Origin of the sequence: Rhodanobacter denitrificans (genome assembly GCF_000230695.2) — a bacterium.
Lineage (GTDB): Bacteria > Pseudomonadota > Gammaproteobacteria > Xanthomonadales > Rhodanobacteraceae > Rhodanobacter > Rhodanobacter denitrificans.
On record NC_020541.1, the window covers coordinates 3,196,491 to 3,655,725 of the forward strand.

At 67.7% G+C, this 459,235-nt stretch carries 386 protein-coding genes, 2 tRNA genes, 2 other RNA genes, 2 pseudogenes and 3 riboswitches (2 of these 395 only partly in view); of the genes and pseudogenes, 170 read left to right on the forward strand and 222 right to left on the reverse strand.

Annotation, left to right across the window (positions count from 1 at the left end):
- On the reverse strand, positions 1 to 429 hold the start of the coding sequence (locus R2APBS1_RS14880; RefSeq protein WP_015448560.1) for a class I SAM-dependent methyltransferase. It extends 435 nt beyond the left edge of the window; 429 of the gene's 864 nt are visible here — the first part of the coding sequence; it begins with the start codon at positions 427 to 429; the stop codon falls past the left edge of the window.
- A 613-nt stretch (positions 430 to 1,042) separates the two neighbouring features.
- Here R2APBS1_RS14880 and R2APBS1_RS14885 point away from each other — a divergent pair.
- Complete coding sequence (locus R2APBS1_RS14885) at positions 1,043 to 1,945, forward strand: polysaccharide pyruvyl transferase family protein (protein ID WP_015448561.1); 903 nt, start codon at positions 1,043 to 1,045, stop codon at positions 1,943 to 1,945.
- A gap of 114 nt (positions 1,946 to 2,059) precedes the next feature.
- Here R2APBS1_RS14885 and R2APBS1_RS14890 read toward each other — a convergent pair whose 3' ends face one another.
- From R2APBS1_RS14890 to R2APBS1_RS14995, 22 genes are all read right to left on the reverse strand, one after another.
- A complete protein-coding gene (locus R2APBS1_RS14890) occupies positions 2,060 to 3,019 on the reverse strand; it encodes a glycosyltransferase family 2 protein (RefSeq protein ID WP_027484495.1) in 960 nt (319 codons plus the stop codon).
- Positions 3,020 to 3,174: 155 nt separating this feature from the next.
- Positions 3,175 to 4,146, reverse strand: a complete 972-nt coding sequence (locus R2APBS1_RS14895) for a phosphotransferase family protein (protein ID WP_015448563.1) — start codon at positions 4,144 to 4,146, stop codon at positions 3,175 to 3,177.
- 3 nt (positions 4,147 to 4,149) lie between these two features.
- The gene (locus R2APBS1_RS14900; RefSeq protein ID WP_015448564.1) at positions 4,150 to 5,631 is read right to left on the reverse strand and encodes a lipopolysaccharide biosynthesis protein; all 1,482 of its coding nucleotides are present in this window, start codon (positions 5,629 to 5,631) and stop codon (positions 4,150 to 4,152) included.
- A 347-nt stretch (positions 5,632 to 5,978) separates the two neighbouring features.
- Positions 5,979 to 6,623 (reverse strand): class I SAM-dependent methyltransferase, encoded by a 645-nt coding sequence (locus R2APBS1_RS14905; protein ID WP_007511457.1) that lies wholly within the window; start codon positions 6,621 to 6,623, stop codon positions 5,979 to 5,981.
- Between the two features lie 109 nt (positions 6,624 to 6,732).
- A complete protein-coding gene (locus R2APBS1_RS14910) occupies positions 6,733 to 7,953 on the reverse strand; it encodes a glycosyltransferase (protein WP_236100461.1) in 1,221 nt (406 codons plus the stop codon).
- A 32-nt stretch (positions 7,954 to 7,985) separates the two neighbouring features.
- Complete coding sequence (locus tag R2APBS1_RS14915; protein WP_007511461.1) at positions 7,986 to 9,311, reverse strand: putative O-glycosylation ligase, exosortase A system-associated; 1,326 nt, start codon at positions 9,309 to 9,311, stop codon at positions 7,986 to 7,988.
- A 2-nt stretch (positions 9,312 to 9,313) separates the two neighbouring features.
- A complete protein-coding gene (locus R2APBS1_RS14920) occupies positions 9,314 to 10,429 on the reverse strand; it encodes a glycoside hydrolase family protein (RefSeq protein WP_015448565.1) in 1,116 nt (371 codons plus the stop codon).
- Positions 10,426 to 11,631 carry a carboxylate--amine ligase gene (locus R2APBS1_RS14925; protein ID WP_015448566.1) on the reverse strand — a complete coding sequence of 402 codons (1,206 nt, stop codon included), beginning with the start codon at positions 11,629 to 11,631 and terminating at the stop codon, positions 10,426 to 10,428. The genes R2APBS1_RS14920 and R2APBS1_RS14925 overlap by 4 nt, the downstream gene beginning before the upstream one ends.
- Positions 11,628 to 12,926 (reverse strand): TIGR04063 family PEP-CTERM/XrtA system glycosyltransferase, encoded by a 1,299-nt coding sequence (locus R2APBS1_RS14930; RefSeq protein ID WP_015448567.1) that lies wholly within the window; start codon positions 12,924 to 12,926, stop codon positions 11,628 to 11,630. Before R2APBS1_RS14930 ends, R2APBS1_RS14925 begins: the two co-directional genes overlap by 4 nt.
- Positions 12,923 to 14,242, reverse strand: coding sequence for a glycosyltransferase family 4 protein (locus R2APBS1_RS14935; RefSeq protein ID WP_007511469.1), 1,320 nt, complete (start codon positions 14,240 to 14,242; stop codon positions 12,923 to 12,925). The genes R2APBS1_RS14930 and R2APBS1_RS14935 overlap by 4 nt, the downstream gene beginning before the upstream one ends.
- Entirely contained in the window at positions 14,239 to 16,191 is a 1,953-nt protein-coding gene (locus R2APBS1_RS14940) for an XrtA/PEP-CTERM system amidotransferase (RefSeq protein ID WP_015448568.1), read from the reverse strand. Before R2APBS1_RS14940 ends, R2APBS1_RS14935 begins: the two co-directional genes overlap by 4 nt.
- 1 nt (position 16,192) lies before the next feature.
- Positions 16,193 to 17,389, reverse strand: coding sequence for a TIGR03088 family PEP-CTERM/XrtA system glycosyltransferase (locus R2APBS1_RS14945; protein ID WP_015448569.1), 1,197 nt, complete (start codon positions 17,387 to 17,389; stop codon positions 16,193 to 16,195).
- On the reverse strand, positions 17,386 to 19,020 hold the full coding sequence (xrtA, locus tag R2APBS1_RS14950) for an exosortase A (protein ID WP_235644263.1): 1,635 nt from the start codon (positions 19,018 to 19,020) through the stop codon (positions 17,386 to 17,388). Before xrtA ends, R2APBS1_RS14945 begins: the two co-directional genes overlap by 4 nt.
- Entirely contained in the window at positions 18,951 to 20,204 is a 1,254-nt protein-coding gene (locus R2APBS1_RS14955; RefSeq protein ID WP_015448571.1) for a TIGR03087 family PEP-CTERM/XrtA system glycosyltransferase, read from the reverse strand. The genes xrtA and R2APBS1_RS14955 overlap by 70 nt, the downstream gene beginning before the upstream one ends.
- Positions 20,205 to 20,207: 3 nt before the next feature.
- A complete protein-coding gene (locus R2APBS1_RS14960; protein ID WP_007511479.1) occupies positions 20,208 to 21,269 on the reverse strand; it encodes a FemAB family XrtA/PEP-CTERM system-associated protein in 1,062 nt (353 codons plus the stop codon).
- Between the two features lie 13 nt (positions 21,270 to 21,282).
- A complete protein-coding gene (locus tag R2APBS1_RS14965) occupies positions 21,283 to 22,194 on the reverse strand; it encodes an XrtA system polysaccharide deacetylase (RefSeq protein ID WP_007511481.1) in 912 nt (303 codons plus the stop codon).
- Entirely contained in the window at positions 22,191 to 23,255 is a 1,065-nt protein-coding gene (locus R2APBS1_RS14970) for an XrtA/PEP-CTERM system-associated ATPase (protein WP_015448572.1), read from the reverse strand. Before R2APBS1_RS14970 ends, R2APBS1_RS14965 begins: the two co-directional genes overlap by 4 nt.
- Positions 23,256 to 23,262: 7 nt before the next feature.
- On the reverse strand, positions 23,263 to 24,804 hold the full coding sequence (locus tag R2APBS1_RS14975) for a TIGR03016 family PEP-CTERM system-associated outer membrane protein (RefSeq protein WP_015448573.1): 1,542 nt from the start codon (positions 24,802 to 24,804) through the stop codon (positions 23,263 to 23,265).
- A complete protein-coding gene (locus R2APBS1_RS14980) occupies positions 24,805 to 25,719 on the reverse strand; it encodes an AAA family ATPase (RefSeq protein WP_015448574.1) in 915 nt (304 codons plus the stop codon).
- Positions 25,716 to 27,305, reverse strand: a complete 1,590-nt coding sequence (locus R2APBS1_RS14985) for an XrtA system polysaccharide chain length determinant (RefSeq protein WP_007511489.1) — start codon at positions 27,303 to 27,305, stop codon at positions 25,716 to 25,718. Before R2APBS1_RS14985 ends, R2APBS1_RS14980 begins: the two co-directional genes overlap by 4 nt.
- Before the next feature lie 55 nt (positions 27,306 to 27,360).
- Entirely contained in the window at positions 27,361 to 27,984 is a 624-nt protein-coding gene (locus R2APBS1_RS14990; protein WP_015448575.1) for an XrtA/PEP-CTERM system exopolysaccharide export protein, read from the reverse strand.
- 28 nt (positions 27,985 to 28,012) lie between these two features.
- Entirely contained in the window at positions 28,013 to 29,374 is a 1,362-nt protein-coding gene (locus tag R2APBS1_RS14995) for a TIGR03013 family XrtA/PEP-CTERM system glycosyltransferase (protein ID WP_236126963.1), read from the reverse strand.
- Positions 29,375 to 29,729: 355 nt separating this feature from the next.
- Here R2APBS1_RS14995 and R2APBS1_RS15000 point away from each other — a divergent pair, with 355 nt between their 5' ends.
- Both R2APBS1_RS15000 and R2APBS1_RS15005 read left to right on the forward strand, forming a co-directional pair.
- Complete coding sequence (locus R2APBS1_RS15000) at positions 29,730 to 30,005, forward strand: hypothetical protein (RefSeq protein ID WP_015448576.1); 276 nt, start codon at positions 29,730 to 29,732, stop codon at positions 30,003 to 30,005.
- Complete coding sequence (locus R2APBS1_RS15005) at positions 30,006 to 30,944, forward strand: LysM peptidoglycan-binding domain-containing protein (protein ID WP_015448577.1); 939 nt, start codon at positions 30,006 to 30,008, stop codon at positions 30,942 to 30,944. It begins immediately after the preceding gene.
- A 9-nt stretch (positions 30,945 to 30,953) separates the two neighbouring features.
- Here R2APBS1_RS15005 and R2APBS1_RS15010 read toward each other — a convergent pair whose 3' ends face one another.
- The gene (locus R2APBS1_RS15010; protein ID WP_015448578.1) at positions 30,954 to 32,657 is read right to left on the reverse strand and encodes a protein kinase domain-containing protein; all 1,704 of its coding nucleotides are present in this window, start codon (positions 32,655 to 32,657) and stop codon (positions 30,954 to 30,956) included.
- Complete coding sequence (locus tag R2APBS1_RS15015; RefSeq protein ID WP_015448579.1) at positions 32,654 to 33,160, reverse strand: FHA domain-containing protein; 507 nt, start codon at positions 33,158 to 33,160, stop codon at positions 32,654 to 32,656. The genes R2APBS1_RS15010 and R2APBS1_RS15015 overlap by 4 nt, the downstream gene beginning before the upstream one ends.
- Before the next feature lie 204 nt (positions 33,161 to 33,364).
- Here R2APBS1_RS15015 and R2APBS1_RS15020 point away from each other — a divergent pair, with 204 nt between their 5' ends.
- Both R2APBS1_RS15020 and R2APBS1_RS15025 read left to right on the forward strand, forming a co-directional pair.
- Positions 33,365 to 33,799, forward strand: coding sequence for a PepSY domain-containing protein (locus R2APBS1_RS15020; protein WP_007511504.1), 435 nt, complete (start codon positions 33,365 to 33,367; stop codon positions 33,797 to 33,799).
- A gap of 83 nt (positions 33,800 to 33,882) precedes the next feature.
- On the forward strand, positions 33,883 to 35,535 hold the full coding sequence (locus R2APBS1_RS15025; protein WP_015448580.1) for a M28 family metallopeptidase: 1,653 nt from the start codon (positions 33,883 to 33,885) through the stop codon (positions 35,533 to 35,535).
- A gap of 94 nt (positions 35,536 to 35,629) precedes the next feature.
- Here the strand turns inward: R2APBS1_RS15025 and R2APBS1_RS15030 are convergent, their stop codons facing one another.
- Both R2APBS1_RS15030 and R2APBS1_RS15035 read right to left on the reverse strand, forming a co-directional pair.
- Positions 35,630 to 36,631, reverse strand: coding sequence for an alpha/beta hydrolase (locus R2APBS1_RS15030; RefSeq protein ID WP_015448581.1), 1,002 nt, complete (start codon positions 36,629 to 36,631; stop codon positions 35,630 to 35,632).
- Positions 36,631 to 38,253, reverse strand: a complete 1,623-nt coding sequence (locus R2APBS1_RS15035) for an alpha-glucosidase family protein (protein WP_015448582.1) — start codon at positions 38,251 to 38,253, stop codon at positions 36,631 to 36,633. The genes R2APBS1_RS15030 and R2APBS1_RS15035 overlap by 1 nt, the downstream gene beginning before the upstream one ends.
- Before the next feature lie 432 nt (positions 38,254 to 38,685).
- Here R2APBS1_RS15035 and R2APBS1_RS15040 point away from each other — a divergent pair, with 432 nt between their 5' ends.
- The 13 genes from R2APBS1_RS15040 to R2APBS1_RS15100 all read left to right on the forward strand — a co-directional run bounded on the left by R2APBS1_RS15040 (position 38,686) and on the right by R2APBS1_RS15100 (position 58,851).
- Positions 38,686 to 41,598 (forward strand): TonB-dependent receptor, encoded by a 2,913-nt coding sequence (locus tag R2APBS1_RS15040; protein WP_015448583.1) that lies wholly within the window; start codon positions 38,686 to 38,688, stop codon positions 41,596 to 41,598.
- Between the two features lie 115 nt (positions 41,599 to 41,713).
- On the forward strand, positions 41,714 to 43,261 hold the full coding sequence (locus R2APBS1_RS15045; RefSeq protein WP_015448584.1) for a tryptophan halogenase family protein: 1,548 nt from the start codon (positions 41,714 to 41,716) through the stop codon (positions 43,259 to 43,261).
- Positions 43,258 to 44,811, forward strand: coding sequence for an alpha-amylase family glycosyl hydrolase (locus R2APBS1_RS15050; RefSeq protein ID WP_015448585.1), 1,554 nt, complete (start codon positions 43,258 to 43,260; stop codon positions 44,809 to 44,811). Before R2APBS1_RS15045 ends, R2APBS1_RS15050 begins: the two co-directional genes overlap by 4 nt.
- Positions 44,812 to 44,957: 146 nt before the next feature.
- Positions 44,958 to 47,207: a glycoside hydrolase family 31 protein gene (locus R2APBS1_RS15055; protein ID WP_041676802.1), complete on the forward strand. Its 2,250-nt coding sequence runs from the start codon at positions 44,958 to 44,960 to the stop codon at positions 47,205 to 47,207.
- An 88-nt stretch (positions 47,208 to 47,295) separates the two neighbouring features.
- Entirely contained in the window at positions 47,296 to 49,323 is a 2,028-nt protein-coding gene (locus R2APBS1_RS15060) for a glycoside hydrolase family 13 protein (RefSeq protein WP_015448587.1), read from the forward strand.
- Positions 49,324 to 49,486: 163 nt separating this feature from the next.
- Positions 49,487 to 51,043, forward strand: coding sequence for a GH39 family glycosyl hydrolase (locus tag R2APBS1_RS15065; RefSeq protein WP_015448588.1), 1,557 nt, complete (start codon positions 49,487 to 49,489; stop codon positions 51,041 to 51,043).
- Between the two features lie 246 nt (positions 51,044 to 51,289).
- Entirely contained in the window at positions 51,290 to 53,509 is a 2,220-nt protein-coding gene (locus tag R2APBS1_RS15070; protein WP_015448589.1) for an alpha-L-rhamnosidase-related protein, read from the forward strand.
- Positions 53,506 to 54,999: an MFS transporter gene (locus R2APBS1_RS15075; protein WP_015448590.1), complete on the forward strand. Its 1,494-nt coding sequence runs from the start codon at positions 53,506 to 53,508 to the stop codon at positions 54,997 to 54,999. The genes R2APBS1_RS15070 and R2APBS1_RS15075 overlap by 4 nt, the downstream gene beginning before the upstream one ends.
- 124 nt (positions 55,000 to 55,123) lie before the next feature.
- Positions 55,124 to 56,800 (forward strand): alpha-amylase family glycosyl hydrolase, encoded by a 1,677-nt coding sequence (locus R2APBS1_RS15080; protein WP_015448591.1) that lies wholly within the window; start codon positions 55,124 to 55,126, stop codon positions 56,798 to 56,800.
- Positions 56,801 to 57,218: 418 nt separating this feature from the next.
- Positions 57,219 to 57,785, forward strand: a complete 567-nt coding sequence (locus R2APBS1_RS15085; RefSeq protein WP_015448592.1) for a GNAT family N-acetyltransferase — start codon at positions 57,219 to 57,221, stop codon at positions 57,783 to 57,785.
- A complete protein-coding gene (locus R2APBS1_RS15090) occupies positions 57,782 to 58,129 on the forward strand; it encodes a GFA family protein (protein ID WP_007511530.1) in 348 nt (115 codons plus the stop codon). The genes R2APBS1_RS15085 and R2APBS1_RS15090 overlap by 4 nt, the downstream gene beginning before the upstream one ends.
- Positions 58,130 to 58,209: 80 nt before the next feature.
- On the forward strand, positions 58,210 to 58,383 hold the full coding sequence (locus tag R2APBS1_RS15095) for a hypothetical protein (protein ID WP_015448593.1): 174 nt from the start codon (positions 58,210 to 58,212) through the stop codon (positions 58,381 to 58,383).
- A 57-nt stretch (positions 58,384 to 58,440) separates the two neighbouring features.
- Complete coding sequence (locus R2APBS1_RS15100; protein WP_007511531.1) at positions 58,441 to 58,851, forward strand: ACT domain-containing protein; 411 nt, start codon at positions 58,441 to 58,443, stop codon at positions 58,849 to 58,851.
- A gap of 18 nt (positions 58,852 to 58,869) precedes the next feature.
- Here R2APBS1_RS15100 and R2APBS1_RS15105 read toward each other — a convergent pair whose 3' ends face one another.
- The 5 genes from R2APBS1_RS15105 to R2APBS1_RS15125 form a co-directional block, all read right to left on the reverse strand.
- Positions 58,870 to 61,368 carry a sensor domain-containing protein gene (locus R2APBS1_RS15105; RefSeq protein WP_015448594.1) on the reverse strand — a complete coding sequence of 833 codons (2,499 nt, stop codon included), beginning with the start codon at positions 61,366 to 61,368 and terminating at the stop codon, positions 58,870 to 58,872.
- A 95-nt stretch (positions 61,369 to 61,463) separates the two neighbouring features.
- The gene (locus R2APBS1_RS15110; RefSeq protein ID WP_015448595.1) at positions 61,464 to 62,486 is read right to left on the reverse strand and encodes a LacI family DNA-binding transcriptional regulator; all 1,023 of its coding nucleotides are present in this window, start codon (positions 62,484 to 62,486) and stop codon (positions 61,464 to 61,466) included.
- 144 nt (positions 62,487 to 62,630) lie between these two features.
- On the reverse strand, positions 62,631 to 64,055 hold the full coding sequence (locus tag R2APBS1_RS15115; protein WP_015448596.1) for a sugar porter family MFS transporter: 1,425 nt from the start codon (positions 64,053 to 64,055) through the stop codon (positions 62,631 to 62,633).
- Between the two features lie 114 nt (positions 64,056 to 64,169).
- On the reverse strand, positions 64,170 to 65,999 hold the full coding sequence (gene recQ / locus R2APBS1_RS15120; protein ID WP_027485004.1) for a DNA helicase RecQ: 1,830 nt from the start codon (positions 65,997 to 65,999) through the stop codon (positions 64,170 to 64,172).
- 74 nt (positions 66,000 to 66,073) lie between these two features.
- Positions 66,074 to 66,415, reverse strand: coding sequence for an MGMT family protein (locus R2APBS1_RS15125; RefSeq protein WP_015448598.1), 342 nt, complete (start codon positions 66,413 to 66,415; stop codon positions 66,074 to 66,076).
- Between the two features lie 68 nt (positions 66,416 to 66,483).
- Between R2APBS1_RS15125 and R2APBS1_RS15130 the strand changes: the two genes are divergently transcribed.
- Complete coding sequence (locus R2APBS1_RS15130) at positions 66,484 to 66,888, forward strand: hypothetical protein (RefSeq protein ID WP_007511542.1); 405 nt, start codon at positions 66,484 to 66,486, stop codon at positions 66,886 to 66,888.
- A gap of 8 nt (positions 66,889 to 66,896) precedes the next feature.
- Here the strand turns inward: R2APBS1_RS15130 and R2APBS1_RS15135 are convergent, their stop codons facing one another.
- Together R2APBS1_RS15135 and R2APBS1_RS15140 are read right to left on the reverse strand one after the other, a co-directional pair.
- Positions 66,897 to 68,009 carry an inorganic phosphate transporter gene (locus R2APBS1_RS15135; RefSeq protein WP_007511544.1) on the reverse strand — a complete coding sequence of 371 codons (1,113 nt, stop codon included), beginning with the start codon at positions 68,007 to 68,009 and terminating at the stop codon, positions 66,897 to 66,899.
- Between the two features lie 84 nt (positions 68,010 to 68,093).
- The gene (locus R2APBS1_RS15140; protein WP_007511546.1) at positions 68,094 to 68,723 is read right to left on the reverse strand and encodes a DUF47 domain-containing protein; all 630 of its coding nucleotides are present in this window, start codon (positions 68,721 to 68,723) and stop codon (positions 68,094 to 68,096) included.
- A gap of 145 nt (positions 68,724 to 68,868) precedes the next feature.
- Between R2APBS1_RS15140 and R2APBS1_RS15145 the strand changes: the two genes are divergently transcribed.
- Positions 68,869 to 70,191, forward strand: coding sequence for a hemolysin family protein (locus R2APBS1_RS15145; protein WP_015448599.1), 1,323 nt, complete (start codon positions 68,869 to 68,871; stop codon positions 70,189 to 70,191).
- A 179-nt stretch (positions 70,192 to 70,370) separates the two neighbouring features.
- Here R2APBS1_RS15145 and R2APBS1_RS15150 read toward each other — a convergent pair whose 3' ends face one another.
- A complete protein-coding gene (locus R2APBS1_RS15150; RefSeq protein WP_015448600.1) occupies positions 70,371 to 71,129 on the reverse strand; it encodes an RNA methyltransferase in 759 nt (252 codons plus the stop codon).
- 113 nt (positions 71,130 to 71,242) lie between these two features.
- Between R2APBS1_RS15150 and R2APBS1_RS15155 the strand changes: the two genes are divergently transcribed.
- A complete protein-coding gene (locus tag R2APBS1_RS15155) occupies positions 71,243 to 72,046 on the forward strand; it encodes an inositol monophosphatase family protein (protein ID WP_007511552.1) in 804 nt (267 codons plus the stop codon).
- A gap of 52 nt (positions 72,047 to 72,098) precedes the next feature.
- Here R2APBS1_RS15155 and hda read toward each other — a convergent pair whose 3' ends face one another.
- From hda to R2APBS1_RS15170, 3 genes are all read right to left on the reverse strand, one after another.
- Positions 72,099 to 72,797 (reverse strand): DnaA regulatory inactivator Hda, encoded by a 699-nt coding sequence (gene hda, locus R2APBS1_RS15160; RefSeq protein WP_015448601.1) that lies wholly within the window; start codon positions 72,795 to 72,797, stop codon positions 72,099 to 72,101.
- A complete protein-coding gene (locus tag R2APBS1_RS15165) occupies positions 72,794 to 73,963 on the reverse strand; it encodes an AI-2E family transporter (protein WP_015448602.1) in 1,170 nt (389 codons plus the stop codon). Before R2APBS1_RS15165 ends, hda begins: the two co-directional genes overlap by 4 nt.
- A gap of 87 nt (positions 73,964 to 74,050) precedes the next feature.
- Positions 74,051 to 75,031: a DUF2066 domain-containing protein gene (locus R2APBS1_RS15170; protein WP_007511557.1), complete on the reverse strand. Its 981-nt coding sequence runs from the start codon at positions 75,029 to 75,031 to the stop codon at positions 74,051 to 74,053.
- Positions 75,032 to 75,198: 167 nt separating this feature from the next.
- Here R2APBS1_RS15170 and purM point away from each other — a divergent pair, with 167 nt between their 5' ends.
- From purM to R2APBS1_RS15185, 3 genes are read left to right on the forward strand one after another with little or no spacing between them, the layout of a single operon-like run.
- Entirely contained in the window at positions 75,199 to 76,227 is a 1,029-nt protein-coding gene (gene purM / locus R2APBS1_RS15175) for a phosphoribosylformylglycinamidine cyclo-ligase (protein ID WP_015448603.1), read from the forward strand.
- An 8-nt stretch (positions 76,228 to 76,235) separates the two neighbouring features.
- Complete coding sequence (purN, locus tag R2APBS1_RS15180) at positions 76,236 to 76,901, forward strand: phosphoribosylglycinamide formyltransferase (protein ID WP_015448604.1); 666 nt, start codon at positions 76,236 to 76,238, stop codon at positions 76,899 to 76,901.
- A gap of 34 nt (positions 76,902 to 76,935) precedes the next feature.
- On the forward strand, positions 76,936 to 77,643 hold the full coding sequence (locus tag R2APBS1_RS15185) for a DUF3108 domain-containing protein (protein WP_007511563.1): 708 nt from the start codon (positions 76,936 to 76,938) through the stop codon (positions 77,641 to 77,643).
- Positions 77,644 to 77,689: 46 nt separating this feature from the next.
- Here the strand turns inward: R2APBS1_RS15185 and R2APBS1_RS15190 are convergent, their stop codons facing one another.
- Both R2APBS1_RS15190 and R2APBS1_RS15195 read right to left on the reverse strand, forming a co-directional pair.
- On the reverse strand, positions 77,690 to 78,526 hold the full coding sequence (locus R2APBS1_RS15190; protein ID WP_015448605.1) for a DUF2182 domain-containing protein: 837 nt from the start codon (positions 78,524 to 78,526) through the stop codon (positions 77,690 to 77,692).
- Complete coding sequence (locus R2APBS1_RS15195) at positions 78,523 to 79,308, reverse strand: DUF899 domain-containing protein (RefSeq protein WP_015448606.1); 786 nt, start codon at positions 79,306 to 79,308, stop codon at positions 78,523 to 78,525. Before R2APBS1_RS15195 ends, R2APBS1_RS15190 begins: the two co-directional genes overlap by 4 nt.
- A 225-nt stretch (positions 79,309 to 79,533) precedes the next feature.
- Here R2APBS1_RS15195 and R2APBS1_RS15200 point away from each other — a divergent pair, with 225 nt between their 5' ends.
- Together R2APBS1_RS15200 and R2APBS1_RS15205 are read left to right on the forward strand one after the other, a co-directional pair.
- Positions 79,534 to 80,754, forward strand: coding sequence for a hypothetical protein (locus R2APBS1_RS15200; protein ID WP_015448607.1), 1,221 nt, complete (start codon positions 79,534 to 79,536; stop codon positions 80,752 to 80,754).
- A gap of 31 nt (positions 80,755 to 80,785) precedes the next feature.
- Complete coding sequence (locus R2APBS1_RS15205; RefSeq protein WP_007511571.1) at positions 80,786 to 81,469, forward strand: Vgb family protein; 684 nt, start codon at positions 80,786 to 80,788, stop codon at positions 81,467 to 81,469.
- Positions 81,470 to 81,586: 117 nt separating this feature from the next.
- Here the strand turns inward: R2APBS1_RS15205 and murA are convergent, their stop codons facing one another.
- Positions 81,587 to 82,846: a UDP-N-acetylglucosamine 1-carboxyvinyltransferase gene (gene murA, locus R2APBS1_RS15210; RefSeq protein WP_015448608.1), complete on the reverse strand. Its 1,260-nt coding sequence runs from the start codon at positions 82,844 to 82,846 to the stop codon at positions 81,587 to 81,589.
- A 91-nt stretch (positions 82,847 to 82,937) separates the two neighbouring features.
- Positions 82,938 to 83,177, reverse strand: a complete 240-nt coding sequence (locus R2APBS1_RS15215) for a BolA family protein (RefSeq protein WP_007511575.1) — start codon at positions 83,175 to 83,177, stop codon at positions 82,938 to 82,940.
- Between the two features lie 204 nt (positions 83,178 to 83,381).
- Between R2APBS1_RS15215 and R2APBS1_RS15220 the strand changes: the two genes are divergently transcribed.
- The 13 genes from R2APBS1_RS15220 (at position 83,382) to R2APBS1_RS15280 (ending at position 94,501) form a co-directional block, all read left to right on the forward strand.
- Positions 83,382 to 84,392 (forward strand): KpsF/GutQ family sugar-phosphate isomerase, encoded by a 1,011-nt coding sequence (locus tag R2APBS1_RS15220; protein ID WP_015448609.1) that lies wholly within the window; start codon positions 83,382 to 83,384, stop codon positions 84,390 to 84,392.
- A 66-nt stretch (positions 84,393 to 84,458) separates the two neighbouring features.
- Complete coding sequence (locus R2APBS1_RS15225) at positions 84,459 to 85,007, forward strand: KdsC family phosphatase (protein WP_007511579.1); 549 nt, start codon at positions 84,459 to 84,461, stop codon at positions 85,005 to 85,007.
- Complete coding sequence (lptC, locus tag R2APBS1_RS15230; RefSeq protein ID WP_015448610.1) at positions 85,004 to 85,600, forward strand: LPS export ABC transporter periplasmic protein LptC; 597 nt, start codon at positions 85,004 to 85,006, stop codon at positions 85,598 to 85,600. The genes R2APBS1_RS15225 and lptC overlap by 4 nt, the downstream gene beginning before the upstream one ends.
- Positions 85,563 to 86,141, forward strand: coding sequence for a lipopolysaccharide transport periplasmic protein LptA (lptA, locus tag R2APBS1_RS15235; RefSeq protein WP_015448611.1), 579 nt, complete (start codon positions 85,563 to 85,565; stop codon positions 86,139 to 86,141). The genes lptC and lptA overlap by 38 nt, the downstream gene beginning before the upstream one ends.
- A 3-nt stretch (positions 86,142 to 86,144) precedes the next feature.
- Entirely contained in the window at positions 86,145 to 86,864 is a 720-nt protein-coding gene (gene lptB / locus R2APBS1_RS15240) for an LPS export ABC transporter ATP-binding protein (RefSeq protein ID WP_007511585.1), read from the forward strand.
- Positions 86,865 to 86,960: 96 nt separating this feature from the next.
- Complete coding sequence (locus R2APBS1_RS15245; protein ID WP_007511587.1) at positions 86,961 to 88,424, forward strand: RNA polymerase factor sigma-54; 1,464 nt, start codon at positions 86,961 to 86,963, stop codon at positions 88,422 to 88,424.
- Positions 88,425 to 88,574: 150 nt separating this feature from the next.
- Positions 88,575 to 88,898, forward strand: coding sequence for a ribosome hibernation-promoting factor, HPF/YfiA family (hpf, locus tag R2APBS1_RS15250; RefSeq protein WP_007511589.1), 324 nt, complete (start codon positions 88,575 to 88,577; stop codon positions 88,896 to 88,898).
- 197 nt (positions 88,899 to 89,095) lie between these two features.
- Positions 89,096 to 90,013: an HPr(Ser) kinase/phosphatase gene (gene hprK, locus R2APBS1_RS15255; protein ID WP_231378421.1), complete on the forward strand. Its 918-nt coding sequence runs from the start codon at positions 89,096 to 89,098 to the stop codon at positions 90,011 to 90,013.
- Positions 90,014 to 90,017: 4 nt separating this feature from the next.
- Positions 90,018 to 90,923 carry an RNase adapter RapZ gene (gene rapZ, locus R2APBS1_RS15260; RefSeq protein WP_007511593.1) on the forward strand — a complete coding sequence of 302 codons (906 nt, stop codon included), beginning with the start codon at positions 90,018 to 90,020 and terminating at the stop codon, positions 90,921 to 90,923.
- Positions 90,924 to 90,960: 37 nt separating this feature from the next.
- Positions 90,961 to 91,353 (forward strand): PTS sugar transporter subunit IIA, encoded by a 393-nt coding sequence (locus R2APBS1_RS15265; protein ID WP_007511595.1) that lies wholly within the window; start codon positions 90,961 to 90,963, stop codon positions 91,351 to 91,353.
- Between the two features lie 8 nt (positions 91,354 to 91,361).
- Entirely contained in the window at positions 91,362 to 91,631 is a 270-nt protein-coding gene (locus R2APBS1_RS15270; protein ID WP_015448613.1) for an HPr family phosphocarrier protein, read from the forward strand.
- 150 nt (positions 91,632 to 91,781) lie between these two features.
- Positions 91,782 to 93,527, forward strand: coding sequence for a phosphoenolpyruvate--protein phosphotransferase (gene ptsP, locus R2APBS1_RS15275; protein WP_015448614.1), 1,746 nt, complete (start codon positions 91,782 to 91,784; stop codon positions 93,525 to 93,527).
- Between the two features lie 170 nt (positions 93,528 to 93,697).
- Positions 93,698 to 94,501 (forward strand): hypothetical protein, encoded by an 804-nt coding sequence (locus R2APBS1_RS15280; protein ID WP_236126964.1) that lies wholly within the window; start codon positions 93,698 to 93,700, stop codon positions 94,499 to 94,501.
- A 39-nt stretch (positions 94,502 to 94,540) separates the two neighbouring features.
- Here R2APBS1_RS15280 and R2APBS1_RS15285 read toward each other — a convergent pair whose 3' ends face one another.
- Entirely contained in the window at positions 94,541 to 95,434 is an 894-nt protein-coding gene (locus R2APBS1_RS15285) for a LysR family transcriptional regulator (protein ID WP_015448616.1), read from the reverse strand.
- Positions 95,435 to 95,534: 100 nt separating this feature from the next.
- Between R2APBS1_RS15285 and R2APBS1_RS15290 the strand changes: the two genes are divergently transcribed.
- Positions 95,535 to 96,557 carry a YeiH family protein gene (locus R2APBS1_RS15290; protein WP_007511603.1) on the forward strand — a complete coding sequence of 341 codons (1,023 nt, stop codon included), beginning with the start codon at positions 95,535 to 95,537 and terminating at the stop codon, positions 96,555 to 96,557.
- Positions 96,558 to 96,657: 100 nt separating this feature from the next.
- Here R2APBS1_RS15290 and R2APBS1_RS20260 read toward each other — a convergent pair whose 3' ends face one another.
- The 7 genes from R2APBS1_RS20260 to R2APBS1_RS15325 form a co-directional block, all read right to left on the reverse strand.
- Positions 96,658 to 96,975 carry a hypothetical protein gene (locus tag R2APBS1_RS20260; protein ID WP_157769759.1) on the reverse strand — a complete coding sequence of 106 codons (318 nt, stop codon included), beginning with the start codon at positions 96,973 to 96,975 and terminating at the stop codon, positions 96,658 to 96,660.
- Positions 96,976 to 97,246: 271 nt separating this feature from the next.
- Positions 97,247 to 97,939: a tRNA (adenosine(37)-N6)-threonylcarbamoyltransferase complex dimerization subunit type 1 TsaB gene (tsaB, locus tag R2APBS1_RS15300; protein ID WP_015448618.1), complete on the reverse strand. Its 693-nt coding sequence runs from the start codon at positions 97,937 to 97,939 to the stop codon at positions 97,247 to 97,249.
- Positions 97,936 to 99,291: a cell envelope integrity protein CreD gene (gene creD, locus R2APBS1_RS15305; RefSeq protein ID WP_015448619.1), complete on the reverse strand. Its 1,356-nt coding sequence runs from the start codon at positions 99,289 to 99,291 to the stop codon at positions 97,936 to 97,938. The genes tsaB and creD overlap by 4 nt, the downstream gene beginning before the upstream one ends.
- 160 nt (positions 99,292 to 99,451) lie before the next feature.
- Positions 99,452 to 100,156 (reverse strand): alpha/beta hydrolase, encoded by a 705-nt coding sequence (locus tag R2APBS1_RS15310; RefSeq protein WP_015448620.1) that lies wholly within the window; start codon positions 100,154 to 100,156, stop codon positions 99,452 to 99,454.
- On the reverse strand, positions 100,153 to 100,962 hold the full coding sequence (locus R2APBS1_RS15315) for a DODA-type extradiol aromatic ring-opening family dioxygenase (RefSeq protein WP_015448621.1): 810 nt from the start codon (positions 100,960 to 100,962) through the stop codon (positions 100,153 to 100,155). Before R2APBS1_RS15315 ends, R2APBS1_RS15310 begins: the two co-directional genes overlap by 4 nt.
- A 63-nt stretch (positions 100,963 to 101,025) precedes the next feature.
- Entirely contained in the window at positions 101,026 to 101,415 is a 390-nt protein-coding gene (locus R2APBS1_RS15320) for a DoxX family protein (RefSeq protein ID WP_015448622.1), read from the reverse strand.
- 45 nt (positions 101,416 to 101,460) lie between these two features.
- Positions 101,461 to 102,093, reverse strand: coding sequence for an NADPH-dependent F420 reductase (locus R2APBS1_RS15325; protein WP_015448623.1), 633 nt, complete (start codon positions 102,091 to 102,093; stop codon positions 101,461 to 101,463).
- 124 nt (positions 102,094 to 102,217) lie between these two features.
- Here R2APBS1_RS15325 and R2APBS1_RS15330 point away from each other — a divergent pair, with 124 nt between their 5' ends.
- On the forward strand, positions 102,218 to 103,135 hold the full coding sequence (locus tag R2APBS1_RS15330) for a LysR family transcriptional regulator (protein WP_015448624.1): 918 nt from the start codon (positions 102,218 to 102,220) through the stop codon (positions 103,133 to 103,135).
- A 26-nt stretch (positions 103,136 to 103,161) separates the two neighbouring features.
- On the opposite strand, the gene R2APBS1_RS15335 is transcribed toward R2APBS1_RS15330, so the two are convergent.
- Both R2APBS1_RS15335 and R2APBS1_RS15340 read right to left on the reverse strand, forming a co-directional pair.
- Positions 103,162 to 103,923, reverse strand: a complete 762-nt coding sequence (locus R2APBS1_RS15335) for a class I SAM-dependent methyltransferase (RefSeq protein WP_015448625.1) — start codon at positions 103,921 to 103,923, stop codon at positions 103,162 to 103,164.
- 147 nt (positions 103,924 to 104,070) lie between these two features.
- The gene (locus tag R2APBS1_RS15340; protein ID WP_155950943.1) at positions 104,071 to 104,856 is read right to left on the reverse strand and encodes a hypothetical protein; all 786 of its coding nucleotides are present in this window, start codon (positions 104,854 to 104,856) and stop codon (positions 104,071 to 104,073) included.
- Here R2APBS1_RS15340 and R2APBS1_RS15345 point away from each other — a divergent pair.
- Positions 104,855 to 105,205: a hypothetical protein gene (locus R2APBS1_RS15345; protein ID WP_015448627.1), complete on the forward strand. Its 351-nt coding sequence runs from the start codon at positions 104,855 to 104,857 to the stop codon at positions 105,203 to 105,205. The genes R2APBS1_RS15340 and R2APBS1_RS15345 overlap by 2 nt on opposite strands.
- Positions 105,206 to 105,213: 8 nt before the next feature.
- Here R2APBS1_RS15345 and R2APBS1_RS15350 read toward each other — a convergent pair whose 3' ends face one another.
- The gene (locus R2APBS1_RS15350) at positions 105,214 to 105,483 is read right to left on the reverse strand and encodes a metal/formaldehyde-sensitive transcriptional repressor (protein ID WP_007511623.1); all 270 of its coding nucleotides are present in this window, start codon (positions 105,481 to 105,483) and stop codon (positions 105,214 to 105,216) included.
- A gap of 55 nt (positions 105,484 to 105,538) precedes the next feature.
- Here R2APBS1_RS15350 and dmeF point away from each other — a divergent pair, with 55 nt between their 5' ends.
- Positions 105,539 to 106,492, forward strand: coding sequence for a CDF family Co(II)/Ni(II) efflux transporter DmeF (gene dmeF / locus R2APBS1_RS15355; RefSeq protein WP_015448628.1), 954 nt, complete (start codon positions 105,539 to 105,541; stop codon positions 106,490 to 106,492).
- Positions 106,493 to 106,522: 30 nt separating this feature from the next.
- Here dmeF and R2APBS1_RS15360 read toward each other — a convergent pair whose 3' ends face one another.
- Positions 106,523 to 106,891, reverse strand: a complete 369-nt coding sequence (locus R2APBS1_RS15360) for a VOC family protein (RefSeq protein WP_015448629.1) — start codon at positions 106,889 to 106,891, stop codon at positions 106,523 to 106,525.
- Positions 106,892 to 106,996: 105 nt separating this feature from the next.
- A complete protein-coding gene (gene yoaA, locus R2APBS1_RS15365) occupies positions 106,997 to 108,931 on the reverse strand; it encodes a DNA repair helicase YoaA (protein ID WP_015448630.1) in 1,935 nt (644 codons plus the stop codon).
- Positions 108,932 to 109,043: 112 nt separating this feature from the next.
- Between yoaA and R2APBS1_RS15370 the strand changes: the two genes are divergently transcribed.
- Together R2APBS1_RS15370 and R2APBS1_RS15375 are read left to right on the forward strand one after the other, a co-directional pair.
- Positions 109,044 to 109,592 (forward strand): redoxin domain-containing protein, encoded by a 549-nt coding sequence (locus R2APBS1_RS15370; protein WP_015448631.1) that lies wholly within the window; start codon positions 109,044 to 109,046, stop codon positions 109,590 to 109,592.
- A gap of 72 nt (positions 109,593 to 109,664) precedes the next feature.
- Positions 109,665 to 110,054: an MAPEG family protein gene (locus R2APBS1_RS15375; RefSeq protein ID WP_015448632.1), complete on the forward strand. Its 390-nt coding sequence runs from the start codon at positions 109,665 to 109,667 to the stop codon at positions 110,052 to 110,054.
- A 37-nt stretch (positions 110,055 to 110,091) separates the two neighbouring features.
- Here the strand turns inward: R2APBS1_RS15375 and R2APBS1_RS15380 are convergent, their stop codons facing one another.
- The 5 genes from R2APBS1_RS15380 to R2APBS1_RS15400 form a co-directional block, all read right to left on the reverse strand.
- A complete protein-coding gene (locus tag R2APBS1_RS15380) occupies positions 110,092 to 110,625 on the reverse strand; it encodes a tetratricopeptide repeat protein (protein ID WP_015448633.1) in 534 nt (177 codons plus the stop codon).
- 2 nt (positions 110,626 to 110,627) lie between these two features.
- Positions 110,628 to 112,961 (reverse strand): penicillin-binding protein 1B, encoded by a 2,334-nt coding sequence (gene mrcB / locus R2APBS1_RS15385; protein ID WP_007511637.1) that lies wholly within the window; start codon positions 112,959 to 112,961, stop codon positions 110,628 to 110,630.
- A 211-nt stretch (positions 112,962 to 113,172) separates the two neighbouring features.
- Positions 113,173 to 114,012 carry an NAD-dependent epimerase/dehydratase family protein gene (locus R2APBS1_RS15390; RefSeq protein ID WP_015448634.1) on the reverse strand — a complete coding sequence of 280 codons (840 nt, stop codon included), beginning with the start codon at positions 114,010 to 114,012 and terminating at the stop codon, positions 113,173 to 113,175.
- Positions 114,013 to 114,019: 7 nt separating this feature from the next.
- Positions 114,020 to 115,708, reverse strand: a complete 1,689-nt coding sequence (locus tag R2APBS1_RS15395) for a hypothetical protein (RefSeq protein ID WP_015448635.1) — start codon at positions 115,706 to 115,708, stop codon at positions 114,020 to 114,022.
- A gap of 86 nt (positions 115,709 to 115,794) precedes the next feature.
- Entirely contained in the window at positions 115,795 to 117,927 is a 2,133-nt protein-coding gene (locus R2APBS1_RS15400) for a RelA/SpoT family protein (RefSeq protein WP_015448636.1), read from the reverse strand.
- A 150-nt stretch (positions 117,928 to 118,077) separates the two neighbouring features.
- Between R2APBS1_RS15400 and R2APBS1_RS15405 the strand changes: the two genes are divergently transcribed.
- Positions 118,078 to 118,557 carry a hypothetical protein gene (locus R2APBS1_RS15405; RefSeq protein WP_007512752.1) on the forward strand — a complete coding sequence of 160 codons (480 nt, stop codon included), beginning with the start codon at positions 118,078 to 118,080 and terminating at the stop codon, positions 118,555 to 118,557.
- Between the two features lie 20 nt (positions 118,558 to 118,577).
- Here R2APBS1_RS15405 and hrpA read toward each other — a convergent pair whose 3' ends face one another.
- Positions 118,578 to 122,648, reverse strand: a complete 4,071-nt coding sequence (gene hrpA / locus R2APBS1_RS15410; protein WP_015448637.1) for an ATP-dependent RNA helicase HrpA — start codon at positions 122,646 to 122,648, stop codon at positions 118,578 to 118,580.
- Positions 122,649 to 122,784: 136 nt separating this feature from the next.
- On the opposite strand from hrpA, the gene R2APBS1_RS15415 reads away from it, so the two are divergent.
- The gene (locus tag R2APBS1_RS15415) at positions 122,785 to 123,252 is read left to right on the forward strand and encodes a Dps family protein (RefSeq protein WP_015448638.1); all 468 of its coding nucleotides are present in this window, start codon (positions 122,785 to 122,787) and stop codon (positions 123,250 to 123,252) included.
- Between the two features lie 93 nt (positions 123,253 to 123,345).
- Here the strand turns inward: R2APBS1_RS15415 and R2APBS1_RS15420 are convergent, their stop codons facing one another.
- From R2APBS1_RS15420 to R2APBS1_RS15460, 9 genes are all read right to left on the reverse strand, one after another.
- On the reverse strand, positions 123,346 to 126,012 hold the full coding sequence (locus R2APBS1_RS15420; protein WP_015448639.1) for a M16 family metallopeptidase: 2,667 nt from the start codon (positions 126,010 to 126,012) through the stop codon (positions 123,346 to 123,348).
- Between the two features lie 342 nt (positions 126,013 to 126,354).
- Entirely contained in the window at positions 126,355 to 128,088 is a 1,734-nt protein-coding gene (locus R2APBS1_RS15425; protein ID WP_015448640.1) for a hypothetical protein, read from the reverse strand.
- Positions 128,076 to 129,122: a toxin-activating lysine-acyltransferase gene (locus R2APBS1_RS15430; RefSeq protein WP_007512742.1), complete on the reverse strand. Its 1,047-nt coding sequence runs from the start codon at positions 129,120 to 129,122 to the stop codon at positions 128,076 to 128,078. The genes R2APBS1_RS15425 and R2APBS1_RS15430 overlap by 13 nt, the downstream gene beginning before the upstream one ends.
- Before the next feature lie 35 nt (positions 129,123 to 129,157).
- Complete coding sequence (locus R2APBS1_RS19790; RefSeq protein ID WP_007512739.1) at positions 129,158 to 130,342, reverse strand: glycosyltransferase family 4 protein; 1,185 nt, start codon at positions 130,340 to 130,342, stop codon at positions 129,158 to 129,160.
- On the reverse strand, positions 130,339 to 131,889 hold the full coding sequence (locus R2APBS1_RS19795) for an alpha-amylase family glycosyl hydrolase (RefSeq protein WP_157769760.1): 1,551 nt from the start codon (positions 131,887 to 131,889) through the stop codon (positions 130,339 to 130,341). Before R2APBS1_RS19795 ends, R2APBS1_RS19790 begins: the two co-directional genes overlap by 4 nt.
- 238 nt (positions 131,890 to 132,127) lie before the next feature.
- Entirely contained in the window at positions 132,128 to 132,517 is a 390-nt protein-coding gene (locus R2APBS1_RS15445) for a hypothetical protein (RefSeq protein WP_157769761.1), read from the reverse strand.
- A gap of 61 nt (positions 132,518 to 132,578) precedes the next feature.
- A complete protein-coding gene (locus R2APBS1_RS15450) occupies positions 132,579 to 132,842 on the reverse strand; it encodes a hypothetical protein (protein WP_015448643.1) in 264 nt (87 codons plus the stop codon).
- Positions 132,843 to 132,863: 21 nt separating this feature from the next.
- Positions 132,864 to 135,056: a peptidase domain-containing ABC transporter gene (locus R2APBS1_RS15455; protein WP_015448644.1), complete on the reverse strand. Its 2,193-nt coding sequence runs from the start codon at positions 135,054 to 135,056 to the stop codon at positions 132,864 to 132,866.
- Entirely contained in the window at positions 135,049 to 136,311 is a 1,263-nt protein-coding gene (locus tag R2APBS1_RS15460; protein ID WP_236100450.1) for a beta-barrel domain-containing protein, read from the reverse strand. Before R2APBS1_RS15460 ends, R2APBS1_RS15455 begins: the two co-directional genes overlap by 8 nt.
- Positions 136,312 to 136,427: 116 nt before the next feature.
- Here R2APBS1_RS15460 and R2APBS1_RS15465 point away from each other — a divergent pair, with 116 nt between their 5' ends.
- From R2APBS1_RS15465 to R2APBS1_RS15485, 5 genes are all read left to right on the forward strand, one after another.
- On the forward strand, positions 136,428 to 136,841 hold the full coding sequence (locus tag R2APBS1_RS15465) for a hypothetical protein (protein ID WP_007512727.1): 414 nt from the start codon (positions 136,428 to 136,430) through the stop codon (positions 136,839 to 136,841).
- Between the two features lie 186 nt (positions 136,842 to 137,027).
- A complete protein-coding gene (locus tag R2APBS1_RS15470) occupies positions 137,028 to 139,649 on the forward strand; it encodes a glycosyltransferase family 2 protein (RefSeq protein WP_015448646.1) in 2,622 nt (873 codons plus the stop codon).
- Between the two features lie 158 nt (positions 139,650 to 139,807).
- Positions 139,808 to 141,580: an autotransporter assembly complex protein TamA gene (locus R2APBS1_RS15475; protein ID WP_015448647.1), complete on the forward strand. Its 1,773-nt coding sequence runs from the start codon at positions 139,808 to 139,810 to the stop codon at positions 141,578 to 141,580.
- Between the two features lie 212 nt (positions 141,581 to 141,792).
- A complete protein-coding gene (locus R2APBS1_RS15480; RefSeq protein WP_015448649.1) occupies positions 141,793 to 145,551 on the forward strand; it encodes a translocation/assembly module TamB domain-containing protein in 3,759 nt (1,252 codons plus the stop codon).
- A 104-nt stretch (positions 145,552 to 145,655) separates the two neighbouring features.
- Positions 145,656 to 147,707 carry a M13 family metallopeptidase gene (locus R2APBS1_RS15485; RefSeq protein WP_015448650.1) on the forward strand — a complete coding sequence of 684 codons (2,052 nt, stop codon included), beginning with the start codon at positions 145,656 to 145,658 and terminating at the stop codon, positions 147,705 to 147,707.
- A gap of 102 nt (positions 147,708 to 147,809) precedes the next feature.
- Here R2APBS1_RS15485 and R2APBS1_RS15490 read toward each other — a convergent pair whose 3' ends face one another.
- Positions 147,810 to 148,220, reverse strand: a complete 411-nt coding sequence (locus R2APBS1_RS15490; protein WP_015448651.1) for a DUF1801 domain-containing protein — start codon at positions 148,218 to 148,220, stop codon at positions 147,810 to 147,812.
- A gap of 132 nt (positions 148,221 to 148,352) precedes the next feature.
- On the opposite strand from R2APBS1_RS15490, the pseudogene R2APBS1_RS20715 reads away from it, so the two are divergent.
- Positions 148,353 to 148,542, forward strand: a pseudogene (locus R2APBS1_RS20715) (AbrB/MazE/SpoVT family DNA-binding domain-containing protein).
- 136 nt (positions 148,543 to 148,678) lie between these two features.
- Here R2APBS1_RS20715 and murD read toward each other — a convergent pair.
- From murD to R2APBS1_RS15525, 6 genes are all read right to left on the reverse strand, one after another.
- Positions 148,679 to 150,052 (reverse strand): UDP-N-acetylmuramoyl-L-alanine--D-glutamate ligase, encoded by a 1,374-nt coding sequence (gene murD, locus R2APBS1_RS15500; RefSeq protein ID WP_015448652.1) that lies wholly within the window; start codon positions 150,050 to 150,052, stop codon positions 148,679 to 148,681.
- Entirely contained in the window at positions 150,052 to 151,425 is a 1,374-nt protein-coding gene (gene murL / locus R2APBS1_RS15505; protein WP_015448653.1) for a UDP-N-acetyl-alpha-D-muramoyl-L-alanyl-L-glutamate epimerase, read from the reverse strand. Before murL ends, murD begins: the two co-directional genes overlap by 1 nt.
- Complete coding sequence (locus R2APBS1_RS15510) at positions 151,422 to 151,826, reverse strand: endonuclease domain-containing protein (protein ID WP_015448654.1); 405 nt, start codon at positions 151,824 to 151,826, stop codon at positions 151,422 to 151,424. The genes murL and R2APBS1_RS15510 overlap by 4 nt, the downstream gene beginning before the upstream one ends.
- Before the next feature lie 85 nt (positions 151,827 to 151,911).
- Entirely contained in the window at positions 151,912 to 154,473 is a 2,562-nt protein-coding gene (locus R2APBS1_RS15515; RefSeq protein WP_041676806.1) for a bifunctional aspartate kinase/diaminopimelate decarboxylase, read from the reverse strand.
- A 325-nt stretch (positions 154,474 to 154,798) separates the two neighbouring features.
- Entirely contained in the window at positions 154,799 to 156,316 is a 1,518-nt protein-coding gene (locus tag R2APBS1_RS15520; protein ID WP_015448656.1) for a fumarate hydratase, read from the reverse strand.
- Positions 156,317 to 156,531: 215 nt separating this feature from the next.
- On the reverse strand, positions 156,532 to 157,203 hold the full coding sequence (locus R2APBS1_RS15525; protein ID WP_015448657.1) for an outer membrane beta-barrel protein: 672 nt from the start codon (positions 157,201 to 157,203) through the stop codon (positions 156,532 to 156,534).
- Between the two features lie 113 nt (positions 157,204 to 157,316).
- On the opposite strand from R2APBS1_RS15525, the gene R2APBS1_RS15530 reads away from it, so the two are divergent.
- Entirely contained in the window at positions 157,317 to 158,195 is an 879-nt protein-coding gene (locus R2APBS1_RS15530) for a PhzF family phenazine biosynthesis protein (protein ID WP_015448658.1), read from the forward strand.
- 64 nt (positions 158,196 to 158,259) lie between these two features.
- Here the strand turns inward: R2APBS1_RS15530 and R2APBS1_RS15535 are convergent, their stop codons facing one another.
- Complete coding sequence (locus R2APBS1_RS15535; RefSeq protein WP_007512697.1) at positions 158,260 to 158,841, reverse strand: outer membrane protein; 582 nt, start codon at positions 158,839 to 158,841, stop codon at positions 158,260 to 158,262.
- Positions 158,842 to 159,051: 210 nt separating this feature from the next.
- Between R2APBS1_RS15535 and R2APBS1_RS15540 the strand changes: the two genes are divergently transcribed.
- From R2APBS1_RS15540 to R2APBS1_RS20575, 4 genes and pseudogenes are all read left to right on the forward strand, one after another.
- Positions 159,052 to 160,419 carry an APC family permease gene (locus R2APBS1_RS15540; RefSeq protein WP_015448659.1) on the forward strand — a complete coding sequence of 456 codons (1,368 nt, stop codon included), beginning with the start codon at positions 159,052 to 159,054 and terminating at the stop codon, positions 160,417 to 160,419.
- Positions 160,420 to 160,470: 51 nt separating this feature from the next.
- Positions 160,471 to 161,007: a (2Fe-2S)-binding protein gene (locus R2APBS1_RS15545; RefSeq protein ID WP_007512693.1), complete on the forward strand. Its 537-nt coding sequence runs from the start codon at positions 160,471 to 160,473 to the stop codon at positions 161,005 to 161,007.
- Positions 161,004 to 163,259, forward strand: coding sequence for a xanthine dehydrogenase family protein molybdopterin-binding subunit (locus R2APBS1_RS15550; protein ID WP_015448660.1), 2,256 nt, complete (start codon positions 161,004 to 161,006; stop codon positions 163,257 to 163,259). The genes R2APBS1_RS15545 and R2APBS1_RS15550 overlap by 4 nt, the downstream gene beginning before the upstream one ends.
- Positions 163,260 to 163,403: 144 nt before the next feature.
- Positions 163,404 to 164,091 (forward strand): annotated as a pseudogene (locus R2APBS1_RS20575) (IS110 family RNA-guided transposase); the annotation flags it as partial.
- 11 nt (positions 164,092 to 164,102) lie between these two features.
- Here the strand turns inward: R2APBS1_RS20575 and R2APBS1_RS15560 are convergent.
- From R2APBS1_RS15560 to R2APBS1_RS20265, 3 genes are all read right to left on the reverse strand, one after another.
- Positions 164,103 to 164,747, reverse strand: coding sequence for a DUF998 domain-containing protein (locus R2APBS1_RS15560; RefSeq protein ID WP_015448661.1), 645 nt, complete (start codon positions 164,745 to 164,747; stop codon positions 164,103 to 164,105).
- A 71-nt stretch (positions 164,748 to 164,818) separates the two neighbouring features.
- On the reverse strand, positions 164,819 to 165,148 hold the full coding sequence (locus R2APBS1_RS19810) for a DHCW motif cupin fold protein (RefSeq protein WP_015448662.1): 330 nt from the start codon (positions 165,146 to 165,148) through the stop codon (positions 164,819 to 164,821).
- A gap of 87 nt (positions 165,149 to 165,235) precedes the next feature.
- Positions 165,236 to 165,529, reverse strand: coding sequence for a hypothetical protein (locus R2APBS1_RS20265; protein ID WP_015448663.1), 294 nt, complete (start codon positions 165,527 to 165,529; stop codon positions 165,236 to 165,238).
- A 97-nt stretch (positions 165,530 to 165,626) separates the two neighbouring features.
- Between R2APBS1_RS20265 and R2APBS1_RS15565 the strand changes: the two genes are divergently transcribed.
- Positions 165,627 to 167,141, forward strand: a complete 1,515-nt coding sequence (locus R2APBS1_RS15565) for an IS1182 family transposase (protein ID WP_015448664.1) — start codon at positions 165,627 to 165,629, stop codon at positions 167,139 to 167,141.
- A gap of 179 nt (positions 167,142 to 167,320) precedes the next feature.
- Here the strand turns inward: R2APBS1_RS15565 and R2APBS1_RS20270 are convergent, their stop codons facing one another.
- The 3 genes from R2APBS1_RS20270 to R2APBS1_RS15570 form a co-directional block, all read right to left on the reverse strand.
- Entirely contained in the window at positions 167,321 to 167,737 is a 417-nt protein-coding gene (locus R2APBS1_RS20270) for a hypothetical protein (RefSeq protein ID WP_157769762.1), read from the reverse strand.
- A gap of 135 nt (positions 167,738 to 167,872) precedes the next feature.
- Positions 167,873 to 168,166: a hypothetical protein gene (locus tag R2APBS1_RS20275; protein ID WP_157769763.1), complete on the reverse strand. Its 294-nt coding sequence runs from the start codon at positions 168,164 to 168,166 to the stop codon at positions 167,873 to 167,875.
- Between the two features lie 123 nt (positions 168,167 to 168,289).
- Positions 168,290 to 168,637, reverse strand: coding sequence for a hypothetical protein (locus R2APBS1_RS15570; RefSeq protein ID WP_157769764.1), 348 nt, complete (start codon positions 168,635 to 168,637; stop codon positions 168,290 to 168,292).
- A 132-nt stretch (positions 168,638 to 168,769) separates the two neighbouring features.
- Here R2APBS1_RS15570 and R2APBS1_RS15575 point away from each other — a divergent pair, with 132 nt between their 5' ends.
- A complete protein-coding gene (locus tag R2APBS1_RS15575) occupies positions 168,770 to 169,861 on the forward strand; it encodes an IS110 family RNA-guided transposase (protein WP_015448665.1) in 1,092 nt (363 codons plus the stop codon).
- Positions 169,862 to 170,211: 350 nt separating this feature from the next.
- Here the strand turns inward: R2APBS1_RS15575 and R2APBS1_RS15580 are convergent, their stop codons facing one another.
- The 6 genes from R2APBS1_RS15580 to R2APBS1_RS15595 form a co-directional block, all read right to left on the reverse strand.
- On the reverse strand, positions 170,212 to 171,615 hold the full coding sequence (locus R2APBS1_RS15580) for an IS701 family transposase (protein ID WP_015447162.1): 1,404 nt from the start codon (positions 171,613 to 171,615) through the stop codon (positions 170,212 to 170,214).
- 78 nt (positions 171,616 to 171,693) lie between these two features.
- Positions 171,694 to 172,014: a hypothetical protein gene (locus R2APBS1_RS15585; RefSeq protein WP_015448666.1), complete on the reverse strand. Its 321-nt coding sequence runs from the start codon at positions 172,012 to 172,014 to the stop codon at positions 171,694 to 171,696.
- A gap of 435 nt (positions 172,015 to 172,449) precedes the next feature.
- On the reverse strand, positions 172,450 to 172,905 hold the full coding sequence (locus R2APBS1_RS19815; RefSeq protein ID WP_015448668.1) for a hypothetical protein: 456 nt from the start codon (positions 172,903 to 172,905) through the stop codon (positions 172,450 to 172,452).
- Between the two features lie 6 nt (positions 172,906 to 172,911).
- A complete protein-coding gene (locus tag R2APBS1_RS20285) occupies positions 172,912 to 173,337 on the reverse strand; it encodes a hypothetical protein (protein ID WP_157769765.1) in 426 nt (141 codons plus the stop codon).
- Positions 173,338 to 173,679: 342 nt separating this feature from the next.
- A complete protein-coding gene (locus R2APBS1_RS15590) occupies positions 173,680 to 175,644 on the reverse strand; it encodes a hypothetical protein (RefSeq protein WP_236126965.1) in 1,965 nt (654 codons plus the stop codon).
- 41 nt (positions 175,645 to 175,685) lie between these two features.
- Complete coding sequence (locus tag R2APBS1_RS15595; protein WP_236126966.1) at positions 175,686 to 176,810, reverse strand: hypothetical protein; 1,125 nt, start codon at positions 176,808 to 176,810, stop codon at positions 175,686 to 175,688.
- A gap of 205 nt (positions 176,811 to 177,015) precedes the next feature.
- On the opposite strand from R2APBS1_RS15595, the gene fusA reads away from it, so the two are divergent.
- Positions 177,016 to 179,055: an elongation factor G gene (gene fusA / locus R2APBS1_RS15600; RefSeq protein WP_007513789.1), complete on the forward strand. Its 2,040-nt coding sequence runs from the start codon at positions 177,016 to 177,018 to the stop codon at positions 179,053 to 179,055.
- A gap of 198 nt (positions 179,056 to 179,253) precedes the next feature.
- Here fusA and R2APBS1_RS20290 read toward each other — a convergent pair whose 3' ends face one another.
- The 10 genes from R2APBS1_RS20290 to R2APBS1_RS15640 all read right to left on the reverse strand — a co-directional run bounded on the left by R2APBS1_RS20290 (position 179,254) and on the right by R2APBS1_RS15640 (position 188,498).
- Positions 179,254 to 179,685: a hypothetical protein gene (locus tag R2APBS1_RS20290; RefSeq protein WP_015448671.1), complete on the reverse strand. Its 432-nt coding sequence runs from the start codon at positions 179,683 to 179,685 to the stop codon at positions 179,254 to 179,256.
- A gap of 22 nt (positions 179,686 to 179,707) precedes the next feature.
- Positions 179,708 to 180,220: a hypothetical protein gene (locus R2APBS1_RS20295; protein WP_157769766.1), complete on the reverse strand. Its 513-nt coding sequence runs from the start codon at positions 180,218 to 180,220 to the stop codon at positions 179,708 to 179,710.
- Positions 180,221 to 180,796: 576 nt separating this feature from the next.
- Entirely contained in the window at positions 180,797 to 182,104 is a 1,308-nt protein-coding gene (locus R2APBS1_RS15605) for a DUF58 domain-containing protein (protein WP_007513792.1), read from the reverse strand.
- A gap of 49 nt (positions 182,105 to 182,153) precedes the next feature.
- Complete coding sequence (locus R2APBS1_RS15610) at positions 182,154 to 183,158, reverse strand: AAA family ATPase (RefSeq protein WP_007513795.1); 1,005 nt, start codon at positions 183,156 to 183,158, stop codon at positions 182,154 to 182,156.
- Positions 183,155 to 184,264 carry a DUF4350 domain-containing protein gene (locus tag R2APBS1_RS15615; protein ID WP_015448673.1) on the reverse strand — a complete coding sequence of 370 codons (1,110 nt, stop codon included), beginning with the start codon at positions 184,262 to 184,264 and terminating at the stop codon, positions 183,155 to 183,157. Before R2APBS1_RS15615 ends, R2APBS1_RS15610 begins: the two co-directional genes overlap by 4 nt.
- Positions 184,261 to 185,781 (reverse strand): hypothetical protein, encoded by a 1,521-nt coding sequence (locus R2APBS1_RS15620; protein ID WP_015448674.1) that lies wholly within the window; start codon positions 185,779 to 185,781, stop codon positions 184,261 to 184,263. Before R2APBS1_RS15620 ends, R2APBS1_RS15615 begins: the two co-directional genes overlap by 4 nt.
- Positions 185,771 to 186,748 (reverse strand): stage II sporulation protein M, encoded by a 978-nt coding sequence (locus R2APBS1_RS15625; protein WP_007513470.1) that lies wholly within the window; start codon positions 186,746 to 186,748, stop codon positions 185,771 to 185,773. The genes R2APBS1_RS15620 and R2APBS1_RS15625 overlap by 11 nt, the downstream gene beginning before the upstream one ends.
- Complete coding sequence (locus tag R2APBS1_RS15630) at positions 186,745 to 187,425, reverse strand: RDD family protein (RefSeq protein ID WP_007513469.1); 681 nt, start codon at positions 187,423 to 187,425, stop codon at positions 186,745 to 186,747. The genes R2APBS1_RS15625 and R2APBS1_RS15630 overlap by 4 nt, the downstream gene beginning before the upstream one ends.
- Positions 187,425 to 187,943 (reverse strand): RDD family protein, encoded by a 519-nt coding sequence (locus R2APBS1_RS15635; protein WP_007513468.1) that lies wholly within the window; start codon positions 187,941 to 187,943, stop codon positions 187,425 to 187,427. Before R2APBS1_RS15635 ends, R2APBS1_RS15630 begins: the two co-directional genes overlap by 1 nt.
- 87 nt (positions 187,944 to 188,030) lie before the next feature.
- Complete coding sequence (locus tag R2APBS1_RS15640; RefSeq protein WP_007513467.1) at positions 188,031 to 188,498, reverse strand: SET domain-containing protein; 468 nt, start codon at positions 188,496 to 188,498, stop codon at positions 188,031 to 188,033.
- Positions 188,499 to 188,740: 242 nt separating this feature from the next.
- Here R2APBS1_RS15640 and R2APBS1_RS15645 point away from each other — a divergent pair, with 242 nt between their 5' ends.
- Together R2APBS1_RS15645 and R2APBS1_RS15650 are read left to right on the forward strand one after the other, a co-directional pair.
- The gene (locus R2APBS1_RS15645) at positions 188,741 to 189,217 is read left to right on the forward strand and encodes a hypothetical protein (protein WP_015448675.1); all 477 of its coding nucleotides are present in this window, start codon (positions 188,741 to 188,743) and stop codon (positions 189,215 to 189,217) included.
- A 30-nt stretch (positions 189,218 to 189,247) separates the two neighbouring features.
- On the forward strand, positions 189,248 to 191,038 hold the full coding sequence (locus R2APBS1_RS15650; RefSeq protein WP_015448676.1) for an acyl-CoA dehydrogenase C-terminal domain-containing protein: 1,791 nt from the start codon (positions 189,248 to 189,250) through the stop codon (positions 191,036 to 191,038).
- 118 nt (positions 191,039 to 191,156) lie between these two features.
- On the opposite strand, the gene R2APBS1_RS15655 is transcribed toward R2APBS1_RS15650, so the two are convergent.
- The 3 genes from R2APBS1_RS15655 to R2APBS1_RS15665 form a co-directional block, all read right to left on the reverse strand.
- A complete protein-coding gene (locus R2APBS1_RS15655) occupies positions 191,157 to 191,381 on the reverse strand; it encodes a hypothetical protein (protein WP_015448677.1) in 225 nt (74 codons plus the stop codon).
- A 139-nt stretch (positions 191,382 to 191,520) separates the two neighbouring features.
- Entirely contained in the window at positions 191,521 to 193,416 is a 1,896-nt protein-coding gene (locus tag R2APBS1_RS15660) for an alpha/beta fold hydrolase (RefSeq protein WP_015448678.1), read from the reverse strand.
- A 35-nt stretch (positions 193,417 to 193,451) separates the two neighbouring features.
- On the reverse strand, positions 193,452 to 194,891 hold the full coding sequence (locus R2APBS1_RS15665) for an RNB domain-containing ribonuclease (protein WP_015448679.1): 1,440 nt from the start codon (positions 194,889 to 194,891) through the stop codon (positions 193,452 to 193,454).
- A 161-nt stretch (positions 194,892 to 195,052) separates the two neighbouring features.
- On the opposite strand from R2APBS1_RS15665, the gene R2APBS1_RS15670 reads away from it, so the two are divergent.
- Positions 195,053 to 195,529: a GNAT family N-acetyltransferase gene (locus tag R2APBS1_RS15670; RefSeq protein WP_007513453.1), complete on the forward strand. Its 477-nt coding sequence runs from the start codon at positions 195,053 to 195,055 to the stop codon at positions 195,527 to 195,529.
- Between the two features lie 42 nt (positions 195,530 to 195,571).
- On the opposite strand, the gene R2APBS1_RS15675 is transcribed toward R2APBS1_RS15670, so the two are convergent.
- A complete protein-coding gene (locus R2APBS1_RS15675; protein WP_015447470.1) occupies positions 195,572 to 196,912 on the reverse strand; it encodes an IS4 family transposase in 1,341 nt (446 codons plus the stop codon).
- 89 nt (positions 196,913 to 197,001) lie between these two features.
- Positions 197,002 to 197,793: a SapC family protein gene (locus R2APBS1_RS15680; RefSeq protein ID WP_081602830.1), complete on the reverse strand. Its 792-nt coding sequence runs from the start codon at positions 197,791 to 197,793 to the stop codon at positions 197,002 to 197,004.
- A 232-nt stretch (positions 197,794 to 198,025) separates the two neighbouring features.
- On the opposite strand from R2APBS1_RS15680, the gene R2APBS1_RS15685 reads away from it, so the two are divergent.
- The 4 genes from R2APBS1_RS15685 (at position 198,026) to R2APBS1_RS15700 (ending at position 201,587) form a co-directional block, all read left to right on the forward strand.
- Entirely contained in the window at positions 198,026 to 198,637 is a 612-nt protein-coding gene (locus R2APBS1_RS15685; protein WP_015448681.1) for an HNH endonuclease, read from the forward strand.
- A gap of 103 nt (positions 198,638 to 198,740) precedes the next feature.
- Positions 198,741 to 200,630: a 1-deoxy-D-xylulose-5-phosphate synthase gene (gene dxs, locus R2APBS1_RS15690; protein ID WP_015448682.1), complete on the forward strand. Its 1,890-nt coding sequence runs from the start codon at positions 198,741 to 198,743 to the stop codon at positions 200,628 to 200,630.
- 102 nt (positions 200,631 to 200,732) lie between these two features.
- A complete protein-coding gene (locus R2APBS1_RS15695) occupies positions 200,733 to 201,314 on the forward strand; it encodes a DUF6861 domain-containing protein (RefSeq protein ID WP_007513445.1) in 582 nt (193 codons plus the stop codon).
- 117 nt (positions 201,315 to 201,431) lie between these two features.
- Complete coding sequence (locus R2APBS1_RS15700) at positions 201,432 to 201,587, forward strand: hypothetical protein (protein WP_157769767.1); 156 nt, start codon at positions 201,432 to 201,434, stop codon at positions 201,585 to 201,587.
- Positions 201,588 to 201,623: 36 nt separating this feature from the next.
- Here the strand turns inward: R2APBS1_RS15700 and prmC are convergent, their stop codons facing one another.
- Positions 201,624 to 202,445, reverse strand: a complete 822-nt coding sequence (prmC, locus tag R2APBS1_RS15705) for a peptide chain release factor N(5)-glutamine methyltransferase (RefSeq protein WP_007513443.1) — start codon at positions 202,443 to 202,445, stop codon at positions 201,624 to 201,626.
- On the reverse strand, positions 202,438 to 206,595 hold the full coding sequence (locus tag R2APBS1_RS15710) for a hypothetical protein (protein ID WP_015448684.1): 4,158 nt from the start codon (positions 206,593 to 206,595) through the stop codon (positions 202,438 to 202,440). The genes prmC and R2APBS1_RS15710 overlap by 8 nt, the downstream gene beginning before the upstream one ends.
- Before the next feature lie 199 nt (positions 206,596 to 206,794).
- Here R2APBS1_RS15710 and R2APBS1_RS15715 point away from each other — a divergent pair, with 199 nt between their 5' ends.
- Complete coding sequence (locus R2APBS1_RS15715; protein ID WP_174315857.1) at positions 206,795 to 207,850, forward strand: NADP-dependent oxidoreductase; 1,056 nt, start codon at positions 206,795 to 206,797, stop codon at positions 207,848 to 207,850.
- Here the strand turns inward: R2APBS1_RS15715 and R2APBS1_RS20640 are convergent.
- From R2APBS1_RS20640 to lptF, 5 genes are all read right to left on the reverse strand, one after another.
- The gene (locus R2APBS1_RS20640; protein ID WP_051061186.1) at positions 207,847 to 208,080 is read right to left on the reverse strand and encodes a dihydrofolate reductase family protein; all 234 of its coding nucleotides are present in this window, start codon (positions 208,078 to 208,080) and stop codon (positions 207,847 to 207,849) included. The two genes, R2APBS1_RS15715 and R2APBS1_RS20640, sit on opposite strands and share 4 nt — an antisense overlap.
- The gene (locus tag R2APBS1_RS20720) at positions 207,987 to 208,388 is read right to left on the reverse strand and encodes a dihydrofolate reductase family protein (protein WP_081602832.1); all 402 of its coding nucleotides are present in this window, start codon (positions 208,386 to 208,388) and stop codon (positions 207,987 to 207,989) included. The genes R2APBS1_RS20640 and R2APBS1_RS20720 overlap by 94 nt, the downstream gene beginning before the upstream one ends.
- A gap of 225 nt (positions 208,389 to 208,613) precedes the next feature.
- Positions 208,614 to 209,633 carry a low-specificity L-threonine aldolase gene (gene ltaE, locus R2APBS1_RS15725; RefSeq protein WP_015448686.1) on the reverse strand — a complete coding sequence of 340 codons (1,020 nt, stop codon included), beginning with the start codon at positions 209,631 to 209,633 and terminating at the stop codon, positions 208,614 to 208,616.
- Between the two features lie 83 nt (positions 209,634 to 209,716).
- Positions 209,717 to 210,817 (reverse strand): LPS export ABC transporter permease LptG, encoded by a 1,101-nt coding sequence (gene lptG, locus R2APBS1_RS15730; protein ID WP_015448687.1) that lies wholly within the window; start codon positions 210,815 to 210,817, stop codon positions 209,717 to 209,719.
- Positions 210,814 to 211,935 (reverse strand): LPS export ABC transporter permease LptF, encoded by a 1,122-nt coding sequence (gene lptF / locus R2APBS1_RS15735; protein WP_015448688.1) that lies wholly within the window; start codon positions 211,933 to 211,935, stop codon positions 210,814 to 210,816. The genes lptG and lptF overlap by 4 nt, the downstream gene beginning before the upstream one ends.
- A 102-nt stretch (positions 211,936 to 212,037) precedes the next feature.
- Here lptF and R2APBS1_RS15740 point away from each other — a divergent pair, with 102 nt between their 5' ends.
- Entirely contained in the window at positions 212,038 to 213,528 is a 1,491-nt protein-coding gene (locus R2APBS1_RS15740) for a leucyl aminopeptidase (RefSeq protein WP_015448689.1), read from the forward strand.
- Positions 213,529 to 213,623: 95 nt separating this feature from the next.
- A complete protein-coding gene (locus R2APBS1_RS15745; RefSeq protein WP_015448690.1) occupies positions 213,624 to 214,043 on the forward strand; it encodes a DNA polymerase III subunit chi in 420 nt (139 codons plus the stop codon).
- Position 214,044: 1 nt separating this feature from the next.
- Here R2APBS1_RS15745 and R2APBS1_RS15750 read toward each other — a convergent pair whose 3' ends face one another.
- Together R2APBS1_RS15750 and R2APBS1_RS15755 are read right to left on the reverse strand one after the other, a co-directional pair.
- Positions 214,045 to 217,587 (reverse strand): hybrid sensor histidine kinase/response regulator, encoded by a 3,543-nt coding sequence (locus R2APBS1_RS15750; protein ID WP_015448691.1) that lies wholly within the window; start codon positions 217,585 to 217,587, stop codon positions 214,045 to 214,047.
- A 143-nt stretch (positions 217,588 to 217,730) separates the two neighbouring features.
- Complete coding sequence (locus R2APBS1_RS15755) at positions 217,731 to 221,288, reverse strand: hybrid sensor histidine kinase/response regulator (RefSeq protein ID WP_015448692.1); 3,558 nt, start codon at positions 221,286 to 221,288, stop codon at positions 217,731 to 217,733.
- Positions 221,289 to 221,869: 581 nt separating this feature from the next.
- Between R2APBS1_RS15755 and R2APBS1_RS15760 the strand changes: the two genes are divergently transcribed.
- Complete coding sequence (locus R2APBS1_RS15760) at positions 221,870 to 223,330, forward strand: GTPase (protein ID WP_015448693.1); 1,461 nt, start codon at positions 221,870 to 221,872, stop codon at positions 223,328 to 223,330.
- 251 nt (positions 223,331 to 223,581) lie between these two features.
- Here R2APBS1_RS15760 and R2APBS1_RS15765 read toward each other — a convergent pair whose 3' ends face one another.
- The 3 genes from R2APBS1_RS15765 to ubiH all read right to left on the reverse strand — a co-directional run bounded on the left by R2APBS1_RS15765 (position 223,582) and on the right by ubiH (position 226,888).
- Complete coding sequence (locus tag R2APBS1_RS15765) at positions 223,582 to 224,376, reverse strand: dienelactone hydrolase family protein (protein WP_007514819.1); 795 nt, start codon at positions 224,374 to 224,376, stop codon at positions 223,582 to 223,584.
- An 80-nt stretch (positions 224,377 to 224,456) separates the two neighbouring features.
- Positions 224,457 to 225,668: a UbiH/UbiF/VisC/COQ6 family ubiquinone biosynthesis hydroxylase gene (locus R2APBS1_RS15770; protein ID WP_015448694.1), complete on the reverse strand. Its 1,212-nt coding sequence runs from the start codon at positions 225,666 to 225,668 to the stop codon at positions 224,457 to 224,459.
- Positions 225,665 to 226,888 carry a 2-octaprenyl-6-methoxyphenyl hydroxylase gene (gene ubiH / locus R2APBS1_RS15775; protein ID WP_015448695.1) on the reverse strand — a complete coding sequence of 408 codons (1,224 nt, stop codon included), beginning with the start codon at positions 226,886 to 226,888 and terminating at the stop codon, positions 225,665 to 225,667. Before ubiH ends, R2APBS1_RS15770 begins: the two co-directional genes overlap by 4 nt.
- Before the next feature lie 100 nt (positions 226,889 to 226,988).
- Between ubiH and R2APBS1_RS15780 the strand changes: the two genes are divergently transcribed.
- From R2APBS1_RS15780 to R2APBS1_RS15825, 10 genes are all read left to right on the forward strand, one after another.
- The gene (locus tag R2APBS1_RS15780; protein WP_015448696.1) at positions 226,989 to 227,588 is read left to right on the forward strand and encodes a hypothetical protein; all 600 of its coding nucleotides are present in this window, start codon (positions 226,989 to 226,991) and stop codon (positions 227,586 to 227,588) included.
- Position 227,589: 1 nt separating this feature from the next.
- The gene (locus R2APBS1_RS15785; RefSeq protein WP_015448697.1) at positions 227,590 to 228,159 is read left to right on the forward strand and encodes a cob(I)yrinic acid a,c-diamide adenosyltransferase; all 570 of its coding nucleotides are present in this window, start codon (positions 227,590 to 227,592) and stop codon (positions 228,157 to 228,159) included.
- Between the two features lie 10 nt (positions 228,160 to 228,169).
- Positions 228,170 to 229,090 (forward strand): histone deacetylase family protein, encoded by a 921-nt coding sequence (locus R2APBS1_RS15790; RefSeq protein WP_015448698.1) that lies wholly within the window; start codon positions 228,170 to 228,172, stop codon positions 229,088 to 229,090.
- Positions 229,091 to 229,240: 150 nt separating this feature from the next.
- Positions 229,241 to 231,622, forward strand: a complete 2,382-nt coding sequence (locus R2APBS1_RS15795) for an LPS-assembly protein LptD (protein ID WP_015448699.1) — start codon at positions 229,241 to 229,243, stop codon at positions 231,620 to 231,622.
- Between the two features lie 35 nt (positions 231,623 to 231,657).
- The gene (locus R2APBS1_RS15800) at positions 231,658 to 232,998 is read left to right on the forward strand and encodes a peptidylprolyl isomerase (RefSeq protein WP_007509302.1); all 1,341 of its coding nucleotides are present in this window, start codon (positions 231,658 to 231,660) and stop codon (positions 232,996 to 232,998) included.
- Between the two features lie 15 nt (positions 232,999 to 233,013).
- Positions 233,014 to 234,063, forward strand: coding sequence for a 4-hydroxythreonine-4-phosphate dehydrogenase PdxA (pdxA, locus tag R2APBS1_RS15805; protein WP_007509305.1), 1,050 nt, complete (start codon positions 233,014 to 233,016; stop codon positions 234,061 to 234,063).
- A complete protein-coding gene (gene rsmA, locus R2APBS1_RS15810; protein WP_007509308.1) occupies positions 234,060 to 234,848 on the forward strand; it encodes a 16S rRNA (adenine(1518)-N(6)/adenine(1519)-N(6))-dimethyltransferase RsmA in 789 nt (262 codons plus the stop codon). Before pdxA ends, rsmA begins: the two co-directional genes overlap by 4 nt.
- A gap of 69 nt (positions 234,849 to 234,917) precedes the next feature.
- Positions 234,918 to 235,301 (forward strand): Co2+/Mg2+ efflux protein ApaG, encoded by a 384-nt coding sequence (gene apaG / locus R2APBS1_RS15815; protein ID WP_007509311.1) that lies wholly within the window; start codon positions 234,918 to 234,920, stop codon positions 235,299 to 235,301.
- Positions 235,302 to 235,316: 15 nt separating this feature from the next.
- On the forward strand, positions 235,317 to 236,168 hold the full coding sequence (locus R2APBS1_RS15820; protein ID WP_007509313.1) for a symmetrical bis(5'-nucleosyl)-tetraphosphatase: 852 nt from the start codon (positions 235,317 to 235,319) through the stop codon (positions 236,166 to 236,168).
- A 91-nt stretch (positions 236,169 to 236,259) separates the two neighbouring features.
- A complete protein-coding gene (locus R2APBS1_RS15825; RefSeq protein WP_015448700.1) occupies positions 236,260 to 236,745 on the forward strand; it encodes a hypothetical protein in 486 nt (161 codons plus the stop codon).
- A 63-nt stretch (positions 236,746 to 236,808) separates the two neighbouring features.
- Here the strand turns inward: R2APBS1_RS15825 and secA are convergent, their stop codons facing one another.
- Together secA and R2APBS1_RS15835 are read right to left on the reverse strand one after the other, a co-directional pair.
- Entirely contained in the window at positions 236,809 to 239,550 is a 2,742-nt protein-coding gene (gene secA / locus R2APBS1_RS15830; protein ID WP_015448701.1) for a preprotein translocase subunit SecA, read from the reverse strand.
- Positions 239,551 to 239,741: 191 nt separating this feature from the next.
- Positions 239,742 to 240,671, reverse strand: a complete 930-nt coding sequence (locus R2APBS1_RS15835; protein ID WP_007509321.1) for a M23 family metallopeptidase — start codon at positions 240,669 to 240,671, stop codon at positions 239,742 to 239,744.
- A 27-nt stretch (positions 240,672 to 240,698) separates the two neighbouring features.
- Here R2APBS1_RS15835 and R2APBS1_RS15840 point away from each other — a divergent pair, with 27 nt between their 5' ends.
- Positions 240,699 to 241,181 carry a DciA family protein gene (locus tag R2APBS1_RS15840; RefSeq protein WP_015448702.1) on the forward strand — a complete coding sequence of 161 codons (483 nt, stop codon included), beginning with the start codon at positions 240,699 to 240,701 and terminating at the stop codon, positions 241,179 to 241,181.
- 185 nt (positions 241,182 to 241,366) lie between these two features.
- Here R2APBS1_RS15840 and lpxC read toward each other — a convergent pair whose 3' ends face one another.
- The 17 genes from lpxC to rsmI form a co-directional block, all read right to left on the reverse strand.
- A complete protein-coding gene (gene lpxC / locus R2APBS1_RS15845; protein ID WP_015448703.1) occupies positions 241,367 to 242,281 on the reverse strand; it encodes a UDP-3-O-acyl-N-acetylglucosamine deacetylase in 915 nt (304 codons plus the stop codon).
- A gap of 453 nt (positions 242,282 to 242,734) precedes the next feature.
- On the reverse strand, positions 242,735 to 243,922 hold the full coding sequence (ftsZ, locus tag R2APBS1_RS15850; RefSeq protein WP_007509327.1) for a cell division protein FtsZ: 1,188 nt from the start codon (positions 243,920 to 243,922) through the stop codon (positions 242,735 to 242,737).
- 123 nt (positions 243,923 to 244,045) lie between these two features.
- Complete coding sequence (ftsA, locus tag R2APBS1_RS15855) at positions 244,046 to 245,278, reverse strand: cell division protein FtsA (protein ID WP_007509329.1); 1,233 nt, start codon at positions 245,276 to 245,278, stop codon at positions 244,046 to 244,048.
- A gap of 10 nt (positions 245,279 to 245,288) precedes the next feature.
- Positions 245,289 to 246,023 (reverse strand): cell division protein FtsQ/DivIB, encoded by a 735-nt coding sequence (locus R2APBS1_RS15860; RefSeq protein ID WP_007509331.1) that lies wholly within the window; start codon positions 246,021 to 246,023, stop codon positions 245,289 to 245,291.
- The gene (locus tag R2APBS1_RS15865) at positions 246,020 to 246,955 is read right to left on the reverse strand and encodes a D-alanine--D-alanine ligase (RefSeq protein ID WP_174315858.1); all 936 of its coding nucleotides are present in this window, start codon (positions 246,953 to 246,955) and stop codon (positions 246,020 to 246,022) included. Before R2APBS1_RS15865 ends, R2APBS1_RS15860 begins: the two co-directional genes overlap by 4 nt.
- Before the next feature lie 2 nt (positions 246,956 to 246,957).
- Positions 246,958 to 248,397 carry a UDP-N-acetylmuramate--L-alanine ligase gene (gene murC / locus R2APBS1_RS15870; protein WP_015448704.1) on the reverse strand — a complete coding sequence of 480 codons (1,440 nt, stop codon included), beginning with the start codon at positions 248,395 to 248,397 and terminating at the stop codon, positions 246,958 to 246,960.
- Positions 248,394 to 249,467 carry an undecaprenyldiphospho-muramoylpentapeptide beta-N-acetylglucosaminyltransferase gene (gene murG / locus R2APBS1_RS15875; protein ID WP_007509339.1) on the reverse strand — a complete coding sequence of 358 codons (1,074 nt, stop codon included), beginning with the start codon at positions 249,465 to 249,467 and terminating at the stop codon, positions 248,394 to 248,396. Before murG ends, murC begins: the two co-directional genes overlap by 4 nt.
- Positions 249,464 to 250,705 carry a putative lipid II flippase FtsW gene (ftsW, locus tag R2APBS1_RS15880; protein ID WP_015448705.1) on the reverse strand — a complete coding sequence of 414 codons (1,242 nt, stop codon included), beginning with the start codon at positions 250,703 to 250,705 and terminating at the stop codon, positions 249,464 to 249,466. The genes murG and ftsW overlap by 4 nt, the downstream gene beginning before the upstream one ends.
- Entirely contained in the window at positions 250,705 to 251,787 is a 1,083-nt protein-coding gene (gene mraY, locus R2APBS1_RS15885; protein WP_015448706.1) for a phospho-N-acetylmuramoyl-pentapeptide-transferase, read from the reverse strand. The genes ftsW and mraY overlap by 1 nt, the downstream gene beginning before the upstream one ends.
- Entirely contained in the window at positions 251,777 to 253,159 is a 1,383-nt protein-coding gene (locus tag R2APBS1_RS15890) for a UDP-N-acetylmuramoyl-tripeptide--D-alanyl-D-alanine ligase (protein ID WP_015448707.1), read from the reverse strand. The genes mraY and R2APBS1_RS15890 overlap by 11 nt, the downstream gene beginning before the upstream one ends.
- Positions 253,156 to 254,664, reverse strand: coding sequence for a UDP-N-acetylmuramoyl-L-alanyl-D-glutamate--2,6-diaminopimelate ligase (locus tag R2APBS1_RS15895; RefSeq protein WP_015448708.1), 1,509 nt, complete (start codon positions 254,662 to 254,664; stop codon positions 253,156 to 253,158). Before R2APBS1_RS15895 ends, R2APBS1_RS15890 begins: the two co-directional genes overlap by 4 nt.
- Positions 254,661 to 256,475: a peptidoglycan D,D-transpeptidase FtsI family protein gene (locus tag R2APBS1_RS15900; RefSeq protein ID WP_015448709.1), complete on the reverse strand. Its 1,815-nt coding sequence runs from the start codon at positions 256,473 to 256,475 to the stop codon at positions 254,661 to 254,663. The genes R2APBS1_RS15895 and R2APBS1_RS15900 overlap by 4 nt, the downstream gene beginning before the upstream one ends.
- Positions 256,475 to 256,744: a cell division protein FtsL gene (ftsL, locus tag R2APBS1_RS15905; protein WP_007509352.1), complete on the reverse strand. Its 270-nt coding sequence runs from the start codon at positions 256,742 to 256,744 to the stop codon at positions 256,475 to 256,477. Before ftsL ends, R2APBS1_RS15900 begins: the two co-directional genes overlap by 1 nt.
- Positions 256,741 to 257,682, reverse strand: a complete 942-nt coding sequence (rsmH, locus tag R2APBS1_RS15910; protein WP_015448710.1) for a 16S rRNA (cytosine(1402)-N(4))-methyltransferase RsmH — start codon at positions 257,680 to 257,682, stop codon at positions 256,741 to 256,743. Before rsmH ends, ftsL begins: the two co-directional genes overlap by 4 nt.
- Positions 257,683 to 257,724: 42 nt before the next feature.
- Positions 257,725 to 258,171, reverse strand: a complete 447-nt coding sequence (gene mraZ, locus R2APBS1_RS15915; RefSeq protein WP_007509356.1) for a division/cell wall cluster transcriptional repressor MraZ — start codon at positions 258,169 to 258,171, stop codon at positions 257,725 to 257,727.
- Between the two features lie 326 nt (positions 258,172 to 258,497).
- Positions 258,498 to 258,860: RNase P RNA component class A (rnpB, locus tag R2APBS1_RS19435), an RNA gene on the reverse strand.
- A 70-nt stretch (positions 258,861 to 258,930) separates the two neighbouring features.
- Entirely contained in the window at positions 258,931 to 259,755 is an 825-nt protein-coding gene (rsmI, locus tag R2APBS1_RS15920; RefSeq protein ID WP_015448711.1) for a 16S rRNA (cytidine(1402)-2'-O)-methyltransferase, read from the reverse strand.
- A gap of 81 nt (positions 259,756 to 259,836) precedes the next feature.
- On the opposite strand from rsmI, the gene R2APBS1_RS15925 reads away from it, so the two are divergent.
- From R2APBS1_RS15925 to R2APBS1_RS15985, 13 genes are all read left to right on the forward strand, one after another.
- The gene (locus R2APBS1_RS15925; RefSeq protein WP_015448712.1) at positions 259,837 to 261,771 is read left to right on the forward strand and encodes a penicillin-binding protein activator; all 1,935 of its coding nucleotides are present in this window, start codon (positions 259,837 to 259,839) and stop codon (positions 261,769 to 261,771) included.
- Positions 261,771 to 262,127 carry a YraN family protein gene (locus tag R2APBS1_RS15930; protein WP_015448713.1) on the forward strand — a complete coding sequence of 119 codons (357 nt, stop codon included), beginning with the start codon at positions 261,771 to 261,773 and terminating at the stop codon, positions 262,125 to 262,127. The genes R2APBS1_RS15925 and R2APBS1_RS15930 overlap by 1 nt, the downstream gene beginning before the upstream one ends.
- A gap of 73 nt (positions 262,128 to 262,200) precedes the next feature.
- The gene (locus R2APBS1_RS15935) at positions 262,201 to 263,574 is read left to right on the forward strand and encodes an FAD-binding oxidoreductase (RefSeq protein WP_015448714.1); all 1,374 of its coding nucleotides are present in this window, start codon (positions 262,201 to 262,203) and stop codon (positions 263,572 to 263,574) included.
- A gap of 62 nt (positions 263,575 to 263,636) precedes the next feature.
- Positions 263,637 to 264,221, forward strand: a complete 585-nt coding sequence (locus tag R2APBS1_RS15940) for a uracil-DNA glycosylase family protein (RefSeq protein WP_007509368.1) — start codon at positions 263,637 to 263,639, stop codon at positions 264,219 to 264,221.
- 107 nt (positions 264,222 to 264,328) lie between these two features.
- Positions 264,329 to 265,609: a nucleoside permease gene (locus R2APBS1_RS15945; RefSeq protein WP_015448715.1), complete on the forward strand. Its 1,281-nt coding sequence runs from the start codon at positions 264,329 to 264,331 to the stop codon at positions 265,607 to 265,609.
- Between the two features lie 80 nt (positions 265,610 to 265,689).
- Positions 265,690 to 267,804: a TonB-dependent receptor gene (locus tag R2APBS1_RS15950; protein ID WP_015448716.1), complete on the forward strand. Its 2,115-nt coding sequence runs from the start codon at positions 265,690 to 265,692 to the stop codon at positions 267,802 to 267,804.
- A gap of 1 nt (position 267,805) precedes the next feature.
- Positions 267,806 to 268,915 carry a PepSY-associated TM helix domain-containing protein gene (locus tag R2APBS1_RS15955; RefSeq protein ID WP_015448717.1) on the forward strand — a complete coding sequence of 370 codons (1,110 nt, stop codon included), beginning with the start codon at positions 267,806 to 267,808 and terminating at the stop codon, positions 268,913 to 268,915.
- A gap of 55 nt (positions 268,916 to 268,970) precedes the next feature.
- Positions 268,971 to 269,957 (forward strand): tRNA dihydrouridine synthase DusB, encoded by a 987-nt coding sequence (dusB, locus tag R2APBS1_RS15960; RefSeq protein ID WP_015448718.1) that lies wholly within the window; start codon positions 268,971 to 268,973, stop codon positions 269,955 to 269,957.
- Positions 269,958 to 270,094: 137 nt separating this feature from the next.
- A riboswitch (cobalamin riboswitch) is annotated at positions 270,095 to 270,305 on the forward strand.
- A 193-nt stretch (positions 270,306 to 270,498) separates the two neighbouring features.
- Complete coding sequence (gene metE, locus R2APBS1_RS15965; RefSeq protein ID WP_015448719.1) at positions 270,499 to 272,793, forward strand: 5-methyltetrahydropteroyltriglutamate--homocysteine S-methyltransferase; 2,295 nt, start codon at positions 270,499 to 270,501, stop codon at positions 272,791 to 272,793.
- 180 nt (positions 272,794 to 272,973) lie between these two features.
- Positions 272,974 to 274,173, forward strand: a complete 1,200-nt coding sequence (metK, locus tag R2APBS1_RS15970; protein WP_015448720.1) for a methionine adenosyltransferase — start codon at positions 272,974 to 272,976, stop codon at positions 274,171 to 274,173.
- A 101-nt stretch (positions 274,174 to 274,274) separates the two neighbouring features.
- Positions 274,275 to 276,137, forward strand: coding sequence for an ATP-binding cassette domain-containing protein (locus tag R2APBS1_RS15975; protein ID WP_015448721.1), 1,863 nt, complete (start codon positions 274,275 to 274,277; stop codon positions 276,135 to 276,137).
- Positions 276,138 to 276,284: 147 nt separating this feature from the next.
- Entirely contained in the window at positions 276,285 to 276,914 is a 630-nt protein-coding gene (locus R2APBS1_RS15980; protein ID WP_007509383.1) for a glutathione S-transferase family protein, read from the forward strand.
- Between the two features lie 4 nt (positions 276,915 to 276,918).
- Complete coding sequence (locus R2APBS1_RS15985; RefSeq protein WP_007509386.1) at positions 276,919 to 277,188, forward strand: GIY-YIG nuclease family protein; 270 nt, start codon at positions 276,919 to 276,921, stop codon at positions 277,186 to 277,188.
- 109 nt (positions 277,189 to 277,297) lie between these two features.
- On the opposite strand, the gene ppc is transcribed toward R2APBS1_RS15985, so the two are convergent.
- Entirely contained in the window at positions 277,298 to 280,000 is a 2,703-nt protein-coding gene (gene ppc / locus R2APBS1_RS15990; RefSeq protein ID WP_007509388.1) for a phosphoenolpyruvate carboxylase, read from the reverse strand.
- Between the two features lie 111 nt (positions 280,001 to 280,111).
- Positions 280,112 to 280,205, forward strand: a riboswitch (S-adenosyl-L-homocysteine riboswitch).
- Positions 280,206 to 280,278: 73 nt separating this feature from the next.
- Between ppc and ahcY the strand changes: the two genes are divergently transcribed.
- Together ahcY and R2APBS1_RS16000 are read left to right on the forward strand one after the other, a co-directional pair.
- Positions 280,279 to 281,718, forward strand: a complete 1,440-nt coding sequence (gene ahcY / locus R2APBS1_RS15995; protein ID WP_015448722.1) for an adenosylhomocysteinase — start codon at positions 280,279 to 280,281, stop codon at positions 281,716 to 281,718.
- 23 nt (positions 281,719 to 281,741) lie between these two features.
- Positions 281,742 to 282,803 carry a MurR/RpiR family transcriptional regulator gene (locus tag R2APBS1_RS16000; protein WP_157769768.1) on the forward strand — a complete coding sequence of 354 codons (1,062 nt, stop codon included), beginning with the start codon at positions 281,742 to 281,744 and terminating at the stop codon, positions 282,801 to 282,803.
- A 63-nt stretch (positions 282,804 to 282,866) separates the two neighbouring features.
- On the opposite strand, the gene R2APBS1_RS16005 is transcribed toward R2APBS1_RS16000, so the two are convergent.
- Entirely contained in the window at positions 282,867 to 284,306 is a 1,440-nt protein-coding gene (locus R2APBS1_RS16005; RefSeq protein ID WP_174315859.1) for an APC family permease, read from the reverse strand.
- A gap of 71 nt (positions 284,307 to 284,377) precedes the next feature.
- On the opposite strand from R2APBS1_RS16005, the gene dgcA reads away from it, so the two are divergent.
- The 8 genes from dgcA (at position 284,378) to R2APBS1_RS16045 (ending at position 295,244) form a co-directional block, all read left to right on the forward strand.
- On the forward strand, positions 284,378 to 285,367 hold the full coding sequence (dgcA, locus tag R2APBS1_RS16010; RefSeq protein WP_015448725.1) for an N-acetyl-D-Glu racemase DgcA: 990 nt from the start codon (positions 284,378 to 284,380) through the stop codon (positions 285,365 to 285,367).
- Between the two features lie 29 nt (positions 285,368 to 285,396).
- Positions 285,397 to 286,911 (forward strand): N-acyl-D-amino-acid deacylase family protein, encoded by a 1,515-nt coding sequence (locus R2APBS1_RS16015; protein WP_015448726.1) that lies wholly within the window; start codon positions 285,397 to 285,399, stop codon positions 286,909 to 286,911.
- A gap of 1 nt (position 286,912) precedes the next feature.
- Positions 286,913 to 287,965 (forward strand): N-acetyltransferase DgcN family protein, encoded by a 1,053-nt coding sequence (locus R2APBS1_RS16020; protein WP_007509401.1) that lies wholly within the window; start codon positions 286,913 to 286,915, stop codon positions 287,963 to 287,965.
- 306 nt (positions 287,966 to 288,271) lie between these two features.
- Positions 288,272 to 290,812, forward strand: a complete 2,541-nt coding sequence (locus R2APBS1_RS16025; protein ID WP_015448727.1) for a TonB-dependent receptor — start codon at positions 288,272 to 288,274, stop codon at positions 290,810 to 290,812.
- Between the two features lie 116 nt (positions 290,813 to 290,928).
- Positions 290,929 to 292,629 carry an N-acyl-D-amino-acid deacylase family protein gene (locus R2APBS1_RS16030; protein ID WP_015448728.1) on the forward strand — a complete coding sequence of 567 codons (1,701 nt, stop codon included), beginning with the start codon at positions 290,929 to 290,931 and terminating at the stop codon, positions 292,627 to 292,629.
- A gap of 203 nt (positions 292,630 to 292,832) precedes the next feature.
- Positions 292,833 to 293,657 carry a methylenetetrahydrofolate reductase [NAD(P)H] gene (gene metF / locus R2APBS1_RS16035; RefSeq protein WP_015448729.1) on the forward strand — a complete coding sequence of 275 codons (825 nt, stop codon included), beginning with the start codon at positions 292,833 to 292,835 and terminating at the stop codon, positions 293,655 to 293,657.
- A gap of 25 nt (positions 293,658 to 293,682) precedes the next feature.
- Positions 293,683 to 294,261, forward strand: coding sequence for a DUF4124 domain-containing protein (locus tag R2APBS1_RS16040; RefSeq protein WP_015448730.1), 579 nt, complete (start codon positions 293,683 to 293,685; stop codon positions 294,259 to 294,261).
- 65 nt (positions 294,262 to 294,326) lie between these two features.
- On the forward strand, positions 294,327 to 295,244 hold the full coding sequence (locus R2APBS1_RS16045) for a branched-chain amino acid transaminase (RefSeq protein ID WP_007509412.1): 918 nt from the start codon (positions 294,327 to 294,329) through the stop codon (positions 295,242 to 295,244).
- Between the two features lie 110 nt (positions 295,245 to 295,354).
- On the opposite strand, the gene R2APBS1_RS16050 is transcribed toward R2APBS1_RS16045, so the two are convergent.
- The 6 genes from R2APBS1_RS16050 to R2APBS1_RS16075 form a co-directional block, all read right to left on the reverse strand.
- Positions 295,355 to 296,638, reverse strand: coding sequence for a sensor histidine kinase (locus R2APBS1_RS16050; protein WP_007509414.1), 1,284 nt, complete (start codon positions 296,636 to 296,638; stop codon positions 295,355 to 295,357).
- Positions 296,622 to 297,308 carry a response regulator transcription factor gene (locus tag R2APBS1_RS16055; protein ID WP_007509416.1) on the reverse strand — a complete coding sequence of 229 codons (687 nt, stop codon included), beginning with the start codon at positions 297,306 to 297,308 and terminating at the stop codon, positions 296,622 to 296,624. The genes R2APBS1_RS16050 and R2APBS1_RS16055 overlap by 17 nt, the downstream gene beginning before the upstream one ends.
- A gap of 329 nt (positions 297,309 to 297,637) precedes the next feature.
- Complete coding sequence (gene rimK, locus R2APBS1_RS16060) at positions 297,638 to 298,558, reverse strand: 30S ribosomal protein S6--L-glutamate ligase (protein ID WP_015448731.1); 921 nt, start codon at positions 298,556 to 298,558, stop codon at positions 297,638 to 297,640.
- 10 nt (positions 298,559 to 298,568) lie between these two features.
- The gene (locus R2APBS1_RS16065) at positions 298,569 to 299,021 is read right to left on the reverse strand and encodes an ATP-dependent zinc protease family protein (RefSeq protein WP_007509420.1); all 453 of its coding nucleotides are present in this window, start codon (positions 299,019 to 299,021) and stop codon (positions 298,569 to 298,571) included.
- A gap of 184 nt (positions 299,022 to 299,205) precedes the next feature.
- Entirely contained in the window at positions 299,206 to 300,831 is a 1,626-nt protein-coding gene (ltrA, locus tag R2APBS1_RS16070; protein WP_015448732.1) for a group II intron reverse transcriptase/maturase, read from the reverse strand.
- Between the two features lie 16 nt (positions 300,832 to 300,847).
- Positions 300,848 to 300,921: transfer RNA gene (locus R2APBS1_RS16075), tRNA-Gly, on the reverse strand.
- Between the two features lie 1,101 nt (positions 300,922 to 302,022).
- Here R2APBS1_RS16075 and R2APBS1_RS16080 point away from each other — a divergent pair.
- On the forward strand, positions 302,023 to 304,269 hold the full coding sequence (locus R2APBS1_RS16080; protein WP_015448733.1) for a DUF6600 domain-containing protein: 2,247 nt from the start codon (positions 302,023 to 302,025) through the stop codon (positions 304,267 to 304,269).
- Positions 304,270 to 304,376: 107 nt separating this feature from the next.
- The gene (trmB, locus tag R2APBS1_RS16085) at positions 304,377 to 305,078 is read left to right on the forward strand and encodes a tRNA (guanosine(46)-N7)-methyltransferase TrmB (protein WP_015448734.1); all 702 of its coding nucleotides are present in this window, start codon (positions 304,377 to 304,379) and stop codon (positions 305,076 to 305,078) included.
- A 140-nt stretch (positions 305,079 to 305,218) separates the two neighbouring features.
- Here trmB and R2APBS1_RS16090 read toward each other — a convergent pair whose 3' ends face one another.
- Positions 305,219 to 305,566: an endonuclease domain-containing protein gene (locus tag R2APBS1_RS16090; protein ID WP_015448735.1), complete on the reverse strand. Its 348-nt coding sequence runs from the start codon at positions 305,564 to 305,566 to the stop codon at positions 305,219 to 305,221.
- A gap of 331 nt (positions 305,567 to 305,897) precedes the next feature.
- Here R2APBS1_RS16090 and R2APBS1_RS16095 point away from each other — a divergent pair, with 331 nt between their 5' ends.
- Positions 305,898 to 307,739 carry an SLC13 family permease gene (locus R2APBS1_RS16095; protein ID WP_007509440.1) on the forward strand — a complete coding sequence of 614 codons (1,842 nt, stop codon included), beginning with the start codon at positions 305,898 to 305,900 and terminating at the stop codon, positions 307,737 to 307,739.
- Between the two features lie 97 nt (positions 307,740 to 307,836).
- Positions 307,837 to 309,105 carry a nucleotide sugar dehydrogenase gene (locus tag R2APBS1_RS16100; RefSeq protein WP_015448736.1) on the forward strand — a complete coding sequence of 423 codons (1,269 nt, stop codon included), beginning with the start codon at positions 307,837 to 307,839 and terminating at the stop codon, positions 309,103 to 309,105.
- Positions 309,106 to 309,125: 20 nt separating this feature from the next.
- Here R2APBS1_RS16100 and R2APBS1_RS16105 read toward each other — a convergent pair whose 3' ends face one another.
- Positions 309,126 to 309,494 carry a Rieske (2Fe-2S) protein gene (locus R2APBS1_RS16105; protein ID WP_015448737.1) on the reverse strand — a complete coding sequence of 123 codons (369 nt, stop codon included), beginning with the start codon at positions 309,492 to 309,494 and terminating at the stop codon, positions 309,126 to 309,128.
- Between the two features lie 78 nt (positions 309,495 to 309,572).
- On the opposite strand from R2APBS1_RS16105, the gene R2APBS1_RS16110 reads away from it, so the two are divergent.
- From R2APBS1_RS16110 to R2APBS1_RS16120, 3 genes are all read left to right on the forward strand, one after another.
- A complete protein-coding gene (locus tag R2APBS1_RS16110) occupies positions 309,573 to 309,842 on the forward strand; it encodes a hypothetical protein (protein ID WP_015448738.1) in 270 nt (89 codons plus the stop codon).
- Between the two features lie 42 nt (positions 309,843 to 309,884).
- Complete coding sequence (gene yedA / locus R2APBS1_RS16115) at positions 309,885 to 310,811, forward strand: drug/metabolite exporter YedA (RefSeq protein ID WP_007509449.1); 927 nt, start codon at positions 309,885 to 309,887, stop codon at positions 310,809 to 310,811.
- Between the two features lie 179 nt (positions 310,812 to 310,990).
- The gene (locus tag R2APBS1_RS16120; RefSeq protein WP_027484561.1) at positions 310,991 to 312,379 is read left to right on the forward strand and encodes a short-chain fatty acid transporter; all 1,389 of its coding nucleotides are present in this window, start codon (positions 310,991 to 310,993) and stop codon (positions 312,377 to 312,379) included.
- Positions 312,380 to 312,467: 88 nt separating this feature from the next.
- Here the strand turns inward: R2APBS1_RS16120 and R2APBS1_RS16125 are convergent, their stop codons facing one another.
- The 4 genes from R2APBS1_RS16125 to R2APBS1_RS16140 form a co-directional block, all read right to left on the reverse strand.
- Complete coding sequence (locus R2APBS1_RS16125) at positions 312,468 to 313,787, reverse strand: ABC transporter permease (RefSeq protein ID WP_015448740.1); 1,320 nt, start codon at positions 313,785 to 313,787, stop codon at positions 312,468 to 312,470.
- Between the two features lie 10 nt (positions 313,788 to 313,797).
- Positions 313,798 to 314,964: an ABC transporter permease gene (locus R2APBS1_RS16130; protein WP_015448741.1), complete on the reverse strand. Its 1,167-nt coding sequence runs from the start codon at positions 314,962 to 314,964 to the stop codon at positions 313,798 to 313,800.
- 10 nt (positions 314,965 to 314,974) lie between these two features.
- On the reverse strand, positions 314,975 to 315,661 hold the full coding sequence (locus R2APBS1_RS16135; RefSeq protein WP_007509457.1) for an ABC transporter ATP-binding protein: 687 nt from the start codon (positions 315,659 to 315,661) through the stop codon (positions 314,975 to 314,977).
- Between the two features lie 145 nt (positions 315,662 to 315,806).
- Positions 315,807 to 317,066 carry an efflux RND transporter periplasmic adaptor subunit gene (locus tag R2APBS1_RS16140; RefSeq protein ID WP_015448742.1) on the reverse strand — a complete coding sequence of 420 codons (1,260 nt, stop codon included), beginning with the start codon at positions 317,064 to 317,066 and terminating at the stop codon, positions 315,807 to 315,809.
- Between the two features lie 193 nt (positions 317,067 to 317,259).
- Between R2APBS1_RS16140 and R2APBS1_RS16145 the strand changes: the two genes are divergently transcribed.
- The 3 genes from R2APBS1_RS16145 to R2APBS1_RS16155 all read left to right on the forward strand — a co-directional run bounded on the left by R2APBS1_RS16145 (position 317,260) and on the right by R2APBS1_RS16155 (position 319,999).
- Positions 317,260 to 317,946 carry a fumarylacetoacetate hydrolase family protein gene (locus R2APBS1_RS16145; RefSeq protein ID WP_015448743.1) on the forward strand — a complete coding sequence of 229 codons (687 nt, stop codon included), beginning with the start codon at positions 317,260 to 317,262 and terminating at the stop codon, positions 317,944 to 317,946.
- An 89-nt stretch (positions 317,947 to 318,035) separates the two neighbouring features.
- A complete protein-coding gene (gene mscL, locus R2APBS1_RS16150; RefSeq protein ID WP_007509463.1) occupies positions 318,036 to 318,446 on the forward strand; it encodes a large-conductance mechanosensitive channel protein MscL in 411 nt (136 codons plus the stop codon).
- Positions 318,447 to 318,565: 119 nt separating this feature from the next.
- Positions 318,566 to 319,999: a M20/M25/M40 family metallo-hydrolase gene (locus R2APBS1_RS16155; protein WP_015448744.1), complete on the forward strand. Its 1,434-nt coding sequence runs from the start codon at positions 318,566 to 318,568 to the stop codon at positions 319,997 to 319,999.
- A gap of 127 nt (positions 320,000 to 320,126) precedes the next feature.
- Here R2APBS1_RS16155 and R2APBS1_RS16160 read toward each other — a convergent pair whose 3' ends face one another.
- From R2APBS1_RS16160 to R2APBS1_RS16175, 4 genes are all read right to left on the reverse strand, one after another.
- Positions 320,127 to 320,519 carry a hypothetical protein gene (locus tag R2APBS1_RS16160; protein WP_015448745.1) on the reverse strand — a complete coding sequence of 131 codons (393 nt, stop codon included), beginning with the start codon at positions 320,517 to 320,519 and terminating at the stop codon, positions 320,127 to 320,129.
- A 58-nt stretch (positions 320,520 to 320,577) separates the two neighbouring features.
- The gene (locus tag R2APBS1_RS16165) at positions 320,578 to 323,685 is read right to left on the reverse strand and encodes an efflux RND transporter permease subunit (RefSeq protein WP_015448746.1); all 3,108 of its coding nucleotides are present in this window, start codon (positions 323,683 to 323,685) and stop codon (positions 320,578 to 320,580) included.
- 4 nt (positions 323,686 to 323,689) lie between these two features.
- Complete coding sequence (locus tag R2APBS1_RS16170; protein ID WP_015448747.1) at positions 323,690 to 324,802, reverse strand: efflux RND transporter periplasmic adaptor subunit; 1,113 nt, start codon at positions 324,800 to 324,802, stop codon at positions 323,690 to 323,692.
- A gap of 218 nt (positions 324,803 to 325,020) precedes the next feature.
- On the reverse strand, positions 325,021 to 325,473 hold the full coding sequence (locus tag R2APBS1_RS16175; protein ID WP_007509473.1) for a MarR family winged helix-turn-helix transcriptional regulator: 453 nt from the start codon (positions 325,471 to 325,473) through the stop codon (positions 325,021 to 325,023).
- A 60-nt stretch (positions 325,474 to 325,533) separates the two neighbouring features.
- On the opposite strand from R2APBS1_RS16175, the gene R2APBS1_RS16180 reads away from it, so the two are divergent.
- Positions 325,534 to 326,055 carry an O-acetyl-ADP-ribose deacetylase gene (locus tag R2APBS1_RS16180; RefSeq protein ID WP_015448748.1) on the forward strand — a complete coding sequence of 174 codons (522 nt, stop codon included), beginning with the start codon at positions 325,534 to 325,536 and terminating at the stop codon, positions 326,053 to 326,055.
- A gap of 50 nt (positions 326,056 to 326,105) precedes the next feature.
- On the opposite strand, the gene R2APBS1_RS16185 is transcribed toward R2APBS1_RS16180, so the two are convergent.
- The 11 genes from R2APBS1_RS16185 to R2APBS1_RS16235 form a co-directional block, all read right to left on the reverse strand.
- Positions 326,106 to 327,797 (reverse strand): BatD family protein, encoded by a 1,692-nt coding sequence (locus R2APBS1_RS16185; protein ID WP_015448749.1) that lies wholly within the window; start codon positions 327,795 to 327,797, stop codon positions 326,106 to 326,108.
- Complete coding sequence (locus R2APBS1_RS16190) at positions 327,794 to 329,680, reverse strand: VWA domain-containing protein (protein ID WP_015448750.1); 1,887 nt, start codon at positions 329,678 to 329,680, stop codon at positions 327,794 to 327,796. Before R2APBS1_RS16190 ends, R2APBS1_RS16185 begins: the two co-directional genes overlap by 4 nt.
- Positions 329,677 to 330,663, reverse strand: a complete 987-nt coding sequence (locus R2APBS1_RS16195; protein ID WP_015448751.1) for a VWA domain-containing protein — start codon at positions 330,661 to 330,663, stop codon at positions 329,677 to 329,679. Before R2APBS1_RS16195 ends, R2APBS1_RS16190 begins: the two co-directional genes overlap by 4 nt.
- Positions 330,656 to 331,183, reverse strand: coding sequence for a DUF4381 domain-containing protein (locus R2APBS1_RS16200; RefSeq protein WP_015448752.1), 528 nt, complete (start codon positions 331,181 to 331,183; stop codon positions 330,656 to 330,658). Before R2APBS1_RS16200 ends, R2APBS1_RS16195 begins: the two co-directional genes overlap by 8 nt.
- Entirely contained in the window at positions 331,180 to 332,115 is a 936-nt protein-coding gene (locus tag R2APBS1_RS16205) for a DUF58 domain-containing protein (RefSeq protein ID WP_015448753.1), read from the reverse strand. The genes R2APBS1_RS16200 and R2APBS1_RS16205 overlap by 4 nt, the downstream gene beginning before the upstream one ends.
- Positions 332,112 to 333,107: an AAA family ATPase gene (locus tag R2APBS1_RS16210; RefSeq protein WP_015448754.1), complete on the reverse strand. Its 996-nt coding sequence runs from the start codon at positions 333,105 to 333,107 to the stop codon at positions 332,112 to 332,114. Before R2APBS1_RS16210 ends, R2APBS1_RS16205 begins: the two co-directional genes overlap by 4 nt.
- Before the next feature lie 184 nt (positions 333,108 to 333,291).
- Positions 333,292 to 335,436 (reverse strand): type IV pilus secretin PilQ, encoded by a 2,145-nt coding sequence (locus tag R2APBS1_RS16215; protein ID WP_041676810.1) that lies wholly within the window; start codon positions 335,434 to 335,436, stop codon positions 333,292 to 333,294.
- 55 nt (positions 335,437 to 335,491) lie between these two features.
- The gene (locus R2APBS1_RS16220) at positions 335,492 to 336,034 is read right to left on the reverse strand and encodes a pilus assembly protein PilP (protein WP_015448756.1); all 543 of its coding nucleotides are present in this window, start codon (positions 336,032 to 336,034) and stop codon (positions 335,492 to 335,494) included.
- Positions 336,034 to 336,687 (reverse strand): type IV pilus inner membrane component PilO, encoded by a 654-nt coding sequence (locus tag R2APBS1_RS16225; protein WP_007509498.1) that lies wholly within the window; start codon positions 336,685 to 336,687, stop codon positions 336,034 to 336,036. Before R2APBS1_RS16225 ends, R2APBS1_RS16220 begins: the two co-directional genes overlap by 1 nt.
- Positions 336,684 to 337,409 carry a PilN domain-containing protein gene (locus tag R2APBS1_RS16230; protein WP_015448757.1) on the reverse strand — a complete coding sequence of 242 codons (726 nt, stop codon included), beginning with the start codon at positions 337,407 to 337,409 and terminating at the stop codon, positions 336,684 to 336,686. The genes R2APBS1_RS16225 and R2APBS1_RS16230 overlap by 4 nt, the downstream gene beginning before the upstream one ends.
- Complete coding sequence (locus R2APBS1_RS16235; protein WP_007509502.1) at positions 337,409 to 338,467, reverse strand: pilus assembly protein PilM; 1,059 nt, start codon at positions 338,465 to 338,467, stop codon at positions 337,409 to 337,411. The genes R2APBS1_RS16230 and R2APBS1_RS16235 overlap by 1 nt, the downstream gene beginning before the upstream one ends.
- Before the next feature lie 272 nt (positions 338,468 to 338,739).
- On the opposite strand from R2APBS1_RS16235, the gene R2APBS1_RS16240 reads away from it, so the two are divergent.
- Together R2APBS1_RS16240 and R2APBS1_RS16245 are read left to right on the forward strand one after the other, a co-directional pair.
- Positions 338,740 to 341,268: a penicillin-binding protein 1A gene (locus R2APBS1_RS16240; RefSeq protein ID WP_015448758.1), complete on the forward strand. Its 2,529-nt coding sequence runs from the start codon at positions 338,740 to 338,742 to the stop codon at positions 341,266 to 341,268.
- Between the two features lie 61 nt (positions 341,269 to 341,329).
- Positions 341,330 to 342,001: a hypothetical protein gene (locus R2APBS1_RS16245; protein WP_015448759.1), complete on the forward strand. Its 672-nt coding sequence runs from the start codon at positions 341,330 to 341,332 to the stop codon at positions 341,999 to 342,001.
- Between the two features lie 70 nt (positions 342,002 to 342,071).
- On the opposite strand, the gene R2APBS1_RS16250 is transcribed toward R2APBS1_RS16245, so the two are convergent.
- The 7 genes from R2APBS1_RS16250 to rpoZ form a co-directional block, all read right to left on the reverse strand.
- Positions 342,072 to 343,367, reverse strand: a complete 1,296-nt coding sequence (locus R2APBS1_RS16250) for a citrate synthase (RefSeq protein WP_015448760.1) — start codon at positions 343,365 to 343,367, stop codon at positions 342,072 to 342,074.
- 275 nt (positions 343,368 to 343,642) lie between these two features.
- Positions 343,643 to 343,897, reverse strand: a complete 255-nt coding sequence (locus tag R2APBS1_RS16255; RefSeq protein ID WP_007509511.1) for a type B 50S ribosomal protein L31 — start codon at positions 343,895 to 343,897, stop codon at positions 343,643 to 343,645.
- Between the two features lie 70 nt (positions 343,898 to 343,967).
- Positions 343,968 to 344,903, reverse strand: a complete 936-nt coding sequence (locus R2APBS1_RS16260; RefSeq protein WP_015448761.1) for a nucleoside hydrolase — start codon at positions 344,901 to 344,903, stop codon at positions 343,968 to 343,970.
- Positions 344,904 to 345,125: 222 nt separating this feature from the next.
- A complete protein-coding gene (gene recG / locus R2APBS1_RS16265; RefSeq protein WP_015448762.1) occupies positions 345,126 to 347,240 on the reverse strand; it encodes an ATP-dependent DNA helicase RecG in 2,115 nt (704 codons plus the stop codon).
- Between the two features lie 82 nt (positions 347,241 to 347,322).
- Positions 347,323 to 347,706 carry a RidA family protein gene (locus R2APBS1_RS16270; protein ID WP_007509521.1) on the reverse strand — a complete coding sequence of 128 codons (384 nt, stop codon included), beginning with the start codon at positions 347,704 to 347,706 and terminating at the stop codon, positions 347,323 to 347,325.
- Between the two features lie 102 nt (positions 347,707 to 347,808).
- Complete coding sequence (locus R2APBS1_RS16275) at positions 347,809 to 349,974, reverse strand: RelA/SpoT family protein (protein ID WP_015448763.1); 2,166 nt, start codon at positions 349,972 to 349,974, stop codon at positions 347,809 to 347,811.
- A gap of 126 nt (positions 349,975 to 350,100) precedes the next feature.
- The gene (gene rpoZ / locus R2APBS1_RS16280) at positions 350,101 to 350,391 is read right to left on the reverse strand and encodes a DNA-directed RNA polymerase subunit omega (protein WP_007509529.1); all 291 of its coding nucleotides are present in this window, start codon (positions 350,389 to 350,391) and stop codon (positions 350,101 to 350,103) included.
- Between the two features lie 199 nt (positions 350,392 to 350,590).
- Here rpoZ and R2APBS1_RS16285 point away from each other — a divergent pair, with 199 nt between their 5' ends.
- A complete protein-coding gene (locus R2APBS1_RS16285) occupies positions 350,591 to 351,421 on the forward strand; it encodes an MlaA family lipoprotein (protein WP_041676811.1) in 831 nt (276 codons plus the stop codon).
- Between the two features lie 75 nt (positions 351,422 to 351,496).
- On the opposite strand, the gene R2APBS1_RS16290 is transcribed toward R2APBS1_RS16285, so the two are convergent.
- The 7 genes from R2APBS1_RS16290 to R2APBS1_RS16320 all read right to left on the reverse strand — a co-directional run bounded on the left by R2APBS1_RS16290 (position 351,497) and on the right by R2APBS1_RS16320 (position 356,591).
- Positions 351,497 to 351,802 carry an STAS domain-containing protein gene (locus R2APBS1_RS16290; RefSeq protein ID WP_015448765.1) on the reverse strand — a complete coding sequence of 102 codons (306 nt, stop codon included), beginning with the start codon at positions 351,800 to 351,802 and terminating at the stop codon, positions 351,497 to 351,499.
- Positions 351,799 to 352,473 carry an MlaC/ttg2D family ABC transporter substrate-binding protein gene (locus tag R2APBS1_RS16295; RefSeq protein ID WP_007509536.1) on the reverse strand — a complete coding sequence of 225 codons (675 nt, stop codon included), beginning with the start codon at positions 352,471 to 352,473 and terminating at the stop codon, positions 351,799 to 351,801. The genes R2APBS1_RS16290 and R2APBS1_RS16295 overlap by 4 nt, the downstream gene beginning before the upstream one ends.
- A 51-nt stretch (positions 352,474 to 352,524) precedes the next feature.
- Positions 352,525 to 353,376: an outer membrane lipid asymmetry maintenance protein MlaD gene (gene mlaD / locus R2APBS1_RS16300; protein ID WP_007509539.1), complete on the reverse strand. Its 852-nt coding sequence runs from the start codon at positions 353,374 to 353,376 to the stop codon at positions 352,525 to 352,527.
- A gap of 34 nt (positions 353,377 to 353,410) precedes the next feature.
- Positions 353,411 to 354,187: a lipid asymmetry maintenance ABC transporter permease subunit MlaE gene (gene mlaE / locus R2APBS1_RS16305; RefSeq protein ID WP_007509541.1), complete on the reverse strand. Its 777-nt coding sequence runs from the start codon at positions 354,185 to 354,187 to the stop codon at positions 353,411 to 353,413.
- Positions 354,184 to 355,020, reverse strand: coding sequence for an ABC transporter ATP-binding protein (locus tag R2APBS1_RS16310; protein WP_007509543.1), 837 nt, complete (start codon positions 355,018 to 355,020; stop codon positions 354,184 to 354,186). The genes mlaE and R2APBS1_RS16310 overlap by 4 nt, the downstream gene beginning before the upstream one ends.
- 75 nt (positions 355,021 to 355,095) lie before the next feature.
- The gene (gene gmk / locus R2APBS1_RS16315) at positions 355,096 to 355,731 is read right to left on the reverse strand and encodes a guanylate kinase (protein ID WP_007509545.1); all 636 of its coding nucleotides are present in this window, start codon (positions 355,729 to 355,731) and stop codon (positions 355,096 to 355,098) included.
- Positions 355,728 to 356,591 carry a YicC/YloC family endoribonuclease gene (locus tag R2APBS1_RS16320; protein ID WP_015448766.1) on the reverse strand — a complete coding sequence of 288 codons (864 nt, stop codon included), beginning with the start codon at positions 356,589 to 356,591 and terminating at the stop codon, positions 355,728 to 355,730. The genes gmk and R2APBS1_RS16320 overlap by 4 nt, the downstream gene beginning before the upstream one ends.
- 76 nt (positions 356,592 to 356,667) lie before the next feature.
- Here R2APBS1_RS16320 and rph point away from each other — a divergent pair, with 76 nt between their 5' ends.
- From rph to cydX, 10 genes are all read left to right on the forward strand, one after another.
- Positions 356,668 to 357,399 (forward strand): ribonuclease PH, encoded by a 732-nt coding sequence (gene rph / locus R2APBS1_RS16325; protein WP_015448767.1) that lies wholly within the window; start codon positions 356,668 to 356,670, stop codon positions 357,397 to 357,399.
- Between the two features lie 5 nt (positions 357,400 to 357,404).
- Positions 357,405 to 358,004 carry an RdgB/HAM1 family non-canonical purine NTP pyrophosphatase gene (gene rdgB, locus R2APBS1_RS16330; protein WP_015448768.1) on the forward strand — a complete coding sequence of 200 codons (600 nt, stop codon included), beginning with the start codon at positions 357,405 to 357,407 and terminating at the stop codon, positions 358,002 to 358,004.
- A complete protein-coding gene (gene hemW / locus R2APBS1_RS16335) occupies positions 358,001 to 359,167 on the forward strand; it encodes a radical SAM family heme chaperone HemW (RefSeq protein WP_015448769.1) in 1,167 nt (388 codons plus the stop codon). Before rdgB ends, hemW begins: the two co-directional genes overlap by 4 nt.
- Before the next feature lie 88 nt (positions 359,168 to 359,255).
- A complete protein-coding gene (locus tag R2APBS1_RS16340) occupies positions 359,256 to 361,550 on the forward strand; it encodes a DUF1631 family protein (protein WP_015448770.1) in 2,295 nt (764 codons plus the stop codon).
- Positions 361,547 to 361,894 (forward strand): PilZ domain-containing protein, encoded by a 348-nt coding sequence (locus R2APBS1_RS16345; protein WP_007509557.1) that lies wholly within the window; start codon positions 361,547 to 361,549, stop codon positions 361,892 to 361,894. Before R2APBS1_RS16340 ends, R2APBS1_RS16345 begins: the two co-directional genes overlap by 4 nt.
- A gap of 160 nt (positions 361,895 to 362,054) precedes the next feature.
- Positions 362,055 to 363,371: a Xaa-Pro dipeptidase gene (gene pepQ / locus R2APBS1_RS16350; protein ID WP_015448771.1), complete on the forward strand. Its 1,317-nt coding sequence runs from the start codon at positions 362,055 to 362,057 to the stop codon at positions 363,369 to 363,371.
- Positions 363,372 to 363,566: 195 nt separating this feature from the next.
- Entirely contained in the window at positions 363,567 to 363,797 is a 231-nt protein-coding gene (gene cydP, locus R2APBS1_RS16355) for a cytochrome oxidase putative small subunit CydP (RefSeq protein WP_015448772.1), read from the forward strand.
- On the forward strand, positions 363,794 to 365,365 hold the full coding sequence (locus tag R2APBS1_RS16360; RefSeq protein ID WP_015448773.1) for a cytochrome ubiquinol oxidase subunit I: 1,572 nt from the start codon (positions 363,794 to 363,796) through the stop codon (positions 365,363 to 365,365). The genes cydP and R2APBS1_RS16360 overlap by 4 nt, the downstream gene beginning before the upstream one ends.
- A gap of 9 nt (positions 365,366 to 365,374) precedes the next feature.
- A complete protein-coding gene (gene cydB / locus R2APBS1_RS16365) occupies positions 365,375 to 366,505 on the forward strand; it encodes a cytochrome d ubiquinol oxidase subunit II (protein WP_015448774.1) in 1,131 nt (376 codons plus the stop codon).
- A gap of 104 nt (positions 366,506 to 366,609) precedes the next feature.
- Positions 366,610 to 366,750, forward strand: coding sequence for a cytochrome bd-I oxidase subunit CydX (gene cydX, locus R2APBS1_RS16370; protein ID WP_007509567.1), 141 nt, complete (start codon positions 366,610 to 366,612; stop codon positions 366,748 to 366,750).
- Between the two features lie 27 nt (positions 366,751 to 366,777).
- Here cydX and R2APBS1_RS16375 read toward each other — a convergent pair whose 3' ends face one another.
- Together R2APBS1_RS16375 and R2APBS1_RS16380 are read right to left on the reverse strand one after the other, a co-directional pair.
- Positions 366,778 to 368,118 carry an aminopeptidase P N-terminal domain-containing protein gene (locus tag R2APBS1_RS16375; protein ID WP_007509569.1) on the reverse strand — a complete coding sequence of 447 codons (1,341 nt, stop codon included), beginning with the start codon at positions 368,116 to 368,118 and terminating at the stop codon, positions 366,778 to 366,780.
- The gene (locus tag R2APBS1_RS16380) at positions 368,115 to 368,678 is read right to left on the reverse strand and encodes a UPF0149 family protein (RefSeq protein ID WP_015448775.1); all 564 of its coding nucleotides are present in this window, start codon (positions 368,676 to 368,678) and stop codon (positions 368,115 to 368,117) included. The genes R2APBS1_RS16375 and R2APBS1_RS16380 overlap by 4 nt, the downstream gene beginning before the upstream one ends.
- Positions 368,679 to 368,788: 110 nt before the next feature.
- Between R2APBS1_RS16380 and R2APBS1_RS16385 the strand changes: the two genes are divergently transcribed.
- The 6 genes from R2APBS1_RS16385 (at position 368,789) to rpiA (ending at position 371,407) form a co-directional block, all read left to right on the forward strand.
- Complete coding sequence (locus tag R2APBS1_RS16385; RefSeq protein WP_007509574.1) at positions 368,789 to 369,028, forward strand: TIGR02449 family protein; 240 nt, start codon at positions 368,789 to 368,791, stop codon at positions 369,026 to 369,028.
- Positions 369,029 to 369,036: 8 nt separating this feature from the next.
- Positions 369,037 to 369,345: a cell division protein ZapA gene (locus tag R2APBS1_RS16390; protein ID WP_007509576.1), complete on the forward strand. Its 309-nt coding sequence runs from the start codon at positions 369,037 to 369,039 to the stop codon at positions 369,343 to 369,345.
- A 77-nt stretch (positions 369,346 to 369,422) separates the two neighbouring features.
- A non-coding RNA gene (ssrS, locus tag R2APBS1_RS19825) (6S RNA) lies at positions 369,423 to 369,609 on the forward strand.
- Positions 369,610 to 369,673: 64 nt separating this feature from the next.
- Entirely contained in the window at positions 369,674 to 370,279 is a 606-nt protein-coding gene (locus R2APBS1_RS16395; RefSeq protein ID WP_041676812.1) for a 5-formyltetrahydrofolate cyclo-ligase, read from the forward strand.
- Positions 370,276 to 370,728, forward strand: a complete 453-nt coding sequence (locus tag R2APBS1_RS16400; protein WP_015448777.1) for an EVE domain-containing protein — start codon at positions 370,276 to 370,278, stop codon at positions 370,726 to 370,728. Before R2APBS1_RS16395 ends, R2APBS1_RS16400 begins: the two co-directional genes overlap by 4 nt.
- Before the next feature lie 34 nt (positions 370,729 to 370,762).
- Complete coding sequence (gene rpiA / locus R2APBS1_RS16405; protein ID WP_015448778.1) at positions 370,763 to 371,407, forward strand: ribose-5-phosphate isomerase RpiA; 645 nt, start codon at positions 370,763 to 370,765, stop codon at positions 371,405 to 371,407.
- Between the two features lie 86 nt (positions 371,408 to 371,493).
- Here the strand turns inward: rpiA and R2APBS1_RS16410 are convergent, their stop codons facing one another.
- From R2APBS1_RS16410 to rplM, 4 genes are all read right to left on the reverse strand, one after another.
- A complete protein-coding gene (locus R2APBS1_RS16410) occupies positions 371,494 to 373,416 on the reverse strand; it encodes a chloride channel protein (RefSeq protein ID WP_015448779.1) in 1,923 nt (640 codons plus the stop codon).
- A 231-nt stretch (positions 373,417 to 373,647) separates the two neighbouring features.
- A tRNA-Gln gene (locus R2APBS1_RS16415) sits at positions 373,648 to 373,722 on the reverse strand.
- Between the two features lie 12 nt (positions 373,723 to 373,734).
- Positions 373,735 to 374,127, reverse strand: coding sequence for a 30S ribosomal protein S9 (gene rpsI / locus R2APBS1_RS16420; RefSeq protein WP_041677086.1), 393 nt, complete (start codon positions 374,125 to 374,127; stop codon positions 373,735 to 373,737).
- Positions 374,128 to 374,137: 10 nt separating this feature from the next.
- Positions 374,138 to 374,566: a 50S ribosomal protein L13 gene (gene rplM / locus R2APBS1_RS16425; protein WP_007509589.1), complete on the reverse strand. Its 429-nt coding sequence runs from the start codon at positions 374,564 to 374,566 to the stop codon at positions 374,138 to 374,140.
- A 327-nt stretch (positions 374,567 to 374,893) separates the two neighbouring features.
- Between rplM and coq7 the strand changes: the two genes are divergently transcribed.
- Positions 374,894 to 375,535: a 2-polyprenyl-3-methyl-6-methoxy-1,4-benzoquinone monooxygenase gene (gene coq7, locus R2APBS1_RS16430; protein ID WP_015448781.1), complete on the forward strand. Its 642-nt coding sequence runs from the start codon at positions 374,894 to 374,896 to the stop codon at positions 375,533 to 375,535.
- Positions 375,536 to 375,736: 201 nt separating this feature from the next.
- Here the strand turns inward: coq7 and R2APBS1_RS16435 are convergent, their stop codons facing one another.
- Positions 375,737 to 378,298 carry a S8 family peptidase gene (locus R2APBS1_RS16435; RefSeq protein ID WP_015448782.1) on the reverse strand — a complete coding sequence of 854 codons (2,562 nt, stop codon included), beginning with the start codon at positions 378,296 to 378,298 and terminating at the stop codon, positions 375,737 to 375,739.
- A gap of 297 nt (positions 378,299 to 378,595) precedes the next feature.
- On the opposite strand from R2APBS1_RS16435, the gene R2APBS1_RS16440 reads away from it, so the two are divergent.
- The 6 genes from R2APBS1_RS16440 to R2APBS1_RS16465 all read left to right on the forward strand — a co-directional run bounded on the left by R2APBS1_RS16440 (position 378,596) and on the right by R2APBS1_RS16465 (position 386,055).
- Positions 378,596 to 379,438, forward strand: a complete 843-nt coding sequence (locus tag R2APBS1_RS16440) for a DUF6689 family protein (protein WP_015448783.1) — start codon at positions 378,596 to 378,598, stop codon at positions 379,436 to 379,438.
- Positions 379,439 to 379,553: 115 nt separating this feature from the next.
- Positions 379,554 to 380,468, forward strand: a complete 915-nt coding sequence (locus tag R2APBS1_RS16445) for an FHA domain-containing protein (protein ID WP_015448784.1) — start codon at positions 379,554 to 379,556, stop codon at positions 380,466 to 380,468.
- Positions 380,465 to 383,764, forward strand: coding sequence for a serine/threonine-protein kinase (locus tag R2APBS1_RS16450; RefSeq protein WP_015448785.1), 3,300 nt, complete (start codon positions 380,465 to 380,467; stop codon positions 383,762 to 383,764). Before R2APBS1_RS16445 ends, R2APBS1_RS16450 begins: the two co-directional genes overlap by 4 nt.
- Positions 383,761 to 384,492, forward strand: coding sequence for a sensor histidine kinase (locus R2APBS1_RS16455; RefSeq protein ID WP_015448786.1), 732 nt, complete (start codon positions 383,761 to 383,763; stop codon positions 384,490 to 384,492). Before R2APBS1_RS16450 ends, R2APBS1_RS16455 begins: the two co-directional genes overlap by 4 nt.
- A gap of 57 nt (positions 384,493 to 384,549) precedes the next feature.
- Positions 384,550 to 385,200, forward strand: coding sequence for a response regulator (locus R2APBS1_RS16460; RefSeq protein ID WP_007509606.1), 651 nt, complete (start codon positions 384,550 to 384,552; stop codon positions 385,198 to 385,200).
- Positions 385,201 to 385,329: 129 nt separating this feature from the next.
- The gene (locus R2APBS1_RS16465; protein ID WP_007509608.1) at positions 385,330 to 386,055 is read left to right on the forward strand and encodes a 2OG-Fe(II) oxygenase; all 726 of its coding nucleotides are present in this window, start codon (positions 385,330 to 385,332) and stop codon (positions 386,053 to 386,055) included.
- An 82-nt stretch (positions 386,056 to 386,137) separates the two neighbouring features.
- Here R2APBS1_RS16465 and speD read toward each other — a convergent pair whose 3' ends face one another.
- Positions 386,138 to 386,923: an adenosylmethionine decarboxylase gene (speD, locus tag R2APBS1_RS16470; RefSeq protein ID WP_007509610.1), complete on the reverse strand. Its 786-nt coding sequence runs from the start codon at positions 386,921 to 386,923 to the stop codon at positions 386,138 to 386,140.
- 288 nt (positions 386,924 to 387,211) lie between these two features.
- Here speD and crp point away from each other — a divergent pair, with 288 nt between their 5' ends.
- Both crp and R2APBS1_RS16480 read left to right on the forward strand, forming a co-directional pair.
- The gene (gene crp, locus R2APBS1_RS16475; protein ID WP_007509612.1) at positions 387,212 to 387,913 is read left to right on the forward strand and encodes a cAMP-activated global transcriptional regulator CRP; all 702 of its coding nucleotides are present in this window, start codon (positions 387,212 to 387,214) and stop codon (positions 387,911 to 387,913) included.
- Between the two features lie 93 nt (positions 387,914 to 388,006).
- Positions 388,007 to 388,750 carry a sulfite exporter TauE/SafE family protein gene (locus R2APBS1_RS16480; protein ID WP_007509614.1) on the forward strand — a complete coding sequence of 248 codons (744 nt, stop codon included), beginning with the start codon at positions 388,007 to 388,009 and terminating at the stop codon, positions 388,748 to 388,750.
- 3 nt (positions 388,751 to 388,753) lie between these two features.
- Here the strand turns inward: R2APBS1_RS16480 and R2APBS1_RS16485 are convergent, their stop codons facing one another.
- The 16 genes from R2APBS1_RS16485 to R2APBS1_RS16560 all read right to left on the reverse strand — a co-directional run bounded on the left by R2APBS1_RS16485 (position 388,754) and on the right by R2APBS1_RS16560 (position 406,710).
- Positions 388,754 to 389,446 (reverse strand): haloacid dehalogenase-like hydrolase, encoded by a 693-nt coding sequence (locus R2APBS1_RS16485; protein ID WP_007509616.1) that lies wholly within the window; start codon positions 389,444 to 389,446, stop codon positions 388,754 to 388,756.
- 5 nt (positions 389,447 to 389,451) lie between these two features.
- Complete coding sequence (trpC, locus tag R2APBS1_RS16490) at positions 389,452 to 390,246, reverse strand: indole-3-glycerol phosphate synthase TrpC (RefSeq protein ID WP_007509618.1); 795 nt, start codon at positions 390,244 to 390,246, stop codon at positions 389,452 to 389,454.
- A 90-nt stretch (positions 390,247 to 390,336) separates the two neighbouring features.
- Positions 390,337 to 391,389, reverse strand: coding sequence for an anthranilate phosphoribosyltransferase (gene trpD / locus R2APBS1_RS16495; protein ID WP_007509620.1), 1,053 nt, complete (start codon positions 391,387 to 391,389; stop codon positions 390,337 to 390,339).
- On the reverse strand, positions 391,386 to 391,985 hold the full coding sequence (locus R2APBS1_RS16500) for an anthranilate synthase component II (protein WP_007509622.1): 600 nt from the start codon (positions 391,983 to 391,985) through the stop codon (positions 391,386 to 391,388). Before R2APBS1_RS16500 ends, trpD begins: the two co-directional genes overlap by 4 nt.
- Positions 391,986 to 392,129: 144 nt before the next feature.
- Positions 392,130 to 393,332, reverse strand: a complete 1,203-nt coding sequence (locus tag R2APBS1_RS16505) for a DUF3322 domain-containing protein (RefSeq protein WP_007509624.1) — start codon at positions 393,330 to 393,332, stop codon at positions 392,130 to 392,132.
- The gene (locus R2APBS1_RS16510) at positions 393,329 to 396,739 is read right to left on the reverse strand and encodes an ATP-binding protein (protein WP_007509626.1); all 3,411 of its coding nucleotides are present in this window, start codon (positions 396,737 to 396,739) and stop codon (positions 393,329 to 393,331) included. Before R2APBS1_RS16510 ends, R2APBS1_RS16505 begins: the two co-directional genes overlap by 4 nt.
- Entirely contained in the window at positions 396,736 to 397,392 is a 657-nt protein-coding gene (locus R2APBS1_RS16515) for a DUF4194 domain-containing protein (protein WP_007509628.1), read from the reverse strand. Before R2APBS1_RS16515 ends, R2APBS1_RS16510 begins: the two co-directional genes overlap by 4 nt.
- A gap of 19 nt (positions 397,393 to 397,411) precedes the next feature.
- A complete protein-coding gene (locus R2APBS1_RS16520) occupies positions 397,412 to 398,866 on the reverse strand; it encodes a DUF3375 domain-containing protein (protein ID WP_007509629.1) in 1,455 nt (484 codons plus the stop codon).
- Between the two features lie 58 nt (positions 398,867 to 398,924).
- Entirely contained in the window at positions 398,925 to 399,344 is a 420-nt protein-coding gene (locus R2APBS1_RS16525) for a type II toxin-antitoxin system VapC family toxin (protein WP_007509632.1), read from the reverse strand.
- The gene (locus R2APBS1_RS16530) at positions 399,341 to 399,580 is read right to left on the reverse strand and encodes a FitA-like ribbon-helix-helix domain-containing protein (protein ID WP_007509634.1); all 240 of its coding nucleotides are present in this window, start codon (positions 399,578 to 399,580) and stop codon (positions 399,341 to 399,343) included. The genes R2APBS1_RS16525 and R2APBS1_RS16530 overlap by 4 nt, the downstream gene beginning before the upstream one ends.
- A 380-nt stretch (positions 399,581 to 399,960) precedes the next feature.
- On the reverse strand, positions 399,961 to 401,196 hold the full coding sequence (locus tag R2APBS1_RS16535; protein WP_015448788.1) for a dicarboxylate/amino acid:cation symporter: 1,236 nt from the start codon (positions 401,194 to 401,196) through the stop codon (positions 399,961 to 399,963).
- Complete coding sequence (locus tag R2APBS1_RS16540) at positions 401,193 to 401,972, reverse strand: L,D-transpeptidase family protein (protein WP_041677088.1); 780 nt, start codon at positions 401,970 to 401,972, stop codon at positions 401,193 to 401,195. Before R2APBS1_RS16540 ends, R2APBS1_RS16535 begins: the two co-directional genes overlap by 4 nt.
- A gap of 144 nt (positions 401,973 to 402,116) precedes the next feature.
- Entirely contained in the window at positions 402,117 to 402,974 is an 858-nt protein-coding gene (locus R2APBS1_RS16545; RefSeq protein WP_015448790.1) for a MurR/RpiR family transcriptional regulator, read from the reverse strand.
- The gene (locus tag R2APBS1_RS16550) at positions 402,974 to 404,071 is read right to left on the reverse strand and encodes a dipeptide epimerase (protein WP_015448791.1); all 1,098 of its coding nucleotides are present in this window, start codon (positions 404,069 to 404,071) and stop codon (positions 402,974 to 402,976) included. Before R2APBS1_RS16550 ends, R2APBS1_RS16545 begins: the two co-directional genes overlap by 1 nt.
- 51 nt (positions 404,072 to 404,122) lie before the next feature.
- Positions 404,123 to 405,526, reverse strand: a complete 1,404-nt coding sequence (locus tag R2APBS1_RS16555; protein ID WP_015448792.1) for a C40 family peptidase — start codon at positions 405,524 to 405,526, stop codon at positions 404,123 to 404,125.
- Between the two features lie 26 nt (positions 405,527 to 405,552).
- Positions 405,553 to 406,710 carry a DUF819 family protein gene (locus R2APBS1_RS16560; RefSeq protein ID WP_041676814.1) on the reverse strand — a complete coding sequence of 386 codons (1,158 nt, stop codon included), beginning with the start codon at positions 406,708 to 406,710 and terminating at the stop codon, positions 405,553 to 405,555.
- Between the two features lie 160 nt (positions 406,711 to 406,870).
- On the opposite strand from R2APBS1_RS16560, the gene R2APBS1_RS16565 reads away from it, so the two are divergent.
- The 8 genes from R2APBS1_RS16565 (at position 406,871) to R2APBS1_RS16600 (ending at position 418,315) form a co-directional block, all read left to right on the forward strand.
- Positions 406,871 to 408,397, forward strand: a complete 1,527-nt coding sequence (locus R2APBS1_RS16565; protein WP_015448794.1) for a transglutaminase-like domain-containing protein — start codon at positions 406,871 to 406,873, stop codon at positions 408,395 to 408,397.
- A 54-nt stretch (positions 408,398 to 408,451) separates the two neighbouring features.
- A complete protein-coding gene (locus R2APBS1_RS16570; RefSeq protein WP_015448795.1) occupies positions 408,452 to 411,448 on the forward strand; it encodes a TonB-dependent receptor in 2,997 nt (998 codons plus the stop codon).
- An 83-nt stretch (positions 411,449 to 411,531) separates the two neighbouring features.
- Positions 411,532 to 412,836, forward strand: a complete 1,305-nt coding sequence (gene lysA, locus R2APBS1_RS16575; RefSeq protein ID WP_015448796.1) for a diaminopimelate decarboxylase — start codon at positions 411,532 to 411,534, stop codon at positions 412,834 to 412,836.
- Entirely contained in the window at positions 412,833 to 414,044 is a 1,212-nt protein-coding gene (locus R2APBS1_RS16580) for a dipeptidase (protein ID WP_015448797.1), read from the forward strand. Before lysA ends, R2APBS1_RS16580 begins: the two co-directional genes overlap by 4 nt.
- Positions 414,031 to 415,710, forward strand: a complete 1,680-nt coding sequence (locus tag R2APBS1_RS16585) for a serine hydrolase (protein WP_015448798.1) — start codon at positions 414,031 to 414,033, stop codon at positions 415,708 to 415,710. Before R2APBS1_RS16580 ends, R2APBS1_RS16585 begins: the two co-directional genes overlap by 14 nt.
- Positions 415,707 to 416,441 carry a M15 family metallopeptidase gene (locus R2APBS1_RS16590; RefSeq protein WP_015448799.1) on the forward strand — a complete coding sequence of 245 codons (735 nt, stop codon included), beginning with the start codon at positions 415,707 to 415,709 and terminating at the stop codon, positions 416,439 to 416,441. The genes R2APBS1_RS16585 and R2APBS1_RS16590 overlap by 4 nt, the downstream gene beginning before the upstream one ends.
- A gap of 29 nt (positions 416,442 to 416,470) precedes the next feature.
- Positions 416,471 to 417,520, forward strand: a complete 1,050-nt coding sequence (locus tag R2APBS1_RS16595) for a serine hydrolase domain-containing protein (RefSeq protein WP_015448800.1) — start codon at positions 416,471 to 416,473, stop codon at positions 417,518 to 417,520.
- Positions 417,521 to 417,541: 21 nt separating this feature from the next.
- Positions 417,542 to 418,315, forward strand: a complete 774-nt coding sequence (locus R2APBS1_RS16600) for an N-acetylmuramoyl-L-alanine amidase (RefSeq protein ID WP_015448801.1) — start codon at positions 417,542 to 417,544, stop codon at positions 418,313 to 418,315.
- Positions 418,316 to 418,324: 9 nt separating this feature from the next.
- Here the strand turns inward: R2APBS1_RS16600 and R2APBS1_RS16605 are convergent, their stop codons facing one another.
- The 4 genes from R2APBS1_RS16605 to R2APBS1_RS16620 form a co-directional block, all read right to left on the reverse strand.
- On the reverse strand, positions 418,325 to 421,444 hold the full coding sequence (locus tag R2APBS1_RS16605; RefSeq protein ID WP_015448802.1) for an efflux RND transporter permease subunit: 3,120 nt from the start codon (positions 421,442 to 421,444) through the stop codon (positions 418,325 to 418,327).
- The gene (locus R2APBS1_RS16610; protein ID WP_236126969.1) at positions 421,441 to 422,556 is read right to left on the reverse strand and encodes an efflux RND transporter periplasmic adaptor subunit; all 1,116 of its coding nucleotides are present in this window, start codon (positions 422,554 to 422,556) and stop codon (positions 421,441 to 421,443) included. The genes R2APBS1_RS16605 and R2APBS1_RS16610 overlap by 4 nt, the downstream gene beginning before the upstream one ends.
- Before the next feature lie 46 nt (positions 422,557 to 422,602).
- Entirely contained in the window at positions 422,603 to 424,177 is a 1,575-nt protein-coding gene (locus tag R2APBS1_RS16615; protein ID WP_051061187.1) for an efflux transporter outer membrane subunit, read from the reverse strand.
- Between the two features lie 204 nt (positions 424,178 to 424,381).
- Entirely contained in the window at positions 424,382 to 427,075 is a 2,694-nt protein-coding gene (locus tag R2APBS1_RS16620) for a TonB-dependent receptor (RefSeq protein WP_231381739.1), read from the reverse strand.
- A 333-nt stretch (positions 427,076 to 427,408) separates the two neighbouring features.
- On the opposite strand from R2APBS1_RS16620, the gene agaR reads away from it, so the two are divergent.
- Positions 427,409 to 428,188: a transcriptional repressor AgaR gene (gene agaR, locus R2APBS1_RS16625; RefSeq protein ID WP_007509667.1), complete on the forward strand. Its 780-nt coding sequence runs from the start codon at positions 427,409 to 427,411 to the stop codon at positions 428,186 to 428,188.
- Positions 428,189 to 428,193: 5 nt separating this feature from the next.
- On the opposite strand, the gene R2APBS1_RS16630 is transcribed toward agaR, so the two are convergent.
- Positions 428,194 to 429,324, reverse strand: coding sequence for an amidohydrolase family protein (locus R2APBS1_RS16630; RefSeq protein WP_015448806.1), 1,131 nt, complete (start codon positions 429,322 to 429,324; stop codon positions 428,194 to 428,196).
- Positions 429,325 to 429,435: 111 nt separating this feature from the next.
- Between R2APBS1_RS16630 and R2APBS1_RS16635 the strand changes: the two genes are divergently transcribed.
- Genes R2APBS1_RS16635 through R2APBS1_RS16655 form a run of 5 tightly spaced genes read left to right on the forward strand, consistent with a single transcriptional unit; the run spans position 429,436 to position 435,901 of the window.
- Entirely contained in the window at positions 429,436 to 431,553 is a 2,118-nt protein-coding gene (locus R2APBS1_RS16635) for a glycoside hydrolase family 36 protein (protein WP_015448807.1), read from the forward strand.
- Positions 431,550 to 432,482, forward strand: coding sequence for a DMT family transporter (locus R2APBS1_RS16640; protein WP_015448808.1), 933 nt, complete (start codon positions 431,550 to 431,552; stop codon positions 432,480 to 432,482). Before R2APBS1_RS16635 ends, R2APBS1_RS16640 begins: the two co-directional genes overlap by 4 nt.
- Positions 432,483 to 432,496: 14 nt before the next feature.
- On the forward strand, positions 432,497 to 433,786 hold the full coding sequence (locus R2APBS1_RS16645; protein ID WP_015448809.1) for a D-tagatose-bisphosphate aldolase, class II, non-catalytic subunit: 1,290 nt from the start codon (positions 432,497 to 432,499) through the stop codon (positions 433,784 to 433,786).
- Positions 433,773 to 434,933 (forward strand): SIS domain-containing protein, encoded by a 1,161-nt coding sequence (locus R2APBS1_RS16650; RefSeq protein ID WP_041676815.1) that lies wholly within the window; start codon positions 433,773 to 433,775, stop codon positions 434,931 to 434,933. The genes R2APBS1_RS16645 and R2APBS1_RS16650 overlap by 14 nt, the downstream gene beginning before the upstream one ends.
- Positions 434,930 to 435,901: an N-acetylglucosamine kinase gene (locus tag R2APBS1_RS16655; protein WP_015448811.1), complete on the forward strand. Its 972-nt coding sequence runs from the start codon at positions 434,930 to 434,932 to the stop codon at positions 435,899 to 435,901. Before R2APBS1_RS16650 ends, R2APBS1_RS16655 begins: the two co-directional genes overlap by 4 nt.
- Positions 435,902 to 435,921: 20 nt before the next feature.
- On the opposite strand, the gene trpE is transcribed toward R2APBS1_RS16655, so the two are convergent.
- Positions 435,922 to 437,397, reverse strand: coding sequence for an anthranilate synthase component I (trpE, locus tag R2APBS1_RS16660; RefSeq protein ID WP_015448812.1), 1,476 nt, complete (start codon positions 437,395 to 437,397; stop codon positions 435,922 to 435,924).
- Between the two features lie 232 nt (positions 437,398 to 437,629).
- Between trpE and R2APBS1_RS20300 the strand changes: the two genes are divergently transcribed.
- Both R2APBS1_RS20300 and R2APBS1_RS20305 read left to right on the forward strand, forming a co-directional pair.
- Complete coding sequence (locus tag R2APBS1_RS20300) at positions 437,630 to 438,559, forward strand: hypothetical protein (protein ID WP_015448813.1); 930 nt, start codon at positions 437,630 to 437,632, stop codon at positions 438,557 to 438,559.
- A 92-nt stretch (positions 438,560 to 438,651) separates the two neighbouring features.
- Positions 438,652 to 438,939 carry a hypothetical protein gene (locus tag R2APBS1_RS20305; protein ID WP_157769769.1) on the forward strand — a complete coding sequence of 96 codons (288 nt, stop codon included), beginning with the start codon at positions 438,652 to 438,654 and terminating at the stop codon, positions 438,937 to 438,939.
- Positions 438,940 to 439,013: 74 nt separating this feature from the next.
- Here R2APBS1_RS20305 and R2APBS1_RS16665 read toward each other — a convergent pair whose 3' ends face one another.
- The 6 genes from R2APBS1_RS16665 to R2APBS1_RS16690 all read right to left on the reverse strand — a co-directional run bounded on the left by R2APBS1_RS16665 (position 439,014) and on the right by R2APBS1_RS16690 (position 445,090).
- Positions 439,014 to 441,029, reverse strand: coding sequence for an ATP-binding protein (locus R2APBS1_RS16665; protein WP_015448814.1), 2,016 nt, complete (start codon positions 441,027 to 441,029; stop codon positions 439,014 to 439,016).
- 12 nt (positions 441,030 to 441,041) lie between these two features.
- The gene (locus R2APBS1_RS16670) at positions 441,042 to 441,623 is read right to left on the reverse strand and encodes a hypothetical protein (RefSeq protein ID WP_015448815.1); all 582 of its coding nucleotides are present in this window, start codon (positions 441,621 to 441,623) and stop codon (positions 441,042 to 441,044) included.
- Positions 441,620 to 442,309, reverse strand: a complete 690-nt coding sequence (gene pdsR, locus R2APBS1_RS16675) for a proteobacterial dedicated sortase system response regulator (RefSeq protein ID WP_007509678.1) — start codon at positions 442,307 to 442,309, stop codon at positions 441,620 to 441,622. Before pdsR ends, R2APBS1_RS16670 begins: the two co-directional genes overlap by 4 nt.
- A gap of 885 nt (positions 442,310 to 443,194) precedes the next feature.
- Entirely contained in the window at positions 443,195 to 443,863 is a 669-nt protein-coding gene (rpe, locus tag R2APBS1_RS16680; protein WP_015448818.1) for a ribulose-phosphate 3-epimerase, read from the reverse strand.
- A gap of 115 nt (positions 443,864 to 443,978) precedes the next feature.
- Positions 443,979 to 444,785 carry a co-chaperone DjlA gene (djlA, locus tag R2APBS1_RS16685; RefSeq protein ID WP_007509680.1) on the reverse strand — a complete coding sequence of 269 codons (807 nt, stop codon included), beginning with the start codon at positions 444,783 to 444,785 and terminating at the stop codon, positions 443,979 to 443,981.
- The gene (locus tag R2APBS1_RS16690; protein ID WP_015448819.1) at positions 444,782 to 445,090 is read right to left on the reverse strand and encodes a c-type cytochrome; all 309 of its coding nucleotides are present in this window, start codon (positions 445,088 to 445,090) and stop codon (positions 444,782 to 444,784) included. The genes djlA and R2APBS1_RS16690 overlap by 4 nt, the downstream gene beginning before the upstream one ends.
- A 126-nt stretch (positions 445,091 to 445,216) precedes the next feature.
- Here R2APBS1_RS16690 and R2APBS1_RS16695 point away from each other — a divergent pair, with 126 nt between their 5' ends.
- The 3 genes from R2APBS1_RS16695 to R2APBS1_RS16705 are packed head-to-tail and all read left to right on the forward strand — an operon-like array spanning position 445,217 to position 447,009.
- Entirely contained in the window at positions 445,217 to 446,113 is an 897-nt protein-coding gene (locus R2APBS1_RS16695) for a phosphoribosylaminoimidazolesuccinocarboxamide synthase (protein ID WP_007509682.1), read from the forward strand.
- Between the two features lie 21 nt (positions 446,114 to 446,134).
- The gene (locus R2APBS1_RS16700) at positions 446,135 to 446,605 is read left to right on the forward strand and encodes an Mpo1 family 2-hydroxy fatty acid dioxygenase (RefSeq protein ID WP_015448820.1); all 471 of its coding nucleotides are present in this window, start codon (positions 446,135 to 446,137) and stop codon (positions 446,603 to 446,605) included.
- Entirely contained in the window at positions 446,602 to 447,009 is a 408-nt protein-coding gene (locus R2APBS1_RS16705; protein ID WP_007509684.1) for a hypothetical protein, read from the forward strand. Before R2APBS1_RS16700 ends, R2APBS1_RS16705 begins: the two co-directional genes overlap by 4 nt.
- A gap of 49 nt (positions 447,010 to 447,058) precedes the next feature.
- On the opposite strand, the gene R2APBS1_RS16710 is transcribed toward R2APBS1_RS16705, so the two are convergent.
- From R2APBS1_RS16710 to R2APBS1_RS16720, 3 genes are all read right to left on the reverse strand, one after another.
- On the reverse strand, positions 447,059 to 447,487 hold the full coding sequence (locus R2APBS1_RS16710) for a hypothetical protein (RefSeq protein WP_015448821.1): 429 nt from the start codon (positions 447,485 to 447,487) through the stop codon (positions 447,059 to 447,061).
- 119 nt (positions 447,488 to 447,606) lie between these two features.
- Entirely contained in the window at positions 447,607 to 449,739 is a 2,133-nt protein-coding gene (locus tag R2APBS1_RS16715; RefSeq protein WP_015448822.1) for a beta-agarase, read from the reverse strand.
- Between the two features lie 65 nt (positions 449,740 to 449,804).
- Positions 449,805 to 451,139 carry an APC family permease gene (locus tag R2APBS1_RS16720; RefSeq protein ID WP_007509689.1) on the reverse strand — a complete coding sequence of 445 codons (1,335 nt, stop codon included), beginning with the start codon at positions 451,137 to 451,139 and terminating at the stop codon, positions 449,805 to 449,807.
- Positions 451,140 to 451,289: 150 nt separating this feature from the next.
- Positions 451,290 to 451,365: riboswitch (S-adenosyl-L-homocysteine riboswitch) on the forward strand.
- A 16-nt stretch (positions 451,366 to 451,381) separates the two neighbouring features.
- Here R2APBS1_RS16720 and R2APBS1_RS16725 point away from each other — a divergent pair.
- The 4 genes from R2APBS1_RS16725 to R2APBS1_RS16740 all read left to right on the forward strand — a co-directional run bounded on the left by R2APBS1_RS16725 (position 451,382) and on the right by R2APBS1_RS16740 (position 454,799).
- Positions 451,382 to 452,287, forward strand: coding sequence for an ATP-grasp domain-containing protein (locus tag R2APBS1_RS16725; RefSeq protein WP_015448823.1), 906 nt, complete (start codon positions 451,382 to 451,384; stop codon positions 452,285 to 452,287).
- 2 nt (positions 452,288 to 452,289) lie between these two features.
- On the forward strand, positions 452,290 to 453,237 hold the full coding sequence (locus tag R2APBS1_RS16730; RefSeq protein ID WP_007509692.1) for a putative bifunctional lysylphosphatidylglycerol flippase/synthetase: 948 nt from the start codon (positions 452,290 to 452,292) through the stop codon (positions 453,235 to 453,237).
- A 31-nt stretch (positions 453,238 to 453,268) separates the two neighbouring features.
- A complete protein-coding gene (dinB, locus tag R2APBS1_RS16735) occupies positions 453,269 to 454,372 on the forward strand; it encodes a DNA polymerase IV (RefSeq protein ID WP_015448824.1) in 1,104 nt (367 codons plus the stop codon).
- Positions 454,373 to 454,517: 145 nt separating this feature from the next.
- Positions 454,518 to 454,799 (forward strand): hypothetical protein, encoded by a 282-nt coding sequence (locus R2APBS1_RS16740; protein ID WP_015448825.1) that lies wholly within the window; start codon positions 454,518 to 454,520, stop codon positions 454,797 to 454,799.
- A gap of 112 nt (positions 454,800 to 454,911) precedes the next feature.
- Here R2APBS1_RS16740 and R2APBS1_RS16745 read toward each other — a convergent pair whose 3' ends face one another.
- Positions 454,912 to 455,538, reverse strand: a complete 627-nt coding sequence (locus tag R2APBS1_RS16745) for a trimeric intracellular cation channel family protein (RefSeq protein ID WP_015448826.1) — start codon at positions 455,536 to 455,538, stop codon at positions 454,912 to 454,914.
- Positions 455,539 to 455,595: 57 nt separating this feature from the next.
- A complete protein-coding gene (locus tag R2APBS1_RS16750) occupies positions 455,596 to 455,922 on the reverse strand; it encodes a DUF6249 domain-containing protein (RefSeq protein WP_015448827.1) in 327 nt (108 codons plus the stop codon).
- A gap of 113 nt (positions 455,923 to 456,035) precedes the next feature.
- Here R2APBS1_RS16750 and R2APBS1_RS16755 point away from each other — a divergent pair, with 113 nt between their 5' ends.
- Together R2APBS1_RS16755 and R2APBS1_RS20580 are read left to right on the forward strand one after the other, a co-directional pair.
- Positions 456,036 to 456,614, forward strand: a complete 579-nt coding sequence (locus tag R2APBS1_RS16755; protein WP_015448828.1) for an RNA polymerase sigma factor — start codon at positions 456,036 to 456,038, stop codon at positions 456,612 to 456,614.
- Positions 456,611 to 457,867 carry a hypothetical protein gene (locus tag R2APBS1_RS20580; RefSeq protein WP_015448829.1) on the forward strand — a complete coding sequence of 419 codons (1,257 nt, stop codon included), beginning with the start codon at positions 456,611 to 456,613 and terminating at the stop codon, positions 457,865 to 457,867. Before R2APBS1_RS16755 ends, R2APBS1_RS20580 begins: the two co-directional genes overlap by 4 nt.
- Positions 457,868 to 457,882: 15 nt before the next feature.
- Here R2APBS1_RS20580 and dapB read toward each other — a convergent pair whose 3' ends face one another.
- Positions 457,883 to 458,683, reverse strand: coding sequence for a 4-hydroxy-tetrahydrodipicolinate reductase (dapB, locus tag R2APBS1_RS16770; RefSeq protein ID WP_007509705.1), 801 nt, complete (start codon positions 458,681 to 458,683; stop codon positions 457,883 to 457,885).
- A gap of 49 nt (positions 458,684 to 458,732) precedes the next feature.
- Positions 458,733 to 459,235, reverse strand: partial view of a dihydrolipoyl dehydrogenase gene (lpdA, locus tag R2APBS1_RS16775; RefSeq protein ID WP_015448830.1) — the end only. 1,348 nt of this gene lie beyond the right edge of the window; 503 of the gene's 1,851 nt are visible here — the last part of the coding sequence; its start codon lies off the right edge, out of view — the gene reads right to left on this strand; it ends in the stop codon at positions 458,733 to 458,735.

The following is a 459,235-nucleotide window of genomic DNA, read 5'->3' on the forward strand; positions in this document are numbered from 1 at the left end:
GATGAAAAGCCCGTTGTAATAATCGCGGCGCGTCACCCAGGGCTTCATGGTGACAAAGGGAAAATCGAACCGAAGCGGAAATCCGCCGGGATCGACCAACGCGTAGCACCGTGGAAACACCTTCACCAAGAAGGCGTCGATCAGAATGTCGGTACCGACAACCTCGACTTCGCGCCCGCCCCGGCTCAGATCATCGTATAGCTCGACTGTGCTTATGCCGGAAGAAATCCCGACGTCCAGAACCCTGAGCGTCGGTGGCGCATGGTGCAGGAGATACTCCTGGAGATACGGATTGATGTCGGAGAAGCGATCGTGAAATGTAGTCTTGTAGGTCCTGTTTCTCGTCATCAGCGAGGTGAAAAAGTCCTCCTCCATGCGTGGAGTAAGACGCTCCGACGGGGTTTCGAAAAAAGTCTTGGCTGCTAGCATGGAGTTCGTATATCGCGATGACATTTTATTGTGGCGGACTACCCCGATGACGTTTCGATTCTACTCGCCCGTGGTTCGGAGCGCTCATCACGAACTCTGCCAGGAAGTCATCTGTTCGCCCATGGATGAAGCCAAAGCATGGCGCTGAGCTCGCAGGAAGGCGAGTGATCGGTCGAAACATCCTTCAGCTGTCAACTGGCGACGCTGCTCTATCAAGACCCGCTTGGTCATTCAATTTTCTGACGAAAAAATCAGGGCGTCCCGGACTCCATGGCGCCATTTCCTGCCGGAGCGCTCGGTGTCCGAGAGAGCGTTGCGGCGGATAGTCGTTGTGGAACTTCGCATAGCGTTCCGCGGCCGGCTCAGCAGCGCACAGCTCGGCGCGAATGCGCGGCGTGGTGCGGGCCAGCGGAGGCAAGGTCAGGAGCATGGATCGGTCCCAAGTTGCTGGTACAGTTGCTTCATCGCCTCACGCGTCCAGGCGCCACGCCATCGCGACCGTGCGCAGACTTCGCCATGCGATCACCAAAATTGACGTCATCCGATCAGGCCTTGCGAGCCATTTGCGCTCGAGCTTGAAATGCGTTGCCGATCACTAGGAGTGCATGCCGCCATGAAGCTCTACTACTACATTGACAAGCATGGAAATTTTGGCGACGACCTGAACCCTTGGTTATGGTCAAAGTTGATGCCCGACATAATAGATGACGACGACTCCGAGATCTTTGTTGGAATAGGGACATTGCTAAACAACAACATTCCAGCAGGTCCCAACAAAATCGTATTCGGGTCCGGCGTAGGTTATGGCTCCGCCTTGCCGACAGTGGACGAAAAGTGGAAGTTTTACTGTGTTCGTGGCCCCCTAACCGCCGCAAGGCTCAGACTCCCTAACGAATATGCGATAACGGATCCAGCGGCGCTAGCTCCCACCGTGTTCCGCCCAAACGGTCCGAAACGAGCCGGCATCGCGTTCATCCCTCATCACGTGAGCGCATGGAACCTGGACTGGGAACGCGTCTGTCGAGAGGTCGGCATACGCTATATCGACCCAAGAAAGGATGTCGACACCGTACTCGAGGAGATCTCCAGGTCGTCGGCAATCATTGCAGAGGCCATGCACGGCGCCATTTTGGCGGACTCTTTCAGAATACCTTGGATGCCGGTCGTGCTGTATGACCATATCCTCCAGCCAAAGTGGCACGACTGGGCTGGATCACTTGCTCTGAAATACTCCCCTGCCCAACTGAAGGGCGCGTGGGATCCCGATTACAATTACTCCAAATCGGACAGGCTCAAGATCGTTGCCAAAAGATCCCTTTGCAAGGTCGGTCTTGGTTCCACGACTTGGACACCACCGCCTGCCAAGAGCACAAACAAAGAAATCGAAAGTTTCATCATACAGTTCGAACGATTGACCAAAAACCCTTCGCTGACGCTGAGCAAGGACAGTATTTTCGACGAAGCCTCAAACCGCCTCATGGAGAAGCTGGAGCAGCTCAAAGCGGACTTCTCCTGATTCTGCGCATGACGGGACTCCGCTCTCGATGCACCTGCGAGGTCGGACTCTTTCCCAAGGCAGCGATCACGGAGGCGATCGCTGCCTTGGACACGGCCCACTCAATGTCTTCAGCTAACCTTTTGGCGGGGAAATCATATAGCGTCCCATTGCTTTCAAAAAGCATCCCACAGTTATACGACGTTCCGTCAAGAGGCGATGACCGAGAGCGATGGTGGACCGTGACCGCGTGCTGGATGCCGCGTACATCCACTGGGAAGCCAATCTTCGCCGCGCGGTCTGCACGTCGCTAATTTCAGTTGGTGAGAGATTAAGACCATTCTCGCCAGCAACCAGTTTTTGCAATATCAGGTCCGAATACTTTATGGCATTGATCGCGTTGGAAGTACTGGTCTTGTTCTCCGCATGCCGCTGCCATACACCCAATGATTTTTCAAAAAACCCAAGTTTTCCCTTCCTCTTGATAAGTTGAAGGAAGAACAGACGATCTTCATTGAAAAGCAACGTCTCATCGAAGCCGCCAACAGCATCAATGCACGATTTGCGGCATGTGATGGTCATCGGAATGACGCTACCCGCAATCATGTTGGAAAACAGGCCATCGCTCTCCAATTCGACAAAGCCCCCTCCCATGGTCTTTTTCGCCATTTTCCGAAACACGGGATGATCCAGGTCGTGGGAGATGAACTTGCCATCCACGTCCACAATATCCCGATCACTGAAGCACGCCGCCCAATCGGGAAATCGAGCCAAACCCGAAACTGTGCGTTCCAGAAACGTCGGGTAGATCAGATCATCTGCGTCCAGGAAAGTAATCAATTCACCAGATGCTTTGCGGATCCCGTTGTTGCGCGCAGCCGAAGACCCTCGGTTCGGCTGGCGCTCCAACATGAGCGCCAACTTCGAATGGCGTGCGAATTCCTCTACCTGAAGCGCCGTGCGATCCGTGGAACCGTCATCGACGACAATTATTTCGTCCGGTTTGAGCGTCTGGCTCTCGATACTGGCCAGTGCACGGATTATGAACTTGTCCGCGTTGTAGGCAGGAATGACGACAGAGATACTCAGGCTCAAGGGCTTCTCTGGGCGACGTTGGCTTCGGCCAATGGCAGTATACGCATTCATTCTGGCATGGGATCCCTGGCCCGCTCCGCGATGCGTATTTTCGTCGGTAGGCTGTGAAGGAATCACATACGGCACCATGCATGCAGCCAAGTCACTTCGTCAGCTCAGGAGACTTCCTCGAGCCGCCTCGCAAGCTCCCGCACCAACGGTCCAATCCGCCATCTCGCATAGTTCGCCGCCAGGCGTCCCTTCTGGCGATAGGCCCCCAGGTAGCACAGCGCGAAATACAACTGAGCCCAGTACACGGCCTGCGGGTCATTCCCATACCCATACCCGGCAAGGAACATTGACTCTCGCTGCAGGTAATGACGATTTGTCAGCAAGCTCCCAAACGTGCGGCAGACAAGCCAGAGATGGTTCAGGAACGGTGCAAGGTCATAGACTGCCGGTCCGATACTCTGCCAATGTATGTCGAGTCCAATGTATCGGGTGCCGTCGCACAACATGTTTTGGGGCTTGAAATCGCCATGCTGGCGCACGCCGGCGAACTCCCTTGCGTCCATACGCAAGCCTGTTTGTTCCAGACATCGGTACGCGGTCCATGTTTCGCGATCACGGCGCAAGACCGCACCATAGGTGACCGCAAGGTAGTCGAGCTTGTCCGCCACACCCAGCATCTGCATCTGTACGTCCGGGTCGCCGCTCTGGTGCAGCTTGCGCAACCAGACCCCCGCAGCACGGCATGCCTCCCGCGCGTCAGGCTCCCCCAACGACCGCAGGTGTTGGGCCAAATTGTCGCCGCAGAAATGGCGCGTGACCATGATCCCGCGTCCCGCGGACTCCAGGTAACCCAGCGACAACAACGTCCCAAAGTGTTCGTCCTGAGGGAACACGCGCTGGAGTGTGCACAGGGTTTCGTACTCACGGCGTGACTCGGCACGGGCATCGCTGCGCAAGTCATCCCTTCGACTCACCTTGGCTACGATCTGCTCCTGGCAGCGCACGCATCGCAGCCGCTGGATACTGGAGTTTTGCCTCGGCAGGGGCCTCGTCACCGCGATCCAACTTCCCGACGCGCGACAACTGGTGCAGATGAACTGCGCGTTGAGTAACCCAGCGACGCCCAGCCCGGTCACGGCCTAGCCTCGCAACAGACGGTAACGCGAGGAAATATGCGAGACGACACGCTTGAGCTCATCCAGCAAGGGGTGGCGTGCGACCACGAGGCCGAGCAACCACCCTGCACCACCTCCGACGACAGCCAGTTCAAACGCCAAAAGCACGTGTCGAGCCGCAAGGCCAGGCCAAAGAACCACCGCTGCCGGTACGGCACAGGCACCCAGCGTGACCACGACGCTCGGAACCAGTGCCTTGGCACATTTGCGAACGGCCAGCGCTTCATAAATTCGCATTTTTCGGTAATAGAGCACCGTAGCAATGATATAGACGAGAACCTGTGAAGCCGCGACCGCAGCGACGCCATAGAAGGCCGCGCCGATGGTAATGCCGACCCTGACGGTTTGATATTGGAGCTCCACGCAGGTCACGGCCCTTACCCGTCCCAGCGCAACCAGGAACCGGTTGCACTGGAACATCAATGTTCCGATCAACGCAGCGAAACACAGCCACCGCATCAGCGGAATGGCCGCATCCCATTGCTCGCCGAACAAGATGTTGATGACTGGATAAGCAAGAATGACGCTACACGAAAAAAACGGCCAACTGATCCCGGTTGTGTAAACCAGCGCCTTCAGGAACAGGTCCGGCGCGGTGGCGTGCTCCCGGTGCTCGCGTGCGAACGCGGGAAAGGCGACCGCTCCGATCGCACCAAGGACGTTGGTGCGGTACATGTTGACCACGCCATATCCGCGCGAAAACAACCCCGCGTCCGTCATGCCCAGCATCTTGCCGATCACGAGGCTGGCGGATTGTTCTCCCAGTTGGCTGGCGACGTCGGAAATGGTGCGATTGGAGCCAAAGTGAAGGACACGTTTCCAATGCATGAAACTCAGTCCCTTCACGCGGTACTGCCAGCCCCAGAGCGTGCAACCGATGATCAGCGCCGAGATGCCAGCCACCGATGCCCACGCGATGCTCATGTACGTGAATCCCGCATACGCAAGCGCAACTGCGGTGCAACTACGGATGATGGATTCGCAGATGCGAATCTTGGCCAGCTTCCCGTACTCCAGTTCGCGGTTCAGCAATGCCATTGCCGTGGTGCCGAACGGGAGCAGAAAAAAAACGAAACCGAGTACCTTCAGCACCCGCGTCACGCCAGGATCCCCATAGAACGTCCCGATCACGCCGCTGGCCGCGACGATGATGCCGCCAAGGACCCATGCGATCATGAGGTTGATCGTGAACACCGTGCGCACCAGCGCCTCATCGAGGGCTGGTTCCTGGACCACGAATTCGCTGACCCCGAAGTCGCGCAGCATGTTGATCAGGGCCACGAGTCCCGCCGCGACCGAAAACACGCCGACTTCCGCCGGGGTCAACAATCGGCTTATGATCACGACTGAACCAAAACTAAAAACGAGTCCGACGAGCCTCTGCACGAAAGACAGCGACAAGGCCTGTCGTACACTGGTCCTCTGTTTTTGCTCGTTATCAGGCACAGCGCATCGGCCTTACTGACCAGCAACGAAACCCTGCTGTGAAAACGTCCTGACCTTCCGGGCCGGCGGGACGACCGCGCAAGACTGCGGCCGGAGGTTGCCTGGCGGGAACAAGCCTGGGAGTTCTCATCATGATAAGTCCTGATTATCCCTTGGCTTCGGCCGCCGCGACTCAATTGTTCGCCAGTCCTGGATCACCCGCGCGGGTGATCCAGCGTTTTTCAGTCAGGAAAATCAGGCGTTCCTGGCCGTCGTGCGAACCAAAATCGGTCTTCCTGGGGTTCCCAAATTCGATTAATGATTCGTGTTACTCATGCCGCCCGTCGATCACCCAAAGTTCAAAGGCATCAGACTTTTTCTGCAACGATATACACGGCCTCGCTGATCAGCGGAAGTAGACGATGGCGCTCCACCTCACGCAGGCCGGACTTTTCCAACAGTAGCCTGATATCCCCGTTGCTTATCGGATAATTTGCGGGTGGCTGATGTCCCATTAGCCGTTTCAAGCGCCGCCGAAACCTTTGATAGCCCGAATCGAGGCTCTGGTTGATGACTACGATTGAACGACTCAACCTGGCGACCGCAGTCAGGAACTCGATCTGTCCGTCGAGGGGAAAGTGCATCAATACGCGTGCGCACAAAGCACCGTCGCAGATTGGGCTGTTCGGCGGGTCTTTCTTCATATCCGCCACCTCGCAGGTGAAGGTCTCCGCATACGAAACCAGGCGTTGTCGCGCCACACTCAGCATGGCTTCGGAAATGTCGAAGCCGTGGACCCTGTATCCAGCCTCCAGCAGCGCCCCGGCAAGACGCCCGGTCCCGCATGGCGCGTCGGCGATCGTGCTGCCTTTGGATAGCCGGGAAAAACACTTGGCGACGGTCCGTTTTTCGAGGGAGTTGAATACCCGCCCTGGAATACTCGAGAACCGGCTTGCGTCGTAGTCGACGGCAACCGTTTGGCTCTTGTAATGCTCGTCAGGGTTCCAGTTCATTCCCTGCTCCTTGATGCGGCTGTGGAATGGTAACGGATCCGACGCCCGCGAGGGGTCTGCAATATGTTCGCGAGCGGGCCCGCAAACACCATCCGGATCCGGGAAACGTTCAAGTGCAAACCTGATCGAGCAAGGAGGCCAGTTGTGCCGCCCCGGCGCGCCTTGAATACTGGGCGACCACGGCAGGCCGCTGGGACGGAGCGGTGCCCTTGGTCAATGCGTATAGGAATCGGCGCAGGCCCGTCGCAATAGCGTCGACGTCATCGGCCGCCACGAACTCCGCCCCACCGGACTCTCGCAACAGGGCGGCGGTGTCGCCGTTTGGTCCGACCAGCGCGAAGATCGGCCGCCCGATCCGCAGGTACTCGTACACCTTGGCCGGTATCTGCAGGTCGAACCTGCTGCCCTGGAACAACAGCAATCCATCGGCCGCGACCTGCTCGAACAGTGCTTCGCGGTTGCCGACAGGTGGCGCCAAAGTCACCATCTCTCCCAGTCCCAAACGCTGTATCTCCCGAGTGTAGGTTGCCTCCGAGCCACTCGCCCGCAGGACGACCTTGATCATCCCTGCAGTTACGCCGCCCGAGTCCCTGAGACGCGCGAGTGCAGCAAAGAACGGCAGAGGACTGCGGCCTTCTGGATACAACAGGCCGCTGTGCAGCAGTACCAACGGTCGCCCGGCTTGTGGAGGCGGGCGTCTGAGGTCGGCGAATGCCTCGTCGTCGTATCCATTGGCGATGACCGTCAAACGGCCGGCACGCCATGCCTCGGGGTAGCGCTCGGCACACCACTGCATCGCTCCGGGCGTCGTGAACACCGAACGCGCCGCGCACGACAGGACGCGACGCTCCCAGCGGGCCTGCGACCTGACCGCCATCGGGTTCTTGCCCGCCGTTGAACTCGCAACCGGGTCGCGAAAATCCGCGATCCACGGGATGCCCGTCAAACGATGCAGGGTGTAGGCAACACAGTGGGAGGTCATGATGGGAAACGTCGACCAGATCGCCTGCGCATGATGGCGCCTGATCAGGCGCAGTCCGTTCCAGACAGCGGCGGGCCACCAACTCGACCACCTGTCGGGTAACGCGAAGATGGACGGATACCTGCCCATGACTGCCATATGGCGCTTGGCGTCCAGCGCAAAGGCACGGTACACATTGCACTCTTTGGGTATGGATCGAACACTGGCGGGATCGGTCAATTCGTACGCGCCCGGGGTTGCGGAAAGGACCACCGGGTCCCAGCCGCGCTCGGGCAGGTATTTCGTAAACGCCAAGAGCCGCAGGTGACCGCTGCTCAGTGCAGACGGCGGGAAATGGAAGCCGGTCATCAGTACACACTTGCCCACCACACGCCCCTCCATCACGGCTTCCCGAACGAATGCTCGGCCTGCCCGCGTCCCAGCAGGTGCGGTTGCGTTGCAGCGGCCCCTGCTGACCCCGCATATGCGACGACTCCTTCCGGTAATAGACCCTTCAGCAACGCACACATCGCCATCAGCTGATAACTGAGGTCAAAGTAGCTCGATGTGGTGGCCAGACCTGCAGTCATGAACGCAAGCAGGCTTACCTGGAGCATTGAAGCAAGGTCGAACGCCCATTTTTCATTTGGTAAATGCCGGCTTTTGTGGCGAACGTATGCACAGCTTCGCCAACTGGCGACCAGCAACCCAACGAAGATGGCAAGTCCAGGAAAGCCCTGTTCGCCAAGCACTCGAAAATAAATACTGTGCACCGCCCGTTGGACAGCCTCCTCGGGTGCGTAGCGGTTCCACAGGGCCTCGCTTTCATAGACTTTGAAGCCACCCCCGGTCAACGGGCGGTGCAACGCAACATTGGTTGCAAACTCCCAAGACTGGACGCGTGACTGCACCGTATTCACATCCTCCACGTGATGGATCGTATCCATGCGCGCAGTCCACTGGGGAGGCATGAAGTGATAAGCGGTGAGCCCAATCGCCATGAGTGCGATCGCGAGCGTCAACCGTTTGCGGCTTTTCAGGAACAGGGCCGCGCTTACCACCATGAGCGCAATGAGCCCGCCACGCGAGTAGGTACCAAGTATCGCGGCGCCGGTAAGGAACATCGCCAGTCCCAATCCGATCCTCACCATTTTTCTTGAAGTCTGGAGCTGTAGGTAGCGCATCAGTGGCAGAACCATGCACAGCGCCTGGGCCAGGTCGTTGTTGTCCCCGATGAAGCTTCCGGCTGGGCCGAACACGCGATTGCCGCCGCCGCTGATGATCGTGAACAAGCCTCCTTTGAGGCCGTAATACCCCAGCGATATCACAATCACCCATATCAACCAATGCATGCGCTCACGGCTATTGATCAGCATCAGGGTCACAAACACCATCACCATGATCTTGGCGAAGGTCTGCCAACTGACCCAGGCCGCATCCGGCAGGACCGCAAAGAAGGTGGTCAATCCAGTCCATAGCAGAAACATCATCAGCAACACACTGACCGTCGACCTGGGGATTCGCTTGTTCTCCTTGCCAACCCCCAAGCTCAGAAGCGTGACGACGGCAATTAACATCACCCAAGGAAAGCCGTAGGCAAAGCCGAAGGTCAGCCGGTGCGGGTTCATGTAGCCGAGCCACGACCACACCAGCAAGCCGATGTACGGGCGCATCGCGGCCAGGGGGATCAGCCCGAGCATGATCAACGCGAAGGCGATATCGCGCATGGCTAGCCCACTTCCAGTTGCAGCATCAGCGCATCCATGCAGAACTTGGCCGCCCAGTTCGGATACCGATTCCTCATGTAGCCGCCTGAGCGCGGATGCGAGCCGGGTAGCGCGCCGCGCACGCCACCGTCAGCTGCGGCCAGGTTCTGGATCGACAGATTGAACCGGTTGGCGTCCTCGGCCGCCGGCAGCCAGGATCGCTCGCCGGTTTCCCTGGCCAGACGCTGCCAGATGATCGCCATCTGCGCATTGCCGGTCACACAGGTCCAGCGGCTCGCCGCCCGCCAGGCGGAATCCAGACGCCCGGGCAAGGCCCCATCGCGGCGCTGGGTGCGCGCAACGGCTTGCGCAACGCGCGCCGCCGCATCCACAAAGGTATGGTTGGCGGCGATCAAGCCGACCTCCAGCATGCCGCGTGTGGCATACGCGATGGTGTGCGTGAGCGGCCGCTCGTTGTCTTCCAGATCGTTGTTTTCCAGCCATCCGTTGGGATGCATCTGGGCAAGTGCCCACTGCACATTGCGCACGGCCGCATCGAGATAGCGCGGCTCCTGCAAGACCTGGCTGGCCCTGGCCAGCGCAAACGCCACGCGCGTGTTGTAGGTATTCACGCCGTGGGCGGCAAACGGCGAAGCGTGGCGACGCCATGCGCCATCAGGGTCCTGGGCGGCCACCAGCCAGTCGGCCGCACGCATCGCCGAGTCATGCAAGCGCGCATCTTGCGTCTGCTGCCACGCGGACAGCCAGCCGAACAACACCTGTCCCGTATTGAAGATGGTTGGCACAACCTGCGTTGCGTCCATCGTGCCCGCACGCACGCCCCCTTCAGGAAGCTGGATCGCGGTTTCCCACTCGGCCATGCGAATGGCGCGCTCCCGATACTCAGGTTGACCGGAAAACTGCGCGTAGCGCAGGAAGGTTGGAATGATGTAACCGGTGGTTTCCGGATAGGCGCCAGCCCACTGCCGCTTCGTCGCATCGTAATAGGCGCTGACGCCGCCGCTGCCGGTGGCATCCTGGGCGCGCGCCAGCCATTCGGCGGCAGCCTGCAAGCCAGCCTGCGCATCGACGACAGGGCGCGTCCATGGTCTGGGCAAGAGTCTCGCGACCACGTTCATGACTCGCTCCCGGCCACCGGTGATCCCGGCACCCTCTTCGCAGTTCGGCTGAGCAGCGCGCGACGGACATGCCGCAGGCCTTGCACCAGGCACGGCATGGGATCACGCCACCGGCATACCGCATCGGCCACCTGGCCATCGGGCGGATAGCCCTGGGTGATGCGCTGGCCCTGGGCGACTGCGGACTGTACGTCCTCGGAGCGCACCCGCCAGACGACCGGTCGCCTGCTGGCGGCCGGCGGCGGAAGCGGCAGGCCCAGCGCCGAACACCAGGCCACGTACGGCAGATTGACGCCGTTCAAGGTGGCCACCTCTTCCTGGTAATCGGTACGGCCGATCGTCGGCTCCACCATGCGGAACTCGCCGCTGCGCGTGTCGCGCTTGTACTCCATGCTGGCCATGCCGACCACGCCCGCCGCCTGGAAAAACCGGGTGGTCATGGCGGAAAGCTGCGCATGCACTTCGGGGGCGGCGGTACAGCTGGCCGTGCCGCCCACCTGCGGCGGCCAGGAGCGGATCTTGCGTCCGGCAAAAGACCCGGCCGCCTGCCCGTCCCGATCGACGTATTGCAGACAGAAATGGATACTCGAATCGGGGCCATCGATCCATTCCTGCACCACGACATCCGCCATCACCGGCAGGATGCGGCGAATCAGCGCTGCCGCTTCTTCCGCACTGCCGGCACGGTAGGCCTTCCTGAATTGACGTGCATATGCCGCATCGCGCCCGCCAGGCTTGACCACGACCGGATAGCGCAGCTCGCCGAGTGCGGGCAGGTCCGCCAGCGCGCGGATGTGCACCAGCGGCGGGATGGGACTGCCGAGTTGTTCGGCCCGGCGCTGGAACCCCTCCTTGTGCTGCAGCGTGTCCACGACTTCCATGGGCGGCAGGTTGAACCGATACAGCGCCGACAGGCGATCGCGATGATGCGAAACGGTCCTGACACTTTCCTCCTGGGTCAGGAACAGCACCGGGCGCACGCCGGAAAATTGCGTCGTACCCAGGCGCACCAGGTCTTCGACCAGCGTTTCACCGTGCGTCGCACGGATCCGCAACGGCGTCGCCGCGCGGGTACGCATTTCCGCGCGCCGCGTGTCGGTATCCAGCAGGCAGACCGAAACCCGCGCGCGCGCCAGGCTGCGCGCCACGCCCAGGCCATTGGCTCCGGCGCCCAGTACCACGGCAGGCGTATCGACAGTCATGCGCCCCTCCCGCGCTCTCGCCGGTGCCGGTCGAGCACGTCGGTATAGACGGCGCGATAACGTGCCACGCTCGCCGACCAGGTGCGTTCGCGCTCGACGAACTCCCGCCCATGGGCTATCACCCTGCCCCAGCTCGCGGGGGTCTCCAGCAGCTTGATCAAACACTGCGCGAGCGCCTCGGCCGATCCCGCGGAAAAAAGATGGCCATTGTGGCCGTCGCGAATCAGCTCGCGGTGGCCGCCGACATCCGAAGCGGCCACCAGCTTGCCCATGGCCATCGCCTCAAGCGGTTTCAATGGCGTCACCAGTTCCGTCAACCGTCGCGAGATGCGCGGATAGACCATGACGTCCATGGCGCTGTAGTACCGGGTGACCTCGCTGTGCGGCACGCGACCGACGAAATGCACGACGCGATCGAGGCCGAGGCGGGCGGCCAGCGCCTGCAGCTCGGCATCCTGCGGTCCGCCGCCCAGCAGCAGCAGGCGTGCCTGCGGCACGGCGCGCAGTACCAGCGGCATGGCCCGGAGCAAGCCATCCAGCCCCTCATAGGCGTAGAACGAGCCGGCGAATCCCAGCGTGGTCCCGCGGGTGAGCCCATATTTCTCCCGCAGCTCCGCGTCCTCGGCGCTGGCCGTGGATCGAAATTGGGTGGTATCCACGGCGTTGGGAATGACGGTGATCTTGTCGGCGGGAATGCCACGCTTCAGCATGTCGCCGCGCAAGCCCTCGCAGATCGTGGTCACGGCGTCTGCCCGTTGCAGGGCCCGGGTCTCCAGCGCGCGCGTCAACCGATACCGCGCCCCTCCCTCGCGCGCCGTACCGAGGTCGACGGCGGCGTCTTCCCAGAACGCGCGGACTTCGTACACCACCGGAATGCCGACGGCCCGGCCCACCGCAAGCGCGGGGAACGCGTCCAGCACCGGCGAGTGCGCATGAAGAATGTCCGGATGCACGTTGTCCACCACTTCGGCCAGCCGGGTCTGCAATGCGCGCATCAGGCAGCGATGCCGGACCAGCGGCAGCCTCGCCAGCAGGCCGGATGCCGGCGGGGTGCGGTAGAACATCCAGTCGCCGACGTGTTCCTCGCGCTGCCGGTCGCTGCCCTGCTTGGGACCGGTCAAGTGCATCGTTTCCCAGCCCAGTGCACGCTGCGCCTCGAGGATGGCGAGCGTCCGGAAGGTATAGCCGCTGTGCAGGGGCAGCGAGTGGTCGAGCACGTGCAGGATACGCAACGGCCGCTCGGTCGATGCCTCCGGCCGGGCTTGGCGCGGCGCGACGCTCAGGACGTCGTTCATGGCTCGGCTCCAGCCGTCGCGCCACCGGCAGCGGCCAACAGTACTCGCGCATAGAGTGCGTGCTGCGCTTCCACGATCGGCTGCCACCCCAGCCGTTCCGCCACGCGGCGGGTGGCCGCGCGCGTCGGCGCCCGCTCGCGCAACCGCAGCCAGGCGGCGGCAAGCGCTTCGGCACTGCGTTCGACGGCGATCTCGCCTGCCTCGGGCGCATCCAGCAATTCGCTGACGCCGGCAAACGGTGCGGCCACCACCGGCGTACCGCAGGCCAGGGATTCCAGCACGGCGTTGGGCATGCCCTCACGGCTCGATGCATGCACCAGCACGTCTGCTGCGTTGTAGTACTCGCACAGCTGTGCGTGGGAGATGGCGCCAAGCATGCGCACGCGCGCGTGGAGACCCAGCTGGCCCACCAGGTCGCGCAGCCTGCGCTGTTCCGGTCCCTCGCCGGCGATCAGCAGCGTCGTATCCGGCACCCGCGCCAGCGCCTCGATGGCAAGGTGCACGCCCTTGAGTGCGACCAGGTGGCCCACCGTCAACCACACCGGACCCGCAAGGCCCAATTTGGCACGAATCAGCGTGCGGTCCCGTGGCCCGAAATGATCAAGATCAACCCCATTGCGCAACACCGCAATCTTCCCGGGATCCACGCCCAAGGCGATGACCTTGTCCTTCAGCGCCCGCGACACGGTCACGATGGCGGCGGCGCACCCTGCGGCCCATTGGATCTGATGTTTGGGTCGCCGATAGCGCGGGATCACGTTCACGTCGGTGCCGCGCGCGGTGATCACCACCGGCCTGCCCAGCGCCGTACCAAGCCGTGCCGCCGCCACGCCGTCCGGGTAAAAGTAATGTGCATCGATCAGATCGAAGTCAGTGCCGCTGGCCTGCAGTTTTCGCAGGACTGGCAGAAGGGCGTGATACATCAGAAATGGTGCGATGCTCATGCCCAGTTTCGGAATCGTCGGATAGCGGGGATGGCTGACCTGGATACCGTAGCGCTGCTCATGCGCGGGCACCCGGGCAAATGCCGAGTGGGCCCCGAAGCGCCGATGCCGAAACGGAAACCAAGGCACCGGCGCTACAACCGTCGCGGTCACCCGGCCAGAATCCACGAGGTGGCGCAATCGCTCCTCGACAAACACGCCGTGGCGCGGCTGGACGGCATTCGGATACAGGCTGGTGAAGACCAGCAGTCGAATCTTGCGCTCGCCACCCGCCTCGACGCCGGTTCCGGCACTTCGCCGCGCCGCGTCGAGCGCTTCTTCTGTCGACGGCATGACATCACCGGCAACGCCGTTGACCGATGCTGTCTTCATGGCTGCGCTCCGGCGGCCACGACCCTGCGCGCCGGCCCGGCGGAAATCGCGGCAGCGGCGGGCTGCTGCATGCGGCGCAGAAAGGCGTCCAGCATCAGCAGGCTCCACAGCGTCGCGCTGTGATCGCGCCGGCCAGCCGCATGTTGCTGCAGCAGCCGATCGAGCACGGCCGGCTCGAAGTAGCCGCATTCGGCAACGGCACCGGCGAGCAAAGCGTCCCGGGCGCGCCGCGCGAGCGGGCCGCGCAACCACGCTGCCACAGGCACGCGGAAACCCATCTTGCTCCGGTACAGCACGTCATTCGGCAAGTCCGGTTCCAGCGTTTTCTTGAGGATGTACTTCGCGGTACCTCCTCTCAGCTTCAACCCGGGCGGCAACGAGGACGCCCACTCGACCAGACGGTGATCGAGCAGCGGCACGCGCACCTCCAGGCTGTGCGCCATGCTGGCACGGTCCACCTTGGTCAGGATGTCGCCGGGAAGCCAGGTCTTGAAATCCAGGTACTGGGCCAGCAGCAGCGGATGATCGGTGGGCGCACGTCTGGCGTGGGCGCGGAACACGGCGAGCGCGTTGTAACCTTGCAGTTCGCGCTTGAAGCCCGCGCTGTACAGTTGCTGGCGCAGCGCCGCCGAGGTGGTGCTGACGGTGTGGAAATAGGCTTCCACGTCATCGCGGCCGAGGGCCTGCAACGTGGTCTTGGCGCGCAGCGGGCGCGGCGCCCAGTCAGCCTTGGGATAGAGACTGCCCAACACACCAAACAGCGGCTTGCGCAACGCCAGCGGCAAGCGCGCGCGCAGCCCGCTTTCCCACGCATGCAGGCGGTAGCGCCGGTAGCCGGCGAAATTCTCGTCGCCGCCGTCGCCGGACAACGCCACGGTCACCTGGGTGCGCGCCAGGCCGCACACGCGATACGTCGGCAGCGCCGAGCTGTCGGAAAACGGTTCGTCGTAAACCGCCGCCAGCGTGTCGAGCAGATCGTAATCATCGGCGCTGACCCGCTGCTCGAAATGTTGCGTATGCAGATGCTCGGCCACGCGCCGCGCATAGGCGCTCTCGTCGAAACCGCCGTGGTCGAAACCGATGGAGCAGGTGCGCACCGGTTGCTGCGACGCCCGGCTCATGCTGGCCACCACGGCGCTGGAATCCACGCCGCCGGAAAGGAACGCGCCGAGCGGCACGTCCGCAATCATCTGCCCCGCCACGGCTCTGTCCAGCAAGCCGTGGAGCTGCGCTGCAGCCTCATCCGCCGTCATGTCGGCGGCCACCTTGAACGGCACGTCCCAGTATTGCCGGGGCACCGGCTCCGGTTCGCCGGCGTGCCAGCTCAACCAATGGCCGGGTGGCAGTTTGAAAATGCCGCGATAGATGCTGCGCGGATCCGGCACGTAGCCGAGCGCGAGATAATCTTCCAGTGCCTGCGGATCGAGCCTGCGTTCCACACCGGGATGCACCAGCAGTCCCTTGAGTTCGGAAGCGAACACCAGCTCGCCTGAACGGGTGAAGCCGTAGTACAGCGGTTTGATGCCAAGCTGATCGCGGGCCAAGTAGATGCGCTGCGTACGCATGTCCCACACCGCGAAGGCAAACATGCCCACCAGACGCGTCAGGCAGGCTTCGCCCCACTGCTGCCAGGCGCGCAGCAGCACTTCGGTATCGCAGCGGCTGCGGAACACCACGCCGCGTGCCTCCAGTTCGGCCTTGAGCGAAGGGAAGTTGTACAGCTCGCCGTTGTAGATCAGTGCCAGACCGGCCGCTTCATCCACCATCGGCTGCTGCCCATGGCCCAGGTCGATGATGGACAGACGGCGATGCCCCAGACCCACGCCCTTGCCGAGATACAGCCCGGCCTCGTCCGGTCCGCGGTGAAGCTGCGCATCCCGCATGGCCAGCAGAGCCCTTTCATCGACATCGACATGCCGCGACGAGACGATACCGGCCAGACCGCACACGTCAGTGCTCCTTGTGCCCGGTCAGGCCGGACATCATGCGTGGCTGCACGGCGTTCGTCGGCCGACCCAATAGTTCGTCGTACAGCGCGACATACGCGGACACCATGCTGCGCAAACCGAAACGCGCAGCGACGCGCTCGCATCCAGCTTCGCCATGTCGGCGTCGCAGTTTCTCGTCGGCGACATAGGCGCGCAGAGCCGCCGCCAGGGCGTGCGGATCGCCGGCCGGCACCAGCGTTCCGGTCACGCCGGCCACCACCACTTCGCTTACTCCGCCGACATCGGTGGCCACCACGGGCAAGCCAGACGCCATGGCCTCCAGCAGGACGCCGGGCATGCCTTCGGCGATGGAGGAAAGCGCAAAGACGTCGAACTCCGCGAGGAGCGCCGCCACATCGCTGCGATTGCCCAGCAGCCGGACTTGCGTCGAAAGCCCGCCACGCTCGATCTGCGATTCGAGCGCAGCACGCTGCGGCCCTTCACCCAGCAGGACCAGGCGCAACTGCTCGCGCTGGTGCGGCCATGCTTCGCACAGGATGCGGAAGGCGGCTATCAGTCCGGCATGGTCCTTGACGGCATCCAGTCGCCCGACCGTGCCGATCAGCACGGTTCCGGGAGGCGCGAAAGCTCCCAGCAAGCGCCGCGTGCTTTTTTCATGTGCCGTGCCGGCAAACGCTGTTACGTCAATGCCGTTGGGAATACACGCAACGCGCGAAGAAGGTATGCCCACCTTTTCCATGAGCCAGTCCTGCAGGTCCCTCGAAACCGCCAGATAACGGTCGATGAACGGCAGGAGTCCACGCCGCAACAGCCGATACTTCCGGCTTTCGCCGCGCGGGTCGGCGGCATCCCGGCCTCGTTCCGCATGCACGACGCGACGGACCCCTGCAAGCCGGGCGACCGGCGCCACGTCCACGGCACCGATGTTGTACGTGTGGACCAGGTCCGGCCCCAGATCCCGCAAGGCCCGCCACAACCTGAAATAGCAGCGCCAATCCTTGCCGGACCTTTTGCCCAAAGCCACGCATACGACGTCGCCGGACTCGATTTGATCCCGAAGCGCACCGTAGCCTTCCAGACAGATCACCGCGTGGCGGTAGCGCTGGCAGGTCTGGTTGATCAGGGTCACGAGCATGTGCTCCATGCCGCCGGTATCCAGCCGGTACAGTACGTGCACGATCAGCGGCCGCTCGTTCATGGCTGGCTCCCGGCAAGAACAGCCGGCTGCTGCGCCTGCACCCCGGACGCACCGGGCACGGGCAGCACCTGCGCAAAGGCGTGCAGCTTCGTCCGCACCCGATCGGCATCGTCGCCGGCAACCGACGACGACAACGCCCATACCGAAGATCGCGGTACCTGTCCCTGCAGCACGCTCCACGCCTGCAGCAACTTGGTCAACGCCGGCGAGCGGGTGCAGCGGCGATCCACGCAGTACCAGTACCACACCAACCGCGACCCGGTTGCACCGGCCAGTCGCAACTCTCCGACCGTCGTGCTCCGCCCGTCGGCCAGCTCGACCCGTCGGCTGGCGCTGCTCAGGATTTGCGCGTGCGCCGAATCGTAGAGGTCGTTGCCGTAGGTGATCAGGGTATGCCCGCGGCGCGGCTTGCCGGTATAGACGGCATGAAACAACTCGACCACGTCGCCGCCGGTGACCGATTGATAGGACACGCGCACCTGCCCCGCCGCTCCCCTGAAGATCGGCCGCCAGCCGTCTGCGGCAGCCTGTGGCCCGCTCCAGCCCGCGATCGCTGGTGCGGTCAGGCGCATGGTCTGCGGCGGTGCCGGTGGCGCCAGTCCCGAGGCAAGAGACGGCCCTGCAATCAACAGCGCGAACGCCACCAGCCAAACCACGGTGCGCGCACTGGCAGGCATGCCGCCATGCGCGGGGGGCTGCTCCGGCACCACCAGCGGGTCGCGGAAGAACCAGCCGGCCAGCAGCAACAGCAGCAGCACCGTGCCGAAGAACTGCCAGCCAAAAATCATGTGGTCCGTGCCGGTCGCGTATTTCAAGCCCCAGGTCTCGCCAATCAGCACGGTGAAACATACCCGCAAGCCATTCGCGACGACCGGCGTCACTGCCGCCAGTACCACGAAAACCGCCCGCTTCCACCAGCGTCGGTACATCAGGTAGGCATACAGGCAGCCGAGTGCGGTGCAGGCGATGAAAAACTTCACGCCGCTGCATGCTTCGGCCACCAGCCATACCGCCGAGGGCGTGAGGATCTCCCGGCCGTTGAGAAGCACCGGGACGCCGATCAACTCCAGCGCGCGTACCGAGAAATGCGCCGTGATGTCCTGCAGCGGACCGACCAGCGCGTCGCCCCAGGGAACCGCGAACACCACCAGATAGCCGAGTGGGAACGCCAGCACCCACAAGGCGCGCCACCCCCAGCAGGCCAGCACCAGCGCCGGAAACAGCGCCACGAACGCGAAATGCTGCGCCAGATTGACGTCGAGCAGGCGGCCGGCATACCAGACGAACACCAGCGCCGCCATCGCTGCCAGACCCCAGACACTCGGCACCGGCGGGTTCGCCTGAAGCTGATGGCGCAGACCGAAGGCCGTCCACAGGCTCAACGGAAAAATCAGGAAGGCGTACTGGTAAGTGCCATCGTGTGCCCAGGCCCACGCCAGCGATTGCACGGTCCGCCAATAGCAGGCCAGCAGCACGGCGACGGCGACGGCGAATGCCGCCACAGCCGATACCCAGCCCGTAATGCGCATGGAATAGACGGGCACGGCGGCAAGCGGCCTGCTCATGAGCACGCCTCCAACCCGGCAGTGCCTACGGCATCCACGCAGGCTGCACCGCGCTGCGCATTGCACAGCACGCTTTCGTACGCATCGAGATGGCGCGCCCAGTCATGGCGCGACAACACCTCGACGCGGGCCGCCGGCACCCGCACCGCCTGCGGCGCATCCAGCCAGCGCAAGGCTTCCGTCGCCATGGCCTCGGGCGATGCATCGATGCAGCCCTGGCGACCCGCGAAATCCCTGATGCCCTCCCAGGCCTCGGGCGTTGCCAGCAACACCTTCTCCATGGCCAGTGCCTCCAGCACCTTGTTCTGGATGCCGCGCGCAATGCGCAACGGTGCCGTCACGGCATGGGCGTATGCTAGGTACGGGCGCGCATCCTCCACCCGCCCAGTCACGGTAATGCCCGCGAGCTGACCCAGCGCGCGGACCGCCGCGGTGGGCCGGCTGCCGACAATGTAAAAGCGGGCGTCCCGCTGCCGGGCGGCGATCCGCGGCCACACTTCGTGCGCGAACCAGCACACCGCATCCACGTTGGCGCGGTAATCCATGGCGCCGACAAACACCACCACCCGCTCTCCCAGCCGGTAGGGACTGGAACAGGCCCGCCGTGGATCCCAATACCCGGCATCCACCCCGTTGGGGATACCGTGCACCCGGCCAGCCGACTCCGGCACCAGCTGTCGAAAGAACGCCGCCTCGGCTTCCGAGACAAACACGCTGGCGTCGAATTGCGCGGCAATCGTGCGCTCGAACTCGGCCAGTCGCCGCGCTTCGCGCTGGTACAGCATGCGCTTCACGCCGCCACCGGCCTGCTGCGCGTACTGCTGCCATTTGTCGGAATCCACGTCCACGAAATCCATGACCCGGCGCAGCTGGGCGTGCCGCATGACCAACGGCGCCACGCCGGACGAATAGCACAGGGCCAGCTCCAGCTTGTGGTCGGCCAGCAGCCGTTCGACCCAGCGCCGCATCACGCGGTCGCGATAGGCCCCGACGGTAAGCGCATCACCCCGCGTCAGCGCGGCAAGCGCACGCCAGCGGGCACGCCAGGGCGGCAACGGCCGGACACACGCCTCGGCGCACAAGGCCTCGACCTGCGCGAGGTAGCGCCAGTCGGCCGGGTCGTCCACGAACGTGCCGAGATACACGCGGTAGCGTTCGGCGAGTCGCCGCAGCACATGGTACGAGCGGATCTTGTCGCCCTTGCTGGGCGGCCAGGGCAGCCGGTGACAGAGGAACAATACCGATTGCATGGGCTAACCCAGATCCCGCGCAAGCCACGGCCCCAGCGCACGGCTCACCGGCAGCGGCAGCCGCTTCCACGCTTCGATGAACAGGCCGTACTTGCTGTTCGCGGGGCTGATATTGGGAACGGTCCCGGCACGCACCAGGTAATAGGCATAGGGCAGCGGTTGCGGCTCGAAGCCCCAGTGCTTCTTGAAGTGGTAGGAACCGCTGTCCCGTTTGCTGCGGCCGTAGTCGAACAACCGGGCGCCGCGCTCCACCGCACGTTGCATCACCGCCCAGTACATGAAATCGTTGGCCGCCAGATCGCGGCCACGCGCCACGCTGCCGCCGTAGTACGGATGCACCTCGTCGCGAAAGTAGAAGCTCATGACCGCGGCCACCGGCTGCCCCTGGTGGGTGACCACGGTAACCTCGCAATCCTGGCCAAACGCCTGCTGCAGGCTCGCGTAATAGTTGCGCGACAACACCGGCGTACCCAGATTGCGCACGCTCTCGGCGTACACCCGGTAGAACTCGGCGATGCTGCCGTCGTGGCGCGCCTGCAAGCCGGCGCCAACGCCCTTGCGCACCATGGCGCGCTGCTTGCGCGGGATCGCCTTGAGATTCGTGTCGTGGTCCGCACAGATTGCCTTGCGGAAGCTGACGTACAGATCCTTGACCGGCCACGCGGGGTGGCGCAGTTCGCGGTCGCGCAGTTCGAGATAATCGACACGCAATTCGTCGGCGAGCGCGCCAGCGGCCTCGGTGAGCTGTGCCTCGCTGTCCGGGTCGTCCGCCACCACCCCGCCGTACACGCAGAATGGCGTCGAGATCAGCGCGTGACCGAACAGCCGGCTGCGCATCTCGGTGAGCGGCAGCACGCCCGTGATCGCCCCGTCCCGTTCCGCGTACAAATAGTGGCAACGATGGCCAAGCACCTGTTCGAGGATTCCGCGCCAGGCCACCCGGTGGAAAAACGTGGCCCGCGAAGCGCCGCCGACAAACGCGTCCCAGCGCTGCTCGTCGCCTCTTTCCAGGCGCTTGACGACGCAAGGATTGGCGGAATGGCTGTCGTCCGCGCGGTCGAGCATGTCGCATCCCCCGTCAATGCGCATAGAGTTCGACGGCCTGCAGCGCCACCACCGGGTAGTCGGCGTGGCTGCGGGCGAGAAATACCCGATCCATGCGGTCGAAACGGAAATCGCGCACGAGCCGCTCGAGTCGGGGCGTCGTGCGGCTCAGGTTCAAATAGTGGCGCACCCGATTCCTGAGCGTCGCGCCGGGCACCCGTGGCTGCTGCGGATCCACTTCCCATGGATGGAAATAGAACACTCCGGCGCGCCGCTCGCGCCGGTTGACGCGTCGCAGGCCGCGCCTGAACAGCGCATACGGCAGCAGGCGAAAATAGCCGCCGCCGCCGCACGGCCAGTTGCGCCCGCACAGGCGCACCGTCGTCACCGGGATCTCGAGCAGGCCGGAACGCTCCGCGAAAAACGGAAATCTCGGCGCCGCCGGCATGCCGTACAAATCGTGATGAATCGGCACGATGCTGGAACTGTAGCGGTAACCGGCTTCGTGCAATTCGTCGTGGGCCCACATCGTGGTGGGTCCGATCGAATAACTGGGTGCCCGATAGCCATGCACTGCAGTGCCGGTAACGTCTTCCAGCAGACGTTTTGTACGCGTGATGCTGTCGCGAAACTCCGCCCGGCTCAGATGCGTCAAACGCTCGTGGCCGAAACCGTGGCTCGCTATCTCATGGCCGGCGGCGCTGATGTCGCGCACCAGCGCAGGGAAGCGCTCCGCCACCCAGCCCAGCACGAAGAAGGTGGCATGCACACCGTTCCGCTCGAAAAGCTCCAGCACGCGCCGGGTATTGCCTTCGACGCGGACGGGCCAGTGCGGCCAGTCCTCGCGCCGTATGCACTCCTCGAAGGCTGCCACCTGGAAATAATCCTCCACATCCACCGTCATGGCGTTGGTGACCGGATCGCGCGGTGGCGGCAAGGCGCTCATTTGCCTTCCTGGCTCGAACGCGGATAGCGCATGTCGGTGATCACGGCCTCGTCCACGGCCGGTGCCATCGACGACGCAGCCAGCAGCACTTCCCTGCGCCGGACCTCTTCGCGCAGCAGCTGCAACATGAATTTGCTGCGTTCGAGATCCATCGAGGCGAGCCCGCCATCCCGTTGCGATGACGCGGCGTCACGCGTCAGGTCCAGGTCCTGGAGCGCGGCGGATACTTCCAGTGTCGGCGGCACGCCCGGCATCTCGTCGCGGATCTCGTCGAGCACGACGGTGAGCGCCGCCTGGTCCAGGTCGTGCAGTTCTTCCAGGTAACCGTGCAGCAGCAGCCGGTCCATGATGAGGTTGATCTTGCGCGGGATCCCGCGGCTGGCCCGGTAAACCCCGGTAAAAATTTCGGGTGCCAAGTCCGGATCGTTGCTCCAGCCGACGGTATGCAGGCGGTGCAGGATGTACGCGCGGCTTTCCTCCTCGCTCATCGGCTCAAGCCGATGGGAGGCGATGATGCGCTGACGCAACTGTTCCATGTGGTTGCTGACCATGACGCGCCGCAGTTCGGTCTGGCCGACCAGGAATATCTGCAGGAGCGCACGGCCCTTGAACTCGAGATTCGACAGAATGCGCAGCATCTCCAGTGCCGCCGCGGTAAGCGTCTGCGCCTCGTCCACCACCAGCAGGGCATGCGCCTGACGGGCGTGCAGCGAAATAAGGTGCCGCTTCACATCCTGCAGCAGGGCCTCCTTGCTGCGTCCGTCATAGGGCAGGTCCAGCGCCGAAGCCACGGCCGGCAGGATGTCGTCGCCATCGAGATTGGCCGAGGCGATGCTGGCTACGGCAAGGTTGCGATGCGAGAGTTCCTCGAACAGCTTCTGGATGAGCAGCGTCTTGCCGGTGCCGACTGCACCGGTGATCACCACGAAGCCTTCGCCCTGCTCGAAACCGTAGAGCAGGTACGCCATGGCGCGCTTGTGGCCCTTGCTGGGAAACAGCATTCCCGGATCCGGGGTCAGCTGGAAAGGCTTGCCGCGCAGCTTGTAGAACGCCTGATACATGCCGCCCTCAGAACAGGTGGGTGAACTGCAGGAAAATCACGTTGGCGCGGTACCCGCGCACATCCGACGCCGCCGCACGCACACGGCGGGAGTCGCGGCGCAGCCGCAGGCTGGCGAAGTCTTTCGGGTCGAGTTGATGCACGAGCTCGAGTTGCGCGTACTGGCTGTAGTTGGTTTGCCCGTCCTGGTAGCGGTAACGCTGCCAGCCATAAGTGGGAGTCAGGGTGGTCAACGCGCCGATATCGAACAGCCAGCTGACATGCGCATTCGCCACTCTTTCCTTGGCGCTGTTCAGCAGAAAATAGATGCGCCGCTCGTCGTACAGCATCACCCTCAACATGCCGATGGGCATCTCGTAGGCGGCCGATGCGGTGGCGCGCTTCATGAGGTAAACCCGCTGCTCCCTGAGTGCGGGAATCCCGGGCAGTCCGATCGACGGGATCGCGTCCAACCCCTGCCCCAGCAACTGCTGGTTGATGTCGGTGGGTCGTTCCACGTAACTTGCGGACGTCGTCAGCAAGGCGGCGGTACGCGTCCAGGACAACTGGTAGCTGCGGCCATAGAACCGGTGGCCGACCAGTACCTTGAAATCATTCAGCGTACTGGACCAGTCGACGCCGGCGTCCCAGAAGCTTGCGCCCAGCCGGTCCACCGTGCCATCCGCGAGGTACTTGTTTTCCTTGCCGACGTCGGCGATCAAGCTGACGTTGCCATGGACCGGCACAGCGGCTCCCAGCCTGGCCATCGAAAAACGCGAGCTGCGCCCGGCATCGGATTCCAGACGCTGGTCGAAATAGCCGAAGTTCCAGCTCCATGTTTCGTACTGCGGGCTCACCAGGCTGAGCTGCAGGGCGTTGCTGGTGATGTCGGACACGCCGGTCAACGAATCGTTGTTTTGCGCGGCAATGCCCCTGGTGTTGTACAGCACGCGCCCATAGCTGTAACGCAGCATCGCGGTGCCCACGCTGCCGAGATCCTGGACCCAGTACGGACTGAGCGTGGCGCGCGCAATATTGGCGCGGTTGTTGTCCAGGAAAAACGTGCCCGACCCGGCCGGCAATTCGCTGTTGATGACCGCGCGCCCGTACAGCGCACTGCCGTCGAGGAACAAATGCCGCGGAAGCAGGGTGAGCGTGCCGTGGGCGTCGAGGTTCTGCGCCACCTGGTTATGGCGCGATTGCCCCGAATACAGATATCCGGTGAGCGCGTAGTTCAACACTCCGGAAAACCGCGGCCCGCTGTAGGCCGACTTGATGAACGGCTGGACCTCGGTGATCCAGCTGCTCTGTTTCGGTTTGCCGCTGGGCGCCAGCATGAGGTTGTCGGTGTACAGCTCACCGAGCGTGACGCCCATGACCACTCCCGGAGAGTCGATGCTCGGCTGCGGGATGACGCCCGGCGGCAGATTCTCGGAACTGTCGGCGAATCCGCCGGCAGCCGAATCCAGCACGGGCGGCGCCTGCGGATCCGCGCTCTGGGCCGCCGCCCCGGTCAGCCAGCCTCCGAGGGCGATCGACGACAAGACGACCGACGCCGACAGCGCACGCATCTAGGCTTCCCCGGCAAGGCGGCCCCGGGGATACAGGCCATAGTAGCTGTAGTAGTAGTTCTCGCTTGCCGGCAGGCAGCTCATGTTGAGAATCAGGCCGACATATGGCGAGCCGTTCAAACTTTGCAGCGCCGAATGGACCGCATGCTGGCCCGTCTGACTCGCGGCGACCACCATGACAACCTGGCCCATGTGGGAAGCCAGCACCTGCGATTCCGAGGTCGCCAGCAAGGGCGAAGAGTCGAACACCACCAGGCGGCGCAGATGGCGGCCGCCAAGTTCTTCGAGGACCTGCTCCATGCGCAGGCTGCTGAACAACTCGGCCGTCAGCGGATGGCGTTTCCCTACCGGCACCACCAGCAGATTCGGCACATCGGTCCGCACGATGACCTCGGCGGGCTGGCGCCGTTCGTCCACCAGCACGTCCATCAGGCCAGGCTGCCCGTCGAGTCCCAAGGCGCGGGTGATATGGCATTTCGGTATGTCGCCGTCCACCAGCAACACCTCGAAATCCAGCTCGCGCGCCAGACTCAAGGCCAGGTTCACTGCGGTAAAGGTCTTGCCTTCTCCAGGCAACGCGCTGGTTACCACAATGCGCTCTGCGTGCGCCAATACCTTGGCGCCTTTTCCGATGGCATTGTCCATCAATGGCCGTTTGACGCGGCGAAGCTCATCGGCAAGCCGATCGTTCGCCTCATCACCCGTCGGGAGCAGACCGGCGCGCTCGAGCGCGCCTTGATCCACGTGCCAGAGCGGCGTGGTTTCCGCGGACTGATCCACCGTCCGCGCCCTGCCGGACAAACGCTCGATCGTCGACGCCGGATGCGCTGGCTCCTCCACGTCGACCAGTGGCGAAACCGGCGGCTCAGGCTGCAGGGTCTTGAGCTTCTCGACCGCCTTCTCAACGATGCTCATGCGACCCCCACCACGAAGAAGTGCTGCACCAGCTGGGTAAGCTGTCCGTCAAAGGCGAACCCCAGCGCCAACACCACGGCCAGCAGGCCAGCCCCGGTGCAAAACCCGACCACTTCGCGGCGTTGATCCTGGCGCCGCGACGGCGACTCGATCAAGCTGAGCGCACCGAGCACGGGATAATCGCCGGACTCCCGCAAAGTCTTGAGGCTCACGAACACCGGATTCACCTTATGCAGGAGATATGCAAACGCGCCGCCGATAGCCAGCGCCAGCGTGAGCACCAGCAATAGCAGCAGTCCGCGCTTCGGGCTCACCGGCAGCAGCGGAACGACCGGCGGATTGATGACACGGAATTTCAGATTGTTGCCGCTCTGCGTTGCGTCCTGGGACAGCTCGGCCGTGTTCAGACGCTCCACCAGCTGGTCGTACTGCTTCTTGGTGACGTCGTAATTGCGCATCAACCGCTGCAAGGTGGCCTGCACGTCGGAAATCTTGTCCACATTGCCCTTGAGGTCGGCAATCTGCCGTTTCTGCAAGGCGACTTGCGTGGCCAGCGTCTGGATGCTGACCTGGGTGGAATACATGGACTTCTGCATTTCCTGGTACACCGGATTATCCGAGACCACGCCCATCACCGAGGTCCCGGGGGCATTCTTCTGCATGGCTTTGCGCCGCTCCTGCAGCTGCGCGATCATGCGCCGGGCGGAAATCACATCCGGGTATTCGTCCGTATAACTCAGCAACAGCTGGTTGAGCCGTTGCTGGTAAGACGCAATCTGCGTGTCGATCTCCTGGGTGCGTGGATCGATTCCCGACGAAGTCGGGCCGCTGCTCGCCAGGGAGCGCATCTGCTGCTGGATGGTCGCGCGGCTGGCGACGGCCGTGTCGTACTGGTCCTGCAGGTTCTGCAGCTGGGTCTCGGCCGCCTGCAGCCGCGTGGAATAGCTGCTGCCGCCCTGGTTCGGGATGTAGCCGACATTGGCCTTCTGGAAATCCGCGAGTTTCTGCTCCGCCTCGTTCAGACGGTTGCTGTAAACCTTGACCTGCTGCTGCAGGAAATTCTGCGCCGTGTCGGTGGACACGGTATTCGCGCCCAGCGTGTCGTTCATGAGTATCTGCAGGAACGCCTGGACCACCTTCTGCGCCATCTTGGGGTTGGGGTCGGCATAGCTGAGGTTGTAGAGGTCCTTGGGGCCAGCACCCTTCACCGTGACGGCAGCGCCGAGGTTCTCCAGCAACTCGTCCTTGTCCGCCGGGGTGGTGGCGCGCAGGGACAACCCGGTCTTGTCCGCCACGGCCTCGAGATTGGGGCGTGAAAGCAGGGTCTGGGTAATGATCTGGAGCCGCCCACCCACATCCGGCTGCACCGCCACCCCGCGCAGCAGCGGATTCGTCAACGCCTCGGTGTCGGCATACACCTGGGCACTGGCCGCATACTTGTTCGGCAGGCTGAACACCAGCATCGCGCCCACGATCGTCACGCACCACGCAACGATCAGCGCATGCCAGCGATAGCGCCAGGTGGTGCGCGCCTCCAGCAGCACATGCTGAAACAACTCACGCAAATCGATCGATTGCTTCTGCATCACTTGCCTTCCCCGATGTCGTCGACGGTTGCCATGTATTCGTGCGCGTCGCGCGTCAAAGCAATGACTGCGGAATGATCAGGATGTCGCCGGGGTGCATGACCATGTTGTACTTGATGGCACCGTTCATCAGGTCGCCGAGCCGCACCGGGATGGTCTGCTCGCTGCCGTCGGGCAGACGACGCGCCACCTTCGCGTCGTTGCCAGCGGCGAATTTGGCCAGGCCACCGACTTCGATCATCACGTCGAGCAGGGTCATGCCGCTGCGGTACGGGACCGCCTTGGGCATCGCTGCCTGCCCGACGACGCGCACCTGCTGGCTATAGGCGCCGACGAAACTCTTGACGATCACGGTCACCAGCGGCGAACGGACGTAGCGGCTCAACGCGCTTTCCAGGTCGCCAGCCAATTTTTCCGGGGTTTCGCCGGCGGCCACGATGGATTGCACCAGCGGGATGGAGATACGTCCGTCGGGGCGCACCGGCACCGTGGTGCTCAGGCTGGGATTGTCGCGCACGAAGATTTCCAGCGAGTCGCCCGGACCGATGATGTAGTGCTCCGTCGTCGTCGGCGGCGCCGCGGCCGACCCATCGATGACCGGTGCACTTCTGCAGCCGCCAAGCAGCAAGGCAGCCGCCATCATCAGCCAGAAGACGCAGTTTCCCGGGAGCGGTCTCATCGCTTGTTCTCCTCTGTTCCCTTCGATGTCAGCGTGCACCACGCCCGAACAACACCACTTCCACGGTCTGGACCAGGATGGCCAGATCAAACACGAGGTTGTGGTTTTTCACGTAAAACAGGTCGAAATTCAGCTTCTGCTCGGCGTCCTCCAGGGACGAACCGTACGGGTAGCGCAGCTGGGCCCAGCCGGTCAGCCCCGGCTTCACGCAATGGCGCAAGCGGTAATAGCGGATGCGCGTGTTGAAGTCGGTCACGAACTGCGGCCGCTCCGGGCGCGGGCCAATGATGCTCATGTCCCCGCGCAGCACGTTCCAGAGCTGCGGCAGCTCGTCCAGCCGGGCGTTGCGGATGAAATGCCCGACCCGGGTCACCCGGCCGTCGTTCTTGCTGGCCCAGCGGGCCACCCCGTCGCGCTCGGCGTCGATGCACATGCTGCGGAACTTGATCAGCGAAAACAGCTCGCCGTTTTCGCCCACTCGTTCCTGGTGGTACAGGATCGGCACGCCGCGACCCGACTCGAGCCGGATGGCCAGGGCCGTCAACAGCATCAATGGCCACGCCACCAGCAAGACCAGCGCGGCGACGACCACGTCGAAAGCCCGCTTGATCGTGCGCCGCACCGGCGAGCTGTTGAAGCCATCCGAAAAGACCAGCCACGAGGGGTTGGTGAGATCCATCTTGATCCTGCCGGCCTCGCGCTCGAAAAACTCGGTGAGCTCGGTCACTGCCACGCCGCGCTGCTTGCATTCCAACAACGCGTCCACCGGCAAGGTGCCGCGGCGATCGTCCGGCCCCACCACGATTTCGTCCACGCCAAAGCGGGCCGCCCATTCGTACAGGGCCCCGTCGGGATGCAGCAGCAAAGGCGCGGAAATGGACACCGGATCGGTACCGACCGGCACGTAACCCAGGACCTTGAACCCGCGCTGATCGGTCCTGCGACGCATCTTGTGGCTCACCTCGACGGCGCACTCGCCGGCACCGAACATCACCACCCGGCGCTTGAACAGGTCGGCGTCCACGAACTCCAGGAATGCCGCCCGCCACAACGCCACAACGACGTAGCCCACTACCAGCGTGATGCCCAGAACCCCGCGACCCAGATAGGCCGGAGGAGCCATGTAGTACACCACGGTAAGCGCAATACCGCCCAGCAAGAAGGCAACGCCTTGCCGACTGAGCCGCCCGAGCCAGCCCGCCCGCAGATGGATCTGGTACAGCCCCAGCGCCGTCATCGAGACAATCAGCATCGCCGCCACCAGCAGCCCCCGCCAGTGCAACGCTTGCCTGAATGCATCCTGGGCGCCGGCATCGCCCAGGTAACGCAGCACCACCGCGGCATAGACACTCGCCAGCAACAGTACAAACTCGACCGAGACCAGCAACAATTGCCAGTGCAGTGCACGAAATCGGAATAATCCGTACATGCTTGAGCCTCCCCTGCATCCCCGCAGCGGCCAGTCCTTCCGTCGACAAAACTGCGACGTGAGTCACAATCTTAGGCTTTGCACAAGTGACCTTCCCGTGAAAACGCTGAAGGCTGGTTTGCGCACTGCAAGCCGGGGCGTCGGCATGACGAGTGGCGGGCTGCGGGCGCCACAATCATTCCAATCAGCGCTCGGGTCCGTCATGCCCACACGCCGATCGGCGAAAGGCCGGCCCGGAGCAAGGCGAAGGACGGCACGACTGCGCGGCATGGCCTGACGTGCGAAAATCGGACCAACCACCGATACCCTCTACTTCATGACCACCCAGAAATACGATTTCCGCCAGTTCCAGGAAGAACTGACCAGGCTCGAACGCCAGGCCGAACCGCCGCCGGCCAAGCCGCTCGGCAAGAAGGCCGTGGCGGCGCAGCGGTTGGCGCGGGCGCGCGAGGAATTCCTCGCGTTGCGCCGACGGCATGAATTGAGCGTGGCCGACGTGGTGGCGTTCTTCCCGGAAGAGGAAGGCATCACCTACCTGCAGCAACTGATCGCGGCGGCGCAGGCGAAGCCCCGGCGCACACGGAAGGCCTAGATGAATGCCGCCAGAGCGAAGCTCCACACGATGAACACACCGATCGACGCCCACGCCCTGCCGTCTGACACCACCGGCCGATGGCGAAAGCTGGCGCTGATGGTGACGATGCTGGCCACGCTGGGCGCGGGCGGCTGCAGCTCGCTGCGCGGCGCGCATTCCTCGGTGGTGACCACGCCATCGTCCCCGCCGACGGCGACGGCGGCGTCAACGGCGGCCAGTGCGTCCGGCGGGCGGTCACTGGCCACGATCGGCAACCAGCTTCAGTCCGGACACTACGCCGAAGGCGAAAAGGCCCTGCGACACTACCTGGAACAGCATCCGGGCGACCGCGCGGCGCGCGCCATGCTGCGCCAGCTCACCGCCGATCCGCGGCAGCTGCTGGGCGAGCGCTGGCGCGCGCACGTGGTGCAGCCGGGCGACTCCTACAGCACCCTGGCCGAGCGTTATCTCGGCGACGCGAACCAGTTCCTGATCCTGGCCCGCTACAACGGCTCGACCGACCCTTCGCGGCTGCGCGTCGGCGAGACGCTGCACATGCCGCTGTCTGCCGATGCCGCGGCCGCGGTGCCGGCGGACGCCGTGCTGCCGACGGCGATCGTGCGGGCCAGCGAATCGCCGGCAACGGCGGCGCGCCGGCTGCAGGAGGAGAGCGTGTCCCTGCTCGGCCAGGGCCATCGGCAGCAGGCGCTGGCCCGCCTCGACCAGGCGTTGACCCTCGACCCCGGCCTGAAGCCGGCCGGGACCGGCGCGGCGGCGCTGCGCAAGCAACTGCTGGACTCGTACCACGAGCGCGCGATCGTGCTGTACCGCGATCAGCAGCTGGACCAGGCCATCGCGCTGTGGGACCGGATCCTGGCGATCGCGCCGGACTACGAGCCGGCGATCGTCTACCGCACCCGCGCGCGCGAACTCAAGCAGCGGCTCAAGCAATACTGAGCCGCAGCTTCAGGACTCGCCGGCGCCCTCTTCGCTGGCCGCCGACATGATCCGCGTCGGTCGCGTGACGTCCTCGACGGCAGCCGGCGCGGCCATTCCGGACCGGTGCTGGCGGGCCTGCAGCGCGCCGTTCATCAGGTTGAAGGCGGCGAACAGGCGGCCCAGCTCGTCGCGGCGGGCCAGCCGGATGCGATGGCGAAAGTCGCCGCGCGCCACCTTCAGCAACGCGTCGCCCAGCAGGTCCAGCGTGTTGAGCGGGCGACGGAACAGCCAGTAGGCCGCGCCGACCACGGCCGCCAGGGTCAGCACCAGCACCACGGCGATCACCCACAACGTGGTGCGCTGTGCCGCACGCAGCGCCGCATTGCTGATGCCCAGGCGCAGGTCGCCCACCGTCTTGGCCTGGTAATGGATCGGCACGTCGAACAACAGCATGCCGCCCTGCTCGCGCCCGCCCGCGGTGCGGCTGAGGTAGCTCTGGATGTCGCCCGATCGCGGCAGGTACTTTTCCCCATCCGGCGCGGACAGCCGCTGGCCGACCTCCTGCGGCTGCGTGCTGGCGATGACGCCGCCGTCGCGGTCGGCGATCGCCAGGTAGCGGATCTGCCGGTTGCGCGAAACGTCGGTGACCAGCGCGCGGGTGGCGGCCTGGTCGCCGAGCAGCAGGTTCTCGGCCGACTCGCTGGCGATCATGCGCCCCATCGAGCTGCCGAAATCCAGCGCCACGCCGGTCACTGCGGCGCTCTGCTTGGCGTAGATCGCGGCCAGTCCCAGCACCAGCACCAGGCTCAGGATCGCGCCCAGGCTGCTGGCCCAGCGCAGGCGCAGGGAAATGATGCGGGTCGCCAGCGGGTCTTCCCGCTCGCGCTCGTACTCGCGCGCGGCCAGGCGCAGGTCCTCGATGACCTCGGCGCCGCGCTGGTAGCGCGACTCCGCCGCGGGCGCCAGCAGGGTGCGCACGATGCTGACCAGGATCGACGGCGTGGCCGGGTCGCGCGGGCGGATCGGCGGGCGCGGCGAACGCAGGCGCTTCCTGACCAGTTGCTGCGGGTTGCCGATGTCCGGCCACGGCAGCTTGCCGGTGAGCAGCCAGTACAGCACCACGCCCAGCGAGAACAGGTCGCTGCGCGCGTCGGTGCGCTCGCCGCGCAGGCGCTCCAGCGCCATGTAGGCCGGGGTGCCGCCGACTTCCGCGGATACCCCGCCGGCATCGCGCAGCACGCCGCGGCGCTCGGCGATGCCGAAGTCGCTGATCTTGGCGTAGCTCCAGCCGTCGGCCAGCATGATGTTCTCGGGCTTGACGTCGTGGTGCAGCACGCCGCGCGCATGCGCATAGTCGAGCGCCGCGGCGAGCTGACCCACCAGGTCGATGATCACCGGCAGCGACGGAAAGCCTTCGCGGGTGACCGCGCTGGCGAGCGTCTCGCCCGAAAGCCGCTCCATCGCGATGTACGAACGGCCGTCGTCGGTCTCGCCGACGTCGAAGATGGTGACGATGTGCGGGTGGGTCAGGTGGCCGGCGGCGCGCGCCTCGACCAGGAAGCGGCGCCGGTAGACGGGATCGGCGGCAATCTCGCGGTGCAGGCACTTGATCGCCACCTTGCGCTCGATGTCCGGGTCGAAGCCGGCATAGACGACCGCCATCGCGCCTTCGCCGAGGACACCCTCGATGCGGTAGCGGCCGACCTGCTGCGGGATGGCGACCTCGCTCACGGCGACCCGAAGAACCACCACGCCAGCGCGGCCAGCGCGCCCACGGCGGCGAGCAGCACGGCAACGACGATCCGGCGCCGCGATGCCGGTTCCGGTTGGCCGTGCTCGCGGGTCAGGAACACGAACTCCGCCTGCCCCAGCCGGATGTGGTCGCCGTGGCGCAAGGCCGCCTCGTGGATGCGCCGGTCGTTCACGAAGGTGCCGTTGGTGGACAACGTGTTCACGATGACGCAGCGGCCGCGCTGATTGGTGATCCAGGCGTGGTTGCCGGATACGCTGAGGTCGTCGATCACGATCTCGTTGTCGGCGCGGCGACCGATCGCCTGCCGGCCCGGCCCCAAGGCGAAGCGATGGCCTTCGATGCCGAGGCTGCTGCCTTCCAGCACCGGCTCGCGCACACTGATCGGGCGCTCCGTCGCGCTTTCGGCGTCGCTGGCGTACCGCCGCAACGCCTCGGTGGAAAAAAACCGGGTGCCCTGCGGTCCTGAAGATCGCTCGCTCATCGAAACCTCGTCCCCCTGTCCAGCCGGCACTATAGCCAACTGGTGGCTGCCGGGCACGAGCACAAGATATCGGCGTGCCCGGGAAAAGCTTGACGCCAGCATCACCTGCCTGAACGCGCGCTGCCGCCGGCAGGCCGCATTCACTGCCGGTTGAACGGGTCGACCCGAGACTCGGGTTTCCCGCAAGCAACGAGGTGCCCCGCCATGACCCACAAGCTCGCCCCACTGACCCTCGCCCTGGCGCTGGCAACGCCGGTACTGGTACTCCCCACCGCTGCGGCGGCGCAGCAGGCGATGACCGAACCGCAGGTGCAAAGCCAGCTCACCGCGCAGGGCTACACCAAGGTGCACGACCTGAAGTTCAGGGACGGCATGTGGTACGCCGAGGCCAGGAGCGCAAACGGCAGCCGGGTGGACCTGCGCATCGACGCCGGCACCGGCCAGGTGTATCCGGATGAACAGGTGTCGCGGCTGAGCAAGCAGGACGTGCGCGCGGCGCTGGAAACCCAGGGCTACACGCACGTGCACGACGTGGACTTCGAGGACGGCATGTGGACGGCCAAGGCCAGAAACCCCGCCGGCAACCACGTCAAGCTGAAGATCGACCCCACCAGCGGCAAGGTGATCGGTACGTACTAGGAACATGTCGCCCGGCACCGGATAGACCTGTCGGCGGATGCTCACTACCATCGGGGAACCTCTTCCCCGACCGGTGACTGCCCGTGAAGCGATTGCTCCTCTCCGCCCTGATCATCGCCGCGTGCTCTGCTGCGCAGGCCGCCGACGTCCCGGCCTTCAGCACCGAACGCCTCTCCGCCGAAGTGAAGACGCTGTCCTCGGACGCGTTCGAGGGCCGCGGCCCGGCCACGCCGGCCGAGACGAAGACGATCGACTACGTGGTGGCGCAGATGAAGGCCGCCGGGCTGCAGCCCGGCGGCGACCTCAAGGACGGCAAGCGCGGCTGGACCCAGGCGGTGCCGCTGCGACGCAGCCAGATCATCGGCACGCCGAAGCTCACGCTCGCCCTCGGCGACAAACACGAAGCCCTGAGCCAGGGCGGGCAGATCGCCGTGCGCGCACCGATGGACGGCTCGACCGCGGTGGCGATCGAGAACGCCCCGCTGGTGTTCGTCGGCTACGGCGTCAAGGCGCCGGAGCGCCATTGGGACGACTTCAAGGGCGTCGACCTGCACGGCAAGATCGCCGTGGTGCTGGTCAACGACCCCGACTTCGAGACCGGGCACGGCGACTTCGGCGGCAAGGCGATGACCTACTACGGCCGCTGGACCTACAAGTACGAGGAAGCCGCGCGGCAGGGTGCGCTGGGCCTGCTGATCGTGCACGAAACCGCGCCGGCCTCGTATGGCTGGGCCACGGTGAAGAACTCCAACACCAACACGATGTTCGATATCGTGCGCGACCAGCCCTCGGCCGTGCATCCGCAACTGGAGGCGTGGATCCAGCGCGACCTCGCGGTTGCGATGTTCAAGCACGCCGGGCTGGACTTCGACGCGCTGAAGAAGCAGGCGCAGACGCGGGCGTTCAAGCCGGTGACGCTGAAGGGCGAGAGCCTGTCGGCCAGCTTCAAGGTCGACAAGAGCGTGATCACCTCGCACAACATCGTCGGCCGCATCGAGGGCAGCAAGCACCCGGAGCAGACGGTGATCTACAGCGCGCACTGGGATCACCTCGGCGTCGGCCAGCCCGACGCGAAGGGCGACCGCATCTACAACGGCGCGGTCGACAACGCCACCGGCACCGCGGCGCTGATCGAGCTGGCCCGCGCATTTGCACACGCACCGCGGCCCGAGCGCTCGGTGGTGTTCCTCAACGTCACCGCCGAGGAGAAGGGCCTGCTCGGCTCCGAGTACTACGCCGCCAACCCGCTGTACCCGCTGGCCACCACCGCCGGCGTGCTCAACATGGACGCGCTCGACCCGCACGGCCCCGCGCGCAACTTCACCATTTCCGGCAGCGCCAAGCTGGGCCTGCTGGACGACCTGATCGCCGACGCGAAGCAGTACGGCATGAGCTACACCGCCGACCCGAAGCCGGAGGCCGGCCACTTCTTCCGCTCCGATCATTTCTCGTTCGCCAAGCGCGGCGTGCCGGCGATCTCGTTCGGCTCCGGCAACGACTGGGTCAACGGCGGCCTGAAGGCCGGCAAGGCGGCCGAGGACGAATACGTCGCCAAGCACTACCACCAGCCGTCCGACGAATGGCAGGCCAGCTGGTCGTTCACCGGCATGGCGCGCGACCTGCAGCTGCTCTACGCCGTGGGCAGCCAGCTGGCGAATTCCGGCCAGTGGCCGGACTGGAGCAAGGACTCCGAGTTCCGCGGCATCCGCGACGCCAGCGCCGCCGAGCGGAAATAGGTTCGCGGTCTGTCATCTGCATGTAGGAGCCCGCTAGCGGGCGATGCTTCTGCTCCGGAGATTCAGAGCAAGAGCATCGCCCGCCAGCGGGCTCCTACAACGGTTTTTGCCGGGGCCGGGCGTAGGCCCAGCGCAGGAACGGCGGCAGCATCCGCTTCCATGACGCCTGGTCGTGCTGGCCGCCAGGCAACAGGAACAGCGAGGCATCCGCCCTGCGCGACGGATGTCCCGCGTAGTCCAGGTTGATCGAATAGCCGAGCTGCTTCAGGCCACGTGCGCGAAAGCCGTCGGCGCCGCGATAGCCTTCGAGCAGGTCCTGCACGTCGTCGACCGTATCGTTGATGCCGTCGCCGTCGCGGTCCGCGGTTTCCTCCGTCGTACCCGCCGCGAACCAGAATTTCAGGCCCGCGCGCCCGGGCCCATGATCGACCATCGCCTGTGCCAGCCGCGTGTGCTGGATCGCAGTGGCGCTGCTGCGGTCCGCAGCCAGCCAGAACGAGGGCGAAAACGCGCCGACCTGACCGAATACCTCCGGGTACTGCCAGCCGAGGTTGAACGCGTTCAACGCGCCGAGCGACCAGCCCAGCATCGTGCGCCCGCGCGCGGACCGGCGCGTGCGGTAGTGCGTGTCCACATACGGCACCAGCGCGGTGGCGACCCATGCGGAATAGTCCTGCGCGCGCATACCGATCGGGCCGATCCGCGAACCGCCGACCAGGCTGCGCGCCGCGGCACGGTCGGACAGGCCGTAGCCGCTGGCGCGGTCGTCGAGCATGCGGATCGCCACCACGATCAGCGGCTCGATCGCCTGGTCCCGATACAGCTGCGCCAGGGTCGGCTGCAGGCCGACCGCCGTCATGTCCTGGCCGTCGTTCGCGTACAGCACCGGGTAGCGGCGGCCGGATGCCCGTGCGTAGCCGGGTGGCAGATAGACGGCCACCTTGATTCGCTGCGGCGCGAACGCGGGTGCATCGAACTGCAGTTGCACCGGCTCGTCGCCGGCAACGGCATCCGCCGCGAGGGCGGGCGCGCAGCCGGCAAGCAGCAGCACGCCAAGCAGCCACCACGACACGAGCGGGCGGCGGCGCGGCGCCATTACGCCACGCGGGCGAACCACGCGCCGTGGCCGGGCAATCGCAACCGGCCGCCGTCGAGACAGCCGCTCGCCAGGCCATGGCCATCCAGCGGTTGCAGCTCGCCGGATGCGGCGGGCAAGTCGACGTCGACGGCGGAGCCATCCAGGTTGAACACCACCAGCACGGCCTGCCCGTCCAGGCGGCGGGTGAACGCCAGCACCGGCTCGGCGGTGTCGATGAAGGCGATGTCGCCCCAGCGCAGCGCCGGCTGCGACTTGCGCCAGTGCATGAAGGTGCGGAAGCCGTGCAGTACCGAATGCGCGTCGGCTTCCTGCCGGTTCACCGCCAGCGCGCGGTGCTCCGGCGGCACCGGCAGCCACGGCGTGCCGCGGCTGAAGCCGGCCTGCGCATCGGCGTCGTGCCACGGCATCGGCGTGCGGCAACCGTCGCGGCCCTTGAACTGCGGCCAGAACGCGATGCCGTAGGGGTCCTGCAGCGCCTCGTACGGCAGCTCCGCTTCGGTCAGCCCCAGTTCCTCGCCCTGATAGACACACACCGAGCCGCGCAGGGAACACAGCATCGCGGTGAGCAGGTTGGCCAGTTGCCTGGATGGCTGGCCGCCGCCCCAGCGGGTCAGCACGCGCTCGACGTCGTGATTGGAGATCGCCCAGCACGGCCAGCCGTCGGTCATCTGCGCTTCCAGCGCCTGCACCGTGCCGCGGATGTGCGCGGCGCTGAAGTCGTCGGTGAGCAGCTCGAAGCTGTAGCCCATGTGCAGCCGCCCGGGGCGGGTGTACTCGGCCATCGTCGCCAGCGAATCCTCAGAGGAGATCTCGCCCAGCGTGGCTGCGCCCGGGTAGCGGTCCATCAGCGCGCGCAGCTCGCCGAGGAAGGCCAGGTTCTCCGGCCGCGTGTTGTTGTAGTAGTGGTACTGGAACGCGTACGGGTTGTCCGGGCTGAAGCCGCGGCCGGTGCGCTTCTCCTTCGGCTTGGGCGGGTTGTCGCGCAGTTGGGCGTCGTGGAAACAGAAGTTGATCGCGTCCAGGCGGAAGCCGTCCACGCCCTTGTCGAGCCAGAAGCGCACGCTGTCGAGAATGGCCGCGCGCACGTCGGGATGGTGGAAATTCAGGTCCGGCTGCGAAGTCAGGAAGTTGTGCAGGTAGTACTGGCCGCGGCGCGGCTCCCACTGCCAGGCGCTGCCGCCGAACAGCGACAGCCAGTTGTTCGGCGCGCTGCCGTCGTCCTTCGCCTCGGCCCACACGTACCAGTCGGCGCGCGGGTTGTCGCGGCTCTGCCGGCTTTCGCGGAACCACGCGTGCTCGGCCGAGGTGTGGCTGAGTACCTGGTCGATCATCACCTTCAGCCCCAGCGCGTGCGCCTTCGCCAGCAGCGCGTCGAAATCCGCCAGCGTGCCGAACAACGGATCGACGTCGCGGTAGTCGGCGATGTCGTAGCCGAAGTCGGCCATCGGCGACTTGAAAAACGGCGCGATCCAGATCGCGTCCACGCCAAGGCCGGTCACGTAGTCGAGCCGCTCGATGATGCCCGGCAGATCGCCCACGCCGTCGCCGTCCGTGTCGAGAAAACTGCGCGGATAGATCTGGTAGGTGACGGCTCCGCGCCACCAGGGTGCATCACTCATTAGGACGTGTCCCCGCGATGAGGCGGGCACATTTGCGCACCCGTCATGGAATGGCGATCAGCTTAGCCTCAGCCCTGTTGCGATCAGCACCGGTGTGCATACGTATTCATTCGTGCTGCAGCTGCCGCATGCCGCGCCTGCGGGGCGATCGGCCGCGGCGCATACGCTGCGGGCGAAGGTCGAGTCGCATCGCGGCTCGCGCCACCGGGAGCCGCTGTCGGGACGCGCGGTGCTGCAACGCAATAACCGCTATACGGCGCCCGCCATGAATACGTATGCAGGAAATGCTTCGCTGCGGAACTGCCGGCCTACCATGCAAACACGCCGCCGAAAACCTCGGCAGCGCACCTGCCGACGGTCGTCGCCGACGGAAGCGCGGGGGAATCCAATAACTGAGATCGACGGCGACACACCTTTGTGGGAGGGGATTTCATGGTTCTGAAACACAACATGCTGGCGATGGCGATTGCATCGGTATGCTTTGGCATGTGCGGCGCGGCCTATGCCGCCACCGCGCCCGCGGCTGGCCCGCAGCAGAGCACGCAGGATCAGGCGCCGACCACCTCGGCCGAGCAGTCCAAGAAGGACGAAAAGGACAAGCACAAGACACAGATGCAGGCAGTCGAAGTCAACGGCTTCATCAGCAGCATCGAGAACTCCACCGCGCTGAAGCGCAACGCCAGCACCATCGTCGAGGCGGTGTCGGCCGAGCAGGTCGGCAAGCTCCCCGGCGTGAGCATCGCCGACACCCTCGGCCGCCTGCCCGGCCTCGCCGTGCAGACCTTGAATGGCCGCCCGCAGGTGCTGACCATCCACGGCCTGGGCCCCGACTTCTCTACCGCGCTGGTCAACGGCGGCCAGCAGGTCTCCACCTCGAACAACCGCGACGTGCAGTTCGATCAGTACCCGTCGAGCTGGTTCGACAACGTGGTGGTGCACCTGTCGCCCTCCGCCAACCTGATCGGCCAGGGTCTGTCCGGCACGGTCGACATGCACACCATCCGCCCGCTGGAGAAGAGCGGCCCCGAGGCGGCGGTGAACGCCAAGTACATCTGGAACAGCATGTCCGAGCTGGCACCGGGCAAGGGCGTGAGCAACAAGGGCTACAACTTGAACGGCGTGTGGGTGAACCAGTTCGCCGACCACACTGTGGGCGTGACCCTGGGCGTGGACCTGGAGAACAACCCCACGCAGATCCAGCACCAAGGGCCGTGGGGCTATCCGAGCGATAGCAACGGCGACGCGGTGATCGGCGGCTCGAAGAACTTCGGCATCACCGATTCGATGAAGCGCAACGGCGCACTGGCCACCGTGCAGTGGCAGCCGAACGAGCACTACACCGGCACCATCGACCTGACCTACGACAACTTCAAGGAAGTGCAGCAGGCCAAGGGCATGGAGTTTCCGCTGTGGTGGAGCTCGGCGCAGCTGCAGCCCGGCGGCGTGGTGATACCGGATCCCCACGTCAGTGGCGGCGGCTTCGTGCAGAGCGGCACCTACGCCAACGTGACGCCGGTGATCCGCAACGACTACAACAGCACCAGCGCCGGGGTCACCAACTTCAACTGGGAAAACAAGTTCACCATCAACGAGAACTGGACGATCAACGCCAACGCGAACTACTCGCGCGCGACTCGTCGTGACGTCAATCTCGAAAGCTATTCCGGCACCGGCTACAACAAGACCGGAGCCACCGACACCGTGGGCTTCAACGAGCTCGGCAACGGCATGCTCTTCCTCAACCCATCGCTGGACTACACCAATGGCGTGGTGCTGACCGACCCGCAGGGCTGGGGCGCGGGCAGCGACGTGGTGCAGGCCGGCTTCATCAATGCGCCGCGCACCGTCGATTCGCTCGCCAACGTGCGCATCGCGGTGGAACGCAGCTTTGCCAGCGGTCCGTTCTCCAGCATGGAGTTCGGCGTGAGCAACAGCCGTCGCAACAAGTCCTACCACATCGACCAGAGCTTCCTGACCCTGGGCGGCGGCACCATCAGCGGCGGTAGTGCCGTCACCACCGCAGCGATCCAGGGTGGCAGCAGTTGCGATCCGCTGTCGTGGATGGGCGTCGGCTCGCAGCTTTGCTACAACCCGTTCGCCCTGATCGGCAACGGCAGCTTGGCCAACGTGCCGACATTCGGCTCCAACACCGGCACGCCGCCGGATTGGAAGACGCATGAGAACGTCTTCACGCCGTACGTGCAATTCAACATCGACACCCAGTTGGGTGGCGTCAGCCTGCGCGGCAACTTCGGCATCCAGGCGCAGCGCACCTCGCAGCGTGCGAGCGGCGAGCGCGTGGCGCCGGACAGCGCCACCACCGGCAACAACATCGTGCTGATCCCGGTAACCGGCAGTACCAGCTACACCCGTTACCTGCCCAGCGCGAACCTGATCTTCGGATTCACCGACAACGATGACCTGCGCGTCAGCGCCGCCCGCACCCTGGCCCGCCCGCGCATGGACCAGATGAACGCCGGTCTTGGGGTTAGCGGCGACAACTCGCACCTGCAAAGCACCGACCCGAACCAGGCCTACTTCAGCGCCAAGGGCGGCAACCCGAAGCTGCGGCCAACCATGGCCGACAACTTCAATGTCAGCTACGAGCACTACTTCAGTGGCGGCAACAGCTACCAGTGCAACTCCGCCGACCAGAAGAATTCCGACCTGTGCCGCAGCGGCGGCGGTGGCTACTTCTCGGTGTCGGGCTACTTCATCGGCCTGCACGACTACATCAACCCGAACGCGTCCTTCCTGTACGACTTCAGCCCCTTCCTGCCGTTCAAGCTGTCCGCGCAGCAGTTGCCCCTGCTGGGTACCCCCTACGGCATCGTCACCGGGCCGACCAACGATGGCCGCGGCTACGTGAAGGGTCTTCAGGGCACCCTGAACCTGCCGTTCAACCTGATCGCGCAACCGCTGGACGGCTTCGGCGTGATCCTCACCGGCAACCGCACCAAGAGCTCGCTGGTCTACCCCGGCAATCCGACGCCGATCACCGTGCCGGGCCTGTCGAAGTGGGTCGCCAACGCCACGCTGTACTACCAGCACAACGGATTCGAGGCGCGTATCAGCGACAACTACCGCTCCAACTTCCTGGGCGAGGTGTCGGGCATCAGCGCCACGCGTGTCGAGCAGACCTTGAGGGGCGGCAGCAGCTACGACGCGCAGGTGAGCTACACGTTCGACAGCGGCAGCCTGAAGGGCCTGACCTTGATCGCGCAGGGCTCCAACCTGTCGAACAAGATCTTCACCACGTTCCAGAACAACGACCCGCGCCAAGTGCAGACCTGGGAACGCTACGGCCGCACCTATTCGCTGGGCGCCTCGTACAAGTTCCAGTAAGTCGTATCGACCTTACCTCCCCAAGGTGCCCCGCTGTGTGTTGTCCGGCGGGGCTTTTTTTTCATGACCCGCGACGGCGTCGCGCCGCGCACACCGGATGCCGAGGAGCCATGACATGAACGATCCCCGCATCCGCCGCATCGTGATCGTCGGCGGCGGCACCACCGGCTGGCTGGCGGCGGCGCTGCTGACGCAGGCGCTCGGCTCGCAGGTGCAGATCCGGCTGGTCGAATCGGCCGAGATCGGCACCGTCGGCGTGGGCGAGGCCACCATTCCGCAGATCCGCCACATCAACCGCTTCCTCGGCATCGACGAGGACGAGATGCTGCGCTTCGCCCACGGCACCTACAAACTGGGCGTGCAGCTCAACGGCTTCACCCGCCCCGGCGATTCCTACCTGCACGCCTTCGGCGACCTCGGCCTGCCACTGGGGCTGACCCCGTTCCACCATTACTGGTTGCGCGCCGTGCAAGCGCGCGGCGGCGCCGCGGACGCGCCGGACCTGTGGGCGTATTCGCTCAACGCCGCAGCCGCCGCGGAAAACCGCTTCGCGCCGCTGGAGAAGATTCCCGACAGCCCGCTCGGCGGTCTGCGCTACGCCTACCACTTCGACGCCTCGCGCTACGCGCAATACCTGCGCGAGCGCATCGCGCCGGGCGCGGTGCAGCGCATCGAGGGCAAGGTGGTGGAGGTGCGCCTGCGCGAAGGCGACGGCTTCATCGAATCGCTGCAACTGGAGCACGGCGAACGCGTCGACGGCGACTTCTTCATCGACTGCTCCGGCTTCCGCGGCCTCTTGATCGAGGGTGCGCTGCACACCGGCTACGAGAACTGGCAGCACTGGCTGCCCTGCGACCGTGCGCTGGCGGTGGGCAGCGCGCCGGGCGGCCCGATGCGCCCGTACACCCAGGCCAGCGCGCGCACCGCCGGCTGGCAGTGGCGCATCCCGCTGCGCCATCGCACCGGCAACGGCCACGTGTACTGCAGCCGCTTCATCAGCGACGACGAGGCCGCCGCGCAACTCGTGGCGAACCTGGAGACCGAGCCCTTGGGGGATCCGCGCCCGCTGCGTTTCGTCACCGGCATGCGCCGGCTCGCGTGGAACCGCAACTGCCTCGCGCTGGGCCTGGCCGCCGGTTTCATGGAGCCGCTGGAATCGACCAGCATCCACCTGGTGCAGTCCGGCGTCAGCCGCCTGCTGGCGATGTTCCCCGACCGCCGCTGCGACAGCGCGCTGGCGGACGAATACAACCGCCAGACGCGCTTCGAGTACGAACACGTGCGTGACTTCCTGATCCTGCACTACAAGGCCACCGAGCGCACCGACACGCCGTTCTGGCAGCAGTGCGGTGCGATGGAGATTCCGCCCTCGCTGGCGCGCCGGATCGAGCTGTTCCGCCGCACCGGCATGGTCTTCCGCGAAGGCGAGGAGCTGTTCGCCGAGACCGGCTGGGTGCAGGTGCTGCTGGGCCAGCGCATCGTGCCGGAGCGCCACCACCCGCTGGCCGACGCACTGACCGACACGCAACTGGACGGTTTCCTCGCCGACATCCGCACCCTGATCGGCCGCGCGAAGAACACGCTGCCGCTGCACCACGAGTTCGTGGCGCGCGCCGGCGGCGCCTTGGACGTTGCGCAGCGCACCGCGGCGGCAGCGCCATGATCCGTCGACTCCTGACATCCATGCTGCTGGCCCTGTCCGCACTCGCGTCGGGCGGGTTCGCCCCGGCGCTGGCCGCGCCCGCCGCGCCGGCTGCGTCGGCGCCCTCCGGCGTGTGGTACGAGATCTTCGTGCGCAGCTGGGTCGACACCAACGGCGACGGCATCGGCGACCTGAACGGCGTCACCGCCAAGCTCGACTACCTGAAGTCGCTTGGCGTCAGCGGCATCTGGCTGATGCCGATCAACCCCTCGCCGACCTATCACGGCTACGACATCACCGACTACTACGCGATCAACCCGCAGTACGGCAGCATGGCCGACTTCGAGCGCCTGCTGCGCGAGGCGCACAAGCGTAGCATCAAGGTGATCATCGACCTGGTGATCAACCACACCAGCAACCAGCACCCGTGGTTCAAGGCAGCGCGCGATCCCGCCGACCCTCATCACGACTGGTACAGCTGGGCCGGCCCGCACACCGACCTGCACGCCGAGGACGCCGCCGGCGCACAGGCCTGGCATGCGCTCGGCAAGGCGCATTACCTGGGCGACTTCTCCCGCGAAATGCCCGACCTCGACTACGACACGCCGGCAGTGCGCCGGGAGATGGTCAAGCTCGGCCAGTACTGGCTGAAGAAAGGCGTGGACGGCTTCCGTCTCGATGCCGCGCAGCACATCTACTACGACTTCAAGGCGGACATCCACAACCCGCTCACGCTGCAGAAGAACCTCGCCTGGTGGTCCGAGTTCCGCCGTGGCCTGGACCAGGTCAACCCGGCGGCCTACGTCGTCGGCGAGGTGACCCGCGACTCCGCCGACGAGCTGGCGCCGTACTTCAAGCCGCTCAGCGCGGTGTTCGATTTCCCGCTGGCGGTGCAGTTGATCGACAGCGCGCGCAGCGAGCGCGCCGGCGACCTCGGCGCATTGCTCGCGCACACCGACGCCGCCTACCGCCAGGTCGCCGGCAAGTCCGGCGTGGACGCACCGTTCCTGTCCAACCACGACCAGGAACGCGTGATGAGCCAGCTGGGCGGCAACCCGCAGCACATGCGCATGGCCGCCGCGATGCTGCTCACCCTGCCCGGCCAGCCGTTCGTCTACTACGGCGAGGAGCTGGGCATGCGCGGCAGGAAACCGGACCCGGATCTGCGCGAACCGATGCGCTGGAACCGCGTGCCGGACGCGCCGGGCGAAACCACCTGGAAAAGCTTCACCGCGCACGACGGCCCGCAGGTCTCGGTCGAGGCGCAGCAGGCCGATGCGGATTCGCTGCTGCACTACTACAGCATGCTGATCCACTGGCGCAGCGAGCTGCCGGCCCTGCGCGACGGCGCGATCCGGCCATGGACCAGCGACAACCCGCACATCGCCGCCTGGCAACTCGACGACGCACATGGCCGCATGCTGGTAGTGCACAACCTGTCCGGCCAGCCGCAGTCACTGGCGCTGGATGGCCAGCCGTTCCACCGCGTGCAGCTGCGCAGCGGGCCCGGCGCCACGGTGCAGCACGAGCGCCTGCAGCTGCCGGCGTACACCACCGCGATCCTGCAGTGACCACGGAGTTCGATGCGATGAGCAAACCCGCTTCCCCACGCCGACGCCACCTCGCCGGGCTGTGCCTCGGCCTTGCCCTGGCTCCGCTCGGCGCCGGCATCGCCCAGGCGCCTGCGTCCCCCGCAACGACTTCACCGGCACCGCTCATGGATACGACTGTCAGGCACGGCATCAGCATCGACACCCAGGGCGGCCAGCTCATCGTGCGCTTCGTCGCGCCCGGCATCGTGCACGTGCAGCACCCGCACGCCGCCGCGGCGCCCGCGCTGGTGCTCGACCCCGCCGCCCGCCCGGGCACCTTCGATGCCCGGCGCAGCGACGACGGCGCGAACGGGCCGGTGCTCGCCAGCGAGCGCGGCTCGGTGCGCAGGGACCGGCAGCAGCGCCAGCTGCGGATCGACGACGCGCAGCAGCGGCCACTGCTGCAGATTGACCTCGACGCCGCACCATCCGGCGCACTGAACCTGCGCCACGACCCGCGCGACGCGCTGTACGGCATCGGCGGCTACAACGCCACCGAAGATGCCTCGGCCGGCATGCTGCGCAACGGCAAGCAAGTGGCCATGTCTGGCGAGCAGGGCCACGCCGGCGCGCCGTTCGTGTGGAGCAGCGCCGGCTACGGCGTGCTGCTGGACAGCGACGGCGCCAGCTTCACCCTGGCGCCGGGCACCATCAGCGCCGTCGACGCCGCGCGCCGGCAGGCCGACTACTACATCCTGCTCGGCACGCCCGCGCAGATCTTCGCCGAGCTGGCCCAACTCAGCGGCCGCAGCCCGCTGTTCCCGAAGTGGGCGATGGGCTTCACCAACAGCCAGTGGGGCATCGACCAGCAGGAACTGCTGCAGATCGTCGACACCTACCGCGCCAAACACATTCCGCTCGACAACATCACGCTGGACTTCGACTGGAAGGCGTGGGGCGAGGACGACTACGGCGAGTTCCGCTGGAACCCGGCCAAGTTCCCCGACGGCCCCAGCGGCGCCCTGAAGAAGCAGATGGACGCCCGCGGCATCCGCCTGACCGGCATCATGAAGCCGCGCATCCACCTCGACACGGTGGAGGGACGCTACGCCAGCGCGCACGGTTTCTGGGTGCCGGACGAGAAGGTCAGCGACGACTACTTCTCGCACAAACCGGTGCAGGACATCGACTTCGACCTCCCCGCCGCGCGCCGCTGGTTCGGCGAACTGGCGATCAAGTACGGCTACGACCACGGCATCGCCGGCTGGTGGAACGACGAGGCGGACACCGTCGGCAGCGATACCGAGTTCATGAACATGCAGCGCGCGCTGTACGACAGCCAGCGCGCCGTCTCGAACCTGCGCGTGTGGTCGATCAACCGCAACTTCTGGCTGGGCTCGCAGCGCTACGCCTACGGCCTGTGGTCCGGCGACATCCCCACCGGCTTCGCCAGCATGGCCGGCCAGCGCGCGCGCATGCTCAGCGCGATCAACGTGGGCGCGATGCAATGGGGCATGGACGGCGGCGGTTTCAAGGACGGCACGCCGACGCCGGAAAACTACGCGCGCTGGATCCAGTTCGGCGCGTTCACGCCGATCTTCCGCGTGCACGGCGAGCTGGGCCAGAAGCGCCAGCCGTGGGTATACGGCCCGGTTGCTGAAAAAGCCGCAACCGATGCGATCCGCCTGCGCTACGCGCTGGTCCCGTACATCTACAGCTACGAGCACGCACGCCGCGCCACCGGCGTCGGCCTGGTGCGCCCGCTGCTGTTCGACTGGCCGCACGACCCGAAGCTGCGCAACGACGTCGACAGCTGGCTGTTCGGCGACTGGCTGCTGGCCTCGCCGGTGGTGGTCGAGGGCCAGACCGCCAAGGACATCTATCTTCCCGCCGGGCGCTGGACCGACTGGTTCAGCGGCAAGACGTACGACGGCGGCCAGACCATCCGTCTGGCCATCGACAGCAAGACGTGGAGCGATATCCCGCTGTTCGTCCGCGAGGGCGCGATCATCCCCACCCGCCCCGATCCGGTGGACTACGTGGGCGAACGGCCGCTGACCCGGCTCGACGTCGACGTGTTCCCCGCCGCGCAGCGCAGCACCTTCGACTACTACGACGACGACGGCGCCAGCTACGACTACGAGCGCGGCGCGTACTTCCTGCAGCCGCTGTCGGTGCAGCGCCAGGGCGCCACGGTGCAGTTGAACATCGGCAAGGCGAGCGGCAGCTTCAAGCCGGCGCTGCGCTTCTACCTGTTGAAGATCCACGGCGGCGCGGTCGCCCGCGTCAGCGGCAAGCTGAAGTCGTTCCCGGACCTGGAGGCGCTGCAGCAGTCCGGCGGCGAAGGCTGGGCGAGCGGCCGCGACCGCTACGGCGAGGTCACCTGGGTGCGGGTGACGGCAGGGCGCGCCACGCGGGTCACGCTCGCCATGTAGGCGGCGAAGCGCCCTGGTTTCCTGAAAGCGCAAGAACCCCGGCTTGCCTGCGGCAGGCCGGTTCCATCCACCTGCGGAGGGGCGTTCGATGGGCAATCAAGGCAAGGCAACACACGGCTCGGTATCCACCCTGGCATGCGCGCTCGCTGCGGCGCTGACGCTCTATGCACTGCCGGCCATCCATGACCAGGCACGCGCCGCCAGCAACGACAACAACGTGGAATGGAATGGCCTGTTCCACGACCAGGGCCCGCTCTACGACAACCACGTCGAGCCGACCGCCGCGCAGGCGGTCACGCTGACCCTGCGCACCTTCAAGGGCGACATCAGCAGCGCCAACATCAAGTACTACGACAGCGCCGACGGCGCGTTCCACTGGGTGGCGATGAGTTGGTCGGCGAACGACGCCACCGGCAATTTCGATTTCTGGAAAGGCACCATCCCGGCCAGCGCCTCGAAGAAGTACTACCGCTTCCAGATCAACGACGGCAGCGCGACGGCCTGGCTCAACGCCGCGGGTACGACCTCCGCCGAGCCGTCCTCCGGCGACTTCTTCATCCTCCCGGGCTTCACCACCCCGGCATGGATGAAGAACGGCGTGATGTACCAGATCTTCCCGGACCGCTTCTACAACGGCGACGCCGGCAACGACGTGGGCAACGGCCAGTACACCTACGCCGGCTGCGCCACCGAGAAGCATGCCTGGGGGTCGAGCGTGGTGGCCAACGTCAGCGGCTGCAACACCGCCGTGTTCTTCGGCGGCGACCTGGCCGGCATCGACCAGAAGCTGGGCTACATCAAGAACACGGTCGGCGCCGACATCGTCTACCTCAACCCGGTGTTCCTCTCGCCGAGCAACCACAAGTACGACACCGAGGATTACATGACGGTGGACCCGGCGTTCGGCAGCAACGCCACGCTGCAGACGCTGAGCGCGGACCTCCACTCGACCGCCAACGGGCCGAAGGGCTACCTGGTGCTCGACGGCGTGTTCAACCACACCGGCGACACCCACAAGTGGTTCGACCGCTACAACTGGTGGACCGGCCTCACCGGCGCCTACGAGTCGCAGTCCAGCCCGACCTACGGCTACTACACCTTCCAGAGCTGGCCGAACACGTATTCCGCGTTCTTCGGCTTCTCGTCCATGCCCAAACTGGACTACGGTGCCAGCGGCTCGGCGGTGCGCAACGCAATCTACGGCGGTACCGGCTCGGTAGTGCAGACCTGGCTGAAGTCGCCTTATTCGATCGACGGCTGGCGCCTCGATGCGGCGCAGTACCTCGACGCCGGCGGCGGCAACGGCAGCGATACCGCCAACCACCAGATCATGGCCGAGCTGCGCAGCGCGGTGAAGTCGGTCAACGCCAACGCCGACATCCTCGGCGAGTTCTGGGGCAACGCCGGCCCGTGGACCGCCGGCGGCGACCAGTGGGACGGCGCAATGAACTACGACGGCTTCACCCAGCCGGTGTCGGAGTGGATCACCGGCCGGGACTACGGCGGCAATGCGGCGAGCATCCCGGTCTCGCAGTTCGACAGCTGGCTGCACGGCACCCGCGCGAATTACCCGACCAACGTGCAGCAGGCGATGAGCAACTTCCTCTCCAGCCACGACATCAGCCGCTTCGGCAACCGCGCCGGCGGCGACATCTGGAAGACCTACCTGGCGCTGTTCTTCCAGATGACCTACGTCGGCACGCCGACCATCTACTACGGCGACGAGTACGGCATGCAAGGCGGCGCCGACCCGGACAACCGCCGCACGTTCGACTGGAGCGTGGGCACCGCGACCAACAGCGCGGTGGCGCTGACCAAGAAACTGGTCGCGATCCGCAACGCCTACCCGGCGCTGCGCACCGGCTCGTTCATGACCCTGCTCACCAACGACACCAGCAAGCTGTACGCCTACGGCCGCTTCGACGCGAGCAACCGCATCGCGGTGGCGCTCAACAACGACTCGGTGACGCACACGGTAACGGTACCGGTGTGGCAGCTGAGCATGACCAACGGCAGCACGGTCACCGAGCTGATCTCGGGCACCCACTACACCGTGCAGAACGGCCAGATCAGCGTGGCGGTGAACGGCCACTACGGGGCGATTCTGGCGCAGTGAAGGCGGCCCACGGCGGCGCCGCGCGTTTGCCGCGCCGCCGCTGGACGCCGCCGCTCGCGTGTAGGACACTGCCGCACGATGTAAACGTTTACATCCTGACGGTTGCGGGCTTGGCCCGCTTCCCCGCCCCGCGCCATCCAGGCGTCGAACAGGACCCCCCGCCATGACTCTTTCCGCCTCGCTTCGCCAGCTGGCCCTGGGCCTTTGCGCAGCCGCCCTGCTGCTCGCCGGCACGGCGGTCGCGGCGCCGCCCGCCACGACCGCCGTCAGCCTGCACGTCGACGCCCGCGCGCAAGGCACGCCGTTCCCGCATTTCTGGGAACAGATGCTGGGCTCCGGCCGCGCCGCGCTGGCGCTGCGCGACGACTACCGCAAGGACCTGGACGCCGTGCACCAGGCCACCGGCGTCGGCTACATCCGCTTCCACGGCATCCTCGACCACGACGTGGGCCTGGTGCAGCGCGACGCGCAAGGCAGGATCTCCTACAACTTCTCCTACGTCGACCAGATCTACGACGGCCTGCTCGAGCACGGCTTCAAGCCGTTCGTCGAACTCGGCTTCATGCCGCCGGAGTTGACTTCCGACCCCGCCGCGCTGCACCCGTTCTGGTACCACCCGAACGTCGCGCCGCCGAAGGACTATACCGAGTGGGACGCGATGATCGGCGCATTGGCCAAACACCTGGTCGAGCGCTACGGCATCGACGAGGTGGCCAGCTGGTACTTCGAGGTGTGGAACGAGCCGAACATCGGTTTCTGGACCGGCCAGCCGGCGCAGGCGAGCTACTTCACCCTGTACGACCACACCGCGCGCGCGCTGAAGGCGGTCAGCCCGCGCCTGCGTGTGGGCGGCCCGGCCACCGCGCAGGCGGCGTGGGCCGGCGACTTCCTCGCCCACGCGCACAAGAGCAAGGTGCCGGTCGATTTCGTCAGCAGCCACGTCTACGGCGACGACACCGCCGACAACGTGTTCCACAGCGACGAGAAGATCCCGCGCGCCGACATGGTCTGCCGCGCGGTGGACAAGGTGCACCGGGAAATCGCCGCCTCGCCCTACCCGCACCTGCCGCTGATCTTCAGCGAGTACAACGCCAGCTACGCCAACCTGCCGAACGTCACCGACACCGTGTTCATGGGGCCGTGGCTGGCCAACACCATCCGCCAGTGCGCGGGCAAGGTCGAGGCGATGAGCTACTGGTCGTTCTCCGACGTGTTCGAGGAACAGGGCATCGTGCGCAACCCGTTCTACGGCGGTTTCGGCCTGATCGCCGCCAACCGCATCACCAAACCCGCGTTCAACGCGTTCGCGCTCCTGCACAAGCTGGGCGAGCGGCAGCTGGCGACCAAGTCCGATTCCGCCCTGGTCACCCGCCGCGGCGACGGCACGCTGGTGATCGCACTGTGGAACTACGCCCCGCCCGTCGGCGACACCGCCAGCTACACCCCGGGCAAACCCGCCGGCACGCCGAAGCGCTTCGACGTCGCCGTGAAGCACCTGCCCGCCGCCGCCCGCGCCACGGTCTGGCGCGTGGACGAAACCCACGGCAACGCCGTCGCCGCGTTCGACCGCATGGGCCGCCCCGACTCCCCCAGCCGCGCGCAGATCGCCCAACTGCGCGCAGCCGGCGCGCTGGCCGCGCCGGAGACGATGGATGTGCACAGCGGCAAGCTCGCGATCGACGTGCCGGTGCAAGGACTGGTGGTGATCGAGTTGCGCTGAGGCCCGCGGGACGCCCGGGGGCGCGGCCCGGCCGCCGCGCGCCCGCACGCACCGCCCTTCCGCGCGGCGCATGAATACGTATGCATGGGCTGGTTGCTGCAGTGCGACGCTATCTACCATGCGTTGGCAACCCGCACGAACCGCCCGACCGCAGCCGCGGGCGGCGTGCCGGCGCGACACCACAGCTGCAGGAGGGGACATGCCGATCGAGCACATCACCCAGCACGGGCCACGTACGGCACGCGCATGTTGAGCATCGCCCTGGCCGCCGCGCTGGCAGCGGGCGCAGTGGCGCCGGACTGGCACGACGGACTGGACTGGCACGGCGTGCACGTCGCCATCAGCCGCGACGCGCAGCAGGGTTACACGCTGGCGTGGCCCTACGGCCAGCGCACGATCGCGGCGCAGCCGCTCGCCACGCAAACCGCCAGCCCGCTGTTCGACGGCCTGTTCGCGATGGCGCAGGACGACCTGAAGCAGGATTCGGTCAGCGCGATCCGCGACGGCGCGTTCGACCACGGCCAGCCGATCCCCTGCCAGTGTTTCGAGACCGGCCTGAAGTGGCCGTACGTGTGGACGCGCGACCTGTCCTACGCGATCGACCTGGGCCTGTGGCGCTTCGACCCCGCGCGCTCGCGCAACGGGCTGAAGTTCAAGCTGTCCGGCGTGCGCGTTGCGTCCGCGCCGCAGGGCCCGGCTCCCAAACGGCTTTACCCGATGCAGGACACCGGCTCCGGCGGCAGCTGGCCGATCAGCACCGACCGCGTGGTGTGGTTCCTCGGCGCGCGCCACCTGCTCGACGACCAGGCCTTTGCCGACGACGTCTACCGCGCGCTCGACGCCACCCTGGCGCAGGATCGCCAGTACGCGTTCGACGCCGGCTTCGGCCTGTACCGCGGCGAGACCTCGTTCCTCGACTGGCGCGAACAGAGCTACCCCGCGTGGACGGCGGACGAGGTGACCTTCATCGCGCAGTCCTACGCGCTGTCCACCAACGTGCTGCATTACCAGGCGCTGCAGCTGGCCGCGAACCTGGCCGACACCCACCATGACGCGAAAGCCGCCGCCGGCTACCGCGCCGACGCGGCGGCGCTGAAGGCAGCGATCAACGCGCACTTCTGGCGCGCCGAGCGCGGCATGTACATGAGCTACCTCAGCGGCGACGGCACACCGTACGACAGCTACGACCTGCTCGGCATCGCGCTGGCGATCGACAGCGGCGTGGCCGGCGGCGAACGCGCGAAGCAGGCGCTGGCGAACTACCCAACGTGGCCCGCGGGCAGCCCGGTGATCTGGCCCGAGCGTGCCGACCAGCCGATCTATCACAACCGCGCGATCTGGCCGTTCGTCAGCGCCTACGCGCTGCGCGCCGCGCGCCTTACCGAACAACCCGCGCGCATCGCGCACGAGATCGAGTCGGTGCTGCGCGGCGCCGCGCTGTATGGCTCCAACATGGAGAACTACGAGCTGCTGACCCAGGGCCAGCACGTGGACGAAGGCAAACTCAGCGGCCCGGTGGTGAATTCACCCCGCCAGCTGTGGTCGGTGGCGGCGGCGCTGGCGGTGGTCACCGAAGGCGTGTTCGGCCTGAACGAGGACGGCAGCGTTGAGCCGAAGCTGCCGACCGCGCTGGTGCCGATGCTGTTCGGCCAGCGCCGCACGATCACGCTCGACCTGCACGAGCGGCAGATCACCTTGCAGTTGCCGGAGAAAATCAGCGGCAACCTGCTGGTCGCCGACCGCACCCGCACGCAAGGTACGGCGACCACGGTGACGCTGAAGGCGGTACAGGTGCCCGATGCACCGCTCCGCACCGACGCGCCGCTGTACGCGCCGCTCGCCCCCGCCGCGCCGGTCGTCCAAGCCGCCGGCAATGGCTGGCGGGTCAGCGCAGAGGGCAAGGTGCGGCTCTATCTCAACGGCCGCGCGCATGGCGATATCGACGGCACTGCGACGCTGCCGCGGCAACCGGGCCTGACCTGCTTCAGCGCCACGCGGGTGGACGCGCACGGACTGGAATCGCTGCACAGTCCCGACACCTGCGTGGGCGAAACGGCGAAGGTCAACGGCAGCTGGCCGCGCAGGTGGACCGCGCCCGCTACCGGCCGCTACCGCGTCGCGCTGGACTACGCCAACGATCACGGCCCGATCAACACCGGCATCACCGCCGCGGTGAAGATGCTGGAGGTCAGCTGCGCCGGCAGCGACCCGCAGCGCCTGCCGATCGTGATGCCACACAGCGTGCGTGCGCAGCGCTCCACCTGGGGCACGTTCACCGCGCAAGCCGGCAGCGCCTGCCGCTTCGCCCTCGACGACGGATTCAACATGAGCTACCTCGCCCACTTCGCCCATTACACCGCCAACAATGGCAGCGGCGGCAATGGCGGCAGCAGCGGCCCGTTGAACCAGGCCGAGGTGCACGCGCTGCTGATCGCTCCGCTCGCCGCCGACCGGGGCACGCCATGAAGGACGGCAGGGTCTCGCGCGCCAAACCCGAGCTGTCGTTCTGGCAGATCTGGCACATGTGCTTCGGCTTCCTCGGCATCCAGTTCGGCTTCGCGCTGCAGAACGCGAACGTCAGCCGCATCTTCCAGACGCTGGGCGCGAACGTGGACCAGATCCCGGTGCTGTGGATCGCCGCGCCGCTCACCGGGCTGATCGTGCAGCCGGTGATCGGCTACTTCTCCGACCGCACCTGGAACCGCTTCGGTCGCCGCCGGCCGTACTTCTTCGCCGGGGCGGTGCTGGCCACGCTGGCGCTGCTGGCGATGCCTAACTCGCCCACGCTGTGGATCGCCGCCGGCCTGCTGTGGATCATGGACGCCTCGTTCAACGTGTCGATGGAGCCGTTCCGCGCCTTCGTCGGCGACCAGCTGCCGCCACGCCAGCGCCCGCTGGGCTACGCGATGCAGAGCGTCTTCATCGGCGTGGGCGCGGTGGTCGCCTCGTTCCTGCCCTACCTGCTCACCCACTTCGGCGTGGCCAACACGGCGCCGCCAGGCGAGGTGCCGCACTCGGTGAAGTACGCCTTCTACGCCGGCGCGTTCGTGCTGCTGGGCGCCATGCTGTGGACCATCCTCGGCACCCGCGAATACCCGCCGGAGCAGCTGGTAGCGTTTTCCGACAACCGCATCGAGGAGGCGCCCGGCAGCGTCGCCGGCGCGTGGAAGATCGGCGCGCTGTTCCTGCTGTTGGGGCTGGTATTGCTGGGCCTGATCGGGAAGTTCGCGCTGGAGAAGGAGCTGTACCTGCTGGCCGGCGGCCTGGCGGTGTTCGGCGCGCTGTTCGTGTGGCTCAGCCAGACCCGCAGCGACGGTGCGCTGCGCCACATCATGGGCGACCTGCACGGCATGCCGCTGCCGATGCGCCGGCTGAACTGGGTGCAGTTCTTCTCGTGGTTCGCGATGTTCGCCATGTGGATCAACACCACGCCGGCGGTGGCCGGGCACTTCTACGGCAGCACCGATACCACCTCGGTGGCCTACAACGAAGGTGCCAACTGGGCCGGCGTGCTGATGGGCACCTACAACGGCGTGGGCGTGCTGGCGGCCATCGCCATTCCGCTGCTGGCGCGCGCCTGCGGGCTGCGCTGGAGCCACCTCATCAACCTGTGGCTGGGCGGGCTGGGCCTGCTCTCGTTCCTGGTCATCCGCGACCCGCACTGGCTGATCGTGTCCATGGTGGGCGTGGGCTTTGCCTGGGCCTCGATCCTCTCGCTGCCCTACGCGATGCTGTCGGACAACCTGCCGGCGGCGAAGATGGGCGTGTACATGGGCATCTTCAATTTCTTCATCGTGATCCCGCAGCTGCTGGCCGCCAGCGTGCTGGGCGTGCTGCTGAAACTGTTCTTCCACAACCAGCCGATCTGGGCGCTGGGCCTGGGCGGCGCCAGCCTGCTCGTCGCCGGTCTGTGCACGCTGCGCGTAGCCGAACCTACCGCCCCCTCGTCACCGTAGGAGCCCGCTCGCGGGCGATGCTCTTGCTCCGGCGAAGCCAATCCCGTCTCCGCAGCATCGCCCGCGAGCGGGCTCCCACCTTCAAATGTGCGTGTCGCAGACAAGCACTGACCGGAAAAACACGATGACAAAGAACCTCATTACAGGTCTGGCATTGGCCCTGGTCGCGGGCCTGGCCCAGGCTGCCACGCCGCCCGAGTTCGTCGGCACCGACGCGCCGTTCGCGTCCAACGCGATCTACTTCGTGATGACCGACCGCTTCGTCAACGGCGACCCGTCGAACGACCACCGCGACCAGGGCGGCACGCACCGCACCTTCGACATCCCGGTACCCGGCGCGCCGAAGGGCGAGAGCGCGAACATCGGTTATCTCGGTGGCGACTTCAAGGGCGTGCTGGACAACGCCGGCTACATCCGCGGCATGGGCTTCGGCGCGGTGTGGATCACCCCGATCGTGGACAACCCCGACCAGGCGTTCACCGGCGGCGACCCGGTCAGCTGGGGCTCGAAGTTCACCGACCGCGGCAAGACCGGCTTCCACGGCTACTGGGGCGTCAACTTCTACAAGCTCGACGAACACCTGCCCAGCAAGAATCTCGACTTCCGCCAGTTCACCGCGGCGATGCACCAGGCGGGACTGAAGGTGGTGCAGGATATCGTGGCCAACCACGGCTCGCCCGCGTTCAGCATGCCGGTGCGCCAGCCGCAGTACGGCCAGATCTTCGACAAGGACGGCAAGCTGGTCGCCGACCAGCAGAACCTGCCGCCGTACCGGCTCGACCCCGCACGCAACCCGCTGCACCGCTTCTACCACGCCTACGACGATCTGGTGCAGCTGTCCAACAACGACGACCAGAACCCGGCCGTGCTCGACTACTTCGTGGGCGCCTACGACCAGTGGATCGGCGAGGGCGCCGATGCCTTCCGCATCGACACCATCAGCCACATGTCCACCACGTTCTGGCAGCAGTTCAGCGCGCGCATCCGCGCGAAGCACCCCGGCTTCTTCATGTTCGGCGAGGCGTTCGACTACAGCCCGGACAACATCGGCCAGTACACCTGGCCCGAGAACGGCGCCATCAGCCTGCTCGACTTCCCGCTGCGCGGGCGCGTCGCCGAGGTGTTCGAGCATCCCGGCAGCGACTACGCGCAGCTGCTCGACCGCCTCTACCTCACCAACGGGCCGTACCAGAATCCGTACGAGCTGGTCACCTTCTACGACAACCACGACATGGCGCGCCTGAACGCCAGCGACGCCGGCTTCATCGACGCCAACAATTTCCTGTTCACCGCGCGCGGCATTCCCGCCATCTACTACGGCTCCGAGACCGGCTTCGAACGCGGCAAGGCCGAACACCAGGGCAACCGCAACTACTACGGCCAGCAGCGCATCGTCGCCGCGCCGAAAAGCCCGATCTACCAGCACCTCAAGCGCATCGCCCAGCTGCGCGAGAAGACCCCGGCGCTGCAGCGCGGCCTGATGCTGCCGCTGCGCTTCGCCGGCAACCAGGCCGCGTTCTACCGCGTGTACCAGCAGGGCGGCACGCACCAGATCGCGCTGGTGCTTTTGAACAAGGGCGATGCGACCGCATCATTCGACGTCAGTGACTACCTGCAGCCAGGCCGCTGGACACCGGCGCTTGGCGGCACCGCGATCGACGTGGCCGAAGGGGGCCGCCTGCACGCCAGCGTTCCCGCGCACGACGTGCAGGTCTATCTGCTCGATGCAGCGGCGAAGCGTGCGGACTTGGTGGCGGAGTTGACGCGGTTGATGCAGGAGCGTGGGCATCCGGAGCATTGAGACCGGCGCCTGTCCTGCGAAACGCGGCGATAAAGATAGCGCCTCGTTCTGTGCGATATGCAACGCAGCCGCGCCCCCTGCTCGTGCCGGCGACCAGACAAAGTGTTGACTACACTCGTCCCTCTTCTTGACGGTCAACTGCTCTACGACAGATCAGCTGTGCATATGTCCAGATGCGCTGGCACCTTTTCTAGTTGCCGGAATGATCGCGGCAATGACTTGGCTTTTGGTGTCACTCGTGGTGAGAATGTCGCCTGGATAGTTTCCACGGTTTGGCGGACACCCTGACCCGACGTTTCAGACGTGCCCCATGCCCAAGCCAGGCCCGCGAGCGACCACCCACTCCAAGGCTACCGTCATACGCCTGAGCCACTTGCTGGCTACGTCTACCAAGCATCCAGCGCCCCCGGAGGCCCCATTGCCCGTCATCCGAACCGCCGACCGCAGCGACGCAGGGCCGCTCTCGCGGCTTGCAGAGGCGACCTTCAGAAGTACCTTCGGCGCCGTGAACTCGCCGCAGGACATGGCACTCCACTGCCAGGTCAGCTACAGCGAGGCGATCCAGGCAGGCGAGATTGCCAACCCGGACATGCTTACCTTGCTGTGCGATGGCGACGAAGGGTTGGTCGGGTTTGCCCAACTGCGCTGGGATGGCACCCCGGATTGCGTTGCGGCCCAATCCCCGGGCGAGATCCAGCGGCTCTACGTCGCCGATGCGTGGCATGGCAAAGGCATCGCGCAGGGCCTCATGCACGCCTGCATCGAAGCATTGCAGGCACGCAACTCGGACGTGGCCTGGCTGGGCGTATGGGAACGCAACCCGCGGGCGATCGCGTTCTACCGGAAGTGCGGCTTCGTCGGGGTCGGCGACCACGTCTTTCCTTTGGGCAGCGATCCGCAGCGGGATATCGTCATGGCACGATCCATCGCAGGCCCATCGTCCAACATCGCACCACAACGCGGAACATCGGGAGAACGGCCATGAACTACAAAGGCAGCTGCCACTGCGGCAGGGTGGCGTTCGAGGTGGAAGGCGAGATCGGGGAGGCGCTGGCATGCAACTGCTCGATCTGCCAGCGCAAGGGTTCGCTGCTCTGGTTCGTCCCGCGCGAGAAGTTCCACCTGCTCACGCCCGAGGACGCGGCGAGCAGCTACATGTTCAACAAGCACGCCATCAAGCACCGGTTCTGCCCGGTCTGCGGCATGCATCCGTACGGCGAAGGCACCGATCCGAAGGGCAACGCGATGGCTGCGATCAACATCCGCTGCATCGAGGGCATCGAGCTTTCGGCCATCCCGGTCCGGCACTACGATGGCCGCGCGCTGTGAAACGCGGGCCGGCCGTTGCTGCCACGAAGCGGCCGGCGGCCCATCCATGAACGCCACGCACCACGCAACGAGGTGAAGCCATGCGCCACCTGATCACGTTCGCCATCTTCCTCGCGGCCGTCGCCGCCTATGCCCTTGGCCTCGGCCCGCTGTTCTTCGGCGCCACGCTGGTCGGCAGCGTGCTGGTACTCGCCGGTGTGCTGTTCGAGCTGGCGTTCTGGCTGCGGCTGTTCCGCCGGGCGCCGTCGAAATAGGTCGACGGCGGCGGTTGGCACGCCGATCGATCACGCCTGTTCCAGGGATTCGCTGCCATGAGCCACGCCGTCTCGAACCTCGCCGAACTGCTGCACTCGATGCACCCCGTGCTGAACCGCGGCGTGTATGCGTTCGTCGCGCTGCCCGGCGGCAGCGTGCCGGATCGGCTCGCACCGATCGCCACGTTCCGCGAGCGCGAGGGACTCACCCTGATCGTCGAGGAGCAGCAGGCGAAGGATGCCGGGCTGGCGCTGCTGTTCCGCGCCGCGTGGATCACCCTGAGCGTGCACTCCGACCTGCAGGCCGTCGGCCTGACCGCCGCCGTGGCAACGGCGCTGGCCGAGGCGGGCATCAGCTGCAACGTGGTCGCCGCCGCGCACCACGACCACCTGTTCGTGCCCGTCGAGTCGGCCAGCCACGCGCTCGCCACACTGCGGGCGTTGCAGGAACGTGCCGGCAACGCCTGAGCGAACGCCGCCGATGCGCTACGCGTGCCCGTCGTCGAAGCGCTCCCCGGCCTGCAGCACGGGCAGGGCCGGGCCGAGGTGGTTGCCCTGCAGTTCGTCGCAGCCGGCGGCGGCGAGGAAATCCACCTGTGCCGCGGTCTCCACGCCTTCGGCGGCGACATGCATGTGCAGTTCGTGCGCCACCGCGATGATGGTGCGCACGATCGACGCGTCGGCGGTATTCACCGGCAGGGCACGCACGAAGGCCTGGTCGATCTTCAGCTTGTCGATCGGGAACTGCTTCAGGTACGCCAGGCTGGAATAGCCGGTGCCGAAGTCGTCCAGCGACAGCCTGATGCCCAGCGCCTTCAGCTCGGCCAGCGTGCGCTGCACGCGCCACACGTTTTCCATGAACGAGCTTTCGGTGATCTCGATGTCCAGCATTGCCGGCGGCACGTCGTGCCGTTGCAGCGCCGCGCCAACCTGCGCGACCAGGCCGTGACGCTGCAGTTGCTGCGCCGACACGTTCACCGCGACGGTGAAGCCGCGGTGGCCGCGGTCCAGCCACGCGCGCAATTGCCGGCAGGCCGCATCGAGCACCCACTCGCCGATCTCGGGCATCAGGCCGAGCGCCTCGGCGATCGGGATGAAGCGGGCCGGCGGCACCCGGCCGAGCTGCCGGCTGTTCCAGCGCAGCAGCGCCTCGAAACCGGTCAGCCGGCGGTCGGCGGCACGGTATTGCGGCTGGTAGTGCAGCTCCAGTTCGTCGTGCCGGATCGCATTGCGCAGCTGGTTGCCCATCACCAGGCGGTCTTCCAGGTCGCGCATCTGCTCGACCGAGAACATGGACACGCGGTCGCGCCCCTCCCGCTTGGCCTGGTTCATCGCGGCCTCGGCCCGGCGCAGCAGGTCGTTCGGGTCGGTGCCATGGTCGGGCGAATGACTGATGCCGATGCTGGCGGTCAGCAGCAGGCGGTAATCGCCGCCCTCGAGCGGTTCGGCCACGGCGGCGCGCAGGCGCTCGGCCAGCGCCAGTGCGCCATCGGCCGACAGGCCGGTTGCCGTCACCACGAACTCGTCGCCGGCAAAGCGTGCGACCCGGCCCTGCCCGGCCAGCGCCGCCTGCAGGCGGCCGGCCAGCTGCCGCAGCACATCGTCGCCGGTCAGGTGGCCCACCGATTCGTTGACGCCCTGGAAGCGGTCCAGTCCGATCACCAGCACCCAGACCGGCTCCGTCGAGTCCTTCAACACGTCCCCCACCTCGCGCCCGAGCAGCAAGTGCTGCGGCAGGCCGCTGACCGGATCATGGCTGGAGGCATGCGCCAGCTCGGCCTCGACCCGGCGCCGCTCGGTGATGTCGCGCGCCACCGCATAGAGCAGCCCGTCGGGCGCGGCGAACGAGACCCACTCCAGCAGCCGTTCGCTCCCGTCGCGACAGCGGCAGCGGTTGACGAATTCGTGGACCTGCTCGCCGGAGCGGCCCAGCACCACCATCGGGTCGGAGCCATCGCGGGGTTCTTCCGGCTGCAGGAATTCGCGGTAACTGCGCGAGGTCAGTTCGCTGGCGCCGTAGCCGGTCAGGCGCGGCAACGACGGGTTGAACTGCACCAGCCGCTCAGTATGCGGGTCGAGGATGCAGAAGATTTCCTGCGACATTTCGAAGAAGCGGTGGCGCTCGTGCAGGCGCTCGACCAGGCGCGCGCTTTCGATCGCGATGCCGGTGATCGGCAACATGCGGTCGATGCTGCGCAATTCTTCTTCTCGCGGTTCGCGCGGCTCGCGGAAATACACCGCAAAGGTGCCCAGCACTTCGTGATGGCTGCCGAACACCGGCGTCGACCAGCACGCCTTGAGGCCATGCGCCAGCGCCGGCCCGCGGTAGTTCTCCCAGTACGGGTGGCCGGCGATGTCGGCCACCACCACGCGCTCGCCGCGCCACGCGGCGGTACCGCACGAACCGTGTGCCTCGCCGATCTCCAGCCCATGCAGGGTCCGGCTGTACGCTTCCGGCAAACTCGGCGCGGCGCCGTGCAGCACATGCCGGCCGTCTTCGTCGAGCAGCAGCAGCGAGCACAGCGCGCCGGGGTTCATCGTTTCGTGCAGGCGCGCGATCCGTTCGAGGCTTTCCACCAGCGGCCGCTGCGCCGCGATCCCTTCGAGGATTTCGTGCTGGCCGGCCGCCAGCTGTTCGGCACGCTTGCGCTCGGTGATGTCACGGAAATAGATCGTCAGCCCGTCCGCCGACGGGTAGATGCGGTTCTCGAACCAGCGGTTGTACGGCGGATAGAACGCCTCGATCTGCTGCGGGCATTGCTCCGCCATGGCCTTTTCGTAGGCGCGGTGGAACGGCTGCCCGACGCCCTCCGGAAACTCGGTCCAGATGTGCCGGCCGATCAGCTCCTCCGCGCGGCGCCCGAACAGCTCGCAGGCCGTCGCATTCAGGTAGGTGTAGCGCCAGTCCCGATCCAGCGCCACGCAGGCGTCGGTGACCCGCTCGAATACCTGATGAAAGTCCAGCTCCAGCCGTGGTTGGTCCATGGTGCGAACACCCCTTCACGCAAGTGGCTCTGAACAGGCTCCGAGCAGATTAGGCGATCGTGCGTGAAGGCGGTAGTGGCGCCGCGCTAAAGACCTCAGCGCAGGCTGGAACGCCGCACCACCAGCTTCACCGGCAGCACCTCGCTGTCCACCGGTCCGCCGCGGATCAGCCCGAGCAGGCTGTCCACCAGCACCTCGCCGGCCTGCTTGGTGTCCTGCAGCACGGTGGTCAGCGGCGGGTTGACGAAGCTGGCCATGGGGATGTCGTCGAAGCCGGCCAGCGCCACGTCCTGCGGCACGCGCAGGCCGTGGTCGCTGAGCGCGCGCATGGCGCCGATCGCGATCAGGTCGCTGGCGGCGAATACCGCGTCGAAGCCGGCCTCGCGCAGGATCAGGCTGCGCATCGCCTCGTAGCCGGAGCGCTCGGTGCTCTCGGCGTTTTCCTGCAGCGCCGGGTCCACCGCCACGCCGGCCTGCTGCAAGGCGTCGACGTAGCCGCGGTAGCGGCCGAAGAACTCCGGATAGTGGCTGGACGCGTCGCCGAGGAAGGCGATGCGGCGGCAGCCGCGTTCCAGCAGGTGCCCGGCCACCGCCTGGCCGCCGCGGAAGTTGTCGCAGCCGATCGACACGCCGGGCTGGTCCGCCAGCACCGCGCCCCAGCGCACGAAGCGGGTGCCTTGGGCGACCAGTTTTTCCAGCTTGTCGGTATAGGCCAGGTAGTCGCCGTAGCCGAGCAGGATCAGGCCGTCGGCCTTCTTGCTGTCGGCGAAGTCGGCGTGCCAGTCGTGCGAGAACTGCTGGAACGAGATCAGCAGGTCGTAGCCCTGCAGCGCGCAGGCACGGGTGATCGAGCCCAGCATCGACAGGAAGAACGGGTTGATGTGCGACTCGTCGGCGGTGGGGTCCTCGAAGAACAGCAGCGCCAGCGTGCCGGAATGCATCCGGCGCAGGTTGGAGGCGTTCTTGTCGACCTTGTAGTTGAGCTGTTCGGCGGCGGCCTGGATGCGCCGCCGGGTTTCCTCATTGACCAGCGGGCTGCCGCGCAGCGCGCGCGACACCGTGGCCTGGGATACCCCGGCCAGGTGGGCAATGTCGATCGATGTGGCTTTTGCCTTCATCCGCAGCGCGACCCGCAAGCTTTTGCGACGACGCCATGCCGTCCGTGCCAAATCCTAGCCGGTTTGCACGCCGCTTGTCGTAAACCGCCTGCCGCTGATCGAGGCAGGTGCATGTCGCCACCGACGCTGGCCGAGAGACGATCCTCATGCGCGCATGTCCTCCAGCTCGATGCCCTTGGTCTCGCGCACGCCGGCCAGCACGAACAGCAGCGACAGCAGCGCGAAGCCGGCGTACAGGCCGTAGGCGAAGCTGAGGCCCAGCTCGGCCAGCGCGGGGAACGTGCTGGTGATCGCGAAGTTCGCCAGCCACTGCGCGGCCGCGGCCACCGCCAATGCGGTGGCGCGGATCCGGTTCGGAAACATCTCGCCCAGCAGCACCCATACCACCGGGCCCCAGCTCACCCCGAAGAACACCACGTAGGCGTTCGCCGCGACCAGCGCCACCATGCCGGTGGCGCCGGGCAGGCTCAGCGTGGCGCCGCTGCCGGTAGCCTGCGAGAAGCACCACGCCATCAGCCCCAGGGTGATCGCCATGCCGGCCGAGCCGACCACCAGCAGCGGCTTGCGCCCGATCTTGTCGACCAGCGCGATCGCCACCAGGGTCACCAGCACGTTGACGATCGAGGTGACCACGGTGATGGTGAACGAGTCGGCCTCGCTGAAACCCACCGAATGCCACAGCGTGGACGAGTAGTAGAAGATCACGTTGATGCCCACGAACTGCTGGAACACCGACAGCAGGATGCCGATCCACACCACCGGCAGCAGCCCGGCGGTCTTGCCGCACAGGTCGCGCAGGCGCGGCCGGTGTTCCGAGCGCAGGCTGTCCTCGATGTCGCGCAGCTTGTTGTCCAGCGCTGTCTCGCTGTGCATGTTCAACACCTTGCGCAGCACCACGCGGGCCTCGTCGAGGCGGCCCTTGGCGACCAGGTGCCGCGGCGACTCCGGCACGCCCAGCACCAGGGTGCCGTAGACCAGCGCCGGCAGCGTCGCCACCAGGAACATCCAGCGCCACGCCGCCAGCCCGAACCACAACGGCTGCGCCGCGCCGCCGGCCACGCCGGCCAGCCACGCATCGCTGAGCAGCGCGGCGAAGATGCCCAGCACGATCGCCAGTTGCTGCATCGAGCCGAGCCGGCCGCGAATGTGCGCGGGCGAGACTTCGGCAATGTAGGTGGGCGCGATCACCGAGGCCACGCCCACGCCGATGCCGCCGACCAGCCGCCACAGGATCAGGTCCCACACCGCGGTCACCAGCCCCGAACCCAGCGCACTGGCGACCAGCAGCACCGCGGCCACCTGCATCGTGCGCACGCGGCCGAAGCGGTTCGCCAGCATGCCGGCGTACCAGGCGCCCAGCGCCGAGCCGAGCAGCGCGCAGGACACCGCGAAGCCGATCTGCGCCGCGTCCAGCGCGAAGCCGCCGCGGACCGCGTCGACCGCGCCGTTGATCACCGCCGTATCGAAACCGAACAGGAATCCGCCCAGCGCCGCCGCCGCCGAGATCAGCACCACCCGCGCGGTGGCTCGCTGGCCCAGCCCGTCGCCCGTCATGTCCATCGTGCTCATCGCGTCTCCCCAACGTCATGGCATCAAGATGCGCCCGAGTCTGCACTGCGGATCCCGACCGTGTCCGATTGAATACGTATGCAGTCGCCCGCGGGCAAGCCGATGGCGCCGAGCCTATGCCGGCGCGTTGATCACGGCCAGGAAATCGCTGCCATAGCGCTTGAGCTTGGCCTCGCCGACACCGCTGATGGTGGCCAGCTCGTCTTCGTTGGCCGGCATGGCGCGCAGCATCGCCAGCAAGGTGGCGTCGTGGAACACCACGTACGGCGGCACGCCCTGCTGCTTCGCCAGTTGCGTGCGCAGCGCGCGCAGCGCATCCCACAGCTCCTGCTCGTAGGCCTCGATGCCAAGGCTGCCGCCGCTGCCTTTATCCGACGTGACCAGCTTGCTGTCGCGCCGGCGCCGGCTGGCGCGTTCGGGGCGGGCATCCTCGCGCAGCTTCAGCTGGCGGCCGCCGCTGAGCACGCTGCGGCTGGCGGCGGTCAGGCGCAAGGTGCCGTAGCCTTCGGCGTCCGCTTCCAGCAGGCCGGCGGCGAGCAGCTGGCGGAACACCGAGCGCCACTGCTTCTCGTCGAGATCGGCGCCGACGCCGAAGGTGCTGAGCCGGTGGTGGTCGAGGGCGAGCACGCGCTCGGTTTCCTCGCCGCGCAGCACGTCGATCACGTGGCCGGAGCCGTAGCGCTGGCCGGTGCGGTACACCGCCGACAACGCCTTCTGTGCCGGCACCGTAGCGTCCCAGGTCTTCGGCGGCGCGAGGCAGTTGTCGCAATGACCGCAGGGGCCGGGATAGACCTCGCCGAACGCGCCCAGCAGCAGCTGGCGGCGACAACCGGTGGCCTCGGCGTAGGCCAGCAGCGACTCCAGCTTCTGCCGCTCCACCCGCTTGCGCTCGTCGGCCGATTCGGACTGCGCGATCATCTGGCTCATCGTCACCACGTCGGACAGGCCGTAGATCATCCACGCCTCGGCCGGCAGCCCGTCGCGGCCGGCGCGACCGGTCTCCTGGTAATAGCCCTCGATGCTGCGCGGCAGGTCCAGGTGCGCCACGAAGCGCACGTCCGGCTTGTCGATGCCCATGCCGAAGGCGACGGTGGCGACCATCACCACGCCGTCCTCGCGCAGGAAGCGCTGCTGGTTCTTCGCGCGCGTCGCCGCGTCCAGCCCGGCGTGGTACGGCAGCGCCTCGACGCCCGATTCGGCCAGCCATGCGGCGGTGTCGTCCACCTTGCGCCGGCTGAGACAGTAGACGATGCCGGATTCGCCCTGATGGCCCTGCAGGAATTCGGTGAGCTGGCGCTTCGCGTTGTGGCGCAGGCCGACCCGGTAGCCGATGTTCGGACGGTCGAAACTGGACACGAACTGCCGGGCGTGCTGCAGCGACAGCCGCTCGACGATCTCCTCGCGCGTGCGCGGGTCGGCAGTGGCGGTGAGCGCGATGCGCGGCGCGTGCGGGAAACGCTGGTGCAGGATCGCCAGCTCGCGGTATTCCGGGCGGAAATCGTGGCCCCACTGCGATACGCAGTGCGCCTCGTCGATCGCGAACAGCGCCACCTCGATGCTTTCCAGCAGGCCCAGGAAACGCGGCGTGAGCAGCCGCTCCGGCGCGACATAGAGCAGGTTCAGTTCGCCGGCCAGCAGCTGGCGCTCGACCTCGCGCTGCGCTTCCGCGCTCAGGCTGGAGTTGAGATAGGCCGCGGCCACGCCCGCCTCGCGCAGCGCGTCGACCTGGTCCTGCATCAGCGCGATCAGCGGCGACACCACGATGCCGGTGCCCTGGCGCAGCAACGCGGGGATCTGGTAGCACAGCGACTTGCCGCCACCGGTCGGCATCAGCACCAGCGCGTCACCGCCTTCGCCGAGGTGCTCGACCACGGCCTGTTGCTGGCCGCGGAAACTGGGGTAACCGAAAACGCTTTGCAGCAGGTCGAGGGCGGAGGCTTTCATCGACTGCATGGTAACAAACCGGCCCGGCCCGGCCGCCGGAAATGGCGGCGGCGGCACGTCGGCGCCGCCACCGCTCAGGCGTCCGGCATGCCCCACAAGGCGTGATCGAGATTGCCGTCCAGGCCGAAGCGCGACAGCGGCACGCGGCCGTTCTTCACCTCCACGCCTTCGGCGCGCAGCCGGCGCGACTGCTCGCGGAAACCGCGGCTGCCCGGCGGCATCGCGATGTGCCCGCTGGAACGCAGCACGCGATACCACGGCAGTTCCATGCCGTCGGGTACCTCGCCGAGCAGCCGACCGACCAGCCGCGCGCGCCCCGGCAGCCCCGCGCGGGCGGCGATCGCACCGTAACTGGCGACGCGGCCACGCGGAATCGCGGCGATGGCGGCGTAGATACGGGCGGCGGCCTCATTCATGGTTCACGCGACGCTAGCGGGGATCCGTGGCAGAGTAGCTTCCGACCCTCGCCGACGGAAGCCGCCGCATGCGCCATTTCGAAGCCGTGCGTTCCCATCTCGGCAGCCTGCACGAGCTGCGCCAGAACGATCCCTACCTGATCAGCTTCGACCTGAAACTGGCGCCGGATCGCTACCAGGGCATCTACCTGGCCGAACTGGAGGACGAGGCGGGGCTGCGTTACCTGCGCGTATCCACCCCGATCGGCCCGCTCGCCGGCACCGATCCCATCCGCTGCCTGCGCTTCAACTGGCAGCAGCGCACCGGCTTCCTCGCGGTGGCCGACCTGGACGGCTCGCCCTACCTGCACCTGTGCGAAAACCGTCCCTACGAATTCCTCGACCGTGCCGAGTTGCAGCGCGTGGTACGCGAACTGGGCGTGCTCGGCGATCAGCTGGAGCGACTCATCAGCGTTGGCGACGACGCGCTGTAAGAACCCGATCAGGCCACCAGGCGGAACACCAGCACCAGCCCATAGGCCAGCAGCGCGGTGACCGGCAGGGTCAGGATCCACGCCCACACCATGCGCTCGACCACCGACCAGCGGATCGAGTTGAAGCGTTTGGCCGCGCCCACGCCCATGATCGAGGCGGACACGTTGTGGGTGGTCGACACCGGGATGCCGAACGCCGAGGCGGCGAGGATGACCGCCGCCGAGCTGGTCTCGGCGGCGAAGCCGTTGATCGGGTGCAGCTTGACCATCTTGTGGCCGAGCGTCTTGATGATGCGCCAGCCGCCGCCGGCGGTGCCGGCGGCCATGGTCAGCGCAGAAACCACCTTCACCCATACCGGGATCTCGAAGCCACCGGCCGGGTTGCCATCGATGCGCAGGAAACCCAGCCACGCCGGCAGGTGATCGAACTGGTGCGCGGTGGTGGCGCCGGCCAGCGCCAGCGCGATGATGCCCATGCTCTTTTGCGCGTCGTTCATGCCGTGCGCCACGCCCATCGCGCTGGCCGAGACGATCTGCGCCTTGCCGAAGAAGAAATTGACGAACGGGGTGCGCCCGAACCGGCGCGACCAGCCATGCCGGTTCGCGAACCAGGCCAGCAGTGCATACAGCGAGCCCATCAGGATGAAACTGATGATGAAGCCGGCCAGCGGCGACAGCACCATCGGGATGACCACTTTCGGGATCACGCCGTGGCCTTTCAGCCAGCTGCCCTCCACCCAGATCACCGAGGCGAAGTTGTTGTCCGAGGCGGCCAGCGCCGCGCCCACCAGCGAACCGACCAGTGCGTGGCTGGAACTGGACGGCAGGCCCAGCCACCAGGTGATCAGGTTCCACACGATCGCCCCCAGCAGCGCGCAGATCAGCAGCTGCGAGCTCATCTCGACCACCCCGGCGTTGATCAGCCCGGAGGCGATCGTGGCCGCCACCGCGGTGCCCAGGAACGCGCCGACCAGGTTGGTGCCCGCCGCCATCAGCACCGCCTGGCCCGGGGTGAGCACCTTGGTCGCCACCACCGTGGCGATCGAATTGGCGGTGTCGTGGAAACCGTTGATGTAGGTGAAGACCAGCGCGATCACCACTACCGCGATGACGATGCTCATGCGCGGCCCCCGGCCATGGACGGGCGGCGGACGCGCGGCGCCGGGGCCGGGCAGTGCGGAATGCGCAGGGTCACGGGCCCGGCCTCAGGAGTTCTTCAGCACGATCGAATAGACGATGTTGCCGACGTCGCGGCACTTGTCGATGGCCTTCTCGATCAGCTCGAACAGGTCCTTGGCCAGCATTGCCCGCATCACGTCGCCGCCCTCGACGTACAGCGTGCGGTACGGCGCCAACAGCATGCGGTCGCCTTCCGATTCCAGTGCCTGCAGGCGGTCTTGCAGCTTCTTCACCGGGTCGATGCGCAGGCCGCGGCGCAGCTCGCCGATCATCTCGACCACCACCTCGCTGGAACGCTGCAGCACCAGCGTGCGCTGGGTGAAATCCACTCCGGCCAGGCGGTCGGCCACGATCTCGTAGCGCTCGGCGAACTTCTCGATGGTCTTGGGAATCTTGTACAGCGCCGAATTCAGCGCCTCGATGTCCTCGCGGTCCAGCGCGGTGACGAAGGTGTTCACCAGCTCCTCGCTGATCTGCGCGGCCAGCGTCTTCTCGCGCGCGCGGGTGGCGGTGAAGGCCGCCATCACGGGGCCGCGGTCGGGCTGGGTCAGCAGTTCGTGCAGGGCCTTGGCGCTTTCGCTGACGGTGGCGGCGCTCTGTTCGAGCAGGCCATAGAACTTGTCGCCTTTGCCGAAAATCGTCTGCAATGAAAACATGCGGGCCATGCCTGAGGGAACGGGATGACGGGAATGTTACAGGACCGTCGTGCTGCCCTGCATCAATGCCCGGCCCTGCCGGGGTGATGCGAAAGCCCCGCAACCCTTACACTGCGCCCATGCACCCTCCTCCATCATCACCGCGATGCTGACCGAAATCGCGCTCGTCCTCGTGCTGACTCTGTTCAACGGCTTCTTCGCCCTGTCGGAGATGGCGCTGGTGGCCTCGCGCAAGAGCCGCCTCAAGCAGATGGCCCGGAACAGCCGCAAGGCCGCCTCGGCCTTGCGGCACGCCGAGGCGCCGGAGCACTTCCTGTCCACCGTGCAGGTCGGCATCACCCTGGTGACGCTGATCACCGGTGCGGTCGCCGGCGACGCGCTGGGCGAGCACATCGCTGCCACCTTGCGGGGCGAACAGCTGGCGTGGCTGTTGCCGTACTCGCGGATCATTGGCATCGTGCTGGGCTTCGTGCTGATCTCCTTCATCCAGATCGTGATCGGTGAACTGGTGCCCAAGCGGCTGGCGCTGGCGGCACCGGAAAAGGTGTCGTCGTACGTGGCGATCCCGATGCTGCTGCTGTCGCGGCTGACCGCGCCGTTCGTGTGGCTGTTGAACGCGTCGAGCAACCTGCTGCTGCGCCTGCTGCGGGTCACCCGGCAAGGCAGCGCCGTGGTCACCGAGGAGGAGATCCGGCTGCTGGTCGCCGAGAGCGCCGAACAGGGCGTGCTCGACCCGGACGAACACAACATGGTCAACCGCGTGCTGCGCCTGGGCGACCGCACGGTCGACAGCGTGATGACCCCGCGCATGCGCATCGCCTGGCTGGACATCGCCGCGACCCGCGAGGAGAACATCGAGGTGCTGCGCGCAACCCCGTACTCGTGCTACCCGGTGTATCGCGGCGACGAGAGCGAGGTGGTCGGTGTGGTCGAGGTGAAGCGCCTGCTGCACAGCTTCGCCGAAGGCACGCCGGAACTGTTCGGCCACCTGGCCAAGCCGCTGTTCGTGCCGGCCACTGCGCGCGCGCTGGATCTGCTGGAGGAGTTCCGCGATGCCGAGACGCCGCTGGCGCTGGTGGTCGACGAGTACGGCGACATCGAGGGCGTGGTCACCGTCAACGACCTGCTGGCGGCCGTGGTCGGTGCCAGCCAGATCGGCCATGCCGGCAGCAACGAGGCCAGCCCGATCATGCGGCGCGCCGACGGCAGCTGGCTGATCGACGGCAGCCTGTCCACCGACGACCTGCGCGAATTGCTGCAGATCGGCGAGCTTCCGGGCGAGGAGGAACACGGCTACCGCACCGCCGCCGGCATGGTGATGACCGCCCTCGGCCACGTGCCGCAGACCGGCGAGATGTTCGCCTGGCACGGCATCCGCTTCGAGGTGGTCGACCTCGACGGCGCCCGCATCGACAAGCTGCTGGTCACCCCGGCGCCGTCGCTGGAACCGTCCGACGACGAGCAGTAGCTGGACATTGCCCGCTGCTGCGCAGGGAAGGGGCAAGGTAGCGCGTGCCCTGCGGGTTCGGTCCCTCCCCCTGCTTGCAGGGGGAGGTCAGGAGGGGGTCAAGCTCCTCGCTCTGCCTTGGCGAAGAGCACCCCACCCCAACCCTCCCCTGCTACGCAGGGGGAGGGAGCAAAAGCCGGCTACTTGTGCTTCGCCAGCCCCGCCATCCGCTGCGCATCGGCGAGGATGCCGTGCAGCACGCGCAGCTCGCGCGCGTCCGGCTGCGCGCGCTGGAACAGCTTGCGCAGGCGCAACATGATCGTGGTCGGCTCGCGCCCCTTGTGGAAGTCGATGTCGTCCAGCGTCTGCGCCAGGTGGCGGTAGAACTGTTCCATCTGCACCGCGTCGGCAGGCGGCTCGTCATGCTCCGGCGGTGGCGCCGGCGATTCGTCGCCGAGCATCGCCACGCGCAGCTCATAGGCCATCACCTGCACCGCCTGCGACAGGTTGAGCGAGCTGAAGTCGTCCACGCTGGGAATCCGCACCATCGCGTGGCAGCGCGCCAGCTCCTCGTTCTCCAGCCCGGTGCGCTCGTTGCCGAACACCAGCGCCACCTGCTCGCCGCGGGCCGCCGCAGCCAGCACCTGCTGCACCGCCTCGCGCGGGGAGATCTCCGGCAGGTTCACGCCGCGCCGGCGCGCCGACAGGCCCAGCGCCAGGCTGCTGCCAGCCAGGCCGTCCACCAGGTCGGCGTGGATGCCGGCGTTGGCCAGCACGTCGTCCGCGCCGGCGGCCAGCGCATTCGCCTCCGGATCGGGAAAACGATACGGGCTGACCAGCTCCAGCCGGGTGAAACCCATCGTGCGGATCGCCCGCGCCGCGCTGCCGATATTGCCCGGATGCGAGGTGCGCACCAGCACGTAGCAGATGCGGTCGGCGAGCTGCGGAAGATCGGTCATGCGAAGGACGGCCTGGCGACAGGGATCGACAAGGATAGTGGACGCGGGGCGGTCCGCACCCGCCTCTGCTAGAATCGCCGGCCGCAACCCCGCTCTCTTCCAAAGTCGAAACCATGGCCAGACCACACGTCACGATCGCGGCGCGCGCCGCGCGTTCTGCAGGCAATGTGATCCTGCGCTACATGAACCGCATCGACGGCCTCAATATCGTCGAGAAGCAGCAGATGGACTTCGTCTCCGAAGTCGACAAGCTGGCCGAGGCGGAAATCATCAAGGAACTGCGCCGCGCCTACCCCGACCACGCGATCCTCGCCGAGGAAAGCGGCGCGACCGGCAAGGGACCGCTGACCTGGGTGATCGACCCGCTGGATGGCACCCACAACTACCTGCGCGGCATCCCGCACTTCAGCGTGTCGATCGCGCTGCTGGAAAAGGGCGTGCCGATCCACGCCGTGGTGTTCGACCCGCTGCGCGACGAGCTGTACACCGCCAGCAAGGGCGATGGCGCCTACCTCAACGACCGCCGCATGCGCGTCAGCAAGCGCGAGAACCTGGGCGGCGCAATGATCGCCACCGGCTTCCCGTTCCGCCAGCGAGGGCACCTTGCCGCGCAGCTGGACATGACCCGCGCCATCCTCGGCCAGGCCGAGGACATCCGCCGCTCCGGCTCCGCCGCGCTGGACCTGGCCTACGTCGCCGCCGGCCGCTACGACGGCTACTTCGAGATCGGGCTGAAGCCGTGGGACATGGCTGCCGGCGTGCTGCTGGTGCATGAAGCCGGCGGCCGCTACTGCGACTTCGCCGGCCGCGACGGCATCCCCGAAAGCGGCAACCTCGTCGCCGGCAATCTCAACGTGGCGAAGGCGATGGTCGACGCGATCGGGCAGCAGGCGACGCCGGGGCTGCTCAAGGCCTGAACGGTGCGCCCGCTCGAAACGCAAGAAGGCGCCTGCGGGCGCCTTCGTCCTTTCAGGATGCCGCCTCGCGCAGGAACCCGCGCAGGAACGGAATGGTGATCCGCCGTTGCGCCGCCAGCGAGGCCACGTCCAGCTTGTCGAGCAGGTCGAGCAGCGCGCCGAGATCACGCGCGTAGCGGGCGAACAGCCAGTCCAGCACGCCGTCGTCCAGTTCGATGCCGCGCGCGACGGCCTGCGCCTTCAGCACGGCGCGGCGCTCGGCGTCGTCCAGCGGTTTCAGCGCGAACTGGGTGCAGGCGCCGAGTCGCGAGCGCAGGTCAGGCAATTCGATGCCGAGCTGGGCCGGTGCGGTATCGGCGGCGAACAGCAGCGCGCTGCCTTCGGCTTTCGCGCGGTTGTAGAGGTCGAACAGCGCGTGCTCGGCTTCGCGCTTGCCGGCGATCGCGCCGAGGTCGTCCAACGCCAGCAGTTCGCTGCCGGCGACGCCGCGCAGGGCAGCGGCATGATCGGACAGGGTAGCCAGCGGCAGATACTGCACGCACCGTCCCGCCGCGCTGGCCGCCTGGCAGGCGGCCATCAGCAGGTGGCTGCGGCCACTGCCGCCGGCACCGTGCAGGTAGATCCATGGTGCACTGGGCTCGAGTGCCAGTGCCTGCACCGCGACCAGTGCGGCGGCATTGGCGCCGGCGTGGAAATATTCGAAACGCTGGCGGCGCGGCCAGCGCAAGGCCAGCGGCAGCTGCGGAATCATGGTTCGGCCCGGTCGTCCTGCGGCGGCTCGACCGTGGCCTCGACCCCGCCATCGCGACGCGCGGCAACCTCCACCTCGGCGACCACCGGGTCTTCCGGCCCTGCCTCGTTGTACAGCTCGCTCATGCGGTAGCGTTCGATCAGGTAGCGCAGCAGCACCATGATCACCGACGCGGCCGGCAGCGCCAGCAGCACGCCGAGGAAGCCGAACAGGTAGCCCCCGGCCAGCACCGCGAAGATCACCGCGACCGGGTGCAGGCCGATCTTGTCGCCGACCAGCTTGGGTACCAGCACGTAGCCTTCCAGCAGCTGGCCGACCGCAAACACGCCGCAAACCAGCAGCACGTGGGTCCAGTCGCCGTACTGCACCAGCGCGGCGATGATCGCCGCGACGAAGCCGATGATGAAGCCCAGGTACGGCACGAAGCTGAGCAGGCCGGCGACCATGCCGATCAGCAGCCCCACCGACAGGCCGACCAGGCCCAGCCCGGCGCCATAGAACACGCCCAGTGCCAGCATCACCAGCAGCTGGCCGCGCACGAACGCGCCCAGGATCTTGTCCGATTCGCTGGCCAGATGCGCGATGGTGGGCTGGATCGAGCGCGGCAGCATGCCGTCGACCTTCGCCACCAGCCGGTCCCAGTCGCGCAGCAGGTAGAACGCCACCACCGGGATCAGCACCAGGTTGGTCAGCCACATCGCGATGCCCAGGCCGCCGCGCGACACCTTGCCCAGCACCGCGGTGGCGACGCCGCCGATCGAGCCAATGTGCGCCTTGATCGCGGTCAGCAGGCGGTCGCTGTCGAAGGTGTGCGGGTCCAGGTGCAGGCGCGCCTGCAGCCATGGCCACACGGTGTTCTGCGCCCAGTCGCCGTAGCGCGGCAGGTTGCTGACCAGATTCTCGACCTGGCGCGCGATCAGCGGGATCAGCAGCAGCAGCACACCAACCACCGCGACCATGATCACCACGAACACGATGGTGGCCGCCCACATCCGGTTCAGCCCGAGCCGCTCCAGCCGGTCGGCCAGCGGATCGCCCAGGTAGGCCAGCATGGCGGCCACCGCGAACGGCATCAGCACCGGCGCCAGCAGCCAGACCAGGTAAACGATGACCGCGGTGATGGCGAACAGCTGCCAGCGACGCGAGATGTCCTTGTCGTGATTCACGCGGCACGCCCCAGCCAGGATTGGTTATGCGTTACTTGAATAGTCCGCACAGGGATGTACGGGGTTTTGCGAGGGACTCGCATCCAGTCACCTCAGCCAGCGCAGGTTCGCATCCGCGCCCGGATGCGGCTCGCCCTGCAGCAGCAGGTGGCCGCTGGCGGCAAGGTTCGCGGCCAGCGCGCTGATCGGCGCGGACGCCTTGACGTACAGCAGCACGCCGTCGTTCTGCGCGCCCAGGGTCTGCACCAGCTTCACCGACGGATCGTCCTCAAGGGTCGCCACCAGGTTCGCGTAATCCATCGCCGAGTCCAGCCCGCTGACCCACAGCTTGCCCTCGCTGGGGCCCGCGCCGATCACATTGAGTTGCCTGCCGAGGCGATCGACCAGGCCGTTGCCGGCGTCGCCGAGCAGCGCCGCGTCGCTCGCGCCCTGGCCGCTCCAGCGTTGCGCCTGGCCGCCCGAAATCAGCGTCCAGTCGGCGCCACCCTCGCGCAGCTTGCCGAGCAGCACCAGGCCGGTGTGGTATTGCCGGTTGACCGCCATCAGCGCAGCCGGGTCGGCGGCGGCCACCTTGGCCGGATCGGGCACGTTGCCGTCAGGGTAGACCACGTTGGTGCCGCGCGCGCCGGCGGTCGCGGCCAGGCTGGCCAGCGCCGACTGGTCGAGCAGGCGGCCGTCGCTGCCCCGCACCAGCAGCAGCACCGGCGGCTTGATGCCGGCGCTCTGCACGCCCAGCTTCGACACCAACCGGCGCACCGAGCCCGGCTCGAACTCCACCTCCAGCACCAGCCCGGTCGCGGCACGCTGGTACTGGAATTTCTGCACCATCGAGGCCGCCTTGCCCAGCGCGTCGCCGTAGCCGGCGTTGCCGCGCAGGTCCTGGCCGCCGGCGACCCGCGTCAGCACCTGGCCCAGCGCGGTGGCGAACGCCTGGTCGCGCTGCGCGTCGCTGGTGTCGGCGACCGGCACGACCACCGCATACGGCGAGCTGGCAACCTGCGCGTGCGCGGCGGGCAACGTGGCAAAGACCAGCAGCAGGGTGACGATCAACAGACGGAACAGGCGCATGGCGTGGGTATCTTCTGGGGAAAGCTCGCCGGCAGTCTGCCCAATCGCGCCCCCTCCCGTCCATCGCGGTCGCCGCCGGGGCCACCGTGCCCGGCCGGCAGCGGCGCCACAAGCTGGTAAACTTGCGCGTTTCACCCACGCCGCAGATCCTGATCAAGGTCCTCGCCATGTCTGACGCCCTCACCTACCGCGCCGCCGGCGTCGATATCGACGCCGGCAATGCGCTGGTCGAACGCATCAAGCCGCTGGTCAAGCGCACTTTCCGCCCGGAGGTGATGGGCGGGCTGGGCGGTTTCGGCGGCCTCTTCGACCTGAGCGGCCGCTACCAGGAACCGGTGCTGGTCTCCGGCACCGACGGCGTGGGTACCAAGCTCAAGCTGGCGCAGACGCTGAACCGCCACGACACGATCGGCATCGACCTGGTCGGCATGTGCGTCAACGACGTGCTGGTGCAAGGCGCCGAGCCGCTGTTCTTCCTCGACTACTTCGCCACCGGCAAGCTGGACGTGGATACCGCAGTCGCCGTGGTCGGCGGCATCGCGAAAGGTTGCGAACTGGCGGGCTGTGCACTGATCGGCGGCGAGACTGCCGAGATGCCCGACATGTATCCTCCGGGCGAATACGACCTGGCCGGCTTCACCGTCGGGGCGGTGGAGAAGTCGCAGATGCTCAGCGGTGAAGGGATCGTCGCCGGTGACGTGATCCTCGGCGTGGCCTCATCCGGCCCGCACTCGAACGGTTATTCGCTGGTCCGCAAGATTCTCGAACGCGCCGGCAACCCGTTGGATCTCGATCTCGGTGGCATCAAGCTGGCCGACGCGCTGATGGCACCGACCACGATCTACGTGAAGTCGATGCTTGAACTCCTGAAGTCGGCCCCGGTGCACGGCATGGCCCATATCACCGGCGGCGGCCTGAAGGAGAACATCATCCGCGTGGTGCCGGACGGCCTCGGCATCGCACTGGATGCCGGCAGCATCGTGCTGCCGCCGGTGTTCGACTGGCTGATGCGCGAGGGCAACGTGGCGCGCGAGGAAATGTGGCGCACGTTCAACTGCGGCGTCGGCTTCACCGTGATCCTGCCGCGCGACGCGGTGGCCGGTGCCTCCGCGCTGCTGGCCAAGCACGGCCTGGCCAGCTCGGTGATCGGCGACATCGTGTCCGCATCGGGCGACCAACGCGTGCATATCGGCTGATCCGTTCCGTGTCGACCACGCCAGCCAAAGTCGCCGTGCTCGCCTCCGGCCGCGGCAGCAACCTCGCCGCGCTGCTGGAGGCGCAGGCGCGCGGCGAACTGCCGGTCGAGTTCGTGCTGGTCGGCAGCGACAAGGCCGGCGCCGGCGCGCTGCGGCTGGCCGAGGCAGCGAACATCCCGACCCTGGCACTGGACCCGCGCAGCCACGCGGACCGTCGCGCGTTCGACCAGGAACTGCTCCGGCGCGTCGCCGCCAGCGGCGCCGACTGGCTGGTGCTGGCCGGCTTCATGCGCGTCCTCGACGGCGCGGCGCTGAAGCCGTGGATCGGGCGCATCATCAACATCCATCCCTCGCTGCTGCCGAAATACCGCGGCCTGCACACCCATCGGCGCGCGCTGGAGGCGGGCGACGCCGAGCACGGCGCCAGCGTGCATTTCGTCACCGCCGAGCTGGATGGTGGTCCGGTCATCGCGCAGGCGTACCTGCCGATCGAAGCCGGCGATGACGAAGACCGACTGGCGCAGCGCCTGCTGCCGCTGGAACACCGGCTGCTGCCGGCCGTGCTCGGCCTGCTGGCCAGCGGGCGCCTGCAATGGGACGGTCGGGCGGCGCGCTTCGACGGCCGGCCACTGGCCGCACCGCTGCGCCTGGGCGACGACGGACTGCGGCCTTAGAGCCGGTTCAGCCCGCTCTGGGCAGACTCGGCGCATGACCATCCGACCCCTGCTCGCTCCCCTGCTCGGCCTCGGCCTGCTGCTCGGCGCCCGCGCCGCCACCGCCGCCGTGCCTGCCGCGTTCACCGCCACCTACGACGTCTCGCAAGGCGGCCAGCCGATGGGCCAGGCCACGATCAGCCTGCGCGCCGCCGGCCACGGCGAGTGGATCTACCGCAAGGACGTCAAAAGCACCGGCGGGCTGGCCGCGCTGCTCGGCGCCAGCGTCACGGAAAGCTCGCGCTTCCGCTGGAAGGGCGACGTGCCCGAGGCGATCAGCTACGACTACCAGCTGCAGACGGCGGTCAAGCAGAAGCAGCGCCACCTGGTGGTCGACTGGGCGAAACAGCAAGTCACCGTCGATGAGGGCAAGGGTGCGCAGACCTATCCGGGCAGCCCGGGCATGGTCGAGCGCAACACCCTGGCGCTGGCGCTGGGCCTGGCCTTGCGCGACGGCAAGCAGCAGCTCGCGCTGCCGGTCGCGGTGCGCCAGCAGGTGCAGGTACAGAACTTCAGGGTGACCGGCAGGGAAACCGTCAAGGTGCCCGCCGGCCGCTTCGACGCCAGGCGGGTCGACCGCACCGACGCCGACCGCGGCTTCAGCGCATGGTACGCACCCGATCGCTATCCGCTGCCGGTGAAGCTGTCGCAGCATGATGGCGGCGACATGGTGATGGAGCTGGTGAGTTACCGGCAGCCCTGAGCGACGGCGGCGGGCCACCCGCCTTGCCGCCGACCGCGGCACGCTGTCACACGCGCCCGATCGCCTGCGCGAGCAGGACCGCCCCGGCGCCGACGAGAACCACCCCGACGACTCGCGCCATCCGCTCGCCGGCCGGGGCCAGGCGCTCGAGGGTGATCCCCGCAAACACGGCACCCATCGCACGCAGATCCATCACGCCGATGACCAGCAGACTCGCGGTCAGGCCGACGCCGCAAAGGTTGCAATGCAGACCGAACCGAAGACCGCGGCGCCAGGCCCGGCCCGCCGATCGCGGCACCGCCTGCGCGAACCCCGGCGCCCCGCGACAGCAGGCGAGATGGCGCGCCTTCCACCGGCTGAACTGCAGAGCGCCGGCGGCCAGGACGACCATGCCGGCGAGAACGGGGACGGCGCGAGCCAGCAACGGCAGGCGCATGGCCAGCGTGGCCAGCATGCCGCCCAGCGGAAACACGGCGACGCCGCACACCAGCCACGCCGTGAAGTAGCCGGTGGCCACCGCTGCCGTCAGTCGCCCCGGCCTCGCCACCCCGTTGTCGCCGAATGCCTGATGGCAGCGCCACAGCACCGGCATCAGCGAGGGCAACATCATGGCCACCATCATCGCCATCCACATGCCGAGGAACGAAACGGCCGCAGCCGGCCAGCTGCGGCCGTCCAGTTGCAGCCATACCATCGACATCGTCCAGCCGCCGGGCATCGGCATCCCGTCCATCGTCGACATCATTGCGCCACCGGCGATCGTCGCGGCCACGCTGGCGAGGAACAGCAGCGTAACCACGGCGAGAAAGCCCTGCCCGCGGCGGATGCGCCGCGGAACCGCCCTCGCCGCGACGTCCGCCGGACCGCTCGCGAGCGGCCTCATCGCGGCTCGTACTCGTCGTGCCGGCGCCACCACATGCCTGTCTCGTTGCGCCCCGCCGGCGCGCGGTCCAGCCACTGATACATGCCCCAGAGGCCGTCCAGTCCGCGCGCGTAAGTGGAATAGGTGTGATGGACGACGCCGTCTTCCAGCGAGAACGCGCTCAGGCCCGGCCGCTCGCGCAGGTAGGTGTTCACGTCGGTCCCGGTCATCATGGCGTTGTGCACCGGCGGTGCCGCGTCGCCGGCATCCTTGCCCATCTGGAAAGCTATCTGCGACGCCGGCGGTTCGCGCAGGTAGTTGTAATCGATGCCTCCTTCGCGCTGCTGCTGTTCGGTGAACGAGACGTTGAAATCCGCGTTGAAATCGCCGCCGGACGAGGACGCCCACGGGAACGTCCATCCCATCCGCCGCTTGTACGCCTGCAGCTTGGCGAGCGGCGCGCGCGAGACCGCGCACAGCATCACGTCATGGTTCGCCAGATGAATCGCAAACCCGTTGAAGCCGTCCGCGATCGAGGAACAGGTCGGGCAGCCCGCCGTGTAGTCCGGTCCGAACATGAAGTGGTAGACGAGCAGCTGCGAGCGCCCCCGGAAGAGCTCCGCCAGCGAGGCCTCGCCCTCGTCGGTGGCAAATCGGTAGGCCTTGTCGATGCGAACCCATGGCAGTTCCCGCCGCCGCCGCGCCAGCTCGTCGCTGCGCCGGGTCAGCTCCTTCTCCGCCTTCAGCAGTTCAAGCCGTTGTTCGAGCCACTGCTCGCGGGTTCCGATGGCATGTGTCGTCATGTCGTTCTCCTGTGCCTGGTCGCGCCGGATCGGGCTGCGCGATGGGTCATGGGTTCTGTCCGCGTCGCCTGGCGCGTCGCGGTGTCGGGTGGGTGTCGGCACGCTTCGCTCGAAGTCGGCCACCGGCTCGTCCCGCGTTGACGAGAGGGCCGGGCGATAGACTACGCAGCAACCCTCGAACGGCGGGAGTGACAAGCGTGGCGCGATTGAGATGAGGGAGCGGCGATGGACTCGCTGATCACGGCCGCGGCGCAGGCACTGGCGACGGGCGATCCGCTGGGCGCGTTGAAGCGCGTCGCCCTGCGCGACGATGCGCCGGCGCTGGCGCTGCGCGGCATCGCCATGGCGCAGCTCGGCGATTTCGAGCGGGCGAAGCTGTTGCTGAAGCGCGCGGCACGCGCCTTCGGCGCGCGGGAGGCGGTGGCGCGCGCCAGGTGCGTGGTCGCCGAGGCCGAAGTCGCACTGGCCTCGCGCGAGCTGGGCTGGCCGGCCAAGGCACTGGACGCTGCGCGCGCGACGCTGGAAGCACACGGCGACCGCGTGAACGCGGCACATGCGCGATACCTCGAGGTACGTCGCCAGCTGCTGCTCGGCCATCTCGACGACGCCGAACGCCACCTCACCGAACTCGATGACGCCACCTTGCCGCCCGCGTTGCAGGCTGTCCACGCCTTGGCCAGCGCGGGGATCGCCCTGCGCCGCCTGCGCACCACACCGGCGCGCATGGCACTGGCGCACGCCGACCGTGCGGCGCGCCGCGCACGCATTCCCGCGCTGCTGGCGGAAGTGGAAAGCACCCGCCTCATGCTGGACGCGCCCGCGGCACGCCTGCTCGCCGAGGGCCGCGAGCGACCGGTCCGGCTGCACGAGATCGAGGCACTGCTGGCCTCGAAGACCCTCGTGGTGGATGCCTGCCGGCATGGGCTGCACGGGCCCGATGCGACCGTGGCGCTGGCGAGTCGTCCGGTGCTGTTCGCGCTCGCGCGCGCACTGGGCGAAGCGTGGCCGGCCGAGGTGCCGCGGGACGTGCTGATCGCACGCGCGTTCCGCACGCGGTTTGCGGATGAGACGCACCGGACCCGGCTGCGGGTCGAGATCGGGCGGCTTCGCGGCGCAGTGCGCCAGCTGGCCGACGTGCGCGCGACGAAGCACGGTTTCGTGCTGGCGCCGCGGCGCGTCGACAAGGTCGCGGTGCTGCTGCGCGCCGTCGAGGAACCGCATGCCGCGGTGCTCGCCCTGCTCGCCGATGGCGAATCATGGTCCAGCTCGGCCCTGGCGCTGGCCCTGGGCAGCAGCCAGCGCACCGTGCAGCGGGCGCTCGACGCGCTGGCCGCCGCCGGCAAGGCGCACGCACTGGGTCGCGGGCGCTCGCGCCGCTGGGTCGCGCCACCCGCCCCGGGTTCCGCGACGAGCTTGTTACTCCTCGCCCCGCTGCCGGGCGATTAGGATGTCGGCATCGACTGACGGGAGTACGGGCATGAAGCGTTCAGCAGCACACGTTGTCCGCGAATACGGCCCCTTCACGGGTGTCCGCAGCGTGGGCGGGGTCAGCCATGACGGCAGCCGGGTGTGGATCGCCGCCGGATCGACGCTGCAGGCCATCGATCCGGCGAGCGGCCAGACGGTGCGCACGCTGGAGGTCGCCGCGCACGCCGGCACCACGTTCGACGGCGAGCACCTGTACCAGATCGCCGAGGACCGCATCCAGAAGATCGACCCGCAGACCGGCCGCGTGCTCGCCACCATCCCGGCGCCCGGTGGCGGCGGCGATTCGGGGCTGGCCTGGGCCGAAGGCACGCTGTGGGTGGGCCAGTACCGGGATCGCAAGATCCACCAGGTCGACCCCGACACCGGAACCGTCCTGCGCAGCATCGAATCCAACCGTTTCGTCACCGGCGTCAGCTGGGCCGACGGCGAGCTCTGGCACGGCACCTGGGAAGGTGACGAGAGCGAGTTGCGGCATATCGATCCGCAAACGGGCGAGGTGCTGGAAACACTCGACATGCCCACCGGCATGGGCGTGTCCGGGCTGGCATCCGATGGCGGCGACCAGTTGTTCTGCGGCGGCGGGGACAGCGGCAAGCTGCGCTGCATCCGCAAGCCTGCACGCGGTTCCGCGACGGCCGGCCCTGCGGAGGTTCACGCCGTTGCGGGCGAGTAGTGGCGACGACGGCGGACGATAGCCGACGACCGCGATCGACCGGCCTGCGGCTCGCCCGGCGACGCACCAGGGTTGATCCGCAGGGCGTTGCGGCGCCCCGGCAACGCCGTGGTTGCCTCAGTTCGGCAGGCGCCTGATCTTCGCGCCCAGCACGCCGAGCTTCTCTTCGATGTTCTCGTAGCCGCGATCGATGTGGTAGACGCGGTCGACCACGGTATCGCCCTTGGCCACCAGCCCGGCCAGCACCAGGCAGGCCGAGGCGCGCAGGTCGGTGGCCATGATCGGTGCGCCGCTCATCTGCGCCACGCCATGCACCACCGCGGTGTTGCCTTCGAGGCGGATGTCGGCACCGAGCCGCTGCAGCTCGTGCGCGTGCATGAAGCGGTTCTCGAACACCGTCTCGGTGACCACGCCGGTGCCTTCGGCGACGCAGTTGAGCGCGGTGAACTGCGCCTGCATGTCGGTGGGGAACGCCGGGTACGGCGCGGTGCTGACGTTGACCGCCTTCGGCCGGCGCCCGCCCATGTCCAGCTCGATCCAGTCGTCGCCGGTGGAGATGTGCGCGCCGGCATCTTCCAGCTTGGCCAGCACCGCATCGAGCGTATTGGCCCGCGCGTGCCGCGCGCGCACCTTGCCGCCGGTCATTGCCGCGCCGACCAGATAGGTGCCGGTCTCGATGCGATCGGGCAGTACGTCATGCTCGGCCCCGTGCAGGCGCTCGACGCCATGGATCACCATGGTCGAGGTGCCGGCGCCTTCGATCTGCGCACCCATCGCGATCAGGCAGCGGGCCAGGTCGACCACCTCCGGTTCCTGCGCGGCGTTCTCGATCACCGTGGTTCCCTGGGCCAGGGTGGCCGCCATCATGATGTTCTCGGTACCGGTGACGGTGACCATGTCCATCACGATGCGCGTGCCCTTCAGCCGCGATGCCTTCGCCTTGATATAGCCGTTCTCGACCGTGATCTCGGCGCCCAGCGCCTGCAGGCCGCGGATGTGCTGGTCGACCGGACGCGAGCCGATCGCGCAGCCGCCCGGCAGCGACACTTCGGCCTGGCCGAAGCGCGCCACCAGCGGGCCGAGCACCAGGATCGAGGCGCGCATCGTGCGCACCAGGTCGTACGGCGCCACGCAGGTGCTGGTGGTGCGCGGGTCGACGTGCATCTTCATGCGGTCGTCCAGCACCAGCTGCACGCCCATCTGGCCGAGCAGTTCGATGAAGGTGGTGACGTCATGCAGGTGCGGCACGTTGCCGATGCTGACCGGCTCGTCGGCCAGCAGGCAGCCGGCAAGAATCGGCAGCACGGCGTTCTTGGCGCCGGAAATGGCAACCTCGCCATGGAGCGGCGTGCCGCCGCTGATCAGAATTTTGGCCATAAGTCAGGGAATCGGGAGCCGGGAATAGGGAGTCGGGAATCGGGAATCGGGAGAAGCGGTGAGGGCGCGGGTGGAAGGCTTTCGCCATTCTCTACTCCCTATTCCCTGCCTCCTCGGGTGTCAGGGTCTTCAGCGCCAGCGCGTGGATCGCGCCGCCCATCTGCTCGCCCAGCGTGGCGTACACCAGCCGGTGCCGCGCCAGCGGCAGCTTGCCGGCGAACTGGCTGGCGACCACGGTGGCCTCGAAATGCACGCCGTCGGCGCCGCTCACCTCCACCCGGGCGCCGGGCAGGCCGTTTTCGATCATCGCCTGGATGCGGGCTGGGTCCATCGGGAAAGGTTCCATGCGGGAGTCTGGGCAGGCGGCGGCTTCCGCGGCGAGCGGAACCCATTGCGCGGGCTTATGACGTTAAAATGCGAACATGCCATGGTAATGGAAATCCGCTGGCGCAGAAATGACAGCGGTCCCAGGCCGGCCCGGACACGCGGCACGCCGTGGCCACCCGGGCACCTTCCGCCCCTTCATCGAGCCTCCATGAACGCACGCATCGCCCCCACCACTCCGATCAACCTGCACCCGGATGTGATCATCCGCAGCGCACGCACGGTGATCGCCACCGAAGCGGCCGCCGCGCTGGCGCTGGAGCCGCGGATCGGGCCGGCATTCGTCGAGGCCTGCCGGCTGATCCTGGGCTGCCGGGGCCGCGTGGTGGTCAGCGGCATGGGCAAGTCCGGCCACATCGGGCGCAAGATCGCCGCCACGCTGGCCTCCACCGGCACGCCGGCGTTCTTCGTGCACCCGGGCGAGGCCAGCCACGGCGACCTCGGCATGATCCTGCCGCAGGACGTGGTGCTGGCGATCTCCTACTCCGGCGAGACCGACGAGCTGCTGTTCATCCTGCCGGTGATCAAGCGCCAGGGCATTCCGCTGATCGCGATCACCGGCCGCCCGACCTCGTCGCTGGCGACCCAGGCCGACGTGCACCTGGACGGCAGCATCTCCAGCGAAGCCTGCCCGCTGGGCCTGGCACCGACCACCAGCACCACCGTGGCGCTGGTGCTGGGCGACGCGCTGGCGATCGCGCTGCTGGAGGCGCGCGGCTTCACTTCCGACGACTTCGCCCGCTCGCACCCGGCCGGCGCACTGGGCCGGCGCCTGCTGCTGCACATCAGCGACGTGATGCACAGCGGCGACGAGGTACCGCGGGTCGCGCCCGACGCCAGCCTCACCGCCGCCCTGGTCGAGATGACCCGCAAGCACCTGGGCATGACCGCCGTGGTCGACGCCGAACAACGCTTGCTGGGGGTCTTTACCGATGGCGACCTGCGCCGCGCGCTGGACGACGACGGCGTGGACCTGCGCGGTGCCACCGTGGCCGAACTGATGACGCGCGGCCCGAAGACGATCGGCGCCGACAAGCTGGCGGCGGAAGCGGCGCAGCTGATGGAGAAGTACCAGATCCACGCGCTGCTGGTGGTCGACGACGAGCAGCGCGTGGTCGGCGCGCTGAACATTCACGATCTGCTCCGTGCGCGTGTTGTCTGATACGGCTTGCCGCATCAGACCAATCAAACACGCCGCTCTTGATCCTGCTCTCCCAGAATCCCGCCCGTGCCTACTGATTACCTGACCCATCTCCCCACCGAGCTCCTGACCCGCGCCGCGAAGGTCCGCCTGGCGGTGTTCGACGTGGATGGCACGCTGACCGACGGTCGCCTGTGGTACGGCGAGGATGGCCGCGAGACCAAGGTGTTCCACGTGCACGACGGGCTCGGCCTGAAGCGCTTGCAGGCGAACGGCATACAGGTGGCGCTTATCACCGCGCGGATCAGTCACCCGGTCGCGCTGCGCGCCGAGGAACTGGACATCGCCCACGTCTACCAGGGCCAGGGCGACAAGCGCGCCTGCCTGCGGGAATTGCTCGACGCACTGCAACTGGCGCCCGAGCAGGCCGCCTTCACCGGCGACGACCTGCCCGACCTGCCGCCGATGCGCCTCGCCGGCCTCGCCGTGGCGGTGGCGAACGCGCACCCGTGGGTAGCCGCGGCGGCGCACTGGCAGACCGCCAAGAGCGGCGGCATGGGCGCGGCGCGCGAGGTGTGCGACCTGATCCTGCACGCGCAAGGCAAGAGCGCCGTCGAGCGGGAGCATTGGCAGTGAACCTGCGCCTATGGCTGCGCGACCGGCGCCTGCCGGCCGCGACCATCGCCATCGCGCTCGCCGCGGGCGTGGCCCAGCTGCTGCTGTGGTGGTTCGGGCCGGCGCCAAAGGCCAGCGATTTCGTCGGCCCGCCGCGTTCCAGCTACACCCTGACCGACGCGCGGATGACCGAGTTCAACGCCGCAGGCCAACCCGGCTTCCACCTGCAGTCGCCACACCTGGAGCGACGCGAGGGCGACGATTCGCTTTACCTCAACGCCCCCACCTTCCAGCTGCCGGCCCACCAGGCCGGCGTACCGGACTGGCAGGGCCAGTCGCTGTACGGCTGGGTCAACAAGGATGGCAGCCTGCTCAAGCTGCAAGGCCCGGTGGAGATGCACCGCGAAGCGTTCGACGACACGCCGGCGACCCGCATCCAGACCGCCGACGTCACCGCCTGGCCGAAGCAGAATCGCCTGGAAACCGCCGCCCCGGCGCAGATGGTGCAAGGCGGCACTAGAATCAGCGGTATCGGCATGCGTGCCGACCTCAACGACAAACACCTGGAGCTACTCGATGACGTCCATGCCACCTTCCCGCCGCGCCAGCGCTAGGTTCGCGCTTGCCATCGCGGTCCTGGGCCTGTTCGCGGCCCAGCCGGCGCTGGCCAGGAAAAGCGACCGCCAGCAGGAAATGCAGGTCGCCGCGAAGCATTTCGACGGCTTCCAGAAACCGAACAGCGTCAGCACGCTGACCGGCAACGTGGTGATCACCCAGGGCACGCTGAAGGCCACCGGCGCGCAGGCCAAGGTGTACTTCGACGCCGACACCCAGATCAGCCGGGTCGTCATCACCGGCAGCCCGGCCCATCTCGAGCAACTGGACGACAGCGGCAACCTGATCCTGGGCGACGCCGCCACGCTCGACTACGACAACCTCAAGGGCATCGCGGTGCTCAGCGGCAACGCCTCGGTCACCCAGAAGGGCCGCGGCGACGCGCGCGGCGACCGGCTCACCTACAACACCGAGACCAGCCAGATGACCGGCGAGAGCGCCGGCGACGGCCTGGTCCACATGACCTTCAAGCCCAAGCCGCAGCCGGCCGCCGCGCCGGTCCCGGCCACCAGCAGCCCGACCCCGCAGGGGCAGCCCTAACCGATGCTCTCCGCCGAAGGTCTGCAGAAGAGTTTCAAGTCGCGCCAGGTCGTCAAGGATTTCGGTTTCTCGATCCGTGAAGGCGAAGTGGTCGGCCTGCTCGGCCCCAATGGCGCCGGCAAGACCACCTGCTTCTACATGGTGGTGGGCCTGATCGAGGCCGATGGCGGCACGATCAAGCTGGACAAGCTGGACATCACCGGCGCGCCGATGCATGCGCGCGCAAAACTGGGCATCGGCTACCTGCCGCAGGAGGCGTCGGTGTTCCGCCGGCTCAGCGTGGCCGACAACATCATGGCGGTGCTGGAACTGCGCGACGGTCTGACCGCATCGCAGCGCGACGCCGAACTGGAAAACCTGCTGGACGAACTGAAGATCGCCCACATCGCCGGGCAGAAGGGCATCAGCCTGTCCGGCGGCGAGCGGCGCCGGGTGGAGATCGCCCGCGCGCTGGCCGCCAACCCGCGCTACATGCTGCTGGACGAGCCGTTCGCCGGGGTCGACCCGATCTCGGTCGGCGAGATCCAGCGCATCGTGCGCCACCTCAAGGAACGCGGCATCGGCGTGCTGATCACCGACCACAACGTGCGCGAGACGCTGGGCATCTGCGACCGCGCGTACATCCTGAACGAGGGCGAGGTGCTGTCGCGCGGCACCCCCGCGCACATCCTCGCCGACGAAAAGGTGCGCGAGGTCTACCTGGGCCGCGAATTCCGCCTCTGAATTACCTGCCGCGGCCGTTTTCGACCCGGGCCGCGGCTATGGCCGCGCCCGCGGGCACGGGTTAGGATTGAGACGATCCCCCTCGACCCGGCTGGCATGAAACCCGCACTGCAGTTTCGCCTCCACCAGCAGCTGACCCTGACGCCGCAACTGCAGCAGGCGATCCGCCTGTTGCAGCTGTCGCAGCTGGAGCTGGAAGCCGAATTGCGCCAGATCGCCGAGAGCAACCCGTTGCTGGAGTTCGCCGAGGAAGTCGAGGACGACGAGACGCTCGAGAGCAGCGAGCCCGAGAGCGACTACCCCAGCGTCGAAGCGGTCGCTGCCAGCAGCAGCGACGACGGCGAGGCCAGCGACTGGTCGGACGGCGGCGTGGCCGAAACGCCGATCGACTTCTCCAGCAGCAGCGTCGGCAGCAGCGGCAGCAGCGGCAGCGGTACGCGCGGCGACGAGGATTTCGAGCCGCAGAACGCCGCGCCGGAAACCCTGCAGCAGCACCTGCTGTGGCAGCTCAACCTGGCCTCGTTCAACCCGCGTCAGCACCTGATCGCCACCGTGCTGATCGACGCGCTGAACCCCGCCGGCTACCTGGCCGAAGGGCTGGAAGCCATCCTCGCCGCGCTGCCCGCCGACCTCGACGCCAGCATCGCGGAGATCGAGGAAGTGCGCCGCCGCCTGCAGGGCTTCGACCCTGCCGGCGTGGGCAGCATCGACCTGCGCGACTGCCTGCGCGTGCAACTGGAACAGTTCGACCCGGACACGCCGCAGCGCGAGCTGGCGCTGCGCATCGTCGACGACGAACTGGACCTGCTCGCGCGCAACGACATCGCCAGGCTGGCGCGGCGCCTGCGCGCCGGCGAGGACGACGTGGCCGCGGCCGCCGTGCTGATCCGCAGCCTCGACCCGCGCCCCGGCGCGGCGCTCGACGCCACCCCGGTGGAATACGTGGCGCCGGACGTCTACGCGCTGCGCGACGGCAGCCGCTGGCGGGTCAGCCTGAATCCGGACGCGCAGCCGCGGCTGGGCCTGAACCAGCACTACTGCGGCCTGATCGCCCAGGCCCGCGGCGAGGATGCCAGCTGGATGCGTGGCCAGCTGCAGGAAGCGCGCTGGCTGATCAAGAGCCTGGAATCGCGCGCCGAGACCCTGCTCAAGGTCGCCGAGGCGATCGTGCGGCGGCAGAGCGCCTTCCTCGACTACGGCCCCGAAGCGATGCACCCGCTGGTGCTGCGCGAGGTGGCCGAGGAAGTGGGCATGCACGAATCGACCATCTCGCGTGTCACCACCCGCAAATACCTGCACACCCCGCGCGGCACCTTCGAGCTGAAGTATTTTTTTTCCAGCGGCGTTTCCACCGAGGACGGTGGCAGCGCCTCAGCCACCGCGATCCAGGCCATGCTGCGCAAGCTGATCGAGGCCGAGGACGTGCGCAAGCCCTTGTCCGACCTGGCGATCGCCGAAGAACTGCAGCGCAAGGGCATCCAGGTCGCCCGCCGCACCGTCGCCAAATACCGGGAGGGGCTGCGCATACCTACGTCCAGCGAACGCCAACGCGCGGGCTGATTGTCGCAGGGCCGCCCGCGGGAACTTGCCTATCGCCAAAGTGTTCCCATAACAGCAGCAGGATGATTGACGATGCACCGTCGCCACCCCAGGCGCGGTACGTCCACCCCGCCGCGAAACGCGGCACTGCACCACCAGAGGAGGCGCCCCATGCAATTCCAACTCAGCGGCCAGCAGATCGAAGTCACCCCGGCCCTGCGCGACCACGCCACCGCCAAGCTCGACCGCCTCACCCGCCTCGACGACAAATTGAAGAGCCTCGCCATCGTGCTGTCGGTCGACAAGCTGCAGCACCGCGCCGATGGCACCCTGGGCGTGGTAGGCGCCACCTTGCACGCGGAAGCCACCGAGGCCGACATGTATGCCTCCATCGACGTGCTGTTCGACAAGCTGGTCGCCCAGTTGCGCAAGTACCGCGAGAAGGTCGCCGACAAGCACCAGCGCGAGGCGCGCGACGAGCGCCAGTACGGCTGATCGAAACCACCTTCGGCCGACCGCGGCCCGCCCGTTCCAGGGCGGGCCGTTTTTCCCTCTGAACACGCGTATCCGTCCAAGCTGGCACAATGGCCGTGCCGCCGCCAACGCCCGTCGGGCACCGACATGCGGCGCAAGGGACCCAAGGTTTGGACCGGATCAGCGCGCGACAACTCTACGACGGCGTCCACGAACGCATGGCCCTGCGCTGGGTATCGGGCATGCGCGGGGAATCGCGCGCGCTCGAACCGGGCGCGGCACAGGCGCGCCGGCCCTCGCTGATCGGCTACCTCAACATCATCTACCCGAACAAGATCCAGATCATCGGCTCGGAGGAACTGAACTACCTCGACGGGCTGGATTCGCGCCAGCGCTGGGAAGTGATGCACAAGATCGCCGCCTACCAGCCGGTGGCGCTGATCGTGACCAAGGACCAGGCGGTGCCGGCCGACCTGCGCGAGGTCGCCGAGGAAACCAATACGCCGCTGTGGATCAGCCCCAAGCGCGGCCACGAGCTGCTGACCTACCTGCAGTACCACCTGGCGCGCACGCTGGCGGCGAAGATCACCCTGCACGGCGTGTTCCTGGAGGTGTTCTCGATCGGCGTGCTGATCACCGGCGAGGCCGGCTCCGGCAAGAGCGAGCTGGCGCTGGAACTGATCAGCCGCGGCCACCGGCTGGTCGCCGACGACGCCACCGAGTTCACCCTGATCGCGCCGGACGTGATCGACGGCAGCTGCCCGGAACTGCTGCAGGACCTGCTTGAAGTGCGCGGGCTGGGCGTGCTCAACGTGCGCGAGATGTTCGGCCACATGTCGGTCAAGGCCTCCAAGTACCTGCGCCTGGTGGTGCACCTGAAACCGCTGCGCGACGGCGAGCTCAACCCCGACGACGGCGGCGACGCGCTGACCCGCCTCACCGGCGACATCGGCCATCGCGAGGTGTTCGACGTGAAGGTGCCGATGATCACCATCCCGGTGGCCTCCGGCCGCAACCTGGCGGTGCTGGTCGAGGCCGCGGTGCGCAGCCACGCCTTGAAGAGCAAGGGCATCGACCCGGCGCAAACCTTCATCGACCGCCAGGCGCACCAGCTGCGCCGCCTGCCCCCATGGTGAAAGCATGAGCGACGACACCCGCCCGCCCGGCACGCTGGCCGACCCGCACGAGATCCACCTGATCGTGCTGACCGGCATGTCCGGCGGCGGCAAGACGGTGGCGCTGCGCGCGCTGGAGGACCTGGAGTTCTACTGCGTCGACAACCTGCCGTCGGTACTGCTGCCGCAATTGGTCAACGCCGCCACCAGCGGCGACCGCCGCGGTCGGCCGCGGCGCATCGCGGTGGGCGTGGACGTGCGCAACCGCGGCACCGATTTCGCGCACATGCCGACTGTGCTGTCGGAGCTGGCCGGCGCCGGCGTGCAGGTGCACCTGATCTTCCTGGACTGCCGCGACGACGTGCTGATCAAGCGCTATTCGGAAACCCGCCGCCGCCATCCGCTGGCCACCCGCGGCGTGTCGCTGGCCGACGCGATCGTCGAGGAGCGCCGGCTGCTGCGCCCGCTGATCGCGATCGCCGAGAAGGTGATCGACTCCAGCGAGCTCAACGTGCACCAGCTGCGCCGGCTGGTCGCCACCGGCTACGCGCAGGCCACCGAAGGGCTCACGCTGATGTTCCAGTCGTTCGCGTTCAGGCGCGGGCTGCCGCTGGACGCGGACTTCGTGTTCGACGCACGCTGCCTGCCGAACCCGCACTGGGAGCCGCGCCTGCGCCCGCTGTCGGGCAAGGACGCACCGGTGCGCGAGTTCCTCGACGCCGCGCCGCTGGTCGGCGAATACTTCGCCGACACCGCACGCTGGCTGGACGCCTGGCTGCCGCGCTTCGAACAGGACGACCGCAGCTACGTGACCATCTCGATCGGTTGCACCGGCGGCCGCCATCGCTCGGTCTACCTGGTCGAGAAGCTCGCCGCGCACTACCGCAGCCATCGCGAAGGCGTGCTCACCTTCCATCGCGAGCTGGAGTGACGATGACGACTCCTGCAAACACTTCGGGCCGCCGGCCATGAGCGTCGGCGTACTGCTGATGACCCACGAGGCGGTCGGCCAGGCGCTGATCTCCGCCGCGCACCACGTGATGCCGCGGCTGCCGCTGCAGGTGGCGGCGGTGGAAATCCCGCCCGAGTCGGATCCGGACGTGATGCGCCAGCTCACCGCGCGCCACGCGCGCGAGCTCGATACCGGTGCCGGCGTACTGGTGCTGGCCGACTTGTACGGCGCCACGCCGTGCAACATCGGCCTGTCGCTGGGCGCGCTCGGCGTGCATCTTCGCTGCGTCTCCGGCCTCAACCTGCCGATGCTGCTGCGCGTACTCAACTATGCGGAAAAACCACTGGACGAACTGGCCGAGATCGCGGCCAGCGGTGGCCGCGGGGGAATCTTCATCGACCATGCCTGACTGCCATCATGCTTGAAAAGGAGATCGTCATCACCAACCGGCTGGGTCTGCACGCCCGCGCCTCGGCCAAGCTGGTACAACTGGTGCAGGGTTTCAAATCCACCGTGTGGCTGCTCAGCAAGGGCCGCGAGGTCAACGCGCAAAGCATCATGGGCGTGATGATGCTGGCCGCCGGCCTTGGCAGCCCGCTGACCGTGCGCGTCGAGGGCCCCGACGAGGAGGCCGCGCTGGATGCGGTGGTCGCGCTGTTCGAGCGCAAGTTCGACGAGGGAGCATGAGATGCAGGGAATCGGAAACAGGGAATCGGGAATCGGGAAAAGCAGGGGGCGCGCGAGCACCCCGCTTCCTGCAGGCACCGTGCTGTCCGCTTTGCCTATTCGCCGTTCCCTGCTCCCTACTCCCGCGCCTGGTCCCCACGGAGGCCAAGCGTGAGACACCTCCTCACCGGCACCATCGCCGCGCACGGCATGGCGCTTGGCCGGGCACGGCTGGTGCAGCCCAGCCGCTACATCGTCGACACCCGGCCGCTGGCCGAGGAAGAGATCGAGGGCGAGCTGGCCAAGCTGCGCCAGGCGCTGGACACCGCGCGACAGGAACTGCGCGAGCTGCGCGGCAAGCTGCACGGCGCGCTGGCGCGCGAGGTCAACGAATTCATCGACGCGCACAGCCTGCTGCTGGACGACGCCGAGCTGTTGCGCGGACTGGACGATCTGGTGCGGATCGGCCGCTACCGCCCCGGCGCCGCGCTGAAGAAGCAGCGCGACCGGCTGTCCGCAGTGTTCGAGGCGATGGACGACCCCTACCTGCGCAGCCGCAAGGAAGACGTCGAGCAGGTGATCAACCGGGTGATTTCCGCGCTGCAGCGGCAGACCAGTCCGGAGGAGCGCAAGCTGGCCGCGCGCGTGGGCGAGATCCTGATCGCCGACAGCATTGCGCCGGGCGACATGGCGCAGCTGGCCGGCAACGGCCTGCTCGGCGTGGTCGCCAGTTCCGGCAGCGCGTACTCGCACAGCGCGATCCTGGCGCGCAGCCTGGGCCTGCCGATGCTGGTCGGCACCCGCGACGCGCTGTCCAACATCCACGACGACGACCTGATCCTGCTCGACGCCGAGCGCGGCGAAGCAGTCGTGCATCCGGCCGCGCAGGACCTGTCGCGCTACCGCTCCTGGCAGCGCGAGGCGGCGGCCGAAGGCCGGCGGCTGGCGAAGCTGGCGAATGCGCCCACGCGCACCCGCGACGGCGTCGAGATCGCCCTGCTGGCGAACGCCGAGACGCCGGCCGACGTGGCGCTGGCGCGCGCCCGCGGCGCCGACGGCGTGGGCCTGTACCGCACCGAGTTCCTGTTCCTCAAGCACAAGGGCCTGCCGTCGGAAGACGAGCAGTTCATCGCCTACCGCGATCTGGTGATGGGCATGGGCGGCCTGCCGGTGACCATCCGCACGCTGGACCTGGGCGCCGACAAGGCCGACGCCGCCGGCCTCACCCTGCGCGGCGAGGACAACCCCGCGCTCGGCGTGCGCGGCGTGCGCCTGTCGCTGCGCTACCCGGCGGTGTTCACTACGCAGATCCGCGCGATCCTGCGCGCCGCCTGCTACGGTCCGGTGCGCGTGCTGGTGCCGATGGTGACCCAGCCGGACGAACTGATCGCGGTACGCACGCTGTTCAAGCTGGCGCGCCAGGACCTCAAGCGCGAGGCCATCGACCTGCCGGAGAAATTGCCGCTGGGCGCGATGATCGAGGTGCCGGCGGCGGCGATCAACGTGCGCGCCCTGCTGGAGCACGCCGACTTCCTCGCCGTCGGCACCAACGACCTGGCACAGTACGTGCTCGCCGCCGACCGCGGCAACGACGCGCTGGAGAACATCTACAACCCGCTGCAGCCGGCGCTGCTGCGGCTGATCTCGCACGTGCTCACTTCCGGCCGTCGCGCGAAGAAGCCGGTCAGCCTGTGCGGCGAGATCGCCGGCGACGTGAACTTCACCGCGCTGCTGCTGCTGCTCGGGCTCGACGAATTCAGCATGCACCCGGCGCAGATCCTGCAGGTGCGCGACCGCCTCGCCACGCTCGACTACGCCCATCTGCGCCGCCACCTGCCCCGGTTGCTGCGGGCGCCTACCCACGAGCAGGCCGAGGCGATGCTGAACCAGATCGTGGACGCGGCCACCGCGCACTGAAACCCGGCCGCGCCGCCGCTTCGTCACGCATCGTTGTCCCGCGTTTTACATCCGCCGGCGCAGGCTCGCTGGTTCAGGGGCAGTCGTTGTGTGCCATGCATCGCCGCCCGGAATCGGCACGACAACTCCGCATCTCATCGAACCGATCCATGGCCATGGGGAGTGTCATCATGAACAAGTCACTTGCCGCTGCAGTTCTGGGCGTATTGCTGGGAGCAAGCCTGATGCCCGCGCCGGCGCTGGCGCAGAGCGCCTTCGACGGCACCTGGAAAATCGACCTGAACAAGGTCGAGATGCCGAAGAAGCCGGACGTCCTGCTGCTGCAGGACGGCATGTACCACTGCAAGAGCTGCGTTCCGCCGGTCAGCGTGAAGGCCGATGGCAGCGACCAGCCGGTCAGCGGCCATCCGTACTACGACACGATGGCGGTCAGCGTCGTCGACGATCACGCGATCCACGAGATCGACAAGAAGGCCGGCAAGGTCATCGCGGACTCGACCATGACCGTGGCCGCCGACGGCAAGACGGCAAACTTCGAGTTCACCGAAAACCGCGGCGACAGCACCGCCCCGGTCACCGGCAACGGCACCATGCTGCGCGTGGCGAAGGGGCCGGCCGGTGCGCACGCGATTTCCGGCTCGTGGCGCACCAAAAGCTACGGCAGCGTCTCGGACAACGCGCTCACCCGCAGCTACAAGGTCGATGGCGACACACTCCACATGCATACGCCCACCGGCGAGTCGTACAGCGCGAAGATGGACGGCAGCGACACGCCCTACCAGGGCGATCCCGGCACCACCAGCGTCGCGGTGAAAAAGCTCGGCCGGCGCACCGTGCAGGAGACCGCCAAGCGCGACGGCAAGGTCATCAGCGTGGCGAAGATGACCGTCGCCGCCGACGGCAAGAGCATGACCATCGCGGTCGACGACAAACTCCACGGCAGCCATATGTCGTTCGTGGCGATGAAGCAATGAGTCCCGGCGCGCGCAGGCCAGGGATGGCCTGCCGCCGGCTCAGCGGCCACGGCTCGGGTCGATCCCCTCGAGGAACGCGTCCAGCAACGCGCCGCGGTACTGGCGCCGGTGCAACAGCAGCGAGAGCTTGCGGCGCAGGTCGAGGAACGGCGTCTTCAGCGCCTTCAGCCGTCCGGTCGCCAATGCATCGGTCACCGCCACCGCCGGCAGGCAGGCGATGCCGAGGCCGGCTACCACGGCCTGCTTGATCGCCTCGATCTGATCGAGTTCCAGCACGGTTTCGCCCGGCGGCAATTGCGCCAGCACGCGTTCGCTGGTGGCGCGCGTGGCCGAGCCAGGCTCGCGCAGCACCCAGCGTGCGCCGGCGAAATCCGCGGGCTTCAGGCCGCGCCGGCGCGCCAACGGGTGTTCCGGCGGGGCGCACACCACCAGTCGGTCGTCGCGCCACGGGCGCACCTCCAGCAACGGATGCGCCACCGGACCTTCGACGCAGCCGATGTCCAGGCTGTGCTCGAGCATGGCGGCGGCGATCGTCTCGGTATTCGCCACGCGCAGGCGGATCGCCACCTGCGGATGCGCGCGCACGAAACCGCCGAGCAGCTCGCCGACCAGGTAATTGCCCACCGTGTTGCTGGCGCCGATGCGCAGCTCGCCGGAGAGCGCCGCGCCTTCCTCACGCCCGCGGCGGCCGAATTCCGCGTGCCGCTCCAGCAGCTCCTGCGCCAGCGGCAGCAGTTCGCGGCCTCGCGCGTTCAGGCGCAGGCGGCCGCGTTCGCGGTCGAACAGCGGCGCATCCAGCTGCCGCTCCATCTCCGCCAGCGCCATGCTGGCCGCCGGCTGAGTCAGGTGCAGGCGTTCGGCGGCGGCGCGCACGCTGCCGTGCAGCGCGATCTGCACGAACACGTCCAGCTGGCGCGGGCTGATGTTGACCATCGACCGATTTTATCAGCTTGCCTTATACATTCGATCATATATTCCAAATTTTCCTGATCGCCATGCGGGCGGACAATGGCGCGATTGCCGGAGCCCACGCATGAACACCTCGACCCTGCCCACTCCTTCTTCGCTGCTCAGGCAACGCACGCCCGGCCTGCTGCTGGCGCTGGCGATCGGCCTGCTGGCGCTGTGGCTGGGGCGCCTGGCGCCGCTGATCGGCGGGCCGGTGATCGGCATCGTGCTCGGCATCCTGGTGCGCAACCTGCTGTCGCCGGGCGAACGCTTCAACCCGGGCATCGCGTTCGCCGGCAAGAAGGTGCTGCAGTGGTCGATCATCGCGCTGGGCTTCGGGCTCAGCCTCGACCAGGTGGCGAAGACCGGCCTCGAATCCTTGTCGGTGACCCTGGTGACGATGAGCGTGGCCTTTCTCGCCGCGTGGGGGCTCGGCCGCTGGCTCGGCGTGCACGACAAGCTGATGGTGCTGATCGGCGTCGGCACCGCGATCTGCGGCGGCTCGGCGATCGCCGCGGTGACGCCGATCATCAAGCCCGACGAGCACGACACCGCATTCGCGATCTCCACCATCTTCCTGTTCAACCTGGTCGCCGTGCTGCTGTTCCCGCTGCTCGGCCACCTGCTGCACCTGTCCGACCTGGGTTTCGGCCTGTGGGCCGGTACCGCGATCAACGACACCTCCTCGGTGGTCGCCGCCGGCTACAGCTACAGCCACGCCGCCGGCGACTACGCCACCATCGTCAAGCTGACCCGTGCCACGCTGATCATCCCGGTCTGCCTGGTGCTGGCCTTCGCGGTGGCCGCGCGCGAAAAGAAGCACGGCGCCGCCGACTTCAGCCTTCGCCGCATCTTCCCGTGGTTCATCCTGTGGTTCCTGGTCGCCTCGGCCGTGCGCACCGCCGGCCTGATCCCTGTCGCGATCCAGCCCGCGCTGCACATGCTGGCCGAATTCCTGATCATCGTGGCGCTCACCGCGATCGGCCTGTCGGCGAACCTGCGCCGAATGGTGTCCAGCGGCGCTCGGCCGATCCTGCTGGGGCTGGGCGTGTGGGCGGCGGTGTCGGTCAGCAGCCTGGCAGTGCAGTTGGTGATCGGGAGGCTTTGATGCTTCGCCGGGGATGCTGCACGCGGCGCAGCATCCCCGGAATACGTGCTGCCAGGCCGTAGGCAGCCGCCAAGCCGGATGTGCCCGACAACAACCGCGACTATCGAACCTGGCGAAGACAGGTCTTCGAAGCAACCAGTTCCGTGGCGTCTGCCGCACTGCCATCGACAATTGCCGAATCCGGCAACCACCTTATGGAGTGCGGTCTTTTCAGCAGGATTCCGTCGTTGAAGCGGACGGCGGCAGGATAGGTTGACCATTCCAGCTTCGACCGGGACTGGTTGCCATCCACTTCGACACCGGCATCCGAAATCGACACTGCCACCGCGGCCCCAAAACCGGGCTTGCGTCGAAATTTCATCATGAGGCTCTGTTTGGTCGCCCAGACTCCAACCGCGGCGACCAGGCCGAGGATCATGACGAACAACCCGGCCCGCGATGCCATGGAAGTGTCGGCTCTTGCGGCAAAAGCCGTTGCGCATGCCAAGCCGATCACGCCGAACTGAACGGGCAGCCTGAATAGCCAAGGGCCTTGCCGATACTGCCGATCAATCACGGCCCTGAAGTATTCGACATCACATCGATACTGATACCTGACTTGCATACGCCCCCTTCCGACAGTCCAGGATCATCTGCCCCGACACGTATTCGGCTTCGCTACCAGCTCGGAATCGAAACCGGCAGATGGCTCAAGCCTTGCCCTGCTCCACCAGTGTCAACGCCACCTTGTCGCGCAGATAGACCGGCAAGGCCAGTTCCGGTGCCTGCGTATGACCCGCCTCGAACTCGCGCAGCGCCAATTCGGCAACGTGCGCGGCCTGCGGGTAGCGCAGGCCGTCGGCGGAATGCAAGGTGCCGGTGAGGCGCTGCGACAACGCAGTGGCGTAGCTGGCCCAGCCGCTGCCGACGACCTGCCAGGCGCCGGCTTCGGGCAACACCAGCGTCTCGGCGGTGCAGATGCGTTCCTCGTCCAGCGCGAGCAGACCGCCGCCGTCGTCGCGGCGGTAGCAGGCGGCGTAGATCTCGCCCATGCGCGCGTCGATCACGGCGAGGATGGCGGTGCCCGCTTCCTCCGGCGCTTCCAGCGCCAGTGCGGCCAGCGAGGAGACAGTGATCACCGGCAGGTCCAGCGCCAGCGCCATGCCCTGCGCCAGCGAGACGGCCAGGCGCACGCCAGTGAACGCGCCGGGGCCGCGGCCCACTGCGATCGCGTCCAGCGCATGGCGGCCGATGCCGGCTTCGGCCAGCAATGCGTCGGCCATCGGCAACACCAGCTCGGTGTGCCGGCGCGGCGCGATCTCGCTGCGGGCGATCAGTTCGTCGCCGTGGATCAGGGCGACGGAGCAGGCTTCGGTGGCGGTTTCGATCGCGAGCAGGTTCATGATCGCTCCATGATAGCGGCTGGCGGCTCGGTCGGTTCGGATGACGTCGTTACGTACGCGTACCAGTCGATGCGGCGGGTCAGGTACATCATCAGCGCAACCATCGCCAGCAGCACCAGCGCGCCGATCAGCAGCGCGTACTGCTCGGCCGCGATCAGCCCGTACAGCATCGCGTAGATCAGCCCCAGCACACCGCCCAGCAGCAGTCCGGCGCGCCGCGCACGCAACACCGCCATCGCGTAACCGCCCACCAGCACGGCCACCGCAGCGGCGGCCAGCGCGTAGGCCGGACCGAAACCGATCTGCTCGGACAGCGCCAGCAGCACCACGTAGAACGTGGCCAACGCCGCGCCCACCAGCAGGTATTGCACCGGGTGCACGCGCAGCCGCTTGAGCACCTCGAACAGGAAGAACGCCACGAAGGTCATCGCGATGAACAGCAGCCCGTATTTCCCCGCGCGCACGTTGCGCTGATACACGTCGACCGGCTGGTACAGCTGCACGCCGAAGGTCGACGCCTGCAGCGCCGGCTGCATGTTGTCATCATCGCTCCAGTGCTGACCGTAGCTGCGGTTGAGGTCGAGCAGATGCCAGTGCGCGCTGAAGCCATGGCCGTCGATGCTGCGCGCCAGCGGCAGTGCCGCGCCGACGAAGCTGGGATCACGCCACGGCGCGCGTATCGTCACGTCGGTGCTGCGCGCCAGCGGCAGCAGTTGCAGCGCCTCGGTGCCGGCCAGCTTCAGGCCGATCTGCACGTCGATCGGCTGCTCGCCCAGCGCATCCAGGTCGATCGGCACCACCACGTTCGGCCAGCTGCCGAGCCGGTCGGCCGACGATTCGAAGCGTGCCGGCTGGCCGTTGATGCGCAGCTCAGTGACCTCCTGCAGGCCGCGCAGGTCGCCGACCGGCAGCCGCAGCTCGGCCTTGCCGCCCTGCCACATCGCATTGCTGGCGCGGCGATACTGGGCGATGTCCTGCGCGCGGAATTGCGCACCGAGCTTCACCGTGGCGACGAACACCGGCGCCGCGTAGATGCCGTAGCTGCGCGTCTCCACCGCCATCGCCACGTCCAGCTTCAGCGCGTCGGCCAGCACGCTCTCGCTGCCCGCCTGCCAGCGCGGCGCCGCCTGCCCATCCGGCGCCACCTGGCGCAGCGTCGGCACCACCAGCACCGGGCCACCCAGCACCTGCTGGCCGCCCCAGCCCTGCGCGATCTGCGCGATCGCCCCCTCGCGCAACTGCTGCCGCTCGCCCACCAGCTCGCGCACCTGCAGCAGCGGGATCGTCATCAGCAACGCCAGCACGCCGATGCCCAGCACCTTGGCGGTCACGCTCTGTGTCCACTTGCCCATGTTCGCAGCCCTCCCTTGATCCGGAGTGCCGATCACAGCAGCGCCCGCGGCGCGGCAGCGGGCAGGTGCGGGCGAAACGCGGGCAGCCGGGCGACCATGGCCTGTCTGCACGCCACGCATGCCGCCACGCGGGACGGTGGAGGTTCTTGCCCGGCCCGGCTTATTGCCCCGCGGCGGGCCGGTTCCAGCGCTGGTCGTCGCGGGCCAGCCAGGCGAGGAAATCGGCGCGCATCGCCGCGCCAAGTTCGTGCCCGGCCGGATAGCGCTTCGTCAGGTGCTCGACGCCGAGGCGGTCGAGCCAGTCGCTGGCCCGCTGCGCCCAGCCCACCGGCAGCTTGTCGTCGTGCGTGCCATGCGCGATGTAGCCGCGCAGCGTGGACAGGCGTGGCGCGTCGGCGAGCTGCGCTTCGAGTTCCGGCAGGATCCGGCCAGCCAGCACGGCGAATGCGGCGACACGTTCGGGCGCGGTCAATGCCACGCTGGCGCTGAGGATGCCGCCCTGGCTGAAACCGGCGACGACGGTGTGCGCCGCGTCGATGCCGTGCGCCTGCTGCAGTTGCCCGATGAAGTCGATCAATGTGCGACGGCTGGCGTCGGCCTCACTCGCCACAATCTGCGGGCCGCTGCTGCTGAAGGCGACGCGGAACCAGCCGAACGCCTGCGGCCCCAGCGCGATCGGGCCGCGCGGCAGCACCACCAGGGTGTCGCCGCCGGCCTCGGCGCCGAGCGCGGCGAGGTTGCCCTCGTTGCCGCCCACGCCGTGCAGCAGCACCAGCAGCGACGTCGGCCTGGCCGGCAGCGGTTGCAGCGTGCGGAACGCCAGCGCAAAGGCGGGATCGACCGACAATGGTGACAAGGTCTTCATGCGGCAGGCTCCTGCGGGGTATGGGCCGCGTCCGGCAGGCCGAACGCGAACGAATCCATCGACAGCACGCCGTAGCTCATGCCGCCTTCGACCAGCCGCGCCGTGTCGGTGCCGGCACTGGCGCCCACGGCCACCAGCAGCGGCAGGTAATGTTCCTCGGTCGGATGCGCGCGTTCGGCATGCGGCGCGCGGCGGCGGTAGTCGACCAGCGCGGCCACATCACGCGCGGCGACCGCAGCGCGAACCCAGTCGACGAATTGCTGCGCGTACTGCAGGTCGCGGATGGCCTGGCGGAACTCGTACAGGTTGTGGGTGAGGCTGCCCGAACCGACCACCAGCACGCCGCGCTCGCGCAGCGGCGCCAGCGCCTGGCCCAGCCGCAACGCGCCGGCCGCATCGATGTGCTGCGGCAGCGAGACCTGGAACACCGGCACGTCGGCCTGCGGAAACAGGTAGCGCAGCGGCACCCACGCACCGTGGTCGAGGCCGCGGCGTTCGTCGAGCGCGACCTCGAAACCGGCCTGCGCGAGCAGGTTCGCGGCGTCCCGCGCCAGCGCCGGCGTGCCCGGCACGGGGTACTGCAGTTGATACAGCGGCGGCGGGAAGCCGCCGAAGTCGTGGATCGTCTCCGGTGCGGCGCTGGCGCCGACGCGCACGCCGCGGGTCTGCCAGTGCGGCGACACGACCAGCACGGCCGTAATGCCATGCAGCGACTGGCCGATGGCACGCAGGTTCGGGCCGAGCCGGCCCGGTTCCAGCGCGAACATCGGCGAGCCGTGGGAGATGAAGATCGAGGGAGCGGTCATGGCGATTCCTGAAAAGGGCAGCGGGCGCGGCTGCGCCCGCTGCATCGAACGGCACGGTGAAAGTCAGGCGTTGCGGCGCTTGCTCCGCAGATGATCGAGGCTGAGCGTACCGGCACCCTGGGCGGCGAGCATCAGGAAGCCGCCGGCCATCGCCACGTTCTTCCAGAAGTTGATGGCCTGCGCGGCGTCGCCGAGGTGGGCGTGGAACAGGGCGGCACTGGCCAGCGAGAACGCGGCGAGCGCCAGCGCGATCCAGCGCGTGAACGCCCCGGTGAGGACGGCCAGGCCGCCGCCGAGTTCCAGTGCGATCACCAGCGGCAGCAGGCTGCCCGGCACGCCGGCGGATGCCATGTACTGCTGGGTGCCAGCGTAAGCGGCGATCTTGCCCCAGCCGGAGATGATGAAGATCAGCGAGAGGCCGACGCGGCCGAACAATGTCAGTGAGGTGTTCATGCGGATTCCTTGGAAAGTGGCGATGAGTGGTCGACGCGCGGTGCGTCAGGCCTTGTGGATCCAGGTCGGCGCCATCGAGGTGCCCAGGCCGGCGCCGTAGCCGAGGTAGATGTTCAGCGCGGCCAGCGGTTCGAGATAGCGCGCGTTCTTCAGCGGGCCGGCGTCGATCGCCGCGAAGCCGAGGCTTTCGATCAGCGCCTTCGCAGTCTGCTTCGCCCGTTCGCTGTCGCCGGCGAAGAACGCGGGGGCCACCTGGCCGTCGGCAAACTGCGGGCCGTCGGCCAGTACCTGCGCGAACAGCGTGTTCAACGCCTTGACCACCTCGGCTTCGGGCAAGGCCTTGGCGATCTCCTCGGCGGCCGAGGTGTCGTGGCCGAGGGTGAGGCCCATGTAGTCGGCAGTCAGCGGATTGGTGATGTCGATGACCACCTTGCCCGCCAGCGAACCCAGCGAGCGCAGCGCCGGCACCGCATCGGCGTAACCGGTGGCCACGATGACGACATCCGAACCGGCCAGCGCGTCGGCCGGTGCCGCCGCCACCGCGCCGGGGTTGGCGGCGGCCAGCGCCTGCGCCTTGGCCGGGTCGCGTGCGGTGATGCGCACGGCGTGGCCGGCGCGGGTGAGTTGCTTGGCAAGGGCCGAGCCCATGTTGCCGGTGCCGATCAGGGTGATGTTCATGGAGGTCTCCGTGGGGTGCCCGGGGCATCCGGGCATGGGGAGTACTCTATTGACCTACTGGATGTGGATAAACTGTCGCTTAATTGACTGACTGTCTCGTAATTCGATACAAAAGGAAGGCGCCGTGGACAAATTCCAGGAAATGGCCAGCTTCGTCGCCGTGGTCGAGGCCGGCAGCTTCGTCGGCGCCGCGGAGGCGAGCGGCCTGTCCAAGGCGGCGGTGTCGCGCCACGTCGCCGAGCTCGAACAGCGCCTGGGTGCGCGCCTGCTGCAGCGGACTACGCGGCGGCTGTCGCTGACCGACGACGGCCAGCTGTTCTTCGCCCGCGCGAAGGAGATGCTGGCCGCGATCGACGAGGCGGAATCGGAAATCAGCTCGCGCAGCGGCGAGCCCAGCGGGCGGCTGCGGATCAATGCACCGCTCAGCTTCGGCATCCTGCAGCTGGCTCCGCTGTGGCCGCGCTTCGCGCGGCTGTACCCGAAGGTGTCGCTGGACATCGAACTCAGCGATCGCGTCGTCGACCTGGTCGAGGAGGGTTACGACCTGGCCGTGCGCATCACCAACCTGCCCAGCTCGCAGCTGGTCAGCCGGCAACTCGCCTCGACGCGCATGATCGCCTGCGCGTCACCGCCCTACCTGGCCAGGCACGGCACGCCGCAGCACCCGCAGGAGCTGGCGCAGCACGAGGTCATCTCCTACAGCTACTTCGCCGCCGGGGACGAATGGACCTTCATCGCACCCGACGGCGGTCCCGCCGTGGTGCGCACCCACGCGCGCATCCACGCCAACAACGGCGACACCTGCCGCGCCGCCGCACTGGAGCACCAGGGCATCATCCTGCAGCCGGACTTCATCGTCGCCGACGACCTGCGCCGCGGCGACCTGGTCGAACTGATGCCGACCTGGCGCGCGATGACGCTCGGCATCCATGCGGTGTATCCCTCGCGCAAGCATCTGCCGATCAAGACACGGCGGCTGGTGGATTTTCTGGTGGAGGCGCTGGCGGAGCCGGGGTGGACTGTCCGCCGCGCGCCCGGTTGAGCGCGGCGCCCATGGCCCGTCCGGACTCAGACGATGCCCGTGCGCATGTTGATCGGCCAGGTCACCGACCGCCTCGTTTCCGGGTCGCCCCAGCGGGTGGCCAGATCCATCACGAAACACTCGATCACTTGGCCGTGGCCTTGCTTCACGGCATGCTTCACGGCCGACCAGGTCGAGACGTAGCCGACGAGCTCGGCGAGCGACCACGCCTTGCGCATCGCCATCGCGGGCGGCGCGAACTCCGCGAAGGGAAAATCGAGGTCCGCGTAGCCACGGTCGACCCGCCGTCGCTCCGGTGGCCAGAATGGACCGATCTCGTTCCGGTAAAAATGCGCGAAGCGCTCGTCCAGTTCCTCGTCCAGCTTCGGCACGCCGTAACTGACGAGGGCCAGCACGGCGCCTGCCCGCGCGATGCGCCTGACCTCGGCGTAAAACGCGGGAAGGTCGAACCAGTGCGCGGCCTGCGCGGCCGCCACCAGGCTCGTGCTGCGGTCGGACACCGGCAGGTGTTCGGCGGATGCCTGGGCATACCGCACGGGTTCGCTGACGGGCGCATGCGCGATCTGGTCGGCACTGGGATCGAGGCCGAGCACACTGTCGAAATGCGCGCCCAGCTGCGCCGCCAGTTGGCCGGAGCCGCCGCCGACATCGACGGCGAAACAGGTGTCGGGCGAGGCCGCCGCCAGGAAGGCGGCCAGGGCGGGTGGGTGTTCCGGGCGGAACCTCGCGTAGTGCTGCCCGCCGGCCTGGAACCAGTTGATGACGTGATCGCCTCGTTCAACGGACATGCCTGGTCTTCCGGGTTCGTGCCTGGGTTTCCAGCGAGCATCTGCGATAACAGGGTCGATAGCGGAGTCAGGCTGACTTCTCGCCTGGCTAGAGTGAACTTGACTCCGTTCCTGACCCGGATCTTGCTGCCGTTCCTCGGGTTTGGCTCAGGGCATTGCCGCCTTCGTGGCCGCGTTACCCCGCTCCATGCCCAGCCTGGAGGCCAGCCATGCGGCCTGCCGCTCGCCTTCCGGCAACGCGCGGATGGCGACCAGGACGCCTTCCAGTTCGGACAAGTGCGCGATGCGGCGCCACAACCGGAAGTATTCCTTGAACTCGTGGGTCTGCTCGCCGCGCAGGCACAAAGCGGCGAAGTGGTCGTGGAGGCGTCTGCGCTGCCCCGCATCAAGCGTCGCGTGCTTCAAAGCGCTGGCCAGCCGCGCGTGCAGGTAGCCGGCATACGAACCGATGTAGTGAACCTCGATATAGCGGATGGCCAGTTCCGCACAAGCCGCATCACCGGCCCGGACGCCTTCGGCCAGTCGACGCACGGTCCCGCGGTAGTGCAGCCAACCCTTCCGTTCGGGAATCGAGTAAGGGCCTTCGATCTCGACCGGCACCGGGATGTCCAGCGCGAAGCCACCACCGAGCCGCGCATGCTCGGCCACGATCTGCTCGGCGCGCCAACCGAGCGGGACGCCATGGTAGAGATACCGCGGAACGTTGGTGCCATGGTAGGTGGACACGGTGTCGGCTTCCTGTTGCATGACAGGGGCAACAACTAGAACGCAGTCGACGTGCGCCGGCAAGGTGTCCTGTCGAAAACCGGGGCGGAGGGAGTTGACCGCCGTGCCGGCAATGCATCGTGCCACCTCCTTGTGCGCCTTCAGCCATTGAAGCAAGATCGACGAAGGTTCCTCTACAACCCCGTCAGGCGTCGGCGGAGGCTTCATGGCAAAGACGTACCTGTTCTTGAAGCCCAGTGAGCTGCCGCTCTCCGCGAGCGATCTGAGCGCAGAGTCGGTTTCGCCTATCGGCGCCGAGGAAGTTGCAACCTGCCTGAAGCAAGCCCTGCCTTCGTTGGCTTGGTCTTCTCCCACCGAGGCATCCGGCGAAACGGAGAACGGCTGGGTTGAATTTTCCCAGCCTGGCGAGGGATCCACGCGCTCGCTTGCCCTGCGCTGCTCTCTCCGCTCGGACTACTCGTCGCTCGTGCAGAGCCTATGCGACCGGTTCGGTTGGGTGGCGTTTGATCAGACCCCCATGATGTTCCAGCCACACCGCATACCGACGGCAGTGTAGAGCACCCGCTACTTGAGGTAGCTCCTCAGCACGGCGAGCACCGGCAGCAGCTCGTCCTGCTGTTTCGCGTTGCCGTTCCCGGCCACGTGGGCGCGCAGGTGGCCTTCCATCACCTGCAGGATCAGGCCGTTGACTGCGCCGCGCACGGCGGCGAGCTGCTGCAGCACCGCGCCGCACTCCTCGTCGCCCTCGATGGCACGTTCGAGCGAGGCCAGCTGGCCGCCGATGCGGCGCACGCGGGCAACCAGTTTCCGGCGGTTTTCCTGCACGTGGGACATGGCGGCGGCCCGTCGGTCGTATACTACGGGGTAGTATACGACCCGAGAACGCACCATGCCCGCTCCCGACATCGCCCCGTTCATCCACAGCCACCAGTTCAACCACGCCGACGCGAAGGCGGAGCGCAACACCCGGCACGTGGTGTTCATCACGGCGGCGATGATGGTGGTGGAGATCGTGGGCGGCTACTGGCTGAACTCGATGGCCCTGCTGGCCGACGGCTGGCACATGAGCTCGCATGCGCTGGCAATGGGGCTGTCCGTCATGGCCTACGTGCTGGCCCGGCGCTACGCGAAGGACGGCCGCTTCGCCTTCGGCACCTGGAAGATCGAAATCCTCGGCGGCTACAGCAGCGCCCTGCTGCTGGCCGTGGTCGCCGCACTGATGATGGTGCAGTCGCTGGAACGGCTGTTCGTGCCCGCGGCGATCCAGTACGACGACGCCATCCTGATCGCGGTGCTCGGCCTGGGCGTCAACCTGCTGTGCGCATGGCTGCTGAAGGGGGAACACCCCCACGAGCACGGGCACGCGCATGGACCCGATCACGGGCATGCCCATGGGCACGGGCATGCCGGCCACCGTCACCACGACGTGAACCTGCGCGCGGCCTACCTGCACGTCATCGCGGACGCGGCCACCTCGGTGCTCGCCATCGTCGCGCTGGTCGGCGGCAAGCTTTACGGCGCGGCGTGGCTCGATCCGGCGATGGGCATCGTGGGTTCGGTGCTGGTGGCGCGCTGGGCCTGGGGGCTGCTGCGCGAATCCGGCCGGATCCTGCTGGACGCCGAGATGGACCAGCCGGTGGTGGAGGAAATCCGCGACGTGGTGCGGCAGCGCTTCACCACGGCGGCGGTCAGCGACCTGCACGTCTGGCGCGTCGGCCGCGACAGCTACGCCTGCATCCTCGGACTGGTCGCCAGCTCGGCCATCCGCGCGGAGGATGTCCGCCGGGAGTTGGCCATCCACGAAGAGCTGGTGCACGTGACGGTCGAGGTCGCGGTGGCTTGAGCCAGCCTCACGACCGGCGAAATCGCGTCGCTACGCCGGCGGCTGCCACAGCTCGATGCGCGTGCCTTCCGGGTCGGTGACCCAGCCGAAGCAGCCGAACTCGCTTTGCTCGACGCGTTCGTCCACTTTGGCGCCAGCGGTGCGCAACTGCGCCAGCAGCGCGTCGAGATCGTCGACGCGGAAGTTGATCATGTACGGCTGCGCGCTGGGGCCGAAGTAGCCGGTGTCGGCGGCGAACGGCGACCACAGCATGTAGCCGGGGCGTTGTTCGTTTTCGTCGAAACGGGCGCCGCCCCATTCCTCGGCGGCGAGGCCGAGGTGTTTCGCGTACCACGCCGACAGTGCAGCGGGGTCGCGTGACTTGAAGAAGATGCCGCCCAGTCCGGTGACCTTGGCCATGGTTGCCTCGCGCTTGTTGGATGGCAGGAGCCCGCTCGCGGGCGATGCTTTGAAAGCTGGGATTCGGGATTCGCAAGATCAGCAGCATCGCCCGCGAGCGGGCTCCTACGCATCATCGAAGAAGGCTTGCACGTCCGCCAGCTCGCGGGTGCGCGGCATCGGCGGCACGCTGGCGAGGAACAGCTTGCCGTAACCCTTGCCGGTGAGGCGCGGGTCGCACAGCACCAGCACGCCGCGGTCGTGCACGCTGCGGATCAGGCGGCCGGCGCCCTGCTTCAGCGCGATCACCGCGCTGGGCACCTGCCAGCCCATGAACGGGTTGATGCCGGATTGTTCCAGCGCGGCGAGGCGCGCCATCAGCACCGGATCGTCGGGCGCGGCGAACGGCAGCTTGTCGATCACCACCACGCTGAGCGCCTCGCCGACCACATCGACACCTTCCCAGAAACTGGCCGCACCGAGCAGCACGCCGTGGCCGCTGGCGCGGAACTCCTCCAGCAGCCGCGGCCGCGGCGCGCTGCCCTGCACGAACAGCGGCCACGGCGCCTTGTCCTGCAGCAACTCGGCGGCGCGGCGCAGCGCGCGGTGCGAGGTGAACAACAGGAAGGCGCGGCCGCGGGAGGCGTGCAGCACCGGCAGCACCGCCTCGATCACCCGCTCGGTGTAGTCGCGCGCGTTCGGATCGGGCAATCCCGACGGCAGGTAGCACAGCGCCTGGCGGGCGTAGTCGAACGGACTGTCCAGGCAGAGCGTCCGCGGCTCGTCGAGGCCGAGCTGGCGCGCGAAATGATCGAAGTTGCCGGCCACCGACAGCGTGGCCGAGGTGTGGATCCACGCCGCCTGGGTGCGCTCGCGCAGGCCGCGCATCGGCGCGGCCAGGTCCAGCGGCGTGGCGTACAGCGCGAAGCCGCGCGGGAAGGTTTCGTACCAGCGCACGTCCTGGTCGCCGTGCGTTTCGACGACGCGCTGCAGCCGCTCGGCGAACAGTTCGGCGCGCTCGTGCAGGTTGGCAAGGCCGCGCGAGCGCTCGGCCTGCGAGGCAAGCAGTTCGGCCAGCGTCGCCAGCAGTTCGCCCAGCTCGTGCAGCGCGGCACGCACCTCGGCGCGATCCTCCAGCAGCGCGAACGCACCACGCGAGGGCAACGGATCCATTGCCAGGCGCAGCTTGCGCAGCGCGTTCTGCAGCGCTTCGACCGGTTCCAGCAGCAACCCGATCGCGCCGGTGACGCCGCTGCATTCGGTCAGCGTGTCCTGCGCCATGTCGGTGAGTTGGCGCGCGCTGACGCTCTGCGAGAAGAACTGGCCGGCCAGTTCGGGAATCTGGTGCGCCTCGTCGAGGATGAAGGCGGCCGCGCCCGGAAGAATCTCGCCAAAGCCCTCCTGCTTCAGCGCGAGGTCGGCGAACAGCAGGTGATGGTTGACCACCACCACGTCCGCCTCCATCGCCTCGCGGCGCGCCTTGAACACGTGGCAGTCGTCGTAGAACGGGCACTCCACGCCGAGGCAGTTTTCCGCGGTGGAGGTGACGCGCGGCCACAGCGGCGATTCTTCCGGTACCTCGGCCAGCTCCATGCGATCGCCGCGGCGGGTGCGTGCGGACCACGCACGGATCGTCGCCAGCTGCGCCGCCTGCGCGCGATCGAGGCTGGCGCCCTCGCGCACGGTCTGCTCGAGCCGGTACAGGCACAGGTAATTCGCGCGGCCTTTCAGCAGCGCCGTCTTCAGGCGTGCGCCGAGCACCGAGCGCACCTTCGGCAGGTCGCGGAAGTAGAGCTGGTCCTGCAGCGCCTTGGTGCCGGTGGAGATGATCACCCGCTCCCCTGACCGCAGCGCCGGCACCAGGTAGGCGTAGGTCTTGCCGGTGCCGGTGCCGGCCTCGGCGACCAGCGTGTCGCGCCCGACGATCGCCTGCTGCACCGCCCGCGCCATTACCTGCTGGGCAAGCCGCGGCGCGAAGTCCGGCAGTTCGCGCGCGAACGGGCCGTCGGCACCGAGCAGGGCGCCGGCGTCGTCGGACTCGGTCTCGTCGAGGTCATGCATCGGCCAAGTATGGCGGAGCGGCCACGTGCGACAAAGCGGCGGCGGGAACCCCGACCGGTGTCGGCACATCCATTCGTCGACACCGCGCCCGCGCCCACCAAGGAGAACCGACGTGAGACTGTTCGCACCCGAGCCGGCACCCGCGCTCGACCTGGTCGACATCCACGGCCAGCCGATCATGACCAGCAGCCGCGGCCGCCTCACCCTGCTGTCGTTCTTCCGCGACGCCGCCTGCCCGTTCTGCAATTTCCGCATCTACGAGTTGACCAATCGGTACGCGGAACTGGCCGCGCGCGGACTGGACATCGTCGCCGTGTTCAGCGCCGCGCAGGCGGACGTGCTGCGCTTTGCCGGGCACCGGCCGCGCCCGTTCCAGATTGCCGCCGACCCCACCTCGAGCGCGCACGAGCTCTACGGCATCGAGCGCTCGCTGTGGCGCAAGCTGAAGGCAGTCGTGACGCGCGTGCCGACCCTGTGGAAGGGCATGCGCCTGGTCGGCCTGGCCGGCCTCAACACCGGCAACCTGATGCCGGCCGACTTCCTGATCGACGAGCGCGGCTGCATCGTGCAGGCGTACTACGGCCACGATGCTGGCGACCGCATCCCGCTGGAACGGGTCGAGCAGTTCCTCGCCCGCCCCCGCACCAGGCACGCAGCGTAAGCGCTTCCGGCGGCCACTGGCGGCCGCCGCGTGCATGCGCCACCATGCCGGCACCACCAGGGGAGAAGTGCCGTGACGACTGAACTGTGCATGCTGATGTGGAGCGTGGTGCTGGGACTGGTGCAGGTCGCGCTTGCCGCCACCTGCACGGTCGGCCAGCGCGGACTGGGCTGGACCGCCAGTCCCCGCGACGAAGCCAAGCCGCCGCTCAGCGGCATCGGCGGCCGCCTGCAGCGCGCCAGCGCGAATTTCCTGGAAACCTTCCCGTTCTTCGTCGCCGTGGTGCTCGCCGCGCATCTGCTGCAGCGCCACGACCACCTCACCGTGCTGGGCGCGCAGCTCTACTTCTGGGCGCGCGTGGCCTACGTGCCGGCCTATGCCGCCGGCATCCCGTACCTGCGCACGCTGATCTGGGCGGCGAGCATCGTGGGTATCGTGCTGGTACTGGCGGCGACCTTCTGACACCCGCGGACCGCGCTGCGGCCTGCCCGCCGCTCGCTCAGTAGCGCGGCACGCCCGCCTTGTGGCACTGCGTCACCCACTTGCGCGCGGTGGCGGCGCCGTTCGCATCGCGCGCCTGCAGGCGCATCTCCACCACGGTCTGCCAGTTGCGCGCGCACAGCGGGCCGAGTCTGGGGCCGAGCGACCACGATTTGTGCGCCAGCTTCTCGGCGACGGAGAAATCCTTCAGGTGCACCGCCACCTCGGCGCGTTCCTGCAGCAGGTCGGGCGAATCCGGGTTGAGCCTCAGCGCCTGGTCCAGCGTGGCCGCGGCATCGGCGTACTTGCCGACCTGCTCGTCGCGGCGGGCGGCATCCTGCAGCGCGCTGATGCCGGGGTCGCGCAGCGGGTTCACGTCGATGACGGATTTTTCGCGCTCGCCGGCGGCACGGATCGCGGCCACCGGGTCGTAGCTCGGCGGCGACGGGCGCGTGTCCGGCGGCGGCGTGGTGGCGAGCATGCCGCAGCCGGCCAGCAGGCTCGTCGCCAGCAGCAGCGGTGCCAGGAAGGAACGTTGGCTCGGGTACGGCATGATCAGTTTCCGCTCGGTACGTCGGGCACGGCGGTGGCCGCGCCGGTGGAAGGTGGATTATCGCCGCCACCGAACAGGCTTTGCCAGAAGCAGCCCTCGGTGTCGGCCGACACGGTGCCGGCAATCACCGGCACCTGCTGCGCGCCTTCGCATTGCGGCTCGGTGCGCCTGCCGCTGGACGGGTTGATCCAGGCCATCTCCAGTCCGTCGCCCGGCGCGGCCGACAACGGCCGGCTCGGCAGCTTGGCGAACAGGTCGCGCCACGCGCGCAGGCCGCCGCTGGCGCCGAACAGGGTGGTCGGCTTGTTGTCGTCGCGGCCCATCCAGAACACCGCCAGGTGCTCGCCGGTGAAGCCGGCGAACCAGCTGTCGCGCATGTCGTTGCTGGTGCCGGTCTTGCCGGCGGCGTGCAGCGAGGCCAGCGCGGAATTGCCGAGCGCGCTGGCGGTGCCGTACTCGGCCACCTGCTGCATCGCCCAGGTGGTCAGCCGCACCGCCTCCTGGTATTCGCCGGGCCCGCCCTGCACCTGGTAGCGCTTGATCGTGCGGCCGTTGCCGTCGAGCACGCCGCGCACCGCCACCAGCGGCAGCGCATGGCCATCGGCGGCGAGGTACTGGTACAGCTGGGTCAGCTGCAACGGCGCCAGGTCGAGCGCACCGATCAGCAGCGACGGGCTGGGGTTGATGTCGCCGATGCCGAACGATTTCAGGAACGCCTGGATCCGCGGCAGCCCCACCTGCAGCCCGAGATGGATGGTGGCCAGGTTCCACGAGTGCGCCAGCGCGTCGACCATGATCAGCGGGTCGTGGCTGCGATGGTCGTCGTTCTGCGGCGTCCAGTAGCTGCCGTCCGGCTGGCGCAGGCTGACCGGGCTGTCGTCCATCAGGCTGGCCAGGTTCCAGCGCCCGGGCTGGGTCAGCGCCACCAGGTAGACAAACGGCTTGATCGTCGAGCCGATCGGCCGGCGCGCGTCCAGGGCGCGATTGAAGCCCTGCTCACCCGGCGTCTTGCTGCCGACCACGGCCAGCACGCTGCCGCTGTGTGCATCGGTCACCACCGCAGCCGCCTGCACGCCTTCGCCGCGCTTGCCGAGACCCTTCAGCGAGCTGGTGATCGCCTGCTCGGTGTACAGCTGGGCGGCCGGGTCGAGCGTGGTGAAGATCGACAGGTTGCCCTCGCGCAGCGCCTGCTCGTCGAAGTCGGCGGTGATCTGCTTGCGCACCAGGTCCATGAAGGCGGGGAAGCGGTTGTGCGGCAGCTGGCCGTTCTTGACGATGTCCAGCGGCGCGGCCTGCGCGGCATTGAGCTGCGTGGCGCTGATCAGCTGGGTCTCGAAGAATTCCTGCAGCACCAGGTTGCGCCGGGTCAGCGCGCGCTGCGGCGAGCGGCGCGGGTCGTAGTAGCTCGGCCCCTTCACCATGCCCACCAGCAGCGCGATCTCCTGCGGCCGCAGGTCTTCCAGCCGGCGCCCGAAGTAGAACTCCGACGCCGCCGCGAAACCGTGCACCGCCTGGCCGCCCTGCTGGCCGAGGAACACGTCGTTGACGTAGGCCTCGAGGATGCGCCCCTTGCTGTAATGCGCCTCCAGCAGCAACGACATCAGCGCCTCGTTGATCTTGCGCGTGAGGTTCTGGTCGCGGCTGAGGAACAGGTTGCGCACCAGCTGCTGGGTCAGCGTGGAGCCGCCCTGCACGGTGTGCCCGGCACGCAGGTTGGCGAACGCAGCGCGCGCGATCGCGCTCAGGTCGATGCCGATGTGGTGGTTGAAGTCGCGATCCTCGACCGCCTGCAGGCCGCTGACCAGCAGCGGCGGCACGTCGGCCAGGCGCACGAAGCGGCGTTCCTCCTGGCTGGCGCCGTACAGCGTGGCGATGCGTGCCGGGTCCAGGTGGGCCAGCTCGATCGGCTTGCCGCTGGTCGCGTCCTGCACCGACCGCACCGTGCCCTGGCCCAGCGTGACGCGGATGCGCTTGGGCAGCTCGCCGCCGTCCGGACCGGCGTAGCCGCGCGAGGCGATGGTGTAGCGCGCGCCCTGCTTCACCCAGCTGCCGGCGACCTGGCCCTTGCCGTCGTTGCTGTAGCCGGCGAAGGTCAGTTCCAGTTCCAGCGCCGCGTTCGTCATCGGCGTGCCGGCCGCCAGCGGCAGCGGCCGCGCGTAGACCCGGGTGGGGATGGCGAACACCAGCTCGTTGAAGCGGTCCTGCACCCGCTTGTTCAGCACCAGCGTGTACGGCAGCACGAAGCCGAACAGCAGGCCCATGCCGATCCAGAACGGGATGCGCAACCACGGCCAGCTGCGGCGCGCCAAGGCGCGAGTACGGGTCAAGAAGGCCAACGCGGGGGAATCCGGCTATCGAGTGGTTCGATCATAGGGCCTGCTACCCCGCGGGCATATGAACGCAGCGGGCGGTTTCGTGGCCGAACGCGGGCAATCAAGGTATTGGAGAACCCGCAGCAGCGCACCCTGTGCGCGAGGCTCTTGGCCCCGTTCGACACCGGAACATCGCGCGCGACCGAAGGAAGGCCCTGGTGGACAGGGTGCGCTCCTACGCAGGCGGCTGCCACATCGCGGCGTCGGGGCGGAACGGGCGCGGACGCATGCCGAGCAGGCGCTGCAGCTCGCCGTTGTCGGCGACCAGGTCGCTGTCCAGCCGGCTCAGCGGACCGCGCAGCGGCGGCAGCGCGCGCTGGCCCAGCCGCAGCAGCCAGGCCGGCAGCGGCAACGGCACGGTGGCCCGCGGCAGGCTGCGGCGCACCCGCGCGAACATCTCGCCGGAACGCAGCCGCTCGCCGCCGCCGATCGGCAGGATGCGCCCGGCCGCCGCCGGGCACTCCAGCGCGGCCAGCACCGCCTGCGCGATGTCGTCCGCGTGCACCGGCTGGCGCAGGCCGCGCCCGGACGGCAACGGAAACAGCCGCAGCCGCATCGCGCGGCGGGCGATCGGGGTGAGGCTCTTGTCCAGCCCGGCACCGTAGACCAGGGTGGGCCGCAGCACGGTCCAGGCGCAGCCGTGGCGCTCGCAGGCGGCCGCCAGCGCCGCCTCGCCGTCGCGCAGCCGGCGCGCCAGGGCGCGCTCGGCCGGTACGCCGGAATCGCGCTTGCTCTCGGCGCTCATCGAGCTGGTCGCGACCACCCGCGGCGCGTCGGCCAGAGTCGCCTGCGCCAGCCAGTCGGCCAGCCCCTGCAGCGGGCCGAAGCTGATGATCGCCGACAGCTCCGGCAACCTCGGCATGCGGTCGGGCAACGTGCCCTGCAGCCAGGTCACCCCGGCCTGCGCGGGCCGTGGCTGCCGGCTCAGCGCGAGCACCGCCTCGCCGCTGGCGAGCAGGCGCGGCAACAGGAAGTGGCCGATCTGGCTGCTGCCGCCGAACACCAGTACCGTCATGCCGCGCTCACCCGCCACCTTGCAGGCGGGCGGCCAGGTCGAGCACGCGCGGGTTGGAAGGGGACAGCTTGCGCGCGCGTTCCAGCGACTGGCTGGCGCCGATGCGGTCGCCGCGCGCCAGCTGCTGCTCGGCCTGGTCCAGCCACGCGCCGGCCAGCCGGTTGCCCAGCGCGCCCAGCGCGGCGTCGCCCGGCGCCAGCTCGGCCAGGTTGGCCAGCATGTCGCCGGCCTTGCCCAGGTTGCCGGCGGCGAGCGCCCGGTCGAACTGCTGCTCGACCTGGCGGGGCAAGGCCTGCAGGCCCTGCAGTGCCGCCGCGCTGTTGCCGTCGATCGCCAGCGCGCTGCGGTAGAGGTCGTAGGCGCAGTCGCCGGGCGGCATCATGATGTCGCCGTTGTTGGTGGCCGTCTGCGCGCGCAGCACCAGCTGCGCCACCGCCGCGCTCTGCTGTGGCGTCACGCTGGGCGGGGCGACCGGCATCGATGCGTTGTCCGCGCCGGCGGGTGCAGCCGGCGCCGCCGGCGTCCGCTCCAGCCGCGCGCGTGCGGCGGCAAGATCGGCCGATTTCGGCGCCAGCGCGGCTGCCTGGTCGAGCAGCTTCGCCGCCTGTGCGGCGTCGCCGTCATCGAGCGCGGCGCTCGCCTGCACGGTCAGCGCCTGCGCCACCTTGCCGAGGCCGGCGTGCGCCTGCGCGTTGTCCGGGTCGAGCTTGAGCGCGGCCTGGAAGTGGACCAGCGCGGTGTCGTCGCCATCGCCGGCGATGCGGCCGGCGCGCAGCGCGTCCTGGCCGGCTTTCAGCGCCGCCTCCAGTGCGCTGCTGTCCTGCCGGCGCGCCTGCGCCTGCAGCGCGCGCAGCGCCGGCAGCGCGCCGTTGTTCGGCTGCAGCGCGGCCAGCTGCTCGATGCGCGCATCGGCCGTGGCGGCGTCCTTCGCGTCCAGCGCCGCGCGCGCCTGTACCGCCAGCGCGTAGCCGACCTGGTCCAGTCCGTGCGCGGCCACCGCATTGTCGGGATCGGCGCGCAGCACGCGCTGGTACAGCGCGCCGGCCCCGTCGGGGCCATCCAGCTTGCCGGCGGCCAGCGCCTGCTGCGCCTGGTCGACCAGGTCCACCGTGTGCACCTGCGCGGCGCGGGCGGCAGCGATCGCACGATCGAGCCGGTCGATGTCGCTGCCGCCGCCGAGCAGTTCGCGGGCGACCGTGGCCTGCTGCGCGGCCTGCGCCAGCTGGCCAGCCTGCAGTGCGGCGTCGGCCTGTGCCAGCATGGCCTGGCCGACCTGGCGCAGGCCGTCGCGGGCGCGGTCGTTGTCCGGTTCCAGCGCCACCGCAGCCTGGAACAGCTCGCGTGCGCTGCTGCCGTCCTGGCCGTCCAGACGGCCATCCTGCAAGGCCTGCTGCGCCTGCGCCAGCACCGTGTTGAAATCGGTGCGCGGCAGCATGCCGCGCAGGCGATTCTGGTTGAGCCAGAGCCCACCGGCCAGCGCGAGCACCAGCAGCAAGAGCAGGACAAGCCAGCCGCGGCGGCGCTTGCGCCGCGGCGCGGCGGTCGCCCGGCCATGCGGACGGCGCGGCTCGACCGCGATCTGCGGCAGGCCGTCCGCGGCCGGCGCGGGCGGGGCATCCAGCCGATCGAGGTCGCCCAGGGTGGGCTCGGTGCGAACCGGTGGATGTGCGTCGTGCTGGTCTCGGCGTCCGCTCATGGTCCATGGCTGTGAAGGCTGTCGCTGCAGCTTAGCATCGGGCCGCCAGCCGCCGTTCCGCCCGCCGGCCGGCATTGCGCGGTCATTCAGCCGGTACCGACCCGGCGCACGTCGAGCACGTTCGGCAGCGCCAGCAGCTTGCCGAGCAGGGTCGACAGCTGTTCGAAATCGCGCACGCGCAGGGTGAAGCGCATCTCCACCTCGCCGGTGTGCACGAACAGCCGGCTGGACGAGGCGATGATGTGGGTGCCGGCGTTGCTGACCACGCTGGTGACGTCCTTCTGCAGGCCCTTGCGGTCGTAGCCGCGCAGCTCGATGTCGACCTCGTAGGCCTGTGCCGTGGCGCTGCCCCAGCTCACTTCGATCACCCGGTCCGGATCGCGCCGGGCCAGCCGCGCCAGGCTGCCGCAGTCGGCGCGATGCACCGACACGCCGCGGCCCTTGGTGACGAAGCCGCGCACCGGGTCGCCGGGCAGCGGCTGGCAGCAGCGCGCCAGCGTGGTCAGCAGGTTGCCGATGCCTTCGATGCGCAGCGCGCTGTGGTCGAGCGTGGCATGGCGCGAGGCCACCGGCGCACTCGACTGGGTGACCACAGGCTCCGCCGGCTGCGCCGCTTCCTGCAGCACGCGGGCGATCTGGCCGGGAGTGACCTCGCCCAGCGCCAGCGCCACCAGCAACTCGTCGTGGTTCTTCAGGTGGAAGTGCGCCGGCAGTTTGCCCACGTCGGCGTTCGACAGCGCCAGGCGCTTCAGTTCGCGCTCGAACATGCCGCGACCGACCGCGAGGTTGGCGTCGTGGGCGATCTTGCGGAACCACGCGCGCACCTTCTCTTTCGCCCGCGCCGTGTTGAGGTAGCCGTGGTGCGGCGACAGCCAGTCGCGGCTGGGCTCGGCCAGCTTGCCGGTGAGGATCTCCACGCGGTCGCCGCTCTGCGGCTGGAAGGTCAGCGGCACGATGCGGCCGTTGACCTTGGCGCCGCGGCAGCGGTGGCCGACCTCGGTGTGCACCAGATAGGCGAAGTCCAGCACGGTGGCGCCGCGCGCCAGGTCGAACACCTCGCCCTTCGGGGTGAGCAGGTAGACGCGGTCTTCCAGCAGCTCGGTCTGCAGCTCGGCGGCAAGCGCGCTGTCGTCCTCGCCGCGCGGCTCCAGCAGCTTGCGCATCCAGGCGATCTTCGCCTCGAACTCGGCGTCGGCGCTGCCGCCTTCCTTGTAGCGCCAGTGCGCGGCCACGCCCAATTCGTTCGCCCGGTGCATGGCGTGGGTGCGGATCTGCACTTCCAGGGTCTTGCCCTGCGGCCCGATCACCGCGGTGTGCAGCGACTGGTAGCCGTTCGCCTTGGGCCGCGCGATGTAATCGTCGAACTCGCCCGGCAGGTGCGGCCACAGCGCGTGCACCACGCCCAGCGCGGCGTAGCAGTCGGTGATGTTGTCCACCAGCACGCGCACCGCGCGGATGTCGTACAGGTCGGAGAAGTCCAGCGACTTGCGCTGCATCTTCTTCCAGATCGAATAGATGTGCTTGGGTCGCCCGGCCAGCTCGGCCTGGATGCCGGCCGCCTCAAGCGCACGCTGCAGCTCGGCCAGCGAGTCGCGGATGAATGCCTCGCGGTCGGCGCGGCGCTCGTCGAGCAGGTTGGCGATGCGCCGGTAGGTGTCCGGCTGCAGGTAGCGGAACGCCAGGTCTTCCAGCTCCCACTTCAGCTGCCAGATGCCGAGCCGGTTCGCCAGCGGCGCATGGATGTCGCGGGTGAGCCGGGCCAGCGCCTGCCGCTCGCCTTCAGGCAGCGCCGGTGCCGCGCGCATGCGCGCCAGCTGCCGCGCCAGCAGCACGAACACCACGCGCAGGTCACGCACGATCGCCAGCAGCAGCCGTCGCAGGCCCTCGGCCGCGCCCTGCGGCGGCCGCTGCGCATGCAGCGCCCACACCCGCTCGGCCGCCTGCTGCCCGTCGACCAGGCGCTGCAGTTCGGCCGGCAACGCCGCGCGGCGCTCCGCCCACAGCGCGGGATCGATCCGGGCCAGCTCGAACCACAGCGCGGCCGCCTGGGTCTGCGCGTCGCAGCCGAGCATGCTGAGCAGCTCCAGCACGTCGGCGCAGCCGGCCTGGTCCACTGCGCGGGTGGCGCAGGCCTCCAGCGCGTCGGCCAGCAGCGGCGGCAACGCGCCGGCGCGTTCGCGCCAGCGGGACAGAGGGGGCGGTTCGACGATCGGGGCCATGGGCAGTCAGCTCGGGTCTTGCCCTGCCATGGTAGCCGCTGCCGGGGCGTGCCGGCCGCGCTGCGCGCGAATCGCCGCGTGCCCCTTGGCGGCAGGCCAGCCTGCCGCGCAGAATCAGCGCTTCCGTTCCGTTGCCCCGAGGATGCACCCATGTCGATCCGCCCCCACCACCTGACCTTGCCGCTGCTGCTGGCGCTGTCGCTGGGCTGCCTGTCCGCGCAGGCGCAGCAGGCCAACGGCCTGCAACAGCGCATGAGCGCCGCCGAATTCAAGGCCGCCGGGCTGGACAAGCTGTCGACGCAGGAGTTGCAGAACCTCGACGACTGGCTGCGCCAGCACGGCAAGACCACTACCAAGATGGTCGACACCAGCGGCCAGCCGGTGTTCTACGAACCGAAGCAGAAGCGCAGCAAGTTCAACGCCCGCCTGGTCGGCCATTTCAGCGGCTGGCACGGCCACGACGAATTCACCCTGGACAATGGCCAGTCGTGGAAGCAGATCGGCTCGGATGCGCCCGTCTGCATGAGCGCCGACAACCCGGCAGTCAAGGTCAAGCCGTCGCTGTTCGACAGCTGGCTGATGTACGTGGACGGCTGCAACGGCAGCGTGCACGTGCGGCGGACGCGCTGAGCGGCCGAAATCACCCGCTCTCAACCCAGCGCCGCCAGTGCCTTCGCCAACCGTTTCGGCGACACCGGCTCGGCGGTCTTCAGCTCCTGCGCGAACAGCGATACGCGCCACTCCTCGATCAGCCAGCGCAGCTCGGCCAGCGCCGCGGGATCGGTGCCGACCGCGCGCTGCTGCAGGTACGCGCGCCAGTACGGCAGCACCTGCAGCAGGCGCTGCTGGTCCTTCGCCGGGTCCTGGCGCAGCCGCTCGCCGCGCAGGCGCATCGCTTTCAGGTAACGCGGGTAATGCGCCAGCCTCGCCAGCGGCAGGTCGCGCAGGAAACCGGGCACGAGCAGTGCGTCGAACTGTTCGCGCAGGTCGTCGTAGCTGGCGCGGGCGAAGCCCAGCAGCGGCGGCTCCAGCCACGGTTTCAGCTCGGCCTGCGCTTCGACCACCGGTTCTGCCAGCTTCAGCCGCTCGACGCCGGCGCCGAACAGTTCGCGCGCGCACTGCGTGCGCAGCGCCTCGAACGCGCCGGCGCTGCGCACGTCCAGTTCATGGCGTCCCAGCAGGTCGGCGAAGCCGCCTTCGAGCAGGTCCTCGCGCAGGCTGTCCACGCCGCCCAGCGGCGCGTACTTCAAGGCCAATGCGTTGCCGATCGGCAATCGCCGGCGCGCCTGCTTCGCCTCGGCGGCCAGCGCGTTGCGCAGCAGGCGCACCACGCCGCCGGCATGCGCCGCGCGCGCCTCGTCGGCGCGCTCGAACACGCGCAGCGCCACCGTCTCGCCGAGGTCGACCAGCGCAGGGAACGCGGCGAGGCCGCCATCGGAACGCACCTGTGCGGGGATCGCCTCGAAATCCCAGTGAGCCACGTCCTCGCGGGTCAGCTCGATGTCGGTCTTGCGCGAGAACGCCTCGCGCGCCTGGCCTTCCCACTGGCCACGCAAGGCGGCGAGGTCGCGGCCGCTGGCCAGGGTCTTGCCGCGCTCGTCGTGCAGGCGATAACGCATCAGGAAGTGTGGCGACAGTTCGACGCCGGCGAATTCGCCGGCAGTGATGTCGACGCCGGTGGTGCGTTTCAGGAACGCAGCCAGCGCCTTCGCCAGCGGCTCGTCGCGCGGCGATTCGGCTTCGACGAAGGCGCGCGCGAAATCCGGCGCCGGCACGAAGTTGCGGCGCAAGGCTTTCGGCAGGCCGCGGATCAACTCGGCCACCTTGTCGGCGAGCAGGCCAGGCACCAGCCATTCGCAGCGGGCGGACGGCAGCGCGTTCAACATCGCCAGCGGCAGCTGCAGGGTGACGCCGTCGGCTTCGTCGCCGGGGACGAAGCGGTATTCGAGTTTGTACCTCTGCGGTGGAATCTCCAGCACCGCGGGGAACGCCTTCGCATCCAGCCCGGTGCCGCCGGCCAGCACGTCGTCCAGCGACCAGCGCAGCGCCGCCTGTTCGGCCGGGCGGGCCTTGCGATACCACGCGTCCAGCGCGCGACTGCTGGCGATGTCTTGCGGCAGCTTGCCCTCGAAGAACGCGACCAGCTGGTCCTCGTGGCGGATCAGACCCTCGCGGCGCTGCTTCGCCTCGATGCCCAGCGCCTCTTCCAGCACGCGCTGGTTGGCGCGCACGAAATCCGCCTTGGTGTCGATGTCGCCGCGTACCAGCGCCTCGCGCAGGAAGATCGCATGGGCCAGCGCCGGGTCCTGCGCCTGGAACGTGACCGGCCGCTTCTCCACCAGCACCAGCCCGAACAGGCTGACCTGCTCGTACGCCACCACGCAGCCGCGCTTCCTCGACCAGTGCGGGTCGCGGCAATGCGTGCGCAGCAGATGCGCTGCCTGCTGCTCGATCCACGAGGGCTCGACCCGCGCATTCATCATGCCCCATACGCGCCCGCCCACGTCGAGGATCTGCGCGCTGAAGACCCAGTTCGGCGGCGCCTTGGCCAGCGCCGAACCGGGGAAGACCTGGAACTTGCGTTCGCGCGTGCTCTGGTAGATACCCTTCTCGTCCTTGCGGCCGACCTGGGTGGGCAGGCCGGCGAGCAGGGAGCGATGGATGGATTCGTAAAGGCGATCGGCATCGCTCTCGCTCCCTCCCCTGCTCGCCCCACGGGGACTTCCTTCGGTCGCAGAGGAGGGCTGGGCTGGGGTTCGCTTTTGATCCTGTGCCGCGACGCGAAGAGCTTTACCCCCTCCCAACCTCCCCCTGCCAGCAGGGGGAGGAGCAGAACGTGCTTCGTCACGAGCGGGAATCTGCGCTTCCAGCTTCCACCCCAGTTCCTCCACCACCAGCAGCAGCTGCCGGTGCAGCTCGCGCCACTCGCGCATGCGCATGAAGCTGAGGAAGTGCCGCGCGCACCAGTCGCGCAGTTTCGACTGGGTCAGTTCCTCGTGCGCGTCGTGATAGGCGCGCCACAGGTTCAGCACGCCGACGAAATCGGACTTCGGATCGGCGAACACGGCATGCGCGGCGTCGGCCTGCTGGCGCGCATCGCCGGGGCGCTCGCGCGGATCCTGGATGCTGAGGAAGGAGACGATGGTGAGCAGCTCGCGCAAGGCGTGCAGCTGCTCGCCCTCGACCAGCATGCGCGCCAGCTGCACGTCGATCGGCAGCCGCGCTAGCGTGCGGCCGATCGCGGTGAGTTGGCGCGTCTCGTCGATCGCGGAAATCTCGCTGAGCCGGCGGAAGCCGTCGGCGACCACGCGCGGGTCGGGCGCCTCCAGGAACGGGAACTCGTCGACCTCGCCCAGCTTCAGCGCCAGCATGCGCAGGATCACGTTGGCCAGCGACGAGCGCAGCAATTCCGGATCGGTGAACGCGGCGCGGCCGGCGAAATCGGCTTCGTCGTACAGTCGGTAGCAGACGCCCGGCCCCACCCGACCGCAACGGCCCTTGCGCTGATCGGCCGCCGCCTGCGAGATCGGCTCCACGTGCAGCCGCTCGAGCTGGCTGCGCTGGCTGTAGCGCTTCACCCGCGCCGTGCCGGTATCGATCACGTAGCGGATGCGCGGCACGGTCAGCGAGGTTTCGGCCACGTTGGTGGCCAGCACCACGCGGCGCTTCACGCCGGGCTTGAACACACGGTCCTGGTCGCCGGCGGAGAGCCGCGCGTACAGCGGCATGATCTCGGTCTCGCGGTATTGCCGGCGCGACAGCAACTGGTGCGCGTCGCGGATCTCGCGCTCGCCGGGCAGGAAGATCAGCACGTCGCCGCGCGGATCGTCGTGGGTGATTTCGTCGAGCACCGCAGCGATGTGTTCGGCACTGCCCTGCTGCATGTCCTTGCTGCGGCCCTGCCGCGCGGCGATCTCGTCCAGCGAGCGCCAGCGCAGCTCGACCGGGTACGCGCGCCCCTCCACTTCCACCACCGGCGCGCCGTCGAAGTGTTCGGCAAAGCGCGCCGTATCGATCGTCGCCGAGGTGACGATGATCTTGAGGTCGGGACGCCTTGCAGCGAGCCGCTTCAGATAACCGAGCAGGAAGTCGATGTTGAGGCTGCGCTCGTGTGCCTCGTCGATGATCAGGGTGTCATAGGTGCTCAGCCACGGGTCGCCCTGGGTCTCGGCGAGCAGGATGCCGTCGGTCATGAACTTCACCAGGCTGCGCTCGGAGACCTGGTCGTTGAAGCGCACCTGGAAACCCACGATGTCGCCGACCTGTGTGCCCAGCTCCTCCGCCACGCGGCGCGCCACCGAGCGTGCGGCCAGCCGGCGCGGCTGGGTACAGCCGATCATGCCGGCCTCGCCGCGGCCGGCGGCCAGGCACAGCTTGGGCAGCTGGGTGGTCTTGCCCGAACCGGTCTCGCCGGCGATCACCACCACCTGGTGTTCGCGGATCAGCCTGGCGATGTCCTCGCCGCGCGCGCTGATCGGCAGCGATGCGTCCAGCCGGATCGGCGGTTTGGCCGCGGCGCGGGCGCGGCGTTTGGCCGCCGAGCGCTCGATATCCGCGCGCAGTGACGCCAGCTTGTTCTCGTCGGGGCGACGCGACAGCCCACGCCAGCGACCCAGCAGGCGACCGAAGTCGCGGCTGCACACCGTCTCCAGTTGCCGGCGCAGCTCGCGCAGGCCGGGGTCGGCGGCGGGATCGGAGGTGGGCGGGCGGGTGTCGTTCATTGGACCGCGAATGATAGCTGCTGGCGGCTCGCCGACCCGATAGCCGCAGACTATCGGGAACATCCGAAGGATTCATTTCACCACCGCCGCACCACCCGTTACCTTAGTTCTATCAACTCACAGGAAGGAGCACGACATGGCCATTTCCATCGGTATCGCCAGGAAAGATCGCGAAGCGGTCGCCAAGCACCTGTCCCGGCTGCTGGCCGACACCTACTCGCTGTACCTGAAGACGCACAGCTTCCACTGGAACGTCACCGGCCCGCAGTTCAACAGCCTGCACGCCATGTTCCAGACCCAGTACAACGCACTGTGGCTGGCCGCCGACGAGGTGGCCGAGCGCATCCGCACGCTGGACGTGTTCGCGCCCGGCTCCTACAGCCAGTTCGCCAAGCTCAGCGCGATCAAGGAAGAAGCCGGCGTGCCGGAGTGGAAGGCAATGGTGGGCCAGCTGGTCGAAGGCCACGAGATCGCCGCCGCCACCGCGCGCGACGCGCTCAAGGCCGCCAATGCGGCCGGCGACGACGGCACCGCCGACATGGTCACCGGGCGCCTGAAGGAACATGAAAAGACCGCCTGGATGCTGCGCTCGCTGCTGAAGTAAGCAGACCCATCAAACGCATGAAGAAACGGCACTGCCGCGAAAGCAGTGCCGTTTCTTCACAGGCAATGCCAGGTTACCAAGTCACTCAGCCTCTTATCCCTTCGGCGCCGCCCCCTTCACTGCCGTGACGAACGCATCCGGCCGGATGTGTTTCGCATACGCCTGCTGCACGTCCTTCGCGGTGAGCTGGAGATAGTGCTGGCCGGCAATCGTCATCGCGTCGAGCGGCTTGTCCTCGACCGACAGGGTCAGCAACTGGCCGCCGATCGCGCCGAAGCTGGATTCGCCCAGCGGGATCTGCCGTAGCAGGATGCCCTTGGCGCGCTTGAGCTCGCTGTCGGTGACCGGCGTTTGCTGCATCTGTTTCAGATCCTGCACCACGATGGCGCTGGCGGCAGCGACCCTGTCCGGATCGGCACCGAACGACACCGTATAGGTGCTGCGATGCTTGTCCAGATCGAACCTGGTGCCCACGGTGTAGACCAGCCCACGGGTATCGCGCAGGTCGTGATAGAGCCGCGACGCGTAGAAGCCGCCGCCGAGCACCTGATTGCCAATGTTCAGGGCGAACCGTGCCGGATCGTTCCGGGTCACGTCGATGGTCTGCGCCATCTGCACGCTGTCCTGACTGGCACTGGTATCAGGCACGTTGAACTGGCTGGGCTTGTTCGCCGGCACCGCGGCGTAATCGACATCCGGTTTCGGGCCGTCGGCTTTCCACGCGCCGAACGCCTGTTCCACAACCTGTTTCGCCTGCGCCGGATCGACCTTGCCGACGACGACGATGGTGGTCATGTCGGGGCGGAAGGTCTGCCTGTAGTAATGCTTCACCCGAAACATCGTCAACCGCATCACGCCCTTGGGCGTGGGGTAACGAAGCTGCGGGTCATTCGGCGGCAACAGCGCCATGCCCAGGCCCAGTTGGGTGAGGAAGGCCGGCGACTGCAGCTGCCCCGCCACGATGCGGGCCGTCTGCCGCTGTACCACCGAAAAAGCCTGCGGCAGCAGCGCCGGATGCAGTTCATTGTCAGCCAGCAGCGCGATGCCTTCGGCGAAATGCACGGACGGTACCGCGAGCGAAAAATTGCTGCCGGCCGACTCGTGTGCACTGATCGCATCCAGTGCCTGCTGCAACTGCAGCCGGTTCATGCTGGCGGTGCCATAAGGAAACATGCCGTCGAGCAACTGAGCCAGGCCTTCGTCGTCCTTGCCAGCTTGCAGATCCTGGTTGGTCTTGATCTTGCCGAACACCTCCACTGTGTCGCTGATCGACTCGGGCTGCACGATCAGCTTGATGCCGTTGGACAGCGTGGTCGACACCGGACTGAGGGTGGAGCGTGGCAGCTCAAGCTTGGCGAACGCCTGGGCAGCCCAATCAGGTAAGGTCACCGGCTTGTCGGGGCTGGACGCGAAACTCTCCGCACCGCCGAAACCCTTGCCGGCGACCGGCTTGCCCGAGCTTTCCGGAGTGAGGATCGCGGTCACCGCGTGCGCTGGGTCGAACGTGGCCCTGGCCAGCGCATTCACCGCCGCCGGCGTCACCGCCTCGATCGCCTGCTTCATCGCGTCGGGCGAGTCCAGTCCCTGGAACGCCAGCGCCTGTGACCACGCGTTGGCCAGTCCGTCGACCGAGTTCTTCTTGAACTCCAGTTCGGCGATCGCCTTGCGCTTGGCCGCTTTGACCAGCGCCGGATCGATGCCCTTGGCAGCCGCTTCGGCCAGGATCGACTGCATCTTCGCCAACACAGGCTGCGGGTTGCCGCCCTTCGGGAAAATGCCCACGGCCATGCCGAAACCCGCCTGCGGCATCAGGTTGGCGCCAAACGTGCCGAACAGCGCGGTGCCGTCCATGCCCATGCCGAACAAGGCGGCTCGCTGCGAAGCCAGCGCACTGCCCAGCACCAGTCCGGCGGCGTAATCCTTCGACTGCGTCCCGGGCATGCGGTAGCCAAGATAGACCGAGCCATACGGGCTGTCGGTGGGCAGCGTGATCGTCTTCGCCTGCACCGGCTTGAACGCAAATGCCGGCCGCGCCGGCAACGTCCCGCGCCCGATGTCGCCGAATTCGCTCTTCACCTTCGCCAGCGTAGCGGCCGGATCGACGTCGCCGGCAATCACCAGGATCGCGTTGTTCGGCGCATACCAGGTGTCGTGGAACGACTTCAGCATCGCCGCCGTGGTCTTCTCGAACGACGCGCGCGTGCCCAGCGCCGAATGCGCATACGGCGTGCCTTCAAACAACTGCGCCTGCAGCTGTTCGTAAAATTTGTAGGCCGGATTGGACAGGTCGCGCGACACCTCCTGCTCGATCGCGCCACGCTCCTTCGCCCATGCCGCCTCGTCCATGTCCACGCCGCGCATGCGCAGGCTCTGTACATGCAGCGCAACGTCCAGATCCTGCGACGGCGCGACGAAGTAATACTGGGTCACGCCCTGCGTGGTATCGGCATTGAACGCACCGCCCATGTTCGCCGCGATCGCCGCCAGCTGATCCTTCGACAGCCCCGGGCTGCCGCGAAACATCATGTGCTCCACCGCATGCGCCGTACCCGGAAACGCCGCTGGCACCTCATCCGAACCGGCCAGGTAATTCATCTCCGTGGTGATCACGGGAGCCAGCGCGTCGCGCACGATCACCACGCGCAGGCCGTTGTCGAGGGTGGCGCGGGTGACGTCCGCGTCGTTGGTCTTCGCCATCGCGGCCGAGGCCACCAGGGCCAGGGAAATCGCGGCGGCCAGTTGTACTACTCGTTGCTTCATCGGTGTTGTCCATGTTTGGTTTTGCGGGAAAACGGACGCGGAGTTCACGCCCCCGGGGTGAAACTGCCGACGACCTACGGAACCAGTCGGCGACGAATGGAAAAAGTGCGGTATCAGCCCTGCGCTTCATCTCCTATGCGCGAACGCCAGGCTCGCGCCGCGGCAAGAAGCGGCTCGCTTGAAACGCAATACAAAAGGGACATCCTCAGTAAACCCAGCGCCTCGTGGCCAACCAGAGCGACAAAGCCACATTTTCGGCAAGTGGGGGTCGAAAATTGAAGACACGGCAACGATCAACAGACAGCCCCAACATCTGGCATACCGATGGCTTAGACAGCCTACTCACTTGAGGTTGGTCACAAGATCGCAGCACACCACTCCAAGAAAGTCGGGAGCCGACGCATCGGCGAACACAATGCCGTCTTCGTCGAGGGTGAAAATCTCCCGACTTTTCTCAGTTGCATGGGACGATTCGTTCGATTCGGCCTTCCATTCCGCGATGGCGAAAAGTGCGCCGGTATCGATCCGACGAAATAGTGCGTAACCAGCCACCGCATTACGGGCAAAACCGACGGGTAGGGCGTCACTAGGCTCGATCTTGCCATCACGGCGGTTGCGGCACACGATGTCGGCGACAAGTCGGTCCAAGCTCTCTTGATTCAAGAGGTCACCTTTAAGCTGACGTTCGAGAATGTCGTAGAGATTCTGCTTTATGCGCTCGCGATAGAGCATCGGCCGGCTCGCGCTGCGCAATCGGGAACGCTCTCGACACAGCGAAGATCCATAATGGCCGCCGATCTCAAGACGTTGGAAACGGTGCACAAGCTCATCGCAAAGCGACTTCCATTGCGCCGGCGCGTGTTCAGACCAGAATCGGTCGATATCCCAAGCAATACGCGGAACCGGGGTACCGTCGAAAATGGTGAAGTGTTCCCGACGATAGTGCGTCAGCGCTCGATTCAACAGCGCCGGCAAGGACGGGTCCAGCCGGAGTGCCTGCTCAGCCTGCGTCGCTGACCATCCGATGAGGCGCAGCAGCTCGCGGAACAAGATGTGTCGGTAACGCTGCACCACAACCGACGCCATGTGATCGATGGCTTCTTTGCTCGCCAAGCTCGCATCAACGTAACGGCCCAGCAATTTCGCGTGAGATGTCAGCGCCTGCATGAGCGTAAGCAGTTCATCGCCAGTCGTCGCGGCACCCCACGTGAGGCTAATCCGCGCCAAGGATGGGACCGCTGTCATACCGCCGAAATCCAATAGCCGGCCATTCAAGGCAATATTGGACGTGGAGTCGCCACCATGAGGCAGCCGGTGGATAAATGCATACGCCAGTTGCTCGGCCCACGTCAGCCATAAATGTTCGTAAATGGTCGATAACGCGTTCTGACCCCACCGCTCAATCGCCACGCGAAATGCGTGCTCGACACGCTGCGCGTCTGCATACCCATCGGCAGGATCATCGCTAATGTACGCTCGGGCGCGTTCAAAATGAGCGGGACGCAGGAATGCAGGCCGAACCAAGAGACAACGTCGCTCGGGATAGGCCCCGCTTTCTAACTTCCATACTTGAACCAGCCCCGTGTCGATGACCGCTAGCACGGGAACGGTGCCACCCGGGAACTCCGCTCCCGCCAACTCCGAAAATATGACCTCGCGGACGCACTCCTCCAGATAAGCCCCTCCGGATGCATGTGCATCGTCGGTCAGCGCACTGACCAACGGAGTGCGACCAATCCCCTTCACGTGATAACTGTTCACAACGGCCGCACGGCCGCTGCCGCCGTTGTGACCAATCCCTGGGCCGCCGTAGCGATCGGCCACGCCAGTAATGGCGTCGCCCCCCCCTTCTCCATCGGGTGAGATGGCATAGGCGCATGCACACAGCAGATGGGCACGGTAGGCAGCAAGCGTGCCACCGCATGCAGCAAAGGCAGGATCATCGCCCATTGCGCGTTGATTGACCCACACCACGCGCGCTTCAGGCAAACGACTCATTGAAACCGGTATGTGACCTCGCTGCGCATCGAAAAAGAGATGGGTGTCATTCGGGGAAAGCATGCTCAGATCTCGCATGCAAATGCCTCCGAGCGCATCGCACCCGATACGGTAAAATCGCAAACCTCAGCGTCCAGAGCGGCCAACGACAACCGTCTGCGCGACGACATCAGCGGCCGCATTTCTGTCCCACACTCGGGATAAACCCACCAATCGCCTTGCGCGAACGCGGAAAGCTTGTTCCGCAAGATATCGACGCCACCTCGCACGGCCACGGCATCGCCTAGCAAAGCATCCCTCCCGTCCCTCCATTCAGATAGCTCAAGCTCATGCAACGGCACGGCCGAGATAAGTTCGGCCGATTCGCGCCACAACCAGCTGTAAAAGGCGAGTGGGACACCATCCGGCGCGCACAGCAGGCGGTACTGCCTTGTACCCAGCGCATGACGAATCCGGCCAAGAACGGCCGACAATGGCATGCCCGCATAACGCGGCAATTGCGCAAATAATTCGAGAATCAATCCACAATGGATCGATCTTTCAAGTCCAGCCTTCGCCGAAGAAAGCAGCGGCCAACCCTGATCGCTCCGCAGCCACGCGGCTTCGTAGACATGGTCGGCCCGCGATTGGTGTCGCAGCAACGCGGCGCTGTCGCGCCAATTGATTCGCTTCGCGATCCGCCGTCCTCGCTTGTAACGAAAATATGCAAGGGTGTCACAATCGGGCGGCAGCATGTCGTACAGCGCGGCCAAGACGTTGGGTAGTTCGCCCAAGCCAGCGCGAAAATCGAGTATCCAGATTTTACCTTCGCCGGAAAGCCGATCCGCGCTCAAAACATCCGGTCCAAACCTCAGCATGTCACTTTCCGACAAGGCAGGCACCCTCGTCCACCATACATAACCGCAATTACGTCCGAAACGATCGAAGTGGAGTGCGAGTTGGTGCAACTCGATGGCGCGAATAAGGCGCTGGTAATGCCAGCCAAGACAACGCGAAGCCATCGTAGGATGCTCGGCGAGTAGGTTGAACGCCAAACCAAGCATTGCCCCTTTCTCGTTTTGCAGCGGCTCGGCCAAATGAGTCAAGGACAGCATCTGTGTAATGGTCAACATGCGATCAGGCTCTTGGCAAAAGAGGGAGTGATGATTCACGACGCAATGCAGGCAGGCGCGACAAGATCCAGGTAAGTCGTGTGAATTGCCGCCGCCGCATGGCACCACGACCACGACGCTACCTCTTGCTGCGCCAATAGTGCCTGCTGCGCGGCCTCTTCCGGCCGCGTCAGACAGCGCACGATAGCATCGGCCAGTGCGGTACTGTCGGCGGCATTGACGCATTGCACGTGCCTAACCATTTCGCTCACTCCGCAAGCATTAGATAGCACTACAGGAACGCCGGAGCGAATGGCTTCCAAGGCACCAATCCCAAAGGGTTCGGATAGGGATGGCATGACGTAAACCGCACTTTGTGCGAGTAAATCCTCGACGCCTTTGGCGTCTAGGAATCCTGGAAAATCCACCCGGTCCTTGAGGTCGCGAGCAAAACACAAAGTTTTCATCATGGCCAACCGATCACCTTCCCCCGCCATGACAAAGCGTGTGTCCGGCAAACGACGGGCAACCTGGTGTGCCGCCTCGATGAAATTGGACGGACCTTTTTGCCAAGTCACTCTACCGATGAACGACACCACGCGATCCTTCTTCGATCGGAGCGGCGATCTCCACGGATGATGATCGGCCGCGTTGTGAATCACTTTCACTTTCTCTGGTGCAATGCCGTAACGCTCGATGATAAGTCGGCGTGTACGCCCGCTGACGGCCAGTACACGATCGGCCGCGATCAGACCGCGACGTTCAATGTCGTCAATCGCTGGATGCATGCGCTCTCCCGCTCGTTCCACTTCGGTGGAATGGACATGCGCCACCAAGGGACAGCCCAGCCGCTCCTTTGCACGAATGGCCGCAGGAAACGTGAGCCAATCGTGCGCATGCACCAGGTCGGGAGTGGCACCGAGCACGCTCATCACGTTGTCGATATGTCTGGCGTAGTTCAGCGCAGCGCGCACTGACTCACCTTGGTAGGCTCCTTTGTCGATCGACAAGGTCGACGCCTTCAACCTGCCATCAGGTTGCCCACGCGTCCATGGCTCGATATCACACGCCGCAATGAGGCGGCTCTTGCCAGATCGCTCGCCGCCCCATAGCCTCGGCAGGATAAAACTGATGGAAATGCCTTCCAGCGCGCTCAGGCCCTCCAGCAACCCTTGGCAGGCCACCCCCAGACCGCCAGTGATTCGCGGGGGTAGCTCCCAACCCAACATGAGCACGTTCATGGAAGACCCCTTCCCCGACAATCCATATCTGGGTACCAAGCCGAACCGTCGTCGGTTTCCAGTAGCACGAAGCCATCAGCATTCAGCGACACCCGACCATCTTTAACGACACCGCGCCAGCCACCATAGGCGTCGCGCACCTGTTGCCCATCGGCGAACATCTCACCGACCGGCAGCGACAGATATCCATCGACCGCCATCGCTACCAACACCCTATCCCCCGTCGTGTCGAGTCTTGCAAACACGTAAGGGCAATCAAACAACTTAAGGTGAACACCATTCGCGACGGCGGGATGTCTTGTTCGAAAGCGCGAAAGCTTGCGCCAGTGCATGAGCAATTGCGCATCAGTCGCGCCCCAATTCATCGGCGAACGCGCCGCTTGGGCAGGATCCTGCTCGTTCGGAGCCCCCGGCAACCGACCCGTTTCATCACCGTAAAACAGGAGCACGCCACCGGGAGCGAGCATCAATGCTGCACTGCCTTCTCTGATCTTTCGCCGATCGAGCAGATGCGTATCGTGCGAGGAAACGTAGGAAACGAAGCTTAGATCGGAATGCTCGTGCAATTGCGCCGCGTAGTCCTCGTACAGCGCATCCAGATGTATACCGCGCTCAATGTCCTCCTGAAATGAGAAATTGAGCAGGCTGTCAAATCCGCAATCGAAGTAGCTGCTCCGCTCTACGCCATGGCCAAAGACTTCGCCGAGCAACCAGAAGTGCGGCGTCGCGCCGGAGCGATCGCGCTGCTGTTCCCACCACTCCCGCTTCGCCTGCACGCAGGCGTGCTTGAGCTGCGCCCACGTTTCCGGTTCCACATGCCTAGCCGAGTCGCAACGAAATCCGTCAAAACCATATTCACGCACCCAGTCGGAAAGCCATTTGACGAGATAGCCACGCACGGTGGTATCGGGCATATCCATAGCCCTGGTATCAGCTTTGTTCCTCAGGAATATAGGCAGAGATACGAAGCGCTCGTCTTCTGTTTTGAAGTCCGGAAGACCGTGTAGCAACATGGTGTAGTCGTCGCAGCCGCCCGGCGAATAACCTGGCAAGTCACAGCGAACCCAATCAGGTCCCCACCAATCGTTGAACGATGAACTGGATCGATTCATATAGTCGTAAAAATTCTTCGGCTCAGCCGCTTCCCATCCGGGATCCCAGCCACTGATTCCGACATTTCGGAATGTGGAAGGCTCCGGATAACCTGGATGATTCAGCACCACATCGAGCAGCACGCGTATACCGACGGCATGCGCACAATCGACCAGATCGCGCAGATCGGCTTCGTTACCGAAGCGCCTATCCATGACCGTGTAATCGAGCGTGAAATACCCGTGATAGGCATAGTGACAAAAATCCTTCCCTGCGCTCGGAACCCAACCAGCGATCTGCTCAAAAATGGGCGATATTAAAATCGTATTCACCCCGAGGTCGGTGAACCAGCGATCCCGAATCTTCCGCGTTACACCATCGATAGTTCCGCCGTAAAATGCACCCATATCACAATCGTCAAGCACAGCCGACGCCGCGTTGCGCGACATCTTCATTCCACTCCTACAGAATCTATCGATAATGACGTGATAGATGATCGGTTGAACTCGCATATTCGGTATATATCGCTCTATAAATATCTTAAAATTGCGTATCCGCCCTTCAAGCAACCATTCGGCGAACGGCGGGCATGCGAATGCCCTCCCTCCGCATCAGGCCCCGTGATAGCGGATCAAAGTCAGGAACCGAGCAGCATCAGGCATCATTGCTGCCGTACATCCATCGAACGTGCGGTCACCGCTTGCTGTAGATGAACATATAGTTGACTAAGCCTGTTCCTGAAATTAGTGGAGCGATGAACATCAGATCCCAGCTTACGTCCGCGCTTCCGCCGCACGCGAAGTAGATTGCGTAAATAAGGAGGTTTAAGAACGGCACTAAATGTAATATTGCTAAAGTGATCGGCCATTCGATTTCTGAAATTTCCGCCGGAGGGTATTTAGCACCTCCCCTCAGCAGCTTGTAAGCGATGCCGGTCGCAAAAACAAGCATCGAATAGGTGAAAAATTGCTCGAACTGCTGTGCTCGGAAACTATGCAGCAAAAGCAGTCCTGCGATCCATGTTCCAAGGTTTACATAAAAAGAAATGACAACAAGCAGTTTGTGCTTTATCACTTTTTGCATTTTCGTACTCGAATAAAAATCCGCAGGAGATCAACTCCTGCGGATAGACTACCGGCATCGATCAGCTGGTGAGCTGGTCACCGATGTATCCACCAACGGCACCACCGACCAGCATGCCATAGGTTTCACCAATCGCGTATCCAATCAACGCACCGGGCAGAGCGCCCACTCCGCCGAACATAGCGCCGATCCCGGCACCGATCGCCGCACCAGCCGAGCCACCACCCACTTCGCCCGCGACGCCGCCAACGACCGTTCCGACGGCGGCACCACCTGCACTGCTGCCGCTCACCGCATCAATTTCATGCACGGACAAAATTTCCATCTTTAACTCCATTTGGTTGTTTCACAAAGCTCCCCTTTGCATGGGATCAACCGCAGCCATATTTTGATGGTCAGCGATTAATTCGGTTCTCCCTGCATCCACGAGAATCACCTTGGGGATGCTGGAGATAGTTTCTGGACGATGCGCGATAACTAGGCGAGTCATTTTCATGCGCTGGATCGCGGCATTGACGCGATGCTCATTGTCGATGTCAAGATGACTGGTGGCCTCATCCAGCACCAGCAATTTGGGGCGGCGATACAGCGCCCGCGCCAGGATCACCCGCTGCTTCTGACCACCAGACAGAGATGATCCCATGTCGCCCACCAAGCTCTGGTAGCCCATCGGCATCGCCGCAATATCAGCGTGTATCGCAGCCATTCGGGCAGCCGCCTCCACCTTAACTGGCGTGGCTTGGCAATCAAAGAAACTGATGTTATCGAGGATAGAGCCAGCAAAGAGTTGGTCATCCTGCATCACCGCTCCGACCTGCTGGCGGTAGGTATCCAACCCCAGATTGCGGATATCGGTGCCCCCGAACTTCACCGCCCCCTCAGTCGGCTCAAGCAATCCAAGCACGATCTTCGCCAGCGTACTCTTGCCGCAGCCGCTGGGACCGACGATTGCCACCGACTCGCCTGCATCAATACGCAAATTGCAGTCCTTCAGAATCCACGGCTCGCCTTCCGCGTAGCGGAAGCTAACACTGCACAGTTCGATACTGGCCTCGGGGGTCGGGCCATTCCACGTCGCACCGGCCATCTTCTCCGGCGCGGTCAGCGCGATATCCGCCACTCGCTCTGCATGCAGCTTCAGCATGCGGAAATCCACCCACTTGTCGATCAGGCCGGCGGCGCGACTGCAGAACTGGTCGGCGTAAGCGATGAAGGCAATCAGCATGCCGGCGGAAAATGCGTTCTTCAGCGCCAACGTGGCGGCGATCCAGATCATTACTACACGACCTATACCGAACATCAGTTGGTTACTGAGAGTAAAGGCGATGCCCAGGCGCTGGATGCCGATGATGCAGTTGGCGGTGCACACCGTCGCATTGGCATAACGCGACAGCCGCTCATCCTGCTTGTTGGCCAGCTTGATCGGCATCGCGCCGCGAATGGACTCCAGCAACTCGCTCTGCTGACGCGCCGCGTAGACGATCTGCTCTTCGTTGGCGCGCCGCAGCGGGTTGAAGAACGCCCAGCGGATCAATCCGTACGCAACGAACAAACTCACCACCAACACGGTGAGCCAGATGCTGTAGAACGCCATCACAACGAGGGTGACCGTTGACATCAGACCATCCAGCAGCGAGCCGATGAACTGCGTGGTCAGGGTCTGCTGGATGGTCTGGATCGAGCCAAAACGCGACACCACATCGCCCACATGCCGCTTTTCAAACCAGTCCAGCGGCAGTCGCATCAGGTGACCGAACAAATTGCTCGCCCATTGCACGTTGAGTGTGGCGCCCAGCCATGTAACAGCCCACGAACGTGCCGCCGTGACCAGCGCCGAAAACACGGCTATGCCGATGAAACCCAAGCCGAGCAAACTCAGCAGATCGTGATCGGCCGAGACCATGACCTGATCCAGCACCCATTGCAGATAGAAAGGTGCCGCCAGCGCGAACACTTCCAGCGCCAATGCCAGCAACAGGATCTGCAGCAGCGCCGGTACCAGCCCGCGCACGCGGCCGGTGAGTGCGCGCATGGAAACGGCCTGACGCGCATGCACGGGTTCGAAGCTGGCCGACGGGCTCAGTTCCAGCGCCACGCCAGTGAAGTGTTCAGAGACTTCACGACGACTCAGCTTGCGGATGCCGCGTGCCGGGTCATGGATGACGATGCGGCGCTTGCCGACGTGTTTGAGCACCACAAAATGGTTGAGATCCCAGTGCAGCAGGCATGGTGCCTTGAGCTTGGCCAGATCGTCCATGTCCAGCTTGAGCGGGCGACAGGCAAAGCCGAGCTGGCCTGCCATCGCCATCACTCGCGCCAGAGTGACGCCCTTCAGCGAGGTGGAAAATTTGCGGCGCAGTCCGGCCAGGTCGACATCGTGGCCGTGATAGCTGGCCACCATCGCCAGGCATGCCAGACCGCATTCGGCCGCCTCGGTCTGCAACATCATCGGCAGGCTGCGCGACCAACCGAATTGCAGCGCTGCGCGATAGCCGCGCACGGGCTTGCGGGCTCGCCCACGCTGGATACCATCAGCCACGGGCGGCACCTCCCGCCAGGTGATGCACCATGCCGTAGAGCGGCTCGAACACCCACTCGATCAGGCGGCGACGCTCCATCAGGATGTCGGCCTCCAGCGCCATGCCGGGTTTCACCGGCTCCTGCCTGCCATAGGCCAGCACCTGCTGGCTGTCCAGCTTCACCTGGATGCGATACAGCGGCTCCTTTGCCTGTTGTCCCACCAGCGCGCCGATCTCGGATGGCGAGAGCGCGCTGCGCGATATGTCGGTCACCCGCCCGTACTGCTGCCCGAACTTCTGGTATGGGAACGCCTGATAGCGCAGCACCACCCGACTGCCCGCCTCGATGAAACCGATGGCCCGGCTGGGCACCAACAACTGCGCTTGCAGGACAGAGCCGGAAGGCAGGATGGACAGCAACGGCTGCCCCGCGCTTACCATCTGGCCTTGCTTCAGCAGCACGGTGGAAACCACGCCATCGCGAGGCGCGCGCAGCACGACCGCGCGCTGCATTTCGTTCTGCGCCATGGACTGGGTCAGCGAGGCAAGTTGCCGCTCGGTGTCGTTGCGCTTGCTCACATCATCCAACGGCAGCTGGGCCAGCTGTTGCCGGGTGGCGTCGAGTTGTTGTTGGGCATCGAGCTGTTGGCGTACGAGCGCCTTGTATTGCGCCTGCGCGTCCAACACGGTTGTTTCCTGCTGCTGGATCTGCACCGCCGAGACATAGCCTTTGGCGGCAAGCGGCTGTATCCGCGCCAGCAACTGCTGGTTGCTGATCACCTGTTTTTGCTGGATCGCCAGCTGCCCGGCGATCTGGGTCAGTTGCGAATGCAGCAGCGCGGCTTTGGCACGGAATGCATCGGCCTGCTGCTCCGACAATTGCTTCTGATTGAGCAGATCGGCCTTCAGGCGAGAACGCTGGATATCCAGTTGCTGCCCGACCAGTGCATGGGTGTCGCCCAGTGCTGCGCTGTCCTGTTCGCTGGAGAGCTTGAGCAACACGTCGCCTGCCTTGACGACCTGACCATCGTGTACCTCTACGCGGGCAACCGTACCGGCACTGGGCGCAGCGATATTGAGCAGCCCCGCGCTTGGCACCAGCTGCCCGGTGACGGTTTCGCGGCGGGTGTAATGACCGAAGAAGAGGAACAGCAGGATGGCTGCAGCCAGCGCCAGCGCCAATGCGGTAAGCAGCCAGCGTGACAGCGGCGCGGCCACAATGATCGAGCCAAGCCATTCCCCACGCCGCGCATCCACGACTTCCTGTCTGAACAACGGTATCCCTACCACAAGCTACTCCCCAGTCGCTTGACGATCTCTGCGCCGGGTTAAGATGCCGGGGCAGACGGCTTTATACTCAGACTGAGTAGATAAATCAACAGGGTGAGGATATGCAGGCAACCCTCGAATTGTTCGAACGATACAAATTACGCATCGGCGCACACGCCGACAGTGCAGGCGCGGCGGCGCTCGGCGTGAAAAGCCAAACCGTAAGCAATTGGCGCACGCGCGGCAGTCAGGCCGAGCCGTGGCTGATCGAGAAGATGTGCAACGCGCTCGGCATTGATACCGCCGAGTGGTTACTGCGGGTGCAGATGGAGCAGGCACCCAGCGCCTCGAACAAGCTGGTATGGCGCCGTGTCGGGGAACGACTGGGTTACAAGGTCGCTGGCATCGGCGTGGTGCTGGTTTCCAGCGTCACCTCCCTTGAAGGATGCTTCACGCAGTCAGCGGTCGTCCTCGCTGAGCCGTTGATGCAGGCTGTGCGATTGTTTGCCCAGTTGGCGGAAGGGCTGCCTGGCTGAGCTTGTGGTGGCAGAGCAGCTTTCTCCGCGAAAACCGAAGCGTGCAGAATCCGCATGCCCGCAAATCACCTCGCGGCTGACCTTGCGCTGACCGCGCCCGACCATCTTTATTGAGCCCGATGCCATGGATTGGTTAAGCTCCTAGAGCTCTACCGCCTGTTGCGCAGGCTTCCTCCGGGGATTTTTTTGAGCGCCACCGCAGCAAACCACAACAGCCGGTATCCGCTGCTCACGGCGATCGTGCTCGCCCTGATCGTGGCCGCGATGAACATCGGGCTGTGGTGGTGGGGCAACTACCCGCGCGGGCCGGAGGATTGGCACGGCAAGGTCGGCGGCTATGCGCTGTCGGTGTTCCAGCGCTACCAGAGCCCGTTCAAGCTGGATTACCCCAGCGACGAGGAGATCGCCGCCGACCTCAAGCTGCTGCACCGGTACACGGACCACATCCGTACCTACACGATGCAGCAGAACCCGCAGCTGTATCGGTTGGCGCAGAAGGAAGGCCTGAAGGTGATGGCCGGCGCCGAGATCGACAAACGCCTGGACAACAACGAGCGCGAGCTCGACCTGCTGATCGCCAAGGCGCGTGCCTACCCGGACACCGTCACCCGGGTCATCGTGGGCAACGAGGTGCTGTTCCGCAACGACCTCGCGCCCGAGCAGATGATGGCCTACCTGGACCGCGTGCGTGCCGCCGTGCACCAGCCGGTGTCGATCGCCGAGCCGGACTACATCTGGCTGAAGTACCCCGAGCTGGCCGAGCACGTGGACTTCATCACCATCCACCTGTTCCCGTTCTGGAACGGCGTGCCGGTCAGCGGTCCCTCCGGCAACCCCCATCCGGCGCTGGACCAGGCGCTCGGCGCCTACCAGCAGATCCGCCAGCGCTACCCGGACAAGCCGGTGGTGGTCGGCGAAATCGGCTGGCCGTCGAACGGCGACCGCCACGAGTACGCCGACCCGTCGGTTTCCAACGAGGCGATCTTCATCCGCGACTGGATGAACGCGGCCAAGACTGCGCACATCGACTACTACCTGCTCGAAGCGTTCGACCAGCCGTGGAAGGAAAACCTCGGCGAAGGCCGCACCGGCGCGTACTGGGGCATGTTCAACGCCGATCGCCAGCTGAAGTTCCCGCTGACCGGCCCGGTGGTCGAGGACACCTCGTGGCCGTGGAAGGCGATCGCGGCGAGCCTGTTGGCGCTGCTGCCGATGATCTTCTTCGCGCGCCGTTTCAGCCGCTTCAAGCTGATGGGGCGGTTCTTCTTCGCCGCGCTGATCCAGCTGGCCTGCGGGCTGATCGTGTGGTCGGCCACGTTGCCGTTCAACTTCTACCTGAGCTGGGTCGACTGGACCATGCTCACGCTGCTGTTCCCGGCGCAGATCGCGATCCTCGCGATCCTGCTGATCAACGGCTTCGAGTTCACCGAGGTGCTGTGGCGGCGCGACTGGATCCGCCATGCCGGCATGCTGACGCCCGATCCGCCCGAGAAGCAGCCATTCGTGTCGATCCATCTGGCCTGCTACAACGAGCCGCCGGAGATGGTGATCGTCACGCTCGATTCGCTGGCCGCGCTGGACTACGCGAACTTCGAAGTGCTGGTGATCGACAACAACACCAAGGACCCGGCGGTGTGGCAGCCGGTGCAGGAATACTGCGAGAAGCTCGGCAAGCGCTTCCGCTTCTTCCACCTGGCGCCGTGGCCGGGCTTCAAGGCCGGCGCGCTGAACTTCGGCCTGAAGGAAACCGACCCACAGGCCGACGTGGTGGCGGTGATCGACGCCGACTACGAGGTGCGCGCCGACTGGCTGGCCACCCTCACCGGCCATTTCCACGACCCGAAAGTGGCCGTGGTGCAGTGCCCGCAGGCGCACCGCGAGTTCGAGCACAACCGCTTCCGCCGCATGACCGCGTGGGAGTACGACGGCTTCTTCCGCATCGGCATGCACCACAGGAACGAGCGCAACGCGATCATCCAGCACGGCACCATGACGATGGTGAGGCGCAGCGCGCTGGAAGGTACCGGCGGCTGGTCGGAGTGGACCATCTGCGAGGACGCCGAACTCGGCCTGCGCCTGATGCATGCCGGCTACGAGCTGGTCTACGTCGACGAGCTGATGGGCAAGGGCCTCACCCCGGCCGACTTCAAGGCGTACAAGAGCCAGCGCTATCGCTGGGCGTTCGGCGCCATGCAGATCCTCAAGGGCCGCTGGCGGTGGATGACGCAGAAGGGTCCGCTCTCGGCCGGCCAGCGCTTCCACTTCCTCACCGGCTGGTTCAGCTGGTTCGCCGACGCGCTGCATTTGATCTTCACTCTGATGGCGCTGTTCTGGACCGCCGGCATGGTGGCCTTCCCGCAGTACTTCAGCCTGCCGATGCAGCTGTTCCTGATCCCGGTGATCGGCTTCTTCTTCGCCAAGGCGATCTTCGGCATCGTGCTGTACCGTGCCCGCGTACCCTGTGGCTGGTACGACACGCTGATGGCCTCGCTGGCCAGCATGGGCCTCAGCCATGCCATCGCCCGCGGCATCCTGCACGGCCTCACCCGCGAGAAGACCTCGTTCGTGGTCACCGCCAAGAGCCGGCGCCTGGGCGGCAGCAACTTCGCCGCGTTCGCGCCGGTACGCGAGGAGCTGCTGATGGCGGTCGCGCTGATGCTGTGCATCGTCGGCATGGCGCTGGGCTACGGCACGCGCTACATCGAGGGCACCTTGTGGATGTTCATCCTCGCCGCGCAGTCGATCCCGTACGTCTCGGCGGTGATCGGCGCATGGATCGCGCACAAGTCAGGCGACAAGGCCGGCTGATGCCGCCCGTCGGGACGGCCGTGGCCGCCCCGGCGAAGCCGCCCCTGGCCCTTCGACTCCGATGCCGCGGCAACCGGCCCGCGTTCATGCCAAGCCGACCTCGATCTGGCTAAGCTGCCCTCCCCCCGTGAAGATGCCCCGAGGATGGAACCCCACGTATGCGCCGTCCGCGCCGACGCCCGAGCTTCCTGCTGCCGCTGTTGCTGCTGGCATCGCAGGCCCATGCCGGGGTGCAACTGGTGGTGGACGGCGTCGCCGATCCGCTGAAGGCCGCGGTGATCGCCGGCGTGGAGCTGTCGCAATACGCTGGTCGTGACGTCAGCGATGCGCAGGCCAAACGCCTGTATGAACGCGCGCCCGGCCAGGTGAAGTCCGCGCTGCAGCCGTACGGCTACTACGACGCCAGCGTCACCGGCGAGCTGCAGCCGATCGGCAGGGACTGGCGGGTGACCCTGCACGTGCAACCGGGCGAGCCGGTCAAGGTCACCGCCGTCGACGTGCAACTGGACCCGGAAGCGGCCGCACTGGCCCCGATCCGCCAGGCGAAGCGCGCGCTCGAACGCCTCAAGGACAAGCCGCTGAACCATGGCACCTACGACGCGGCGCGCGACGCGCTCGGCGCGCAGCTCACCGCCAGCGGCTTCCTCGACGCCCGCCTGCTCACCCACCGGGTCGAAGTCACCCGTGCCAACCACAGCGCGGCGATCAAGCTGGCGTGGCAGGCCGGCCCGCGTTACCGCTACGGCCGGGTGCACTTCGACGGTTCGCAGTTCGAGGACGGCTTCCTCGACCGCTACGTGCCGTTCAAATCCGGCGACTACTTTTCGCAGAGCCAGTTGCTGGAGCTGCAGCAGGCGCTGAACGGTGCGGACTATTTCGCGGTGGTCAACGTGCTGCCGGACGTGGACGCGGCGAAGGGCGGCGTGGTCGACGTCACCGTGCAGCTGGCGCCGGCCAAGCGCACGATCTATACCGGCGGCCCGTTCATCGGCACCGACACCGGCTTCGGCGTGCGCGGCGGGATGGAGCGGCGCTGGGTCAACCGACGCGGGCACAAGTGGAAGAACGAGCTGGTGGTCGCGCAGAAGCTGAAGACGCTGTCCACGCTGTACTCGATCCCGCTGCCCGGCGACAACCAGCGCAGCTACAACGTCGGCGCGAATTTCCGCGACGCGAACACCGCCACCTCGCAATCGCGCACGCTGGAACTGGTCGGCAACGAGACCCGCCAATGGCACGGCTGGACCCGCACGCTGGGCGTGCATGCGCTGTCCGGCACGTTCACCGTGGGCAAGCGCGGCAGCGAGCCGGACAACGCGCCCGGCATCGAGCACGGGCGAAGCACGCTGGTGTTCGGCGAGGCCGCGCTGACGCGCAAGCAGGCCGACAACCCCGATTTCGTGCGGCGCGGCTGGCTGCTCAGCGTGGCCGCACGCAGCACCGCCGGCAACCTGCTGTCCGACGCCAGCTTCAGCCAGGTCACCGCCGACGCGAAATGGATCCGCGCGCTCGGCACGCGCAGCCGCAACCGGCTGATCCTGCGCGGCAGCGCCGGCATGACCTGGACCAACGACTTCGCCGCGCTGCCGCCGCAACTGCGCTTCTTCGCCGGCGGCGACCGCTCGGTGCGCGGCTACGGCTACCAGTCGATCGGCCCGCGCAACAGCACCGACCGCGTCATCGGCGGCCGCCACCTGCTGGTCGCCAGCACCGAGCTCGAGCATTACTTCACGCGCAACTGGGGCATGGCTGCCTTCGTCGACGCCGGCAACGCATTCAGCGGCACCGACTACCGGCCGAAGCTCGGCGCCGGCCTCGGCCTGCGCTGGCGCTCGCCGGTGGGCATGATCCGCGTCGACCTGGGCACGCCGATCCACGACGATCGCGCGCACGGCATCCAGCTGCACCTGGTGATCGGACCGGATCTGTGAGCGGTTGCCGCAGGCGGCTGCTCACAGGCGATCCACGGATGGATCGCACGCGCATCGACCACGACGTGGTCGATGCGGCGGAGCCGGGTCCGTGCAACGGACTCGGCGAGTTGCAAAAGGGCAGGACTGCCCTTTTGCAATTTTGAGTAAAAGGCTGGGTCCCGAAAAGCAAAAAGCGCAACGACTGAGGAAAAACGGAAGGCATCGGACTCATGAAGTGGTTCAAGCGCATCGCCATCGCATTCGGCGCACTGCTGCTGCTCGTGGCGGCGGCACTGTGGTGGCTGCTCGGCACCGGTGCGGGCCTGCGCTTCGCGCTGACGCGGGCGCAGGCGGCCACCGACGGCGCGCTGCATGTGCAACAGGCGCAGGGCCGCCTGCTCGGCCCGCTCGACCTGGCCGGCATCCGCTACGACGACGGCAAGGGCACCGTGGCGACCGTGGCGAAGGCGCATCTGAACCTGCGTTTCTGGCCCTTGCTGGCCAAACGCCTGCATGTGCTCGCGCTGGACGTCGATGGCGTCGAGGTGGCCCTGCCCAAGTCCGCACCGGACAACACCTCCCGCTCCGGCAGCTTCTCGCTGCGGCCGCCGATCGACCTGATCCTCGACCGCGTGCACCTGGGCTCGCTGAAGCTGACGCAGGACGGCCAGCCGCTGTTCGCCTCCCATCGGCTCGACCTGGCCGGCAGCTGGACCGAGCGCGGCATCGAGCTGCGCCAGCTCGTGCTGCTGGCGCCTGACGGCCACGCCAATCTCGACGGCAGGCTGACGATCGGCACGCGTTACCAGGGCAACGGCAAGGCTGTCTTCGCCTGGAAAATCGGCGACACCAGCTATGCCGGCAGCCTCGGCGCGCGCAGCGACGGCAAGCGGGCGCAGCTCGACCTCAGGCTCACCGCGCCGGCCGTGGCCCGACTGCAGGTGGACCTGATTCAGTCCGGCGACTACGCCTGGACCGGCCAGCTCGACGCGCCGCGCTTCGACCCGGAACCGCTGCTTGGCGACAGTCCGCTGAAGGCGCTGGCGATTGCCGTGCAAGGCCACGGCGACCGTCACGGCGGCACGCTCGACGGCCGGCTCGATCTCAACGACTACCCGTTGCTGCTGCAGCCGCTGCGTGCGCAGTTCAGCCCCGACTTCGCCACGCTGACCCTGCAGCAGCTCACGCTCGGTTCGCCGCGGATCAAGGGCAGCGTGGAAGCCAGCGGTACCGTGCAGCTGGCCGCCAAGCCGCTCAGCGCCGCACTGGATATCCGCTGGAACGACCTGCTGCTGCCGGCGGACCTGGCCGGCCAGGCGCTGGCCAGCCGCGGTGCGCTCAAGGCCAGCGGCAACGCCGACGCGTACCACGCCGAAGGCGACGTCGACATCGGCCCGCCGGGCAAGCTCGCGAAGCTGGCGCTGAACCTGGACGGCACCGCGCAGCTGATCACCCTGCACACGCTGCAACTGAAACAGGCACAAGGCGGCCTGCAGGCGCACGGCACGCTGGCGCTGCAGCCCGATCTGGCCTGGCAGGCCGAAGCAAGCGCCGACCAACTCGACCCCGGCCAGTTGTTCGCCGGCTGGGGCGGCGCCCTGGATTTCGACATCGCCAGCAGCGGCAGCCTGCCCACGAACAGCACCCGCGGCCCGGACGCCACGCTGGAGATCCGCCGGCTGGCGGGCAAGCTGCGCGGGCGCGCGGTCAGCGGCCACGGCAAGCTGCACCTGTCGTCCAAAGAAGTAGTCGACGGCCAGCTCGATCTCGCTTCGGGCGGCAGCACGGTGAAGCTGGATGCCCGCCCGGGCGCCAGCAACGATGCCGACCTGCAGCTGGCGATCGCCTCGCTGGGCGACTGGCTGCCGGATGCGAGCGGCCGTCTGGACGGCCATTTCAACCTCCATGGCATGTGGCCGAAGCTCGGCATCAACGGCCAGCTGCACGGGCATTCGCTGGCCTGGCGGCAGCAGAAGGCCGACACGCTGCAGCTGATCGTGGGCATTCCCGACATCAGCCACCCGGCCGGCAAGCTGGATCTGCAAACCGGCAACGTGTACCTGCAGGGCCTGCTGTTCCAGCATCTCGACCTGCTGGCCGAAGGCAGCCAGGGCGACCATCAATTGCGTGTGGATGCCCGCGGCACCCAGCTCTCCGGCAGGCTCGCCCTGCACGGCGCACTGAAGGGCCCGGCCTGGAACGGTACGCTGTCCACGCTCAACCTCGAACCGCAGGGCATGCCCGGCTGGCGCCTGCTGCAGCCCGCGCAGCTGAGCTACCACGACGGCGCGATGAGCCTGTCCGAGCTGTGCCTGAGCGCCGGCGATCCGCAACTGTGCGTGGCCGCGACACAGGACAAGCCGGGCAACCTCGACGCCAGCTACCGGCTGCAGGCGCTGCCGCTGGCGCTGCTGCTGAACGCCACCGGCAACGCCGACCTGCCGATGCGCGCCGATGGCGTCATCGAGGGCAGCGGCAAGATCCGCCGCGGCGCCGCCGGCGCGCTCAGCGGCAACGCCTCGCTCAGCTCCGCGCAGGGCAGCGTCAGCTACACCGACCGCGCCGACCAACCGTTGCTGCGCTACGACCAGCTGCGCGTGGACGCCGACCTCGCGCCGGCCGGCCAGCGCATCGCCGTGCACGGCGGGCTCGACGACGGCGGCCGCATCGATGGCCAGGTCACGATCAGGGGCGCGCAGCAGACGCTGGGTGGCCAGCTCGACCTGCGCCTGAACAAGCTCGCCTTCGTCGAGCTGTTCAGCAGCGAGGTGGCCAGCGTCAAGGGCGACGCCGACGGCAACTTCCGTTTCGCGGGCACGCTGAAGCAGCCTGCGCTCAGCGGCCAGGCGAACGTGCACGGCTTCGCCGCCGAGGTGCCGTCGGCCGGACTCAAGCTGAGCCAGGGCCAGCTCACGGTCAGCACCACCGACGCGCGGCAGTTCCTGATCCACGGCAGCGTGCAATCGGGCAAGGGCCGCGTGGCGATCGACGGCAACGCCGGCCTCGGCGCCGACGCCCGGACCATCCTCACGCTCAAGGGCAGCCAGTTCACCGCCGCCGACATCCCCGCCGCCAGGGTGGTGATCTCGCCCGACCTGACCGTGAAGCAGGACGCCGACGGCATCGACATCGGCGGCGCGCTCGGCATCGACAGCGCCGACGTGAACGCCGAGAAATTGCCCGGCGCCGGCGCCACCCGGATCTCGCCCGACGTGGTGGTGGTCGATGAGAAGCAGCAGCAACAGGCCGCCAGCAAGGTGCCGATCCGTGCCCTGGTCAAGGTGGATCTCGGCCGCAAGACGCACGTCGTCGGCATGGGTCTGGACGGCCGCGTCAGCGGCATGCTCACGGTGGTCGAGCGCCCCGGCCGCGCCACCACGGGCCAGGGCCAGCTTGCGGTCGACGGCACCTACAAGGCCTACGGCCAGAACCTGCAGATCCAGCGCGGCCAGCTGCTGTTCGCCAGCACGCCGATCGACAACCCGGGCCTGAACCTCCGCGCGGTGCGCAAGCTCAACCCGAACGCCACCATCGACGAAGGCCAGGAAGTGGGCCTGCTGGTCTCCGGCACCGCGCAGCGGCCGATCCTCAGCGTGTTCTCCAACCCGGTGATGGAGCAGTCCGACGCGCTGTCCTACCTGGTCACCGGCAAGCCGCTGTCGCAGGTGAAGGGCGGCGAAGGCGACATGGTGGGAGCCGCCGCGCAGGCGCTCGGCTCCGCCGCCGGCGACCTGCTGGCCAGGAGCATCGGCGCGCGGATGGGCGTGGACGACATCGGCGTGTCCAGCAACGCGGCGCTGGGTGGCAGCTCGGCGTTCACCGTGGGCAAGTACCTGTCGCCGCGGCTGTACCTCAGCTACGGCGTGGGCCTGTTCGAGCCCGGCGAGGTGATCACCCTGCGCTACCGCCTCAGCCAGCGCTGGAACTTCGAGGCGCAGCAGGCCACCGAGTCCAGTCGCGCCAGCTTCAACTACCGCATCGAGAAGTAGCCGTCGCACGCCTCGCTGGCCCGCCCCGGCGTAGTCCATAGGTCATGCCCACAAGACCGCCGCGGCGGACTATCGTGGACGTTTCCAAAGACCGGGGAACGACCATGCAACGCATCCGATGGGTACTGGCGGCGGCGATCCTGTGCAGCCCCGCGGCATGGGCGGCGACACCGGCCAGCGGGCCTTCCGGCATCGACCTGGCCGGGATCGATCACGGCGTGAAGCCGGGCGACGACTTCTTCCGCTACGCCAATGGCGGCTGGCTGATGACGGCGCAGATTCCCGCCGACCGCTCCAGTACCGGCACCTTCCTCAAGGTGTTCGAGCAGGCCGAGAAGAACACCGCCGAGCTGATCAGCGACGCCGGTGCCGGCCATCCCGCCGCCGGCAGCAACGCGCGCAGGATCGCCGACTACTACGCCGCCTGGATGGACACCGCCACCATCGAGCAGCATGGCCTGGCGCCGCTCAAGCCGGAGCTGGCGCAGATCGGCGCGATCGCCTCGCGCGCGGATCTCGCCCGCGTGCTGGGCAGCCGCCTGCGTGCGGACGTCGACCCGGTCAACGCCACCCATTTCCACACCCAGAACCTGTTCGGCCTGTTCGTGACGCAGGGGCTGGAAGATCCCTCGCACAACATCGCCTACCTGCTGCAGGGCGGCCTGGGCATGCCCAGCCGCGACTACTACCTGTCCAGCGACCCCCACATGCTGGCAACGCGCGGCAAGTACCTGACCTACATCGGCGCCCTGCTGGAACAGGCCGGCACCGCCGACGCGGCGGCCAAGGCAAAAACCGTCCTCGACCTGGAGACGAAGATCGCAAAGGCGCAGACGGACCTGCTCGACAGCCAGGACATCCACAAGGCCAACAACCTCTGGCGCATGGCCGACTTCGCGCGGAAGGCGCCGGGCCTCGACTGGGCCAGCTACTTCAAGGCCGCCGGCCTGGACGGCCAGCAGCAGATCGACACCTGGCAGCCGAATGCGGTGACCGGCCTGTCGGCACTGGTCGCCAGCGAGCCGCTGCAGGCGTGGAAGGACCTGCTGCTCTTCCACACCATCAACCAGAGCGCCGGCCTGCTGCCGAAGGCCTATGCCGACCTCAGCTTCGACTTCTACGGCCGCACCCTGCAGGGCACGCCGCAGCAACAACCGCGCTGGAAGCGCGCGGTCGGCGCCACCAGCGGCGACCTCGGCGACGCGGTGGGCCAGCTCTACGTCAAGCACTACTTCCCGGCGTCGTCGAAGGCAGAAATCGAGCAGTTGGTGAAGAACCTGATCGCCGCGTTCAACGACCGCATCGATACCCTGAGCTGGATGACCCCGGCCACACGCGAAAAGGCCAAGGCCAAGCTCGCCACCTTGCGCGTCGGCGTGGGCTACCCGGATACCTGGCGCGACTACGGTTCCCTGCAGATCCGTGCCGACGACGCGCTCGGCAACCACCTGCGTGCGGAAAAATTCGAGTACGAACACCAGCGTGCCAAGCTCGGCCAGCGTGTCGACAAGGGTGAATGGTGGATGACCCCGCAGACCGTCAACGCGGTGAACCTGCCGCTGCAAAACGCGCTGAACTTCCCCGCCGCGATCCTGCAGCCGCCGTTCTTCGACCCGCATGCCGATGCCGCCGCCAACTACGGTGCGATCGGCTCGGTGATCGGCCATGAGATCAGCCACAGCTTCGACAACATGGGCGCGGAGTTCGATGCCGAAGGCCGCCTCGCGAACTGGTGGACGCCGGAAGACCTGGCCCACTTCAAGGCCGCCGGCCAGCAGCTGGCGAAGCAGTTCGACCAGTACGAGGCGCTGCCCGGCCTGCACGTCAACGGCGAGCAGACGCTGGGCGAGAACATCGCCGACGTCTCCGGCCTGACCATCGCCTACCTCGCCTATCACAAATCGCTCGGCGGCAAGCCGGCGCCGGTGATCGACGGCCTCGACGGCGACCAGCGCTTCTTCCTCGCCTACGGCCAGGCCTGGCGTTCGAAGATCCGCGACGCCGCCCAGCGCCAGCGCCTCGCCACCGACGTGCACGCCCCCGCCGACTTCCGCGCGCAGACCGTGCGCAACCTGGATCCGTGGTATCCCGCGTTCGGCGTGAAGCCGGGCGAGAAGCTGTATCTGGCGCCGAAGGATCGGGTGAAGATCTGGTAGGCGTTTCCAGCCGCTGAAAACGAAGGGCCGCATGCAAGTGCGGCCCTTTTGCGTGGCGCGCGGACAGTGGCGGCCACCGGCGGCTTCGCCGGAGGCCGAAACCTACTTCTTCCTGGCAGTGTTGGCCGCCACCGCCGCTCGGATCAGTTGCCTGAACGCCGCCTCGTCGATCCTGTCCCTTTCGCGCAGGTCGATCGCCCGACGCGTATTGCCATCGAGGCTGGCGTTGAACAGCTTCTTCGGATCCTTGATCGAGGCGCCGCGGGCAAAGGTGAGCTTCACCTTGTCCTTGTACGACTCCCCGGTGCAGACGATGCCGTCATGTGACCAGACCGGCGTGCCTCCCGATGTGGGCTTGGCCCATTTCCATTCCTCGCGGATATCCGGGTCGGCCTCGCGGATCAGCTGGCGGACGTGCGCGAGCACCTCGCCCCGCCAATCGCCGAGCTCGTCGATCCGCGCGGTGATATGGGCGGAAGCATCCTCACCATCGGGTTTGCCTGCTGACTTCATGCATCCTCCGACACTCGTTTCACGTACCGGCCGCACGCCGGCCGGACAAGCATAACTTGGCCCCGGCAGTGCGTTGCGTCCGCGCCGTGCCGCGGCGCGGCATTCGCCATACCCCATTCCCCGGGGCCCGTCATGAAACCGAAGATCACCATCATCGGCAACTCCGCCGGCGTCATCCTGCCGCGCGAACTGCCGGGCTGCCTGCGCCTCGAAAAAGACGACGAGCTGTTCGCGCTGGAAACCCCGACGGCCTCCTGCCCGCCACCTACGGCCCACCCCGGCCTGGCAGGCGGAAGTGGCCGAGGAAGTCAGAGGTGGGTGACACCAACCCTCCCCTCGCTTCCACTTGTGGGCAAGGCCGACGGCTCAACGCTGGAAGCAGGAAATTGCGCACCAGATATGCCCCTGCAGTTGCGGGCAGTTGACGATGTGATCGACGAACCATCCTCGCAAGCGATTCAGTCGTGCGGAGTTCCCTCGATACCCAAACCATCGATGCCGGCAACGCCGGTCGCCTCAAACCCGGCCAGCGCACTGAACTGCCGCCCGCGTTCGGCATAGTCCCTGAACTGGTCGAAGCTGGGTGCGCCGGGTGACAGCAGGATCACGCCATGCGCAAGCGTGCGCGCCCTGGCCGCCTCGACCGCACTTGCGAGATCATTCACAAGCAAGACCGGACAAGCAACCGCAGCCGCGCGCAAGGCCGCTTCGATGCGGCCGCCATTGGCGCCCATGCAGACGATCGCGTGCGCCGGTGCGGTGCGCATCGCCTCGACGAACGGTGTCCAGTCCAGCCCGCGATCATGGCCGCCGACCAGCACGGTCACCGCGCGGCCATGCAGGCTTTCCAATGCGGCCAGCGTGGCCAGCGGCGTAGTGCTGATCGAGTCGTTGACCCAGTGCCAGCCCTCGTGTTCGCCCAGCGGCTGCAGGCGGTGCGGCAGCGGGCGGAACGTCGCCAATGCCGGCGCGGCGGCGAGCGCGTCCATGCCGACCGCTTCCAGCGCGGCCAGCGCAGCGCAGGCGTTGAGCGCGTTGTGCAGGCCGGGCGCCGCCAGTGCGGCGCTGTCGAACACCGCCTGCCCGCCGCGGCGGATTGCGCCATCACACACGTGCCAGCCTTCCGGCGTGCCGAACACGAGGCGCCGCGGATGCGCGGCGGTGCGCTCCAGCAGGCCCGGCTGCAGGCCGTTGACCAGCAGCATGCGCGATACGTCGGCCAGCTTCAGCTTGTCGGCCACGTAGCGCTCGCGCGAGCCGTGCCAGTCGAGGTGTTCCTCGTACAGGCTGGTGACCACGCCCAGTTCCAGCGGGCCCGCTTCACCGGTCTGGAAGCTGGACAGTTCGATCACCCACAGGTCCGCCGACTGGCCGAGCAGTTCCAGCAGCGGCAGCCCGATGTTGCCGGCCAGCGCGGTGCGCACGCCAAGCGCGCGCGCCAGGTGCGCGATCAGCGCGCTGGTGGTGCTCTTGCCCTTGGTGCCGGTGACGGCGATCACGCGCGCGTCGGGATTCTCGCCGAACCACAGCGCGGTGCCGGAGGTGAGCCGGGTGCCCTGCGCCCGCGCGGCCAGCAACGCCGGCTTGTAGGCCGAGATGCCGGGCGACTTCACCACCACGTCGAAGCGACCCAGCGTGGCGGCATCCGGTTCGCCGGCGACGATGTGCAACGCCGCGTCGAACGCGCGCGCCGCGTCGACTTCGGCAGCGCTGCAGAACAAGGTCAGCGGTTGTGACGGCAGGCGCTCGCGCAGCGCCTTGAGCACCGCGCGGCCCTCGCGGCCGAAACCCCAGATCGCCACGCGGCGATCGCGAAGCTCGTCGAAGCGCATCAACCGATCGCCGCCAGCGCCGCCTGAAGGCGTGCCGGCACGCGGTGCTCCGGCGAGGGTTCCAGCCACGGCTCCAGCGCCAGCTGCGTTGCGTCGAGCTGCGGCAGGATTTCGCTGCGGAAGCGCTCGACCAGCGCATCTTCCTGCCACTCCGGCCGCTGGCTCAGCGCGTACATCGCCGCGCGCGCCTCGGCACCCTCGCCCACGCACTCGAACGGCTTGTGGTCCTGGTATTCCAGCAGCGCGTCGAAGCCGGCGGCCTGGTTCTCGTCATCCAGCAGGTTGCGGCCGAAGATCGCCAGCAGCCGCGGCTTGGGCAGGAACGGCGCCAGTGCGAGGAACACGAAGTGGCACTTCGGGCACTGCCCGCACCAGCGGTCCACCGGCTTCGGGCCGAGCAGCTTGAAGTTGCGGTTGCAGCTGGAGAACACGTCGAAATACGGCGTCAACTTCGCGAACGCGCGGGTGATCGCCAGCTCCGAGTACGGCCGCAGCAGCGAGCAGTAGTCGAGGTCGGCGGCCACGTGGGTATGCAGCCAGTCGCCGAGCAGCGTCTCGAACGCGAGGCTCTTGCTCCACTGGTGGTTCACCTGCTGGCCGTCGTACTCCAGCGTGGCGGCCGAGGCGGAACGCTCGTTGGCGAACGTAATCGAATCGTAGCCGTACAGGATCGCCGCCACGGCGAGGATCGCCGAGTTCACCGCGGTCACCGGGATGTGTCCGTTCCATGCACCCAGCCGGTTCAGTTCGAACAGGCCCGGCGCCAGTTCGCGCTGGATGTTCAACGTGGGCAGCCCGGTGCGTTCGGCGCAGGCCGCGATCAGGGCGGAATTGCCGACCCATACGGCGGTCGCCTCGCCACTGATCGCCTTGATCGCCTCCACCGCGACCAGCGAATCCTTGCCGCCGCCGATCGGCACCAGTGTGCGTTTTGGCAAATCCAGCGCGCCGACCGCGGGCGCGCTGCCACCACGCGAACGTTCCGTTCCTGTTCCCGCGCCAAGGCGCGGGAACGCAATGCGACCACGCAGATCCAGCCCGTTGCGGTAGGCGAACTCGGCCAAGCCATGCAGGTACAACTGGTCCAGCAGCTCGGCGGTGCCGTCGTCGAGCGGGCCATCGGCCAGCTCGATCTTCGGCGGCACGCCGGCCTTGTAATAGCTGACGCCGGCAACCAGGTGCAGCAGCTTCAGTGCCGCGTCGAACGCCGCGCGCCGCTCGGTGGGCACCGCCGGCGCCTGCGGAAAGCGGATCGTCTCGACCAGTTCCTCGCCCTCGTCGAACGCATACGCCAGTTCGGCCACGCCATCGGCGTAGCTCGCGCGGGTGAAACGGAACACGCGGGTCAGGCGCGGTTGCACGGTTATCGTCATTCTTCACTCTCTGCCGCGACGTGCCCCCTCTCCCCTGCGGGGAGAGGGCTGGGGTAAGGGGCCGGGCTGGCGACGACCTCCAGAATCACCCCGAGCACGCCTTCGATATTCATCAGCGCCTCATTGTTCCAGAAACGCAGCACGCGGTATCCCTTGGCTTGCAGATACCGGGTGCGGCGCTCGTCGTACCCGACCTGTTCCGCATGCTGGCCGCCATCCAGTTCAACGATCAGCATGGCCTCACTGCAAACAAAATCAACGATGTAATGATCGATCTCATGTTGGCAGCGGAATTTGTGGCCATTCAACTTCCGGTTGCGCAAATGGAACCAAAGCTTCTGCTCGGCATCGGTCATGGCTTGGCGCAGACCACGTGCCCGGTCGACGTTCTGGCGTTTCACCCTGAAAAGCTCCTTTGTTGCTGGTCCGCCGCGGCGTGACCCCTCACCTCAATCCTCTCCCCAAAGGGGAGAGGAGGCAGAAACCTCAGTCGATGATGACTTCGTCGGCCTCGTCACGCAGGTTGTAGTGCGAGGACATCACCTTGCCGTAGGCACCGGCCTGCGCGATCAGGATCACGTCGCCCTCGGCCGCCTCGGGCAATCGGCGGTCGGTGCCGAGCACGTCGCCGGACTCACAGATCGGGCCGACCACCTGGTACAGCGCGGTGGCCGGTTCACCGAGCCGGCTCAGGTTGACGATCTTGTGCCAGGCATCGTACAGCGCGGGGCGGATCAGGCTGTTCATGCCGGTGTCCACGCCGAGATAGCGGAAGCCGCCCTTGTCCTTCAGCTGGGTCACCCGCGTCAGCAGCACGCCGGCGTCGGCGACCAGGTAGCGGCCCGGCTCCATCCACAACTGGTACTGCGGATAGGCCGCCTTGACCTCGCGCAGCGCACGGTCGAGCGCGGCGATGCCCAGCGACGCCTCGCCCGGGTGCGCCGGCACGCCGAGGCCGCCGCCGATGTTGAGGAACACCACGCTGGCGATGCGCTCGGCCAGGCTGGCCAGCTGCGCATACACCTCGCCCCAATGCGCGACGTCGAGCACGCCCGAGCCAAGATGCGCGTGCAGGCCGCGCACGGCCACGCCATGCGCATCGGCCAGCTGCAGGAATGTCGGCAACTGATCCAGCGGCAGGCCGAACTTGCTGGCGCTGCCGCCGGTACGCACCTTTTCGTGATGACCCAGGCCGCGGCCCAGGTCGACCCGCAACACGATCTCGCGACCGCGGAACAGCTCGCCCCAGTGCTGCAGCGGATGCAGCGCGTCCAGCGTGACGCTGGCGCGGGTGGCAAGCGCCCGGACGTAGTCCCTGCGCGGCGCGAAGTTCGGCGTGAACAGCAGCGGCACCGACGCCGGCACCACCGCACTGACCGCTTCCAGCTCGCCCGGTGACACGCACTCGAACGCGAAGCCCTCCGCCGCCAGCGTGCGCAGGATGGCCGGGTGGGTGTTCGCCTTCACCGCGTAGTGCAGCCGGTCCACCGCCGCCAGCGACTTCAGTTCGTGTGCCTGCTGGCGCACCGTGGGCAGGTGGTAGACATAGCGCGGCGTGGCCGCCGCGGCCAGTTCCAGCAGGCGCGGCCGCTGCGCGACGCGCCACCATGCCGGCACGGCGGGAACGATGTCGCCGCCGCCATACAGCATCTGCCAGCTCGGACCGAACAGCACGCTGTCGTCGGTGCGCAGCGCGCCGGCGCCGATCAGCAGGTCGTGCAGATGCGGCAGCAGCGCATCGACCACTTCCTCGTCCACCACGAAGGTGAGGTTGAGGTTGTTCGACGACTGCGAGATCAGGTGCACGCGCAGCTGGCCGAACTCGGCCAGCACGCCGGACAAGGTGTGCAGCAGCGAGCGCATGCCGCGGCCGACCAGGGTGATCGCCGCGCACGGCGCGATCACCTTGACCCGGCACACCTTGGCCAGGTCCGAGGCCAGCGCGGCGATCGCGTCGGAGTCGAGCAGGTTCTCGGTGGGATCGAGCGACACGGTAACGTTGGTCTCGGCCGAACCGATCAGGTCCACCGACAGGCCGTGCGTCTTGAAATGCGCGAACACGTCGGCGAGGAAACCGACCTGCTGCCACATCCCCACCGACTCCATCGAGACCAGGGTGATGCCCTTGCGCGCGCTGATCGCCTTGACGCTGGGCGCGTGCGCGCGCACTTCCGGACCGATCACGGTGCCGTCGAGTTCGGGGCGGTTGGTGTCCTTGATCAGCAGCGGCACGCGCGGCTCGCGCAACGGCGACAGGCAGCGCGGGTGCAAGACCTTGGCACCGGTGGAGGCGATTTCCTGCGCCTCCTCGTAATCCAGCCGCTGCAGCAGGCGCGCGCCCGGCACCTGGCGCGGGTTGGCGGTGAACATGCCGGCCACGTCGGTCCAGATCTCCACCCGCTGCGCCTTCAGCAAGGCGCCGAAATAGGCGGCCGAGGTATCCGAGCCGCCGCGGCCGAGCAGCACGGTGCGGCCATGCGTTTCGCGCGCGATGAAGCCCTGGGTGATGAACACCTCGCCGAGTGCGGCCAGGCGTGCGTTCAGCGCCGGATCGGGCTTCGCCTCGACCATCGCCGACAGCAGCCGGGTGCGCTCGTTCTGGTTCGGCAGCGCCACCGCCGCCAGGCACTCGCGCGCATCCAGCCATTGCGTGGGCAGGCCGCTGTGGCTGAGGAAGGCGGCGCCGAGCGCGCTGGACATCAGCTCGCCGTGCGCCTGCACCTGCGCCTGCCAGGCCAGCTCGCCGCGCGGCGCGGGGCCGTCGGCGGCCAGCGCAGCCAGGTCGGACAGGCGCGAGCCGAGCGTGTCCGGCAACGCCAGCTGCATGTGCTCCAGCAAGTCGTAGTGACGTTGCGCGATCGCGCCGGCCGCCGCCTTGCGTTTGTCCTGTTCGCCCTCGCCGCACAGCTGTTTCAGCGCGTCGGTGATGCCGGTCAGCGCGGAAACCACCACCAGCACGCGCGCCCCTTCGGCGCGGCGGCTGGCGACCAGTTCGCAGATGTTCTGCCAGCGGGGAAGCGTGGCGACACTGGTGCCGCCGAACTTCATCACGATCCAGGGGGCGTCAGGGGGCAACGGCGCGGAGATTGGCGGAGTCACAGGGGTTCGCTGTAAGGGATGGATATCAGGTCAGTGTTGCGCCGCGGCATTTGAAATGCAAATGGTTTTCCCGGGGATTATTTTTGGACGTATGGACGTCTGAATCCGATGGAAGAAATCGACCTGCGAAGCAGCAGGCGGCCGAGCCCCCTCCCCTGCTTTGCAGGGGAGGGTTGGGGTGGGGTGCTTTTGACTTTGGCGAAGAGCTGACCCCTCCTCAATCCTCCCCTGCGAGCAAGGGAGGAGGCAAACGCGTGCGCTGCGCGCACTGCTTTTACTTGATAAACACGGGGATCTTGCCGATCCTGGCCTGCCATTCGCGCGGGCCGGTCTGGTGCACCGAGCTGCCGCCCGAGTCGACCGCCACGGTCACCGGCATGTCCTCGACGGTGAACTCGTAGATCGCCTCCATGCCCAGGTCCGCGAAGCCGACCACGCGCGAGGCCTTGATCGCCTTGGAAACGAGGTACGCGGCGCCGCCCACGGCCATCAGGTACACCGAGCGGTGCTTCTTGATCGCCTCGATCGCGGCGGGGCCGCGCTCGGCCTTGCCGACCATGCCGAGCAGGCCGGTCTGCGCCAGCACCTGCTCGGTGAACTTGTCCATGCGCGTGGCGGTGGTCGGGCCGGCCGGGCCGACCACCTCCTCGCGCACCGGATCGACCGGGCCGACGTAGTAGATGAAGCGGCCGTTGAAATCCACCGGCAGCGGCTCGCCCCGGTCGAGCATCTCGACCATGCGCTTGTGCGCGGCGTCGCGGCCGGTGAGCAGCTTGCCGTTGAGCAGCAGGGTCTCGCCCGGTTTCCAGCCGGCGACGTCGTCCCGGGTCACGGTGTCGAGGTTCACCCGGCGGCCCTTGGACGCGTCGTAGGTGAGCTTGGGCCAATCCTCCAGCGACGGCGGGTCGAGCATCACCGGGCCGGAGCCGTCCAGCACGAAGTGCGCGTGGCGGGTGGCGGCGCAGTTCGGGATCATCGCCACCGGCAGGTTCGCCGCGTGGGTCGGGAAATCCTTCACCTTGACGTCGAGCACGGTGGTCAGGCCGCCCAGGCCCTGCGCGCCGATGCCCAGCGCGTTGACCTTCTCGTACAGCTCGATGCGCAGTTCCTCGGCGCGATTGGCGGGGCCGCGCGCGATCAGTTCCTGGATGTCGATCGACTCCATCAGCGCCTCCTTCGCCATCAGCATCGCCTTCTCGGCGGTGCCGCCGATGCCCAGCCCAAGCATGCCCGGCGGGCACCAGCCGGCGCCCATGGTGGGCACGGTCTTCAGCACCCAGTCGACGATCGAGTCGGACGGGTTGAGCATGGCGAATTTCGACTTCGCCTCGGAGCCGCCGCCCTTGGCCGCCACGATCACCTCGACCGTGTCGCCCGGCACGATCGACATGTTGACCACCGACGGCGTGTTGTCCTTGGTGTTGACGCGCTTGCCCGCCGGGTCGGCCAGCACGCTGGCGCGCAGCTTGTTGTCCGGGTCCAGGTACGCGCGGCGCACGCCTTCGTTGGCCATGTCCTCCAGACTCATGGTGGCGTCGTCCCAGCGCACGTTCATGCCCACTTTCAGGAACACGGTGACGATGCCGGTATCCTGGCACAGCGGCCGGTGGCCTTCGGCGGCCATCCGCGAGTTGATCAGGATCTGCGCCATCGCATCCTTCGCGGCGGGCGACTCCTCGCGCTCGTACGCGGCGGCGAGGCTCTTGATGTAGTCGACCGGGTGGTAGTAGCTGATGTACTGCAGCGCGTCGGCGACGGACTGGATCAGGTCTGCTTGTTTGATGGCGGTCATGGCGGCTTTCGTGGGTTTCGACGCACCACCTTGCGTGGCGCACAAGCCGTCTATTGTGCCGCAGACTACCGGGCTGGACAAAAAACAACGACCGCGCGAGGCGGCCGTTGCCAGTTCAGGCTGGGGACGCTGGAGCATGCCCTGATCCTGCCCGCCACTCCCGCACATGCGGACGTGGCGGGCAGCGCGCCACTCGAGCGGATCTTCCCTGGGGATCAGAATCGGTACTCGGCCGTCAGCATGTAGGTGCCCACATTGCCGCCGATCGAGGCCTGGTTGTACCGGGCCTTGGCGTGGTAGTTGTCGTAGTTCAGACCGAGGCTGAAGTTGGGTGCGAAGTCGTAACCCACGCCCACGCCGCCATACCAGCCGTCGCCATGGGCACTGCCGCTGGCGTACTCGGTATAGCCCGGCTCGCTGTAGCGGTAGCTGGCGTCCGCTTCCGAGCGGAACCAGCCGGCACGGGCCGTTGCGTACCACGGACCGGCGAAGTTGTACTTGGCATTGCCGCCGAGCAGCCAGCCCTTGGCATGGACGCCGGTCCGGATCGTGCTTCCGTCGCTGTAGCTGTAGCGGGCGACGACCTTGCCCAGGTCCGCGTAGCCGCCTTCGACGCCGAGGTTGAAACCGTTGCCGACGTTCCAGGCATAGCCGAAGCGCAGGGCGCCGGCGGTGTCCTTGTCGTCCACCGAGTAGCCCTGGCCGGCGCTACGGCCGACGTGGTATTGCGCCTGGCCGACGGCGGCATTGATGAAGAACGCGCCTTGGGTTTCGGCGGCGGCGGCCGCGGCGGACGCCACGACCAGCGCCGCGCCGAGGGCGGCGGTCAGGATCTTGTTAATGGGGAAACTCCCTATTTTTTTCGTTGATTGATGGCCGCTGATCATCGGCGGCCGCGCATTCTAGCCGTGCATTCCCGGGCCGAGCTGCAGGGGATCACCTACACTCGGCGCGTTGCGCTAGCCAGCGTTCAGGTCCGTCCGCACCACGAGAGGCACCCATGCCGATCTTTTCGTTTCTGCAACTGGACGTTTTCGCCAGCCGCCTGCTCGAGGGCAACCCGCTGGCCGTGGTGGTCGACGCCGAGGGGCTGGACGAAGCGACCATGCAGTGCATCGCGCGCTGGACCAACCTGTCCGAAACCGCCTTCCTGCTGCCGCCGAGCAGCGCCGCGGCGGACTACCGCGTACGCATCTTCACCCCGCGCCAGGAGCTGCCGTTCGCCGGCCATCCCAGCGTGGGCAGCGCGTACGCCGCGATCGAGTCCGGCCTGGTCGCCGCCGGCAAGAGCGCGCTGGTGCAGGAATGTGCGGCCGGACTGCTGCCGGTGCGGGTCGAAGGCGATGGCCGCGACAGGGTCATCCACGTGCAGGCACCGCCGGCCGCGCTGCGCGCAGTCAGCGCGGCCCAGCCCAGCACGCTCGGCCGGGCCGTGCACGCCGAGCTGGCGGAAGAGCAGTCGTGCCTGATCGACAACGGCCCGTTGTGGTTCGTCTGCGACCTGCGCGAGGAAGCCGCGGTACGCCAGCTCCAGCCGGACCTGGCGGCGATCGGCGCGCTGTGCGAAGCCGCTGGCGCGGTCGGCGTCAGCGTGTTCGGCCGGCAGCGCTCGGGCGGGGCGAGCATGGCGGTGCGCGCGTTCTGCCCGGCCGACGGCATTCCCGAAGATCCGGTCACCGGCAGCGCCAACGCGGCGATCATGGCGTGGCTGGGCGAGCGCGACGGGCGCGACGGCTACGGCCTGCGCTACCGCGCCAGCCAGGGCCGCGAGGTCGACCGCGACGGCTACGTCGAGGTCGAGCGCGATCCGGCCAGCGGCGCCGTCACCATCGGCGGCGCCTGCGCGATCGGCGTGCGCGGCGAACTGCAGATCGACTGAACCGTTGCGCCAGAACGACGGTGGCCGCACGAGACGGCCACCGTGGCGTTGCTGGACCCGAAGATCAGAAGCGGTACTCGGCGAAACCGGAGAACACGCCAATGCTCTCGCCGTACTTGCGGCCATTGAATTTGATGCGGCCGTGATAGTTGTCGAAACCCACGCCCAGGCTGAAGTGCTGGGTGGCGTCGTAGCCCACGCCGACGCCGGCATAGGTGCCGTCGCCGTTGTAGCTGCCCGAACCAAAGCCTCCGGTGTTCATGTCCATCTTGGTGTGGAACCAGCCAGCGCGACCCGAGATGTACATCTTGTTGCGGAACTTGTAGCGGCCATTGACGCCAAGCAGCGGCCCCTTGGCCTTGGCGCTGAAACCGACGACGGTGGTGCCGATCGCGACACTGCCACTGGCCTTTCCGAGGTCGACATAGCCGGTCTCGATGCCGAAATCGGCGGTCTCGCCCTGCCAGCTGTAGCCGGCGCGCAGTGCGCCGCTGGTGTCACTGCGGTCGCTGAAGCCTCTGTCGTGGAAATGCGACTGGCCCAAATTTCCGTTGATGAAGAATGCCCCCTGGTCGGCGGCGAATGCGCCGCTGGAAACCACTGCCATCGCCACGGCGGCGACGGCTGCCTGCATGTACTTTTTCATGTAGCGTCCTTGTTGGTTTACGTCTGTTTCTGCCCTTTGCCGGCGAACACCGGTCGCGCGGCGGTGCATTTTTGTGGATGATTTCACATTATTGCAACATCGTATTTTCTTGCGTCTTCAATAACTTCCGCCAAGCCGTCGGCATCCTGGTCGATCGATACCATGGCAGTTCGATGGTGGCGCCGCTTGCGAGCGCACCGGCAAGCCCGCATGCTCGCCGCCTCGTTCCACCGCCGCCACTACGATCCGATGAACCCATCTTCCCGCACCGCCTATGCGCGCAGCCTGCGGCCCCGGGACGCCGCCCTGGTCGTGGTCGGCGGCATCATCGGCGGCGGCATCTTCCTCAACCCCGGCATCGTGGCGCAGCGCACCGAGTCGGGGCTGGCGCTGCTGCTGATGTGGGTGGCCGCCGGCGTGCTCACCCTGATCGGCGCGCTGTGCTACGCCGAACTCGGCGCGCGCCGGCCACACGCCGGCGGCAGCTACGTCTACCTGCGCGAGGCGTTCGGGCCGCTGGCCGGCTTCCTGTTCGGCTGGACCATGCTGCTGGTGATCTATTCCGGCTCCAGCGCGGCGGTGGCGACCATCTTCGCCAGCTACACCGCCGCGCTGTTCGGGCTGCAGAGCGCATGGGCGCTGCCGCTGACCGTCGGCGGCCTGGTCTTCGTCAGCGCCATCAACCTGTTCGGCATTCGCCTCGGCGCGCAGATCCAGAACCTGTTCGCCCTGCTCAAGCTGCTGGCGGTGGCGGTGCTGGTGGTGTGCGGCCTGTTCCTCGCCGGCGCCGGCGCCGGCCACGGCCAGCTGCTGGCGGCCGATCCGGCGCGCCAGGGCGTGGGCTTCATCGGCGCGGCGTTGCCGGTGCTGTTCGCCTACTCGGGCTTCACCTACCTCAACAACCTCGCCGGCGAGGTGCGTGAGCCGCAGCGCACGCTGCCGCGCGCACTCGCACTGGGCATGGGCCTGGTGATCGTCGCCTACGCGCTGGTCAACGTGGCCTACCTGGCCGTGCTCGGCCACGCCGGCCTGGCCGCCAGCACCGCGCCGGCAGCGGACGTGATGCAGCAGGTCGCCGGCCCGGTCGGCGCAAAGCTGATCGCGCTGGGCGTGGCGATCTCCACCCTCGGCTTCTGCAACATCACCCTGGTCGCCGGCGCCCGCGTGCTGCAGGTGATGGGCGAGGACGGGCTGTTCTTCCGCGCGGTGGCGCGCCTGCACCCGCGCTGGCGCACGCCGAACACCGCGCTGCTGCTGCTCTCCGGCTGGGCCATCGTGCTGGCGCTGTCGGGCAGCTATGGCCAGCTGCTGGACTACGCCACCTTCGGCGACTGGCTGGCCTGCGCGATCGGTGTGGCCACGCTGTTCTGGTACCGCCGCCACGACCGCGCCTCCGGCGGCTTTCGCGTTCCAGGCTATCCGTGGCTGCCGCTGCTGTTCGTCGCCGCGGTGACCGCGGTGGTGCTGCTGTCGCTGCGCGACAACCCGCGCAACAGCGGCATCGGCCTGCTGATCATGCTCGCCGGCGTGCCGGTCTACGCGCTCTGGCGTCACCTGTTCAGCCGCACGCTGCCCTAAGCGGGCGGCAGCAATGCCACAATGTGCGGATCGACTTCAAGGAGATGATGGATGGCGCCCGTGCAAGCCAAGGTCCTGCCGACCGGCCAGGAAAGCGGCATCGTGGCCGAGAAGGCGCGCGACGGCATCGAGCTTGAAGTCAACGGCGAGCGCTTCCGCCACACCGGCGACCCGCAGATGCCGCTGCTGTGGTACCTGCGCGACGTGCTGCGGCTGACCGGCACCAAGTACGGCGGCGACGCCGGCGAGAACGGCGCCGACCTGGTGCTGCTCGACGGCAAGGCGGTGTCCGCGATCATGCAGCCGCTGTCCCGACTGGCCGGCAAGGCGGTGACCACGGTGGAAGGCCTGGCCGCCAACGACGGCAGCCTGCACCCGCTGCAGCAGGCCTTCATCGACGAGGACGCGATCGGCTGCGGCTACTGCACGCCGGGCTGGCTGATCGCCGGGGTCGACCTGCTCCGGCGCAAACCCCACCCGGACGACGGCGACATCGACCAGTTGCCGAACCTGTGCCGCTGCGGCTGCCAGAGCCGCGTGCGCCGCGCGATCAAGCGTGCCGCCGCCGGCAAGGCGGGCCGGCCATGAGCGGTCACGGCATCCGGCTCTCGCGCCGCCGCTTCCTGCAGGTGCTGGCCGGCGGCGCCGGTGCGCTGGTGGTGGGCATCCGCCTCGCTGACGCCGCCGACGCGCCGCTGCCGCCGGCAATGCTCGGCGACAACCTCTACGACCTCGGCGCCTACGTGCGCATCGACGCCGACGGCAACGTGCTGATCGGCGCGCGCGACCCGGACACCGGCACCGGCGTGGCCACCGCGCTGCCGCGGATCATCGCCGACGAACTGGACGCCGACTGGAACCGCGTCGGCGTGGTGCCGCTCGGACTCGGCGTGGGGAACGACAACGGCAAGCCGCGCTGGAGCTACGGCCGCCAGCTCGGCGGCGTCGGCGGCTCGATCCCTGCCGCATGGAACGACCTGCGCCAGGTCGGCGCGGTGGCACGCTGGCTGCTGCTGCAGGCGGCGGCACGCCGGCTCGGCGTGCCGGCCAGCCGCCTGCGCTGCGAGGCCGGTACGGTGATCGCCCCGGACGGCCGCCGTTTCGGCTACGGCAGCCTGGCCGCCGACGCCAGCAAGATCGCACTGCCGTCCAGCGTGCCGCCATTGAAGAACGCCGCGGATTACCGCCTGATCGGCCAGAGCGCCGGCGACGTCGATGCGCGCGCCATCGTCACCGGCACCGTCCTCTACGCCATCGACCACTACTACGGCGACGCGCTGGTCGCCGTACTGGCGCACTGCCCGTGGCCGGACGGCACGCTGGCGCGCATCGATACCACCGACACGCTCGCCGTGCCGGGCGTGCTGAAAGTGGTGCAACTCAAACCCGAGCCCGGCCAGCCGCCGGGCAGCACGGTGATCGCCCCGGCCGTGGCGGTGCTGGCCGAGAACAGCTGGGCCGCGCTGCAGGGGCGCGCCAGGCTCAAGCTCGAGTGGAAGCCCGGCGCCAGCGCCGGCGAGAACAGCACCGCGCTGGAGCAGCAGGCCACTGCCCTGCTCGCTGGCGACGCCGCTCCCACCAGTCGCGTGCGCAACGATGGCGATGTCGAGGCTGCCGGCAGGAAAGCCGCACGCCGCCTCGATGCCACCTACGTGCAGCCGTGGCTGGCGCATGCCACCGCCGAGCCGATGAACTGCCTGGTGCGGCTGGACAAGGACCGCGCCAGCCTGGTCGTGCCGACCCAGGCGCCGCAGCAGGCCTGGGCCGTGGTGCAGCGCCTGACCGGCCTGGCCCCCGACCGCATCGACATCCGCGTGCCGCGTGTCGGCGGCGGTTACGGCCGCCGGCTCGACCACGACTACGTGGCCGAAGCGGTGCTGCTGGCCAAGGCCGTCAACCGGCCGGTGCGCCTGCTGTGGACGCGTGGCGAGGACTTCGGCCACGACTACTACCGCGCCGGCAGCGTGCACCGGATCAGCGCGACCATCGGCCGCAAGCGCCAGCTGCTCGGCTGGTCCCAGCGCATGGCCAGCGCCTCCGCACTGAACGGTCGCGGCGTGGCTGCCGACCGCCTGTGGACGTCCGAACTGCTGGCCGACCAGTTGCCCGCCGCACTGGTGCCGAACTATCGCAGCGACTGGTACGCGCTGCAGTCGGCGATGCCGCGCGGGCCGATGCGCGGCATGCCGCACCTCAGCAACGCGTTCGCGGTGGAAAGCTTCATCGACGAGCTCGCCCACCAGCTGCGCGAGGATCCGCTGAAGACGCGCCTGCGCATCCTCGGTGAGCCGCGCCAGCTGCCGCTGGGCAGCGGCGGCACGCTGGACACCGGCCGCCTGCTCAACGTACTCAAGCTGGTCGCCGACCGCATCGAGTGGAAGAACTGGCTGCGCACCGTCAACGGCCTCGGCATCGCCTGCTGGCACGTCGACGGCGCCTACGTGGCGCACGCGATCGAGGCGTCGATGCAGGGCGAACAGCTGACCATCCAGCGCGTCGTCTGCGCGGCCGACGTCGGCCGCGTGATCAACCCGCGCGGGCTCGAAGGCCAGCTGGCCGGCGCCACGCTGGACGCGCTGTCCATCGCCCTGAATCCCGCCATCACGTTCAAGAACGGCCAGGTGCAGCAGCGCGGCTACCGGGACTACCCACTGGCCAGCATGGCGCAGCTGCCGAACGACGTCGAAGTGATCACCGTCACCGACGACCGCGCGCCCGCCGGCGCCAGCTTCCTCGCCATGCCCACCGCCGCCCCCGCACTGGCCAACGCCGTGTTCCGTGCCAGTGCCGTGCGCGTGCGTCGGCTGCCGCTGATGAAGGAGCTGTTGCGGCTGCTGTAAGCGCCCGGATCAGGCGCCCCGGCGCAACCACCCGGCCTCGACGCCCGCTCGCGCGACGGCAGGTACCCCTCCAGCAGAGCGGCAGCGCGCTGCCGACTGCGGACTGAAGCCGCCGCAGTTCGGGCAACCATCGGCGACAACGGCAGTACCTGGTTGGCGCAGGTGGCGGCCGGCGCGGTGGTGGCGATGGAGGCCTGCAGCGGGGCGCATCGCTGGGCGCGACGCTGCCTGGGGTGCGGTCTGCGGCCACGGATCGTGGCCGCCCAGTTCGTCAAACCATTCCGCAAGAGCTCGCGCAGCAAGAACGATCACAACGACGCCGAAGCGGTCGCCACGGCAGCGCGCCAAGGCAACATGCGCTTCGTGCCGGTCAAGTCGCTGGACCAGCAGGCACGCCTGTCCTGGCATCGAGTGCGCGAGGGCTGCAAGGCTGAGTCGCTGGCGGTCGGCAATCGCATCCGCGGCCCGCTCGCCGAGTTCGGGGTGATCGTGGCGCAGAGCGATATGGCGCTGCGCCGGCTGCCGGGCGACCTCGACGCGCAGAGTGGGCTACCGGCCAAGTCGAAGGGAAGGAGCTGCGGGATCTGGCCGAGCACTGGAAGCAGTTGCGCCTGCACCTCGACGCGTGCAATGCACGCATCGAGGCCCACGCGCGCGAGGACGAGTGGTGCATGCGGCTGCGCGCGATCACCGGCATCGGCCCGATCACCGCCGATGCGGCGGTGGCCACGATCGGTAACGCCCGCGAGAGCAGGATCGGCAGATGGCGGCCTGGCTGGGCCTGGTGCCCACCCAGCACTCCAGTGGCGGGCATGCGCGATTGCCCACCGTCTGATGCTGGAGTTAAGCGGCGCGCGGCATCTCGTGCGTCCGCTTGGACGAATAGTCAGCCCGGCTGACACGCATCAGAAGCACTGCATACCCCGCACACCAAATAAACCAAGATGCAAAAAGAAAACGCTGCACGAGGCCGAAGTATGGCTTGATAAGGGGCCAAAGGCTTGCCGGACGCACAAGCGGTATGAGATTGATTGCGATGGCAAGCAGAACCACGACGTACATGATGATTGAAAAAACGATAATTTGCTTCGCACGCGGCTCGTTCCGGCATACAAGTGCTGCAACAAGAGGCGCTTGCAGCCCAACTGTTTCGGAGATGCCGAAGACGTTATGAAGCGGATGTGGAAAGGAGAATATGCCGACGCCAGCACACGAAAGAGCCATGGCGAACAAAAAGTAGGCAGGAATTGCCGAGCACCCTAACTCACGGAGTGAACGCGCGGCGGCGCTTGCGTAAACGACGAGGCAGACCGCTACGAGGCAAAGCAAGACGCTGAAGGCGAATTGCCCCGGGGAACCAACCTCACCTAATTCGCTGACCGTTTGGCGAACATGACTGTAACCTGGAGTGATTGCGCCGATAGCAAAGGAGCCTGCTGTAAAGAGCACGAATGCAATGGGACCGAACCAGAGGCGATTATCTGTCATAAATGGCTAACACCTGAATTAAGCCGAGCCGCGAAGGGGCTTCGGTTTGAATGAATTGTTGGGCACGTCCATCAGTCAACGATGAATAGCTTTGCGCCAACCTCTGTTGAGGAACGGTGTGGCTCCCCATTGTCGCCGACTTGATATGTCATGCCTGGCTTGATGATGAAATTGCGCCCATCTTCAAGTTCGGTTCGGAGCTCTCCCTCAATGCATAAAAGCACATGGCCTTTGACACACCAATGGTCGGCTAGATAACCCGGCGTGTACTCAACCATCCGAACACGGATGCTCCCAAAATTCTGAGTGCGCCAGTAGGCCAGCCCGCTTTCGCCTTTGTGCTCGGTCCGCTCGATCTGCGACCAGTCCGTTGTGCCAAACGGTATCTCGGGAATTTTCACAATGGACCCCTTTGCGGAAAGTGCCTAACGCTGGAGTAAAGCGGCGGCGAAGCCGTCCGCCTTGAACGAGATGTTAAGCATGTGAGCCTAGCTAGACTTTGCAGTATGAAAGATGGCTACGAACAACATAGCCAGTATGAAATATGCAACTAATGCACCTAGCGAAACAAGAAGTGAGGCGACATATTTATAGGTCTTGCTTTTGCCGGATTTGAAGAGTTTTACGTTTATGGCTGCTGCGGCTCCTCCACACAAGCCGCCAAGGGCACCACCCACAAACGCGACTGATAACGGCCAGCACGCCCAAACGTAATCAAACCCTGCCAGAGTTTTTTCGGGATCTCTCTTCTTGAACTGTAACTTGCTAAAGTCTTGATCCATAAATCACCCTGTCCGATATTGTGTGAAGCCTAACGAGGTTGTAGAAAAACCTCCGCCCATCCTGCTTCAATAGCCCCACGTGAACAAGGGGGGCGGCATGGCACGCTACCGGCATATCGACATGAGTCCGCGGCTGTTGCCGGTGGATCTGCAGGCGCAGCTGGTGCCGGGATCATTTGCCCATGCCGTGCACCATCTGGTCGATCAGCTGGATCTGTCCGCCTTCGATGCGCATTACCGCAATGACGACAGCGGCGCGCCGGCCCATGCGCCGACGATGCTGCTCAAGGCCGTGCTGCTGGCGTATTCCCAAGGTATGGTGAGCTCCCGCTCGATCGAGCGCGCCTGCCGCGACAACGTGCTGTTCATCGCCCTGACCGGCGACGCCAAGCCACACTTCACCACCATCGCGGACTTCGTCAGCCGCTCGCGCGGGGCGATCGCGACCGTCTTTGCCCAGGTGCTGACGTTGCTCGACGGCGAGGGTCTGATCGGGCGCGAGATGTTCGCCATCGATGGCGTGAAGCTGCCTTCCAACGCGTCCAAACATCGCTCCGGTACGCGCGCCGAGTTCCTCGCGCAGGCACAGAAGATGGAGCGCGCGGCGACCACCATGCTTGAGTGCCACCAGGCCAACGATGCCGGCGCGGCCGAAGACGTGCGGGATGCCAAGGCCGCCGAACGCATCGAGCGCCTTACTCGCGAGGCAACGAAGATCCGCCAATGGCTGGCCGATCATCCGCAAGATCGGCCCGGTTCGCGCGGCAAGGTCCGCAAGTCCAATCGCACCGATAACGCATCGGCCAAGCTGGCCACCGACAAGGGCGTGATCCAGGGCTATTGCGGCGTGGCCGTGGTCGATGCCAGGCACCAGATTATCGTCGAGGCTTCGGCTCACGGCACCGGCGCCGAACAGGAATTGTTGTTGCCCGTACTGGACGCCTGCGCCGAGCAGCGCACCGCATCGACGCTGATCACCGCCGATGCCGGCTATCACAGCGAAGCCAACCTCGCCGCGTTGGCCGACCAGGGCATTGACGCCCTGATCGCCGACCACGCGATGCGCCGGCGCGACGAACGCTTCGCCGGGCAGGACAAGCACCTGGCCAAGCCCGATCCGTTGCACGACAAGTCGCGCACCCCCGGCAAGCCGCGGCTGTTCGGCAGCAAGGACTTCATCACCGCGCCGGACCAGTCGCATGTGATCTGTCCGGCCGGCAAACGCCTGCATCGCAACGGCAAGGACTGCACCATTGGCGGCTATGCCGCGATCAAGTTCCGCGCCCCCGACGGTGCTTGCAAGGACTGCCCACTGCGTGCGAAGTGCTTGCGAAAACCCGAGACCACACGCTCACGGCAAGTTGCCGTGCTCACCCGCAAAGCCGAGCCAACCCATAGCCAGCGCATGCGCGAGCGCATCGACAGCGCGTGGGGACGCGAGCAGTACGGACGACGCTTCGCTACCGTCGAGCCGGTCTTCGGCAACGTGCGCGCCAACAAGCGGCTCAATCGCTTCACCCTTCGCGGCCAAGCGAAGGTGGACGGCCAATGGAAGCTGTTCGCGCTGGTCCACAACATCGAGAAGTGGGCGAACTACCGCAAGGCGGCCTGAGCGGCACAAGGCGCGCCATGGGCGCCTGGGACGCCCACCCATCGCGTCAGATCAAGCCGGGCAACCCGTAACGCGAAACCCCAAGAAACCACGCCGTTGAGTGACGTGATGCAACGGCTGTCATTTTGGCCGTCTATCCATCCGTGGAAAGAGCTTTTTCTACAGCCTCAACGCTGGAGTTAAGCGGCGCGCGGTACGCGCGTCCGCTTGGACGACGGGTTAGAGCCCCGCCCGCAGATAACATGAGTAACTGATGCAACAAAGGCTCCGCAAGGCAATGCCCAAAGAGCAGGAAATGTTGCGATGAAAAGTGCAACGCAGCCAGGCGCAATGCCGATGATAAGGACGAAAAGCCAACTTGCCTTATGAAAGTGGCAAAGGGCGAAGTAGAGCGGAGCGCCTAAGAAAACGACCGGCAAGCTACCGGTAACTATCGTATAGACGAAGACGACCTCACCTGTGCCGAAGACACCGAAAAGTGGATTAGTCGCGAACGATGCCTGCGCCGCCGAGAGGCACGCGAATGCCAGCGCAAAAATCGCCAGCGCTGCGAGCGCTATTAGTTCTATTTTTGCAAGTTGCCGCAGATATTTCATTGGGGCTCTAACGCTGGAGTTGAGCGGCGGCGAAGCCGTCCGCTTGAACGAAAAGTTAGACGGCCGCGACACGGTGCACCTAGGCGAGCTAATGGCTAGGAAAAGCGCATAACGTGGAGCAACCGCCGCTGACTTCTAGCTCGCTTTTGCAGTATGAAATAAAGCCACAAACAACATGGCAAGAATGAAATACGCTACCAACGCGCCTAGCGAAACAAGAAGTGAAGTGACGTACTTGTAAGTATTGCTCTTGCTAGATTTAAAGATTTTTACATTTATGGCCGCTGCAGTGCCTCCGCACAAACCGCCAAGGGCGCCTCCTACAAACGCGACCGATACCGGCCAGCACGCCCATACGTAATCAAATCCTTTCAACGTTTTTTCGGTGTCTCTCTTCTTGAACTGTAACTTGCTAAAATCTTGATCCATAAATCCCCCTGTATTCTTCTTGATTGTTGGTGCAACACGGTAGCGTACTGATATTGCGTCAAGTCTAACGCTTGAGTTGAGCGGCGGCGGAGCCGTCCGCCTCGAACGAGTGGTTAGGCCGACCTACGAGCCCGACTGCCCTATAAGCTGCAGGATGAGTTGCGGTTGGCAAACGGCCCACCAACCGAACGCACCTGCCGCAACGCTGCCAACGGAACCGAGCAAAGCAGCCACGACTCCACGCTGCCACCGCCCACGCCAAAACAACCAGACGCCTGCAACCAGAACCGGCAACACCAAAGATAGATAGTAGAACGAGAACACAAACTTGGTTTGAGGTGGCAGCTGGCCGGAGACAGGCCCGTAGATGGCGATACAACCTGGCACCAAGACGAACGCAAGAAAGACGACAACGGCTGTGGGCAGAAGGCCAGCCAAAAGCAAAGCGATGTCCTTGACGCGAGAATTCATAAGGCCTAACGCTAGAGTTAAGCGGCGGCGAAGCCGTCCGCCTTGAACGAGTAAAAAGAGACTTCCTCCCCTTTCGGCCTCGAGGGCCATGATGGTGTTGCGAAACATCCGTCAGCAGAAGAGGAAGTCTCCATGAGCACTATAACCATTGGCGTGGACTTGGCGAAGAGCCTGTTTTCGGTGTGTGAGATGGATGCGGCCGGCCACGTGCTGGGCCGGCGGGATCTGGGGCGCGAAGCATTTGCGCTGTGGCTGGCCCAGCGGCCAGCCGGCACGGTGGTGGCGATGGAGGCGTGCAGCGGCGCCCATCACTGGGGCCGGCGCTGCCTGGAGTACGGCCTGCAGCCGCGGTTGATGGCGGCGCAGTTCGTCACCCCGTTCCGCAAGAGCCGCACGAGCAAGAACGACCGCAACGATGCCGAGGCCATTGCCACGGCGGCGCGCCAGGGCAACATGCGCTTCGTGCCGGTCAAGGATGTCGACCAGCAGGCGCGGCTGGCCTGGCACCGGGTGCGTGAGGGCTACAAGACCGAGTCGCTGGCCATCGGCAATCGCCTGCGCGGTCTTCTGGCCGAGTTCGGCATCGTGGTGGCCAAGAGCGATGTGGCGTTGCATCGGGTGCTGGCAGCGTTGGATCAGCATGCTGCGCTGCCGGGTGAGTTCAAGGCGTTGCTGCGTGACCTCAGCGCCCACGGGGCGCAGTTGCGCGCGGCCGTCGACGCGTGCAGTGCACGCATCGACGCCCACGCCCGACAGGACGCGCGGTGCGTGCGGATCGGCGCGATCGTCGGCGTCGGGCCGATCACGGTCGATGCGATGGTCGCCAGCGTCGGCAACGCACGGGAGTTCCGCAACGGCCGACAACTGGCCGCATGGCTGGGTGTGGTGCCGACCCAGCACTCCAGTGGTGGACACACGCGGCTTGGCACGATCAGCTGTCGTGGCGATGCCTACCTGCGGACCTTGCTGATCCAGGGCGCGCGCAGCAGCCTGCAACGCGCCAAGGCGGTCAGCGTGGGAAAGTCCACGCCCGAGCAGATCTGGATACGGCAGCTGGATGGCCGGATGCCGTTCGGCAAGGTGCTGGTGGCGATCGCCAACAAGCACGCGCGGCAACTGTGGGCGATGCTCGCGCACGACCTCGACTACGATCCGGATGCACACGTAAAGCACCCCATGGCGCGGCGTCTGGCTGACCAGCACACCCTCACTGCGACGGCATGAATCCGCACATGTAAACACGTTCCACGTCAGCGCGAAGCGGTAGCAACGGGTCAGACCCACCCGGAGAGAACCTGACTAACATCCTGGACGTCCAAACGTGTTTCGGCCGATCCCCGAACACTGACGACACCGATGAATGAACGAGGTCTCCGGGCGCGGTTTATACCCTGGTCCGCATCAGCCACACCGATGCAACAAGACCATTTACGGAAATGCAGTCTGACAACGTTCAACGCCACACGCACTGACACGCGCGACGCAGCAAAGAGAACAACACCATGACCAGCGAACGCCTGAAAGCTCAAGGCAAGAACATCAAGCGGGCGGTATTGACGGGAAGTCTCTTACTTCTACTGTGTCACTAAAGACGTTTGATGCTCGGATGCGCCATGCCGCAGCAAGGACATCGCGCCAACTGTCGTGCGATCAGGCGGGCGAGACGAAAGTGTACGGTCGCGATCGAGAGCGGTTGATGGCGCTGCATCGGCCCCAGCCCCACGCGGGCGGAAGCCTTCGGGTACGGCAGGCGCCTTGAATCGTGCACGGTTTTTTTTACTGCCACGCAAGCGCTCCAACGTCAGGAAGCCGTAGGCCGCGATACACAGGCTGGCGTGATGATGAAAGCCGCGCCAGTTGCGCCCCTCGTAGTGACCCAAGCCGAGTTCTTGCTTGAGTTCCAGGTAGTCCCGCTCGATGCGCCAACGGCCCTTGATGGTGCCGACAAGGGCCTTGAAGGTCGTCGCTTTCGGCAACGTCGACAACCAGTAGCGTAGCGGTTCGGCGTCGCCGCCAGGCCATTCGATGACCAGCCATTCGGGCGCGCGATCGCGGTCGTCGTGGGCGGCGACCACGCGTACGCGGGCGAAGCGGCCGGACAAGGGTTCGGCGGAGCCCTGCCGCCAGGTAATGGTGCGGTACGCCCGCGCCGGCAACGCCTGCGCCAGCGCACGCACACTGATCGGCCGGTGCGCCGCATCGCGGCATACCCGCACGCGGGGGCGTCCACCACCCGTCGCAGGCGGTGGTGGCGTGGCTGGTTGATGCTTGCCCCACCACACCGCCGTGAGCGGCCTGACGCCCAGCGCGTAGATCAGGTCTTGCGTGCTCAGCGCATCGCGAAGCGTGCTGTCATCGCCGTAGGCGGCATCGCCCAACACGACGCCTCGCGGCACGCCCGCCGCGACGGCGGCGCGGATCTGCGCCACCGCAATCTGGTTCTTGGTCAGAAAGCCGACTGATGCGGGCACCCCAACAGCGGCACATCGCTGCGGGTCGTCGGTCCATTCGGCCGGCAGGTATAGCTGATACGCCAACGGCAGGCTGTTGGAGTCCGTCGCCAGCGACAAGCTCACCGCCACCCGACAGTTGTCGGTCTTGCCGGTCTGCCCGCAGTACTGCCGGGCTACGCCCACCGAGTGCCTACCCTTCTTCGGAAAGCCGGTGTCATCAATGATCCAGAAGCACGGTGTGGTTCCGCCGTGCGTCAGCACGGGCAGCACCTGCTCGGCCACGGCGGCCAGCAAGGCATCGTCGTTCCATGCCGACGTCGACACCAGGTGATGCATCGACTGGTGGGTCGCCCGTACATCTTGCGGCCGCACCCGTGCCGCCATCGGCTCCACGCTCTTGCGGCCGCCAGGCAGCATCAAACCCTGCAGATACCAGCGCGTGGGCGCCACCCGATCCGCGTGCCCCATGGCGATGACCATCGCTTCGCCATACCGCTCAAAGCGGCCTTCCAGACCGATGCCCATGACCCACCTCCTCGCAGGTTGCTAGAAGATGCCGTGATCATGCCATATATTTATTGACACAGTAGAATTACGGAAATGTTAGACCTCATACCCGTTAGGATGACGTGCCTTGTCGGCGATGATCTCTGGCTTGGAATCATGGTCCTCGATGTACCAGACAAACTTTAGCCAAGCACCTTTTAGTGCCACGCGCTCACCTAGTCGCGTCTCGCTAAAGGCTCGGTCGAAGCCGGCGCCAACTTTGACCGGACTATCAAGCTGTTCGGCCTTCGCCAATTGGATCAGATCCGCAATACGGCCACTGGCCATGCCACTGGCATCTAGGTAGCCGGCGGCGAGCGCTTCATTTGCGAGGCGCTCCAGCTTTTCTGCTGCAGATTTCAAGTGAGCTTTGTTCATGAGGCCTAACGCAAAGGTAAGCGGCGGCAGAATGCCGTCCGCTTGAGCGCCGTGTTAGACGCGCCGATGCACATCAAATGACAAACCTGAAGATGACCACTGCACCAACGCCGACAACTATTGGAACCCACACTATGGGGGCCTGCCAGACTCGTAGCGCAGTAGCCCTGCCGAACTGTACCGAACCCGCTCCAAATACGCGTAGGCCGGATAGGAATCGGAACATGAGAAAAGCCGCGACGGACATGCATGCACCGAACCCGAGCATCGCTAACGGCGCAGAACCGAACAAAACCTGCAAGCCCGCCATTACGAGCGGACATGAAGCAACCACATACGAGTTCCTGCGCTTAGTTTTCTCATCCATGCAACTGGGCTCCTGAGCGACTAACGCTGGAATTAAGCGGCGGCGTAGCCGTCCGCTTGAATGACTGGTTAGCCCGGCTGCGACCGCCTCATGTTGCGCAGCACAAGCTCATTAATTTGCTGTTTCTTTGAAGACTGATTGGACGTCAACTGCCTCTTGCGAATGATGTTGAAGTAGAAGCTGTGCTCCCACGAATTGATCCAGCCACGATCGTGCGCGTGTTGAATAGCCTCGGCATTTAGCGACTTTGAAGGATCTTTGCGGACTCGTTTGATTGCTTGAAAAATTTTGTCCGAAGGAAGGCCGATGAACTTTTTGACGCAACAATTGCCGACAGTTGCCTGCGCCTGATTGGTGCGATTGACCAAGACGCAAAGCTCAATGATAGGGAAGTGCCCGCATAGGCAAGTCTCTGGCTCGTCGGCTTCATAAACCTCCAGAAGCGACCACTCCAGCTTGGCCTGATCCCAAGTCGAGGCTGATGATCGCTGCAAAATTTCGTTTGTGAGCTGAAATTCGGACATTGAGGGCTAACGCTTGAGTTGAGCGGCGGCGGAGCCGTCCGCCTCGAACGAGTGGTTAGAGCCCGACGCGCAAACCGCATGAGTTGCCAGCGCGACGACTACACCGCAAGCCAGTGATACGAGCCCAAAGAAAAAAGAAAAAAAGAGGAGAACTGCTCCCGGTATGGCACCGACGGCAAAAGCGATTGGCCAAGATGCCCTGCCGCTGGACAGCAAGATTGAATATAGCGGAGCTACAAATACAGCAACCGTAACGCCTCCTAGGGCCAGCATGTAGCCGAAAACAACCTCGACTGAGTCAGCAACGCTGAATTCGGGGCTGGGATGCAATGACATCGAAATTGCCGCGCAAATAGCCAGAACCGCGGCAACCACAACCAGTGAGACAAGCGCCACCAATTCAACTTTTGCCAAGTGCCGCGAAAATTTCATGAGGGCTCTAACGCTAAGTAGACCCCAAAAGTGGGGTGTTGCGCCGAGTATGCGGCGCCACTCCCGACCGTACAAGCGGCGGATTCCTGCATCGGATCATGGTCTTGCGGGGATGCCATGCGCGTGTCGGGCGGGCATCCTGCCGTTGTTATCAGCGACTTTTGAGGGTGTATGAGTTACCCGGGCGAAAATGAGGGTGTAACGGGGGCGAAAATGCCGTGGTTGCTGGATCAGGTGCGTGTTGGCGGTTGTCGTCATCTCCCGGGGCCATGCTCGTGTGCTCAACCGCGGCGGCCACGGTGTATTCGGTTCGCCTGATCGGGAATGGCCCTCTGCCGCAACTCAGTGGAACTGATCGCTCGCCGGCACCCATGAGCTGGATGACGCGGCGGGTGTGGTCGGCCTGGCCGGCAGCACGGGACCTGCGCAGCCGGGCGGTGGCGGGCTGCCGGCGACGCGGGCGGCGGCGCATTCGGCGCTGTTGTCGAACGTGACCATCGGCGCTGGGGCGGTGCGGCTGACCGCCGGAGCGTGCGCGGCGGCCGGGTTGGCCGGCGCCAGGTGCAGGCGTTCGTAGACCTTGTCGTCGACCGGCTTCGCCGGCGGATCGGGGTTGTCGCAGCCGAACAGCGCGATCGGCAGCAACGGCATCACCGTGCACTCCACGCGCACGCCACGCGGCAGGTGGAAGGTGTGGCTGACCTTGGTCTTCTCCACCGCGCGACGCAGGGCGGTGTCGATCGAGCTTTCGCCCTCGGGCGCCCAGTCCTGTTCGAAGCGGGTCGGCTGGTAGCCGATGTTCGGCACGCCGTGGCGCATGATCTCGGTGTCGCCACGCGGCTTCAGCTGCACGTAGCTGCCCAGCTCGCCCTGCGGCTTGCCTTCTTCCGCACCGGGCTGGTCGCCGCCGGGTTGGCCTTTGCCGGGCTGCTCGCCGCGACGCCCCTTGTCGCTGCCCTGACGCGCCGCCGGCTGCGCGGCGGCGGTGCCGGTGCGGGTGCTTTCCGGCGCAGCGACCACGCCTTCGGGCTGGCCGGGCGTGGCCAGCTCGCTGCCTTGCGGCGTGGCGTCGGGGGCGCGGCTGACATCGCGTCCGCTGCGGGCGTCGTCCGGACTGGGCGTGGGCGGCCCGGCCGGTGCGGGGGATGGCGACGCCAACGGCGGACTCGCCGCCGCTGCGGCTGGCGCGGCGGCGGCGGCGGTTGGCGGCGTGCTCAACTGCGGCCGCGCGATGAACGGCTGGACGTCCATTTGCCGCGCGGCATCGGCGACGTCGATCTTCGCGCTCGGCGCCGGCGGCTCGATCCGCGACGGCGTGGCCGGCGCCAGCGGCACCGTCTCGAGTTCCGCCTGGGCCACCTCGATCGACGGTGCCTGCAGTTGTGGCCGCTCGGTCGGCACGGTCGGCGCGGGCACGCTCAATGGCGCCTGCACGTTCACGCTCGGCGCAGGCTGCGCCGGTAACGGGATGGGCTGCAACTCGGGCACCGGCGGCGCGGCGGGAAGCTGCGCGCGGATCGGCGTGACACTGGCCGGTGCGGTGGATTTCGGCAACTCGGTGCTCAACGCGATGCTCGACACGGTGATCGGCGGCGCGGCCTGCGGCGGCAGTTCCGGCAACGCCAGCGACGGCGGCGGCGGCAGCGGGCGCTTGCCTTCCAGCTGCGGCTTGCGCACCGACTCGGGCTGGAACTTCGGCGGCACCGGCAGCTGCACGACGGGCGTCGGCAAGCTCACGGCCGGCGGCTCGGCAGCCAGCGGGATCGGCCGCAGTGCCGGCGTCGGCGCCGGCTGCGGCAGGCTCACCGGCGCCGGCGGCGCCGCGGCCGGTTGCGGTTTCGGCGCGCGCGGCGGCGCGGCCTTCGCGATCGTCGGCGGTGCGGCGGCTGCGGCCGGCGGCTGCGCCACCACGGCCACCGCGTTCGCGCTGCGCTCGCTGCCAGGCGCAGGCCGGCTGCGGCGGCCCTGATGCCGCGGGCCGCGCTCCTTCGGTGGGGTGCCGCGCACCGGCGGCGGGGGCGGCGGCTCCGGCGGCTCGACCAGGCGCACCTGCAGGAACTGCTGCCGTGACTCCGGCGGTGGCACCACCTGGAACGCCGGGCCGAGCACGAAGCCGAACAGGAACAGCAGATGCACCAGCAAGCTGCTGACCATGGCAAGGATGCGCAGGCCGCGTTCGCGCGAACGCAGCCGGGTGCGCTGGTGATAGACGCGGGCCCGCGTGGCTGCCGCCAGCGGCGAGCTCAGCATCACCCGCGCCGGATTGGCGGGGCGGCTGGCAGGCGGGTCCGGGGGCGGCAGGGGCATGCGGCGAGTGTAGCGGCCGCGCCCGCGCTTCCGCATGACGCTCAGGGTTGCCTGGCGGTTCCCGCGGCACGCTCGCGCAGCTCGGCATCGACCGCGCGACTCGGCGTGTCGACCGGGCAACCCCACGCCAGCGGTTTGCCGGCACGGTACATCGCGATGCACGCTTCCTCGCCGGGCTTCGGCGGTGCGTGCGCGTCGCCGCCCAGCGGTTTCGCCGGCGCCATGCTGAGGCGCTCGTCGCCGTCCTTGGCCGAAGGCGGTGGCGGCGGATCGCCGCCGCAGCCGCCGGCCAGCATGGCAAGCGAAACGCCGCAGTGGATGCGCACGCCACCGGGCAGGCGGATGGTCTTCTTCAGCGTGGTCTTGTCCACCAGCTTCTGCAGCGCGCTGTCGATCGCATTGCTGTTGCTGTTCCAGTCCTTCTCGAAGCGCGTAGCCTGGTAGGTGACCGGGCTGCGGTGCTGCATGATCCGCGGGTCGCCCTGCGGCAGGCGTTGCACGTAGTCGGGCGTGGGCGCGCTGGCAGCGGCCGCGGGCAGCAACGGCTGGCCATGTTCGTCATACAGGCGCGGCGCAGCGGCCGCTGCCGGCGTGGGCACCTGCAGGGTCATCGCATCCTTCGCCGGCGGCTCGTGCGGACGGGGCAGCGCGCGAGGCTTCGGTGGCGTTGGCATGGCTGGCGGTGGCGGCGCGGCCGCGGCGTTCGGCGTGCGCGCGACAAAGCGCACCTGCAGTACATCATCCAGTTGAAGGTGCACCACGCTCCGGATCACCGGCGGCCGCATCTGCTGCCAGATCACCAGCACGAACAGCACATGCAGCAGGCCGGCCACCACCAGCGCCAGCCAGTGCTGGCGACGCTCGCGCCGCGGCTCGCGCCAGCGCCGTTGCCGCAACAGCGCCTGCGCCGCGCCTTCCAGCGGACTCAGGCCGCGACCCGGCAGCTGGCCGGGTGCCGGGTCCGGCGGCGGTGGGCGGTGCCGGGCGAGCTGCTGCGGACGGACGATGACGATGCCTCGCGGGTAATGGCGACGGACAGGATGACCGATGGCGCTTGAACCTCCGCCCAGCGTCGAATGGCAGCTGGGCAGGCGGCGGCTCGACTGGCCGGGCCGCGACGTTTGGTTGAGACCGCCGCTACACGGCAGCGGTTCCCCGCACTGCAACTTGACCGCACCGACGGTTCGCTCAAGGCTAGCCGGGCGGCGCCACGCGCCGTCTCTCCGCCATGACCGCGCTTGCCCGGTGCACGCCACGCCCTGCAGCGGCACAACACGACCATGACGGCCCGCCATCGTCAGCCGCCAACGCGCGGCCTCACGCGGCGCCGTTCATGCCACGAGGCCACGCCCTGCATGGGAGGGTCGCATCGTGACGTATTCCACGGAAAGCATCCGCAACATCGCGCTCGCCGGGCACGCCGGCGTGGGCAAGACCACGTTGTTCGAGGCGCTGCTGCACGCCGGCGGCGCGATCCAGGCGATCGGTTCGGTCGAGCGCGGCAACACGGTGTCGGACAGCGACAGCCAGGAGAAGGCGCGCGTCCACTCCATCGACAGCTGCATCGCCGGCCTTGACCACGCCGGCTGCCGCATCAACCTGATCGACACCGCCGGCTACGCCGACTTCCGCGGCGGCACGCTGTCGGCGCTGGCCGCGGTGGAGACCGTGGCGGTGGTGGTCAATGCGGTCAACGGCATCGAACACGGCACCCGCCGCATGATGATGCACGCGAAGGCACGCGGCCTGGCGCGCATGCTGGTGATCAACAAGATCGACTACGACGGCGCCAAGCTGGCGGCGCTGGTCGAGGCGCTGCGCGAGGAGTTCGGCAGCGAATGCCTGCCGGTGAACCTGCCCGCCAACCGCGGCAGCCGGGTACTGGACTGCTTCTTCCACACCGACGGCGCCACCGATTTCTCCTCGCTGGCCGAAGCGCACCAGCGCATCGTGGACCAGGTGGTCGAGGTCGACGAAACCGTGATGGACCGCTACCTCGACGCCGGCGAAGGCGCGCTGACCCCGCAGCAGCTGCACGACGCGTTCGAGCAGTGCCTGCGCGAAGGCCACCTGGTGCCGATCTGCTTCGTCAGCGCGCGCACCGGCGCGGGCGTGCCCGAATTGCTGGACGTGGCGGCGCGGTTGCTGCCGAACCCGGCCGAGGGCAACCCGCCCCCGTTCGTGCGCGGCGACGGCACGCCGCTGCAGGTCAGCGCCGACGCCACCGCGCACGTGATTGCCGACGTGTTCAAGATCGTCAACGATCCGTTCGTGGGCAAGCTGGGCGTGTTCCGCGTGTGGCAGGGCACGGTGCGCCGCGACAGCCAGCTCTTGGTCGACGACGGCCGCAAGCCGTTCAAGGTCGGCCACCTGCTGCGCCCGCAGGGCAAGGGCCACGTGGAGATCGAGGCGGCAATCCCGGGCGACATCGCCGCGGTGGCGAAGGTGGAGGAGATCCACTTCGACGCGGTGCTGCACGACTCGCACGACGAGGACCGCATCGTGCTGGCGCCGCCGACCTTCCCCGCGCCGATGTTCGGTCTGGCGCTGGTGCCCAGGCACAAGGGCCAAGAGCAGAAACTCTCCAACGCGCTGGCACGGCTGGCCGAGGAAGACCCGTGCTTCCGCGTCGAGCACCACAAGGAACTCAACGAGACGGTGGTGCGCGGGCTGTCCGAGCTGCACCTGAAGGTGATGCTGGAGCGCATGCGCGAGCGCTACGGCGTCGAGGTGGACTCGCAGCCGCCGCGCATCGCCTACCGCGAAACCATCGCCGGCCAGGCCGAGGGCCACCACCGGCACAAGAAGCAGACCGGCGGTGCCGGCCAGTTCGGCGAGGTCTTCCTGCGCATCGAACCGCTCGAGCGCGGCGCCGGTTTCGAGTTCGTCGACGCGGTGAAGGGCGGCGTGATCCCGAACCAGTTCCTGCCGGCGATCGAGAAAGGCGTGCGCCAGGCGATGGAGCACGGCGCGGTCGCCGGCTACCCGCTGCAGGACCTGCGCGTGACCGTGTACGACGGCAAGTACCACCCGGTCGACTCGAAGGAGGTCGCCTTCATCAGCGCCGGCAAGAAGGCGTTCCTCGACGCGGTCGGCAAGGCGAAGCCGATCGTGCTGGAACCGATCGTCAACGTCGAGGTGGCGATTCCCGAGCACAGCGTGGGCGACGTCACCGGCGGCCTGGCCGGCAAGCGCGCCCGCATCCTAGGCACCGACACCCAGCGCGGCGGCGAGCTGGTGATCAAGGCGCAGGCGCCCTTGGCCGAACTCACCGACTACCCCACCGAACTGAAGTCGATGACCGGCGGCCGCGGCCGCTACAGCCTCGACCTCAGCCACTACGAAGCCGTGCCTCCGATCGTGCAGAAGCAGCTCAGCGCGGCGTGGAAACCGCATGCGGAGGAGGATTAGCGGCCAGAGAGGCCGGTCGTGGATCAAGCGCCTTGGCGCTTGATCCGGCGAAGCCGAGGCGGGCCTTGGCCGGACTCGGCGAGTCGAAAACGGGTTGCGCTGCCCGTTTTCGACATTGAACCCACGCGATTGGAAGCGTCGCCCCACCACGACCACAGCCAGATCTAAAACGAAACCTGGAACCGTTTTCGGGCTTCGCTATTCTGGCGCCTGCAGCAGCCGGCCAACCTTTGGACCATCCTCTTTGCCTTCTGTGAGCCAAAATTGGACACCGTAGGCTCCTGCATGACGGTGTATGTAGTAAGCCATCCCCTCCTTGGCGTCGACCTCGAACTGCGCCGAGGCGGTCAGCCCCGAGTGTTGGTAGAGCACGCCGAATCGGTGCGCGCCAGGCGTCAGGTAAATGTCACTCGGTAATTTCCTAAGCTCCCAGTTACTTTTGCTCTGCGCGCCGTCTACGGACGTAATGAATAGATAGTGTCCTTCTGAGCGCAAAAGCGTTCCTGCAGAGTCGGAAAGAGCGATCAGATGTGCCATGTAATTTAGGTTTGCGGCTGGAGGCACAAATCGACGCACATCGGCCGAGCAGGCAGTTAACACGACCAGTAACATCCAAAGTAGCTTTTTCATCAGGATCCCAAGATGTTAACGCTTAATGAACGATGTATCGAACATCGAATCGACCAATGGGATATGTCAAAATATCCAGATGGTTGCCCCAATCAAAGTTGATCCGAGTTATAGATGTGTCTAAGTGTGAGTTATCGGAAGCCACTAGCGCATAGTTGGCGTCAGCGCCAGGCACAGTCACATCAAGCGCCATCGAGAGCGGCGTAAAGCTACCCTGCCCTTCTACGGAATAATCGTATCCGTCCGGCGATGGGTTTACCACCTGCCCAGTCTTCGTCAGCACGCGAACTATGGGAACCGCTATGCGTTTGTCCATGCCTAGGCATGCACAGTAAGAGGTGACCTTCAGATGAAGAGTACCGTTCACGGGCGACAGGCGATACAGACGGTAATAAGAATTGCCCTGCATTAACTCCACGACTGGTGCACCTGGACCTAGGTCACCCTCAATGGGATGCGCACTTAGTAATGGTGCACCGCTCTGAAGTTTTATCGCCATCAAGGGAACCGGGTTGGCACGTGCCAAACTGCTCATAACGTCTTTGCTGGGTGGTACTGTAGCGCACCCGGAGATGAGGAGAATTGGAGGAAACAGCCACCTAATTTTCATGTATGTGTCCTTGGTTGTCTTTCACAAAAAATGGTGCGCGCAGAAAAGAGGATAAGGTTCATGTCTTGATACACGGCCAGTGAACCTGAACCATCTTGCCACCCAACGCCGGAGTTAACTTAAATTCGGTTGTTGAATGAACTCTGATCGTGCCGCCTAATCCTGCCGTCTGATCCCTCCATCTTTCCTCATGCGGTGGCACCGACCACGCAACGATCCTCCCACCCGAAACCCACAGCGACAAACGAATCGCACCCTGCCCTCGCGCCGACCGGCCCGACCCTACAACCGATTCCCCCGCTCGATCGCCATATACCGCTCGATCAGCGCGCCGGAGAGTTCGCTGCAACGCACGTCCAGCGTGTTAACGCCTTCGCGCCGCAGCGCCTCGTGCACGCGTTCGCGTTCGGCTAGCACAAAGGGGACGGAGGTAATTATCCCGATTTAATTACCTCCGTCCCCTTTACGACGAAGTCGATCGATCGGGGAACGTGAAGCTTGCTACAGCCGGCTGCTGCGCTTCACGGCGAGATAGCGTTCGATCAGCGCGCCGGACAACTCGCTGCAGCTGACATCCAGCGTGTTCACGCCTTCGCGGCGCAGCGCTTCGTGCACGCGTTCGCGTTCGGCCAGGTAGTGCATGGCGGCGGCGCTGCGGATGCCGGTTTCCAGTTCGTCGCCGGGTTCGGCGGCGGCGCGGTCGAGCGCCAGTTCGCGCAGGCTGACCAGCATCACCAGGTGGCGTTTGGACAGCATGGTTACGGCCATGCGCAGTTCCACGTCGTCCTCGTCGCGCACGTTGGTGATCAGCACCACCAGGGCGCGTCGCTGCTGGTGCGCCTGCAGCGCGCTGGCGGCGGCGAGATAGTCGGTGGCCAGCGGCATCGCCTGCAGGTCGTAGCCGGCGCCGAGCAGCATGTCCATGCCGCCGCTGCCCTGCTGCGGCGGCAGCCAGCGCTGCTGCTGGCCGGTGCAGGCCAGCAGGCCGACCGCGTCGCCCTGGCGCAGCGCGATGCTGGCCAAGGCCAGCGACGCGTTCAGCACATGGTCGAAGTGCGCCAGCTGGTCGTCCTGCGCCAGCATGCGGCGGCCGCAGTCGAGCATCAGCACGACCTGCTGGTTGCGCTCGTCGCGGTACTCGCGCGAGATCAACCGGCTGCTGCGCGCGGTGGCCTTCCAGTCGATCTTGCGCAGGCTGTCGCCGACGCGGTAGTCGCGCAATTCCTGGAACTCGGTGCCTTCGCCGCGGCGCCGCTGTAGCCGCGCACCGACGCTGCGCGAGGCCAGCTCCACGCTGAGCCCAGCCAGCTCGGCCAGCGCGGCGAAGTTCGGATACACGCGCACCGTCGACGCCGCACCGAGCACGCGGCGTGCGCTCCAGCAATGCCACGGCGAACGCAGTTGCACGTGGCAGCCGGCGAACGTGAACTGGCCGCGCGCGTCGGGCGTGACCGCGTAGTCGAGCAACACGTCGCCGCCCGGCGGCCGCACCAGCGTGCGCGGCATGCCGCGCACCGACCAACTGCCCGGATGCAGGTCGTGCAAGCGCAGCTTCTGCGCGCGCCGCGCGGTACCGCGCAAGCGCAGGCCCACGCGTGCTTCCGGACCCAGCGGCAGCACCGGCGCCAGCTCGCGCGACACCTCGGGCGACGGCATCCGGCGCAGGCGCCAGCCATCGACCAGCGCCAGCAGCGCGATCGCCGCGCCGCAGGCCAGCCATGCCGCGAGCGGCAGCCAGCCGAGGCTGGCCAGCACGCCGAGCACGGTCCAGCCGAACAGCAGCCACAGTAGCGCGGGGGCAGGCCGCATCAGCAGCTCCCGAGCATGCGTGCGCTCCTGCAAAGGCGGTCGGCTCGCGTCATTGGCGTGGCGCCGGCACCTTGTGCAGCAGCGCCTTGAGCACGTCGTCGGGGCGCTGGCGTTCGAGCAGCGCTTCCGGCGCCAGCAGCAGGCGGTGGCGCAAGGCCGGCAGTGCCACCGTGCGCACGTCGTCCGGAGTGACGAAATCGCGCCCGTCCACCGCCGCCTGCGCGCGCGCCAGCCGCGCCAGCGCGAGACCACCGCGCGGACCGGCGCCGCCGATCACGCCCGGCCATTCGCGCGTGCTGCGCACGATGCGCACGGCGTAGTCGGTGACCGCCGCGTCCATGCGGATCGCCGCCACGCCCTGCTGCAGCGCGACCAGTTCGGCCTGACTCAGCACCGGCTGCACCTGCGCCACGTCGAGGTCGGAGGCGACCTTGCCGTTGACCACGCCGGCGACCATGCGGCGCTCGTCGTCCAGCGTGGGGTAGCCGATGGTCACCTTGATCAGGAAGCGGTCAAGCTGCGCCTCGGGCAGCGGATAGGTGCCTTCCTGCTCGATCGGGTTCTGCGTGGCCACCACCATGAACGGCGCCGGCAACGGGAAGCGGCGACCCTCGATGGTCACCTGCCCTTCCTGCATCGATTCGAGCAGCGCGGCCTGGGTCTTCGCCGGCGCGCGGTTGATCTCGTCGGCCAGCAGCAGGTTGGCGAACACCGGGCCGCGGCGGATCTTGAAGGCCTCGGTTTTCGGATCGTAGATCGCGTGGCCGGTGACGTCGGCCGGCATCAGGTCGGGGGTGAACTGCACGCGGCCGAAGCTGCAGCCGACCGACGCGGCCAGCGCGCGCACCAGGAGCGTCTTGCCCAGCCCGGGCACGCCTTCGATCAGCACGTGGCCGGAGGCCAGCAGGGCCAGCAGCACCTGCTCGAACACCTCGGTCTGGCCGATGAAGGCGCGCGCCACCTGCATGCGCAGGGCGCGTACGTGCTCGCCGAGTTCGGTGGTCGACAGCGGTGCCGGCGGCGTGGCCGGGGCGGCGAGGGTTTCGGTGCTCATGGGCGGCTCCTGAGTCGGGCCAGGGTGGTGATGGAAGCGCGGAACGCCGGCGCGTTCGCGGGTGACTGGAAGGCCTGCGCGATCTGCGCGGCGTCGAGCTCACCGCGTTCGGCCAGGCGTGCGTAAAGGGCATCGCCGTTGAGCATCGCGCAGGCGGGGTCGCGCCGACGCAGGCGCGCCAGCACGGTCTCGCAGGCCAGCCGGTGCAGGCTGCGTCCGCCGTCGCGGCGATACAGGAACTCGCCGGCGGCTTGCACGTGTTCGAGCAGCGCGCGCCGATGCAAGGCCGGCGCCGGCATCAGCGGACCCAGCCGCGCGCTGCGCATCGCCATCCACGCGGCCAGCAACACGGCCAGCGCCAGCAACGCGGGCCAGCCCTCGATCGTCAGCCACGCGAGGAAGGCCGGGCCGTCCAGCGCGTAGACCAGGTAGACCACGCCGCGCCCGCGGTTCGGCGCGAGCAGCTGCCAGGCGAACTGCTGCGCGGCGGCCTGCTTCAGCTGGTTGCGCGAGAGCGCGTCGAAGCCGGCGAGCAGGCTGACCGTGCCCTGGCCCAGCCGGGTGCGCGCGAACAGGTAGCCGCCCTGCGCGTCGCCGATCACCGCATCCACCGGCACGCCCGGCTGCAGGCGGAAGCGGTGGCCACAAAGCAGCACGCCCTCCTTCTCGTTCGCGGCGGTGGCGCGCAGCAGGCTGCAGGCATGTTCCGCCGGGCGCGGATCGAGCAGGCCCAGCGCCTCGAACAGCGGCATGCGCGCCGTCGCGGCGGCCCCCGGCGACAGCAGCAGATGGCCGCCGCTGCGCACGAACGCGGCGATCCGCGCGGCATCGTCGGCATCGACCCGCGCCGCCTCGGCGCCGAGCAGCAGGGTGGCGCCGGAGGTCAGCGGCATTTTTTTCGGGTCCAGCGTGGTCAGCGAGATCACCGGCTCGCCCACCCGGCGCAGCGTCTGCTCCAGCGCGAAGAAGCGGTTGTAGCGTGCCTCGCCATGGGCGGCCACCGGCTCGGTGACGTCCTTGCGCTCGAAGGTGGCGAAGAAGCCCGCCACCAGCAACGCGGCACCCAGCACCAGCAGACCCGGCAGCAGCAGCGCCCGCCGGTTCATGCCGACGCCCCCGCCTGCGCCGGCCAGCCGCTCAGCAGCTGTTCGATCGCGGCGTCGTCCGGGTAGCGCCCGGCATACGCGGCGAACTGCCAGGCGCGCACGATCGCCACCACGCGTTGCGCACGGGCGGGGTCGGCGATGGCCGTGGCCTGGCGCAGCCAGTCCGCCTCGGTCGCCTCCGCCGCCGGCGGCAGCCGCAGCAGCTGCGCGGTGTGTTCCACGCAGCCGCGATACAGCAGCGCCAGCGCCTCGCGGCGCTGCCGCGCCTGCCACAGCGCGCGGGTCGCGCCGGCGAGGTCGACCGGCAGCGGCGCCGCGCTCGCGGCATTCGCCTGCAGGCTTTGCGCCAGCGCCGGCAACGGCTCGTCCGCCGCCGGCAGCAGCCGCCCGCGCCAGCGCCAGGCAAACCACGCCAGCGCGCCGACGGCACTGATCAGCAGCAGCCACAGCAAGACCTTGAACACCACCGCCAGCACGCGGGCCAGCAGCGGGAACGACAGCGGCTGCGCGCGCGCGGCCGGTTCCGAGGCGTACTTGAAGGTCCAGCGACGCAGCTTGCGCTCGCCGCCGAAACGCGGGTCGCGGTAGACCTCGGCGGCGGCCTCGGCGAAGCGTCGATCCACGCCAGCCGGTTGCCCGAACACCTGGTCGAGGTTGCTGGCCACCGGCTTCGGCACGTCCACGGTCGCGGTTGCCGCCCGCACGGACAGCGGCAACGCGCCGGCGCACAGCAGCAGCACGCCGAGCAGCTTGCCCAGCCCCTGCAGGCGCGCGCGCAGGCGGCGGAACGCCAGGTCGATGTCCCACGCTTCCAGCTGGGTGCGCCGGTTCAGGTACAGCGCGAAACCGCAGGCCACGTACAGCGGCTCGATCGCGCTCATCGCCAGGTAGGCCACCGTCGCAGCCGCGAGGATCCACGGCGTGGCGGCGACGTGCACGTCGTCGCGGAAGAAACTGGCCAGCGATTCGGGCCGCCACTCGTGCGGAATCAGCAGCAGCGCGAACAGCCAGAAGCTCAGGAACAGCACCAGCTCGAACTGCAGGCAGCCATAGGTGAGCAGACTGGTCTCGCCCACGATGCGCCGGCGCAGCACCTTCCAGCGCGCGGCACGCTGCTGGCGCGGCGCGCCTTCGAGCAGCTCCAGCGGCAGGCGCAGCGCGCGGCTGCTGTCGACGCGCAGCCAGCTCAGCGCGGCCAGCGTGCTGCGCCAGCTCCACTGGCGCTGGCCGCGCAGGGTTTCGCGCCAGCCTGGTGCGCGGTCGAACACCGCGCGCGACAGGACGTACAGCGGCAAGCGGTCGAACAGCGGCTTCAGCCACCACACCAGCAGCAGGCCCAGCCACGGCCACCCCAGCAGCACGCCCAGCGCATTGCACAGCACGAACACCGGCAGCGTGAAGGCGAACCACGCCGACCACACCGCCGCCGCATTCGCGCGCAGCATCGCGGCGCCCAGGTCCAGCGCCTCGCGCGGCGTGCGCGGTCGCAGCACCACGCTGATCCGTTCAAGCTCCATGCGTGTCTGCCCTGCCGCCGCGCCACAGCCAGCCCAGCACCAGCAGCCACATCAGCGCGCCGCTGCCGAACTTCAGCGCGTCCGGCAACGCCGCGATCGATGACCAGTACGCCTCGATGAAGGCCGCCACCAGCAGCATCGCGAACGCGCCCAGCGCAAGCTGCGCGCCGACCCAGCCGGCCGCGACCAGTGCCGGGCCGCGCCGCTGCCGGCCCGGCGCCAGCAGGGTCAGGCCGAGCTGCAGGCCGGCGCCGCCGGCGATCACCAGCGCGCTCAGCTCGAACGCCGAATGGCCCACCACGAAGCGCCAGAACGGGCCGCCGTAGCCGATCGCGGTGAGGTGCCCGGCGATGCCGCCGATCAGCACGCCGTTGGCGCCCAGCACGTAGATCGCGCCGACGCCGAAGACCAGGCCCGAGGCGAACGTGCGGAACGCGATGCTGACGTTGTTCATCACGTAGTAGCCGAACATCTGCAGGTCGGTGCCGCTGCTGCGGCCGATGTGCGCGTTGGCCGGGTCGTACATCTTCTCGAACTGCACCAGCTGCGTGCTGCTGAACAGCGTGTGCGCCAGCTCCGGGCGCAGTTGCAGCAGCACCAGCAGGCACAATGCCGGCAGGTAGAACAGCGCCGCCGCCAGCGCCATGCAGCGCCACTGCGCGCGCACCAGGCGCGGGAAGCCCGCCACCAGGAAAGCCGCCACGCGGTGCCAGCGCGGCGCCGGCGGCCGGTACAGCACGCGATGCCCCTGCTGCACCAGCCGCTGCAGCCGCTCGGTAACCTCGTGGCTGTAGCCGCGCCCACGCGCCAGCGCCAGGTGGTGGCACACACGCCGGTAGGACTGCGGAAACTCCAGCGCCGGTTCCTGCCGCAGGGTGCGCTTCGGCTGGCGGTCCAGCGCGTTCAGCCACGACTGCAGACCGTCCCACTCGCGGCCGTGCAGGGCGACGAAGCGTTCCTGCTTCATGCCCGCCCCAGCAGCCAGTTGGCGTGCGCGACCAGTTGCCGTATCGCCGCAGTGTCGTTTCGCCCGATCAGCGGCGCGAGCAGGTTCGCCAGTTCTTCCTGCCGTTGCACGGTGAGCTGCCCGGCGCGCTCGGCGTACTCCACCAACGCGACCTGTTCGTCGGCCGCCAGCACCAGCGGCAACGGTATCGCCGGCAGCGCCGGTACCTGCTGGCCGGCCGGCAGTTCCTGTGCGTGGATCACCATGGTGCCCGCCACGATGTCGCCGAGCCGGCGCGCATGCGGGTCGATCAGCGTGCTGGCCAGGCCCACGCCGTACACGCCCGGCAGCGCGTCCACCACACGCAGCAGATTGCGCACCACCGACGGCAGCCAGGTCACCGGCGTGCCGTCGGCCTTGACCACGCGCAGGCCCAGCGCGCGTTTGCCCAGGGTCTGCCCATCCAGCCACACCTCGCACGCCACCGAGTACGCCCACAGCAGCGCGAACATCAGCAGCATGGCCAGCCCGTTGCCGCCCTTGCCGAACAGCGCCAGCGGGATCATTGCGACGAACAGCACCAGCAGGCGCAGCAGCAGGTCGACCATCCACGCCTGTGCGCGCGGCAACGCGCCGGCCGCACGCAGGCGCAGCGAGACGCCTTCGGGCGTCTCGATTTCGCGCACGGTGTCGATCATCAGACGTCGACGACGATGGTGTCGGCGATCAGGTCGTGCAGGCAGCGGCGCTCCTTGCCGAAGATCAGCAGCGGATCGACCAGGCCGATCAACTTGCCCACCAACGGGATCACGCCGATCAGGCTCACCGGCAGCACCCGCAGGAAGATGTAGCGCGGCAGGCTGACGCGGCTGCCGTCGGTGCGCACCACCGCGATGTCCACCGCGCGCTTGCCGACGGTCTGCCCGCTACGGTGCAGCATCAGGCAGTTCACCACCAGCACGCCGAGCATCAATGCCATACCGAGCAGCATCAGCCCCACCATCGGCGCGGCAGGCTTGAGTCCCTGCCTGACCGGCCCGGCCATGGTGGCGGCCCAGAGCACCGGAGCCAGCCAGATCACGTTGACCAGCCCGTCCAGCAGCGCCGCGCCCAGGCGCTTGCCGCGCCCGGCCTTGCGGTTTTCCAGGTCGTACGCATCCCACGCGGCCACATCGTCGACCACGGCCGCCGGCGCGGCATACGGATTGGTTTCCATCGCTTCCTTCCCCTTGTCGCTGTCCCTGACTGCCCTCCCCCATGGCGGGCAATGCCGGCGAGTATAGAAGCGAATTTCGGCCGTTGACTACCGCTTCGGCTTGAGCAGCGTACCGGTGCATTTCGGCGAGCCGCACAGGCACTTCCACAGCTTCTTCAGGCGTGCGGTGTGCGGCACGTCGAGCACGATGCCGTAATCGTAGGTGAGCTCCTCGCCCGGCTTGATGGCGCGGATCGCCTCGATCAGTACGCGATCCCGCCGCGGGTCGCCGCTGGCGCTCTCCTCGACCACGGCGCGGCAATTTGGCGCACAGCTGTGGTTGATCCAGCGCGCGCTGTTGCCGCCCTGGTTGGCGTCGACGATGTAGTCGTCGTTGAGCGTGAACAGGAAGGTGTGGCCGGTCTCGCCGCCGTCGCCGTACAAGTCGTCCGCTTCGGCGTGGCTCATCAACTTGCCCTTGTACTCGATGATCTGCTCCCCTTTGGCGATCGGGGCAGTGGCGAACACGCCATTGCCGTGGATCGGCGAGCGGCGTGCAACAAAGCGTCGTGACATGCGATGGAAGCCCTGCGGATGAAGGATGAAAAGTCGATGATGCCCGTTTGCCGGTACCCGCGAAACCTTCGCCGGCCCTCCGCACCAAAGTCCGGTTTGCGCCTGCCGAAGGTTTCGCGGGCACCGGCCGACCTGCCTGGCGGCTCCACGCCGCTGCCACCGGCGATCATTCGCCACCACTGGCGCCAACCCCCTCAATCGCGGTTAGAATCAACATTCAAACGATCGTTTGGAGAGTCCCCATGCGTCTGCTGCGCTGGATCATCCCCGTCTTGCTGCTGGGCTTGGCCGCCTGTGGTCCGGCGAAGAAGAGCGTGTACCCGCCGACCCTGAGCATCCAGCAACTGGTGGTGCTGCCGGACGGTCAGTGGCGGCTGACCGTGCGCATCCAGAACAACAGCTACGCCGGGATGGACTTCACCTCGCTGGACGGCCAGCTGCAGGTGGCCGAGCTGGTGCCGGTGCGGCTGCACGCCAGCTTCGAGCGCGACATTCCCGAGCTTGCCGGCGACGTGATCCAGCTCAACGTGCTGCCCACGGCGGCGATGAGCCAGGCGCTGCAGGCGATCGCCGCCAGGGGCAGCGCCGGGGCACTGGCCTATCGCATCAGCGGCAGCACCAGCGCCAAGCCCGAGCAGGAAGCCAAGCCGCGCTCGTTCGACTTCAACGGCAACGACTGGATCTCGCCGGTGCCGGGCATCCCCGACACCTACCGCTAGACGTCCCCGCTTTCCACCGAAGGAACCACCATGACTGCTTACAAGGCCCCCCTCGACGACCTGCGCTTCGCCCTGTTCGACGTGCTGAACGCGGAGCCGACCCTCACCGCGCTGCAGGGCGGCGAGGCCCACAGCCGCGACCTGTTCGACGCCGTGCTGGAGGAAGCCGGCCGCCTCAGCGAGCAGCTGCTGGCGCCGACCAACGCGCCCGCCGACGCGGAGGGCTGCCGCTACGACAAGGCCAGCCAGACGGTGACCACGCCGAAGGGCTTCAAGGAAGCGTTCAAGGCCTTCACCGAAGGCGGCTGGACCGGCCTGACCAACCCCGAGGTCTACGGCGGCCAGGCGCTGCCCGGCGTGCTCGGCACCGCCACCACCGAGATCTTCCAGTCCGGCAACCTGGCCTGGAGCCTGTACCCGCTGCTGTCCGAAGGCGCCACCCACGCGATGGAGCAGCACGGCGAGGAGTGGCAGCGCCAGCGCTTCATGAAGCCGATCGTGGAAGGCCGCTGGACCGGCACCATGTGCCTGACCGAGCCGCAGGCCGGCTCCGACCTCGGCCTGCTGAAGACCCGCGCCGAGCCGGGCACGGCGGACGCGGACGGTCATTCGGTGTACAAGCTCAGCGGCACCAAGATCTTCATCAGCGCCGGCGAGCACGACCTGGCCGAGAACATCGTGCACCTGGTGCTGGCGCGCCTGCCGGACGCGCCGGAAGGCAGCCGCGGCATCTCGATGTTCATCGTGCCCAAGTTCAAGGTCAACGCGGACGGCTCGCTGGGCGCGCGCAACACGGTGGCCGCCGGCGCGATCGAGCACAAGATGGGCATCCACGCCTGCTCCACCTGCGTGATGAACTTCGACGGCGCCGAGGGCTACCTGATCGGCAAGCCGCACAAGGGCCTCGCCGCGATGTTCACCATGATGAATGCGGCGCGCCTGTCGGTCGGCGTGCAGGGCCTGGCGCTGGCCGAGCGGGCGCTGCAGAACAGCCTCAACTACGCGCGCGAGCGGCTGCAGTCGCGCGCGCTGTCCGGCCCGAAATTCCCGGACAAGCCGGCCGACAACCTGCTGGTGCAGCCGGACGTGCGCCGCATGCTGCTGACCCAGCGTGCCTTCGTCGAAGGTTCGCGCGCACTGGTGCTGTACACCGCGCTGCAGACCGACATCGAACATCGCGCGACGGACGAGGCAGCCCGGCAGCAGGCCGGCGAGCTGGTCGCGTTCCTGATCCCGATCGCCAAGGGCATGACCACCGAACTGGCGCAGGAGTGCACCAAGGAAGCGCTGCAGATCTACGGCGGCCACGGCTACATCGCCGAGAACGGCATGGAACAGTTCGTGCGCGACGCCCGCATCATCACCCTGTACGAAGGCACCACCGGGATCCAGGCGGCCGACCTGCTCGGCCGCAAGATCCTCCAGCTGCAGGGCGTGGGCGCGAAGCACTTCCTGCAGGAGATCAGCGCGTTCTGCCAGCAGCACAGCGCCGACACGGCACTGCGCCAGCTGGTCGGCCCGCTCGCCGTCGCCACCAAGGAATGGAGCGAGCTCACCCTGAGCCTGGCCCAGCGCGTGCAGGCCAATCCCGAGGAACTCGGCGCCGCGGCCACCGACTACCTGTACTACAGCGGCTACGTCACCCTCGCCTACCTGTGGGCGCGCAGCGTGGCCGCCGCCGAAGCCGGCAACCAGCCGGCGGCGTTCAAGCAGGCCAAGCGCGACACCGCCGCGTTCTACTTCGCCCGCATCCTGCCGCGCACGCTGGCGCACAAGGCAGCGATCGAGGCCGGCATAGGCAGTCTGCCGGCCATCGACTGAGTCGCCGCCAAGCCTTTCGGCAAACAATAGCCCGGGCCAGTCCCGGGCTTTTCGTCAGGCCGATCTGCCGCCGGAGGTGTCCATCCGGGTCAGGTTGTGCTCTGCAACGACAGGCCGGTCACGCACCGCACTGCACGCTGCCTTGCGTGCCCAGGTACTGCCTGATCCATTCCTCGTGGGCTTCGACCGCCTGCAGCAGCTCTCGCGCCATGGCCGCCTGCGTCGCGGCCGTACCGGGCGGTGCTGGTGGCGCAACAGGCCTGGCCATGCGCGGCGGCGACGCCTCCGTGCGGGCCGATTCGTGCTCGATCAGGTAGCTGATGTCGTAGGCAAGGTCGTTCATGCCCGAAACTAAGCAACAGGCTTGCCAAGTCCGACGATCGCCGCCGGGGCCACCATCGCGGCTCCGCACAGGGTGCACCGAACTCGCGGCAGGCAGCCTCGGCGATCGCCCGTGATGGATCGCCCGCCTCCCGCCCGGGTCAGTCGACCTTCTTCAACGCCGCCAGCTGCAGCCGCAGAATCCGGCGCAACTCCAGGATCGCCGCGGGGGTTTCCTGCACGCTGTGCCAGGACGGTATGACCAGTTCGGAGTCGGCGCCAGCCAGGTGCGCGCTGCTGTACGGCACCAGGCCGTCGTTGCTGTCCCGCAACGCGCCCTTCGATCTGTAGACGCCGATGATGGAGTGGTAGCGCACCTGCGGCGCGATCGGCAGGTCGGCGGCGGCGACGATGAACGGGTCGCTGTCGCCGAGGTTGTCGATGCTGTTGGACACGCGCAGCGGCGGACCGCCGCCGGCGTCGTCGGACTTCAGCAGGTCGGCGATGTCCGCCATTTCCTTCAGCACGGCGACCGGCAGCCGGATCAGCTCGCCGAGCCAGCGGGCGAGCCGGTGCCGTGCGTACGGCGTGCCGCGGTGCGGTGCGGCCAGGAACACCGCGCGGGTCACCTGCGGCATCGGGCTGAACTGCAGGTACGGCGCCAGCCGCTGCTGCAGCCGCTGCCGCTTCTTCGCCGACAGGTTCGCACGCGCCGGGATCACGCCCCACAGCCGGTCGCCGCTGGAGGACACCAGCAGGCGCGCGATCACGCCGCCCATGCTGTGGCCGATCAGCACCATGTCGCGCGAGGCGCGCGCCTGGCCGGAGGGATCGTAATGTTGCAGCGTGGCGTCCAGCGCCTTGCGGATGCTGGCCAGGTTCACCGCCACCGGCAGGTTGGTCGGGTAGTAGACCTCCCACACCTGGTAGTGGCGGCGCAGCTCTTCGTCGCCCATCACCTCGTTGGCCACGTTGATCCATGCTTCCGGACTGCTGGCCAGGCCGTGCAGCATCACCACCGTGAGCCGGTCCGGATCGTAGGGCTGCATCAGCAGCACGCGCGGCGTCTTGAGGCCGCCCTCGCGGCCCAGCAGCGAGCGGATCGACTGGCGGGCGAAGCCTGAGCGCGCCAGCCACACGCCGTAGGGTGCGGTGAAGTTCGCGCCCAGCGGCACCGCCCGACCGCCGACCGTGACGGTGTCGTCGTGATACGGGTCGCGCACCAGCACGCTCACCTGCCGCGTCGCCAGCAGCTGGGCCAGCGTGCTGCCGTCGAACACCAGCGCGCCGGTGACCGGCACGTAGTCGGGTTCGCGCCATGGCACGGCGGCGTCGGCCGTCCCGGCCGGCGCCACGGCCACGAAGTCGGAACCGAAGCCATCGCGCCGATAGACGTTGCGCAGGCCGTCGAAGCGCAGATTCGCCGCGGGAATCAGCTCCGCCGGTACGCGCGTGCCGCCAGCCAGGCGCACGTCGCTGTGCGGACGCAGCACGCTCCAGCCGGCCAGCGTGGTCTGCGTCCAGTGCGGGTCCAGCCGCGGCAGTTCCAGGAAGAAGCGGCTCATCGCGCGCTGCACGGCCAGGTTGTAGAACCCAGTCACCTGCACCTGGCGCCATTCGAACGCGCGCTCGGCGGGCGTACGCGCGGTGTAGAAGAGGTAGGCATAGGCGTAGCGCGCGGATTGCAGGAAGGCGTCCAGCGTCGCGTCGTCCATCGCCTTGCCGCGCCGCGACCGCTCCGCCTTGAGCGCCCGGCCCAGCCACAGCTCGGCCAGCGCCGAGAGCCGCTGCTCGTCGGTCAACCCCGCCGAACGGGCGACGGTGTCCGTGCAGGCGGCGAACTCGCGCTGGCAGCTGTCCGGCGTCAGCGCGACCACGTTGAGCGACTGCACGGTGCGGTCGCTCGGCCGGTCGGCGACGATCACGTCGGCGCGCCGCTGGCTGACGTAGTCGTGGGTATTGACGTGGCTCACCCCGACCATCGCGCAGGCGTCGAGGCCGAGCAGCCCGAGGCCGAGCATGCCGCGCAGGACCCAGCCACCGGCGCCGATCGTCATCGGCGCGCCTTCATCGACATGCCCACGTCGGCGCGTCACTGCGCCAGCTCGAAGCGGGTCGTGCGCCGCAGTGGGTCGGCCTCGACCAGGCTCACCCGGACGTCGGCACCCAGCGGCAGGGGTGTGCTGCCCGACACGCCGGCCTCCACCGCCGGGTCGCGCACGATCACCGTGCCCCGGGCCGGATCGTCATGCGCGACCTCGACGATCGCCCCGTCGAAAACCTCGCCCAGCCGCGGCGCCAGCGCGGCGGCCTCGGCCAGGTTGAGCACGGCGCTCTCGTACTGGCCCGCACGGTGGCCGGAGGCCTGCATCGTGGCCGGCAAGCCCGGCAACGCGGCCAGCGCCCACGCGGGCACCGGCTGTTTCGCGCACAGCGCCAGGCAGACCTCGCCGGTGTAGCGATCGACCAGCCGGCGCAGCGGCGCGGTGGCGTGGGTGTATTGCGCGGCCAGCGCCGAGTGCATCGGCTGCGCCGGCAGCGTGCCGTCGAACGCCGCGTAGCCGGCCCCGCGCAATACCGTGGTGCAGGCGGTCAGCATCGCCACGTGGGCGTCGTTGGACGGGTCCAGCGAACGGATGAAGCCGGGATAGTCCAACCCGGGCGGCCAGCCGATGCCGAGCACCCGCGCGGTGACGCGCAGGCGCCCGAGCGCGCGCGGGTCGGGCGGCGGCAGGGTGCGCAGCAGGCCCACCTTCGCCTGCACCATCAATTGCGCCGCGGCCATGCCGATCAGCAGCGAGATCTGCTCGTTCCAGTCCTCGATCGGCAACCGTGCGCGAAACGCCAGCTGCCAGCGGCCATCGACCACGCTGATCTCCTGCTCCGGCAGCGGCAGGCTGACGCCGCCGCGGGCGAACTCGCGCTGCCGGCGCAGCTCGCCGACCTCGCGCAGGATCGACCACATCGGTTCGGCCGCCCCCGCGTCGATGCGCTGCTGCACGCCGGCATAGTCGAGCCGGGCGCGACTGCTGACCTTCGCCCGGCGCACGTCGACGGCCACGCTTTCGCCGCTGCGGTCCAGCTCGATCGTCCACAGCAGCGCCGGCCGCACCTGACCGGGCAACAGCGAGACCGCGCCTTCGGACAGCACCGTCGGGTGCAACGGGATCTTCGCATCCGCGCCGTACAGCGTCTCGCCGCGCCGGTTCGCCTCCAGGTCGACCGGGTCGCCGGCGCTGACGAAGGCGGCGACGTCGGCAATTGCGTAGTGCACCCGATAGCCGCCGGCGGTGCGCTCGACATGCAGCGCCTGGTCCAGGTCCATCGAGCCCAGCGGGTCGATCGTCACCAGGGCGATGTCGCTGCGGTCCAGCTCCGGCCAGCGCGGGTTCACGGCGGCCTTCGCCGCGGCAGCCTCCACCTCGGGCGGGAACGCCGCCGGCAGCTTCAGGTCCTCGTGGATGGCGCGCATGCCCTGCACCAGCACGGGGTCCCCGGCGGGCCGGATGTGGATGCGGCGAGTGGTCGACATGGGCGGTTTCCTTGCGGGGATGCCGTTCGGCGGGACGAGGCCGATGCATCGCCCCGGAGGCCTTCGCGCTGCGCAAAATATACACGTGCCGGCGGGGACTACCGCGACCGCGACGCAAGGTGTAGAAACGGCAGCGTCATCCCCGCCACCGATCGCTCCTCATGACCGACATGTCCCTGCTGATCCGCCTGGCCGAAGAAGACGACGACGAGTTCATCCTGGCGCAGGTGCCGCGCTTCGTCGATTTCACGCTGCCGCCATGGCGGCGGCGCCACGAATGCATCGAAGGCATCCGCAACGACCTGCGCCACCACCTGGAGGACCAGCCGGCGAACAGCTACCTGTTCGTGGCAGAGGACGCGGACGGCGAACGGGCCGGCTTCATCCACCTGCAACGCACCGCGGACTTCTTCACCGGACGCAGCAACTGCCACATCTCCGACATCGCGGTGGCGCCGCGGCACGAGGACCGCGGCGTCGGCAAGGCGCTGCTGGCGCACGCCGAGGCATGGGCGCGCGACCATCAGTGCCAGCTGGTGACGCTGGCGGTGTTCCCCGGCAACGAGCGCGCCCGCGCGTTGTACGAGACCTCCGGTTACCTGCCCGACCTGCTGCGGCTGGCCAAGCCGGTTCGCTGAACGCCCCACGAAAATGCCCGCCATGCGGCTAATGCCAGTCAGTTAAGACAGACTGGCATTTTTCGTGGGGTATTTGTGGGGTCGGCGTTTGACTTCACGGGGACAAGATCGTTGTCGTCGTGCGGGCAACAAATAGATGTGGGCTTGCTGTCGGAGCCGGGCGAGTCTTTTGGGAAAGGCGCCGGGTGTTTCCAGTGGGGCGTATCGCAACTCGGCCACGATGGCGCGCGTGAACCCCTGGAAGCTGAGCCGGGTCGGTGGCACGCCCAGCTCACCAGCGGTTTGGTGCATTTCCCAGCGCAGCAGGTTGTAGGCGATCAGCAGCCCCCAGATTTCCTGCCGCACCAGCTCCGGTCGCTTGCTGCGCAAGACGGTGTCGTTGGCTTGCATGGCTTGCTTGATGTCCCGAAAACCCAGTTCGATCTCCCAGCGTTCGCGATAGCACACTGCCACCTGATCGGCGGGATATCGAACGGCATCGGCCAGCGAGGTCAGGTAGCGCCGACCGGAAGGACAGAGGATCAGACGCGCCTCCCAGAAGGTTGGCAGCTGCGGATGCTGGCGACGGGCTTGCGGCGAGACCGGCAGGCGCACCCACGCATCGCCTTCACCGAGCGGACGGATCACCTCATAACGCAACGAGGACTTGGCTCGCATCAGCCAGTGCCGCTGCTCTCCCGCATGCTGCCACGCCAGCAGGAAAGCCGCCGAATAGTAGGCGCGGTCGAAGATCGTCAGTGAGTCATCGGGCGCCGCGGTTACCAGATCGTGGGCGTAGCTGAGCTCGCCGGTCGTATAGGCACCGAAGGCGGCGGCCCGGATCAGGTGCGTATGAACATCCATCAGGCACACCGCACGCACCTGCGGCCAACTCCCTTCACCGTGCTGCGATCGTCCTGCGCCGAAGACATCACGATGCTCGGCGGTATCAGGCGTCGACCACACCACGCCATCGACCGCCAACAGGCGAAGCCCGTGGAAGAGCCCGGCCGTCGGAAGCGGTGCGGTGCACCACGCGCGGCTGAGCTGATCGAACAGATGGGCCAACGGCGCTTCACCCAGTCGCTGGCGCCCTTGAACCGTAGCGCTCGGCACAGGCACGACCTGTGCCTCGGTACCCAACGCCAGCCCCAACTGACGCACGATGTGCCAGATCGGTTCGTTGCGAAACAGCGCTAAGCCGATGACCAGCCAGATCAATCGCTCGGCCGGCAGACGTCGACGGCGCAGTGACGTCGTGCCAGTCGCTTGCAATGCTTGCTCGATCCAGGCGGCCGGAATGAGCTGGCTGAAACGATCAAACGCGGCGGGAGACAGATCGCCTACCGCATCAAAGTTGGCTTGCAGGGCTGAGATCAAAGCAAGAGGCTCATGGAAAACCATGAGCCTCTTGGGTCGTTCCGGCTTCGTCAATACCTTAACTGACTGGCATTAGGCTCGAAGCCGGCGTTTTCGTGGGGCGAAACGGAAGATCAGTTCGCGACCGCGCCGGCGGCCGCCTCGGCCTGCTCGCGCACGTCCAGCCGGCGGGCCAGGCGGTCGATGTTGGTCAGCGACAGCAGGTGCGCGTAGATCCAGCCGAACATGCCTTCGCGCAGGAACTCCTGGGCGGTCTTCTCGTCCAGCTCGCGCAGCTTGGCCTCGTTGACCACGAACATGCCGTTGAGGTTGATCGACTTGCCCCGCTGGCCGTCCTTGCCTTCCTTCTGCAGTTGCACGGTGCGCGGCTCCAGCAGGTCGTGCTTGTTCAGCTGCTCCATGAACCGCTTGGTGTGTGTCACGTTCTGCTGGAAATCGCCGAGGAAGCCCACGGCGTTGGCCAGCAGTTCGCTGTCGGTACCGTCCTCCTTGAACAGGCGCTGGCCTTCGGTGGCATTGAATCCCTCGTAGCGCTCGTCGAGGAACACGGTGAAGTCGTCGCCTTCCTGCCCGGCCGGCTTCTCGGCCAGCACGAACGGGTAGCGGCGCACGAACGCGGGAACGTACGTATCCGGCGCCCACTGGCCGTTGGCGTCGACGTACAGGTTTTCGTTCTGGCGCAAGCCGAGCAGAGCTACCGGGCCGGCATCGGCGACGCTGGTGCCGGCGAACACGATCAGCAGGTCGCGTGCGGCGACGCCGAACTCCACGCCTGTCAGCGGCACGGAATGGGCGTTCATGGCGAACTTGACGTTCGGCACGGCCTTCATGCGCAGGTCCTTGTGCTCGACACGGTTGAGCGGTACCGGTTGCTCGTAGAAAAGAACTTCAGCCACGTTGTCCACCTCTGCCCACCGCCGTGCCGGGTCACCACCAAGCGCCCCTACCAAACCCGGCGTCGGGTCTGTGTTGACTGGCGATCATATCAGCGCCCACCCGGCACGGCGACTGTACGCACGGGGTGCCGTGCCTGATTTGCATGCGAATTGCAATGGAATTGTTCTATGCTGATCCCGGACAAGCATTCCCGCATTGCCGAAACGCTCTTTCGACGCCCCTGGCTGAAGGACGATTTACATGCTGATGGAAGTGCCAAGTCGGGCCGACCTCCATGCGACCCGCGTACTGTCACTGGACGCCGCCGGCCGCATCCTCGACTGGATCAGCTGGCAGGAGGCGGTTTGCCTGTACGTGCGCGACGCGGTTGCCTGGACCCTGGGCGACCCCTGCCTCACCGTGCACGGCGGCCACAACCGCGTGCTCGGCGCGCAGAGCCTGCTGCGTCTGCACCCGATCATCGCCAGCACCGGCCGCTGCCGCGAGCACGCGATCGACCCCGCGCCGGCGTTGACCAACACCGCGCTGTTCGCCCGCGACCGCCATATCTGCCTGTACTGCGGCGAACACTTCACCCGCGCCGAACTGACCCGCGACCACGTGCTGCCGATCTCCAAGCGCGGCCGGGACGAATGGGAGAACGTGGTCAGCGCCTGCCTCGCCTGCAATCTGAAGAAGAGCAACCGCACCCCGCAGGAGGCCGACATGCCGCTGCTGGCGGTGCCGTACCGGCCGAGCTGGGTGGAACACCTGATCCTGTCCAACCGCAACATCCTGGCCGACCAGATGGAATTCCTGGTCAGCCGGCTGCCGCGCGACCGGCGCTCGATGAACATGCCGGTGGCCGCCTGAGTCCAGCCGGTGGCGGGCGCGGCCCGGTTCCGCCTGGACGCCGCCAGGTTCCGTTCACCTGCTCGCCCTTGCCCCGCCCCCGCGCTGGGCCAACAATAGGCAGATGAACGACCTTTCCCATTACCCCCACCTGGCGCCGATCGAGACGCCGGCCGACCTGCGCCGCGTGGGCGACGAGGATCTGCCCGCCGTCGCCGACGAGCTGCGCCAGTACCTGATCGAATCCGTGGCCAGCTCCGGCGGCCATTTCGGCGCCGGTCTGGGCGTGGTGGAATTGACCGTGGCGCTGCACCACGAATTCGACACGCCGCACGACCGCCTGGTGTGGGACGTCGGCCACCAGTGCTACCCGCACAAGATCCTCACCGGCCGCCGCGACCGCATCACCACGATCAAGAAGAAGGACGGCCTGGCGCCGTTCCCGCGCCGCGAGGAAAGCGCGTACGACACCTTCGGCGTCGGCCATTCGTCCACTTCGATCTCGGCCGCGCTGGGCATGGCGATCGCCGCGCAGCGCAAAGGCGACAAGCGCAAGGTGGTGGCCGTGATCGGCGACGGCGCGATGACCGCCGGCATGGCGTTCGAGGCGCTCAACCACGGCGGCGACGTCGAGCCGGACATGCTCGTCGTGTTCAACGACAACGGCATGTCGATCAGCGAGAACGTGGGCGCGATGACCAAGATGATGGCGCGCGCGATGGCCAGCCGCCGCCTCAACCAGCTGCGCGAGCGGGCCAAGCGGGCGATCCCGAAGCAGTCCTTCGCCGGCCGCTGGTTCAAGCGCTGGGAGGAGCACGCCAAGGGCATGTTCGTGCCTTCCACGCTGTTCGAGGAGCTGGGCTTCCATTACACCGGCCCGATCGACGGCCACAACATCCCGCAGCTGCTGCAGGCACTGCGCACGGTGAAGAACCTGCCCGGCCCGCAGCTGCTGCACGTGATCACCACCAAGGGCAAGGGCTATGCCCCGGCCGAACAGGCGCAGATCGAATACCACGCGGTGGGTCCGTTCGATCCCGAAGCCGGCGTGGTCAAGAAGCCTGCGCCGGCCAGGCCCACCTACACCGACATCTTCAGCGACTGGCTGTGCGACCAGGCCGCCGCCGACGAGCGCCTGCTCGGCATCACCCCGGCGATGCGCGAAGGCTCCGGCCTGGTGCGTTTCTCGAAGGAGTACCCCGAGCGCTACTTCGACGTGGCGATCGCCGAGCAGCACGCGGTGACGCTGGCCGCCGGCATGGCCTGCGAAGGCGCCAAACCGGTGGTGGCGATCTACTCCACCTTCCTGCAGCGCGCCTACGACCAGGCGATCCACGACGTGGCGCTGCAGAACCTCGACGTCACCTTCGCCATCGACCGTGCCGGCGTGGTCGGCCCGGACGGCGCCACCCATTCGGGCAGCTTCGACCTGACCTATCTGCGCTGCCTGCCGAACATGGTCATCATGGCGCCGGCCGACGAGAACGAGTGCCGCATGATGCTCTCCTCCGGCTTCCACCATCACGGCCCCGCCGCCATCCGCTACCCGCGCGGCACCGGCCCCGGCGTGGCGATCCACCAGGAACTCGACACCCTGCCGATCGGCAAGGCCGAGCTGCGCCGGCGCGGCCACGGCCTGGCCCTGCTCAGCTTCGGCGCGATGCTGGCACCCGCCGCCGCGATCGCCGCCGAATTCGACGCCACCCTGGTCAACATGCGCTTCGTGAAGCCGCTGGACGAGGCGCTGCTGGTGGAACTGGCGAAGACCCATGATGGCTTCGTCACCCTGGAAGACAACGCGGTCGCCGGCGGCGCCGGCTCCGCCGTGGCCGAATGCCTCGCCGCGCACGGCATCGTGCTGCCGATCCTGCACCTGGGCCTGCCGGACGTCTATCTGGAACACGGCAGCCGCGAGGAAGTGCTGAGCATGGCCGGACTGGACCTGCCCGGCATCCGCCACGCGATCCGTGCGCGCTTCCCGCAGGCGGGAGCCTTGAGCCAGGCCAGCGCCTGAGCCCGTCACCGGGCCGGCGGGCACACCGACTGCCCGCGCGGCCCCACTCCCATCGACGCGGCGGCGGCAAAGGCAAGGCTGGTCTCGGCTCGCGCTGACAGCGTGCGGCAAGCCATCAGGCTTTCCGAGGGGCTGGCGGTCTGCTGGATCCTGCGCAACTTCCGCGACCTGAATCTCCAGGGTGTCGTGAACGACATCGTCGAAGTGCTGCGCCAGTGCCTCATCGTCATGCTCACCAGCACCGGTGGCGCCGCCCTGATCGGCGGCATCGCCGGGGGCGTCGGCACTGGCGCTGGCGCGCAAGTCGGCGAGTGGATACTGATCGCCATGGGCCTGAAGGCACTGGCCGAGTACGTCGTCAACGACATGCCCGGGATCGCCCGCGACTACTGGGCCAGCATCCACCAGGCCTGGCTGGCCGCCACCCCGCCACCGCTGCCACAACAACCGGTCCGCGTCGACCGGCTCGCCGTCCACCACGCCGCCGAGAAGATCGCCCGCGCCACGTCGCCGTGTTGGTCCTCCTGCCGATGGGCATCGTCGCCTATCTGGCCAAAGGCCGCGGCAGCATGGGCGAACTGGCCGAAAGCATGTCCTGGGCGGGCGGTCGTCACACGGGGCAAAGGTACCCAGATGATGAGTGCGTGCAGCAGCGCTTTCGACGTTATGAGGGTCGGTCCGTGATCGACCGGGATGGAGCAGTATGCTCAGTCAGGAAGGCACTGACACTACTCAATGCGCGTATGCCAAGGAACGCCAGGCTACGGTGTCTATATTCACGCCAACCAGCAGCTCACCCGCATGCTGGCAGAACTGGGGCATCCCTACCTGCCAACCACACCGGAACGTGAGTGGGTGGATATAGGCCTCATGGCGGCAAAGGAACTCGAGGCCGTGGATCCCGAGTTTGCCAATGCGCTCATGGATGCCGACCACGACTTCAAGCACCCATGCTGAGAGCGCGGGTTCCCACGGCAACGATCCAGCCGACCATCAGACCCGCCCGCCACTGACCCGATCGCGCAGTTCCAGATCCTGTGCCGTGAATACTTCGGCATAGCCGGCCTCGGCGAGCAGCGCGCGGGTGGCGGCACCCTGGTTCCAGCCGTGCTCGAACAGCAGCCAGCCGCCGGTATGCAGGTGGCTACGGGCGTCGCGCACGATGCGGCGGATGGCGTCGAGGCCGTCGGGGCCGGAGGCGAGCGCCGCGGGCGGCTCGAAGCGCAGGTCGCCCTGCGCCAGGTGCGGGTCGGCGGCTTCGATGTACGGGGGGTTGGAGGCGATCAGGTCGAAGTGCTGGCCGGCGAGTGGCGCCAGCCAGTCGCCATGCACGAAGGCGACGTTGCCGATGGCGTGGCGTTGCGCATTGCGCCGGGCGACGGCAAGCGCGGCGGCGCTGGCGTCGGTGGCGACCACCCGGGCGCGCGGCCGCTCGCGCGCAATCGCCAGCGCGATCGCGCCGCTGCCGGTGCCGAGGTCGGCCACGCTGCAGGCGGCATCGGGCGGCAGGCGCTGCAGCGCCAGCTCCACCAGCAGCTCGGTTTCCGGACGCGGGATCAGCGTGGCCGGGCTCACTTCCAGGTCCAGCGACCAGAAGCCGCGCCGGCCGGTGACATAGGCCACCGGCTCGCCCGCGGCGCGGCGTTCGACCAGGGCGGCATAAGCCGTCTGGACGTCCATATCCGGCACGTCGTCGGCGTGCGTGAACAGCCAGCTGCGTGACTGCTGCAGCACGTGCAGCAGCAGCAGCTCGGCGTCGGCGCGCTCGCCGAGCCGATCGGCCGCAACAGCCAGCATGCTGCGGACATCAGGCATGCGGCGACTCCGTCGCCGAGGGTGGCAACTGCGGCGGCGTTACCCCTGGCTTGGACTTGCGCTTGCGCCAGTAACCGCCGCGCATCCACGCCTCGAACGCCCAGCGCAGCCAGTCGATCAGCGACCACGCCAGCCACAGCGCCCAGGCCAGCATGGCCAGCTTGTAGGCCCACAGCGAGACGCTGAACACGCCGGCACCGGGCAACACATTCGCGCTCTGGTCAGCGAACCAGCGCAGGTTCCACGCATTGGACGCATTACCGGCCACGTGCATATCCGGCAGCCCGAGCAGGCCCTTCGGCACCGCGCCCACCAGCACCACCAGTGCCAGCACGGTGAGCAGCGCGAGCCCCAGTTGCATCAGGTTGAAGGTCGTGCTACCCAGTTGCTCCGGCGAGGTGCTGCGTGCGCGCAGACCAAGCAGGATCAGCCATGCCACCACCAGCGCGTAGGCACTCCAGGCGAACGCGGAGAAACCCAGCCCGAGCAGCAGCCAGTGGCGGAAGCGCAGCGGCGTCGGCGCGTAGCGTGCCAGCAGCCACGCGGCCAGCAGCAGCACCACCAGCTGCGACCAGTACAGCACTGCCGGGCCGGTGGTCGGCCCCCACGTCCACAGCACCCAGCGATCCTGCGGCAGCTGCAGCGCGAGGTCGACGTTCGCCACCGGCGCGTGCAGTGCGATCAGCGGCGTGCGCGTGCGCGCGGCGACGCCGTACGGCTCGCGCAGGCGCAGCGTGTAGCCGTGTTCACCCGGCAGCAGCGGCAAGCTCAGTTTGCCATCGCGCACGGCCAGGTTGATCGACTCGCCGTCACGATTCGCATCCAGCAGCTCGGCACCGGCCGGCAGGCCGATCGCGTGCTCGCCGCCGCGCGTGCTGCGCGCGCGCAGGCTCAGCGTGGTTTCGGTGGCCCGTTCGCCGGCGCGGCTGGTGAGCTGCACGCCGTCGAACGCGAGACTGTCACCGGCGATCGCCGCCGGCTGGCTGAAGGCCAGCTGCAGGCTTTCGCCCGGCAGCGGCTGGTACAACAGCCCGTCGTCGCTGGCGCTGGTCGGCACGCCCTTTGCGTCCACATGCCACATGGGCGCGACGTGGATCACCCACACTTCGGCACGCTCGCCCAGCGCTGGCGCCTTCAGCGCCAGCGTCGTCGCGTGATCGAGCCGGCTGCTCCAGCTCGCCACCCCGCTGTTCGCGTTGAAGGTGATGCTGATGCGGCCATCCCTGACCAGCACGCCGTCGCCCAGCGGATGCTCGCCCGGCAGCAACGGCAGCGCGACGCTGAAGCCGCCGTCCTGCGGGGCGATCCGCTCGACCGTGTTCTCGACGGTCCAGTCCACGCCCAGCTGCAGGCGGCGGGTCAGCCGCACGTAAGGCGGGAAATTCTGGACGGGCGGCAGGTCCTTGCCATCGGTGGCCGCGCGCACGCGCTGCAAGGCAATGCTGTCGCCGAGCGGGCGACCGTCGTCGACCCCGGCCAGCAGCCAGCCCTGGCCGCTGAACGCGATGCGCTGCGGGCGCAGCACGAAGCGCAGGCTGGCGTTGTCGGTCACGCCGATGCGGTAGCGCAGGCTGACCCGATGCACGCCACGCTCCAGCCGCAGCAGCAGCTGATCGCCGCGACGACTCAGCGGGGCATTCGCATGGCCGTCCACGCCAACGTCGAGCAGCTGCAGGGCGTCATCGGTTTGCGGCAGCGGCAGCGCAACCGCGGCGCCGATATGCGCCTCCAATGCCACCTCCAGCGTGTCGCCGCTGGCCTGCAATTGCGCCTGCGCCACGGCGGCGCAGGCCGGCACGCACTTCGGCGCCTCGGTCAGCCGGTCGCGCAGCTGGTTCAGCAAATCCTGGCTGGGCAGGTTCTGCGCATGCAGGGCGGCAGGCAACAGCGCGACGGCCAGCAAGGCGGCGCTCACCGCACCACCGCCGCGCCAGTCGCGCCAGCGACCGCGCAGCGGCGTCAGCAGCAGCGGCACCAGCTTCGCCAGCAGCAGCGCCAGCAGCCCCACCATGAGCACCCGCAGCAACCGCACCAGCCACGCCGGCGCGATCACCAGGTGGGTGCTCTGCTCCGCCGTCACCGGGCCGGACCAGCCGAGCCGGTAGTCGTTGCCCTGGTTCCAGTGCGGCGTGCCGGCGCCAGCCTGGGTCGGGCTGCGGCTGTCGGCGGCGCTGCCGGCAAGGGTCGATGCGCCACTCAGGTTCTGCACGGCTGACCCTGTGACGGTGATGGCTTCCAGCGACAGGCTCGAACCGTTTTGCATCGCCATCGCAGGTGCCGGTTGTGGTGGTGGCGGCGGCATCGCCGCGTCGGCGGAAACTTCGGCGACCGGTGCCGGCGCCACGGGGGCACGCGCCGGTGCCGACTGCCTCATCCGCGCCTTCGCATAAACCTCTTCCTGTGCTGCCTGCTCGGCATAACCCGCCGAAACAATCCGGCTCTGGCCTGCGCCTTCCAACTGCGGATGCAACGCGTACTGCAACTGCGCCGCGACGAACGGCAGCGTCCACAGCACCGCCAGTGCGAAGATCGCCACCGCGCCGGCGCGCGCCGCCAAACGCAAGCGCCCTTCCGGCAACGCCCGCAGCAGCAACGCCAGCGCCAGCGTCACCGCCAGCGTCCACAACGGCGCGGCGCTCTCGTGCTGCGCCAGCGCCAGATAGCCGGCGGCCAGCAGCGCCCACGGCCAGCCGAGCAGGCGGCCGGCCAGCAGCGCGATCAGGGCCACCACGAACAAGTCGAGCAGGCTCCACTGCGCCACCCACGAATCGGGCGAGCGGTCCACGCCGGTGGCGCCGAGCAGACGGTAGCCGTACGGCAGGTGCAAGGTGGCGTCGATGCTCTCCAGCGGCAGCTGCCAGCCGGCACTGGGGATCGCGCCGCGGTGCATGGGCAGGCGCAGGCCAGCGTCCAGGTCGAGTTGCTGTTCGCGCAGTTCGACCCCGCTGCGGCCGCCCTCGCCCTGGCTGACCAGCAGCGGCGCGCCGTCCTGGCTGGCCCGCTGCAATTGCCATGGCGCCGCCACGTCGAGGCGCTGGTGATGACGCAGCTCGCCGCTGAGGCGATCGGCCACGCTGAGCCCGCCGCCGTCGAAATCCAGCCACAGCTGGCGCTGCAGGTGCAGCTGGTCGCCCTTGCCGCCCTCGTCGCCGCGCGTGCCCTGCTCGATCGCCAGGCCCGCGCCGTCGTCCAGCACGAACGCCGGCAACTCGCGCCACTCGCCCGGCACGCCGGCCTGCACCGCGTCGGTGGCGCGGCCTTCCACCCGGGTGTTGCGCAGCGCCGGATCGTCGGCGTAACTCCAGATCTCCTGCCGCGGCCACGGCGCCGCCGGCAGCTTCAGCGCCACCTTCGCCAGCGGCGCGACGCTGCGCGCCTGCAGCGTGATCGTCCACTGCCCCGGCCGCAGTTGCACACGCAGCTGGCCGTCGTTCTCCAGCCGTGCGGGCAAGTCGCCGGACAAGGCGGTGGCCACGAAACCTTCCGGCAGCACCGGGCCGAGCGATTGCTCGCGCGCGCTGCCGGCGACGTTGAACTGCAATTGCGTTTCCAGCGTGGCCGGCAGGCCATCGACGAGGCGGCGATAGACGCGCAGCGACAGCGCGTCGGCAGCGCGTTGCGCGGCGGCGGCCTCGCCCAGGGTGAGCTGCTCGCCGTTGCGCTCGATGCGCGTGACCGCTGCACCGTCGACGCTCAGCGCCACCAACCCGATCGTCGAAGGCACGCGCAGGCGCGCCGGACGCGCCGCCCACGGCAGCGTGCCGCGCAACTGATAATCGCCGGGTGCCAGCCACACCATCGGCTGATCGCCTCGCTGCAACACGGTGACCGCCTGGTCGTTCGCGCTGACCTGTTGCGGCCAACTCCGCGCATCGCCAGGCACTGCAACCCAGCTTGGCGCATCCACGCGCACATCCAGGCTGAAGCGAGCGCCGTCCTTGCCGGCGTCGAGCAGCAGGCGGCCAGGCCAGGCGCACAGGCGATTGCCGGCGTTCGGCACCTGGGTGGCGAGGAACGGACAATCGTGCTGCGGCACGTCATGCAGCACCCAGCCCTGCCAGTCGCGCAAGGGTGGCGGTACGTCCTGCGCCGGCAACGGCGCCGCCAGCAGCAACCACAGACCCAGCAGTCCGAGCGTTCGAGCAAGCATGCAGTTCTCCCCGTGTGCCGTGCGGCCGGCACAGTGTAAGTGGAACACGACAGGCACACAGCCATGCCCGCCTCCGGCAACGGTTCCGGTGCAAACGGATGCCGATCAACGATTCAACGCAGCACGATGCACAACGGGGTTGCCTGATCGCGGCAACAGGCGCCGTATAGTGGAACGCCTCTCCGTCACGGTGAATCGCATGCCCCAGCTCAATCGCCAGCTGCGCCTCAAGACCCGCCCCGAAGGCCTGGTCCGGCGCGAGGATTTCGACCTGGTCGAACAGCCCGTGCCGGAGCTGAAGGACGGTGAAGTCCTGGTGCGTGTGCTGTACCTCTCGATGGACCCGACCAACCGCGTGTGGATGCGCGACATCCCGCAGTACCTGCCGCCGGTGGCGATCGGCGAGGTGATGCGTGCGCTCGGCCTGGGTCGCGTGGTGCAGTCGCGTTCGGCGCAGTACCACGAAGGCGATCTGGTGCAGGGCCTCACCGGCTGGCAGGACTACCTGGTACTGCACGAAAGCGCCAAAGGCTACGTGCGCCTGCCTGCCGACCCCGGCATCCCGCTGCCCACCCTGCTTGGCGCAGCCGGCATGAGCGGAGTCACCGCCTACTACGGCCTGACCGAGATCGTCCCGGTGCAAGCCGGCGAAACCCTGGTGGTCTCCGCCGCTGCCGGCTCGGTCGGCTCCGTCGCCGGCCAGCTCGGCAAGATCATGGGCGCCCGCGTGGTCGGTATCGCCGGCGGCCCCGACAAATGCCGCCACCTCACCGCCGAACTCGGCTTCGACGCTGCCGTCGACTACAAGGCGGCCGACTTCAAACAGCAACTCAAGGCCACTACCCCCGATGGCGTGCACGTGAATTTCGAGAACGTCGGCGGCGAGGTGATGCGCGCAGTGCTGTCACGGATGGTGATCGGCGGCCGCGTCGCCCTGTGCGGATTGATCTCCGGCTACAACAGCGCCGAACGGCCGGGCGACGACTACGGCATCCTCGTGATGAAACGGCTCAGCATGCGCGGCTTCCTGGTGCTCGACTACACCAGGACGCGCGAGGCGGTGCAGGCATTGGCCGGGTGGATCCGCGACGGCCGGCTGAAGGCCGAGGAAACCGTTGCCGAGGGACTGGAAAACGCGCCGGAAGTGTTGAACCGCTTGTTCGACGGCAGCCACCGGGGAAAGTTGGTGTTGCGGGTGGATGCGCGTCCCGCCATCGACGCGGGCCGAACCGCACGGGTGGGCGACGCCGGCTAACGGCGCGGCCGGAATACCAGATACTGCAATCCGCCCGGCGTGGTGCGCGCCGACCGCAGGTCGAGCTGGATCGGCTCCCCTTCGCGGGACAGCAGGCGGCGGCCCTGGCCGGCTACCGCCGGACACAGGACGAACCTCAACTCGTCGAGCAATCCGGCCGCCAGCAGGGCCTGTACCAGGCTGATGCTGCCGTGGACGCCGATCGCCTGCCCGGCCTGGCGCTTGAGCACCGCGATCTCGTCGAGGACGTCGCCGGAAAGCAGCCTCGACGGCGCCCAGTCGAGGGCCGCAAGCTGCCTGAAACGACATATTTCGGTACCTGGTTGATGAAGCTGGCGAACGGCTCGATTTCAGCGCCGGGCCAGAACATCGCCCATGCCTCGTACGTCCTGCGTCCCAACAGCACGGCATCCTGCCCCGTCACGGTCTCCTCGTCGAACAGAGACAGGTCCTGATACAGGTCGTCGCGGAGAAACCTGTCCGGCGCCTCGACGACACCATCCAGCGAGATGAACAGGTGCGAGGTCAACTTGCGCATGATCGATGTCCCTCTTCAGGCTGGCCGGATCGGCCGGACTCGAAAGCGACGAGCGAGGTTTCCCGGACTCGACACGGCCAGGCGGTTTCATTTGGCGGCCGCCGCACGGACGCCGGCGGGTGGTGCCCGCGGCCCCGGCAGGCAGGGTCGATGGCGGCGGGATCGGGCGCGCCAACAACCTGCGCCGGTCCGATGTCGAGCGGCTGGCCGGCGTGCCGCTGCCGCTCAGCCGCGCCCGAAAAATTCCGCAAATGCTGCGGCCGTGCGCTCGATGCCGGCGTCGTCGACATCCAGATGCGTCACCAGCCGCAGCGTGGGCAGGTAGCCGATGCTGATGCGGATGCCGGCGTCGCGCAGATGGACGTCCAGTTCGCGCAGGCGCCCGGCGGGCACGTCGATGAACACCATGTTGGTGTACTGGCCGAGCAGGTCGACGCCGGCGATCTCGCGCAGACGTCCGGCGAGATAAGCGGCGCGGCGATGGTCGTCGGCCAGCCGCGCCACGTGGTGATCCAGCGCGTACTGGCCGGCTGCGGCGAGCATGCCGGCCTGGCGCCAGCCGCCGCCGGCGACCTTGCGCCAGCGCCGCGCCTTGTCGATCAGCGCGTGCGAACCGAGCAACACCGAACCGACTGGCGCGCCGAGCCCCTTGGACAGGCACACCGACACCGTATCGAAGTGGCGCGCGATCTCGCGCGCCGGCACGTTGCAGGCGATTGCCGCATTGAACAGCCGCGCGCCGTCCAGGTGCAGGCCAAGACCGTGCGCGCGTGCCGTGTCGTGGGCCGCCTGCAGGTAGTCCAGCGGCAGCGTGCGGCCATGCCAGGTGTTCTCCAGCGCCAGCACGCGGGTGCGCGCGAAATGCGGGTCGACCGGCTTGATCGCTGCCTCGATGCGCTCCAGCGGCAGGCTGCCGTCGGCCGCCTGCACGATCGGCTGCGGCTGGATCGAGCCGAGCACCGCCGCGCCGCCGCCTTCGAATTTGTAGGTGTGCGCGTCCGCGCCGACCAGGTATTCGTCGCCGCGCTCGCAATGGCTCATCAACGCCAGCAGGTTGGACTGGGTGCCGCTGGGCACGAACAGGCCGGCGTCGAAGCCGAGCTCGTCGGCCAGCCGCTGCTGCAACGCGTTGACGGTCGGGTCTTCGCCGTAGACGTCGTCACCGACCTCGGCCCCCAGCATCGCCGCGCGCATCGCCGCGGTCGGACGCGTCACCGTATCGCTGCGCAGATCCACCCATTCCACGGCTCACCCCTTGCGGTCGGCAAAGAAGGCCAGCTTGGCCGTATCCGGCGCCGCGGGCAAGTGCGCGCGCCCCGACGGCGCACTCAGACGCGGCGGCGGAAATACAGCCACGCCGCCGTCACCAGGATCAGCGCCGGCAGCAGGTTCGCCAGCAGCGGCGGCATGCCGTACACGGTGCCGAAGTTGACCATCGCCTGCTGCAGGAAGTACCAGCCCAGCGCAAGCAGGATGCCGATGAACATGCGCTTGCCGAGGCCGCCGGAGCGCAGCGAGCCGAACGCGAACGGCATCGCGCACAGCACCAGCACCAGTACGTTGAGCGGATACAGCGCACGCCCCCAGAACGCCACCGCGTAGGTGCCGGGACTCTGGCCGTTGCCTTCCAGGTAGTCCATGTTGCGGCGCAGGTCGCGCATGGAAAGGTACTGCGGCTGGATCACCGACTGCGCCAGCACCTGCGGATCGAGGCTGGACTGCCACGGCAGCGCGGCCGCCATGCTGGCATGGGTGCCCTGCGCATCCAGCGTGGTGATGCGCGCGTCGTGCAGCACCCACTGCCGGCCGTTGTGCTCGGCGGTCCTGGCCCAGATGAAGCGGTCTAGTCTGCCGTCGGGACTGAAGGTGAATACGCGCACGTCGCTCAGCTGCACCACGCCGACGCCGCCGCGCTGCTTCAGCGAGGTGCCGCGGGCGTTGATCACGCTGGCGCCGTCGCGTGCCCACAGCCCGCTGCTGGTGCCCATGCCGAGGCTGCCGGTCTTCGTGCGCAGCTGCATCGCCTGCGCCTGCTGGTCGCCCCACGGCGCCAGCGTCTCGCCCATGACCACCACGCCGACGATCAGCACCGCGACCACGCCGACCGCCGAGCCGGCGATGCGCAGGCGCGACATGCCGGCGGCGCGCAGCGCGGTGAGCTCGCCGGTGCCGGCCAGCCCGCCCAGGCCGAGCAGGCCGCCGATCAACGCGGCGTTGCCGAACATCTCGTAGGCGCGGCGCGGGAAGGTCACCAGCACATAGGCCAGCGCGCTGCTCGTGGTGTATCCGTTCTTGCCGACGTGCCCCAGCTGCACCAGCAGTATCCTCACCGCATCGAAGCCAGTCAGCACCAGCCACACCATCAGCATCGAGCCGAGCACGCTCAGCGCGACCAGCCGGTCGACCCGCTTGATGTTGAACACCGTCATGCCGGCAAGCCCGGCAGCACGCGCCGCTTGCGCAGCTTGCGCGGAGCGTACTGCTTCCACAGCATCCACAGCGCCAGCGCCAGCACCAGCGCATGCAGCGCCCACAGCGGCGCCTCGCCATGCCAGTGGCCCTTGCCGATCTGCGCGCGGCCCAGCGCCAGCAGCGTGTAATAGAGATAGAACGTGACCACCGCCAGCAGCAGGCGGCCGTATTTCGGTTCGCGCGGACTCTGCCGCGACAGCGGCAACGCCAGCAGCAGCAGCACGAAGGTCAACGGCGGCGCGTTGGCGCGCCAGGCGAATTCGGCGCGGTCGGTCGGGTCGTCCGAACGGAACAGTGCCCAGCTGCTCTTGGAGTGCGCCGGATCATCGTCGTCGTCGGCCTGCACGCTGGACAGCGAGGTGTCGTTGCGCCGGTACTGCATCTGCCGCCAGTTGTTCGCGCCGAGCGGAATGTCGTACTGCCAGCCGTCCTTGAACGCGATGAAGCGGCCTTCGCCGTTGCTCTCCTGGTACAGCTCGCCGCTGGTCGCGCTGACCACCTTCAGGTGCGGCGGGCCATTCTTGCCCTCGCTCTGCGTTGCCACGAACGTGCGTCCCAGCTTGCTGCCGTCGCGACTCAGGCTGTCGACGAAAATGATGCCGCCCTTGCCCGGCAGTTCGGTGAAGCGCCCCGCGTCGAGGCCGGCCGCGATCACCGAGCGGTTCGCCTCGGCCACCAGCGCGTCGCTGGTGCGCACCGCCCACGGCCCCAGCCACAGCGAAACCAGCGCGGTGAGCGCGACCAGCAGCGCGCCGAGCAGCAGCACCGGACGCAGCAATCCGCGCGGTCCCATGCCGGACGATGACAGCACGTGCATCTCGCTCTCGCGGTACATCCGCCCCAGCCCCAGCAGCACGCCGACGAAGCCGGCCAGCGGCAGCATGTTGGTGAGGCCGTCGAGCGTGCGCAGACCCAGCACCTGGAACATCACGCTGGCCGGGAAGCTGCCGTTGGCCACCTGCTCCAGCACCTTGGCGAACGCGCTGCCGGCCACGACCACCAGCAGCACCACCACGGTGGCGGTCACGGTCTGCGCCAGCTCGCGCAGGAAGTAGCGGTCGAGGATGCTCAGCATGCGATAAACTTGTCCGCTTGTACGGCCAGGCCCGATCGGCGCCGGCAAACCGCAAGTCTAGCCTGTCCGGCCGCCAGCCGGACCCCTGCAGGAACCACCTCGATGACGCTCCAGTTCAGCCTCGGCTCCGCCGCTCCTGCCACCGTCGACAGCGCCTGCGTGCTGGTCGGCGTCTACGAACAGGGCGTGCTGACCAGTGCGGCGGCCCAGCTGGACAGCGCCGCCGGCGGCATGATCAAGCGCCAGGTGGAGAGCGGCGACATCAGCGGCAAGGCCGGTTCCACCACCGTGCTGTTCGCGCCGGCCGGTGTCGCCGCGCAACGCGTGCTGGTGGTCGGCCTCGGCGCGCAGAAATCGTTCGACGCCGCGCGCTACCAGAAGGTGAACATCGAGGCGGCGCGCTCGCTCGGCCGCCTGCCGGTGGCGAACGCGGTGTCCTACCTCAGCGAGGTGGAGGTGCCCGGTCGCGACAGCGCCTGGCGCGTGCGCATCGCCGCGCTGGCCTGCGACCACGCCGCGTACCGCTACACCGCCACGTTCAAGCCACGCGACAAGAGCAAGCAGACGGAGCTGGCCGCGCTGACGTTCGCCGCCGGCACCGACGCGCAAGGCGGGCTGGACCAGGCGGTGGCGATCGCCGAGGGCGTGCGCTTCGCGCGCGAACTGGCCAACCTGCCGCCGAACATCTGCAACCCGGCCTACATCGCGGCGCAGGCGCAGGCCTTCGCCGAGGCGCAGGGCAAGGTCAGCTGCAGCGTGCTGGACGAAGCCGCGATGGCGAAGCTCGGCTTCGGCTCGCTGCTGGCGGTGGCGCGCGGCTCGGTCAACAAGCCGCGCCTGATCGCGCTCGAATACAAGGGCGGCCACGACGGCGCCAAGCCGTACGTGCTGGTCGGCAAGGGCGTCACCTTCGACTCCGGCGGCATCAGCCTGAAGCCCGGCGCCGGCATGGAAGAGATGAAGTTCGACATGGGCGGCGCTGCCGGCGTGCTCGGCGCGTTCGTCGCTGCGGTGAAGATGGGCCTGAAGCTCAACCTGGCATGCGTGGTGCCGGCCGTGGAGAACATGCCCGACGGCGACAGCTACCGCCCCAGCGACGTGCTGACCAGCCTGTCCGGGCTCACCATCGAAGTGCTCAACACCGACGCCGAAGGCCGCCTGATCCTGTGCGACGCGCTCACCTATGCGGCGCAGACGTATCAGCCGCAGGCGCTGGTCGACGCGGCCACGCTCACCGGCGCCTGCGTGATCGCGCTGGGCAAGCACGCCACCGGCCTGATGAGCAAGCACGATGACCTCGCCGCCGAACTGCTCGCCGCCGGCGAGGAAACGCTGGACCGCGCCTGGCGCCTGCCGCTGTGGGACGACTACCAGGCGCAGCTTGAATCGGGCTTCGCCGACGTCGCCAACATCGGCGGCAAGAGCGCCGGCGCGATCACCGCCGGCTGTTTCCTGTCGCGCTTCACCGACGGCCAGCGCTGGGCGCACCTGGACATCGCCGGCACCGCCTGGGAGGAAGGCCGCAAGGGCCTCGCCACCGGCCGCCCGGTGGCGCTGCTGGCGCAGTGGCTGTTGGACCGGAGCGAGCAGTGAGTGACGCGAAGTGAGGAGTGAGCGATGAAGGTTTGAGGCATCATGCCCATCGCCCTACTCTCACCTCCCTCTTCCCGCCACTCACTCCCGACCTTATGCGCGCCGACTTCTACCTGATCGACAAGCCGCGCTTTCGCGAACAGCCGCTGCTGCTGGTCTGCGAGCTGGTGAACAAGGCATTCGCCGGCGGGCAGCCGATGCTGATCCTGGCTCGCGACTTTGCCCAGGCCGAAGCGCTGGACGAACTGCTGTGGGCGTTCGACGACGACGCCATGATCCCGCACCAGCTGGCTGGCGACGATGACGACGACGAGACGGCGGTACTGATCGTGCCGCCGGGCGTGGACAGCGCCGACCGGCCGCTGCTGATCAACCTGCGCGAGAGCTGCCCCGCCGGCCGCTACCAGCGCGTGCTGGAAGTGGTCGCCGCCGACCCGGCCGAACGCGAGGGTTCACGCACGCGCTGGCGCGAATACCAGCGACTGGGTTTCGAGCTGCACAAGTACGACATGTGATTCACGCCGGCGCGGCCGCGCCGTCGACCACCCGCGCCAGCGCCGCCGCCAGCTGTTCGCCGCTGAGCGGCTTGCGCAGGAAGCCGTCCATGCCCGCCGCGCGCGCCTTCGCCTCGTCCTCGCTGCCCTGGCGCGCGGTCACCGCCACGATCGGCAGGTGCCGCCCGGCCAGCTCGCGCTGGCGGATCAGCCGCGCGATCTGGAAACCGTCCACGCCCGGCAGGTCCAGATCCAGCAGCACCGCGTCGAACTGCGCGTGCGCCAACTCGGCCAGCGCCGCCAGCCCGTTCACCACGTGCACCACCGCGTGGCCCTCGCGCTCCAGCAGGCCGCGGATCACCGCGGCCACGATGGTGTCGTCCTCCACCAGCAGCAGCCGGTAGCGGCGACCGCTCGGCCGCTCCACCGGCGCCGGCGCCGCCGGCTCGACCAGCGGCAGCCGCACGCGGAACGTGCTGCCGTGGCCCAGCCGCGATTCCAGCTCGATGCTGCCGCCCATCATCTCCACCAGCTCGCGGCAGATCGCCAGCCCCAGCCCGCTGCCGGCGCGCCGCTGCGGACTCTCCGCCTGCTCGAAGCGCTGGAACAGCCGCGCCTGGCTGGCCTCGGGAATGCCCGGGCCGGTGTCGCTCACGCTGAACTGCAGGCCCTCGGGCTGGCGCTGCGCGCTCAGCGTCACGCTGCCGTGCTCGGTGAACTTCAGTGCGTTGTTGGCCAGGTTCAGCAGGATCTGCTTGATCCGCACCGCATCGCCGAGCAGCTGCGCCGGCAGCTCGTCGGCCAGCGCCAGCACGAAGCGGATGCCTTTGGCGTGCGCCAGGCCCTGCTCCAGCTGCGCCACGTCCTCCAGCAGTTGCCGCGGATCGAACGGCACCGGCTCCAGCTCCAGCCGGCCCGCCTCGATCCGCGCCAGGTCCAGCGCGTCGTTCAGCAGCTTCAAGAGCATCCCGCCGGAGCGCTGCATCGCCTGCGTGTAGTCGTGCTGCTGGCGATTCAGCGGCGTGCTCAAGAGCAGTTCGGCCATGCCCATCACGCCGGTCATCGGCGTGCGGATCTCGTGGCTCAGCGTGGCCAGGAACTGCGTCTTCGCCGCACTCGCCGCCTCCGCCAGCTGCCGCTGCTGCTCGACCAGCTGCACGTGGTGCCGCTGCGCCAGGCGCCGGCGCCAACCGTGCAGCACCAGGCCGACCAGCGCGGCCGCGAGCAGCACGTAGATCGCCCACGCCCACCAGCGCCGCCACGGCGGCGCCTCGACGTGGATGCGCAACGGCGTGGCCAGGCGCACCCATTGGCCGTTCGCGCCCGCGGCCATCACGTCGAGCGTGTAGTCGCCGGCGCCGAGACCGCTGAAATCGCGCTCGCCGCGGCTGCCGGTGTCCACCCAGTCGCTGTCGAAACCGTGCAGCCGGAAACGGTAGCGGTTGGCAGCCGGCGCGACGTAGGAGAACACCCGCGCCTCGATCGCGAGCTGGCTGTCGTGCCAGTCCATGTGCAGGGGCTGCGTGCCGATCGGCAGTACCTGGGTGACGCCGCGGTGGCGCACCCGGGCCTGGGTGAGCGCCATCTGCGGCACGCTGGTCTGCCGGTTGCTCCGGTCCGGGTTGAACGCCACCACGCCACCCAGGGTGGCAGCATAGATGTAGCCGCTGGGCATCCGCGCGTAGCCGCGGAAGAACTCGCCGTTGGTCAGGCCGTCCTGCAGGCCGAACGAACGGAACGCGCCGGTGTCCGGCGCGAACCGCCACAGGCCGTCGTGGCCAAACACCCAGACCCGGCCGGCGGCATCGACGCGCAGGTCGGTGACGTTGACCGATGGCCAGCCATGCGCCGCGTCGATCCGGCGATCGGCCACGATGCCGTCGTCGCCGCGGCGGTAGTGGACCAGCCCGTCGGCATTGGCCATCCACAGCCCGTCGGCGGTGAAATCGAAGGCATCGACGGATTGCCCGGTCGGCCCGCCCGGCACCATCACGAAACGGCCCTGCGCCGTGTCCAGCCACATCATGCCGCCGTCGCTGGCGTACCAGAAGACGCCGTCGTGCAGCGTCATCTGGCTGCCCCAGCGCACCTTGTCGCTGGAGCCGTCCATCGGCACCGGCTGCACCGCCAGCGTCTCCGGGTCGATGCGGAACAGGCCCTGGCCGAAGGTGCGCGCATACATCTGGCCGTCCGGCCCGGGCTCCACCTCCAGCGGCCGTTGCAGCTTCGCGCCGGTCGGATCGACCCGATCGAGCCGCCCGTCAGTATCGCGATACAACGCGCCCTGCACCACCACCCACAAGCGGTTACTCGCGTCCTCGGTCATGCCGACCACGTCGCCGCGCAGTCCCGATATCACGTGCTCGACCGTGCCGGCCACCGGATCGAGCCGGTCGACACGGCCGCCGCGCTGGCCCACCCACACATGGCGACCGTCCTTGCCGCGCGCCATCGTGGTCGCGATCGCGTCGCGCAAACTGGACGGGTCGTCCGGCATGTGGGTGAAGCGGCTGAAGCGGTTCCAGCCCGGCCCCAGGTACGCCACGCCGCCGTCGTACAGCACCGCCCACAGGCCGCCTTCACGGTCGACCATCAGCTGCCATACCCAGGTACCGGGCAAGTTGCCGTAGAGCACCGGCTGGTCGGCCACCGCGGTCACCGGCCCGCCCGGGCGCGCCTGCAGGAACAGGCCCCTCTGCGTGCCGACCCACAGGCGGCCGGCGTCGTCGCGCACGCTGCTCATCACGTTGGTGTCGGGAATCACGCCGGCGCCGAAGCGGCGTGCCACGCCGTCGGCGCCGACGATCCACAGACCGTCGGTGGCGGCGATGCGCACCTCGTCGCCGCTGCCGTCGATCCGCCACGCGTCGATGGTCCGCCGCGGTTCGGCCGAGGGCACACGCCAGATCGTGCCATCGGCCTCGCGCACGAACACGCCATGGCTGCTGCCGATCCACATCCGCTCGTGGCGATCCACGTACAGCGCGGCCACGGTGCCGACCGCGGCCGGCGTGGCGCCGAGCGGCGGATCGACCACGTGCTCGAAGCCGCCCTCGTCCGGACGCATCCGGTCGAGCCCGCCGGCGCTGCCCACCCACAAGCTGCCATCGGCGGTCTGCGCAACCGCCCATACCCTGTCGCTGGCCAGGCTGGCGGAGTCGGCCGGGTCGTGCCCCCAGTGGCGGAACGTACCGCGGGCCTCGTCGTAGCGGTTCAGGCCCGCGTTCAGGCCGGCGGCCCACAGCCGGCCCTGCCGATCAACCATCAGCGTGGCGATGCCGTTGTTGTACAACGAGTCCGGATCATTCTCGGCATGCCGGAACACCGTGAAGCCGACGCCGTCGAAGCGCGCCAGGCCGCCCTTGGTGCCGAACCAGATCGCACCGGCGCGATCCTGCGTCACGGCATAGACGCTGGTGCTCGGCAACCCGTCCGAGGTGTCGTAGCGACGGAACTGTGGGGTCGGCAGCGGATCGGCCTGCGTCGCGACAGCGGCGGGTGCCGGCACGCCTGACGCGGGCGCGGCCAGCCCGAGGGCCAGGACCAGCAAGACTGCCGAAAACATTCAGGTTGTCCCCTTCGGGCTTCCATGCACGCTTGCGCCGTATTGCATGCCGACGCAGCGCCATGCGTGGCGGTTGGCCGCCCCATGCCGGCCATCATGCCAAAACCGCCCAACCGGCGCGAGCGGGCCGGCCGGCCCACGGCTCAGGCCGGGGCGTCGCCCGCCGAAGCGACCACCCGCGCCAGCGCGGCCGCCAGCTGCTCGCCGCTGAGCGGCTTGCGCAGGAAGCCGTCCATGCCCGCCGCGCGCGCCTTCGCCTCGTCCTCGCTGCCCTGGCGCGCGGTCACCGCCACGATCGGCAGGTGCCGCCCAGCCGGCTCGCGCTGGCGGATCAGCCGCGCGATCTGGAAACCGTCCACGCCCGGCAGGTCCAGATCCAGCAGCACCGCGTCGAACTGCGCGTGCGCCAGCTCGGCCAGCGCCGCCAGCCCGTTCACCACGTGCACCACCGCGTGGCCCTCGCGCTCCAGCAGGCCGCGGATCACCGCCGCCACGATGGTGTCGTCCTCCACCAGCAGCAGCCGGTAGCGGCGGCCGCTCGGCCGCTCCACCGGCGCCGGCGCCGCCGGCTCGACCAGCGGCAGCCGCACGCGGAACGTGCTGCCGTGGCCCAGCCGCGATTCCAGCTCGATGCTGCCACCCATCATCTCCACCAGCTCGCGGCAGATCGCCAGCCCCAGCCCGCTGCCGGCGCGCCGCTGCGGGCTGTCGGCCTGCTCGAAGCGCTGGAACAGCCGCGCCTGGCTGGCCTCCGGGATGCCCGGGCCGGTGTCGCTCACGCTGAACTGCAGGCCGTCGGACAGCCGCCGCGCGCTCAGCGTGACGCTGCCGTGCTCGGTGAACTTCAACGCGTTGTTGGCCAGGTTCAGCAGGATCTGCTTGATCCGCACCGCATCGCCGAGCAGCTGCGCCGGCAGCTCGTCGGCCAGCGCCAGCACGAAGCGGATGCCTTTGGCGTGCGCCAGGCCCTGCTCCAGCTGCGCCACGTCCTCCAGCAGTTGCCGCGGATCGAACGGCACCGGCTCCAGCTCCAGCCGGCCGGCCTCGATCCGCGCCAGGTCCAGCGCGTCGTTCAGCAGCTTCAAGAGCATCCCGCCGGAGCGCTGCATCGCCTGCGTGTAGTCGTGCTGCTGGCGATTCAGCGGCGTGCTCAAGAGCAGTTCGGCCATGCCCATCACGCCGGTCATCGGCGTGCGGATCTCGTGGCTCAGCGTGGCCAGGAACTGCGTCTTCGCCGCGCTCGCCGCCTCCGCCAGCTGCCGCTGCTGCTCGACCAGCTGCACGTGGTGCCGCTGCGCCAGGCGCCGGCGCCAACCGTGCAGCACCAGGCCGACCAGCGCGGCCGCGAGCAGCACGTAGATCGCCCACGCCCACCAGCGCCGCCACGGCGGCGCCTGCACATGGACCCTCAACGGCGTCGCCAGCATGTTCCATGCGCCGTCGGTACCCGCGGCCATCACTTCCAGCGTGTAGTCGCCCGCACCGAGCCCGGCGAACTCGCGCTCGCCATGGTTGCCGGTATCCACCCACGCGGTATCGAAACCGCGCAGGCGGAAACGATAGCGATTGGCAGTCGGGTCGACGTACGAACTCAAGCGCACTTCGACCCGCAACTCGCGGTCACTCCACGCCAGTTGGATCGGCTCCGCCCGAACCGGCAACTCGCGGACGGCACCCGCATGACGCACGCTAACACCGGTAACCACCACCTCTGCCGGGTGGGCTGTTGTCGGCGCGCGATCCGGCTGAAAACCGAAGACACCGCCCAAGCTGGCAACATAGATCGTGCCATCCAGCGTGACGGCCGGCGAGTCGCCACGAACTTCGCTATTCACCAGGCCATTGCGCAAGCCGAACGATTTCAACTCGCCGCTGTGCGGATCGAATCTCCACAAACCGTTCTTGCAGAACAACCAGAATCGCTCCTGACGATCGACATGCAGAGCGATCAGCACCATCGATGGCCAACTCGACGGAATCGGAACCAACTGGTCACGCACCACCTTGCCACCATCCAGCCGGTAATGTTCGAACATCTTGTCGCGTGCCGCCCAGAACCCGTCTGCCGTGAATTCGAGCGCATAGATGTAGCCCTCGTCCGACACCCCCCCGATCGGCTCAAGTTCGTTGCGCACGGGATCCCAGCGCAGCAGCCGCTCCTGATCGGCGTACCAGCCCAGGCTGTTGTAAGGCGTCAACCGATTGCCCACAAAGCCGGTGTCATCCGCAGATGCGACAGGCTTGGGATCGACCGCCAGCGTATCGGCGTTAATCCGGAACAGGCCATCGCGGTACGACACCAGATACATCCGGCGATCCGGGCCCATCGTCAGTCGACGCGGATGCGCGACCTGGGACGCGGCCAGATCCACTTCGACCAACTTGCCGTCGGCATACCGGTAGACACCTCCCTCGCTGGCAATCCACAAGCGCCTGCGCACATCCTCCGCCATGTCCAGCACGTTCCCCTGCAAGCCGGAGATCGCATGCTGGACCTCACCGGTAATAGGGTCGAGCTTGTCCACAAGACCATGTCCACCCACCCACAACCGACCATCGAAACTCGCCAGCACCGACGTCGCCGCGTTGCCGCGCAAGCTGTGGGAGTCGTCAGGCACATGAGTGAACCGGGTGAACTGGTTCCAGCCAGGTGCGAGATAGGCGATGCCGCCGTCCCCCATGACGAACCACAGGCCCCCCTCGATGTCGCACAGCGATTGCCAGACCTGTTGCGCGGGCAGGCTGCCCAACAGCATCGGCTGGCCGGAGATGAGGTGAATCTGCGGGCCGCCATCGTCCAGATACAGTCCATTGCGCGTGGTGATCCACAAATGCCCAGCCTGATCCACGGTGCTGCTGTACACGTCGATGGACGGGATCTGTCCGGGCGCATACAGCCACGCCTTGCCATCGGCGCCCACCCGCAACAGGCCGCCGCGTACTGCGATCCGCACATCGTCGCCGCCGCCCTGGATCCGCCACACCTTCAGCGCCTGCAGACGCGAATCGAGCGATATCTGATGCACGCGGCCATCCACCTCGCGCACAAACACGCCAAGGCTGGAGCCGATCCACAGCTTTCCGTCTGGTTCGGCCAGCAAGGCACGCACGGCGCCGAATCCTTCATCCGGATTCTTCCCCAAAGGATTGCGCACATGCTCGAAATGCCAGCCATCGGGAAGCATGCGATCGAGCCCGGCATCCGTAGCCACCCACAGATCGCCGTCCGGCGTCTGCGTTATCGACCATACGTTATCGCTGGCCAAGCTTTGTGGATCCGCCGGATCATGACGCCAATGCTGGAAACCACCGCTCTCCCGTTCGTGACGATTGAGCCCCGAACCGAATCCTCCCACCCACAGCTGGTTGTCGTGATCCGCGAACAGGCTGTACACCGAACCCTCGGGCAACGACGCCGGGTCGTCCGAGTGATGGCTGAAAGTCTGGAAATCAACGCCGTCATAGCGCACTAGGTCGACGCCGACACCGAACCACATGAGGCCTTGCTTGTCCTGCACCACGGAATAGACCGTACTGCCGGGCAGACCATCCGCGGTCTGGTAACGCCGGAACTGCGGCGTCGGTAGCGGACCCGCAGCGTTACCGTTCGAAAGGGGCAGAACAGTTGCAGTGCTGGCGTTCGCTGTTGCTACAAACGCAGATAGCGCTAAAACAGCGCTCAGCAAAAGGGTAGGCAACATTTCAGCTTTCCCGTAAGAACCTCAAAAGCAGCGGTGGCCACCTCGATTACAGCACGGGCGCCGAACTCAGCCTAGCAATGAGGCTCGCTATCGAATCAGCACAGGCTAACGAGGAAGCTCAAACAACTTCAAGCCCAAGCCATGCGACAAGGCCGGCAATTGCATGACCCTCCACACTTGATAGCCACTGCCGACTGTATTGGCATTCACTCCGAGAGCTACCAAAAGCCAGCCAGTCACAAAGAAACAGCCGCCAGTTATGGCGGCTGTTTTTCTTACCCCTTCTGCCCGTCAACCACTTTAAATGCGGTGATGCCAAAGAATTCAGCCAATGCGTCCAACATAATTCAATCCTCTTCGAAGTAAATCGCAGCGTTAGCCAAAAACCACAGCCATCATCCATGACTTATCGAGACCCCTCCCTCTACCCATTGGAGCGTAAGAGCAAGTTCACTGTCAATAAATTGAGTTAAACAGGGTCGTGAACAATGCGGGATACGCGATGTAAATGAGCACAGGCGACGATGCAGGTAAGCACGCTACAGTGCACAATCCGACCCTGCCCAGAATGGAATGCACGGATGTCCCGACGCCCGCGCTTGCTGCTCACCGCGCTGGCCATGGCCGCGCTGCTGTGGCTGCTGTTCGCCGCCGCCGAACGCGCGCTGGCGCTGGCGCAGCGTTTCCTGGATTTGCCGTCGTGGCTGCAGTGGACGCTGGGCGGCGTGCTGCTGATCTTTGCCGCGGCCGGTCTCGCCGTGCTGTGGTGGCTGCTGCGCCCGCGGCGCCGGCGCCGGCCGCCACCGGCGCCCGATCGCAGCAGCCTGGAGCAGCGCATCGGCCGGTTGCGCGACCGCGGCGCCGACACCGGCGCGCTGACGGCGGAGCTGGGCGAGCTCGATCGCCGCCGCGCCAGTTCGCGCATCTACGTGGCGCTGTTCGGCGAAATCTCCAGCGGCAAGTCCAGCCTGGTCCGCGCGCTGGCGCCGCACGCACAGGTCGCCAGCGACGTGCGCGGCGGCACCACCCGCGGCGTCGGCCACTACGACGGCAAGCTGCCGGACGGCCGCACGCTGGTGCTGGCCGACGTGCCCGGCAGTCGCGAGGCCGGCGGCGAGGCGCACGAAACGCTGGCGCGCGAGGAAGCGCTGCGCGCGCACGCGGTGGTCTATCTGTGCGCCGGCGACCTCAGCCGCCGCCAGGCCGACGAACTGCGCTGGCTGGCCGACTTCGGCAAGCCGCTGCTGCTGGTGCTGAACAAGTCCGACCAGTGGAGCGAGGCCGAGCGCGATCAATTGCTGGAGCGCCTGCGCCGGCACGCGCGCGGCATCGCCAGCGCGGTGCTGGCGATCAGCGCCGGCGGCAGCGAGCGCTACCAGCGCCAGCTCGCCGACGGCCGCACCGAGTCAGTCGAGCGCCAGCGCAAGCCCGCGATCGAGCCGCTGCTGCAGGCGCTCGAACGGCTCACCGCGTCCGGCGCCGAAGGCCTGGAGGATCTGCGCGAGAACGCCGTGCTGGCCGGCCTGCATCAACGCACCGGCACGCTCGAAGCGCAAACCCGCGCCGAGCAAGCCGAACGCATCGTCCGCCAGTACGCGCGCCGCGCCATCGTCGGCGCACTCGCCGCGGTGGCGCCGGGCAGCGACCTGGTGATCCAGGGCGTGCTTGCCACCGGCCTCACCCGCGCGCTCGCCGAGCTCTACGGCGTCAAGGTCAGCGACGTGCAGATCGAGGATTTCGTGCAGCAGGCCAGGCTCACCCTGCGCACCGGCAGCTCGATCGTGCTGGCCGTCGCCGGCAACGCGTTGAAGGCGTTCCCCGGCCTCGGCACGCTGGGCGGCGGTGTACTGCACGCGTTCGCCTATGCGCTGATCTTCGACTCGATGGGCCGCGCGCTGGCCGCCTCGCTGGCCGAACGCCAAAGCCTCGACCAGCACGACGCCGGCGAGCGCCTGAAGGAACTGCTCGCCGACGCCGGCGGTACGCGGCTGCGCCAATTGGCCACGCTGACGATGGACGCGGTGCGTGAGGGCAAGGCTTGAGGCGTGCCACTGCGAGTGACGCGTACGGCGGTCGCGCCTTTCCGTACCCGGAGAAGAGCTCAAGAGCCTTCGTCCCCCTGCGGCAGCCGAAAGCTCTTGGCTCTAAAAACTCCCGCCTCGAACAAAGCAAGAACATCGCGCACAGCGTGCGCTCCTACCGGGTCACACAAGAGAAAAAGTGACTCGGTTGCCGCTGGCAGATGAAATCCCCTGCTCCATAACCACCAGCGCCATCGCGTCCACCAAGAATCCTACGGCGTGCCCGCGAACGCCGCGCGCAGCCAGTCGTGCATCAGGCGGTAGCTGCGGGTGGCGGCGCGTTCGTCGTAGCGGCAGCCGGGCGAGTTCTCGCCGACCTCGGTGAAGCAGTGCACCGCGTGGCCGATCACCACGAACTGCCAGTCGACCGGACTCATGCGCATCTCGTCCATGAACTTGTCCGCGTCCGGCATGGTGCCCTTGTCGTCGGCGCCGTTCATCGCCAGTACGCGCGCCTTGATGTGCTTCGCCAGCGTCGGGTCGTCGGTGTCCAGGCCACCGTGGAACGACACCACCGCGGCCACGCCGGCGCCGCTGCGGGCGAGGTCGAGCACGGCCGAGCCGCCGAAGCAGAAGCCGATCGCAGCCAATTTCGACGCGTCGAGCGGCGCGCTGGCCGCCTGCGCCTTCAGCTGGTCCAGCGCCACGTTGATCCGTTTGCGCATCAGCGCGCGATCGCCGTACAACGGCTTCACCGCCGCCTGTGCCTGCGCCGCGTTGCCCGGCTGCGGGCGCACGTCGGCGCCGTACATGTCGGTGAGCAGGATCACGTAATCCTTGCCGGCGATCATCTCGGCCTTCTTTACGGCCACGTCGTTGATGCCGTACCAGTTCGGCACCATCACCAGGCCCGGCCGCTTCGCGCTCGACGCGTCGTCGTAGAGCAGCACGCTGTGGAAACGGGTGCCGTCCTGCGTCCACTCGACCGGGCGATGCACCATCTTCGCCTGGGCGGCAAGGCTTGAACCGGCGAACAACAGCAGACAGCAGAGTCGGGCGATACGCATGGTCGATCCTCCGTCAGGGTTGACTCCCTCCCCCGCTTGTCCCAAAGGGACTTCCTTCGGTCGCAGGGGTGGGTAAAGGCTCAAAGTCCGGCAGCGTGCTCCGAGAGCTGCCGCTTCAGCGGCGCGAGCCGATCCAGCAGGCGTACGCCGATGCCGCGCGCGGCCACCAGTGCCGGCGACTGCCACGCGTAGATGCGCGCCAGCGCGTCGAAACCCAGCGCATCCAGCGTATCGGCGCTGCGCCGGCGGCGCGCGTAGCGACGCAGCACGTGGGCAGCGCCGATGTCGCGGCCGGCGGCACGCGCGTCGAGCAGCGTGTCGCGCAGTTCGACCACGTCGCGCAGGCCCAGGTTGACGCCCTGCCCGGCCAGCGGATGCACCGCGTGCGCGGCGTCGCCGAGCAACACGAAACGCTCGGCCTGGTAGCGCTCGGCCAGTTGCAGTTTCAACGGGAACGCCGCGCGCGGCGTGGTGGCGAAGATGCGGCCGAGCCGGAAGTCGCTGGCCACGCCGAGCTCATCGAGGAAAGCCTGCTCATCCAGCGCCAGCACGCGCTGCGCCTCGGCCTCCGGCAGCGACCACACGATCGAGCTGCGCCCGTCGGCCAGCGGCAGCAACGCCAGCGGCCCGCCCGGCAGGAAGCGTTGCCATGCAGTGTCCTGGTGCGGCCGCTCGGTGGCGACGTGTGCCACCACCGCGCGCTGTGCATAGTCGCGGCCGCGCGTGCCGATGCCGGCCAGCGCGCGCAGCGGCGAGCCGGCGCCGTCGGCTGCCACCAGCAGCCCGGCGGAAAGGGTCTCGCCGCCGGCCAGTTCCAGCTGGATGCGGTCCTCGCGCGCCTCGAACGCCTTCACCTCGGCGGGACACGACACGCGCACGCCGGCTGCCGACAGCGCCTGCCACAGCGTCCACTGCACCAGGCTGTTCTCGACGATGCAGCCGAGCCGGTCGCGCCCCTCGCTGGCGGCGTCGAAGTCGATCGCCGCGCCGCTTTCGGCATCCCACACGTGCATGTGCGTGTACGGGCCGACGCGAGCGTCGCGAATGGACGTCCAGACGCCCAACTCGTCGAGCAGCGCGACCGACGACGGTGCCAACCCGACCACGCGCAAGTCCACTTCGGCACGCGCGTCCCAGGCCGCCGGAGCGCGGGCCTCCAGCAGGGCGGTGCTGAAGCCAGCCCGCGCCAGGGCCAGCGCCGCGGCGGCGCCCACCATGCCGCCGCCGACCACGGCCACGTCCAGCGCGGGCGCGCGGCGGCGCGAAGGCATGTCCTGCAATGGCGTGTTCATGGCAGGCGCTCCAGCACCGCCCGTGGCGGCTCGCCGCGGAAGCCCATGCCTCGCCGCGCCAGCGCGCGCTGCAGCGGCGGCAAGCGGTCGCAGGCCAGCAGGGCCAGCGAGCGCAGCGGCGCCAGCAGCGGTTGCGGCAGGCAGGCCAGCTGCACCAGGCCGTGGCTCATCGCCATGGTGCCCTCGCGGTCCGGCGCGCGCCGCGCGGCGTAGCGCGCCAGCAGATCGGCTGCGCCCGGATCGGGCGCGGCGGCGACCAGCTCGGCCAGGGTCAGCGCATCGCGCAGGCCAAGGTTGAAACCCTGTGCACCGATCGGGTGCACGGTCTGCGCGGCGTTGCCCACCAGCACCGCGTGCGGCGCGGTCAAGCGGGTGGCCGCGACCCGCTGGATCGCATACGGATGCCGCTTGCCCGGGCGACTCAGCCGACCCAGCCGCCAGCCGAAACGGCGCTGCGCCAGGGCGATGAAACCGGCGTCGTCCAGCGCGGCGACCGCGTCGGCCTCGGCGCCCGCCACCGTGAGCACCAGGCCGCAGCGGCGCTCGGCCAGCGGGAGCAGGGCAACCGGCCCTTCATCGGAGAAGCGCTCCCACGCCCGGTGCGCGTGCCCGCGTTCGGGCGTCACCGTGCAAACGAACAGGGTCTGCCGATAGTCATGTCTTTCGGCGTCGATGCCCAGCTGAGCGCGCACGAACGACTGCGTGCCGTCGGCACCGACCAGCAATGGCGTGTCGAGGCTGCGCGTGCCGTCGGCGCTTTCGACCTGGGCGCGCCAGCCGCCGGACAACGGCTGCAGCGAGGCCAGTTTCGCCGGCGCCAGCCGGGTCAGCCGGGTGCATTCGTCGAGCCGGCGCAGCAGCGCCGCGCCGAGTTCGCGCGCCGGCAAGGTCCAGCCCAGCGCGTCGACGCCGTGCCTGTCCGCGTCGAGGCGTGCGCTGCCGAACTCGCCGGCGCGGCTGACGTGGATGTGGCGGATCGGCGTGGCATGGGCGGCGGCGTGGCGCCACACGCCGATCGCCTCCAGCCCGTTGACGGTGGCACGGGCGAGCGCCAGGTTGCGCTCGTCGTAGCTGGACTGAGCATCGGTGCGCGGCGCGGCGGCCTCGACCAGGGTGGCGGCGATGCCGGCTGCGTCCAGCGCGATCGCCAGGCTGGCGCCGACCAGGCCGCCGCCGATGACCAACACGCTGCCGCCTGCAGGGGATGCGGAAGGGTTCATGCGACGGATGATACGCGCCGGCGCGACGCCGACACATCGGGCCGGTCGCATTGGGCTAAACTGGCAGACCTGTATCCCGCCGAGCTGCACGGAGTCCCGCATGGCAACCTCAACGACCCGACGCCTGGCCATCTTCCTGGGCCTGGCCCTGGTGATGGGCGTCACCCGCTTCCATCCCTCCCTGCTGCACCACGCGTTGTGGGACGCCTCGTGGGGCGTGTTCTTCCTCGCCGGCTTCTGGCTGCGCGGGCAGGGCCGCTGGGCCTTCCCGCTGCTGATGGCCGAGGCCGTGCTGGTGGATTACCTGGTGATCAGCGGCCAGGGCGTCGACTTCTGGAGCCACTACTGCGTGTCGCCGGCCTACTGGTTCCTGGTCCCTTCCTACGGCGCGCTGTGGCTGGGCGGCAGCTGGCTGGCGCAGCGCCAGCAGGGCCTGGGCCTGCGCACGCTGGCCCTCGCAGCCGGTGCGTTGCTGGTGGCCGAGGGCGTGTGCTACCTGGTCTCCAACGGCAGCTTCTACTGGATCAGCGCCAGCGTGCCCGCGCCGCGCAGCTTCGGCGCGTGGCTCGGCAACCTCGGCGACTGGTACCTGCCGTTCCTCGCCGGCACGGCCGTTTACGTGGCGCTGGGCGCGCTGCTGCACGTGCTGGCGACCCAGCTGGCGCACGCCGCGCCGCGCGGCAGCCACGCCCGGCACTGACGTGGGCAACCGCCTCTCGCGGATCTACACCCGCACCGGCGACGACGGTTCGACCGGTCTCGGCGACGGCTCGCGCGTGGGCAAGGACTCGCCGCGGGTCAACGCCTACGGCACGGTGGACGAGCTCAACAGCACGATCGGCATGCTGCTGGCTGCCGACGGCGTCGATGACGAAGTGCGCGAGGCGCTGACCCAGGTGCAGCACGACCTGTTCGACCTCGGCGGCGAGTTGTGCATCCCGGGCATGGCGCTGGTCGAGGACAGCGACATCGAACGGCTGGAGCGCATCCTCGACAGCCTCAACGAACCGCTGCCGCCGCTGAAGGAGTTCATCCTGCCCGGCGGCGGCATGGCCGCGGCCTGCGGCCACCTGGCGCGCACCGTGTGCCGTCGCGCCGAACGCGCGGTGATCACCTTGTCGCGGACGGAGCAGATCCGCACCCAGCCGCAGCGCTACCTGAACCGGCTGTCCGACCTGTTGTTCGTGATCTCGCGCGTGCTGGCCCGCGCCAGCGGCCACGGCGAGGTGCTGTGGCAGCACGAGCGCCGCCGCAAGCCTTCCGCGACCTAGGTCCGCCGCCATGCTGCGGCTGTACACCCATCCTGCCTGCCTGCAGCACGATCCCGGCCCGGGACACGTCGAGCGGCCGGCGCGCCTGCAGGCGATCCTGCGGGCGCTGGACCATGACCGCTTCGCCGCGCTCGACCGCCTCGAGGCACCCCCGGTCACCCGCGAGCAGTTGCTGCGCGTGCACGGCGCGGCACATCTCAGCGAGGTCCTGCTCGGCGCGCCGGCGGGCGAGATGCTCGCCCTGGACCAGGACACCGTGATGGGTCCCGGCTCGACCGAGGCGGCCCTGCGCGCGGCCGGCGCCGTGGTCGCGGCGGTCGACGCGGTGCTCGGCGGTGCCGCGCTGCGCGCATTCTGCGCGGTGCGCCCGCCCGGCCACCACGCCACACGCGAGCGGGCCATGGGCTTCTGCCTGTTCAACAACGTCGCGGTGGGCGCCGCCCACGCGCTGGCCGCACATGGGCTCAAGCGAGTCGCCATCGCCGACTTCGACGTGCACCACGGCAACGGCACCCAGGACATCTTCGAGCGCGAGCCGCGCGTACTGTTCGCCTCCAGCCACCAGTGGCCGCTGTACCCGGACAGCGGCCGCGAGGATGAGCGCGGCGTGGGCAACATCGTCAACGGCACGCTGTCGCCCGGCGCCGGCTCGCACGAGTTCCGCGAGCTGTGGGACGGCGTGCTGCTGCCGCGGCTGCATGCGTTCAAGCCGCAGCTGGTGCTGGTTTCGGCCGGTTTCGACGCCCACCGCAACGACCCGCTGGCCGACATCCGGCTGGGCAACCAGGACTATGCGTGGATCACCGAACGCCTGGCGGCGCTGGCCGACGCACACGCCGGTGGGCGGCTTGTCTCCACCCTGGAAGGCGGCTACGACCTGGCCGCGCTGGCGACCAGCGTGAGCGCGCACGTCGGCGCCCTCGTCGAGTAAGGCGCCGTGCGGCGCGCTGCATTCCGCATCGAATTTCCCCGCTCGGCACCCGCCCAGGCTGAATCCCGACGTGCAGCGAGAAAACGTTCACCTGCCGCCCCGGGGGTCTTTCTGTTAGCTTAACGAGCCTTCGAAGCCGGCAGATTTCCCGTGACGCCCAAGCTACCTCCACGCCGCCTGCTGGCGGTCGCCGCCGCCCTGGCCCTGTTCGGCGGCCAGGCCGATGCCAGCAGCCCCCAGGTTCCGCCCGCCCACCCCACCGCCCCGGCCGACCAGGCCTGTCCGCTGGGTTCGTTCCACTGTGCGCCGCGCCCGCTCAACTACGCGATGTGCCGGCCCAACGCCTTGCTGGAGTTCTACGATCCCAGCCTGGGCAGGGACACCAGCCTGCGCGAGACCAGCCCCACCCTGGTGCAGGCGCAGCACGTGGACAGCTCCAACCGGTCGGTCTATCACCTGTCCGGCGAAGTGAAGCTGCAGCGTGCCGACCAGCAGCTGCAGGCCGAGCGCATCGACTACAACGACCAGAACACCGACTACGACGCCCGCGGCGACGTGCGCTACCAGGACGCCGGCCAGTTGCTGGCCGCCTCGAGCATGCGCGGCAACACCGACGCCAGCCGCGGCGTCGCCAACGACGTGCGCTACCAGATGCTCGACGCGCGCGGCAACGGCACGGCCGGCCAGGGCCAGATGCTGGATGCGCAGCACACGCGCTACTCGCAGGCCACCTACTCCACCTGCGACGTCGGCCACCACCTGTGGGAGTTCCGCGCCAAGTCGATCACCATCAACAAGGAAACCGGCGTCGGCGTGGCGCGCAACGCCACCATGCGCCTCGGCAACGTGCCGTTCCTGTACCTGCCGTATTTCAGCTTCCCGGTCGACGACCGCCGCAAGACCGGCTTCCTCTACCCGACCATCGGCCACACCAGCCGCTCGGGTTACGAGATCAGCACGCCGTACTACCTGAACCTGGCGCCGAACTACGACGCCACGCTGGATCCGCGCTACTACAGCGCGCGCGGCGCGATGCTGGCCGGCGAATTCCGCTACCTGACGCCGGGCAGCCGCGGCCAGCTCAACGTGGAATACGTGCCGGACGACCACGGCAAAAGCGACGGCCTCGCCGACACCAAGGGCGACTCGCGCTACCTGGTGAAGTTCGCCGACAGCACGCAGTTGTGGAAAGGCTGGCAGTTCGTGGGCTCGTACAACCACGCCTCGGACAGCAGCTACCTGTACGACTACGGCGACGCCCTGTCCCATTCGGCCGTCTACACGCTGGCCTCCAACGCCACGATCGCGGGCGGCGGCAAGTGGTGGAACGCCTCCTTCGGCGGCACCATCTACCAGAACGTCAATCCGTTCGTGACCGACAGCAGCCTGCCGTACAAGCAGCTGCCGTACGCGAAGTTCAGCATGGACGTGCCGCTGTCGCGCTGGCTGGAATTCGGCGTGGACAGCTCGGCGGTGGCATTCCGCAAGACCGGCTTCGTCGAGGGCCAGCGCGAGGACCTCTACCCCTACCTGGAAGCGGACTTCGGCAGTTCGGCCTGGTTCGTGCGTCCGCGGCTCGGCTATCGCTACACCGCCTACCAGCTGGACAGCAGCTACCGGAATTACGGTTATTACGGCCTGCTCGGCAGCGGTGCGACCACGCCGTTCGACCAGCAGTCGCCGAGCCGCTCGCTGCCGATCGTCAGCCTCGACAGCGGCCTGGTGTTCGACCGCAGCGCCACGCTGTTCGGCAACAGCTACACGCAGACGCTGGAGCCGCGGCTGTACTACCTGTACGTGCCGTACCGCAACCAGAACAACCTGCCGCTGTTCGACACCCGGACGATGTCGTTCGACTACTGGCAGTTGTTCTCGACCAACCAGTTCTCCGGCGCCGACCGCCAGATGGACGCGAACAACCTCACCGCCGCGCTCACCACCCGCCTGCTGGACGACGGCGGCGTCGAGCGGGTGTCGGCCAGCATCGGCCAGATCCACTATTTCAGCCCGCAGAAAGTGCTGGGCACGGACTGGGTCCGTTCGGCCTACGTGGCCCAGCTCGACGTGCAGCTCAGCGAGCGCTGGCGGCTGGACAGCGCCTACCAGTGGAGCCCGAACACCCGCTTGACCGACCTGGCGGCGGTGCAGCTGCAGCGCCGCCTGAGCACCGACGGCATCCTCAATTTCTCCTACCGCTATCGTCGCGGCCTGCTGGAACAATACGGCGCTTCGGTGGTCTACCCGGTGTCCGAGCGCTGGCGGCTGGTGGGTGCATGGACCTATTCGGTGAAGGATCGCGAAAGCGTCGATGCGCTGGCCGGCGTGGAGTACGACAGCTGCTGCGTGTCGCTGCGGCTGGTGGGGCGCAGCTACGTGAACCAGAGCTACTACGGCTTCGGTCCGGCCCCGACGGGCGGCAACACCAACCATCGCGACAATGCCGTCATGTTCGAGGTGGTTTTCAAGGGACTGGGCTCCACCGGCGGCCAAATCGATCCACTGCTGCGCCGTGATATTCTCGGCTATCAATAAACGCATTCGCCCCGGCGAAATCAGGCTTTCCACTGATGAAGCAATCCCTTGCATTTCTCCTGTTCGCGCTCGCGATCTTGCTCCCCGCCCATGCCCAGCTGCTGACCCCGGCCGCCCCGGCCAACCAGCCGCTGGACCGCATCGTGGCCGTAGTCAACGACGACGTGATCCTGCAGAGCGAACTGAACGATGCCGTGCTCTCGGTGCAGCAGCAGTACGCCGGCCACACCGAGCAGCTGCCGCCGATGAATGTGCTGCAGCAGCAGGTACTGAACCGTCTGGTGCTGATGCGCCTGCAGATCCAGAAGGCACAGGATCAGGGCATCCACGTCTCCGACGCCGACGTCGACCAGGCCATCCAGGGCGTGGCCCAGCAGAACAAGCTCAGCCCCGAGCAGTTGCGTGCCGAGGTGGAGCGCAGCGGCGCCAGCTTCGCCTCGTTCCGCGAACAGCTGGCCGACCAGATCACCGTGCAGCGGCTGCACCAGAACGTGGTGCGGGATTCGGTCTCGGTCACCGACAGCGAAATCGACAACCTGCTCAGCAGCCCGACCTACAAGGCCGGCGAAGTGCACCTGGCGCACATCCAGATCAGCATTCCCGGCGGCGCCGACGCCGCCGCGATCCAGGCCAGCCAGGCCAAGGCCGGGCAGGCACTGGCCGCGATCAAGGGCGGCATGGATTTCAACGCCGCCGCGATCCGCTACTCGGACGCGCCCGATGCGCTCGACGGCGGCGACCTCGGCTGGCGCCGGCTCGACGAAATCCCGCCCGCGTTCGCCGACACCATCACCTCGATGAAGCCCGGCGAGGTCAGTGCGGCGCTGCGGGGGCCGACCGGTTTCCACATCCTCAAGCTGGTCGACCAGCGCCAGAGCAGCCGCAAGATGGTCACCGAGCTGCATGCACGGCAGATCCTGATCAAGCCGAGCGAGCTGCTGACCCCGGCCCAGGCCGAACAGAAGGCGCAGGACCTGTACCACCGCATCGTCGACAAGCACGAGGACTTCGCCACCCTGGCGAAGGAAAATTCCAAGGACGACACCACCGCCAACATCGGCGGCGACATGGGCTGGTTCCCGCCGCAGGCGTGGGGCCAGGCCATCGCCGCGCAACTGGGCCAGCTGAAGGACAACCAGGTGTCGGCGCCGTTCCAGAGCGCTGCCGGCTGGCACATCCTGCAACGGCTCGGCGAGCGCCAGAGCGACCAGACCGTGCAGATCGAACGCGACCAGGCGCGCCAGGCCATCGGCACGCGCAAGTCCGAGCAGGCCTACGACGACTACCTGCGTGACCTGCGCTCGAACGCCTATGTCGACATCCTGGTGCCCGAGCTGCGCGCGGCGGACGATCGGGCCGCCGCCAGCGCGCCATAAAGGCGGTTGGACACCATGCCACTGCCCCGGCTCGCGCTGACCGCGGGCGAGCCGGCGGGCGTCGGCCCCGAATTGCTGGTTCGACTGGCCACCACGCCGCTGGCGGCAACCCTGGTGGCGATCACTGACCGCCACCTGCTGCAGCGGGCGGCCGCACGCTGCGGCCTCGCCGTCGAACTGGCCGATGATGACGGCAGCGCGCCGCCCATGCGGCGCCCCGGCACGCTGCGTGTGCAGCACATCCCGCTGGCCGTCGACGAAGTGCCCGGCCGGCCCGATCCGCGCAACGCCCGGCACGTGCTGGACACGCTGGCCGAGGCCGCCGACGGCTGCATGGCCGGCCGCTACGACGCGGTGGTCACCGCGCCGCTGCAGAAAGCCTCGATCAACGACGCCGGCGTCCGCTTCAGCGGGCACACCGAGTTCTTCGCCGAACGCGCGCACGCCGACGTGGTGATGATGCTGGCCAGCCCGGAGCTGCGGGTGGCGCTGGCCACCACCCACCTGCCGCTGGCGGCGGTACCGGCGGCGATCACGCCGGCTGCGCTGACCCGCACGCTGCGCATCGTGCACGCCGAGCTGCAGCGCAAGTTCGGCATCGCCGCGCCGCGCATCGCGGTGCTCGGCCTCAATCCGCACGCCGGCGAAGGCGGCCACCTCGGCCACGAGGAAATCGACACGGTGATCCCGGTGCTGGACGCGCTGCGCGGCGAAGGCATGCACCTGCTCGGCCCGCTGCCCGCCGACACCGCGTTCGTGCCGGCACAGCGTGCGCGCTACGACGCGGTGCTGGCGATGTACCACGACCAGGCGCTGCCGGTACTGAAGAGCGAGGCATTCGACCGCACCGTGAACCTCACCCTCGGCCTGCCGTTCATCCGCACCTCGGTCGACCACGGCACCGCGCTGGACCTGGCCGGCAGCGGCCGCGCCGATCCGGCCAGCCTGATCGCCGCGGCGAACATGGCATTGGAACTCGTGGCGCGCTGCGCCACTCATCCATCCTCTCCCCGCCGGGGAGAGGAACGAGGTGAGGGGCCACCCCCACCGGAAACAAACCGATGAACGCGCGCCCCAAGAAAAGTTTCGGCCAGCACTTCCTGCACGACCGGCGCTACATCGACCGCATCGTCAGCGCGATCGCGCCGCGGGCGGAGGACTTCGTGGTCGAGATCGGCCCAGGCGAGGGGGCGCTGACCCTGCCGCTGCTGGCGGTGGCCGGCCGGCTCACCGCGATCGAGCTGGACACCGACCTGATCCCCGGCCTGCAGGCGCGTGCCGCCACCACGGGCGAACTGCACATCATCCACGCCGATGTGCTGAAGGTGGACTTCAGCGCGCTCGCCCACAGCCACGGCGTGCCGAGGCTGCGCATCGCCGGCAACCTGCCGTACTACATCTCCAGCCCGATCCTGTTCCACTGCGTCGAGCACGCCGCGGCGATCGCCGACATGCACTTCATGCTGCAGAAGGAGGTGGTCGAGCGCATGGCCGCCGAACCGGGCAGCAAGGTGTACGGCCGGTTGTCGGTGATGCTGCAGCTGGCCTGTCGCGTGGAACCGCTGTTCGACGTGCCGCCGGAAGCGTTCCGCCCGCCGCCGAAGGTGGAGTCCGCGGTGGTGCGGCTGCTGCCGTTACCGGCCCACGAACTGCACGATGCGCCGCCCGAACATCTCCATGCCGTGGTCAAGGCCGCGTTCGGCCAGCGCCGCAAGACGCTGGCCAATGCGCTGCGGCAACTGCTCGACGCCGACGCGATCCGTCGCGCCGACGTCGACCCGAAGGCGCGTGCCGAAACCCTCGCCCCGGCCGATTTCGTGCGCTTGGCAAAAATCTACGGCAACCCCTGAACGCGGAAACCGCAGCGCGGTCGCGACGCTGCCCGCCCCATTCGCGGCGGCAGGCCTTACAATCCCGGCATGACTGAAAAATCTTCCTACACGATCGACGTGCAGGTCGAAACCCGCTTCGTCCCCGATCAATCGAAGCCCGGTGACAATCGCTACGTTTTCGCCTACACCGTTACCCTGCGCAACGCCGGCGAGATGCCCGCACGCCTGCTCACCCGCCGCTGGATGATCACCGACGCCAACGGCAAGGTGGAGGAAGTGACCGGCGAAGGCGTGGTCGGCGAGCAGCCTTGGATGCGGCCCGGCGACGATTTCGAATACACCTCCGGCGCGGTGCTGGAGACGCCGGTCGGCACCATGGGCGGCAGTTACCAGATGCTGGCCGATGACGGCACGGAGTTCGAGGCGCCCATCCCGACCTTCACCCTGTCCATCCCGCGTACGCTGCACTGATGGCCCTGCGCTGACATGGCTACGTACGCGATCGGCGACGTGCAGGGCTGCTACCCCGAACTGCAGCGCCTGCTGGAGAAGCTGCGCTTCGATCCGGCACGCGACCGGCTGTGGTTCTGCGGCGACCTGGTCAATCGCGGCGGGCAATCACTGGACACGCTGCGGCTGATCCACGGCCTGCGCGAGCACAGCTTGGTCACCCTCGGCAATCACGACCTGAGCCTGCTGGCGATCGCCCAGCGCCGGCCCGACGCGCAGGCGCGAGTGAATCCGGAGCTGCGCGAGGTACTGTTCGCCGACGACGCGCCGGTGCTGTTCGAATGGCTGCGCTCGCAAAAACTGTTGCACCACGACGAGCAGCTCAACTGGACCATGGTGCACGCCGGCCTGGCGCCGATGTGGACGCTGCGCCAGGCGCAACGCGCGGCGCAGGATGTCGAGCGCGAGCTGTCCAGCCCGCGCCACCCGCGGCTGCTGCGCAACCTGTTCGGCAACCGGCCGGCGCAGTGGACCAGCCGGCTACAGGGCCTGGATCGCCAGCGCGCCACCATCAACACGATGACCCGGATGCGCTACTGCGACGTCAACGGCCGCATCGACTTCGAGGCCAAGGGCATCCCCGGCACGCAGAAGGCCGGACTGTATCCATGGTTCGAGGTGCCCGGCATGCGCCGGCGCGACACCCGCATCGTCTGCGGCCACTGGTCCACGCTGGGCCGCTTCGCCGGGCTCGGCGTGCACGCGATCGACACCGGCTGCGTCTGGGGTGGGCAGCTCACCGCCTTGCAGCTGGACGGCGAGGAGCTGCAGTACATCGCGGTCAACGCCGAGCCGCACCGCAAACGGCCGCCGGGCGGCGAGGATTGATGCGATACGAAAGGGAACTGAATATTCACGATTCGTGATCTACCGTGGATGTACTCGGGGTGTCGAAATATCTGCCATGAACGGAGGTTTCATGAAGCCCTCTACCATTCGCATGCTGCCCCTGCTCGTCGCGATGTCCTTGGCGTCCGGAAACGCTGCCAAGGCACTGCCACCCGGCGAAGCCGACCAAACCACGCAGGTATCGAGTACCACGACGACACAGCTGATCGTTCCGCGCGGAAACGCGGAGCACCAGGCGATCCGCGATACGCTGAACCGAGCGATGCGAAAGTCCAGGCTGGGAAACGTGGGCAGCCTCGACCCGGCGGCGCTCGGTGACTTCGACGTAGTCCTCGTCAGGCATATCAGGAACATGCAGCAGCCGATGCAAGCCTGGCCCGCCCCACCCTGGGGAGGCATGAGCTGCACGCCAGGGGACACGGCCAGCATCAGCACTTGCTCGGGCGGACTCCAGCAGACCTGGGAGCTCTCGTGCGTGGGCGGATCCACCGGCGGCTCGTGGGTTACCACTGCCTACAAGGGCCAGTACGTCACGAGTTGCCAAAAGCAGCAATAAGCCACACCGCTTACAACCAAAAAGCCCCGCTCGAAGCGGGGCTTTTTTTCAGTGGTCCTTGGCTCAGGCCAGCTGGCCGTGGCAGTGCTTGTACTTCTTGCCGGAACCGCACGGGCACGGGTCGTTGCGGCCGACCTTGGGGCCGTCGTGCTGCGCGGACGGCTGCGCCAGGCGCATGCCGGCACCGACCGCCGGCTCCGCCGCCCCGCCGCCAAACGCGCCTTCCGCCGGCGCGCCGCCGCCGCTGGCCAGCATCTGCTTCTGCAGGCGGTCGGCCAGGCGCCGTTGCTCGGCCTCCATCGCGGCGACTTCCTCCTCGCTGCGGATGCGGATCCGCGCCAGCATCTGCACCACTTCGGCCTTGATCCGCTCGAGCATGTCGGAAAACAGCTTGAACGATTCGCGCTTGAACGCCTGCTTCGGGTCCTGCTGCGCATAACCGACCAGGTAGATGCCCTGGCGCAGGTAATCCATGCTGGCGAGGTGATCCTTCCAGGCATTGTCGACCACGGTCAGCATGATGTGCTTTTCCAGCTGGCGCATGGTCTCGACGCCGATCTGCGCCTCCTTCGCCTGGAACAGCTCGTTCACCGCGCCGCGCACGTGCTCGAGGATCATCTTCGCGTCGATCTCGTGCTGCTGCTCGATCCAGCGCTTGAGGTCGAGCGACAGGCCCAGCTCGCTTTCCAGCTCGCGGTCGAGCCCGGCCAGGTCCCACTGCTCGTCGATGCTGTCGTCCGGCACGTAGGCGCGCACCATGCTCTGCACCACGTCGTCGCGGATGTCGGCCACGGTGGCCTGCACGTCGTCGCCGTCGAGCAGCTCGTCGCGCTGGCGGTAGATCACCTTGCGCTGGTCGTTGGCGACGTCGTCGAACTCCAGCAGATGCTTGCGGATGTCGAAGTTGTGCTGTTCGACCTTGCGTTGCGCCTTCTCGATCTGCCGGCTGATCATGCGGTCTTCCAGCGCGTCGTCGTCCTTCATGCCGAAGCGCTTCATCCAGCGCACCAGGCCTTCGCCGCCGAAGATGCGCAGCAGGTTGTCCTCCAGCGACAGGTAGAAGCGCGAGGAACCCGGGTCGCCCTGGCGGCCGGAACGGCCGCGCAGCTGGTTGTCGATGCGGCGCGACTCGTGCCGCTCGGTGCCGATGATGTGCAGGCCGCCGGCGGCGACCACCTGCTCGTGCAGCTTCTTCCACTCGGCCTTGACGCGGGCGCGATCCACCTCGGTGGCCTCGGCCGGCAGCGCCGCCAGCGCCGCATCCAGGCTGCCGCCGAGCACGATGTCGGTGCCGCGGCCGGCCATGTTGGTGGCGATGGTGACCTGACCGGGGGCGCCGGCCTGGGCCACGATGTGCGCCTCGCGCTCGTGCTGCTTGGCGTTCAGCACCTCGTGCGCCACGCCGGCCTTGTTCAGCAGGCCGGAGAGCAGCTCGGACACCTCGATCGAAGTGGTGCCGACCAGCACCGGCTGGCCGCGCTCATGGCAAGCCCGGATGTCCTCGATCACCGAGTTGTACTTCGGCGTCTGCGACAGGAAGATCATGTCCGGGTTGTCCTTGCGGATCATCGGCTTGTGGGTGGGGATCACCACCACCTCCAGACCGTAGATGCTCTGGAACTCGAACGCCTCGGTGTCGGCCGTGCCGGTCATGCCGGCCAGCTTCTTGTACATGCGGAACAGGTTCTGGAACGTCACCGTGGCCAGCGTCTGGTTCTCGCGCTGGATCGGCACGCCCTCCTTCGCCTCCACCGCCTGGTGCAGGCCGTCGGACCAGCGCCGGCCCGGCAGGGTACGGCCGGTGAACTCGTCGACGATGATCACCTCGCCGTCGCGCACGATGTAGTCCACGTCGCGCTGGTAGATGCCGTTGGCGCGCAGCGCGGCGTTGAGGTGGTGCACCACCGCCAGGTTCTTGGAATCGTACAGGCCGCTGTCCTGCTCGATCACACCGGCAGCGCGCAGCAGTTCATCGGCGTGCTGCATGCCCGCCTCGGACAGGTGCACCTGCTTCTGCTTCTCGTCCACCCAGTAGTCGCCGTCGCCGTTCTCCTCGGTCTGACGGACCATCCGCGGCACGATCTTGTTGACCGCGAGGTACAGCTGCGGGGAATCCTCGGCCGGACCGGAGATGATCAGCGGCGTGCGCGCCTCGTCGATCAGGATCGAGTCGACCTCGTCGACGATCGCGTAGTTGAGGCCGCGCTGGTAGCGCTGTTCCTTGCTGAGCGCCATGTTGTCGCGCAGGTAGTCGAAGCCGAACTCGTTGTTGGTGCCGTAGGTGATGTCGGCGGCGTAGGCGGCATGCTTGTCGGCGTGGTCCATGCCCGGGTACACCACGCCCACGGTCAGGCCGAGGAAGTTGTACAGCTTGCCCATCTGGGCCGAGTCGCGCCGGGCCAGATAGTCGTTGACGGTGACCACGTGCACGCCCTTGTCGGCCAGCGCATTCAGGTAGACCGGCAACGTGCCGACGAGGGTCTTGCCCTCGCCGGTACGCATCTCGGCGATCTTGCCCTGGTGCAGCACCATGCCACCGATCATTTGCACGTCGTAGTGGCGCATGCCCAGGGTGCGCTTGGCCGCCTCGCGTACCACCGCGAAGGCCTCCGGCAGCAGCTTGTCCAGCGATTCCCCGGCGGCGACGCGCTGCTTGAGCGCGTCGGTCTGGCCGCGCAGCTCGTCATCGCTCAGTTTCTCGAATTCGGGCTCCAGCGCATTGATGCGGTTGACACTCTTGGAAAGCTGGCGCAACACGCGTTCGTTGCGGCTGCCAAACAGGCTCGTCAGGGCACGATTGAACATCGATCTTCCGGGTTGGGAGTGAAATGCCCACGGCAGGCGCGGGCCAATCGGGCATGTTACTACATGCCCGCCGGGCGCCGCCCACGGGGCCGACCGCGCCGGGACGCGGCCCGTCAAGCCAGGCCGCGGCGCCATCCTGAATGGCGCCGGCCAGGGCGGGATTCAAGGGATGGCGGGCCGGAAACCCGGCGTCAGCGGTGGTTGCGCACGAACGCCAGCGGGTTGACCACGCGGCCGTCGTACCAGACCTCGAAATGCACGTGCGACCCGGTCGAGCGGCCGGTGGAACCGGCCCGGGCCACCACGTCGCCGACCTGCACATGCTGGCCCGGGCGCGCCACCAGCGCGCTGTTGTGCGCATAGCGCGTCATGTAGCCGTTGCCGTGGTCGATCTCGATCACGTTGCCGTAGCCCTTGCGCACGCCGGCAAAGGTCACCATGCCTTCGGCCACGGTGTGTACCGGCGTGCCGAGCGGGGTCGAGATGTCGATGCCGGTATGCCGTGCCGAGCGGCCGTCGAACGGGTCCGCGCGCACGCCGAAATAGGAGGAAATATAGCCCTGCACCGGCATCCCGGTCGGCTTCAGGTTGGACTCGATCCGCGCATCCAGCAGCAGGCTCTGCAGCGCCGACAGCTGCGCCTGTTGCCGATCGAACTGGCTGGCCAGCTGGTTGATGCTGTTGTCCAGCGCCGGTGGCAGGGCATACGCGCTGCTGCCGGCATCCTCGACGCCGCCGACCGCCGGCTGCTGGTCGAAATCGAACTCGCCGTCGTCGAGCTTGCCGACCTCGGCCAGCCGCTCGCCCAGCGCATTCAGGCGCGTCGACTGGGCCTGCAGCTGCCCCAGCTTCACGGCCAGCGCATCGAGGCCGCGCTGGGCCTCCTGCCGCACGCCGCCCAGTTGGGTGTCCTGCTGCCGGATCTGCTGCTGCAGGTCGCGAATCTCGGCCAGCGCCCGGTCACGCGGGCTGGCTACCAGCACGGCCAGCGCCACGCCGGCTCCCATGCAACCGAGTACCGCCAGCGCGACCGCCGAAAGCAGCTTCAGACGCAGGCGGCGATCCGCCAGGTCGAGGGTCTTCGGCAATTTCCGGGCGCGTGATACGAGTATGATCTGCATGTCTTTCCTGGGTCGAATTCCGGCACCATGCAACGCGCCACTCCAGCCATTTCCCGCCGCACCGGCAATGGACCGAAGTCCCTCGCCGACTGCGGCTCCTTCGCGACGCTGGCCCGAAAGGCCGACGCGCTGGAAGCGCTGGACCGCGCACTGCGCCAGACGTTGCCATCGCCATTGCGCGAGCAGGTGAGATTCGCCAACCTGCGCAACGACCGCCTCGTCTTCCTGGCATCTTCACCGGGCTGGGCATCGCGCCTGCGCTTGATGCAGACACAAATCCTTGCCGCCGCACATGCCATCGGCACCTGCGCCAGTTCAGTCACCGTGAAAGTGGTCCCCCCACCACCGGCGGCAATGACACCGGACCGGTCGAAACCGCTTTCGCCCGCCGCCGCCGCCCACCTCAGGGCCGCCGCCGCGTCGTTCACAGACCCCGAATGGCGGGTACTGTTCCTTGAGCTGGCGTCCTTCGCCGAAACCGCTGATTCCCCCTTGCCCGGCACGGACTGATCTGCATCGGTTCGCGTGCCGGAGGCGGTTTTATAGCACGCCGTTTGTTAAGGAGTAATCCGCCATGTCGCGGAGGCGTGAAGCGCAGCGCGTACAAAGCGTGATTCGCATTGCAAAAAAACGGCCATGTCTCGCGACACGGCCGTTTTTCGTGAGGGTTTGGTGGAGAAGAAGCGAGTGCCGGCTCAGATCGCCTGTGCCGGGTGGGCGTAGGAGATCGGCGAGGTGGCCGGGTCGTCCTGGTAGCTGACCTCTTCCCACGCCGAGGCATCGGCCATCAGCGTGCGCAGCAGCTTGTTGTTGAGCTCATGGCCGGACTTGTGCGCGTGATAGGCGCCGATCAGGCTGTGGCCGAGCAGGTACAGGTCGCCGATCGCGTCCAGGATCTTGTGCTTGACGAACTCGTCCTCGTAGCGCAGGCCGTCTTCATTCAGGACACGGTAGTCGTCCAGCACCACCGCGTTGTCCATCGAGCCGCCCAGCGCCAGGTTGTGCTCGCGCAGCATCTCGATGTCGCGCATGAAGCCGAACGTGCGGGCGCGGCTCACTTCCTTGACGAAGGACGTGGTGGAGAAGTCGATCTCGGCACGCGAGGTGCGCTGGCTGATGATCGGGTGGTTGAAGTCGATCGAGAAGCCGACCTTGAAGCCTTCGAACGGTTCGAAGCTGGCCCACTTGTCGCCTTCCTGCACCTTCACCGGCTTCTTGATGCGGATGAAGCGCTTGGCGACGTTCTGTTCCTCGATGCCGGCGGATTGCAGCAGGAACACGAACGGACCGGCACTGCCGTCCATGATCGGCACTTCCGGCGCGGACAGGTCGACATAGGCATTGTCGATGCCCAGGCCCGCCATCGCCGAGAGCAGGTGCTCGACCGTGGAGACGCGCACGTCGCCATCGGCCAGCGTGGTCGACAGCCGGGTATCACCGACATTGTCCTCGCGCGCGCGGATGTCCACCGGCGGGGTCAGGTCGATACGGCGGAACACGATGCCCGTATTCGGCGCCGCGGGACGCAAGGTCATGTACACCTTGTCACCCGTATGCAGACCGACGCCGGTCGCCCGGATGACGTTCTTAAGCGTACGCTGCTTGATCATCGTAGTTGGTACCTGTGTAGGCAGCAGCCAATCAGGGGCGGATGCTAACACAGTTTTAACCTGTGATAAAAGCAAACCGTACCGTACAGTCTGATTAAGCCTTCATGTTTCTTTCATCCTTGAAAGCTGACACGTCCGTTGCGGCTTTCCCGATGAGGCGATGGTTCGACACGACACCCCGTGCCTGGGACGGGAATCCGGCACGGGGTATCGGGCCGGTCGCCGCGAGCCAAGCCGCGTCGACTGGCCGTGCGCCATCCCGACGCACAGTCTTGCTGCTGCAAAGCGGCGAACGGCCTGCCCGATGTGGCTGGTCTCGCCCCCCGCGCAGTACGCGACCCGGCCGATGGCCGGCGGCACGGCACGATGGGAGTAGTGACTGACCCAACGGGCATTCGTTCAATACTTTCGCATCTCCTTAACTTGTGCAAGCTGTCAGAAGTCAGTGGACCATCAGTCGGCCTGGCGGCGCAGGAACGCCGGGATATCCAGGTAATCGAAGCCCGGCTCGGCATGCTTCGCCGGCGCCGCGGGTTCCGCGCGGCCATGGCTGACCGTGATGTCCGGCTGGGCGTAGTCGACCACCTCGTTGCCGGTGCCGGTACGCAGCACCACCGGGCGCGGCCGCATCTGCACCTGCTGGGTCTCGACCATGCGGATCGGCGGATGCTGGCGCGAGGCCATCGCCCGGTTGAGGCCGGTGGCGACCACGGTGACCCGCACGTCGTCCTTCATCTCCGGATCGAGCGAGGTGCCCATCACCACGGTGGCGTCCTCGCTGGCGAAGTCGTGGATGATCCGGCCGATCTCGTCGAACTCGCGCATGGTGAGGTTCGGGCCGGCGGTGACGTTGACCAGGATGCCGCAGGCGCCGTTGAGGTTGACGTCCTCCAGCAGCGGGTTCTTGATCGCCGCCTCGGCCGCCGCCTGGGCGCGGTCGTCGCCACGAGCGGTACCCGAGCCCATCATCGCCAGGCCCATCTCCGACATCACGGTGCGTACGTCGGCGAAGTCGACGTTGATCAGGCCCGGGGCGGTGATCAGGTCGGCGATACCCTGCACGGCGCCCTGCAGCACGTCGTTGGCGGCCTTGAACGCGTTGAGCAGGGTGACCTCGCGGCCGAGCACGCTGAGCAGCTTCTCGTTCGGCACGGTGATCAGCGAGTCGACGTGCTGCGACAGGTCCTCGATGCCCTTCAGCGCGACCTGCATGCGCCGACGGCCCTCGAACGGGAACGGCTTGGTCACCACCGCCACGGTGAGGATGCCCTTCTCCTTGGCCAGCTGCGCCACCACCGGCGCCGCGCCGGTGCCGGTGCCGCCGCCCATGCCGGCGGTGATGAACACCATGTCGGCGCCCTCGAGCATCGCCTCGATCCGCTCGCGATCCTCCAGCGCGGCCTGCCGGCCGACCTCGGGATTCGCGCCGGCGCCGAGACCCTTGGTCACGTTGCCGCCGAGTTGCAGGTGGGTGCGCGAGCCGCAGCTGTTCATCGCCTGCGCGTCGGTGTTGGCGACGACGAATTCCACGCCTTCGATGTTGGCATTCAGCATGTGTGCCACGGCATTGCCGCCGCCGCCGCCCACGCCGATCACCTTGATGACTGCATTGGGTGCGAGTTTATCGATCAGTTCAAACATTTCCCGTCCTCCGTAGAGTTGTTGTCGTTTTAACCATGAAGGGCGACTCCTGTCGGTTCATGGTGGTGGGTGGATATCCCTCCGCCCGTGGCGTCGCCTCCTGCGCCGCCGGATCCGTGTTGCTCAAAAGTTCCTGGTGAGCCAGCCGCGCAACTTGCCGACCAGACCGCCGACGCTGCCGCCGCCCGAACCGCCCACGCGGGTGCCGCCGGCGCGTGCACCGTGCAGCAGCAGGCCCACGCCGGTGGCGTGCAGCGGGCTGGAGACGACTTCGCCGAGGCCGTCGATCTGCTGCGGCACGCCGATGCGCACCATCTTGTGGAAGATCTCCTCGGCCAGCTCCAGCGCGCCTTCCATCTTCGAGGCGCCGCCGGTCAGCACCACGCCGGCGGCGACCAGGCTCTCGTAGCCGGAGCGGCGCAACTGGTCCTGCACCATCTCGAAGATTTCCTCGTAGCGCGCCTGCACCGACTGCGCCAGCGCCTGCCGGGCGAGCCGGCGCGGCGGCCGATCGCCGACGCTGGGCACCTGGATGGTTTCCTCGGCGTGCGCCAGTCCGGTCTGCGCGCAGGCGTACTTGATCTTGATCTCCTCGGCGTGCGCGGTCGGCGTGTGCACGCCGTAGGCGATGTCGCTGGTGACCTGGTCGCCGCCGACCGGCAGCGAGGCGGTGTAGCGGATCGAGCCCTGGGTGTAGATCGCGATGTCGGTGGTGCCGGCGCCGATATCGACCAGGCACACGCCCAGCTCGCGCTCGTCGTCGGTCAGCACCGCCTTCGCGCTGGCCACCGCCGACGGCACCAGTTCGTCCACGGTGAGGCCGCAGCGCTGGATGCACTTGGTGACGTTCTGCACCGCCGCCGCCGCGCCGGTGACCAGGTGCACGTTCGCCTCCAACCGCACGCCGCTCATGCCGATCGGCGCACGGATGCCGTCCTGGCCGTCGATGCGGTATTCCTGCGACTCCTTGTAGAGCACCTTGCGGTCGGCCGGGATCGCCACCGCGCTGGCCGCCTCCAGCACCTGCTCCAGGTCGCTGGCGGTGACTTCGCGGTCGCGGATCGCCGCGTTGCCGTGCGAGTTGCGGGTTTCCAGGTGGCTGCCGGAGATCGAGGCGTAGACCGAGCGGATGTCGCAGCCGGCCATCAGTTCGGCTTCTTCCACCGCGCGCTGGATCGAGTGCACGGTCGATTCGATGTCGACCACCGAGCCGCGCTTCATGCCGCGCGAGACGTGGGTGCCGATGCCGATCACGGTGATCGGCTCGCCCGGCTCGTACTCGCCGACGATCGCCACCACCTTCGAGGTGCCGATGTCGAGCCCGACCACCAGTTGCTTGTCGTTGCGCGGCTTCATAGAGAAATGCTCATGAGCGAGGCGAACCTCCCTGATTGGCGGCGGGCGCCTGCGGCCAGCGCACGGCGAATCCATTGGTGTAGCGAAGGTCGGCGTAGGCGAAGCCGTCGGTGTGGCCGACGAGCAGCTGCGGGTAGACGTCGAGGAAGCGGCGCAGCCGGCGCCCGGCGTACTCGCGGTCGCCGATCACGATTTGCGCGCCGTCGGCCATGCCCACGCTCCAGCTGCCGCGTTCGGTCAGGGCCACGCCGGTGACCTGCAGGTGGGTGCCGGCGAAGGCCTTGCGGGTTTCCGCATAGAAGCTGACCACCTCGGCCAGCCGTGCATCCGGCCCATGCAGGCTCGGCAGCGCGCCGACGCCATCCATGCCCGGCGCCTCGAACACCAGCCCCTGCCGGCTGATCAGCTGCTTGTCGTTCCAGCGGGCGAACGGCTGGCGCTCGTAGATGCGCAACTGCAAGGTATCTGGCCAGCGCTTGCGCGCCTCGACCGACTCCACCCACGGCAGCGCGGCAACGGCCTTCTGCACTGCATCGAGATCCAGCGCGAAGAAACCCTTGCCCAGGCGCGGCCGAACGGCGGCGCGGATGTCGTCCGCGCTGACGTGCTTGAACTCGGCCTGTACCGTCAGCTGGGTCACCGGCCAGCGGCCGGCCGCGAACCAGCCGCGCAGCACGCCGACGATCGGCAGCGCGACCAGCGCGATGGCGAGGCACCAGGCGACGGGGCGGACGGTTCCCTTCACAGGCTCTCCCGGAAACTGGTTTCCAGCACGCGCCAGCACAGTTCCTGGTAGTCGATGCCGGCCGCCTTGGCCGCCTTCGGCACCAGCGAGTGCGAGGTCATGCCCGGCGCGGTGTTCACTTCCAGCAGCCAGTTGCGCCCCTGTCGGTCGCGCATGACGTCGACACGGCCCCAACCCTGGCAACCAAGTGCATCGAACGCGGCCAGCGCCAGCGCGCGCAGCTCGGCCTCGGCATCGCCTTCCAGGCCGGGGCACAGGTACAGCGTGTCCTCGGCGATGTACTTCGCGTTGTAGTCGTAGAACGCACCCTTGGGCACGATGTGGATGCTGGGCAGCACCTCGCGGCCAAGGATGCCGACGGTCAGCTCGTCGCCCTCGATCAGGGTTTCCATCAGCAGGTCGCCCGGATACCGCGCCGCCAGTTCCACTGCCTGATCCAGCTGCGCTTCCTCGAACACGCGGGTGACGCCCACGCTGGAACCCTCGCAGGCCGGCTTCACGATCAGCGGAAAGCCGACCTGCTTCGCCGCCGCATGCACGTCGGCGCCGCGCGGCAAGGCCACGAACTTCGGCGTCGGCAGGCCGAGCGACTGCCACACGCGCTTCGAACGCGGCTTGTCCATCGACAATGCCGAGCCGAGCACGCCCGAGCCGGTGTACGGCACGCCGAGCGCCTCCAGCGCACCCTGCAGCACGCCGTCCTCGCCGCCGCCGTGCTGGCCGTGCAGGATGTTGAACACGCGCGCGAAGCGTTCGCTGCGCAGCGCATCGAGCAGTGCCGGGATGCCGTCGACCGCATGCGCGTCCACGCCGCGCGCCTGGAGCGCTTCCAGCACGTTGCGGCCGGAATCCAGCGAGACTTCACGCTCGGCCGAGCTGCCGCCCATCACCACCGCGACGCGGCCGAACCGGACAGGATCTGTCACCTTCATGCTCACTTGTGCGTCCTCAGATTGCCGAGCTGGGCCATCTCCACCGCCGCCGTGCCGATGTCGCCGGCGCCCAGCAGCAGCAGCAGGTCGCCGTCGCGCAGCAGCGCCGGCAGGGTTTCCTTGAGCTCGCGCGGATGCTCGACCAGCACCGGATCGACCTTGCCGCGCGCGCGCACCGCGCGCGCCAGCGCACGGCCGTCGGCGCCGGCGATCGGCGCCTCGCCGGCCGGGTAGACGTCGGTCAGCACCAGCACGTCGACCTCGGCCAGCACATTGGCGAAGTCGTCCAGCAGGTCGCGCGTGCGGCTGTAGCGGTGCGGCTGGAAACCGACCACCAGCCGGCGCCCGGGCCAGCCGCCGCGGGCGGCGGCGAATACCGCGGCCAGCTCGCGCGGATGGTGGCCGTAGTCGTCGACCAGCAGCACGCTGCCCTGGTCCAGCGCGATCTCGCCGCGCCGGTGAAAGCGCCGGCCGACGCCCTGGAAGTTCTCCAGCGCACGCGCCAGCGCCTCCGCCTCCACCCCCAGCTGCCAGCCGATTGCGGACGCGGCCAGCGCGTTCAGCACGTTGTGCCGGCCCGGCAGGTTGAGCTTCACCGGCAGCGCTGCGTCGCGACCCGGCAGCAACAGCTCGAAGTGCATCTCGAAGCCGTGCTGGCTCACGTTGCGCGCGCGCACGTCGGCGTCGGCGGCGTCGATGCCGTAGGTCATCACGCGGCGCGTGGTGGACTTCGCCAGCACGGCCACTTCGGGGTCGTCCACGCACAACACGGCCAGGCCGTAGAACGGCAGCCGGTGCAGGAAATCGGCGAACGCCTTCTTCACCTCGGCGAAATCGCCGTGGTAGTTCTCCAGGTGATCGGCGTCGATGTTGGTGACCGCGGCGATCACCGGCGACAGCAGCAGGAACGAGCCGTCGGATTCGTCGGCCTCGGCGACCAGATACTGGCCGCTGCCCAGCCGGGCGTTCGCGCCTGCCGCGTTGAGCTGGCCGCCGATCACGAAGGTCGGGTCGTAGCCGGCCTCGGCCAGCACGCTGGCGGTGAGGCTGGTGGTGGTGGTCTTGCCATGCGTGCCGGCGATCGCCACGCCGCGGCGGAAACGCATCAGCTCGCCCAGCATCTCCGCACGCGGGATCACCGGGATGCGCGCTTCGCGGGCCGCGACCAGCTCCGGGTTGTCCTGCCTGATCGCGCTGGAGGTCACCACCACGTCGGCGTCGCCGATGTTTTCCACCGCGTGCCCAACGTGCACGACGATGCCCAGCTGCTGCAGCCGCTGTGCAGTCGGCGAGTTGGCGCGGTCGGAACCGGACACCGCGTAGCCGAGGTTGTGCAGCACCTCGGCGATGCCGCTCATGCCGACGCCGCCGATGCCGATGAAATGCACCCGGCGGAAGGTGCTCATCGGGTCTTCATGGGCATGCAGGCGACGCGGCGTCATGCGGCCACCTCCAAGCAAGCGCGCGCGATGACCTGTGCCGCGTCGGGTTTGGCCAGCGTGCGCGCGGCTTCGGCCATCGCCAGCAGGCGGTGGCGGTCACCCAGCAGCAAGGCCAGCCGCTGCGCCAGTATCTGTACGTCCAGCTCGTTCTCCTGCATCAGTTCGGCGGCTCCGGCCGCCATCAGTACTTCGGCATTGCGCGTCTGGTGGTCGTCCACCGCGTGCGGGAACGGCACCAGCACGGCGCCCAGCCCGGCCGCGGCCAATTCGGCCAGGGTCAGCGCGCCGGCACGGCAGACGGCCAGATCGGCCCAGCCATAGGTGCCGGCCATGTCGTCGATGAAGGCCACCACCTGCGCCTCGACACCGGCTTTCGCATACGCCTCGCGCGCTTCGTCGAGGCCGCGGCTGCCGCACTGGTGCAGCACCTCGGGACGCTGGGCCGGGGTCAGTTGGGCCAGCGCCTGCGGCAGCGCCAGGTTCAGCGCACGGGCGCCGAGGCTGCCGCCCAGCACCAGCAGACGCGGCTTGCCGTCGCGCCCGACCATGCGCTGGGCGGGCGGCGGCAGCGCCGCGATCGCCTCGCGCACCGGGTTGCCGACCCACTCGGCCCGCGGCAACGCGTCGGCGAAACCGGCCAGCACGCGTTTCGCCAGTCCGGCCAGCTTGCGGTTGGTGAACCCGGCCACGCGATTCTGCTCGTGCACCAGCAGCGGCCGGCGCAACAGCCACGCGGCGAGGCCGCCGGGACCGGCCACGTAACCACCCATCGACAGTACGCTGCGCGGCTGCACCTGGCGCAGCACGGCCAGCGAGGCGAACAGCGCGCGCAGCAGCATCAGCGGCGCCAGCAGCCGGGTCCTGATGCCCTTGCCGCGCAAGCCGCCGACCGCCACCGTGTGCAGTTCGATCCGCTGCGCCGGCACCACCTTCGTCTCCATCCCGCCGACTGCGCCCAGCCACACCACCGGCACGCCCTGCGCGCGCAGGCACTCGGCCACGGCCAGGCCAGGGAAGATGTGGCCGCCGGTGCCGCCGGCCATGATCAGCACGGGAGCTTGCGTGTTCATGCAGCCACCGCCTCGCGCGGCTTCGCCGCGACGTTTGCATCGGCCACGGCGACCGCCGCCGGCATCCGCGTGGCCATCTGCCGCGCGTCCAGCGCGCGGTTGATCTCCCAGGTGGCGCGCAGCAGCACGCCGGCCATGGCGCAGGTCAACACCATCGACGAGCCGCCGTAGCTGATCAGCGGCAGGGTCAGTCCCTTGGTCGGCAGCGCGCCCAGGTTCACGCCAACCGATACGAACGCCTGCATCGCCAGCATCAGCGAGACGCCGAACGCGACGTAGCCGGCAAAGCGCTGGCCCACCTCGACGCCCTTCAGGCCCAGGTACAGGCCGCGCCCCACCGCCAGGCCGAACAGGCCGATCACCAGCAGCACGCCGGCCAGGCCCAGTTCCTCGCCGATCACCGCAAAGATGAAGTCGGTATGCGCCTCCGGCAGGTAGGACAGCTTCAGCACGCTGGAGCCCAGCCCCACCCCGGTCCATTCGCCGCGGCCGATCGCCATCAGCGACTGGGTCAGCTGGAAGCCGTCGTTGAACGGATCCTTCCACGGGTCCATGAACGAAGTCAGCCGCTTCATGCGGTAGCTCTCGCCGGTCGCCGCCACGTACAGCAGCGGCATCAGCGGCAGGCCCATCAGGAACAGGAAGATCGGCCGCGCGCCACCCAGCCAGACCATCGCGATGGTCACCGCGATCACCAGCGTGGCCGAGCCGAAGTCCGGCTGCGCCAGCAGCAGCAGCACGATCATGCCGGCGACCAGCACCGGCTTGAACAGTCCCAGGAATTTCGTTTCCACATTTTCGCGGTGGCGCACCAGGTAGCTGGCAACGTAGACCACCAGAATGAGTTTTACCGCCTCCACCGGCTGGAACGTGGTGACCAGCAGGTTCAGCCAGCGCCGCGCGCCATTGATGCGCATGCCTAGGTGCGGCACGAACACCGCCAGCAGCATCAGGAACGCCAGCGCCAGCAGCGGGAACGCATATTTTTCCAGCAGCTTCAGCTCGGTGCGCATGGCCAGGCCGGCCGCGAACAGGCCCAGGCCGAGGAACAGCAGGTGCTTCTTCAGGAAATAGAACGCGCCGAGGTGCTGGCTGTCCGCCACCGCGATCGAGCTGGACGTCACCATCACCACGCCCACGCTGGCCAGCCCGACCAGCGCGACCAGCAACCACAGGTCGAAGCTGCCGCGCGGTCCGCTGCGGCGTTTGGCCTGGCTGGTAGCGTCGAAGATCGGCATCAGCGCACCTTCAACGTGGCAAGGCCGATCAGCACCAGCACCACGGAGATGATCCAGAAGCGCACGATCACGCGCGGTTCGGGCCAGCCCTTCAATTCGAAGTGGTGGTGGATCGGCGCCATGCGGAACACGCGCTTGCCGGTGAGCTTGAAGCTCGCCACCTGGATCATCACCGAGGCGGTTTCCATCACGAACACGCCGCCCATCACCAGCAGCACGACCTCCTGGCGCACGATCACCGCCACGCAACCCAGCGCCGCGCCCATCGCCAGCGCGCCGACGTCGCCCATGAACACCTGCGCCGGATAGGTGTTGAACCACAGGAAGCCGAGCCCCGCGCCGGCCAGCGCGCCGGTGAAGATCGCCAGCTCGCCCGCGCCGGGAATCGAGGGGATGCCCAGGTATTCGGAAAACACCTTGTTGCCGGCCAGATAGGCGAACACGCCGAGCGCGCCGGAGACCAGCACGGTGGGCATGATCGCCAGCCCGTCCAGCCCGTCGGTGAGGTTCACCGCGTTGGAGAAGCCCACGATCATGAAATAGGTGATCACCACGAAGAACAGCCCCAGCGGCAACACCACGTGCTTGAACAGCGGCACGTACAGCGCGGTCTCCGCGGGCAGCTGAGCGGTGTGGTAGAGGAACAGCGCCGCGCCGAGGCCGAACACCGACTGCCAGAAGTATTTCCAGCGGCTGGCCAGGCCGCGGCTGTCCTTCAGCACCAGCTTGCGGTAGTCGTCGTAGAAGCCGATCGCGCCGAAGCTCAGCAGCACCGCCAGCACCACCCATACGTAGCGGTTGTGCAGATCGGCCCACAGCAAAGTGGCGACGGTGACCGAAAGCAGGATCATCACACCGCCCATGGTCGGCGTGCCGGCCTTGACCAGGTGCGTCTGCGGACCGTCGCTGCGCACCACCTGGCCGGCCTTCAACGCGGCCAGCCGGTTGATCAGCCACGGGCCGCACAGCAGCGACAGCGCCAGCGCGGTGAGCGCGGCCATGATCGTGCGGAAGGTGATGTACTGGAACAGATGCAGCGCGGTGAAGTGCCGTGCCATCCAGTCGGTCAGTTCAAGCAGCATCGGACGCACCCCCTTCGTTCTTGCCCGCCGTGCCCGGATGACCGCCGAGCGCCGCCACCACCTGCTCCATGCCGGCCGAGCGCGAACCCTTCACCAGGCAGGTGACGCCCGCGTGCAGCTGCGTCCGCAGCGCGGCGATCAACGCGACCTTGTCGTCGAAATGCGTGCCGCCGGCGCCGAACGCCTCGACCGTGGCCGTGCCGAACGGGCCCACCGCGAACAGCCGCTCGACCCCGCGCTCGCGCGCACGCGTGCCGATGCCGGCATGCAATGCGGGCGCATCCGTGCCCAGCTCGGCCATGTCGCCCAGCACCAGCCAGCGTTCGCCGGCGGCCAGCAGCAGGGTGTCGATCGCTGCCGCCATCGAGCCGGGGTTCGCATTGTAGCTGTCGTCGATCAGGGTCCAACCGCCGGCCATCGTCTCGCGGCGCAGGCGGCCGGCCACGCCGGGCACCTGCTCCAGCCCGGCCACGATGGTGGCCAGCGGCACCTCAAGCGCCAACGCTACCGCCGTCGCCGCCAGCGCGTTGGCGATGTTGTGGCGGCCAGGCAGTGGCAGCGCCACCCCGGCGTCGCCTTGCGGCGTATGCAGCACGAAACGCGAGCCGTCCACGCGTTGCTCGACGATGCCGGCGCCGATGTCGGCCGGTTGCTCCAGGCCGAAGCGCAGCACCTTGCGCGCGCCGGCCAGGCCGGTGAAGAAGCTGGCGAACGCGTCGTCGGCATTGATGATCGCCACGCCGTCGGCCGGCAACGCCTGGTACAGCGCGCCCTTGGTCTCGGCCACGCCTTCGATGCTGCCCATGCGCGCAAGATGCGCCGGCGCGATGAGCGTGACGAGGCCGATATCGGGCCGCGCGATGGCAGCCAGGTAGGCGATGTCACCCGGCTTGCCGGCGCCCATCTCGAATACCGCGTATTCGGTGTCCGGCGGCATCGCGAGCAGGCTCAGCGGCAGGCCCAGCTCGTTGTTGAAGTTGCCCGCGCTGACGTGGGTGCGGCCGTGCCGCGCCAGGATCGAGGCGACCAGCGTCTTCACCGTGGTCTTGCCGTTGGAGCCGGTGATGCCGACCACGCGCACGTTGCGCTGCGCGCGCACCGCGCTGGCCAGGTCGCCGAGGGCCAGTTCGGTGCTGCCCACCAGTACCTGCGGCAGCGCGCTGTCGACCTTGCGCGTGACCAGCGCGGCGACCGCGCCGCGCGTGGCGGCTTCGGCCAGGTAATCGTGGCCATCAGCCCGCTCGCCCTTGATCGCCACGAACAAGTCGCCGGGCTCGAGCCTGCGCGTGTCGATGGCGACGCCGGTCACCTCGACGTCGGCGCCGAGCAGGCGGCCGTGGGTCCACAGCGCGATGGCGGCGAGCTGCATCATGGGCGTGCCTCCCCGCCGATCCGTTCCAGCACGGCACGCGCCACCGCCAGATCGTCGAACGGGCGCTTGCCGATGGCGCCGTCCTGGTAGGTTTCGTGACCCTTGCCGGCGATCAGCACGACGTCGCCGGCGTGCGCCAGCTGCAGCGCGTCGGCGATCGCCAGCGCACGGTCGCGCTCCACCGTCATCGCGCGCGCGGCGGCCATGCCGGCCACGATCTGCGCCACGATCGCATCGCCATCCTCGCCGCGCGGGTTGTCGTCGGTGACGATCGCCACGTCAGCCAGCCGTGCCGCGATCGCGCCCATCAGCGGGCGCTTGCCGGCGTCGCGCTCGCCGCCGCAGCCGAACACGCAGATCAGCTTGCCGGCGCAATGCGCGCGCACCGCAGCCAGCGCCTGTTCCAGCGCATCCGGCGTGTGTGCGTAGTCGACCACCACCAGCGGCTGGCCATGCACGCCGCCGAGCCGGCTCATCCGCCCGTTCACCGGCTGCAGCTGCTCGAGCGCCTCGACGATGCGCGCGAACGGCTCGCCCAGCGCGCCGAGGCAGCCCACCACGGCGAGCAGGTTGGCCACGTTGAAGCGGCCGATCAGATGGCTGCGCACGGCCCGCGTGCCCCACGGCGTGCGCAGCTGGAACGCCAGCCCTTCGGCCGAGGTGACGATCGCGCTGGCGGCGATCTCCGCCTCGCCGTCGTCGGCCATGCTGAAGCGCAGGCGCTGCACGCCGGCCAGCAGCTGCGTCGCCAGTTCGCGACCGAACGTATCGTCGATGTTGATCACTGCGCTGCGCAGGCCCGGCCAGGCGAACAGCTTCGCTTTCGCCGCACCGTAGGCTTCCATGCTGCCGTGGTAGTCCAGGTGGTCGCGGGTGAGGTTGGTGAACGCGGCCACCTCGTAATCCACCGCTGCCACGCGGCCCTGCTCCAGCGCGTGCGAGGACACCTCCATCGCGACGTGGCTGACCTGCGCAGCGCGGAACTCCGCCAGCAACTCCTGCACCGTCACCGCGTCGGGGGTGGTGCGCTCGCCTTCGTGCAGTCGGCCGTGCACACCGGCGCCGAGCGTGCCGATCGAGGCTGCGCGATGGCCGAGCAGGGTCAGCGCCTGTGCCAGGAGCTGCACGCACGAGGTCTTGCCGTTGGTGCCGGTGACGCCGACCATCCGCATCGACTCGCTGGGGCGCTCGTAGAAACGTGCGGCGATCTCGCTGACCTGGCCATGCAGGTCGTCGATCCACAGCACGGGAACCTCCAGCGGCTCGACCTTGGCGGGTGCGGGTGCCTCGGCCAGCACCACCCGCGCGCCGCGCTGCTCGGCGCCGGCGGCGAAGCTGATGCCGTGCGCCTGGCTGCCGCGCAGGGCGAAGAACGCGTCGCCGCGGCGCACCCGGCGCGAATCGAGGCTCAGGCCGGACACCACGATGCGGCCGGCATCCGGCGCGGCGGCGATCGGCGCATCGGCGATGCCCAGCAGCAACTGGTCGAGGTGGCCGGTGCTCATGGCGTGTCCTCGTCGACCGGGGCGTCGTCGATCGGCGCATCGACCGGCGGCTTGCTGCCCACCAGGCCGTCGACGTTCTGCAGCGGGCCGCCGACATACCAGCGACCGATGTTGTCCGGCGGCACGTCGAGCAGGCGCAACGCACCTTCCATCACCCTGGAGAACACCGGCCCGGACACCGTGCCACCGTAGTAGCTGCCCTTCTGCGGGTTGTCGATCACCACCACCGCGGCCAGGCGCGGGTTCGACGCCGGCACGATGCCGGCGAACGCCGAGGTGTAGTTGCTCTTGGCGTAGCCGCCGACGCTGGCCTTGTGCGCGGTGCCGGTCTTGCCGGCCACGCTGTAGTTGGCGATGCGCGCCAGCGTGCCGGTGCTGCCCGGCCCGGTCACCGTCTCCATCATGCGCAGCAGCTGGCCCGCCACTTCCGGCGAAATGATCTGCTTGGCGGTGGCGTCGCCGCCCTTGATGAAGCTCGGGCTGTGCATCACGCCGCCGTCGGCGATGGTGGCGTAGGCGTTGACCAGCTGCAGCACGGTCACGTTGAGGCCGTAGCCGTAGCCGAGGATGGCCTTCTCCAGCGGACGCCAGCTGCGGCCGATGCGCAACGAACCGGCGGCCTCGCCAGGGAAGCCGCTCTCGGTGCTGTTGCCGAAGCCGAACGCGCGGTAGGTGTCGTACATCAGCGTGGTGTCGAGCGTCATGGCGATGCGCGCCGCGCCCACGTTGCTGGACTTGGTGATCACCCCGGTCGGCGTGAGCAGCCCGTAGTTGTGCGTGTCGTGGATGTCGTGGCCCTGGAAATACCAGTGCCCGCCGGTGGTGTCGATGATCGGGCTGGTCGGCGTGTACTTGCCGCTGGACAGCGCCGCCGCCATCAGGATCGGCTTGACGGTGGAGCCCGGCTCGAGCACGTCGGTCATCGCCCGGTTGCGCCGCTGGCCCGGCTTGCTGCCGCCGAGCGCGTTCGGGTTGTAGGTGGGCAGGTTGGCCATCGCCAGCACTTCGCCGGTCTTCACGTCGAGCACCACGATCGAGCCGGAATCGGCCTGCGATTTCTCCAGCGCGTTTTTCAGTTCGCTGTAGGCGAGGAACTGGATGCGCCGGTCGATGCTGAGCGTGAGGTTCTGCCCCGGCTTGGGCGCGCGCACCTGCTCGATGTCCTCGACCACGTGGCCCATGCGGTCGCGGATCACGCGCTTGGCGCCGGGCTTGCCGGCCAGCCAGTCGTCGTAGGCCAGCTCCAGGCCTTCCTGGCCGCGGTCGTCGATGTTGGTGAAGCCGAGCACGTGCGCGGTCACCTCGCCAGACGGGTAGTAGCGCTTGAACTCGCGCTGGCCGTTGATGCCGGGGATGCCCAGGTCCAGCACGGCCTGCGCCGCGGCCGGCGCCATCTGCCGGCGCAGGTAGACGAACTCGCGGTCCGAGCGCTGCGCCAGCTGCGCCTTCAGGCCGTCCGCGTCCACGCCCAGTGCCTGCGCCAGCGCGGGGATGCGCTCGTCGCTGTCGAGCACCTCGGCCGGGTTCGCCCAGATCGACATCATCGGCGTCGACACCGCCAGCGGCTCGCCGTTGCGGTCGAAGATGGTGCCGCGCGACACCGGAATCGGCATCTCGCGCAGGAAGCGCGCATCGCCCTGGCGCTGGTAGAACTGTTTGCGCACCACCTGCAGGTCGAACGCACGTGCGACCAGGCCGGCCGAGACCAGGCCGAGCAGGCCGACCACCACCACCATGCGTCGACGCGCGCTGGGGCCGGCGCCGCGACGGCGGCTGGGCTGGGCGGGAGCGATGTGGTTGCGCCAGCTCATCAGCGCAGCAGCCGGATGTCTTGCGGGCGCGGATCGACCATGCCCAGCTTCTGCCGGGCCTCGTCGTCGATGCGCCGCGGTTCGGCGTAGGTGGCCTGCTCCAGTTCGAGTTTGCCGTATTCGATGTTCAGCTCGTCGCGCTGGTTCTGCAGCGCGGTCAGGCTGACGAACAGCACGCGGCTCTCGTGGCGCGTCCACACCACGCCGAGCGCGCTGGCCAGCACCGCGACCAGCAGCATCAGCAGGCACAGGGCGCCGAGTACCTTCATGCGCGGCCCTCCGCCGCAAGTTTCTCCGCCACGCGCAGCACCGCCGAACGCGAGCGCGGGTTCGCCGCCTGCTCGGCGTCGGACGGAAACTGCGCCTTGCCGACCGCCGCCAGTTGCGCCGGCGCGGCCTGCACCGGCGGCCCGCGGCGGCTGTTCTGCACGCGGCCGGCGTGATCGCGGATGAACAGCTTCACCGCGCGGTCTTCCAGCGAATGGAAGCTGATCACCGCCAGCCGGCCGCCGGGCTTGAGCCGTTCCAGCGCCGCATTCAAGCCCTGCTGCAGGGCATCCAGCTCGCCGTTCACGCGAATGCGCAACGCCTGGAAGCTGCGCGTGGCCGGGTGCTTGCCCGGCTCGCGCCGGCCGGCCACGCGCTCGATCAGCGCGGCCAGCTGGCCGGTGCGGGTGAACGGGGTGGCCTCGCGGTCGGCCACGATGGCGCGGGCGATGCGCCGGCTGTGGCGCTCCTCGCCGAAGTGCCACAGCACGTCGGCGATCTCGCGCTCGCTGGCGTGGGCCAGGAACTCCGCCGCGCTCTCGCCCTGACTGGGATCCATGCGCATGTCCAGCGGCGCATCGGCCATGAAACTGAAGCCGCGCGCGGCCTCGTCCAGCTGCGGCGAGGACACGCCGAGGTCGAGCAACACGCCGTCGAGGCCGGCCGCGGTCTCGTCCCACTCGGCCAGGCTGGAGAAATTCGCGTGGCGAATCGCCACGCGCGGATCGCCCGCGAATTCGGCCTGCGCGGCGGCAATCGCAGCGGGATCGCGGTCCATCAGCAGCAGCCGGCCGTCGGGACCCAGGCGCGACAGCACCGCGCGGGCGTGACCGCCGCGACCGAAGGTTCCATCGAGATAGCGCCCGCCCGCATGCACGGCGAGTCCCTCCACTGCTTCACCCAGCATCACCGGGATGTGCCGCAACTGCTGCTCGGCCATGCCGCACTCCCGCTCCCGTCCCGCCCACATGCCGATCGCGCCTTACAGGCGCAATTCCGCCATTGCCTGTGTGATCTCGCCTTCGCCGATGGTCTGGCGGATCTTCTTCAGGTGCTCCTGCTCGCTCCACAGCTCGAACTTGTCGCCCATGCCCAGCAGCACCGCCTTCTTCTCGATGCCGGTGGTGGCACGCTGGCTGGCCGGCAGCAACACCCGCGATGCCGAATCGGGCTCGACCACGGCGGCTGCGCCGACCAGCTTCATCTGCATGTCGCGATGCGCCTTGACCACCTTGGACAGCGCATTGACCTGGTCGCGCACCAACTCCCACGCCGCGTACGGGAACAGCCACAGGCAGCCGGACTCGAACGGGTTGTAGGTGAGCACCAGACGGTTCGCGCACTCGCCCGCCACCTGCTCCCGATAGGCGGTGGGGATGGTCAGGCGACCCTTGTCGTCGATGGTGATGGCGGTTTCGCCCTGGAACACGGTCAGCAGACTCCACTAAAACCCACGATTTCACACTGGAGCCCACGATAATCTCGCCCTATGAGACTGTCAAGGCAATTTCGCTTGTGAATCAAGGAGTAAAGGCAGAATGCTGACCGTACATGCAGCATATTCTCAGGAACGCCTGCAAGGTGTTTGATAGCAGGGAATTTTTTAAAAATCCAAATGCACCACTGCGAGCCCAGACCGGATGAAATCCGGCCGGATCGGCACCGTGACGCCGCTCGGGGATGAATCGCCATTCACACACACGGACGCCCCTCACCGCCGCGGCGACGGGCCGCAGCGGTGAGGAACGCATGAAGAGGTGGAGTCGGCCTGTAAGCCGGGTTCTGTACGCCTTGCGGCGCGACAGTCATTCCTCTCGGCCAGGCGTCGCCGCCTGGCTCCAGCAACCTACCCGGGAACAACGCGGGCCGCGTTATCGTTCCCCTATTTGGTCTTGCTCCGAGTGGGGTTTACCGTGCCGTACGGCGTTGGCCCCGTACGCGGTGCGCTCTTACCGCACCCTTTCACCCTTGCCTGTGCCCTTGCGGGCCATCGGCGGTCTGCTCTCTGTTGCACTGGCCGTCAGCTCACGCTGCCCAGGAGTTACCTGGCACTCTGCCCTATGGAGCCCGGACTTTCCTCGATGCGCTTGCGCGCGACGCGACTGTCCGGCCGACTCCGGGAGCCATTGTAATGGCCGGGAGTCGGGATTGGGGAGTCGGGATTCGGAAAAGCGCGCCGGAACCAGCCTCACGATTCATATAACGCCCTGCGCGGCGCGCCGCTGATCGCCGCCGCCAGCTTGGCCGCCTTCGCCGGCGGCAGTTCCTCGCGCAGGATCGCGAACACACGCCGCCCTTCGGCGAGCTTCGCGTCGGCCTCCTCGCCGCGGCCGGCGACCAGGATCACGCACTCGCCGCGCTGCTGGTCGGGATCGGCGGTGACCCGTGCCGCCAGCAACCCCAGCGGCTCGCCCAGCACCGTCTCGAACAGCTTGGTCAGCTCGCGCGCGAGCACCGCTTCACGCCCGGCGCCAAACACGTCGCGCATGTCGGCCAGGCTTTCGGCGACGCGGTGCGACGACTCATAGAAGATGAGCGTGCGCGCGTCGCCCGCCAGCTCCTGCAGCCGGCTGCGCCGTGCCGCTGCCTTCGGCGGCAGGAAACCCTCGAACACGAAACGGTCGCTGGGCAGGCCGGCCACCGACAGCGCAGCGATCGCCGCGCAGGCGCCCGGCACCGGGATGCAGCGGATGCCGGCCGCGCGCGCGGCGCGCACCAGCCGGAAGCCCGGGTCGCTGATCAGCGGCGTGCCCGCGTCGGAGATCAGCGCCACCGCTTCGCCGCCCTGCATCCGGCGCACGATCGCCTCCACCGCGTCGCGCTCGTTGTGTTCGTGCAGCGCGATCAGCGGCGTGTCGATGTTGTGATGCAGCAGCAGCGGCCGGCTGTGGCGGGTGTCCTCGGCGGCGATCACCGCCACCGCGCGCAGGGTCTCGATCGCCCGTGCGGACAGGTCGTCGCGGTGGCCGATCGGCGTGGCGACCACCCACAAGCAGCCTAATGGTGCTGACATCTGCAAACTCCTGCGCCGTAAGCCGGCAAGTCGATCCGCTATGATCGCGCATTGACGACCCTGACGAACAAGGGATTTCCCATGCGCTTCATGCGCCTCTCGCGCGTCGCCGCGATCGCACTGCTGTTTTCACTGGTGCTGGCCGCCTGCGTGCCGGCGAACACGCCGCGCTCGCCGGCCGAACTTGCCGCCGCGCAAAGCGCCGAGGCGCTGTCCCGGCAGGGCCAGTTCGACCAGGCCGCGCAGGCCTGGCTGGCGCTCGCCGCGCAGTCGCGCGGCCACGCCGACAGCTACCGATTGCTGGCCGCCGAGGCATGGCGCGAGGAAGGCCGGCTCGAACGCGTCGCCCCGGTGCTGGCCGAGATCAAGCGCCAGCGCCTGAGCGGCGATGAGCCGCTGCGCTTCGACCTGCTGCAGGCCGAGCTCGCGCTCGACCGCCACGACGCCGCCACCGCGCTGCGGCTCACCACCCAGCCAAACGTCGCCGTGCCGCCGGCGCTGCAGCTGCGCCTGCTGGAGTGGCGTGCCCGCGCGATGGCCGCCAGCGGCGACCGTTGGGGCGCCGCACGCACCCGCGTGCAGATGGACGGCCAATTGAGCGGCTACGACCACACCCAGAACCGCCAGCAGATCCTCGACCTGCTGGGCCGGGTCGGCGTCGAGTCGCTCAAGCAGCGCGCCGCCGCGATGCAGCGCGGCGACCGCATGCTGCCGTGGGTGAACGAGGCGCTGAACCAGCTCGGCGTCGCCGTGGCCCAGCCGCCGCCGGACCTGCAGCAGCCGGTCGGCACCCTGCTGCCCGGCGCCGGCGCGAACGTGCGCGAGGGCTACAAGGCACCCAGCCAGGTCGCCCTGCTGCTGCCCAGCGACGGCAATTACGCCGCGGCGAGCACCGCGATCCGCGAAGGCTTCTTCGCGGCCTATCTCGACGCCGGGCGCAACCACGCGCCACGTCCCTCGGTGCGCGTCTACGACAGCCAGGGCACCGCCGACGGTGCGGTCAAGGCCTACCAGCAGGCGGTCAGCGACGGCGCGCGGCTGGTGGTCGGCCCGCTGACCCGCGGTGAAGTCGCCGGGGTGTTCAGCCAGGCGCGACTGCCGGTGCCGTTGCTGGCGCTGAACCACCCCGACGACAAGCAGCTGCCCGCCGGCGATGCCAGCGAATTCGGCCTGCTGCCGGAAACCGAAGGCGCTCAGGCCGCCGACCACATGGTCGAACGCGGCCTGCGCCGGGTCTATGCCATGGTCTCCACCGACGATTTCGCGCAACGTGCCGCCGGCGCGTTCAAGGCCGAGCTGGCGGCGCGCGGCGGCGAGCTCGCCGGCACCGTCACCCTGCCGCCGGGCGTCACCAGTTACGCCGACCTCATCGCCGGACTGAAGCTTCCCACCGGCACCAACGCGCCGCCAGCGGCGGCGGTCGAACCGGCGACCGCCGGCACCACGGCGGCAGCCGCTCTCAGCGGCGCGGTGAGCGACGCCGGCATCTTCATCAGCATGCGTCCGGAACAGGCGCGCCTGTTGCTGCCGCAATTGCGCATCGCGCAGGTGAACCTGCCGGTGATCGCCACCTCGCACGTCTACGCGGGCAGCGACGACGTCGCCGCGAACCGTGACCTCGACGGCGTGGAATTCTGCGACGCACCGTGGCTGTTCGACGCCCAGCCGGGTCTGCCGAACCGCGACGGTATCGCCGCACGCCTGCCGGCGGCCCGCGGTGGCGCGGCGCGGCTGTTCGCATTCGGCATGGACGCATGGAACCTGGTGCCCTACCTGGAGTGGCTACGCGCGCACCCGGGCAGCTACGTGCCCGGCGCCAGCGGTCAGCTTGCCGCCGACCAGTTCGGCCGGGTACGCCGCGTGCTGATCTGGGCGCAGTTCCAGAACGGCCTGGCGCGCCCGCTGGGCGGCAGCCTGCAGTTGGACGACGCACCCTCGAACGCGCCGCCCGCCAGCGCCGAGCCGGCGCCGTCGAGCTCGCCGTCGAGCGGAACCTTCCAGCCCGCGGCGGACTGATGCGCGCCGCCGGCGACGATTTCGAGCAGCGCGCCTGCACCGAACTGCTGCGCGCCGGTCTCACGCTGCTCGCGCGCAACTACAGCACCCGCCATGGCGAGCTGGATCTGGTGATGCGCGATGGCGACGCCGTGGTGTTCGTCGAAGTGCGCTACCGCAAGAGCGCCAGCCACGGCGACGCCGCCGCCTCGGTGACCACGGCCAAGCAGGCGAAACTGATCCTCGCCGCGCAACACTGGCTCGCCGCGCACCCGCAACACGCGCGGCGCAGCTGCCGCTTCGACGTGGTCAGCTACGACGGCCCATCCGATGCCATCCGGCGCGAATGGCTGCGCGGCGCATTCGAAGCCGGCTGATCTGGCCTGACCGATTCCGGCCCGGCTGATCTGGCGCAGCAAATTCTCCCCCAGAGTGGATTACGCTTTGCCGATGCCGCTGCCTGACGCACTGCTCACCCACCTGCGCGAGATCTTCCCCGACGATGCACTCGCCACGGCCGCCGACCAACGGCGCGCCGCCGCCCGCGACAATTCCCGCCATGAACACCTGCCCGACGCGGTGGTATTTCCCACCACTCACGCGCAGGTCGAGGCGCTGGTGCGCGCCTGCCGAGAACACAAGGTGCCGCTTACGGCGCGCGGCGGCGGTACCAGCTCCACCGGCGCCTCGGTGCCGCTGACGGGCGGCGTGGTGGCAAACTTCATGCGCATGAACCGCATCCTGCGCATCGCCCCGGACGACCGCCTCGCCGTGGTGGAGCCGGGCGTGACCAACGAGGCCTTGCAGCAGGCGCTGGCGCCGCACGGCTTCTTCTGGGCACCCGACCCGGGCTCGGCGCCGTGGTGCACGGTGGGCGGCAACCTCGCCTGCAATGCCGCCGGGCCGCACGCGGTGAAATACGGCGCCACCCGCGACAACGTGCTGGGCCTGGCCGGCGTGGCCGGCACCGGCGAAAGCTTCCGCTGCGGCACGCAGACCAGCAAGAGCGCGATCGGCTACGACCTCACCCGCCTGCTGATCGGCTCGGAAGGCACGCTGGCGGTGATTACCGAGACCACCTTGAAACTCACGCCGAAGCCGGCGGCGCTGCGCAGCCTGCGCGCCAGCTACCGCGACGCCGCCAGCGCCGCGCAGGCGGTGGCGCGCATCATGGCGCAGCCGGCCACGCCCTGCGCGCTGGAGTTCATGGACGCGCTGGCGCTGAAGCTGGCGCGCGAACACCAGCCCGAGGCCGGCGTGCCCGAGGCCGCGGCGCTGCTGCTGATCGAACTGGACGGCGCGCCCGATGCGCTGGAGGCGGCCTGCGCCGCGGTCGAGGCCGCCGCCCGCGTGGACGGTCTGGTGCAGCTGGAGGTGGCGCGCGACGAAGCGCAGACTCGCGCGCTGTGGGCCGCGCGCAAGGCCCTGTCGTTCGCCCAGCGCGCGGTGACCCAGCACAAGATCAACGAGGACGTGGTGGTGCCGGTCTCGCGCCTGCCCGCGCTGGTGGACAGCGTGCGCGCGCTGTCGGAAAAGCACGCCGTGCCGATCGTGAGCTTCGGCCACGCCGGCAACGGCAACCTGCACGTGAACTTCCTGCCGCGCGACGTGGACGAGATCGAGCGCGCCTACGCCGCGCTGCCCGAGCTGTTCGAACGGGTGCTCGCGCTGGACGGCACGCTCTCCGGCGAGCACGGCATCGGCGCGGTGAAACGCGAGTTCATGCCGCTGGCGCTGGCGGGCGCGACGCTGGGCCTGATGCGCGGCATCAAGGCCGCGTTCGACCCGGACGGCATCCTGAACCCGGGGAAGTTGCTGCCTTGAACGACGCCCATCGCACTCGTCGCGAGCCATCGCCGACGGAACTGCCGCAACTGTCGCGCCGGATGGACGAGCTGCTGGCCGACATCCGCAGCTGTCGCACCTGCTCGCAGCAGAATCCGCCGGGGCTGCGTCCGGTGCTGCAGGCGTCGGCGACGGCGCGACTGCTGATCGTCAGCCAGGCGCCGGGGCGCAAGGTCGAGCAGACCGGCATCCCGTTCAACGACGTCAGCGGCGAGCGGCTGCGGGACTGGCTGCAGATCGGTCGCGACACGTTCTACGACGCCGCGCGCGTGGCGATCGTGCCGATGGATTTTTGCTACCCCGGCAAGGGTCGCAGCGGCGACCTGCCGCCACGCCCCGCATGTGCGGCGATCTGGCACCCGCAGCTGTTTCCGCTGATGCCCCGCGTGCGTCTGACCCTGGCCATCGGCCAGTATGCGCAGGCGGGGCTGCTGGGCAGCGCACGCGCGGCGACGCTCACCGACACGGTGCGCGACTGGCGCACGCACCTGGCCCGTGGCGTGCTGCCGCTGCCGCACCCCAGCCCGCGCAACCGGCCCTGGGTGCTGCACAACCCGTGGTTCGAGGCCGAGCTGCTGCCGGTGCTGCGCGAACGGGTGGCATCCGCGCTTGCCGCCGCGGATTGAACCTGTCGCATCGCACCTTGCCGCTTGGCGCCGGCGTCGTCTAACCTGCCCCGCTACGACATCGTGGCCACGGGGCCGACCCCGGCCTTGCAGGGGAACCCTCGTCCATGAGCCTCAAGCTCCGCCTTACCGTACTCAATTTCTTCCAGTACTACATCTGGGGCGCCTGGCTGCTGACCATCGGCACCTGGTGGTTCCAGACCCAGCACTGGTCGGGCACCAGCTTCGGCGCGATCTTCTCGACCATGGGCATCGCCTCGCTGTTCATGCCTTCACTGGTCGGCATCGTGGCGGACAAATGGATCAACGCCGAGCGCCTGTACGGCATGCTGCAGATCGCCGGCGCGATGGTGCTGTTCGCGATCCCGCACGTGCGCGACCCGGAGCAGATGTTCTGGGTGATGCTGCTGAACATGTGCTTCTACATGCCGACCATCTCGCTGGCGATCACGGTGGCCTACAACGCGCTCAAGCAGGACGGCCTGGACGTGGTGAACACCTATCCGCCGATCCGCGTGTGGGGCACCATCGGCTTCATCGCGGCCACCTGGACCACCAGCCTGCTCGGCTTCAAGGCCTCGCCCGCGCAGTTCCACGTGGCCGCGGCCGCCTCGCTGCTGCTGGGCCTGTATGCCTTCACCCTGCCCAAGTGCCCGCCCAAGCTGGGCGCCGCCCAGGGTCGCAGCCTGGTCGACCGGCTCGGCCTCACCTCATTTGTGCTGTTCAAGAACCGCAACATGGCGGTGTTCTTCCTCTTCGCGATGCTGCTCGGCGCGGCGTTGCAGCTCACCAACGCCTACGGCGACGCCTTCCTCAGCGACTTCGTCAAGGTGCCCGCATACGCCAACTTGCTGGCGGTGAAGTACTCCACCATCATCATCTCGATCTCGCAGTTCTCCGAAACCGCGTTCATCCTCACCATCCCGTTCTTCCTGAAGCGCTTCGGCATCAAGGCGGTGATGACGATGAGCATGCTGGCCTGGGTGCTGCGCTTCGGCCTGTTCGCGTTCGGCGACCCGGCCGGCGGCCTGTGGATGATCGTGCTCTCGTGCATCATCTACGGCATGGCGTTCGACTTCTTCAACATTTCCGGCTCGCTGTTCGTGGAGAGCCAGGCCGACCCGAAGATCCGCGCCAGCGCGCAGGGCCTGTTCATGCTGATGACCAACGGCGTGGGCGCCGTGCTCGGCAGCCTGATCGCCGGCTTCGTGATCGACCACTTCTTCACCAACCACGCGTGCGACGACGCGGTGCTGATCTGCAAGGACTGGCACGGCATCTGGCTGGCCTTCGCCGGCTACGCACTGGTGATGGCGCTGCTGTTCGTGCCGCTGTTCAAGCACCGGCACGACGCGGCCGCCGCGCAGCAGGCCGTGCCGACGCACTGAACCGGGCACGGCAGGTGTAGCAGTATTTGTTATTGCGAATCATTTTCATTTAACATGCGCCTCCCCAACCGGAGGCCTCCATGTCATTCGCCGTTCGCCCGTTCGCTCTTGCCCTCGCGCTCGCCGGCGTCGCCCATGCCGCCGACCAGAAGGTTGCGGTCGAACTCCGGCGCATCGAAGTCTCCGAAAGCACGCTGCGCATGCCGCAGAGCCAGGGCGCGCTGCCGACCACGATCACGGTGATCACCAGCGAGGACCTGCGCCAGCAGCTGGCGATCACGCCGGATCTCTCCGACGCCATCGGCAACCTGCTGCCCTCGTTCGCCCCCTCGACGCAGAAGCTCAGCTCGCGCGGGCAGACCCTGCGCGGGCGCAATCCGCTGTACATGATCGACGGCGTGCCGCAATCGAGCCCGCTGCGCAACGGTTCGCGCGATGCCTACACGATCGACCCGGCGATGATCGAGCGCATCGAGATCGTCGAGGGTTCCAACTCGATGCAGGGCCTCGGCGCCGCCGGCGGCATCATCAACATCATCACCAAGCAGGCGCCGAAGCAGGATGGCGTGCGCCAGGAAGTCACCGTCAACACCAGCGCGCCGACCCGCGGCGCGAACGGGCTGGGCTACGGCGCGGCGTACCTGCTGGGCTGGCGCAGCGGCGCGTTCGACCTGGTCGCCGGCGCGTCGTGGCGCAAGCGCGGCATGTACTCCGACGCGAAGGGACGGCTGATCGGCGTCGACGGTACCCAGGGCGACCTGATGGATTCGGTGAGCACGGACGGCTTCGCCAAGCTCGGCTACGACTTCGCCGGCGCGCGCCGGCTGCAGCTGACGGTCAACCGCTTCGACCTGCAAGGCAACGGCGACTACACCGCCGTACCGGGCGACATGGCAAGCAACCTGCCGACCACCTCGATCCGCGGCAAGCAGCCCGGCGACGCGCCGCGCAACCGCGTGCTGACCAGCAGCCTCGACTACCGCGACCCGGCGCTGGCCGGCGGCGAGCTGCGCGCGCAGCTCTATCACCAGAAGAACCGCGAACTGTTCGGCGGCGGACGTTTCGCCACCTTCCAGGACCCGGCCTACGGTCTGAACGTTTTCGACCAGTCGCAGAACGTGTCGACCAAGGACGGCGCCCGGCTGTCATGGGCCAGGCGCGGCCTGCTCGACGACAAGCTCACCCTGCTGGCCGGCGCCGACGGCTATCGCGACACCACCTTCCAGGAGCTGACCCACACCGGCCGCCACTGGGTGCCGGACAGCACCTACACCGGCTGGGCGCCGTTCCTGCAGGCCGAATACTGGCCGCTCGAGTCGCTGTCGCTGTCCGGCGGCCTGCGCCACGAGCACGGCACGCTGGAGGTGCCCACCTTCCGCACGCTGGCAGCCTACAACGGCGTCACCGTGCAGGGCGGCTCCACCAGTTTCAGCAAGACGCTGCCGAACGTCGGCGCGGTCTGGTACCTCACCGGCCGGCTCAACCTGTTCGCCAGCTACGCCGAGGGCTACACCCTGCCCGACGTGGGCCGCGTGCTGCGCGCGATCAACCAGCCGGGCCAGAACGTGGCCGATTTCCTCGACTTGAAGCCGGTGGTCTCGGACAACCGCGAAGCCGGCGCCGAGTACGCCGGCGACCGCGCGGGCGCGCGGGTGAGCTACTACGTCTCGCGCTCACGGCTCGGCTCGGTATTGGTGTTCGACGCGCCGAACCAAGTCTACAACGTGATGCGCCAGCGCACTGCGATCAGCGGCTGGGAGGCACGCGCGAACTGGCAGCCGTTCGACGGCACCCGCCTCGACGCGTCCTTCGCGATCAACCGCGGCCGCTCGGACCGCAACGGCGACGGCCAGGTCGACTCCGACCTCGACGGCGCCAACATCGCGCCGAACCGGCTCAACCTGTCGTGGACGCAGCGCTGGAACGACGCGCTGTCGAGCTACCTGCAGTTGAGCCACGCCTACAGCCGCGACTTCGCCACGCTGGGCCGGCGCAGCGCGCGCTTCGACGGCTACAGCACCGCCGACGCCTACCTGAAATGGCACAGCGGCAGCGCCGGCGACTGGACGCTGGGCGTGCAGAACCTGGCCAACCGGCAGTTCATCAACTACGTCTCGCAGACCGTCGGCGACGATGACTCGTACTTCGCCGGCCGCGGCCGCGTGGTCTCGCTGACCTGGCAGCAGGCCTTCTGAAGTGCCCGCCGCGACCACGGTCGACGCATCCGCGCACCATGCCGGCGCCGTGCGGCACTGGCTCAAGCGCCTGCACCTGTGGGTTGGCCTCAGCGTGGGGCTGGTCTACGCACTGATCGTGCTCAGCGGCAGCGTGCTGGTGCTGCAGGGTCCGCTGCTGCGGCTGATGCATCCGCCGTTGGCCGCACACGCGTTGCCCGACGCGGCGGCGCGCACGGCCGTGCTGACGCGCATCGCGCACGAATGGCCGTCCAGGGGACTGCGCGGCGCCGATCTGCCGACCGCCGGGCTGCCTGTGTGGCAGCTGTATTTTTCCGACGGCTCACGGCGCTATCTCGATCCCTCCAATGGCGACTTGCTGCTGACGCGCGCACCCGGCAGCGACCCGCTGCTGACCTTGCGCGACTGGCATACCCACCTGCTCGCCGGGAAAACCGGCGAAGCCGTGCTGGGCGTGCTCGGCTGGCTCATGCTGGGGCTGCTGCTTTCCGGCGTGTGGCTGTGGTGGCCAGGCCGGCGGAACCTGCGCGGCAGCCTGCGCATCTACACGCAGCCGCCGGCGCGGCGCTGGGTCAGCTGGCACCGCAACGTCGGGGCGATCAGCCTGCCGTTGCTGCTGCTGGTGACCTTGACCGGCACCTTGATGGTCTACGGCGCGGGCACCCGACACGTCCTGCAGGCGCTGTTCGCGGATGCGCCGGCCACGCCGACGCCGGCCCGCATCGCGCCGCGCCCGCAGGCGATCGACTGGGCGGCGGTGCTCGACGCCGCGCAACACGCGCTGCCGGGCGCCGAATTGCGCCGCATCGCGCTGCCCGCGGCCAACGACGGCCGCGTGACGATTCGCGCACGGGCGCCGGGCGAATGGCATCCGGTCGGACGCAGCCAGGTGTGGCTCGATCCCTACCGGGCCCAGGTGCTGGGCGCCGTCGACGCCACCGCCGAAGGCACCGGCGCGCGCCTCAGCAACGCGGTTTATCCTCTGCACGCCGGCAGCGTGGGCGGCCTGGCCGGAAAGCTGCTGGTGCTGCTGTGCGGCCTGCTGCCGCCCTTCTTCCTGGTGACCGGGTTCCTGTTCTGGCGCGCGCGCCGACGGCGCCACCGCCGATAAGCGATCCCGGAGGCCGTCGGCACGGCAGTTTCCGCGATTCACTTACAATGGGCGGATGCAGATCGGCCCTTACCTGATCGACCCGCCGCTGGTGCTCGCCCCGATGGCAGGCGTCACCGACAAGCCGTTCCGCCTGCTGTGCAAGCGGCTCGGCGCGGGCCTGGCCGTGTCCGAGATGACCAGCGCCGACCCGACCCTGTGGCAGACGCGCAGGTCGCTGCGCCGGATGGACCACGCCGGCGAACCCGAACCGGTCAGCGTGCAGATCGCCGGGTACGATCCCGCAATGCTGGCCGAGGCGGCACGCTTCAACGTCGCCAACGGCGCGCAGCTCATCGACATCAACATGGGTTGCCCGGCCAAGAAGGTGTGCAACGTGTGGTCCGGTTCGGCCCTGCTGCAGGACGAGCCGCTGGTGGCGCGCATCGTCAAGGCCGTAGTCGATGCCGTCGACGTACCGGTGACGCTGAAGATCCGCACCGGCTGGAACCGCGACAACAGGAACGCGCTGAACATCGCGCGCATCGCCGAGGATGCCGGCATCGCCGCGCTGGCCGTGCACGGCCGTACCCGCGCCGACAAGTACGAAGGCGAGGCCGAGTACGCCACCATCGCCGCGGTGAAGGCCGCCGTGCGCATCCCGGTGCTGGCCAACGGCGACGTCTGCACCCCGCAGCAGGCGAAGCACGTGCTCGCGATCACCGGCGCCGACGCGGTGATGATCGGCCGCGGCGCCCAGGGCCGCCCGTGGATCTTCCGCGAGATCGCCCACTACCTCGCCACCGGCGAGCTGCTGTCCGAACCGGAACCGGCCGAGGTCGCCGCGATCCTGCTCGGCCACCTCGAACACCTGTACGCGTTCTACGGCGAGCAAGCCGGAGTGCGCATCGCGCGCAAGCATCTGGGCTGGTACGCGAAGGACCGTCCCGAGAACGCCGCGTTCCGCCAGGTGGTCAACCGCGCCGAAACCGCCGGCGAGCAGTTGCGCCTGACCCGCGACTACTTCGCCGCGCTGGCCAGCGGCGAGCACCTGGCCGCCTGATCGGCCCTTCCTGCAGGAGCGCGCAGCCCTTCTGAAGCGACTTCAGCCGCGGCAGCTCCACGATCTGCAAAGAACATCACGGCCGAAGCCGCTCCCACGGACGCTCGTCGTCATTTGACTTTGGACGTCCATACGGCTAGCTTGCGGCTTGCTGATGGTAGCCATCTTTCTATGCGCATAAAGAGATGGCTTCAAGGGAAGCCGGTGCGAATCCGGCGCTGCCCCGCAGCGGTATGTGGAAACGACCTCCGTCACAGGCACTGGATGCGATGCACCCGGGAAGCGACGGATAGCAGGCCGCGCAAGACGTCCACGAGCCCGAATACCTGCCTCAGCCGGAAGCGCGCACATGCGTTTCCGGCCGGCCTGGCGTTTCCGCGGGGAACACCGAAGCTTGCGCGTCGCTGCCCTCCGGGCCTCGCGCCGGCTTCGCCTGCCCGCGGCACCGCCGGTTCGCCCGCGGGGGCGAAGGTCAACGGCCCGGCGATCCTGCCGGCCATCTCCTTCGTTCCTCTTTGCCCATCCTGCAGGAGGAATATCCATGCCACTCGTTACCCATTCCGGCTTTCCGCGCATCGGCCTGAAACGCGAACTCAAGCGTGCACTCGAATCGCACTGGCGCGGCGGCACCGACGCACGGGCCCTAAAGGACACCGCCCGCACCCTGCGCCTTAGCCACTGGCAACTGGCACACGCTGCCGGCGCCGATGTCGTGCCGTGCAACGACTTCAGCCTGTACGACCACGTACTCGATACCGCCGTGCTGTTCGACGCCATCCCCGAGCGCTACCGGCTGGTGTTTGCGGAAAACGCGCTGGACGGCTACTTCGCGATGGCCCGCGGCCACAAGCGTGGCGGCCACGACCTGCACGCGCTGGAGATGACCAAGTGGTTCGACACCAACTACCACTACCTGGTGCCGGAGCTGCAGGCCGGTCAGCGCTTTGCACTCAACGGCGACAAGCCGCTGGCGGAATTCCGCGAGGCAAGGTCGCTCGGCCTGCATGCGCGGCCGGTGCTGCTCGGTCCGGTGTCGTTCCTGCTGCTCTCCAAGACGGTGGACGGCAGCGACCGGCTCGCCCTGCTCGATGCCCTGTTGCCACCCTACGCCGACCTGCTCGGGCAACTGGCCGACGCCGGCGCCGACTGGGTGCAACTGGACGAGCCCTGCCTGGTATTCGACCTGGAGGACGTCGACCGCGCGGCGTACCGTCATGCATACGCGACACTCGCCGCAGCGCGCACGCCGCGGTTGCTGCTGGCCAGCTATTTCGGCGCACTGGGCGACAACCTGGCCATGGCCGCCGCGTTGCCGGCCGATGGCCTGCACGTCGACCTGGTGCGCGCACCGGAGCAACTCGATGCCGTGCTGGATGCGCTGCCCGCCGACCGCATCCTCAGCGCCGGGGTGGTCGACGGCCGCAATATCTGGCGCAGCCATCCCGGACGCGTGCTGCCGTTGCTGCGCAAGGCACGGGCGCGGATCGGCGACGAACGCCTGTGGCTGGCGCCATCGTGCTCGCTGCTGCATGTGCCGATCGACCTTGAGGCGGAAACCGGGCTCGACCCGCAGCGACGCGCGTCGATGGCGTTCGCGCGGCAAAAGATCGAGGAGCTGCGCGTGTACGCCGATGCCCTCGCCGGCCAGCCCGAAGCCGATGCCGCGCTCGCCGCGCAACAGGGGCTGCTGGACGCGCAGGCGAATGCGCCCGGCGTGGTCGTTGCCGGCGTGCGTGACCGCCTGCACGCGCTCGGCCCGCAGGCCTCCCTGCGCCGATCCGCCCACGCGGCGCGCCGGGCGTCCCAGGCCGAAGTCCTCGACCTGCCACCGCTGCCCACCACCACGATCGGCTCGTTTCCGCAGACCGACGACCTGCGCAAGGCACGCGCCGCGCATCGCGCCGGCAAGCTCGACGACGAGACCTACGAGCAACGGCTTCGGGCGGAAATCGAACGCGTGGTGCGCTTCCAGGAGCGCCTCGGACTGGACGTGCTGGTGCATGGCGAGCCCGAGCGCAACGACATGGTCGAGTACTTCGGCGAGCAACTGGACGGCTACCTGTTCACCCGGCTCGGCTGGGTGCAGAGCTACGGTTCGCGCTGCGTGAAGCCGCCGGTGATCTGGGGCGACGTGGCCCGGCCCGCACCGATGACGGTGCGCTGGTCGCGCTATGCGCAGTCGCTCACCGACAAGCCGATGAAGGGCATGCTGACCGGCCCGGTGACGATGCTGCAGTGGTCGTTCGTGCGTGACGACCTGCCGCGCGAAACCGTCTGCCGGCAGATCGCGCTGGCCTTGCGCGACGAGGTGCACGATCTGGAAGCGGCCGGCATCGGGCTGATCCAGATCGACGAGCCGGCCCTGCGCGAAGGCCTGCCGCTACGTCGCGCCGACTGGCCCGGCTACCTGGCGTGGGCGGTGGAGTGCTTCCGCATCGCCGCCGGCGGCGTGCGCGATGCGACCCAGATCCACACCCACATGTGCTATTCGGAGTTCAACGACATCATCGAGGCGGTGGCGGCGATGGATGCCGACGTGATCTCGATCGAGACCAGCCGCTCGCGGATGGAACTGCTCGACGCCTTCGCCCGCTTCCGCTACCCGAACGGCATCGGTCCCGGCGTCTACGACATCCACTCCCCGCGTGTGCCCGGGCAGGAGGAAATCCTCGACCTGCTGCACAAGGCGCTCGACGTGCTGCAGCCCGGGCAGCTGTGGATCAACCCCGACTGCGGCCTGAAGACCCGCGGCTGGCCCGAAGTGGAGCAGGCCCTGCGCCATATGGTCGACGGCGCGCGGCAGCTGCGCGCCGAGCTGGAAGCCATTCCCGGATAGCGCGTCGCCGGCGATCGTCCGCTCCCGCCGGAGCGGACGATCCTGCGGCCGTCCAAACGGCTGACCCCGGAACCAACCCCGCAGGCCCCGGAATCGCCGCGGGCTGCAAAACCGGAGGCAGCGATGTATCATGCGCGACTTGTTTTATCTTTCTATCCGCACGAAGGGATATAAACCGCGATGTCCAACTACCTGTTCACCTCCGAATCGGTCTCCGAAGGCCATCCGGACAAGGTCGCCGACCAGATCTCCGACGCCGTGCTGGACGCGATCATCGCGCAGGACCCGCGCGCCCGCGTGGCCTGCGAAACCATGGTCAAGACCGGCGTGGCGATCGTCGCCGGCGAAATCACCACCAATGCGTGGATCGACCTCGAGGCGATCACCCGCAAGGTGATCCTCGACATCGGCTACGACTCCAGCGACGTCGGCTTCGATGGCGCCACCTGCGGCGTGATCAACCTGATCGGCAAGCAGTCGCCGGACATCAACCAGGGCGTGGACCGCAAGAACCCGGAAGACCAGGGCGCCGGCGACCAGGGCCTGATGTTCGGCTACGCCACCAACGAGACCAAGGATTTCATGCCGGCGGCGATCTACTACTCGCACCGGCTGGTCGAGCAGCAGGCGAAGATCCGCAAGCGGAAGAACTCGCCGCTGCCGTGGCTGCGCCCGGACGCCAAGAGCCAGGTCACCCTGCGCTACGAGCACGGCGTGGCCACCGCGATCGACGCCGTGGTGCTGTCGACCCAGCATGACCCGTCGGTCAAGCAGAAGGACCTGATCGAGGCGGTGCGCGAGCACATCCTCAAGCCGGTGCTGCCGGCCAAGCTGATGCACAAGGGCACCAAGATCCACATCAACCCGACCGGCAAGTTCGTGATCGGCGGCCCGGTGGGCGACTGCGGCCTGACCGGCCGCAAGATCATCGTGGACACCTACGGCGGCTGGGCCCGTCACGGTGGCGGCGCGTTCTCCGGCAAGGATCCGTCCAAGGTCGACCGTTCGGCCGCCTATGCCGCGCGCTACGTGGCGAAGAACATCGTGGCCGCCGGCATCGCCGACCGCTGCGAGGTGCAGGTCAGCTACGCGATCGGCGTGGCGCACCCGACTTCGATCTCGGTGACCACCTTCGGCACCGGCAAGATCAGCGACGAGAAGATCGAAAAGCTGATCCGCAAGCACTTCGACCTGCGCCCGTACGGCATCCTGCAGATGCTCGACCTGATCCACCCGATGTACCAGCAGACCGCCAGCTACGGCCACTTCGGCCGCACCCCGCAGACGCTCAAGGACACCAACGGCAAGGCCTTCACCACCTTCTCGTGGGAAAAGACCGACCGCGCCGAGGCGCTGCGCAAGGATGCGAAGCTGAAGTAGGCAGGCATCGCACGCTGCACCGGAATCGGGCCGCCTCGCGCGGCCCGTTTCTTTTTGGACGGCAACGCGGGTCGCAGCGTTGCTGCCGCTACAATGCGCGGATGTCCCTGATCCAGCTGCAACGCGTCGACTTCAGCATCGGCGGCCCGCTCCTGCTCGAACACGTCGATCTGTCGATCGAGGCGAACGAGCGCGTGTGCATCGTCGGCCGCAACGGCGAAGGCAAGTCCACCCTGATGAAGCTGATCGCCGGCGAGCTGCACGCCGACGACGGCGAGGTGCGGGTGCAGAACGGCGTGGTAATCGCGCGGATGGCGCAGGAAGTGCCGCACGGCACCGAAGGCAGCGTGTTCGACGTGGTCGCCGAGGGGCTGGGCGATCTCGGCCGCCTGCTGGCGCGCTACCACCATCTGCTCAATGAAGGCGACTTCGACGCGCTCGGCGACGTGCAGCACCAGATCGAGGCACAGCACGGCTGGGACCTGGACCGTCGCGTGGGCGACGTGCTGACCCAGCTGGAACTGCCCGGGGAGACCGACTTCGCCGCCCTGTCCGGCGGCATGAAGCGGCGCGTGCTGCTGGCGCAGGCATTGGTGCGCAAGCCCGACGTGCTGCTGCTGGACGAGCCGACCAACCACCTCGACATCGAGGCGATCGGCTGGCTGGAAAGCTTCCTCAAGCAGTTCCCCGGCAGCATCCTGTTCGTCACCCATGACCGCAGCTTCCTGCGCGCGCTGGCCACGCGCATCGTCGAGATCGACCGCGGCGCGCTGACCGACTGGCCAGGCGACTACGACAACTACCTGCGCCGACGCGAGGAACGCCTGCACGCCGAGGCGCAGGCCAACGCGCTGTTCGACAAGAAGCTGGCGCAGGAGGAAGTGTGGATCCGCCAGGGCATCAAGGCCCGGCGCACCCGCAACGAAGGCCGCGTGCGCGCGCTCAAGGCGCTGCGCAACGAGCGCGCGCAACGCCGCGAGCTGGGCGGCAACGTGAGGATGACGGCGGCCAACGCGCAGGCTTCGGGCAAGAAGGTGATCGAGCTCAAGCACGTGCACCAGGCCTACGACGGCCGCGTGCTGATCGACGACCTCACCACCACCGTGATGCGCGGCGACCGCATCGGCATCATCGGCCCGAACGGCGCCGGCAAGAGCACGCTCTTGAAGATCATGCTGGGCGAGCTCAAGCCGCAGCGCGGCAGCGCAGAGCTGGGCACCGGCATCCAGGTCGCCTACTTCGACCAGCACCGGCTGCAGCTCAACGACAACTTGAATGCACTGGACAACGTGGCCGAAGGCCGCGAGTACATCGAGCTCAACGGCCAGCGCAAGCACATCATCGGCTACCTGCAGGATTTCCTGTTCTCGCCCGAGCGCGCGCGTGCGCCGATCACCCGGCTGTCCGGCGGCGAGCGCAACCGCCTGCTGCTGGCCAAGCTGTTCGCACAGCCGTCGAACCTGCTGGTGATGGACGAACCGACCAACGACCTCGACGTCGAGACGCTGGAGCTGCTGGAAGAACTGCTGACCGACTACCAGGGCACCCTGCTGCTGGTCTCGCACGACCGCGCCTTCCTCGACAATGTGGTCTCCAGCACCCTGGTGCTGGAAGGCGAAGGCCGCATCGGCGAATACGTGGGCGGCTACAGCGACTGGCTGCGCCAGCGGCCGGCTTCACGCAGCACGGCCACCGCCGGCAAGCCTGCCACGCCGTCACCGGCACCGGCCGCGGCGGCCGCGCCGAAGCGCAAGCGCAGCTTCAAGGAGCAGCACGAACTGGAACAGCTGCCAAAACGCATCGAGCAACTCGAAGGCGACATCGTCGCACGCACCGCGGCGATGAACGAACCCGCGTTCTTCCAGCAGGACAGCGCCGCCATCGTCAAGGCGAACGAGGCGCTGGTGGCACTGCAGGCGGAGCTGGATGCGGCGTATGCGCGCTGGTCGGAGCTGGACGGCTGAGAAGAGGAGCGAGTGGAGGGAGTGGGAAGCGAGAGGGAGCCAAAGCAGGCGCACTCCTGCCCTCTCTCACTTCCCACTCCGCTCCTCGCACTCCTGCTGCAACGCCCCGGCGTATCATTCGTGGATCATCCCCGCGGACAACCACCCATGTACACGCTCTACTACGCTCCCGGCTCGGCCAACCTGCTGGTGCACCTGGTCTTGCTGGAAATCGGCGCGCCGCACACGCTCAAGCGCATCGACATCGAGAAGGGCGAGCAGCGCAGCGCGGAGTACCTGGCGATCAACCCGAACGGCGTGGTGCCGACCCTGGTGGTCGACGGCGTGCCACATGGCGAGGCCGCGGCGCTGGCGATGCTGCTGGCCGAACGCCATCCCGAGGCGGCGCTGACGCCGGCCGCGGGGAGTGCCGGGCGCGCGGACTACCTGCAGTGGATGCTGTACCTGGCCAACAACCTGCAGCCGCTGTTCCGGCAGTGGTTCTACCCTGGCGACCACCTCCCCGAAGGCGCCGACACGATCAAGCAGGCCGCCCGCGCCGGCATCGAGAAGTGCTGGACGAAGGTCGATGCGCACCTCGCCGCCCACGGTCCGTACCTGCTCGGCGACCGCTTCAGCGTGGTCGACCTCTACGCGCTGATGCTGATGCGCTGGTCGCGCAACATGCCCAAGCCCGCCACCGAATGGCCGCAGCTGGCAGCGCTGGCCACGCGCCTGAAGGCGCGCCCATCGTGGAAGCAGGTGTGCGCGGCCGAAGGCCTGGTCGAGTGGGCCTGAACGCATGAGCGACGGCGATGGCGCCTGGGCCGTCTACCTGCTCGAATGCGCCGACGGCCGCGTCTACACCGGCATCGCCCGCGACCCGGAGCAACGCTACGCCAAGCATCTCAGCGGCAAGGGCGCCCGCTTCACCCGCTCCAACCCGCCGAAGCAATTGCTGGGCTGGGTATGGGTCGCCGATCACGGCGACGCGCTGCGCCTGGAGATGGCGTGGAAGAAGCTGCCGCGCACCCAGCGCATCGCCGCCCTGCAAGCAAGCCTCAAACTGTAACTGCAGGAGCCTGCTGGCGGGTGCTGCGCTGCCTGCTCCCTGTTCCCGATTCCCCGAAGGAAAAGCACCGCCCGCCGGCGGACTCCTGCAACGGTGACGCCGGCATGGATCAGCCGGTGTTCTGCAGCCCTTGCGAAACGCCGTTGACGCAGGCGACCAGGGCCTGCAGCACGGCGTCGTCGGTGTGCTCGCCTGCGCGCCAGCGCTGCAGCAGGTCGACCTGCAGCAGGCTCATCGGATCGACGTAGGGATTGCGCAGGCGGATCGAGGCGGCCAGGCGCGGGTCGCCCTGCAGCAGCGCGTCGCTGCCCTTGAGCCGCAACAGCCAGTGGCGGGTGCGCGCGAACTCGTCGCGGATCAGGCCGAAGAATTCCTCGTGCAGCGCGCCGGACAGCTTCGAGAACGCCTCGGCGATGTCCAGGTCACACTTGGCCAGCACCATTTCCACGTCGTCGAGCAGGTTGGCGAAGAACGGCCAGTCGCGCGCCATCTCCGCCAGCGCCGCTTCGCCGAACTGCTGCACGCCCTGCTCCAGCGCGCTGCCCAGGCCGTACCAGCCGGGCAGAATCGAGCGGCACTGGGTCCACGCGAACACCCACGGGATCGCGCGCAGGTCCTGCACGCCGCGCATGCTGCGGCGGCTGGCCGGGCGCGAGCCCAGGGTCATCCGCTCGATCACGTCGACCGGCGTGGCAGTGCGAAAGTAGTCGACGAAGCCATCGCGCTCGACGAACGCGCGGTACGTCTTCCGGCTGGCGGCCGCCAAGGCGTCCATCTGCTCGCGCCAGCGCGCTTCGCGTGGCTCGTCTACGCGCGGACGCAGGCTGGCGCGCAGCACCGCACCCACGGTCTGCTCCAGGTTGCGCAGCGCCAGCGCACGGATGCCGTACTTGCGATGGATCACCTCGCCCTGCTCGGTCACCCGCAGCACGCCGGCCACCGCGCCGCGCGGCGAGGACATCAGTGCCGGCGTGATGCGCGCGCCGCCGCGGCTGGCCGAGCCGCCGCGGCCGTGGAAGAACGCCAGCTGGATGCTGGCCGCATGCGCCACCTCGAGCAATTCCACCTGGGCGCGCTGCAGGCCCCAGCGCGAGGCCAGCGTGCCGCCGTCCTTGCCGCTGTCGGAATAGCCCAGCATCACCCACTGCTGGTCGCCGCGCGCCGCGAGGTGGCGGCGGTAGACCGGGTCGTCGAGCAGGGCGCGCAAGGTGGCCGGCGCATTCTTCAGGTCGTCGACGGTCTCGAACAGCGGCGCGATGTTGAGCGGCACGTTGTCGTCCTGCACCAACCCGCCGTAGCGCGCCAGCGCCAGCACCGCCAGCACGTCGGCGGCGCTGCGCGCCATGCTGATGATATACAGCCCCACCGCCTCGCCGCCGTAACGCCGGCGGGTGTTGCCGAGGGTGGCGAACACGTCGTACAGCGCGACGACCACCTCGGCATGGCTGATCGCGAAGCGTGCGCCGCCGCTGGCGTAATCGCGCAATTGCCGCGCGCGCTCGTCAGCCTGGCGCGCGGCCCAGCCATCGTCGGCCAGCAGCGCGGCCAGCGCGTCGTCGTGCACGCGCGAATCCTGCCGCACGTCCAGCCGCGCCAGGTGGAAGCCGAAGCTGCGCACGCGGCACAGCAGGCGTTCCACCGCGTAGGCGCCGGCGTGCACGCCGCGGTGCTGGAACAGGCTGTCGGCGATCAGCTGCAGGTCGTCCAGCAGTTCGCCACTGGACGGATAACCGTCCGAAGATTCGTCGCCGGTCAGCGCCAGCCGCGCGCCGACCAGCTGCAGCAGGCAGCGGTACGGCATGTCGGCGTGGCGCGGGCGGATCTGCGCCGCGGCGGCCGGGAAGCGGGCGCGATAGTCCGCCAGCCGCGCGCGCAGCGCCGCGGACGCTGCCACGCGACCCTCGGTCTGGCTGAGCAGGCGCGCCAGCGTGGCGACGTCCTCGCGGTAGCGCTCCAGCACCAATGCGCGCTGCGAGTCGAGGCAGTCGGCGATGGTGTCGGCGCCCACGTTGGGGTTGCCGTCCATGTCGCCACCGACCCAGCTGGCGAAGCGCAGCAGCCGCGGCAGCTTGATCGCCACGCCGTAGGTCGTCTGCAGCGCCTGCGCCAGCGATTCGTACAGCGCCGGCACGATGCGGTACAGCGGATGGGCCAGGTAGAAGTCCACGTGCTCGCGCTCGTCCTGCACGCTGGGCCGCACCGGCGAGGCCTCGGCGGTCTGCCAGCCGGCGGACAGCGCCATGTAGATGCGGTCGTCGTCCTCCCGGCGCTCCTGCGGCGTGCGCTCACGGTCGAAGCCGTCGATCAGCGAGGCGACGATCGCCTGCTCCTTCTCCAGCAGCGAGCGGCGCACCGCCTCCGTCGGGTGCGCGGTGAACACCGGCTCGATCCACAGCCGATCAAGCCAGCCGACCAGCTCGTCGGCGCCCACGCCCGCAGCCTTCAGCCGGCCCAGCACGTCGAGCAGCGATTCCGGCTGCGGCGCGCTGCCCTCGCGCTGGTAGTCGCGACGACGACGGATGCGGTGCACCCGTTCGGCGGTGTTCACCGCCTGGAAGTAGGTGGCGAACGCGCGCGCCAGCGCTTCGGCGTCGTCGGCGTCGAGACCGGCCAGCGAGGCGGCCAGTTCCTCCACCGAGGCACCTTCGCGGCGACGGCGGATCGCCGCCGTGCGCACCTGTTCGACCCGCGCGAAGAATGTGTCGCCGCCCTGCTCGGCCAGCATTCGCCCGACCATCGCGCCCAGGCGGCTGACATCCTCGCGCAACGGGCCGTCGGGCGGCAGGAACTCGGGTTCGCGACTGGGTTCCACGCAACTACTCCACGGCAGGCCTGATCCCCAGCGTAACCAATCCCGACGCGGGCGACACCCAACCATGCGGCATAAGCTCATGTCTGCCGTTACAATGCCCCCTCTGCACTGCCCGCCGAGGGGCGCTGCGACCGTTGCCGTGAATGAACTTCACGGGAACCGGCCAGGCTCGGCGCGGCACGTTCCACAACGGCGCTCAGTACGCGAGTCCCTTCGCGGCAGACCGGCCATCCATGGCCGGACTCCTCGAAAAAGCCTCGCACCAACTGGAGATATCCATGAACGCCGCACTGAAAGAAAACCGCCACGACTACAAGGTCCGCGATATCGCTCTGGCCGACTTCGGCCGCAAGGAGCTGGACATCGCCGAGCACGAGATGCCGGGCCTGATGTCGATCCGCCGCAAGTATGCGCCGCAGCAGCCGCTGAAAGGCGTGCGCGTGACCGGCTCGCTGCACATGACGATCCAGACCGCGGTGCTGATCGAGACGCTGAAGGACATCGGCGCCGACGTGCGCTGGGCCTCGTGCAATATCTTCTCGACCCAGGACCATGCCGCCGCCGCGATCGCCGCCACCGGCACGCCGGTGTTCGCCTGGAAGGGCGAGACGCTGGAGGAATACTGGGACTGCACGCTGGACGCGCTGTCCTTCCCCGACGGCAAGGGCGGCTTCCTCGGCCCGCAGCTGGTGGTCGACGACGGCGGCGACGTCACCCTGCTGATCCACAAGGGCTATGAGCTGGAGAACGGCAGCAAGTGGGTCGACGAGAAGGCCTCCTCGCACGAGGAGCAGGTGATCAAGAACCTGCTCAAGCGCGTGCACGCCGAGCGCCCGGGCTACTGGCACACCGTGGTCAGGGACTGGAAGGGCGTCTCCGAGGAGACCACCACCGGCGTGCATCGCCTGTACCAGCTGGCCGAGGCCAAGTCGCTACTGGTGCCGGCGATCAACGTCAACGACTCGGTGACCAAGAGCAAGTTCGACAACCTGTACGGCTGCCGCGAGTCGCTGGCCGACGGCCTGAAGCGTGCGATGGACGTGATGCTGGCCGGCAAGGTGGCCGTGGTGTGTGGCTATGGCGACGTGGGCAAGGGCTGCGCGCACAGCCTGCGCGCCTACGGTGCACGCATGGTGGTCACCGAGATCGACCCGATCAACGCGCTGCAGGCGGCGATGGAAGGCTTCGAGGTCAACACCGTCGAGAGCACGCTGGGCCGCGGCGACATCTATGTCACCACCACCGGCAACAAGGACGTGCTGACGCTGGATCACCTGAAGGCAATGAAGGATCAGGCGATCGTCTGCAACATCGGCCACTTCGACAACGAGATCCAGGTCGATGCGCTGAATGCGATGGCCGGCGTGAGCAAGCTCAACATCAAGCCGCAGGTGGACAAGTACACCTTCAAGGACGGCCGTTCGATCTTCCTGCTGGCCGAAGGCCGCCTGGTCAACCTGGGCTGCGCCACCGGCCACCCGAGCTTCGTGATGTCCAACTCGTTCTCCAACCAGACGCTGGCACAGATCGACCTGTGGGCGAACAAGGACAGCTACGAGGCGAAGGTCTACATCCTGCCGAAGAAGCTCGATGAGGAAGTCGCCCGCCTGCACCTGGAGAAGATCGGCGTGAAGCTGACCACACTCACCCCGACCCAGGCCGCCTACCTCGGCGTACCGGTGGAAGGCCCGTACAAGCCGGATCATTACCGCTACTGAGCCGCTAGCGGATCATCGGTCGGTTGCAGCAGAACGGGCGCGCAAGGCGCCCGTTCTGCTATCGCCGGCTCACCACCGGGCAGCGTGCACCGTGCGGCCTGCGCTGCTCTGGATCATACTTTCGTACCGATCCAACACGGTCGAATCCACGGGAGACGGCGTCGATGTCGCCAAAGCCAAGCAGCGCCGACCGGCGATTGTTCAGCCAGCTTCGCAGTGAAATGGACCGGATGACCGCGTCCGAACGGGTGATCGCGAACTTCCTGCTCACCAACCGGCAGGCGGTGCCGTTCGAGACCGCCAACTCGCTCGCCGCCAAGCTCGCCATCAGCGCCGCGACGGTGGGCCGGTTCTGCCGTCGCCTCGGCTACCGGAACTTCCGCGAGCTGAAGGCGGCTTTCAAGTTCGACGTGGCCGTCGCGCCATGGCCGATCGGCGAAGGCCTGCGCTCGATGCTGCAGACCGGCGGCGGTGAACCGGCGCTGCAACGCGACCTGGACCTGACCATCGCCGGCATCATCGAGGTCTACCGCCGCGCGGAAACGCGCGAATGGCAGGATATCGTCGCGCTTCTGGCGCACTGCTCGACACTGCACATCGTGGGATTCCAGACCGAGCGCGGGCTTGCGGCCCACTTCGCCAGTTTCCTGCAGTACGTGCGCCCGCGGGTGCGGGTGGCCGATCTGGCTACCGGAAGCTTCTCGGAGGTGCTGCTCGACGGTACCGACAAGGATTGCGTCGTGATCGTGGAGACGCGCCGCTACTCGCGCCAGGCACAACTGCTCGCCCGTCATTGCCGGCAACGCGGGCTGCCGCTGGTGATGATCACCGACAAGTATTGTCACTGGGCCGGCGAATACACGCCGCACATCCTGGCATTGCCGACGGAAAGCGGGATCTTCTGGGGCACCACCGTTCCGATCCACGCGGCGCTGGCGCTGCTGGTCAACGGCGTGGTTCTCGCACTCGGCGACCGCGTGGAGCAACGCCTCGCCCACGTCTCCGACCTCTACCAGGAATTCGTCGGCCACGTCGGGAAACCCGCGCGCGGGCAGCGCAAGAGGGGCGGCGACATCGAGCCTTGAGCACGCAGCGCACCGTCGGGCCGAGGCCCGACGCTTCTGCGGAACCATGATCGCCGCTCCCGTTCAGCGCGACCGCACGTAAACCACGTAGATGACCAGGCCGGCCGCGAAATAGCCGCCGACGATCGCCAGCGGCAGCACGTCGCCGCGCGTTGCGCGCAGCACCATGTCGATCAGCAGCGGCAGGCCCATCAGCACGGCAAAAGCGATGCCGAGCGCCGGAATGATGCCGATCCACCAGCCACGCACGCGGATACCGCCCAGCGGCACCCGGAACGAACGCGGGCGATCGGGCTCGACCACGCGCAGGCGCATGACCGCCGCACAAACGATCGCGAACGCGACCGCCGTGCCGAGGCTGATCAGGTCGCCGAGCAGGCTGATCGGCAGGCACGCCGCGAGCAACGCCATGGCCACGCCGGTATAGATGGTACCGACCTGCGGCGTGCGCGTTCTGCCGTCGATCCGCGCGAACACCGGCGGCAGCATGCGATCGCGCGCCATCGCGTAGAAGATGCGGGTCTGTCCGTAGATCGACGTCAGCAGCACCGAAAGCAGGCCGATCACCGCGGCGGACTTGACTGCGATGCCGAACATCGGCAACTGCATCGCGTCGACGGCGACGGCGATCGGGTCGGCGACGCCGAGCCGGGTGTAGGGCACGATGCCGGTCATCACCGCGGCGACGGCCATGTACAGCACCGTGCAGACCGCCAGCGTCATGAAGATGCCGATCGGCAGGTCGCGCTGGGGGTTGCGCGCCTCGGCTGCGCTCGTGGACACAGTCTCGAAGCCAACGTAGGCGAAGAAGATCGCCGAGGCGCCGCGCAGCACGCCGGGCCAGCCGAACTCGAAATCGCCCCGCGCCGGCGGCACGAACGGCGTGAGGTTGGCCGGGTCGATGAAGGCGATGCCGACCAGCACGAAGGCGACCAGCGCAGCAATCTTGAGCAGCACGATGGCCGTGTTGAACGCGAACGACTGCGTCACCCTGCGCAACAGGACAGCCGTCACCACCAGGATCGCGCCGGCGGCGACGAGGTTGATGCCGCCGCCGAACTGCAGGCGGTTGGTGCCCCCATCGGTGCGAAAGTCGAGCATCGGCGTGGTGATCGACGCCGGCAGGTGCAGACCGAACTGGTCGAGCAACGCCACCGCGTAGCCGGCGAAGCCGACCGCGACAGTCGCCGCGGCAATGCCGTACTCGAGCAGCAGCAGCCAGCCGGCGCACCACGCGGTGAAGCGGCCAAACGTGAGCAGAGCATATGAATAGCTCGAACCGGACAACGGCATCGTGCCGGCAAGCTCGGCATAGCAGAACGCGGTGAATCCGCAGGCGATCGCCGCCACCACGAACGACAGCACCACCGCCGGCCCGGCATGGGTCGCCGCCGCGGTGCCGGTCATGACAAAGATGCCGGCGCCGATGACGCAGCCGACACCGATCATCGTCAACTGGAGCGGGCCGAGCGTGCGCGCCAGCCCGGGTTCGTCATCATTCACTGGTTGCAAGTTTTCTTTCATAGGAGTTACTATGATATAAATTGTGCATACACGTCCAGAGGCCGGCTTGCATGCAGACCGAGGTTCGCCACGAACGCTGGGAGCTCGCCGCGCCATTCGTCATCGCGCACGAGACCTACCTGCATGCCGATGTCATCGTGGCAACGCTGTCGTGCGATGGCGCCGTCGGCCGCGGCGAATGCACGCCCACGGCGTTCTACGGCGAGAGCGTGGACGGCGTGATGGAGACCGTGCGCGAACTGCTCGCCCGCCTCGCCCGCGGCGAGTCCTGGGACCGCATCCACGATCGCGTGCCGGCCGGCGCCGCGCGCAACGCGGTCGACTGTGCGTTCTGGGATCTGCGCGCGAAACTGGCGAAGCGGCGTGTCTGGGAACTGGCCGGAGTCCCCGCCCCGGGCCAGGTGCGCACCGCGCAGACCATCAGCGTGGGCGAAGCGGCGCAGCAGGCGGACAAGGCGCGCGCGATCGTCGTCACCGACGGCGATGGCGCCCTGATCAAGCTGAAGCTCGATGCGCACGACATCGTCGCCCGCGTCGCGGCCGTGCGCGACGCCGCTCCGGCGGCGACCCTGGTCATCGACGCGAATGAATCCTGGGACCCGGTGCTGCTCGATGGCGTCATGCCTGCGCTGCAGGCCGCGCATGTCGCGATGGTCGAGCAGCCGCTGCCCGTGGGCAAGGACGACGCGCTGGCGCGGATCGAACGCCGCGTGCCGGTCTGCGCCGACGAATCGGCACACGTCGGCGCAGACCTCGACGCGCTGCGCGGCCGCTACGACCTGGTCAACGTGAAGCTGGACAAGACCGGTGGCCTGACCGAGGCGCTGCGCATGACTGCCCGCGCGCGCCAGCTCGGCTTCGGGTTGATGGTGGGCTGCATGGAGGGGACGTCGCTCGGCATGGCGCCGGCGACGCTCGTCGCCGGCGCTGCACGCTTTGTCGACCTCGATGGCCCGCTCCTCATCGGCCGCGACCGCGACCCGGGCCTGCACTACCAGCGTGGCCTCGTCTCGCCACCCAGCGCGGCGCTGTGGGGTTGAGCCGCATGTTTTCCAGGAGAACCGATTCCATGACGAGCCGAACACTGATCTTGCTGCTGCTGATCGCGCCGCTGGCCGTGTTGCCAGCCGGCCATGCGGCGGCAGCCGACTTCATCGTGCGCCATGCCGTCGTCGTCGACGGCACCGGTGCCCCGGCGCGGCACGTCGACGTGCGCGTCGCCGACGGTCGCATCGCCGCCATCGGCGAACTCGCACCGCAGCGCGGCGAACAGGTGGTCGACGCCCGCGGGCTGGTGCTCGCGCCGGGGTTCATCGACACGCACAGCCACCACGACCGCGGCCTCGACAGCCAGCTCGACGCGCTGCCGCTGACCAGCCAGGGCGTCACCACGATCGTCATCGGCCAGGACGGCTTCTCGCAGGAGCCGATTGCCGACCTGTTCCGCCGCTACGGCGCCAGGCCGGCGGCGATCAACATCGCCTCGTACGCGGGCCACAACTCGCTGCGCGCGGAGGTGATGGGCGCCGACGCCAGCCACGCGGCGACGCCAGCGCAGGTGCAGGCGATGCGCCACCTGCTCGCCGCCGACATGAAGGCCGGCGCGCTCGGCCTGTCGACCGGCCTTGAATACGACTCGGGCCTCTACTCCACGCGCGCCGAGGTGCTCGCGCTCGCCGACGCCGTCGCGCCCTACGGTGGCCGCTACATCAGCCACATGCGCAGCGAGGACCGCAAGATCTGGGACGCGCTCGACGAACTGCTGACGATCGGCCGCGAGGCGAAGATCCCGGTGCAGGTCAGCCACGCCAAGCTGGCGATGACCGACTGGTGGGGCCAGGCCGACCGCTTCCTGGGCATGCTCGACAAGGCGCGCGCCGAAGGCGTCGACGCGACGCTCGACGTCTATCCCTACGACAGCTGGCACAGCGAGTTGATCGTGCTGTGGCCCGAGCGCGACTTCGGGAACCGCGCGACCGCCGAATTCGTGCTCAAGCACCTCTCCCCGGCCGACGGCCTGCGCCTGTCGCAGTTCAAGCCCGAACCGGACCTGGTCGGCAAGAGCGTGGCCGATATCGCGCACCTGCGGGGCACCGACGACGCGGATACGGTGATGGCCCTGATCCGCGAATCGGAAGCGGCCCACAGCACCGCGCAGGTCATCAGCCGCAGCATGGACGAGCGCGACATCGCGAAGTTCATCGCCTGGCCGCAGGCGAACATCAGTTCCGACGGCAGCCTCGACGGCCTGCACCCGCGCGGCTACGGCACGTTCCCGCGCGTGCTGCGCATCTACGTGCGCGAGAAGAAGATGCTGACGCTCGAGCAGGCCGTGCACAAGATGACCGGACTGGCCGCGCAGCACGTGGGCTTGCTCGACCGCGGCCAGATCCGTGTCGGCGCGACGGCCGACCTCGTCCTGTTCGATCCGCGTACGGTGGCCGACCGCGCCACCTACGAGAAGCCGCACGAGCTGTCGGTCGGCATCGCGCGGGTATGGGTCAACGGCACCCTGGTCCTCGCCGACGGCAAGGCGACCGGCGCCCATCCGGGCCAGATGCTGCGCCGCCAGGAGGCAGGTTGACATGCAGATCGCCGCCCCCTACCTGCTCTTCCTCGGCAACACCCCGCACCGCCTCGACGCCAAGACGGCCAGCGGCATTCTCGACTGGCGCCCGCAACTGTGCGCCGGGCAATGCCGGCTCGATGCCGGCACGGTCGACCTCGGCCTGCCTGACATGACGCCGGCCGCCGCCGCCGCCGCCGGCGTGCGCACGCTGGTGATCGGCGTGGCCACCTTCGGCGGTGCGCTCGACGAGGCGTGGATCGACACTCTGCTGGCCGCGATCCACGCCGGCCTCGACATTGCCAGCGGCATGCATGCACGCCTCGGCGAGAATCCGCGGATCGCCGCGGCCGCGCGCCAGGCCGGCGTGCGCCTGTTCGACGTGCGCCACGCCAACGCGCATTTCGACGTCGGCTCCGGCCGCAAGCGCAGCGGCCGCCGGATGCTGATGGTCGGCGTCGATTGCGCGGTCGGCAAGAAGTACGCCGCGCTGGCCATTCACCGCGCCTTCGCGCGCCGCGGCATGGCCGCCGATTTTCGCGCGACCGGGCAGACCGGCATCCTCATCGCCGGCGCCGGCATCGCGATCGACGCGGTCGTCGCCGATTTCGCCGCCGGCGCGGCCGAAGCGCTGTCGCCCGACAACGAGCCCGGGCACTGGGACGTGATCGAAGGCCAGGGCTCGCTGTTCCACCCGGCCTATGCCGGCGTCAGCCTCGCCCTGCTGCACGGCTCGCAGCCGGACGCACTCGTGCTCTGCCACGACCCGCGGCGCACCCACATCGACGGTTATCCGGACTATCCGCTGCCGACGCTCGCCGCCTGCATCGCCGCCAACGAACAGGCCGCGCGCCTGACCAACCGCGCCGCACGCTGCATCGCCGTCGCGCTCAACACGCGCGACATGGGCGAAAGCCAACGCGCGGACGCGTTCGCCCGCGCGCACGGGGAAACCGGCCTCGTCGTCTTCGACCCAATCGCGACCGGTGCCGACGCGGTCGTCGACACGCTGCTCGCGGAAGCGCGCGAGCTTCCGCAAGCCAGTCCACACACCCCGGGGGATCACCCATGAAACGCAAGACTGTGGCCATGACCACCGTGCTGGCCTGTTCCCATGGCGACGCGCCTGCCGGGCTCACGGGTCATTTCATCGGGTTGAGGTGTTGCACGGCGGCGAAGGTGGCATGGATTCGGGGTGGGTCGGATGGACGTCCATATCATGATGAACGGCCAGTATATCCCCGGACATCGTTGAGATGGCGACACTGACAGCGTGTAAACGCAGCGTTGAAATCGGCTGGTTTCCGCTACGTGCTCCACGTGAAGAGGCTCGGCAGGTTTGGTTGCTCCGTTACGGTCTGTGGGGAGGTAGCAGGTCATGTCCAAAGGACATTTCAAGTGTGGTGGCAAGGCGCAACGGGTGATTTTGGCGCGCTTGCCGCTCGCGGCGGCGATCAGTTTCGCCGTGGCCGCACCAGCGCTCGCTCAGGATGCTGCCGAGCAACCCGCATCGGCCGCGACGACCGCCGCGACCGCGCAAAAGGTCAAGACCCTGGGTACGGTCACGGTGACCGCGCAGCGGCGCACCGAGGATCTGCAGAAGGTGCCGATCAGCATCAACGTGCTGGCACAGGATCAACTTGAGGCCCTGCACGTGCAGAACTTCAAGGACTATGTGAAGTATCTGCCCAGCGTGTCCTTCCAGGACAACGGTGGCGGCAATGGCGCGCAAGGCTTTGCCATCATCTACATGCGCGGTGTCAGCAGCGGCAGCGGCGGGGACTATACCGGGTCGCGGCCGAGCGTCGGCGTGTACCTCGACAACCAGCCGGTCACCACGATCCAGGGGCCGGTCGATATCCACATGTACGACATCGCCCGCATCGAGGTGCTGGCAGGACCCCAGGGCACGTTGTATGGCGCCAGCGCCGAAGCCGGCGCGTTGCGCATCATCACCAACAAGCCCGACCCCGGCGCTTTCGCGGCAAACTACGCGCTTGGCGTCAACAAGGTTGCACACGGTGGCATCGGCTCCACCGCCGAGGGCATGGTCAATATCCCGCTCAGCAAGAGTGCCGCCATTCGCCTCGTGGGTTGGCGCGAACACGACGCGGGCTACATCGACAACAAGCCCGGCACGCGTACCTACCCGTCCTCCGGCATTACCATCAGCAACGCCGACGACTGCTCCCCCGGCGTGCTGCTGCAATGCCACGGACACGCCCGCAAGCACCACAACGACGCCGACACCCAGGGCGCACGCGCCGCGCTGAAAGTGGACCTGAACGATAACTGGTCGATCAGCCCGACCCTGATGGGGCAACAGACGATCTCCCATGGTTCATCTTCCAGCGATCCGAGTGTGGGTGATCTCGCCGTCACGCACTTCTTTCCCGAGCGCAACAACGATCGCTGGTGGCAGGGCGCATTGACCGTGCAAGGCAAGGTCGGCAATTTCGATTTGACCTATGCCTATGCGCATCTCAAGCGCAACCAGGAGCAGCAGTCCGACTACACGGACTACTCATTCTGGTACGACACGCTGAACGGCTCCGGTGTCTATTTTTATGATAACGGCGGAAGCCTGATCGATCCGTCGCAGCATCCATTTTTCCGCGATCACTACACCGACAACAGCCACGAACTGCGTCTTGTCTCACCCAGCGACGATCGCCTGCGTCTGGTCGCCGGCGCGTTCTGGCAGAAGCTGAAGCACGACATCCAGTACCAGTACAAAATCAGCGATCTGGCCGATTCGCTGACGGTTACCGGCTGGCCGGACACGCTCTATCTGAGCCGGCAGATCCGCTACGACCGTGACCGGTCGGTGTACGGCGAACTGTCCTGGGACTTCATCCCCGACGTCCTCACCGGCACGATCGGTGAGCGCTATTACCGCGACAGCGGCAGCTTTTACGGCTTTTTCGGTTTCAGCGAGGGCTATTTCCCCGGTTCCAGTTACGGCGAGGCCGGCTGCATCTCGCCCGAGCCATTCGAGGGCGCGCCCTGTCTGGACTTCAACAAGCGGGTGAAGCAAAGCGGGTCGCTCAACAAGGTCAACCTGACCTGGCATGTCACGCCCCAAGCCATGGTCTATTTCACCCGGTCTGAGGGCTATCGCCCGGGTGGCATCAATCGCAACGCGTCGCTGCCGCCCTATCAGGCGGATTTCCTGACCAACGTCGAACTCGGCTGGAAAACCTCATGGTTCGACCATCGGCTGACCTTCAACGGGGCCGTGTTTCGCGAGACCTGGAACAATTTCCAGTTCGACATCACGGGTCCGAACGGCATTTCCGAAATCCTCAATGCCAATTCGGCCCGCATCAACGGACTGGAGGCGCAGCTGAACTGGCAGGCGACCTACAACCTGCAGCTGAGCGCCGGCATCGCGTTGTATGACGCCAAGTTGACCGCCAACTACTGCGGCTTCACCGGCAACGACAACCGCCCCGTCACCGACTGTCCGGCCGGCTCGATCAATACACAAACCGGCGACACGGTGGACGGACCGCTGGCACCCACGGGCACCCGCCTGCCCATTACGCCACGGTTCAAGGGCAACCTCATCGCGCGTTACACCTTTGATGTCGGCAACAAGAGTGGCTTCGTCCAGGGCGCATTGACGCATGTGGGGAACCGCACGACGAGCCTGCTCCTGCTCGATCGCAGTCTTTACGGCGGGCTGCCAGCCTACAATTCGGTCGACCTCTCCGCCGGCCTCCAGGGGGGCAACTGGTCGGTGAGTGTCTACATCAACAATGCGTTCGACAAGCGCGCCGCACTGTACAAGTTCTCCGAGTGTGCGGTAACGGTTTGTGGTGCGCACGGCGTGGTGCCGGAATACCCGAATGGGCAGGTGTACACGGGTTTCAGCCAGCCGCGCACGTTCGGCATCACCTTCACGCAGGATATCTAGTCGAGCGGTCGATTGCCGCACCGGATGAGCGCCCTGGCGTCAGCCAGGGCCTTTCGCTACCCGCCTGATGGCGAGCAACGTCTCTCCGACAGATGATCATTTGACGGGAGTGGTTCATGCCCATCTTCATTCGCACCGCCTGCATGTGGATTGTCGCGGCCATCGGGCTGTTGACAGCGACGCCATCTTCGGCTGCCGGCGTCGAGTACGACACGATCATCCGCAACGGTCACATCATCGACGGCACGGGTTCGCCCTGGTACGCGGCCGATGTCGCCGTGAAGGACGGTCGCATCGCCGCGATCGGCAACCTCGCCGACGCGCATGCCAGGCAGGTGATCGACGCCCACGGTCTGGTTGTGGCGCCGGGATTCATTGACATGCTCGGTCAATCAGAAATCACCCTGCTGGTCGATCCGCATGTGCCGTCGAAGATCTTCCAGGGCATCACCACCGAGATCACCGGAGAAGGTGAGTCGGTGGCGCCGCTCGACGCCGAGATGATCAGGCAACGCCAGGCGGCTTACGCGCATTATCAGGTAACGCCGGACTGGCGCACGTTCGAGCAATATTTCACGCGCCTGCAAAAGCAAGGCATGGGCATCAACGTGGGCACGTACGTGGGCGCCACTTCAGTACGCGAGATGGTCATGGGTTACAAGAATCGCGCACCCACGCCGGACGAGTTGAAACAGATGCAGATGCTGGTCGCGGACGCGATGAAGCAGGGTGCGCTGGGGCTGTCCACTGCGCTGGAGTACACGCCGGCGCCTTATGCCGGAACCGACGAATTGATCGCCCTGGCGAAGGTTGCCGCACGCCATGGCGGCATTTACGCGACCCACATGCGCAACGAGGGCGACGCAGAGATGGCGGCGCTGGACGAAACCTTCCGGATCGGCCGCGAGGCGGATATTCCGGTGGAGATTTTCCATCTCAAGGCCACCGGCAATCTCAAGGGCAAGATGGCACAGTTGATCGCGCGCATCGACGCGGCTCGTGCCAGCGGCGTCGACGTGGCGGCGGACACCTACGCCTATACCGCGTGGCAGAATGATCTGTCGGCCTTCATCCCGCCTTGGGCCCATGACGGCGGCAACCTGAAACTGATCGAACGCCTGAAGAATCCAGCCACGCGTGCGCGCATCCGCAAGGACATGCTCACTCCCAGCGATGCCTGGGACAACGAGTGGCTCGCGGCCATCGAGCGGGCGCACGGCATCATGATCGGCAGTGTCGACAACAAGGCGTTGCAGAAGTACGTCGGCAAGCGGGTCAGTGAGATTGCGGCGGAGTGGCACGAGGATCCGATCGACACGATCTGCGACTTCCTGATCAAGGACAACGCCGCCACCAGTTCGGTGGTGTTCGGCATGCAGGAGTCTGATGTCGAGCTGGCGCTGAAGCAGTCGTGGGTTTCGATCGACACGGACTATGAGGGAACGTCGCCGGATGGCCTGCTCGGCAAGGATCGTCCGCACCCGCGCGCCTACGGCACCTTTCCGCGCATTCTCGCCAAGTACGTGCGTGAGCAGAAGCTGCTCACGCTTCCGGACGCCATCCGCAAGTTCAGCGCATTGGCGGCCCAGCGTGAGCATCTGACGGATCGTGGCGTGCTCAAGCAGGGCATGTGGGCAGACATCGTCGTGTTCGACCCGGAGACGATCCGCGATGTCGCCACCTTCACCGACCCGAACCAGCTGTCGGTCGGGATGCAATATGTGCTGGTCAACGGGGTACCGGTGATCGATGGCGGCAAGATGACGGACGCGCTGCCGGGGGCGGTATTGCGCGGCCCGGCTTACTCCGGCAAATAGCTGAATTCCGACAGGAACTGGTGTAGCGCCTTGCGGGGTTCCCGAATGGGATCAGCCTGTTGATTTCCACCGAAAACCGAGCCGTGCGCGCCGCGCCCTCCCCTGCTTGCGGGGGAAGGCCGGGATGCGGCTGTTCTTGATCTATCGCTTCATCGCGAAACGAAGATATATACTCGCCGGCACCGCCACCAGGAACCCGTGCGATGCCGTCGATCAGCTTCGAATTCTTCCCGCCCAAGACCGACGAGCAGCGCGCGCAGCTGGACCGTGCCGCGCAGGTGTTGAAGGCGCACCAGCCGGAATACGCCTCGGTCACCTTCGGTGCCGGCGGCTCCACGCTCAGCTACACCGGCGACACGGTGGCACGGCTGCACACGCAGCATGGCCTGAACGTGGCGCCGCACCTGTCTTGCATGGGCGGCACGCGGGCGGAGATCGCCGCACTGCTGGACGGCTACCGCGCCTCCGGCTACCGGCGCATCGTGGCGCTGCGCGGCGACATGCCCTCGGGCATGGCCAGCGCAGGCGACTTCCGCTACGCCGCCGAGCTGGTGGGCTTCATCCGCGAGCACTGCGGCGACCACTTCCACATCGAGGTGGCGGCGTACCCGGAGACCCATCCGCAGGCCGACGATGCGCTGCGCGACCTCCAGCATTTCAAGGCGAAGATCGACGCCGGCGCGAACGGCGCGATCACCCAGTACTTCTTCAACCCGGACGCCTATTTCCGCTTCGTCGACGACGTGCGCCGGCTCGGCGTCGAGGTGCCGATCGTCCCCGGCATCATGCCGATCGCGAACTTCAGCCAGTTGAAGCGCTTCTCCGACCTCTGCGGCGCCGAGATCCCGCGCTGGATCGCCAAGCGCATGCAGGCGCACGGCGACGACGCCGACTCGATCCGCGCGCTCGGCGCCGAGGTGGTGGCGCAGCTGTGCCGGCGCCTGCTCGATGGCGGCGCGCCCGGCCTGCACTTCTACACGCTGAACCGGGCCAGGGCGACGCAGGCGGTACTGCAGCAACTTTCCTGATCGGAGCGGCGGGTATGCTGGCGCGATGCACCGGTTGGCTGCCCCGCTGTGCCTGATCCTGCTGGCCTGTACCGCACCTGCCGCGGCGCAGTCGCCGATCCATCGCTGCATCGGCGCGAACGGCGGCGCGGTGTTCACCGACCAGCCCTGCATGGCGCTGCAGGCGACGCCGCTCGGCCCGAGCACCACCCCGTCCGCGCCGGCCTCCCCGCAGGCCGCACCACCGCCGATCCTGTGTGCCGCCAATGCCGGTGAACTGCGCCAGAGCGTGATCGACGCCTTCGCCAGCCGCGACGCCAACCGCCTGGCCGGCCTGATGCTGTGGGACGGCTACGGCCGCGGCGCGGCCATCGCGGACATCCGCTCGCTGGCCGAGCTGATGAAACAGCCGCTGCTGGGCGTGGACGTGCCAGGCGACGACGCGCCGGCCGCGTCCGCCAGCGCCGCCGCCCCGCCCCCCATGGATGCCACGCCGGCGACACCGTCGCCCGGCCAACAGCTGGTGCTGCACACCAGCGGCAACGACGGCAGCGGCAGCCCGCGGGAACTGCGTTTCGACCTCGTGCGCCAGGCCGGTTGCCTGTGGCTGCGCAGCGCAAATTGACGCAGCCACTGACGCCGACCCGGCGGCCAGCAGTTATCATGGGCGGTCCCCAATGGAGAATCGACATGGCCCAGCAATACCCCGAGTGGATCTGGCAGAACGGCAGCATCAAGCCCTGGGCCGAGGCGACCACCCATGTGATGTCGCACGCGCTGCACTACGGCTCGTCGGTGTTCGAGGGCATCCGCAGCTACGTCACGCCGGACGGCGCGGCGATCTTCCGCCTCACCGATCATCTGAACCGGCTGTACATGTCCGCCAAGATCTACGACATGGCGCTGCCGTACACGGTCGATGAACTGGCCGCGGCCTGCCGCGAGGTGATCCGCCGCAACGGCCTGGGCGCTTCCTACCTGCGCCCGGTCGCCTGGCGCGGTCTGGGCGGCTTCGGCCTCTCTGCCGAAACCCCGATCGACATGGCCGTGGCCGCCTGGCCGATGGGCCCATACCTCGGTGCCGAGGCACTGCAGAACGGCATCGACGCCTGCGTATCGAGCTGGCAGCGCTTCGCGCCGAACACCATCCCGGCCGGCGCCAAGGCCGGCGGCAACTACCTCTCCGGTCAGCTGATCGCACGCGAGGCGCGCCGCCTGGGCTTCGGCGAAGGCATCGCGCTGGCCTCCACCGGCCTGCTCAGCGAAGGCGCCGGCGAGAACCTGTTCCTGGTCTTCGACGGCGTGCTGCACACCCCGCCGGCCAGCGCCTCGCTGCTCACCGGCATCACCCGCAACACGCTGATGACGCTGGCCCGCGAGGACGGTATCGAGGTGGTCGAGCGCGACATCCCGCGCGAATACCTGTACCTCGCCGAGGAGGTGCTGATGTGCGGCACCGCCGCCGAGATCACCCCGATCCGCTCGATCGACGGCAAGCAGGTCGGCACCGGCAAGGCGGGCCGCGTCACGCTGCGCCTGCAGGAACTGTTCTTCGGCCTGTTCGACGGCCGCACCCACGACAAGTGGGGCTGGCTGGAGCAGGTGTGAGCAGGGAGCAACTGCGCTGATTGGCGAAAACGCCCCGCGATGCGGGGCGTTTTCGTTTGTGCCCCGCCTTGATTTGCTCTCTCTCCCTTGCGCAGCAGGAAGGAGAGGTGTCAGCTGAACCTGATGCTGGCGATCGCGCCGTTGGCGTCGGTGCGCGGGCGCATCGAGACGTCCCAGCCGTAGAGTTCGCACAGGCGGCGCACGATCGCCAGGCCGAGGCCGGCGCCGCTGCCGCCGGCGCCTTCGCCGCGCACACCGCGCTGGAACAGCCGCTCGGCGTCCTCCGGCTTGATCCCGGGGCCGGTGTCGATCACCTCGATGCGGCCATCGCCCACTTCGACGCGCACGCTGCCTTCGAGGGTGTACTTGATCGCGTTGCCGATCAGGTTGGTCAGCGCCACCGACAGCACCGAGGCCGGCGCGTTGACGCTGACCGGTGCGTTGACGGCAAGCTCGATGCTCAGCGGCTTGCCGCGCATCTGCGGGCGCTGGCTCTCGATCACGTCGGCGGCGACCTTGCCCACCTCGGTGGTCTCGCCGCGGGTGGGACCGCGCCGCTCGGCGCGCGACAGCAGCAGCAGCGCCTCGATCAGCTCGGTGGCCTGGCGCGAGGCGCGCTCGATGCGCTTCAGCCGCTCGCTCAGTTTCTCGGTGAGGTCGGGCGAACCCTGCAGCAATTCGGTGGTGGAGGCAATCACCGCCAGCGGCGTGCGCAGCTCGTGGCTGACGTCGGAATTGAACTCGCGGTCGCGCTCGACCATTGCGGTGAGCCGCGCCGAATACTCATCCAGCGCATGCGCCAGCTCGCCCACCTCGTCGTCGGCGAAATGCGGTGCCAGCGGCTCGGCCTTGCCGGCCTTGCGGAAATCGCGCAGGCGGTTGGCCAGCTCGCTGACCGGCTTGAGCACCTTGCGCGACAGCCACAGGCCGATCGCCAGCGAGAGCAGGCCGAACAGGAATACTGCACCGATGACGCTGAAGAGCAGTTGCTGCTTGCCGAGCTCTTCGCGCGACACGTCGTATTGCAGAAAGCTGATGATGCCGCCTTCGCGATAAACGGCCAGCTTGTAATGGTGTTCCTCGCCGTCCGGTCCCGGTTCGAAAATGTCGTGCACCCCGTTTTCGAGGCTCTGCCAGGTCAGCGGTGCCTTGTACAAGGTGCGATCACTGAGCACCGTGCCGGTGAGCAAGCGGGAGCCGCTGGGGGCACCGGGATGCTCGCGCGCCTGCTGATTCGCCCATTTGGCGTCGTCCATCAGGCTGGCGTTGACCAGCTGATCCTCCACCCGCGTGCGGATGTTCAACGCCGCAAATGCGAACAGCGCACTGAGGCCGAAGCCGAACAGCGCGAACGAGACGATGAGGCGGAACCGCAGCTTACGCCTGGACTGCATCCGGCTCGACCATCCGATAGCCAATGCCGTGCCGCGTGTGGATCAGCGGCTTGTCGAACGGCTTGTCGATCGCCGCGCGCAGGCCGTGGATGTGCACGCGCAGCGAATCGCTGTCCGGCAGCTCCTCGCCCCACACGCGCTGCTCCAGGTCCTGCCGGGTCACCACCGACGGGCTCGCTTCCATCAGCGCCTGCAGCAGCTTCAGGCCGATCGGGTTCAACTGGATCGACTTGCCCTCGCGGTTCACCGTCAGCGTGTCGAGGTTGAAGGTGAGGTCGGCCACCTTCAGCACGCGGCTCTGCGGGCCCTTGCCGCGGCGCGCCAGCACTTCCAGCCGCGCAGCCAGTTCCTGCAGCGCGAACGGCTTGGTCATGTAGTCGTCGGCGCCGGACTCGAAGCCGGTCAGCTTCTGTTCCAGCGCGTCGCGCGCGGTCAGCATCAGGATCGGGGTCTGCTTGTGCGCCTCGTGGCGCAGCTTGCGCGCTACTTCCAGGCCGTCCATGCCGGGCAGCGTGAGGTCGAGCACGATCACGTCGAAATCGTGCACCACCGCCAGGTGCAGGCCGGTCACGCCGTCGCCCGCAAAATCGACCACGTTGCCGCGGTCCTCCAGATAATCGCCGATGTTGGTCGCGATATCGCTGTTGTCTTCGATCACCAGTACGCGCATGGGTTACTCCTGCGCAGCCGGCGCACGGGCCGGCTGGAGCTGCAAGCTTAACAATCTTGGGTGAAGCCGGTGCGCCGGCCGCGCCGTGAAACTGAATGGGGCGCCGCGCAGGCAAGAAAAAGGCCCAGATGCACGACTTGCCGTCGCCACCTGGGCCCAAGCTACTGCCCCGATACCATTGTCTGCCTCACCGGGCCGTGCCGGCCGCCGTGCCGCAAAAAACAGTGGCTGCTTTATAGGGGGTCCGGGGTTACGGTGCGGTTAACCCGGTCTCATCCCGCCGCGATGCCTCGCCATGGGAGAGCCGCTTCCGCGGCGCGCGGGTCCGCTCAGGCCCTGACCGGCCTGCGATGCGGACGGGTTTCCGCAGACCCCTCGCGCGCCTGCGCCTCCAGCAGGCCCATGATCGCGCCGGCCACGTCCACACCGGTGGCGGCCTCGATCCCTTCCAGCCCGGGCGAGGCATTCACTTCCAGCAGCAGCGGGCCGCGCTTCGAGCGCAACAGGTCGACGCCGGCGATGCCCAGCCCCAGCGCGCCGGCGGCACGTACCGCGATGCGCTTCTCCTCGGCACTCAACACGGCCGCCAGCGCGGTACCGCCGCGGTGCAGGTTTGCGCGGAAATCGCCCGGTATGGCGTCGCGCTGCATCGCCGCCACCACCTTCTTGCCGACCACGAAGCAGCGCAGGTCGCTGCCCTTCGCCTCGGCCACGAACTCCTGCACCAGGAAGTTCGCGTACAGCCCGCGGAACGCCTCGATCACGCTCTGCGAGGCGGCGCGCTTCTCGGCCAGCACCACGCCGGTGCCCTGGCTGCCCTCGTTGAGCTTGATCACGTGCGGCGGGTCGCCGAGCAGGGCCAGCACGTCGTCGGCGTCGTCCGGGTTGTCGCCGAACACCGTCACCGGCATGTCGATGCCCTGCGCGGCGAGGATCTGCAGGCAGCGCAGCTTGTCGCGCGCACGCAGCACCGCGTCGGACGGATTCGGCGTGTACACGCCCATCATCTCCAGCTGGCGCAGCACCGCGGTGCCGTAGAACGTGCTGGTGGTGCCGATGCGCGGGATCACCGCGTCGATGTCGCGCACCTCCTTGCCCTTGTAGCGGATCGACGAGGCGCCCGGCGCGATGCGCACGTAGCAGCGCAGCGGATCGAACACGCGCACCACGTGCCCGCGCACGCGCGCGGCCTCGACCAGGCGCTTGGTCGAATAGAGTCGGGTATTGCGCGACAGGATCGCGATCTTCATGGAGTGGCCGTCATCGAAGGTCCGTGGCCGCGGTCACTGGCCGCGGCTGGGTGTAGGAACGCGCCGGGTCCACCGCAAAGCGCCCGCTCAGCGCGCTGCGGCCCAGCAACAGCGGAAACAGCATATGCCGGCGATCGGTCAGGTTGATGTCGACGCTGAACTGCTGCCCGGCCAGTTGTACTTCACTGCGGATGAACCAGCGCTCGGTGCGCCGGCCGCCGGTGTCGGTGACCGTGCGGCGATCCCATGCCGGCGCCTCGCAACGGGTTTCCACCGGCTGGCGCCGCCCGACATGCAGGGTGAAACGCAGCCAGGTGGCGCCGTCGCGCTGGAACTCCTCGAGGGTGTCCACATGCAGCGAACTGCTGCGCGCGCCGGTATCGAGCTTGGCCTTGAGCAGGCCGATACCCAGCTGCGGCAACGCCAGCCGCTCCCGCCAACCGAGGGTGATCAGGTCCGCCATGAGGATTCGGGATGACTCGGGGGCCGGAAGTGGAGCGGGTGAAGGGAATCGAACCCTCGTCAGTAGTCGGGTGGGAAGGTGGCCTCACGGCCACCCTCCCCCCTAAGAACCGTACGTGAGACTTTCGCCTCATACGGCTCAAGCAGCCAAGAACTCGATCCGCACCCGCGGGACGAGCGGCAGCCTATCCTTTCGCGCCACGTGCGTGCAACTGCTTGTGACACGTCGGGTGGAGCAACTGCAGGTTGGACAGTTTGTCTGACCCTCCATAAACCCTCCACACCACGTGGTGAACATTCCACCCCGTGGCCTTGGTGATCTTGGCGGAGCAGATTGGGCAGATGCCCTCCTGTCGGTTCCACAGCCAGTACAACCTCCTGCGTCCTTGCAGAGTGGACCGCATCCGCCGAGTCAGTCGCTCGTCGAAGTAGGCCTCGTCCTTTGGGTCGTATGGGTTGGTATCGGACCTAACCTTGACGTGCCTGACCACAGGAACCTTGGCCAGGTGAATCAGGCTGGACACATCCGTCCGAAAGAGCCAGTCGCGGGAATCGTCCCGGCGGAAGTACCGCCGCTTGATCCAACGCTTGCCCTTCATGGGATGCCGACGCGTTGCCCATCGCCATAGCGCGCGCGTGACCTGGTAATCCAGCTTTGCGAACGTCCGTGACGCATGCACGATTTGGTGGTAGTTGGCCCATCCCCTGAGAATCGGGTTGAGGGCGAACACCACGTCATCCTGCCTTGCGCCTCGCAGCTCACGCAGCCGGTCCCTGACCTTTGCGTAGAACGCTGTGGCGTTTCGTTTCGACGGGACAATGTTCAGGAATTGCTTGTGCTTCTGAACATGCCAGCCAAGGAAATCGAACCCTTCCGTCACGTGGGTGATTTTCGTTTTCTTCTCCGAGAGCGTGAGACCGCGCTCGGATAGGAAACCCACGATCAGCGGCTTGACCTTGGCTTCCAGGACCTCCTTCGAGATCGCAGTCACCACAAAGTCGTCCGCATACCGGATGAAATTCACCTTGTCCCGGCGTGGGAGGCTGTCTTTCAACAGCCGGTCCATGCCGTCCAACGCCAGGTTTGCCAAGCACGGGGAGATGATCCCGCCCTGTGGCGTACCTGCATCCGTCGGGAACAGTTTCCGACCCTCCACAAACCCGGCTTTGAGCCACTTCTCCAGCAAGCGCCGATCCATCGGCACGTTGCGCACCAGCCAGTCGTGGCTGATGTTGTCGAAGCACGCCTTGATATCGCCCTCCAGTACCCATTGCGGCGAATGTTCTCGGCTCAGTGCGTTGTGGCACTGGGCGATGGCATCTGCCGTTGAGCGTCCGGAGCGAAAGCCGTACGAGTTGAGGTCACCTCGGGTTTCCGCGACAGGATCGAGTGCAAGCCAGTGCAGCGCCTGCATGGTTCGGTCCTTCATCGTGGGTATGCCTAAGGGCCGCTTCCCGCCACTGGCCTTCGGGATGTGGATCCTGCGAAGCGGTTTGGGACGGTACCCGCGCGAATCCAGCGCTGATATCGCCTTCCACTTCTCCTTGGGCGTGGACCAAGTGAGACCATCCACACCGGGGGTCTTCCGGCCTTGGTTCTCCGTAACTCGACGTACCGCGACTGCTCGTGCGGTAGTCGAGCGGACTAGCAACTTTTGCAACCGTTTCACGGTGCGCCAGTTTTCGTCCTTTGCTGCCTTCGCTATGCGTGCCTGCAACCTCCTGACGTGTTGGAACGCTTCGGCCCACGGGATCGTGTGCCACTGGTTCCAGCGCGCGGAGGCGACATCGCCAAGGGTATTGGCGTCCATATCAGTCCTCCAAAGTTGGAGCGGGTGAAGGGAATCGAACCCTCGTCAGTTGCTTGGGAAGCAACAGCTCTACCATTGAGCTACACCCGCCCATGACCCTTTGGGGATGGACGCCCCCTGATGGGGATCGTCACCCCATCGGGAGTCGGTTGTCAGACCTGTCTAGCGACAGGCCACCACGCGGAAGTCTGCACCCTTTCGGGTCGGGGCGATCGTTTCATCCCCTATCCCAGCCATTACAGCCGGGCCTTCGCTTCTTCCGCGATCCTGTGCCCGCTAAGCCTTCAACAATCCTTGCGGTTTGTCTAGTCGGCACCAAGGTGCCGACAGCCTATCGGGGTTTCCACGTTCCGTACAAGTAACAGTGTAGCTAGGGTTCCACCTTTTCGCCGGAGGTACTTCATCAGCGCATTCCCACCAAGCAGGGGAATGACCGACCTCGTCCCTTTTGGGTTGGGCCCAGATGCGTTTGGCCCATCTAGCTTGACGACGTTTAGATGGTGGTTCGCTTGCGCTAACCCTTGCTGCACAGCCTAGCGCCTATTCGGATGCATCTTCCGAGGTCACGCTGGCCCCTCGCGGGACTGGCGTACCCGTGAGGGTGGCTACATTGTCAGAGCGCTTGGCACGGAACCGTTTCCAGTTCCGCACTGCTCCTAGGCTACCGGTGGCTGAACACCGGGTCAGTTCGGCCTAAGGCCGACTGACAATTACTCGCACGGCGTTCGCCGTGTACTGCGTCGATACCGGGATGACCAGCAAAGTGCTGACCACTTGCCCAGAGACCGGCGCAACGTGTCACGGATTCGGGCCGTGTCCCGCCTTGCGCACCGTGGGTGCATGGGGCTTCGGTTACCAGGCTATGAGGCCCTGGCTGCCTTTAACGCGCACGTACACGGCTCGTGTCGCACGCTTGGGAAGCTACAGCTCTACCATTGAGCTACACCCGCCTTGGCCGGCGGATGGTAACCCGGGATTCGCGTGGTTGAAAAGCTCGCGGGAACGAAGAGCACCCCTCACCGGCCATGCCGGGGCGGGCGCAGAACTGCGGCGCGGCGCCCAACGCGTGCTGAACAGCCCTCTGCGCATACTCTGGCGATGGTCATCGCCGGCCCGACAATGCACGTTGACCGCACCATGACGAACACCCGCCCCGCTCCAGTCTCATACGCACGCCCGAAGGAGAGCCGCATGCCCAGGTTTGCCGAGTCCCCTGTTTCGTGGCGCCGCCGCTGGCGAGCACTGGCGCTCGTGCTGCTGTGCATGGCGGCGGGACTGGCCCACGCTCAATCCGGCGCCGATGACCGCGCCGCCCCGCCGAGCCGGGTGGCGCGGCTGTCGTACATCGCCGGCGACCTCGGTTTCCTGCCTGCCGGCGCGAAAGACTGGAGCGACGCCAACATCAACCGGCCGCTGACCCGCGGCGACAAGCTGTCGACCGCCCGCGGCGCGCGCGCCGAACTGGAGTTCGGCGGCGGCACGTTGCGCATCGACGGGCGGACCGACCTCGGCCTGCTCGACCTCGACGACAACCTGGCCCAGATCGAGTTGACCCAGGGCACGCTCAGCCTCACCGTACGCCGCCTCGACGACGGCCAGAGCTACGAGATCGACACCCCGACGGTGGCGCTGGTGGCCGACCAGCCCGGCACCTTCCGCGTCGACGTCGACGACCGCGACGGCAGCACCCGGGTCACCGCGCTCGACGGCAGCGCCACCGTGTTCGGCGAGAACAATGCGCAGCGCCCGATCAACCCCGGCCGCAGCTACCGCTTCGCCGACGCCAGCCTGGCGATGGTGACGATCACCGACGTCGATGGCGGCGACGCGTTCGACGACTGGGCCAGCCAGCGCGATCGCCGCTACACGCGCTCATCCAGCCGCCGCTACGTGTCCGAGGACGTGGTGGGCTACCAGGACCTCGACCGCTATGGCAGCTGGCGGGAAACCCGCGAGTACGGCGCGGTGTGGTATCCCTCCGACATCGGCGTCGACTGGGCGCCGTACCGCAGCGGCCACTGGGCGTACATCGCGCCCTGGGGCTGGACCTGGGTGGACGACGCGCCGTGGGGCTTCGCGCCCTACCACTACGGCCGCTGGGCCTGGGTCGGCGGCGGCTGGGGCTGGATCCCGGGCCCGCTCGAGGTACGCCCGGTCTACGCGCCGGCGCTGGTGGCCTTCGTCGGTGGCGGCGGCTGGTCGATCGGCATCGGCAGCGCGCCGGTGGGCTGGTTCCCGCTCGGCCCGGGCGAGGTCTACAACCCGTGGTACCGCTGCGACCGCAGCTACTACACGCGCGTCAACGTCACCAACATCTACGTGCACAACACGATCAACCGCACCACGGTGATCAACAACATCAACCACCAGTACAACTACTACCGCACGGGCCGACCGCTCCGCGACGTCAGCTATGCCAACCGCATGGCGCCGCGCGGCTTCACCGCCGTGCCCGGCAGGAGCTTCGCCGAAGGGCGCCGCGTGCAACGCGACCGGCTCGATGTCGATCCGCGCAAGCTCGCCAGCGCACCGGTGCCGGTGCGCGGCATCGACCGCCTGCGTCCGCAGGACAACCCCAACCGGCCGCCGCGCAGCGCGCACGCGCGCGACCTGCCCGCCGGCGGCTTCGACCGCGAGGTAGTGGCGCGACGCGCACCACCCGCGCCGGCCCGCGAGGCAGCCTTCACCGGCCGCGGCGACAATCGCTACGCCGCGCCGCGCAGCAACGTGCGCGTGCTCGACGGCGCGGACCGGCCCGAGCGCAGCCAGCGGCTGGAGGTGACCGATCGCAACGGCGCCGGCCCGCGCCGGCCGGCGACCATGCCCGGTCAGCTTCCGGTGGCTCCGCGCATCACCGCAGCCGGCCCCGGGGACCGACCGCAGCCGCCGCGCGACGCTGCCGAATTGCGCTCGGCCCGTTTCGCGCATCCGCGTGGCCGCGACGACACGACCCGCCCCGAGGCGATGCCGCGCCCGGGCGTCAGCTACATCGCGCCCGCCGCCGAAGGGCGGCCGCGTGCGATCCCGGACAACCGCCCGCTGCCATCGGAGCCGGCGCCGATCCGTCGCGCCGAATCCCGCCGCCTGCCGACGCCAGCGGACGATGGCCGCTTCCAGCGCTACCCGTCCGAACGCGCCATGCAGCAGCAACGACCGCAGCCGATGGAGCCAACGGTGCGCGAACCGGCCGCGTCGCGTTTCCAGCGGCCCGAACCCGCGCCGCGCGAATCCATGCGCGAATCACCGCGCCCGCTGCCCGCCCCGGACCGCGGCGAACCGATGCCGCGCTACCAGCCGCCGCAACAAGTGATGCCGCAGCCGCGCGCCATGCCGGAGCCGCGCGCGATGCCGGAGCCGCGCGCCGAGGCGCGGCAGCCGCAGCGCAGCGATGCGCCCAACCGCAAGCGGCAGGTGGACGAAAACCAGGGAGAGCACTGAGCCTGGCCGCCGCTCCCTTGCGTGCGCGGAAGAAGCAGCGCATGAAGCGGTTGCCCGCCCCTGCTGCAGGGGCGGGCTGGAGTGGGGCAAGGCTCTACAATGCACGGATGCCGACGACCGACGACACCACCCCCGAATACATGCGCCGCATCCGCAGCTTCGTACTGCGCGAAGGACGCATGACGCCGGCGCAGCAGCGCGCCTTCGACACGCTGTGGTCGCGCTTCGGCATCGACTACCGCGGTGCCCCGCACGACTTCGCGGCAAGCTTCGGTCGCGCCGCGCCGCGGGTGCTGGAAATCGGCTTCGGCAACGGCGAGGCGCTGGCCTGGGCCAGCGAGCACGATCAGGCACGCGACTTCATCGGCGTGGAAGTGCACGGCCCCGGCGTGGGCCGGCTGATGAACGCGCTGGCCGCGCGCGACGCGACCAACGTGCGGCTGTACAAGCATGATGCGGTGGAAGTGCTGCAGCACGAGATCGCTCCGGGCACGCTGACCGAGGCGCGCATCTGGTTTCCCGACCCGTGGCACAAGAAGCGCCACAACAAGCGCCGCCTGATCCAGCCCGAGTTCGTCGCCCTGCTCGCCTCGCGCATGGTTCCGAACGGCCTGCTGCACCTGGCCACCGATTGGCTGCCTTACGCCGAGCACATGCTCGAGGTGATGGAAGCCGCCCCGGGCTGGCGCAACGCCACCGGCCCCAGCCAGTACGCCGAAAAGCCGGAATGGCGCATCGAAACCCACTTCGAGCGGCGCGGACTGAAGCTGGGGCATGGGGTGTGGGATCTGCTGTATCGGAAGGTTTGAATCAAGAGCGACCCCACCCCGGCCCTCCCCTGCGATGCAGGGGAGGGAGAACATCCGGCTCCGCTTTTCCTCCCGTGAAGCATGAGAGGCGACATGCGCCCTGCTCCCTCCCCTGCTTGCAGGGGAGGGTTGGGGTGGGGTCAAGCTTTTGATCTTTCCTCCAGCACCCGAAAAATCTCCGCCACCACATCATCGGTGCGCAGCAGCACGTCGTCATTCCAGAAGCGCAGCACGCGATAACCTTCGCGCTGCAAGGCCGCGGTGCGGCGCTGGTCGTACGCCAGCGCATCGAGATGCTGCCCGCCATCCAGCTCGACCACCAGCCTCGCCGGCACGCAGACGAAGTCCGCGATGTAGCCAGCCAGCGGATACTGGCGGCGGAACTTGTGCCCGCCCAGCTGCTGCCGGCGCAGGAAGTACCACAGGCGACGCTCGGCATCGGTGCTTCCGTTGCGGAGCTGGCGGGCGCGGATCCACTTGAGGTGCATGGCGAGTCCTTCGCTGGGGTTGAGGGAAGAGCTTTACCCCCTCCCAACCTCCCCCTGCGAGCAGGGGGAGGAGCAAAGCGTCGTACTCCATCCACTACGTTCAAGGTGAGGGCCGAGCGCCGTGCTCCCTCCCCTGCTTGTCCCAAAGGGACTTCCTTCCGTCGCAGGGGAGGGCCGGGGTGGGGTCGCTCTTGGCTCTTGATTCACCAGCAACCGCGCCGCGCCGCTTATACTCGCGCTCATCCGCCCAGGGACGAATCGACAGCAGCGTGAAGCTTCCACTGCCCCTCCGCATCCAACGCAAGCCGCTGCGCCGCAGGGACGTCGGCTGATGGCACTCTCGCTCACCCCCGAAATGATCCTGGTGCTCGGGCTGGTGGGCTTCACCATGCTGATGCTGGTGCTGGAGTGGATCCGCGCCGACATGGTGGCGCTGCTGGTGGTGGTGGTGATCGGGCTGACCGGGCTGATCCCGTCCGATCGCGTGTTCAACGGCTTCGCCGGCAACGCGGTGATCGCGATCATCGCGATCATGATCATGGGCGAGGGGCTGGACCGCGCCGGCGTGCTCAACCTCACCGCGAACTTCGTGATGCGCATGGCGCGCGGCATGGAATCGCGCCTGGGCGTGGTGATCAACCTGGTCGCCAGCCTGTTCAGCGCGGTGATCCCCAGCCAGGCGCTGGCGGCGCTGATGATCCCGGTGTCGAGCCGGCTGGCCGCGCGCACCGGCGTGCCGCTGTCGCGGCTGCTGCTGCCGATGGCGTTCTGCATCCTCACCGCCACCAACACCACGCTGATCGCGAACTCGCCGCTGATCGTGCTGAACGACCTGATCGCCAGCGCCAACGTGAACCTGCCGCCGGGCGCGCACACGATCCCGAAGTTCGGCCTGTTCAGCGTCACCCCGATCGGCCTGACCCTGGCGCTGCTGGGCGTCGGCTACTTCTACTTCTTCGGCCGCAAGCTGCTGCCCGGGCACGAGGACGAGCGGCTGAAGGTGACGCCGGGGCGCACCGAGAGCTACTTCGCCGAGACCTACGGCATCGTCGGCGAGACCGCCGAGCTCACCGTCACCGCGGAAAGCCCGCTGGTCGGCATGAGCATCGGCGAGGTCGAGCAATTGCACGGCGCGCCGCTGATCCTGGCGATCAGGAGCGGCAACGACGCACGCATGGCGCCGCCGGCCGACCACGTGATCTGGGTCGGCTCGGTGCTCGGCGTGCTCGGCCCGCGCGAGCAGCTGAACCAGTTCGCCAACAACCAGCTGTGCCGGCTGTCCACCCGCATGCGCCAGCTCGGCGAGCTGTTCAACCCGACCCGCGCCGGCATTTCCGAGGTGGTGATCCCGCCGGTGTCGCGCTTCATCAGGCACACCGTGGGCGAGCTGCGCCTGCGCAAGCGCTTCGGCATCTCGGTGCTGGCGGTGAACCGCGGCGACCAGGTATTCCGCGACGATGTGCGCGCGGTCAGCCTGCGCGCCGGCGACACCGTGGTGCTGCACAGCAACTGGCGCGACCTGTCGCTCGCCGCGGAGGACCGCGACCTGGTCGTCGTCACCGACATCCCGAAGGAGCAGCAGCGCCCCGGCAAGATCTGGCAGGCGGTGGGTTTCTTCGTGCTGGCCAAGTGCCTGGCGCTGTTCACCAACCTCGACCTGTCGGTGGCGATGATGACCGGCGCGATCGGCATGCTGCTGTCCGGCGTGCTGAACATGGACGAGGCCTACAAGGCGATCAACTGGAAGACGATCTTCGTCACCGCCTGCCTGATCCCGCTGGGCTGGTCGATGGACGCCACCGGTACCGCCGCGTGGATCGCCCAGGTGGTGCTGGACCACCTGGGCAGCGCGTCGCCGTGGCTTCTGCAGCTGTGCCTGGCCGTGCTCACGCTGCTGTTCTCGCAGGTGATGTCCAACGTGGGCGCCACCGTGATGATGGTCCCGATCGCGATCAGCGTGGCGGTGGCCACCGGCGGCAACCCTTCGGCGTACGCACTGATCGTGGCGGTGTCCTCCTCCAACACCTTCCTGCTCAGCTCCGGCCACCCCGCGCTGATGATGGTCACCGGCCCCGGCGGCTACAAGGGCAAGGATTTCCTGCGCGTGGGCCTGCCGCTGACCTTGCTGGTCCTGATCGCCACCCTGGTGGCGATCAACCTGCTGTTCCATTGAACGCACGCCAGGCGCGGCGACAGCAACCCGCATCGCTGGTATTTTCTCCGCCGGATCGCGCATCGCTCGCCGCGCCGCCAGCCATAGGGATACACACTTGAACGAACCCAGAATTGCCATCATCGGGCTCGGCTACGTCGGGCTGCCGCTTGCCGTGGCGTTCGGCCGACTGCTCGACACCGTCGGCTTCGACACCAGCGTCGGCCGGGTCGACGAGCTGTGCCGGGGCCGCGATCACACGCTCGAAACCTCGGCCGAAGAGCTCGCCGCCGCGGACCGGCTCCGCTTCACCACCGACGTGCAGGACATCGCGCCGTGCAACGTCTTCATCGTCACCGTGCCGACTCCGGTCGACGAGGCAAACCGGCCGGACATGCGCCCGCTGGAAAGCGCCAGCGCCAGCATCGGCAGCGTGCTCAAGCGTGGCGACGTGGTGATCTACGAATCCACCGTCTACCCCGGTACCACCGAGGAGATCTGCGTGCCGGTGCTGGAGCGGGCTTCCGGGCTGCGCTTCAACCACGATTTCACCTGCGGCTACAGCCCGGAGCGGATCAACCCCGGCGACAAGCTGCACCGGCTGCCCACGATCATGAAGATCACCTCCGGCTCCACCGCGGAGACCGCCGACTTCGTCGACGCGCTGTACCGGCGCATCATCACCGCCGGCACGCACCAGGCGTCCAGCATCAAGGTGGCCGAGGCGGCCAAGGTGATCGAGAACACCCAGCGCGACGTCAACATCGCGCTGGTGAACGAGCTGGCGATGATCTTCAACACCATGGGCATCGACACCCAGGACGTGCTGGACGCCGCCGGCACCAAATGGAACTTCCTGCCGTTCAAGCCCGGCCTGGTCGGCGGCCACTGCATCGGGGTGGACCCGTACTACCTCACCCACAAGGCCACCATCCTCGGCTACAACGCCGAACTGATCCTCACCGCGCGCCGCATCAACAGCCGCATGGGCCTGCACGTGGCGCACCGGGTGATGCGGCTGATGGCGAACAAGCGCATCCACGTGGTCGACTCGCGCATCCTGGTGCTGGGCCTGACCTTCAAGGAGAACTGCCCGGACCTGCGCAATACCCGCGTGGTGGAAATCGTGCGCGAACTCGAAACCGCGCATGCCCGGGTGGACGTGTACGACCCCTGGGCCGATCCCGCCGAGGCGGAGGAAAAGCTCGGCATCCGCCCGATCGATGCCCCCGCTGCCGGCAGTTACGACGCCATCGTGCTGGCCGTGGCGCACCAGGCCTTCCTCGACCTGGGCAGCGAGGGCATCCGCCGCTTCGGCCGCGAGCACTGCGCACTGTTCGACATCAAGAGCCTGTTGCCGGCCACCACGGTCGACGGCCGGCTCTAGACGCTCTCCGCTCGCGCCGATCAGGCCTTGTCCTGCAGCAACCTCACCTCGCCCGCCTCCACGCTTAGCGCCACTGCGCGCAGGTGTTCGCCGCGGCACGGTCCGCCGATGCACAGGCCGTCGCCCTGGCTGAAGGTGGCGCCGTGCACGGCGCAGGTCAGGGTGTCGTTCTTCAGCAGGAACTTGCCGGGGGCGTAGTCGAGGCGGCGACCGGCGTGCGGGCAGACGTTGAGATAGCCACGTACCTGCGTGCCCTGCCGCAACAGGATCAGGCTGCCCTCGCCGTCGGGCAGGCGCGCATCGACCGCGGTGGCGCCGCCGTCGGGGATCTCGTCCAGCCGGCACAGCGCCTGCCGATCCGGCAATTGAACGGGACTGAATGTATCCATCGGCACTTGCCTCGCAGGCCGGATGGCCCCATGGTTGCTCGCGCAAGTCGTTGATTTTACCACACGGATTTTTAACACATGTACTTTGCCTTGCCTTCCCTTCGTCGTCCCCGCCACCCGTTGGCGCGCGCCCTGTCGTTGCTGCTGGGCGCGGCGGTGCTGGGCGTGCTGCTGGTGTTCGGGCTGGTGGTGGCCGGCGTGCTGCTGGTCGGCGGCCTCGTGCTGCTGGCCGTGCGCCAGTGGAAGCCGACTCGCGCACCGGCGAGGCCGACGGCATCCGGCGCCCAGCCGGCCGTGCTGGAAGGCGAGTTCGTGGTGATCCGTCAGGGCCGGCCCGTCGCGCACTGAGCCATCCGGCGGATAATGCGCCGCCCCCACGCGATTCCCCTCATGTCCGATACCCCTGCCCCCGTCGCGGCCGCAACGCCGCGCAGCCTGAGCGATCCCCGCTTCCTGATCCCGCTGGCGCTGCTCGCGCTGTACGTGATCTGGGGCTCGACCTACCTGGGCATCCGTTTCGCGCTGGAAAGCTGGCCACCGTTCCTGCTCGCCGGCGTTCGCTTCCTCGCCGCCGGCGTGGCGCTGTACGGCTTCCTGCGCTGGCGCGGGATGGCCCCGCCGACACGACTGCAGTGGCGCAACGCGGCGATCACCGGCCTGCTGCTGCTCGGCCTGGGCAACGGCTTGGTGTGCTTCGCGGAGCAGCGGGTGAGCTCGGGCATCGCCGCGGTGGCGGTGGCCAGCATGCCGTTGTTTGCGGCGTTGTTTTCCGGCATGTATGGCGAGTGGCCGCACCGGCGCGAATCGATCGGCCTGGCCATCGGCTTCGCCGGCGTGATCGTGCTGAACCTGGGCAGCAGCCTGGCTGGCTCGTCGACCGGTGCGGTCGCCCTGCTGGTGGCCGCGGCGGCATGGGCGTTCGGCTCGGTGTGGAGCCGGCGCCAGGTGATGCCGCCCGGTCCGATGAACACCGCCGCGCAGATGATCTGCGGCAGCATCGCCCTGCTTGGTTTCGCCCTGCTCAGCGGCGAACGGCTGCCGCTGCACCCCAGCCTGCGTTCGACGCTGGCGATCCTCTACCTGGCGGTGTTCGGTTCGATCATCGCGTTCAGCGCCTACCTGTACGTGCTCAGGCACGCGCGCCCGGCGCTGGCCACCAGCTACGCCTATGTGAACCCGCCGGTGGCAGTGCTGTTCGGCGTGTTGCTGGCCGGCGAGCACGTGGGGCCGTTCGACCTGGCCGGCATGGCGATCATCCTGGCCGGCGTGGCGGTGATCACGCTGGCAAAGAGCAAGGGAAACACGGCAAAGCCATAGGAGCCCTCTCGCGGGCGATGCTCTTGCTTTCGCGAATCCCGGCCTTCAAAGCATCGCCCGCGAGCGGGCTCCTGCCTGGTGTTCTCGACCATGGTCGGCTTGCCCCTGCGGCCGCCGCAGCGCGACGATGGCGCAATTCACCGGCGGAGAGCAGCATGAACGCATCGCAGGACGGCTGGATGGCGCGCGCGGCGTTGCGCAGCGCGGCATGGGCGGAGCGCTGGTTTCCCGATGCCTGGGTGTTTGCCGCACTGGGTGTGGTCGTGGTGGCGCTGGCCGCCTTCAGTTTCGGTGCCACGCCGACGGCGACGGTCACCGCCTTCGGCGACGGCTTCTGGAGCCTGATCCCGTTCACCATGCAGATGGCGTTCGTGGTGATCGGCGGCTACGTGCTGGCCACCGCGCCGGTGGTGGCGCGCTTCATCGACGTGCTGGCGCGCGCGCCACGCACGGGACGCGGGGCGATCGTGTACATTGCGCTGGTCAGCATGCTGGCCTCGCTGCTCTCGTGGGGTTTCTCGCTGGTGTTCGGCGGCCTCTTGGTGCGCGCACTGGCGCGGCGCGGCGATCTGCACATGGACTACCGCGCGGCCGGCGCCGCGGCCTACCTCGGTCTTGGCGCGATCTGGGCGATGGGCCTGTCCTCGTCGGCGGCGCAGCTGCAGGCGAACCCGGCCAGCATGCCGCCGGGACTGCTGGCGATCACCGGCGTGCTGCCCTTCAGCCAGACGATTTTCCTGTGGCAGTCGATCGTGCTGACCGCGGTGCTGATCGTGGTGTCGCTGCTGGTGTGCTGGTTTACCGCGCCGTCGGACGCGAACGCGCGCACTTCAAGGGATTTCGACGTGGGCGAAACCTCGACGCCGGCGCTGCCGCCGCGCACGCGCCCGGGCGAGTGGCTGGAATACAGCCCGGCGCTGTCGATGGCGATCGGCCTGCTGGGCCTGGGCTGGCTCGGCCACGAGTTCGCCAGCAAGAGCGCGGTCACCGCGATCGCCAACCTCAATACCTACAACTTCCTGTTCCTGACCCTCGGCATCCTGCTGCACTGGCGCCCACGCAGCTTCCTCGACGCAGTGAGCCGCGCGGTGCCGAGCACGTCCGGCGTGCTGATCCAGTTTCCGCTGTACGGCGGCATCGCCGCGCTGCTCACCCACGTGCCAGGCGCCGACGGCGCCACCCTGGCGCACCGGCTGTCGAACCTGTTCGTGCACGTCGCCGGCACCGAGAGCTTTCCGGCGGTGATGGGCGCGTACTCGGCGATCCTGGGCTTCTTCGTGCCCTCCGGCGGCGGCAAGTGGCTGGTCGAGGCGCCGTACGTGATGCAGGCGGCGAACGACCTGCACGTGCACCTGGGCTGGGCGGTGCAGGTCTACAACGCGGCCGAGGCGCTGCCGAACCTGATCAACCCGTTCTGGATGCTGCCGCTGCTCGGCGTGCTGGGGCTGAAGGCGCGCGACGTGGTCGGCTACACCTTCATCCAGCTGGTGGTGCATGTGCCGCTGGTGCTGGGCATGCTGTGGCTGCTGGGGCTGACGCTGAGCTACGTGCCGCCGGTGATGCCGTAGAAGCGCACCCTGTGCGCGAACGGCGGGCGGGCCTCGCCCGCCCCATCGCCGACGGGCACGAGAAGAGCATCGCGCACCGAATGCGCTCCTACGACTCGCGCAGCGCCGTGGTCACCGGCAGCCGCGCCGCGCGCACGGCCGGAAACAGGCCGCCGACGAAACCGATCGCCAGCGCCCACTTGAGCCCGGTCCCCAGCAGCGCGGGGGTGACCGCCAGCTCGAAGCTGAGCTTGCCCACCGTGCCGGCGGCCAACGTCGAGGCGCCGTAGCCATTGAACACCAGCCATGCCAGCGCCCCGCCGATGACGCCGCCGAGCAGCGCCAGCAGCATGGTCTCCAGCATCACCGCCACCACCACCGGCAGGCCGCGGAAGCCGATCGCGCGCAACGTGGCGATCTCGCGGGCACGTGCCGCCACCGCGGCGAACATGGTGTTGAGTGCGCCGAACATCGCGCCGATCGCCATGATCAGGCCCACCGTGATGCCCATGACGCGGATCACCTTGCTCATGCCCTCGGACTGATTGGCGTAGTAATCGCGCGTGGTGTCCGCATCGATCTTGAGTTGCGGGTTCGCTTCCAGCGCAGCCTTGAACGCGCCGAACGCCTGCGGGTCGGCGAGCTTCGCCACCACCGAGGCGCGGCTGCTGCCGCGGCGGTAGGTGTCGGCGACCACGTTGGCGTCGCCCCACACTTCCGAGTCCAGCGCGTCGCCGGAGGCGAACACGCCGACCACCGTCCACAGCTGGCTGCCCAGGCGCACCTCGCGGCCCGGCGCCAGTCCGGCGAACTGCCTGGCCGCGCCCACGCCCACGTTCAGTTCGCGCATGCCCGGGTTGAACCTGCGCCCGGAGACGATCTTCACCTGCGGCCGCACCGCCCAGGCCTGCTCGCCCACGCCGCGCAATTGCACGCTGCCTTCGTCGTCCGCACCGCCGCCGATTATCGGCAGGTTGGCGGCGACCACCAGCTCCGGCGATGCCAGCGGCTGGCCCTTGGCATCGCGCACGATGCCCGGCGTCTGCACGACCTGGGTCACGCTGTCGTGGTCGAGCACCGACATCACCTCGGACGCCGAAGCGCCGCGCATCACGATGGCGGTGTCGGCGCTGCCGGTCTTGCGCAGGGTCTGGCTGTAGCCCTCACCCATCGCCAGCAGCGCCACCAGCACGGCAACCACGCCGGCGATGCCGATCACGATCACCGCCGCGGAACCGAGCCGCTGGCGCAGCGTGCTCAGGCCCACGGCGGCGACCGAGGCGGCCTGCCGGCCGCGGCGGCTGGCCAGCATCCACAGCGCGAACAGCACCGCCAGCGCCAGCACGCCCGGCCACGGCAGTTTCACCCAGATCGCCAGCGCCACGGCCAGCACGAGCAACAGCAGCAGGTTGGTCAGGAATCGCTTCATGGTTTTCTCCTCAGCGCCCGGCCAGCGCGTCGACGATATTCAGGCGCATCGCGCGCAACGCCGGCAGCGCACCCACCAGCAGGCCGATCAGCACCATCAGCACCAGGCCCAGGGCCCAGCTTCCGGCGCCTACCGTGGGCAGATTGAGCATGCCGCCGCTGCCGGCGCTGACCACCGGAATCAGCATCGCAGCCAACCCCAGCCCGAGCACGCCGCCGATCAGCAGCAACAGCACCGACTCGGCCAGCACCAGCGCCAGCACGCTGCGGCTGGTGAAGCCGATGGTCTTGAGCACCGCCAGTTCGCCGGTGCGTTCGCGTACCGCCTGCATCATGGTGTTGCCCGACAGCAGCAGCAGGGTGAAGAACACCGCGCCCATGATCGAACCCACGATCAGGCCGATGTCGGCCAGTTGCTTCATCCAGTTCGCGGTAGCCGCCGCCTCGGTCTGCGTGCGCGTCTCGTGGTCGGAGTTGGCCGAGAGCGCGTCGATGGCCTTGGCTACGCGGTCAGCCTGGTTCACGTCGGCCACGCGGGTGACGTACCAGCCTACGGTGCCGCGGTTGTATGGCGTGGTCTCGTCGAAGTATTTCCAGTGCAGCAGCAGCATCTGGTCGGCAAAGCCGTTCGACTTCTTGTCCTTCGATTGCATGATGCCGACGATGTCGAAGGTCCAGGTCTTGTTGCCGTTCTTGTCCGGAAAGATGGTGGACTGCAGCGGGATCCTGTCGCCCACCTTCCAGTGGAAGCGCTGCGCCAGCGTCTCGCCCACCAGCACGCCGGTGCGGGTGTCGTCGAAGGCCTTGCGCTGGGCCGGATCCACCGCGATCTCCGGATAGAGGTCGAGATAGTTCGGCTCCACCGCGAAGCTGAACACCTGGTTGTGCGGGTCCTGGTAGGCGCCGCCGAACCAGTTCGCCGAGGTGACCGCCTGCACGCCCGGTACCTGAGCGATCCGCGCACCGAGCGACGACGGCAGGGTCTGGATGAAGGACAGCCGCGAGCCGGTCTGCAGGCGTTCGGCGCCGTTCGCGCTCTGCCCGGCCTGGTCGAACGAGGTGCGCACTGCATCGAGCATGCCGAACAGCAGGAACGCGGCGACGATCGAGACCAGGGTGAGGAAGGTGCGGGTCTTGCGCCGGAACAACGCGGCCCAGATCAGATGAAGATATTTCATGGCGCCGTCCTCATGCCGTGGCTTGTTCGACGAGCGTGCCCTTGTCCAGATGCAGCGTATGGCTGGCGTACTCGGCGGCCTTCGGGTCGTGGGTGACCATCACGATGGTCTTGCCGTGCTCGCGGTTGAGCTGCTGCAGCAGACCGAGCACGTCCTCGGCGCTCTGGCGGTCGAGGTCGCCGGTGGGCTCGTCGCAGACCAGCAGGGCGGGATCGGAGACGATCGCTCGGGCGATCGCCACGCGCTGCTGCTGGCCACCGGACAATTCGCTCGGCTTGTGGCCGGCACGATCGGACAGTCCCACCAACTGCAACGCGATTGCGGCGTTCTTCCGGCGCTGCGCACCGGACAGCTTCGTCAGCAGCAGCGGCAGCTCCACGTTGCGCTGCGCCGACAGCATCGGCATCAGGTTGTAGAACTGGAACACGAAGCCGACGTTCGACGCGCGCCACTTCGCCAGCGCGCCGCCGCCCAACTGATCGATGCGCTGACCGCCCACGCTGATGCTGCCGGCGCTCGGCGCATCGAGCCCGCCGATCAGGTTGAGCAAGGTGGTCTTGCCCGAACCGGACGGCCCCATCAGCGCCAGGAAATCGCCTTCGGCAATGTCCAGGTTGACGTGGTGCAGCACTTCGACTTTCTGCTTGCCGCGCTCGTAGGTCTTGGCAAGGTCCTTGATCTCGATCAGCGTGGACATGGGTGGTTCTCCGATGATGGCGATGCCGCAGGAACCCGCTCGTGGGCGATGCTGTCGCCTTTGCGAATCCCGAATCCAGAGTCCCGAATCCCGGCTCCAAAAGCATCGCCGGCGAGCGGGCTCCTACATGAATGGAGTGAAGCAGTTACGGTTTCTTGGTCTGGACGTCCGAACCATCTTTCAACTCGGCCGGCGGCGACACCACCACGCTGTCACCCGGCTTCACCGCGGTCGGCAGCAGGCGCAAGTCGCCATAGGTCTGCGTGGCGGGAGCCACCGTGCGCTGGCGCACCCGGCTGCCATCGAGCACGAACACCACGCTGTGGCCGTTGCGCTGCACGATCGCCGCGGCCGGCACCAGCACGCCCTGCGGCACGCTGACGGCGGCCTTCGGCTGCTGTTCCAGGAACGACACCCGCGCGCCCATGTCCGGCACCACGCGGGCGTCCTTCTTTTCCAGCGCCACGCGCACCTTGATGGTGGCCTTGCCGCGGTCGGCGGTAGGCACGATGGCGACCACGTGGGCGGGAATCTTCCAGTCCGGGTAGGCGTCCAGCACCGCCTCGGCCGGCATGTCGGGCTTGATCCGGCCGATGTAGGCCTCGTTGACGTCGACGTCGATCTCCAGCGAGTCCATGTCGACGATGGTGCCCACGCCGGTGCGGGTGAAGCCGCCGCCGGCGGACAGCGGCGAGAGGATCTCGCCGACCTGCGCGTCCTTGGTGGTGACCACGCCGCTGAACGGCGCGCGCACCACGCAATAGTCGAAGTTGACCTGCGCCACCGCGGCCTGCGCGTCGGCGGCGGCCACCTGCTTCTGCTGCGCGGCGAGCTGGGCGCGCGTGCCGTCGAGCAGGGTGCGCGCCTGTTCGGCCGCCTGTTTCGGCACCAGTCCGCGCACTGCCAGTTCCTGCTGGCGCGCGGCGTCGCGCTCGTTCTGTGCCAGCTGCGCCTGGTACTGCGCCACCAGCGCGTGGGCGGCGGCGGCCTGCGCCCTGGCGGCATCCAGCGCGGCGCGCCAGGCGTGGTCGTCCAGCCGCGCCAGCACCTGGCCCTGCTGCACATGGTCGCCTTCCTCGATCAGCACCGCGGTGAGCGTGCCGGTGATCTGCGCCGACACCGTGGCCCTGCGCCGCGCGGTAACGTAGCCGGTGGCCTGCAGCACCGCGCCGGCCTCGCCGCCGGCGCTGGGCGCCACCGCGGTGGCGGTCTGCACGGTGACCGCATGCTGGCCGAAAAACAGCTGCGCAAGGCCGCCGAGCAGCAACAGCAACACCACCGCGGCGCCGCCGATCCACAGCCAGCGACCCGGATTGCGCCCATGGTCCTCGCGCTGATGGCGCTCGATGCGCAGTTCCTTCAACAGTTCCGCGTTGTCCACATCCACTCCCGCTTCAACGGCCATGTTCGAGGCATGGGTACATCATGGACGCCCTGCCGGCGCGCTGCCAGAGCATGGCATCAACCATCGCCGATGACAGCTGTCACCCGCAGCCGGGCGTCCCCTGCCCACGACGAACGGGAGCGCCGCGGATCGACACGCCGCGGCGGACGGCATCCGGCGCCGCACCCAGCCCGGCTTTGCTACGCTTGCGGCCATGAACTACGCCTTCGTCCCGCCCGCCGTCCCCAGCCTGCCGATCACCGGCTCCGACCAGCGCTTCCCGATCCGCCGGGTATTTTGCATCGGCCGCAACTACGCCGAACACGCGCGGGAGATGGGCGCCAGCGTGGACCCGGCCGCGCCGATGTTCTTCTGCAAGCCGGCCGACGCGGTGGTCGCCGACGGCGCCGACGTGCCCTACCCGCAGGCCACCGCCGACCTGCATCACGAGGTGGAGATGGTGGTGGCGCTGGGTGCCGGCGGCCGCGATCTCAGCCCCGACCAGGCCGCGGCGCTGGTGTGGGGCTATGGCGTGGGACTGGACCTGACCCGTCGCGACCTGCAGGCGCAGGCCAAGGCGAAGGGCCACCCGTGGGACGTGGCCAAGGGCTTCGACCACTCCGCGCCGGTCTCCGCGCTGCGCCCGGTCGGCGCGGCGACGGTAGGCGCACAGACCGTGTTGCGGCTCCACGTGAACGGCGAGCTGCGCCAGCGGGCCATGCTGGGCGAAATGGTGCACGACGTGCCGCACATCCTCGCGGCGCTGTCCACGCTGTTCGAGCTGAAGGCCGGCGACCTGGTCTTCACCGGCACCCCCGCCGGCGTGGCAGCGCTGCAGCGCGGCGACCGCTTCCACGCCGAGCTGGTCGGCGTGGCGGCACTGGACGGGCGCATCGACTGACGCTTCCACGCCACCTTCATCTGTGCGCGTCTACGTTGGCGCGCTAAAGTCGCCCCGCCATCCGGCCCATCAGAGGGAGTACCCGCAGCATGAGCATGATCAGCGAGTTCAAGGCCTTCGCCATGCGTGGCAACGTCATCGACCTGGCGGTCGGCGTGGTCATCGGCGGCGCGTTCGGCAAGATCGTCACCTCCCTGGTCGACCAGATCATCATGCCGCCGATCGGCTGGCTCACCGGCGGCATCGACTTCTCCGCCATGAAGTGGGTGCTCAAGCCCGGCGACGACAGCGATCCGAAGCACAAGATCGCCGAAGTGGCGATCCAGTACGGCGCCTTCATCAACACGCTGATCCAGTTCATCATCATCGCGTTCGCGATCTTCATGGTGGTCAAGGCGATCAACAAACTCAGCCGCAAGCAGGAAGAAGCACCCGCCGCGCCGCCGGCCGACGTGGCCCTGCTCACCGAAATCCGCGACCTGCTGAAGAACCGGCCGTAGTCCGTGCAGGAGCGCACCTTGTGCGCTCCTGTGCCGGCCTTCGGCCATCCGTGACTTCTGGCCTAAGCGGCCAACGGCAGGCACGCCATAATCGGGGTTCCCCCACGCGGAGTTCCCCGATGCGCCGTCTACCCCTCACCCTGCTTGCCGCCGGCCTGCTGGCCAGCGGCATCGCCAGTGCCGTCACCACCACGATTCCCACCACGGCCGTAAAGACGGCCGAACAGCTGCGTGACCGTGCGCTGCACGACGACACCGCGTACCAGGTCACCGCCTCGCTGACCACCGAGGTCGGCGCGCGCCTGGCCGGCAGCGAAGCCGACCGCCGCGCGGTCGACTGGGCCGTGGCGAAGTTCAAGGAGCTGGGCTACGACAAGGTCTACACCGAGCCGGTCACGTACCCGCTGTGGGTGCGCCGCAGCGAGCGCGCCGCGATCGTGGCGCCGTTCCCGCAGCCGCTGGCGCTGACCGCGCTGGGCTATTCGCCCGCCACGCCCAAGGGCGGGCTGCGCGCCGAGGTGGTGAGGTTCGACAGCCTCGACGCGCTGAAGGCAGCCGATCCGGCCGCCATCAAGGGCAAGATCGTCTACGTCGACTACCACATGGAACGCGCGAAGGACGGCCACGGCTACGGCATGGGCTCGGCGGTGCGCGTGGCCGGTCCGGTGCTCGCCGCGGAGAAGGGCGCGGCCGGCTATCTCTTGCGCTCGGCCGGCACCGACGCGCACGAGCGCGCGCCGCACACCGGCGTCACCGGCTTCCGCGATCCGGCCAAGGCGATCCCCGCCGCCGCGCTGTCCAACCCCGACGCCGACCAGCTCACCCGCGTGCTGGCCTACGGCAAGCCGGTCACGCTGAAGCTCGACCTCGACTGCGGCATCGTCGGCGAATACACCGGCGCCAACGTGATCGGCGAGATCACCGGGCGCAGGCACCCGGAACAGGTGGTCGCCATCGGCGGCCACCTCGACTCGTGGGACTTGGGCACCGGTGCGATCGACGACGGTGCCGGCGTGGCCATCGCGATGGCCGCCGGCAAGCTGATCCACGACCTGCCGCAGCGCCCCGACCGCACCATTCGGGTGATCGCGTTCGCCAACGAGGAGATGGGCCTGTGGGGCGGCCGCGCCTACGCCGAGAAGCACGCGGGCGAAGTGGCGAAGTTCCAGCTCGGCACCGAGTCCGATTTCGGCGCCGGCCCGATCTGGCGCATGAGCGCCAGCGTGAAGCCCGAGGCGCGCGATGCGATCGGCCAGATCGCCAAGGTGCTGCAGCCGCTCGGCGTGGCCTATGACGCCGGCCGCCCCGGCGGCGGCGGCTCGGACCTGTCCCAGATGCACGCCAAGGGCATGGCCGCGCTGTCGCTGACCCAGGACGGCACGAAATACTTCGACTGGCACCACACGCCGAACGACACGCTGGACAAGATCGATCCCGCCGAGCTGGCGCAGAACGTGGCGGTGTACGCCGCGTTCTCGTACATGGCCGCGCAGGCGAATGGCGACTTCGGCTCCGCGCCGGGTGCGTTCGCGAAGGATGGCGCCGGCGAGTAGCTCCTGCTTTGCTCCCTCCCCTGCAAGTAGGGGAGGGTTGGGGTGGGGTCGCTCTTCACCACAAAGTCAAAAGCCTTACCCCCTCCCAACCTCCCCCTGCTTTGCAGGGGGAGGAGCACAGCGACGCTCACTTCGCGTAGTACGCACCCGACGCCACCAGCGGTTCGGGGATGCAGAACGTCTTCGGCATCACGGCGATCGCGACCGGCACCAGCACTTCCTTCTCGACGCCGCCCACGCTGGCGCACGAGGCTTCCGGCGGCAGCTGGTAGTGGATGATGCGCACGGTGTATTGCGGGCAGACGTCCGAACAGGGGAATTCGGCGACCACCGGCACGTTGCGGTAGCGGCCCAATTCCACCGTGGTGTTCATCAGCGTGGCCTTGTCCCACGGCTTGCCGGCCCAGGCCTGCAGGGTGGCGGCGTCCATCTGCGCGGGGGTGCCGGCGCAGGCGGTGGCGCCGATGGCCATGCCGGCGACGGCGGCGAATACGGTGACGACCGATGTCAGGCTGCGCATGTCCGCTCCCTCGATGACGGAGCGGCCAGCCTAGTCGCGGACGGCTGAACGCTGCAAGCTACCGCGCCGGCAATGCCCGGCCCGATCGCGCGAAGCGTTGCTGCAGCTGGTCCATGTAGATGTAGATCACCGGCGTCAGGTACAGCGTGAGGATCTGCGAGAACACCAGACCGCCGACCACGGCCAGGCCCAGCGAGCGGCGCACCTCGGCGCCGGCGCCGATGCCCAGCGCGATCGGCAGGGTACCGGCCATCGCCGCCATGCTGGTCATCATGATCGGGCGGAAGCGCACGCGGCAGGCCTCGGCGATCGCCTGCGCCGGCGCCATGCCTTCCTCGCGCTGACGTTCCAGCGCGAAGTCGATCAGCATGATCGCGTTCTTCTTGACGATGCCGATCAGCATCACGATGCCGACGAAGGCGAACAGGTCCAGCGAGGCGTGGAAGATCGCCAGGGTCAGCAGCGCGCCGACCGCCGCCGCCGGCAGGCCGGACAGGATGGTCAGCGGGTGGATGAAGCTCTCGTACAGGATGCCCAGCACCAGGTAGATCACGAACACCGCCAGCAGCAACAGCATGCCCATGCCCTGCATGGACTGCTGGAACGCCTGCGCGGTGCCCTGCACGCTGCCGCTGATGGTCGCCGGCAGGCCCAGCTTGCCCATCGCGCCGTCGATGCTGGCCACCGCGTCGCTGAGCGGCACGCCGGGCGCCAGGTTGAACGATACCGTCACCGCCGGCAGCTGGCCCTGGTGGTTCACGGTCAGTGCCTGCGGCTCGCGGGCGAAACTGGCCACCGCGCTGAGCGGCACCAGGCTGCCGCGGTTCGAGGTGACGTACAGCCGCGACAGCACCGCCGGGTCGTCCTGCAGCTTGCGCTCGACCTGCAGGATCACCCAGTACTGGGTGGCCGAACCGTAGATGGTGGAAACCTGGTTCTGGCCAAAGCCGATGCCCAGTGCGGTCTGCACCTGCGCCATGGTCAAGCCCAGCGGCGCCAGCTTGGCGCGATCGACCTTGACCGTGATCGACGGGCTGTTGAGGTCGAGGTCGTTGGTGACGTCCTCGAAGCCCGGCAGCGCGGCGAACGCGCGGGTCACCTTGCCGCTCCACTCGTACAACTGGTCGAGGTTCACCGACTGCAGCGTGTACTGGTACTGCGCCTTGGACTGCCGCCCGCCGATCTGGATCGCCGGCGCGTTCTGGATGTAGCTGCGGATGCCCGCCACCGTCGCCAGCTTCGGCCGCAGCTCCTGGATGATGCCGTCCGGGCCAAGCTTGCGCCGATGCGCCGGCTTCAGCAGCAGCAGGATCGAACCGTTGTTGATCGTGCTGCGCGGGCCGCCCGCGCCCACGGTGGACATGTAGCCGGCGATGTTCGGGTCCTGCGCCACGATCTCGACCAGCCGCTGCTGGCGCGCCAGCATGCCGTCGAACGACACGTCCTCCGGTCCTTCCGTGTTGATGCGCAACTGGCCACTGTCGCCGGCCGGGATGAAATCCTTCGGCGTCACGTAGAACAGCAGCGCGGTGGCCAGCAGGCTCACACCGAAACCGGCCAGCACCAGGCGCGGGCGCTCCATGCACCAGCGCAGGCTGCCCGCGTAGCCGCGCTGCACGGCGCCGAAGCCGCGGTCGAAGCCGGCGATCAGCCAGTTCCTGCTCTTGTGAGACCCGTCCTCATGGTCGTGCGCCTTGACGAAGCGGCTGCACAGCATCGGCGTCAGCGTGATCGCGACGATGCCGGAGATCAGGATCGCCACGCTGATCACCACCGCGAACTCGTGGAACAGCCGGCCCACGATGCCGCCCATGAACATCACCGGGATGAACACCGCGATCAGCGACAGCGTCATCGAGAAGATGGTGAAGCCGACCTCGGCGGCGCCCTGCAGCGCCGCCTCGTAGGGCGGCACGCCCGCTTCCATGTGGCGCACGATGTTCTCCAGCATCACGATCGCGTCGTCCACCACGAAGCCGACCGCGAGAGTCAGCGCCAGCAGCGAGAGATTGTCCAGGCTGTAGCCCAGCGCGTACATCACGCCGAACGTGCCCAGCACCGAGATCGGCAACGCCACCGCCGGGATCAGCGTGGCGGACAGGTTGCCGAGGAACAGGTAGATCACGAACACCACCAGCGCGCCGGCCAGCAGCAGGGTGAACTGCACGTCGTCGACCGAGTCGCGGATCGACTGCGAGCGGTCGTACAGCGTGTCCAGCGTGATCGACGGCGGCAACCCGGCACGGAAGCTGGGCAGCACGGCTTTGATCCGGTCCACCGTGGCCACCGTGTTCGCACCCGGCTGGCGCTGGATCGCCAGCACGATCGCCTGCTTGCCGTTGTACGAGCTGACGCGCTGGTCGTCCTGCACGCTGTCGCGCGCCTGGCCGATATCGCCCACATGCACCGGCGCGCCGTTGCGGTACGCCACCACCACGTCGTTGTAGGCGGCCGCGCGCAGCAGCTGGCCGTCGCTGCGGATCGGCAGCTGCTGGCGCTTGCCGTACAGCGAGCCGGTGGACTGGTTGACGTTGGCGTCGGCGATCGCGTTCTGCACCTGGTCGATGCCGATGCCGCTGGCGGCCAGCCGGTCCGGGTCCACGCTGATCCGCACCGCGTATTTCTGCGAGCCGTACACGTTCACCTGGGCCACGCCGTCGATCATCGACAGTTGCTGCGCCAGCTCGGTCTCGGCGTATTCGTCGACCTGGGTCAGCGGCATCGTCGACGAGCTCATCGCCAGGTACAGGATCGCCGCGTCGGCCGGGTTGACCTTGCGGAACGTGGGCGGCGTGGTCATCTCCTTCGGCAACTGGCGCAGCGCCGAGGAAATCGCCGCCTGCACGTCCTGCGCCGCCGCGTCGATGTTGCGATCCAGCTCGAAGCTCAGCGTGATCGAGGTGGAGCCGAGCGCGCTGGTCGAGCTCATCGAGCTGATCCCGGCGATGGTCGACAGCCGGCCTTCCAGCGGCGTGGCCACCGCCGATGCCATCGTCTCCGGCGAGGCGCCGGGCAGGCTGGCGCTGATGCTGATGGTGGGGAAATCGACGTTCGGCAGCTCGTTCACCGGCAGCTGCGGATAGGCGACGATGCCGAACACCAGCAGCGCCGTCATCAGCAGCGTGGTCATCACCGGGCGGCGGATGCAGAGCTCGGGGATATTCATCGGCTCAACCCGGCCGGACGACGGCGGCGCTGCCGTCGACCAGCAGCATCTGGCCTTCGGTGACCACCTGCTCGCCGCCTTTCAGGCCCTTGTCGATGACGGTACGCCCGGCGCTGGTCGGGCCGGGGGTGACGTAGCGCTGCTGCACCTTGCCGTCGGCACCGAGCACGAACACGAAACTGCCGCTGCTGGAACTTTGCAGCGCATGCACCGGCACGCTGACCACGTTGGCCAGGCGCGTGGTGGGCAGGCTCACCTGCACGAACTGGCCGGGGGTGAGCCGATGCCCGGCGTTGTCGAAGCGCGCCTTCAGCACGATCGTGCCGGTGGTGGCGTCGACCGCGTTGTCGATGAATTCCAGCGTGCCGGCCAGCGGCGTGCCCTTGTCGCCGGAAACGGTCACCTGCACAGCGACCGCGCCGCTGGCCAGCGCGGCGCGCACGGCGGGCAGGCTGTCCTCGGGAATGTTGAACGCCACGCGCACCGGCTCGACCTGGTTGAGCACCACGATGTCGGTGCTGTCGGCACTGATCTGCGCGCCCGGCCAGACCAGCGGCGCCCCGGCGATGCCGTCGAACGGGGCGACGATGCGCGCGTAGTCGAGTTGAGTCTGCGCCAGCTCCTGCGCGGCCCGGTCGCTTTGCAGGGTGGCGCGGGCCACCGCCAGGTTGGCTTGGTACAGGTCGTAGTCCGCCTTCGAGACGAAGCCCTTGCCCAGCATGTCGGCGTAGCGCCGCTGGTCGGCCTGCGCCTTCTGCAGCAGTGCCAGGTCGCGCGCCACGCTGCCGCGTGCCTGGTCCAGCTGCGCTCGCAGCAACCGCGGGTCGATCTGCGCCAGCATGCTGCCCTTGCGCACCAGCGCGCCGGGCGTGAACGACAGCGACTGGAGCTGGCCGGAGACCCGCGCGCGCAGGCTCACCGTCGACCAGGCCTCGACCCGGCCGACCAGCTTCAGCGACAGCTCGACGTCGCCCCGGGTGGCGCTGGCCACCTCGACCGGCACCGCGGCCGGTGCCCTGGCGGCCTTGCTGCTGTCGCCGCGGCCGCGGCTGAAGTGCATGGCCAGGGCGACCGCCAGCAAGGCGGCCACGACGAGGGCGATTTTTTTCCAGGACATGCGCGAGAGCTTCTCGATCTTCGCGCCACGCGCGGTGGCGATGCGGGTTGGTGCGGTCGGGGAACCGCCAGGCGGATGAGCACGCACCAAGCCCGTGACAACGCGCCCAGCGGCTTCGGGTTGACCCGGCGCGAGACGCACCAAGCGCCACTATGCCGCGATTTCCGCTGCGCAGGCCCCCGACCGATGGCACTGGCCAGCACCGCCGCAGGCGCGCCTCAGGACGTGCCGTCGCCCTGCTCCAGCGCCAGCAGGTTGTCCTTGATCCGGCCGATCACCGCCAGCGCCTGCTGCAGCTCGTCGTGGTCGATGCCGCGGGTGGCATCCTTGCGCAGCTCGCGCGCGATGATCTCCATGTCGCCCACGATCACGCGCGCCTGCTCGGTGACGTACAGCCGCCAGGCGCGCCGGTCTTTCGGATCCGGCCGGCGCTCGACGAAGCCGGCCGCCTGCAGGCGGTCGATCACCCGGCCCACCGCAATGGGCTCCATTTCCAGAAACTCGGCCAGCTCGGTTTGCCGCAGGCCTTCGCGGTGGTACAACACCTTGGTCGCACGCCACTGCGCGCGGGTCAGGCCGAATTTCACCGCGCGCCGGTCGAAGTGCTTGCGGAACAGCAAGGTCACGTCGCTGAGCAGGTAGCCGAAGGAAAGGTCTTCCGTTTTCGCCATGATCCGTTGCCGCTCCGCCGCGCCAATGCCTGCCCGAAGCATAAGGTAAGCCGTCGATCCATGCCCATCAAAGTCGTTCATGCCGACATCACCCGCCTGGCGCCGGACGCCATCGTCAACGCGGCCAACCCCGGCCTGCTCGGCGGCGGCGGCGTGGACGGCGCGATCCACCGCGCCGCCGGCCCGGCCCTGCTGCAGGCTTGCCGCGCGCTGCCCGAATCCGCCACCGGCGTGCGCTGCCCCATCGGCGAGGCGCGCATCACGCCCGGCTTCGCGCTGCCCGCGCGCTGGGTGATCCACACGGTGGGTCCGGTCTGGCACGGCGGCGACGAGGGCGAAGCCGAATTGCTGGCGCGTTGCCACCGCAACGCGCTGCGCCTGCTGCGCGAACGGGCGCTGCGCACGATCGCGTTTCCGGCGATCAGCTGCGGCGTCTACGGCTACCCCGCCGCGCAGGCCGCCGCGGTGGCGGTGGCCACCTTGCGCGACGCGCTGGCTGCTGCGGACGACGACATCGAGGTGACGCTGTGCTGCTTCAGCGACGCCATGCGCGCGGTGTTTCAGCAGGCGCTGGCGCCGTAGGCGGACACCGCCCCGACCAGGCGAGGCAGCGCCCCCGCAGCGCAAGCCGCTCAGTGCAGCTTGAACGGATACAGCGGCGGCAACCCGGAGTCCTCGCTGGCCACCGCCGTGGCACGCCAGGCGAAGCCGCGCTTGAACGCCTCGGCCAGGTTCGCCCCGGCGTCCGGCGGCGCTGTGTCGGCGTAGCGGCGCTGCTGCAAGGCGTCGATGACGGCGCGCTGCGCCGCGTCGTCCAGTACCGTGGCCAGTTCGCCCAGGTGCTGGATCGCCGGCCGCTCCGCCCGCGCCCATGCCAGCAGGCTGCGCGCCTGCGCGGCCGGATCGCTGCCGCGCGCCGCGGCGAGGAAGGCCAGCTGGCCACTGCGCACCGAGGTGCGCGCCGCCGCCGGCGTCACCGACGACGCGCGCCGGCGACGCCGCCACAGCCACCAGGCCAGCGCGCTGAGCAGCCACAGGCCGAGGCTGGCCAGCGCGATCCAGCGCCATGGCGTGGAGGCTGGCGCGGCGGCGGTGCCGGCTGGCGCGGCCGCGGCGCCGTGCACCGCCGCCGGTGCGGCGGGCGGCGGCGTGGCCGCCGCACCGATCGCTGGCAGCACGCTGACGCTGTGCGCCGGAATCTGTGCCACTTCCATCTTGTCGGTCAGCACGTTCCACCACTTCAGCGTGGTGGCGGGGATGGTCAGCGTGCCGGCGCGTTCGGGCACGATCGCGAACGACTGCTGGCGCCGGCCGATGATCCACTCGCCGTCCTGGCGGTTGCCGGTGACCGGCTTGTCCGGGTACACCGTGGCGCCGTCCAGCGGCGGCAGGCTCAGCGCCGGCAGCGACTCGTACGACAGGCCGCTGGCCTGCAGGTTCATGGTGAGGTTGAGCGGCTGGCCGACCCGCGGCGGCGCATCCTGCGCGGTGGGCCAGCCGTCCAGGCTCAGGCTCAGCTGGCGCGCCGGCAGCCACGCGCTGCCGCCCCAGTCGGCCGGCGCCGGTTTCACCGTGATCGTCTGCGCCGGTGCGCTGGCGCTGACCGGCACGGTGGCGCCGAAGAAGCTGTTGGGATCGCGCGGGTCGGCGGCCTCGCCCTGGAAATCCACCGGCGGAATCTCGACCTGTCCGGCGTGCTGCGGAATCAGCGCGTAGCGTTGTTCCAGCACGTGATACGTACGCCCGCCGCGCTCGGCGTCGTAGTTCAGGCCCTTGCCGAGCGCGCTGACTTCCACGCCGTCGACCTGCGGCGGCGGCGGCGCGTCGCCACCGATGCGGTTGGCGTAGTACAGCCGCACCACATAGGTCAGCTGCTGGCCGACGTAGCCATGCGCCGGCTCAACCTGCGACTCCATGAAGACGTCGCGCTGCGTGGCGGCGGCCGCGGCCGGATCCGGCGCCGTCACGGTGAGCTGCAGCGGCGCCGTGCGCTGGCCGGCCACGCTCAGCGCGGGGATCTGCAGCACGCCGACGTGGCGCGGACGCAGTGCCACGCCGAAGGTCAGTTCGGAGCTGGCCTGGCCGTTGATCACGCTGAGGCTGTTGTTCTGCGACGTGCCGAGCAACTGGAAATCCTGGTTCAGCGCGCGCAGGTCGGGCGCGCTGGCGCCAGCGTCGCCTTGCACGCGCAGGTTGAGCGTCACCGTCTCGCCCAGTTGCACGTGGTCGCGATCCAGCGTGGCGGTCACCTCGGCGGCAGCGGCCAGCGCCGGTAGCGACGCCAGCATCAGCAGGCAGCTGCACACGACATGTCGGAACTTCACGGCTGTCCATCCTCGCTCGGCGCGCCGCCGTGGCGCTGCTGGTATTCCAGTTCGAACTTGCGCCGCAGCAGGGCCCCGGGATCGTCCGGCACGCGCTGCAGGGCATGGCGCAGGTCGGCCGGCAGTTTCGCCTGCGGATCGTCCTTGGCCAGCGCGCCGAGCTGGTGCCCCGCGTTGCCGTCGCCCGGCTTCGCCAGCGCGGCGTCCATCTGCTGCTTCAACGCCTGCCGCGCCTGTTCCACCTGCGCCTGCTGCTCGGCCTGCTGCTGCGCGGTCTGCGGTTTGGGCTGATCGGCACCGCCCTGCGCGGACTTGCCCTGCTGCGATGCATTCTTGCCGGACGGATCCTGCGCCTGCGACTTGCCATCCTGGCCCGACTGGCTGGATGGCTCGGCATCGTCCGCTGCGGACGACTGATCCTTCGCACCCTGCTTGCCGCTCTTGCCCTGCTCGCCCTGCGACGACTGATTCTGCTTGCCGCCGTGACCCTCGTGTTCCTTCTGGTCCGACGGCTGCTGTTGCTGCTGGCGCAGCCAGTCCTCGACCGCCTGGCGGTTCGCCTTCGCGTCGGCGTTGGCCGGGTCGAGCTGCAGCGCATGGTCGTAGGCCGCGAGCGCCTGCTGGTATGCGCCCTGTTTCGCCAGCGTGTTGCCGAGGTTGTACGCCGCGCCGCCGCCGGGCGCCTGCCGCAAGGCCTGCGCCGCGGCCGCATAGTCGCCGGCGCGATACGCCGCGGCGCCACGCCAGGCCGGGTCGCGCGCGAGCTGTTGCGCCTGCTTCGCATCGCCCGCGTGCAAGGCCTGCACAGCCTGCTGGTCGCGACGCAGCCACAAGTCCTGCCACGTCGTCGCCGCAGCCGTTCCCGGCCACAACGGCAGCACGACCAGTGGCAGCACCAGCAGCCAGCCGCGGCGGAACGCCAGCGCCACCAGCGGCAGCAGCGGCAGCAGCAGCCACGCGCCGCGATCCTGCCAGGCGTCGCCGACCTGCCCGTCGGCCAAGGTCGCCTTCGCGCTGCGCAGTTGCGCATGCAGCGCGTCGACGTCGCGCTGGTCCGCGCTCATCGCCACATAGCGGCCGCCGCCGGCCGCGGCCAGCGCTGCAAGCGCGGCATCGTCGCGGCGGGCCAGCAGCATGCCGCCCTGCGCATCGCGCAGGAAGCCGCCATCGGGCAACGGCACCGGGCCGCCCTGCGGCGTACCTACGCCAAGCACCGAGACCCGCACACCGGCGGCGTTCGCCTTGCGCGCCGCAGCCTCGGCCGCGGCATCGGCCTGGTCGGTGATCAGCACCAGCGAACCGCCGCTGACCTTGCCGCCTTGGATCAGCGCCACGCCGCGCTCGATCGCCGCCGCCGCGTTGTCGCCGTCCACCGGCATGGTGTCCGGCGCCATCGCCTCGAGCAGGTCGTCGAGGCTGTGCGCATCGGAGGTCAGCGGCGCCACCACGAAGGCCTCGCCGGCGTAGCCGACCAGCGCGTTGAGCCCATCCTGGTTGGCGTGCAGCAGGTCGCGCGCCTTGTAGCGCGCGCGGTCGAGTCGGCTCGGCGCCACGTCGCGCGCCAGCATGCGCTGCGACAGCGAGATCGCCACCACCTGCGCCGCACGGCTCGCGTACAGCGGCTGCTCGACGCGGCTCCAGGTCGGCCCGGCCAGCGCCAGCGCGCACAGCGTCCAGCCCAGCGCGAACAGCCACAGCGGCAGGCTGCGGTTGCCAGCACGCCCGCGCAACAGATGCGGCAGCAACTCGGCGTCGACCAGCCGCGACAGCTCCACCTGCGCCACGTTGCGGCGCACGCCGAGCCAACCCAGCAGCGGCAACAACAGCAGCGCAGCCAGCCACCACGGCCGCAGGAAATGGAATTGCTGCAGCAGCTCGCTCATGCGAGCAACCTCCGCGTGCGCGTGAAGCGGCGCGGCACGATCACCAGCAACAGCAGCGCGATCGCGGCCAGCAACGGCCAGCGGAACAGCTCATGCCGCGGACGCAGGCTGGGGCCGTGCTGCGGCATCGGTTCCAGCGCGTCGATCGCGCGATACGCATCGGCCAGCTCGCCGCTGTCGGTGGCGCGGAAGAAGCGCCCGCCGGTCTGCGTGGCGATGTCGGTGAGCATGTCCGCATCGAGGTCGGCCGAGGGATTGACCAGCTGGCTGCCGAAGAAACCGGGGATGCGCATGCGCGTGGCGCCGATGCCGATGGTGTAGATGCGCACGCCGGCCGCCTTCGCCGCGCGCGCCGCATCGCGCGGCGCGATGCTGCCGGCGTTGTTGACGCCGTCGGTGAGCAGCACCAGCACGCGCGCCTGCTCGGGCAGCGCGGCCAGCCGCTTCACCGCCACCGCGATGGCGTCGCCGATCGCCGTTTCGGTGCCGGCCAGGCCCACCGCCGCGCCCTGCAGCTGCGCGCGCACTGCACTGAGGTCGTAGGTCAGCGGCGTCACCAGGAAGGCCTGGCTGCCGAACAGGATCAGCCCCATCTCGTCGCCGCTGCGACGGCTGATGAAATCGCCGGCGATCGCCTCGACCGCGCCGAAGCGGCTGACGTCCTGGCCGGCCAGCTGCATGTCGCCGGTGCGCATGCTGCCGGACAGGTCCACCGCCAGCATCAGCGCACGCCCGCTGCGCTGCTGCGCCTGCGGCGGCCCCACCCACTGCGGCCGCGCTGCCGCGGCCAGCAGGCACAACCAGGCCAGCGCCAGCAGCCACGGTGTGGTGCCATGCGCGCGGCTGCCGACGACGGTAGCCAATCGCATACCCGGCTGCGGCAGATGCAGCGCCTGCCCGGGCGCGGCCGGACGCAGCCAGCGGCGCAGCAGCCACGGCAGCGGCAGCAGCACGATCACCCAGGGCCAGGCGAACTCAGCCATCGGCGTGCTCCATCGCGGCCGGCTTCCAGCTCGCCGGCTTCAACGCCAGCCGCAGCCACGCCCGCACGGCCGCCACGCTGGCTGCATGGTCGAACGATGCGGGGGGTCGATAGATCTGCTGGTCCAGCGCCAGCAGTTGCTGCAGCGTGGCGGCATCGACCGGCACCCGCATCAGCGTCTGCCGCCAGGCGTCGCCGCGTTGTCGCGTGGCCTGCGCATCATGTTGGCGCGCCACCCGGCGCAGCAACTGGTGCAGCGCACTCGCCAACGCAAGCCCATCGCCGTCGTGCCGATGCTGCTGTGCGAGTCGATCGAGTTCGCCGAGCACCTGTCGGCGTTGACGAAGCGTGCGGCGCTGCCGTCGCCACCACCAGACGCCGGCCAGCAGCAGCGCCAACAGTAGCACGGCCAGCGTCCACCAGCCCGGCGCCGGCGGCCACCAGAACGGCTCGGGCGGCAGGTGGATATCGCGCAATGGCGGACCGGGCAACGACGCGGGCTGGGCGGACGACGGCATCATCGCGCCGGCCTCCGCGCGCCAAGCAGGCCGCTGACCGCGTCGAACGCATCGGCGGTGGTGTCGATGCTGTTCCAGCGCAAGCCCAGCGATTGCGCCAGCTCACCAAGCCGGGCCGGACCGGCACCCAGCGCACGCTGGAAATCGCTGCGCTGACGCTCGGACTGCAGCAGCACTTCGCAGCGCTCGCCGGCATGCTCCAGCGGGTAGCGCCCCGGTGGGGCCGGCGCCAGTTCCAGCGCATCGGCCACCACCAGCACGCTGACCCCGGCATGCCGGCCCAGGTCGAGCAAGCGCTGCCGTGCCGATGCGTCGCAGCTGAATCCGTCGCTGACCAGCAGCACGCGGCTGGCACCATGCAGCACGCGACTGGCACGGGCCAGCGCATCGGACAACGGCTCGAGGCGATCGGACGCGGCCTGTGCATCCCACTCGGCCAGCGCGCCGCACACCGCCAGGGCACCGCGCGACCCGGCCTGCGGCCGCAGCAACTGATCGGCGTGGCCAAACGCCATCACCCCGACCCGCTCGCCGGCGCGCACCGCGTACCACGCGGCGGCGGCGGCGGCGCGCGCCGCCTGCACCGACTTGAAGCGCGCCCGCGTGCCGAAACGCATGCTGGCATGGGTATCGAGCAGGATCAGCAGGCAGCCTTCGCGATCTTCCTGGAACAGTTTGGTGTGCAGCTTGCCGCTGCGCGCGGTGAGCCGCCAGTCGAGCCGACGCACGTCGTCGCCGGCCTGGTAGACGCGCGACTCGGCGTAGTCCATGCCGCGGCCGTATAGACGGCTGGACTGCTGACCGCTGCGCGCGGCACGGCTGAGCAGCGGCGCCATGCGCACGCGGCCGACCCGCGCACGCAGCGCGATCAGTTCGGCCAGCGCAACCCGGCTGCGGCCGTCGCCGTCCGCGTGATGTGAAGCGACGGCGTTCACGGCAGCGGCACGAGATCCAGCAGGCGATCGATCACCTGGTCCGGCCGCACGCCCTCGGCCTCCGCCTCGTAGCTGAGCAGCACGCGATGCCGCAGCACTTCGTGGGCGATCGCGTGCACGTCTTCCGGCAGCACGTAATCGCGACCGGCCAGCCACGCGTGCGCACGCGAACAGCGGTCCAGCGCGATGGTGGCGCGCGGGCTGCCACCCCAGGCGATCCAGCGCTTCAGTTCCGGCCCGTAGCGGCCGGCATCGCGGGTGGCCAGCACCAGCTGGGTCAGGTACTCCTCCAGCGCCGGCGCCATGTGCACCGCCATCGCCGCATCGCGCGCGGCGAACACGTCGGTCTGGCTGAGCAACGCCGGTGGCGCGGCAACCGGATGCGCGCGACGACTGGCCTGCTCACGCGCCAACTTGAGTATCGCCAGTTCGGCGACCGCATCCGGATAGCCGATCGTCACATGCATCAGAAAGCGGTCGAGCTGGGCCTCCGGCAGGGCGAACGTGCCTTCCTGCTCGATCGGGTTCTGCGTCGCCATCACCATGAACAGTTCGGGCAACTGCCAAGTGCGGCGGCCGACGGTGATCTGCTGCTCGGCCATCGCCTCCAGCAACGCGGACTGCACCTTGGCCGGCGCACGGTTGATCTCGTCGGCCAGGACGATGTTGTGGAACAGCGGGCCATGCTCGAACTCGAAGCTGCCCGACTGCGGGCGGAACACGTCGGTGCCGGTGAGGTCGGCCGGCAGCAGGTCGGGGGTGAACTGCACGCGGTGGAAATCCGCCTCGATCCGCGCCGCCAGCGCCTTCACCGCGGTGGTCTTGGCCAGGCCGGGGGCGCCCTCGACCAGCAGGTGGCCGTCGGCCAGCAAGGCCACCAGCAGGCAGTCGATCAGGTGCGGCTGGCCGATGATGCATTGCTGCAGGTCGTCGCGCAGCTGCGCGAACGACTGTTGCAGGCGGCTTGGTGCTGGAGTTTCGGGCATATCCATGAGCGGGTTCCGTTCTTGACGTGACAGCGGCGCGACCCGACACGCGGCGGGGCGCAGGCCGGACCGGATGGCGTGCTACAGACCATCGGCAACGCCGGAAGTTTAATCGGCCTCCGGCAGCCTGGCCGGCGCGCACAAAAAAAGAGGCGGCCGAAGCCGCCTCTTTCACTGCACGCTTGCGCGCTTACTGCAGCGTGTCGCTGAGGATGCGCGGCGTCACGAAGATCAGCAGCTCGGCCTTGGTGTTGGTCCGCGAGGTCTTGCGGAACAGCACGCCGACGCCTGGGATGTCGCCCAGGCCGGGCACCTTGGTCATGGTGTTGGCCTTGTTGATCTCGTAGATGCCGCCCAGCACCACGGTCTGCCCGTTGTCGACCAGCACCGAGGTGTTGATCTCGCGGGTGTCGATGGTCGGGATCTTGCCACTACCCGGGGCGTCCACGTAGCCGGCCAGCGCATCCTTCTTGACGTTGATCATCAGGTAGACGCGGTTGTCGGCGGTGATCGTCGGGGTCACCTTCAGCTCCAGCACGGCGTCCTTGAACTGCACCGTGGCGGTGCCGCTGCCGGCGCCGCTGCCGGCGCTGTTCTGGAACGTGACGTAGCCGATTTCCTGGCCCTGGCGGATCACCGCTTCCTGCTGGTTGGCGGTGATCACGCGCGGACTGGAGATCACTTCGCCACGACCCTCGGTCTGCGCCGCGGAGAGTTCCAGGTCGATCGCGTAGTTCGCGCCGAGGATGGCCAGGCCGAAGCTGCCGGCCGCCGGGGTGACCGGCAGGTTCACGTTGAGGCCGCCCGAAGTCACGTTGCCGCCGCCGAGGCCGGCGGTCAGCGCCGGCGTGGCGGCGGCGGCGTTCTGGAACTCGGTGTTATTGATGCGGCCGTTGACGCCGAACTTCGCGCCCAGCTCGCGGGTGAAGTCGTCGCTGGCGACCACGATGCGCGACTCGATCAGCACCTGTTGCACCGGCTTGTCCAGCACCGCGATCAGCTCACGCAATTGCCTGATCTTCTCCGGCGTGTCGTTGAGCAGCAGCGTGTTGGTGCGCTCGTCGAACGAGACGCTGCCGCGCGGCGACAGGAAGCCGCGCTGGGTGTTGCCGCCGCTGCTGCCGCCGCCGCCCTGCATGCTGCCGCTGGTCAGCAGCTTGGCGATGTCGGACGCCTTGCCGTAGCTGATCGGCACGTAGTCGGTGATCAGTTCGGCGGTGTCCTGCGCCTTCAGCTTGGCGTCGGCGAGGTCCTGCTCGTACTTGGCCAGCTCGGCCTGCGGCGCGACCCACACCACGTTGCCGTTGCGGCGCTTGTCCAGGCTCTTGGCGCGCAGGATCACGTCCAGCGCCTGATCCCACGGTACGTTGACCAGGCGCAGGGTGACGCTGCCGCCGACGCTGTCGGAGGCGACCAGGTTGAGCCCGGAGATGTCGGCGATCAGCTGCAGCGCCGAGCGCACCGGGATGTCCTGGAAGTTGAAGGTGACGCGCTTGCCGTTGTAGCTCGGCTCCTGGCCCAGCCGGGCCAGCTTGGCGTCCTTGCTGGCGTCGGCCTTCTTCGGCGCCACTTCGACCACATACTGGTCGGCGGTCTGGTAGGCTGAGGTCTCGACGTTGCCCTTGACCGCGATCTCCATGCGCGCGCCGCCGCCCATGCCGGCGCGGGTGACGATGGATTGCACCGGGGTGGCGAAGTCCAGCGTATCCAGACGCTGGGCGAGGTTGGCCGGCAGGTTGGCATGGTCGATGGTGACCAGCACCTTGTCGCCCTTGCGGGTCATTTCGGCATTCGCGCCGCTGCCGCTGAAGTCGATCAGCACGCGGCCTTCCCCGTTCGGGCCGCGACGAAAGTCGATGTTGGAGATGGTCGGACCGGCCGACGACGATGGCAAGGCCTTGGTCGGGTCGATCGTGGAGGCGGTGGTCACCGACTGGTCCGTGCTGCCGTTGTTGACCGTCAGCACCAGGCTGTTGCCCTCGACGCGCGAGCGGTAACTCGACTCGCGCATCAGCTCGACCACCACGCGGGTGCGGCCGCCGGCGGCCACGGCGGATACGCCGGAGGTCGAGCCCTTGCCGATGTCCAGGTGACGCGGAGCCGCATTATCGGTGTCGGCAAAGTCGACCGCGATGCGCGGCGGATTGCCGGTGGTGAAGATCTTCGGCTGCGGCACCGGGCCATCGCCGAAGTCCATGTGCAGCTCGACGCTGCCGCCGGGCAGTGCGTCGTAGCTGATGTTCTTCAGCGTGGTGGTGGCTGCCATCGCAGCGCTGGCCCAGGTGGCGCCGGCGATCAGCAGGCCCATCAACATGTAACGGCTCGCATGGCGCATGACACGGCCCCGGACGGATTGGATTTGGTTGGTCATTGCATCAGCCCCTGTCTACCTATTTCGCGTCGAGCGCGATGCTGGCCGGACGTTCCATCCAGCCACCATTACCGTTGGATACCAGCTCGACCAGGTCGATATGGTCTTCGCTGATCGCCGTGATGTGCCCGTAGTTCTGGCCCATGTATTCGTTGACATGGACACGATGGATCACACCACCCGGGTCCTTGACCAGTACCTCCATGCCCGCACCGGTACCGACCGTGCCGACCATTTTCAGGCTGTCCAGCGCGAACAGCTCCAGCGGCTGCTTGGCGCGATTGGCGTCCGGCCGCGGGCCGCTGGTGGCGACGCTGTTGTCCAGCTCGGCCGTGCTCGGGCTGAACGGGTCACGCCGGTCCTGGTCGCTGTAGGTAAAGGTCTCGAAGGTCTTGATCACAGGCAACGGCTGGATCGGTGCGCCCTTCTTGGCTTTTTCCTGGGCAACCCAGGTGCGCAGATCCGACATGCCGCGGGTGCAACCGGCCAGCACCAGCGCGGCGCCAAGCATCAGCACCAGCCGTGCGACGTTGGCGGGTTTGACGACAGCAAGGTTCTTCATCACTTCGCCCCCCCGGCCGGCTTGCCCTTGTTCGCGGCGGCGCTTTCCTCGTCATCCAGGTAGCGGTAGGTCTTCACCGTACCTTGCAGGACCAGCTGGCCGCCCGAGGTGCCGTCCTTGCCCGCTGCTTTCGGCGTCAGCGAGACGTCGTGCAGGGTCAGGATCACCACCCGCGGCAGCGAGGCCACGCCGCTGATGAAGGTGCCGAACTGGTGGTAGGTGCCGGTGAAGCGCAGCGCAATGGGTTTCTCGGCGTAGAAGTCCTTCGGCGTCTCCGGGCCGGGCTGGAACAGGTCGCTCTCCAGGCCGGCGGCCTGCGCGGTCTGCGAGATGTCGATCAGCAGCTCGGGCATCTCGGTCTTGCTGGGCAGCTGGCGCAGCAGCTGGCGCAGCATGTCCTGCATCTCGTCGAGTTGCTGCTGCAGCGCCTCCAGGTTGACCGACTTGGCCTGCTTGGCGGAGAACTCCTGCTTGAGCTGGTTTTCCTTGCCGGCCAACGAATTCAGGCTGTCCTGCTGGTCGCTGACGAAGAAGTACCAGCCGACCAGCAGTACGAAGCCGAACAGCAGCGCGGTGAAGAAAATCTTGACCGTTTGCGGCCAACCACCGACGTTGTTGCGGTCGAGGTTCTGGATATCGTGGAGGAAACTCATGACCGGGCACCTCCCGTGGCGGCTGGCGCACTCACCGGCTTGACTTCCGGGGCGGTCGTTGCCGCGGGCTTCGCCGGCGAAGCGGTCGCCGCCTTGGCTGCCGCAGCGGGCGCCGTCGAAGCCGCAGCGGTGCCGGCAGCGTTCGGCAACACCGGGGTCTTGCCGTCGGCCTCGTCGGCCTTCGGCTTGCTCAGCGTCACGTTCAGGCCGAACACGTACGGCATGCGGCTGCCGTTATGGGTATTTTCGGTCTTGCGCAGGTCGGCGTGCCCCATCCACGGCGAGCCCTCGATGTTGCGCATGTATTCGGCAACGCTGGCGTTGGATTGCGCCACGCCATCGAGCGACATCGACTGGCCGTTCTGCTTCAGCCCGCTCAGCCGGGCACTGGCGGGGATCGTCTTCACCAGCTCGTCGAACAGGTGCACCATCTGCGAGCGATCGGCCTGCAGCTGCTCGATGATCTGCTTGCGCGCCAAGAGGTGTTCGCGCACCTTCTCCAGATCCTTGATCTTCGCGATGCGCACGTCGAGCTGCTTGATCTCGGTCTGCAGGTAGGTGTTGCGATCGTTCTGGTTGTCGATGCGCTGATCCATCCAGAACACCCACAGCAACAGCACACCCAGCCCCGCCACGAAGGCGGCGGCGAGCTGCATGTAGAACTCGCGTTCACGTTGCTTGCGCCGTGCGACGCGCCACGGAAGTAGGTTGACGTGTGCCATCAGTCGAAGCTCCTCAGGGCGAGGCCGACCGCAATCATCAACGCGGGGGCGTCCTGCGCCAGCGACTGTGCCTGGACCCGCGGCGACAGCGACATGCGGGCCAACGGATTGGCGACGACGCAGGGCACGCCGAGCTGCTCTTCCAGCATCTGGCCGAGCCCCTCGATCGAGGCACAACCGCCGGCCAGCACCACCTGGTCGACCTTGCTGTACTCGCTGCCGGCAAAGAAGAACTGCAGCAGCCGGCTGATCTGCTGGATCAGCGATTCCTTGAACGGCTCCAGCGCCTCGGTCTCGTAGGACTCGGGCAGGCCGCCCTTGCGCTTGGCGCGGCCGGCTTCCTCGTAGGACAGCCCGAAGCGACGCATGATCTCGTCGGTCAGCTGCTTGCCGCCGAACACCTGTTCGCGCGAGTAGATCGTGCGCTGGTTGCGCAGCACCGACAGCGTGGTCATGGTGGCACCGATGTCGACCACCGCCACCAACGCGTCACGGCCCACGTTGAGCTGGTCGGCGATCATCGCGAAAGCGTTCTCCATCGCGAACGCCTCGACGTCGATCACCGCGGCGGTGAGCCCGCCCAGGTCCAGCGCGGCCACGCGCATGTCGACGTTCTCGGTGCGCGAGGCGGCCAGCAGCACGTTGTTCATGTCGGGGTTGTCGCGGACCGGACCGAGCACCTCGTAGTCGAGGCTGACCTCGTCGATCGGGTACGGAATGTACTGGTTCGCCTCGACCTGGATCTGGCCTTCCAGGTCGTCATCGGAAAGATCGCCGGTCATCGGAATGATGCGCGTGATCACGGCCGACCCGGCCACCGCGGCGGCGGCGTGCTTGAGCTTGGAGCCCGAGCGTGCCAGCGCGCGGCGGATCGCATCGCCCACCGCCTCGATCTCGACGATGTTCTTTTCGACCACGGCGTTCGGCGGCAACGGCTCGACCGCGTAATGCTCAACGCGATAACGGCCGCCCGCCTGACTTAACTGCAGCAGCTTGACGGCAGTCGAACTGATGTCGACACCAATCAGCGCCGGCTTCTTCGGTGTAAAGAGCCCCACGGTGTTTCCCCCTTGCCGCTGACGCCCGTAGCCAGAATCCTGGCGGGGTACGCAGTGGCATTAAATCGAAAAAATAACGCAATAGCAACGGTCTACGGGAACTTTCTCAAGTAATTGGCGTGATCCTCGCCACATTTGGGGGAACCCCGCCCTTGGCTCGACCCTTGCTTTGCGGACCGGCCTTTGCAATTGCTCGACCGCGCCTCATGCCGGGAATACTCCTACATCTATACTCTGTCATGTTTTGACTCAGGTCTCGCTATCCCCACACCATGCAAATTTTCAAACGCTTGCTGCGCTGGGCTCTGGTCCTGGCCTTTTCCGGTTTGCTCCTGGCAGTTGTCGCGGTAGGTGTGGCGTATTGGCTGATCGCCCCGAGGCTCCCCTCGGTGGCCGAACTGAAGAACTACCCGATGCAGGTGCCGCTGCGCGTGCTGAGCGCCGACGGCAAGCTGATCGCCAGCTTCGGCGAGACCCGGCGCATCCCGGTGGATATCGGGAACGTGCCGGACCGGCTCAAGCACGCCGTGCTGTCGGCCGAGGACGCGGACTTCTACCACCACCCCGGCGTGGACTGGCACGGCATCGCGCGCGCCGGCTGGCATGTGCTGGTAACCGGCGGCGACAAGGGCCCCGGCGGCTCCACCATCACCCAGCAGGTGGCCCGCAACTTCTTCCTGAGCCCCGAAAAACTGTATTCGCGCAAGCTCACCGAGATCTTCATCGCGCTGCGCATCGAGCATGAGCTGAGCAAGGACCAGATCCTCGAGCTGTATCTCAACAAGATGTTCCTCGGCCACCGCTCCTACGGCGTGGCCGCGGCGGCCGAGTATTACTACGGCAAGACGCTGGACCAGCTGACCGTGGCCGAATGCGCACTGATCGCCTCGACCTTCCAGCTGCCCTCGGCGGTCAATCCGATCAACAGCCCGAAGCGGGCGATGGCCCGGCGCAACTGGGTACTGGGCGAAATGCTGCGCCACGACTACATCACCCGGGCCGTGTACGAACAGGCGATCGCCGAGCCGAACCATGCCTACCCGCACGAGCAGCCGATCGAGGTGGATGCCCCTTACCTGGCCGAGATGGTGCGCCGGCAGGTGCTCGACCGCTTCGGCAACGATGCGCTGACCGAGGGTTACGTGGTCAGGACCACGCTGCAGAGCAGCCGCCAGCAAGCCGCCGTGGAAGCACTGCGCGACGGGCTGGTCGCCTATGACCGCCGGCACGGCTGGCGCGGACCGGAGGCCCACCAGGACCTGCCGGCCGGCGCCGGCGAGGCGGACCTCGACGGCCTGCTGTCCGCCTACGCCAGCGTCTCCGGCATGCAGCCGGGCGTCGTCACCGCCAGCGACGCGAAGCAGGCCACGGTCTACCTGTCCAGCCGCGAGAGCGTCATCCTCGACCTGGCCGCCGTCAGCTGGGCGCGTCCGCACATCAGCGACGACCGTGTCGGCGCGGCGCCGACCCGCGTCGACGGCGTGCTCAAGCGCGGCGACATCATCCGGCTGGCGCGCGACGACAAGGGCGAGTGGCAGCTGGCGCAGATCCCCGAGGCGCAGGCCGCGCTAGCCTCGATCGCGCCGGAGGACGGCTCGATCCAGGCGCTGGTGGGCGGCTTCAACTTCGTGCGCAGCAAGTTCAACCGGGCCGTGATGGCGGCGCGCCAGCCCGGCTCCAGCTTCAAGCCCTACCTGTACTCGGCAGCGTTCGAGCGCGGCTTCACCCCGGCCTCGATCATCAACGATGCGCCGCTCGCCCTGCCCGACCCCTCGCGCCCGAACGGCATCTGGACGCCCTCCAACGACGACGACAAGTTCGCCGGGCCGATGCGCCTGCGCGAAGCGCTGGTGCAGTCGAAGAACCTGGTCTCGGTGCGCCTGCTCGATGCCGTCGGCGTGCGCTACATGCGCGAGTACGCCACCCGTTTCGGCTTCTCGCAGGACGCGATGCCGGCCAACCTGTCGATGGCGCTGGGCACCGCCTCGGTGTCACCGATGGGCATGGCGCGCGGCTACGCGGTGTTCGCCAACGGCGGCTACCTGGTCACGCCGTACTTCATCCACGAAATCGACGACCGCACCGGCCAGGCGGTCTACGTGGCCAACCCCGCGCGCGCCTGCCGCAACTGCCAGGAGCGCCTGCTCGACACGCAGCCGCCCGGGCCGCCACCGGCCGGAATGAATCCCACACCGGCCAACAACCTCGCCAGCACCTCGTCTGCGGCACCCGCTGAATCCAGCAGCATCGATGGCGTCGGCGACGCGGTACTGCCTGCCGACGCGCACGGCGACGGCGCGCACCCGCCGGTGCTCGCGCCGCACGTGATCGAGGCGCGCAACGACTACCTGGTGACCTCGCTGATGAAGGACGTGATCCTGCGTGGCACCGGCTCGGCCGCACGCGCGCTGGGTCGCGACGATCTGGCCGGCAAGACCGGCTCCACCAACGACCACCGCGACGCCTGGTTCGTCGGTTTCGACGGCGAGCTGTCGACCGCCGTGTGGGTGGGCTTCGACAACTACAACTCGCTCGGCCGCGGCGAGTTCGGCGCCAGGGCCGCGCTGCCGATCTGGATGTCCTACATGGGCAGTGTGCTGAAGGGACAGCCGTCGAGCACGTTGCCGATGCCGCCGGGAATCAGTACGGTATGGATCAACCGCGACAGCGGCCTGCCCGCCTCGTCGGACGATCCGGACGGCATCAACGAGATGTTCAAGGTGGAAGACGTCGACCGGCTGCGCAGCCAGGCCGCCCAGCAGAAGGAACAGGACCAGCAGCACGCCTACGACATCTTCTGAGCCTTCGACGCGGCTTCCGGCAAGAGGAAGCTGCCGGTTACCGATCGATGAGGAGCGCGCCATGTCCCGAGGCGACCACCACCGCATCCACGCGCACGACCGCCTGCAGCGCAACCGCCTGCGGGTCGCCCAGGAAGCCGCAAGGCTGATGAGCGAACACGGCATCCGCGACTTCCACCACGCCAAGCTGAAGGCCGCCGAGCGGCTGGGCATCCTCGACAACCAAGCGCTGCCGCGCAACCTGGAGGTCGAGCAGGCCTTGCGCGAACACCAGCGCCTGTTCCTCGCCGACAGCCAGCCGCAACTGCTGCGCCAGCGCCGCGAGGCGGCGGTCGAGGCGATGCGTTTCCTGGCCGCGTTCGAGCCGCGCCTGGTCGGCAGCGTGCTCGAAGGCACCGCCGACGCGCATTCGGCGGTCTGCCTGCATGTGTACAGCGACGACCCGGAGGCGGTCACGCTGTACCTGCGCGAGCGCGGCGTGCCGATCGAGACCCAGGTGCGCCGGCTGCGCTACAGCCGCGACGAGCAGCCCGAATATCCGGTGCTGCTGTTTGCCGCCGACGAGCTGCCGTTCGACCTCACCGTGCTGCCGCGCGATGCGCTGCGCCAGGCCCCGCTGGACCGCGCCGACGACCGGCCGATGCGGCGCGCCTCGCTGGCACAGGTGGAAATGCTGCTCGACGAGGACGTCGACGATACCTTCGAGCAGCGGCTCAGCGCAGCCTTGCGCTGAGCCGGCCCGGCTTGCTGCACAAAAAAGCCCCGGCTGAGGCCGGGGCTTTTTGTTGGCACGGCGCGGGCGATCAGCGCTTGGCGGTCGGCACGTAGTTGCGCACGTCGGCGCCGGTATAGACCTGGCGCGGGCGACCGATGCGCGATCCGGGCGTTTCGTGCTGCTCGATCCAGTGCGCGATCCAGCCGGCAGTGCGCGCGATCGCGAACATCACGGTGAACATCTCGGTGGGAATGCCCAGCGCCTTGTAGATGATGCCGGAATAGAAGTCGACGTTCGGGTACAGCTTGCGCTCGACGAAGTACTCGTCCTTCAGCGCCGCCTCCTCCAGCTTCATCGCCACGTCCAGCAGCGGGTCGTTGACGCCCAGCTCGGCCAGCACCTTGTGGCACATTTCGCGGATGATCTTCGCGCGCGGATCGAAGTTTTTGTACACGCGATGGCCGAAGCCCATCAGGCGGAAGCTGTCGTTCTTGTCCTTCGCGCGCAGGATCGCCGACTCGACGTTGTCCGGCGTGCCGATCTCCTGCAGCTGCTTGAGCACGGCCTCGTTGGCGCCGCCATGCGCGGGGCCCCACAGCGCGGTGATGCCGGCGGCGATCGACGCGTACGGGTTCGCGCCGGTGGAGCCGACCAGGCGCACGGTCGAGGTGGACGCGTTCTGCTCGTGGTCGGCGTGCAGGATGAACAGCAGGTCCAGCGCCTTGGCCGCGACCGGGTTCATCTGCAGCGGCTCGCTAGGCACCTCGAACATCATGTGCAGGAAGCGGTCGACGTATTCCAGGTTGTTGCGCGGATAGCGCATCGGCCAGCCGATCGAGTAGCGGTAGCAGGCGGCGGCGATCGTCGGCATCTTGGCGATCAGGCGGATCGCGGCAAGCTTGCGGTCGGCCGGGTCGTCCACGTTGAGGTCGTCGTGGTAGAACGCCGACAGCGACGCCACCGCGGCGGCCAGCATCGCCATCGGATGCGCGTCGTGGTGGAAGCCCTGGAAGAAGTTCTTCAGCGACTCGTGCAACATCGTGTGGTGCGCGACGTCGTGTTCGAACGTGGCGAACTCGGCCGGCTTCGGCAGCTCGCCATTGAGCAGCAGGTAGGCCACCTCGAGGAAGCTGGAGCTCTCCGCCAGCTGCTCGATCGGGTAGCCGCGATACAGCAGCACGCCCTGGTCGCCGTCGATGTAGGTGATCGCGCTCTTGGTGCTGGCGGTCGAGCCGAAGCCGGGGTCGTAGGTGAAGTGGCCGGTGTCCTTGTACAGCGTGGCGATGTCGATGCACGCCGGACCGAGCGTGCCGCTGACCAGCGGCAGTTCGCTGCTGCGCTTGCTCGACTCATCCACCAGCTTGACGGTCTTGGGATCGGACACGGAAACCTCCTGACATGTGGGTCGTCGCCGCCGGCAACCGCAAGGGTGGCGCCGGCCGGCGAAGGAATGCTTGGGGCATGGCGTGCCGGGGAAACACGCGATGCGACCGGCGTCGCAACGCCAGTTCACCGACCATTATCGCACAAGGTCAGGTTTGCATTCGATGGCGAATGGTCGAATGGCAAACGCAAAAAGACACGGGGCAGGCCTGCGCCTGCCCCGTGTCCCGAACGGGATCCGCACGACCGGCGCCAGGCGCCGGCCGTCGCCGTCACTTATTCCTTGACCGAACCCGCGTAGCGGCGACGGAACTTGTCGACGCGGCCGCCGACGTCCAGCGTCTTCTGCTTGCCGGTGTAGAACGGGTGCGAATGGCTGGAGATATCCACCTTGATCAGCGGGTACTCATTGCCGTCTTCCCACTTGATGGTTTCCTTGCTGGACATGGTCGACTTGGTCAGGAACGCGAAGTCGGACGACAGGTCCTGGAACACCACCGGGACGTAGTTCGGATGGATATCAGGCTTCATGGCTGGCTCTAAAGCGGTGGTGAAAAGAGCGGCATTGTAACGAGGAAGCGGCTGTGCCCGCAAGTCCGCGTCAGCCCGGCACGCCCAGCGCACGCCGCACCATCGCGGCAAAGCGGATCTGGTCGACTTCCAGCACGATGTTCGCCCGGGCCGGCCAGCCCAAGCGTGCGCTCCAATCGACCACGGTGGCGCCGCGGGTCAGGCGACCGTCCAGTTCCACCGCCACCGCCCGGGTCTCGCGGCGGGTCACGATCGAGGGATCCAGCGCTACCGCCATCGCCAGCGCATCGGCGGCGATCACGCCACGGCGATCGTGCTTCGCGTTGTAGCGGCGCGCCGCGCCCATGATCTTGCCGAAGAACGCCGCGCGCCGGTCGCCGGCGGCCAGCCAGCGATCGAACTCGGCATCGTCGAACGCATGCCGCAGGGTGGCTTCCCAGTCGACCAGGTCGAACGCCGGGAACGCCTCGAACACCACGTGCGCCGCCTCCGGGTCGAAGCCGACGTTGAACTCGGCCGGTACCTTGCCGGTGTTGCCGTGGCCGGTGACCGCGCCGCCCATCACCACCAGCCGCGCCACCCGTCCGGGCAGGCCCGGGTCGAGCCGCAGCGCCAGCGCCAGGTTGGTCAGCGGGCCCAGCGCCACCAGGGTCAGCTCGCCCGGCCGTTCGTGGGTCAGCCGCAGCAGGGCCAGCGCGGCCGGCTCGTCGGCCAGCGCGGCGGCCGGCTCGGCAAAGCCGATATCGCCGAAGCCGTCCTGGCCATGCACGAACGCGGCATCCTCGTCCGCCGCGCGCACCAGCGGCGTGCTGCAGCCGGCGAACACCGGTGTGGCCGCGCCGGCCAGGTCAACCAGGGTGCGCGCGTTGCGCACGGTATGGCCCAGGCCCACGTTGCCGGCGGCGATGCTGAGGCCGGCGATATCGGCGTGGGCGTAGGCCATCAGGATGGCCAGCGCGTCGTCCACGCCGGGATCGGTGTCGATCAGGAGTTGCGGCTTGCTCATGGATGGATAGTCGCAGGAATTGAAAAGTGCGGCCAAGGATGGCCGCCCGTTTGATCTTCGCAATCAGGGATGATTGCAAAAACATTGAAAAGTGCGGCCAAGGATGGCCGCCCGTTTGATCTTGCGGCCACCATCCTTGGCGGCCGCCCTTGGGGCCATCGCTGGCGCGATGTCAAAAATCGCTCCGGGCGATTTTTTCGCGATCAGGGATGATCGCAAAAATCACGCATGTGCGTAGCGTGCTGCGCCGCCGATCCAGCGCTCGATCAATTGTGTGGTCTGCCGCGGGTGCTCCGCCAGCATGTGCTCCCCGACCTGCTGCACCGCCGGCAGCAGGTGCGCGTCGCGGGCGAGATCGGCGATACGGAAGCTGAGCTGGCCGGTCTGACGGGTGCCCAGCACCTCGCCGGGGCCGCGCAGTTCGAGATCCTTCTCGGCGATGCGGAAGCCGTCGTTGGTGTCGCGCATCACCTGCAGCCGCTCACGTGCCAGCTGGCCCAACGGCGGCTGGTACAGCAGCACGCAGTTCGACGCCACCGCACCGCGGCCGACCCGCCCGCGCAGCTGGTGCAATTGGGCCAGGCCGAGCCGTTCGCTGTTCTCGATCACCATCAGGCTGGCGTTCGGCACGTCCACGCCCACCTCGATCACCGTGGTCGCCACCAGCACGGCCAGTTCGCCGGCCTTGAACGCGTCCATCACCGCCTGTTTTTCCTTCGGTTTCATGCGGCCGTGGATCAGGCCGACCCGGAAGCCGGCCAGCGCGGCGGACAACTCCACATGCGCCACCTCGGCCGCCTGCGCGCGCAGCTGCTCGGATTCCTCGATCAGCGTGCACACCCAGTACGCCTGGCGACCCTCGCCGCAAGCGGCATGGATGCGCTCGATCACCTCGCTGCGCCGCGCGTTGGAGATCGCGATGGTCTGCACCGGCGTGCGCCCGGGCGGCAGCTCGTCGATCGAGGACACGTCCAGGTCGGCATAGGCGCTCATCGCCAGCGTGCGCGGGATCGGCGTGGCGGTCAGCACCAGCTGGTGCGGCACCCGTTCGCCGTCCCTGCCCTTGTCGCGCAGCGCCAGCCGCTGCTGCACGCCGAAGCGGTGCTGCTCGTCGACGATCACCAGGCCGAGCCGCGCGAACGCCACGCCTTCCTGCATCAGCGCATGCGTGCCGACCACCACCGGCGCGCCGGCGGCCACCCGCGCCAATACCTGCTTGCGTGCCTTGCCGGTGACCTTGCCGGCCAGCCACTCCACCTCGATGCCGAGCGGCTGCAGCCAATGCCGGAAATTGTGCAGGTGCTGTTCGGCCAGCAGTTCGGTCGGTGCCATCAGCGCGACCTGGTGCCCCGATTCCACCGCCGCCAGCGCCGCCAGCGCGGCAACTACGGTCTTGCCGGATCCGACATCGCCCTGCACCAGCCGCAGCATTGGCTGCGGCCGGACCAGGTCGCGCGCCACCTCTTCGCCGACGCGCTGCTGGGCCGCAGTCAGCCGGAACGGCAACCCCTGCAGCAGCAGCCGGCGCAACTCGCCCGTGCCGCCCAGTTCCGGCGCGCGCCGCCGCCGCACCGCCGCGCGCATGCGCTTCAGGCTCAGGTGCTGGGTCAACAGTTCCTCGAACGCCAGGCGCTGCTGCGCCGGATGCCGGCCCAGCATCAACTGGCCCAGATGCGCATCCGGCGGCGGACGGTGCACGTACAGCAACGCGTCGCGCAACGAGGTGAGCCCGTGCTTCGCGCACAGCTCGGGCGGGATCAGCTCCAGTTGCGCCGCTGGCGGCAGCAGCGCCAGCGCCTTGCCGATCACCCCGGCCAGCCGCTTCGGGCCGAGCCCCTCGGTGGTCGGATAGACCGGGCTGAGCGACTCGTCGACGGCGGCGACCGTCGCCCCGTCCAGGCGCCGATAGTTCGGGTGCACCATCTCCAGGCCCTGCGCGGCATGGCGTACCTCGCCGTAGCAGAGCAATCGCGTGCCCGGCAGCAGCTGTTCGGCCTGTGCGCGGTTGAAGTGGAAGAAGCGCAGCAGCAGAGTCTGCCCACTGGCGTCGCCGATCGCCACCTTCAGCTGCGGGCGATAACGAAAGCCGCGCTCGACCGCCTCGACCACACCCTCGACCTGCGCGCGATCGCCCGCGCGCAGGTCGGCGATCGTGCTGATCCGGGTCTTGTCCTCGTAGCGCAGCGGCAGGTGGAACCACAGGTCCTGCACCCGCTCCAGCCCGAGCCGCGCCAGTGACGCCACCAGCGCCGGTCCGACGCCCGGCAGCGCACCGACAGACGTGATGCCCGGGTCGGTACCGATAGCGGGAGCGGGACGAACGGGGCGGGTGGCCATGGCCTGCAAGCCTAACCGAGCACCGTCTCCTGTCGTAAGCCGCACGCCGACAATGAGTGTCGGCGCCGGGCGCCGACCGGGTTCAGTCCAGCACCATCACCGCATCGACCTCGACCTGCGCCGCCTTCGGCAGACCGGACACCTCGATGGTGGAACGCGCCGGGTACGGCTGCTGGAAGTACTCGGCCATCACCGCATTGACCGCGGCGAAGTTCGCCAGGTCGGTAACGTAGATACCGACGCGCACGATCTGCGCCAGCGAGCCGCCGGCCGCCGCCGCCACCGCGGTGAGGTTGTCGAACACGCGCCGCGTCTGCGCACTGATGTCGCCGTCGACCAGCGCGCCGGTGGCCGGGTCCAGCGGGATCTGGCCGGAGAAGTACACGGTCTGGCCGGCACGCACGGCCTGCGAATACGGGCCGATCGCGGCGGGGGCTTGCTCGGTGGAGATGATGCTGCGGGACATGGGCTTGCCTCGAGTGAAGATGGACATGATTGTAGGAGCGCGCCCTGTGCGCGGAAAGGCCGGGTTCAATCGCCTGCCGGCTTTCGCGCACGCGGTGCGCTGCTACAGCGGGTAGCGATAGGCGCCGCTGACCACGCCGGTGCGGCGCACGCGGCGGATCACGTCGGCCAGATGCTTGCGGCTCTTCACTTCCATCGCGAACAGCAGCGTCGCCGCGGCGGCATCGCGCTCGACGTATTCCACGTTCTCGATGTTCGAGTCGGCGGCGGCGATCGCGGCGGCCACGGTGGCCAGCACGCCGGGGCGGTTGATCACCTCGATGCGCAGCTCGGCGCGGTAGTCGCCCTGCACGTCGCGGTCCCACTCGATCGCCACGCAGCGTTCGGGCGACTTGCGCAGCTCGACCACGTTCGGGCACTCCTCGCGATGCACCACGATGCCCTTGCCCGAGGACAGGTAGCCGATGATCTCGTCGCCCGGCAGCGGATGGCAGCAATTGGCGAAGCTGAGCACGCCGCGCTCGGCGCCGGTGATGCGGATCTTCTCGTGTGCGTGCGCCGACGCCTGCGGCTTGCCGGCTTTCCGCCCGCGCGACGCCAGCAGCTGGCTGGCGACCACGTCGGGCATGCGGTTGCCCAGCGCGATGTCGGACAGCAACTCCTCCAGCCGTTTCAGCTTGGAGGTATCCAGGAACCGGTCCAGCACCGCCGGCGGGATGCCGTCCAGGCTGCTGCCCTGCGCGTCCAGCGCGCGGTCGAGCATGCGGTGGCCGAAATCCACCGCGTCCTCGTGCTGCAGGTGTTTCAGGTACTGGCGGATCGCGGTGCGCGCCTTGCCGGTGACGACCACTTCCAGCCACGCCGGGTTCGGTACCGCCGACGGCGCGGTGATGATCTCCACCAGCTGGCCGGACTCCAGCTTCGCGCGCAGCGGCAGCAGCTTCTTGTCCACGCGCGCGGCCACCGCGTGGTCGCCCACGTCGGTATGCACGGCGTAGGCGAAATCCAGCGCGGTGGCGTTGCGCGGCAGCGACAGGATGTCGCCGCGCGGGGTGAACAGGTAGACCTCGTCGGGGAACAGGTCGATCTTGACGTTCTCGATGAATTCCGACGACGACACCGTGCTCGCCGAGCTGTCGACCAGCGAGGACAGCCATTCGCGCGCGCGCGCCTGCGCGCTGTTGGCCGGCCCCGAATCGGTCTTGTAGGCCCAGTGCGCGGCGACGCCGCGCTCGGCCACCGAATCCATCTCGGCGGTGCGGATCTGCACCTCGATCGGCGCGCCGAACGGCCCCAGCAGCACGGTGTGCAACGACTGGTAGCCGTTCGCCTTGGGGATCGCGATGAAGTCCTTGAAGCGGCGGTCGACCGGCTTGTACAGCGCATGCACCACGCCGAGCGCCATGTAGCAGCTCATCGCGCTGTCCACCACCACGCGGAAGCCGTAGACGTCCATCAGCTGGGCGAAACTCTTGTGGTCGTTGCGCATCTTCGAATAGATGCTCCACGGCGACTTGATCCGGCCGACCACGCGCGCCGGCAGGTGGTCGGCGGCCAGCCGCGCGGACAGCGCCGCCTCGATCTTGCCCATCGCCTCGCGCCGGTTGCCGAGCGCGGCGCGGATGCGTTCGCTGATCACCCGGTAGCGGTCCGGGTACAGCGCGCGGAAGCCCAGGTCCTGCAGCTCCGCCTTGAATTTGTTCATGCCCAGGCGCTGCGCGATCGGCGCGAAGATCTCCAGCGTCTCGCGCGCGATGCGGCGACGCGAGGGCGCGTCCTTGGCGCCGAGCGTGCGCATGTTGTGCAGGCGGTCGGCCAGCTTGATCAGGATCACCCGGATGTCGCGCGCCATCGCCAGCAGCATCTTGCGGAAGCTTTCCGCATCGGCTTCCTGGCGGCTGCCGAAGCGCATCTTGTCCAGCTTGGTGACGCCGTCGACCAGCTCGGCCACCACTTCGCCGAACTCGGTGGCTAGCGTCTCGCGGCTGAGCTCGGTGTCTTCCAGGGTGTCGTGCAGGATCGCCGCGATGATCGTCTCGGCATCCAGCCCAAGTTCGGCCAGGATGCCGGCCACCGCCACCGGGTGGGTGATGTACGGCTCGCCGCTCTTGCGCTCCTGCCCGGCGTGTGCCTGCGCGCCGAGCTGGAACGCGCGTAGCACACGATCGATCTGCGCTTCGGGCAGATAGGCGATGCGTTCTTTCAGCGCCAGCGCGTAAGGCGGCAGCGCGGACAGGTCGACCGTGGCGGAGGGGGTGGCCGCAGTCATCGGTGCCGGCGCCTGTTCAGGCGCCTACCTCGCGGCAGGTGTAACGGGTGGCTGCGCGGCGTGCGCCGACCGTCGCACCGGACGCGCCGGCGCGACAGGGACGCTTGCTACAGCAGCCGCCGTCCATCAGTCGTCGCCGCCCTTGGACAGGTCGTCGTCGACCTCGGCCGCGGCCCATTCCAGCGCCTCGCGCTCGGCGCGCTCGCGCTCGGCCTTGTCGATCTGGTCGATCGTGGCCTGGTCGATGCGACGGGCGGCGATCTCGCGCAGCGCCAGCACGGTCGGCTTGTCATGGTCCGGGTTGACGGCCGGCTCGGCGCCCTTTTCCAGTTGGCGGGCGCGCTTGGTCGCCATCAATACCAGTTCGAAACGGTTGTCGACCACCTCGAGGCAGTCTTCCACGGTAATGCGTGCCATGCGAAATCCTTAGAGAATAAAATGACTTATATGGCCTGACAGTGTAGAGGAGCGGATGCTTTGCTGGCAATGCGCGCGACGCGTATCATGGCGGGCTGGCCGCACCGCGGGATGCCGCCGATGGAAGCAAGCTGAAAGCCGTGCACGATATAAAACCAGACAGTACACTTACTCTTCCCCGACGCGAATCCCCGCACCGATGCACTCACCGCTTCGATTACCCAAGTTGAGCCGCTGGTTGTCCGTGCTCGCGATCGCGCTGCTGGCCGGCTGCACCATTGCCAAGCCGCGCACCGACGATCCGCTGGAGAAATTCAACCGCGGCGCCTACAAATTCAACGACGCCGTGGACCAGGCGGTGATCCGTCCGGTCGCACTGGGCTACCGCAAGGTGACCAATCCGCCGGTGCGCCGCTCGTTCAGCGACTTCTTCACCAACATCCGCATGCCGGTCACGGTCGCCAACGACGTACTGCAGGCGCGCCCGAAGCAGGCGCTGCAGAGCACCGGTCGCTTCCTGGTGAACCTGACCCTGGGCATCGGCGGCTTCTTCGACCCGGCCAGCCAGCTCGGCCTGCCGATCGAAGACAACGACTTCGGCATCACCCTGGCGCGCTGGGGTGCCCCGGAAGGCGACTTCCTGATGTTGCCGTTCTTCGGCCCCAATACCGCCCGCGACGTCTGGCGCCTGCCGGTCGACAGCTACTTCTTCGACCCCTTGAGCCTGTACGCCAACAACCATCACTACAACGGCCTGCAGTACCTGCCGCAGGCGATGTATCTGGTGACCTTGCGCTCGCGTGCCATCGACGCGGAGAGCTTCCTGCAGTCCGCCTACGATCCGTACGTGTTCATTCGCGACGCGTACCGGCAGCAGCGCCTGTACAAGATCTACGACGGCAACCCGCCGGTGGAGATCATCCAGCAGATGCAGGGCCTGGACGAGCAGAACTTCGATCCCGAGGAACTGCTGGACCAACAGCACCAGTGGGAAAACAAGCACCCGGACAAGACCGGCAAGCAGCAGTGACCGCGACCGCACGGCGGACATGAAGAAGGGGCCTTGCGGCCCCTTCTTCCCTTGCGTGGCCCGGGGCCTTAGGTCTCAGGCGAGCAGCCGGTCGACCTCGCAGACTTGCGCCAGCGACTGCATGCCGGCCGGCATGCGCACGACCCGCAGCATCTGCCCGCGCCGGGCAGCATCGGCCGCGATCGCCAGCACGCAGGCCAGCCCGGCGCTGTCGCTGTGCCGCACGTCGGCCAGGTCCAGCTGCGACACCGGAGCACCCGCCAGTGCGGAGCGGATCGCCTGCCACGCGGCAGCCGCGGTATCGAAGCTCAGCTCGCCGCGCACGCCCAGCGTGCCGGGCGTGCCGGTATCCAGCTGGAAACCGGCGGCGGTCTGCGTCATGACTTGTCCTTGTTGTCCTTGGCCATCGTGTCCAGCGCCTTGGAGCCCTGGCTTTCGATATTGCTGATCAGCTGCTCGATACCGACCTTGCGGATCTCCGCGTCCACCTGGTTGCGGTAGTTGGTGACGTAGGAGATGCCCTCGATGATCACGTCGTAGGCCTTCCAGTCGCCGTTGCGCCCCTTGCGGAAGGCATAGTCGACCGACACCAGCTTGCCGTCGTCCAGCACCACCTGGGTGCGCACCACGGTGCGCTTGTCGTTGAGGTCGCCCTTGAACGGCAGCACCTTGACCCGGCCGCGGGTGTAGTTGAGCAGGCCTTCGGCGTAGCGGTGGGTGATCGAGTTGTAGAACGCCCGGGCGAAGCGCTCGCGCTGTGCCGGGCTGGCTTCGCGGGCATGCTGGCCGAGCACCAGGATCGAGGCGTAGTCGATGTCGAAGTGCGGCAGGAACACCTCATCGATGACGCTGATGAGCTTCTCCTGGTTCTTCTTCAACTCGTCGCGATGCCCCTCGATCGCCGTGGCCAGCTGGTCGGCGATGGTCTGCACGACCGCCACCGGAGCCTGCTGTGCGGCGGCCGGGGCCACGGCATCCGCCCGGGCGAAGGCCGGGGCCGCGATGACGGCACCGAATGCGATGGCGGTGGCAAGAGCCAGACTGCGCAACATGGGTAACTCCTTGGGCAGAGCCGGCTCGGCGAGCCGGCGGGGAATGGCGGGCTATTTGTTGCCGTTGCCGGCATCTTTCTTGTCGCCGGGCGAACCGTTGACCAGGAACTTGCCGATCAGGTCCTCCAGCTGCAACGCAGACTGGGTCAGGATCATCTCGTCGCCGTCCTTGAGCGCATCGGGCGAACCGCCCGGCTGGATCGCAACATACTGGCTGCCGATCAAACCGCTGGTGAACACCGCGGCGGACGAATCGTCGGGAATCGCGTCGTAGCGCTTGTCGATCGACAGCACCACCTCGGCATTCAGCTTGACCGGGTCGGCATGCACCGACTGCACGCTGCCGATCACCACGCCGGCCATCTTCACCGGCGCACCGGCCGACAGCGTGCCGACGTTGGTGAAGGCCGCCTTGACCGCATAGCTGCCGCCGACATTGTCGACCACGCCGCCGGCGCCGAAGAACTTGCCCAGCATCTCTTCCAGCGGCTGGGTCGACTTGGTGCGCGCCAGTGTGCCCCCGGCGGCCACCATCTGCTTCGCGCTGCCGTACTCGATGCCCACGTACTGGTCGCCGAGCAGACCACTGGTGAAGATCGTCGCCACCGAATCCCGCGGGATGCGGTCATAGGTCTTGTCGATCGACAGCTTGACGTCGGCTACGTCGCCGCCCGGCTTCAGCGCGATCGACTGCACCTGGCCGACCCGCACGCCGGCGATCTTCACCGGCGCGCGCTCCTTCAACTGGCCGATGTTGGTGAACTGCGCATCGACGACGTAGCTGTCGCCCTGGCGCACGTTCGCCACCGAGCTGGTTTGCGTCGCCAGGTAGGCCAGCGCGGCGAAGCCCAGCACGATGAACAGGCCGGTGCCGACGGCGTAGGAACTTCTCGGTTGGCTCACGGCAGGATCCTCGGAAAACGACAGGTCATGGCAGTCACATCAGGAAGGCGGTAAGGACGAAATCGAGCGCCAGGATGGCGATCGACGACGCCACCACGGTGCGGGTGGTGGCATAGGCCACGCCCTCGCTGGTCGGTGGCGTGGTGAAACCCTGGAACACCGCGATCAGCGAGACCACCGCGCCGAACGCCAGGCTCTTCAGCAGCACGCCGTTGACGATGTCGGTGTGCACGTCGACCTGGGCGGTCATGTTCGACCAGAACGTGCCGTTGTCGATGCCGAGCCAGGTCACACCGACCAGGTGGCCGCCGAAGATGGCCATGGCGCAGAACACGCAGCACAGCAGCGGCATCGCGATCAGCCCGGCCAGGAAGCGCGGCGTGGCGACGTAGGCGATCGGGTCGACCGCCATCATTTCCATCGCGGAAATCTGGTCGGTGGCGCGCATCAGGCCGATCTCGGCGGTGATCGCGGTGCCGGCGCGCCCGGCGAACAGCAGCGCGGTGACCACCGGCCCCAGCTCGCGGTACACCGACAGCGCCACCACCATGCCGCTGGCCGAGGTGCCGCCGAAGATCGACAGCACGTGGTACAGCTGCAGCATCAGCACCATGCCGACGAACAGGCCGCAGACCATGATGATGGTCAGGCTCATCGCGCCGACAAACCACAGCTGGCGGACGGTTTCGCGCAGGTAGCGGAAGCTGCGCGGCACCGCCCCCAGCAGGGTCAGCAGGAACAGGCCACAGGCGCCGATCTGCGCCAGCGACTGGGTCACCACATTGTTGCCTTGCGGCGCCCGTGCGTTCATTTCGCCGCTCCGGCAAAGCCCAGCTCGGTGGCGTAGTCGGCGGCCGGGTAGCGGAACGGGATCGGCCCATCCGCCTCGCCGCCGAAGAACTGCCGCGTCCACGGCGAGCCGTCGTCGGCGATCGTCGCCGGGTCGCCCTGTGCCACCACCTTGCCGTTGGAAAGCAGGGCCACGTGGTGGGCGATGCGCTGCACCGCGGGCAGTTCGTGCGAGACCAGCACACTGGTGATGCCGAGGGTCTGGTTCAGCGTCTGGATCAGCTTCAGCACCTGATTCAGCGCCACCGGGTCGAGCCCCACGAACGGTTCGTCGTACAGGATCAGCTGCGGGTCGAACACGATCGCCCGCGCCAGCGCCACCCGCCGCGCCATGCCGCCGGACAGTTCGTTCGGCATCAGCCGCGCGGCGCCGCGCAGGCCCACCGCCTGCAGCTTCATCAGCACCAGGTTGCGGATCAGCACCTCGGGCAGCTTCGTGTGCTGGCGCAGCGGGAACGCCACGTTCTCGAACACGTCGAAGTCCGTCAACAGCGCGGAGTTCTGGAACAGGTAGCCCACGCCTTCGCGCAGCTTGTACAGCTGCTCGCGCGACAGCCCGGCCACGTCGCGGCCGTCGAGGTGAATGCTGCCGGCGTCGGCGTACATCTGTCCGGTGATGTGCTTGAGCAGGGTAGTCTTGCCGGTGCCGCTGGGGCCCATGATCGAGGTGATCTTGCCGCGCGGAATGTCCAGATCCAGCGCGTCGAAGATGGTCTTGCCGTTGAGCACCGTGGTCAGGCCGCGGATGCGCACCAGGATAGCGTCGTCAGGCGTGGCGCGGGCGGTTTCGTTCATGGGCGACAGCAACGGTGGGGGAAGCGGACAAGGTAGCGGAAGCGTCGGGCTAAGACCATGCGCTGGCGCTACGGTTCAACCGGCCTCGTCGGCCAGCAGCTCGGCGATCAGCGCCTCGTGCCGCCGCCACTGCAGCGTACCGCGCAGGCGCACCGCCCGCACGATCGCCTGCAGGCCGGCCAGCGCCTCGTCGAACACGTCGTTGACCAGGATGTAGTCGAACTCGTGCGCATGGGCGATCTCGCCGCGCGAATTGCGCAGCCGGCGCTCGATCACCTCGGCGCTGTCCGACCCGCGCCCGCGCAGGCGCCGTTCGAGTTCCGCCCGCGACGGCGGCAGGATGAACACGCTGACGCAATCGGGCTTGCTCGCGCGGATCTGCTGGGCGCCCTGCCAGTCGATCTCCAGCAGCACGTCGCGGCCCTGCCCCAGCAGCTCCTGCACCGTGGTGCGCGAGGTGCCATAGAGGTTGCCGTGCACCTCGGCATGTTCGAGGAAGATGCCTTCGGCGATCTCGCGCTCGAATTCCGCGCGCTCGACGAAGTAGTAGTGCCGTCCGTACGTCTCGCCCGGCCGCGGCGGCCGCGTGGTGTGCGACACCGACAGCGAAATAGTGCTCTCGCGCTCGAGCAGCGCGTTGACCAGGGTCGACTTGCCGGCCCCGGACGGCGCGGCGACCACGAACAGCGTGCCTTCGATGGAGGCGTTCATTCGATGTTCTGCACCTGTTCGCGCATCTGCTCGATCAGTACCTTCAGTTCGACGGCCGCGTTGGTGCTGCGCGCGTCGACCGACTTGGAGCCCAGCGTGTTCGCCTCGCGGTTGAACTCCTGCATCAGGAAATCCAGCCGGCGGCCGACCGGCTCGGCCAGCCCCAGCACGCGGCGCGTCTCGCCAATGTGCGTGCTGAGCCGGTCGAGCTCCTCGTCGACGTCGGTACGGCTGATCTGCAGCACCAGCTCCTGTTCCAGCCGGCCCGGCTCGACCGGCTGCTTGAGGTCGGCCAGCCGCGTTTCCAGCCGGGTACGCAGCGCGGCGCGGATCTCCGGCATCCAGCCGCGCACGTCGGCGACCACGCGTTCGATCGCGTCCAGCTTGTCGCGCAGGATCCCGCCCAGCTTCTCGCCCTCGCGCTCGCGGGTGGCGGTGAGCGCATCCAGCGCGCGGTCGAGCACCTCGAACAGCGCGGCCTGCTGCGCTTCGGGATCGACTTCGGCCTGCTGCATCACCCCGGGGAATCGCAGCAGTTCGGTGAGCTGCACCTGCAAGCCGGGAAACAACGCAGCCAGGTCCAGGTTCAGTTCCGACAGACGCGACAGCAGCGCGGTGTCCACGTGCAGCGAATCGCCGCGCGCCTCGCCGCCGCGCAAACGCACGGTCAGGTCGAGCTTTCCGCGCGACAGCTTCGCCGCGACGCGTTCGCGCAACTGCGACTCGAAACCGCGCAACTCGTCCGGCAGCCGCGGGCTCAGCTCAAGGTAGCGGTGGTTGACCGTGCGCAGCTCGCAGCTGAGCGTGCCGGCGGGGCCGGTGGTTTCGGCGCTGGCGTAGGCCGTCATGCTGCGGATCATCGGCGCCTTCGGGACGTGGGGAAAGGACGCAATGGTAAACTCTCCGGTCCAACCTTGCCCAATCCGGCCACTCCCCATGAATTCCGTCACCCGCCCCAGTGGCCGCACCAGCGACCAGCTGCGCAGCGTCAGCATCGAACGCCACTACACCCGCCACGCCGAAGGCTCGGTGCTGGTCAGCTTCGGCGACACCCGCGTACTGTGCACCGCCAGCATCGAGGACCGCGCGCCGGCCTGGCTGCGCGGCAAGGGCGAGGGCTGGATCACCGCCGAATACGGCATGCTGCCGCGCGCCACCAACACCCGCACCCAGCGCGAGGCCACCCGCGGCGGCCAGGGCGGGCGCACCATGGAAATCCAGCGGCTGATCGGCCGCAGCCTGCGCGCCTGCGTCAACCGGCAGGCGCTGGGCGAGCGCGTGATCACACTGGACTGCGATGTGCTGCAGGCCGACGGCGGCACCCGCACCGCGGCGATCACCGGCGCCTACGTGGCCCTGGTCGATGCAGTGAACCTGCTGATGAAGCGCGAGAACCTGAAGCGCAATCCGGTGGTGGGCGCGGTCGCCGCGGTCTCGGTGGGCATCTACCAGGGCGTGCCGGTGCTCGACCTCGACTACGCCGAGGATTCCGACTGCGACACCGACATGAACGTGGTGATGAACGACGGCGGCGGCTTCATCGAGGTGCAGGGCACCGCCGAAGGCCACGCGTTCCGCCGCAATGAAATGGATGCGCTGCTGGCGCTGGCCGAGAAAGGCATCGGCGAACTGGTCGCGGCGCAGCGCGCGGCACTGGCGCAGGGCTGAGCACGATGTCGCGCATCGTGCTGGCCAGCAGCAACCCGGGCAAACTGAAGGAGTTCGGCGCACTGCTCGCCGGCAGCGGCCTCGACGTCATACCGCAGGCCAGCCTGGGCATCCGCGACGCCGACGAAACCGGCCACACCTTCATCGAGAATGCCCTGCTCAAGGCGCGCCACGCCGCGCAGGCCAGCGGGCTGCCTGCGCTGGCCGACGACTCGGGCCTGTGCGTGGACCATCTGCACGGCGCGCCGGGCCTGTATTCGGCGCGCTACAGCGGCGGCCACGGTGACGCCACGGCAAACAACGCGAAGCTGCTGCGCGAACTCGATGGCGTGCCGGTCGAACGGCGCGGCGCGTTCTTCATCTGCGTGCTGGTGCTGCTGCAGCATGCCGGCGACCCGGCTCCGCTGATCGCCGAAGCGCGCTGGCACGGGCGCATCCTCACCGAAGGTCGCGGCAGCGGCGGCTTCGGCTACAACCCGGTATTCCTGCCCGACGGCTACGAGCAAAGCGTGGCCGAAATGGACGATGCGCTGAAGAACCGCCTCAGTCATCGTGGCCAGGCGCTGGCGAAACTGCACGACCGGCTGCGCGAACTTCGCCCATGAGCCTCATCGCACCGCCGCTGTCGCTGTACGTGCACATGCCGTGGTGCGTGAAGAAGTGCCCGTACTGCGACTTCAACTCGCACGGCCTGCGCAGCGAACCACCGCCGTATGCCCAGTACATCGACCACCTGCTGGCCGACCTCGACGCCGATCGCGCGGATTTCGCGCCGGCACTCGAAGGCCGCCCGGTCGTCAGCGTGTTCTTCGGCGGCGGCACGCCCAGCCTGTTCGCGCCGAAGCTGATCGCGCGCCTGCTTGACGGCGTGCGCGAGCGGCTGCCGCTGGCGGACGATGTCGAGATCACCCTGGAGACCAACCCCGGCACGGTCGAGCACGGCAGCTTCGACGGCTATCTCGCCGCCGGAGTCAACCGCATCTCGTTCGGCATACAGAGCTTCGACGACGACAAGCTGCGCCGGCTCGGCCGCATCCACTCGGCCGGCGAGGCGGAAGCCGCGGTGAAGTCGGCGCAGGACGCCGGCTACGCCAACATCAACCTCGACCTGATGTACGCGCTGCCGAAGCAGGAACTGGACGGTGCGCTGGCCGACGTGGAACGCGCCGTGGCGCTCAAGCCCACCCACATCTCGCACTACCAGCTGACGCTGGAGCCGAATACCGCGTTCGCCGCCAACCCGCCGCCGCTGCCCGACGACGACCACGCCTGGGCGATGCAGGAGGCCTGCGAGGCGCGCCTGGCCGCCGCCGGCTATGGCCAGTACGAAATTTCCGCGTATGCGCAGCCCGGCCGGCGCTGCGTGCACAACCTCAACTACTGGCAGTTCGGCGACTACCTCGGCATCGGTGCCGGCGCCCACGGCAAGCTCAGCGATGCCGCCGGCGGCCAGGTGCGCCGGCGCTGGAAGACCCGCGGCCCGCGCGCCTACCTGGACGCCGCCGGCGGTCCGGCCCGGATCGGCGGCGACCACACGGTCGACGCGGGCGAGCTGCCATTCGAATACATGCTCAACGCGCTGCGCCTGGTCGATGGCGTGCCGATGGCCGCGTTTGCCGAGCGCACCGGCCTGCCGCCGCGGCGGATCGCCGCCGCGCTGGCCGCAGCGGTCCGCCGCGGCTGGCTGCACGACGACCCGCAGCGGTTGCACACCACCGTGCTGGGCCAGCGCTTCCTCAACGACGTGATCGGCACATTTCTGGACTGAACGTCGCACCGCGACGGCCTGCACCCAATGGCATCGCTGTCGCAACCGGCATAGACTTGCCGCTCCGGGGGAATTGGCAGGTTCATGCATGGATGTCGGGCACGATCGACGTCACTCGTCCGCGTCGCCGCAGGGCGGCCGCGTCGGCAACGCACGCTGGCCGGCGCGTACGCAACGCCTGCTGGAAGCCAGCTACCACCACTGCGTGGAAGGCTTGCAGGAACCTCTGCGCCGCTGCCTGGGCGAATTCGAGAAACAGCTGTTCGCGCTGGCCGAACGCGCGCACCATGCCGGCGAGCAGCAGGACTGCTTCGCCAGTCGGCAACACGTGCTGCAGGGACGCACCGCCTACACGCAGCGTTTCATGGAGCGCCTCGGCAGCGTGTTCAACGACATCGACCGCGCCAGCGCCGCACCGCCCGCCACCCATCCGAAGCCGTGGCAGGCGCTGACCCTGGTCGACCCCGGCGAGCAGGAAGTGTCGATGACCCTGGAACAGCTGGGTGCCCGCGGCGAGGTGCGCCATGCCAGCGTGCTGTACGAGCTGGGCCACCGGCTGGCGGTGCTGGTCGGTGCGCCGCCGCTGGAGGGCCAGGCGTTGCCGCTGGGTCCCTATGCGCTGGCCCGGGCCTGCCATGAGGCCAGCGCCGAGCTGGAACTGCCGCTGCCGCATCAGCTGCTGCTGCTGCAGCACTTCGACCAGTGGGTGCTCCAGGCGCTGGCGCCGTTGTACGACATCATCAATGCACAGCTGCAGGGCGACGGCATCCTGCCGCAGTTGCGCAGCATCCCGATTCCGCGACACGTCGGCAAACGGGCACGCCCCGCCACCGCCGGCAGCACCGGCGCAGCCGGCGAGCCGGCGGCCACCGGTACCGCCACGGCACACGCCGGCGGCGCCGGAGCCGGCCCGACCGGCGGCAGCGGCGCGCCGATCGAGGTGCTCGAGTCCCTGCGCGACCTGCTCGCGCGGCAGCGCGCCAGCCAGAGCGGCATCAGCGGCCAGGCGGTCGGCCGGGCCGCCAGCGAACAGGAACTGCAATCCGCGCTGGGCGCGTTGCAGCAACACCTGGCCCAGGTCACCGACCAGGCCGGCCGCGAACTGCGCAGCGCGGCCCGGCTGCGCGAGGAACTGCTGGCCCAGCTCAATGTGGGCAAGCCCGGCGACGCGCCGCGCACCCAGCTCAGCGACGAGCAAGGCGACAAGGTGGAACTGGTCGCGCGGCTGTTCGAACAGCTCGGCCAGCAGTTGCAGCAGGGCGGCAACGCCCATCAGCTGCTCGGCAGCCTGCAACTGCCGGTGCTGCGCATGGCGGTGGCCGACCGCGGCTTCTTCGAGAAACGCGAGCATCCGGCACGCCGCCTGCTCGACACGGTGACCGCCGCGGCGAACGACTGGCTCGACGGCAGCGACGACGAGAGCAACCGCCCGCTGGCGACCAAGCTCGAGCAGCTGGTCAGCCGCGCCAGCCAGGAACCGCCCAGCGCCGGCCTGTACACCACGCTGCTGGCCGACATCGAGCATCACCTGGCCCTGCTCACGCGCAAGGCACAGGCGGCCGAACGGCGCCACGTGGAAGCCGCGCAGGGGCGCGAGCGGCTGGACCAGGCCCGCCACCGCGCCGGCGAGCTGATGGCCGAACGCTTCGCGCAGTCGCCGCCGCGCGGCCTGTTGCGCGCCCTGCTCGACCGCGCCTGGTCCGACGTGCTGGCGTTGACCCTGCTGCGGCACGGCGAGGACAGCGAAGCATTCGGCATGCAGCTGGCGATCACCGACCAGTTGCTCGGCCGCCTGCCGGTGGGCGACCGCCTGCAACTGCAGGCGGAGGTGGAGTCCGGCCTGCAGCAGATCGGCATGCACGTCGAGGAAGCCGTGCAGGTGGCGCAGCGGCTGCTCGGCGCGGGCAAGCCCGACCCGGCCGTGGAGTTGCCCAGCGCCACCGACCTCGCCTTGCGGCTCAAGCAGCACCAACGTCTCGGCCAACTGCAGTCCACCCCGCAGCACGAACCGGCGGCGGCCGCCCAGCCGGACCCGGCGCCGGCACCCAGCCCGCGTGAACGGAGCATCGAACAGCACCTGCGCGAGCTGCCGTTCGGCAGCTGGTTCGAATTCGTCGACCCGGGCACCGGAACGATCGCCCGGCGCAAGCTGGCCTGGCACTCGCCGATGTCCGGACGCTGCCTGCTGGTCAGCCGGCGCGGTCAGCGCGGTGAGGAGATGAGCCTGGCGCAACTGGCCCATGAAGTGGCCAGTGGTCGCGCCTGCGAGGTGCCGGCGCAACCGGAGAGCCTGCTCGACCGCGCCTGGCGCAGCCTCACCGGCAGCCTGCGCCAGACGACCGCCTCCCGCCGCCCCACTCCGCCAGAGGCCGCGCGCCGATGAGCACCAGCGACCAGCGCCGCGCCGAGCGCAAGCGCGCCAACGCCAACGCCATCGTCACCGATGCGATCAGCGGCCTGCCGATCGGCCACCTGGGCAACCTGTCGATGACCGGCATGCTGCTGATCAGCGCGCAGGCGCCGCGCAGCGAGGCACTGTACCAGGTCAGCATGACCCTGCCCGGTTCGGAGCGGATGCTGGCCCAGTCGCAGCCGATCGAAGTGGGCATCCAGGAGCAGTGGCACGAATCGGCCGCCAGCACGGGGCAGATCTGGGCCGGCTACCGCATCGTGGCGATCACCGACGCCGACGCCGCCCGCATCGAGAGCTGGCTGGCGCAGGACTGACGCCGCGCCGGCAGCTGGCTGGCGGTCGCCGCGTGTACGCGCCATCATGCACGCGCGTCCCTTTCCCCAGTTCACCACGGGTTGTACCGGCCCTGTGCGCACGCCTCCCGGCGACGGCCAGCGAGCAGGCAGCAGGACGGCCCGCCGCCGAGGAGTCACCATGCACCAGCCGTCCGCCCCGCTGTATGCGCAGCACCTGGCCACCCTGTGCGAACGTGCCGACAGGGCATTGGCGCAGGGCGGTTTCGACCACCTGCTGGTTGCCGCCGGCACGCCGCCGCGCAAGTTCCTCGACGACCAGGATTACCCGTTCGTCGCCAACCCGCACTTCCGGCACTGGCTGCCGCTGGACGGCACCCCGGGCAGCTGGGTCGCCTACACCCCGGGTGCGAAGCCGAAGCTGGTGTTCGTACAGCCGCACGACTACTGGCACGTGGTGCCGGAAGCACCGCACGGCTACTGGGTCGAACATTTCGACATCGTGATCGTGCGCAGCGCGGCGGACGCCGTCGCGCAGCTGCCGCGGGGCCGCGGCGCGGTGCTCGCCCCGGCCTGCCCGGGCATCGACGGCGTGGAGATCAACAACCCGCAGGCCGTGCTCGACTGCCTGCACTGGCACCGCAGCTACAAGACGCCGTACGAACTGGCACTGATGCGCGAAGCCAATCGCATCGGCACCCGCGCACACCGCGCCGCCGAGGCCGCCTTCCGCGCCGACCGCAGTGAATTCGGCATCCACCTGACCTACCTCGCCGCCGCGCGCCAGATCGACGCCGAGCTGCCGTACGCCAGCATCGTGGCGCTGAACCAGCACGGTGCGGTGCTGCACTACACGCACTTCGACCGCATGCCGCCGGCGCAGGGCCGCTCGTTCCTGATCGACGCCGGCGCCAGCGCCGCCGGCTACGCCAGCGACATCACCCGTACCTACGCCGGCACGCAGGCGGGCGAGTTCCAGGCGCTGATCGACAGCATGGATGCCGCCCAGCAGGGCTTCGTGGCGAAGGTGCGCGCCGGGCAGAGCTACCCCGAGCTGCACCTCCACGCCCACCACGTCATTGCCGGCGTGCTGCGCGAGCACGGCTTCATCCGCCTGAGCGCGGAGAGCGCGGTCGAGTCCGGCGTGACCGGCACCTTCTTCCCGCACGGGCTGGGTCACCCGCTCGGCCTGCAGGTGCACGACGTCGCCGGCTTCCAGCAGAGCGAGCGCGGCGGCAGCATCCCGCGTCCGGACGGCCATCCCTACCTGCGCATGACTCGCGTGCTGGAGCCGGGCATGGTGGTGACGATCGAGCCGGGCCTGTACTTCATCGACATGCTGCTGGCCGAACTGCGCGACAAGCCGGTGGCCGCCGACATCGACTGGGCGAAGGTCGACCATTTCCGCCAGTACGGCGGCATCCGCATCGAGGACGACGTGGCCTGCACCGACGGCGCACCGGAAAACCTCACGCGCGACGCGTTCGCTTCGGCCTGAGTCGAAGCAGTCCCCCGCTTGTTCATTTGCCCCCTTCGGCAGCGAAACCGCTTTCGGCCTCCGCAGGGAGGGCGAGCGACTTTTCGCTGCGGGTAACCGTACGCACCGGGGCAGTCGCCGCTGCGACATTCGTCCACACCGTGACGACATCCGTGCGGCGTATGCTGCGCGGCAGGTAGTGCACGGATTCGTCGCATGTCCCGCCCCGCGATTTCCAGCGTTCCACCTGAAGGTCTGCACACGCCGCCGCGCCCGCTGCGGCGGCTGACGTTCGAGTTGTTCGGCATCGTCGCGCTGAAGATCGCGGCGCTCGCGCTGATCTGGTGGGTGGTGCTCGCGCCGCAACCGAAACCCGACGCCAGCCCCGATGCGATCGCGCAGCGGTTGGCGCCTTCTGCCCCCGTGTCGCCGGAAGCCCAGCCATGATCCTGATCGACGCCGACGTCGTCACGCTGTCGCGCCTGCAGTTCGCGCTGACCGCGCTGTACCACTTCCTGTTCGTGCCGCTGACGCTGGGCCTGGTGTGGATCCTGGCGATCATGGAAAGCGTCTACGTGATGACCGGGCGCGAGGTATGGAAGCGCATGGTGCAGTTCTGGGGCGTGCTGTTCGGCATCAACTTCGCGATGGGCGTGGCCACCGGGGTGACCATGGAGTTCCAGTTCGGCATGAACTGGGCGTACTACTCGCACTACGTGGGCGACATCTTCGGCGCGCCGCTGGCGATCGAGGGGCTGATGGCGTTCTTCCTCGAAGCCACCCTGGTCGGCGTGTTCTTCATGGGCTGGGAGCGCATCTCGCGGATCAAGCACCTGCTGGTGACCTGGTTCCTGGCGCTGGGCACCAGCCTGTCGGCGCTGTGGATCCTGGTGGCGAACGCGTGGATGCAGAACCCGGTCGGCGCCGCGTTCAACCCCGAAACGATGCGCATGGAAGTGACCTCGTTCTCCGCGGTGCTGTTCAACCCGGTGGCGCAGGACAAGTTCGTGCACACGGTGAGCGCCGGCTACGTGCTGGGCGCGATGTTCGTGCTGTCGATCAGCGCGTGGTACCTGCTGCGCGGGCGCAACGTGGATTTCGCCAAGCGCTCGATGACGGTGGCGGCCAGCTTCGGGCTGGCGGCGGCGCTGTCGGTGGTGGTGCTGGGCGACGAGTCCGGCTACAGCGTGTCGCTGAACCAGAAGATGAAGATGGCCTCGATCGAGGCGATGTGGGAGACCGAACCGGCGCCGGCGCCATTCACCCTGTTCGGCCTGCCCGACATGCAGCAGCGCACCACCCATTACGCGCTGAAGATCCCGTGGGTGATGGGCCTGATCGGCACCCGTTCTCTCGACCAGACGATGCCCGGCATCAACGAACTGGTGGACGACGCGAAGGGACGGATCGGCAACGGCATCCAAGCCTACGACGCGATGCTGATGCTGCGCCGGGACAAGGACGACGCGCAGGCGAAAGCGACACTCGCCGCGCACGACCAGGACCTCGGCTATGCGCTGCTGCTGAAGAAGTACGTCGACGACCCGCGCCGGGCCACGCCGGCGGATATCCAGAAGGCCGCCGACAGCACCATCCCGAACGTGCCGGTGCTGTTCTGGTCGTTCCGCATCATGGTCGCCTGCGGCTTCTATTTCATCGCGCTGTTCGCACTCTCGTTCTGGAAGGCCAGCAAGCGCACGCTGGACCGCCAGCGCGGGTACCTGCGCCTGGCGCTGTGGAGCCTGCCGCTGCCGTGGATCGCCATCGAGCTGGGCTGGATCGTGGCCGAGTACGGCCGCCAGCCGTGGGCGATCGAGGGCGTGCTGCCCACCGCGCTGGGCGTGTCGGCGGTGAGCACCGGCCAGATCCTCACCTCGCTCGGCGGTTTCCTGCTGTTCTACACCGCGCTGGCGGTGGTCGACGCGGTGCTGATGCTGAAGTTCGCGCGCAAGGGGCCGGACGGGCTTGGCCTCTGGCCACCGGCGCTCGCCACCCTTCCCTCCGACCGGCCCTGAGGAATCGCCATGCTCGACTACGCCACGCTGCGGGTGATCTGGTGGGCCTTGCTCGGCACGCTGCTGATCGGTTTCGCGATCATGGACGGCTTCGACTTCGGCGTCGCCGGCCTGCTGAAGGTACTCGGCCGCGACAACGAGGAACGGCAGGTGCTGCTGGAAGGCATCGAGCCGACCTGGGAAGGCAACCAGGTGTGGTTCATCCTGGCCGGCGGCGCCACCTTCGCGGCGTGGCCGACGCTTTACGCGGTGTCGTTTTCCGGCATGTATTTCGCCATCGCGCTGGTGCTGCTGGCCTTCATCCTGCGCCCGGTCGGCTTCAACTTCCGCGGCAAGATCCGTGACCCGCGCTGGGCCTCGCTATGGGACTGGGTGCTGACCGGTTCCGGACTGGCGGTGATGCTGCTGGCCGGCGTCGCCTTCGGCAACCTGTTCCTCGGCCTGCCGTTCCGCTTCGACGACGACCTGCGCATGAGCTGGCTCGGCGGCTTGCTCGACCTGCTGCATCCGTTCGCGCTGCTGTGCGGGTTGGTCTCGCTCGCCATGCTGCTGGCGCACGGGGCGTGCTTCGCCGCGCTGAAGGCCGATCACGCGATCGCCGCCAGGGCGGTGACGATCGCACGCTGGACGACGCTGCTCTTTGCCGTGCTGTACGTGTCGGCCGGCATGTGGCTGGCCTGGGGCATTCCCGGCTACGCGACCGTCGGGCCGGTGGCGACCGAAGGCGTTTCCAATCCGCTGTACAAGCAGGTCGCGGTCGGCGGCAGCTGGTTTGCCGGCTACCTGCAGTACCCGTGGTTCTGGGCTGCGCCGACGCTGGCGCTGGCCGCGGCGGTCGGCGTGCAGGCGCTGGTCGGTCGGCGCGGGGTGAGCGGCTTCATCGCCAGCAGCCTGATGGTTGGCGGCACGATCGCCTCGGCCGGCTTCGCGCTGTTTCCGTTCCTGCTGCCGTCCAGCCTCGACCCGCGCTCCAGCCTCACCGTGTGGGACGCGTCGTCGAGCCGCGGCACGCTGCAGCTGATGCTGGTGGCTACCCTGGTACTGCTGCCGGTGGTGATCCTCTACACCGGCTGGGTGTACCGGGTGATGCGCGGACGGGTCACGCTGGAGCAGGTGCGCAAGGCGCACGGCGGCTATTGAATGGGCAGGAGTGCAGCCCGCGCGCAATGGCTTCTGGCCATGTTCACGAAGAGCCATCGCGCACAGGGTGCGCTCCTGCACAACGAACGGGAGGTGATCTGACCATGTGGTATTTCTCGTGGATTCTCGGGCTGGGCCTGGCCTGCGCCTTCGCGATCCTCAACGCGATGTGGTACGAGGTGCACGCCACCGACGAGGCGAACCGCCTGCGCGAGGATTCCGAACTGTCGGACGCGTTGACCTAGGGACGCCCTGAACGGGCCAGGGCGCCCCTAGCGCCCGGCCAGCAGTGCCTCGATCGCCTCGGCCTCTTTCGGCATCGCGGCGGAGAGCACCTCGTTGCCGTCGCGGGTCACCGCCACGTCATCCTCGATGCGGATGCCGATGCCGCGCCAGCGCTCGGCCACCGAGCGGTCGTCCGGCGGCACGTACAGGCCCGGCTCCACCGTCAGCACCATGTCCGCCTCGAGCAGGCGCGAATCGCCGCCGACCCGGTAGTCGCCGACGTCGTGCACGTCCAGCCCCAGCCAATGGCCGGTCTTGGCCGGGAAGTAGCGCCGGTAGCTGCCGTCGGCGATCGCCGCGTCGGCATCACCCTTGAGCAGGCCCAGCTCGCACAGCCCGGCGGTCAGCACGCGCACCGCCGCCGTGTGCGCGGCACCGAACGGCCGTCCCGGGCGCACCTCGTCGATCGCCGCCAGCTGCGCGGCCAGCACCACTTCATACAACGCGCGCTGCTCGCGGCTGTAGCGGCCGCCGACCGGGAACGTGCGGCTGACGTCGGACGCATAGCAGTCCAGTTCGGCGCCGGCGTCGACCAGCAGCAGCTCGCCGTCGCGCAAGGCGGCGCGGTTGCTCTGGTAGTGCATCACGCAGGCGTTTGCGCCGCCGGCGACGATCGGCGGGAACGCCGGCACCGCGCCCTGGCCACGCACCACGCGCAGCAGCTCGGCCTCGACCTCGTACTCGTGGCGGCCCGGCGTGGCAATCCGCATCGCGGCGAGGTGCGCGTCCACCGCGATCGCCGCGGAGGCGCGCATCAGCTTCAGTTCGGCGCGCGACTTGTACAGGCGCAGGTCGTGCAGCAGGTGGCCGAGCGCCACGAACTCCTTCGGCACCACGCCGCCGCCGCGCAACTGGCGCAGGCGGCGCATCCATCCAAGCAGTTGCGCGTCGAACTCCGGCTCGCGGCCGAAGTGGCAGTACACCCGGCCGCGGCCCTCGATCATGCCGGGCAGGATGTCGTCGATGTCCTCGATCGGGAACGCGTCGTCCAGCCCGAAGTCGGCCACCGCCCGCTCGGTGCCGATCGACGGCCCGTGCCAGCGTTCGCGCGCCGGGTCGTGTTCGCGGCAGAACAGCACCGCCTCGCCATGGCGGCGCCCCGGCAGCAGCGCCAGCACCGCGTCGGATTCCGGAAAACCGGCCAGGTAATGGAAGTCCGAATCCTGCCGGTACGGCCATGCCGCGTCGGCGTTGCGCATGCGTTCGGGCGCGGCGGCGACCAGCAGCACCGCGTCCTCGCCCGCCATCTGCATCAGCTGGCGCCGGCGTCGCGCGAATTCGTCCGGGCCGATCGCCAGCGCGGCCAGCTTCGGGGCGCTCGGGATCAATGCACGCTGCCGCTGGCGGACGGGTCGGGTGCAGCACACTCGGCAAACAGCAGCATCGCGGCGACGCGCACGAACTCCTGCACCTCGATCAGCGCGTCCTCGTCTTCGTCCTCGCTGCCGAAATCGAACGAGGACGCGGCGATCGTGCCGAGGTCGCGCAGCACTTCCTGCGCCTCGTCCGACAGCTGCGCATGCGCCGCCGTGCCGGCCAACCCGAAGCCGCCGAGGAAGCCGCGGCACCAGTCGACCGTCGCCTCGGCCCGCTCGGCCAGCGGGCGGTCGTCCTCCGGCAGCAGCGGCTCGAAGCCCAGCTCGGCATCGGCCAGTTCGGTTTCGCTCTGCCGCGCCAGCCGGCCGAGCAGGGCCAGATCGTCCGCACCGATGTCGGTCGCCTCGCCGTCGAGCTGCAGCGCGGCCAGTACCGAGCTGCCGTGCAGCGAGCCGCCGCCGGCCAGATAGCCGCACAACGAGCCGTGCAGTTCGCTGGCCGTGGTGCCCAGGCGCAGGCGCCTGAGCAGCGCGTCGATGTCGTCGTGGCCCACAAGCCCGGGTGCCGTCATGGCGGTGCTCCGTCAGGTAATGGCCGCCAGTTTAATGCAGTCGCCGGGGCCGTCATCGCGGCTGTCGCGGGCGAGCTGTTTTCCGTCGGCGTCCTGTTATAGTTTCGTGCATGAGTACGCCCGAGCCCATCCAGCCCGATCCGGTCCATCAGGAATTGGCCGCCCTGGCCCAGCAGCTTGACCGGCTGCTGGACACGGTGCACCGGCTCAGCGAGGAAAACCGCAGCCTGCGCCAGAGCCAGGAGCAGCTGTCCGGCGAGCGCGCGGGCCTGCTGGCCCGCAACGAGCAGGCCCGCAGCCGCGTCGAGGCGATGATCCAGCGGCTCAAATCGCTTGAAAGCAACGGCTGATAGAACCCATGTCCAGCAGTGAACCGGTCGCGCTGCGACTGATCGACCGAGAATTCCTGATTGCCTGCGCGCCGGAAGAGCGCGACGGCCTGCTCGAGGCCGCCGGCTTCCTCGACCGCAAGATGCGCGAACTGCGCGCGAACGCGAAGGCACCCAGTTTCGAGCGGCTGGCGGTGCTCACCGCGATCAGCGTGGCGCACGAGTTCCTCAGCCTGCGCAAGCAGCACGACTACCAGGAGCAGCGACTCAGCGACGGCCTCGCCGCGCTGCGGAACAAGCTCGATGCCGCGCTCGACAGCGAGCCGGCCAAGCGCTAGAAACGGCGCGTCCGGCGAACCGCGAGCGGTCCCCGGCAGTGGCACATTCGCGATCAAGCGCCTAGAATCGTCCCCGGCGTTTTCTGCGATGTGCGCCAGCACACTCTTACATTTGCCTTGTTCCTAAATACGGCCCCGGGTCGGCTTCACATCGGCTGTTGTGCATGTCCGCCACGTGCGGAAAGCCTTGAGGCCATGTAGCTCTCCCACCTGATCCATCGTGGATCAAGGTCGTTCGGTGGGCAGCGGCATCGCGGTGACGCCACTCATTCCCCGCCCCGTTCGTCCCGCGACGAACGGGGCGAACTACGACGGAGTTGCGCGAAACGTGGACGCCACCGCCCGACGACGCGAGCTTCGCCAGCGCCTGGCCGATCAGCGTCGCGCCCTGCCACCGAGCGCACGCATCGCCGCCGCCCAGGGCCTGCGCCGCAGCCTTGAACAGCTCCCCGAATACCTCACCGACACACGCGTGGCCGGCTACTGGGCCAGCCACGGCGAGTTGCCGCTGAACCTGGCGATCGCGCCGCTGGCCGGCCGCGGCCAGCAGTTCCTGCTGCCGGTGATCGGCGCGGGCAAGCATTTGCGCTTCGCGCCGTGGCAAGCCGGCGACGACGTGCAGCCGAACCGCTACGGCATCCCCGAGCCGGCCGCGCCGACCGAACTGCTGGAACCGTTCCAGCTCGACCTGGTGTTCGTGCCGCTGCTCGGCTTCGACCGCCGCGGCAACCGTCTCGGCCACGGCGGCGGCTATTACGACCGCAGCTTCGCCTTCCTCAACGAGCAGGTGCGCCCGACCGAACCGTTGCTGGTCGGCGTCGGTTACGCGTTCCAGGAACTGCCGCAGGTCGAGGAGGAAGCGTGGGACGTGCCGCTCGACTTCATCGCCACCGAGCGCGAGCTGATCGACTGCCACCCGGAAGCAAACGCATGAACCACTGGCTGATGAAGTCCGAACCGGACGCGTTCTCGATCGACGACCTGAAACGCAAGAAGCGCGAAGCCTGGGACGGCGTGCGCAACTACCAGGCGCGCAACTTCATGCGCGACGGCATGCGCGTGGGCGACCCGGTCTTCTTCTACCACTCCAACTGCGCCGTACCCGGCATCGTCGGCATCGCCGAAGTGGCCACGGATGCGTACCCCGATCCCAGCCAGTTCGACCCCAAGAGCAGATACTTCGACCCCGGCAGCTCGCGAGACAAACCGCGCTGGATGCTGGTCGACGTGAAGTTCGTGAAGAAGCTCAAGCGCACGATCAGCCTGGACGAACTGAAGAACGACCCTGCCCTCGCCGACATGCCGCTGCTGCGCAAGGGCAACCGGCTCTCGGTGATGCCGGTCGACGCGGCGCACTGGAAATACATCCTCGCGCTGGAATGAGCGCGAGCCGACCACCCTCCACCGGAATCCACCGATGAGCAACGCCAACGAAAAACGCCAGGCCGGCGAAGCCGCGATCCGCTACGTCGAGGACGGCGCCATCGTCGGCGTCGGCACCGGCTCCACCGTGGCGTTCTTCATCGACGCGCTGGCCGACCTGAAGCAGCGCATCCAGGGCGCGGTGTCCAGCTCGGAGCAGTCCACCGCGCAGCTGAAGAAGCTCGGCATCCCGGTGCTCGACCTCAACGCCACCGGCCCGCTGACGCTCTATGTCGACGGCGCCGACGAGTGCGACCCGTACAAGCGCCTGATCAAGGGCGGCGGCGCCGCGCTGACGCGCGAGAAGATCGTCGCCGCGGCGAGCGAAAAGTTCGTCTGCATCATCGACTCCAGCAAGCGGGTCGAGCTGCTCGGCAAGTTCCCGGTGCCGATCGAGGTGATCCCGATGGCGCGCAGCCTGATCGGCCGCGAGATCGTCAAGCGCGGCGGCCACCCGGTATGGCGCGACGGCGTGGTCACCGACAACGGCAACTGGATCATCGACGTGCACGGCTGGCAGATCGTCGACCCGGCCGCGCTGGAAAGCGAGCTGAACCAGCTGCCCGGCATCGTCACCGTCGGCCTGTTCGCGCGGCGTCCGGCGGACGTGGTGCTGATCGGCGACCAGTTGATGGGCTGACGGCGGCGGCGGGCGTCGCTCGCTCGGCGCAATCATCGCGCGTGCCTTGATTCGTGCGCGGTCCCGCCCTGGACCGCCTCAGCGGATCACGCCGCGCCCGCCGGTTTTTCCGATTTGCCGAGCTTGATGTGGCGGCCCTTGAAGCGCGCCTCGCGCAGACGCCGCGCATGCGCAGCGAGAATGTCGCCCCGCGTGATGATGCCCACCAACCGATGCGGATCGTTCTTGCTCACCACCACCAGTCGCCCCACGCTCTCGGCGACCATGTGGTCGGCGGCCTCACGCAGTGAATGATCTTCGGTGACCGCGATCGGCGGCCGCGTCAGCAACTCCCCCAGCGCCAGGGTGTAATGCCATTGCGGATCGAGCAGGCTGCGCCGGGTCAACACGCCTTGCACGCGGCCCTGTTCGTCCACCACCGGATAACCCTGATGCTGAGTATGCGAGGCCTCGTCGGCCAGCCAGCGCCGCACTTCGGCAAGCGTCTGCGTGGTTCGCAGGGTAGTCACATTGCGCGAACAGGCCGTGCCCACGCTGACCTGCTCCAGGTAGTCGGCGGCATATTCCGACGGCACCTTCACGCCGCGACGGGCGATTTTCTCGGTCATGATGGTGTTGCGCATGAGCAGGGCCGAGATCAGGTAGGCAGCGGTGCAGCCACCCAGCAGGGGCAGCAGGCTGGCTGGCTGACGCGTGGTTTCGAAGGCGAAGACCACCGCCGTCAGCAGCGCGCGCGACGAGCCGGCGAAAATGGCCGCCATGCCCACCAGCGCCGCGATGCGCGGGTCGATGCCGAAGCCCGGCAGAAAATGATTGATGCCGATGCCGATCACCGCACCCAGCGAACCGCCGATCATGAACAGCGGTGCCAGCGTACCGCCGGAGGTGCCGCTGCCAAGCGCGATCACCCAGGAGACAAACTTCAATGCGCCAAAGCTGAGCAGCATGGTGAGACCGAAGTGGCCCTGTACAAGGGCGTCGATGTTGTCATAGCCCACGCCCAGGGTTCGCGGCTCGATCCAGCCGACGAAGCCGGCAACCAGCGCCCCCAATGCCGGCCACCACATCCAGTGAACCGGCAGTTTCTCGAACATGTCCTCAACGCCGTAAACCGCCTTGGTCACCCACACCGAGGCGTAACCGACCAGACCACCGATCAGGACGAAGCTGATCAGCGCCCAACCTCCTGGCTGCAGCACGTCGGGCATGGGAAACACCGGCGCGGCGCCGTAGGTCGCATAGCGCACGCCAACTGCCGTCACCGCGGCCAAGGCCACCGGGATCAGCGAGCGTGGACGCAGTTCGAACAACAGCAACTCCACCGCCAGCACCAGCGATGCCACCGGTGCACCGAACACCGCCGCCATGCCGGCCGCCGCACCGGCAGCCAGCAGCACCTTGCGTTCGTTGGCGGTGACTCGCAGGAGCTGGCCAATCAGCGAACCCATGGCGCCGCCGGTGGAGATGATCGGCCCCTCGGCACCGAACGGGCCGCCGGTGCCAATGGCAAATGCCGACGACAGCGGCTTCAACCAGGTGATCCGCGCCGGGATGTTGGATTCATTGGTGAGGATCTGCTCCATTGCCTCGGGAATGCCGTGCCCCTGGATTGCCCGCGAACCCCAGCGCGCCATGACGCCCGCAAGCAGGCCACCCACGACCGGAATCAGGATGACCCACGCCCCCAGCTGGTTGTCGGCCGGCGACAGCACGAACGAGCCCGTACGCGCATGCGGGCCGATTACGTCCGACACCCGACCGTAGAAGCACAGGTCGGTGATCAGGTTGATCGTGAGCATCAGCAGTTGCGCGACATAAGCCGCGACGACACCCAGAATCACCGCCAGTACGCTGATCAGCAGAATGCGGCGCGTGACCAGGGTGGATTTGCGCGGCATCCGCGCGGCATCCAGTGAAAGGCCCAGCGCAGGGGCAATCGGCAGTGCATCCGTGCTGCCTACCGTGCGCACATCGGTATGCTCCACGGGGGTGTCAGTGGCTGGCGTCATGAAATCATCACGGGGGTGAAAACGGGGATTTTACTCTGGTGCACTGCAAAACCGAAGGGACGAAGTCCATGAATTTGCACGCAATATCTTGCTGCTTCGCGACAACGCCTCGGCTCGAAAGCGGTGACGCTCAGTCCCGGCGTGCTTTCGGCCGGAACGAAAAAGCCCGCCATGAGGCGGGCTTCTCGGCCGGACCGCCACGCATCACTGCGGGTGTCGGCATCTGGATTTTGGCAGCCCCGGATGGATTCGAACCACCGAATGCCTGAGTCAGAGTCAGGTGCCTTACCGCTTGGCGACGGGGCTAGGAAGCTTAGTTTAGCGCTTCGAGAACTGCGTGGCGCGACGCGCCTTGTGCAGACCGACCTTCTTGCGCTCGACCTCGCGGGCGTCGCGGGTCACGAAGCCAGCCTTGCGCAGCGGCGACTTCAGGCTTTCGTCATACTCGATCAGCGCGCGGGCGATGCCCAGGCGGATTGCACCAGCCTGGCCGGTGATGCCGCCGCCGGCGACCGTCACCTTGATGTCGAACTTGTCGGTGTTCTGGGTCAGTTCGAGCGGCTGGCGCACGATCATGCACGAGGTCTCGCGGCCGAAGAACTGTTCGAGCGACTTGCCGTTGACTTCGATCGCGCCCTTGCCCTTGCGCAGGAACACGCGGGCGGCGGAGGCCTTGCGGCGGCCGGTGCCGTAATTCTGCTGGGTTGCCATGCTCATTTCCTTAGATCTCCAGCGCCTGCGGCTGCTGTGCGGTATGCGGATGCTCGGCGCCGCCGTAGACCTTGAGCTTGCGATACATCTCGCGGCCCAGCGGGTTCTTCGGCAGCATGCCCTTGACGGCGATCTCGATCACGCGCTCCGGGTAGGTCGCCAGCAGGTCCTTCAGGCTGGTGGTCTTCAGGTTGCCGACGTAACCGGTGAAGCGGTGGTACATCTTGTCGTCCAGCTTGGCGCCGGTGACCGCCACCTTCTGCGCGTTGATCACCACGATATAATCGCCGGTGTCGCAGTGCGGGGTGTATTCCGGCTTGTGCTTGCCGCGCAGACGACGGGCGATTTCGGTCGACAGGCGACCGAGCGTCTTGTTCGTAGCGTCGACCACGAACCAGTCGCGCTTGACGTTGTCGGCATTGGCGCTAAACGTTTTCATTTCAGAATACCTGTCTGCCGCCGTGAGGCGGTACGCATGATTCAGGAAAGCATGCTTCGGTGGAACAAAGGCGCGAGATGATAGCGGAGCCGTCATCCACGGCGCAAGCCTGCCGGTCGGCAAGCTGTGAGCTGGCAATGATAGCATGACCGGCAGGGTGCTTGAAAAGCCCCCAGCACGCGCCCGCTGGGCGTATCGCCGAGCTGGCTGCCCGAGGCGTCGGTGGCGGGTCTCTGCCACCGGTATCGACGCACCGGGACTGGCCCCGGCACCTGCCGGCCTTGCCGGCCCAACAACTCGAACAGCTCCCCCGAACCAGGAAAGCCCATGACCGTGCGCACACTGAGCCCCCTCGACCGCCTGCTCGCCGGTTGTGAACGCGCGCTGGAGGCGATCGCCGGTTCACCGCAGTCGCATCGGCGCTCACCCGCCCGCGGCATCGCCGAGACGGACATGGATGACGCCGACCGCCGCCACGCCGCCGGCCTGATGCGCGTCAACCACACCGGCGAGGTCTGCGCGCAGGCGCTGTACTTCGGCCAGGCCGCGCTGGCACGCCATGCCGACAACCGCCAGCACCTGCTGCATGCCGCCGCCGAGGAAACCGACCACCTGGCCTGGTGCGCCGAGCGCCTGCAGCAACTGGACAGCCGCCCGAGCCTGCTCAACCCGCTGTGGTACGCCGGCAGCTACGCGATCGGTGCCGCCGCCGCGCTGGCCGGCGATCCGCTCAGCCTGGGCTTCGTGGTCGAGACCGAGCGCCAGGTGGAGGCACACCTGGCCGAGCACCTGGAAAAGCTGCCCATGCAGGACGCGCGCTCGCGCGCGGTGCTGACCCAGATGCAGTCGGACGAGATCCGCCACGCGCAGGCCGCGCAGGCACACGGCGGCGTCGAGCTGCCCGGGCCGCTGCCAACACTGATGCGGCTCAGCTCGTTGGTGATGAAAGCGGTGGCTTATCGCATATAGGCCCGGCTTCCCGCGAACGTGGCGGCACTTTGCTGCCGGATAATGCGCGAGGCCCGGCGGCGCATTCCCAGAAGCCGGTAATCTGCCGAATGGCGTTCGGCGCGGAATTGAAACTCCGGAAAACGGTCGACACCCAACGAACAATGCGGCCCGGTTCCCCGGGCCGCATTGCGAATCCAACGCTTGCTCGGCTTTCCCAGCTTACTTGCCGCTTTGGTAAAGCGAGAAGTAGCGACCGGCTGCGACGGCATAGGCAGCGCGGGTGACCGAGAGACTCGGATCGAAGTAGGCGTGCAGGGTCGGCTGCAAGTCATACGGCCCCTGGACCACCGTGAAACGCGCATTGATGACGCCGCGATCCAGCGCCAACTGCACGTAACCACGCAGGTTGGCCGGAATCGAAGCCGCATCGTCGAGCGGGATGCGCCGGCCATCGTAGAACGCGGTGAGAGTGCCGGTAAACGAGCGCGCCTCATTCTGCAACGCCAGGCTTTGCACCAGGGAGTAGGCGAGGCCAAGTCGACTGACGCTGTCGTTCGACCGGAACGCGCCGTTCGGCTGCAGGGTCATCACGCCGTCCTGGCCATTGCTCAGATCACGCAAGGCACCCCCACGGGCGATGGCCGATTCGGCAAACGGATACATGCTGTCGCTGGCACCGACATCGGTAAAGCTGGGCTTGCCGGAGAACGGCAGGTATTGGCGCACGCTGGCGCCCATCAGCAGGTATTGCGCCAGTTCGCCACGCTTGAGGAACTGGTCGGGACGGAACTGCCCGTTCGGATAACCGTCGACGAGGCGGTTGGCAACGGCGAACTGGATCGCCGACCTGGCCGGATGATTGGCGATGTCGCTGAGCCCGGTGTAACCGCCGCTGTTCAGGAAGCCGACCTCGCCGGTCACCGTGCCAGGCGCCGCATAGCCGTTGGTGACCTTGGCTGGATCGAGGCCGACGCCGGAGACCGAACCGATGCCGCGCACGGTAACCCGCCACACGCCCGGCTTGGCCGGCGCGCCGGTGGTGACCGTATCGCCGATGACCGGCAGGGCGATCGACGAGCCATAGCGCACGCCGTCCGGGTCGATCAGCACCAGCGCCAGGGTATTGGCGTCGATGGTGGCGCGCGCGCTCACCCAGGCCGTCTCCGGCCCGACCGTGAAGGACTGCTCGCCCACCGGGCCCACCGGCGCGAAGTTCACCGAGAACGGCACCGGCGGCGGTCCGGCGACGATCACCTGGTTGCTGTTGAAGCTGTTCAGCGCGTTCACCGTCGCGCCGAAACCGTTACGCACGCCAGCGGCTTCGGCCACGGCGGTATAGGCGTTGATGTGCCCCGCGCCGGCTTCCCACGGCAGTCGACCGGTCATGTTGGTGGCGGTACGCGCGATGATGTCGCGGACATTCGCCGGGGTGAGGTTCGGGTTGGCCTCGAGCATCAGCGCGACGATGCCCGCCACGTGCGGCGTGGCCATCGAGGTACCGCTCATCACGGTGTAGAACGGCAAGTTGGCCGGCGAAAGAGTCGCCGCGTCTTTTTCAGCCGCAAGTGCCGGCAGCGTGCCCGTGCTGTCGCGGGTGGAGACGATGTCTACGCCAGGGGCCACGATGGTCGGCTGGTTGACGTAGGTCCACTGCACGCCGTCGGGCATCCTGAAAGTACTCGACTCGCCACGCTTGCCGCGCGAGGAAAAACCGGTCAGCACGCCGTTCTTCTCGCCGGCGCCAACCGAAATGACCCAGGGAGCCTGGGCATACGGGTTGTGGGTATCTTCACCCGGACCGTCGTTGCCGGCGGCGAACACGCTGACGATGCCGCGCTTGTACAGCTCGTAGGTGGCGATGTTGACCGGGTTCGCCGGATCGAATTTGCCCGAGCTGCCCCAGGAGTTGCTGGTCACGCGGATCGGGTTGTGGAAACTGAACTGGTTGGTCGCGGCGTAGTCGAGGCCGCCGACCGCGTCGAGGATGAGCAACACCGCACCGGAACCGTAGCCGACCAAATCGGCGCCCGGCGCCACCCCGCGGTACAGGCCATTCGAGCGCGCGCCGGTGCCGCCGATGGTGCCGGCGCAGTGGGTGCCGTGGCCCGAACCCCAGTCGGTATTGGGCACGCCCTCGACGTAGGTGATCGGCAGCATCGAGTCGTACGCGGCGAGGTTGGTGGCGCCCTGCGCGTTTTGCACCAGATGCGGGCCATACTGCAGGTCCATATGGGTGCCGTCGACGCCGGAGTCGTTGACCAGCACGCTCACGCCCTTGCCGCTGAACGGGATCGCGCGACGGTAGTCGGCCGGGTTCTCGACCGCGCGCGCGGCGCCGGATATCTCGCGGGCCTCCTGGTTGAGATACTCCAGCGGCGAATTGAAGAAGATCGAGACCACATCACTGTGCCGGGCCAGCGCACGGATCTGTTCCGGGGTGGCCAGCGCGCCGGCGATCGGCAGCGTGTGCATGGTCACGCCCTTGCTGATGCCCAGCGCATTGAGCTCGGCCACCTGCCCGGCCGTCACCGGGCCGGACTGCTGGTAGCTGATGACGACCTGCAACTGGTCCGTGGGGGCGGCAACACCCATCTTCGTCAGCAGTTGCGGGTCGAGCTGGGCATCGGCCAGCGCAACGCCGCTGGCCAGCAGGCCTGCCGCCACGGCACAGAGGCGGAAGGTCCTGCGTTTGACGTTTGGAACAAACATGGACGACATAGTGATGGCTCCGGAGATTCGCCCGCCGGAAATGGGGCGCCCCCGGAGTATCCCGACCGACATGGCGGCTTCTCCATCCGGGATTGCACCCACCCGCCACAGGGGAAATCACCCACGCCTCCATTCCGCTGGCATCCCGATATCCACGCCCCGGCCGATTGGCAGCAGCGCGCATGTCGATCAGCGGAGGGCGCCGCCCGCGATTGTCCGCACTCCGGCGAGTGTGCCACCGGGCACCAGACGCGCCCGTACTGAGTGAACTCCCCTATTGGCGCCACCGCACCGGATCGGCTAGGTTCAGGCGTCCGCACGATTTTCCGAACGCCTGCCGTCATCGGCGTCGCATTGCAGGAGTCCGTCATGCCGAAATTCGCTCTCACCGCCAAGCTGGTGTTCGGCCTGGCCCTTTGCCTGTGCGCCCCGCTGGCCCTGGCGCAGAACTTGCCTGTCACCGTCGCGGTCGCCGGCAACGTGGCGACGGTGCGGGTCGACCTGCCTACCCAGCAGATGCTGGCCGAAGTGATCCTGACCTTCGACGACAGCCTGGGCCTGACTCCGGGCAGTCTCGGCGTGAGTGCGCAGCTGGTGGACCTGTCCAGTCCAGCGCTGCTGGGGCGACTGCCCAATGCCAGCCTGAACCGGCTCGATCCTTCGTTTGCGCTGATGGTCACGATCGAGCCGCCGGCACTCGGTGGTCTCAGCTTTCAGCGCACCGTGCACGTCGAGGTGCATACCCATGCGCTCGCCTACACGGCAGGAAGCCAGTTGCGCCTGTTCAAGGCACCGCTGAATGGAAGCTTCCGCGACATCACCGATGAGATTGCGCCCGGCAGCGTGCGCGCACGCGGCACCACCGGGGGCTTCTCGCAGTTCCTGGTACTGACCGATCTCCGCTCCAGCAGCGAGGTGGTGACGGACAAGTTCGGCCGGCTGCAGTCGCTGATCGCGGCGCTGCCGCTGTCCGAGCGCGGACCGCTGCAGATGAACGCGGACGCGGCGCAGAGCGCCGTCAATCAGGGACAGTTCGGCGACGCCCTGAGCTCACTCGATCAGCTGCGCGCGCGCGTGGTGAGCCGGGCCGGCACGGCGATTCCCTCGCAATGGCGGGCCACCCGCGATACCGATAACCAGGCTGGCGAACTACTGGCCGCCACCTCCACACTGGCTTTCAGTATCGGTTACCAGCGCGACTTCGGCCGCTGAAGGGTCTGACCGCGCGAAGGTGGGTGCAGGGGGCGGTACATGGCGGCCAAGCTGCTTGGCCGGGCCTTGCGCGGGGCCGTCTGTGCACGCGAATGCCGTGCGCTAATATGCCTGCATGCAGGCACGGCTGACCGCATTTGTCCCGGACCACGCCGCCCTCACCCGCTCTCTGAGCCCGGGTGACCGGTTGCGGATTGGTCGTGCCGACGACTGCGGGCTGCTGCTGGAACACCCCTCGATATCGCGCGCACACGCCGAACTTTTCGCCAGCGACGACGGACGCTGGCAGCTGGCCGACCTGCGCAGCAAGAACGGCAGCTTCGTTGAAGGCGCCCGGATCGACTCTGCCTCGATCGACACGTCCTGCTGGTTGCGCTTCGGCGATGTCCATTGCGAGTTGGCGCTGCTCGACGGCGCCGCGGCGGAAGCCGACGCCAGGCGCCGCAACGAACGTCACCGCACGGCTACCGCATGCACGGCCCACCTGGACACGATTGCCCGCAAGGACCGTAGCGATGATGCCCCCGGCCAGTCGCTGCCCGACGCCAGCCTGCGCGCGGTGGCCGAGCTCGCCGGCTGCAGCCGTGGCTTCCTGCTGGTCGACACGCACGGCCGCTACCGCGTCCTCGCCGCGCTCGCGCTGGATCCGTCGCAGATGATCGGTCGCGAATTCGCCGGCAGCCTCAGTGCGGTCACCCGCGCCATCGAGCAACGCCGCCCGGTCGTCTTCAACGACATCGGCGGCGATGTGTGGCCCGGCGCCTGTGCCTCGGTAGTCCAGGCCGGGTTGCGCACGCTGGTCTGTCTGCCGTTGCTCGACGGCAACCAGGTGCTCGGCGCGATCTACGCCGATCGCCGCGAACCGGGTCCGCCCCTGACCACGCTCGACCTGGAACTGCTGGAGGCGTTTGCCGACCGCACCGCGCTGTGGCTCATCGCGCGTCGCGCGCGCGAGGACCTGGCCATGTATCCATCCACGCCGCCACTCGACTGGAACAGCATCCTCACCGAGAGGATTCTGGAGACATGACGAGCCAGCCGACCGCCACTGGCATCTATGCGCACATGAACCTGGCGCCCGGCACGATGCTTGCCGGGCGTTTTCGCATCGAGGCGCTGCTCGGGGCGGGTGGCATGGGCGTGGTCTATCGTGCCCACGACACTGCGCTGGACGTGCCGGTCGCGCTCAAACTGTTGCGGCCCGAGCTGGCGGTCCGATCGGATTCCTTTGAACGATTTCGCCAGGAGCTGTTGCTCGCGCGCCAGGTTTCCAGCCCGCATGTGGTGCGCATCCACGACCTCGCCCAGCACGATGGCCACTGGCTGATCAGCATGGATTATGTCGACGGCGAAGGGCTGGACCAGCGCATCGACCGTGGCGCGATGCCGCTGGAGGACGCGTTGCGGATCGCACGGCAGATCGCTCTCGGCCTGCAGGCTGCCCATGCCCGGATGGTGGTACATCGCGACCTGAAGCCGGCCAACGTGCTCGTCGACCGCGAGGGCAACGCGTACATCAGCGACTTCGGCGTGGCCCGTTCGCTCGCCAGCAGCGGCCTCACCCTCGCCGGTACGGGCGCGGTGATCGGCACTCCCGATTACCTCTCCCCGGAACAAGCCCGCGGTGATCCGGTCGATACGCGCAGCGATCTGTATGCACTGGGCCTGATCATGCACGAGATGCTGACGGGCGCGCCTGCGTTCCAGGGCGCCACTGCCGCCGAGGCAATCGTCCAGCGACTGGTCCGCACCCCGTCGCCGGTCACCCGCGAACGCCCCGACGTGCCGGCCTGGGTCGCCCGACTGATCGAACGACTGCTGCGACCGCGTCCGGCGCACCGACTGCCGGATGCGGCCGCCGTGATCCAGGCCATAGACCGCCGCGCGATGCCGCGCGATCTGCGTGCGCATCGTCGCGCCTGGCTCGCAACGGTAGCCTTGCTGGCCTCGATCGGCATCACGGGCACGCTTTGGTGGATGCCACACGACAAGACGACCGGCAACGACGCCTCGCCACCGCTCCATCGGGTTCTGGTGTTGCCGTTGCGTGGCGCGGCACTACCGGTACCGCGCGTGATCGCACTGGACGCCTACCTGCGCGCGACCCTGTTCGCGCTGCCCGGTGTCGCCAGCGTCGATACCGACCGGACCTTCCAGGCGCTGCGCCAGCTGGACGCGGCCGGCAGCACCCCCGACCCGGCCGCGCTGCGCCGCCTTGCTGCTGCCGATCGCACCTTGTCCCCGGATCTGCGCCAACGCAACGGTCACTGGTACGTGCACGCCGAGCTGCGCAAGGACGACGCCGCGACGCAGACCCTGGACGGTCCGCCAGCCGCCGACGCGGCCACCGCCTTGCATGCCTGGCTCGCCCAGCCGGCCCTGGCCAAGGCACTCGGCGCACCTGCGCCCGCACCCGAGCTGAAACTGCCCGCCGAAGTCGCGACGCTGGATGCATTTGGCGCGGTCCTGCAGGTGCGTGAGAACGACAACATCCCTGCCGCACTGGCGGATTTGCGCGCCATCACCCGGCGCGAGCGCAACGACCCTGTGCTGTGGCACGCCCAGCTGCGCCTTGCGCAGGCGGTCGGCGAGCGCGATGTGGCGCTCGACGCCATCGAACAGGGGCAGCGTGCGGCCAACGCCGCGCCTGTCCGCCTGCAACGCGTGTTCGCCGCGGAGCGCGCGCTGTACGATGGCGACGTTCCGGCTGCGATCGCGCAATGGCGTGCGCAACTGGCTGAAACACCCGACGACACCCTGACCGACCTGCAACTCGCGCGAGCCCAGGGCGGCGGCGGGGATTTTCGTGCCGCCATGGCCAGACTGTCACAACTTACCGCTCGCGACGGCGACGACCCGCGCGCCTGGTTCGAGCTGGGCAAGTTCTCGATCATGCAAGGTGAGGCGAGGCGCGCCGTCGACGATTATCTGGTGCGCGCGCTGGTGCTCTACAAGCGCGGCAGAAACCCCTATGGAGTCGCGGAAACAACCAATGCGCTCGGCATCGGCTACGGCCGCCTCGGCCAGACCGCCAATGCCGAGGAGCAATACCGCAAGGCCGCGACGCTCCAGCGCGATGTCGGCAACCGCCGTGGCGTGGCCACCAGCCTGCGCAATCTGGCCAACGTGTTGAGCCTTCGCGGGGCCTTTGACGAAGCCGGCAACGCACTTGCGCAGGCCCGTGCGCTGACGGTCGAACTCGACGACCGCGAGGGGCTGGCTGCCGTGGACAACGAACTCGGCGTGCTTGCCGAGGAACGCGGCGACTACCTCGGGGCACTCGAAGCCTACCGTCGTGCGTTGCAGGGCTGGCAGCAGGTCGGCGACGCACATGGACTGGCCCAGGCACTCAACGATATTGGCTTCGCCAACTTCCAGCTCGGCCGGTACGACGACGCGCAGAGCTACTGGCAACGCACCGCGGAAAGTGAGGCTGGCCTCGGCGACACCGGCCGCATCCGCACCGGGCAGAACCTGGGGCTGCTGGCGGCGGCGCGTGGCCATTGGCAGGAGGCACGCAAACTGCAGGAAGGCGCGCTGGCCGAAGCTGAAAGGCAGCAGATGCCCGAGGAGGCGGCCGTGAGCCGGCGCAATCTGGCCAAGCTCGCGTTGATGCAGGGCGATGTGGCCGATTCGCTCGCCCAGGCCGACAAGGCCATCGCCCTGTTCAGCCAGCGCAGCGATCGGCGTGGCGAAGCCGACACGCGCCTGTTGCGCGTGCAGGCACTGCTCGCCGCGGGCGCTGAGGCCACGGCACGGCGCGAACTCAAACCGCTCGAAAGTGCCGACCCCGGCACCTCAGTCGAGCAGCGTGCCGGGGTCGAGATCGTGCGTGCGCAACTGGCCTTGCATGCGGGTGACCTGGAGAGCACGGTCGCAGCCTTGGACAACGCACAGCCGTTGGCCAAGGCGTCGGGAGTGCGCGAACTTCAGCTGCGGGTCGCGCTGCTGCGCGCGCATATCGACCCGCGTGCCGATACCGGGCTGGATAGCGCAACCGCGATGCTCGGCAATGCCGAATTGCGGTTGGACTGGCTGACCCTGGCGATGAAACATGCGCTCGCCGCGCACGACGCGACGGCGGCACGGCGCGCCTACCGCGAAGCGATCAGCCTGATGCACGGCAGCGAGGTGCTGGGAGCGCCGCAGATATACACGTTGGGCGCCAGCGCCCAGCGGCTGGCGGGCGACGCCGCCGGAGCGGCAGCTGCCGAGCAAGCCGCGGCTGCCGCGCAGGCTGCCTTCCGGGCCAAACTGCCCACGCAACTGCGCGATGCGGGAAGTTCATCCCCCGTCCGCCGCGTGGGAGCGGACACCACGCCATGACCCGCGATACCCCGCCGCCTCCCGCCGAAGCCCATTTGCGCTACCAGCACCTGCTGCAGCGGCTCGAAGCGAGCGAGCGCGAATTCCGCCGCCTCGGCCGCTCGGTGCTGCATGTGCAGGAGGATGAGCGGCGCCGCCTCGCGCGCGATCTGCATGATGGCGTCGGCCAGAACCTGACGGCGCTCAAGCATCGACTCGCGCAGATCGGCGACGCGCTGCCGGCGGAACTGGGGACGTTGCGTGCCAGCCTCGACGAGGCGATCGCGTTGTGCGCCGATACCCTCGACGACACCCGCCAACTCTCGCGGCTGTTGCGTCCGCCGATCCTCGACGACCTCGGCCTGGAACCGACGCTGCGCTGGCTGGCGCGCAGCCTCGGCGAAGCCGCCGGCATCGCGATCACCGTGGAAATCGAACCGCTGCCCGCCCTCGACGAGGAGTTGCAGACGCTGCTGTTCCGCGTCGCCCAGGAAGCCCTCAACAACGTGGCCAAGCATGCCGGTGCACGCAGCGTACTGGTGCATCTGGTCGAGCGCAGCGGCCGCATGCAACTGCAGATCGTCGACGACGGATGCGGCTTTGACCCGGTGCAGACACAGGCTGCCGGCGGCACTGGCCTGGGCGGTATCCGCGAACGCCTGCAATTGTTCAACGGCCAGTTCGAGCTGCGTTCCACTTCCGGCCATGGCACCCGTCTGCGCGCAGTCGTGCCGCTGGACAATCGTTGACTCATGCACGCCCGGTTGCGCTTGACGCAACCGGAGATGGCGTGCAGGGTATCCCACATGCCGCCCAAGCCCATCCGCGTCCTGCTCGTGGACGATCACAACCTGGTCCGCGAGAGCCTCGTCGGGATCCTGCAGAGTGATGGCGACATCGAGGTCATCGCGCAGGCGGCCGACGGCGTCGAGGCCATCGGCAAGGCATTGGCCACTCGCCCGGATATCGTCATCACCGACCTGTCGATGCCGCGCCTGAACGGCATCGAGCTCGTGCGCCGTCTGAACCAGGAGTTGCCGGGCACGCGCGTGCTGGTGCTGACCATGCACCAGGAGGACCAGTACGTGCTGCAGGCCGTGCGCGTCGGAGCCAGTGGCTACCTGGTCAAGGACAGCGCGGCGGCTGAACTGCTTGCCGCCGTACGCAACGTCCATGCCGGACGCGGGCATTTCGGACCGCATGCCTCGCGCGCGCTGGCGGAGCAGCTGCAACACCCGGAGCGCCTGCCGGACGATCGCTACGAACTCCTCACCGCGCGCGAACGCGAAGTTTTCAGGCTGATTGCCGAGGGCCTGACCACCAAGGAGATCGCGCGCCGGCTGTCGATCAGCACCAAGACGGCGGAAAACCACCGCACCCGTGTGCTGACCAAGATCGCCGTACGCAATACCGCCGAGCTTGTGCGATATGCGCTGCGCCGCGGATTGCTCGACTAGAGATCCGCAGGACGGCACTGCCGCGGCTTGCCGCGCTCCGGCGTGTTCAAGACATGCCTGCAGCGTGCCATGATGGGCACCTGTACTTTTCCTGCTCATTCCGCGCGCTGCGTGCCAACGGTTTCCCGCATGCCCACTGCCCCTGATGCCGCCGATGGCTCGCCCGATTTCATCGAGACGTACCCCGACGCCCTGACTGCAGCACAGTGCGCGGCGCTGGTGGAACGTTTTGCGGCAAGCGGGAAAACCCGCCCGGGCCGGGTCGGCGGCGGTGTGCTGCCCGAACTGAAGGACAGCCAGGATCTCGCCCTCAGCGAACAGGCCGACTGGCGTGACGCGGAAGCGTTGCTCAATCAGGCGGTGTTCCGCGGCCTGCTGGCGTACCTGCGGCGGTATCCGCACGTGCTGATTGCCCCGCTGATGCTCGAGGTTCCGGGACCGGGCGGCACCCGCCATCGACTCACACCCGAGCGCCTCCGGGCCATGAACGACGACGCGCTGTCGTCGATGGCGGAAATGGTCTTCCGACCGGGTGCGATCAACCTGCAGCGCTACAGTGCGGGGCGCGGCGGCTATCCCTATTGGCATTGCGAACTGTACCCACGCGACCCGCGCGCGGACACCTTGCACCGGCACCTGCTGTGGACGATCTACCTCAACGACGGCTTCACCGAGGGGGAAACCGAGTTCCTCCATCAGCGGCGGAAAATCGTTCCGCGCGCCGGCACGCTGCTGCTGGCACCGGCTTCGTTCACCCACACCCACCGCGGCAACCGCCCGCAAGGCGGCGACAAGATCATCGCGACGAGCTGGGTACTGTTCCAGCGCGCCGAGCAGTTGTTCGGCGGAAGCTGAACGGCACGTGCGGCATGGCGTAATTCCGACGGAAATCCCGGCGGGAAGTCGAGGAAAAACCCGCCTCCCGGCGGGTTTTCCGTTACATCAAGTTGCGCCCGTGGAACAGTTCCTCGATCTCGCGGCGCAGCAGCGACTCGATGCGCTGGCGTTCCTTGAACGAGAGGTCGTCGGCGTGCGACTCGAACAGGTAGGTGTCGAGGTCGAAGTCCTTGATGTGCATCTTCGTGTGGAACATGTTCTCCTGGTACACGTTGACGTCGAACATCTCGTATTTCTGGCGGATGTGCTTGGCCAGGTAGTCCTGCACCGAGTTGATCTTGTGGTCGATGAAGTGCTTCTTGCCCTTCACGTCGCGGGTGAAGCCACGCACGCGGTAGTCGCACACCACGATGTCCGACTCGAAGCTGTCGATCAGGTAGTTCAGCGCCTTCAGCGGCGAGATCACGCCGCAGGTGGCCACGTCGATGTCGGCGCGGAAGGTGGCGATGCCGTTGTGCGGATGCGTTTCCGGGTAGGTGTGGACGGTGATGTGGCTCTTGTCCATGTGCGCCACCACGGCGCCCGCGATGGAATCGCGACCGAGCTTCTCGACCACCGGCTCCTCGGAGATCAGGATGGTCACCGAGGCGCCCTGCGGGTCGTAGTCCTGGCGGGCCACGTTCAGGATGTTCGCGCCGATGATCTCGGCCACGTCGGTGAGGATCTGGGTGAGGCGGTCGGCGTCGTACTGCTCGTCGATGTACTCGATGTAGCGCTGGCGCTGGTCCTCGGACACCGCGTAGCAGATGTCGTAGATGTTGAAGCTCAACGCCTTGGTCAGGTTGTTGAAACCCTGCAGGCGCAGACGGGGGAGTGGCTTGACCACGGGCGGCTCTCCATGGCCGAACGCTCGGCCAGCAGCAGAGGCGGGTTAGCGACAAGGGTCCCCGCGATTGGTGTGAAGCGCAGGCGTACAGCCTGCACGACCCTTGTGAACCGCATGCGACGACCCCGTCGCACCCGGAAGACCGCGAAGTATGCGGCAAAAAGAAAAGAAATTGAACCTGCGACAATCGCTCAGGTTTGCCATAATGCCAGCTTGCAAGGATGGTCCATGAGCACGCACGGCGTGTGGCAACGGTTGCCACTGTTCAATGACAACCACCGGTAGGGGATGATCGTGGCGCAACTCAAGTACCAGCTCCAACAGGCTTTCGAACGCTCGCAGGCGCCGCTGGGCTTTGCCCCGGACCCGGCCGCAATGGAACGCTTCCTGGCGCTGTGCCATCGACGACGCTACCCGGGCAAGACCGCGATCATCCGCCCCGGCGACCCGGCCAACACCTTGTACTACGTGATCGAGGGCTCGCTGGCGGTGTGCACCGAGGATGAGCAGGGACGCGAACTGATCCTTGCCTATATCAGCCGCGGCCAGTTCATCGGCGAGATGGGCCTGTTCGTGGAGCAGGCCCAGCGCGAGTCGATGGTGCGCACGCGCACCCCGTGCGAGATGGCCGAGGTCAGCTACGAGCGCCTGTTCCAGCTGATGGAAGGCCCGCTGCGCGAGGAATGCCCGAAGATCCTGTTCGCGATCGGCTCGCAGTTGACCAACCGCCTGCTGCGCACCTCGCGCCAGGTCAGCCGGATGGCCTTCATGGACGTCACCAACCGCATCTCGCGCACCCTGCTCGACCTGTGCCAGGAGCCGGATTCGATGACCCATCCGGACGGCACCCAGATCCGCATCTCGCGCCAGGAAGTCAGCCGCATCGTCGGCTGCTCGCGCGAGATGGTCGGCCGCGTGCTCAAGCAGCTGGAGGAGCAGCGCATGATCGACGTCGCCGGCAAGACCATCGTGGTGCGCGGCACGCGCTGAGCCCTCGTGGAGTTCGCCACGTTCGACGTCTGAACCGGTTTTTTACGCAGACTGGTCGAGGATGGCGCTCCGCCACCGGCAGCGAGACAACGCTTGGATTACGGACAGTTCTTCGTCTTCGCCGGTGTCGGCTTGCTCGCGCAACTGGTCGATGGCGCGCTGGGCATGGCCTACGGGCTGGTCTCCAACTCGATCCTGCTGGCGCTGGGGCTGCCGCCGGCGGTGGCCAGCGCCACCGTGCACACTGCCGAAGTGTTCACCACCGGCGTCTCCGGCGCGGCGCATGCCTGGTTCGGCAACGTACGCTGGAAGTTGTTCTGGCAACTGGCCATCCCCGGCGCGATCGGCGGCATCCTCGGCGCGACCTTCCTGGCCAGCGTGCCGGGCGAAGCGATCCGGCCCTGGGTCAATGCCTACCTGCTGATCCTCGGCACGATGGTGCTGCTGCGCGCGTTCGGCCAGCGGCTGAGCCGCCATCGGGTACAGCACAGCGGCGTGCTGGGCTTCTTCGCCGGCCTGCTCGACGCCATCGGCGGCGGCGGCTGGGGGCCGCTGGCCACCAGCACCCTGATCGCGCGCGGCGGCGGCGTGCGCAGCACGATCGGCTCGGTCAACGCCGCCGAATTCGTGGTGACGGTGTGCGTCTCCGCCACCCTGGTCTGGCATGTCGGCGCCGGCCACTGGCCGATCGTGCTGGGCCTGCTCACCGGCGGCGTGGTCGCCGCGCCGCTCGCCGCCTGGCTGGTGCACCACCTGCCCGAGCATGCCGTGATGGCCGCGGTGGGCAGCCTGATCGTGCTGATCAGCCTGGGCCAGCTGGCGCAGACGCTGCTGTAACGGCTAGAACCACTCGACGCGGGTGACCGCACGACCCAGCGCCTTCTCCACCTTCTTGCACAACGCGGGGGTGCCGTTGACCAGCACCGCCTCAGCAGCCAGCGCCAACATCGCCGCGTCGTACATCGAATCGCCGTAGGCGACCTGCCAGACGTCGACCCCGTGCTCGGTCAGCGACTGCACCTTGCGGCGGCCCACGTTGTGCCGCAGCAGCCGCATGCCGAACCAGCCCGGCCTCAGCTGCGAAGCCAGCACCTCCAGCCCGGTCAGACCGAGCTGCTGCAGGATGCCGCTGGCCAGCGCGTGCTCGCAGCCGGTCACCACCAGCACGCGATCCCCCGCCAGCTGGTGCCGACGCAGTGCCTGCAGGCCGTCGCGGCAGAACTGCCTCGGCCGCCGCGCCAGCGTGGTGGCGAACACGTTTGCCGCCAGCTGGTAGCGCCGCTCGCCCAGCCCCAGCAAGGCGATGCGCACCAGCGTGTACATCGGCCAGCGCCGCGAGAACGGACGTTGCACCAGCAACAGCGGCGAACACAGCAAGGCCAGCGCGCAACGCCACGGCGAACGCCGGTAGCGCTCGCGCATGAACAGGCGGAACGCATCGCCGCGGATCAGCACGCCGTCGAAATCGAACAGCACCACGCGCGGCGACGCCGCGTCCGCGCCCACCGGCATCACCGCTTCGCGTTCCGGCATCACCGTCACGGGATCGAGAACAGCCGCCGCAGTTCGGCCCCCGGGTCCTCGGCGCGCATGAACGCCTCGCCGACCAGGAACGCCTGAATACCGCCAGCGCGCAAGCGCGCCACGTCTTCCGGGGTGTGGATGCCGGACTCGGCCACCAGCACGCGGTCGTACTCGACCAGTTCCTGCAGGGCCAGCGAAGTCTCCAGCGAGGTCTCGAAGCTGCGCAGGTTGCGGTTGTTCACACCGATCAGCGGCACCGGCAACGCCATCGCGCGCTCCAGTTCCTCCTCGTCGTGCACCTCGCACAGCACGTCCAGGTCGAGCTCCGCCGCCAGCAGCGACAGCTGCAGCAGCACGTCATCGTCCAGCGCCGAGACGATCAGCAGCACGCAGTCGGCACCGATCGCCCGCGCCTCCTGCACCTGGTAGGCGTCGATGATGAAATCCTTGCGCAGCACCGGCAGCGAGCACGCCTCGCGCGCCTGCTGCAGGAACGCCTCGCTGCCCTGGAAGAAGTCGCTGTCGGTCAGCACCGACAGGCAGGCCGCGCCGGCGGCCGCGTAGCTCCTCGCGATCGCGGCCGGATCGAAGTTGGTGCGGATCAGGCCCTTGCTCGGGCTGGCCTTCTTCACCTCGGCGATCACCGCCGGCAGGCCGGCGTCGATCTTCGCCTCGATCGCCGCGGCGAAACCGCGGGTGCCGGGCAGCTCCGCGATGCGCGCGACCAGTTCGGCTTCCGGCAGCCGGGCCCGGCGCTCGGCGACCTCTTCCGCCTTGCGGGCAAGAATGCGATTGAGAATGTCGGTCATGGCATCTCACTGGTGGTATGGGAGCGCATCCCGTGCGCGGCAGGGGCACCGGCGCGCCGGTCTGCGGCAGCTTTGCGCACCATGTACGTCTTACGGCGGATTGGCAAGCCGTCGGGTGGCAGCCACGAACGCCTGCATTTTCGCATGCGCGGCGCCGCTGGCAATCGTGGCACGGGCCAGATCGATGCCTTCGCCGACCGAGGTGGCCACGTCGGCGGTGTACAGCGCCGCGCCGGCGTTCAGGCAGACGATGTCGTGCGCCACGCCGTGGCGACCCTGCAGCACCTCCAGCAGCATCGCCTTCGACTCGTGCGCATTTTCCACGCGCAAGTTGCGGCTGGACGCCATCGCCAGGCCGAAATCCTCCGGCTCCACCTCGTACTCGCGCACCACGCCGTCGCGCAATTCGCCGACCAGGGTCGCCGCACCCAGCGAGATCTCATCCAGCCCGTCGCGCCCCCACACCACCAGCGCGTGCCGCGCGCCGAGCTGCTGCAGCACGCGCACCTGGATGCCGACCAGGTCGGGGTGGAACACGCCCATCAGGATGTTCGGCGCGCCGGCCGGGTTGGTCAGCGGGCCCAGGATATTGAACAGCGTGCGCACGCCCATTTCCTTGCGCACCGGCGCCACCACCTTCATCACCGGATGGTGGTTCGGCGCGAACATGAAGCCGATGCCGGTCTCGGCCATGCACGCAGCCACCTGTGCCGGCGGCAGCTCGATCGCCGCGCCCAGCGCCTCCAGCACGTCGGCGCTGCCGGACTTCGACGACACGCTGCGCCCGCCGTGCTTGGCGATGCACGCGCCGGCCGCCGCCGCCACGAACATCGCCGTGGTGGAGATGTTGAAGCTGGAGGCACCGTCGCCGCCGGTGCCGACGATGTCGACGAAATGCGCGTGGGCCGGCACATCCACTTTCACCGACAGCTCGCGCATCACCCGCGCCGCGCCGGTGATCTCGCCCACGGTTTCCTTCTTCACGCGCAGCCCGGTGATGATCGCCGCGGTCATCAGCGGGCTCACCTCGCCGCGCATGATCTGGCGCATCAGCGCGATCATCTCGTCGTGGAAGATCTCGCGGTGCTCGATCGTGCGCTGCAGGGCTTCCTGCGGCGTGATGGTGATGGCGCGCGCGCTCATGCCGCCAGCTTCCGCCGCGGCAGGCCGAGGAAGTTCGCCAGCAAGTCGTGGCCGTGCTGGGTCAGGATCGACTCGGGATGGAACTGCACGCCCTCGACCGCCAGTGTCTTGTGCTTGAGACCCATGATCTCGTCGATCGAGCCGTCCGGGTTTTCCGTCCACGCGGTGACTTCCAGGCAATCGGGCAGCGACGACTGCTCCACCACCAGCGAGTGGTAGCGCGTCGCCTCGAACGGATTCGGCAGGCCGGCAAACACGCCCTGCCCGCGATGGATCACCGGCGACGTCTTGCCGTGCATGATCCGCTTCGCACGGATCACCTTGCCGCCGAACGCCTGGCCGATCGCCTGGTGGCCCAGGCACACGCCGAACACCGGGATCTCGCCGGCCAGCTCGCGCAGCACGTCCAGCGACACGCCCGCGTCATCCGGCGTGCCCGGCCCCGGCGAGATCATGATATGCGAGGGCTTCAACGCGCGGATGCCCGCCACGTCCAGCGCATCGTTGCGCACCACCTTGACCGCCTGCCCCAACTCGCCCAGGTACTGCACGAGGTTGTAGGTGAAGCTGTCGTAGTTGTCGATCATCAGCAGCATGGTTACACCAACCTCGTTGAGGGAGTTTTCTACCCGGCCGCATGCGTTATGCCGGCTCGGCATCCTATTGTCGATTATCCAGCGAACATGACCACCCTCGCAGCCTTGAAACGAAGGGCAAAAATCGGGTAACGCATCCGCTCATCAGCGTTCGACTTCGCGGCTTGGCATACCGGGGAGGCCCAAAATGGCCTCGGTCAGCCAGTGAAATCCTATCCGTTCCTGCTCGAGGCGCAGGTTTTTCCGGATGCGGTTGTCGCGCAGATCATCGAACAGCGCACGCTCGTCGGGGCTGAGTCGGGGCAGATCGTGGAGCACTTGCTCGTGCTCCTCGCCCCAGTGCACCTCGTGCGCATCCAATGTAGTGCGATCCATCAGCAGCGACGAGACATGATCGAAACGGCTGCGTAACTGATCGAGTATGGCAAAGCCGTGAGTGTCGATGTCGCCCCAATAATGGATGGCGCACCGCTTCAGCCAAGCGGCCCCGGCGAGGGCATCCCAGCCATAGCCGGCACCGAAGATCACGATCGCGCCACGAGTCGCCGGGAACGCGAGGAAGTTGGTTTCGTTCTCGGTGATGAATACACGCTGGATCGGCAACGCCAGGCTGGCAAAACTGCCGGCATCCAGGGTGATGTCCGGCCGCGCGGCGCAGGGAAACCATCGAACCTGCTCGTCCAGAACACGCATGCGGACGCGGGCCGGTTTGTCCGCAAACCCATAGCGAGCTGCAAACGCGCTGGCGCCCGTCCGGTCCAAGGCCACGGCCTGCGCAGGAAGCATCAGGTCGAACAGCTCCGACAGTACGGTGCGATGAGCCTCGATGAATTTGCTGTGGACACCGGCAACGTCGACCTGGCGCAGATAAATGCCGGGACGCGGATGCTCGACCAACCATTGCACCACGGCGATCAGATGCGGCCACGAGTCGGCCAGCTCGATGGCCTGCAAGGGACGTCTGGCCAACCAGGGCAGCAGCAGGGGTGCCGCGGCATGCGTCATCGCCACCACGCGTGAAAGACCCGCGGCGTCACGCCGCCTGCCCAGCAGGGCCAAGGCGTCATCCATGGTGTCGACCCAGACTTGGTCCGGCAAACGTTGCGCACCCTGGACACGGTGACGGACTTCGCGCCATTCGATACGGACATGGGGCGTGGCCGCCAGTTCGACGGCCCACGCGCGCACAACCTCGAAACGGTCGGCCAGGTCGGACGACGCAGGCCCTTTCAGCACAAGCCGCAGCGGGAACCCGGGCTCCGCGGTGACCAGCAGGCGCGGCAGCACGCCCCGGTCCCACAGGCGCGCAAGTTGAGCCTTCAGATCACCCGGTGTGGTCCAGATCATTCAGCGTCGCGCTCCGTCTCCAGTGGGGCTGTCGCCATGGCATGCACAACCTTCTGCGCGCGGTATTCCTCGATGGTCAGGTTGCGCAGTTTCGATGAACTGCCCGCTTCGTTGTGGACGAAGCCGACATGGGCCACAAAGGGCTCGATGATATGGATCTTCTGCAACGGCGTGACGATCAGTAGTTGCAGGTTGAGTTGTTGAAAGAGCCGGAGGCCATAGTGCGCCGACTCGTCGGAACCACGCCCAAAAGCCTCGTCGATCACCACGAAGCGGAAGGATCGAGAGCACACCGCGCCCCACTCCAGGCCGAACTGGTACGCCAGACTGGCGGCCAGGATCGTATACGCCAACTTCTCCTTCTGGCCACCCGATTTGCCACCCGAGTCCGAGTAGTGGTCGAACTCGGTGTCGTCCTCGCGCCAGCGCTCGCTGGCGGCAAACAGGAACCAGTTGCGCACGTCGGTGACCTTGGATGTCCAGCGCCGATCCTGTTCGGACAGACCCTCGCGACCGCGAAAGCGGTCAATGATGGTCTTGACCTGCACGAACTTCGCTTCGGAATACTGGGCATCGTCCGAGCCGATCACCGCTCCCTCGGTACATGCGCGTAAATCCGTCTGGAAATCGCGAATCTCCGCATCGGGGCTGAGCTGGGATTCCAGCACGATATAGCGGCCGGGGTTGTAGTCGATCTGGGTGAGCGAGTCGTTGATGCGCGCGATACGTTCCTTGATGGTTTCGCGCTCGCGAGCCAGCTGGGCGTTGAAGTTGGCGATCTCGTTGATCGTGTTCTCGTTCAGCAGCTTCTTGAAGCTGGCAACGAAGCGCGGCAGGTCATCAGCCTTAAGTTTGTCCAGCATCGTGCGGTATTCGCCACATGCTTCCACGGCGACGTCGACTTCCTGGGTATCAAGCGGGAAGGCGGTGCAGTAGACACGCATGGCGTCGATGATTTTATCGCGCAGACGTTCGAGCTTCTTGTTCTCGGCGTCAAGGCTGTTCTGCAGCCAATTGCGCATATCGCTTTCGCGGTTGGCACACGTTTCGACCGTCAGCTGATGATCGCCGAGCGCGCCCTCGCGCATAGCTTCGAGCCGTGCAAAATGGACCGCATGGGCGGCCGCATCCGATTCGTTCAGCACCGTCTGCGCCTGTTCGCGCAGGATCTGCGCGTCGGTCTTCTTCTGATCGGTTCTGGAACGCCTGTCCTTGCGATCCTCCAGCTCCTTTTCGACGACCTGCAAGGCAGCTGTCAATGCATTCAATTGATCGGTCAACTGTCGGAGCACGTCGGAGCCCGATTCCAGTGATTGCTTCTCTTGCATGAGACGCGCCACCTCCAGCGCCGTCGATTGCCAGTCGATCTCCTGAAAGTCGACGAACAGGTCGAGCTTGGACAGTGTGGCGAGGCGCTTCTTGAGCGCATCCTGCTCCGTCTGAAGTCCCGCGATTTGCGCACCCACGTCGGCCAGGCTGGATTCCAGCACCCTGGCCTTGGTCTCCAGCGCGGCGATCTTGGCGGCATTGGTCCAACCGAGCACGTAATGGCTGCGGTCATCCAGCCGGTGGCGGTCGTCCTTCTCGTGGCGCTCGCCCGGTGCCTTGATCTGGCCGGCGCGGGTGATGGCGCGCGTCTCGCGGCGAAACTGTTCCTGGGTGAGGCAGCAGGCCACGTCGAATCGATGGGCCACCTCACGATCCAGCCAGTCGTAGAAAGGCGAATCGGACTTGACCGCCAGCTTGCGCGCCAACGAATCGGTGTGCAGGCCCGGCAACGCACCGCGCGCGGCCTGCCGTATGCGGAAATAGACCAGACGCCCCTTCAGGTGCGTGCGATCGACCCAATCGGCGACCTGGATGTAGTGCTCGTTCGGTACCAACAGCGACAGGCCGAAGCTGCGCAGCAGCCGTTCGGCGGCACCCTCCCAGTCGCGCTCGTCATCGCGTACCTGCAGCAACTCGCCGGCAAACGGCATGTCCTCTTCGGCCAGTTCGAGGGCGTGACACAAGGCGGAACGCATCGCCACTTGTTGCTCGGGAATATTGCTGCGCCGAGCCTTCAGGCTATTGATCTCGGTTCGCAGCGCCGCATGTTCTTCCCGACCCTGGCGCAGGCTGACGGCATGTTCGGTAAGCTCGTTCTGCAACGTCGCCTCGCGCTCCCGAGACCGCTCATCGAGCGCAGCGAACCGCTTGCGCAAGGTCAGGAAATCCTGCTCGACATCAGGCAGTGTTTCGCCGACGTCAAGCACCAGCGCTTCGTATTGCGTGGATTTGCCCCGCTTGGTCGCTTGCTCGGCTTCCTTGCGACGAATGTCATTGGCCAGACGCGCGATACGCTCGCCACCGTTGTCGGCAATGCTGCGCTCAAGTTCTCGTTGCTCGCCGCGCTGGCCACTGCAATGCGCTTCCAGCCGCCTTACCTGGGCATCCTGCCGCTGCCACTCGCTCGTCAGACCGGTGATGCGCTTGTCCAGCAGCCCGAGCTTGATCCCGGCGAAATACGGCCGCAGCGCTTCGCGGCAGGCACGCAGCGCCGTCACCTCAACCACCATCGTGGCATGCCGCTCGCCATCGGCCACCAGTGGCGTGAGCAGTTCAACCTGGTGCTGTGCCTTGAGCACCGCCTGGTGCGCGCGGTTCAAGTTGTCAAAGTGCGTGATCAATGCCTGGATGCGGGAAGCCACCTCGAACGGCTCAAGCATGTGGCTGCGCACGAAGTCGGTCAGGTTGCCGACCGACTTCATCGACACGGTCTGGTGGAACAGTTCGAGCGCCTGATCGCTTTCGATGCCGAAACGGCGGCGGAACCACGCGCCGTATTTCGGAAAGCCATCTTCGATTTCGGCACCCGCTTTGCGCAGCTTTCTGCGCAACTGGGTCATGTCCGAGCCGAACTGGGCGAAGTGTTCGGCGATCGACAACTCCCGCTCGGCACCCACGAAGAAACGCGCCGGTTGCCCTTGTGCCTCTTTCATCCAGAAAACTTGGGCCAGCGTCACCGTCTGGTCGTAACCGGCATTGTGGAAGACACCGAGGATGACCGAGTAACTGTCGTTGCCGCGCAGGCTTACCGGCTTGGCGGTGCCGGTGGTCTCATGACGTTCGGATTTGTAGTGCCCGAGCACGTAGGAGCGCAGTGTGCGTTCCTTGCTGTCGGCACCGGCGGCCTTGTTGTAGGCAATCCGCTGCGCCGGCACCAGCAAGGTCGTGATCGCGTCGACCAGGGTGGACTTGCCCGAGCCGATGTCACCGGTAAGCAAACCATTGCGTCGATCGAGCTGCAACGTCCACACCCGCTTGTCGAAGGTGCCCCAGTTCAGCACTTCGAGCCGTTTCAGACGAAAGCCCGACAAGGTGTCATCGCCCACGAAATTCAGGCTGGGGGAAAGCGGCTCGTTCATTTCGCGTCGTCCATGGCCGTCGTGCCAGACAATTGCGCCTGGTAGGCGGCGAGTCGCGCGTCGAACTCGGCCAGCCACTGCGCATCGACATACGCCTTGAGGATGCGGCGCACCTCCCACACCGGGCCACTGGCGGGCTTCAGACGCCGCAGAAAGCCCAGCTCGACCACCTTGGTGATCTGCGCATCGATCTGGTCGACCAGCCGGGCTTCGTTGCTGCTGTCGGGCAGGAACACGCGCACCAACTCGACGATCTCCTCGCGTGTCAGCACCAGTCGCGTGTTGCCGCCGCCGGCGTCGAATTCCGCCAGCTTCTTGCGCAGCAACGCCAGCAGCAAACTGACCGGGAACGACAACGGGCGACGCACCACCAGACGGGGTAGCTGAGGGCTGGCATCATCGTCCGCCGGTGCCGGGCGACTCTTGAGAAAGGCGTAGCCCTCGGCCTCATCCAGCACCAGATCCAGCCCCAACACGCCCACGTAGTCGCGCACTCGCACCTGCAGATTCAGCAGGCTGCCCCAGAGCCGCTCATCTCCCTCGCGATAAACGACACCCTTCAACAGGGTGATCGCCAGCGTCGAAAGATCGAACTGGATCGTGGTCGCGACGGAATCGGCATGATCCGTGGCCAGGCATTGCTCGTCGCCCATGCTTACCTCACGAACATTCTCATCTCACAAACAGGATGCGCGGCAGCCGGGCCTGCCGACGCAAGGCCGAACCATCGCGCGCGACCGCCTGCCAGGCAATCGGCTCGATGACGCTCTCGTCCACCACGGTCTTGAACGCTTCGCTGCCCAACTGCAGGTAGGCCACCAATTCGGCCAGACCTTGCTGCAATGCCTGTCCTTCGATCAACTCGCGCAGCGTGATCTGCCCACGCGCTTGCAGCGTTTGACGAATGTGGCGCACCAGGCGCGCCTTGTCGATGACGATCTGCTCGTACAACGCCGAAGGATCCACGTCATCATCGTCCTCCTGCAACGCGATGTCCGCGATCACTGACTTGAACGCCGGCGCATGCAACGGACGTTCCATCGCCAGGTCAATCGAGGCCGCGGGCTCGGCGATGGCCATGACTTCACCTGGCGGTGGCGCCTGTCGCAAGGCCAACGCCTTGCTCTCGATACCGTGCAGAATATCCATGATCCGGCGGTTCTCCAGCCAGGCCTGATCATCGAGAAAGCGCCGCAACTGCTGTGACAGCAGCGCCACCGTGCGTTGCGTGTGTTCGCCCGCCTCCAGCCAGTCGTAGTGCACCCGCCGGGTGCGGGCATCAGGTCTGAGATCGGCCACCGGCGAAAGGGACAGCACTCGTTCCAGCAGCTCGGTCAGTTCCTCCTGTCGACGGCTGGACATCAGGAAATCCCAGAAAGCACGAAAGCTGCGCCCCTGATCCGAATCGCCAATGGCGTCACGCTCGCCCATGATTTCTTGGAGCAGCGCCCCTTTCGAACCTTCCCACAGGGCAATCCGCTCGCGCACCCTGCGGTCCAATTGGCGGAAGTTGGACTCCACTTCGCGGAAATCCGTCAGCAGCTCGCGGGCGAGCTGCATGAACTGCTGGAAGCGGTCCTTCACTGCCGCATCGTCGAGCAGAGGCACATTGCCGGCGATCACCTGCGCGATCTCGGCATCGATCTCGTCGCGCTTCCTGTGCAATTCGGCGATGCGCTTGGCCGGATCGGACTCGGTGCCTTCGCTCATCTGCTTGAGCAACTCGAACAGCGTGAGGAGCCGCGATTCCGTGCCCACGAAACTGCGCTCGGCGAGTTGGCCCAGCCAGGCAATGGCCTTCTCGGTGCCTGGCGTCAGATCGAACTGCGGCTCGTCGGTACCCGGTTGATAGAACTTGCGCAGCCAGCTCTTGTCCGAAGCGGCCCAATCGTTGAGATAGTCTCGCGCCGGCTTGGGAAAGCTGCCATCGCCAAGCTGCTGACGCAGGGCATACAGCTCATCTTCCAGTGCCTCGGCAAGATCGGCCGCCGCCATCACCCGTACATTGGACGCCACAAACGTCCTGTGCAGAAAACTCGCCACCAGCGCCGCGTGGTCAGAGCGCAGCAGCGTCCATGCGGGATGGCGGGTCCGCAGTGCGTCGAGCGTGGCGAAGTCCAGGGTCATGCTGCTCAGTCCATCGCACCGTGCGCGCCTTTTCGAGACCGCCCATTCGCGCTCACCATCACGCCGCCCATGGATTGATGACGGCTATACCGCAATCCACGAAATCCTTGACGTTGCGTGTGGCGAGACCCGCCCCCCGGGATCGGGCGATCGCCGCGATCATCGCATCGAATTGGCTGATGGGTTTACCCGCGGCTCTGCGGTTGGCGGCGATCTCGGCATAAGCGTCCGCCGCATCGCTGTCAAAACTCAGTACCTGGCCCGCCAGGTCGGCATCGAAGATGGATAGAACCGCGCTCAGCAGGCTCGTTTTGCGCTGGCTATCCGCAAGCAGGTGCAAGCCGTAGAACAATTCCCCTCGTGTAACCGTGGTGGTGAACAGCGCTGGCCGGGGCTGGGCTCCGAGCCAGGTCAATACACGCTCGTCAGGCGCCGGCCGAAGGGTTTCGGAAAGGACATTGGTGTCCAGGATGATCACACGCCGAACTCCGGCGGTTCGCGCAAGGGGCCGCGCTCTGGCAACGTCAACTCGATACCTTTCAAGGGCGCGATGCGCGCACGGATCGCCTCGACCAGGGTGGTCGCGCGTACCGGCTGGACAGACAGTGCCGCACGCAGAATATCGCGCGCCTCTTCTTCCATCGAACGCCCATGCATGGCCGCCTTCATGCGCAATCGGGCCTTCAGCTGATCATCGATGTTGCGGATGGTCATGGTCGTAGTCATTAAAATGTACTCGGATTAAGCATTGACTGCATTCTATGCATTGCTTGCAATTGCGGCAAGCCCTTGGCGTCCTCGAGGGCCGAGGGCGGGATAAAACCCGGGTGGAAATCGAAAGATTGACGTTTTTGCGCCGCAGACGACTACAACGAAAGAGGTGGCACGCATCGCCGTGGACAACCCAGACATCGACCTGCAGCGCGCGCAACGACAGGCCCACCAGACAGGCACAGGTTTCGCCCTGGCAAGGCTGGCGTGGATGCCGTCGCCGCCTTGTGTGGCGATCCAGCAGAAACCTGGAGCGTATGGTGCAAAGTCGGCGACAAAGGAGCGCAAGCCGTACCACCCGACGCAACGGAAGAGCCGGCAATTCAGGCCGTATCGCGCCGCGACTGCCGCGTCACCACGCTGGTGGCGGTGAGGTCGCCGGTGACGTTGCCCAGCGTGGCCAGCGCGTCGGGGAGGGTGTCGACCGCCAGCATCAGGCCCAGCGGGCTGAGCGGCAGGCCCATCGCCTGCGCCACCGGCAGGTTGGTGGCGATGAAGGTGACCTGGCCCGGCAGGCCGACCGAACCCAAGCTGATCACCACCGCCAGCAGCGCGCCGGCGAGCAGCTGCGCGGTGGACAGGTCGATGCCGTAGGCCCAGGCGATGAACACCGCCGAGGTCACGTACTGTACCGGGCTGGTCAGGCGGAACAGGCTCACCGCCATCGGCAGCACCAGCGCGGCCACCTGCTGCGGGTAGCCGAGCCGGCGGTCGGCGCTTTCCAGCATCGCCGGCAGCGAGGCCAGCGAGGACTGCGTGCTGACCGCCACCACCTGCGCCGGCACCAGCGCCAGCGCGAACCGGCGCAGCTTCTCGCCGCCGAACACCACCGCCAGCGGCAGCAGCATCACGGTGACCGCCAGGTACAGCAGGCACTCGACCAGCACGTATACGCCGAGCGCGCTGAGCATCCCTAAGCCCGAGCGAGCGCACACGGAAAGGATCAGCGCGAACACGCCCAGCGGCGCGATCCACAGCACCCAGCGCACGATCACGATCATCGCATCGCTGATTGCCTGGAAGAATTCCATCAGCAGCGCGCGCCGCGCCGGCGCGATCCGGGTCAGCGCGAAACCGAGGAACAGCGCGAACACCACCAGCGGCAGCATCGCGCTCTGCGCCGCGGCCATGACCGCGTTGTTCGGCACGATCGCCACCAGCGTGTCGATCCAGTTCGGCGCCGCCTGCGCGGCCACGGGCACGCTGGCGTGGTCGAGCGCGGTGATCAGCGCCGGATTGTGCGGGAACAGCGCGAACACCAGCGGCGCCGCCAGCGCCGCGAACAGCGCGCCGCCGGTCAGCACCACGACGAACACCACGATCGCGCGCCGCGCGATGCGGCCCGAGGCGGCCGCGTCGGTGGCGGTATTGACGCCTACCACCACCAGCGCCAGCACCAGCGGCACCACGGTCATCTGCAGCGCGTTCAGCCACAGCTTGCCGATCGGCTGCGCCACGTTCGCCACCTGCAACGCCACGGTTTCGTCCCAGCCGGCCAGCAGCAGGCCGATCAGCGCGCCGGCGGCCAGCCCCACCAGGACCCGGGTGGTCGCACTCACCGTGCGGCATCCACGGCGGCGAGCGCCGGCAGTTGCCATTCATCGCGCAGCCGCTCGTACTCGGCCTGCGGCAGCAGCACGAAGACCGGATGCTGCTGCGGCTTCAGCCAGGTCAGCAGCCGCTGCATCAGCGCCGGCGTCATCGCGGTGCAGCCGGCGGTGGCGTCGCTGGGCGACTTCCACAGGTGGGCGAAGATGCAGCTGCCGCCTTGCGGCGCCGCCTGCACGTTGTGCTCGATCACGAAGCCGAGCCGGTAGCGCTGGTCGCCGTTCGCATGCAGGTCACGCCGCATCGGCTCGCTGGAACCCTTCACCGCCTCCACGCCGACCACGTTCGCGTCGACGATGCGGTTGTACTGCGTCGTGCCGCTGACATCCATGCACCAGTCGCTGGCGCTGAGCGCGCGGTAGGGCAACGCAGTGGCCGTGTGCGCGGCGTAGCCGAACGCCTCGCCGATGCGGAACACGCCGGCCGGGCTGCGGTTGTCGCCCTCGTGCTTCACCGGGCCGCCGGTCTGCGGCGCGTTCAGGCCCAGGCCCCAGCCGGCGCCGTTCTTGCCGATGGTCACCGGTGCGGGCGCGACGACTTCCCGCCAGGCATCGCCGTGGCGCTCGAAGGCGCGCAGCTCGCCCTGGTCGGCGTTCCAGCCGGCGGTGGTGACCACGATCATCTGGCGGGCGTCCTGCCAGGGCGCGTCCGCGGCGGCGGCATGCGCAGCGCCGGCAAGCGTGGCGGCAAACGCCAGCAGGGCAAGGGTGCGACGGTGAACAGTCATCAGCTTTTCATCCGGCAATTCTTCATCACGCAACATGAGCCCGCTTGCGGGTGGTGCTTCTGCGAATCCCGAATCCCGAATCCCGAATCCCGGCTCAAAAGCATCGCCCGCAAGCGGGCTCCTACGATTCCCCATTCCCGGCCCTCACGGCTCCAGCATCAGCTGGATGCGGTCGAGGTTGGCCAGCAGCTGCGCGTGGCGATCGTCGTGGCCCTCGCACAGCTGCACGAATACGCCGTCGAGCAGGTGCTGCAGCGCCGACTGGTACAGCAGCGGCTGGATGTACGGCAGCTCGTCGTGCGCCGACACCACCAGGGCGAGGTCGGCCAGCGCGCGCAGCGGGTTCGCGGTGTGCCGCGTCACCGTGATCACCTGGCCGCGGCGCTCGCGGAAGTAGCGGGCGATCTTGCACAGCGCCGGGTGGTTGCCGTGCTCGGAGAACACCAGCAGCACGTCGCCGGCGCTGGCCGCGGAGACGTTCGCGGTCATCCGCGCGGTGTCGAAGTTGTGCACGGTGAGGATGCCCAGCAGCGACAGCTTCAGCGCGAAGCCGCGCGCGTGGATGTCGTCCTCGCCCAGCCCGATGATGAACACCTTGCCGGCACGGCCGGCCTGCTCGATCGCGTCGGCCACCGCATGCAGGGTCTGCGGCGGGTTGATCAGCCGGGTCGCCTCCTCGGCTTCGGACTTGCGCCGCCACAAGTTGCCGGCGGAGGCACCACCGCCCTCGCCGCCGCTCGCCGCCGCGACCTGCGGCGTGTCGCCGTTGTCGGCGCGGGCGATCGCCTCGCCGACCGAATACTTCAGGTCCGGATAGCCCTTGAAGCCGAGCTTCTGGGTGAACTTGACCACGCTGGACTGGCTGATCCCCAGCGCGTTGGCCAGTTGCTGCGAGGAGTAGTCACGCAGGAGTTGCGCGTTTTCGAGGATGAAGTCGGCGATGCGCCGCTCCACTGCCGACATCTGGTCGCGTTCCGAACGGATTTTGACCAGCGGCGACATCAGGCTTCGATCCTCTCCAGTCCGCGGATCTCGCGGATGCCCAGTCCGGGGGCGTCCGTCACCGAGATTTCCGACTCGTTGAAGATTACCCCACCGTCGACCGGATTGAACTGGCACAGCGAGGGGCCGTCCAGATCGACCTTGGTGATCACGTTCGACTTCGCCACCGCCACGTGCACCGCCGCCGCCACGCTGATCGAGGTTTCCAGCATGCAGCCGATCATGCACTCGATGCCGTGCATCGCGGCGATGTCGGCGATGCGCACCGCGTTGGAGATGCCGCCGGTCTTCATCAGCTTGATGTTGATGATGTCGGCCGCGCGCAGGCGGATCAGCTCGATCACCTCCATCGGGCCGAACACGCTCTCGTCGGCCATCACCGGCGTGTGCACGCGCTCGGTGACGTAGCGCATGCCGGCCAGGTCGCGCGCCTTCACCGGCTGCTCGATCAGCTCCAGCTTGATGCCGGCCTCCTCCAGCGTCTGCAGCGCGTACACCGCCTGCTTGGCGGTCCAGCCCTGGTTCGCGTCCAGCCGCAGCAGCGCGCGCCCTTCCACCGCGGCGTAGATCGCCTTGACCCGCTCGATGTCGACGCCGATGTCCTTGCCCACCTTGATCTTCAGCGACTCGAAGCCGCGCTCCACCGCGGAAACCGAGTCGGCCACCATCTTGTCGATGTAGTCGACGCTGATGGTGATGTCGGTGGTGATCACCGGGTCGCCGCCGCCCAAGAGCTTGTACAGCGGCGCGCCGTAGAGCTGGCCCCACAGGTCGTACACCGCGATCTCCACCGCCGCCTTGGCGCTGGTGTTCTTCTCCATCGAAGACTGGATCAGCTGGGTGAGGTGGTTGAGCTCGGCGATGTCCTGGCCGATCAGCCGCGGGGAGATGTAGTGGCGGATCGCGTCGATGATCGAGCCGTGGGTGTCGCCGGTGATCACCGCGGTGGCCGGCGCCTCGCCGTAACCGACCTGGCCCGTGTCGGTATGCACCATCACCACGATGTCCTCCACCGTGTTGACCGTGCGCAGCGCCGTCTTGAACGGGGTCTTCAGCGGCACCCGCAGCATGCCGAACTGGATGTCGGTGATTTTCATGGGCAAGCCTTCATGGAATCTGTGTCCTTTTTCTTCTTGGTGCAGGCGCGCTCAGTGGCGGATGCGCACGATGCTGGTCATGCGGTCGACAAAGGTCTGCTGGTCGTTGAACAGCATCGGCAGCAGCGGCGTCACCGACACCGCGTTGAGCTTGACGTGCGCCTTGCTGCCGTCCGCCTTGCGGTAACTCATGCCGCCCACGTCGTGGATCACGTAGGGCTGGCCGTGCAGCTGGCCGATCACCATCATCACGTGGCCGGGGATGTAGACCAGGTCGCCCACCTGCAACGCATGCGCCGCCTTGAGGCGTTCTTCGCGGCTGTCCTTCGCGGTGAACGCGCGGCGTTCCAGCGCCGGGCTGATCGCCTGCTTGCTGGTGTTGCGCGGCATCTCGACGCCCATGCTGCGGTACACGTCGGAAACGAAGCCGCTGCAGTCGCGGCCGTCATAGGCGTGACCCCAGCCATAGCGCTCGCCGAGGAACTTGAACGCCTGGCGGACCAGGTTGGCACGGGTCAGTGGCAGGTAGTCGGCGGCGGTATCGGTGTTCTTCTGCAGCAGCGCCGGGCTGAAGCCGAGCGTGCCGTCGGCCTTGCGCAGCGGCAGCTCGAGCACGTGCGCGGCGTACGGCGTCTGCCCGTTGACCGGCTGGTCCGGCGCCAGGCCGGTCGCCAGCGGCACGCGCGTGCCCATGTCCAGCGGCAGCTGCGATACCGCCGGCTGCTCGCGGGTGAACACGGTGCGCTCTACCGCGCCGGTGATCACCCGGTACGGCGCCTTGTCGGCGTAGCCGAACACTTCGGCCGCGCCGCCTTCGGCCACGTTCTCCTTCTCGGTCCAGGCGGCATAGCGCGGGCTGACCACGAACAGCCACTGGTCGTCGGCGCTGGCGTGCACGATCGCCACCGGTGTGCCGGGAAACTCGGCGCTTTCCTGGAAGCGGTCGATGTCGGTGTCGCCCTTTGTGCTGAACACGCGCAGCGTGGTGGGGAACGTGCGCAGCGCGGCGCGGCGCACCACCAGGCCGTAGCGCGTCGGCTGCTGCGCGGGAATCGCATCGAGCGCGAGGTTGCCGACCGCGGCATCCAGCGTGGCGGCCGGCACCGGCCGGCCGTCGACGTCGAACAGCGGACGGTCCGGCCGCTCGGACAGCGCCTCGATCCAGCCGGCAACCTGCTCGCGGCCCAGGGTTTTCGGCAACGCGCGCAGGCCGTGCATCGACGGATCGAGCTGCAGCAACTTCGCGTTCTGCGCCTCGATCGCGGCGCGGTCGAGGATCACCCGATCGGGCTCGGCCTGCAGGCCGATCCAGAATGCGGGCGTGAGCTGCGCCTCGCCGACGCCGAGCACGCCGGACGGCGGCACGGTCAACGCAGCGTTCGCCTCGCGCGCCTGCGATGGTGCGCCGGCGAAGGCGAGCGCAAGCACGGTGGCAGCAAGCAGGGAAAATCGCATCGTCTTGGTCCTATGTTGAAACCGCATCACCCACCCGCCAGCGTGGACAGGATCGTCGCCACCAGCAGGCCGAAACCGGTGCCCAGGATGTAGCCGAGCAGGGCCAGCAGGATACCGACCGGTACCAGCGCGGCCGAATAGCTGGCCGCCAGGATCGGCGTGGCCGCCACGCCGCCAATATGCGCCAGCGAAGAGATCCCGCACAGGTACAGGTCGAAGCGGAACAGCTTGGCGCAGCCGATCAGCAGCACCGCATGGATCGCGATGATGGTGACGCCGCACAGCAGGTACAGCGGGGCCGCAGCGATGCCCTGGAAGTTGCTCTGCGAGGCCAGCACCGCCACCACGCTGATCAGCATCGCGCTGGAAATCGTGCTGGCGCCAGGAAACTCCGCCAGTGGCGTGTGCGCCACCAGCAGGCCGAAGCCGGTGGCCAGCAGGATGGCCCAGGTGGTCGCGCTGATCATGCCGGACACCGGCAGCCAGTTGGCCAGCCAGCCCGACAGCGCCGCCACCGCCAGCGCCATGCCCAGCCACAGCAGCACGCTGTCGTAGGTGGTCGGCGCCTTGGCCTTCACCGGCGCCAGCGGAGTGTCGCCGCTGGATTTTGCCCGGGTCCAGCGGTTGAACGCCGGCGCCAATCGCGCCACCGAGAACAGCACCACCACCCACATCGAGTAACCCAGCGCATCGGTCAGCAGCGACATCGCCAGGTACGTGTCTGACATGCCGATCGCCTGCTTCACCGCGATCATGTTCGCGGTGCCGCCGACCCAGCTACCGGAGAGCGCGGCCAGCGGCTGCCAGTCGTTGCCGGGCAGCCAGTGGCGATAGATCAGGTAGGTGCCGATGAAGGCCACGAACAGGCTCAGCGAGGTGCAGGCGAACACGCCGAGTACGCGCGGGCCGAGCCGCCAGATCGCGCGCAGGTCGCAGTTGATCATCAGCAGGAACAGCAGGGCCGGCACCATGTGCGACACCAGCATCGACTGCGCCGCCTTGATCTCCGCGTTGACCTGCCACAGCCCGGAAACCGCCAGCGCAGTGACCAGCAGATAGGTCAGCACGATCGGCGGCAGCACCGAAAACAGCTTCCAGCCGAAGCGGCGTTCCATCGCCGGAAACAAACCGGCGATCAGCAACATCAGCGCCAGGTAGGGCCAGACCGTGTGGATCACATGCATCCCCTCGTGGATCGTTCGCGGGCATTCGCAGGCTGGCTGGTTTCCACCATCAAGGAATAGCTGATTCTTGTAGACTTCGATCGAAGCATAAATTATTGACCGGCATTTGCAAGCGTGTTACACAGCGGCTTCAGGGGATTCGTTGCGGGGACGTTTGTCGATGGATACGTTGCTACCTGTCGCACCCAAAGTACGCTGCCATGCACGTGGCTGGCGCGTCGCCGTGTCCCTGCTCGCCCTGCTGCTGGTCGCCCCGTCTGCCTTCGCCGGCACCGGTAGCGGCGGCAAGGCGGTCGCCCCCATCATCGCCCAGATCGACGCCGGCCACTTCAAGGCGGCCGACGCGGCGATCACCGGCGCCCTGGCGCAGCCCGGCCTGTCCGCCGACACGCGCCACGCGCTCGCGTTCCAGCGCGAACGTATGCGCCGCATCCTGCTCGACTTCACCCTCGGCGCCGACGAGGTCAAGGCGCGCGTGCGCCAGCAGATCCCCGACCTCAGCGACGCCGAGTTCGCGAAGTGGAACGCGGCCGGCCTGTTCGAGCACCAGGTCATCGACGGCCGCACGCTGTACTTCAAGCGCTCACCCGGCAACCTGTTCCGGCTCAGCCCCGAAGCGGTGGCGCGGCGCGCCGTGCAGACGCCGATCGGCGACGGTCCGATGGAAGCGCTGAACGAGCACCAGCGCGCGATCTACCAGACCGCGCTGGCCGGACACAAGAGCAGCGTGCTGCCGCGGCGCCTGCGCATGACGCAGACGCTGACCGTCGACGCCGACGCCGTGCCCGCCGGCGAGACCGTGCGCGCGTGGATTCCGTACCCGCAGGCGGTGCCGGGCCAGCAGGAAGACATCCGCTACGTGGCCAGCGTGCCGGCCACGCACCAGATCGCACCCGCGTCGGCGCCGCAACGCACGGTGTACCTGGAGAAGCCGGCCGTGGCCGGACAGAAGACGGTGTTCTCGGTCACCTACGAGCTGACCCTGTTCGCGCAATACCACGCGATCGACCCGGCCAGGGTCACGGCGGAGAAGATCACGCCGGAACTGGCCCCGTTCGTGGCCGAGCGCGCACCGCATATCGTGTTCACCGACGCGATGCGCGCGTTCTCGCGCAAGGTCGTGGGCGAGGAGAAGAACCCGTACCGCATCGCGCAGAAACTGTTCGCCGCGGTCGACCAGATCCCCTGGGCCGGCGCGCGCGAGTACTCCACCATCAGCAACATCAGCGACTACGCGCTGCACGCCGGCCACGCCGACTGCGGCCAGCAGACCCTGCTGCTGATGACCCTGCTGCGCCTGAACGGCATCCCCGCGCGCTGGCAGTCCGGCATGGTGTATTCGGACGACGGCAGCCGCTACAGCAACATCCACGACTGGGGCTACCTGTACCTGCCGCCGTACGGCTGGGTGCCGATGGACGTCACCACCGGCCGGCTGCACCCGGCGGCGGGCGACGACAAGGCGCTGGAGTGGTTCTACCTGGGCGGCCTCGACAACTGGCGCATCGCCTTCAACGACGACTACGGCCGCCGCTTCCAGCCGTCCAAGCGGCAGTTCCGCTCCGACGACGTGGACTCGCAACGCGGCGAGGCCGAATGGCGCGGCGGCAACCTCTATTTCGATCAACTGGATTACGGCTTCGACTGGCAGGTCCTGCCAGCGGCGCAGGGACGCAGCGGCAACTAACCGGCAGCTTTTCATAAACATGGCATCGACGGCGTCGATGGGGAGATGGGGAACATGAGCAACACCGGGACATTGCGCAGGACCGTGCTCGGCACGGCGCTCGGACTGGCGCTCGCCGCCTTCGGCGGCCCGCAGGCGTACGCGGCCAACAACGACGGTTCGGTGGCCGGTCGCACCCAAGCCGGCGCCACCGTGGTCGTGACCAATCCGGCCACCGGCCTGACTCGCACGATCACCGCCGACAACGACGGCAACTACCGCTTCCCGTTCCTGCCGGTGGGCCAGTACACCATCAGCGCCAGCAGCGGCGGCCAGCCGGTGGGTCCGACGCGCAACGTCACGGTGGCGCTGGGCACCACCACCACAGTGGACCTGGGCGCGGCAAACGCGACCAGCCTGGCCACCATCAACGTCACCGGCTCGGTGCTGCCGGTGATCGACGTCCGTTCCACCGAGTCGGCCACCATCGTCTCGCGCGCCGACCTGGTGCGCCTGCCGGTCGACCAGAACGTCACCTCGGTGGCGCTGCTGGCGCCCGGCGTGGTCAAGGGCAACGCCGCCTTCGGCGGCATTTCCTTCGGCGGCTCCTCGATCGCCGAGAACGCGTTCTACGTCAACGGCCTCAACGTCACCGACTTCTACAACCGCAACGGCTTCTCCGAAGCGCCGTTCGCGTTCTACGACCAGTTCCAGGTCAAGACCGGCGGCTACTCGGTCGAGTTCGGCCGCACTACCGGCGGCGTGGTCAATGCGGTGGCGCGCTCAGGCACCAACGAGTTCAAGGGTGGCGTGGAGATCACCCTGGAGCCCGGCAACTGGCATTCGCGCGCCGACGATCACTATGACGCCAGCGGCCACCGCTACCTCACCGCCAGCCGCGACCAGGACTCGCTGGTGAAGACGAACATCTGGGCCTCCGGCCCGATCGTCAAGGACAAACTGTTCATCTTCGCCATGTACGAGGCCCGCGGCAGCAGCCCGCGCAACACCAACAACGCCGGCACCACGCTGACCTCCAACAACTCGGATACCGGCTTCTGGGGCACCACGATCGACTGGAACATCACCGACAGCAACGTGTTGCAGCTGATGGCGTTCTCCGACAAGAACAAGAACACCGGCGACGTCTACAGCTACGACTACGACACCAGCACTATCGGCACCCGCACCAACAAGGTCTTCACCGATACCGGCGGCAAGAACTGGGCGCTGACCTGGACCAGCTACCTCACCAACGACCTGTCGATGAAGCTGATGTACGGCCGCAACGAGCGCGAGGCGTTCACCCGCTCGCAGCTGGACATCGACTGCAACTACGTCTCGGCGAACAACGCGTTCCGGGCGATCCACGATCCGGGCGTGCAGCTGGGCTGCACCAGCAGCTCCACCGTGTACAAACGCAACGACACCCGCAAGCAGGCCCGCGCCGACTTCGAGTGGACGCTGGGCGACCACCTGCTGCGCTTCGGCTACGACCACGAAAACGACACCTCCGACTACAACCGCCACTACGCCGGGCCGGGCGCGTACTACTACAACCTGTACGCCGCCAGCGCCGGCTCCACCATCTCCAACGGCGGCGTGGTGCCGGCCGGCTACGACGCCTACGTGCGCGCACGCCGCTACGAGATCGCCGGCACCTTCACCACCAAGAATGCCGCGTACTACATCGAGGACAACTGGCAGGTGACACCCAGCCTGGTGCTCAACGCCGGCGTGCGCAACGACAGCTTCGACAACCAGGACGCCGCAGGCCGCAGCTACATCAAGATGAGCCGGCAGATCGCGCCGCGGCTGGGCTTCTCCTGGGACATGAAGGGCGACGGCAGCACCAAGCTGTTCGGCAACCTCGGCCGCTACTACCTGCCGGTGGCCAACGTGATCAACATCAAGCAGGCCGGCGGCCTGCTCGACGAGCGCACCTACTACGCGTTCGACGGCTGGGAGTACAAGACCCTCAACGGCGTCGAGTACGCCGTCCCGAAGCTCGGCCCGCAGATCGGCCCGGTCGACAATTCGCAGGGCGACGGCACCGTCGGCGACCTGCGTTCCGAGGTCGACAAGAACATGGATCCGGTCTACCAGGACGAAGCGATCCTGGGCTTCCAGCAGCTGATCACCTCGCAGTGGTCGTGGGGCGTCAGCGCCACCTACCGGCGCCTGCACAACGCGATCGACGACATGGAGATCAGCGCCACCGCGCAGTGCGGCGAGAACGGCTACATCGGCTGGGTGATGGCCAACCCTGGCAAGAAGGTCACCGTGTGGGGCGACACCAACTGCGACGGCACCCCTGACGGCTACCTCACCGTGGACACCTCCAAGGAAGGCTGGGCGATGTATGACGCCCAGGGCAACTACCTGGGCCAGCGCGGCTGGGTGAAGCCCAAGCGCACCTACGCCGCCGTCGAGCTGCAGCTGAACCGCGCGTGGGACGAGAAGTGGGCGATGAACGCCTCGTACACGATGTCGTGGAACCGCGGCAACGCGGAAGGCCCGGTCAACTCGGACACCGACTTCGACGACACCGGCCGCACCGAGAACTTCGACGATCCGTGGGTGAACCTGGGCGGCGACGGCTACCTGCCGAACGACCGCCGCCACCAGTTCAAGCTGCGCGGCACCTATGCGCTCACCCCGCACTGGCAGCTCGGCGCCGACGTGAACGCCGCCTCCGGCGGCCCGATCACCGGCTTCGGCGTGGGCAACCCCTACGACGCCACCAACTACCACAGCTACTTCATCTGCGTGCAGAACTGCGCCTCGCCGGTGTCCGAGAACCGCGTCTACGAACGCTCGCCGCGCGGCAAGTACGGCCGCCTGCCGTGGACCTTCACGCTCAACGCCGGCATCAGCTACATCCAGCCGTTCGATGGCGGCGAGTTCCGGGTGAAGCTGGCCGTCTACAACCTGCTCAACCAGAAGCACACCACGGCGGTGGATCAGGATCTGCAGACGTCCATCTCCAATTCCACCAGCGACACGTTCCGCCAGCCGCTTGGCTTCCAGTCGCCGCGCTTCACCCAGCTGACCATGTCCATCAACTTCTGATCGTCCTCCCCCGATCGCGGCCCGCGCAACTGCCGGGCCGCTCTTTTTTTGCGGTTTCACCGCAGCAGCAACGGCACCAGGCCATGTCCACGCCAACAACCAGCCGCCCGACGACGACGGCAAGTGCCACGCAGGCGGACGACGCCCACCGCCACTTCGACGGGGTCGACCTGCAGGCCCTGGCGCAGCGGATTGGCACGCCCCTGCATGCCTACTCCGCCAGCGCGATCCACCAGCGCATCGGCGAACTCCAGGCCGCGCTGACCGGCCTCGACGCCACCATCTGCTTCGCGGTCAAGGCCAACCCCAACCTCGCCATCCTGCAATTGATGGCGAACGCCGGCGTCGGTGCCGACATCGTCTCGGTCGGCGAGCTGCGCCGCGCGCTCAACGCCGGCATGCCGGCCGAGCGCATCGTGTTCTCCGGCGTCGGCAAGAGCACCGACGAAATCGCCGGCGCGCTGAGCGTCGGCATCATGCGCTTCAACGTCGAATCGCTGGACGAACTGCATACCCTGCAGCGGGTCGCGCAGGCGCAGGAGGTGACCGCGCGCGCCGCCGTGCGCATCAACCCCGACGTGGACGCGCAGACCCACGCGAAGATCTCCACCGGCAAGTCGGAGAACAAGTTCGGCGTCAGCATCGACGAGGCGCGCCGCTGGTTCGCCGAACGCAGCCAGCTCACCCACGTGCAGCTCGACGGCCTGCACGTGCACATCGGTTCGCAGATCCTCAGCGTCGAACCGTTCCGGCTGGCACTGCAGCGGGTCGCCGCGTTCTGGCGCGAACTCGAGCAGGCCGGCCATCCGGTCAACAGCATCGACGTCGGCGGCGGACTGGGCGTGTGCTATCGCGCCGGCGTGGACCAGCCGGTGGCCGCGGCCGATTACGTCGGCGCGATCCGCGAGGCGCTGGCCGGTTTCCGCGGCCGCCTGCTGCTGGAACCGGGCCGCTACCTGGTCGCCGAGGCGGGCGTGCTGCTGACCCGGGTGATCCGCGTCAAACCCGGCATCGAACGCACGTTCCTGGTGCTGGACGCGGCGATGAACGACCTGCAGCGGCCCAGCCTGTACGACGCCTGGCACGACATCGTGCCGGTAGCGGACGAGCGGCGCCCGCTGGCCACCTACGACATCGTCGGCCCGGTGTGCGAGACCGGCGATACTTTCGCCCGCGCACGCGAACTGCCCGAGTGCGCCGCCGGCGACCTGTTGCTGATCAAGGCCACCGGCGCGTACGGTACGTCGATGGCCTCCACCTACAACTCGCGGCCGCTGGCCGCCGAGGTACTGCTGCAGCGGGGCCGCTACGCCGTGGTGCGGCGGCGCCAGCACTTCGAGGACATGATCGCCGGCGAACAGCCGGCCCGGAACTGGGAAACGCCATGAACACGACTGTCCGCCTCGCCCTCCTCGCCGCCTTGAGCGTCGCCGGGACGCTGCCCGCGCAAGCACAGCAGGATCCGCCGATCACCATCGACACCCATGTCGACATCCCCTTCAACTACATGGGCGAGCCGCGCTTCGACGTCGGGCACGATACCCGCCTGCTGGTCGACCTGGGCAAGATGGAGCGCGGCGGCCTGAACGCGGCGTTCTTCGTGGTCTGGGTGCCGCAGCACCAGCTCGACGCCGCCGGCTACGCCAAGGCGGTGCAACAGGCCAGCCAGAAATACGACGGCATCGGCCGCATGCTGATGATGTATCCCGACCGCATCCGCCTGGCCACCACGCCCGAACAGCTGCTCGCCAACCACAAGGCCGGCCTGCTCTCGGCGACGATCGAGATCGAGAACGCCTACTCGCTCGGCCACGACATCCACCGCCTCGACGCCGCGTTCGATCGCGGCGCGCGCTCCGTCGGCCTGGTCCACGTCGGCAACAACGACCTGTGCACCAGCTCGCTACCCGATACCGAGCATGGCGAGCCGGCGATGAACGGCGCCGGCGACAAGGGCATGAGCGACTTCGGCCGCGCTGTGGTGAAACGCGCCAACCAGATCGGCATGCTGGTCGACATCTCCCACGCTTCGGACAACTGCGTGCGCGATGCGCTCAAGCTGTCCAGCACGCCGCTCATCGCCTCGCACTCCGGCGCCCGCGCCGTGCTCGACCACCCGCGCAACCTGCCCGACGACCTGCTGCGCGCGATCGCCGCCAAGGGCGGCGTGATCGACGCCGTGGCCTACAAGGAATTCCTGAAGAAGGACCCGGGCCGCGAGGCCGCCGAAAAGAAACTGCAGAACGCCATCGCCAAGCAGGCCGGCGAGAAGGAGTACGACAGCGACAGCGACGACTACCGGCCGGAGATGGAAGCCGGCATGGCCGAGATCCAGAAAAAATACCCGCTGGCCACCCTGGACGACTACGTGAAGCAGATCCGGCACATGGTGAAGGTGGCCGGCATCGACCACGTCGGCCTCGCCTCCGACTTCGACGGCGGCGGCGGCATCATCGGCTGGAAGGACGCCGGCGAAACCCGCAACGTCACCGCCGCGCTGCGCCGCGCCGGTTTCAGCGACGCCGACATCGCCAAGCTGTGGGGCGGCAACCTGCTGCGCGTATGGAGTGAGGTCGAGCGCCATGCGCAGCGCTGACGCAGCCGCCGTTGACGCATTCGTAGGTTGGGGTGAGCGAAGCGAACCCCAACAAATTCCGCCGCACCGAGAGCATGTTGGGGTTCGCTTCGCTCACCCCAACCTACGTGGGCGCCGTTGGCTCTTCGCCACCGCGCTGGTCCTGACGGCCGCCAGCGCCCACGCCGGCACAGCAACACCTGAAACCAGGGCGCTCGACAAGATCGTCGACGCCACCATCGCCCGCTATCACCTGCCCGGCATCGCCGTCGGCGTGATCGAGCACGGCCAGGTCGTCTACGTGCGCACCACCGGCGAGACCGTCGCCGGCTCCGGCCAGCCGATCACCCCGCGCACGCTGTTCAAGATCGCCTCCAACAGCAAGGCGATGACCACCGCCCTGCTCGGCCGGCTGGTCGACCAGGGCAAGTTGCGCTGGGACGATCCGGTGATGAAGTACCTGCCGCAGTTCCGCATGCACGATCCGTGGGTCACCGCGAACATGCGCGTGGCCGACCTGCTCACCCATTCCAGCGGCCTGCCCGAAGGCGGCGGCGACCTGATGCTGTGGCCGGAACCGAACGCGTTCACCCGCGCCGACATCCTCCACGGCCTCGCCTTCATCAAGCCCGGCTACAGCTTCCGCTCGCAATACCAGTACGACAACCTGCTCTACGTGGTGGCCGGCGAAGTCGCCGCCGCCGCGGGCGCTGCGCCCTACGAGACGCTGATGCGCCGCGAAGTGTTCGAGCCGCTGCACCTGGACCGCTGCCAGGTCGGCGCGTGGAACCGCGACACGGTGGGCGACGTGGCCACGCCGCATCGCCGCGAGGGCGGCCGCAACGTGGCGATACCCGAGGACGCCGCGATTCCCGCGATCGCCTCGGCCGCCGCGGGCGGCATCCGCTGCGACCTCACCGACATGCTGGCCTGGGCGCGCAACTGGCTGGTGCCCACGTCGACACAGCTGAAGTGGCTGTCGCCGGTGCAACGCGGCGTGCTGCAGGCGCCGCACATGCTGATCCCCGTTTCCGAGCAGCGCCGTGCCTGGGACAACACCCATGTGATGGCCTACGGCCACGGCTGGCGCATGGCCGACGTCGACGGCCAGTGGCTGGTCTGGCACACCGGCACCTTGAACGGCATGTATTCGATGCTGGCGCTGCTGCCGGACCGCAAGAGCGGCTTCGTGTTCATGATCAACGGCGAGGCGGACGATGCGCGCACCGTGCTCGGCGAAATGCTGGTCAAGCACTTCACCGCACCCGACGAACCGCGCGACGTGAACTGGTATGCCGACGCGCTGGAGCGGCAGGCCGCGCAGCGCCCCGCCGGCTCGACCGCCCCGGATACCTCGGCGCAACGGCCGGCCACCACGGCGGAGCTGGCCTCCTGGACCGGCGAATACCGCGACCCGTGGTTCGGCGATGTCTCGTTGTGCCCGCGCGACGGCAAGCTGCGTTTCGCCGCCGCGAAGTCGCCCGCGCTGACCGGCACGGTGATGCGCCTGGGCGGCCGCTACCTGGTGCATTGGGACAGCGGCGAGCTGGACGCGTGGCTGGATTTCCACGCGGTCACCACCAGCCAGCCGATCACCTTGCGCATGGCCAAGCTCGACCCGCAAGGCGATTTCAGCTCCGACTACGAAGACCTGGCTTTCCAGCGTCGTGGGGGTTGCCACCGATGATTACTTCGACCCGCCGTCCCCTGCTCCTGCTCGGTTTGCTCGTCGCCCTCGGCGCCACCGGTCGCGCCCATGCCGCGGAGCAACCGCCCACCCTGTCGCCGGCGACGACTGCCGCCGCGGCCAACCTGGTCGATATCCGCAGCCTGGTGCCGGACATGGCCGAGGACATCAAGTACGCCGGCAGCGACAATTTCGTGGGTGCGCCGGTGGACGGCTACCTGGCGCCGAAGTGCCTGCTGCTGCGCCCGGTCGCCGAAGCACTGGCGCGGGTCGAGCACGAACTGCGCACGCAACACCGGCGCCTGAAGATCTGGGATTGCTACCGCCCCGCCCGCGCGGTGGCGCACTTCGTGCGCTGGGCGCACGACCTCGACGATCAGCGCACCAAGCCGCAGCACTACCCCACGCTGGACAAGTCGAAACTGCTCGGCGACTACATCGCGCCGGTCTCCGGCCACAGCCGCGGCGCCACCATCGACCTCACCCTTGAGCGCTGCGCCGCCGACGGCAAGCGCTGCGAAGCGCTGGACATGGGTACCGACTTCGACTTCTTCGACGTGCGCGCACACACCGACACGCCCGGCATCACCGCGCAGCAACACGCCAACCGCCAGTTGCTGCGCGACGCGATGCAGCGCGAAGGCTTCCGCAACTACCCGATGGAGTGGTGGCACTACACGCTCTCGCCGGAGCCGACGCCGCACACGATCTACGACGTGCCGGTGCAATGACGGCACCACGAACAGGGGGGGATTCCGCCATGCCAAAACTGCTTGCTGGCCTCGCACTGACCTTGCTGCTCGGCGGCTGCGCCAGCGGCACCAAGCCGGTCGACCCGATCGACGCACTGATGCAGCGCTACAGCGGCGACGTCCCTGGCGCCTCGCTGCTGGTGCTCAAGGACGGCAAGCCGATCGTGCGCCGCAGCTACGGCCTGGCCAATCTCGAGGACGGCGACAAAGCCACGCCGGCCACCAACTACCGGCTCGCCTCGGTGAGCAAGCAGTTCACCGCCACGGCGATCCTGCTGCTGGCCGAAAGCGGCCGCCTCAAGCTCGACGATCCGGTGCGCCGCTGGTTACCTTCGCTGCCGGAAACGACGGCCGCGGTCACCCTGCGCCAGTTGCTCACGCACACCGGCGGCCTGGTCGACTACGAGGACCTGATTCCGCCCGGCACCAGCGGACAGGTCAGCGACAACGACGTGCTGCGCCTGCTGTCCGCCACGCCGAAGACTTATTTCGCGCCCGGCACGGCCTACCGCTACAGCAACTCCGGCTACGTGCTGCTCGGCCTGGTGGTGGAGCGCGCCTCCGGCATCAGCCTGCCGCTGTATCTCCGGCAGCACATCTTCCAGCCGCTGCACATGGACCACACCTTGCTGTATGAGCGCGGCGGCCCCGAGGTGGAAAATCGCGCCTACGGCTACAGCGAAGAAAACGGCGGCTGGACGCGCACCGACCAGAGCGTCACCAGCGCCACCCGCGGCGACGGCGGCATCTATTCCTCGATCGACGACCTGGCCAAGTGGGACGCCGCGCTGTACGACGACCGCCTGCTCAGCGCCGCCTCGCGCAAGCTCGCCTTCAGCCCGCACGTGAAAGTCACCGGCGAGCCGTACGAGGCCAGCTACGGCTACGGCTGGCGCATCACCGGCGACACGCTGTGGCACTCCGGCGAGAGCATCGGCTTCCGCAACGTGATCGTGCGCTGGCCGAAGCAACGCCTCACGGTGATCCTGCTCAGCAACCGCAACGAGCCGGAACCGTACCGCACCGCGCTGGCGATCGCCGCGCCGTACCTGCAGTGATGGAGCAAGGAACCGTCAGCGATGCGTGATCCGTTCGCCCTGCCCCGCCAGCTGCGCCGCGCGGCCCTGCTGGCGCTGCTCGCGCTGCTCGCCGCCTGCGCGCCGCTGCCGCCGCGCAACCCGCTGGCGACCTGGGTGCCGTCGCCGAACCACGACATCCGCCGGCCGGTGCTGATCGTGCTGCACTACACCCAGCAGCAGTCGGTGCAGCAGAGCCTGGACACCCTGCGCACGGCGAACAGCGGCGGGCCGGTGAGCTCGCATTACCTGATCGGCGCCGACGGCCACATCTACCAGCTGGTATCCGACCAGTTGCGCGCGTGGCATGGCGGCCCCGGGCACTGGGGCACGATCACCGACATCAATTCCGCCTCGATCGGTATCGAACTGGACAACGACGGCGCCACGCCGTTCGCGCAACCGCAGATCGACAGCCTGCTGCGCCTGCTGACCGACCTCACCGACCGCCTGCGTATCCCGCGCACACAGGTCATCGGCCACCAGGATTTCGCGCCCACCCGCAAGGACGATCCGGGCCCGCTGTTCCCGTGGCCGCGGCTGGCCGCCGCCGGTTTCGGGCGGTGGCCGCAAGGCGTGCTGGCCGATCCGCCCGCCGGCTTTGATCCGTGGATGGCACTGGGCCTGGTCGGCTACCCGCTGGAGGATCGCGCGGCCGCGGTGCGGGCGTTCCACCACCATTACCGCAGCATGCAGGGCGACACGCTCGATGCCGAGGACCTGCGCATCCTGTACAACCTCGCGCAACAGATCGAGTCCAGCGGCGACGGGAACTGAACCGCCCCGCTACACCTCCAGCCGGTCGCCCGGCCGCGCCACGATCGCGTACAGCGCCGGCATCAGGAACACGCTGATCAGCAGGCGGGTGAACAGGCCGCTGACGATGACCAGCGCGAACGGCCGCTGGGTGTCGGTGCCGACGCCGGTGGCCAGCGCCGCCGGCAGCAGACCGAGCGCGGCCACCAGCGCGGTCATCATGATCGGGCGCAGGCGCAGGATCGCGCCTTCGCGGATCGCCTCGGCCACGCCGACCCCGTTGCGGCGCAGTTCGTTGACGTAGGAGATGTACACCACCGCGGTCTGCACCGAGACGCCGAACAGCGCCAGGAAGCCGATGCCCGACGACACCGAGAACGGCGTGCCGGTCAGCCACAGCGCGATGATGCCGCCGGCCGGCGCCGAAAGCACCACGCCGAGCACGGTGATGAAGGGAAACTTGAAGTTGCTGTAGAGGGTGAACAGCAGCAGGAAGATCAGCCCCACCGTCAGCGGCACGATCAGGTTCAATTGCGCGCGCGAGGCGGTGTATTCCTTGTACTCGCCGCCCCAGTCCAGCCGGTAGCCCCGCGCCAGCTTCACCTTCGCATCGACCTGGCCGATCGCATCCTCCACCGCACCGGCGAGGTCGCGTCCTTCGACCGAGAACTGCACGCCGATGTAGCGCGAGTTGTCCTGCCGGTAGATGAAGGAGGCGCCGTTGGTCACCCGGATATCGGCGAATTCCTTCAGCGGCAGTTGCTGGCCGCCCGGCGTCGCCACCAGGATGTTGCCGATTTCCTGGGGGTTGTCGCGATACTGGTGATCCAGGCGCACGACCAGGTCGAACTGCTTTTCGCCCTGGATCACCTGGGTCGCCACATCGCCGCCGATCGCGGTCTGGATCAGGCCGTTGATGTCGTCCACGTTCAAGCCGTAACGGGCGATCGCGGCGCGATTGATCCTGATGCTCAGGCTGGGCTGGCCGAGCTCCTGCACCAGGGTCACGTCATGGATGCCGCGCACCTGCTCGAGCACATGCTTGATCGCCTTGCCCTTCTGCTGCAGCGTGTCCAGGTCCGCACCGAACACCTTCACCGCCAGCGCGCTCTTCAGGCCGGTCTCCGCCTCGTCCACCGCGTCCTCGGCCGGCTGGGTGTAGTTGAAGGTGATGCCGGGAAATGTCTGCAGCTTCCGGTTGATCGCTGCGGTCAGCTCGGCCTTGGTCCGGTACGCGCCCGTCCACTGCGCATATGGCTTGAGGCCGACATAGAACTCGACATTGAAGAAGCCGGTCGAGTTGGTGCCGTCGTCGGGCCGGCCCAGTTCCGATGCGACCGTGGTGACCTCGGGGAACGACCGGAGGATGTCGCGGATCTGCGGCGCGATCTTCGCCGACTCGTCGAGCGAGATGGTGTACGGCATGGTCGCGCGCACCCACAGTGCGCCTTCATCCAGGTGCGGCATGAACTCCGCACCGATGCGCGGAATCAGCAGCAGCGACAGGCCCAGCAGCAGCGCGGAGGCGAGCGTGGTCAGCCACACGCGGGCCAGGCAGAAATCCAGCCCCTTGATGTAGACCGACTTGATCGCCTCGAACGCGCGGTTGCGGCGCTCGCGCACGCCCTTGCGCATGAACCACGAGCACAGCACCGGCAACAGGGTCAGGGTGATCACCAGCGAACCGACCAGCGCGAACACCATGGTGTCCGCCATCGGCTTGAACAGCGCGCCGGACGGGCCGGACAGCACATAGATCGGCAGGAAGCTGACCACGATCACCGCCACCGCATAGAACAACGGACGGTCGACCTCGGCGGCCGCATCGCGGATCACCTCGATGACGTTGAACTTCGTTCCCTCGCGATCGGCGAGCTGGCGATAAATGTTCTCCACCATCACCACCGCCGCATCGACCAGGATGCCGAAGTCGATCGCACCGATCGACAACAGGTTGGCCGATGCACCCTGCAGATCCAGGCCGATGAAGGCGACCAGCAGCGACAGCGGAATGGTGACCGCGACGATCAGCCCGGCGCGCACGTCGTACAGGAAGAAGATCAGCACCACCACGACCAGCAGCATGCCGCGCAGCAGGTTGTCCTTGACCACCTGGGTGGTCACCGCGACGAGGTCGCTGCGGTCGTAGAACGGGTGGACCTTGATGTCCTTCGGCAGGATCTGCTCGTTGAGTTCCTTGGTCTTCGCCTCGACCCGCTGCAGCACGTCCTGGGTCTTCTCGCCGGTGCGCAGCGAGATCACGCCCTCCACCGCGTCGTCCTGCTTCTCGAAGCCGAACTGGCCCAGCCGCGGCGCGATGCCGATCACCACGCGACCGACATCCTTGACCAGCACCGGGTTGCCGTCGTGCACCGCCAGCACCACGTTGCCGATGTCCTCCAGCGTCTGCAGGCGGCCGACGCTGCGAACGTAATAGAACTGCCCGCCCTGCGAGTAGAAGCCGCCGCCGGCATTGCCGTTGTTGGCGGCCAGCGCGGCCTGCACCTGCTGCGCGGTAAGCCCGACCCCGGCGATCTTCGCCGGATCGAGCAGCACCTGGTACTGCATGCTGCCGCCGCCGAAACCGGAGTCGTCGGCCACCCCGGCCACGGTGCGGTACTGCGGCTCGACCACCCAGTCCTCGAACGTCTTCAGCTCCATCGGCGAGCGATCGGAGCTTTGCAGCACGTAGCGATAGATCAGCCCCGACGGCGACGACAGTGGCGACACCGACGGTTTCACCCCGTCAGGAAGACCGAGATCGCCCAGCCGGTTGAACACTTCCTGGCGTGCGAAATAGTTGTCGGTGCCGTTGTTGAACGTGAGCGTCACCACCGACAGCCCGTACAACGAAATCGAGCGGGTGTTGTCGGTTTTCGGAATGCCGGTCAGGCCTCGCTCGGCCGGCACCGTGATCAGCCGCTCCACTTCCTCGGCGGTATGCCCCGGCCACTGCGTGATGATCTCGACGCTGGGCGGCGACAGGTCCGGATAGGCATCCACCGGCAGGCGATGCAGCGCATGCACGCCGGCGCCGATCAGCACGAGCACCAGCAAGGCGATCAGGAAGCGTTGCGCCAACGAGGCACCGACGATCCGGTTCATCAGCGACGCCGCGCGCGGCGGCATGGGCGGCAGATGGTCGCTCATTGGTTCTGCATGAACTGCACGAAGAGGCCGCCATCGACCACGATCCGGTCGCCGGGCTTGAGCCCGTCACTGACTTCGTACTGATCGCCGATGCGCGGACCCAGCGTCACGTGCCGCCGCGCGAAGCTGCCATCGTGCTGCACGACATACGCGAACGGCAGGTTATCGTCGTCGCGCAGCATCGCCGACACCGGCATCAGAAGACCCTGGCCGGCCTGGCGCGACTGGATCCTCACGCGCACGTACATCTGCTTGCGCAGCACGCCAGCGGGATTCGCCACCACGATGCGCGCGGCAACCGCGCGGGTATCCGGGTTCACCACCGCGGCGATATGGTCCACCGTACCCGGCAACTCGACGCCCGGCGTGCCGCTGTCGACCTGCGCCGGATCACCCACGCGAATCGTCGCCAGCTCGGCGGCCGACACCTGCGCCATCACCCACACTTTCGACAGATCCGCCACGGTGAAACACGGCGTGGTGCCCGCCTGCAGCAGCTGCCCCGGCGTGATCAGCTTTTCCACCACGGTGCCGGCGATCGGCGCGCGAATGATGCCCTGCGCGCGCGCCACCGTTCGGCCCGCCTGGATCGCCTTGAGCGTGCCGGCGTCGACATCCAGCGCCACCAGCGCCTGCAGCGCGGCGTCCCGATCGGCCTCGGCACTGGCGGCATCGGTCTGCGCCTGCTCGGCCTCGCGCCGCGACACGCCTTCGTGCTGTACCAGGTCCTTGTCCGCGTCGGCCAGCCGGCGTGCGTTCTGCGCGCTGATCAAGGCCTTGCGGTACGCACTGATCGCGGCAGAGAAATCCGCCGAGTCGACCAGCGCCAGCGGCTGACCCCGATGCACCTTGTCGCCGGGCGCCACCAGCAGTCGCGCCACCGGCCCGGAGAATGGCGCCAGCACGCTGGTTGCCTGGTCGTTGTCGAAATCCACCACGCCAGTGGTTTCGATCGCGCGATGAAAGCTGGTCGGCGCAAGCGTGAGCAGATGGATATGCTGGCGCTGCGACGGCGTCATCGTCACGTTCTGCGGCGTGCCGGCAGCCGCTTGCTGCGGCTCCGCCTTCGAGGAACAGCCGGCCACGCCAAGCAGCGCGCTCAGTGCGAGCACGCACGCCGCACGACGTCGCGGCACAAGGCGCGTTGCGGAAGAGGATCTACTTTTCATCGCTGTCCCGGTTTGTCCTGGCGTGATCCGAAGCGGAGAGCGGCGCCGGCGCAGCACCGGCCGGCTCGTTGTCCGCGTCATGCCACCAGCCACCTCCCAGCGCATGGAACAGCGCCGCGGTGTCGGTGTAACGACTTGCCTGCGCCTGCACCAGGGCGATGCGCGCCTGCTGATAACCCTGCTCCGCGCTGAGCAGCGACAGGTAGCCGGCATAGCCGTCCTTGTACTGGCGCTGCGACAGATCCAGGGTGAGCTTCGCCGCATCCGCGGCGGTGGCGGCGGCCTGCAGTCCCTCCGCATCGTGCTGCAGCGCGGCCAGGGTGTCGGCCACGTTCTGGAACGCGGTCAACACCGTGCTGCGATATTGTTCGCTTGCCTCGACATAGGTTGCCCTGGCGGCGCGCTCCTGATGCCGCAGGCTGCCGCCCTGGAAGATCGGCGCAGCCAGATCCGCGCCCAGGCTCCAGAAACCCGTGCCGGACTTGAACAGTTGATGGATCGCCAGCGCGGTGCTGCCCGCGTTCGCGGTCAATGAAATGTTCGGCAACCGGTTGGCGATCGCCACGCCGACCTGCGCACTGGCCGCATGCATGTTCGCCTCGGCCTGGCGCACGTCGGGACGCTGCGCCACCAGCGCCGATGGCAGGCTCACAGGCAGCTGCTGCGGCAAGTGCAGGCTGGCAAGGTCGAAGTTCTCCGTCAGCGCCTCGCCGGGAAAGCGGCCAGCCAGCACCGCCAGCAGATGGTCCTGTTGCGCGAGCTGGGTCAGCAAGGGCGGCAGCGCGGCCTTGACCTGGGCCAGCTGCGCTTCCTGCGCCGCCAGATCGAGTCGGCCGGCATAGCCCTTGTCCAACCGGTACTTGAGGATATCCACCATGCTGGTGTTGATGCCGACCAGTTCGCGGGTCGCTTCGATCTGCGCCCGCAACGAGGCCTGCTGCACCGCCGCGGCCACCACGTTGCTGCTCAGCGTGATGCGGGCGGCGATCATCTGGAAGCGCACCGCCTGCTGCTGCGCCATGAGCGACTCCACCGTGCGCCGGTTCCGGCCGAACACGTCGGGCACATACGAGACGCTGACCTGCGGCGTGAACAGGTTGTACAAAAAGGCGTTGTTGCTGGGCACCGGCGCCAGCGCACCGGGCGGATCCTGCTCGCGGCTCGCCGACACGCCGGCCGTGACGCTGGGGTAATAGGCGCCGCGTCCGGCCTCCGTGCTTTCCCTGGCCACCGCCAGCGCCGCCTGCGCTGCCTTGAGGTCGGGGTTGTGGGCCAGCGACTGTTCGATCAGCGCATTCAGCGCCGGCGAATGAAACAGCGTCCACCAGTCGGCCGGAATATCGCCGCCGGAGACGAACTGCTGGGCCTGCCCGCCCGCGATGTTCGCAACGCCTGTGGTGGTCGGCGGCGAACCGGCGCTCAGGCTGCCGGCGCCCGGCGCGGCCGGCTTGTGAAAATCCGGACCCACCGCGCAACCGGCGATCGCCAATGCGGCGACGGCGGCAAGCAGATGCCGCAGGGATGACCCCGTCGCGCACGACGCCGACGGCACTCGCCGGGTCATCACAACCATCGGTTCGACGGTCTCTGCAAGCACTCGAACCAGGTGTTGTTCATGCGGACACGTCTTGGCGAGAAGATCGGTAGCGCCACGATATAACGTACCAAGTCGCAGCGAAACCTTGCAAAAACTTGCGCCCGGCGGCTGGCGCGACACGCCGGTCAAACCGGACCGGCGTGCCTGGTCGGGACGCGGTACAAACCTCGTCTAGAACCGGAGGCTCGCTCCCAGATTGAAAGACCGGCCATATCGGTTATAGCCCTGCGACAGCAGCGGGTTGCCGTTGATGCTGTAGGTCTGCGCATCGTCCAGCAGGTTCTGTCCCTGGAGGCTGATGCTGAACATGTCGTTGATTTCGTAGGTCACGTGTGCGGTCAACCAGGTGATCGCAGCGGCCTGGGTGTTGTAGCCGGTGCCGATTACGTTGATCGCCGTGACGAAGCCATCGGTGCGGACCGCGTTGGCGCCCAGCGACCATTTGCCCTTCTCGTACATCGCGCCCAGCGAATAGGTCGCCGGGGCGATGCCCTCGAGCGGGCGTTCCTCGCCATTCACCCAGCTGCGCGACCAGTTGCGGGTGTACTGGGCATTCACGCCGAAACCGCTTTCCCAGAAGTGCTGCAGGCCGGCCTCGAGGCCTTTGACCTTGGCGTAATCGCCGTTGATCGGACGCATGACGTTGAACAGGTAACCCGGTACGCCGATGTCCTGGCCCGGCTCCCAGCTGGTGGTGATCTGGTTCTTGATGCGCTTGTAGAACACGGCCACGTTGGCGATGGAATGGTCGGCGAAGTACCACTCCAGCGACATGTCTCCCTGCGCCGCACTATAGGGCTTCAGGTGCGCATTGCCGCCGTAGACCTGGGTGAACTCGCCCCACGACACGCTCGCGGTGGTGTTGGTCGGCGCGAGCTGGTCGACCGGCGGGCGGGCCATGGTCTTGGCCGCACCCAGGCGCAATTGCAACTGGTCGGTGAAGTGCCAGGTGAAATTCGCCGAAGGCAGCAGGAAGGTGTAGTCGGCGTTCTGGACGACCGGGGTCGGGGCAGCGTACGTTGCCGTGTAGTTGAACGCGCCGTTCTTGGTGATGTTCAGGATCTTGGCATCCCAGGCCTGGGCCCTGGTGTTCGTCTTCACCAGTCGCACGCCGATGTCGCCGTCCCAGCGGTCGCCCGACATGTCCGCCTGCACGTAGAAGGCATCGGTCTTCTCGCGAACCCGGTAGCTTTGCAGCGGGTTCCATTTCGGGCCGGCCAGGGCATAGTTGTACGGCGTGCCGTCCGGACGCAGGTGGCCGTCGTAGGCCTGCAGCCGGGCCAGGTAGTTGGGCACGTCGAAGGCCACGAAGCTGCGCGGGAAGCTGCTGTTCACGTCATCCATGAAGTGCGGCAGGTGGAAGCTGTGCGAGATCACTCCGGCGCCCAGGTCGGCCACGTTGATGGCATTGTTTCCGGAGTAGTAGTCGGCGCCGCCGTTGAGGGTGTTGTTGATCAGGTCGCGCGACTTCCTGCGGTCGGTGCGGGTCGCGCCAAAGCGCAGGCGGTCCACGCCCCAGCGGCCGACCAGCAGGTTGCCAGCCACCGTGCCACCGGTGATCTTGTCCTCGATGTTGTCGCCGCTCAACTCCATGTAATGCGTGTTGAAGTCCGACTCGGTGAACTGGCCGTTGGCCAGGCCCGTGGCAAGGTTGCGGCCGTCGTTGAACTGGACATCGACATTGGGCACCGCATTCGGGCCCAGGGTGATGCGGGCGGTGTTGGGCAGGTTCATGCGCAGGACGGCGTAGGTGTCCTGGCCACCGGAGTGGCGCTTCGAGGTGGAGCGGTACAGGTCGCCGGTCAGGGTCAGGTCGGGGGTGACTTTCCACTCGCCGTTGAGACCGTAAAGGTCGGTGTCGACCACGCGGTATTCGGTCTGGTTCAGCAGTTCCGGATTGAGGCGCAGTTCCGGATCCGGGTTGTTCATGGTGAAGCCGGTGACGATGCCGTTCTGCACGGTGATGTCGGACCAGCGGCCCGGTGCGAACAGCGGATAGTAGGATTGCTGGTAGGCCACGTGCGGCGAGTCGAGGCGGGTTTTCAGGCCGTCCAGCACGATGCGCACGTTGTCGCTCGGATGCCATTCGAACTTGCCGGAGAAGGCGCTGCGCTTCTTGTCCTCCATGATCGAGCCAACCCGGAACTGGCCCGGGGCGATCAGGCCATATTCGTTCGGATCCAGTACGCCGTTGCCGTTGGGGTCGATGTTGCCGCCCCAGGCGTTGCCCCACCAGTTGGGGTCGTTGGGATCCGGGTTCCGGGTCCAGCCGCCATCGTTGCCGGCAATGTCGGTGCGATCCTTGCGATGGGCGTAGACCACGCCCAGCAGCACGCCCATGGTGTCGTTGGCGAAGGTGTTGCTGTAGGTGGCCGAGAGCTTGCTTCCGTTGAGTTCGGACATCAGGTTGCGATCGCCTTCCAGGCGCACGATGCCGTGCTGGCCCTTCTGGTCGAATGGACTGGCCGAGCGCAGATTGACCAGGCCGCCGATGGCCCCTTCGGTCAGTGAGGCCTGGGCGCCCTTGATCACGTCGGCGCCACTGATCACGTCGGCCGGCAATACATCGAAGGCAAAATCGCGGCCGGCGCCGTCGGTGGCCAGGATGCGTCCGTTGAAGGTGGTCAGCGTGAACTCCGGGCCCAGGCCACGTACGCTGACTCTCTGTCCTTCGCCACCGGCAGTACGCGAAATGGACACGCCGGTGATGTGGCTGAGCGAATCGGCCACGTTGTCGTCGGGGAACTTGCCCAGCTCGAGCGCGCTGATCGAATCCTGCACGGTACCGGCGTCGCGCTTGAGTTCGGTCGAGCGCGCCAGGCTGGCGCGCACGCCGGTGACCACCACCGCTCCCAAATCGGTCACGTTGTCGCGCGTCTGCGCCGTTTTATCCGACGGTGACGTCTGCGACTCTTGTGTTGTCTGCGACTCTTGTGTTGTCTGCGACTCTTGCGTTGCGGGCGCGCTGCCTGGCGTGGCTTGGGACAGGGCTGTCGCAGGCATCAGCAGGGCAAACGCAACTCCATAAAACAGTGTGTTTCGGTGTAGGGGCGCGGTATTCACTGGCTCTCCTCCAGGGGCTAGGCGACGGACCTGCTGGCTAAACAACGAAACCGAGCCTATATCATGTTTCGTTATACATCAATAGCGAAATACAACGAAATACGGCATAATTTGGACACCCGCAGGAATCCCCCCATGACCGCCACCCGCGACACCAGTCAACGACGCCTCCAGATCAGCGAACTCGTCCGCCAGCATGGCAGCGTCCAGGTCACCAGCCTTGCTCACCGCTTCGGTGTGAGCGCGCAGACCGTGCGCAAAGATCTTCGTTATCTGGCCGAACGCGGAGTCATGGCGCGGGCCTATGGCGGGGCGATCGACAGTGGCGTGATGAACGGTGCCTCGGCCGAGCCCAACTACGAAGCGAAATGCACCACCCACCTGGATGAGAAACGTCGCATAGGCGCTTGCGCCGCGGCACTGATCAAGCCCGGAGACACGGTCGTCATCGACTCGGGTACCACGGCCATCCAATTGGCCGAAGCGGTTCAGGACATCGACATCACCGTGGTCACCAACGACTACGGCGTGCTGACTGCGCTTGCCCCCAAGAACAACATCACCATCGTCATGCTCGGCGGGGAGCTGCGACGCCGCAGCATGGCGTTCTATGGAGGGCTGACCGTCGAAGCGCTGGACGCGCTGCATGTAGACAAGCTGTTCCTTGGCGTGGATGGCTTCGACCTGGAGCGCGGCATCACCACCCATTACGAGCCCGAGGCGCTGCTCAACCGCAAGATGGTGGAGACCGCCCGCCTGGTCATTGCCATCACGGACAGCTCGAAGTTCGGCAAGATCTGTCTGCATCGCATCATCCCCGTTGCCGCGTTGAACATGCTGATCACGGACACCGGCGCGCCGGAGGAAATCATCCAGGCCAGCCAGCAACTCGGTTTCGAGCTGAAGCTGGCGTAAGCCCTTCAGTCGACCGGCCTGGGCGCAGCAAAGACGCGCACGGCGTTGGCGTAGTAGATCTTGTCCACCACCGCGCGCGGCAACGCGAGACCCGGCACATCGGCGTCGATCATGTCCACCCGCTGGGTTTCGCCGGTCGCCAGATAGCGCCAGTCGGAGCTCCATACCCGATGCGCCTCGCGCCTGAATTCCGCGGGATCGGCGTCCGCGGCAAAGGTCAGGTCGGTGCCGTACAGCACCCGGCCCTGGTAGCGGATGAAGAAGTTCCGCACCTTCTCGCGATCGCGCACCGACTGGTATTGCACCTGGCTCATGCGTGCGGCCATGTCGACGGTGGTGTTGGGGAAGCGGTCGAGGAACGCGGCGATCCGGTCGACGTCGTACTCCAGGCTGGCCAGGTGCGCGCCGACGAAGCGCAGCTTCGGATGCGCGGCGACGAAGCGGTCGCGCTCGCGCATCAGCTCTTCGTAGCTCGGCTGATCCGGGTGCAGGTACATGTAGTACTGCGGATGCTCGCTGAAGTACTCGCGGTCGTTGTCGGTGGTCATCTGGTCGAGCGGCAGCCAGCAGTTGCGCGGCTCCCCCTGGTGGTCGATCAGGGCCACGCCGAGCGCGCGGACCTGCCCGGCCACGGGCGCCAGGCCCGGATCGTCGAGCATGATCAGCTTGCCGTCGGCGTTCTTCTCCACCAGTCCCACGTTCTTCCAGATCTTCACCGCGAGCGCGCCCTTGGCCACATCCCGGGCCAGGCTCGCGTTGACCCGTTCGGTCCAGCCCGGCGTACCGAAGCCCTTCATGGAAAACGTGGTGGCCCAATGGAAATGCTGCGGATCCTTCGCTGCAAGGGTCAGGGCGATGGCGTGCTGCCGTTCCAGGCTGGGGAAGTCCGGATAGTCGACGTTGATCGACAGCAATTCGAAGCCGTCCGCGCGGGCCTGCTCGAGGAACGCCCTGTTCGGGTTGTTGGCGTGGACGTGGGCGTCGTATTTGCGCACGCGGGTGAAGTCCGCCATGGAATAGCTGTGCGCAACGGCGGCGGTGTCCGCCGTTTTCGACAGAGGCGAAGTGGCGGCAACGGAAAGTGAGATCGCTACCGCGACCAGGCCCATCATCATGCGGCGGAGCACCATGCTCATCTTATTACCCGTAATATAACGAAACTATTTCATACCATATCGAAACGAAACGCTTGCAGCAATACCTGGAACTGACGCAGAATCGGAACAACACCTCGACTGGAGCCCATCATGTCCCCGATTGGACGACGCACCGTATTGAAGCTCTTTGCCGGCAGCGTAGCGGGTGGCGTGGCCTGGGCCTCCCTGCCGAAAGCGCTGGCAGCTCCGCTCCGCGGCAGCAAGCGCGCCAGCGGGGATGGCGGTGCCGGTGTCGTGGTCCGGGACGCGGTCCTGGCGATTGCGTTCGACCGCAAGCTGCACACCAGCCTCGTGACCCACGGCAAGCCGCTGACGCCCTATCAACCCAGCGAAAGCCTGTTGCTGACCGACGGCTCGGTCGAGGACTTCGCCATCACCGGCCACAAGGAACAGCCGATCACGGACGCGCGCCACGGCACTGGCCGTCAGTCGATCACGACCGGACGCTCCAGCCGCCACCTCGAGAAGGAGGTGGCGGTGACGTTCTTCGACAACCTGCCCGGCATGGCCGTGCTGCAGACCCGCTACCGCAACCACGGTACCGCCGCCTTGCAGGTCGCCGGCTGGCGCAACGCCGCGCATGAACTGGACGACGCGCCCGGCGGGTTCTGGACCTTCGCCGGCGCGACCCACACCGACCGCCGCGACTGGGTACGCCCGCTTGCCGACGGGTTCGACCAGCGCAACGCGCTGGGCATGGACTCGTCCGACTACGGCGGCGGCATCCCGATGGCCGATATCTGGCGCCGCGACGTCGGCCTGGCCGTCGGCCACGTGGAACCGGTGGCGCGTGCGCTGGACCTGCCGGTGCACAGGACCGCCGACGGCGCGCACATCGCGGTCGAGTCGCCGCAGGCCTCCACCCTGGCCCCGGGCCAGACGCTGGTCACCGAACGCACCTGGCTTGCCGTGCATACCGGCGACTATTTCGCGCCGCTGCAGCAGTACCGGCAGTACATGCAGGCCGAGGGCCTCGTCGCGCCGCTGGCGCCGGAATCGGCCTTCGCGCCGGTCTGGTGCACGTGGGGCTACGGGCGCGACTTCAACATCAAGCAGATCATGGACACCGTGCCCAAGGCCCGCGAACTGGGCTTCGGGTGGGTGGTGCTGGACGATGGCTGGCAGACCAACGAGGGCGACTGGCGCATCGACACGCGCAAGTTCCCCCGCGGCGACGCCGACATGCGTGACTTCACCGCGAAGGTGCGCAGCCAGGGCATGCATCCACGCCTGTGGATAGCGCCGCTGGCCGCCGACCCGGGCAGCGACGTGCTGCACGACCACGTCGACATGTTGCTGCTGGACAAGAACGGCGCTTACCAGACCATCACCTGGTGGAATGCGCTGACCCAGTGCCCGGCTTACCAGCCGACCATCGATTACTACGTGGCGCTGGTGAAGAAGGTGATCGGCGACTGGGGCTTCGAGGGCATCAAGTTCGATGGCCAGCACCTCAACGCCGTGGCGCCCTGCTACAACCCCGCACACAAGCATGCCCATCCCACTGATTCGGTCGAGGGACTGGCCACGTTCTGGAGCGCCATCCACCGGGCCGCGCACGAGGCCAACCCGCAGGCGGTGGTCGAGCTGTGTCCCTGCGGCACCGTCTTCGCCTTCCACAACCTGCCGGCCACCGACCAGTACCCCGCGTCCGATCCGTTGTCCTCGTGGCAGGTGCGCAGCAAGGGCAAGACCATGAAGGCGCTGATGGACTCCCGCAGCAGCTATGCCGGCGACCACGTGGAACTGTCCGATGGTGGCGACGACTTCGCATCCACCGTCGGCATCGGTGCGGTGGTCTCCTCCAAGTTCACCTGGCCAAGGGACACCGAGCATCCCGCCGAACCCCTGCCACCGGGCGGCTACAAGCTCACCACCGAGAAGGAGATGCTCTGGCGCAAGTGGGTGGCCCTGTACAAGCAGCACATGCTGCCCAAGGGCGAGTACCTGGGCACGCTGTACGACATCGGCTTCGACAAGCCCGAGGCGCACGCCATCGCCAAGGACGGAGCGATGTACTACGCCTTCTACGCCGAGAGCTTCAATGGATCGGTGCAACTGCGCGGCCTCGGCGCCGGCCGCTACCGCGTGCGCGATCTGTTCAACGAGGTCGACCTGGGCGAAGTGGCGGCGTCCGACGCGACGCTGCGGGTAGCGTTCAAGCGCTTCGTGCTGCTGCGGGCCACGCCGCTGGCGGCTCACGCATGAGCACTTCGGTGATCGATGCCGCCGCCGCGCCAAGCCGCCGTCCGTGGCTGGCTTTTGCCCTGGCGACCGTCGCACTGTGGGGCGTGTGGGGTGCGTTGTCGCCGCTGTCGTCGCAGCACGGCTTCCCCGACACGCTGGTGTACTGCGTGTGGGCGCTGACCATGATTCCGCCGGCGCTGTACATCCTCTGGCGCAGCGGCTGGGTGCTGGAGCGTTCGCCGCGCGCGGTGATCTACGGCTTGACCATCGGCCTGCTTGGTGCCGGCGGACAGATGCTGCTGTTCCACACCCTGACCATCGGGCCGGCCTACTTCGTGTTCCCGATCATCGCGTTGTCGCCGGTGGTCACGATTGCCCTGTCGTTCCTCCTGCTGCGCGAGCGCACCGGCTGGACGGGCACGCTGGGCATCGCGCTGGCGCTGCTGGCGCTGCCGATGATGGACCTGTCGTTCGGCGGCGGCACGAGCGGAGGACTGGGCTGGTTCCTGCAATCGCTGCTGATCATGCTGGCCTGGGGCCTGCAGGCCTACTTCATGCGCCTGGCCAACAACACCGTGCGCGCCGAGAGCATCTTCTTTTACATGACGCTGGGCGCACTGCTGCTGGCGCCGGTGGCGCTGGCCATGACCGACTGGGCGCAGCCGGTCAACATGGGCCTGGACGTACCGTGGATGACCGCGGCGATCCAGCTGCTCAACGCCGTCGGCGCGCTGACCCTGGTTTACGCCTTCCGCTACGGCAAGGCGATCGTGATCGCGCCACTGACCAATGCCGGCGCCCCACTGGTGACTGCCGTGCTGGCATTGCTGTTCGCCAGCGTCGTGCCGGGCCCGCTGAAAATGGTTGGCCTGGTGCTGGCCCTGATCGCCTCGCTGCTGCTGGTGCTCGAACCCGAGCCCGAGCGCGACTCACCCGCTCCACTCCCCTGAATGGATTCGTCCCCATGGATGTTCTGCTCGACCTCATCGCGCGACACAAGCAGGGACACGCCAGCGGCGTGACCTCGATCTGCTCAGCGCATCCCATCGTCATCGAAGCCAGCCTGCGCCACGCGCAACGCAGCGGGCAGGCGTTCGTGCTGTTCGAGGCGACCTGCAACCAGGTCAACCAGGACGGCGGCTACACCGGCATGACGCCGGCCGACTTCGTCGCCTTCGTCCACGCCATCGCCGACCGCGTCGGCTTCGACCATGCGCGCATCGCTTTGGGCGGCGACCACCTGGGACCCAACCCGTGGACGTCGCTGGACGCCGCAGCAGCGATGGACAAGGCCGAGGTGATGGTGGGCGCCTATGTGGAAGCCGGTTTCCGCAAGATTCACCTGGACTGCTCGATGGCCTGCCGCGGCGATTCCGAGCCGCTGCCGGAAGCCGAGATCGTGCGCCGCGCGGTGCGCCTGTGCCGGGCCGCCGAAGCCGCCCACGCCGGGGCGGGCGACGAGGCGCCGGTGTACGTGATCGGCACCGAGGTGCCGGTGCCGGGCGGTGCGACCGAGTCCATCGATGGCCTGGCCGTGACTACGCCGCAGGCCGCGCTGGCCACGATCGAGGCGCATCGCCAGGCGTTCATCGCCGTGGGACTGGCATCGGCCTGGCAGCGGGTGATTGCCTCGGTGGTGCAACCCGGCGTGGAGTTCGACCACCACGACGTGGTGGACTACCAGCCGCAGAAAGCGCGTGAGCTGAGCGAAGCCATCACCGGCGTACCGGGCATGGTGTTCGAGGCGCATTCGACCGACTACCAGACCCGCGATGCCTTGGGATCGCTGGTGCGCGACCACTTCGCCATCCTCAAGGTCGGGCCTGGCCTGACCTTCGCCCTGCGCGAGGCATTCTGGGCACTGGATGCGATCGAGCAGGCATGGATCGAGGATGCCCGCCGCGCGCGCCTGCGCGAGGTGGTGCTGGCGCGCATGCGCGAGCAGCCCGGTTACTGGCAGCGCTACTACCACAGCCGGGACCATGCGCTGACCGTGGACCTGCAGTACAGCCTCAGCGACCGCATCCGCTACTACTGGCCCGACCCGGCGATCGAGCAGGCCCGCCAGCGCCTGTTCGACAACCTGCGCGCGAACCCGCCGCCGATCCCGCTGATCAGCCAGTTCCTGCCGCATGCGCTGCACGCCCTGCGCATCGGCATCGCGACGCGCGACCCGCTGTCCCTGACCATGGCACACGTCAGTGCCGCACTCGACGACTACCACCATGCATGCCATGACCATGACACCCACTGAGTACCTGGGCCTGACCGAGCCCGACCTGATCGCCACCGGCGCGATCTGGACCGCGCGCGAAATCGAGCAGCAACCGCAGATGCTGCAGCGGACCCATGCCCTGGTGGCCAGGCTGCACGCGAAGATCCGGGCCTTTGCCGCACCGCTGATCGACAACCCTGCCGCACGGGTGATCCTGACCGGCGCCGGCAGTTCCTCCTATATCGGCCAGTGCGTGGCGCCGCTGCTGAACCGTATGCTGGCCGCGCGCGTGGACGCGGTGCCGACCACCGACATCGTGTGTGCCCCGTCGTTGTACCTGGACCCGGAGCAGCCGCTGCTGCTGGTTTCCTTCGGCCGTTCCGGCAACAGCCCCGAAAGCCTGGCGGCGGTGGAGCTCGCCGAATCGCTGGTGCGCGAGGTGCGCCATCTGCTGATTGTCTGCAACGCCGACGGTGCGCTGGGCAAAGTGCCAGCGGCCAACGCCATGACCCTGCTGCTGCCGGCCGAGACCCACGACACCGGCTTCGCCATGACCTCCAGCTTCAGCTGCATGATGTACGCCGTCGTGGCCGCGCTACTGCCGGCCGGCACCATGGATGGGCGCATCGGCGCCATCGCCGGCGCCACCGAACGGGTCATCGGGGAATCACTGCCGCTGCTGCATGAACTGGCGCTCGGCCGGTACGATCGTGTCGTCTATCTGGGCAGCGGCGTATTGCAGGGTTTGGCCCGCGAGGCGTCGCTGAAACTGGGCGAGTTGACCAACGGCGCGGTGGCGACCTGCTTCGACTCGCCGCTGGGCTTCCGCCACGGCCCCAAGACCTTCATCACCGGGCGCACCCTGGTGATGGTTTTCGTGTCCAACGACGAACTTACCCGCCGCTACGATCTGGATCTGGTGGACGAACTGCGGCGCGACGGGTGCGCGACGCGCATCGTCGAGGTGAGCGCACGGCCGCGCACGGCGTCGGGCGCCGACGGCATCACGGTGCCCGCGATGGCCGGCGCCGTCGATCTGGACCTGCTGTGGCCCTGCGTCGCCATCGCGCAGATCCATGCCTTCCTCCGCGCACGCGCCATGGGCGTGGCCCCCGACAATCCCAACCCCGCGGGCGTGGTGAACCGCGTCGTCCAGGGCGTACGCCTGTACGTGACGAACGCATGAATCCGGTGGCTTACCTTGGCGTGGACGGCGGCGGAACGAAGACCCGCTTCGCCCTGATCGACGGCGACGGCCGCTTGCTTGGCGAGGCGGAGCTCGGCACGACTTACCATCCCCATGTCGGCCTGGATGGCGTGCATGCCGTCCTGGCTGAAGGCGTGGCCAGCGTGCTCGGCGCAGCCGACCTGACGCTGGCCGACATCGGTTACGCCTTCTTCGGACTGCCCGCCTACGGCGAGGACAGCCGCGCCACGGCACAGCTGCAAGCATGTCCCGCGGCGGTCCTGGGCCACCATCGCTACGCTTGCGACAACGACATGGTCTGCGGCTGGGCCGGCTCGCTGGCCTGTACCGACGGCATCAACATCGTGGCCGGCACCGGCTCGATCGGCTACGGCCAGCGCCGCGGCATCGCGGCGCGCGCCGGCGGCTGGGGCGAGGCGTTTTCCGATGAAGGCTCGGCTTACTGGATCGCCATGCGCGGGCTCAACGCCTACTCGCGCATGAGCGACGGACGCCTGCCCAAGGGTCCGCTGCACGCCATCCTCAATGCACATTTCCAGCTCGACAACGACCTGGACATCTGCGCCCATGTTTACGGCGGCAAGGCCTATGCCCGCGGCGAACTGGCTCAACTGTCGTGCCAGGTGGCCGAGGCCGCGCGAGCCGGCGACGCCGTCGCCGCGAACATTTTCCGCGACGCCGGCCAGGAACTGGCTCGAATCTGCGACACGCTGCGCCTGGCGCTGCGCTTCGAAGCGGACGAACCCGTGCCGGTTTCCTGGTCCGGCGGCGCGTTCAATGCCGGCGAACTGCTGCTGGCGCCGCTGCGCGATGCGCTTTCCGCCGCCAGCCTGCATTTCGACATGCGGCCCCCGCAGCACGTACCTCACTACGGCGCCGCACTCTATGCGGCCATGCTCGCGCACCATCCGGTGCACGCAGCGCACGGGGTTTCCACTGCCCCTTGATCGAGGTCGGCCTGGGGGAGCTACAGCCCCTTCGCCGCCTGCGCCACCGCGCGGAACAGCGCGCGGCCCTTGTTCATCGTCTCCTCCCACTCCGCCGCGGGGTCGGAGTCGTAGACGATGCCGGCGCCGGCCTGCACGTGCAGGCGGCCGCCGTGGATCACCGCGGTGCGGATCGCGATGGCGGTGTCGGCGTCGCCCCACCAGCCGATCCAGCCGATCGCGCCGCCGTAGATGTTGCGCTTGTACGGCTCCAGCTCCTGGATGATCTCCAGCGCGCGCACCTTCGGCGCACCGCTGAGCGTACCGGCCGGGAAAGTGGCCTTCAGCACGTCCATGTAGCTGAGCCCGTCGCGCACGGTGCCCTGCACCTGCGACACGATGTGCATCACGTGCGAGTAGCGCTCGATCGCGAACGAGTCGCTCACTTCGACGCTGCCGGTCTCGCTGATCCGGCCCAGGTCGTTGCGACCGAGATCGATCAGCATCACGTGCTCGGCGCGCTCCTTCGGGTCGGCCAGCAGCTCGGCTTCCAGCGCCTGGTCTTCTTCTTCCGTGGCGCCGCGCTTGCGCGTGCCGGCGAGCGGGCGCACCACCACCTTGCCGTCCTTCAGCCGCGCCAGGATCTCCGGCGAGGAACCGACGATCTGCGTTTCGCCGAGGTCGACGAAGTACATGTACGGCGACGGGTTCAGCGCGCGCAGCGCGCGGTACACGTCGACCGACCGCGCGTTGAAACCCACGCTGAGCCGCTGCGACGGCACCACCTGGAAGATGTCGCCGGCGCGGATGTATTCCTTCGCCTTCTCCACCATCGCCTCGAACTCGTCCTTCGTGAACGAGGACTTGAAGTCGCCCTCGTCCAGCGCGATCGACTGGGTGAGCTGCGGATACGAGGCACCGCCCTGACGCAGCCGGTAAACCAGCGCGTCGAGCCGCCGCTGCGCCTCGGCGTAAGCCTGCGGCTGCGAAGGATCGGCGTGCACGATCAGGTACAGCCGGCCCTTGAGGTTGTCGAATACCGCGACTTCCTCGGCCAGCATCAGCAGCACGTCGGGCGTGCCTAGCTCGTCGGCGCGATCCCACTGCGCCAGCCGCGGCTCGATGTAGCCGATCGTCTCGAAGCCGAAGTAGCCGACCAGGCCGCCGCTAAATGCGGGCAGCTGCGGCAAGCGCGGCACGTCGTACTGCGCGCGCAGGTTTTCGATTTCCGCGAGTGGGTCGTCGAGATGGCGGCGCTCGGTGACCTCGCCGGAGTCCTCCACTTCGAGCTCATGCCCGCGCAAGCGGTATACGCGTTTCGCCGGGAGGCCGATGATCGAATAGCGTCCCCAGGTGGCGCCGCCCTCGACCGATTCGAACAGGAAGGTATACGGGCCGTCGGCCAGCTTCAGGTACACCGACAGCGGCGTGTCGAGGTCGGAAAACACCTCGCGCACCAGCGGAATGCGCGTATGCCCCTGGGCAACCAGCGCATCGAATTCGTCTCGGGAGATCACGTGGGACCCGTACTGTCAAATGGAAGCGTAAACGATAGCAGGGTAGTCACCGGCTGTCTTGCGCTTACCGAAAAATTCAATCTGAAGTTTGTCTGTTAATCCGCGCCACTTGAATTTTGTAAGCACTTGCCTACATATCAACGAGCCAAATTTTCCGCGCCTATCATGTAGGATAGGTAATGTCGGCATCCGACAACAAACCTCTCAAAACTTAATGCGGGAGAACAAAGGAATGGGAAAAACCATATTTTTCACAGGACTTTTCGCACTATCCATACTTCCCCTCTCAGCAAACGCGAGCGTTACAGCAACAGTATGCAATGCATGCGGCCCAGCCGATCTTCGTCAGGAGGCACTCGATGAAGGCAACGGAGATCACTATTTATATGACTTCGTAAATCAAAAAATAACACATTACAATATATCTGGCCTGACACCAAGATTAACTTCTACCGGCATGACTTTGACTGCAACGTCGACCTATATTACGATAGTGCCCATCGACTCGGCGACACAATCGGTATTTAATGCCGTTCAGAATTTTTATGTGTCAAATCATGATAGCGTGTACGCAACCGCCAAGGAACAGGTTAGCGTCAGCATTAACCAGACACAGTTCGGTTTGAATGCACGGCACTCGAGGCTTACCGCAATGAGTGGCACACGCCCCATGACTGCCTTTGATATGGTTCAAGTGCCGGTATATCGGCAAATGGCAATTGACACACAGACCAGTTTTTCACACCTTGACGCTTACCCGAATGTCGTTCGTGCTGCCGCAGGCACTGTTTTGAATGTGGTAAATGTTGTACCCTTCGTTAAAGTCCCAATTATTATGGATATAACCCTCGAATTTCCCGATCACAGCACCTCGGTGATACGATATAATTTCAATGAACAGAAATTCGAGTACATTGAGGGATCCTCCAAAGACGGCGTCGGCAACCCCATTCCAGAAACGCCACAAGAGGTTTCGGGCGGAGGGAGCAAGACTTACATTTTCCCCGCGGGTCCTAATGGAGCAGCTGCTGGATCTGCGCAGCTAACAAATCTGGAAAGAATGGGGATCAGGACTCCCGTTACCATATATCACTCCGGCTGGACGCTGGCATGCAGCAATGTCTCCAATGAGCTCCCACGCTGCGAAGCATGGCCTCTCTGAGGGCGTTTGCAGCTGGCCGTAAAGGCCAGCTATTTCATGGGCAAAAGAAACCGGATGGTATCGCCGAGAGCTTAAAAGCATCAACGCCATAAATGGCTGAGCTGGAGAACATGGTGATAATTAGGGCTATTTTCTTTTTCGCATTATCAATCGTGAGCTTTGGATGGTTATCATCATCCGGCAAGCTGGGTCTTTTGCACGCCACCCTTGCGGGACTGTTTTTTTGTTCACTTTTTGTCGTAAGTTACCTGATGGCCAAGCGATGCAAAAAACTATCGACGACAACTGTAAACGTGATCGCCTCAAGGATATTCTTCGCCTGCATGGCAATAAATATTGCCAATACTTTCGTACCGTTTTTCAAAATCTTTTCTGCTTAAAATTTTTTTCGTTGCCCGGAAAAAACTTCTGCCGGCCAACTTAAGCGGATCCCTTCATGAAGCAGTCTGCTTGATCAGCTGCACAACCTGCTGCGCGGCATGCTGCACAGCACCAGCGAGAACGCCACGCCGCTGCCGTCGTCGAGGTTGCGTGCACTGGCCACGCCGCCGTGGCGTTCGGCCACCAGCCGCACCACGTACAGGCCCAGGCCCAGGTGCGGGGCGCCGCCGGGGGTGGTCTTGTCGCGCAGGCTGACCAGCGAATCGAACAAGCGGCCCTGCATCGCCGCGGGCAACGGCGGGCCCTGGTTGGCCAGCTCGATCTCGGCGCCGTCCGGCGCGCCGCGCAGGGTGAGCCGCAGCCAGCCGTCGGGCGGGGTGAACGACAGCGCGTTGTCGAGCAGCTTGTCCAGCGCCTGCGCGACCAGCTCGGGCGCGCAGTGCAGGTGCAGTGGCGCGTCGGGCAGCATGCAGTCGAGCCGGCGCGCGCCGATCAGCGGGCGGTAGGCGTCGGCGCAGCCGCGCACCACTTCGCGCAGGTCGACGTCCTCGGGTTCGGCCGCGGCGATCGCGCGCTCCATCCGGCTCGACTCGCTCATCGCGCGCACCAGCGCGCCGAGCCGCGCCACGCCGTCACGGGCGCGGGCCAGGTACGGCTGCGCCTCGGCCGGCAACGCGGCATGTTCGAGGTTGTCCAGCGAGGATTTCACGATCGCCAGTGGCGTGCTGAGTTCATGCGAGAGCTTCGAGGCCAGCGTGCGCAGGTAGTCGGTGTAGCTGCCGACCACCTCGAACAGCCGCTCGAAGCTGCGCGCCAGGTCGCCGATTTCGTCCGGCGCGTCGGTCATCGGGAATTTCCCGCGCTCGAACAAGCCGTCCAGACGTCCGTCGTTGAGCTGCGCGTGCTCGGCCGCGTTGCGCAGGCGACCCAGCCGCAGACTGAGCCGGGTAGCGAACAGCAGCAGGATGCCGCCGGCCACCAGCAGCACGCCGAAGCTGGTCAGCAGCAGACCGAACAGTGCGCGGTTGGCCAGCAGCGGCACCGTGCGGCTGGCCTGCTCCAGCAGCAGCACGCCGTCGACCTGGCCGGCATGTTCGATTGGCACCGCGGCGGCCAGCACCACGCTGCCGCGCTCCTCGCCGCTGCGCCAGACCGACACCGGCTTGCCGATGCCTGCCGCGGCGACTTCGCGGGTATCCAGCCGCGGCACGTCCTGCGCCCACAGGTTCGCATCCTCCAGCCGGGTCGCCAGCAGCGAACGGTAGACCAGCGCGGCGAACCAGCTCGGCTGGCCATCGCTGCCGGGCATCGTGTTCAAGCGGCCGCTGCGTGCCAGCAGCCAGCCCTGCGGCGCCAGCACGCGCGCCTGCACGCGGTCGGGCACCAGCTGCGCCAGTTCGCCGGAAAGCTTGTCCGAGTAGCTGAGCAGCGGCCGCGCATCGGCGGCCAGCCGGTCGCCGCCGGCCGCCGCGTCGTACACGCCGACGCCGAGCGTGCGCAGATGCAGCCCGCGCGGCAGGCGCAACTCGACGCGATAGCCGCTGCCGTCCTCCTGCCATTGCGCGGTGATCAGCTCGGGCAGGCCGTCGACCGGCGGATCCAGCGGCCGCGCCACGAGCGGCCCCGGTGCCGCGCTGGCCAGCAGGTAGCGGCGCCGGCCCTCCGCATTGCCCAGCGCGAGGATCAGGTGGTCGGCGGCCAGCGCGTTCGCGTCGTCGGCGTCGGCGCGCGTGCGCCGGGTGGCGCGCACGTCGGCGTACAGGCACAGCCCGTCGTCGTCCGCGGCCAGCAGCAGCTTGCCGCGCGCGCCCAGCGACTGGCTCCACGGCGTCAGCGGCGCCCAGTCGTCGCCGTAACCATCGATGGTGATCGGTGAGGGCGCCGGCTGCACGTACCAGCCCCGGCCCGATGTCGACGCCACCGCACCGGTCACCACCAGGCTGCGCGCCACCGCATTCGCCGACGCCAGCAGCGCCTGTGCCTGGCCTTCGCGCAGCAGGGTTTCCATCTGCCGCACGTACAGCCAGCCGGCGACCGGCAGCGCCAGCGTGCACAGCGCGACCAGCAGCAGCTTGCGGCGCAGGGTCATCGGAACCGGCGGTCAGTGGCCATGCGCGGGCGGCGCCTCGACATCCTTCATCCAGCGCGAGGCCACCACCACGCGCATGAAGTCGTCGAGCAGCGCGCGGCGCGACGGGTCGGCGTCGTCGAACGCCATCGACCAGCTCAGCCGCACGCCACTAGCCGCGCCCGGATCGCAGAACACCAGCACGTCGTCGACATGGTCGCTGCCCTGGTAGACCGAGGCCTCGCACGGCATGGCCGGGTGCCGCACGGCGAAGCCGGATACCTTGCCGGCCGGGTCGTGCTGCAGGTAGCGCTGGCGGTCGGCCTGCACCTCGTCGGCCAGCGCGGGCAGCTGGCGCGGCCACACGTTGAGCACCATCACCCGCTGCGGCTTGCCGCTCCATTCGCCCTGGTACAGCACGGCGTTGACGCCGATCGCGCGCGCATAGGTGCAGCAGTCGCGCGTCCAGCCGGCCGGCGTGGCGACGCTGACCGCCCAGGCCGGTGCGTTGCCGTCGCGGGCGCCGCGCGCCAGCACGTCGTCATCCTTGCCGGCCGCCTGCGCCAGCGTGGCGAACGCGCACAGCAGCAAGGCCAGCCCGATGCGCCGGCTCACGGTTTCCACCGGTAGCCGACGCCGTGCACGGTCTCGATCGCGTCGAACTCCGGCGCCACCGCGATGAACTTCTTGCGGATGCGCTTGATGTGCGAGGTGATGGTGGCGTCGTCCACGACGAGTTCCGCCTCGCGCATCAGCTGGTCGCGGTTCTTCACGTGGCCGGGGAAGCGGATCAGCGTGTGCACCATCCAGAACTCGGTGACGGTGAGCGGCACCTCCTCGCCGTTCCAGCTGATCCGCATGCGCTCGGACTCCAGCTTCAGCGGCCCGTGCTCGATCACCGTCTCGCTGGACGCCGGCACCTTCAGTGATTCGATGCGGCGGAACAGCGCAGCGATGCGCGCGGCCAGCTGGTGTAGGCTGGTGTCCTTGCTGAGGTAGTCGTCGGCGCCCAGTCTCAGCCCCGAAATCACGTCGAAATCCGAATCGCGCGCGGTGAGGAAGATGATCGGCAGCGTGGCCGACTTCGCGCGCAGCTCGCGGCACAGGTCAAAGCCGCCTTCCGGCTCGTCGCCCAGGCCGATGTCGATGATCACCAGCTCCGGCAGGCGCATCGCGAACGCGCTGGACGCTTCCCGCCGCGAACCGTAGCCGCGCGCGTCGTAGCCGAAGCGGTTCAGTGCCTCGACGTAGTTGGCGCGGATCAGCGGTTCGTCTTCGACGATGGCAATGCTGCGGCCCATGGCGCGCTCCCTGTGGTGGTGCGCGCAGCGTGCTATGCGAATCGCGCGTACGCAAGCCGCGCGGCGCGGCTGCCCGCGTTTTGCCATACGGCGACAGCCGCTCGGCCCGATTGTGCCGGCGCCAGCGCCCGCGCCGGCGGTTTGATGTGCCTCAAGCCATCCGCAGGACGTTCAACGATGCCGCAGCTCCCATCCCCCGACCGCGATCCCAACGCCGAATTGCACGGCTTCGAGCCGCTGCGCGCCGTGCTGGCGATCGGCGCGCTGCTGCTCGGGCTGCTGCTCAGTCTTTGAGGTGAACGCCATGGACCAACCCGGTCGCGACCCATCCTCGTTCAATCCCTTCTCCGTGGAAGGCGACCGTGCATCCGGCACGAAGGGAGTCGTGCCGGATGCGGAGCAAGAGCCGGCCGATCCCGACTGGCTGCCGCTGTAGCTGCCGCGCCACACGCATTCCGTCCCGCATGGTGGCTGCCTTCCCCTCCCCGCGAGGGGATTTTTTCGACCGGAACCGCGTCGCAGCGGGCTTCGGGCCGTTCAGGAATCTCCCGGGAACCAAACCGGAACACCCCGGTCATCATTACTGATTGGTACCGTTCCCCTTGCCGTGGAACGTGCCGGCACGATGGCCGATCCTCCCTGTGAAGCGGTCGTGCCGGCACACCAATCAATGGTGTTCCCTCTCACGTCTCCGATGACGTTTTGTCCCGACGCAGCCGTTCACTGCGTCGGGATTTTTATGCCCACGTGCCCCGCGGCGAGCGCCGCCGACGGTTGACGCTCAGCCGACCGCCTTGCGCACGACGAGGAAGTGCTCAGCCGAGCGCCTTGCGCCTGACGGCGGGAATGCTCAAGCGATCGCCTTGCGCATGGCGGCGGGAATGCTCAGGCGATCGCCTTGCGCATGGCGGCGATCTCGGCGCGGTAGTCCGGCGCGTGGAAGATCGCCGAGCCGGCCACGAAGGTGTCCGCGCCGGCCGCGGCGATCGCGCCGATGTTCTGCGCGGTGACGCCGCCGTCGATCTCCAGGCGGATCGCGCGGCCGCCGGCGTCGATGCGCGCGCGGGCCTGGCGCAACTTGTCCAGCGCGCCGGGAATGAACTTCTGCCCGCCGAAGCCCGGGTTCACCGACATGATCAGGATCAGGTCGAGCTTGTCCATCACGTAGTCGAGATAGTCCAGCGGCGTGGCCGGGTTGAACACCAGGCCGGCCTGGCAGCCCGATTCCCTGATCAGGCCCAGCGTGCGGTCGATGTGCTCGCTCGCCTCCGGATGGAAGCTGATCAGGCTGGCGCCGGCCTTGGCAAAATCCGGCACGATGCGGTCGACCGGCTTGACCATCAGGTGCACGTCGATCGGCGCGGTGATGCCGTACTTGCGCAGCGACTGCAGCACCATCGGCCCGATCGTGAGGTTCGGCACGTAATGGTTGTCCATCACGTCGAAGTGCACCCAGTCGGCACCGGCGGCGAGCGCCGCGGCGGTGTCTTCGCCGAGCCGCGCGAAATCGGCGGCGAGGATGGACGGGGCAATGACGGGGCTTTGCTTGCTCATGGCGGCGATCCGGTATGTCGGAGACGTGATTGTAGGAGCCCGCTGGCGGGCGATGCTCCTGCTCTGGTGCAACGGAGGACGTCAAGGCGAAAAAGCATCGCCCGCCAGCGGGCTTCTACTTGAAGCCGCGTGCTTCCTTGATGCGGTCGTAGGCCGCGTTGATCTCGCTGGCGCGCGACTCGGCACGTTTGCGCATGTCTTCGGGCAGGTCGCCGAGGCGATCGGGGTGGTGTTCGGAGATCAGCTTGCGGTAGGCGCGCTTGATCGCGCGCTCGTCGGCGTTGCGGTCGATGCCGAGCACCGCGTACGGGTCCGGCCCCTGCGGCGCGCGCTGCGGCGGCACGTAGCCGCCGCCGGTGCCGTAGGCGTGGCCGCGCGACCCGCCGGGGCCGGCGTTCCAGGCGTAGCCCTTCATCGCCATCAGCGCCATCAGCTCCATGTCGCTGATGCGCAGCGCGAACGCCAGCTGGCGCAAGATCGACATCTTCTCCGGCGGCGGGTTGCCTTCGGCCAGCACCGTCTCGATCACCACGTCGAGCACCGGGAAGGCGTGGTCGCGGCGCAGGCCGACCCAGTTGCGCAGCGCGGCGATGGTCTGGGTCACGTCGAACTCCGGCTGCTTGCCGGCGTTGAAGCTGGCCACCGCCTGCCGACGCTGCTCGGCGTCCAGGCCCATCCGCGTCATCAGCCGCTCGGCGATCGCAATCTCCTGCTCCGACACACGGCCATCGGACTTCGCCACCGCGCCGAGCAGGGTGAACAGCGGGCCGACGAAGCCGCCGGCTTCCGGCGTGGCGTGCTTGCGCTGGCTGTAGCGCATGTTGTCGAAGATGAAGCCGATCACCGCGCCGGTGATGGCGCCGGGCAAGTGGCCGACCAGCAAGCCGAAGAAGGCGAACCACAGCGTGTAGGTGTAGCTCATGGGTTCCCCTGCGGCGCTTGTGCGCTGTACCAGCGCGCCAGTGCATCGAGTTCGACATCGCTGACCGGGCCGATCGCGGCACGCATCACCGGAACGTTGCGGCGGCCGTCGCGGTACTGCTTCAGCGCGTCGCGCAGATAGTCCAGCCGCTGCCCGGCCAGGTGCGGCACGCCCGGCATGCCGGCGTGGCCGTTGGCACCGTGACAGGCCGCGCACAGGCCCAGGCGGGCGGGCCGGGCCGGTGCTTGGGCGCGGAGCGGGAGGGCGGCGAGCAGGCACAGCGCCGCGGTCAATGGAATGCGCATCGGCAACAGATGGGGCCAAGGATCGCCAATTCTAGCAGCGCGCCCGGATTTCCCGAGACGGCATTTCCGGCGCCACGGCCGCAGCGGCTAGAATGGGCACTTCGCCACCACGTGGAACCCGCCGCCGTGCCCACCACTCTGCCGCAATCGAACCTGCCCGGCCTCGAGCTGATCCACCGCGGCAAGGTGCGCGACGTGTACGCGTTGTCCGGCGAGCGGCTGCTGATGGTCGCCACCGACCGGTTGTCGGCGTTCGACGTGGTGATGCCCAACCCGATCCCGGGCAAGGGCGAGATGCTCACCCAGATCTCCAACTTCTGGTTCGGCAAGACCGCGCACCTGGTACCGAACCACCTGCTCGACGTGCCACTGGCCGAGGTGCTGCCGCCCGGCACCGACCTGAAGCTGTACGAGAAGCGCACGGTGGTGACGCGGCGGCTGAAGCCGGTGCCGGTGGAATGCATCGCCCGCGGCTACCTGATCGGCTCGGGCTGGAAGGACTATCAGAAGACCGGCGCGGTATGCGGCATCGCGCTGCCGGCCGGCCTGAAGCAGGCGCAGCAGCTGCCCGAGCCGATCTTCACGCCGTCGACCAAGGCCGCGGTCGGCGACCACGACGAGAACGTCAGCTTCGACGCGGTGGTGGATGCCGTCGGCGCCGATCTGGCCCACCAGGTCCGCGACGCCACCCTGGCGATCTACCGCTGGGCCGCCGCCTATGCCGCCGAGCGCGGCATCATCCTCGCCGACACCAAGTTCGAGTTCGGCACCGATGCGAACGGCAAGCTGTATGTGATGGATGAAATGCTGACGCCCGACTCCACCCGCTACTGGCCGGCCGATCAATACCAGGTGGGCATCAGCCCGCCCAGCTACGACAAGCAGTTCGTGCGCGACTGGCTGGAGGCGCAGGGCTGGAACAAGACCGCGCCCGGCCCGGTGATTCCGGACGAGGTGATCGCGCGCACCGCCGCCAAGTACGCCGAGGCGCTGCAGCGGCTCGCCGGCATCCGGCTCGACTGAAGCTTCCACCGGGGGAACGCCATGCGCAGCATGCAGGACTGGCTCGACAGCTACAGCGGCGACCACCAGAACCCGACCAACCAGGTGTTCCACTGGTGCTGCGTGCCGCCGATCGTGTGGTCGGTGATCGCGCTGCTGTGGGCCGTGCCGGTGCCGCTCAGCCGGCTGCGCCCCGGTTCCTGGGCCGTGCTGGTGATGGTGCTGGCGTTCTACTGGTACTGGCGGCGCTCGCACCGGCTGGCGCTCGGCCTGCTGCTCGTGTTCGCCTTGCTCGGCCTGTTCACCAATTATCTGTACTGGCGGCTCGGCGCCGCGCCATTGTGCTGGCTCGCGCTCGGCGTGTTCGTGGTGGCCTGGATCGGCCAGTTCATCGGGCACCAGTTCGAGGGCCGCAAGCCGAGCTTCCTCACCGATCTTTCCTACCTGCTGATCGGCCCGGCCTGGCTGATGGCCAAGCTGCTGCGCAAACTGGGGTTCAAGCAAGTCACATGACCACCGTGCTTACCGTGATCAGCACCCTGCTGTGGTGGGTGCTGTACAGCAGCATGGCTGCGCTGGTGTTCGCCCTGCTCGGCTGGTCCGTCCTGCGCTGGACCGAACGCTGCGCGGTGGTGTTCAACCGCATCTACCTGGCCTGCCTGCTGTGGGCCATGGCCAGTCTGCTGCTGGTGGTCGGCGTGGCCGCGTACGAAGGCCGCCTGCATCCACCCTACCCTGCGTTGCTGAGCTCCGGCTTGCTGCGCGTCGCGCTGGTGCTGGACATGCTGCTCGGCGCCATTTTGCTGTGGCGGCTGGTGCCGCGCGTCGACGCCCGTCGCATCCGTCCCGGCAGCGCCTGCATGGCGGCCGCGGTGATCATGGCGCTCGGCTTTGGCGTGGCCACCAGCCTGGCCTGAGCGCCGGCTCGAGGCGCGGGTGGCGGATCGCTCCGCCCCCCGCGCAAGCTCACGCGTGGGCCAGCATGCCGCCGAAGAACACCGCCGCCAGCGCAGCAAGGATCACCGCCAGCACGATGAAGATCACCAGATAGATCAGCTGCACCACGCAGGCCTTGCCGTAGCCGATCTGGCTGCCGTTCTGCGCCAGCAGCAGGTAGTTCACCACCGCGGCGCCGACCAGGAACTGCACCAGCAGCGACAGCAGCCCGCCCGCGCTGCCGTGCGTGACCATGCCCACGAGCACCATCGCCACGGCCGCCGCGATCCAGGTCAGCACCACCGCGCCCAGCGCGCGCAGGTAGGACGGCATGTAGCCGACCACCAGCCGGAACGCCACGCTCAGCACCAGCGCCGCCAGCAGGATACCCACGACGGCCATCACCACGATCGCGAACAAGCCCATGCCGGCCAGCGCGGCCAACGTCGAAGTACCCATACACCCCCCTAGTCAGTGGAAGGAAACCCGCCTGGCGGCACCCCCGTGCCGTCCGCTCTCCCCGGCGGTGGCGCCAGCCTAACCGATAGCCGCGCCGGCGTCTGCCGCGGTGCCTGCGTTCAGCGCCGATCCCGCACCTGCTCGTTTGCCGCACGCACCGCCTGCACGAACCCGCCGAACGGAATATCGGTGATCCCTACCAGCCCGAAGTGACTGTTCTCGCCGTCGAGCAGGCGGCCGGTGACCGGTTGGTCGGCGTAGTCGAACCAGTGCGCGCCGACGATGTTCGGATCACTCGCTGCCGCGGCGACGAACTTCGCGTAGGCCTCGCCGCGCTGCTGCTCGTTCCACACCGCCACCGGCCCGGCGCCGAACGGGCCGCGGTCGGTGGAACCGAAGGCGAATTCGCCGATCAGCACCGGCTTGTCCAGCGCGTGGAGCGCGGCGAGGTCGAGGCCGTGCTGCGGCAGGTCGGCGTAGACGTTGAAGCTGAGCACGTCGCAGTACTGCGCGCAGGCGGCGACGGCCTCGGGCGTGCGCACCGCGAAGCGGCCGCCGAGGAACAGGTGGTGTGGGTCGTGGTGGCGGATCGCTTCGGCTACCGTGCGGAAATAGGCGTCGGCGTAGCGGCGTAGCCACGCGCTGTAGTCGCGCGCGATCGCCGGATGCGCTTCATCCGGCGCGGGCGCGGCGAAGCCGGTGGCGTCGAGCGTGTCCCAGGAGGCGAGCGCGATGCCCCACGCCGCGGCCAGTTGCGTCGGCGTGCGGTACTTCGCCTTGAGGTCGGCGATGAAGGCCCGCTTGGCGGGGCTGCTCGCCGTGCCAGCCAGCGTGCCCAGCGCCAGGCCCCAACGGCCTTGCGGACCGCTGCCGGCCCAGGCCAGTTCGTTGTCGGCGAAGTAGCCGAGCAGCCACGGATCGTCGCGCACGCCGGCGCTCGCTGTCGCCGCCGCCCGCTCCGCGGCCTGCGCGAAGCGCGGGTCGAACGGGTCGGGCATGCGGCCCCAGTAGTCGTAACCGCTCGAAACGTTGGCGTAGTCGCCGGCGATCTCGATCGAGCGCGTGTATGGCAGCCGATGCGCCTGGCCCAGCGCGTCGTCGCTCCAGTTGCCGAGGGTGTTGAAGCCCCACGCCTGCAGCCGATCCAGCGCGCGACGGCGCCATGCGGCCAGCCAGTCGCGGCCGTCGACGCGATACAGGTTCGCCGCGTAGAAGTCGAACCAGCGGCCGTGGTTGTAGTCGATGCCGCGGCTGGCGCCCTGCTCCGGCTTGCGGTCGTCGCCGCTGCCGTAGAACGCGGCCCACGCGCCGCGGTCGGGCGGCAGATCGCGGAACATGAACTCGCGGCCCTCGACGTAGCTGCGCCCGCCGTCGGTGATCACTGCGTTGACGCCGAGCGAGAAGAACGCATGGCCGTCGGGCGTCACCAGCTGCCAGCGGCCATTGCGCTTCTGCGTGCGGAACCAGCCGGTGCGATCGCGGCCATGGACGTCCAGACGTCCGCCGTAGGCGTCCCGTTCCGCGCTCCGCACCGTAGCCGGCCGCGCCTGCACCGCCGCACGCAGCGCGGCGTCGGTATCGATCTTCTCCGGCCAGTCGGCGCGAGTGAACTGGCCGTAGCGGTCGACGATGCCGGCGTAGGCGTCGTGCCCGCTGGCCGAACCCGGCGCCACGTCGAGGCGACCGAACAGCAGGGTCTGCGCGGTCTGCGGCGTGGGCACGCCGAGCCGGATCGCGCGGACATCGCGCAGATCCAGCGCACCCTGCACCGTGGTCGCCAGCAGGGTCGGCCGGCCGTGGTCGTCGAACGGCATCGGCGGCCCTGCCTGCATGCCTTCGCCGCGCGGCGAGGTCGCCCGCAGCGGCACCACCAGCGTCTGCGCCGGCCCGGCCGGCACGCCGACGGTCGCCTGCAGGCGCTGGTTCGCCGCGCCGTCGACCGCCACCTCGAGCGTCACCGCCCACGGCATCGCGTTCTGCACGCGCAGGCGCAGCTCGCCCTGCCCCGACCAGTCCCATGCACCGCCTGCCGGCGCGATCGCGATCTGCGGGCGTGGCGCCGGCTGGAACACGTAGCGCTGCTGCGCCACGCCGTCGCCGGCGTGTTCGGTGCCGCCGGCAAGTTGCACGTGGTCGAGGCTGATGCGGGCTCCGGCATCGGGTGCCGCCAGGTCGGCCACGCCCGGCATGGCCGAGGCGTGGCAGGCGCCGAGGCCGCCCAGGCACAGCCAGATCCACGCATGGCGTTTCATCAAAGGCATCCTCTTGCGAACCGGTCTTGCAGGGCAGGCGCCGCCCGCCCTGCAAGGCGGGGGCTTCACGCCGACTGGCGGTGCGTCCAGCGCTGCCAGCCGTAGTACACCGGCACGCCCAGCGCGATGATCGCCAGGCTCATGCCGGCGTCGCCCGGCGCGTGGATCGCGCTGGCCACGATCACGCCGAACACGGTGATCACGAAGATCAGCGGCAGCAGCGGGTAGAACGGCACCCGGTACGGCGCCGGGTCGTCGATGAAATGCTTGCGGTACCAGAACAGCGTGCCGATGCCGAACACGTGGCCCAGCCACTCGCCCACGGTGGTGTAGTTGAGCAGCTGGTTGAAGCTGCCGGACAGGGTCAGCACCACCGCCCAGGCGCCGAGCAGGGCCAGCGCGATCTGCGGCGCGCGCGTGCGCAGGTCGACGCGGCCGGCGGCCCGGAAGAACACCCCGTCCGCGCCCATCGTCTGCAGCACGCGCGCGCCGCCGGCGATGGCGATGGCGCAGTAGCCGAAGGTGGAGCAGGCGATGCCGACCGCGATCACGGTGGCGCCGGACTCGCCGAACATCCGCCGCATCAGGTCCGCCGCCGGTGCCTCGCTGGCGGCCAGGCCGGCGTGGCCCAGGCCCGCCAGGTAGGCGTAGTTGGCCAGCACGTAGCAGATCACCACGCCGGCCATGCCCATGCCCAGCGCGCGCGGCAACGTGCGCTGCGGGTTGCGCACTTCGCCGGCGAGGTCGTTGAGGTAGTGGAAGCCGCCATAGGTGAACAGCACCGGCAGCAGCGCGCCGGCAAATGCCCACGACGACACCGGGTAGGTGGTGTCGCGCGCCAGCGCCAGGCCCAGGTGGCCCTGCGCCAGCACCAGCCCGCTGACCACCAGCAGCGCGACCGCAGTCAGCTTCAGCACGGTGAAGATGTTCTGCATCCACGCGCCGGCGCGGATGCCGAACAGGTTGATGCCGACGATGAACACGATCGCGCCGACCGCCACCGGCTTGACGTAAAGCAGCGGCGGCAGCCCGATCGCGGTGCAGAAGTAGTCGGCGAACATGGTGGCCACCGCGGCCACGCTGCCGGGGTAGTTGATGAGCGCCATGGTCCAGCCGAACAGGAACGCCGGCAGCAGGCCGAACGCCTCGCGCAGGTAGACGTAGATGCCGCCGGCCTGCGGCCGCCGCGCGCCCAGTTCGGCGTAGCACAGCACGCCGGCCAGAGTCAGCAGGCCGCCGATCGCCCACAGCAGCAGCACCTCCGCGCCGGACGACGTGTGGCGCGCCACCGTGGCCGGAGTGAGGAAGATGCCTGCCCCGATCACGCCGCCGATGACGATCATCGCGGCGTCCCAGGTGTTCAGGCGACGGGCATAGGCATTGGCAGGTTCGGTCAGCATCCGGCTACCTTGCCATTGTCGATGCCGTTTCCACCAGTCCCGCGCGGCATGCCCTCGGGCCTGGCGACATGCCATGCGGCAAATTGACAAGTCGCCGTCGCGCCGGAAGACTGTGCCGGTTCGTGGTGCGGCGATTTCAGCCGCGCCGTCGCCGCCGAGGGGTGCTGCAGCGGGCCATGCCCGCCACGCTCGGCCGGCGACTCCATGGCAAGGGCGCCCTTTCCGCTATTGGAGGTGTCGCCATGTCCACTCACGCTGTCACGCGCCGGCTCGCCGTCGCCACGTCCGCCGACCATCCCGCCATCCAGCCCGACGATGCCCATCTGGCGGCGTCGCTGGAGCAGCTCGGCGTCCGGCCGGTGGTCTGCGTGTGGAACGACCCGACGCTGGACTGGTCGGCGTTCGACGCGGTGCTGATCCGCACCATCTGGGATTACTTCAAGCACCACGCGGCGTTCCTCGACTGGCTGGATCGGCTCGACCGCCTCGGCATTCCTACCATCAACGACAGCGCGCTGCTGCGCTGGAACAGTGACAAGCGCTACCTGCTCGAACTGGCGCGGCACGGCGTGGCGATCATTCCCACGCGACTCGCAACGGCCAGTGCGCTGCCCGGGGCGCTGGCGGCAATGAGCGGGCAGTCGGTGGTGGTCAAGCCCAACATCAGCGGCAGCGCCTGGCGCACGCTGCGCGGCACCGCCGGCGACGCGGCGTTCGCCGCCGCGGTGGCGCAACTGCCGCGCGGCCACGACTACCTGGTGCAGCCGTTCGTGCCGGAAGTGGTCAGCGACGGCGAATGGTCGCTGCTGTATTTCGCCGGCACATTCAGCCACGCGGTGATCAAGCGCCCGGCCGCCGGCGACTACCGCGTGCAGGGCGAGTACGGCGGCAGCGCCGAGCCGGCGCAGCCCGATGCCGCGATCCTGGCCGCGGCCGACCGCGCACTGGCGGCAGTGGCCGCGATCGGCCATGGCGACCATGCCTACGTGCGCGTCGACGGCGTAGTCAGCGGCGGGCGTTTCCTGGTGATGGAGCTGGAGCTGATCGAGCCGTTCCTGCACCTGGCCGCACACCCTGCCGCCGCCGAGCGGCTGGCCCGGGACGTGGCCGCCCGGCTGTCGCCGGTCGCGCTGGCGGACGCCCGCTGAGCATGGCTGACCCGCACGCTCCCGCCGGGTCGTCCGCGCGCTGGCTGCGCCTGCTGTCGTGGTCGGGCTCGCTGGCGGCGTTCGCCCTGGCGCTGTGGCTGCTGCATCGCTACCTCACCCACCTCAGCTGGCACGACGTGGCAGCGGCCTGGTCGCAGTTGCCGGGTTGGCGCATCGCGTGTTCCGCCGGGGCGGCGCTGCTCAGTTTGGCGATGCTGGCGATGTTCGACGTGCTCGCTGCGCGCACCGTGGTGCGCGAGCGCATCCCGGCGCAGCTGGCCGCGTTCGCCGGCGCGGTCACCCAGGGCATCTCGAACACGCTGGGCTTCCATGCGATCACCGGCGCCGCGCTGCGCTACCGCATCTACGCCACGGCCGGACTCGGCGCCGGCGACATCGCGCGCATCGTGGCGCTGGCCGGGTTCGGCGTGGGGCTGGGCTTCACCGTGGTGACCACCGGCGCGCTGTGCTGGCAGCCGGAGATCACCCGCGGCTGGGGCCGCTGGCCGGGCGCGGCGCTGCTGCTGGCGCTGCTCGCACTGCTCGCCTGGCTGGCCCGCCCGCGCACGCTCGCGCTGGGGCGACTGACGCTGGCCTTGCCGAACGCGCGCATCGCCGCCGCGCAGATGCTGGTCGGCGGCGTGGAGATGCTGGCCGCGCTCGGCGCGCTGTACGTGCTGCTGCCGGCGGCGAGCGCGCCGCCGCTGGTGGACTTCCTGCCGATCTACGTGGCCGCCGTGCTGGCCGGCATCGCCAGCCATGCACCGGGTGGGCTGGGCGTGTTCGAGACGATCATGCTGGCCTCGTTTCCGCCCGCGGCGCGCGCCGACCTGCTCGCCGCGATCCTGTGCTATCGGCTTACCTACACCGCGCTGCCGTTCGTGCTGGGCAGCGTCGCGCTGGCGGTGTTCGAGTGGCGCCTGCGGCGCTCGGCGCGGCATCGCTGCTGACACTTTCCGGCGGCCGCGGGTTCTAGAATCCATGCATCCCACCACGGTCGTCCGCGTGCCCGCTCCGTCGCGCAAGATCCTCCACGTCGACATGGACGCGTTCTACGCGTCGGTGGAGCAGCGCGACGACCCTTCGCTGCGCGGTAAGCCGGTGGCGGTGGCCTGGCGCGGCGCGCGCTCGGTGGTGTGCGCGGCCAGCTACGAGGCGCGCGTGTTCGGCGTGCGCTCGGCGATGCCGGCGATCCGCGCCGAGCGGCTGTGCCCGCAGCTGATCTTCGTGCCGCCGGATTTCGTGCGCTACAAGGCGGTGTCGCGGCAGGTGCGCGAAATCTTCGCGCGGCATACCGAGCTGATCGAACCGTTGTCGCTGGACGAGGCCTACCTCGACGTCACCACGACGAAAAGCGGCCTGGGTTCGGCCACCGCCACCGCCGAGGCGATCCGCGAGGCGATCCGCAAGGAAACCCGGCTGACCGCGTCGGCCGGCGTCGCGCCGAACAAGTTCCTGGCCAAGATCGCCTCGGATTTCCGCAAGCCCGACGGCCTGTTCGTGATCCGCCCGCAGCAGGTCGAGGCGTTCCTCACTCCCCTGCCGGTGGGCCGCCTGCCCGGCGTGGGCAAGGTGATGGAGGCGAAGCTGGCCGCGCTCGGCATCGCCACCGTGGGCGAGTTGCGCGCGTTCGCGCAGGCCGAGCTGGAGCAACGCTTCGGCCGCTGGGGTCGGCGCCTGCACGAGCTGGCGCAGGGCATCGACGAGCATCCGGTACAGCCGCAGCGCCCCACCTTGCAGGTTTCGGCCGAGGATACGTTCGAACACGACCTGCGGCTCGACGAACTGGAACCGCACATCCGCCAGCTCGCCGAAAAGGCCTGGGCCGGCCACCAGCGCGAGCACGGCCGGGTGGCGCGCACCGTGGTGCTGAAGCTGAAGACCGCCGACTTCCACACGCTGACCCGCAGCCTCACCCCGCCAACGCGGCCGATGTCAGCCGCCGAGCTGGCCGACATCGCCTGCGCGTTGCGCGAGCGTGTCCAGCGCCCCGCCGACAGCCGCTACCGCCTGGTCGGCGTCGGCCTGGCCGGCTTCGTCGACCGCGACAGCTACCAGGCGCAGGCGGATCTGTTCGATGCCTGAGTCGATGCACGAACGGGCAGCCCCGTGACGCGATCCACACGCAACTTCTTGCGAATATCCGCCATTCATCCTGCCGTTCGGGCACGGCCCTATCGTAACCGGGCCATGCGCCGCATGGCCCATCCCAACCGAGGTTACGTACGTCATGACCAAGACCATCAACGCCGTCCTGATTGCCGCCGCGTTTACCCTGCCGATTTCGTTCGCCATCGCCGCTCCGCAACACGGTGCGGGTGGCCACACTCCCCCCAGCGCTCCGTCCATGCACACGAACCAGGACGCGCATGGCGACGCCGTATCCGACGCCGTGCACACGGCAAAGGCGGACGACGCCAATGTCGGCAAGACCGTCAGCCCGGTCGCCAACAGCAAGAACAAGGGCGAGCATAAGGCCAAGGGGCATTCCAAGACCCACCAGCAGCACTGAGCATTCCGCACACCCATGCGCGGCGAGGGGCCGGATTGCAGGATCCGGCCCCTCTGTCTTGTCCGTCATGCATCGGCCGCCGCGGGTTCGCCCGGAAGAAGCGCGTAGCGCATCACGCCTGGCGTTCGCGGCCGAAGCGCGGCAGGTTCCAGTGGTAGCGCAGCGACGCGAAGCGCAGCCCGAAACAGAACAGGATCGGCAGCCAGGTCGCCCACACCGCGGGCCAGTGCAAGTATTCGCCGAGCACCGCCAGCGCGGCGCCGGCGAGCGCGGCCAGCGCGTAAATCTCCTGCTGCAACACGATCGACACGCGCGCCAGCAGCACGTCGCGCGCCATGCCGCCGCCGATCGCGGTGACCATGCCGAGCAGGATCGCCACCTCCGCGTTGTGGCCGAACAGCAGCGCCTTGTGCGCGCCGTATACCGCGAACAGGCCCAGCCCCATCGCGTCGAACAGGCGCACCGGATAGGTCAGCCGCTCCACCCAGCGATAGGCCACCACGGTGAGCAGCGCGGCGACCACCGCGGTGAGCAGGTAGCGCCAGTCGGACAAGCCCGCCGGCGGGACCGCGCCGATGCACAGGTCGCGCACGATGCCGCCGCCGCAGGCGGTGATGAAGGCAATCGCCAGGATGCCGAACAGGTCGAGGTTGCAGCGCCGGGCCGCGGTCGCGCCGCTGATCGCGAACGCGAACGTGCCGGCCAGGTCCACCAGGTTGAACAGCAGTTGCTCGTTCATGCCGCCGACTCGCTTCCTTCATGGCGCGCCGACAGGGCGGCGGTTCCGCCGCCGAATCTAGCCGATCCGCCGCGAGATCGCGAAGAACGCCAGGTTGCCCAGCCCGGTCGTGCCGGCCAGCACCGCGATCAGGCCGGGGGTGATCTCGTGCCAGTCGAACCACTGGATCAGGCCGAAGCCGATCGCCAGCGCCACCAGCACGACGCCCCAGCGCAGCGAGGAATGGCGGCGGCGCTGGTCCTCCTCGCGCAGGATCGAATTGACCAGCTGCTCCGAACCGCCGGCATTGACCATGTGCCGGCGCACCATGGCGTCGACGCAGACCTTGATCGAATAGACGATGCAGACAAACAGGCTGATCGGGATGAGTTCGCCGAAGCTCATGGTGCTCTCCTTGGGAGTGTGGTGGCTGTCGGGAAGATAGATACAGCCGCCCCCGGGGTGGTTGCAGCCGCGCACTTGCAACCGCCGGTCGCCTGCGCGTATCCCTTGGCGCCATGGATGACATCCGCAGCAGCCCCGACCGCGACCTGGTCGACGCCGTGCTGGCCAAGCGGCCGGGCGCGTTCGAACGGCTCGTGCACGAGTACCAGGGGCTGTGCTGGCACATCGTCCAGCGCATGGTGCGCAACCCGGAGGACGCGCGCGAGCTGTGCCAGGACACCTTCCTGCGCGTGCACCAGTGCCTGCACCAGTACCGCGGCGAGAGCGCGCTGAAATCCTGGATCGGCCGCGTGGCGTACACCATCGCGCTGCGCCACCTGCAGCACAAGCGCATTGCGCTGGTCGATCATGGCGCCGACGACGGCTACGCACTGGTGGAGAATCTCGGCGACGGCTTCGACCTGGAGGCGGCCTGCGCGGACGAGGAAACCGCGCGGCACCTGCATGAGGCGATCGAAGCGTTGCCGCCGTTGCAGCGCACGCTGCTGACGCTGTATTACCTCGAAGAAACGACCATCCCGGAGATCGCCCGGATCACCGGCCTGGCCAGCGGCACCATCAAGAGCCACTTGTTCCGCTCACGCCTGCGCCTGCGCGGCGCGCTCGAAACGCGGACCGGAGTTGCAGCATGACCCAGCACACCGACGACCCCATTCCTCCTTTCGACGACCCAGCGCACGAGCGCGAATGGCTGGCGCAGGAACGCGCCATGCAGCGCGAACGCCTGCAGCTCGACCCCGCCGGCGACGACGCGCGCGGCCGGCGCTACCGCCTGATCGCACGGGCCTTGCGTGAGCCGTCACCGGAAGCGTTGCCGGCAGATTTCGCACGGCAGCTGGCCGCACGGGTTGCTGCCAGTCCGGCCCGGGCGGCATCCGGTACGCGTTTCGAATTCCTGTTGATGCTGGCGCTGGCGGCCGTGCTGGTGGTGGCCACGGGCGTCGTGGTGGCGATCTACGGCAGCACGTGGTTGCCGTCGTTCGCCGCACTGCTGCCGACCCCGCACGCACCGGCCACCCACTGGTTGCTGATGCTTGCCGGTTGTCTCGGCGCGTCGTGGCTGCTGGGACGGTGGCAGCGGCATATTCACGGCCCGACCGCCCGAATTCCCGAACCGGCCAGACACCCGGCCCAAGCCGGAGCCGGCCAATCCGCTACCCTTCGCACCTCGCCTGCCATCCCCGGAGACAGCATGCACCTCGAACTGCCGAAGGTTCGGCTGGAGTCCTTCAAGGACTTCGCCAAGCACTACCTGATGATCGTGCTCAGCATTCTCACCGCGCTCGGATTGGAGGCATGGATCGAGTACACGCACCACGCCCACGCGGCCGAAGCGGCCGGCGTGCGGATCGACGCGGAGATCCGCTCCAACCTGGATGCCGTCGATTCCTCGCTGGCGCAGGACGAACGGCAGGCGAAGCGGCTTGCCGCCATCCGCGACAGCCTGCTGCAGGACTTCAAGACGCACGTGCCGGAAGCGGCGATCGCGCAGCACATCCAGACGCTGGTGGCGGCCAGGCACTTCAACCTCAACCTGAACTGGCCGACCCTGCGCCACGAGGCCTGGGACGTGGCCGTGGCTGACCAGTCCGCCAGTTGGATCGACAAGCAGCGCATGCAACGCTACTCCGCCGTCTATGCCAGCCAGCGCGACGTCGGTGCCGGCCTGGGCGCGAACCTCGCGCTGGTGATGGACGGCCCCCAGATGATCGACGCGATGACCGATCTCGAAGCCGGCAACGTGCAGCCACGCGAGTTCCTGCACGTGATCAGCCAGATGGCGACGATGCTGGATCAGGCCCGGCAGAATCTGCAGACGCTGCAGCAGCACTTGCGGGACGCGCTGCCCGGACAGACTGGCGGCAGTGCGGCGAGCCACCCCTGAGCCGGGAAACCCCCGTTACAGCTCCAGCACCGCATCCAGACCGCGGTGCAGGCCGGTCAGCGTGGACACCTTGCGGATCGCCAGCAACGCACCGCCAACGTAGGGCTTGGCGCTGCTGCCGGCATTGTGGCGAATCGTCAGGGTCTGGTCCGGCATGCCGAAGATCGCCTCGGCACCGATCACGAAACCGGGCAGCCGCAGCGCATGCACCTGGCTGCCGGCCAGCGTGCCGCCGCGCGTCTCGCGCAGGCCGACCGTCTGCTCCAGCGGCACCTCCAGTTGCGGCTGGCGCACCTTGCCCATGCGCGTGGCCAGTTCGCGCACGGTGCCGCTGGGCGCATCCGGCTTGCCCGCGCTGGCGTAGTCGACGAGCTCCCACTGCGGGATCAGCTTGGCCGCCATCTCGGCGAACTTGATCAGCAGCACCGCGGTGAGCGCGAAGTTGCCGCAGGCCAGCACGCCGAGCCGCCGCTCGCGCGCCACGGCGTCGATCTGCGCATAGTCCGCATCGGTGAGGCCCGAGGTGCCGACCACCACGTGCGCGCCGTGTTCCAGCGCGGCGAGGATGTTCGCCTTGGCGCTGTCCGGATGGGTGTACTCGACGAACACGTCGCAGGCTTGCGTCAGCGCCTCGGCGGCACTGCCGAAGATCGTTGCATCGAGCCCGTCTTCACCCAGCACGTCGCCGAGTTTCTGCCCGGCATGCCGGCGCGCCACAGCACTGACCAGTACAAGGTCATCGGCGGCGGCAATGCCGCGCGCCAGCTCCGAACCGGCCCAGCCGGTGGCGCCGGCGAGACATATCCTCAGCGACATGGGCACCTCGCGGGTCAGGCGCACGCCGCGCCGAAGCGCGGCGCGACGCTCACTTCTTCTTCGGCAGATACAGATCGGTGATGGTGCCTTCGTAGACTTCCGCGGCCATGCCGACCGACTCGCCCAGGGTCGGGTGCGGGTGGATGGTCAGCGCGATGTCGGCCGCCTCGCTGCCCATCTCGATCGCCAGCGCCAGTTCGGAAATCAGGTCGCCGGCATGCACGCCGACGATGCCGGCGCCGACGATGCGGTGGGTTTCTTCGTCGAAGATCAGCTTGGTGAAACCCTCGGTGCGGTCGATGCCGATGGCGCGGCCCGAGGCCGCCCACGGGAACTTGCCCACGCCGACCTTCAGGCCCTTCTCCTTCGCCTCGCGTTCGGTCACGCCGACCCAGGCGATTTCCGGATCGGTGTAGGCGACCGACGGGATCACCCGCGCGTCGAAATGGCTCTTCTGCCCGGCCACAGCCTGCGCCGCGACGTGCGCCTCGTGGGTGGCCTTGTGCGCCAGCATCGGCTGGCCGACCAGGTCGCCGATGGCGAAGATGTGCG

Excerpts from the sequence above, each read along its gene's own strand:
- murC (WP_015448704.1), bottom strand. The coding sequence starts at position 248,397 with ATGACGCCGCGTCGCCTGCATGCCCATGAAGACCCGATGAGCACCTTC.
- R2APBS1_RS16295 (WP_007509536.1), bottom strand. The coding sequence starts at position 352,473 with ATGTTGCGCAGTCTGGCTCTTGCCACCGCCATCGCATTCGGTGCCGTC.
- trmB (WP_015448734.1), top strand. The coding sequence starts at position 304,377 with ATGCCGACGACCGACGACACCACCCCCGAATACATGCGCCGCATCCGC.
- R2APBS1_RS16245 (WP_015448759.1), top strand. The coding sequence starts at position 341,330 with ATGTCCCGAGGCGACCACCACCGCATCCACGCGCACGACCGCCTGCAG.
- R2APBS1_RS16715 (WP_015448822.1), bottom strand. The coding sequence starts at position 449,739 with ATGAAACGCCATGCGTGGATCTGGCTGTGCCTGGGCGGCCTCGGCGCC.
- R2APBS1_RS15575 (WP_015448665.1), top strand. The coding sequence starts at position 168,770 with ATGAGCACTATAACCATTGGCGTGGACTTGGCGAAGAGCCTGTTTTCG.
- R2APBS1_RS14920 (WP_015448565.1), bottom strand. The coding sequence starts at position 10,429 with ATGAACGTGGTCGCGAGACTCTTGCCCAGACCATGGACGCGCCCTGTC.
- R2APBS1_RS15675 (WP_015447470.1), bottom strand. The coding sequence starts at position 196,912 with ATGGTTTTCCATGAGCCTCTTGCTTTGATCTCAGCCCTGCAAGCCAAC.
- dxs (WP_015448682.1), top strand. The coding sequence starts at position 198,741 with ATGAACGACCTTTCCCATTACCCCCACCTGGCGCCGATCGAGACGCCG.
- ubiH (WP_015448695.1), bottom strand. The coding sequence starts at position 226,888 with ATGAACCCTTCCGCATCCCCTGCAGGCGGCAGCGTGTTGGTCATCGGC.
- R2APBS1_RS15100 (WP_007511531.1), top strand. The coding sequence starts at position 58,441 with ATGAGCCACGCCGTCTCGAACCTCGCCGAACTGCTGCACTCGATGCAC.
- R2APBS1_RS15865 (WP_174315858.1), bottom strand. The coding sequence starts at position 246,955 with ATGAAGGTGACAGATCCTGTCCGGTTCGGCCGCGTCGCGGTGGTGATG.
- R2APBS1_RS16020 (WP_007509401.1), top strand. The coding sequence starts at position 286,913 with ATGCAGATCGCCGCCCCCTACCTGCTCTTCCTCGGCAACACCCCGCAC.
- R2APBS1_RS15245 (WP_007511587.1), top strand. The coding sequence starts at position 86,961 with ATGAAACCCGCACTGCAGTTTCGCCTCCACCAGCAGCTGACCCTGACG.
- trpC (WP_007509618.1), bottom strand. The coding sequence starts at position 390,246 with ATGACCGACATTCTCAATCGCATTCTTGCCCGCAAGGCGGAAGAGGTC.
- lptG (WP_015448687.1), bottom strand. The coding sequence starts at position 210,817 with ATGACGGTGTTCAACATCAAGCGGGTCGACCGGCTGGTCGCGCTGAGC.
- R2APBS1_RS15665 (WP_015448679.1), bottom strand. The coding sequence starts at position 194,891 with ATGTCGACCACTCGCCGCATCCACATCCGGCCCGCCGGGGACCCCGTG.
- agaR (WP_007509667.1), top strand. The coding sequence starts at position 427,409 with ATGACCGCCACCCGCGACACCAGTCAACGACGCCTCCAGATCAGCGAA.
- R2APBS1_RS14960 (WP_007511479.1), bottom strand. The coding sequence starts at position 21,269 with ATGCTCGACCGCGCGGACGACAGCCATTCCGCCAATCCTTGCGTCGTC.
- R2APBS1_RS16725 (WP_015448823.1), top strand. The coding sequence starts at position 451,382 with ATGTCCACTCACGCTGTCACGCGCCGGCTCGCCGTCGCCACGTCCGCC.
- R2APBS1_RS15895 (WP_015448708.1), bottom strand. The coding sequence starts at position 254,664 with ATGAGCACCGGCCACCTCGACCAGTTGCTGCTGGGCATCGCCGATGCG.
- R2APBS1_RS16565 (WP_015448794.1), top strand. The coding sequence starts at position 406,871 with ATGGATACGTTGCTACCTGTCGCACCCAAAGTACGCTGCCATGCACGT.
- R2APBS1_RS15185 (WP_007511563.1), top strand. The coding sequence starts at position 76,936 with ATGACCATCCGACCCCTGCTCGCTCCCCTGCTCGGCCTCGGCCTGCTG.
- R2APBS1_RS15390 (WP_015448634.1), bottom strand. The coding sequence starts at position 114,012 with ATGACGGTACTGGTGTTCGGCGGCAGCAGCCAGATCGGCCACTTCCTG.
- R2APBS1_RS15770 (WP_015448694.1), bottom strand. The coding sequence starts at position 225,668 with ATGAACACGCCATTGCAGGACATGCCTTCGCGCCGCCGCGCGCCCGCG.
- R2APBS1_RS16155 (WP_015448744.1), top strand. The coding sequence starts at position 318,566 with ATGCGCCGTCTACCCCTCACCCTGCTTGCCGCCGGCCTGCTGGCCAGC.
- R2APBS1_RS16605 (WP_015448802.1), bottom strand. The coding sequence starts at position 421,444 with ATGAGCGACCATCTGCCGCCCATGCCGCCGCGCGCGGCGTCGCTGATG.
- R2APBS1_RS16270 (WP_007509521.1), bottom strand. The coding sequence starts at position 347,706 with ATGTCCCGCAGCATCATCTCCACCGAGCAAGCCCCCGCCGCGATCGGC.
- R2APBS1_RS15145 (WP_015448599.1), top strand. The coding sequence starts at position 68,869 with ATGCTGACCGAAATCGCGCTCGTCCTCGTGCTGACTCTGTTCAACGGC.
- R2APBS1_RS15060 (WP_015448587.1), top strand. The coding sequence starts at position 47,296 with ATGGGCAATCAAGGCAAGGCAACACACGGCTCGGTATCCACCCTGGCA.
- R2APBS1_RS16455 (WP_015448786.1), top strand. The coding sequence starts at position 383,761 with ATGACCCGCGATACCCCGCCGCCTCCCGCCGAAGCCCATTTGCGCTAC.
- R2APBS1_RS15290 (WP_007511603.1), top strand. The coding sequence starts at position 95,535 with ATGAACACCTCGACCCTGCCCACTCCTTCTTCGCTGCTCAGGCAACGC.
- recQ (WP_027485004.1), bottom strand. The coding sequence starts at position 65,999 with ATGAAAGCCTCCGCCCTCGACCTGCTGCAAAGCGTTTTCGGTTACCCC.
- R2APBS1_RS15345 (WP_015448627.1), top strand. The coding sequence starts at position 104,855 with ATGGCAAAGACGTACCTGTTCTTGAAGCCCAGTGAGCTGCCGCTCTCC.
- gmk (WP_007509545.1), bottom strand. The coding sequence starts at position 355,731 with ATGAACGCCTCCATCGAAGGCACGCTGTTCGTGGTCGCCGCGCCGTCC.
- ahcY (WP_015448722.1), top strand. The coding sequence starts at position 280,279 with ATGAACGCCGCACTGAAAGAAAACCGCCACGACTACAAGGTCCGCGAT.
- R2APBS1_RS15155 (WP_007511552.1), top strand. The coding sequence starts at position 71,243 with ATGGCCAGACCACACGTCACGATCGCGGCGCGCGCCGCGCGTTCTGCA.
- R2APBS1_RS16615 (WP_051061187.1), bottom strand. The coding sequence starts at position 424,177 with ATGACCCGGCGAGTGCCGTCGGCGTCGTGCGCGACGGGGTCATCCCTG.
- rapZ (WP_007511593.1), top strand. The coding sequence starts at position 90,018 with ATGAGCGACGACACCCGCCCGCCCGGCACGCTGGCCGACCCGCACGAG.
- R2APBS1_RS15755 (WP_015448692.1), bottom strand. The coding sequence starts at position 221,288 with ATGTTGCCTACCCTTTTGCTGAGCGCTGTTTTAGCGCTATCTGCGTTT.
- R2APBS1_RS16500 (WP_007509622.1), bottom strand. The coding sequence starts at position 391,985 with ATGCTGCTGATGATCGACAACTACGACAGCTTCACCTACAACCTCGTG.
- djlA (WP_007509680.1), bottom strand. The coding sequence starts at position 444,785 with ATGAGCTACACCTACACGCTGTGGTTCGCCTTCTTCGGCTTGCTGGTC.
- R2APBS1_RS15825 (WP_015448700.1), top strand. The coding sequence starts at position 236,260 with ATGAAGCCCTCTACCATTCGCATGCTGCCCCTGCTCGTCGCGATGTCC.
- R2APBS1_RS16585 (WP_015448798.1), top strand. The coding sequence starts at position 414,031 with ATGCGCAGCGCTGACGCAGCCGCCGTTGACGCATTCGTAGGTTGGGGT.
- hda (WP_015448601.1), bottom strand. The coding sequence starts at position 72,797 with ATGATTCCGCAGCTGCCGCTGGCCTTGCGCTGGCCGCGCCGCCAGCGT.
- R2APBS1_RS16040 (WP_015448730.1), top strand. The coding sequence starts at position 293,683 with ATGCACCGGTTGGCTGCCCCGCTGTGCCTGATCCTGCTGGCCTGTACC.
- R2APBS1_RS20285 (WP_157769765.1), bottom strand. The coding sequence starts at position 173,337 with ATGAAATTTTCGCGGCACTTGGCAAAAGTTGAATTGGTGGCGCTTGTC.
- R2APBS1_RS16220 (WP_015448756.1), bottom strand. The coding sequence starts at position 336,034 with ATGAAGAACCTTGCTGTCGTCAAACCCGCCAACGTCGCACGGCTGGTG.
- rsmH (WP_015448710.1), bottom strand. The coding sequence starts at position 257,682 with ATGGCCGAGCAGCAGTTGCGGCACATCCCGGTGATGCTGGGTGAAGCA.
- R2APBS1_RS15475 (WP_015448647.1), top strand. The coding sequence starts at position 139,808 with ATGCGCCGTCCGCGCCGACGCCCGAGCTTCCTGCTGCCGCTGTTGCTG.
- R2APBS1_RS19815 (WP_015448668.1), bottom strand. The coding sequence starts at position 172,905 with ATGTCCGAATTTCAGCTCACAAACGAAATTTTGCAGCGATCATCAGCC.
- R2APBS1_RS16240 (WP_015448758.1), top strand. The coding sequence starts at position 338,740 with ATGCAAATTTTCAAACGCTTGCTGCGCTGGGCTCTGGTCCTGGCCTTT.
- rpoZ (WP_007509529.1), bottom strand. The coding sequence starts at position 350,391 with ATGGCACGCATTACCGTGGAAGACTGCCTCGAGGTGGTCGACAACCGT.
- R2APBS1_RS15605 (WP_007513792.1), bottom strand. The coding sequence starts at position 182,104 with ATGCGGCCTGCCCCCGCGCTACTGTGGCTGCTGTTCGGCTGGACCGTG.
- ftsL (WP_007509352.1), bottom strand. The coding sequence starts at position 256,744 with ATGAAGGTACTCGGCGCCCTGTGCCTGCTGATGCTGCTGGTCGCGGTG.
- R2APBS1_RS15745 (WP_015448690.1), top strand. The coding sequence starts at position 213,624 with ATGCGCGCCGACTTCTACCTGATCGACAAGCCGCGCTTTCGCGAACAG.
- R2APBS1_RS15270 (WP_015448613.1), top strand. The coding sequence starts at position 91,362 with ATGCTTGAAAAGGAGATCGTCATCACCAACCGGCTGGGTCTGCACGCC.
- R2APBS1_RS15080 (WP_015448591.1), top strand. The coding sequence starts at position 55,124 with ATGACAAAGAACCTCATTACAGGTCTGGCATTGGCCCTGGTCGCGGGC.
- R2APBS1_RS16340 (WP_015448770.1), top strand. The coding sequence starts at position 359,256 with ATGGATGTCGGGCACGATCGACGTCACTCGTCCGCGTCGCCGCAGGGC.
- R2APBS1_RS16160 (WP_015448745.1), bottom strand. The coding sequence starts at position 320,519 with ATGCGCAGCCTGACATCGGTCGTCACCGTATTCGCCGCCGTCGCCGGC.
- mraY (WP_015448706.1), bottom strand. The coding sequence starts at position 251,787 with ATGCTGCTTGAACTGACCGACTGGATGGCACGGCACTTCACCGCGCTG.
- R2APBS1_RS16630 (WP_015448806.1), bottom strand. The coding sequence starts at position 429,324 with ATGAGCATGGTGCTCCGCCGCATGATGATGGGCCTGGTCGCGGTAGCG.
- R2APBS1_RS15975 (WP_015448721.1), top strand. The coding sequence starts at position 274,275 with ATGTCCCTGATCCAGCTGCAACGCGTCGACTTCAGCATCGGCGGCCCG.
- R2APBS1_RS16260 (WP_015448761.1), bottom strand. The coding sequence starts at position 344,903 with ATGAGCAAGCCGCAACTCCTGATCGACACCGATCCCGGCGTGGACGAC.
- dmeF (WP_015448628.1), top strand. The coding sequence starts at position 105,539 with ATGCCCGCTCCCGACATCGCCCCGTTCATCCACAGCCACCAGTTCAAC.
- R2APBS1_RS16580 (WP_015448797.1), top strand. The coding sequence starts at position 412,833 with ATGAACACGACTGTCCGCCTCGCCCTCCTCGCCGCCTTGAGCGTCGCC.
- lpxC (WP_015448703.1), bottom strand. The coding sequence starts at position 242,281 with ATGATCAAGCAGCGTACGCTTAAGAACGTCATCCGGGCGACCGGCGTC.
- rsmI (WP_015448711.1), bottom strand. The coding sequence starts at position 259,755 with ATGTCAGCACCATTAGGCTGCTTGTGGGTGGTCGCCACGCCGATCGGC.
- R2APBS1_RS15220 (WP_015448609.1), top strand. The coding sequence starts at position 83,382 with ATGAACGCACGCATCGCCCCCACCACTCCGATCAACCTGCACCCGGAT.
- R2APBS1_RS15760 (WP_015448693.1), top strand. The coding sequence starts at position 221,870 with ATGTCCCGACGCCCGCGCTTGCTGCTCACCGCGCTGGCCATGGCCGCG.
- R2APBS1_RS15200 (WP_015448607.1), top strand. The coding sequence starts at position 79,534 with ATGGACTCGCTGATCACGGCCGCGGCGCAGGCACTGGCGACGGGCGAT.
- R2APBS1_RS15065 (WP_015448588.1), top strand. The coding sequence starts at position 49,487 with ATGACTCTTTCCGCCTCGCTTCGCCAGCTGGCCCTGGGCCTTTGCGCA.
- R2APBS1_RS16410 (WP_015448779.1), bottom strand. The coding sequence starts at position 373,416 with ATGACGCCAGCCACTGACACCCCCGTGGAGCATACCGATGTGCGCACG.
- R2APBS1_RS14985 (WP_007511489.1), bottom strand. The coding sequence starts at position 27,305 with ATGCAGAAGCAATCGATCGATTTGCGTGAGTTGTTTCAGCATGTGCTG.
- recG (WP_015448762.1), bottom strand. The coding sequence starts at position 347,240 with ATGGCCACCCGCCCCGTTCGTCCCGCTCCCGCTATCGGTACCGACCCG.
- R2APBS1_RS15000 (WP_015448576.1), top strand. The coding sequence starts at position 29,730 with ATGACCACCCAGAAATACGATTTCCGCCAGTTCCAGGAAGAACTGACC.
- R2APBS1_RS16360 (WP_015448773.1), top strand. The coding sequence starts at position 363,794 with ATGATCCTGATCGACGCCGACGTCGTCACGCTGTCGCGCCTGCAGTTC.
- ftsA (WP_007509329.1), bottom strand. The coding sequence starts at position 245,278 with ATGAAGCCGCGCAACGACAAGCAACTGGTGGTCGGGCTCGACATCGGC.
- R2APBS1_RS16730 (WP_007509692.1), top strand. The coding sequence starts at position 452,290 with ATGGCTGACCCGCACGCTCCCGCCGGGTCGTCCGCGCGCTGGCTGCGC.
- R2APBS1_RS15585 (WP_015448666.1), bottom strand. The coding sequence starts at position 172,014 with ATGAACAAAGCTCACTTGAAATCTGCAGCAGAAAAGCTGGAGCGCCTC.
- R2APBS1_RS16485 (WP_007509616.1), bottom strand. The coding sequence starts at position 389,446 with ATGCCGGAACGCGAAGCGGTGATGCCGGTGGGCGCGGACGCGGCGTCG.
- R2APBS1_RS16175 (WP_007509473.1), bottom strand. The coding sequence starts at position 325,473 with ATGGCGAAAACGGAAGACCTTTCCTTCGGCTACCTGCTCAGCGACGTG.
- R2APBS1_RS20270 (WP_157769762.1), bottom strand. The coding sequence starts at position 167,737 with ATGAAATATCTGCGGCAACTTGCAAAAATAGAACTAATAGCGCTCGCA.
- ftsW (WP_015448705.1), bottom strand. The coding sequence starts at position 250,705 with ATGCCGATCTTCGACGCTACCAGCCAGGCCAAACGCCGCAGCGGACCG.
- rplM (WP_007509589.1), bottom strand. The coding sequence starts at position 374,566 with ATGAAAACGTTTAGCGCCAATGCCGACAACGTCAAGCGCGACTGGTTC.
- cydP (WP_015448772.1), top strand. The coding sequence starts at position 363,567 with ATGTCCCGCCCCGCGATTTCCAGCGTTCCACCTGAAGGTCTGCACACG.
- R2APBS1_RS15395 (WP_015448635.1), bottom strand. The coding sequence starts at position 115,708 with ATGAGCGGACGCCGAGACCAGCACGACGCACATCCACCGGTTCGCACC.
- R2APBS1_RS15640 (WP_007513467.1), bottom strand. The coding sequence starts at position 188,498 with ATGTCACGACGCTTTGTTGCACGCCGCTCGCCGATCCACGGCAATGGC.
- dapB (WP_007509705.1), bottom strand. The coding sequence starts at position 458,683 with ATGTCGCTGAGGATATGTCTCGCCGGCGCCACCGGCTGGGCCGGTTCG.
- R2APBS1_RS16460 (WP_007509606.1), top strand. The coding sequence starts at position 384,550 with ATGCCGCCCAAGCCCATCCGCGTCCTGCTCGTGGACGATCACAACCTG.
- R2APBS1_RS15450 (WP_015448643.1), bottom strand. The coding sequence starts at position 132,842 with ATGGAAATTTTGTCCGTGCATGAAATTGATGCGGTGAGCGGCAGCAGT.
- R2APBS1_RS15310 (WP_015448620.1), bottom strand. The coding sequence starts at position 100,156 with ATGAAGACCTTGTCACCATTGTCGGTCGATCCCGCCTTTGCGCTGGCG.
- trpD (WP_007509620.1), bottom strand. The coding sequence starts at position 391,389 with ATGAGCGCGCGCGCCATCACCATCACGCCGCAGGAAGCCCTGCAGCGC.
- hprK (WP_231378421.1), top strand. The coding sequence starts at position 89,096 with ATGGCCCTGCGCTGGGTATCGGGCATGCGCGGGGAATCGCGCGCGCTC.
- R2APBS1_RS15110 (WP_015448595.1), bottom strand. The coding sequence starts at position 62,486 with ATGAAGGCAAAAGCCACATCGATCGACATTGCCCACCTGGCCGGGGTA.
- R2APBS1_RS14945 (WP_015448569.1), bottom strand. The coding sequence starts at position 17,389 with ATGAACGAGCGGCCGCTGATCGTGCACGTACTGTACCGGCTGGATACC.
- R2APBS1_RS15140 (WP_007511546.1), bottom strand. The coding sequence starts at position 68,723 with ATGTTTTCATTGCAGACGATTTTCGGCAAAGGCGACAAGTTCTATGGC.
- R2APBS1_RS15790 (WP_015448698.1), top strand. The coding sequence starts at position 228,170 with ATGCTGCGGCTGTACACCCATCCTGCCTGCCTGCAGCACGATCCCGGC.
- R2APBS1_RS15625 (WP_007513470.1), bottom strand. The coding sequence starts at position 186,748 with ATGAAGCAGGAACGCTTCGTCGCCCTGCACGGCCGCGAGTGGGACGGT.
- R2APBS1_RS15780 (WP_015448696.1), top strand. The coding sequence starts at position 226,989 with ATGGCAACCTCAACGACCCGACGCCTGGCCATCTTCCTGGGCCTGGCC.
- R2APBS1_RS15015 (WP_015448579.1), bottom strand. The coding sequence starts at position 33,160 with ATGAGCGAGCGATCTTCAGGACCGCAGGGCACCCGGTTTTTTTCCACC.
- R2APBS1_RS16025 (WP_015448727.1), top strand. The coding sequence starts at position 288,272 with ATGTCCAAAGGACATTTCAAGTGTGGTGGCAAGGCGCAACGGGTGATT.
- secA (WP_015448701.1), bottom strand. The coding sequence starts at position 239,550 with ATGTTCAATCGTGCCCTGACGAGCCTGTTTGGCAGCCGCAACGAACGC.
- R2APBS1_RS16030 (WP_015448728.1), top strand. The coding sequence starts at position 290,929 with ATGCCCATCTTCATTCGCACCGCCTGCATGTGGATTGTCGCGGCCATC.
- R2APBS1_RS15360 (WP_015448629.1), bottom strand. The coding sequence starts at position 106,891 with ATGGCCAAGGTCACCGGACTGGGCGGCATCTTCTTCAAGTCACGCGAC.
- R2APBS1_RS14975 (WP_015448573.1), bottom strand. The coding sequence starts at position 24,804 with ATGCGTGCGCTGTCGGCGTCGGTCGTCTTGTCGTCGATCGCCCTCGGA.
- R2APBS1_RS16190 (WP_015448750.1), bottom strand. The coding sequence starts at position 329,680 with ATGAGCGAGCTGCTGCAGCAATTCCATTTCCTGCGGCCGTGGTGGCTG.
- R2APBS1_RS15325 (WP_015448623.1), bottom strand. The coding sequence starts at position 102,093 with ATGAACATCACCCTGATCGGCACCGGCAACATGGGCTCGGCCCTTGCC.
- R2APBS1_RS20305 (WP_157769769.1), top strand. The coding sequence starts at position 438,652 with ATGGCTGAGCTGGAGAACATGGTGATAATTAGGGCTATTTTCTTTTTC.
- R2APBS1_RS15900 (WP_015448709.1), bottom strand. The coding sequence starts at position 256,475 with ATGAGCTGGCGCAACCACATCGCTCCCGCCCAGCCCAGCCGCCGTCGC.
- R2APBS1_RS16105 (WP_015448737.1), bottom strand. The coding sequence starts at position 309,494 with ATGGATACATTCAGTCCCGTTCAATTGCCGGATCGGCAGGCGCTGTGC.
- R2APBS1_RS19790 (WP_007512739.1), bottom strand. The coding sequence starts at position 130,342 with ATGAACGTGCTCATGTTGGGTTGGGAGCTACCCCCGCGAATCACTGGC.
- R2APBS1_RS16230 (WP_015448757.1), bottom strand. The coding sequence starts at position 337,409 with ATGGCACACGTCAACCTACTTCCGTGGCGCGTCGCACGGCGCAAGCAA.
- murA (WP_015448608.1), bottom strand. The coding sequence starts at position 82,846 with ATGGCCAAAATTCTGATCAGCGGCGGCACGCCGCTCCATGGCGAGGTT.
- R2APBS1_RS15075 (WP_015448590.1), top strand. The coding sequence starts at position 53,506 with ATGAAGGACGGCAGGGTCTCGCGCGCCAAACCCGAGCTGTCGTTCTGG.
- R2APBS1_RS16400 (WP_015448777.1), top strand. The coding sequence starts at position 370,276 with ATGAACCACTGGCTGATGAAGTCCGAACCGGACGCGTTCTCGATCGAC.
- R2APBS1_RS20265 (WP_015448663.1), bottom strand. The coding sequence starts at position 165,529 with ATGGATCAAGACTTTAGCAAGTTACAGTTCAAGAAGAGAGATCCCGAA.
- R2APBS1_RS15350 (WP_007511623.1), bottom strand. The coding sequence starts at position 105,483 with ATGTCCCACGTGCAGGAAAACCGCCGGAAACTGGTTGCCCGCGTGCGC.
- R2APBS1_RS15480 (WP_015448649.1), top strand. The coding sequence starts at position 141,793 with ATGAAGTGGTTCAAGCGCATCGCCATCGCATTCGGCGCACTGCTGCTG.
- R2APBS1_RS16570 (WP_015448795.1), top strand. The coding sequence starts at position 408,452 with ATGAGCAACACCGGGACATTGCGCAGGACCGTGCTCGGCACGGCGCTC.
- rimK (WP_015448731.1), bottom strand. The coding sequence starts at position 298,558 with ATGAAGATCGCGATCCTGTCGCGCAATACCCGACTCTATTCGACCAAG.
- R2APBS1_RS16710 (WP_015448821.1), bottom strand. The coding sequence starts at position 447,487 with ATGGGTACTTCGACGTTGGCCGCGCTGGCCGGCATGGGCTTGTTCGCG.
- R2APBS1_RS15980 (WP_007509383.1), top strand. The coding sequence starts at position 276,285 with ATGTACACGCTCTACTACGCTCCCGGCTCGGCCAACCTGCTGGTGCAC.
- R2APBS1_RS16555 (WP_015448792.1), bottom strand. The coding sequence starts at position 405,526 with ATGCGATTTTCCCTGCTTGCTGCCACCGTGCTTGCGCTCGCCTTCGCC.
- lysA (WP_015448796.1), top strand. The coding sequence starts at position 411,532 with ATGTCCACGCCAACAACCAGCCGCCCGACGACGACGGCAAGTGCCACG.
- R2APBS1_RS16130 (WP_015448741.1), bottom strand. The coding sequence starts at position 314,964 with ATGAAATATCTTCATCTGATCTGGGCCGCGTTGTTCCGGCGCAAGACC.
- R2APBS1_RS15820 (WP_007509313.1), top strand. The coding sequence starts at position 235,317 with ATGGCTACGTACGCGATCGGCGACGTGCAGGGCTGCTACCCCGAACTG.
- R2APBS1_RS15280 (WP_236126964.1), top strand. The coding sequence starts at position 93,698 with ATGAACAAGTCACTTGCCGCTGCAGTTCTGGGCGTATTGCTGGGAGCA.
- R2APBS1_RS15045 (WP_015448584.1), top strand. The coding sequence starts at position 41,714 with ATGAACGATCCCCGCATCCGCCGCATCGTGATCGTCGGCGGCGGCACC.
- hemW (WP_015448769.1), top strand. The coding sequence starts at position 358,001 with ATGAGCCTCATCGCACCGCCGCTGTCGCTGTACGTGCACATGCCGTGG.
- R2APBS1_RS19795 (WP_157769760.1), bottom strand. The coding sequence starts at position 131,889 with ATGAAGATGTCGCGCAACGCGGCGTCGGCTGTGCTTGACGATTGTGAT.
- R2APBS1_RS16665 (WP_015448814.1), bottom strand. The coding sequence starts at position 441,029 with ATGACCCTGCGCCGCAAGCTGCTGCTGGTCGCGCTGTGCACGCTGGCG.
- coq7 (WP_015448781.1), top strand. The coding sequence starts at position 374,894 with ATGACCGTGCGCACACTGAGCCCCCTCGACCGCCTGCTCGCCGGTTGT.
- R2APBS1_RS15670 (WP_007513453.1), top strand. The coding sequence starts at position 195,053 with ATGACCGACATGTCCCTGCTGATCCGCCTGGCCGAAGAAGACGACGAC.
- R2APBS1_RS14935 (WP_007511469.1), bottom strand. The coding sequence starts at position 14,242 with ATGAAGACAGCATCGGTCAACGGCGTTGCCGGTGATGTCATGCCGTCG.
- R2APBS1_RS15515 (WP_041676806.1), bottom strand. The coding sequence starts at position 154,473 with ATGAAGTTCGGCGGCACCAGTGTCGCCACGCTTCCCCGCTGGCAGAAC.
- R2APBS1_RS15115 (WP_015448596.1), bottom strand. The coding sequence starts at position 64,055 with ATGAGCACGATGGACATGACGGGCGACGGGCTGGGCCAGCGAGCCACC.
- R2APBS1_RS16520 (WP_007509629.1), bottom strand. The coding sequence starts at position 398,866 with ATGACCCTGGACTTCGCCACGCTCGACGCACTGCGGACCCGCCATCCC.
- dusB (WP_015448718.1), top strand. The coding sequence starts at position 268,971 with ATGCAGATCGGCCCTTACCTGATCGACCCGCCGCTGGTGCTCGCCCCG.
- R2APBS1_RS15890 (WP_015448707.1), bottom strand. The coding sequence starts at position 253,159 with ATGATGCAGCTCGCCGCCATCGCGCTGTGGACCCACGGCCGCCTGCTC.
- R2APBS1_RS16310 (WP_007509543.1), bottom strand. The coding sequence starts at position 355,020 with ATGAACGAAACCGCCCGCGCCACGCCTGACGACGCTATCCTGGTGCGC.
- R2APBS1_RS16720 (WP_007509689.1), bottom strand. The coding sequence starts at position 451,139 with ATGCTGACCGAACCTGCCAATGCCTATGCCCGTCGCCTGAACACCTGG.
- R2APBS1_RS20275 (WP_157769763.1), bottom strand. The coding sequence starts at position 168,166 with ATGGATCAAGATTTTAGCAAGTTACAGTTCAAGAAGAGAGACACCGAA.
- R2APBS1_RS15215 (WP_007511575.1), bottom strand. The coding sequence starts at position 83,177 with ATGGACCCAGCCCGCATCCAGGCGATGATCGAAAACGGCCTGCCCGGC.
- R2APBS1_RS20580 (WP_015448829.1), top strand. The coding sequence starts at position 456,611 with ATGACCCAGCACACCGACGACCCCATTCCTCCTTTCGACGACCCAGCG.
- cydB (WP_015448774.1), top strand. The coding sequence starts at position 365,375 with ATGCTCGACTACGCCACGCTGCGGGTGATCTGGTGGGCCTTGCTCGGC.
- R2APBS1_RS16015 (WP_015448726.1), top strand. The coding sequence starts at position 285,397 with ATGACGAGCCGAACACTGATCTTGCTGCTGCTGATCGCGCCGCTGGCC.
- R2APBS1_RS14930 (WP_015448567.1), bottom strand. The coding sequence starts at position 12,926 with ATGAACGACGTCCTGAGCGTCGCGCCGCGCCAAGCCCGGCCGGAGGCA.
- prmC (WP_007513443.1), bottom strand. The coding sequence starts at position 202,445 with ATGCCTGATGTCCGCAGCATGCTGGCTGTTGCGGCCGATCGGCTCGGC.
- R2APBS1_RS16285 (WP_041676811.1), top strand. The coding sequence starts at position 350,591 with ATGCACTCACCGCTTCGATTACCCAAGTTGAGCCGCTGGTTGTCCGTG.
- R2APBS1_RS15125 (WP_015448598.1), bottom strand. The coding sequence starts at position 66,415 with ATGAATGAGGCCGCCGCCCGTATCTACGCCGCCATCGCCGCGATTCCG.
- R2APBS1_RS15545 (WP_007512693.1), top strand. The coding sequence starts at position 160,471 with ATGGCGCCCGTGCAAGCCAAGGTCCTGCCGACCGGCCAGGAAAGCGGC.
- R2APBS1_RS15570 (WP_157769764.1), bottom strand. The coding sequence starts at position 168,637 with ATGAATTCTCGCGTCAAGGACATCGCTTTGCTTTTGGCTGGCCTTCTG.
- R2APBS1_RS20295 (WP_157769766.1), bottom strand. The coding sequence starts at position 180,220 with ATGAGCAGTTTGGCACGTGCCAACCCGGTTCCCTTGATGGCGATAAAA.
- pepQ (WP_015448771.1), top strand. The coding sequence starts at position 362,055 with ATGCACCAGCCGTCCGCCCCGCTGTATGCGCAGCACCTGGCCACCCTG.
- rpiA (WP_015448778.1), top strand. The coding sequence starts at position 370,763 with ATGAGCAACGCCAACGAAAAACGCCAGGCCGGCGAAGCCGCGATCCGC.
- R2APBS1_RS20260 (WP_157769759.1), bottom strand. The coding sequence starts at position 96,975 with ATGATCCTCGGCCTGGTCGCCGCGGTTGGAGTCTGGGCGACCAAACAG.
- R2APBS1_RS16110 (WP_015448738.1), top strand. The coding sequence starts at position 309,573 with ATGTACTTTGCCTTGCCTTCCCTTCGTCGTCCCCGCCACCCGTTGGCG.
- metE (WP_015448719.1), top strand. The coding sequence starts at position 270,499 with ATGCCACTCGTTACCCATTCCGGCTTTCCGCGCATCGGCCTGAAACGC.
- creD (WP_015448619.1), bottom strand. The coding sequence starts at position 99,291 with ATGGGCAAGTGGACACAGAGCGTGACCGCCAAGGTGCTGGGCATCGGC.
- R2APBS1_RS15940 (WP_007509368.1), top strand. The coding sequence starts at position 263,637 with ATGGACGAGCTGCTGGCCGACATCCGCAGCTGTCGCACCTGCTCGCAG.
- R2APBS1_RS16090 (WP_015448735.1), bottom strand. The coding sequence starts at position 305,566 with ATGCACCTCAAGTGGATCCGCGCCCGCCAGCTCCGCAACGGAAGCACC.
- R2APBS1_RS20290 (WP_015448671.1), bottom strand. The coding sequence starts at position 179,685 with ATGAAAAAGCTACTTTGGATGTTACTGGTCGTGTTAACTGCCTGCTCG.
- R2APBS1_RS15590 (WP_236126965.1), bottom strand. The coding sequence starts at position 175,644 with ATGCCCCTGCCGCCCCCGGACCCGCCTGCCAGCCGCCCCGCCAATCCG.
- R2APBS1_RS15465 (WP_007512727.1), top strand. The coding sequence starts at position 136,428 with ATGCAGGCAACCCTCGAATTGTTCGAACGATACAAATTACGCATCGGC.
- R2APBS1_RS16125 (WP_015448740.1), bottom strand. The coding sequence starts at position 313,787 with ATGAAGCGATTCCTGACCAACCTGCTGCTGTTGCTCGTGCTGGCCGTG.
- R2APBS1_RS16740 (WP_015448825.1), top strand. The coding sequence starts at position 454,518 with ATGACCAAGACCATCAACGCCGTCCTGATTGCCGCCGCGTTTACCCTG.
- R2APBS1_RS15135 (WP_007511544.1), bottom strand. The coding sequence starts at position 68,009 with ATGAGCATCGTCATCGCGGTAGTGGTGATCGCGCTGGTCTTCACCTAC.
- R2APBS1_RS15530 (WP_015448658.1), top strand. The coding sequence starts at position 157,317 with ATGCCGATCTTTTCGTTTCTGCAACTGGACGTTTTCGCCAGCCGCCTG.
- R2APBS1_RS16545 (WP_015448790.1), bottom strand. The coding sequence starts at position 402,974 with ATGTCGCCGCTGGTCAAAATCCGTTCGGAACGCGACCAGATGTCGGCA.
- ftsZ (WP_007509327.1), bottom strand. The coding sequence starts at position 243,922 with ATGTTTGAACTGATCGATAAACTCGCACCCAATGCAGTCATCAAGGTG.
- R2APBS1_RS15485 (WP_015448650.1), top strand. The coding sequence starts at position 145,656 with ATGCAACGCATCCGATGGGTACTGGCGGCGGCGATCCTGTGCAGCCCC.
- R2APBS1_RS15650 (WP_015448676.1), top strand. The coding sequence starts at position 189,248 with ATGACTGCTTACAAGGCCCCCCTCGACGACCTGCGCTTCGCCCTGTTC.
- R2APBS1_RS15195 (WP_015448606.1), bottom strand. The coding sequence starts at position 79,308 with ATGACGACACATGCCATCGGAACCCGCGAGCAGTGGCTCGAACAACGG.
- purM (WP_015448603.1), top strand. The coding sequence starts at position 75,199 with ATGTCTGACGCCCTCACCTACCGCGCCGCCGGCGTCGATATCGACGCC.
- R2APBS1_RS15055 (WP_041676802.1), top strand. The coding sequence starts at position 44,958 with ATGGATACGACTGTCAGGCACGGCATCAGCATCGACACCCAGGGCGGC.
- R2APBS1_RS15535 (WP_007512697.1), bottom strand. The coding sequence starts at position 158,841 with ATGAAAAAGTACATGCAGGCAGCCGTCGCCGCCGTGGCGATGGCAGTG.
- R2APBS1_RS16445 (WP_015448784.1), top strand. The coding sequence starts at position 379,554 with ATGCAGGCACGGCTGACCGCATTTGTCCCGGACCACGCCGCCCTCACC.
- R2APBS1_RS14965 (WP_007511481.1), bottom strand. The coding sequence starts at position 22,194 with ATGAGCGCCTTGCCGCCACCGCGCGATCCGGTCACCAACGCCATGACG.
- R2APBS1_RS15265 (WP_007511595.1), top strand. The coding sequence starts at position 90,961 with ATGAGCGTCGGCGTACTGCTGATGACCCACGAGGCGGTCGGCCAGGCG.
- R2APBS1_RS14910 (WP_236100461.1), bottom strand. The coding sequence starts at position 7,953 with ATGACCGGCTTCCATTTCCCGCCGTCTGCACTGAGCAGCGGTCACCTG.
- R2APBS1_RS15925 (WP_015448712.1), top strand. The coding sequence starts at position 259,837 with ATGCGCTTCATGCGCCTCTCGCGCGTCGCCGCGATCGCACTGCTGTTT.
- metF (WP_015448729.1), top strand. The coding sequence starts at position 292,833 with ATGCCGTCGATCAGCTTCGAATTCTTCCCGCCCAAGACCGACGAGCAG.
- R2APBS1_RS16705 (WP_007509684.1), top strand. The coding sequence starts at position 446,602 with ATGACCACCGTGCTTACCGTGATCAGCACCCTGCTGTGGTGGGTGCTG.
- R2APBS1_RS15040 (WP_015448583.1), top strand. The coding sequence starts at position 38,686 with ATGGTTCTGAAACACAACATGCTGGCGATGGCGATTGCATCGGTATGC.
- hrpA (WP_015448637.1), bottom strand. The coding sequence starts at position 122,648 with ATGAACGACACCCGCCCGCCCACCTCCGATCCCGCCGCCGACCCCGGC.
- dinB (WP_015448824.1), top strand. The coding sequence starts at position 453,269 with ATGCATCCCACCACGGTCGTCCGCGTGCCCGCTCCGTCGCGCAAGATC.
- R2APBS1_RS16320 (WP_015448766.1), bottom strand. The coding sequence starts at position 356,591 with ATGATCCGCAGCATGACGGCCTACGCCAGCGCCGAAACCACCGGCCCC.
- R2APBS1_RS15285 (WP_015448616.1), bottom strand. The coding sequence starts at position 95,434 with ATGGTCAACATCAGCCCGCGCCAGCTGGACGTGTTCGTGCAGATCGCG.
- R2APBS1_RS16210 (WP_015448754.1), bottom strand. The coding sequence starts at position 333,107 with ATGGATATGCCCGAAACTCCAGCACCAAGCCGCCTGCAACAGTCGTTC.
- R2APBS1_RS15840 (WP_015448702.1), top strand. The coding sequence starts at position 240,699 with ATGCAACGCGCCACTCCAGCCATTTCCCGCCGCACCGGCAATGGACCG.
- R2APBS1_RS15620 (WP_015448674.1), bottom strand. The coding sequence starts at position 185,781 with ATGGAGCTTGAACGGATCAGCGTGGTGCTGCGACCGCGCACGCCGCGC.
- mlaE (WP_007509541.1), bottom strand. The coding sequence starts at position 354,187 with ATGAACGCACGGGCGCCGCAAGGCAACAATGTGGTGACCCAGTCGCTG.
- R2APBS1_RS15710 (WP_015448684.1), bottom strand. The coding sequence starts at position 206,595 with ATGCTTGCTCGAACGCTCGGACTGCTGGGTCTGTGGTTGCTGCTGGCG.
- tsaB (WP_015448618.1), bottom strand. The coding sequence starts at position 97,939 with ATGAACCTGCTCGCGATCGAAACCGCCACCGAAGCCTGCTCCGTCGCC.
- R2APBS1_RS16655 (WP_015448811.1), top strand. The coding sequence starts at position 434,930 with ATGAATCCGGTGGCTTACCTTGGCGTGGACGGCGGCGGAACGAAGACC.
- R2APBS1_RS15765 (WP_007514819.1), bottom strand. The coding sequence starts at position 224,376 with ATGCGTATCGCCCGACTCTGCTGTCTGCTGTTGTTCGCCGGTTCAAGC.
- R2APBS1_RS16065 (WP_007509420.1), bottom strand. The coding sequence starts at position 299,021 with ATGGCGGACCTGATCACCCTCGGTTGGCGGGAGCGGCTGGCGTTGCCG.
- R2APBS1_RS16595 (WP_015448800.1), top strand. The coding sequence starts at position 416,471 with ATGCCAAAACTGCTTGCTGGCCTCGCACTGACCTTGCTGCTCGGCGGC.
- rpsI (WP_041677086.1), bottom strand. The coding sequence starts at position 374,127 with ATGGCAACCCAGCAGAATTACGGCACCGGCCGCCGCAAGGCCTCCGCC.
- R2APBS1_RS14990 (WP_015448575.1), bottom strand. The coding sequence starts at position 27,984 with ATGAGACCGCTCCCGGGAAACTGCGTCTTCTGGCTGATGATGGCGGCT.
- R2APBS1_RS15070 (WP_015448589.1), top strand. The coding sequence starts at position 51,290 with ATGTTGAGCATCGCCCTGGCCGCCGCGCTGGCAGCGGGCGCAGTGGCG.
- R2APBS1_RS16275 (WP_015448763.1), bottom strand. The coding sequence starts at position 349,974 with ATGACTGCGGCCACCCCCTCCGCCACGGTCGACCTGTCCGCGCTGCCG.
- hpf (WP_007511589.1), top strand. The coding sequence starts at position 88,575 with ATGCAATTCCAACTCAGCGGCCAGCAGATCGAAGTCACCCCGGCCCTG.
- R2APBS1_RS16435 (WP_015448782.1), bottom strand. The coding sequence starts at position 378,298 with ATGTCGGTCGGGATACTCCGGGGGCGCCCCATTTCCGGCGGGCGAATC.
- R2APBS1_RS16465 (WP_007509608.1), top strand. The coding sequence starts at position 385,330 with ATGCCCACTGCCCCTGATGCCGCCGATGGCTCGCCCGATTTCATCGAG.
- R2APBS1_RS16225 (WP_007509498.1), bottom strand. The coding sequence starts at position 336,687 with ATGAGTTTCCTCCACGATATCCAGAACCTCGACCGCAACAACGTCGGT.
- R2APBS1_RS15205 (WP_007511571.1), top strand. The coding sequence starts at position 80,786 with ATGAAGCGTTCAGCAGCACACGTTGTCCGCGAATACGGCCCCTTCACG.
- R2APBS1_RS16195 (WP_015448751.1), bottom strand. The coding sequence starts at position 330,663 with ATGGCTGAGTTCGCCTGGCCCTGGGTGATCGTGCTGCTGCCGCTGCCG.
- R2APBS1_RS16180 (WP_015448748.1), top strand. The coding sequence starts at position 325,534 with ATGCCCATCAAAGTCGTTCATGCCGACATCACCCGCCTGGCGCCGGAC.
- R2APBS1_RS16440 (WP_015448783.1), top strand. The coding sequence starts at position 378,596 with ATGCCGAAATTCGCTCTCACCGCCAAGCTGGTGTTCGGCCTGGCCCTT.
- R2APBS1_RS16055 (WP_007509416.1), bottom strand. The coding sequence starts at position 297,308 with ATGCGCGTACTGGTGATCGAAGACAACAGCGATATCGCGACCAACATC.
- R2APBS1_RS14980 (WP_015448574.1), bottom strand. The coding sequence starts at position 25,719 with ATGAGCATCGTTGAGAAGGCGGTCGAGAAGCTCAAGACCCTGCAGCCT.
- R2APBS1_RS16080 (WP_015448733.1), top strand. The coding sequence starts at position 302,023 with ATGCCCAGGTTTGCCGAGTCCCCTGTTTCGTGGCGCCGCCGCTGGCGA.
- R2APBS1_RS15035 (WP_015448582.1), bottom strand. The coding sequence starts at position 38,253 with ATGAGTGATGCACCCTGGTGGCGCGGAGCCGTCACCTACCAGATCTAT.
- R2APBS1_RS16540 (WP_041677088.1), bottom strand. The coding sequence starts at position 401,972 with ATGACTGTTCACCGTCGCACCCTTGCCCTGCTGGCGTTTGCCGCCACG.
- R2APBS1_RS15715 (WP_174315857.1), top strand. The coding sequence starts at position 206,795 with ATGCCCCAGCTCAATCGCCAGCTGCGCCTCAAGACCCGCCCCGAAGGC.
- R2APBS1_RS15315 (WP_015448621.1), bottom strand. The coding sequence starts at position 100,962 with ATGACCGCTCCCTCGATCTTCATCTCCCACGGCTCGCCGATGTTCGCG.
- mscL (WP_007509463.1), top strand. The coding sequence starts at position 318,036 with ATGAGCATGATCAGCGAGTTCAAGGCCTTCGCCATGCGTGGCAACGTC.
- R2APBS1_RS16635 (WP_015448807.1), top strand. The coding sequence starts at position 429,436 with ATGTCCCCGATTGGACGACGCACCGTATTGAAGCTCTTTGCCGGCAGC.
- R2APBS1_RS16510 (WP_007509626.1), bottom strand. The coding sequence starts at position 396,739 with ATGAACGAGCCGCTTTCCCCCAGCCTGAATTTCGTGGGCGATGACACC.
- R2APBS1_RS14905 (WP_007511457.1), bottom strand. The coding sequence starts at position 6,623 with ATGAACTGGAACCCTGACGAGCATTACAAGAGCCAAACGGTTGCCGTC.
- R2APBS1_RS15320 (WP_015448622.1), bottom strand. The coding sequence starts at position 101,415 with ATGAACACCTCACTGACATTGTTCGGCCGCGTCGGCCTCTCGCTGATC.
- R2APBS1_RS15645 (WP_015448675.1), top strand. The coding sequence starts at position 188,741 with ATGCGTCTGCTGCGCTGGATCATCCCCGTCTTGCTGCTGGGCTTGGCC.
- R2APBS1_RS15750 (WP_015448691.1), bottom strand. The coding sequence starts at position 217,587 with ATGTTTTCGGCAGTCTTGCTGGTCCTGGCCCTCGGGCTGGCCGCGCCC.
- R2APBS1_RS16530 (WP_007509634.1), bottom strand. The coding sequence starts at position 399,580 with ATGACCATCCGCAACATCGATGATCAGCTGAAGGCCCGATTGCGCATG.
- R2APBS1_RS15190 (WP_015448605.1), bottom strand. The coding sequence starts at position 78,526 with ATGAGGCCGCTCGCGAGCGGTCCGGCGGACGTCGCGGCGAGGGCGGTT.
- R2APBS1_RS15740 (WP_015448689.1), top strand. The coding sequence starts at position 212,038 with ATGACGCTCCAGTTCAGCCTCGGCTCCGCCGCTCCTGCCACCGTCGAC.
- R2APBS1_RS14970 (WP_015448572.1), bottom strand. The coding sequence starts at position 23,255 with ATGTATCAGGCGTTCTACAAGCTGCGCGGCAAGCCTTTCCAGCTGACC.
- R2APBS1_RS15050 (WP_015448585.1), top strand. The coding sequence starts at position 43,258 with ATGATCCGTCGACTCCTGACATCCATGCTGCTGGCCCTGTCCGCACTC.
- R2APBS1_RS15490 (WP_015448651.1), bottom strand. The coding sequence starts at position 148,220 with ATGAAGTCAGCAGGCAAACCCGATGGTGAGGATGCTTCCGCCCATATC.
- R2APBS1_RS15005 (WP_015448577.1), top strand. The coding sequence starts at position 30,006 with ATGAATGCCGCCAGAGCGAAGCTCCACACGATGAACACACCGATCGAC.
- cydX (WP_007509567.1), top strand. The coding sequence starts at position 366,610 with ATGTGGTATTTCTCGTGGATTCTCGGGCTGGGCCTGGCCTGCGCCTTC.
- R2APBS1_RS14955 (WP_015448571.1), bottom strand. The coding sequence starts at position 20,204 with ATGCAATCGGTATTGTTCCTCTGTCACCGGCTGCCCTGGCCGCCCAGC.
- R2APBS1_RS15420 (WP_015448639.1), bottom strand. The coding sequence starts at position 126,012 with ATGAAGCAACGAGTAGTACAACTGGCCGCCGCGATTTCCCTGGCCCTG.
- R2APBS1_RS15525 (WP_015448657.1), bottom strand. The coding sequence starts at position 157,203 with ATGATCAGCGGCCATCAATCAACGAAAAAAATAGGGAGTTTCCCCATT.
- R2APBS1_RS15170 (WP_007511557.1), bottom strand. The coding sequence starts at position 75,031 with ATGCGCCTGTTCCGTCTGTTGATCGTCACCCTGCTGCTGGTCTTTGCC.
- rdgB (WP_015448768.1), top strand. The coding sequence starts at position 357,405 with ATGTCGCGCATCGTGCTGGCCAGCAGCAACCCGGGCAAACTGAAGGAG.
- R2APBS1_RS16170 (WP_015448747.1), bottom strand. The coding sequence starts at position 324,802 with ATGTCCTGGAAAAAAATCGCCCTCGTCGTGGCCGCCTTGCTGGCGGTC.
- R2APBS1_RS16120 (WP_027484561.1), top strand. The coding sequence starts at position 310,991 with ATGGCGCGCGCGGCGTTGCGCAGCGCGGCATGGGCGGAGCGCTGGTTT.
- R2APBS1_RS15400 (WP_015448636.1), bottom strand. The coding sequence starts at position 117,927 with ATGGCCCCGATCGTCGAACCGCCCCCTCTGTCCCGCTGGCGCGAACGC.
- R2APBS1_RS16290 (WP_015448765.1), bottom strand. The coding sequence starts at position 351,802 with ATGACGCAGACCGCCGCCGGTTTCCAGCTGGATACCGGCACGCCCGGC.
- R2APBS1_RS16345 (WP_007509557.1), top strand. The coding sequence starts at position 361,547 with ATGAGCACCAGCGACCAGCGCCGCGCCGAGCGCAAGCGCGCCAACGCC.
- R2APBS1_RS15550 (WP_015448660.1), top strand. The coding sequence starts at position 161,004 with ATGAGCGGTCACGGCATCCGGCTCTCGCGCCGCCGCTTCCTGCAGGTG.
- R2APBS1_RS16550 (WP_015448791.1), bottom strand. The coding sequence starts at position 404,071 with ATGAAAATCACCGACATCCAGTTCGGCATGCTGCGGGTGCCGCTGAAG.
- R2APBS1_RS16200 (WP_015448752.1), bottom strand. The coding sequence starts at position 331,183 with ATGATGCCGTCGTCCGCCCAGCCCGCGTCGTTGCCCGGTCCGCCATTG.
- R2APBS1_RS15340 (WP_155950943.1), bottom strand. The coding sequence starts at position 104,856 with ATGAAGCCTCCGCCGACGCCTGACGGGGTTGTAGAGGAACCTTCGTCG.
- R2APBS1_RS16255 (WP_007509511.1), bottom strand. The coding sequence starts at position 343,897 with ATGAAGCCTGATATCCATCCGAACTACGTCCCGGTGGTGTTCCAGGAC.
- murG (WP_007509339.1), bottom strand. The coding sequence starts at position 249,467 with ATGAACACGCAAGCTCCCGTGCTGATCATGGCCGGCGGCACCGGCGGC.
- R2APBS1_RS15580 (WP_015447162.1), bottom strand. The coding sequence starts at position 171,615 with ATGGGCATCGGTCTGGAAGGCCGCTTTGAGCGGTATGGCGAAGCGATG.
- R2APBS1_RS16690 (WP_015448819.1), bottom strand. The coding sequence starts at position 445,090 with ATGCGCATTCCATTGACCGCGGCGCTGTGCCTGCTCGCCGCCCTCCCG.
- pdsR (WP_007509678.1), bottom strand. The coding sequence starts at position 442,309 with ATGGGCCGCAGCATTGCCATCGTCGAAGACGAACCGCTGATCCGCGCC.
- R2APBS1_RS15380 (WP_015448633.1), bottom strand. The coding sequence starts at position 110,625 with ATGCCGTACCCGAGCCAACGTTCCTTCCTGGCACCGCTGCTGCTGGCG.
- R2APBS1_RS15945 (WP_015448715.1), top strand. The coding sequence starts at position 264,329 with ATGAGCCTCAAGCTCCGCCTTACCGTACTCAATTTCTTCCAGTACTAC.
- R2APBS1_RS15520 (WP_015448656.1), bottom strand. The coding sequence starts at position 156,316 with ATGACCGCCATCAAACAAGCAGACCTGATCCAGTCCGTCGCCGACGCG.
- R2APBS1_RS15935 (WP_015448714.1), top strand. The coding sequence starts at position 262,201 with ATGCCGCTGCCTGACGCACTGCTCACCCACCTGCGCGAGATCTTCCCC.
- R2APBS1_RS15150 (WP_015448600.1), bottom strand. The coding sequence starts at position 71,129 with ATGACCGATCTTCCGCAGCTCGCCGACCGCATCTGCTACGTGCTGGTG.
- R2APBS1_RS15985 (WP_007509386.1), top strand. The coding sequence starts at position 276,919 with ATGAGCGACGGCGATGGCGCCTGGGCCGTCTACCTGCTCGAATGCGCC.
- R2APBS1_RS15090 (WP_007511530.1), top strand. The coding sequence starts at position 57,782 with ATGAACTACAAAGGCAGCTGCCACTGCGGCAGGGTGGCGTTCGAGGTG.
- R2APBS1_RS16515 (WP_007509628.1), bottom strand. The coding sequence starts at position 397,392 with ATGGGCGACGAGCAATGCCTGGCCACGGATCATGCCGATTCCGTCGCG.
- R2APBS1_RS15335 (WP_015448625.1), bottom strand. The coding sequence starts at position 103,923 with ATGTCCGTTGAACGAGGCGATCACGTCATCAACTGGTTCCAGGCCGGC.
- R2APBS1_RS15660 (WP_015448678.1), bottom strand. The coding sequence starts at position 193,416 with ATGACGATCGGCGCCGGTGGCTGGGTCCTGCGCGGCATGCTCGGCCTC.
- R2APBS1_RS16750 (WP_015448827.1), bottom strand. The coding sequence starts at position 455,922 with ATGAGCTTCGGCGAACTCATCCCGATCAGCCTGTTTGTCTGCATCGTC.
- R2APBS1_RS16700 (WP_015448820.1), top strand. The coding sequence starts at position 446,135 with ATGCGCAGCATGCAGGACTGGCTCGACAGCTACAGCGGCGACCACCAG.
- lptF (WP_015448688.1), bottom strand. The coding sequence starts at position 211,935 with ATGCTGAGCATCCTCGACCGCTACTTCCTGCGCGAGCTGGCGCAGACC.
- R2APBS1_RS16560 (WP_041676814.1), bottom strand. The coding sequence starts at position 406,710 with ATGCATGTGATCCACACGGTCTGGCCCTACCTGGCGCTGATGTTGCTG.
- R2APBS1_RS15610 (WP_007513795.1), bottom strand. The coding sequence starts at position 183,158 with ATGAGCACCGAAACCCTCGCCGCCCCGGCCACGCCGCCGGCACCGCTG.
- R2APBS1_RS16045 (WP_007509412.1), top strand. The coding sequence starts at position 294,327 with ATGGCCCAGCAATACCCCGAGTGGATCTGGCAGAACGGCAGCATCAAG.
- R2APBS1_RS16050 (WP_007509414.1), bottom strand. The coding sequence starts at position 296,638 with ATGCAGTCCAGGCGTAAGCTGCGGTTCCGCCTCATCGTCTCGTTCGCG.
- R2APBS1_RS16380 (WP_015448775.1), bottom strand. The coding sequence starts at position 368,678 with ATGACGGCACCCGGGCTTGTGGGCCACGACGACATCGACGCGCTGCTC.
- R2APBS1_RS15630 (WP_007513469.1), bottom strand. The coding sequence starts at position 187,425 with ATGATCGACACCGTGCGCGAAATCGAGACGCCCGAAGGCGTCTCGCTG.
- R2APBS1_RS16450 (WP_015448785.1), top strand. The coding sequence starts at position 380,465 with ATGACGAGCCAGCCGACCGCCACTGGCATCTATGCGCACATGAACCTG.
- R2APBS1_RS16650 (WP_041676815.1), top strand. The coding sequence starts at position 433,773 with ATGACACCCACTGAGTACCTGGGCCTGACCGAGCCCGACCTGATCGCC.
- yedA (WP_007509449.1), top strand. The coding sequence starts at position 309,885 with ATGTCCGATACCCCTGCCCCCGTCGCGGCCGCAACGCCGCGCAGCCTG.
- R2APBS1_RS15800 (WP_007509302.1), top strand. The coding sequence starts at position 231,658 with ATGAAGCAATCCCTTGCATTTCTCCTGTTCGCGCTCGCGATCTTGCTC.
- R2APBS1_RS20300 (WP_015448813.1), top strand. The coding sequence starts at position 437,630 with ATGGGAAAAACCATATTTTTCACAGGACTTTTCGCACTATCCATACTT.
- pdxA (WP_007509305.1), top strand. The coding sequence starts at position 233,014 with ATGCCACTGCCCCGGCTCGCGCTGACCGCGGGCGAGCCGGCGGGCGTC.
- rsmA (WP_007509308.1), top strand. The coding sequence starts at position 234,060 with ATGAACGCGCGCCCCAAGAAAAGTTTCGGCCAGCACTTCCTGCACGAC.
- R2APBS1_RS15425 (WP_015448640.1), bottom strand. The coding sequence starts at position 128,088 with ATGCGAGATCTGAGCATGCTTTCCCCGAATGACACCCATCTCTTTTTC.
- ltrA (WP_015448732.1), bottom strand. The coding sequence starts at position 300,831 with ATGGACGCCAATACCCTTGGCGATGTCGCCTCCGCGCGCTGGAACCAG.
- apaG (WP_007509311.1), top strand. The coding sequence starts at position 234,918 with ATGACTGAAAAATCTTCCTACACGATCGACGTGCAGGTCGAAACCCGC.
- R2APBS1_RS16135 (WP_007509457.1), bottom strand. The coding sequence starts at position 315,661 with ATGTCCACGCTGATCGAGATCAAGGACCTTGCCAAGACCTACGAGCGC.
- R2APBS1_RS15685 (WP_015448681.1), top strand. The coding sequence starts at position 198,026 with ATGCTGATGGAAGTGCCAAGTCGGGCCGACCTCCATGCGACCCGCGTA.
- R2APBS1_RS16640 (WP_015448808.1), top strand. The coding sequence starts at position 431,550 with ATGAGCACTTCGGTGATCGATGCCGCCGCCGCGCCAAGCCGCCGTCCG.
- R2APBS1_RS15560 (WP_015448661.1), bottom strand. The coding sequence starts at position 164,747 with ATGACAGATAATCGCCTCTGGTTCGGTCCCATTGCATTCGTGCTCTTT.
- R2APBS1_RS15030 (WP_015448581.1), bottom strand. The coding sequence starts at position 36,631 with ATGGCGCCGCGCCGCCGCCCGCTCGTGTCGTGGTGGCTGCTTGGCGTG.
- R2APBS1_RS15130 (WP_007511542.1), top strand. The coding sequence starts at position 66,484 with ATGCGCCATTTCGAAGCCGTGCGTTCCCATCTCGGCAGCCTGCACGAG.
- yoaA (WP_015448630.1), bottom strand. The coding sequence starts at position 108,931 with ATGCATGACCTCGACGAGACCGAGTCCGACGACGCCGGCGCCCTGCTC.
- R2APBS1_RS16645 (WP_015448809.1), top strand. The coding sequence starts at position 432,497 with ATGGATGTTCTGCTCGACCTCATCGCGCGACACAAGCAGGGACACGCC.
- R2APBS1_RS16600 (WP_015448801.1), top strand. The coding sequence starts at position 417,542 with ATGCGTGATCCGTTCGCCCTGCCCCGCCAGCTGCGCCGCGCGGCCCTG.
- R2APBS1_RS16755 (WP_015448828.1), top strand. The coding sequence starts at position 456,036 with ATGGATGACATCCGCAGCAGCCCCGACCGCGACCTGGTCGACGCCGTG.
- R2APBS1_RS15405 (WP_007512752.1), top strand. The coding sequence starts at position 118,078 with ATGTCGATCCGCCCCCACCACCTGACCTTGCCGCTGCTGCTGGCGCTG.
- dgcA (WP_015448725.1), top strand. The coding sequence starts at position 284,378 with ATGCAGACCGAGGTTCGCCACGAACGCTGGGAGCTCGCCGCGCCATTC.
- R2APBS1_RS15415 (WP_015448638.1), top strand. The coding sequence starts at position 122,785 with ATGGCCATTTCCATCGGTATCGCCAGGAAAGATCGCGAAGCGGTCGCC.
- R2APBS1_RS15445 (WP_157769761.1), bottom strand. The coding sequence starts at position 132,517 with ATGCAAAAAGTGATAAAGCACAAACTGCTTGTTGTCATTTCTTTTTAT.
- R2APBS1_RS16385 (WP_007509574.1), top strand. The coding sequence starts at position 368,789 with ATGAGTACGCCCGAGCCCATCCAGCCCGATCCGGTCCATCAGGAATTG.
- R2APBS1_RS16745 (WP_015448826.1), bottom strand. The coding sequence starts at position 455,538 with ATGAACGAGCAACTGCTGTTCAACCTGGTGGACCTGGCCGGCACGTTC.
- murD (WP_015448652.1), bottom strand. The coding sequence starts at position 150,052 with ATGCGCTTCGACGAGCTTCGCGATCGCCGCGTGGCGATCTGGGGTTTC.
- R2APBS1_RS15615 (WP_015448673.1), bottom strand. The coding sequence starts at position 184,264 with ATGAACCGGCGGGCGCTGCTGCTGCCGGGTCTGCTGGTGCTGGGTGCC.
- rph (WP_015448767.1), top strand. The coding sequence starts at position 356,668 with ATGAATTCCGTCACCCGCCCCAGTGGCCGCACCAGCGACCAGCTGCGC.
- lptB (WP_007511585.1), top strand. The coding sequence starts at position 86,145 with ATGCTCTCCGCCGAAGGTCTGCAGAAGAGTTTCAAGTCGCGCCAGGTC.
- lptA (WP_015448611.1), top strand. The coding sequence starts at position 85,563 with ATGACGTCCATGCCACCTTCCCGCCGCGCCAGCGCTAGGTTCGCGCTT.
- R2APBS1_RS16215 (WP_041676810.1), bottom strand. The coding sequence starts at position 335,436 with ATGCGCCATGCGAGCCGTTACATGTTGATGGGCCTGCTGATCGCCGGC.
- R2APBS1_RS15655 (WP_015448677.1), bottom strand. The coding sequence starts at position 191,381 with ATGAACGACCTTGCCTACGACATCAGCTACCTGATCGAGCACGAATCG.
- rpe (WP_015448818.1), bottom strand. The coding sequence starts at position 443,863 with ATGAGCAAGCAAAGCCCCGTCATTGCCCCGTCCATCCTCGCCGCCGAT.
- R2APBS1_RS16095 (WP_007509440.1), top strand. The coding sequence starts at position 305,898 with ATGGCACTCTCGCTCACCCCCGAAATGATCCTGGTGCTCGGGCTGGTG.
- R2APBS1_RS16145 (WP_015448743.1), top strand. The coding sequence starts at position 317,260 with ATGAACTACGCCTTCGTCCCGCCCGCCGTCCCCAGCCTGCCGATCACC.
- R2APBS1_RS15635 (WP_007513468.1), bottom strand. The coding sequence starts at position 187,943 with ATGGAAACCAATCCGTATGCCGCGCCGGCGGCCGTGGTCGACGATGTG.
- crp (WP_007509612.1), top strand. The coding sequence starts at position 387,212 with ATGATCGTGGCGCAACTCAAGTACCAGCTCCAACAGGCTTTCGAACGC.
- murL (WP_015448653.1), bottom strand. The coding sequence starts at position 151,425 with ATGACGATAACCGTGCAACCGCGCCTGACCCGCGTGTTCCGTTTCACC.
- R2APBS1_RS16165 (WP_015448746.1), bottom strand. The coding sequence starts at position 323,685 with ATGAATATCCCCGAGCTCTGCATCCGCCGCCCGGTGATGACCACGCTG.
- R2APBS1_RS15950 (WP_015448716.1), top strand. The coding sequence starts at position 265,690 with ATGTCATTCGCCGTTCGCCCGTTCGCTCTTGCCCTCGCGCTCGCCGGC.
- R2APBS1_RS16390 (WP_007509576.1), top strand. The coding sequence starts at position 369,037 with ATGTCCAGCAGTGAACCGGTCGCGCTGCGACTGATCGACCGAGAATTC.
- R2APBS1_RS14915 (WP_007511461.1), bottom strand. The coding sequence starts at position 9,311 with ATGCGCGATATCGCCTTCGCGTTGATCATGCTCGGGCTGATCCCCCTG.
- R2APBS1_RS14925 (WP_015448566.1), bottom strand. The coding sequence starts at position 11,631 with ATGACTGTCGATACGCCTGCCGTGGTACTGGGCGCCGGAGCCAATGGC.
- R2APBS1_RS16140 (WP_015448742.1), bottom strand. The coding sequence starts at position 317,066 with ATGGCCGTTGAAGCGGGAGTGGATGTGGACAACGCGGAACTGTTGAAG.
- R2APBS1_RS15430 (WP_007512742.1), bottom strand. The coding sequence starts at position 129,122 with ATGTTGACCATTACACAGATGCTGTCCTTGACTCATTTGGCCGAGCCG.
- R2APBS1_RS15540 (WP_015448659.1), top strand. The coding sequence starts at position 159,052 with ATGCTCGCCGCCTCGTTCCACCGCCGCCACTACGATCCGATGAACCCA.
- R2APBS1_RS16590 (WP_015448799.1), top strand. The coding sequence starts at position 415,707 with ATGATTACTTCGACCCGCCGTCCCCTGCTCCTGCTCGGTTTGCTCGTC.
- R2APBS1_RS15835 (WP_007509321.1), bottom strand. The coding sequence starts at position 240,671 with ATGCAGATCATACTCGTATCACGCGCCCGGAAATTGCCGAAGACCCTC.
- R2APBS1_RS16505 (WP_007509624.1), bottom strand. The coding sequence starts at position 393,332 with ATGATCTGGACCACACCGGGTGATCTGAAGGCTCAACTTGCGCGCCTG.
- R2APBS1_RS15565 (WP_015448664.1), top strand. The coding sequence starts at position 165,627 with ATGGCACGCTACCGGCATATCGACATGAGTCCGCGGCTGTTGCCGGTG.
- metK (WP_015448720.1), top strand. The coding sequence starts at position 272,974 with ATGTCCAACTACCTGTTCACCTCCGAATCGGTCTCCGAAGGCCATCCG.
- R2APBS1_RS14885 (WP_015448561.1), top strand. The coding sequence starts at position 1,043 with ATGAAGCTCTACTACTACATTGACAAGCATGGAAATTTTGGCGACGAC.
- R2APBS1_RS20720 (WP_081602832.1), bottom strand. The coding sequence starts at position 208,388 with ATGCGCAAGTTGACCTCGCACCTGTTCATCTCGCTGGATGGTGTCGTC.
- R2APBS1_RS15020 (WP_007511504.1), top strand. The coding sequence starts at position 33,365 with ATGACCCACAAGCTCGCCCCACTGACCCTCGCCCTGGCGCTGGCAACG.
- R2APBS1_RS15095 (WP_015448593.1), top strand. The coding sequence starts at position 58,210 with ATGCGCCACCTGATCACGTTCGCCATCTTCCTCGCGGCCGTCGCCGCC.
- R2APBS1_RS15700 (WP_157769767.1), top strand. The coding sequence starts at position 201,432 with ATGCTGGCAGAACTGGGGCATCCCTACCTGCCAACCACACCGGAACGT.
- R2APBS1_RS15105 (WP_015448594.1), bottom strand. The coding sequence starts at position 61,368 with ATGGACCAACCACGGCTGGAGCTGGACTTTCATCAGGTATTCGAGCGG.
- R2APBS1_RS15930 (WP_015448713.1), top strand. The coding sequence starts at position 261,771 with ATGCGCGCCGCCGGCGACGATTTCGAGCAGCGCGCCTGCACCGAACTG.